This is a genomic window from Pseudomonas sp. TUM25319, assembly GCF_056388475.1.
The window spans coordinates 5,883,367-6,340,365 of record NZ_CM150751.1 but is presented as its reverse complement, the minus strand read 5'-3'; the positions used below and the strand labels follow the sequence as shown (position 1 = coordinate 6,340,365).

The following is a 456,999-nucleotide window of genomic DNA, read 5'->3' as shown; positions in this document are numbered from 1 at the left end:
CAATCGCCGCGAGCTGACGCCTGCGCCGGTCATGGACCTGGCCTTGTACCTGGCGTTCTTCCCCAGTCTGGTGGCCGGTCCGGTCAATCGTGCCGCGCAGATGCTGCCGCAGATCCGTCCGCAGCAGATGCGCCAGGTGCTGGAGCCACAGCGGGCCCTCGGTCTGATTGCCCTGGCGGTGGCCAAGGTGTTTCTGTTCAGTGGCTGGCTGGGCAGCGAATGGGTCGATCCGGTGTTCGAGACGCCGGGCAGCTTTTCGCCCGAGCGCATCCTGCTGGCGGTGTATGGCTACAGCCTGCTGATCTACCTGAACTTCAGCGGCTATACCCAACTGGTGACCGGCATCGCCCTGTTGCTGGGCTTTCGTCTGCCGGTCAACTTCGACGCACCCTACGCCGCGCGCAACCTGCGGGAATTCTGGACGCGCTGGCATATCAGCCTGTCAACCTTCATTCGTGACTACCTCTATATCCCGCTGGGCGGCAACCGGCGGGGGCCGTGGCTGGCCACCCTGAACATGTTCCTGGCGATGCTGGTTTCCGGGCTGTGGCACGGGGCGAGCCTGAACTTCCTGATCTGGGGCGCGCTGCACGGCGTGGGGCTGGCGCTGTACAAGCTGTGGGCCAGCGTGTGCCCGCGCTCGGCGGGTTGGCCGGGAACGGAGCTGCTGGCGCGCCTGTTGACCTTCCATTATGTGGCGCTGGCCTGGATCTTCTTCCGCGCCACCAGCCTGGAGAATGCGCTGGACCTGTTCTCCGGTCTCGGCGGCTTGTCCCTGGGCGGGCTGGCGCAGGACGCTGGCGCGCCCTTGCTCGCCTGCCTGATCGGGGTGGCGATCTATCCACAGGCGCGGGCATTGCTGGATCGCGGTCTCGCGGCCAGCAGCCGGATGCCCTGGCAGTTCTATCCGCTGCCGTTGGCGCTGTTCCTGGCGCTGATCATCTTTGCCGCGCCGTCCGGTGTGCCGGGGTTCATCTATGCAGGTTTCTGAAACCCGTCACCTGTTTCATACCCAGCTTGGTGCGGGGCGAGTGTTGTATGCGCTGTTGCTGGCCACGCTTCTGCTGGTCTGGCTGAACCAGCAGTCCATCGGCCTCTACTGCCAGCAGAAATACCATCAGCGCTGCGAACTGCCGGGCGTGGGGCAAAGCTCGCTGTGGCGCCTGGGTGGCAACCTGAACCAGGCCCTGACCGATGCCCGCGAGCGCTTTGTCGACAGCCTGGAGGAGCAACTGGCCGGAGCGCCCGTCGAGCCTGCGCCGGAGAAACCGGTGGACGTCGCGCCGGTCACGGTATTCGAACTGCCACCGAGCATGCCGGTGGTCACCGTGTCGCTCGACACGCCGGCAACCCGGCCCGCGCCTGCCGCGCCCAGGCCCCGGCCGATAGCCGCACCGGCGCGGCCTGTCGTACCCGCGCCGGTTGCGCCGTCCAGCGGGACGACACGTGTCACGCTGGGTAGCGGCGACGAAGTGTTCCTGGTCGGCGACTCGATGATGCAGGGCGTGGCGCCGCACCTGTCCAACACCCTGCTCAAGCGCTACGGCATCCGCAGCATCAACCTCAGCCGGCAGAGTACCGGGCTGGCCTATCCGGGTTTTTTCAACTGGCCACAGACGGTAGCGCGGACCTTGAAGGAGCGCCCGAACGTGCGGCTGATGGTGGTTTTCCTCGGCCCCAATGATCCCTGGGACATGCCTCAGGGCAAGGGCAAGCCATTCCTGCGCTTCAGGACACCGGCCTGGGAGCAGGCGTACCGGCAGCGGATCGACGGCATGCTCGACCAGGCGCGCCAGCATGGTGTGCAGGTGATCTGGGTCGGACCGCCGAACATGCAGCAGGCACGGCTGTCCACTGCCATGGCCTATCTCAGCGGGTTGTACCGACAGCAGGTGCTGGCCCGCGGGCAGCGCTATGTGTCGGCCAATACCGTGCTGGGGTACCGCGCCGATGAGTTCTCCAACACCGTGCAGAACGCTCAGGGCGGCCAGACCCGGACCCGGGCCGACGACGGAATCCACTTCACCATTCCCGGGCAGAAGCTGATCGCCAATCAGGTGTTGTCGCTGATCGCCTTCCCCGGACCCACCGTGACGGGGCATTGAGATGCGTCCAATCCGCTGTTCCCTCGCGCTGCTGATGCTCGCCGGCTCGCTGCCCGGCGCTGCTGCACTGGCGGCGGACACTGCCCGGCAGCCGGCCGCCAACCTCGGTGTGCTCGCCGGCAAGCTCCGCGCCAGTGCGCGTGGACCGGTGAATGTCGTGCAGTTCGGTGATTCCCACACCGCCGCCGATCTGTTCAGCGGCGAACTGCGCCGACGGCTCCAGAAGGACTACGGTGACGGCGGCATCGGTCTGGTGGCCGCGACGCCGGTGCCGGGCACTCGCTACGAACAGGTAGTGCTCAAGGCGCCGGAGTCGCAATGGCAACTGGTGTCGGCGCGCAATCAGCACAGCGAGCAGTTTCCCCTGGGCGGTTATCTGTCGCTGGCCCAGGTCCCCAAGGCTTCAGTGCGTATCGAGGCGCGCCAGCCCGGCGAGCAGCGCTATCGGGTTTCGGCGCTGTATCAGGCACAACAGCACGGCAGCCTGTCTGCGCGGGATGGCAGCAATCCTGACCGTCGCCTGATGCTCGCGGCTACCGGCGGACAGTGGCGCTTCAGCCCGGTGCTGAACAACGCCCGCTTGCCGCTGGAGCTGGCGGTGGAAGCGCCGGCAGGGGAGGCCTTGGGTGGCTGGTTCATCCAGGGCCAGAAGAACGCCGGCGTGACCTTGTCCACGCTCGGTATCAATGGTGCGCAACTGGCGGTGATGGACAAGTGGCAGGCTGGCTGGCAGGAAAGTCTCAAGGCGTTGCGCCCGGACCTGGTGATCCTGGCCTATGGCACCAACGAAGCGTTCGATCCGCGTTTCGACCTTGAGCAGTACCGCACGCAACTGACCCGCACCCTGGCGGAACTGCGCCGGCAGATGCCGCGGGCAGTGCTGCTACTGGTCGGTCCGCCGGACTCGATCCGCCAGCGTGGTGCCCAGGGGTGTGCGGCGCGAATGCCGGGGCCGTTGCCGGCGATCGTCGGTATTCAGCGTGAGGTGGCCAAGGCGAGCGGCGCGTTGTTCTGGGACTGGCAGGCGTTCATGGGCGGGGACTGCTCGATCCAGCAGTGGCAGGCCAGCGGGCTGGCGCGGGATGACCTGATTCACCTGAGTGCCGAGGGGTATCGGCGTAGTGCGGCGGGGCTGTACGGGTTTCTGCGGGGACAGTTGGGACTGAAATGAACATCGCCGGCGTTGGGTTCGGCCCGAACCTGGTGGGAGCGGCTTGAGCCGCGAATGGGCGCGTAGCGCCCACAAAACCGGTGTCCCGGGTGTATCAGTCTGATCGGGGACTCAGGTTTTACGACGGCTTCGCCGCCGTTCGCGGCTGAAGCCGCTCCCACAGTGGGACTGACTCAGTTCTTCGCAGTCTTCACCCCAGGCTCGAGTTTCACCGTCTCTTCCAGCGTGAACCGTCCCAGCGGGTTCTGCAGGAAGTTCTGGATATTGCTGCGCGAGACGTTGATGTACGGGCTGTAGTACAAGTCGATCCAGTTCACGTCCTGCTTCGCCAGTTTCTGCAGCTCCTGGTACATCTGGCCGCGCTTGACCGGGTCGGTTTCCACCCGCGCTGCCGCGACCAGGTCCTTGACCTTGTCGCTCTTGTAGCGGGTCATGTAGTTCTGGTTGGTGTCGTGACCGAGGACGAAGGTGGTCTTCTGGTCGGGGTCGAGCACGTCGTTGGTCCAGTACATCACCGACAGGTCGTAGTCGCCATCCACCAGCATCTGCCAGCTCTGGGTCGGGTCGACTTTCTGCTGGTTGACGGTGATGCCCACCAGCTTCAACTGATCCTGAACCATCGTGGCGATCTGCTCATCGGCCTGGTTGCCGGCGTTGACCACGTAGTTGACCTTCAGCCCCTCGGCGCCGGCTTTTTTCAGGAGTTCGCGGGCCTTGGCCGGGTCGTATGGCCGTTGCAGGTTCTCGGCATTGTGGTACAGCGCGCCCTTGGGAATGTAGGAGTACGCTACTTCGCCATGGCCGAAGGTCACGGCGTCCACCAGGGCCTTCTTGTCGATCGCCAGGTCGATGGCCTCGCGCACTTCGGCTTTGCCCAGCAGGCCTTTCTCGTGGTTGATCAGCAGGTGGTCTTCACGGGTCGACGGGTCGAGGTGGATGGTCAGGTTCGGGTCTTTCTGCAGTTCGTCGACGCGGGAGAAGGGCACGAAGATCGCCGTATCCAGTTCACCCGTCTGTACCTTCAGCATGCGGGTGTTGTCGTCGGGGATCGAGATCCATTCCACACCGTCCAGGCTGACTTTGTCGGCTTCCCAGAACTCCGGGTTCTTTTCCAGGACCACGCGGTCGCCGCGCAGCCATTCCTTGACCTTGAAGGCGCCAGAGGTGACCGGGTTCTGGGCGTACTCCTCCTCGCCGAGCTTCTCCATGGCGGTCTTCGACAGGATCGAGACGTTGGCGGTACCCAGTTGAGCCAGGAAAGGCACCGATTTGTTCTTCAGCGTGACCACCAGGGTGCGGTCATCGGCGGCTTCGGCCTTGTCGATGATCTTGTACGAGTCGGCCCACAGCGAGCCTGGGTTGTCGCGGATGCGCAGCAGCGAGAAGGCGGCGTCGCTTGCGGTCAGGGGCGTGCCGTCGGAGAACCTGGCATCGCGGATCTTGAAGGTGTAGGTCAGGCCGTCGTCGGACACTTTCCAGCTTTCAGCCAGCCCCGGGACCAGTTTGGTGCCGCTGTTGTCGACCCGGATCAGCACGTCGTAGACGTTGGCGAATACCCAGCTGTCGCGGTTCTGCGCGCTCTTGATCGGGTCGAAGGTGGTGCTGTCTTCACGGCAACCGATGGTCAGCACGCCTGCTGCCTGGGCCAGGCCACTGGTGAGGGCGGTGGCGGCCAGCAGTGCGGCGGTGAGTAACTTCAGTGCTCCGGGTTTCATGCTCAAGCTCCTTTTGATGGTTAGGGGTATTGCTTCAGAACAGTGGCTCCGGGTGGACGCAGGTGTAGTACCGGGCGCCCAGCGAATGGGTGGGGGGTGTGGCTTCGCGACAGGCCGGCACGGCGTACTGGCAGCGCGGATGGAAGGTGCAGCCCGACGGCAGGTTCAGCGGGCTCGGCGGTTCGCCCGGCAGCGGCTGCTCGGGCAGGCGGCGGGCCGGGTCGATGTCGGCGACGGACTGGATCAGCGCGGCGGTGTACGGATGACGTGGTGCCTCGAACACGTCGCGCACCGGGCCTTGCTCGACGATGCGCCCGAGGTACATCACCGCCACCCGGTCGCACAGGCGGCGGACCACGGTGAGATCGTGGGTGATGAACAGCAGCGCCAGGTCCATGCGTTCGCGCAACTCCAGCAGCAGGTTGATGATCTGGCCCTGGATCGAGACATCCAGCGCCGCGACGCATTCATCGGCAACGATCAGGCGCGGCTCGATGGCCAGCGCCCGGGCGATGCCGACCCGCTGGCACTGGCCGCCGCTGAGCGAGCGCGGCTTGCGGTCGGCCAGTTCCGGGCGCAGGCCGACCCGTTCGAGGAGTTCGTTGACCCGGGCAGCGATACGCTCTGGCGGCACCTTGCGCTGCACCCGCAGCACTTCGGCGAGGATCTGGCCGATGCTCTGGCGCGGATTCAGCGCGGTGTACGGGTCCTGGAAGATCATCGCGGTTTCGTGGCGCAGGCGGGCGATGTCGGCCTTGCTGCCGTGGGCCATGTCGATGCCGTCGAAGAGGATCTGCCCGCCTGCTGCCTCGTTCAGGTGCAGGATGGCCCGGGCCAGGGTGCTCTTGCCGCAGCCGGACTCGCCCACCAGGCCTAGGGTTTCGCCGGCCTTCAGTTCCAGCGAGGCACCGTTGACCGCGCTGACCTTGCGCTGGCGCAGACCGAACAGGCCGCTGCCGGCGGCGGGGAATTGCACCTGCAGGTCCTTGACTTGCAACAGCGTGGTCATGACAGGGCTCCGGCGGGCAGGGGCGTGTGGCAGGCGAGGCGATGGCCGGCGGCGGTGTCGCGCAGCTCCGGCAATTGCTCGCGGCAGAGGGGTGTGGCGTGGTTGCAGCGTGGCTCGAAGCGGCAGCCGGGCGGCAGGGCATCGAGCAGCGGCGGCTGGCCGGGAATGGTGTTCATCAGGCGCTGGCCGCTGTCCGCCGCCGGGTGACAGGCGAGCAGGCCGGCGCTGTAGGGGTGCTGCGCACGGGTCAGCAGTTCGGCCTTGCTGCCGTGCTCGCACAGGCGGCCGGCGTACATGACGGCGATGCTGTCGCAGGTCTGCGCCACTACACCGAGGTCGTGGCTGATAAGGATCATCGACAGCCCGCGGCGGTCGCGCAGCTCCAGCAGCAGACGCAGGATCTGCGCCTGCACGGTGACGTCCAGGGCGGTGGTCGGCTCGTCGGCGATCAGCACCTTCGGGTTGCAGCCCAGCGCCACGGCGATCATCGCTCGCTGGCGCATACCGCCGGAAAACTCGTGGGGGTAATTGTCGACGCGGGATTTCGGATCGGGGATGCCGACCTGGCGCAGTACCTCGATGGCCATGGCCTTCGCCTCGCGGCGCGAGGCGCCCTGGTGCAGGCGAATGCCCTCGGCGATCTGCTCGCCGATGCGCATCAGCGGGTCGAGATGGCTGCTGGGGTTCTGGAAGATCATCCCCAGTTCGCGCCCGCGCATGCGGCGCATGCCGGCGTCGTCCAGTTGCAGCAGGTCGGTGCCGGCCAGATGCGCGGCGCGCCCTTCAACCCGCAGGCTGGGCGACGGCAACAGACGCATCAGGCCGCGGCAGGCCATGGTCTTGCCCGAACCGCTCTCGCCCACCAGCCCGAGGATCTCGCCTTCACCGAGGCTGAACGACAGGCGATCGACCACGGCGATGTCGCGCTGGCCGACGCGGGCGATCACGCTGAGGTCTTCGACCTGGAGCAACGGTGCGGTCATGAACGGTCTCCGAGGCGTTCGGCGACGCCATCGGCCAGCAGGCTGAAGCCCATGGCCAGGGTCACCACGGCCAGGCCCGGGAAGGTGCAGATCCACCAGGCCGTGGTGATGAAGCTCTGACCTTCTGCAACCATCGTGCCCCATTCGGCGGTGGGCGGTTGCACGCCGAGGCCGAGGTAGCTCACTGCCGCGCCGTTGAGCAGTACCAGTACGGCGTCGGACATGCAGAACACCACCGAGCTGAACAGCGCGTTGGGCATCAGGTGGCCGAACAGGATGCGCCGGTGGCTGAAACCGAGGCTCTTGGCCGCCAGGGCGAAATCGCTCTCCTTGAGTATCAGTATCTGCGAACGGATCAGCCGGGCGTAGGACACCCAACCCACCAGCGCCATGGCGATATAGAAACTACCGAGCCCGGGGCCGAGGATGGCCATGATTGCCAGCATCAACACCAGGAAGGGGAAGGCCAGGACAATATCGATCAGGCGCATGCAGAGGTTGTCCAGGCGTCCGCCGACATAGCCGGAAATGGCACCGATGCAGGTGCCGAGCAGAAACGGGAAGATCACCCCGATCAGCGCCATCTGCAGGTCGATGCGCGCGCCCCAGATCACCCGCGAGAGGATGTCGCGTCCGAAGTTGTCGGTGCCGAAGGGGTGCGCCAGGCTCGGTGCGGCGAGGCGCAGGTTGCCGTTCTGCAGCAGCGGGTCGTAGGGCGCGACCCAGGGCGCGAACAGCGCCAGCAGAATCCAGCCCAGCACGATCGCCAGGCCGAAACACAGGGTCAGGCGCCCGTCGCCGAGGTTCCAGCGCAGACGCCAGCGAGTGGGGACGGCGACGCTCGGGCTGTGGCTCATTGGATCTTCACCCGCGGGTCGATGGCGGTGGTGACGATATCGGCGAGGAAGTTGACCGCGACCGTGGCGCAGGCCAGCACCATGGCCACGCCCTGCACCACCATGTAGTCGCGGGTGAAGATACCGCGCACCAGCAACTGGCCGATGCCGGGCAGGGAGAACAGGCTTTCGATCACCACCGTGCCGCTGATCAGCCAGCCGATGTTGACCGCCAGCAGGTTGACCGTAGGCACCATGGAGTTGGGCAGGATGTGTCGACGAAACACCGCCGCCTCCGAGAGGCCGCGGGCGCGGGCGGCGGTGACGTGATCGGCCTGCATCTCGAGGAGGATGCTGGCGCGCAGGTTGCGCACCAGCACCGCCGACAGTGCCAGGGCGATGGTCAGGCAGGGCAGCACCAGATGGTGCAGCTTGTCATCCCAGGTGCGCCCGTAGCCGGAGACCGGGAACAGCCCCCAATGCACGCTGAACAGCAGGATCAGCATCAACCCCAGCCAGAAGGCCGGCAAACCGAGGCCGGCGGTGGTGAAGACACGGATCAGGTTGTCGGCCCAGCCACCCTTGTTGCGAGCGGCGAGGGTCGCCAGGGGCACGGCGATGAGCAGCGCCAGCACGACGCTGCCCAGCACCAGCATCAGTGTGGGCTCGACGCGGGTGCTGATCAGCTTGAGGGTGTCGACCCGGTACAGCAGCGACTGGCCAAGCTCGCCGTTGAGCAGGTTCTTGAGGAAGTACAGGTACTGGGTCCAGAGAGGTTCATCCAGTGCGTACTGGGCGCGGATCTTCTGCAGGGCGTCTGGCGTGGTACGCGCGCCGAGCAGCACCCGCGCCGGATCGCCGGGGATCGAGCGCACCAGCACGAAGGTGATGACGCTGATGCCGAACAGTACCGGCAGCAACTGCAGCGGTCGGGTGAGGACGAAACGGTAGCGCGCCAGGTTCATCGGTCAGCCCCGGTTGCGCTGCAGGAAGTCCAGCAGCACCGGGAAATAGCCCTGGGGTTCCTCGTAGAACGGCATGTGGCTGCTGTTGGGGAACACATGCAGCTCGGCGGCGGTGTTGACCAGCGCCAGTTTCATGCGCATGGCGCAGGCGGGGGTGAGTTCGTCGTGCTGGCCGGTGGTGATCAGCACCGGCATGCGGAAGTCGCCCATCTCCTTCAGGCGGTTCCAGTCCTTGAGATTGCCGATGTAGAGGAACTCGTTGGGGCCTTGCATGGCGGTGTACGGGCCCATGTTCCAGTCACCCAGCGAGCGCTGCACCGGCGCCGGCCATTCTTCGAGGCGGCAGACGTGGCGGTAGTTGAGCAGGGTGATGGCGGCCTGGTACTGGGGATGGTCGAGCTGGCCGAGGGCTTCGTAGCGCTGCATCATCGCCACGGTCTCGCTGCCGAGGGCGCCGCGCAGGCGTTCCAGTTCGCTGGACAGGTGCGGGATATCGCCGACGGTGTTTTCCAGGATGAGCGACTTCAGCGCCTGTGGATGATGGAGGGCGTACTCGATCGCCAGCCAGCCGCCCCAGGAGTGGCCGAGCATGTGCACGCGACCCAGGTCGAGGGCCTGGCGCACCGTCTCCACTTCGGCGACGTAGCGGGTGATGTCCCACAGGGACGTGTCGTCGGGGCGGTCGGAGGCGCCGGTACCGAGCTGGTCGAAGGCGACCACCCGGATGCCCTTGTCCTTGAGCCATGAATGGGCATCGCGAAGGTAGTCGCACGGCAGCCCCGGACCGCCGTTGAGGCACAGCAGCACCTCGTCCCCTTCGCCATAGCTGTACACCACGAGATTGTGGCCATCGACCGATACATTGAACTGCTGGTCAGGGTGCATCTCACGCCACATCGCTACTCTCCTGTTGGCAATGGCTTACAGCTATACCCTGCGCAGGAGAACGCGCTGCCTACAAGCTAGTATTTCTTATAGGTTTCGTCTGGCAGTCCCGCGCCGAGCCGTGGCATTCTACGTGCCGGACTTCACAGATGGAAATCCAGCAGGGGTATATCAACAGGGAGCGCAAGGAATGCAGGCCAAACTGGCTGATCTCAATACCCGTTTGTTGTCTGGCAGGAGCCTGGACGAGCAGATGGACAGCGTTGCCGACCTGGCGGCGCAACTGGGCTTCGACGCTCTGGTGTATGACTACAGCCCGGTCCCGCTGGACCACGGCGGCGAGTTGATCACCCCCACCGTGGTCAGGCTTCGCAACACCCCCGGCGACTGGCAAGACCTCTGGTGTTCCGAAGGTTTCTACCAGATCGATCCGGTACAGCTGCTGTCCATTTCCGCCATTTCGCCGTTCGTCTGGTCGTACCTGCCCCAGGAGGAAACCGTCCTGCAGCGCTTTATCGACCGTCGCCACGCACCGGTGGTCGGCTACCTGCAGGATGCCCAGCTGGCGTGTGGTGTCACCGTGCCCATTCACTTGCCCCGCGGCGGCCTCGCCACACTGACCGGCCTGCGTCCCCACGTCAGCCCGCACGACCTCGACGAAGCCCGCCACAGCCTCGCCGACTTCAGCCTGCTGGCCCACGCCCTGCAGGAAGTCGCCCATCCGCTGCTCGCCAAGGAAAATGCCAACAAGGCCATCCGCCTGACCCGACGTGAGCTGGAATGCCTGCGTTGGGCCGCCGAAGGGCTGACCGCGGCGCAGATCGCCGAGCAACTGAACCGCTCCCTGGCGACCGTTTCGCTTCATCTCACCTCGGCCATGCACAAATTGGGTGCAAAGAATCGCGTCCAGGCCGTGGCCCGAGCCGTGCATTACCGGCTGCTCGATAGCTAGCTATCGGAAAAATCGCGAAAACCTAGCGAATTCTCTAGTTATGCACGGTCGCTTACAGGGCTATGGTGTGCCCTGTGATTCGCACGGAGCCGGATGAAATGGAACTCATCAAATCGCGTGAAGGTTTTGCCCCGTTTGGCAGTTACCAGACCTGGTATCGCGTCACGGGTGATCTGGATTGTGGTCGTACCCCGCTGGTCATCCTGCACGGTGGCCCGGGCTGTACCTACGACTATGTCGATGCCTACAAGGATGTCGCTGCTGGCGGTTACCCGGTCATTCACTACGACCAGTTGGGCAACGGGCGTTCGACCCACCTGCCCGACATGCCGCCGTCTTTCTGGACGGTGAGCCTGTTCCTCGAAGAACTCGACAACCTGCTCGACCACCTCGGCATTCGCGATCGCTACGCGCTGCTGGGCCAGTCCTGGGGCGGCATGCTCGCCAGCGAGCACGCGGTTCGCCGGCCGGCCGGCCTGCGTTGCCTGGTGATCGCCAACTCGCCGGCCGACATGCGCACCTGGGTCAAGGAAGCCAATCGCTTGCGCGAGGACTTGCCCAAGGACGTCCAGGACACCTTGCTGCGCCACGAAGCCACCGGTGACTACACCGCCGCTGAATACATCGCCGCCGCCCGGGTGTTCTACGACCGTCATGTGTGCCGCCTGAACCCCTGGCCGGACGAAGTGGCGCGCACCTTCGCCCAGGTCGATGCCGACCCCACCGTGTACCACGCGATGACCGGGCCAAATGAGTTCCACATCATCGGCACCACCAAGGACTGGACCATCGTCGACCGGCTGCACCTGATCAACGTTCCGAGCCTGCTGATTTCCGGTCGCTATGACGAGGCTACGCCGCTGGTGGTCAAACCGTACCTGGACCTGATCCCGGGCATTCGCTGGGCGCTGTTCGAAAACTCCAGTCACATGCCCCATGTGGAGGAACGCGTGGCGTGCATGGGGACGGTGGTGACCTTCCTCGACCAGAATCTGTAACGTTTCGCTGGCCCATCGGCCAGTGCGGGTTTCCCTTCCTCAGGCCTGTCCGGGTATGTACCCGGCGGGCCTGAGTTCTTTCCGGCGTCAGTCGTACAGCCAGCCTTTGAGCGCGGCCAGGTTCCTGACCACGATTTGCTGCGCCTCGGCCTTGGGATTGAGGTTTCGGGTGTCGATCTGGAAACGCTGCAGCACATATTTGACCAGAGCCCGGCGACAGGGGATTTCCAGCGCGCCCTCGAGCATGCCGAAGTCGGCTTCGATAATGGCTTTCTGCGCCGGCTCCAGTCGAGGGTCGGGCTCGATGATCACCGGAACCTCACTGTTCCAGTCGTTATCCTGGGCAATGCCGTGCTCGGTCTTGTCCAGCAGATCCGGTTCGCCGCGGAACCGGCTGAGCACGAAATCACGGAAGCCGCGGTTTTTCTCGCACCAGGCGCGCACATGCCAGCGCATGCCGGTGTTCACCAGGGTGTGCGGGGCGATGAGGCGGATTTCCGGCTCGGGATTGGCCAGCGAGACGTATTCGGTCTCCAGGCGAAGCCCTTCACGGCAGGCTTTGAGCAGCGGGCGCAGCACTTGCGGCCGGATCGAGCGGTCGGGCACCTCGAGCACCTGGGTGTGGGCATAGGCCAGTTTCAAGCCTTCCAGGTGCTCGGCGCGTTCATTGTTCTGAAACAGCAGGTGCAGGTACGCGCTGGCGCTGAAGTCGATGAACCGTGGCTGGAACCCGCTGGCCGGCACATAGCCCTTGGCCTTCTTGTCGTACACGAGGTTCTCGGGAGCGTGCTCGGTGATGTAGCTGTTGATGTCCTTGGACGCCTGCTGGCGGCTGATGCCGTAGCTTTGCATCAGGTGGCCGGTGGTCAGGCGGCCTTCCCACCAGGCCACGGTTTCGATCAGGCGGTAGCGCTGGGCGAGGTCCCAGCGGACGCTGGAGGAGGGGGGAGAGCGTTTCATGGTCTTCCTTGTGGATAAAGCCGGTGACGAGAGGCGCCTTGGATCGAGGCAGGCCGCCAGAGTCTACGGATTGTTCAGATATTGGAAGACCGCCATGGGGCGCTGCATCGTGTCCTGTAAATTTACTGGACACATCTCTTCTCCCGACAGGTCCTGAATGCGGGTTTAGCTGCTGTTTGAGCGCCTCTCACCACTTGACCTATCCGAAAACTTGACCTGTGTATCCAGCCACCAATAGCGCTGGATCGCGGCCTCGCTTAATGTTCGCCCAACGCAAATATCATTCGGCCATTATCTGTGACGAGGAGTTCGCCATGCCCATCAGGCCCCAGCCTTGCACGTACGTCTGCACGCGCTGCCGCTGGAAAAAGACCGTCGCGCCAGCCAGCGACGCGCTGATGCCAGGTGAGTATTTCGGTGCCTGCCCGTCCTGCGCCAGTACAGCGATTGAGCGTCGGGCTCCGACCTTGCTCGAACTCGCACTGGTCAGCCTGATGCCCCGTCGGCGCTAGACGAAAGTCGGCCACGGGGAATCGACGAGTGCTGGAAGCGGTAGCGAAAGGCATAATGACATCACACATGGATGCAGGAACGGTTATGGGATTCGAGACAATTTACGCGGTGCTGCCCGATCAGGCGGAGAGGATCGGCCGCTTGCAGTACCTGCTGGGAGAACAGCGCCCACCCGTGGTTTCGGTAATCGGCAAGTACAACCACGGCAAGAGCTCGCTGCTCAATGCGCTGGTGGAACGTGAGCAGTTCGCGGTCTCCGACGCACGGGAAACCACAGTGCTGAGCGCGTTCGAACACGATGGCATTCGCTGGCTGGATACGCCGGGGCTGGATGCCGATGTCGAAGGCAGGGACGATCAGGAAGCCCGTGACGGTGCCTGGTTACAGTCGGATATCCGCCTGTTCGTACACTGCGTGCGCGAAGGTGAGTTCGATCAGCGCGAAAAGGACATGATCGATGTGTTGCGGCAGGATGCCGCCACGTCCGGCCGCCAGACGCTGATTGTGCTGACGCAGATCGAAGAAGCGGAAGACGAGGTGCTGGCGAGGATCCTCAACCTCATCAAGCAGCAGTCCCCTGGTATGCCGGTCATCCCTGTTTCGGCTCATCGCTATCTCGGCGGGCTGGAAAGCGGGAGCGCTCTCAAAGTGAAAAAGAGTGGCATCCGTGAACTGCGCGAAGCCGTGCAGGCGGCCCGGCACTATGTGGAGCAAGTCCGCAGCGATGAAGTGCTGGCGCTGGGTGAGGCGTTGGGCGGCTTCCTCGACCAGAAGCTCAATAACCTGCAGGCGCGGCTCGACCGCCTGAAAAAGACCAGAAAGTCCCGCCTGGCCGATTTCGAGTCGGACTACAAGGCCATGCACGGCAAACTCCACTCTCAACTGAAGGCTTGAACCATGCTTCCTTTCCTTTTGATCGGTGCCGCTGTGGCGGCAGTCGCGGCGGTCGTGTCGAGCAGTTCGGATTCCTCATCGTCGTCCAGTTCAGGCAGTTCCCGCGACTATGACGGTGAAGCCGCAGAGAAAGCCCGCCAGGCGAAAATCAAGGCCAACAAAGAAGCTGCGCAGATCCAGCTCAAGGGATTCCTCGAGGGCCACGGTATCAAGCTCGGTGCCTCGAAACTGTCGGGGCTGGTGGATGCAATGGCCAGCCAGCCCGCCGCGAAGCCCGGTGACAGCTTGAAGAACAACTTCCTCAAGGCCGATGCCATGAGTGAGCTGGATGCCGAAATCAAGGCGCTGGAGGAAGAAATCGCCGAGCGCACCAAAGCCCGCAAGTTCCTCGACGGTCTGCTGATTGGTTGAAACCCGCTGGTTTGTCGGGCCGTCCCTGGATGGCCGACTCTTTCTGACTCGTTCGTGGTCACGGCATCGTGAACCCGCACAGGATTGTGTATGCAAGAAAAAGCATTTATCGAGGCGCTCAAAGGATTTGAATACCTGACTCGCCGCGTGGAAGAAGACGAAGCGAAACTCAATGCCTGGAAATCCCGGCTGATTGCGGCGCTGGACCAACAGCCGTCGCTGGGCAAGCTCAATCGCAAGGGTGAACTTGCCCGTCAGGCTGAAGGTGTGCGCGAAGTCGTTCGCCGCTGCATCCAGGGTTGGAGTGCGGCCTGGGAACGTAATCAGCCATCGGCGCAATTGGCGCAGACGTTCGGTGACAAGGCAGTGATTCTGGTATTCGGCAAGGTCAATGCGGGCAAGAGCTCGTTCTGCAACTTCATCGCTCAGCGCTTTGCCGCCAATGGTGAAGCTATCCAGTACTTCCATCTGCACGATCAGGCACTGGTCGATCGGGACGAGCCGTTTGCCGAAGGCGAGACTGAAACGACCTCGCAGATCCAGGGGATTCGCCTGGGGGAAAAGTTGATCCTCGTCGATACCCCCGGCCTGGGTTCCGTGACCAAGGAGAACGGTGAGCTGACGGAGCTTTATACCGACAGTGCCGATGCCGTGCTGTGGTTGAGCAGCTCAACCGCTCCGGGGCAGGTCCAGGAACTGCAGAACCTGCAAGGGGAACTGCAGCGTAGCAAGCCGTTGCTGCCGGTCATCACCAAAAGCGACTTCATGGATGAAGACGAGATTCCCGGCCAGGATGAGCTGGTCAAGGTCCGGCGCAACAAGACGCCGGTCAACCGCACCAAACAGGAAGCAGACGTCTGGACGCGTGCGGGCCAGCAATTGCAGGCTTCTGGCCTCAGTCAGGATCTGCTCAAGCCGGTAGTGTCGGTATCGGTGCGCTGCGCTCGCGAAGCCGGGCTGGATGAGCCTGCGCTGCAGGCCGCCGGCTTTGAGCGTCTGTTCCAGCAGTTGCAAGGCATCGCCGAGGAAGCGCGGGTCTACAAGGAGCGCAAGGCCACTCAACTGGTGCTCAGTCACCTGCAGAACCACGTGCTCGATAGCCTGCGTCGCGAGGTGTTGCCGCGGCTCGACGACTTGCGTGGTTCGACGGTCAAGGCAGTCAAGGTGCTCAAAGTACGTGGCGAGCAGATCGCCACACTGGTGCTGAACGACGTGCTGCTCAAGGTCGGCGATTTGCTGGAAACCCACAAGCAGAGCCAGGACGTTCAAGCGCTGACCCGCGACGTCAATGCGCTGTGCGCTACCGCCATCGAACAGCACCTGAGCCGTGAGCTGAAGGATTACGTCGACGAGCTCAAGGGCACGCTGGTGGACATGTCCAGTGATGAGATCGGCAGCTTCGAAGACATTGGCGTCGACGTTGAGCTGGTTACCGGCCGCGGCAAGCAGGCGGCAGCCTCTGCCAGCGGCGGTATGATCGGCACCGCGATCGGCACTGCGGTTGCGGGCCCCATCGGCGCTATCGTCGGTGGTCTGCTCGGCGGCCTGGTGGGTGGCGCGGCGGGCAAGTACATGGTGGAAACCGAGATGGTCCGGCAGGTGGTGGGGGTGAGCTATGCGCGCTTGCATGCCCGCCTCGAAGAAGACCTGCGCAAACGCCTGCCGAATGCGGTGCAGCGTGCGGTTGATACCTGCGTCGAATCGATCGGCCTGGTGGAAAACGAGACCCTGCGTCTTTACGACATCATCGCCAGCAGCGAGCTGGAGCTCAAAACCCTGAAGGAGAGCATCGCCCGATGAATCCGTTCGAACAATACAAGACACTGCTGGCCCAGGCCTGCCCGACTGCATCGCGCTACCTGCCGGATGCGCCGCAACGGATCGATCAGTTGAGCGGACAGATCGACGAGCGCAAAGTGCAAATCATGCTGTTCGGTGCCTACAACGCCGGCAAGAGTTCTCTGATCAACGCCTTGCTGGGTGAAGAGCGGGCGGTGGTAGGGGACATCCCGACGACAGACGCCGTGCATCGCTACGATTGGGATGGGCATGTGCTGCTGGATACGCCGGGTATCAATGCGCCGATCGAGCACGACGAGGTCAGCACCGAACAGCTCAAGCGTGCCAATCTGATCCTGTTCGTACTGCGCCAGGAAGATCAGGATGCGCAGAACATCATCGAGCGGATTTTCGACCTGTTGTCGCAGCGTCGTCCGTTGTTCATCGTGCTGAACTACGAGGACAGCGATCCGGAAGTCATCGAGCGCATCCAGGCCACGTTCTCGCAGACTTTGTTGCGCCATGCGCAGAAATCCGGCCTCGACGAGTCGGTATTGAAGGATCTGCCTGTGTTGCTGATGAACGTCCGTACGGCCAGCCGTGGCCGTTTGGAGAACAAGCTCAAGTTGCTCGAGCACTCTGGCTACGACACCTTCATCCTGCGCTTGCACCAGTGGGTGCAGCAGTTCGATAGTGAGCAGCAACTGTTGCGCCAGACGTGCGAAATCATCGAGCGCACCCTGCTTGAGCCAGTGGCTGCCCGCCTGGAAGCCGAGGCTCGCACCGATCAGCAACTCAGTGCCGTCGATGCGCAGTTGGAGCATATGGCCCGCCAGCAACAGCAACTGAAAAACAGTGCCCGTCACCTGATTCGCCGGGAAGTCCTCTCTGCTCGCCCGACGATCGAGGCGGCGCTGGAGCAGGCCGGGGATGCCAGCGTTCTGACCCGTTCGCTGGAGAATGTGGCGAGGGAAATCGCGCAGACGCTGCACCAATGGCTGGAGACAGAGTTGCAGGATCTGCGCAAAGCGCAGATCGACGAACTGCTGGTCAGTTCCGGCGTGGACCCGCAGTTGTTCGCTGGTGGTAACGAAAGCGAACTGCTGGACAAATTGTCGGGCCCGATCTTCGCCCAGCTCAAGGGCATCAATAAAGATCACCTGACATCGCTGCTGGTACTCGGCCGAAAATTGAAAATCCCACTGCTCAAGGGGCGCTGGCTGACCACTCTGCAGAAGTGGGCCGGGCGCGCCGCGCCGGTGGTGCAGTTGGTATTTGCGGTGGCCGAGATCTTCATGGCGTCGCGCAGTGAAGAAAAAGAAAACCAGCGTGCCAACAGCCGTGCCTTGCAGCGTATGCAGTGGCTGGAAGAAACCTCCGCGGAGCTGGAAGATGCGTTGCTGCACAGCGTGGTCGAGGTGATCGAGCATGTGTTCAGCGAGCAGAGGAAACCCTACGAAGACAGCCGACTGACCTTGCAAGCGGCGGCCGGTCAGCTCGAGAAGGACAGTAGTGAATGGCGTGAGCTCGGTTCTCGACTGCGGGCGCTGGAGTTCTGAGCCCGGTCTGACAGCAGCCGATCGTTTCGATCGGCTGCTTTTTCATGTGCGCCTGAGCAAGAAGACCGAAGCTGACCCTTTCTATTAACCCCTTGTGGGGCTGCCGGAGCCACAAGCGTTGGACACGCATTTCAAATTCCTGACGTTGCCTCACGGTGCCAGCACCGTGGCCAACATCTTCATTCATGGTTATAGCGCCGGGCATGACCTGCGCGACCGGCGTCTGTTGTCGAAACAGATCCCGACGACCCTGCATGATGGCATCAACATCTTCGGGTTCTGGCGTTCCGGCCACATCCTGGAGATGGACTGGCAAACGCTGCAATCGATGATCGGGGCGGTTCAAAGCCCGGTTGCCGGGCTGACCGGGTTCATCAAGGACCGGGCCAGGCATTTCACCCGCAGCCGCGAGCGCGCGAGTGCCATGGGAGAGGTGCTTCTGGGCGAGATCGACGCCTACCTCATGGAGCGTCACCCCTACGTGACCACCGTGAACCTGGTAGGCCACTCGCTGGGCGGCCGGGTGGTGGTCAATGCGCTGCGCAAACTGGCGCGCGAGCCCGGCAGTTTCGACCTGAGCGTCGGCGATGTATTGCTGATGGCAGCGGCGGTCGAGCTCAGCCCTCAGGAAGCCTCGAGCTTCGACGACCTGATCGATGGCACGTTGTTCAATGCCTGGTCGAGCTCCGACGACACACTGCGCCTGTGCCTGGACGAGGCCTGTGCGGGGCGCCGTGAGGTCAGGCACTGCAAGAACGTGCAGATGGAAAAATTCGGCCACAAGGACTACTGGCCCAATCTCCATGCGGTGCTTTCCAAGACCGGCTTTGCCGGCTTCAAGGGCCAGCATTATCCGGCTCCGCTGGAAACCAGCGACGTCAGCGCTGATCCGGTGCGCGACGACGCCTTGCTGCACGATCTGTTCGAGTTGTCCGCGTCGGCGATGCTCGACGAAGCGATCAAGCACCTGGCGACCAGCAGTTGGACGAGCCTTGACCATCCTGACCGGCTCTACGGCTTCACTCGCGAGTTTCAGCGGGTTGCCGGGCACTGCCTGGCCAACTTCGCCCGCGGGCGCGGGCTGCAATACGCCGATGCGCTGGAAATGCTGGTGAGCCACTTCGACCTGGGCAAGGAACTGCATCACTGCGGCACCATCCTTGAACAGGAGGCGGCGCTGGTGCAGGCGTTCTTCCGCAACAGCTTCCCGGAGGGCCATGCCTTGTGTGGCGATGTGCTTGCGGTGGTCGGCAGGCTGTCGCAACAGCAGTACTTCATTGCCGTGGATGCGCTGGCCGAACGCCTGACGCTGGCGTCCTACGTCAAGTCCCCGGTGGCGCAGCAGAGCGAGCAGGAAATGGCTGCCGGTGGCTCGCAAGTCGCGGCGTTGGTGGGGGGCGCGCTGGTGTCTGCCAACTGGGGTGTCCATATTTCCAACCGTCTGGGGCGTGTGTTCACCAACCTGATGACCGCAATGAAGCCGGGTTACTCGGCATTGGTTCCCACAGTGGCGATCATCTTCTACGCCAGGGTGCGGCTGGGTAATCCGGGGCTGTTCAACTGATCCGCATCGTCGCCGTCAGGTTGGGCTGCATGACGTCAATAAGGGAGCGGCTGCACTAGATCTGGGAAAGCATCAGCAGGAAAGTTCGCTTTCGGTTGATGTTTTTTTCACAACCCGGCCACTATAGTGGCCACCCTTGTTGGGGAGTAGCCTGCTCCTGGCTTCGGCCGGAGCGTTCGCGTCAACATTCTCGGCAGCAGCCGTGGCGTGAACACCTTTCGGTTGGCGAGACCAACGATGCATCCATGCCGGAAGTCGGGCGTGTGGTTGCGTCGTTGACTCACAGCCCGACTGGATAATGACCGTGAATCCCATTTCCCTCCTTTTCCTGGCCCTGGCCATGTCTACCGACGCCTTTGCGGCGGCCATCGGCAAAGGCTCCAGCCTGCATCAACCGCGTTTTTCCGAGGCGCTGCGTACCGGCCTGATCTTTGGTGTGATCGAAGCCATCACGCCCATCGTCGGCTGGGGTATCGGCCAGGTCGCCGTGCAATTCGTCGAGAACTGGGACCACTGGATCGCCTTCGGCCTGTTGCTGGTCCTGGGCCTGCACATGATCTGGAACGGCCTGAAGGACGATGACGAGGCCGAGGAAAAAACCAGCCAGCACTCGTTCTTCATTCTTGCCGTGACGGCTTTTGCCACCAGCATCGACGCGATGGCGGTGGGCGTGGGCCTGGCCTTCGTCAACGTCAATATCCTGGTGGCCGCAGGCGCCATTGGTCTTGCCACTTGCGTGATGGTGACCCTTGGCGTGATGCTGGGGCGCGTGCTCGGGGCGGTGGTTGGCAAGCGTGCCGAGATGGTCGGTGGCGTAGTGCTGATGCTGGTGGGTGCGACCATTCTCTACGAACACCTGACGGCGATCTGATTCATGATGCAAACCTATCCTTTAGTGCGCAAAGGTCTCTGGGCCTTTGCAGTGGTCGTGGCAGCGACCCTCGGCTTCTTCGCGTGGCAAAGTTTCTACCCGGTGCAGGCGGCTGGCGACTGGCGTGTCCAGGTGATCTATCGCGATGTTCCGAAGGCCGCCTCGCTGGCGCCACTGGACGACGGTTCGCTGCTGGTCAGCCAGGAGTTGCGCGATGGCAAAGGCAGCCTCGTGCGGATTCATCCCGACGGCGCACGGGAAGTGCTGGTCGGCAACCTGTCCAAGCCGGACGGCATGGCGGCGGTCAACGGCGGCTGGGTGTTCAGCCAGGAGCAGGGCGATGCCGCGGTGGGCTTCCTCAAGGACGGGAAGGTCACCGAGCTGTTCAGGGGGACCAACGTGCAGGGCCTGTGGAGCGACGGCGACGACCTGTATGCCGTAGAGGACCGCAAGGGCGAAGGCCGCCTGCTGCGTTACCGCTGGAGCGATGGCTCGCTGACCGTGCTGCGCGATCGCTTGTCGGAGGTCGAATCGGTCACCCGCTGCGATGACGGGCGCATGCTCTACACCGAGAAGAAAAAAGGCGTGGTCCGCCAGTTGAACGAAGACGGCAGCGATCCGGTGATCCTGGCCGGCCTCAACCAGCCGACCTTCCTGATGTGCGATCCGCGCGGCCTGTGGATCAGCGAGGATTCCACCCACCGTGCGCGGCTGCTGCTGGTCGATGCCGAAGGCCGGCAGAACACGGTGCTGTCGTTCCTCAAGGCGCCGCAGTCGATCGTGGCGAGCGGTCGCGGAACATACCTGGTGGCCGAGGGCGGGCGCGACCGTGTGCTGGAGCTGCTGCCGCCTTCCCTTGAACGAGGATCAGCGTCGCGGCGCCAGGCCGCTGAGCAGCAGGCGCGCCGCGTTGCTGGCGGCGGCATCGTAGTCCATCGCTTCGCTGCGCAGACCTGGCAGTTGCCAGCCACGGCTGACGCAGGACTGCGCGATGGCCCAGATGGTCAGCAGCGCGTGCTCCGGGTCCACCGGCGCCAGCAGGCCACGATCGACCCACTGACGGATGCCGGCCAGGCTGCTCTGGGTTTGCGCCGTCCAGCGGGCGAAGAACTCCCGCGGCAGCCGCCGCGCACCCTCGCGCAACTCGGCCATGATCACCTTGGACGCGAAAGGCTGACGCTCGAACAGGCGGATCATGCGGATCAGCGTGTGGGTCAGCGCTTCGATCGGCGTCTCGTCGTCTTCCAGTACCGGCATGCAGGCGCTCAGATAGGAGGGCGCGATGTCCTCCAGCACCTTGGCGTAAATGTTCTCCTTGGACTTGAAGTAATAGTGGACGTTGGACTTCGGCAGCCCCGCCAGTTCGGCAATGGTGGCGATCCGGGTGGCAGCGTAGCCCTTCTCGGCGAAGGCTTCGCTGGCGGCGGCGAGAATGGTCCGGCGCACCGAGTCGGGGGAGTCGTCCGGCGTGGCCGGGGTCTTGCTGGCAGCCCGCGGTGCATCGAGGCGGGGATCGAAAGGCATGATGTACATCGTGGAATTCCTTGTTTTGCCTGACCGCGCGGATACTTCGCGACGCAGTCGGGATTCGGAATATACAAAACTATATAGCGATGGCGTAAGCTCGCTGTATTGATTTTTATATAGCGATGATCTCGCCCCGACGACCGGCCCCAGGATGTTCTCCATGCAGCAACGAACCTATCCCTACATCGCCTGGCGACTGACCCGCACCTTTCAGGTACTGCAGGTCGAGCTGGTGGCCGGCGGCATCTACGGCAGCGGTTATGACCGCACCCACAGCGGTCACAACTATCCGGTGAGCGAGTTGTACCCCTCGAAAGATGATGCCATCGCCGAGGGCGAGCGGCGGCTGCAGGCGCTGGAGGCGGAAATCGCCCGGCGCCAGGCGAATCTGGATCGTCGCCGGCGCGAGTTGCTGGAGCAGCGGCAGGGCGGCGGCGCGGGTTCGTGAATGGCATGTATCGCTGTGTATCTGCGGCGCTGTCTGACCGGTTCTCATACAAAACCGCCCCTTTCGGGATACGTCGCCGATACATCGCCGCCGCTTAATGGCTCCACACCCAACCACAGTGGAGCACCCCCATGAAACATGCACGCAATACCCTCGGCCTGCTTGGCGCTGCCCTGATCGGCAGCATGGCGATCGGCAACGCCGCCTTCGCGGTGGAGCCGCTGTCCCAGGGCTACCAACTGGCCTCGGCGAAGACCCCGGGCGAGGGCAAATGTGGTGAAGGCAAGTGCGGCGCCAACGCCAAGAGCAGCCAGAGCGAAGGCAAGTGCGGCGAGGGCAAGTGTGGCGGTTCGGCCAAGGCCGGGGCTGAAGGCAAATGCGGTGAGGGCAAGTGCGGTGACGCCTCCTTTTCCCGCACCGATACCAACCACGACGGCAAGGTCTCCCGCGACGAATTCCTCGCCGTAGCCAAGGACCGCGCCAGCTACTTCGACAAGATCGACAGTAACCACGACGGTTTCATTTCCGAGCAGGAAGCCTACGACCACCTCAAGGCGATCTACCAGGCCAACGGCAAGCCGATGCCGGACGGGCTGTTCAGCCACCTGAGCGGCAAGTCCTGATTCAGGGCTGCATACGGGGCCGCTTTGCAGCCCTTCGCGAGCCAGCTGGCTCGCGAAGGGGCGCAAAGCGGCCCTCTTTCGTTGGAACCCCTGGAGAGTCGCCCCATGAAAACTGCCACGCCGCTCACCGGCCTCGGCCTGCGCCGCGGCCTGTTGCCCGAACTGCTGAACAGCGAGTCGGGCGCCGTGGACTTCCTTGAATGCGCCCCGGAAAACTGGATTGGCGTCGGTGGCGCCTACGGTCGCGGCCTGGCACAACTGGCCGAGCGCTTCGCCATCGCCTGCCATGGCCTGTCGCTGTCTTTGGGCGGCAGCGCCCCGCTGGACTTCGACCTGCTTGACCGCACCCGCCAGTTTCTCGATCGCCATCAGGTGAGCCTGTACAGCGAGCACCTGAGTTATTGCAGTGACGACGGTCACCTCTACGACCTGATGCCGATTCCCTTCACCGATGAGGCGGTCCGGCATGTCTCGGCGCGCATTCGTCAGGCACAGGATCGTCTGGGCCGACGTATCGCGGTGGAAAACATCAGCTACTACGCCGCGCCTTACCAGGCCATGAGCGAGCTGGACTTCATCCGTGCCGTGCTTGACGAAGCCGACTGCGACCTGCTGCTGGACGTCAACAATGTCTTCGTCAACGCGTGCAACCACGGTTACCCGGCGAAGGATTTCCTGTTGGCTCTGCCAGGTGAACGGGTGGTTGGTATGCACGTGGCGGGGCACTACGACGAAGCACCTGACCTCAAGGTCGACACCCATGGCGCGCCGGTGAAGGAAGATGTCTGGGCGCTGTTCGCCCAGGCGTGCGAGCGTTTCGGTGCGCAGCCCACGGTGCTGGAACGGGACTTCAACTATCCGCCGCTGGCCGAGTTGCTGGCCGAGACGGCGCGCATCCGTGCGATACAACAGGCCAGCGGGAGCACCAGCCATGAATGAGACCCTGCGCGAGCAGCAGTTCAGCCTGTCCCGCCACCTGCGCGACCCGGCGCGCCACCCCGCGCCGCCCGGCATCGAAGAGCGGCGGCTGAAGGTCTATCGCGAACTGTTCTACGGTGCCATCGAGGGCTTGCTGGCGGGCAGTTTTCCGGTGATGCGTGGCGTTCTTGGCGAGGAACGCTGGCATCGTCGTGTGCGGGATTTCTACGCCAGCTACCGCAGCCAGACGCCGTTGTTCACGGAGGTGGCCGAAGCGTTCGTCGATTACCTCCAGGGCGTCGAGCCCGATACGCCCTGGCAGTTGGAACTGGCCCACTACGAGTGGATCGAGTCGGCGTTGTACCTGAGTGATGCCGATGATCCACCTCACGATCCTGATGGCGACCTGCTCGACGGCGAGCCGCTGTTGTCCTGCGTTGCGCGGCCGCTGGCCTATCGCTGGCCGGTGGAGCGGATCGGCGCGGACTTCCAGCCGTTGCAGCCCGAGGAGGCACCGACCTTGCTGCTGGTCTACCGTGACGCCGGCTTGCAGGTCCGCTTCGCCCGCATCAGTGGCCTGGCCTACCGGTTGCTGAGCGGGCTTTCGGGCAGCGGCAGGTCCAGTCTGGAAGCCTTGGCAGCCGAGCTGGGCGCCGATCGGCAACAGATCCTCGAACAGGGACTGGCTCTGCTCGAAAGCCTGAGGCAACAGGGCGTGATCGTAGGCACCAGACGCTGAAAAAGCCGTTGCCCGCAGAGTGCGGGCAACGGCTTTTTTTCAGGCAGGATTCAGGCAAAACGACGGCGCAACAGATGGTCCAGGCTTAGCCGGCCCGCCCCTTTCAGTAACAGCGGCAACAACGCCACCAGGTAGATCAGCGGCAGCTTGAAGTTGCCGAAACCCTGGTCGGTAATCGCGTAACCCCGCGCCAGCTCTCCCAACCCCGACCAATGTGCAGGCCAGTGCACGGCGGCGATCGCCACGACCGTCACCACCATCAGGACCAGCGATGCCAGACGGGTGCCCAGGCCAAGCAACAGCAGCACCGGGCAGATCAGTTCGGCCCACATCGACAATTGCCAGTTGAATTCGCTGGGCAGCAGATTGAAGGGCACGGGAAAGCTCGATTGCAGGTCGGCGAACCAGTTGCTGCCGTTGAATTTCTCCAGACCGGACTCGAAGAATTCCCAAGCGAGGAACAGGCGCAGCGGCACATCGGCGCTCCAGGTGGCGCAACGATCGAGCAGGGTGAAAGCAGGCAGGGCGAGGGTTTTCATCAGTGGACTCCCGAGGCACGCAACGAAGGCGGAAGGTCTTCGTGCTGGTGTGCCTGGAAGTCTGGCGAGGCGGCGTATCTGCAGTGTGTCGGCGATGCCGGGGTTGTGTATCGCTGTGTAGCCGGCGTCGCTCAGGGCAGTTCGATGCGTGCGCAGAGCCCGCCTTCCGGGCGATTGCCCAGGGTCAGGCGGCCGCCCAGGGCCAGAATCAGTTGCTGGGCGATGGCCAGGCCCAGGCCGGTGCCGCCGGTGCTGCGGTTGCGCGAGCCTTCCACCCGGTAGAAGGGCTGCAGCACTTGCACCAGCTCGTCTTCGGGAATGCCCGGACCGTCATCGAGCACCCGGATCACCGTGCAGCCTTCCCCGGCGCTGACCTCCAGCCGCGCTGCGCCGGAAAACTTCAGGGCGTTGTCCACCAGGTTCACCAGCACCCTGCGCAAGGCATGGGGACGGGTCTGCAGGGTGACGTTGCTGATACCGCAGCGTTCGACGCTGGCGCCGCTGTCCTGGTAGTCGAACACCAGGCTGTCGAGAAAGGCGTCGAGCTGTACCCGGCAAGTGGGCTCGGTGCTGCTGTCCATGCTGCGGGCATACGCGACCCCCTCGCGCACCAGGTGCTCCATGGCGCTGAGGTCGCTCCACAGCTTGTCTTTCTCGAGGCCGTCGTCCATCACTTCGACCCGCAGCTTCATGCGGGTGATCGGGGTTTGCAGATCGTGTGAAATGGCCGCCAGCAGTTGCATGCGTTCCTTGAGGTAGGCAGCGATGCGCGCCTGCAGCGCGTTGAAGGCCACCGCCGCGTACTTCACTTCCCGCGGCCCGCTTTCATCCAGGCGTGGGCCGGGAGCGTTCGGGTCGAGGTGATCCACCGCCTCGGCCAGACGGGTCAGCGGGCGAATCGCCAGGCGCACCGCCAGCCAGGTGCACACCAGCAGCACCAGCAACTGGATCAGCAGCATCAGCGGCAGCCAGGTCGCCACCGGGACGGGCTCGGGGGTCACGTCGAGGGTCAGCGGCGCACCATCGGCCAGACGCAGGTGGACCTGAAAGTGCGCACGCGAGCCGGGAATCTCCTGGAAGGTCAGCGGGTAGTCGCGGCCGATGGCGTTGACGATGGATTCGGCCGCCATCGGCGGATTCTCGGTCGGCATCGCCTCGCCGCTGGCCCCCGGACCGAGTTGGTAGCGGTAGGTCTGTCGCGCCAGGCGCGGCAGCCAGTCGGGCCGCTCGGCGGCGGGCAGGCGGTCGAGGATCGCCACCGAGGTGGCCACGTCCAGCTCCAGGTTGCTGAGCATCATCGAACGACTGCTGACGTAGCGTTCCCACGCCTGCAGGCTGAACGACAGCCCGTAGGCGAGCACCAGCCCGGTGAAGAAGATCAGCGCCAGCCGCGATGCCAGCGTGCGCGGCCACCTCATGCCGGAGACTCCAGCAGGCGCACCGGCAGGGAGAATACGTAGCCTTCGCTGCGCACGGTCTTGATGCAGGTCGGCTCGCGGGCGTCGTCGCCCAGGCGCTGGCGCAGGCGGCTCACCAGCAGGTCGATGGAGCGGTCGAAGATGTCCGCCTCGCGGCCCTGGGTGAGGTTGAGCAACTGCTCGCGGCTGAGTACCCGTTGTGGATGATCGAGAAACACCCGCAACAGGCGGTATTCGGCACCGCTCAGGGCCACCAGCGTGCCCTCGCTGTCCAGCAGGTGGCGGCCGGTCGTATCGAGGCGCCAGGTGCCGAAACCGATCAGCCGGCTGCTTTCGCTGATGGACAGGTTGGGCGGCAGCATCCGCGTGCGCCGTAGTACGGCGTTGATCCGCGCCAGCAGTTCGCGGGCGGAGAAGGGTTTGGTCAGGTAGTCATCGGCGCCCATTTCCAGGCCGATGATGCGGTCCGTCTCGTCATTGCGTGCGGTGAGCATCAGTACCGGCGTATTGCGGTGCTTGCCGGCGCGCAATTCGCGGCACAGCAGCAGGCCGTCGTCGCCGGGCATCATGATATCGAGCACGATCAGGTCGACCGGGTTGGCTTCGAGAAAACTGCGCATCTGCCGGCCATCGGCGGCGATGCTGGTGCGCAGCCCGTTCTTCTTCAGGTAACTGCCGACCAGCTCGCGAATCTCGCGGTCGTCGTCGACGATCAGGATGTGATCGACGTGCTCCATCGTGGGTGGCCCTGTCTCGGTGAGGATGAAACCAGTGTACCGGGCTGTCGGCGGCCTGCCTGCCGGGGTTTGTATTGCACTGTATCCGGGGCGGGTATTGATACAGCAGCAGGCGCTTCAGCGCCGTTTGCGACACACCGGCGATACGCCCGGGCGATGAAATGGCGCCGACCCAACCCGGAGGACACCGTCATGAAACACAGAACCCTTGCCAGCGCCGGCCTGTTCATCCTGCTAGCCCTGGGCAGCCTCACCGCGTGGGTCGCCACCCGTGCCGACGAGCGTCCCGCCATGCCCTCGCTGGCAGGCGCAGAACAGTGGATCAACTCACCTGCACTGGACGCCGCCGCCCTGAAAGGCAAGGTGGTGCTGGTGGATTTCTGGACCTGGGACTGTATCAACTGCCAGCGCAGCCTGCCGCATGTCATCGACTGGGCAAGGAAGTACGCGGACCAGGGATTGGTGGTGATTGGCGTGCACACGCCGGAGTACGACTACGAGCACGATATCGGCACCCTGCGTGATCGGGTGACGAAGCTGGGCATCGGCTTCCCGGTGGCAGCGGACAACGACTACCGGATCTGGAATGCCTGGGGCAATCAGTTCTGGCCGGCGCATTATTTCGTCGACCGCCAGGGGCAGGTGCGTTATGCGCATTTCGGTGAAGGCAGATACGAGGAGCAGGAGCGGGTGATTCAGGCGTTGCTGGAGGAGCCCAAGGGAAGCTGAAGGCGTGCCATTCAACGCTTGTGAACGGTTTCTACCGCTATGGTTGTTATTACATAGCGCTGGCGTTGACCATGCGCGCAGAAAAACTAACCCAAGAGTCAACAAAAAGGAGAGCCTCATGAAAGTCAGCGCACGTAACGTATTCAACGGCCGTGTCAGCCAGGTTCAGGAAGGCGCGGTGAACGCGGAAGTGGTCATGACCTTGCCGGGCGGCGAGCAACTGGTGGCCGTGGTCACGATGGAAAGCGTCAGCAACCTGGCAATCGCTGCGGGCAAGGACGTGGTCGCGCTGGTCAAGGCGCCGTGGGTCATGCTGATGACCGAATGCGACGACATCCGCCTGTCCGCCCGCAACTGCCTGAACGGCACAGTGGTGAGCGTGAATGAAGGTGCGGTCAATGCCGAGGTGACCCTCGAACTGCCAGGCGGCACACGGGTTTATTCGATCGTCACCCGCGAAGCGGTCACGGAACTGGGCCTGGCGCAGGGCGTGAGTGCAACGGCGGTGATCAAGGCATCGCACATCATTCTGGGCGTGCCGAAGTGATTGACGCGGCGATGTGCTGAGGAAGAATTACGGGCATTAAAAAGCCGGCTTGTGGCCGGCTTTTTATCAGTTCGCAGTTTTTCGTGCCTATCCGTAATGTCTAGTAGATACGGGGTTTTGAGGGTAGTATCCGTCCGCAAATGTTCGCCTCACGTTGCCTGTTACCGGGGGAAAATGGGGGAATAGATGGGGGGATAGGATTTTCCCCATACTCAACTGCGGAGCAAGGCATGGGCAAACTGAACCCCAAGCAAGTCGAGAACCTGGCGGAGCCGGGTACTTATGAAGACGGCGACGGCTTGCGTCTGATCGTGCAAGCCACTGGACGTAAATCATGGGTGCTGCGTTACCAAATTGCGGGACGGCGCCGGGAGATGGGGTTAGGCGGCTACCCCAAAGTAGGCTTGAAGGCCGCCCGTCTTGCTGCCGGGGAACAACGCAAGGTGTTGGCTACGGGGGCAGATCCGATGGCAACCCGCGATGCTGAGCGGGAGCGGCAACGGGAAGCGCAACGTGTCACAGAGGCGCGTAAAGTTACTTTCGAGAAGCTGGCGATTGAGCACATGGAGGTGCATGGCTCGGACTGGTCTGATAAGTGGCGAGTCGGCTGGCTGCGAAAGCTGGAGCTGTACGCTTTCCCTGTTATCGGCAGAATGGCGACAAACGAGATTGAAACGGAACACGTCCTGCGCGTATTGCGCCCTATCTGGCTGGAGAAAACTCGTACCGCCGACGAGGTACGCGGCCAGATTGAGCAGGTGTTAGATGCCGCAAAGGCTCGCCGCCTACGTGACGGTGACAACCCGGCTCGCTGGCGCGGCCATCTTGAGAACCTGCTGAGTAATGCGGAGAAAAAAAAGGCCCGTAAGCGTCAGCACTTCTCCGCGATGAAGTGGCAAGACGTGCCGGCGCTTATGGTCAAGCTGATGCAGAGCGAAGTGCGCTCCGCTGTGGCCGCCCGACTGCTGATACTGACTGGCGCCCGTTCGCATATGGTGCGCTTTGCTGAGTGGTCGGAGTTCGATCTGGCAGCGGGTGTTTGGTCGCTGCCCGCTGAGCGAATGAAGATGCGCAAAGCCTTCGATGTGCCATTGGCACCCGAAGTCGTTGAGATGCTACAAGAATTCCCCCGTATCGAAGGCAGCGCGTACCTCTTCCCCGGCCAAGGCAAGAGCGGCGTTATGCACGCCAACGCCATTCGCAATCTCCTGCATGGCCTGGGGCATGACGATGTGACTCGACATGGTTTCCGTTCGAGCTTCCGCGATTGGGCAAACGAGCGTACCCATTATCCGCGTGAAGTTTGCGAACTGGCGCTGGCCCATGATGAGCGTGACCAGACCGAGGCCGCTTATTCCCGGTCGGACTTTATCGACAAGCGTCGCGCCCTTATGGTCGATTGGGCGAGTTTCATTACTAGTGCACCAGCGACGAACGTCATTCAGGGTGAATTTAAACGCGCCTGAATGAGCACCTGCCAGCCTGATCCGACGGCGCGAAAAGCGAGCTACCCATCCGTTCGGCTGGCAGATCTATTCAAGGAAGTGGGAATGGGAGGATATGCAGTGGGCGAGTTGGATTACTGGAGGCTGTCTGATCATTTGAGCGTACAAGACGCTGCGGCACTTACCGTCGGAGAGCAACCATCAAGGCTTTTTAGAAATGGAGAGCATACACATCTTCCCCCTACGGGCCCTGATCTCAATGATCAATCCTCGGACAGGGCGTTTCAGGCAGTTTTCAGTGCCATAAAAAGCGCAGTTCTGGGAGGAACACTTAAAGCGGCTCTTCGACTCTCTACAGAGGAGCAAGGTATTTTTGATATGCCAGCCGACGCTGGATATGCACCCGCAGGGCTTTCCCTTGGGAGCGGGACAACAGCCAATGATGGCGGAAATCTATCTGTCGAGGGCTCTGCTTACCGCCCACTCCCTGATTGGCAGTATACGACTGTCGCCACTGCTGATCTGAAAGCATGGTTAGTAGGTCGAGGAGTGGTAACAGGCTTTTTTTTTCAAGACGTAGCTGAGGAGCAGCCCGGCTATCTGGATGAATCACACCCACATTACGCGCCCAAATTAGCCGCAGCCATCCGAGCATGGGAGGCCGTTACCAGCGACATGGCGCTACTGCGTGGAAAGACGCCGAAGAAAGCTTTGACTAAGTGGCTCAATGAAAACGCAGCCGCCTGTGGCCTGACGAAAGATGACGGAATGCCAAACTCGACGGGTGTAGAGGAGGCTGCCAAGGTGGCGAACTGGAAGCCGGAGGGAGGTGCCAGCAAGACCCTTTGAAGGTAACTCACCCACCCCCGAAAGCCGCGCCAGCAAAGGGTTTTACTCTGACGCGTGCTGAACTCACCCACCCCCTGCTGCTTTCAGGGGGGTGGGTTTTCTGAAACCCATCTGGCTATTTTCGACCCCGCCTGCCGCATACCTTGCACATCGTCCGCCCTACAACGGGGCAAACCTAGAGGTAACGACGATGACCGCAATTGTTCAACCTGCCCGCTGTATCTATCGCCTACCCACCGTGAAGGCCCGCACTGGGCTGGGGCGCACCACCATTTACGATCTGATGAAGGAAGGCCGTTTCCCTAAGTCCCGCCGTATTGCTGGCGCCCACGCGGTGGGTTGGGACTCGCTCGAGATCGAGGCGTGGATTGCCGAGCAGCTTGGCGAGCTGGCCTAAATGGAAAAGAGCCAACTCCTTTGCCAGCGGAAGCTCGAATTGGCTTTTCGTGACGCCATGCAAGCTAGGTTCGGGCCGCTGGGTTGGTTGCCTGAGTGTGACGGTACTATTCACCGTTTCTGGGTGCCAGATGATAATCCCGGAACCCTCAACGGTTGGTACGTCCTATTCCCGGATGGTATCGCCTCTGGGGCGTTCGGCAGTTGGAAGACTGGATGCTCCAGCAATTGGAGCATCCGCAAGCCTGCCAATCCGTTCGAGGCTGCCATCATCATCCGACGCATTGAGCAGGCTCGCCACCAGCGTGAAGCCGAGCAGCGTCAGCGCCAGCAGGTCGCCGCTGTTCGTTCCCGTAGTGTGTGGCGCTATGCCATGCGGGCTGACACGTATCACGAGTATTTGGTCGCCAAGGGCTGCAAGTCACACCATCTACGTCAGGCTGGCGACGTGCTGCTGATCCCGCTGTATGTCGGGCGAGTACTGGTAAACCTGCAACGCATCGGCCCGGACGGCAGCAAGCGCTTCATGTATGGCGGGCAAGTTACTGGCGCCTACAGCCCAATTGGCCGGCTGGAGCTTGGCGCTCCTTTGTACGTCTGCGAAGGGTGGGCAACCGGTGCGACTATCCACGAGCACAGCGGGGCTGCCGTGGCTTGTGCTATGAACGCCGGCAATCTGCTGCACGCTGCTCAGCGTCTGCGCCACGCCCACCCGCAGAGCCCTCTGATTATCGCTGGCGACGATGATCGTCAGACCGAGGGCAACCCTGGGCGCACTGCCGCTAACTGCGCTGCCGCTGTGCTGGGCTGCGGTGTGGTGTTTCCTCCTTGGTGCGGGGCTGAGCCCCTGAGCCTGTCAGATTTCAACGACCTGCATCAATGGCGGGAGGCGAACCAATGACTGTAGGTAGCCTAATTCCCGACCCTGGCTATCCAGAGCCGCTGCCGCTGCTACCTGATATGGAAGCAGCAGCACCTTACCCCTTGGACGCATTGGGTGAGCTGCTGGGAGGCGCTGCCGCTGCAATTGTTGAGGCATGTCAGGTTCCTGGAGCACTTGCCGCGCAATCGGTCCTGGCTGCCGCTGCGATGGCGGCACAGCCACACGGCAACGCGCAGCGAGACGGGCAACCGATCCCGCTGTCACTGTTTGCGCTAACCGTGGCGGAGTCAGGTGACCGAAAGTCCGCCGCCGACCGCCTGGCGTTGTGTGCCCACCATGAACGTCAAAGCGCACTGCTGGACGGTTACGGCGCTGAGCAAAAGCAGTATCGGGACCATCGCGACGCCTACCAATGTGCCCGCAGTGTCATTCTGGAGAAGGCGAAAGGAGATCCTGAAACCGCTGCCGGTGAGCTGGGGAAGCTGAAAGAGCCCACAGCGCCGCCTTCCCCTTTTATTCTGGCCGAAGAGCCCACGTTAGAAGGGCTGCAAAAGTCGCTGCTGCGCGGCTATCCGTCGCAAGGAGTGTTCAGCGATGAGGGTGGGCAATTCTTTGGAGGGTATGCGAGTAGGCCCGAAAACATGCTCAAGAGCGTTGCGGGTCTGTCGAAACTTTGGGATGGGGCACCAATCATCCGCACCCGCGCCGCCGAAGGTGAAAGTGCATCACGTAGTGGCTGCCGGTTGAGTGCCCATCTGATGATTCAGCCCATTGTTGCCAGTGAGGTGCTGAGTAACCCGCTCATGCAAGGGCAAGGTTTTCTGGCGCGCTTCCTGATTGCTTGGCCGCAATCTTTAGCCGGTACTCGTCTCTATAGAGACGCCGACCCGAACCGCGACCTGCGGCTAAGGTGCTACTGGGAGCGCATGGCGCAGCTTCTTGCCTTGGCGCCACCTACTAATGAACAAGGTGACTTGGAGCCAAATGCTTTGGTGATGGACCCCGACGCCAAAGCTGTATGGGTCAAAGCGCACGACGCCATCGAGATGAGCCTAGGGCGCGACGGCAATTTGCAAGAGATCAAGCCGACAGCAGCCAAAGGCGGGGAGAGCATCTTGAGAATCGCTGGTGTACTCGCCATCGTGGAGAAGGTTGAAGACCTGAGTAAACCTATCATCGAGCGCGCCGCCACATTGGTGAATTGGTATCTAGGTGAAGCGCTTCGACTGACCAACCCAGTGAGCGCCGATCCTCAGTTGCTCAAGGCGCAACAGTTGCTGGAATGGCTGATCAAAAATGGTTGGCATGCCTTCGACGCCCGAACATTACAGCAGAAGGGACCACCCGTAGCGCGTAAAAGCGCAAAGCAACGTGACGCACTGTTAGCGCTCTTGGTGAAGCATCACCAACTGCTGATGGAGGACGGCAAGCGTTTCAGAATCAATCCGGCTGCAACAACTGCGACAACTGCTACAGGTCCGCAAAGTTGAGGATGAGCCGTTGCGACCGGTCTGCGACAACATGCGACAAGCCCTCCGTCCTCAGGCATTTGTCGCAACCTGTCGCAAGCCTGTCGCGCAGTTGCAAACCAGCAAATGTCGGGCTGTAGCACTTATCGCAAATGTCGCAGCACCTGACTTCTGGAAGTCTCGGATAGTGAGCGTCCTGGATTACCTACGGCGCTCAGGCCTGACTTTTGAACGCATCGCTGGATGGCTACGCGTCTCGCAAGTCGGGCGTACCACTGGCCCCGTGCGCCTGTTCATAGCCGCGGGAAACATTAGGAATTCTGCCCCTTTCTGTCTCGCTACTCGCTGTCCGGTCCGGTTCTTCAACTGCATTCCATAAGGGTTTGGATTGCCTGCCTTTGGCACTCGGTGATTCGCATGCCGCCTTGTTCGATACGGCTGAGCCAGTCGGATCCAGAGAGACCCTCCCCGCGTTTAACGCAGTGCCCATACCGGTCAACCATTTCTTTGAGCGTAGCGACCATCTCTGGGTAGGACGGGCCGCCGTCGAACCGAACGCTGAGCCAGCCCAGGCGCGAACGGCTGATCCCAAAATCACTTTCTGTGTGCCGTCCAGATCCCGCCTGCTGACCATTTCCCTGCTGGGTGTCCATTCGTTTCCGCCCTTGGAGATCATTTTTGCTAGCGGAGTTGCTCGTGAAGCAATCCATTCCTCATCAAATGTTCTCACATGGAAAAGTTACTTGCGAAATTTTTTCCTCTATAACTTTGCCCTGCTGGAAAGCCATCCACAGAATCGCGTGATGAATATCGGCGCGGCTATACGTAAGGTTCGACTGGAAAAGGGACTCACTCTGGAGGCGGTTGCTCTAGAAGCGGGGACCTACGCGGGTAATCTGTCGAAGATCGAAAGGTCGCAGCAGTTGCCATCTCTGGAGCTGCTACACAAGCTCAGCCACGCGCTAGGCACGAAAATGTCTGAGCTGTACGCTGTCGCGGAATCTGAGTCGGAAGGTGGCGAAGAGGTTGCATCTGATCAGAGCAATGAAGTGATCTTGGTGCGCCGAAATTTCCAGGTGCTCAGTCCAAAAAATCGCAGACTCGCTATCGAGTTCTTGAAGCTGCTGGGGCAGTCACAGGACGAGGCCTGACGAATCCTCAATCTCCTCGTATCTTTCATTTCATGACCACAGAGGGTCAACGGAAAGCCTTGTGGTGGCGATCTAGCTCAACTCGTCGTTGCAAGTAGCCCGGTAGGGCAGTCGAGTGGATCAGGGACATGATCGAGAAGCGCGCACTGGACGAATGTTCGCAGAAATTGGTCGGCCCTGCTGTTCATGCCCTAGACCGCGCTACAGGGCGTGCTGAATAGGCTGCTGATGATTTGCGTAATGCACCCAGTTCGATCATTTGAAGCTGGGCAGGTATTTGGACGGCTACTAGCTGCGTGCTGCTGATGGTGGTCGCAGTGTTGATCCTGTTGGTTCTGACTTAGGGCGAGATTTCTGGCCGTGCGCCAATGCGAAAGCCAGGGGCGGGAAATTTAACCTGATCGTGTGCTGCCCCAGTAAGCGGCCCTGTGCCGATACCGGCATCAGGGCGAAAACAGCCAGTGCCGTACCCTCAAAGGGTACTAACTCTGTTCCCCGCTAACTTTGGCGGCAACTGCTGTGGCTAATACCCCTGCCGCTGCCATAAGACCCCATTTAACGACCTCACCAGCGCCATTGGTGAGACTCTCCGTGCAGCGAGGGCATAACTCATCGTCGTAGTTCTCACCGCCCTTTGCGTAGCTACTGCACCCTGGCGTTCGGCATATAAGAATTTTTTCCTGGCAGTCAGGGCATACGCAGAGGTCACGCCGGATCGAGTTCTTTTCAAGAATGTCCGGTTTCACCGTATTTTGGCAGTAGGGGCATTCACCGCTGTGTTTTGCTGTCATCAATCTGCTACTCATCCATGTGTTGATGTTATGAGCGGCGCTGCTTCTGTAGCTCTTTACGCTTGCGCTCAAGCTCCTTCATTTCAGCCTTTCTCTTAAGCAATTCAGCTTCAATCTTCAGTTCTTGAGGGGTCTTGTTCTTAACGCCAGCGGGTCGGCCCATGTGGTGATGCTCCAGTGAGTGAGCGCTTTTTATACACCATAAATACGATAAATAAACTATATTTTTTTGATTTTTATGCTTTTAACGTGGGCTTCTCTGCTCAAGACCAAGACGCCGCTGCCGTTATGGCTCCGCCAATGCAGAGGCTGCGAGCTGCGGTTCTCATAGGTTCAGAGGTACCTGATGATTCTTGGTAATGGTCAAAGAGTGCGTGATGCACTGCTAGCTGCCCGTGTGAGCATCACCAACTGCTGGGGGGCAGTAAGTGTTTCAGAATTAATCCGGCTGCGACAACTGCTACACGTCAGCAAAACTGGTACTGAGCCGTTGCGACAGGCTGCTACAAATAGACCGCCCGCAGGCATTTGTCGCGACGTCGCACGCTAGCAATGGCTGCCGCAGTTGTCGAAAATGTCGCAGCGCCTGACTTTGAGAGCTTAGGACGATGTCCGCCCTGGATTACCTACGGCAGTCCGGCCTACTGCTGAGAGCAGCGCTGGCCGGTCACGAGTCTTGCTGGAAAATTGCACCTGACTTGACCAAGCGTTTGCATCCCACTTGACCACCTGCTTGCATTCGACTTGTCCAGCGTCTTGCATCGGATGTGACCAGCGCGTGGGTCGCAGGCCTGTTGCACCGTTGCCTACCAGCAAATGTAGGGCTGTAGCAGTTATCGCAAATGTCGCAGTATCTGACTTTGAGTATTTCGGATAATGACCGTCCTAGACCACCTAGGCCGGCTCGGCCTGATGTTGAACGCATCGCTGGCTGCGCATACCGGCTGTCGGGCGTATCACTGGCCCCGTGCGCCTGTTCATAGCCGTAAGGAAACATTAGGAATTCTGCCCCTTTCTGTCTCGCTACTCACTGTCCGGTTCTTCAAATACTCTCCATAAGGGCTTGGATTGCCTGCCTTTGGCATTCGGTGATTCGCATGCCGCCTTGTTCGACCTGGACGACTGGGGCCTGGCGCCGTTTACCGCTGCGCAACGGTGCGACATGCTCGAGCTGCTGGACGACCGCTACGGCAACCGCTCGACACTGGTGACCAGCCAGATGCCGGTGGACAAATGGCATGCACTGATCGGCGACCCGACCCTTCGCTATGCGATCCTCGACCGGCAGGTGCACAACGCCTATCGGATCGAACTGAAGGGTGCATCGATGCGTAGGCGCGCAACGAAATTGACGACGACAGGGGCTTCAGACTAACAATGCAAACCTGCGTCGCTGCGCTCCGACTGCCTGGCCAAGTGGGTGTGGATCAGGTGTCCAAGTAAGTGTGGAATGAGCGTCCAAATGATCGTGGTCAGGGTGTCCAAGTGTCGTGGAATCCGCAGCATCGAATCTGACCAGTGCAATGGATGCGCCTTACAGCTCGAAATGGCGTAAGAATGTATGAACATTCTTTCCAGTGTCTTTGTTAAAAATAACTTCTTCATTGCCAATTAAGCCGTCTGCGATTTTGATAGACGCTTCATTGCCCTCATCTACCACTGCTTCGATGGCAAACCCACCAGAAAGCTTGCCTTGCATCCCATTGCAAAACTCGGTCAGAGCTTTAAGTGCAATAGTCTTGCCCCAATTGTTGTTACGATAATTTTGAGCAACGGCCCAGTCGATCTGCCAGGTAGTGACACCTTCTCGTACAGAGTCAAAAATGATGGTGCAACGAGCCATCACCTCATTCTGAACGGTAGGGCTGAACATAACGTAGGTGAGCCGCGCAACGCCTTCAGGTTTGTCGCCATGGGCGTAGACGTCTGGATAGACTCGCCCCGGCTCAATCTTGATAGCGTTGTTCTTGATCGCTACGGCAATCTGCCGCAAACCTTCCTCTGCAAGCTCGGCTCCGGTCATTTTATTTAAAGCGTGTAGTGGTTTCGAAACCAACGCAGAGACTGGTGCTGGTCTTGTGTCGAATGGTAACGATGCATCCTTGGCCTTCTTTTTTTTAAAAAAACCAAACATGTCAAAATTCCTATGTTAAATGTATTTTAGTTAAATTAAAGAGTTCTAAAGATCGCCACGCCCCTGAATGGAATCATGTGCGTACGTCTGGTTTGGCTGATTTCAGCACTTTGGCTACTGACTGTCGAGACGTACGCCCCATTTTGGTCGATTTCTGCTGGTCAAGGCGCACCCATCGTGCTGGTTAGATCCAATGCTCGGGAATGACTTGACCACTTCATAATCTGTTTCATCAGCGAAGATTTCGTCGGCTGGTATTCGAAAATTTTGCCAAGTCAGGAGGTCTTTCTCAGAATTTCCTTAGATCGTTGATCACCAAGGGCCTCGATATGTAGAGCCACCCCGCTGATCTGAATTATTTCTTGGTTGCTTAGGCTTGTGACGGCACATGGGGTAACTCGAGCACGAGCGAAACTCTCCATATGGCCCTTGTCGGGGGACAATGACGCCAACCTTGCAGACCGGGCACCGATCTTCTTTTATCGGCTCGCCCCGAATGCTCGAAACTTTGATAGCACCCTCCTTGACTATTTCATCGAGAAAAGGTGAGTTTTTACCCATGACGGTAAACATTGCTACGGAACGACGGGCGCGAGTTAGAGCTACGTAAAATAGCCGCCGCTCTTCACTGTGCTGATACGTGTCCCCTGCTGGCATGACTAGCCCAAGTAGGGAGTCATCACTCTTGGTGCTAGGAAAACCTCTGGAGACTATGCCAGGTAGGACAACATATTCAGCCTCATCACCTTTGGAGGTGTGGACAGTCTTAAACTTGACATCCAGAAGATTTCCGAAATCATGTTGCCAGTATTCAGGAATGTACTGCCTGTCATTTCTGTAGCGGCCTAGGATGAATACAGTAACTTTTCCACCTTTACCTAGTGGTACTGTACCCTCAGTCAAGCGTGCATGTAGGTCTGAAAGGTAGTGATTGATGCCCCCTTGAATTTCGTTCCTGTTAGGGACTTGAAACGCCTGAATCGGAACATCCAAAGCGGGCGTCACTGAGGTGACTCGTTTGGACAACTGCGACGGGTTTTTGGAGACGAACCGGCTCGAGACGTCACAGATCTCTTGAGGGCAGCGAAATGTGGTCTCAAGTCGGTAGATCTGACCGTGCCCGAACCACTCCCGGAAGCCGGTCATTACAGATATGTCTGCACCTGCAAAGCGGTTAATAGACTGCCAGTCGTCACCAACTGCAAAAAAATGCCGGCCTGGCTCGGTTACCAATGCCCGACACAGGCGCGCACGAGCTCGAGATGCATCCTGGTACTCGTCCGCCATTACCAAGTTGTAGGGAGAAGGATGACCTCGCTCTAACACGTCAGCAGCCATATTGATCATGTCCTCAAAGTCGATTCCCTTCTCTGAGGACAAGGCCATGTTCCAGCCGTTAAGCACCGGAATTGCTAACTTCAGAAAAGCCTCGTATCTATATCTGAAGGCGTCAGTCGGCAGGTCTTCGAGGCGCTCATAAAGTGTATCTAAGGTAAGGCTATTGCTCTTGAAATGAGTGATGAACGTTCTGATCAGTTTGGCTAGGTCGGCGTGCTCCATTGGCACAAGCCCCCTAGCAGGGATCGGACGGTCTGGATTTGGATCAAGAACCAAGCCTCGAGCGGTCAGCTCATTGGACAGGTGCTTGAATATCTCGCCGCTGTACAACTGATAGGAGGTCGTTTCCATGAGTGATGTGCCCATTCTTTGATGGGTCTCACGCTTCCATTCCACACCCTCAACATAGCCTTTGAAATGCTCTGGTGCTTTGCCGGATGCGTCTAAGGCAAAGTGCTCGTGGTAGAGGTTGACTTCAGGGTAGAAGAAGTCTGGAAAATATTGACGGTGCGTGACGGTGGCGGTGTCATGCTCGTAAGAGCGTTCGTACTGATACTTGACACCGTTGTAGAAGAGCCAGTTAGCGATGATACGCTCCTCTTGGCTCGCCACATGGTCTCCGTTCAGAGAAACAAGACGACCTTGTCCTGCCTTGTCCCAGGCCTCGAATAATTGATCCTCTCCGGCTGCCGGGATGTCTCGCCCCAATACCAGTCTGAACAGATCCCACTCAGCTCTGAATTCTTCTGACTGATCCTTGAGGTCATCGATAATGGTTACGAGCTTCTGAAGGCCTAGGACATTCTCCACGGCCCATTCAGGCACATGGGGCTTGCGCCCTGTCGCTTCGGCAATGATTGATAGCCCCAGAGAGTGGAAGGTCTTGGCCTCGATCTGTACGTCTTCGATATCAACACGCTTCAGCGATAGTGCAACTCGTGCCTGAAGCTCTTCTGCAGCAGATTTGTTGAAAGCCAGCATCACGATAGAACTGGGGAAGACCAATTTTCGGTGCAGGGCATAAACTGCCTTGGCCACCATCGTCGAGGTTTTTCCCGAGCCTGCGGAGGCGATGACTTGAACGCGGTTATCAAAGCAGATCACTGCCCGCGACTGTTCGTCGGTAAGAGGTTTGCTTTCCACCCCTGCCAACAGAGCCTTGCAGGCCTCAAGCTCCTGAAGCATGTGAGTGTCGTTTCGCCGCGCCCAGGCCGCAGGCCAGTCACACATCCAGCTCTCCAGATCGCGCTCAACGGTCGTGTCGGCATCCGGCAACGAAGACTGAATCTCTGAGGTCTGGAATAGCTCGTTTAACGCTTTATCGTCAATATTTAGATCCGGCTTAGCTGCTAGCAACTCTTGCTGCATCTCATGAGTCAACCACAAGCATTTCGAATCAACCTTTTGCACATACTCGGCGACAGTGTTCAGCCAGATTCGAATGGACGAGTAGTACTCTTGAAAGCGCTGCCGGCGAGTGACTGTGAGGAGCCGACCTATTTCGTCACGTAGTAGAGATTCCTTTGAGTTAGGTAAGCCGTCCACGCGGAGTGTGCGACCTTGGCGGATAGTAATATCCGTCCACAGCAGTCCACGGGTTATCTCTACCGTAGGAAGATTTTCAGGCTGAACCTCGACAACATTGTCGCCAACTCTCAAAAAAAGCTGGTCGCCCTCGACGTATAGACGCCACTGCTCAGTTTTTGTTAGCAACCGCCCCCAAGCGGATGCTCGCCATTCCGTCGCCATCCTGATTCCACGAGCGAAAAAAATCCAGTGTACCTCAAGACGTCCTACGTTCCTTGGCGAAACGGCCTACACACGAGGTGGCTTGAGTGAATCGGATTGTGATGCAAAAGCGAAGATACGTCCGGCCAACACCTCTTCCTGACGTAGCCGCCGCCCAGCTATATAGAAATGAGGAGGAACGATCACGTAGCGACAGAATGGGGGAATAAGTGGGGGAATAAATTGATGCTTTTGAGTAAGGCCGCGTATTACGTATCTTTCAGGCATTAAAAAGCCGGCTTGTGGCCGGCTTCTCGGGGACAGTCTTGGCTGACTTTTGGTAAGCCGCAACCGCCTTCAAATCGTTGGTTCGACACGGGGTCGAAAAGGCGAGGGCTGTGTGAGGCCTCGCCAGGCTCTGGCATGCAAGCGGCAGCCGGAGCAGAGGTGGGCCGTAGCATACTGGGAATGGCTCGCAATGCCCAGCAAAAAATGCACCATTCTTGTCTCTCAGTCCGGTCGCTCTGCGCGAAATTGAGCCCACCAGAACACCCAGCCGAGGACTTCCAGTTGCTGACTGCGGCTCTGGCTGACGCTGTAGTTCTCGCAGGGGAAGGCTTCGTTGTCGTGGCTGTGCAGGCGCAGGGCGCCGTTGGAGCGCTTGCTCAGGCAGTTGATGCGCAGGCGGCCATTGTGCAGGACGGCGTAGATCTCGCCATCGACCACCCGGGTCAGGCCGCGGTCGATCACCAGCGGCGCGCCGAACGGGATCAGCGGGGTCATGTTGTAGTCCGGCATGGTCAGGCTCGCGGCCTGCGCCGGATCGACGCCGAGACGGTCGAAGGCATGGCGGGGCAGGCGCAGGTAGCGGCTGCCACTGACGGCCAACTGGCCGTGTTGAAGGTCGTGGAAAGGGATCTGCAGATCACCGTCGCCGTAAGTGGCCAGGGCACTGTGGTCCGGTGGCTCGTTCCTGGGCCGGTTGTCTCCGCGGCTCATGCGCGGCAGCGGGCTGCTGTGCTTGGGACCTTCGCCCGTGCGCAGCCATTTGCTGCGCACGCACAGCAGTTCGGCGATTTCATCGAGGCGGGCCTGGGGCACGCCACGGTGAAACCAGTTGTTCACATGCTGGGGCGTTACCCTGCGTTGCGCCGCGAAGTCCGAGGCGGTCAGGTTGCACTCGTTCAGCAGTGCCTTGAGTCGATCACCGGATGTATTCATGGGCAGTGATTCTAGTGGCCCGAGGCAAGGCTTCCTATAAACATTGGGTTGAGATGTTTCCGGAGCTCGATGGGTTGGAATTACAGCAATTGCCTAGGAAATCGTAGGAAAAGTCGCTGTTTGTGTTTTCGATCGCCCATGAAAAAGCCCCGCGGAGTGCGGGGCTTCTTCGTCAGGCGGGTTGCTTAGCCCTTGTAGGCAGCAACGGCCTTGGTGATCTCGGCGCGGGCAGCGTCAGCATTGCCCCAGCCATCGATCTTGACCCATTTGCCTTTCTCCAGATCCTTGTAGTTCTCGAAGAAGTGCTTGATCTGCTCCAGCAGCAGGGCTGGCAGGTCGGTGTACTCTTTGACGTCGACATACAGCTGCGACAGTTTGTCGTGCGGTACGGCGATGACCTTGGCGTCGCCGCCGCCGTCGTCGGTCATGTTCAGGATGCCGACCGGACGGGCGCGGATCACCGAGCCTGGAGCAACCGGGTAAGGGGTCACGACCAGCACGTCCAGGGGATCACCGTCGTCGGCCAGGGTATTCGGGATGAAGCCGTAGTTGGCCGGGTAGAACATAGGGGTGGCCATGAAACGGTCGACGAACAGGCAGTCGCTGTCCTTGTCGATCTCGTACTTGATCGGCGCGTGGTTGGCCGGGATCTCGATGGCGACGTAGATGTCGTTCGGCAGGTCTTTGCCGGCTGGAATCTTGCTGTAGCTCATTGGGCGTTGCCCCCGTGTTTGACCAAAAATTGGCCGCGATTATAGGCACATTCGGAAACGCTTGCCACGCCCGCCCCGATGCTTGACCGATTCACTCCAGCGCTTCTTTGTAAGCGGGGTGGCTCAGTTGCAGTTGCTGGAGGCGCGCCAGGGGATCCTGTCGGTAAAAGCCGCGAAGCTGCGCGTATACCGCCGGATACGCTTCAACCAGCAGGTCAGGCGCGCTGAAGAAGTATTCACTGGTGACGGCGAAGAACTCGGCGGGGTTCTCGGCAGCGTAGGGGTCGATGGCGGTCTCGGCGTCGGGGTTGCGGTCGAGCTGGCGGTTGAGGTCGTCGTAGGCGTGCTGCATGGCGCCTGCCCAGTCGCTGACGCGCATGTCGCCGTGCAGGGGCGGCAGGCCGTTGGCGTCGCCGTTGAGCATGTCCAGCTTGTGCGCCAGCTCGTGGATCACCAGGTTGTAGCCTTCCCACACACCGCTGCTCTGCACGCCGGGCCAGGCCATGATTACCGGGCCCTGTTGCCAGGCTTCGCCGCTGTGCTCGGCGTCCCATTCATGCTCGATGCCGCTGCTGTCGCGGTGGCGCTGGGGGCTGAGGAAGTCATCGGGGTAGAGGATGATTTCGTGGAAACCCTGGTACCAGTTCAGTGCACCGAGGTGCAGCAGCGGCAACTGTGCCTGGGCGGCGAGGAACAGGCGGTCGCCGTCATTCAGCTCGACGCCCGGCAGGAGGGTCAGGTGCTTGTCGTGGAGGAACAGGATGCAGGCTTCGCGCAGCCACTGGTCCTCGTCGTCGCTCAGCCCGTCGAGGATCGGCAGGCGCGCGCGCACCTGCTGCCAGAGTGACGGGTCGATCGGGTGCCGGGCCAGCGTCCGGCGGCGCCGCCAGGCGCTCAGGCTCCACATGCCGGCGGATCAGTGTGCCTTGGCCGTACCGCGGTTCATGCGGCTGCGGACGACGCCGATGATCACCGGCAGCAGCGACAGCAGGATGATGGCGACGATCATCAGCGACAGGTTGGTCTTGATGAACGGCACGTTGCCGAAGAAGTAACCCAGGGTGACCAGGCCGCCGACCCAGAGGATGGTGCCGGCGACACTGAAGCCGAAGAAACGCAGGTACGGCATGTGGGCGATACCGGCGACGAACGGCGCGAAGGTGCGCAGGATCGGCAGGAAGCGCGCCAGGGTCACGGTCTTGCCGCCGTGGCGCTCGTAGAAGTCGTGGGTCTGCTGCAGGTAGTCGCGGCGGAAGATCTTCGAGTTCGGGTTGCGGAACAGGCGTTCCCCGGCTGTTCGCCCTATCACGTAGTTGGTGCTGTCGCCGAGGATGGCCGCGAGCATCAGCAGACCGCCGAGCAGCACTGGGTCCATGCCGCCGCCTGCGGCCACGGCGCCGGCGATGAACAACAGGGAGTCGCCCGGCAGGAACGGCATCACCACCAGACCGGTTTCGCAGAATATCACCATGAACAGGATGGCGTAGATCCACGGCCCGTAGTTGTTGACCAACAGATCAAGGTAGGTGTCGAGATGCAGAATGAGGTCCAGCGGGTTGAAATCCATGTACAACACCTGTGTTCAATGCGTTGGCTGGCAGTGCGAAGAGCGTAAGGTTACCCACAAGGAAGGGTAAAAATTCACACGATATGAAGGGCGCCATTATACGGCTACAAGATATTTCTGCTTACGCAGTTTGTAGCTGAATGTGCGGAGGCTTGAGCCTTGTGCAGATCGCTGAATATGTTGCAGCCAGGCACATATCAAGGTGGGAGTGGCTTTAGCCGCGATTGGCCGCATAGCGGCCATGAAACCTGTGTTCCCGGTCTTCCAGAGGAATCGCGGATTCAGGTTCTGCGACGGCTACGCCGCCGATCGCGGCTGAAGCCGCTCCCACTGGATAGCAAGTGATCTGCCGCTTTGCGGCGTGTCAGTTGATCGGCAGGACGTAGTTCTTGAACTCGGTGTCTTCGCGGAAACCGATGGATTCGTACGTCCGCATCGCCACTTCGTTGTCGCTGCTGGTAGACACGCGCATGCGCACGGCATTGGTTTCCTTGGCCATTTTCTTGGCTTCGCGCATCAGGTGGTCGGCCACCAGCATGCGCCGGGAGTCTTCGGCGACGTAAATGTCGTTGAGAATCCACACACGCTTGAGCGACAGCGAGGAAAAGCTCGGATAAAGCTGGCAGAAACCCATCAGCTTGCTGTCGTCATCGTCCGGCAGGGCCAGGTAGATGACCGATTCGCCGCGCTCCAGACGCTTCTGCAGGAAGGCGCGGGAAGAGTCCGGGTACGGCAGTTGCCCGTAGAACTCGCGGTACTTCACGAACAGCGGGGCAAGCAGGTCCAGGTGCTCAAGGGTTGCTTGGATGATTCGCATAAGCAGGCCTCGTGTTTCGATAGGAATGGCGGCGAATCTTGGGCAGCCGTCGCCCCAGATGCTGCCTAAAGCGGAAAAAAAGCGCAATCGACGAAAAAGTAGCTGTCATTCACGACTTTCCAAGCAGGAAATTTCCGTTTGATTGCGTGTTTGTTTCCGATTCCAGTGTCTGGACCTGCGCTTCGTCCTTCAGGTTCACCCCGGAGAGTTGCCGCCGACAGGCTTCGCGCATCAGGTACACCAGGCGGTGTGCGGCCATGCCGTAGCTCAGCCCTTCGAGGCGGATGTTGGAGATGCAGTTGCGATAGGCGTCGGTCAGGCCGACTTTCGGGTTCCAGGTGAAGTACAGGCCGAGGCTGTCCGGCGAGCTGAGGCCGGGACGTTCGCCGATGAGAATCACCGTCATGCGGGCACCCAGCAGTTCGCCGATTTCATCGGCCACCGCGACCCGGCCTTGTTCCACCAGCATCACCGGCGAACTGGACCAGCCATCGGCGGCGATCTGGTCTTCCAGGCGGTTGAGCAGCGGCAGGGTATGCCGGTGCACGGCCAGCGCCGACAGGCCGTCGGCGACGACGATGGCCAGGTCCACGCCCCCCGGATTGGCCTGGGCGTGCTCACGCAGCACCTGTGCGGAGTCCTCGTGCAGGCGGCGGCCGAGGTCGGGCCGTTGCAGGTACTGGTGGCGGTCGTGGGCGGCGCTGCGCAGCAGCAGGCTGTCGCGGCCGCGCTCCTGCAACTGTTCGCGCAGGCCGGCGTGGTCGAACGGCAGGTGCACAGCGTCACGGGCCTGGGCGTGGGCGAACTGGAAATCCAGTTGTGCCTGGGTCGGCAGGCTGGTGCCGGCGCGGCCCAGGGCGATGCGCGCCGGGGTCAGGCGGCGCAGTTCGAGCCAGGGGTTGTCGGTGGGCGTCGGTTGCTTGTCCATGAGGTGGCTCGCTTATCCCAGTTGTGCCAGGGCTTGGCGGAAGGCCGGCGGCAGGTTGTCGCCGAAACGCACCCGGCCGTCGGCCTGGGTGAAGATGCCCGTGCGTGCCAGCCAGGCCTCGAATTCCGGCGCCGGCTTCAGGCCCAGGGTCTGGCGGGCATAGAGCGCGTCGTGGAACGAGGTGGTCTGGTAGTTCAGCATGATGTCGTCGGAGCCGGGGATGCCCATGATGAAGTTGATCCCGGCCACGCCCAGCAGGGTCAGCAGGGTGTCCATGTCGTCCTGGTCGGCTTCGGCGTGGTTGGTGTAGCAGATGTCGCAGCCCATGGGCACGCCGAGCAGCTTGCCGCAGAAGTGGTCTTCGAGGCCGGCGCGGATGATCTGCTTGCCGTTGTACAGGTACTCCGGGCCGATGAAGCCGACCACGGTGTTGACCAGGAACGGCTTGAAGTGCCGGGCCACGGCATAGGCGCGGGTCTCGCAGGTCTGTTGGTCGACGCCGAAGTTAGCGTTGGCCGACAGCGCGCTGCCCTGGCCGGTCTCGAAATACATCAGGTTCTGCCCGAGGGTGCCGCGGTTCAGGCTCAGGCCCGCCTCGTAGCCTTCCTTGAGCACGTTGAGGTTGATGCCGAAACTGGCGTTGGCCGCCTCGGTGCCGGCGATGGACTGGAACACCAGGTCCAGTGGCACGCCACGGTTGATCGCCTCGATGGAGGTGGTGACGTGGGTCAGCACACAGGCCTGGGTGGGGATGTCGTAGCGCTGGATGATTGCGTCGAGCATCTCCAGCAGGGCGCAGATCGAGGCGATGCTGTCGGTGGCCGGGTTGATGCCAATCATGGCGTCGCCGTTGCCGTAGAGCAGGCCGTCGAGAATGCTCGCAGCGATGCCCGCCGGCTCATCGGTGGGGTGGTTGGGCTGCAGTCGGGTCGAGAGCCGCCCGCGCAGGCCCATGGTGCCGCGAAAACGGGTTTCGACGCGGATCTTCTGCGCCACCAGCACCAAATCCTGAACGCGCATGATCTTCGAGACCGCTGCGGCCATTTCCGGGGTCAGCCCCGGTGCCAGCGCCCGCAGGCTGGCTTCGTCGGCCTGGTCGCCCAGCAGCCAGTCGCGCAGCCCGCCAACGGTCAGGTGGCTGACCGGAGCGAAGGCCTGTTTGTCGTGGGTGTCGATGATCAGCCGGGTGACTTCATCCTCTTCGTAGGGAATCAGTGCCTCGTTGAGGAAATGGCTGAGGGGAATGTCGGCCAGGGCCATCTGCGCAGCGACCCGTTCGCCATCGTTGCTGGCCGCCACACCGGCGAGAAAGTCGCCGGAACGGGCTGGGCTGGCCTTGGCCATGACCTCTTTGAGGCTGTCGAAACGGTAGGTCTGGTTGCCTGCCGTGTGTACGAAACTTGCCATTCGGAATCTCCAGAGCGCCGCCGGGCCGGCCGGCGGCGCGGTGAGGCGGTCAGTGCAAGGCTTCTTCAGCCTTCTGGATCGCGGCGAACTCTTCTTCCGGGGTGCCGGCTACCAGGTGGTGCCGGCTGTACAGGGCAAAGTACGCAATCAGGATGCCATAAATGATCGCGGCACCGATGACCACCCGTGGATCCACCAGGAAACCGGCGACCACCGCCAGGCACGCCAGCACCAGTGCCACGCCGGAGGTGAGGATGCCGCCCGGCGTACGGTATGGGCGCTCCATTTTGGGGCGGCGGATGCGCAGGGTGATGTGCGCGGCCATCATCAGCACATAGGACAGGGTAGCGCCGAACACCGCCACGAGGATCAGCAGGTCACCCTGGCCGGTCAGCGACAGGGCGAAACCGATGAGGCCGGGAATGATCAGCGCCAGTACCGGCGCCTTGCTTTTGTTGGTCTGCGACAGCACCCGCGGCAGGTAACCGGCGCGGGACAGGGCGAAGATCTGCCGGGAATAGGCGTAGATGATCGAGAAGAAGCTGGCGATCAGGCCGGCCAGGCCCACCAGGTTGACGAAGCTGCCCATCCAGGTCGAGCCGCCGTACGCCTTGGACAGGGCTTCGACCAGCGGGTTGCCCGAGCTTTTCAGCGCCTCGGAGCCGGCGCCGCCTGGGCCGATGACCAGGATCAGCAAGGCGAAGGCCAGCAACACCAGCATGGCGCCGATCAGGCCGCGGGGCAGGTCGCGGCGCGGGTTCTTGGTTTCCTCGGCGGCCAGCGGTACGCCTTCGACCGCGAGGAAGAACCAGATCGCGTAGGGGATCGCCGCCCACACGCCGACGTAACCGAACGGCAGGAACTCGCTGGCGCCCACGGCCTGGGTCGGGACGATGTCGAACAGGTTCTTCGCCTCGAAGTGCGGGACCATCGCGACCAAGAATACCGCCAGGGCGATGGCCGCCACGGCGGTGATGATGAACATCAGTTTCAGCGCTTCACCGACCCCGAAGATGTGGATGCCGATGAAGATGATGTAGAACGCCAGGTAGATCATCCAGCCGCCGATGCCGAACAGCGACTGGCAGTAGGCGCCGATGAACACGGCGATGGCGGCGGGGGCGATGGCGTACTCGATGAGGATCGCCGTGCCGGTGAGAAACCCGCCCCAGGGCCCGAACGCGCTGCGGGCGAAGCCGTAGCCGCCGCCGGCGGTGGGGATCATCGACGAGAGTTCGGCCAGCGAGAAACACATGCACAGGTACATGGTGGCCATCAGCAGCGTGGCGAGGAACATCCCGCCCCAGCCGCCCTGGGCCAGGCCGAAGTTCCAGCCGGCGTAGTCGCCGGAAATCACGTAGGCCACGCCCAGTCCCACCAGCAGGACCCAGCCGGCGGCGCCTTTTTTCAGTTCACGTTGCTGGAAGTAATCGGAGCCGACTTTTTCGAAATCGACGGAAGAGCCTGCCGGGGAACCGGCGGAATGATCGCTAGGCATGGGGAGTCACCAGTTTTCTTTATTGTTGGTGGTGAAAGCGCTTGCGGGGAGCTGCAAGCCTCAAGCTGCAAGCTGCAAGTAAAGCGGGCTCACGCGCCTGCTCTTTCTTGCCGCTTGTAGCTTGCGGCTTGCGGCTGAGGGTTTAGAAGAACCCGAGCGGATTGATGTCGTAGCTCACCAGCAGGTTCTTGGTCTGCTGATAGTGATCGAGCATCATCTTGTGGGTTTCACGGCCCACGCCGGACTTCTTGTACCCGCCGAACGCGGCATGCGCCGGGTACAGGTGGTAGCAGTTGGTCCACACACGGCCCGCCTTGATCCCGCGGCCCATGCGGTAGGCCCGGTTAATGTCGCGGGTCCAGACGCCGGCGCCCAGGCCGAACTCGGTGTCGTTGGCGATGGCCAGGGCTTCGGCTTCGTCCTTGAAGGTGGTCACGCTGACCACCGGGCCGAAGATTTCTTCCTGGAACACGCGCATGCGGTTGTTGCCCTTGAGCAGGGTCGGCTGGATGTAATAGCCGGTCGCCAGGCTGCCATCGAGTTTTTCCACCTTGCCGCCGGTGAGCAACTGGGCGCCTTCCTTCTCGGCGATCTCCAGGTAGGACAGGATCTTGTCGAACTGCTGCTGCGACGCCTGGGCGCCGACCATGGTGTCGGTGTCCAGCGGGTCGCCGCGCTTGATCTTCTTGACCTTGTCCATCACCACGCTCATGAACTCGTCGTAGATCGATTCCTGAACCAGCGCGCGGGACGGGCAGGTGCACACCTCGCCCTGGTTGAAGAAGGCCAGCACCAGGCCCTCGGCAGCCTTCTCGATGAAGGACGGCTCGGCCTTCATGATGTCTTCGAAGTAAATGTTCGGCGACTTGCCGCCCAGCTCGACGGTGGACGGAATGATGTTCTCGGCCGCGCATTTCATGATGTGCGAGCCGACCGGGGTGGAGCCGGTGAAGGCGATCTTGGCGATGCGCTTGCTGGTGGCCAGGGCTTCGCCGGCTTCACGGCCATAGCCTTGCACCACGTTGAGCACGCCAGGCGGCAGCAGGTCGCCGATCAGTTCCACCAGCACGGTGATGCCCAGCGGCGTCTGCTCGGCAGGCTTGAGTACCACGCAGTTGCCGGCGGCCAGGGCCGGGGCGAGTTTCCAGGCGGCCATCAGGATCGGGAAGTTCCACGGGATGATCTGCCCGACCACGCCCAGCGGCTCGTGGATGTGGTAGGCCACCGTGCCTTCGTTGATCTCGGCAGCGCCGCCTTCCTGGGCGCGGATGCAGCCGGCGAAGTAGCGGAAGTGGTCCACCGCCAGCGGGATATCGGCGTTCAGGGTTTCACGCACGGCCTTGCCGTTGTCCCAGGTCTCGGTGATGGCCAGGACTTCCAGGTTCTGTTCGATGCGGTCGGCGATTTTCAGCAGGACGTTGGAGCGGTCCTGCACCGAGGTGCGACCCCAGGCGTCGGCGGCGGCATGGGCGGCGTCCAGGGCTTTGTCGATGTCTTCGGCAGTGGAGCGGGGGAATTCGGCGATGGGCTGGCCATTCACCGGCGAGGTGTTGGTGAAGTACTCGCCTTTGACCGGAGCCACGAACTCGCCATTGATGTAGTTACCGTAGCGGCTCTTGAACGAAACCTTGGCGCCGTCGGTACCCGGATGTGCGTAACGCATGGTGTCTCTCCTGGCTTATGTGTTTTGTTGGGGAGGATTCCAAGCGTAGAGCAAGTGTCGGGCCACTGCCTTGGGGGCCCGCCAAATCAGTGATTTGGCGCAGTTTTCAGGGGCGTTTCGGTGCAGGCTGTCCCGTGATCGACGCAGGCTGGGTGACACTTTGTACCGTCTGCGGTACAGCCCGTGACCCGGCGGTCAAGCCGGCATTGCAAAGCCTGAGGGCGAGGAGGATGCTGGGCTTCTCTCACCCGCGGAGAACAATAAAAAGTGCAGGGTAATCATTTGAGCCGGCACGCCCGGCAAGTGCTGACGGTGACCCAGGGCAAGGGCGGCCTGCAGGGGCCGGCCAGCGATCCGTCGATCGCCCGCTCCTGGCTGCGTTGCCTGGAGGACTACCACCTCGATCCGGCCATGAGCATGGCGCCCACGGTGCTCGAGCACGGACGGGTGCTGGAAAGCCGTGAGCGCCTGCAACAGGTGCTGCGCATCGCCGACGGCGAGATGAACAGCCTGCACCAGCAACTTTCCGGCGCTGGCCATGCGGTGCTGCTGACCGATTCCCGAGGGGTGATCCTCAATTGCGTGACCGCGCCCTCCGAGCGACGCATCTTCGAGCGCGCCGGGCTGTGGCTGGGTGCCGACTGGAGCGAGGCCCGCGAAGGCACTAACGGTATCGGTACCTGCCTGGTGGAGCGCCAGGCCCTGACCATTCATCAGGAGGAACACTTCCGCGGCCGTCACACCGGGCTGACCTGCTCGGCCAGCCCGGTGTTCGATCCCCATGGCGAGCTGCTGGCGGTGCTTGATGTGTCGTCGGCACGAGCGGATGTTTCGCGGCAGAGCCAGTTCCACACCATGGCCCTGGTCAACCTCTCGGCGAAGATGATCGAGAGCTGCTATTTCCTGCGCTGCTTCGAAAACCATTGGCTGCTGCGCTTTCACCTGCAGGCCGAATCCGTCGGGCTATTCAGCGAGGGCCTGCTGGCCTTCGATGGCGAGGGACGGATCTGTGCGGTCAACCAGAGCGCACTGAACCTGCTGGGCAACGGACGCGGCGGGTTGTTGGGGCAGCCGGTTGAAATGTTCTTCGACTGTCGCCTCGATGACCTGCTGGGGCGCGCCACCAGCCTGGCCACCACCAGTTGGCCGCTGCGTACCCGCGACGGGCGCCAACTGTTTGCCAGCCTGCGCGGGCAGGTACGGGCGGCGGTGCCGCCACCCGCTCCGGTGCTCGCACCCGTGCCGGTGCGCAAGGCGGATGCCATTTGCCTGCTCGATCCGGCCCTGCAGAACGATTTTCGCCGTGCGCTGCGGGTATTCGAGCGCGACGTGCCGTTATTGCTCAATGGCGAGACCGGTTCCGGCAAGGAAGCATTCGCCAAGGCAGTGCACCAGGCCAGCCAGCGGGCGGGCAAGCCGTTCGTGGCGCTGAACTGTGCGTCGATTCCGGAAAGCCTGATCGAAAGCGAATTGTTCGGTTACCGCGGTGGCAGTTTTACCGGCGCACGCAAGGAAGGCATGCGCGGCAAGCTGCAGCAGGCCGATGGCGGCACGCTGTTGCTGGATGAGATCGGTGACATGCCACTGGCCCTGCAGACCCGCCTGCTGCGGGTGCTGGAAGAGCGCCAGGTGGTGCCCATCGGCGGCGAGCCGCAGGCGGTGGACGTGCGCATCATCAGCGCCACCCACCGCAACCTGCTGGAGCGGGTTGCGGACGGAAGTTTCCGCGAAGACCTCTATTACCGCCTCAACGGCCTGGAGATCGCCTTGCCGGCCCTGCGCGAGCGCAGCGACAAGGCCCAGCTTCTGGACTTCATCCTCGCCGAGGAAGCCGGGCGACAAGCGGTGCAACTGGACCCGGCGGCGCGCCGGCTGCTGCTGGACTTCATCTGGCCGGGTAACGTGCGCCAGTTGCGCAATGTCCTGCGCACCCTGGTGGCGCTGTGCGAGGACGGTCATATCGGCGTTGTCGATCTGCCACCGCTGGTACGCAATGCAGTGCCGTGCAGGGTTGTGGATAACCCGTCTGTGGATAACCACCGGCCACCGCTGGACGATGCCGAGCGTCAGGCGTTGCTGGCGGTGCTGGAGCAGAAACGCTGGCACATGACCCAGGTGGCGGCACAACTGGGCGTGAGTCGTAACACCTTGTATCGGAAACTGCGCAAGCACGGGCTGTCCCGGGGTGTCTGAGCGAAACTCAGGGTGAGATTTTTCCAACCCTGGGCTACCCTGCGAGCACGTTTCCCGAGGTTGACCATGCACATTCATATTCTTGGTATCTGTGGCACTTTCATGGGCTCGCTGGCGGTTCTGGCCAAGGAGCTCGGCCATCACGTCACCGGCTCCGATGCCAACGTCTATCCCCCCATGAGCACTCAGCTCGAAGCCCAGGGCATCGAGCTGACCCAGGGCTATGACGCTGCACAACTGGACCCGGCGCCGGACCTGGTGGTGATCGGCAACGCGCTGTCGCGGGGCAACCCGGCGGTGGAACATGTGCTGAACAAGGGCCTGCCTTATGTTTCCGGCCCGCAGTGGCTGGCCGACCATGTGCTGCAGGGCCGCTGGGTCCTGGCGGTGGCTGGCACCCACGGCAAGACCACCACCAGCAGCATGCTGGCCTGGGTCCTGGAGCATGCCGGCATGAGCCCGGGCTTCCTGATCGGCGGCGTACCGCAGAACTTCTCGGTGTCGGCGCGCCTGGGCGGCACGCCGTTCTTCGTGGTCGAGGCCGACGAATACGACAGCGCCTTCTTCGACAAGCGTTCGAAGTTCGTCCACTACCGTCCGCGCACCGCCATCCTCAACAACCTGGAGTTCGATCACGCGGATATCTTCCCGGATCTGGCGGCCATCGAGCGGCAGTTCCATCACCTGGTGCGGACCATCCCCAGCGAAGGTCTGATCGTTCATCCGACCACCGAGCCGGCGCTCGAGCGCGTGATCAAGATGGGCTGCTGGACCCCGGTGCAGACCACCGGTGTCGGCGGCCAGTGGCAGGTGCGCCTGCTCAGCGAGGACGGTTCGCGCTTCGAAGTCAGCTTCGACGGCGACGTGCAGGGCGTGGTCGAGTGGGAACTGACCGGCCAGCACAACGTTGCCAACGCCCTGGCGACCCTCGCTGCGGCCCGCCATGTTGGCGTGGTGCCCGCCATGGGTATCGCCGCCCTGAGCGCGTTCAAGAGCGTCAAGCGGCGCATGGAGAAGGTTGCCGAGGTCAATGGCATCACTATTTACGACGACTTTGCCCACCATCCGACCGCGATCGCTACCACCCTCGACGGCCTGCGCAAGCGTGTGGGCGATGCGCCGGTGATCGCCGTGATCGAGCCTCGCTCCAACTCCATGAAACTGGGCGCGCACCGTGATGGCCTGCCGGAAAGCGTCAAGGACGCCGACCAGGTGATCTGGTACGCACCGCCGAACCTGGGCTGGGACCTGGCCGCCACCGCTGCGCAGTGCGCGGTGCCGGCGATCGTCGCCGACAGCCTCGACGCCATCATCGAGCGGGTCAAGGGCCAGGCCCGGGCCGGTACCCAGGTGGTGATCATGAGCAACGGCGGCTTCGGCGGCCTGCACGGCAAGCTGGCCGAGGCGCTGCGGTGAGTGGGCCGGAGCGCGTCACCCTGGCGATGACCGGTGCCTCGGGGGCGCAGTACGGCCTGCGCCTGCTGGATTGCCTGGTGCGGGAAGACCGCGAGGTGCACTTCCTGATCTCCAAGGCGGCGCAACTGGTGATGTCCACCGAAACCGACGTGCTGCTGCCGCCCAAGCCGCAGGCCATGCAGGCGTTCCTGACCGAGTACACCGGTGCCCAGGCGGGGCAGATTCGTGTCTATGGCAAGGAAGACTGGATGTCGCCAGTCGCCTCCGGCTCCGGGGCCCCGGCGGCCATGGTGGTGGTGCCTTGCTCCACCGGCACCTTGTCGGCCATTGCCACCGGCGCCTGCAACAACCTGATCGAGCGGGCAGCGGACGTCACCCTGAAAGAGCGCCGCCAGTTGATCCTGGTGCCGCGGGAAGCGCCGTTCTCCACCATCCACCTGGAAAACATGCTCAAGCTGTCGCAGATGGGCGCGGTGATCCTGCCGGCGGCGCCGGGCTTCTACCACCAGCCGCAGACCATCGATGACCTGGTGGACTTCGTCGTCGCACGAATTCTCAACCTGCTGAACATTCCCCAGGACATGCTGCCGCGCTGGGGCGAGCACCATTTCGGGGGCGAGGAGTGAAGGCGCTTCTGGTTGCGCTGCTGGTGGTGCTGGCCGCTACCGGCTGCGCCACGGTGCGCACCCTCGATGCGGCCAAGCCGGGAGCGCCGGTGGTGTACTCCGGGACGCGGCTGGATTGGTATGCGTTACAAGGTGGTTGCTGCGCCGAGGACCGGTTTGGCGCCGAGGCCCCGGCGTATCCGGGGCTGGACCTGCCGGGGAGCATGGTGCTGGACACGGTGTTGTTGCCGTTGTCGGTGCTGACTGTGCTTGGGGTAGGGTTTCAGGCTTCCGGCGGGCTTTAGGGCCTCATCGCCGGCAAGCACTCAGATCATTTCCCCAGTTTCCTCAACTCATCGGACTCCACGATCCGGATTCCGTCCTGTTCCTCCAGGGCCAGCCGCCACAGTGCGCGGGCCAACTGGCAGGCTTCGATCCCGTGGTACTTGCCGGGAATCAGCTTCGACAGCTTTCCGGCCAGGCTTTCCGCCGGCCGTGGCTGAGTCCGCTCGCCCAGGAGCAGCGAAGGCCGGGCAATGGTCAGTTGCGGCCAGTCCTGCGCTTTCAGCGCTTCTTCCATCTCTCCCTTGACCCGGTTATAGAAGATCGACGATTTAGGGTCGGCGCCAATCGCGCTGACCACCAGCAGATGCCGCGCACCCATTTCCCGGGCACGCCTGCTGAAGGCCACGACCATGTCCAGGTCGACGGCACGGAAGGCATTTTCCGAGCCCGCCTGTTTGATGGTGGTGCCCAGGCAGCAGAAGGCGATATCGACGCGTCCACTCAGTTGTGGCAGGAAAACCGCCGGGTCTCCGACCGGGTTTTCCAGGTGCGGGTGCTCGGCCAGCGGCCGACGGGTGGGGGCGAGCACACGGCTGATGGTCGGCTCGTTGAGCAGGCGATCAAGCAGGTGTTCACCGGTAAGGCCGGTGGCCCCGGCAAGCAGGATGTGCTGCGGCGTCAGGTACATGTTGTTTCTCCCTCGATACAGTCAGCTTAGTGGCTGGCCGTACTTTTTTCCTCGACCGCCGCACCACTTTGCAGCGCCTTCCGCGCTTGTTGCTGACGCAACTTCTGCCAATGTGCCAGTACGCCTTTCGGCGCCCAGATCTGCGGTTCGGAGGCCTCGAAACCGTCCGTCTGTTCCCGTTGGGCCACATGGGCCCGGGCAAGTTCGAATGCTTGTTGCAGGTCGTCGGTCTGGTTCAGCGCCTGGGCGAACAGGGCATCGCCGAAATAGGTGAAGTCCGCTTCCTCGGAGCAGCCGAACGACACCCGGTCGGCCCGCGAGGCGGTCATCACCAGGGTTCGTTCGTCCTTGAGCGGTTCGATGTAGCCACCTGAATAGCAGGCAGAGATGACAATGATCTTGTCACGCTCCTTGAGCGGGGCGAGGGCGGCGGCCAGTTCGTCGGCGGGCAGGTCGGCCAGTTGCAGGCGCGGCAGGTCGAGCACCAGTTCATGTTCGTGACTGCCGTGGGTGGTGAGATAGATGAACACCAGGTCTTCCGGACCGCTGCGCTCGGCCAGGCGCTTCGCGGCACGGGCCAGGTTCTCGCGAGTGGCCATGGGCCGGTCGGTGAGGTGGTCGCGGTGATTGACCAGATTGACCTGGCCTACGGCGCCAAACCGGGTCTTGAGCATCTGGCTGACGTAGTCGGCCTCGCGCAGGAATACGCTCTGGTTGCCATCGCCGGCCAGGGTCAGGCTGTACAGCTCGATATCGCCGGTGGAGGCGGGCACCTTGTCCAGCGCGTCATGCAGCAGGCCACCCTGGTTGAGTAGCGCCTGTTCCAGCGGGTCGGGCAGCAGCCGGCCCTGTTCGTCACGCACTCGCAGGCCATTGATCCAGTGCCCACCCTCGATGTGTCCGTCAGGCAGCACCAGGCGGCCACTGCCCTGATAGGCGTCGTTCTCGAAACCACCGGTGTAGACGCTGCCGTCCGAAAGCTGAAGGCGGCCTTTGCCAGCGAAGCGCCAGTCGCGGAAGTCGCCCTTGTAGTGGCTGCCGTCCGCCGCGAACAGTTCACCCTTGCCGTTGAGGGCGCCGTCCTTGAAGTCGCCGATCCATACATCGCCGTCAGTGTTTTCGTAGCGACCGCGGCCTTCCAGGTGATTGGCGCGGAACTCGCCGATGTACTGGTCGCCTTCCGCGCTGTCGAAGGTGCCGGTGCCCTGCAACTGGCCGTCGACGAAGTGGCCGCTGAAGCGGTTGTCGCTGGCGTCGCTGCGAACGCCCTCGCCGTTGGGCTTGCCCTTGGCGAACTGGCCCTGGTACTGGCTGCCGTCGGCCAGGGTCAACTGGCCGGCGCCGCTGTATTGGTCATCCTTGAACTGGCCGCTGTAGTGCTGGCCGTTTTCCCGCAGGCTGCCTTCGCCGTCGCGCCGGCCCAGCTTGAAGCCGCCTTCATAGTGGCTGGTGGCGGTGGTCAGGCTGCCCTGGCCGTGGAACAGGCCCTGCTGAAACTCGCCGACATACACCTCGCCGTTGCTGCCATGCCACTCACCCTTGCCATGCCACTGGCCATTGCTGAAGTGGCCGGCGTACCAACTGCCATTGGGGTAGTCGATGCGGCCTTCGCCCTGCAGCAGGCCGTCGACCACCTGGCCACGGTAGCGGCCGCCATCGGGCAGGCGCGCGTCGGGGGGCGACAGGGGTTCTCCATCGCCACAGGCGGTGAGCAGCAGGAGGAGGGCGAGTGGAGCGATTAGGCGCATGGCGGGGTCCGGACGATTGATGTCCCGAGTATGCCGCAGAACCGGGGTTCTGGCGAAACGGCGGGTCGGCCGTTTCGCCAGTGGGGGTCAGACGAAGGCGAGCGAAAGGGGCTCGGCGATGTAGGCAGGTTTGTCCTCACCCTCGATTTCCAGGGTGGCGGTCGCCTTGAGCAGCCACTGGCCGGGCTTTTTCTCGGTGACCTCGGTGAGTTCCACTTTCAGCCGCACTTTCGAATCGACTTTCACCGGCTGGATGAAGCGCACGCTGTCCAGGCCGTAGTTGACCACCATCTTCAGCCCTTCCGGCAGCACGAGAATGTCTTCCATCAGCTTGGGGATCAGCGACAGCGTCAGGAAGCCGTGGGCGATGGTGCTGCCAAATGGCGTTTTTGCCGCCTTCGCCGGGTCGACATGGATGAACTGGAAGTCGCCGGTAGCCTCGGCGAACAGGTTGATGCGCTCTTGATCGATCTTCAGCCATTCGGAGCGTCCCAGCTCCTTTCCTACGTACTGCGACAGCTCTGCAACGGGCACATACGGCATCGCGACTCTCCTGAGTGATAACGGATTCTTTGTGACCAGATCAGCTATGAACGCTTAAGATCAGCACGCGCCACTGGCTCGGTCAAGTACCCATGACCCGGCCGAATGTCGGGGTATAGGGCAGTCGATAGCATGCTTATAATGGCCGCCGGCTTTGAGGGAGATAGGCGATGTTGTTACGCGGTTTGACGTGGCTCGTGTTGTTCCAGTTGCTCGGTACGGCGATCAATCACCTGTTCGTACCCATCCTGCCTGGCCCGATCATCGGCCTGGTGTTGTTGCTGGTCTTCCTCATGGTGCGTGGCGAGGTGGGCGCACCGCTGAGCGAAGCGGCCACTAGCCTGCTGCGCTATCTGCCGCTGCTGTTGGTGCCGCCGGCGGTGGGCGTGATGGTGTATGCCGCCGACATCGTGGCCGATTTCTGGGCCATTGCCGGTGCGCTGGTGCTGTCGCTGGTCCTGGCCATGGCCTTCTGTGGTGTGCTGATGCAGAAGATGATCGCCCGTCAGAGCCGTCGCGAGGATCGCCCATGAGTCTCGACTGGCATGGCGCAGTACAGGCCGTCATTCACCATCCGCTGTTCGGCATCGGTATCACCCTGGGCGCCTACCAACTGGTGATCGCCGCCTATGAAAAGACCCGCTGGCTGTTCCTGCAGCCAGTGCTGGTGTCCATGCTGGTAGTGATCGGCGTGTTGCTCAGTTGCGGCCTGACCTACGCCGAGTACCGCAAGAGCACGGAAATCATGAACATCCTGCTGGGGCCGGCGACCGTTGCCCTGGCCGTGCCGCTGTATCTCAACCTGCGGCGCATTCGCCAACTGTTCTGGCCGACCTTTACTACGCTGATAGTCGGAGGCGTGTTCGCCACTGGCATCTGCCTGTTGCTGGGCTGGTGGTTCGGCGCCGAACACATGATCCTGATGACCCTGGCGCCGAAGTCGGTAACGTCGCCCATCGCCATGCTGGTGGCCGAGCAGATCGGCGGTGTCGCAGCGCTGGCGGCGGTGTTCGTGCTGATTACCGGTGTGATCGGCGCGATCTTTGGTCCCGCCCTGCTGTCGCTGCTGGGTGTGCACAGCCCCGAGGCACGCGGCATGGCGCTGGGCCTTACGGCACACGCGGTGGGCACCTCGGTGGCGCTGCAGGAAAGTGAAGAATGCGGGGCGTTCGCGGCCCTGGCCATGAGCCTGATGGGTGTGGCTACCGCGGTGTTCCTGCCGTTGGCGGTCAGCCTGGTTGCCTGAGGACCTGTAATGACGTTGCCCCTGTTTACCCTGAATACCGTGCTGTTTCCTGGCTGCAACCTGGATTTGCAGATCTTCGAAGCGCGCTACCTCGACATGATCGGCCGCTGCATGAAGCAGGGCGGCGGCTTCGGCGTGGTGTGCATCCTCGAGGGCGAGCAGGTGGGGCGGGTGCCCGAGTCTTTCGCCGGCATCGGCTGCCAGGCGTTGATCGAGGATTTCCAGCAGCAGGACAATGGCCTGTTGGGGATCCGCGTGCGGGGCGAGCGGCGGTTCATGGTGGATGACTTCGAGGTGCAGAAAGACAACCTGCTGGTGGCCGACGTGCGCTGGCTGGACGAGCAGGCCGACCAGCCGCTGGACGAGGACGATGACGATCTGCTGGCGCTGCTCAACGCTCTGGCCGAGCACCCCATGGTCTCGGGATTGGACATGGCCAGCGGGATCGGCGGCAAGCAGGCGCTGGCCAACCAGTTGGCCTACCTGCTGCCATTCGATTATCAGGACAAGCTCAAGCTGCTGGCCATCGACTCTCCCACCCAACGGCTGGTAGCGATCCAGTCATTGCTGGATCGCATACAAGGCGAGCTGTTCGCCTGAGGCTCAGTACGAATACCGCGTCAGCGCATGTGGCAGGGCGTGCAGGGTGGAGAACGCCAGTACGCCGATACACGCCGGCAGGATCAGCCACCATACCCGCAGTGGCATCGCGGTCAGCGGCTCGCGGTATTGGGTCAGGGTCAGGCTGACGGCGCAGATGCAACTGGCCAGCAGGGCGCCGGCGAGAATGTCGGTCGGCCAGTGCACCCCCAGATAAACCCGTGACAACGCGATCGACAGCGCCGGCAGGCAGCCCAGCAGCAGCCAGGTCAGGCGCATGCGTGGCGGCTGGCCACGCCCGGCCAGCACCGCCAGGGTCAGGAAGAACGCGAACGAGGCCGAGCTGTGACCGCTGGGCATGCTGTAGGTGGTGAGCGGGTCGGCCAGCACTTCCGGGCGGGCGCGGGCGAAGAACCATTTGGTCGCCGCGTTGGCCAATGCCGTGCCCAGCAGGGTCGAGCAGGCGAACATCGCCGGACGCCACTGGCGTGCCAGCGCCAGCAAGGCCACCAATACACTGGCGGCGATGAACTGGGTACGGAAGTCGCCGAGACGGGTGACCATCACGATGGTGCCATCCAGAGCCGTGCTGCGATGTTCCTGGATCAGGGTCATCAAGCCCTGGTCGAAGTGGCTCAGGTAAGGGAAACCGACGAACAGCGCCACCAGCATCACCAGGGCCACGGCGGCGATCAGCCGGGTACCGCGAGGCTGGGCGCGCAGGGCGCTGTTGATGCTGACCCCCACCAGCAGCGCGATGCCGGCGGCAACGACGCCGGCCTGTGGCCAGAAGCCTTCGGGCAGCGGCAGGCGCATTGCCGCGCCGGTGGCCCAGCCCGGTAGCAGGTAGGCCACCGACCAGCCGGCGCCGGCAATCAGGCTGACGGCGATGAAGCGCGGCAGCGGCATGTCGAACATGCCGGCGACCATCGGCAGCATCGGTCGCAGCGGGCCGATGAAGCGACCGACCAGCAGGCTGGCGATACCGTAGCGCTGGAAATAGGTTTCTGCGCTGCCGATCCATTCCGGGTGATGACGCAGCAGGGGCAGGCGCCGGATGTTCTGGTGGAAGCGTCGGCCCAGGGTGTAGGAGATGGCGTCACCCAGCAGTCCGCCGAGGAAGCCCAGCAACAGCGTCTCGCCCAGCGAGAAGGTGCCGCTGCCGGCCAGTACGGCAATCGCGAACAGCAGCACGGTGCCGGGCACGATGATTCCGGCGATCGCCAGGCATTCGATGCAGGCCACGAGAAAAATCGCCAAGCCCAGCCATTGCGGGTTCGACGTCAGCCAGCCGGTCAGGCTGTCGAGCCATGGGCCCATCGTGTCAGTTTCCTTGTGTCAGTAGAGAGAAGTCGCGCCCTTCGACTTGGCCGCGACGCAGCGGGTTCCGCGTGCAGTGCCGGGCATACTCGGCGTCGACGAAACGAAGCGGCAGATGTTCGTCGCGGCCCTTGGGAATGCCCAGCCGGGACGTCTGGATAATGTGTTGCACGATGAGTCCGCAGTCCTCGACGAACAGCTGTTCCGGGTCGAAGCGCTTGGCGTCCCAGTTCGGCACTTTCAGGCCGAGGGCCTTGCACAGCAGGGTCTGGCCGGCGCACAGACGCTCGATGGGGCGGATGCCGCCGCTGGCGTTGGGGTTGTTGATCTGCATTTGTGCCAGGGCGTTGCTGTCGGACAGTGCATCGATCCACGGGTAGGCGGACTTGATCAGCACCGCGTTTCCCGGGCCCTGGGCGCTGAAATTCAGTGAGTCGCCACCGCGGGCGTAGTACATGTAGATGTGCCCGCCGTCGAGAAACAGCGCCTTGCGCTTCTCGGTGTAGCCCAGCGAGGCGTGGCTGCCTTTCTCGTCGAGGTAATAGGCCTCGGTCTCGATGATCCGCGCCGACAGCCAGTACGGACCGTGGCGGTGGCGGATGACCTTGCCCAGCAGTTCCTTGGCCAGGACCTGGGCATCGCGGTCGAAAAACGCATCGGGCAAGGCCCGGGGCGGGCAGGGGGCAGGTTGTGACATTGCGGCTCTGGCAGAGGGAAATGAGCCCGGATGATAGCAACTTCTTCCTTTATCGAAGCTGAACGCAAGAGACACTCTCCTGGGCACTGGCTTGCCAGCGATAAGGCCGAATCGCTGGGAAGCCAGTTCCCGCGAGGGTAAATCTCTGTAGCTCACTTCCTACCATCCGCCTGTCACCGCTGGGCGTACAACCCTGTCGCAGTTATACTCATCCGATTTTCCCCTCCGCCAAGACACTGAGCCCCATGACTGAGTCCGTTCTTGACTACATGACCCGCCTGGGTCGCGCTGCCCGCGAGGCGTCCCGCGTGATCGGCCGTGCCAGCACCGCGCAGAAGAACCGCGCGCTGCACGCTGCCGCCAACGCACTGGATGCGGCTCGCGCCGAACTGTCCGCCGCCAATGAACTCGATCTGGCCGCTGGCCGGGCCAATGGCCTGGAACCGGCCATGCTCGATCGTCTGGCGCTGACCCCGGCCCGCATCGACGGCATGATCGTCGGTCTGCGGCAGGTGGCGAGCCTGCCGGACCCGGTAGGGGCAATCCGCGACATGAGCTACCGTCCGTCGGGCATCCAGGTCGGCAAGATGCGCGTTCCGCTGGGCGTGATCGGGATCATCTACGAGTCGCGTCCCAATGTGACCATCGACGCCGCGAGCCTGTGCTTGAAGTCGGGCAACGCCACCATCCTGCGTGGCGGCTCCGAGGCCATCCACTCCAACCGCGCCATTGCCGCCTGCATCCAGCGCGGCCTGGCCGAGGCCGGCCTGCCGGCGGCGGTAGTCCAGGTGGTGGAAGTCACCGACCGCGAGGCCGTGGGGGCGCTGATCACCATGCCGGAATTCGTCGACGTCATCGTTCCCCGCGGCGGCAAGGGCCTGATCGAGCGCATCAGCCGTGATGCCCGCGTCCCGGTGATCAAGCACCTCGACGGTATCTGCCATGTCTACGTCGGCGAGCACGCCGAGCTGGACAAGGCCCGGCGCATCGCCTTCAACGCCAAGACTTACCGCTACGGCATCTGCGGCGCCATGGAAACCCTGCTGGTGGATTCCACCGTTGCCGCTGAATTCCTGCCGGAAATGGCCCGCCAGTTCCGGGAAAAAGGCGTCGAACTGCGCGGTTGCGAGCGCACCCGCATGGTCATCGAGGCGGCGGCGGCCACCGAAGAAGACTGGCACACCGAGTACCTGGCGGCGATCCTGTCGATCCGCATCGTCGACGGCGTCGAGGCAGCCATCGAACACATCAACCACTACGGTTCGCACCATACCGATTCCATCGTCACCGAACACCAGGGCCTGGCCCGGCGCTTCGTTGCCGAAGTGGATTCGGCCTCGGTGATGATCAACACGCCGACCTGCTTCGCCGATGGCTTCGAATACGGTCTGGGCGCGGAAATCGGCATTTCCACCGACAAGCTGCATGCCCGCGGCCCGGTCGGCCTGGAAGGCCTGACCTGCGAGAAATACGTGGTCGTCGGCGACGGCCAGTTGCGTGGACAGGAGTCCAACTGAGTTGATCAAGGCTCGGTCGGTCCGGCGTATCGGCATTCTCGGCGGCACCTTCGACCCCGTGCACATCGGCCACCTGCGCAGCGCGCTGGAGGTGGTCGAGTTCATGGGGCTCGATGAGGTTCGTCTGCTGCCCAACGCCCGCCCGCCCCACCGCGATACCCCGCAGGTGGCGGCCCAGGACCGGCTGGCGATGGTCCGTGGCGCGGTGCAGGGCGTGGAGCGCCTGAGCGTCGATGACCGCGAACTGGCCCGGGACAAACCGTCGTACACCATCGACTCGCTGGAGTCGCTGCGCGCCGAACTGGGTGCCGACGACCAGTTGTTCCTGCTGCTGGGCTGGGATGCCTTTTGCGGGCTGCCCGGCTGGCATCGCTGGGAAGAGTTGTTGAAACATTGTCACATCCTGGTGCTGCAACGCCCGGATGCCGACGTAGAACCCCCTGACGAGCTGCGCAACCTGCTGGCTGCGCGCTCCGAGAGCGATCCCACCGCCATGTCCGGCCCGGCGGGGCACATTTCGTTCGTCTGGCAGACACCGCTTTCGGTGTCCGCCACGCAGATCCGACAGCTGCTGGCCAGCGGCAAGTCGGTACGGTTCCTGGTGCCGGACGCAGTACTGGCCTATATCGAAACGCACGGTCTGTACCGTGCGCACACGAACTGAAGGCGCCTGAGGCGCTTCATTCAACGAGTTGAACGAGTTTTTTATGACCAAGCAGACAATCACCGGCGAAGAGCTGGTCAAACTGGCCAAATCGGCCCTGGAAGAAGTGAAGGCCCAGGACATCCAGGTCATCGACGTGCAGGACAAGCACAGCCTGACCGACTACATGATCATCGCCACCGGTACCTCCAACCGGCAGATCAACGCGATGGCCGAGAAGGTCCGCGAAATCGTCAAGCAGAAGGGCGTGATGCCGCTGGGCGAAGAAGGCAAGGGCGACAGCGACTGGGTGCTGCTCGATCTGAACGACGTCATCGTCCACATGATGACCGCCGCTGCCCGCCAGTTCTACGACCTGGAGCGCCTGTGGCTGGGTGCCGAGCAGAGCCGTGCCAACGACGGCAAGCACCACAGCCCGGAAAACGCGCACGAGTATTCCGACAAGCTCAAGGATCGGGAATAAACAAGCGCCATGCGTCTGCGTCTGATCGCGGTCGGCTCGCGCATGCCCAAGTGGGTCGAGGAAGGCTGGCATGAATATGCCAAGCGCCTGCCGTCGGAGCTGTCCCTTGAACTGGTGGAAATCCCGCTCAACACGCGGGGCAAGAACGCCGACGTCGCCCGCCTGATCCGTCAGGAGGGCGAGGCCATGCTGGCGAAGGTCCAGCCGGGGGAACGGATCGTCACCCTGGAGGTCCATGGCAAGCCCTGGAGCACAGAGCAACTGGCGGTCGAACTGGACCGCTGGCGGCTGGACTCGCGTACGGTCAATCTCATGGTCGGCGGCCCTGAAGGGCTGGCGCCGGAGGTCTGTGCGCGCAGCGAGCAGCGCTGGTCGCTGTCGCCGCTGACCCTGCCGCACCCCTTGGTACGGATACTGATCGGCGAACAGATTTATCGCGCCTGGACCGTGTTGTCCGGGCACCCTTATCACAAATAAGCCTGTAAGCCTTTTCAATGTCGCAGCCGATTCGCCTCAAGGACCACGAGAAAGACGCCCGTCTGGTGCGTAGCCGCGTCGTGGTCGGTGCGGTGGCGATCCTCCTGCTCATCTGCGTACTGATCGCCCGCCTGTATTACCTGCAGGTGATCCAGTACGAGTACCACTCCACGCTGTCGGAAAACAACCGGGTGCATGTGCAGCCGATTCCGCCGACCCGGGGCCTGATCTTTGACCGTAACGGCGTGATCATCGCCGACAACCGTCCCAGCTTCAGCCTGAGCATGACCCGCGAGCGTTCAGGAGACTGGCAGCAGGTCCTCGACACCATCATTGAGGTCCTGGAGCTGACGCCGGACGACCGCGCGCTGTTCGAAAAGCGCATGAAGCAGGGGCGCCGGCCGTTCGAGCCGGTGCCGATCCTGTTCGAGCTGACCGAGGAGCAGATCGCCCGGATCGCAGTGAACCAGTTCCGCCTGCCCGGCGTGGAAGTGGTGGCGCAGTTGGTCCGGCATTATCCACAGGGCCCGCACTTCGCCCACTCGGTGGGTTACGTGGGACGGATCAACGAGAAAGAGCTGAAGACCCTCGATCCGGTGAACTACAGCGGCACCCACCACATCGGCAAGACCGGTATCGAACGCTTCTACGAGCCCGAACTGCACGGCCAGGTGGGGTACGAGGAAGTCGAGACCAACGCCCGCGGCCGCGTGTTGCGGGTGCTCAAGCGTACCGATCCGATTCCCGGCAAGGACATCGTCCTGAGCCTCGACATCAAGCTGCAGGAAGCCGCGGAAGCCGCGCTGGGCGGGCGCCGTGGCGCCATCGTTGCCCTCGACCCGCGCACGGGCGAGGTGCTGGCGATGGTCAGTCAGCCGAGCTTCGACCCCAACCTGTTCGTCACCGGGATCAGCTTCAAGGCCTACGCCGAACTGCGTGATTCCATCGACCGGCCGCTGTTCAACCGCGTATTGCGCGGGCTCTATCCGCCAGGCTCGACCATCAAGCCGGCGGTGGCCATCGCCGGCCTGGATTCCGGCGTGGTCAGCGCCTCGACGCGGGTGTTCGACCCGGGCTACTACCAACTGCCCAACTACGACCACAAGTACCGTAACTGGAACCGCACCGGCGATGGCTGGGTCGATCTGGACACGGCGATCATGCGGTCCAACGACACCTACTTCTACGACCTGGCGCACAAGATGGGCATCGACAAGCTGTCCAGCTACATGAACCGCTTCGGCATTGGCCAGAAAGTGGCGCTGGACATGTTCGAGGAATCCGCGGGGCTGATGCCGTCCCGCGAGTGGAAGCGCGCCACCCGCCGCCAGGCCTGGTTCCCGGGCGAGACACTGATCCTCGGGATCGGCCAGGGCTACATGCAGGCCACGCCGCTGCAACTGGCCCAGGCCACCTCGCTGATTGCCAGCAAGGGCAAGTGGATCCGCCCGCACCTGGCTAAGACCATCGAAGGCCAGCAGCCGGTGGACCCGAACCCGATGGAGGACATCGTCCTCAGCGACAAGTCCAACTGGGCCAAAGTCACCCACGGCATGGAGCAGGTGATGCAGGGCGCCCGCGGTACGGCGCGCAAGGCGGCCATCGGTGCCCAGTATCGCATCGCCGGCAAGAGTGGTACGGCTCAGGTCGTGGCCATCAAGCAGGGCGAGAAGTACGACCGCAACAAGGTCCAGGAGCGCCACCGCGACCACGCGCTGTTCGTCGGTTTCGCACCGGCCGAGGATCCGCGCATCGTCATCTCGGTGATGGTGGAGAACGGTGAGTCCGGCTCCGGCGTGGCCGCGCCCGTGCTGCGCCAGGTGATGGACGCCTGGCTGCTGGACGAAAACGGCCGCCTCAAATCCGAGCTCGCCTCTGCCGAGACCACCGTTGCCCAGGAACCGACCCGTGAAGAGTAATTTCGATCGCATGCTCTCCAGCGAGGACGTGATGCGTCGTCGCGCCAGCTTCCTGCAGCGCATCCATGTCGACGGTCCCCTGCTGGTCCTGCTGCTCACCCTCGCGGCGGGCAGCCTGTTTGTCCTTTATTCCGCCAGCGGCAAGAACTGGGACCTGCTGCTCAAGCAAGCCTCTTCGTTCGGTATCGGCCTGGTATCGATGTTCATCATTGCCCAGCTGGAACCGCGCTTCATGGCTCGCTGGGTGCCGCTGGCCTACGTGGTCGGCGTGATCCTGCTGGTGGTGGTGGACGTCATGGGCCACAACGCCATGGGCGCGACCCGCTGGATCAACATTCCCGGGGTGATCCGCTTCCAGCCCTCGGAATTCCTCAAGATCATCATGCCGGCAACCATCGCCTGGTACCTGTCCAAGCGCACCTTGCCGCCCCATCTGAAGCATGTATTGATCAGCCTGATCCTGATCGGCATTCCGTTCATCCTCATCGTGCGCCAGCCCGACCTGGGGACCGCGCTGCTGATCCTGGCTTCTGGCGCTTTCGTGCTGTTCATGGGCGGGCTGCGCTGGCGCTGGATCCTCAGTGTGCTGGCGGCAGCGGTACCGGTCGCGGTCGCGATGTGGTTCTTCGTCATGCACGATTACCAGAAGCAGCGCGTACTGACCTTCCTCGACCCTGAAAGCGACCCGCTGGGCACCGGCTGGAACATCATCCAGTCCAAGGCGGCCATCGGTTCCGGCGGGGTATTCGGCAAGGGCTGGCTGCTGGGCACCCAGTCGCACCTGGACTTCCTCCCGGAAAGCCACACCGACTTCATCATCGCGGTACTTGGCGAGGAGTTCGGTCTGGTGGGGATCTGCGCACTGCTGCTGATCTACCTGTTGCTGATCGGTCGCGGCCTGGTCATTACCGCCCAGGCCCAGACCCTGTTCGGCAAGCTGCTGGCCGGCAGCCTGACCATGACCTTCTTCGTTTATGTCTTCGTCAACATCGGCATGGTCAGCGGCCTGCTGCCCGTCGTGGGCGTACCGCTGCCCTTCATTAGCTATGGTGGAACTTCGCTGGTGACGCTGCTGTCAGCGTTTGGCGTTCTCATGTCGATCCATACCCACCGCAAGTGGATCGCGCAGGTTTGAGTAAGGTGAATTTCTTGATGCAAGCAATGCGTGGCTGGATGGCCCGTTGTGTCCCTCTTGCCGGTCTGGTCGGTCTGCTCGGCGGGGTGCACCAGGCCCAGGCCGGCGACTACGACGGATCGCCCCAGGTGGCTGAGTTCGTGGGTGAAATGACCCGCGACTACGGTTTTGCCGGTGAGCAACTGATGGGCGTGTTCCGTGACGTACAGCGCAAACAGGCGATTCTCGACGCGATTTCCCGGCCTGCCGAGCGGGTCAAGCCGTGGAAGGAATACCGCCCGATGTTCCTCACCGATGCGCGCATCGCCCGCGGTGTCGATTTCTGGCGCCAGCACGAGGCCGTGCTGGCCCGCGCCGAGCAGGAATATGGCGTGCCGGCCCAGGTGATCGTGGCGATCATCGGCGTCGAAACCTTCTTCGGTCGCAACACCGGCAATTACCGGGTGGTGGATGCGCTATCGACCCTTGCATTCGATTACCCGCCACGGGCGCCGTTCTTCCGCAAGGAGCTGCGCGAGTTCCTGTTGCTGGCCCGGGAAGAGCAGGTCGATCCGCTGACCCTCAAGGGCTCCTATGCCGGTGCCATGGGCTTGCCGCAGTTCATGCCAAGCAGCTTCCGCGCCTACGCCGTGGACTTCGACGGCGACGGCCACATCAACATCTGGAACAACCCCGACGACGCCATCGGCAGTGTCGCCAGCTACTTCAAGCGTCATGGCTGGGTCAGTGGCGAGCCGGTGGTCAGCCGCGCCATGGTCCGCGGTGAGCGGGTCGACGAAGGGCTGAGCCCTGCGCTGGAGCCGGTCAAGACGGTGGGGGAGTTGCGGGCACTGGGCTGGTCGAGTCATGATGCGCTGCGCGATGATCTGCCGGTCACCGCTTTCCGGCTCGAAGGAGACAACGGCCCCGAATACTGGATGGGCCTGAAGAACTTCTACGCGATCACTCGCTACAACCGCAGCGTGATGTACGCCATGGCGGTACATCAACTTTCAGACCTGCTGGTTCAGGCAAGGGGCGCCCGGTAATGCGCGTACTGTTCTCCGCTACATCCCTCAAGCTGCTGAGTTGCGTGGCCGTCGGCGTATTGCTGGTCAGTTGCTCCTCCAGCCGTCCGACCTCGCAGCAGAGCGGCAATATCGTCCGTTCCAAGCCCGGCCTCGACATCAACCGGGCTCACAAGGACGGTGCACCGTGGTGGGACGTCGATGTCTCGAAGATCCCGGATGCCACGCCGACCGTGCACAACGGCAACTACAAGGCCAACCCGTACACCGTACTGGGCAAGACGTACTACCCGATTCCCGATTCGCGCAACTACGTCGCCCAGGGCACTGCCTCCTGGTACGGCACCAAATTCCATGGGCAGAACACCGCCAACGGCGAGGTCTACGACCTCTACGCCATGACTGCGGCGCACAAGACCCTGCCGCTGCCGGCCTACGTCAAGGTGACCAACCTGGACAACAACCGCAGCGTCATCCTGCGGGTCAACGACCGTGGGCCGTTCTATTCCGACCGCATCATCGACCTGTCGTACGCGGCGGCGAAGAAGCTGGGGTATGCCGAGACCGGTACGGCGCGGGTACGCGTCGAGGGCATCGATCCGCAACAGTGGTGGGCCCAGCGCGGTCGCCAGGCTCCGGTCGGGCTCGAACCCCAGGTCGCGCAGCAGACCGTGTCGATTCCGGCGACCACCGGCACCGTCGAGCAGTGGACCCCACCGCCGCAGCAGCACGCCGCTGCCGTCGTGCCGGTACAGGTGGCCAGCAACAGCCTGCCGGCCAATGGCGGCACCTTCCTGCAAGTGGGGGCATTCGCCAACCCGGATGCCGCCGAGTTGCTACGCTCCAAGTTGAGCGGCATGGTCAGTGCCCCGGTGTTCATCAGTTCCATCGTGCGCAACCAGCAGACGCTGCACCGCGTGCGCCTGGGGCCGATCCGCAGCCAGGGTGAAGTCCAGCAGACCCAGGACAGCGTGCGCCTGGCCAATCTGGGACAGGCCAAAGTAGTCACGGCTGACTGACCGGGGGGACTGGTCGGTTTGTCATGTAGCCGGGCCGAACAGCCATGTACAATGGCGGTTTTGCTCGGGGCGCGACGGATTGCCGCAGCGCCTTTGTAACATTTTGCCCCGCTGGGGCATGAGCCCATTAGCCATTTCGAGAGACGGATGAACATCACCACCTTTGCCAAACGCCTTTGCCTGCTTGTACCGCTGATGATCACCCCTGCCGCCTTCGCGGCAGAGCAGATGATGCCGTCGCCGCCGCAACTGGCAGCCAAGTCCTACGTGCTCATGGAAGCCTCCAGCGGCAACATTCTGGTCGAGAACAATGGCGACCAGCGTCTGCCTCCGGCGAGCCTGACCAAGCTGATGACCGCCTACATCGCGACCCTGGATATCCGTCGCGGCCAGATTGGCGAGAACGACCCGGTCACCGTCAGTGAAAACGCCTGGCGTACCGGCGGCTCGCGGATGTTCATCAAGGTGGGTTCGCAGGTAACCGTCAGCGACTTGCTGCACGGCATCATCATCCAGTCCGGCAACGATGCCAGCGTGGCCCTGGCAGAACACATCGCCGGCAGCGAAGACGCCTTCGCCGACATGATGAACAAGACCGCTGGCGACCTGGGCATGAGCAACAGCCACTTCATGAACCCGACCGGCCTGCCGCACCCGGAGCACTACTCCTCGGCGCACGACATGGCACTGCTGGCTCGCGCCATCATTCATGAAGACCCGGCTCACTATGCGATCTACTCGCAGAAAGAGTTCTTCTGGAACAACATCAAGCAGCCCAACCGCAACCTGTTGCTGTGGCGCGACAAGACCGTCGACGGTCTGAAGACCGGCCACACCGAAGAGGCCGGCTACTGCATGGTGTCGTCCGCCGTGCGTGACGGCATGCGTCTGATCGCCGTGGTGTTCGGTACCAACAGCGAGCAGTCCCGTGCTGCCGAGACCCAGAAGCTGCTGACCTACGGTTTCCGCTTCTTCGAAACCCAGACCTTCTACCAGAAGGGCACCGAGCTGGCCCAGGCCCAGGTCTGGAAGGGCACCAGCAGCCAGGTGAAGGCCGGTCTGGCCGAAGACCTGACCATGACTTTGCCTAAAGGCCAATTGAAGAAACTGGCCGCCAGCATGACCATGAACCCGCAACTGATGGCCCCGATCGCCAAAGGTGACGTGATCGGTAAAGTCGAAGTCAAACTGGATGACAACGTTGTTCACAGCGCCGACCTGATTGCGCTGGACGGCGTCGAGGAAGGTGGTTTCTTCCGTCGGGTGTGGGATAGCATTCGGCTATTCTTCTACGGGTTGTTCAACTGATATCGTGACCTGCCATGCCCCTGCCATCATGCGGGGGCATCGTTGTTGCCACGGCTTACGAGGCCGTTACTGCCATGACTCAAACTGATGTCAAAGCGCCAAAAATCGAATTTCCCTGCTCGGATTACCCTATCAAGGTAATTGGCGATACTGTCGTTGGCTTCAAGGACACCGTCATCGAGATCCTGAGCAAATATGCCAAGGTCGATCTGAGTACGCTGGCCGAGCGCCAGAGCAAAGAAGGCAAGTACACCACCGTACAGCTGCATATCATCGCCACGGGCGAGGACCAACTGCACAATATCAACAGCGCCCTTCGCGCGACGGGTATCGTGAAACTGGTGATCTGATGTCCTCGACCCTCGGCTTTCGCGAACTCGGGCTGCTGCCTTACGAACCGGTGCTTGAAGCCATGCGCCGGTTCACCGACCAGCGCAAGCCGGGCAGTGGCGACGAGATCTGGCTGGTGGAGCATCCACCGGTCTTCACCCAGGGCCAGGCCGGCAAGGCCGAGCATTTGCTGGTGCCGGGCGATATCCCGGTGGTGCAGACCGACCGTGGCGGCCAGGTGACCTATCACGGCCCTGGCCAGTTGGTGGCTTACCTGATGCTGGATGTGCGTCGCCTCGGTTTTGGCGTACGCGATCTGGTATCGCGCATCGAGCGCTGCCTGATCGAGTTGCTCGCCAGCTATGGCGTCGAGGCGGCGGCCAAGCCCGATGCGCCGGGCGTCTACGTCGACGGGGCGAAAATCGCCTCCCTCGGCCTGCGCATCCGCAATGGCTGCTCCTTCCATGGCCTTGCCTTGAATGTGGACATGGACCTTGCGCCATTCCGCCGAATCAACCCCTGCGGGTATGCGGGGCTGGCCATGACCCAGCTGCGTGAACACACAGGCACTATCGAACTCTCCGAGGTAAGGGCAAGGCTGCGCGGACAGCTGGTCAAGCACCTCGATTATGCTGAGCAGACGACCCTTGCGGGCGGAATCGACTGAATATGACTATTGTGCAAGAGCCGGTGCAAAGCACCGTGACCCCGGCCCCCCGGCCGAAGGTCGAAGCCGGTGTGAAACTGCGTGGCGCGGAAAAGGTTGCGCGTATCCCGGTCAAGATCATCCCTACTGAAGAACTGCCGAAGAAACCTGACTGGATTCGCGTGCGCATCCCGGTTTCCCCGGAAGTCGACCGGATCAAGCAACTGCTGCGCAAGCACAAGCTGCACAGCGTCTGCGAAGAAGCCTCCTGCCCGAACCTGGGCGAGTGCTTCTCCGGCGGTACCGCGACCTTCATGATCATGGGCGACATCTGCACCCGTCGTTGCCCGTTCTGTGACGTCGGCCACGGCCGGCCGAAGCCCCTGGATGTCGACGAGCCGAAGAACCTGGCCGTAGCCATTGCCGACCTGCGCCTGAAGTACGTGGTGATCACCTCGGTGGACCGCGACGACCTGCGTGATGGCGGTGCCCAGCACTTCGCCGACTGCATTCGCGAGATCCGCGCGCTGTCCCCGGGCGTCCAGCTGGAAACCCTGGTGCCGGACTACCGTGGTCGCATGGACGTCGCCCTGGCCATCACGGCCCAGGAGCCGCCGGATGTGTTCAACCACAACCTTGAAACCGTGCCGCGTCTGTACAAGGCCGCGCGTCCTGGCTCGGACTACCAGTGGTCGCTGACCTTGCTGGAGAAGTTCAAGGAGCTGGTGCCGCATGTTCCGACCAAGTCGGGCCTGATGCTCGGCCTGGGCGAGACTGACGAGGAAGTGATCGAAGTGATGCATCGCATGCGCGAGCACAACATCGACATGCTGACCCTCGGCCAGTACCTGCAGCCGTCCCGCAGCCACCTGCCGGTGCAGCGTTTCGTCCATCCGGACACGTTCGCCTGGTTCGCCGAGGAAGGTTACAAGATGGGCTTCAAGAACGTCGCTTCCGGGCCGCTGGTGCGTTCTTCGTACCACGCTGACCAGCAAGCGCACGAGGCCAAGATCAAGCTCTGATCCCGAGCCATGAAAAAGCCCCCGTACCTGAGAAGGTGCGGGGGCTTTTTCTTTACCAGCGGCAAGTTACAAGCTGCAAGCTACAAGAAAATGCGTGTGACGATGCGGACTGCTTTTTCTTGCCGCTTGCCGCTTGAAACTTGCCGCTTGCCGTACATCACCGAGCGCGCAGGCTATCCAGCAACTTGTGGGTCGGATACCCGTCTGCCGGCCAGCCCAGTGCTTGTTGGGCATTGCGAATGGCCTTGCGGGTGTTGGCGCCAATGATGCCGTCTGCCGTGCCGGCGTCGTGGCCGCCGGCGTTGAGCAGGTCCTGCAATTCGATCCGCTCGCTGCGGCTCAGTGGCAGGTCGTCTTTCGGCCAGGCACCGCGAATGTAGCCTGCGCCATCGAACCGCTCGTTCAGCAAACTGACCGCCAGGGCATAGGATGACGAGTTGTTGTACTTGAGGATGGCGCGGAAGTTGTCCAGTACCAGGAACGCCGGGCCCCGATAGCCTGCTGGCAGCAGCAGGGCGGCAGACAATTGCTCGCTACCGGCCGGAACACGGCTGCCCGCCGGCAGGGTCAAGCCCATGCGCAGCCACTCGGCGACCGTCTTGCGTTGGCTGCCATCAGCCTGCCAGTAATCGAAGCCCGCTGGCAGCGCCACCTCGAAGCCCCACGGCTCGCCGCGTTTCCAGCCTGAGCTCTGAAGATAGTGGGCGGTGGAGGCCAGGGCGTCGGCGGAGCTGTTCCAGATGTCGCGGCGACCGTCACCGTCGAAATCCACGGCGTGGGTGTCGTAGGTGGTGGGGATGAACTGGGTCTGGCCCATGGCGCCGGCCCAGGAACCGCGCATGGCTTCAGGCGCGATATCACCGTTCTGCAGGATCTTCAGTGCCGCCAGCAACTGCGCCTGGGCGAACGCCGGCCGACGGCCCTCGTAGGCCAGGGTGGCCAAGGAGCGGATCACCGATTTGTTGCCCTGGAACTGGCCAAAATTGCTTTCCATGCCCCAGACCGACACCAGCACATTGCGGTCAACGCCATAGCGCTGCTCGATGCGGCTGAGCAGGTCATAGTTCTGCGACAGCAGGGTCTTGCCATTGCGTACGCGCAGCGCCGACAGGGCGCCGTCGAGGTATTCCCACACCGGACGGGTGAACTCGGGTTGGCTGCGGTCGGCCTTGATCACGTCCATGTCCGGCGTGAGGCCGGCAAACGCCCTGTCGAACAGGCTCGGTGCTATACCCGCCTGCAGTGCCTGCTGGCGAAAGCTGGCCTGCCACTCGGCGAAGCTCTGCTGCGGCTGGATTTCGATGTCGGAGGGCGGCGTCGGCTGGACCAGCGCTGGAGCAGGGGCCGTCTGGGCCGGAGCGATGGGCAGTGCATCGGCGGCGGTCGGATGTTCTGCGCAGGCGACGAGCAGGATGAGGCTGGAGGCAGCGGTCAGGTGGCGGAACTGCCAGCGACGGGAAAGGCAAAGGGGCATGCACGAATCCAGGTAATACGGGTCAAGGTGACGACCATATCATGCCTGCGGTTTTCCTGCTTTCATGCGGCCCTAAAGGAAGAAGCCTCCCAATCTCTCGATTGGAAGGCTTCGCGGCGGTAGCTGCCTTTGCCCTTGCCGGCCCGTTCCTGGCGGCAGCGGAACAGCGGTTGGGCGACGAGGGATTTGGCCTTGTTAGGCCGGGATTTTGCCGGTTTCTTGCTCATGTGCAGGTCCTGCCTGGGTGGATTCGGCGCGAACTATAGGACCGCTGGTCCGTCACCGCAAGACCGCTCGTCACACCGCAGGCATCACTCCGCAGGCAGGCTGATGCGCTGCCCGGCCATCAGCAGCGACAGCCGCGTCAGGCTGGTCCAGGGTGAACCCTGGGCCTGGCCCTTGATCTGCGCGTCGATGCGCTGGGCATCGCTGAGCAGTTGGCCCCAGCGCTGCGCCGAGTAGCGTTGCAGCGCCTTGCTCATCAGTGGCCTGCGCTTGTCCCAGACAGGCGGGCGGGCCTGGCTGAAGGCTTTTTCCAGCGGCACGCCCTGGCTGAATTGCTGGGCCAGGCCGGCCAGTACCCGCAGTTCACGAGCCAGGGCCCAGAGGATCACCGGCGGCTCGACGCCCTCGCCCCGCAGACCTTCGAGCATGCGCAGGGCATGGGCCGCCTCGCCGTTGAGCACGGCATCCACCAGGCCGAAGACATCGAAACGCGCGCTGTCGGCGACAGCGGCCTGCACCGTTTCCACGGTGATGGTGTTGCCGTCGGCGAGCAGCTTGAGCTTTTCGACTTCCTGGGCGGCGGCCAGCAGGTTGCCTTCGACCCGCGCCGCGATCAGTTCGACGGCGTCACGCTGCGCCGCCAAACCCGCCTGGGACAGCCGCTGGTTGATCCATTGCGGCAGTTGCTGGGTATCGACGGGCCAGATCTGGATGAATTGCACCTGTTGGCCATCGACCAGCGCCTTGCCCCACTTGGTTTTCTGCGCACTGCCATCGAGTTTGGGCAGGCTGATCAACAGCAGGGTGTCGTCGGCGGGCCGCGCGCAATATTCGATCAGGGCCGCGGCACCCTTGTCGCCCGGCTTGCCCGAGGGCAGGCGCAGTTCCAGCACGCGCTTCTGGGCGAACAGGGAAAGGCTGGCGCCCGCCTGGAGCAGGGTGCCCCAGTCGAAGTTGGCGTCGGCACTGAACACCTGGCGCTCGTCGAAACCCTGTTCGCGAGCGGTCTTGCGGATCGCGTCGGCGGCTTCCTGGCACAGCAGCGGGTCATCGCCGCTAACCACGTAAACCGGGGCGAGCGGACCTTGCAGGTGTTTGTTGAGCTGGGCGGGGGCGAGTTTCATAAAAGAAGTCGGGGCGCCGAAGCGCCCCGTTCAGGCTCACTTGGCCGGGATTTCCAGGGGCGACTGCTGAGGTGTGGCGTCCTGCGCACGGCGGGCCGCTTCCAGTGCCTCGGCTTCGGCGCGGGCACGCTCATCAGCCTTGACCTGCAGCTCGTCGAGCTGGCCCGGGGTCAGCAATTGCAGGCGCAGCATCATGTTCTGCACCAGATCGCGGCGCATTTCCTTGCGGATCTGAGTCGCTTCCTGGCCGGAGCCGGTGATGTTGTTGCCGTCATGGACGTAGATCTTGCGCACTTCCAGCTTGTCGGCAAGCAGGGACGTGTCGTTGTGACCCTGGATCTCATAGGACAGCGTGGTGTTCAGTTCGTACTCGACCGAGCGTGCGGAGCCGGCATAGCTGGCTGCGCGCTGGGTTTCCTGCTCGTTGGTCAGGACCAGCTTGTAGGGCGAGCCGGCGTGGACGTTGACGCCGCTGCTGCGCAGGGCATCACGCAGCAAGGTCACAGTCTCGCCGTAGGCGTTGCGGGCGGTCAGGTCCAGTTCCTTGACGGTAAGTTCGTTGGTGCCGGTACCGCGCAGGTGAAAACCGCAGGCACTGAGCATCACGGCCAGGCCCATCACCAGCAGATTGCGTTTGATCATCTTGTTGCTCCCTGGAAACCTTATGGGACTCTTCTCTGTGGGCGCTCCGCAGAGCGCCCATTTCCTGTCAGTTGGCGACGATGTTGACCAGCTTGCCGGGAACCACGATGACCTTGCGGATGCTCAGGCCTTCGGTGAAGCGCAGCACGTTTTCGTTGCTGCGGGCCGCAGCTTCGATTTCTTCGCGGCTGGCACCGGCCGGCATTTCGATCTGGCCGCGCAGCTTGCCGTTGACCTGAATGACCAGTTGCAGGCTGTCCTGTACCAGCGCGCTTTCGTCCACGCTCGGCCAGCCGGCGTCGATGGCCGCGCCACTGTGGCCGAGGCTCTGCCACAGGCCGTGGCTGATGTGCGGCGTGATCGGCGCCAGGATCAGGGTCACGGCTTCCAGGCCTTCCTGGATCAGGGCGCGGTCCAGATCGGTTTCCTGCGAAGCTTTTTCAAGCACGTTCATCAGGGTCATGACCTGGGCGATGGCCGTGTTGAACTTGTGGTGCTGGCCGACATCGATGCTGGCCTGGCGGATCGCCGAGTGGGTGGCGCGACGCACGGCCTTCTGCGCGTCGTTCAGCGCGCTGAAGTCAGCCTTGGCCGGCAGCCCTTGGGCAACGTGAGCCTGGGCCAGACGCCAGACACGGCGCAGGAAGCGGCTGGCGCCTTCGACGCCGGAGTCGGACCATTCCAGGCTCATGTCGGGCGGCGAGGCGAACATCATGAACAGGCGGCAGGTGTCGGCGCCGTAGGCATCGATCATCGCCTGCGGGTCGACGCCGTTGTTCTTCGACTTGGACATCTTCTCGGTGCCGCCGATTTCCACCGGCAGGCCGTCGGTCTTCAGGCGTGCGCCGATGATCTTGGCCTTGGCATCGCGCTCGATTTCGACATCGGCCGGGTTGAACCAGTCCTTGCCGCCGTTGCTGGCGACGCGGTAGTAGGTTTCGGCGACGACCATGCCCTGGGTCAGCAGGTTCTTGAACGGCTCGTTGGAGGACACCAGGCCCTCGTCGCGCATCAGCTTGTGGAAGAAGCGTGCGTAGAGCAGGTGCAGGATGGCGTGTTCGATACCGCCGATGTACTGGTCGACCGGCAGCCAGTGGTTGGCCGCTTTCGGATCGACCAGACCGCCCTCGTAGTTCGGCGAGGCGTAGCGGGCGAAGTACCACGACGACTCGACGAAGGTGTCCATGGTGTCGGTTTCGCGCTTGGCTGCCGTGCCGCATTTCGGGCAGGTGCACTCGTAGAACTCGGGCATGCGCGCCAGTGGCGAACCGGCGCCGTCCGGCACCACGTTCTCCGGCAGGGTGACCGGCAACTGGTCTTCCGGCACCGGCACGTCGCCGCAGGACGGGCAATGGATGATCGGGATCGGGCAGCCCCAGTAGCGCTGGCGGCTGATGCCCCAGTCGCGCAGGCGGAACTGGGTGCGGGACTTGCCGAGTTCCCTGGTGATCAGCGCCGCCTCGATGGCGTCGAAGGCGCCGGCGAAGTCCAGACCGTCGAATTCGCCGGAGTTGATCAGCTGGCCGTGCTCGCCATAGGCGGCCTGCCACTCGCTGCCGACATCATCACCGGCGCTGGTGCGGACCACGGCCTTGATCGGCAGCTTGTACTTGCTGGCGAACTCGAAGTCGCGTTCGTCGTGGGCCGGAACAGCCATGACCGCGCCGTCGCCGTAGTGCATCAGCACGTAGTTGGCGATCCACACCGGCAGTTTCTCGCCGGTCAGCGGGTGGCGGACCTGCAGGGAAGTGGCGACGCCTTTCTTCTCCTGGGTGGCGATGTCGGCTTCGGCGACGCTGCCGCTCTTGCATTCGTCGATGAAGGCTTGCAGCGCCGGGTTGCCCTGGGCGGCCAGGGTGGCGAGCGGGTGTTCGGCCGCGACGGCGACGTAGGTCGCGCCCATCAGGGTGTCCGGACGGGTGGTGAAGACTTTCAGTGCACCCGACTCGCCGATGCTGGCTTCGTCGTAGGGGAACTGCACTTCCATGCCGCGGGACTTGCCGATCCAGTTGCGCTGCATGGTCTTGACCTGCTCGGGCCAGCCCGGCAGTTCGTCGAGGCTTTCCAGCAACTCGTCGGCGTAGTCGGTGATCTTGAAGTAGTACATCGGGATTTCGCGCTTCTCGATCAGCGCGCCCGAACGCCAGCCACGGCCGTCGATGACCTGCTCGTTGGCCAGTACGGTCTGGTCGGCCGGGTCCCAGTTCACGGTACCGTTCTTGCGGTAGATCACGCCTTTTTCGAACAGGCGGGTGAACAGCCACTGTTCCCAGCGGTAGTAGTCCGGCTTGCAGGTGGTGACTTCACGGGACCAGTCGATGGCCAGGCCCAGGCTCTTGAGCTGGGTCTTCATGTAGTCGATGTTTTCGTAGGTCCACTTGGCCGGCGCGACGTTGTTCTTCATCGCGGCGTTTTCCGCCGGCATGCCGAAGGCGTCCCAGCCCATCGGCTGCAGGACGTTCTTGCCCAGCATGCGCTGGTAGCGGGCAATCACGTCGCCGATGGTGTAGTTGCGCACGTGGCCCATGTGTAGCTTGCCGCTCGGGTACGGGAACATCGACAGGCAGTAGTAGGTGTCCTTGCCTGGCTGTTCACTGACTTCAAAAGACTTGTGCTCGTCCCAGTAGGACTGGGCGGCGGCTTCGATTTCGCGGGGCTGATAGTGTTCGTGCATGGCTACTTTGCGCTGAGAAATGGGAGACCTTATCCAGGCTGGTCGCAGACCGTTTTCGCCCGGGAACAGACCCTAGAGTGAACGCCGTAGCATACATGACCCCCATCGGTCGTGGGAAACCCTGATTGCATCGCCGGCAGGCTGCCGGGGCCGTTGGTCGCGGCGCCCGGCCGCTTTTGCGAGTGACGCTAAGCTCAGGTGTGGGGGAGATGAATTTTATCTTCTATGAGGTGAACGGATGGGAGAGTCGCAGCTACCAGCACTGAAACCGGAACTCTACGAGCGGCTGATCGATCGTCTGGGGCTGGCCCTGGACGTGGCCAGAACCTCGGTTCGATTGCGCGATGAAATGCCTGCCGAACTGGAACTGCGTGGCCTGAGCCGCGCCGAGTTCGAAGTGATCAAAGCTTATCTCGAAGCCATCCCCGGGCGCGGGCAGGTGGGTTCCAACCTTGCAACCCAGGCGGAAACGCCACCCTCGGGCCGGGTCATCTGGCTCAAGGACAAGAAACGCTCCACAGCGCCCAAGTCCAGAACGCTGCACTTCAAATAACCGTTCGGGATAATCATGGCGCAACCCGGAACGCGCCACCGCGGGATACTTTTCACACTGAACGGCGCCTGGCAGTGTTGCCAGGCGCCGCTTTCTTTTAGGCTTCGTGCATTTCAGGGAGATGCCGGATGCCGTTCCGTCTATTCATCAAGCAATGGTTGATGCCACCGGGCATCTTGTTCCTGCTGCTGGTCGCCGCCTGGTGGCTGCGCACGTCGTGGCCGCGAACCGCGCGCCTGTGCTTCTGCGCCGGCCTGGGCGGGCTGTGGCTCATGAGCCTGCCACTGGTCATGCAGCACGTCGCCAGGCAGCTCGAAACGGTTGAACCGTTGTCGGTCAGCGAGTGGGCGGCGTTGTCCACTCGCGCCGATGCCATCGTCATTCTGGGGGCGGGGCGTGAGCGCGGAGACCCGGCCTGGGGCTCGGAGGACCAGCCCACCGGAATTGCCCTGGAACGCATGCGCTACGCCGCGCAGTTGGCCAAGGCGTCCGGGTTGCCGGTGGCGACGACGGGTGGATTGCATTACGGCTCGCCGCCCAGCGAGGCGAGGCTCATGGCGGACGCGATGCAGCGCGACTTCGGGGTGACGGTGCGCTGGCGGGAAGAGCAAAGCCGCACCACCTGGGAAAACGCCGAGTTGAGTGCTGCGATGCTGCAGCCCCAAGGCGTCAGGCGTGTGGTTGTGGTCACTCAGGCCTGGCACATGCCGCGTTCTGTCTGGAGTTTCGAGCGCGCCGGCTTCGAGGTGGTGCCGGCCCCTGTCGGCTTCCTGGGCGTTGACCATGACGTGCCGTTCGGCGGTGTCCTGCCATCGTTCAAGGCGTTCTGGCAGAACGGCCAGCTCTTCAATGAAGCCGCTGGCCTTGTCGGTTACCGACTGTTCTATTGAGCCTCAGACAGTCTTGGCCATGCGGCTGGTCAGCAATGCCCAGCCGAGCAGCAGGACGCAGATGATCGTCAGTGGCCACGAGCGCCATTGCAGGTAGGGCGTGAGCTGCTGCATGGGCACCACGTCGCCGTACAGGATGCCGCGCTCGAACTGCGGGATCTGCGCGGTGATGCGGCCAAACGGGTCGATCAGCCCGGTGACACCGTTGTTGGTGGCGCGGATCATCCAGCGGCCGGCTTCCAGTGCGCGCATCTGCGCCATCTGCAGGTGCTGCAGCGGGCCGATGGATTTGCCGAACCAGGTGTCGTTGCTGATGGTCAGGAGAATGTCGCTGCGGGCCGCGAGGCTGGCGGCCAGCTCCGGATAGACCACTTCGTAGCAGATGAACGGCGCCAGTTGATAACCCTTGGCCTGCAGCAGCGGCTGGTCCGCCGGGCCGCGGGCGAAGTCGGACATCGGCAGGTCGAAGAACTGGATCAGACCGCGCAGCAGGTCTTGCAGCGGTACGTACTCGCCGAAGGGCACCAGTTTCTGCTTCAGGTAGGTGCCGTCGCCCTCGCCGATGGCGGTGATGCCGTTGTAGTAGCGACGCTGTTCATGCTCGACCTGACGCACTGGCACACCGGTAATCAGGGCCGAGTGCCGGTCGCCGGCGAAGCCGCTCATCATGTCCAGGTAGCCCTGTACCGAGTCCTTGAACACCGGCACTGCCGTTTCCGGCCAGACGATCAGGTCCGCGGGCTTGCTGGTGAAGCTCATGTCGCGATACAGCTCCAGCTGATGGCGCAGCTGGCTGGGTTCCCATTTGACGCTTTGCTCGATGTTGCCCTGGATTGCCGCGACCCGCAGCGGCTCGCCCGAGGGCACGGTCCAGGCATGACCCTTGAGCCCCAGGCCGACGGCCCACGGGCCGATCAGCAGGAGCACACCGGCGACCAGGAAGGCCTTGCGCTGGCGCAGGCGGTGCAGGTTGCACAGCAGCGCGGCCGTCAGTGCCAGGGTGAAGGAGACCAGCCACATGCCGCCCAGCGGCGCCAGTCCCGCCAGGGGGCCGTCGAGCTGGCTGTAGCCTGCGTAGAGCCAGGGGAAACCGGTCAGGAACCAGCCGCGGAAGGCTTCCTGGGCGAGCCACAGCGCCGCGAAGCCAAGGGCATCGGCCAGTGGCGCTTCGTTGCGGCGCAGGAAACGGGCCCAGACCCAGGCGGGCAGGGCGAAGAACCAGGCGATGGCGGCGAAGAACGCCAGCATCAGCCCGCCGGCCAGCAGGGCCGAGGCGCCGCCGTAGGTATGGATGCTGACGTAGATCCACCAGGTGCCGGCGGCGAACAGGCCGAAGCCGTAGCACCAGCCGCGACCCAGGGCCTGGCGCGGGCTCAGCTCGCGCAGCCCGAGGTAGAACAGCCCCAGCGCCACCAGGGCCAGCGGCCAGATGTCGAAGGGGGCGAGCGTCAGGGTGGTCAGGGCGCCGGCCGCCACGGCCAGCAGGTTACCGGGCCAGCCGGGGCGGGTGATCCAGCGCATGGTTATCCTTAACGGGTGACGGGGGTCAGGCGCAGCAAATGTATCCGCCGGCTGTCGGCGTTGAGGATACGGAAGCGATACGGCCCGATTTCGGTGGTTTCGTTGCGCTTGGGCAGGTGACCGAAGGCGCTCATGACCAGGCCGCCGACCGTGTCGAACTCATCGTCGGAGAACTCGCTGTCGAAGAACTCGTTGAAGTTCTCGATCGGCGTCAGGGCCTTGATCAGGAAGTCACCGCTGGGCAGCGGCTTGATGTAGCTGTCTTCCTCGACATCGTGTTCGTCCTCGATGTCGCCGACGATCTGCTCCAGCACGTCCTCGATGGTCACCAGGCCAGCCACGCCGCCGTACTCGTCGATGACGATGGCCATGTGGTTGTGGTTGGCGCGGAACTCGCGCAGCAGCACGTTCAGGCGCTTGGACTCGGGTACGAAGGTTGCCGGGCGCAGCAGGTCCTTGATGTTGAAGCTGTCGCCGTTCTCCTTGAGGATCAGCGGCAACAGGTCCTTGGCGAGCAGGACGCCGAGGACATCGTCGTGGCTTTCGCCAACCACCGGATAGCGCGAGTGCGCGGCCTCGATCACCGCCGGGAGGAACTCGCGGGGCGACTGCGATGCCTTGATGCTGATCATCTGCGACCGCGGGACCATGATGTCGCGCACCTGCAGGTCGGCGACCTGGATGGCGCCTTCGACGATGGTCAGGGCCTCGCTGTCGAGCAGCTTGTTCTGGTGGGCTTCGCGCAGCAGCTCGAGGAGCTCCTGGCGGTTTTTCGGCTCATGGGCAAAAGCCTGGGTCAGTTTGCCCAGCCAGGACTTCTGCCCGTTGCTCGATCGATCTTCGCTCATGGCGGTTACTCGTGATCCTTGCAGATTTCAGTGTGTGGGGTGTCGTCTTCGTCGTCGGCGTACGGGTCCGGATGACCCAGTTCGGCAAGCAACGTTCGTTCCAGTGCTTCCATTTCCTCGGCCTCATCGTCTTCGATGTGGTCGTAGCCCAGCAGGTGCAGGCAGCCATGGATGACCAGGTGCGCCCAGTGGGCCTCGAGGGATTTGCCTTGCTCGGCGGCTTCGCGCTCGACCACCGCGACGCAGATCACCAGATCGCCCAGCAGCGGGATATCGAGCATGTCGTCGGGTACGTCGGCGGGGAAGGACAGTACGTTGGTGGCGTAGTCCTTGTGCCGGTAGGTGTGATTCAGTTCGCGACCCTCGGCCTCATCCACCAGGCGGATGGTCATTTCCGAGTCGGCACTGCGCTGGCGCAGGGCCAGCTCGCACCAGCGCCGGAACAGGGCTTCATCGGGCGCGGCCGCATCGGTCGCGATCTGCAGGTCCAGTTCAAGCATCGCGCGGGGTGCCTTCAACCTTGGCCTGCTGGCTGTCGAAGCGCTCGTAGGCTTCGACGATGCGTTGCACCAGCGGATGGCGCACAACGTCCTTGGGCTGGAAATGGGTGAAGCTGATGCCCGGTACATCCTTGAGCACCTGAATGACATGCGCCAGGCCCGACTTGGTGCCACGCGGCAGGTCGACCTGGGTGATGTCGCCGGTGATCACGGCGGTGGAGCCGAAACCGATACGGGTCAGGAACATCTTCATCTGCTCGACGGTGGTGTTCTGGCTTTCGTCGAGGATGATGAAACTGTTGTTCAGGGTGCGGCCGCGCATGTAGGCCAGCGGTGCGATCTCGATGACCTGGCGCTCGATCAGCTTGGCCACGTGCTCGAAGCCGAGCATTTCATACAGGGCGTCGTACAGCGGACGCAGGTACGGGTCGATCTTCTGGGCCAGGTCGCCGGGCAGGAAGCCGAGCTTTTCGCCCGCCTCGACCGCCGGACGTACCAGCAGGATGCGCCGCACCTGTTCGCGCTCCAGCGCGTCCACCGCGCAGGCCACGGCCAGGTAGGTCTTGCCGGTACCGGCCGGACCGATGCCGAAGTTGATGTCGTTGCCGAGGATTTCCTTGACGTAGCGTTGCTGGTTCAGCCCGCGCGGGCGAATGGCGCCCTTGCGCGTGCGCAGCGACACGCTGACTTCGTTGACGGCCTGGTTTTCCAGGGCTTCGACGGACGATTCCTGAAGGAACAGGTGGACCATTTCCGGGGACAGCTCGGTGGCCTTGGTCTCGCGGTAGAGACGGCGCAGCAACTGTTCGGCGGTGGAGGTGACCTGGGGTTCGCCGATCAGCTCGAACTGATTGCCGCGGTTGCGGATCTCGATGGCCAGGCGCTGTTCGATCAGGCGCAGGTGCTCGTCGAACTGGCCGCACAGGTTGGCGAAGCGATGAGCCTCGAAGGGCTCGAGAATGAAACGATGGGGTTCGATAGGTGCGTTCAAGGTTGTTTTAAGCCGCCCTTGGGCAAGAAATATGAGCTCAAGAATAACTCCAGCCGCGTGACCGCGAAAGCGCTGAAACGATCAAGGGTTATCGGCACCGCTGCCGGTTCCGGATTGTCGCAGCACAAGTTGACGATACGGTGATGGGCGGGAACGCCCGGGAACCGTTCGCGGCAGTCCCGCGCGAGGCCCTGTGGTATGATCCGCGCCCTCTTTGATTGCGACCTTTTCTGCCAAACATGACCAAGCGCGAAGCCCCCATCTACAAAGTGATTTTCCTCAACCAGGGTCAGGTATTCGAAATGTACGCCAAGCAGATCTACCAGAGCGATCTGTGGGGCTTCCTGGAAATCGAGGAGTTCGTTTTCGGTGAGCGCACCCAGGTCGTGGTCGATCCGAGCGAAGAAAAGTTGAAACAGCAGTTCGAAGGCGTGACTCGCAGCTTCGTGCCGATGCATTCGATCGTGCGGATCGATGAGGTTGAGCGCCTGGGTACTCCGAAGATCAGCGACGCCAAGGGCGTCAGCAATGTCATGCCGTTCCCGATGCCGATGCCGGAAAAGTAAGACTCAGGGAAGCGGCGAGAACGGCGTGCGCCCGTCGGCGTTCTGCAGTTCGAGCAGGTACTTGCGGAAGATCTGGCCCAGTACCTGGGTGGCGTGTTCCAGGTCGTCGCGCTGCATCTTCTCGGAAACCTCGTCGGCTTCGTCCAGCGCATCTTCGGCGCCATTCACCGCAGCCATCTTCAGCAGAATGTAGGCCTGGACGTTGTTGGCCGGAACGCCTTCGCCGCGGGCGAACATCATTCCCAGCTTGAGTTGCGAGTCGGCGTGCCCCTGCAGCGACGCCTGCTCGAAGTAGTTCAGGGCCTGGTTGAGCTCGCGCGGGGTGTTCTTGCCGTCGTAGTAGAACTCGCCCAGTTCGTATTGGGCCTGGGCATCGCCGGACTGGGCGACCTGCTTGCAGCGGGCCACGGCGTCGGCGAGTTCTTCGGGGGACGTATTGAGCGTGCAGCGGCCCGTGGTGGGGATCAGCAACGAGTTACCGCCCGCCATGGCCAGCAGGGGCTGAAGTAGCAACAGGCAGCCCAGGACGAGGGCGCGGCCGGCGCGGTTCATGGTGATCGACTTACCTCTGCAAAGCTGCGGCCAATATGTGTCTGGTGGCACATTATGGGTTAAGCAGCGCCAACCTTACAAAGTCTTTACCAGAATTTCTGCCAATGAGACGGAATTCGGTGGCACGACTGTAGCGAAATCCAATGAAACGGGGGCGAAAGTCTTACAAGCCGGCAGCTTGAAGACGTTCGCCCCCGTGGTCGTCCGGTTCGCTTACTTCAGTTTGGCGAACGCACGCTCTGCGGCGTCGAGGGTGATCTTCAGTTCGGTTTCGCCGTGGGCGATCGAGGTGAAGCCGGCCTCGAAGGCGCTCGGCGCCAGGTACACGCCGCCTTCCAGCATCAGGTGGAAGAAGCGCTTGAAGCGCTCGACATCGCTGCCCATCACGTCGTCGAAGGTGACGATATCGTCGGCACCGGTGAAGTACAGGCCGAACATGCCCCCTGCCTGGGTGGTGACGAACGGTACGCCCGCGGCATCGGCGCGTTGCTGCAGGCCGTCCAGCAGGCGGCTGGTGAACGCGCTCAGCTCATCGTGGAAGCCCGGGCGGCTGATCAGCTTCAGGGTGGTCAGGCCGGCCGCCATGGCGAGCGGGTTGCCGGACAGCGTACCGGCCTGGTAGACCGGGCCCAGCGGGGCGATCTGTTCCATGATGTGGCGCTTGCCGCCGAAGCAGCCCACCGGCATGCCGCCGCCGACGATCTTGCCGAAGGTCGACAGGTCCGGGGTGACGTTGTAGTGCGCCTGGGCGCCACCGAGGGCCACACGGAAGCCGGTCATCACTTCGTCGAAGATCAGCACCACGCCGTGCTGGTCGCACAGGCTGCGCAAGCCTTCGAGGAAGCCCGGGGCCGGCGGCACGCAGTTCATGTTGCCGGCCACCGGCTCGACGATGATGCAGGCCACATCCTTGCCGACGTCAGCCAGCATGCTGGCGACCGCATCGATGTCGTTGAACGGCAGGGTCAGGGTGTGTTTGGCGAAGTCCGCCGGAACGCCGGCCGAGCTTGGCACGCCCTGGGTCAGCAGGCCCGAGCCGGCTTTCACCAGCAGGCTGTCGGAGTGGCCGTGGTAGCAGCCTTCGAACTTGATGATGCTGTCGCGACCGGTGAAACCACGGGCCAGGCGAATGGCGCTCATGGTCGCCTCGGTGCCGGAGCTGACCATGCGCACCATTTCCATGGAAGGCACCAGCGAGCAGACCAGGTCGGCCATCTCGGTTTCCATGGCGGTCGGTGCACCGTAGGACAGGCCGTGTTCCAGTTGCTTGCGCACCGAGGCCAGTACGTCCGGGTGGCTGTGGCCGAGGATCATCGGGCCCCAGGAGCCGACGTAGTCGACGTAGCGCTTGTCGTCTTCGTCAGTGACGTAGGCGCCTTCGGCGTGCTTGAAGAACAGTGGGGTACCGCCGACGCTGCGGAAGGCGCGAACCGGCGAGTTGACGCCGCCGGGGATATGTTTCTGGGCGTTGGCGAAGAGGGTTTCGGAACGGGACATGGCAGTCTCTCGCAAATCAGATACGGGGGAAGAGGGCGTTGAAGGCACGTGCGCGGCGGGTGACTTCTTGCGGGCTGTCGGCACCGAACAGGCCATGGACGACCGCCAGCAGGTCGGCACCGTGCTCGACCAGCGGCGTGGCGTTGTCCAGGGTGATGCCGCCGATGACCGCCACCGGCAGCTTGATCCGGGCCTTGGCCTGCTGGATCAGCTCGAGGTTGGCGGCGGGCGCGCCGGGCTTGGTCACCGAGTTGAAGAAGCGTCCGAAGGCGACATAGCTGGCGCCTTCGCGGGCGGCCTGTTCGGCCAGCTCTAGTTGTGCATGACAGGTGGAGCCGATGATCGCCTCGCGGCCCAGCAGGGTGCGCGCCGGGGTCAGCGGACCATCGGTTTGCCCCAGGTGTACGCCGACGCCCAGGCGTGCAGCCAATTCGGCGTCGTCGTTGATGATCAGGCGGGTCTTGTAGCGTTCGCACAGCTCACGCAGGGCCTCGGCCTCGCGCAGGCGCTGGGCCTGGTTGTCGCTCTTGTCGCGGTATTGCAGCAAGGTCACCCCGCCTTCCAGCGCGGCTTCGACATAAGACAGAAACCGTCCGGCCAGCAGTTGGCTGTCGGTGATGGCATACAGACCGCGTACCTTCATTACAGGCGCCTCACAGCAATCAGTGTTTCAGGAGCAGAAGTCCAGGGGCAGGCGACGGGGCACGAACTGGCCCTTGCCCAGTTGCTCGGCGTCGCGCAGGGTGCGCCAGGTGTAATCCAGCGCCGATCGCACCGCGCTCTGCAGTTGTTCGCCAAGGGCCAGGCGACCGGCCAGGGCGCTGGCCAGGGTGCAGCCCGAGCCATGATAGCTGCCCGGCAGACGCTGGCAGGTCCAGGTGTGCTGCTGGCCGTCGCGGCTGTAGAGGCGGTTGTGGATTTCGGTTTCTTCGCCGTGACCACCGGTGATCAGCAGGTGTTTGACGAAGGGCAGGAGTTTTTCCGCGCACTCGTCGGCGGTGCCTTCCGGCAGTTCGGCGAGGATGCGTGCTTCAGGCAGGTTCGGCGTGGCGATGGCAGCCAGTGGCAGCAGGCGCTCGCGGATGGCGAAGCCGACCTCATCCTTGCCCAGGCGGCCACCGCCGCCGGCGCGCAGCACCGGGTCGCAGACCACTGGCAGGTGCGGATGGGCACTGAGCAGTTCGACCACGGTGTCGACCATTTCCAGCGAGCCGAGCATGCCCAGCTTGACGGCGGCGACCTCGGAATCGGCCAGGACGATATTGGCCTGGGCCAGCACCCACTCGCGGTCGAGCACGCGGAAATCCTGAACATTGACGGTATCCTGAACGGTCAGGGCGGTCACGGCCGGAGCGGCGTGACAGCCTTGCGCGATCAGGGCTTCGATATCTGCCTGCAAGCCGGCGCCGCCACTTGGGTCGTGGCCGGAGAGACAGAGGACAACGGGGCGGGAGCTGTAGGTATTCATGGTGCGCGAGCTTACCACCAAACGCTTTTGCCGGGTCTGCCGCGAAAAGAGAGTTTTCTGATCGATTGATCAGGTAATGCCGTGTTTTTCTCTGAAAGTGCCGTTCTAGAGCGGCTGATATGAAATTTCCCGCAAGCGCTGGCGGCTTCAAACCGCTATGCTAGTGTGCTTTTAAAATGACATCAGGCGCTGCCGGATCACGTCGTCTCAAACGGACAGGAGGCGTCACGACGGACCGAGCGGGCCATGCCGGGGCTGTATGCGCTATCTGCTGATCCTTCTATTGAGCTGGCTGCCGTTGCTGGCCAGTGCCGTGGAGTTCGACGACTCGACCCGAAACCTGCCCCTTGGCCGCGTCATGCAGGTCTACGAAGACCCCGACGCCAGTGCGTCCATTGCCCAGGTCAGTTCGCCGGCCTTTGCCAGTCGTTTCCGCCCGCACCAGGCCGATGTGCTCAACGCCGGTTATTCGACCTCGGCGTTCTGGCTGAAAATCGACCTGCATTACAACGCCATGCCCTTGGCCGCGCCGCGCACCTGGCTGCTGGAACTGGCTTACCCGCCGCTGGATCATCTGGAGCTTTACCTGCCCGACGCCGATGGCGTGTACCGGCTGGTGCAGCGCACCGGCGATGCCTTGCCGTATTCCAGCCGGCAGATTGAACAGGGCAATTACCTCTTCAAGTTGCCGCTGCAGCCCGACCAGGCACTCACCGCCTACCTGCGTCTGCAGAGCGAGGGTTCGGTGCAGGCACCGCTGAGTCTGTGGTCCACCGACGCTTACCTTGAAGCCCAGCCGGCGAAGATCTACGTGTTCGGGCTGATCTATGGCGTACTGCTGGGGATGCTGGTCTACAACCTGTTCATCTATATCAGCGTGCGCGACACCAGTTACCTCTGGTACATCCTTTACATCGCCTCTTTCGGCCTTTACCAGGTCTCGGTCAACGGTGCGGCGGTGGCCTATTTCTGGCCGGACAGTCCTTGGTGGGCGAATGCTGCGACGCCGCTGTTCATCGGGGCGGCGGGGCTGTTCGGCTGCCAGTTCGCCCGCAGTTTCCTGCAGATGGCCCGCCACAGCCGGGCGTTCGATCGCGTGCTGCAGGGGCTGGTGCTGTGCTCGGCGGTGGTGATGCTGATGTCGCTGGCCTCCAGCTACGGTCTCGCCTTGCGCCTGGCCACCGCCCTGGCGCTGGCCTTCACGCTCTGCATCTTCGCCGCCGGGCTGTTCGCCTGGTGGCGCGGGATGCGCGTGGCGCGTTATTTCATCATTGCCTGGTCGGCGTTTCTCTTGGGCGGACTGGTCAACACGCTGATGGTGCTGGGTTACCTGCCTAATGTATTCCTGACCATGTACGCCAGCCAGATCGGTTCGGCACTGGAAGTCGCGCTGCTGTCGCTGGCCTTGGCCGACCGCATCAACGGCATGCGTGACGAGCAGGCGCGAACCCTGCGCGAAGCCGGTCACAAGCTGGAGCAACTGAACCAGCAACTGGCTCGCAGCAACCGCCTCAAAGACGAATTCCTTGCCACCGTGACCCATGAGCTGCGCACACCGATGAATGGCGTTATCGGCTCGCTGGAACTGATGCAGACCATCCCCCTGGACGACGAACTCGGCCAGTACCAGCACACCGCCAGCGTTGCGGCCCAGCACATGATGCGGATGGTCGACGATATCCTCATCCTCACCGAGCTGCAGGCCGGCCGTATCAGTGCCCGGTCCGAGCCATTCAGCCTGCGGGGCTTGTTGCACGAGTTGCGTGCGCGGTTCCTGTCGGCGGCGATGGAGAAAGGCTTGCTGCTGAACCTGGATATCGCCGACGGTTTGCCGGATCGCCTGCTTGGCGACCGGCAGAAACTGGCGCTGTGCCTGGGCTATCTGCTCGACAATGGCATCAAGTTCACCCAGCGCGGCGGGGTCAACCTGATGGTCCGGGGCCACGCTCAGGGTCCGCGCCTGGCTCTGACCTTCAGCGTTCGAGACAGCGGGATCGGTTTCGCCAGCCTGGGCGATACCCTGCTGTATCAGCGCTTCTTCCAGATCGACGGCTCCATGAGCCGCGAGTACGGCGGGCTCGGCATCGGCCTGGCGATCTGTCGCAATCTTGCCGATCTGATGGGGGCGAAGCTGCAGCACAGTTCGGTGCCGGGGCAGGGCAGTTGCTTTGAGTTGAGCGTGGCGCTGGCGGTACAGGTGCCCGCCGACAGAGGACAAATCACCCCGGGTTAGGCGTTTTTGTCACTTTTTGTCGGGGGCGGGGCGTGATTCACTGAATTTTTCAGACACGTCCTATCGATCAGGAGCCCTCGGATGAACCTGCATCAGTACGCTGAAACCCACGACGTCACCAACCAGCCGCCGTCCCTGGACGGCGCCAACCTGTACCGCCTCGACCTGCCGCTGCAGGAATGGGGGCGGCGCTACGGGGCCGGATGGGCCGAGTCGCGGATCGATGCCTACGGTGCCCTCGCCGGGGGCCCGCTGATGGAAGCGGGCTTTCTCGCCAACCAGAACAAGCCGCAATTCAGCAGCCATGACCGGTATGGCCATCGCATCGATCTGGTGGAGTTCCACCCCGCGTACCACCAGTTGATGCGTACCGCCATCGAGCACGGCCTGCCCTCGCTGCCCTGGACCGACCCTCGTGAAGGCGCTCACGTCGCCCGTGCCTCCATGACCTACCTGCACAGCCAGGCCGAGGCCGGCAGTGGTTGCCCGTTGACCATGACCTTCGCCGCCGTGCCGGCCCTGAAGCTGCAGCCGGAGCTGGCGCAATACTGGCTGCCCAAGGTGCTCGCCACCGACTACGACCCGCGCAACATCGGTGACCGGCACAAGGCTGGGGTCACTATCGGCATGGCCATGACCGAGAAGCAGGGCGGTACCGACGTGCGCGCCAACACCACCCGGGCGTATCCCGTCGGTGCACCGGGGCCGGGCCAGGCCTACGAACTGGTGGGCCACAAATGGTTCTGCTCCGCCCCGATGTGCGATGCCTTCCTCACCCTGGCGCAGACCGAAAAAGGGCTGAGCTGTTTCCTTTTGCCGCGCCATCGTCCGGACGATCAGCGCAATCAGTTCTACGTGCAGCGGCTGAAGAACAAGTTGGGCAACTGGTCCAACGCTTCGAGCGAAGTGGAGTTCCGCGGTGCCCTGGCCTGGATGATCGGCGAGGAAGGCCGTGGCGTGCCGACCATCATCGAGATGGTCGCCATGACCCGCTTCGATTGCATGGTCGGCTCCAGCGCGCTGATGCGCCAGGCGCTGACCCAGGCCGCGCACCACTGCGCCCACCGTCAGGTCAGCGGCCGTCTGCTGGCGGAGCAGCCGCTGATGCAAAACGTTCTCGCCGACCTCGCCCTGGAAAGCGAAGCCGCGCTGGCCCTGAGCCTGCGCATGGGCCACGCCCTCGACCACCTCGATGACCCGCACCAGGCCCGCTTCGCCCGCCTGGTGACGGCGGTAGGCAAGTACTGGATCTGCAAGCGCGCCCCGGCCATGATCAACGAGGCCGCCGAGTGCATGGGCGGCGCCGGCTATGTTGAAGACAGCATCCTGCCGCGGCTCTACCGCGAAGCGCCGGTCAACTCCACCTGGGAAGGCTCGGGCAACGTGCAATGCCTGGATGTGCTGCGGGCGCTGTCCAAGGAGCCCGGCGTGCTCGACAGCCTGTTCGTCGAACTGGGTGACGGCCATGGCGATCCGCGTCTGGCTGCGCACATCGGCAACCTCAAGGCTGCCTTCGCCGACACCGGCGACATCCAGTACCGCGCCCGGCAACTGGTGGAGGACATCGCCGTCGGCCTGCAGGCCAGGCTGCTGCTGGAAGCTGGCAACGCCACGGTGAGTGATGCCTTTATCGCCGGCCGGCTCGGTGGCGGTGGGCGCGTCTACGGCAGCCTGCCACGAGGTGTGGACGTCGCGGCGCTGGTGCAGCGCTCGACGCCGGTCTGGCCGCTCTGAACGGGCGTGCCTTTGCGCGCGGATGTAGGCAAGATGGAAACCTGCATGTCAGACAGGAAGTAACCCGTGAGCCGTTTTGATGAAGCCTTCGTTGTCGTAGAAACCGCCGAGCAAGCCGTCGATCGTCTGGCGGCCCTGCACGAAAGTGCGACCTCTGCCCTGAGCCAGGCGCTCAAGCGCTACCTGAAGGACCGTACCGAGCCGGACGCGGACGAGCGTGCGCTGTTCCGTTATCCCGAATTGCGCCTGACCTACCAGCACAATGGCGAGGTGCCGGCGACCACCCGCGCCTATGCCAAAGTGCAACTGCCGGGCACCTACAGCGTCACCGTGACCCATCCGTCCGCCTTCCGTGGCTATTTGCTGGAGCAACTGCGGCCGTTGATGCAGGACTTCGCCGTGACCGTCGAAGTGGGCGTCAGCGAGCAGAACATTCCTTATCCCTACGTGGTCGAGCAGGGCGACGAGCTGGCCGGCACCGGCATCACTGCCGCCGCGCTGGCACGGGTGTTCCCGAGCACCGACCTGTCCGCCGCCACCGACGGCATCGCCGACGGCCTGTACGACTGGGGCACCGCCGAAACCCTGCCGCTGGCGCTGTTCGACGCTGCCCGCGTGGACTTCTCGCTGCGCCGCCTGGTGCACTACACCGGCAGCGACTGGCGCCATGTGCAGCCGTGGATCCTGCTGACCAACTACCACCGCTACGTCGACCAGTTCATCAGCCACGGCCTTGAACAATTGCGCGACGACCCGCGTTTCGTGCGCATGGTCCTGCCGGGCAACGTCATCATCGAAAAGGCCATGGACAATGGCGAAGCCCAGGCACTGGTGGCCGGGGTGGTCTGGCACCGCTACCAGATGCCGGCCTATCACCTGATCGCCGCCGATGGCGACGGCATCACCCTGGTCAACATCGGCGTCGGCCCGTCCAACGCCAAGAACATCACCGACCATCTGGCCGTGCTGCGTCCGCACTGCTGGCTGATGATCGGTCACTGTGGCGGCCTGCGGCAGTCGCAGACCATCGGCGACTATGTGCTGGCCCACGCTTACATGCGCCGTGACGGCATCCTCGACCGCGTGGTCCCGCCGAACATCCCCATCCCGGCCCTGGCCGAGGTGCAGATGGCGCTGCAGGAAGCGGCGGCGCAGGTCACCGGCGAGCGTGGCGACGAGCTGAAAAAACGCCTGCGCACCGGCACCGTGCTGACCTACGACGACCGCAACTGGGAACTGCGCTGGGCGCAGGAGCGGCCGTTGATCAACCTGTCGCGGGCCGTCGCGGTGGACATGGAAAGCGGCACCATCGCCGCCCAGGGCTATCGCCTGCGGGTGCCGTACGGCACGCTGCTGTGCGTCTCGGACAAGCCGCTGCACAGCGAGATCAAGTTGCCGGGGGCGGCCAACGCCTTCTACAACCGCGCTGTCAGCCAGCACCTGAAGATCGGCATCGCCGCGCTCGACCTGCTGCGCACCGAACTGAACTCGCTGCACTCGCGTAAACTGCGCAGTTTCGACGAGCCGCCGTTCCGCTGAGGCCCCATGCCGTTACCCCCTCGCAACACGCCGCGCCGCCCCGCGGCAAAACCCGCCGGTCCGCGACGCCAACCCAAGGCGCCGCCGGCCGAGCCGCGGTTGATCCTGTTCAACAAGCCCTTCGACGTACTGACCCAGTTCAGCGACGGCGAGGGGCGGGCGACCCTCAAGGACTTCATCGCGGTGCCCGGTGTCTATCCCGCCGGTCGCCTGGACCGAGACAGCGAAGGCCTGCTGCTGTTGACCAATGACGGCCAGTTGCAGGCGCGCATCGCCGACCCGAAGCACAAGCTGCCAAAGACCTACTGGGTGCAGGTGGAAGGTGAGCCGAGCGACGAGCAGCTCCAGCGCCTGCGCGACGGTGTCGAACTGAACGACGGCCCGACCCTGCCGGCCAAGGCCCGGCAACTGGACGAGCCTGAGCTGTGGCCGCGCAACCCGCCGGTACGTTTTCGCAAGAGCGTGCCGACCGCCTGGCTGGAATTGATCATCAAGGAAGGACGCAACCGCCAGGTGCGAAGAATGACCGCGGCGGTGGGCTTGCCGACCCTGCGTCTGGTACGGGTCAGGATCGGCGACTGGACACTGGACGGGCTGGAACCGGGCCAGTGGAAGGACGCTACTGGTGCAGCTCGATCCAGGTGATCACCACGCTCTTGATGATGAAGGCGAGGATGCCCAGGCCGAGCACGAAGAACAGGATGAAGGTGCCGAACTTGCCGGCCTTGGACTTCTTCGCCAGGTCGTAGACGATAAAGCCCATGAAGGCGATCAGGACGGTGACGAGGATGGTCATCATCCACTCTTCGAACAACACAGGATCCATCGATTTTCTCCGGCAGCGTGAGGCGCGGGATTATACGCCGCGTCTCAGCGAAGGTGGGTCAGGGGCAGTTCGGTACTGGCCAATACTTGATTCAGGACAAAACTCGAGCGAACGCTGGTCACGCCCTCGATACGGGTGAGGTGACCGAGCAGCAGTTTCTGGTAATGATCCATGTCGGGCACCACTACCTTGAGCTGGTAGTCGGCGTCCATCCCGGTGACCAGGCTGCATTCCAGCACCTGGGGCAGGTTGCGGATCGCCGCCTCGAAGGTTTCGAAACGCTCGGGGGTGTGGCGGTCCATGCCGATCAGCACGTAGGCGGTCAGGCTCAGGCCGAGCTTCTTGCGGTCGAGCAGGGCGACCTGACGGGAGATGAATCCGTCGTCTTCCAGTTGCTTGACCCGGCGCGAGCACGGCGACGGCGACAGCCCGATACGCTCGGCCAGTTCCTGGTTGGAGATGCGCGCATCGCGCTGCAATTCGGCGAGAATGCTCAGGTCGTAGCGGTCCAGCTTGCTCATGGATCAGGCCTTTTCTGTTTGAATTGCTGACAATTATTAATATTTAGTAAAAAATTGCGCAAGTGGTGTTTCATTCCGCAATCTTCGCAATCCTCTGTCGCACCGGTTTTCTTATGATTGTTTCCAGAATCACTGCCCGGACACACGTCCACGGCGACTGACTCAATCAGGACAGTCGCGGCCAGCCATCCCACAGGGTGGTGCTTGGCCCCCGGGCTACACACGGTCCAGAAGACAGGTGTGAGGTGAGCCGGCGTCACAAGCGTCGAGCCAGGACAAAATTCCCGAAGGGCGGCCTGATGGTCGCCCTTTTTTATTGTTCTTGAGTGGCAAGCTGCAAGCCGCAAGAAAGAGCGGGCGTTGCGCCGGCTGGCTTTTTCTTGCAGCTTGCAGCTCGCCGCTGCCTATCCGAGATTTCATCTGGCCCCCGGAACAGCGCATGCTAGAGTGGCGTTGTGATCATTTCCCACGATTGAAGAGGAACAGCATGACCTTGCGTATGTGGCCATTGGTGGGTGTCGGTCTGCTCTGCCTGAGCCTGGGCGTCCATGCCGACGATGAGCGGGACCATCGTGGTCCGCAGGAGTCCCGTGGCGGCGAACAGCGCCAGCAGGGTTCGCCGCTTGGGCAGCGTCCGGATGAGGTGCGACAGACCCAGCAGCCGCGTCAAGGGCATTACCAGGACATTCCGCGGCGCAACGACGGCAACCCGGGCTGGCAAGGCCATCAGGGTGGGCAGCGTCCGCAGCAGCCGAACTGGGCGGGCCGTCCCAGCGGCGGCAATGGCTGGGGACCGGGGCCGCAGTACCGGCCGGGCCACACCATCGACCGTTTTCCTGATCGGTTCTCGCGGGTGCCCTATCGCGGGCAGGACTACTTCTTTTCCGGCGGCTACTGGTATCGCCCTCATGGTGCGGGCTACGTCGTCGTGACACCGCCCTATGGCGTGCGTGTGAGCTACCTGCCGGACTATGCGCGGGAAATGTGGATCGGTGGCGCGCTGTTCTTCCTGGTGGCGGACACCTACTACCAATACCTCGACAGCACCCGCGACTACGTCGTGGTCAACCCGCCGCAGGTGCAGCAACCCGTGCCGGTGCAGGGCAGCAGCTACGACGTGATCGCCTACCCGATGCAGGGCCAGCCGCCGCAACAGGTCGAGCAGGATCGCTACCAGTGCCATCGCTGGGCGGTGGAGCAGAGTGGCTTCGACCCGGCCTATGCCAATCAGGCGCCGCCGGCTCAGGTGGCCGATACCTATCGCCGGGCGATGGGAGCGTGCATGGCGGGGCGGGGGTATAGCGTCAACTGAAGGTCTACTGTCTGTTCTTTCTGGCCCTATCGCTGGCGGCGCTCCGCTTGCCACCGATAGGGCCAGAAAGAACACTCGCTAGACCGGATCCGCATGCACCAGTACTTCAGCCCGCGGATACGCCCGGCTGATCGCGGCGGACGCCTGCACGCACAGCTCGTGCGCCTGAGTCAGCGGTAGCTGCCCCGGCAACTCCAGATGCACCTGCACGAACCAGCGGTTGCCTGACACCCGCGTCCTCAGGTCATGCGCCCCGACCACGCCCGGCACCGCGCACACCAGCGCCAGCATCCTGTCGCTCACGTCCGCAGGCAACTCCTCATCCATCAACGTGGCGAAGCTCTCCCGGGCGATGGTCACCGCGCTCCAGAAGATATACACGGCAATCCCCAGCCCGAAGAACGCATCCAGCTGCGGCCAGCCAAACGCCGCCAGCAGCAGCGCCACCAGGATGCTGCCGTTGAGCAGCAGGTCGGAACGGTAGTGCAGTGAATCGGCCCGCACCGCGGTCGAGCCGGTGATGCGGATGACCCGAGCCTGGATCATCAGCAGCCCCACGGTCAGCGCCAGCGACAGCACCATCACCGCCACACCCACCGTGGTATCGCCCAGCGGCTGCGGCTCGCGCAGGCGTTCGACGGCCTGGCTGGCGATCAACACCGCACTGACGCCGATGAACAGCGCCTGGGCCATGCCTGCCAGTGCTTCGGCCTTGCCGTGGCCATAACGGTGGTCTTCATCGGCGGGACGCAGGGCGTAATGCACCGCCAGCAGGTTGAGCAGCGAGGCGGCGCCGTCGAGCAGCGAGTCGGTCAGGCCGGCCAGCAGGCTGACCGAGCCGCTGAGCCACCAGGCGATCGCCTTGCTGACGATGAGGATGCACGCCACCGCCAGTGACGCACGGGTGGCCAGGCGCAGCAGGCGGGCGTGTTCAGCCGAGGTGGCAGCCATGTCAGGCGGCAGGCACCAGGCCGTAGGCCGCCAGTTGCTCGGTGCTGCCCTTGTGCTGGATCAGGCGCGGGTCGTTCAGCGGCAGACGCTGGCCCAGCTCGCTTTCCAGGATCACCTGCAGGCGGGTGTTGTCGACCTTGCCGTCGGCGCCGATGGCTTCGTTGAGTTTCTCCGGGGAAACCTGCGCGGTGCTGCCGCCCGGCAGGTAGATGGCACCGGTGGCGAAGTCGATGCCGAAGGCGATCAGGCCGGGGATGACATAGAACAGGATGCCGACGGCATCGAGGGCGACGATCACCGGGTCGACCTTGCCTTCGATCTGGCCACGGCGATCAGGGTAGAAAAGGGTGCCGCAGGCCGTGAGCTGGGTCAGCAGGGTCGCGACCAGCAGGCCACCAGTGACACGGGAAGAAATACGCATTGAGAGTCTCCGCAATGAAAGCCGCAACAATACCGGCAAAAGGCCGGCTTCATGAGTTAAGACCATGCGAGAGCAGGCCGGGTTCGCCGTTATACTCGCCCCACTGTTTGAGGGCTACCATGATTTCCTTACCGATTGATGCCGTTCTGCCATCGCTGCGTGAAGCCTTGGCGCAGCGCCACGAAGCCGTGCTCGAAGCACCGCCCGGCGCCGGCAAGACCACCCGTGTGCCACTGGCGCTGTTGAACGAGCCGTGGCTGGCCGGGCAGACCATCCTCATGCTCGAACCACGCCGCCTTGCCGCCCGCGCCGCCGCCGAGCGGCTGGCCAGCGAGCTGGGTGAAAAGGTCGGCGAAACTGTCGGCTACCGCATCCGCCTGGACAGCAAGGTTGGCCCGCGCACCCGCATCGAAGTGGTCACCGAAGGCATCCTCACCCGCCGCCTGCAGGATGATCCGGCGCTGGAGGGTGTCGGTCTGTTGATCTTCGACGAATACCACGAGCGCAGCCTCGACGCCGACCTCGCCTTGGCCCTCAGTCTCAATGGCCGCGAGCTGCTGCGCGACGAGCCGCCGCTGAAAATCCTGCTGATGTCGGCGACCCTCGAAGGCGAGCGCCTGTCGGCCTTGCTCGACGACGCGCCGGTGATCAGCAGCGAGGGCCGCATGTTCCCGGTGCAGATGCGCTGGGGCCGGCCTTTCCAGCCTGGCGAGTACATCGAGCCGCGGGTGGTGGACACGGTGTTACAGGCGCTGGACGAACAGAGAGGCAGCCTGCTGGTGTTCCTGCCGGGCCAGGCGGAGATTCGCCGGGTGCACCAGTCGTTGCGGGACGCCGTCGGCGACCGCCCCGACATTCTGCTCTGCCCGCTGCATGGCGAACTCGACCTGTCCGCTCAGCGCGCTGCCATCGAGCCGGCGCCGGCGGGCACGCGCAAGGTGGTGCTGGCGACCAACATCGCCGAGACCAGCCTGACCATCGACGGTGTGCGGGTGGTGGTGGACGCCGGGCTGGCGCGGGTGCCGCGCTTCGATCCGGGCAGCGGCATGACCCGCCTCGACACCCAGCGCATTTCCCGCGCCAGCGCCACCCAGCGTGCCGGCCGGGCCGGACGACTGGAGCCCGGGGTGTGTTACCGGCTCTGGTCCGAGGCCCAGCATGAACAACTGGCCGCCTACGGCACCGCCGAAATCATCCAGGCCGACCTGTCCGGGCTGGCCCTGCAACTGAATCGCTGGGGCGTGACACCGGGCCAGTTGCGCTGGCTTGACCTGCCGCCCGCTGCCGCCTACAGCCAGGCGCAGGATCTGCTGCAGCGCCTTGGGGCACTGAGCGGCGACCGCCTCACCGCCCATGGCCAGGCCATGGCCGAGCTGCCGGCGCACCCGCGCATCGCCCACTTGCTGCTGCGCGGTCACGACCTCGGGCTGACGGCGATAGCCTGTGATGTCGCCGCATTGCTGGGCGAGCGCGACATCCTGCGCGGGGCAGGTGCCGACCTGCACAGTCGGCTGAGCCTGCTCAGCGGTGAAACCCGGGCCAATCGCGGCGGCCAGGGTGGCGTGCAGCGGGCGCGGCAACTGTCGCGGCAATACCGGGGTTTTCTGCGGGACAAACCCGGCGCTGCTGTCAGCGACCCGGAGCACCCACGTTGGCTCGGCGCATTGCTGGCGCTGGCCTACCCCGACCGGGTTGCCCAGCAGCGCCGCGCCGGGGGCGCCGAGTATCGGCTGGCCAACGGTCGTGCCGCGCAGTTCGGCGAGGTCGATGCGCTGATGAAAGAGCCGTGGCTGGTGGTCGCCGACCTCGGCAGCCGCCAGGGGCAGCGCGAAGAGCGCATCTACCTGGCTGCCGAACTCGACCCCGCACTGTTCGACGAGGTACTGGCCGAGCAGGTCAGCGTGGTCGAGCAACTGGAGTGGGACGAGAAGGAAAACGTCCTGCGCGCCGAGCGCCAGCGCAAGGTTGGCGAGCTGATCCTCAGCCGTGAACCGCTCACCGGCCTGGACGACGACGCCCGAGCCCGCGCCTTGCTCGAGCTGGTGCGACGCAAGGGCCTGGCCCTGCTGCCGTGGACCCCGGAACTGCGTCAGTGGCAGGCGCGGGTCGCCTTGCTGCGCCAGCTCGACCTGGCCGCCGGCGGCGACAGCGAATGGCCGGACCTTGGCGACGACGCGCTGCTGGCGACCCTCGCGGACTGGTTGCAACCCTACCTGGGCAAGGTCACCCGCCTCAGCCACTTCGCCAACCTCGACCTGTCATCGATCCTGCGCAACCTGCTGCCCTGGCCGCTGCCGCAGCGCCTGGACGAACAGGCGCCGGTGCATATCAGCGTGCCGTCCGGATCGAACATCCGCGTCGACTACAGCGAGCACCCGCCGGTACTGGCGGTGCGCATGCAGGAACTGTTCGGCCTGGCGGATACGCCACGTATTGCGCAAGGGCGGCAGAAAGTCCTGCTGCACCTGCTGTCACCAGCACGACGGCCAGTACAGGTGACCCAGGACCTGGCGAACTTCTGGCGCAGTACCTATGCGGAGGTGAAGAAGGACTTAAAGGGCAGATACCCCAAGCACTATTGGCCCGAAGATCCATTGGTCGCTGAGGCGACTGCCAGAGCTAAGCCAAGGAAGACCTGAATGATGAGGCTGTAGCCCCCAGTAAGCGAACTGTCTGGGGGCTACGGCGCATTACCCAATGCCCATCCTCCGGGGAAGTGCCAACTCTTCCGGCGCCTCACCCTCCTTGAACGCCAGCAGGTAGAGCACTTTTCCAATGGGCTGCGCTTCCTGCGGCGGATCTGAGGTGACCCTCTGCACTACAGGCGTGGTTGCATAACGTAGTGTGACGCCCTGTTCACCCAGTCGGTCGAGCATCTCTTGAAGCTCATCGAAGACCAGCAGGCGGGATGTACTTGAGCAGTCATCAGCGACGTCACGATAATCCCGTAGGTAGGTAAGCGCTCCATGAACCCCACATTCAAAGCGCTTACCTGATCCCCGATGCTGTGCTCCCGATTTCTTTCTGGAGCCTGCCGACGATGATGCGCCCCGACGCCAAAGTCGAAAAAGTCTATCTCTACCCCAAGCCTGTCGACTTCCGAAAATCCATCGATGGCCTCGCCGCTCTGGTCGAACTGGATATCAAGGTGGCCGTGTTCGACCCGGTACTTTTCGTGTTCCTCAACAAGCCGCGCAATCGCGTGAAGATCCTCTATTGGGAGCGCAACGGTTTCTGTCTCTGGCTCAAGCGCCTGGAGTCCGAACGCTTCAAGACCTCGCCTGACGCCACTGACGAAGCCATTGTCCTGACTGTTCAGGAACTGAACTGGCTACTCGACGGCTTCGACCTTTGGCGCAACCGCCCACATCAGGTTTTGACCCCTCGTTTCGTGGCCTGAATCGGTATAATCCTCGGCATGGATTCCATGCCCGATGACCTTCCCGATGACCCTGTCCTGCTCAAGCAAATGCTCCTTGAGGCTTACGCAGCACGCTCGCGTGAGCAGGAAGTCAAAGAAGCCTACGCCACTCACATCGTTGATCTGAAAGAACAGATCAAGTTGCTGCGTGATCGCCTTTTCGGCCGCAAGTCCGAGCAGGCCATCGATCCCAACACGCCGCAACTGGCGATGTTCAACGAGGCAGAAAGCGAACCTCTGTTGACGGTGGAAACGCCGGATGAAGAAGTCGTCACGCCAGCGCCACGCCGGGGAAAACGCAAGCCACTCTCGGCTGATCTGCCGCGTATCGAAGTCATCCACGAACTGCCTGAACACGAACTGACCTGTGCCTGCGGTTGCCGCAAGCATGAGATCGGCGAGGAAATCAGTGAGCAACTGGATATCGTGCCGATGCAGATCCGCGTGCTCAAACATGTCCGTAAGGTCTACGGCTGCCGGGGTTGTGAAGTTGCCCCGGTCACGGCAGACAAACCGGCTCAACTGATCGAGAAGAGCATGGCCAGCCCGAGCGTGTTGGCGATGTTGCTGACCACCAAGTATGTCGATGGCTTGCCGCTGCACCGTTTTGAAAGTGTCCTGGGCCGGCACGGGATCGACATTCCACGGCAGACACTGGCGCGCTGGATTATCCAATGCAGCGAACATGTCCAGCCGCTGCTGAATCTGATGCGTGAGCGATTGCTGGAAAGTCCGGTCATCCATTGCGATGAAACCCGTGTCCAGGTACTGAAAGAGCCAGATCGAGACCCGACCAGCCAATCCTGGATGTGGGTGCAAGTCAGCGGGCCGCCTGACCGAAAAGTCGTGCTGTTCGACTACAGCTCCAGCCGGGCGCAGGAAGTGCCGTTGCGTCTGCTGGAAACTTACCGCGGGTATGTCATGACGGACGATTACGCTGGCTATAACGCGTTGGCGCTGCAGTCTGGCGTAGAACGGTTGGCGTGCATGGCGCATGCCCGGCGCAAGTTTGTCGAAGCGCAGAAAGTGCAGCCTAAAGGCAAAACCGGACGGGCCGATGTCGCACTGACGATGATCAACAAGCTGTATGGCATCGAACGCGAACTGAAAAACGCCAGTGACGAGCAGCGTTTTGCCGCGCGACAAGCGCAAAGCCTGCCAGTCCTGACCCAGTTGAAAAGTTGGTTGGACAAGGCCCAATCCCAAGTGACGCCACAAAGCGTGCTGGGCAAGGCCGTGAATTATCTGGCGAACAACTGGAGCCGGTTGGTGCGTTACGTCGAGGCTGGTTATCTGCCAATCGACAACAATCTGGCTGAACGCTCGATCAAGCCGTTTGTCATCGGTCGCAAGGCCTGGCTGTTCAGCGACACGCCCAAGGGCGCTACGGCCAGTGCCCAGATTTACAGCTTGGTCGAGACTGCAAAGATCAACGGCCAAGAGCCTTATACGTGGCTGCGCCACGTACTGGAGCGACTGCCCCACGCGCAGTCTGTGGCGGACTATGAAGCGTTACTGCCATGGAACTGCTCGCCGGAGATGCCACGGTAACTGAGACTTCCTCTTCTCGGTAGGTGGGGTTCATGGATCGCTTACGTAGGTAGTCGGTGAGCTCGGCAAAGGCAACCGCCTGATCTCGCGATAGCTCAAATGCAGGCTCGATGTAGTCGCCAATCGTCTCAGTTGCAAGTTTGGCCAAGCACCTTCCTGAGTCAGGTTGCAGGGCTTTGCTCATGACGTAATTTTTTTCAAACTGTTCGCGAGCGGCCCGGAGTTGTTCATCTGTAGGGATCGGCATCGGCTTATTGAATATGTCGATGTCCTGATACTCAAACGCCCTTGCGAGAGAGCGCAGGGTGTTGACGCTCGCTCCCGAGCCGGCTTCCACCCGCTGGATCGTGCGCGGTGTGGTGTGGGCAAGCTCCGCCAGGGTTTCTTGAGACCATTGGCGGAGTTCTCGGAGATACTTGATTACCTTGCCCAGTTCGGCTTTGCTAAGGAGGCGCGTGTCGGTTGCGTCGAAAATGCCCATCTCGTGTATCCTGCCCTGTGGCTGCTGTGGTGGCTCGAGCATGTAGGCGCCCAAGGCGGCGGGACACGACACATACCCGACAGACACCTTATGTCCGCTTCTCTTTCGCCCTCCAGTCCTGGGTATAGAGGAGCTTGTCGCGGTGTAGTTGCAACACCATCTTGGCTCTCAGGGTGTTCTGAGTTGTGCTATTGAATTTCTTGGCCTCATCAAAAGCCAGGAAAATTTGCTTATTTTTGAAGGAGGCCAGGATGCGAATAATGTGCTCCGTGGCGGCAATTTCAATATTCTTGTAGATCATCGAATCATGGATTACGAACGGTAGGCGCGTTAGCGAAAGTATTGAAAGGTCAAATCCAACCAGGCCAGCATACGATTTACCTGTTCCAGTATCCATGCGCGAAGTGAAGCTATAAGAGTTAGCCTTTTTAAGGTGAAGCCGTGATGGCTTGCGTTCAGGGCCGTAAACCAGTTTGTTAAATTTCTCAAGCTTTTGATTTATTGCAGTCTCAATCTCAAGGAAGATTTTACCATAGATGGCTTCTAGACGAGTTTTAGTGGCCGTTTCACTGCTCTCAATAGAGGCCTTCTGTTCGAAGAACTTATTTTCCTCTTTAGCTTTGTCGGTGACTTCTTTGAGTTCAAAGACTTTCGCAAATAGGTCTGTGGGAGTACCTTTGGCCTTGAGTGTTAGCTTTATCTGCTGGTCAAGTTCGGTAATCGCTGTTGTGATCTCAGTTTCGTTTGCAATTAGTAACTCAAGCTCAGTTTTGAGTTCCTTGCTTACGAGCTTTCCTATTTTGGCGTGAAATTGCTCTACCATCTCAAGGCGCTCAAGATTGGCGTCTGGGAAAAATTCAGCAACGAGGGCTATATTCGCCGCGAGACGAGGTGTTATTCCGGAGATGTCTCTTTGGAGCTTTTCTCTTCTTCCTGAAACCAGATTTCTCTTGCTCACCATCTCATTTTTTGCCTGCTGTATAGCTCTCAACTTATCGTCGAACAGGGCTTCGTATGCTGTGATGGCTCCTGCGAAGTTATCCTTAATGTCACTGATGGCTTGTGCATTGGTTTCAATCAGTTTTTTGTTGGCTTTGTACTTGGTTGTCGTGATCCGTGGAATAATTTCCGCAGTCATCGACTTATTCATTAAGTTTCTTTTATCTTGTAATGCCTGAAGTACTGCCCGCTCTACAGAAACATCACCAGTGCGTTCGAATAGATCGACTAGCCTGGCTACCCCGGCGCCGAGTTTTTCTTTTGGATTACCCGCCAGTGGGTGATCTGGATCCGCTTCCCCCTTGTTCCATATTCGAGCAAAAGGCCCAACGATGGATCGGAATGAACTCTCTAGTTCCGACAGGTCGTAGAGGCTCTTGAGCTTATTCCTATAGGTCTCGACTGTTATTTCATCTAGCTTGACATGATTGGAGTCACAGATGTCAACAACGTCTGCTTGCTTCGTAGACCTTGTGACGAAAAGGGGCACGCCACCAAATTCAAATGTGATTTCGTATGAGTGGTGGCCAAGGAACTCGATAGCTCCAGCGTCATCATCTAACAGGCTGTCGCCGCCCATTGCAAAGTCGATTACAAGGAGGGCTGATGATTTGCCAATTGAGTTCTTAGCTTCGTCATCTCCGAGGATAACGTTTAGCCCGGCGTGGAAATCAATAGTGCTCTGATTGAATAGGTCGCACTTTATCTGTTTAAGCATATTCAATCACTCCAGATCCATCTTGGACGTCCAAGTATCCGAGAAAATATAGAATGTCCATTGCAGCGAGAAATTCGGATGCATCCAAGAAGTCGTCTTTTGTCCTTGATAAAACTTGGGTCACGGTCTCCCCTGGCGTTTTGTCAGCGAGTATCGCAAGCATTTTAAAAATCGTCGACTCTTCGAGCTTTGTAAATTTGCTAGGGACTAACATCGAATACCTCACAATTTTGCACGAAGAATGACGTCAAAACTCTTGAGGCATCGATTGACTTGCCAGTTCTAGTGCTCATCCACTCGGTGATGTATTTGAATACGAGGTCTTTGTTGTCTGGGTTTAATTTACGCATCTCCCAGTAGTAACTGTTGACCTGATTTTGCAAGATCTTTACGGTAGATTGGTCTCGCATCTCTAGCAGGCGCATTTCTTCGCGGATGGCAACGAAATAGTCAACCACATCGTTGCGAATATTTCGCTTAAGAAAGTTACTGGCGCCTGTTTTCAATTTGTCGCTCAGCTTCTTGGCATCAAGCTCGAGTTCAAGGGCTAACGTGTCTGTGACATTGATTTGCAAGCTGGTGATTATTTCAAGTATTTCTTTTACTTCTTCTTTTAGAGTATGCTCGGAAATTGCCTTTCTTGCAGCTGCGTCTCTAATGAAACCATCCTTGATAGCCCGTATATGCTTGTACTCATCGATTTTGAAGTCTTTATCGAATTTCGTGTGGCAGCTGGGGCAAAGGCATATCAAGTTCTCAAGGCCATTGATGTCTGCTGGCGACACAAAGCCAGTTAAAGCTAGTGTTTGAGCGGCTGTTGGATTGAGAGGGTAAATGTGTGCAAGTTCATATCCTTTAGAGGTCTTGGAACCGACTTTCTTTATGAGGATTGGTTGTGTACAAAGAGGGCAGGCACCTCCTGTCTCTCCATACAAGATACTATGCTCTTCAGGGCTATACTTTACCCGATCATTTGCCATATTTAGCCTTCAAACCTAGATTTTCTGCGCACCAGTGTTGCCTATCGTGGCTAATTGTTGAGTCGATGATACTAAGAGCGAGAAGCCTCACTGAGGCTATGGTGAATTCCTGCTCAGGAAGTTGGGGGCTCATTGAGGCGCATGCAGGTGTAGGCATGGTCTCGTCCGACGAAGGCGGCGGGACGCTAACCTGATCTACCTGTTCTTGATTCCACATTCCCTGTGCCTGATTCCACTTTGTGTTACGAAACATACCATTTTGCCATCATGTCCGGTATAGCCGAGCCGTGAGCCCGGATGGGTGGCTGAGCGGCAGGGAGTGATAACTGATCAGGAGCTGACTTAGGATCGTGGAAAATCGGCAAAGAAAAGCATGGGAATGATACTCAAGCGGCTTTCACGAATCTGGAACAACATCAACCCCGACCGCCGCCCTGAGTGGGGAAAACAGCGTGAGCGTGAGTTCATCGAGGCGGTGAATAGCCTGAAGACGCTCAGGGTGACGCCGGAGGGTGGCATGGCTATCGATCCTGAGGAAATTCGTGAGCAGGTGCTGGAATCGCGGGAGCGGCTGAAGCACTTCGTCCGCAAGTCATGACTCGCAGCTCAGTCAGGGTTACTCAAGGATCTGTCACACCTAGACTACCTCGAAGTCCTAAAAGGCCTCACTTCCCAGGAGAGGTTCTGGATGAGTAAGCTTCGACCGAACAACTGATCCCATCATCCCTCGTGACTGGCAGGCTAAAAAATGGACTTACTCACGCCTCTTTTCGATCAAGACAAGCTTCATCAGCACTTCAAGACGATTTCTGATGGACGAGTTGGTCGGCATTACCAGCGCGATGAGATCCTGCGCTGGATGGATGGTTTTCCTGACAGGGATAAAAAGTTCGTGAAGGAATTTCAGACTACCTTCAACTCGAGCTTCTGGGAGATCTATCTTTACGCGGTTCTCAGAGAGTACGGTTTCTCGTTTGACTGGAAGCATGCCGCGCCTGATTTTTTGGTCACCGCAGCAGACACGACGTTTACGATAGAGGCCACTACGGCAAACCACGCAACCGATGGAACGCCGGAATGGGGGGAGCCCCTGACGGCAGAGTTTTTCGAGAACATAGAGCTCAATGAACTCAACCGTATCGCGATTATCCGCCTTTCCAATGCATTCATGAGCAAGTCTAAGAAGTACCTTGAGAAATACGCGAATCACGACCACGTGAAGGGGCGTCCGTTTGTCCTTGCCATTGCGCCGTTTGAGCAGCCCGGATTCCACCTGCAAGCGTATCGGCCTATCGAGGCTTTGTTGTTCGACCTCTATGTGGACGAAGCCGAATACCGTGCGAACCCGGAACGCTTTCCAAATGGCCCCATAACGAAATCCTTGGGCAGCGTGGAGAAAGACAACGGGTCAGAGATTGAGCTCGGCTTGTTCCAAAATCCCCGATTCCGCCACATCAGCGCGGTGGTATTCAGCCACTTGGCGACCTGGGGGAAGGTAGACGCCATGTGCGGAAACCCAGATGCATTCATCAGTTCGGTCTGGTTGACCCCTGAGGGCATGAAGCGGGCAGTGATTCGAGCCAGCGAAGGCCCAGAGAAAATCACCGATGGGCTGCGGATATACCACAATCCTTACGCAACGAATCCTTTGCCGTTAGGGGTATTTCGAAGGGAGGGAGTGGTGCAGTTCTGGGGAGATCATGAGACTCAATCACTGTGCCAGGAGCAGGCTGAAAACTGCTTACAATCCCGGACAGCAATGACGTTCCTTAAGGGCAATGACAAAGATTTCGACGAGCAGGCACTGCCGTAACTTTCGGACGATCCTGAAACAGGGCGTATCCTGCATGGCGCATCAGCCTTTCCTTGTGTTTGCCCGCAGTAGGCAGGTTTTTCTTCACTGACCGAAGAAAATCTTCAGTTCAGGGAATTCTGCCTACTTGTTCTTCACTTTCCACTAGGGCTAAGGCTTTTCTCGCAGATGCGGAGGTTTTGGAGAGCGCTCAGGTTTGGTGATGCATCAACCCGCTTCCGAGAAATCCGCCACCTTGACGTTGCGCCGGAACCCGCCCGTCAGCACCAGCAGATACACCAGCCCGACCACGAACCACGTCAGGCCGATGCTCAGGGTCAGGGCCGACAGGCTGGTCCACAGCCACAGGGTCAGCGCCAGGCCCACCAGCGGCACCAGGCCGTGGAGCAGCAGGCTTTTGCCTTCGATCCTGCCGAACAGGTGGGTGCGCAGCACCGCCATGTTCACCGCCGAGAAGGCCACCAGCGCGCCGAAGCTGATCAGCGAGGCGAGGGTGCCGAGGTCGATGACCAGCGCTACCAGCGAGATCAGCGACACCAGCAGGGTGGCGTTGACCGGGGTGCCGAAGCGCGGCGACAGGGTGCCGAAGAAGCGCTCGGGCAGCAGCCTGTCACGGCCCATGCTGTAGATGATCCGCGATACCGCGGCCTGGGAAGCCAGCGCCGAACCCAGGCTGCCGGCAACGTAGGCGGCGGTGAAGAAGTTGGCGAGGAACTGCCCGCCAATCTTCAGCATCACTTCGTTGGCGGCGGCGTCGGTGTTTTCGAAATGGCTGCCGGGCACCGCCAGTTGGCTCAGGTAGGCCAGCAGGGTGAACAGCACGCCGGCCGCCAGGGTGGTCAGCATGATCGCGCGCGGTACGGTGCGGCGGGCATCACGGGTTTCTTCGGCCAGCGTAGACACGGCATCGAAACCGAGGAACGACAGGCACAGGATGGCGGCGCCGGCCATCAGGGGATCGAAGCCGGGCTGGGTGCCGTCGCCGCGCAGCGGTGCGAGGTAGTCGACCGGGCCATTGCCCAGGCTGGAGCAGGACAGCGCGACGAACACCACGATGAAAATGATCTGGGCGCCGACGATCAGGTTGCTGGCCTTGGCCACCGAGCGAATGCCCATGACGTTGAGCACGGTCACCAGGGCGATCGACCCGAGGACGAAGACCCAGGCCGGAATGGCAGGGAAGGCGATGTTGAGGAACAGCCCGATCAACAGGTAGTTGATCATCGGGATGAACAGGTAATCCAGCAGCAGCGACCAGCCGGCGAGGAAGCCGACATTGGGACCGAAGGCGATGTTGGTGTAGGAGTAGGCGGAGCCTGCAACCGGGAAGCGTCGAACCATGATGCCGTAGGACGCGGCGGTGAACAGCATCGCCGCGAGGGTCACCAGATAGGCGCCGGCAGTACGACCACCGGTGGTTTCGGTCACGATGCCGTAGGTGGTGAAGATGGTCAGCGGCACCATGTACACCAGCCCGAAGAACACCAGGGCGGGCAGCCCGAGCACACGACGAAGTTCGTCACCCTTGGCGAGGGTGTGGTTGTTATTGGTCATCTGGAGTCCCGTTGTATTTTTTATACGGTTGCACGCACGAGGCTGCGAGGTGGCGATACCTGCCGGTCATGGTCCATGTGCGGGCTAGGGTCTGTTCCCGTTTCATCACGAACCGCGTTGCTGGGCCAAATCTCGCCAGGTCAGGCGGAGGACGCAGGAAAGGGTTGTTCCCTTTTCAAGTCCTCCAACGCAGCCTGGCGAGATTTGGCACGCAACCCGAAGGGCCGGTGCCCGTTTTGCCGCGAGGCTGCGTTACTCGGCGCTTATTTGGAATGACCAAACTGCGCACCTCCTGCCTTGCCTCGCGGCAAAACGGGTACCGGCGCGGTCGTGATGAAACGGGAACAGACCCTAGGCTAGCAGCCGGATGTCGTACCTCGTAAGCAAAACAATATTGCAGCGGTGCAAGCGGTTATTGCCGGGATGCCCTGTGTCGCGCGCCGTGCCGGTCAGTCGCGAAAGCCCAGCGCCGCCGAGATCTCCTTGCTGGTTGCCAGCAGCGCCTGCAGAAATGCCTCCTGCGCCACGGGGGTGTTCATCACCGCGTCCGGTCCGGACAGGTTGATGGCTGCGGTGATGGCGCCGCTGTGGTCGCGGATGCCGGTGGCGATGGCGGTGGAGTAGTCGGAGCGGTGCAGCACCCAGCCGCGTTCGCGGTCTTCGCCGATCAGGTGTTGCAGCTCCGGCAGGGTGCGCGGTGCCGGGGGCGGGTAGTCGTCGAGGCGTACGTGCTGGTAGAGCTGGCTCAACTCCGTTTCGCCCAGCCCGCTCAGCAGCACCCGGCCCAGCGCGGTGCCGTGGCAGGGCAGGCGGGTGCCGATGGGGATGTTCACCGTCAGCCGCTGTGGTGCGAAGGCGCGGTAGATGTAGAGGCTGTCGGTCTGCTCGCGGATGCTCAGGTGGCAGGACAGCGAGGTGCGGTCGCGCAGGGCGTTGAGGCAAGGCATGGCGACTTCGACGATGTCGCGGCTGGCGAGGTAGGCGAAGCCGTCGGAGATCACCCGGCTGCCCAGTTCGAAGTCGTTGCGCCCGGCCTTGTGCAGGTAGCCCATGTCCACCAGCGTCTGCACGATGCGGTAGACGGCGGACGGGCTGACCTCCAGGCGCTCGGCCATGTCCTGCATGCTCAGGGTGCGCTGGCGGGTGTTGAACATGCCGAGGATGGTCAGGCCGCGCTGGAGGGCGGGGACGCGGTAGTCGAGGGATTCGAGGGCGGTCATGCTGGAGGTCCTGTGTCGTTGGTCAGGGCCTCATCGCTGGCAAGCCAGCTCCCACAGGTTCAGGCCCTTGTGGGAGATGGCTTGCCAGCGACAGGGCCGGTTCAGGCGAGCAAGGTTTCCAGGCTCACCGGCAACCCGCCAAACTCACCCATGGCATCCAGCATCGCCGCCTGGAAGTACTCCAGCGACGCCCGGTCCATCAGGAGGTGGAAGCGCGGCAGTTCGGCCGTCCCGGCATTGACGACGATGGCATTGAGCCGCGCCACCGAGGTCTGCGCCACGCTGCCCACGGGGAAGGCGTCGCTGCGCAGGTCGACGCCGCACAGCTTGGCCATCACCTCGGCGATGTGCTTGCCGGACAGTTGCACCCAGGCATGGCTGTCCTGGCGCGGCAGCAGGTAGTTGCGCTGTTCGTTCAACTGCCAGCCGGCTTCTTCAGCGGCGAGGCGCTGGCCACGATCGGCCAGGCTGCCCAGCAGGAAGTACTCGGTCTGCGACAGCCGCGCCACCAGGGTGCCGTCCTCGCACACCACTGCACGGTTGGGCGCATCCGGCAGCGAGTAGCCCCGCGCCTGCAGCCAGCCGGCGGCGTCCACGCCACGGAAACCCACCCGTGGCAGATCGGTGAGGTCAATGAGCGCGCAGCGCTCGATCGGGTTGAGGCTGGTCATGGCTCAGAGCTCCTGGCGCTGGTTGTCGGGATCGAAGAACGGCAGTTTCACCACGGTGGCCTGGACCACTTCGCCGCCCTCGACGCGAATCGGGATGCGCATGCCGGGCTCGGCCTGGTCGGCACCGGCGTAGGCCAGGCCGATGATCTGGCCGAGGGTGGCCGAGTACTCGCAGGACGTCACGTTGCCGCTGATGTCCGGACCGCTGAGCACCAGGTGGCCTTCCAGCGGCTGGGTGCTGCCCTTGGGCAGGCTGAAGCCCACCAGTTTGCGCTTGAGCGGCTGGCGTTCGAGGATCTCGATGGAGCGCTTGCCGACGAAGAACGGTTTCTTGCGGCCGATCGCCCACTGCATGTCGATCTCGCCGGGGTGGGTCATGCCGTCGGTGTCCTGGCTGATGATCACGTGGCCTTTTTCCAGGCGCAGCAGACGCTGGCTTTCCACGCCGAATGGACGGATGCCGAACTCGGCGCCGGATTCCATCAGCAGGTCCCACAGCTTGCCGCCATGGCGCGCCGGGACGTGGATCTCGTAGCCCAGTTCACCGACGAAACCGACCCGCATCAGCCGCGCCGGTATCCCCGCCACGCTGCCGGTACGCACCGCCAGGTACGGGAAACCTTCGGCGGACAGATCGACATCGGCGCAGATCTTTTCCATCACCTTGCGCGACAACGGGCCGGCGACGTTGACCGCCGCCAGGGCGGCGGTGACGTTGGCGATGTCCACGTCCAGGCGCCACTGGGCGTTCCACTTGAGCATCTGCTGGTAGATGCGATCGACGCCGCTGGTGGTGGCGGTGACATAGAAATGATTGTCGGCCAGGCGGGCGATGACGCCGTCGTCGATCACCACGCCATGTTCGTTGGTCATCAGACCGTAGCGGGTGCGGCCCACCGGCTGCTTCTTGAACGGCATGGTGTACATGCGCTCCAGCAGTTCGGCGGCGTCTGGTCCGCGCACGTCGAGGCCGCCGAGGGTGGAGACGTCGATCAGGCCGACCTGCTCGCGCACATGGCGCACTTCTTCCTGCATGCAGCGCTCACGCTCGCCGGGCTTGCCGTAGTAGGCCGGGCGCTGCCAGATACCGGCGGGCATCAGCTTGGCGCCGGCGGCGACATGGCGGCTGTGCATGGCGGTCTGGCGGTAAGGGTCGAAGGCACGGCCGGCGACGTGGGCGAGTTTCTCCGCCTCGAACGGTGGCCGGGCGGTGGTCACCCCGGTTTCGCTGATGCTGCGCCTGGTGGCCTGGGCTACCAGGCGTGCGGTGGGCAGCGCCGAATGACGGCCCTGGGACGGGCCCATGCCGACGGTGGAGAAGCGCTTGACCAGTTGCACGTCGCGGTAGCCGCTGCGGGTGGCGTTGACGATATCGCGCACTTGCAGGTCTTCGTCGAAGTCGACGAAATCCTTGCCCTTGGGGTGGGCGAAGATCGGCCAGTCGAAGTTGACCCGCGCTTCGCCGGCGAAGGGCGACTCGCCCACGCCCGGCTCCAGGCCCAGGGCGCGCACTGCCGTGGCGGCGACGCGGGTGCCGTCGAGCAGCACGTTGTCCAGTTGGTGGCGGCCATTCACCGAGCCTGCAACGGTCAGGCCGTCGGGCAGGCCGCTGATGGCGAATTCGGCGCGTTGCTCGTCGTAGGCCAACTTGCCGCCGGCCTGGCAGAGCAGTTGATAGACCGGCATGTAGCCGGCGGACATGCACAGCAGGTCGCAGTCCAGGCTCAGGCCCTGTTCGGCCACCTGGCCCTGGGCGGTGATGCGGCGGATCTCGGCGCCGCTGACATGGCGCATGCCTTTCTCGTGCAGCGCTTCGTACACGGTGCTGCCGAGGTGAACCGGGGTGCCCTGTTTCTCCAGGGCCGCTTTCAGCGCGACATCGGCGGGCTGCTGGCGCATGTCCACCAGCGCTGCGACTTTCACACCCTGTTCGGCCAGATCGAGGGCGGCGAGATAACCGTCGTCGTTGCCGGTGAGCATCACCGCGCAATTGCCTGGCTTGACCGCGTACAGCTTCATCAGCCGCTGTGCGGCGCTGGCCAGCATCACGCCCGGCAGGTCGTTGTTGCGGAACACCACCGGCTGGTCGAAGGAGCCGGCGGCGACGATGCACTGCTTCGCCCGCACCTTGTACATGCGCTTGCCCTGGATCACCGGCAGGTAGTTGTCGGTGAACCAGGCGTTGCAGGTCGCCTGGGTCAGCACCTGGATATTGGCGTGGCCTTGCACGGCGCCCACCAGTTCGCGGCGCAGGGTTTCGGCGCGCTGGCCTTCGGCATCGAAGCGGGCGTAGGTCAGCGAGCCGCCGAGCAGCGCCTGCTGTTCGATCAGCAGTACCCGCGCGCCGGCATTGGCGGCGGTGAGGGCGGCGCTGAGGCCGGCGGGACCGGCGCCGATGATCGCCACGTCAACGAAGAGGTAGGCCTTGTCGTAGTACTGCGGCTTGAAATTCAGGTCCAGCACGCCGAGGCCGGCTTTCTTGCGGATCAGCGGTTCCCACACTTTCCACATGCCCTTGGGCTTGTAGAACGAGCGGTAGTAGAAGCCCACCGGCATGAAGCGCGAGAACTTGCCGAGGTAGGCGTCCTTGTCGTGCTCCAGCGAGCCGTTGAAGTTCTGCCCGGTGACGGTCATGCCGGCACTGACGGCCTGGGCATCGGCCAGCACGTTGGGCTCGTCCGGCAGTTGCACCAGGGTGTTGGCGTCTTGTCCGGCCATGGTCAGCGGACCACGCGGACGGTGGTACTTGAACGAGCGCGAGAGCAGCCAGCGGCCGTTGGCGAGCAGGGCGCTGGCGATGCTGTCGCCGGCGAAGCCCTGGTAGTCGGTGCCGTCGAAACTGAAGCGCAGGGGCTGCTGGCGGTCGATCAGCAGGCCCATGGGAGCAGGAAGGCGGTTCATCCGGCGATCTCCTCGAGGCGCGGGGCGAACTCGACCCGCTGGGTGAAGACTTCCTTCGCGTCGAAGGTGCGAATGATCTGGTCGGTGACGGTGTGGCGCTCGGCCAGGAACCAGTAGCTGGAGGCGTTGTGCATCCACCATTCGCGAACGACGCCTGCGAGGTTGTCGCTGTTGAACACGTAGTCGGCCCACTCGGCGTCGCTGCAGGTGGCCGGGTCGGGCATGGCCTTGAACTCGCCGCCGTAGGTGAACTCGCTGATGTTTCTCGGCCCGTTGAGCGGGCAATTCATGATTTTCATGGCATTCCCCTTAGTGGCTGGCCGCCGTGGCGCCCATTTCGTTGACCTGCTGGAAGGTGCTGAAGCGCTCCAGGGCGAACGGCTTGATCAGCTCCGGCACGCGGCCGCCGCTGGCCACCAGTTCGGCCATGGTCTTGCCGCAGATCGGCGTGGACTTGAAGCCCCAGGTGCCCCAGCCGGCGTCGAGGTAATAGTTCTTCACCGGCGACAGGCCCATGATCGGGCTGTAGTCCGGGGTCATGTCGGTGATCCCGGCCCACTGGCGCATCAGTTTGGCGTTGGCCATGAACGGGAACATCTCGATGGCGTGGGCCAGCAGGCTTTCCTTGAGGTCCAGGGTCGAGCGGGTGTTGTACAGCGGGTAGGGGTCGGAGCCGCCGCCGAAGACGATCTCGCCGCGGCTGGTCTGTTGCACGTAGCAGTGCAGGGCCGACGAACTCACCAGCGGGTCGAGGAACGGCTTGAACGGCTGGGTGACCATGGCCTGCAGCGGGTAGGTGTGGATCGGTGCACGAATCCCGGCCTTCTGCAGCATCAGTGAGCTGGCGCCGGCGATGGCCTGCACGGCGCAGCCGCATTTCACCGTGCCGCGGTTGGTCTTCACGGCCGTGATGCGGCCCTGTTCGATGACCAGGTCCTGCACCTCGGTGAGCTGGTGGATTTCCACCCCGCGCTTGGCCGCCTGCTTGGCGTAGCCCCAGGCCACGGCGTCGTGGCGTGCGGTGGCGCCGTCGATGTGCCAGAGCCCGGCGAGCACCGGCAGGTGGCCGGGATCGAGGTTGAGGGTCGGGACCAGCTCGCGGATCTGCTGGCGGTCGAGCATCTCGGTGCGGCCGCCGAAGTGCTTGTTCACTTCGGCCCGCTGGCGGAAGGCGCGCACCGTCGAGTCGGTGTGGGCGAGGGTGAGCTGGCCGCGCTCGGAGTACATGATGTTGAAGTCGAACTCGTTCGACAGGTTCTGGAACATCTTCACCGACTCGATGTAGAACTTCACACCTTCGCTGGTGAGGTAGTTGGAGCGGATCACGGCGGTGTTGCGCGCGGTGTTGCCGCCGCCCAGGTAGGATTTTTCCAGGACCGCGACGTTGGTGACGCCGTGGTACTTGGCCAGGTAGTAGGCGATGGCCAGGCCGTGGCCACCGCCGCCGATGATGACCACGTCGTAGGACGGCTTGAGTTCGGTGGGCGGTGGAAGATCGACTTCCACCGGGTAGTCGGCGCTCAGGCCGTACTTCAGGAGATTGAACGGCATGGGGCCTCCTGCTGCAGGCGAGCGGCGGTCAGGGTGTTCTTCATCAGGAAGGCGATGGTCATCGGGCCGACACCACCGGGCACCGGGGTGATGGCCGCGACCTTGGGCAGGGCGCTGTCGAAATCGACGTCGCCCACCAGGCGCGAGCGTTCGCCTTCGCTGATACGGTTGATGCCGACGTCGATCACCACGGCGCCGGGCTTGAGCCAGTCGGCATCCACCAGCCGCGGCCGGCCGACGGCGGCGACGACGATGTCGGCCTGGCGGCACAGCTCCTTCAGGTTGGCACTGCGCGAGTGAACCACGGTCACCGTGCAGTTGGCCTTGAGCAGCAGCGCCGCCATCGGCTTGCCGACGATATTGGAGCGGCCGATCACCACCGCATGCTTGCCGCTGAGGTCGCCCACGCTGTCTTCCAGCAGGCGCATGCAGCCGGCCGGGGTGCAGGGTGTGAGCACCTCGCGGCCCTGGCTCAGGCCGCCGACGTTTTCGGCGTGGAAGCCGTCGACATCCTTCAGCGGGTCGATGGCCTGGAGCACACGGGTTTCATCGATATGCCCCGGCAGCGGCAGTTGCACGAGGATGCCGTGGATGCTGGCGTCGGCATTCAGTTCGCCGATCAGCGTGAGCAGGGTGGCTTCGTCGGTGTCTGCCGGCAGCTTGTGTTCGAGGGAGCGAATGCCGCACTCCTCGGCGCGCAGCACCTTGTTGCGGACATAGACCTGGCTGGCCGGGTCTTCGCCGACGAGGATCACGGTCAGCGCCGGGGCGATGCCGTCGTCCTTCATGGTCGTGACCTGGGCTTTCACCTCGGCGATGACGCGGGCGGCGGCAGCCTTGCCGTCGATCAGCTTGATGGAGGCTTGTGTGTTCATCGGAAGATCACCGTACGGTCGCCATTGAGGAAAACCCGATGCTCCAGGTGGTATTTCACCGCCTTGGACAGGGCCACGGTTTCGGTATCGCGGCCGACGCTTACCAGGTCGTCGGAGAGGTAGCTGTGGTCCACGCGCTGCACTTCCTGCTCGATGATCGGGCCTTCGTCGAGGTCGGACGTGACGTAGTGGGCGGTGGCGCCGATCAGTTTCACGCCACGGGCATAGGCCTGGTGGTAGGGCTTGGCGCCCTTGAAGCCGGGCAGGAACGAGTGGTGGATGTTGATGGCGCGGCCGGCAAGCTGTTTGCACAGGTCATCGGAGAGGATCTGCATGTAGCGGGCGAGCACCACCAGTTCGGTGCCGGTTTCCTCGACGATGTGCAGCAGCGCCGCTTCCTGTTGCGACTTGGTGTCCTTGGTCACTGGCAGGTAGATGAAACGGATGCCCTCGCGCTCGGCCATGGGCCGCAGGTCGAGGTGGTTGGAGACGATGGCGGTGATCTGCATGTCCATCTCGCCCTTGTGGTGGCGGTACAGCAGGTCGGCGAGGCAGTGGTCGTACTTGCTCACCATCAGCAGTACGCGCATTGGCTGGGCGCTGCCGTGCAGGCTCCACTCCATGTCCAGGCGCCGGGCCACTGCGTCGAAGCCTTGCTCCACTTCGTCGATGTCGCCTTCGTAGTGGTCGTTGAAGCGGAACACCGCGCGCATGAAGAAACGACCGCTGGTGTCATCGTCGAACTGCGACATCTCGCTGATGTAGCAGCCTTTTTCCGCGAGGTACGTGGTGACCGCCGCAACGATGCCGGACGTGGCCGGGCAGCTGATCTTGAGGATGTAGTGGCTGGTGGCGTGTTGCATTTCGGGTCCTCGGGTGGAGTGGCGGCAGCTCTCGCAAGGCGGAAATTTCAGCGGTGAAGCGGTGTTTTATCGGTGAAGATTATTTATTCGCAGGAATAAAATATTCCTTTTGCGCTTTTATAGGCGAAAGGAAGGTGCAGGTCTAGCCTGTGGGGAAAATTTTTATCTTGGGAGGAAACTTTAGGGCAGGGGATCTTGGGGGGAGGCTGATGGCCTCATCACTGGCAATGCCACAAGGTTCGGCAAGCGCCGCGAAACCTGTGGGAGCCGGCATTGCCGGCGATGAGGCCCTGAAGAGCACTAGAGAACTTCAGTCATTCCCATAGTTCATGATCGACAACAATTTGATCGGCACCTGCAGCAGCTTCTCCGGCCCATGGGGCACGTCGCCGTCAAAGGTCAGGCTGTCGCCGGCCTGCATGGGGTAGAGCTGGTTGCCATGGCGATACACCAGTTCGCCTTCCAGCAGGTGCAGGAACTCGGTGCCCGGATGGGCGAAGGTGGGAAACTCTTCGCTGGCGTCATCCATGCTCACCATGTACGCCTCGAAATTCTTCTTCGGCCCGCGGGTGTGGTTGAGCAGTTGGTAGGTGTGGCCTTTCTCGGTGCCGCGGCGCACCACTTCCATGCCTTCGCCGGCCTTGACCAGGATGGCGCTGCCGTCGGGCTGGTCGTACTGGCTGAACAGCTTGGACATGGGCATGCCCAGCACGTCGCACAGGCGGCTGAGGATATCCAGGCTGGTGGACACCTGGGCGTTCTCGATCTTGCTCAACATGCCCTGGCTGATGCCGGCGATGCGCGCCACGTCCGCCAGTTTCAGCTCCTGGGCCTGGCGCTCGCGACGAATCTGCATGCCCAGGTACTGCTCCAGGCGAAGGCGTGGTGGGGTCTCGGTGTTCACGGTCGGTCGATCCTGCTTGTTTTCGGTTCAGGAAAATTAATTTCGCACTGAGAAAGTGCAAAAAAGAGTTCGGCGCCGGGTTCGAGCGCCTGGACTTTCCTCGGATGAAAGAGAGTTTCCCATATAAACAGCAGGCCGGTGCAACGCCGGGGCCATTTCTTCCTGTGTCTTCAAAGCTGGCAAGGAGGTTGCATTCCTGTGGAGAAACTAAATTTCCTGATTGGAATTCCTGCCTGCCTTAATTCGACCGCCTTGCCCTTTTCCAGGAGTGAAGACCCATGTTGCCAGTTGAAACGCAGCGCATCATCGAACAGCACGGCATCAAGTACGTGCTGGCCCAGTTCGTCGATATCCATGGCGCCGCGAAGACCAAATCCGTCCCGGTCACCGGGCTCAAGGCGGTGGCCGAAGACGGTGCCGGCTTTGCCGGTTTCGCCATCTGCGGCATGGGCATGGAACCCCACGGTCCGGACTTCATGGCCCGCGGCGATCTCTCCACCCTGATTCCGGTGCCGTGGCAGCCGGGCTATGGCCGCATCGTCTGCATCGGCCATGTGAACAAGGAGCCCTGGCCCTACGACACCCGTTACGTGCTGCAACAGCAGGTGCAGCGCCTGACCGATAAGGGCTGGACCCTCAACACCGGCCTGGAACCGGAGTTCAGCCTGTTCCGCCGCGATGCCAGCGGCAAGCTGCAATTGGTGGACGCCTCCGACAACCTCGACAAGCCTTGCTACGACTACAAGGGCCTGTCCCGTTCGCGGGAATTCCTCGAGCGCCTGACCGAAGCGCTGCAACCGGTGGGCTTCGACATCTATCAGATCGACCACGAAGACGCCAACGGCCAGTTCGAGATCAACTACACCTACAGCGACGCCATGGAGTCGGCGGACCGCTTCACCTTCTTCCGCATGGCCGCCGGCGAGATCGCCAACGACATGGGCATGATCTGCTCGTTCATGCCCAAGCCCGATCCGAAGCGCGCCGGCAACGGTATGCACTTCCACCTGTCGATCGCCAGCGCCACCAACAAGAACCTGTTCCACGACGCGAGCGATCCGAGCGGCATGGGCCTGTCGAAAATGGCCTATCACTTCGCCGCCGGTCTGTTGGCCCACGGCCCGGCGCTGTGCGCCTTCGCAGCGCCGACCGTCAACTCGTACAAGCGCCTGGTGGTCGGCCGCTCGCTGTCCGGCTCGACCTGGGCCCCGGCCTTCGTCGCCTTCGGCTCCAACAACCGCTCGGCGATGGTCCGCGTGCCCTACGGCCGCCTCGAATTCCGCCTGCCGGATGCTGGCTGCAACCCGTACCTGGTGACCGCCGCGATCATCGCCGCCGGCCTCGACGGTATCGAGCGCCAGTTGGAGCCGGACTTCGTCTGCAACGAGAACCTCTACAACCTGAGCCTTGAAGAAATCGCCGCCCGCGGCATCAAGACCCTGCCGCAGTCGCTCAAGGAAGCCACCGACGCCCTGGCCGCCAACCCGCTGTTCCGCGAGGTGCTGGGGGCCGAGATCGTCGATGAGTTCATTCGCCAGAAACGCATGGAATGGGTGGAGTACAGCCGCCACGTCTCCGACTGGGAGATCCAGCGCTACACCGAGTTTTTCTGAAGCGGCAAGTTTCAAGCTGCAAGCTGCAAGAAAGGGCAGTTCGCGGCGCACACCTTAATCCCGTTCTACACGGACAACTTGCAGCTAGCAGCTTGACGCTTGCTGCCGAACACAGTGAGGCGCTTATGTGCGGAATCGTTGGTCTTTACCTGAAGAAGCCCGAGCTCGAAGGCCAGCTCGGCAAACTGTTCGAACCCATGCTCGAAGCCATGACCGATCGCGGCCCGGACAGCGCCGGCTTCGCCATCTACGGTGACGAAGTGGCCGACGGCTGGGTCAAGCTGACCCTCCAGGCCACCGACGTCGGCTACGACTGGAAACAGCTGATGGGTGAACTGGAAGGACGCCTCGGCTGCTCGCTGGATTGGTTCCAGAACGCCAGCGCCGCCGTGCTCAAGGCCCACAGCGCCGAGGAGCCGGTTCGTGCCGCCCTCGCCGAGCTGGCGCCGGACGTGCGCATCATGAGTGCCGGCCAGAGCATCGAAATCCTCAAGGGCATGGGCCTGCCGAAAGAAATCTCCGAACGCTTCGGCCTCAAAGGGATGAAAGGCAGCCACATCATCGGCCACACCCGCATGGCCACCGAAAGCGCGGTGACCATGGAAGGCAGCCACCCGTTCTCCACCGGTGCCGACCTGTGCCTGGTGCACAACGGTTCGCTGTCCAACCACTTCCGCCTGCGCCAGGAACTCAAGCGCGAAGGCATCACCTTCGAGACCGACAACGACACCGAAGTGGCCGCCGGCTACCTGACCTGGCGCCTGCGCCAGGGTGACAGCCTGAAAGAGGCGCTGGATAAGTCCCTGGAAGACCTCGACGGTTTCTTCACCTTCGCCATCGGCACCCGCAACGGTTTTGCCGTGATCCGCGACCCGATCGCCTGCAAGCCGGCGATCCTCGCCGAGACCGACGACTACGTCGCCATGGCCTCCGAATACCAGGCGCTGGCCAGCCTGCCGGGCATCGACAAGGCGAAAGTCTGGGAGCCCGAACCCGCCACTATGTACATCTGGGAACGTGCCTGAGGAGCCCCGCACATGAAAACCATCGACCTTTCCAGCGCCTCGGTGCGTGAACTGAACCAGACCCTGCACGGTGACGTGCAGGACCGCGAGTGGCTGGTGAGCCACCCGGACGGCAAGCACAACCTGGCGGTGGGCCTGAACCAGGCCGTGAGCATCGATATCCAGGGCCACGCCGGCTACTACTGCGCCGGCATGAACCAGAAAGCCTGCATCACCGTGCACGGCAACGTCGGTGTCGGCGTTGCGGAAAACATGATGTCCGGCTCGGTACGGGTCAAGGGCAGCGCTTCCCAGGCTGCCGGCGCCACCGCCCACGGCGGTCTGCTGGTGATCGAGGGTGATGCCGGTGCGCGCTGCGGCATTTCCATGAAGGGCGTCGACATCGTGGTCGGCGGCAGCATCGGCCACATGAGCTGCTTCATGGCCCAGGCCGGTCGTCTTGTCGTCTGCGGCGATGCCGGCGATGCGCTGGGCGACTCGCTTTACGAGACCCGCATCTACGTCAAGGGCACCGTCAAGTCGCTGGGGTCGGACTGCATCGAGAAGGAGATGCGCGCCGAGCACATCGCCGAAGTAGCCGAGCTGCTCAACCGCGCCGGCTTCGACGAAGACCCGGCCACCTTCAAGCGCTACGGTTCGGCGCGCCAGCTGTACAACTTCAAAGTCGACAACGCATCCGCCTACTGACCTGCGGCGAGGAGTATTCCCATGAGCGAAAAACACACCCCCGTGCTGCGTGAGTCGGCCACCTTCGACCGCCTGACCATCCAGGAAATCCAGCGCGCCGCCGAGACCGGCATCTATGACATCCGTGGCGGCGGCACCAAGCGCAAGCTGCCGCACTTCGACGACCTGCTGTTGCTCGGCGCCTCGGTGTCGCGCTATCCGCTGGAAGGCTACCGCGAGAAATGCGGCACCGACGTGGTGCTCGGCACCCGCTTTGCCAAGAAGCCGATCCACCTGAAAATCCCGGTGACCATCGCCGGCATGAGCTTCGGCGCGCTCTCGGCCAACGCCAAGGAAGCCCTGGGCCGCGGCGCAACCATCGCTGGCACCAGCACCACCACCGGCGACGGCGGCATGACCCCGGAAGAACGCGGCCAGTCGCAGCACCTGGTGTACCAGTACCTGCCGTCGCGCTACGGCATGAACCCGGATGACCTGCGCAAGGCCGATGCCATCGAGATCGTCCTCGGCCAGGGCGCCAAGCCGGGCGGCGGCGGTATGCTGCTGGGCATGAAAGTCACCGAGCGCGTCGCCGGCATGCGTACCCTGCCGATCGGCGTCGACCAGCGCAGCGCCTGCCGTCACCCGGACTGGACCGGCCCGGACGACCTGGCGATCAAGATCGCCGAGCTGCGTGAAATCACCGACTGGGAAAAACCGATCTACGTGAAGATCGGCGCCAGCCGCCCGTACTACGACGTCAAGCTGGCGGTGAAGGCCGGTGCCGACGTAATCGTGCTCGACGGCATGCAGGGCGGTACCGCGGCGACCCAGGAAGTGTTCATCGAACACGTCGGCATCCCGATCCTGCCGGCCATTCCCCAGGCGGTGCAGGCGCTGCAGGAAATGGGCATGCACCGTCAGGTGCAACTGATCGTCTCCGGCGGCATCCGCAACGGTGCCGACGTGGCCAAGGCCATGGCCCTGGGTGCCGATGCGGTGGCTATTGGTACTGCGGCGCTGGTGGCGCTGGGCGACAACCATCCGCGTCTGGATGAAGAGCTGAAGAAGATCGGTTCGGCGGCGGGCTACTACGACGACTGGCAGAACGGCCGCGACCCGGCGGGCATCACCACCCAGGATCCGGAGCTGTCCAAGCGTCTGGATCCGGTGGAGGCGGGGCGTCGCCTGGCCAACTACCTGCGGGTGCTGGTGCTGGAAGCCCAGACCATGGCCCGTGCGTGCGGCAAGTCGCACCTGCACAACCTCGATCCGGAAGATCTGGTGGCGCTGACCGTGGAAGCGGCGGCGATGGCGCGGGTGCCGCTGGCAGGGACCAGCTGGGTGCCGGGGCAGCAGCAATATTGATTTGACAGGGTCTGATCGAAAACGTGTGGGAGCGGCTGAAGCCGCTCCCACCGGTAGTTGTGTTTGCCTGCGAGATCGGTGATCCGGCCCTCAGGATTCCGGCGGCACCGGCAACAACAGCCGTGCCGTCACCGGCAAATGATCGGAAATCGCCAGGGTGTCCTGCTGCACCACCTGCGCCCCCACCCGACGCAGCTTCGGACTGTGGAACAGGTAGTCCAGCGTCCGGTCCGGGCCTTCCAGGTCCGGGTCATTGGGGAAGTGGGTGAGCCATGCCGAACGCTCCGCGCCGGTGGCCTCGGCATTGCCGGGGATCATCGGGTACTTGTCCCACAGCGCATGCAGTTCGCTGTCCGGCGAATAGAACTGACGCTGCTCCGGTTTCAACCGTCGGTACTGCCCCAGCGGCAGCAGGTTGAAATCCCCGCCCAGCAGCCACGGTGTGCCCTGGCGTTCGAACTGGTCCATCTGTTCTTCCAGAGCCCGGACCTGCCTCGCTTGCACATCGTTGCCCTGCACATGCCTGGCCAGTTGCGTATTGAGCACCGCCAGCTGACCGCCGTCGCGCAGTGGCAGGTAACTCGCCAGCACTGCCCGTTGCGGCTGCAGCAGGCGGCTGAGGACGTTGTCGCTTTCCTGCGGCAACTGGATCCGCTGCGCCTGTTCGATGGTGTAGCGGCTGAGGGTGGCGAGGGTGCGGCCGACACTGCCGAAGACGTGCCGCTCGGGCACGAACTCGGCTTTCCACTGGTACGCCTGGGCGGCGCAGGGATAGAGATCGGCGAGGCGTTCGCGCAGCAGGGCGAGCTGGTCCTGGTAGTCGCTGGCCTTGGCGCCTTTGTCCAGTTCCTGGAGCAGGACGATATCCGGCTGTTCGGCGCGGATCACCCGCGCCACTTCGTCGAGGTTGAAGGCCAGGTCTTCGTCGGTGGGACGGGTATCGCCGCCGCGGGCTTCGTCGTACCAGAACACGTAGCGCTTGCCCGCCAGGTACTGGACGTTCCAGGTCATGACCTTGAGTTGCTGGCCCGGCGCCAGCGGCTTGCTCGGGCCGCTGCACGACACCGGCACCTCTTCCAGCGGTTGCGGTTGCCAGCCCGCCTGCCAGGCCAGCAGCCACAGCAGGAGGACGATCGACAGCAGAAGCAGCAGGGCGTTGCGCAGTAGTCGGGTCATGGGCTCGTGTGGGTCAGGGTTGACGGTTGAGCATAGCCCCCGGCATCAGGAACGCACCGGGGACGACTCGCTGATCAGCATGAACAGGCGGAACAGCACCACGGTGCTGAACAGCTGCAGGAAGCTGTTGACCACGCTCACCAGCAACTCCAGCGCCGGGCTGCTCTGCTCGGGCAGCAGTTCCAGGGTGAGGCCGTTGAACAGCCAAAGGGGGGCCATCACCCCGAGCATGCACACCAGGATCCGCCAGAAATTGCCGTTGACCATCTGGAAGCTCTCGCGCATGGCCTGGATCGGCGCACGGCCTTGCAGCACCAGCAGGTACTCGGCGAACACCAGGTTGGTCATCACCCAGATGCCGGGCAGGATGAACAGCGAGATGCCGGCCATGATCAGCAGCGAACTGAGCAGCACCAGCAGGGCGAACGACGGCCAGAGCTGCACGGCGCGGGCCAGCAGGTTGCGCTTGAGCGGCTCGTGGCCGTCGGTGCGGGCGTCGAGGTAGAGGATCAGCGCGGCGCTGTACAGCGGGTAGAACAGCAACCCCACCAGCAGGCCGTAGGCCGGGGAGGCGTCGTCGCCCAACTGGTCGTAGAGCAGTTGGCTGCACAGCGCCTCGATGATCACCAGCGGCAGGCACAGGCCGGCGATGCTGATCAGGTGGCGGCGGAAGAAATACAGGGAGTCACGCAGAACACTGAGCGGATTCATGGGTCGCTATCGAAGGTCAGAGCAAGGCGGACACTTTAGCGCAGGGGTCGAACCTGAACAAAGTTTCATGCCGGGGGTGCATTGAATTGGCCATGCTTGTCCCTATCTTCACTGCAACCGGTAATCCAGAGAGGTCGCGTCATGAATCACGAAGAGCAAACCCTGATCGATGGCCTGTTCGGCAGGCTGCGCCAGGCCGAAGCCGAAGGCGCGCCACGCGATGCCCAGGCCCAGGCGCATATCGCGGGCCTTGTTCAGCAGCACGCCGCCGCCCCGTACTACATGGCCCAGGCGATCCTGGTCCAGGAAGCCGCGCTCAAGCGCCTCGATGAACAGAACCGCCAGTTGCAGGCAGAACTGGCCGAGGCCAAGGCCAGGGCGGCGAATACGGCACCAGCGCCGGCCCAGCAGAGCAGTGGTGGTTTCCTGTCGAGCCTCTTCGGTTCCAGTGCGCGGCCGGCGCCGAGCCAGCCGGTGGCAGCACCTGCGCCGTCGAACGGCGGAGGCTGGCGTGATGGTCCGGGCAGCGGTGGCGGTGTTGCGCCGCAATCCAACTGGGGCGCGCCACCTGCACCGGCACCCCAGGCGGCGCCGGCGCGTGGCGGTGCCAGCAGCTTCCTCGGCGGTGCCTTGCAGACTGCAGCCGGCGTGGCTGGTGGCGTGATGCTGGCGCAAGGCATCAGCAGCCTGTTCCATCACAACTCGCAGCCGGAGGAGATCGTCGAGGTCATCAAGGAAGAGCCGGCTCAGGTCAGCGACCAGGGTGGCTGGAATGACGACAACCAGCGCTATGTTGCCGATAACAGTGATTACGGCAATGACTACAGCAACGATGGCGGCAGCTTCTTCTCGGACGACGATTACGTCTGACGTTCACCTGCTGGCCCATCGCTGGCAACGCCAGCTCCCACAAGGTTCGCCGCGGACCTCGTCGGAGTTGGCGTCCCCAGCGATGAGGCCCTCGAGTCCATCACAGGGCTCATCCCTATTCCCAATCGACTGACGGCCCAGCCTCCGGACTGGCATACTGGCGCCTTTATTGGCTCACGTCCGGTATGAAAGGAGGTAGTGATGAAGAAAATAGCTCTGTTCGTCGACGTCCAGAATCTCTACTACACCGTGCGCCAGGCCTATGGCTGCCATTTCAACTACGCCGCCTTCTGGGCCGAGGTCAGCCGCGACGGCGAGATCGTCGAGGCCTTCGCCTATGCCATCGATCGCGGCGACAGCAAGCAGCAGCAATTCCAGCAGATCCTTCGCAACCTCGGTTTCACCGTCAAGCTCAAGCCTTACATCCAGCGCGCCGATGGCTCGGCCAAGGGCGACTGGGACGTGGGCATCACTCTGGATGTGGTAGACGCCGCCGCCCGGGTCGATCAGGTGGTGCTGGCCTCGGGTGACGGCGATTTCGATCTGCTGCTGGAGCGGGTCATCCAGCGCCATGGCGTCGAGGCCGTGGCCTACGGCGTGCCGGGGCTGACCGCCAACTCGCTGATCCGCGCCGCCAGTCGCTACGTGCCCATCGAGGGCGCGCTTTTGCTCAAGCATTGAGGTCTTTTCGTGGAACGCATCGCTGTCATCGACTTTGAAACCACCGGCATCACCCCGGGCGCCGGCTGCCGCGCCACCGAAGTGGCGGTGGTCATGCTGGAACAGGGGCGCATCGTCGAGCGCTATCAGAGCCTGATGAACGCTGGCGTGCCGGTGCCGGCCTTCGTCGCCGGTCTGACCGGCATCACCACGGCGATGGTCCGCAGCGCCCCGCCGGTGGACCGGGTGATGAACGAGGTAGCCGAGTTCGTCGGCGACACGCCGCTGCTGGCGCATAACGCCGCCTTCGACCAGAAGTTCTGGGACTACGAACTGAGCCGCATCGGCCGCAGCCGCAGCCAGTCCTTCGCCTGTTCGCTGCTGCTGTCGCGGCGCCTGCTGCCGGCCGCGCCGAACCACAAGCTGGGCACCCTGACCCGCTGGGCCGGGCTGCCCGACACCGGCACCGCCCACCGGGCCATGGCCGACGCCGAGATGGCCGCCAACCTGCTGCAGCATCTGGTCGGCGAATTGCGCCAGACCCACGGCGTGCAGCAGCTCAACCATGCCTTCCTGTGCAAACTGCAGAAAGTCCCCGCGGCGAAGATCCGCGAAGCCCTGAGCAAGTACCGCTAAGCCTTTTTCCCGTTGCTCTCCAGTTGCCCCAGCGGCACCCGCCGCTCGACTGCGCTGGAGAGGATGATCGAGGTCTTGCTGAAGCCGAACTGCGCCACGCGGTTGATCAGGTCTTCCAGCTCCGGCATCGAACCCACCGCCGCCTGCATGATCACGCAAGGATCGCCCGTGACCCGATGACATTCGGTGAGCTGGGGAATCTGCGTGAGCGCTTCGTAGGCCTGCTGGTTGCCATGGCTGGCCAGGCGCAGCTTGATCACGCACTGGATCGGCAGGCCGATCTTGCTCATGTCGACCTTGGCCTGATAGCCGGTGATGACGCCGCTGGCTTCCAGCTTCGCCACCCGTTCAGCCACCGCCGGTGCCGAAAGATTCACGGTGCGTGCGAGTTGCGCGAAGGTGGCGCGGCCGTTTTCCAGAAGGGCGGCGAGGAGCATGCGATCGTACTTGTCCATGAGGTCTGCAAGGGGCCTTGTGAAAACAAAGGGAAAAGCCTGGAAGATCCGTTTTTTCGAAAGTCCAGGTGCTCGATAAGCGTTTTTTGAAACTTAATTTTGCCGATCAAGGTTTCTAAACTAACGCCACAACTACTCAAATTCGAGCCCCCCATGTCTGCCTCCCGTCGTTTTCCCTGGTTGCTGATCGGTTCCTTCCTTGCCCTTTACCTGGTGTGGGGGTCTACCTACCTGTTCATTCGCATCGGCGTGGAGTCCTGGCCGCCGATGCTGATGGCGGGTATCCGCTTCGTGGTCGCCGGTGGCCTGCTGTACGGCTTCCTGCGCTGGCGCGGAGTGCCGGCGCCGACCTGGCCGCAGTGGAAAGCGGCGGGGATGATCGGCGTGCTGCTGCTCAGTTGTGGCAACGGTGGGGTGACGCTGGCCGAACACGCTGGGGTTGCCTCTGGCGTGGCGGCGCTGGCGGTGGCGACGGTGCCGCTGTTCACCCTGCTGTTCGGGCTGTTCTTCGGTCACCGCAACACCCGCCTGGAATGGGCCGGGATCGTTCTCGGCCTGGTGGGGATCGCGCTGCTCAACCTCGGCTCGAACCTGCAGGCCAGTCCGTTCGGTGCGGCGCTGATCCTGTTCGCTGCGGCGTCCTGGGCCTTCGGTTCGGTGTGGAGCAAGAGCCTGCCGCTGCCCCAGGGGCCGATGGCCAGCGCCGCGGAAATGCTGGTGGGCGGCGTGGCCTTGTTGCTGGCCAGCGGCCTGAGCGGCGAGCGCATGACCCAGATGCCCACCGCCGCCGGCTGGGGCGCGCTGGCGTACCTGGTGGTGTTCGGCTCCATCGTCGCCTTCAGCGCCTACATGTACCTGCTCAAGCATGTGCGTCCGGCGGCGGCCACCAGCTATGCCTACGTAAACCCGGCGGTGGCGGTGCTGCTGGGCATTCTCTTCGCCGGTGAGCAGATCGGTGCCGAGGAGTGTCTGGCGATGGCGGTGATCATCGGGGCGGTGGTGTTGATCGGCATTCCGCAGTGGCGCCGGGCGCCGCAGCCGCCGGTGATGGAGGCGAAGCTGTCGGGGACTCGGTGAAGCGTGGCCGAACAGGGTAAACTTCGCGCCATTGCACGATTCCCCTGACGGTATTTCCATGACATTCGCCAAACTCGGCCTGATCGAACCGCTGCTGCGCGCCCTCGAAGGCCTGAACTACAACACCCCGACGCCGGTTCAGGCCCAGGCCATTCCTGCCGTGCTGGCCGGCCGCGACCTGATGGCCGCGGCCCAGACCGGCACCGGCAAGACCGCAGGTTTTGCCCTGCCGCTGCTGCAGCGCCTGACGCTGGAGGGCGCCCAGGTTGCCAGCAACTCGGTGCGCGCCCTGGTGCTGGTGCCGACCCGCGAGCTGGCCGAGCAGGTCCACGCCAACATCCGCGAGTACGCCGAGCACCTGCCGCTGCGCACCTACGCGGTGTACGGCGGGGTGAGCATCAATCCGCAGATGATGAAGCTGCGCAAGGGCATCGACTTGCTGGTGGCGACGCCGGGCCGGCTGCTCGATCTGTTCCGCCAGAACGCGGTGAAATTCAACCAGCTCCAGGCCCTGGTGCTGGACGAGGCCGACCGCATGCTCGACTTAGGCTTTGCCGAAGAGCTGCGTTCGATCTACGCGGCGCTGCCGGTCAAGCGTCAGACTTTGCTGTTCTCCGCCACCTTCTCCGACGAGATCCGCCTGATGGCCGGGCAGATGCTCAACGATCCGTTGAGCGTCGAAGTCAGCCCGCGCAACGTCACCGCCAGCACGGTCAAGCAGTGGATCGTGCCTGTGGATAAAAAGCGCAAGACCGAACTGTTCTGCCACCTGCTGCGCAAGCAGCGCTGGAAGCAGGTGCTGGTGTTCGCCAAGACCCGCAATGGCGTGGACCAGCTGGTGGAGCGCCTGCTGGGCCTGGGCGTCAACGCCGACGGTATCCACGGCGATCGTCCGCAGGCCACTCGCCAGCGCGCGCTGGACAGCTTCAAGGCGCGGGAAATCCAGATCCTGGTCGCCACCGATGTGGCAGCGCGCGGACTGGATATCGACGACCTGCCGCTGGTGGTCAACTTCGACCTGCCGATCGTTGCCGAGGATTATGTGCACCGCATTGGTCGTACTGGCCGGGCGGGCAATACCGGTGAGGCGATTTCCCTGGTGTGCGCGGATGAAGTGCAATTGCTGTCGGCCATCGAGACCTTGACCCGCAAGACCTTGCCACGTCATGAAGAGCCGGACTTCATCCCCGATCACCGCGTGCCGGTGACCGATGCCAGCGGGCAGATCCTGAAAAAGCCGAAGAAACCGAAAAAGCCCAAGCAGGGCGGGGCGAAAGGCAGCCTCGGGCGCTGGACCGACAGCGGCGATGCACCGGTGGTGGCCAAGCCGGTACGCAAGGTGCCGGCGTTCAATACCGGGCCGAAGAAGCGCAAGCCTTAAAATCGCTGCTGTTCTTTAGGGCCTCATCGCTGGCAAGGCCAGCTCCCACAGTGTTCGCGTCGCCGCAGAGCCCTGTGGGAGCTGGCCTTGCCAGCGATGAGGCCGGTACAAACCACCCTCAACGCCTGGCAAACCACTCCAGCACACCCAGCCCCGCCTTGCGCCCACTGGCAAAGCACGCCGTCAGCAGATACCCGCCAGTCGGCGCCTCCCAGTCCAGCATCTCCCCGGCACAGAACACCCCCGGCACTTGCTTGAGCATCAAGCCCTCATCCAGCGCTTCGAACTTCACCCCGCCCGCCGTGCTGATCGCTTCGTCCAGTGGCCGTGGCCGTACCAGCACGATGGGCAGCGCCTTGATCGCGGCCGCCAGCCGCTCCGGCTCGGCAAACACCTCGGGCCCGGTCAGTTCCCGCAGCAGTGCCGCCTTGACCCCGTCCAGCCCCAACTGGCTGTGCAGGTGCTTGGCCATGGACCGCGAACCCCGTGGCTTGCCCAGTGCGGCGGTAATCTTGTCCACAGGCTTGTTGGGCAGCAGGTCCAGCAGCAGCGTGGCGCTGCCGTCGCGGTTGATCGCCTCGCGGATGCGCGCCGACCAGGCATATACCAGGCTGCCTTCGACACCGCCCTCGGTCAGGACGAATTCACCCAGCCGCGGTGTTTCGCCGGGCAGGCTCAAGGCGATGTTCTTCAGTGGCGCGCCGGCGAACTTCTGCTTGAGCAGGTCGCTCCAGCCCGCCACTTCGAAACCGCTGTTGGCCGCCTGCAGCGGCGAGATATCCACACCCCGTTCGGCCAGCAACGGCAACCAGGTACCGTCCGAACCCAGCCGCGCCCAGCTACCGCCGCCGAGGGCAAGAATCACTGCGTCAGCGTTCACCGCCAGTTCGCCCTGTGGATAACCGATCCGCAGCGCGCCGTCGTCATTCCAGCCCAGCCAACGGTGCCGGGTGTGGATAACTACCCCGGCGTCGCGCAGGCGCTTGAGCCAGGCGCGTAGCAGCGGCGCGGCTTTCATGTCGGTGGGGAAGACCCGGCCCGAGGTGCCGACGAAGGTGTCGATGCCCAATCCGTGAATCCAGGTCCGCAATGTGTCGGCGTCGAAGTCTTCCAGCAGCGTGGCGATCTCGTCGCTGCGCTCGGCATAGCGGCCAATGAACGCGGGCTTGGCCTCGGAGTGAGTGATGTTCATGCCGCCGACGCCGGCCAGCAGGAACTTGCGACCCACCGAGGGCATGGCGTCGTAGAGATCGACCTGCACCCCGGCGAGGCTAAGGACTTCCGCCGCCATCAGGCCGGCGGGGCCGCCGCCGATAACGGCAACGTGGGCGGGGGGAGTGGCGGGGGAATCGGTCATGGCGGCGGCAGGCTGGGGATAAAAGAGCCGGGCATTCTACCGGACTCGGACCCCGGACGGCACTGAACAAAAAATGATCAGCTGCCGCTCGGGCCCGGTTTCAAAGGGCGAAACGGGCTTTCACGCAGGTTATCCACAAGCGGTTCCACAGTCATTGTGGGTAATCCAGCACCCGTTGCGCGCTGTGATGAAGAATGCCGTGGCGGCGGGCGAGGGCTTCGCGGTCCTTGCTGTAGCCGCCGCCGATCACCCCGACCACCGGGATATCGCGGCCCAGGCAATGGCGCAGCACGCAGGTATCGCGGGCGGCCACGCCTTCATCGGTGAGCTGCAGGTAGCCAAGGGCGTCGTCCTTGTGCACATCGACGCCGGCGTCGTACAGCACAAGGTCCGGCTGGTAGAGCGGCAGCAGGTAGTTCAGGGCATCGTCCACCACCTTCAGGTACTCGGCGTCGCCCATGCCGCGGTGCAGCGGAATGTCCCAGTCGCTGCGGGCCTTGCGGGCGGGGAAGTTCTGTTCGCAGTGCAGCGACACGGTGATGGCGTCCGGCGTGTGTTCGAGGATCCGCGCGGTGCCGTCGCCCTGGTGCACGTCGCAATCGAAGATCAGCACCCGGTGCACCCGCCCGGCTTCCAGCAAGTAATGGCTGATCACCGCCAGGTCGTTGAAGATGCAGAAGCCCGCCGGGTGGTCGTAGTGGGCGTGATGGGTGCCGCCGGCCAGATGACAGGCGATGCCGTGTTGCAGCGCCAGTTCCGCCGCCAGCAGCGAGCCGCCCACCGCCCGCACGGTGCGTCGGGCTAGGGCTTCGCTCCAGGGCAGGCCGAGGCGGCGCTGGTCCTCGCGGGACAGCTCGCCGTTCATGTAGCGCTCGATATAGTCGCGGTCGTGAGCCAGGGCGAGGATGTCGTTGGGGCAGATGTCCGGGCGCAGCAGGGCGTCGTCGGTGGTCAGGCCACTGGCGATCAAGTGGTCGTGCAGCAGACGGAACTTGTCCATGGGAAAGCGGTGTTCCGGCGGGAATTCCGGGCTGTAGTCGTCGTGATAGACAAGAGGCAGGCGCATGGTCGATCCGCAGGTGGAGATCGGGCGATCTTGCCAGTTGCCCGGCGAACTGCGCCAGCGTCGACCGATGATGGCCATGCAGGGCCAGCATTGCCTGCCTACGCTGTAGACTGCGAGGCCGTGAATTCTGGAGCCCTGATGAAGCCGATACTCGAACTGGAAAGTGCGCGGCTGGTGCTGCGCCAGTGGCAGGATGACGACCTGAAGGAATTCGCCGCTTTGTGCGCCGACCCACAGGTGATGCGCTACTTCCCCGCGCCGCTGACCCGGCTGGAAAGTGCGGCGCTGATCGGGCGCATCCGCGGGCATTTCGCCGAATACGGGTTCGGCCTGTGGGCGCTGGAGCGCAAGGACACCGGCGCCTTCATCGGCATGACCGGGCTGCTGCATGTGGGATTCGACGCCGATTTCACCCCGGCGGTGGAAATCGGCTGGCGCCTGGCGCGCCGTCACTGGGGCCTTGGCTTCGCCAGCGAGGCGGCCTGGACCTGTCTGCGTTGCGGCTTCGCCCAGCTCGGCTTGCAGGAAGTGGTGTCCTTCACCAGCCGCGACAACCTGGCGTCACAGAAGGTGATGCAGGCCATCGGCATGCAGGCCGACCCCGGCAGCGATTTCGACCATCCGAAACTGCCGGCCGATCATCCGCTGCGCCCGCATGTGCTGTACCGGATCGATCGCAGTCAGTGGCAGGCCACCCTGCGTGGCTGAATCAGCGAACATACGGGCCACCAATGACAGATCCTGTATCATTTGCCCCCTGCGCCCTGCTTTGGAGAATCTCGAATGAGCCACGTGTTGGACGATCTGGTCGATCTGTTGAGTCTGGAAGCGATCGAGGAAAACCTCTTTCGCGGCCGTAGCCAGGACCTGGGTTTCCGCCAGCTCTACGGTGGCCAGGTGCTCGGCCAGTCGCTGTCGGCGGCGAGCCAGACGGTAGAGGAGGCGCGTCATGTGCACTCCCTGCACGGCTATTTCCTGCGGCCGGGCGACGCCACCATGCCGGTGGTCTACTCGGTGGACCGCGTGCGCGATGGCGGCAGCTTCAGCACCCGTCGGGTGACGGCGATCCAGAAGGGCAACCCGATCTTCACCTGCAGCGCCTCGTTCCAGTACGACGAGGAAGGTTTCGAGCACCAGGGCCAGATGCCCGAAGTGGTCGGCCCGGAAAACCTGCCGTCGGAAGTGGAGCTGGCCCAGGCCATGGCCGACCATCTGCCGGAACATATCCGCGACAAGCTGCTGTGCGCCAAGCCGATCGAAGTGCGTCCGGTGACCGAGAAGGACCCCTTCAACCCCAAGCCCGGCGATCCGGTGAAGTACGCCTGGTTCCGCGCCGACGGCAACCTGCCGGACTCTCCGGCGCTGCACAAGTACATGCTTGCCTATGCGTCGGACTTCGGTCTGCTGACCACTTCGCTGATGCCCCATGGCAAGTCGGTCTGGCACAAGGACATGCAGATCGCCAGCCTCGACCACGCGCTGTGGTTCCATGCCAACCTGCGTGCGGACGAGTGGCTGCTGTACGCCATGGACAGTCCATGGGCCGGCAATGGTCGTGGCTTCTCCCGCGGCAGCATCTTCAACCGTGCCGGGCAACTGGTGGCGTCGTCCTGCCAGGAAGGCCTGATCCGTCATCGCAAGGACTGGGCATGAGCCTGACCGACATTCGCCACTGGGTGTTCGACATGGACGGCACCCTGACGGTCGCCGTGCATGACTTCGCGGCGATCCGCGTGGCCCTGAACATTCCTGCCGAGGACGATATCCTCACCCATCTGGCGGCATTGCCGGCGGACGAGGCGGCAGCCAAGCACGCCTGGCTGCTGGAGCACGAGCGCGACCTGGCGATCGCCTCGAAGCCGGCGGACGGCGCGGTGGAACTGGTGCGGGAACTGGCCGGGCGCGGTTATCGGCTCGGCATCCTTACCCGCAATGCGCGGGAGCTGGCTCATGTGACGCTGGAAGCCATCGGCCTGGCGGACTGCTTCCCGGTGGAGCACATCCTTGGCCGGGACGAAGCGCCGCCGAAGCCGCATCCGGGTGGCCTGTTGAAACTGGCCGACGCCTGGGATGTGGCGCCGGCGCGGATGGTGATGGTGGGTGACTACCGCTTCGACCTCGATTGCGGCCGCGCTGCCGGCACCCGCACCGTGCTGGTGAACCTGCCGGACAACCCCTGGCCGGAGCTGACCGACTGGCATGCGGCGGATTGCCGGGCGTTGCAGAAACTGCTGGGTCACTAAGTGCCTCATCTCCCGGAAGGGGGGCAGCGTGGCCAGGTTCATTGCCTGGCTCGAAGCATGTGGGAGCGGCTTCAGCCGCGAACGGCGGCAAAGCCGTCGTAAAACCTGAATCCCCGATCAACCTGACACACCCGGGACACATGCTTTGTGGCCGCTGCGCGCCCAATCGCGGCTGAAGCCGCTCCCACGATGGCTCAGAACTCCCAGCGCGTCGTCACCATCAGGTTGCGCGGCTCGCCGTACCAGGTGGTGTCGAAGTTCCCCAGTCCGCTCAGGTAGCGCTTGTCGAACACGTTGTTGGCATTGAGCGTGACGCTCAGGTGCTCGTCATGCTGGTAGCGGGTCATCAGGTCCACCAGGGTGTAGCCGCCTTGCTTGATGCGGCTGTAGTCGTTGAGCACCGGGTGCCAGATGTTGCCGTAGAACGCACTCTGCCAGTTGACCCCACCGCCCACGGTGACCTTTTCCAGTGCCCCGGGGAGCCGATAGGTGCTGAACAGGCGAACCAGGTGCTCGGGTTTGGTGGTGGTCATCGGGAAGCCGAAGATGCGTTGCTCGTCGGCGTCGCGGGTGCGGGCGTAGGTGTAGCCGGCACTGATGTTCCAGCCCTCCAGCGGTTCGCCCGCCACTTCCAGCTCCAGGCCCTTGGTGGTGGCGCCTTCGATGGCCCTGTAGATGCCTTCGTTGGTCACCGGGTTGGTGCCGATCGACTCCGCGACGTTGTCCTGTTCGATGCGGAACAGCGCCAGGCTGGCGTTCAGCTTGCCGCCGAGGAACGCGGCCTTGAGGCCGGTTTCGTAGCTGTCGCCTTCCACCGGGGCGAGGGTTGCGCCGTTGGCATCCTTGTTGGTCTGCGGCTGGTAGATCGAGGTGTAGCTGGCGTACACCGACCAGGTGTCGTCCAGGTCATAGACCACCCCGGCGTAGGGCGTGACCACGCCGTGTTCCTTGTAGCTGGCCTGACTGTCCGGGAACGACGGGTTGAGGCCGTCGTAGTCGTAGTCATCGTCGTACTTGAAGGTGCTGACCCGGGTGCCGAGGATCAGCGACAGGTCGTCGGCAGGTTTCAGGCGGGTCGCGATGTAGGCGCCGTTCTGGCGTTTGTTCTGTTCGTACTTGCCGTTCTTCGGGAAGACCGGACGCTCGATGTCGCCCCGCCAGTCGTAGATGCTGTCGGGGACCATGGCGAACAGGCTGGTGTCGTAGGTGGCGCCGGTCTGGCGTGAGGCTGAACTGTTGAAACCCACCACCAGATCATGCTCGCGGCCGAACAGGCTGAACGGCCCGGAAAGGCTCAGGTCGGCGCTGTTCTGCACGCGGTGGCCTTCCCAGCGTCCCCAGTAGAAGAACATGCCTTCGCCCGTGGCGCGGTCGGGGTTGCCGCCGCTGGCCGAGGCCAGGCGGGTGTCGTGGTCGGACTGCAACTGGTTGAGGCTGAGCTTGAGCGTCCAGTCGTTGGCCAGGGCCTGCTCCAGGCTGGCGAAGTAGGTACGGCTCTGGAAGTCGCGGCGGCTCCAGTCGGCACCGGGGTTGAAGGAGCGGGAAAAGTCGGTGCGCCCGCCATCGGCGAAGTACACCGGATTGCCGGTCCAGGAGGTGCCGCGGGGTGTGGTGGTCTGCTGGTCGATACCGACGGTGAGCAGGGTGTCCGGGCTGAGGTCGGCTTCGAGGATGCCGTACCAGACGTCCTTGTTCATCTGGTAGTGATCCTGGTTGCCCTGGCGGTCCTGCCTGGCGCCGACGAAGCGGCCGCGCAGGCTGCCCGAATCGTTGAGCGGCCCGGAGATGTCGCCTTCGCCCCGGTAGTTGTCCCAGGAGCCGGCGCTGCCGGTCAGTGAGGCCTGGAACTGCGCGGTGGGCTTCTTGCGGATCAGGTTGACGGTGGCCGAAGGGTCGCCCGAGCCGGTCATCAGGCCGGTGGCGCCCTTGAGCACTTCGACGCGGTCGTAGGTGGCCATGTCGACGTGGGTGATGCCTTCGTTGTAGACCCCGTCGTAGACCGTGTTGACGCCGTCGTACTGGTAGTTGGTGATGACCGCGCCACGGCTGGAGAACTCGGTGCGTTCGCTGTCGTAGGCCTGCGCGGAGATGCCGGGTGTGGTGCGCAGCACATCGGCGATGTTCTTGGCGCCGTGGTCGTCGATCTGCTGGCGGGTGACCACAGTCACCGACTGCGGGGTTTCGCGGATCGACAGCGGCAGTTTGGTCGCGGTGCGGGTCACGCCGGTGGTGTAGCTGCCGGAGTGCTCGGTGGTTTCGCCGAGAAACTGGGCGTCGATACTGGTGGCGCCCAGTTCTACGGCGCCCTCGTTGCCGGCCGGTACCAGCACATAGCCGCCGTTGCCCAGGCGCTGGGCGCGCAGGCCACTACCGGAAAGCAGGCGCGCCAGTCCTTCGTCGACGCTGTAGTTGCCTTGCAGGCCTGCGGACTGGCGGCCCTGGGTCTGGCGGGCGTCGAAGGTCAGGGTGATGCCGGCGCGGGTGGCGAACAGGCTCAGGGTCGTGCCCAGCGGTCCTGCGGCAATCTGGAACTGCTGGGTGGCTGCTTGCGCCATGGCCTGGCCGGGCAGGGTGGTCAGCAGCGGCAGCGAGACCATCGGCAGGCCGAACAGGGCCAGGCGGACGGCACGAACCAGAGGGATGGATGCTCGCGGGAAGAACGGGGGCATGCGGTGTTCCTTTTCGGTGACGGGCAGAAGGCAGCTCTGAAGGCCGCGTTATGTCCGTAGCCGTTTTGCCGATGAAAAATGGCCACCCCCGTGACGCATTTATTTTCAGGCGGCTTCGATGCTTACCCAGTAGCGGGTCAGGTAGCGCACCTTGACCGGCAGTGCAGCGCCGAGGTTTTCCAGCAGGGTGTCGGTGTCGTCGAGGGGGAAGGCGCCGGACAGGCGCAGGTCGGCGACGCGCTCGTCACAGCGCACGACGCCGTGGCGGTAACGACGCAGCTCGCTGACGAAGTCGGCGAGGCGCCACTCGATCACGGTCAGCATGCCCTGGGTCCAGGCATCGGCGCCCGGTGCTACGGCGCTGACCGGGGCGATGTGCTGGCTGTTGAAACGCACGCTTTGTCCGGTTTCCAGGCGCAGGGCGAGTTGCGGCTGGTCTTGCGGACGGATCTCCACCGCGTGCTGCTGCACGCTGACCTGGCAACTGCCCTCGTCGCTGCGCACGCAGAAGCGCGTGCCGAGGGCGCGGATGCGGCCTTCGCGGGTGAGCACGGTAAAGGGCCGGGCGCGGGGATCGCTGGCGGTCTGCACGCTGATCTCGCCGTGGTGCAGGCGCAGCAGGCGCTGCTGACCGTCGTAGTGGATGTCCAGCGCGCTGTCGGTGTTGACCTGCAACTGGCTGCCATCGGCGAGGGTGATGCGGCGCCGCTCGCCTTTGCCGGTGCGCATGTCGGCCAGCAGCGCCTGGCCGGTGGCGCTGTCGCGGGCGACCCAGCCGCTGGCGCCGACCGTCAGCAACAGGGCAAGGGTCTTGAGGACAGCGCGGCGGCGGGCGCGGGCGCCGGCCAGGGTAGGCAGTGCCACTTCCGCCGGCAGTCGGCCCATCTGTGCCTGGACCTTCTCCACCCGCGCCCAGGCCCGGGCATTGACCGGATGCTGGCCCAGCCAGTCCTGCCAGGATTTGAGCAGGGCCTCGCTGGGCGTTCCGGCGTTGAGCTGGACGTACCAGTGGGCGGCGGCTTCGAGGGTGTGCAGTTCCAGCGGCTGGGCCATATCAATCTTCCGTGAGCAGCAGGCAATGGGTCATGGCGCGGGCCAGGTGCTTCTTCACCGTGTTCAGCGACACCCCCCACGCGTTCGGCGGCGGCGCTGTAACTCAACCCTTCCAGTTGCACCGCGAGGAAGATCCGCCGGGTGCGTTCGCCCAGCCCATCCAGCAAGGTGTCCACTGCTACCAGGGTTTCCAGGATCATCACCCGGGTTTCCGGCGAATCGACAGTCTGTTCGGGGCGAGCGGCCAGCTCGGCCAGATAGGCCTGCTCCACGGCGCGGCGGCGAAACCTGTCGACCATCAACGCGTGGGCGATGGAGCCCAGGTAGCTTCGCGGCTCGCGAATGCTCTCGGCGTTGCGGGCGTTGAGCACGCGGATGAAAGTGTCCTGGGCCAGGTCCGCAGCATCGCTGGCGTTGCCCAGGCGGGTGCGCAGCCAGTTCTTCAACCAGCCGTTGTGTTCGCTGTAGAGGGCATGCAGGGCAGCGTGTTCGGAAGTGGGCATGGCGGGCTGGAGAGGTAATTGATAATTAGTCGCAATATTGTGGTCTGTTGGTCGAATCTGCAAGCGGGTCTGCTTGACCACCCCGCGACTCGGGCCAAGACTTGCCGATTGTTCCTTCGCAGCGGCTCGATTCAGGAGAAGTCATGAGCAAGGCCATTTACGTTCAACCCGGTGGCGGCTACGACAAGGTCGGCCTGGGTATTGCCGAAGCGCCAGCCCCGCAGGCCGGCCAGATCACCGTGCGCCTGCACGCCAATTCCCTCAACTATCACGACTTCGCGGTGGTCAGCGGTGCCTGGGGGCCCACCGAGCCGCGCATTCCCATGGCCGATGGCGCCGGCGAGGTGATCGCGGTCGGCGGGGGCGTCAGCGAATTCGCCGTGGGCGATTCGGTGGTCAGCACCTTCTTCCCCGACTGGCTGGATGGCGAGCCGCAGGTGGAAGGTTTCGCCACGGTGCCCGGTGATGGCATCGACGGCTATGCGCGGGAAGTGGTGACGGCACGGGCGACCTCCTTCACTCGTGCACCGAAGGGCTACAGCCACGCCGAGGCGTCGACCCTGACCACCGCCGGCCTGACTGCCTGGCGCTCGCTGATGGACGACGGCGGGCTCAAACCCGGAGATTCGGTACTGGTGCAGGGCACTGGCGGTGTGTCGATCTTTGCTTTGCAGTTTGCCAAGCTGGCGGGCGCGACCGTGATCGCCACCTCGTCCAGCGACGAGAAACTGGAGCGGCTCAAGGCGTTGGGGGCCGATGAAGTGATCAACTACCGCAGCACGCCGAACTGGGGCGAGAAGGTGCGGGCGTTGACGGATAACCGTGGGGTCGATCATGTGATCGAAGTGGGTGGGCCGGCGACTCTTGAGCAGTCGATGATCGCGGCGAAGATTGGCGGGCATATCGCGCTGATCGGCATCCTCACCGGCGTTGCCGGGCAGTTGCCGCTGGTACAGGCGCTGGTGCGGCAGATTCGCCTGCAGGGCGTGCTGGTGGGCAGTCGTGCGCAGCAGCAGGCGATGATCCGGGCGATCGATGCCAATGGCCTGCGACCGGTGATCGACAAGGCGTTCGAACTGGAGCAGATCGTCGAGGCGTTCCGGTATCAGGAAAGCAACCGGCACTTTGGCAAGATCTGCCTGAGTTTCTGAGGCCGTCATCGCGGGCACGCCAGCTCCACAGTGGCGCCGGCGTGCCCGCGATGCGGTGCTCAATCAGAACGCATAGGTCGCCGACAGGATCGCCGACCGCGCATCGCCATACTCGATGGCCGACGAACGCGCCGTGGTGCCGTTCTGCTGGCGTACACGCTCGACGTAGTCCTTGTCGAACAGGTTGTTGACGTTCAACTGCAGGTCCAGGTTGTCGTTGACCTTGTAGGCGACCATGGCGTTGTGCACCCAGTAGTCGTCCAGTTTGGCAGTGGTGCTGGAGGTGACATTGCGTTCGCTGACATAGCGGGCGCCGTAGCCCAGGGTCCAGCCGGCCGGCAACTGGTAGGTGGTCCACAGGTTGAGCGAGCGCGGCGGGGTGTTGCCCAGTGCCTGGCCTTCACGGGCGATACCGGCGGCAGTGTTGGCAGCCTTGAGGGTTTCGCTGTCGAGGAAGGTGTAGTTGGCGAACACGTCCCACTGACGGGTGATGTGACCGGTCACGCCCACTTCCACGCCCTGTACGCGCTGCTTGCCGGCCAGTTGGGTCGAGCCGTCGGCCATGGTTTCGCGGGCGTTGTCCTTGGTCACGCGGAACACGGCGGCGTCCAGTTCCAGGCGCTTGTCCAGCAGTTCCCACTTGGTGCCCAGTTCCCAGGTCTCGTTTTTCTCGGGCGACAGGTTCTCGGTAGCCGCACTCAGGCCGCCACCGCTGGAGGCCAGGCTTTCGGCGGACGGGTTGAACGAGTTACCCCAGGCCAGGTAGATCCGGCCGTTCTCGGCCGGCTTGTACACCAGGCCGGCGCGACCGCTGAGTTTTTCGTCACGGGATTCGAAGCTGGAGGTTTTGACGTGGGCGGCGGAATAGCCGTCGGCCTCGCCCTCGAAGTTGTCGTAGCGCAGGCCCAGGTTCAGGTCCCACTGCTCGTGCAGGGCGATGGTATCGAAGACGTACAGCGCCTTGTTGGTCAGCTCGGTCTCGGTGTAGCCGCTGACGATCTTCGGTGCCGGGCCGTTCCAGTGGCCGGGCGGGTTGCTCAGGTCGTAGCCGGTACTTGGGTAGAGCGCGGTGCCCAGGCCGTGGTTGTAAGTGGTCAGGTCCATGGTCTCGCGGGAGATTTCCGCACCCACCACCAGGTCGTGGCGCATGCCCAGCACGTCGAAGTTGCCGATCAGGTTGGTCTGGTTGATCCACATTTCGGTGGTGGCGTCGCGGCCGTAGCCTTGTGGGCCGGCTGGCAGGTAGCGCCCGGCTGGCAGGCCGGTGGTGTTGACGTGGGACGCCGATACGGTGGTGTCGCGATCGATGCGGCTGTAGCGGGTCAGGTTCTGCAGGCGCAGGTTGTCGTTGAAATCGTGCTCGAGGTTGGCGGTGAGGGAGCTCTGCTCGATCTCTTCCTTGTCGAGGTTCTTCCAGCCGAAGTAGCTTTCGCGATCGACGCCGGCCAGCTTCTTGCCGTCCAGGGCCGGGACACCGTAGTCCGGCAGGTTGTCGTCCTTCTGGTGGAAGGCGCTGAGGGTCAGGCGCGTCGATTCGCTCAGGCCCAGGCGCAGGGACGGGGCGATACCGTAGCGTTCGCGGTCGATTTCATCGCGCCCGGCGACGTCGTTCTGATGGCCCATGAGGTTGATACGGAACGCACTGTCATGACCCACGCCTTCCAGCGGCTGGTTGCTGTCGAGGGTCATGCGGTAGTAGCTGTCGGTACCGATGCTGCCGCCCAGACGGGTGAAGGCCTGGTCTTTCGGCGTCTTGCTGATCACGTTGATACTGCCGCCGGTGGTGCCGGCGCCGCCGAACACCGAGTTCGGGCCTTTGATGACCTCGACCTGCTCGATGTTGAACGTGTCGGTACGGCTGGTCTGGGCGCTGTCGCGCAGGCCGTCGATCTGGATGTTGCTGTTGGCCGAGAAGCCGCGGATGTTGATGCTGTCACCGGAGCCGCCGCCGCCTTCGCCGGCGTTGAAGGTGATACCGGAAACGTTCGACAGCACCTGGCGCAGGCTCAGGGCCTGTTGCTCCTGAATCACCTTCGGCGGGACCACGGTGATGGTCTGCGGCGTGTCGAGCAGCGGCGCGGTGTACTTGGCCGAGGCCGATTGCTCGGTGCGCGAACCGGAGTCCTGTTCGGCCTGGACCTTCAGGCTGTCCAGTTCGACGGCTTTTTTCTGCTCGGCCAGCGCGAGGCTGGTGGAGGAGGCGACAGCAATCCCGATGGCGGTGGCCAGCAGACGACGAGGAGGCAAGGCAGAGGTGCTGTTTTTGTTCATGAGAATCGTTCCCTGTTGAGAGTGGGGCGGATTCTAATTACGAAATTTTCACAATTACAAATAATTTACAATTCTACTTGTAAGCAGAGTTTGGATCCAACATCGGTCAATTTCCGTGAATGGGTCGTTATCGTGAGATCGTGCTGAGATTGGCTGGGAAGTGGGAGTTGACGAGGTGAGAAAAGTGGAGACCGTGCTGCAGGCATTTTCCGGCGTTAAATTGGAATGAACCCTCTGGCGCTGGCCTCACCTAACGTGAACAGCCAAACGGGAGACAGCCTATGGAACACGGACCTCTGTGGATAACGCTGGCGGTGCTGCTCGCGCTGCTGGAAGTCTGGGCGATCAAGCGCATCATCGGCAGCCCGGCGCGGGCGGAGAACAAGATGATGTGGATTCTGTTCGTGGTCTTCGTGCCGGTCATCGGCCTGGTGGTGTGGGGAATGACCGGGCCCAAGTCGCGTCCTGGTGTGCCGTTGTCCAAGGAGGGTTGAGCACGGCGCCATTCGGGCACCGCACAGGTGCCCACGCCTCCATCGTTCAGGCCAGCAAGCGGTCCGCCAACAGTGCCAGGGCGATAGCGATCATCGCCGCGCCGGACAGGCGGCTGACCGTACGCGCCGCCGCTGGGCGGGTCTGCAGGACACTGCGGGCGCTGAATCCGACCATCAGGTAGATGATCGCGCAGCTCACCGCATGGAGCAGACCAAGGGCGATGATCTGGGTTGCCAGTGGCCAGGTGGACAGCGGATCGGTGAACTGGGGCAGCAGGGCCAGGAACAGCAGGAACACCTTCGGATTCAGCCCGCTGACGAAAAAGCCCTTGAGTGCCCAGCGCGACCATGAGTCCGCGCTCTGTGTTCCGGCCTCGGGGGTTGAGGGGCGCAACAGCAGGTTGATCCCCATCCACAGCAGATAGATCGCGCCGGCGATGGTCATCACCGACAGCGCTACCGGATTGCTCGCCAGCAACGCCCCGGCCCCGGCGGCGACCACCAGGGTCGCCAGCAGATGCCCCGACAACAGCCCCGCCACGGCCGGCACCACCCAGCGCCCGCGGATCCCCGCAGAGATCACGTAGGCCCAGTCCAGCCCCGGCGTGATCACGAACAACAACGACACCGCCCAGAACGCGGCGAGCACACTGACAGTCACTTTAAAGGCTCCGGTTTTTCTGAAGAATTCATCAGAAGAATACGGATGCGCTGTCGGGATTATCTTTCGTATATGCTGGCTGCTCGCCAATGATGTGGAAGATTTTTCCGAATGGATCGTATTGACAGAAAGATTCTTGCCGAGCTGCAGCGCGATGGCCGGCAGTCCCTGACCGAACTGGCCGATCGCGTGGGTCTCAGCCTGTCGCCGTGCCATCGACGGGTGCGGGCCATGGAAGAGTCCGGGGTAATCCAGGGCTATCGCGCCTACCTGTCGCCCACCGAGTTGGGGCTGAACTTCTCTGCCATTGTCTTCGTCACCTTGCGCGAGGGGCATCAACAGGCGGTGCAGGCGTTCGAGGCGGCGCTGCCGGAAATTCCGCAGATCCTCGAAGCCCAGCGTCTGTTCGGTGATCCGGATTACCTGTTGCGGGTCGTCACCCGCGACCTGCCGGCGTTCCAGCAACTCTACGACGAGCACCTGGCGCGCCTGCCCAATGTGCAGCGGCTGAGTTCGACGCTGGTGATGAAGCAGGTGATTCAGGATCGGCCGTTGCCGGTGTGAGAGGCGCAGTTGCGAGCCGCAAGCTGCAAGCTTCAAGAAAGAGCGGTCCGGGCTGTTCTTGAAGGCTTGTTTCAAGCTGTAAGTCACGCGGCAGTTGCTCTTGCTTTCAGCTTGCAGCTTAAAACTTGCCACTCTTCACCAGTCGTAACCTGTTTCGTATGCGGCAGTTCTACGAGACCTACCGCAGTGATGAAAAAATGTCAGCACTGCTGACACAAATTCCCTAGGCGCAGAATCTCATCATTCTTAGCCAGAGCAAGCTGCCGGAGGAGCGTGAGTTCTACCTACGCATGGTCATACAGGAAAAATGGTCCAAGCGAGCCCTCGAGCGGCAGTTCAAGGCGGGCCTTTTCGAGCGTAGCGTATTGTCTTCCGCAAAAGTGACACCAGTGGTGTCACAAACTCATCCCGGAGTGATGGACGTCTTTCGTGACGCCTACATGGTCGAGTTTCTCGACCTTCCGGGGGCTCACGCAGAGAGCGATCTGCATCAAGGATTGCTGGCGAGACTCAAGGACTTTCTGATCGAGCTTGGACGTGACTTCTGCTTCGCGGGTTCCGAGTTTCCTATCCAGGTAGGCGGCCGGGATTTTGCCCTCGATCTGCTGTTTTTCCATCGCGGGCTCAATTGTCTGGTCGCAATCGAGTTGAAGGTGGGACGTTTCGAGCCCGAGTATCTGGGCAAGCTTGGTTTCTATCTGGAGGCCTTGGACCGGGATGAGCGCAAAGGCCATGAGAATCCTGCGATCGGGGTGTTACTGTGCGCCAACAAGGACGATGAAGTGGTGGAGTACGCACTCAATCGTTCGTTGTCTCCTGCCTTGATTGCGGAATATCAAACCCGGCTCCCGGACAAGGCCTTGCTGCAGGCCAAGCTGCACGAGTTCTACGCAATGAACGCCATTGGCCTGAATGGGAAGGACTTGGAAGAGTGACATGCCCATTGGCAGGCCACGCCATGCAACGACCACCCCGATTCGCTGTTACTTGCAGCTTGCAGCTTGCCCCTCAAGACCAAAGGCTTTTCAACCCCCACAAAACCCCCATCCCCACCGCCAGGGTCAGCAGCGTATTGTGCGTCTTCCACGCCACCCAGGCGGCCAGCACGGCGGCCGGGATCTGCGGGTTGGCGAGGTCGAGTTGTTCATGCCCGCCGGGGTAGACCACCGCCGGCAACACCAGCGCCGCCAGTACGCTGGCCGGCACGTACATCAGGGCCCGGCTCACCAGCGGCGGTACGCGCAGTTGTCCGTACAGTTCGATAAACGACAGGCGCATGGCGAAGGTGCCGACGCCCACGGCCACGAACAGTCCCCACAAGGCCAGGTCGCTCATGAGGCTTCTCCTTCCACGTCAGGTTCCGGACGCATCGATTTGCGTCGCAGGCTTTCGATCACCAGCCCGGCGCTGATGCCGCCGATGGACGCGGTCACCAGGCCAAGGTTGTAGGGCAGGTCCACCGCCAGCACCGCGAGCACCCCGCCGGTGATGGCCGCGCCAAGGCTCGGCAGGCTGCGGATGCCGGGCACCAGCAGGGCCAGGAACGACAGCGGGATGGCGAAGCCCAGTGACCAGCTTTCCGGGATGCTCGCGCCCAGGTAGATGCCGGCGATCACCGAGATATTCCACGCCAGCCACATGGCCACCGCCGTGCCGGCGTAGTAGTGGTGAGCGAACCTGCCCAGTTCGCCGCTGCCCAGCTTGAGGGTGCAGAGTGCGTACGATTGGTCGGAGAGCATGTAGGACAGTGGCCATTTCAAGCGCCGCGGCAGGGTGTGCTGGTGGGGCGCAAGAGAGGCGCTGTACATGATGAAGCGCAGGTTGATGATCAGCGCCGTGACCACGATCGCCAGCGGCAGCACGCCGTTGTGGATCAGTTGCAGGGCGACCATCTGTGCCGAGCCGGAATAGAACAGCAGGGTCATGCCGATCGCCATACCCGGGGACATGCCCATCTTGATCGCCATCACTCCGGTGACCAGGCCGAAGGGGATGACGCCGGGGATCAGCGGCAGCAATGCCCGGGTACCTTGCAGGAAGGCTTCCCGTCCTGAGCTGAACGGCATGGTGCGTCCTCGTTGTTGTTGTCATATGGCGATACAGTGTAGGGCCCCGGCCTTGCCGCGCAGAACCGACTTATTTTTCGAGAAACCAGGCAGTTTTTGTTATGACCAAGAGCTCCCAGCCGGACCAGGCGCTGATCGCCATGCCGTCGTTCAAGGCCATGCGCTCGTTCGTGGCGGCGGCCAAGTACCGCAACTTCACCCGCGCCGCCGAGGCACTGTGCGTGACACAGGCGGCCATCAGCCGGCAGATCCGCGAGCTGGAAACCCACCTGGGCACAGAGCTGTTCGTGCGCAATGGGCGGGAAATGATCCTCACGCCTTCGGGGGCGGCGCTGTTCGACGCGGCGCAGTTGTCGCTGCTGAATATCTTCCAGGCCACCGAGCGCATCCGCCGGCGGCAGGGCGACAAGCGCACCCTGACGCTGTGCTGCTCACCGGCAGTGTCCACCTTGTGGCTGTCGCGGCGCTTGAAGGACTTCTTCAGCGCCAACCCGGATCTCGACCTGAACATCATCACCACACAGCATTTCCTTGCGATGGAACCGGGCATCGACCCCGACATCTTCATCACCAAGATCTTCGATCTGCGTCCGGGCTACCTGCGTACGCCGCTGTTTCACGAAGTGGTCTATCCGGTGTGCTCGCCGGGCTATCTGAACGCACATCCGCAGGCGAGCACCCTGGAGGGGATTCGTTCGAGCGTCTTGCTCGACCTCAACCCCTATGGCCGCGCGCAGATGACCGAAAACGTCGACTGGGACGCCTGGTTCGCCCTGAATGCCCACGACTGGCCGATGGCGGCCATGGAGCCTCAGCAGGTGTTCAGCAGCAACGATTACAGCCTGGTGGTGCAGATGGCGCTGGACGGCCAGGGCATGGCCCTGGGCTGGGATCATCTGGTGCGGGATCTGGTACGGGACGGCCGGCTGGTACGGCCGCTGGCGGGGGAGTTGACGCTCAGCGAGGCGCTGCAGTATCTGATCGTCAAGGAGGAACAGGCCGACGATCCGGCCTGTCTGCGTCTGAAAGCCTGGCTGATCGAGCAGTTCAGCGGATAGACCGCCCGACCAGGCTCGGGCGGCAGGGCTCGTGGCTCAGAAGTGCGCCTTGACCAGCAGGCTGATGGCGCTCTGGTTGGTGCCGCCCAGCACTTCGTCGCCGAGGTAGCTGTGGTGGTCGATGCCGTACTTGTCGCTCCAGTAGTCGTACTCCACGCCTACGTAGAACTTCTCGCCCCAGCCCATGCCCTTGGCCAGGTCGTACTTGATCTGCGGGTTGAAGTGGAAGTTGGCGTGGTAGTCCTTGTCGTTGTCCACCACCCAGTCGATGAAGCCATCGATGACCACGTTGGAGTTGCCCACCGGCACGGTGTAGCTCCACACCGGGGTGATCTGCCAGACGTTCTTGCCGTCGCGCTTGCCATCGGGCGTGCGCAGGTAGGTGTTGAGCTGGAAGTAGTCGAAGCCGGGAATGTTCAGGTCCACTGCCGGGCCGATCAGGTAGGCCTCGACATCATCTTCGCCGAACTCGTAGGTGGCGGCCAGGAGTACATCCTTGATCGGGCCGAACGACAGGTCGGTGCCGCTGATCTTGCCGAACGACAGGCGCGGGCTGATCTCGCCGTAGAAGCTGTGGCCGTCGCCGGCGCCGTTGGTGGCCTCGGTGTTGTACTTGATGCCGTCGACGAAGATGAACAGGTCGCCGAAGCTCCAGCCGCTGGCGTGCTCGAAGGTGACGGTCTGCTGCTTGGGCGGATCGACCTTGAAGTCGACGCCGTTGAGGTAGGTGAGGCTGTTGTCCTGCCACTGCAGAAGGTCGCCGGCCAGGGCCTGACCGGTTGCCAGCAGACCGCTCGCCAGCAACAGGGAAGTGGTGATGCGATTCATCGAAAGCTCCTGATTTTTGTGTTGTTCAAGCGTTGAACCTGTCGTGTTGGTCAGGCTTTCACGGAGAGAGCAAGAACAACGCCAATTCCTGTCTGTGTGGACAGAAAAAGTGATTTGAGCGGACGTTTTGCCATTTTTCGCGGCGGGCGGGCCATTGAGGCGGGGCTGGCGCCGCGCAACGCCTGGGTTGCGCGGTGCCGAGTGTGACGGGATTGCTTCAGGATGGCGCGTGGCTGCGCCATCGCGGGGCTCAGGCCTGGATTTCCTCGCGGCGATACGCGTAGGTGTCGGCAAAGCGCGACAGCATGTAGTCGCTGCAGGACACCGGCGGGTACTTGGGCGGGTTGTCGCTGCCGGAGCAGTTGGGCAGGCAACTGATCTCGGTGTCCGGGTGCGGTTCGGCGAAGAACGGCATCGAGTAGCGATCGACACCCAGCGGGCTGATCACCCGGTGCGGCGTGGATTTGTAACGGTCATTGCTCCACCGCGCCATCATGTCGCCGATGTTGACCACATAGGTGCCGTCGATGGGCGGCGCGTCGATCCATTCGCCGTCCAGGCTCTGCACTTGCAGGCCACCGGCGTTGTCCTGGTACAGCAGGGTCACGCAGCCGTAGTCGGTATGCGCGCCGGCGCCTTGCTGGTCGGCGCTGCTGGCGGTCTGGCGCGGCGGATAGTGGATCATGCGGAACACGCTGATGGGGTCGGCGAAGCGCTGGTCGAAGAAGTCTTCCTCGATACCCAGTGCTTCGGCCATGGCCCGCAGCAGGGTCAGCGACAGTTGGTGCATGTCGTCGTAGTGCTGCTGCAGCAGGGTTTCCCAGCCGGGAATGGCGGGGTGGCGGTTAGGGCCGCGCAGCGGTTTCTCGGCGAGTACATCGGGATGCCCGGCGCTCATGTGGAAACCCATGTCGAAGGTTTCCTTGAGGTCGCTTGGCCGGCTCGGGTCGAGCTGCTCGGTGGCGATGGCGCCGTAGCCGCGATGGTGCGCGCTGCGGGTGATATCGATGCGCAGCTTCTCCTCGGCTGGCCGCGCGAAGAAGTCTTCGGCGGCGGCCTTGAGCTCGGCAATGCGCTCGGCAGGGATCGGATGCCCCTTGATGTAGTAGAAGCCCCACTGGCGGCAGGCGGCGTCGATCTGCCGGGCCACGGCGTGGCGGGCGTCGGGGTCGTTTTGGTAGAGCGGTGAGATGTCGATGATTGGCAGGGTGTTCATGGTTGGCTCCAAGAAGGGCGGACCCGGTCGCCGGCGGCGGGGTGTTTGAGTCCGTGATGCTGCGAGTCTTCTCGTACCCATCAGCGAAGAGACCGGCCGGGGCCGGTCCTGTGCGCGGTTCTCCGGAAGGAGGGACGGCGACACGGTGTTGCGGCGCGGGCGGGAGCGGCTGAGGCTCCCGCCTGGCGCTTACTTCGGCATCTGCGCGGTAATGCCTTTGACGTAGTAGTTCATGCCCGCCAGTTCGGCGTTGCTGGCGGTAGCGCCCTCGGCGATCTTGACCGCGCCGCTCTGGTCCATGATCGGGCCGGTGAACGGATGGAACGAGCCGTCCTTGATGCTGGCGATGATCTGCTCGGCGCCGCTTTTCACGTCGGCCGGCACCAGGTCGCTGATCGGCAGTTCGATGGTGCCTTCGGCCAGACCGCCCCAGTAGTCCTGGGACTTCCAGGTACCGTCCATGACCGCCTGGGTGCTCTTGATGTAGTGCGGGCCCCAGTTGTTGACGATGGAGGTCAGTACCGCTTTCGGCCCGAAGTGCGCCATGTCGGAGGCGTAGCCCACCGCATAGACACCGCGGCGTTCGGCGGTCTGGATCGGCGCCGGGCTGTCGGTGTGCTGGAACAGCACGTCCACGCCCTGGTCGATCAGGGCGTTGGCGGCGTCGGCTTCCTTGCCCGGATCGAACCAGGAGTTGACCCACACCACCTTGATTTCGGTGCCGGGGTTGTACTTGTCGAGGGCCAGCTGGATGGCATTGATGTCGCGGATCACTTCCGGGATCGGGAAGGAGGCGACGTAGCCGATCTTCTTGGTCTTGGTCATCTTCGCGGCCAGGTAGCCGCCGACGTAGCGGCCTTCATAGGAGGTCGCCAGGTAAGTGCCGAGGTTCTTGTCCTGCTTGTAGCCGGTGGCGTGCTCGAAGGTGACTTTCGGGAACTGCTTGGCGACCTTGGCCGCAGGGTTCATGTAGCCGAAGGAGGTGGCGAACACCAGGTCGTAGCCGCCTTTGGCCATGTTGCGGATCACCCGTTCGGCGTCGGCGCCTTCCGGCACGTTCTCGACGAAGCTGGTATCGACCTTGTCGCCGAACTGCTTGATCAGCGCCTGGCGGCCTTGCTCGTGCTGGTAGGTCCAGCCGTGGTCACCGATGGGACCGATGTAGACGAAGCCGACCTTCAGCGGATCGGCGGCGGAGGCGGACAGCACACTGCTGAGGCCGATGGCGGCGGCGAGGGCGCGCAGCAGGTTCTTGCTTTTCTTCTGATGCATCTGTGGCTCCTGTTGGTCTTTTCTAATGGCCGTGTCGGGCTTTTCCGTTACTGCAAAAAGCTGACCAAGCGGGCAAAAAATGTGTTTGTGCGGGGCTGAGCGGGTGACGAGGCTGGAACGGGTTCTGTTGTGGTGCGTGATGCCGTGTGTGGCGCCTTCTGGTGGTGCGGTGTTGCGGGTGGCCTCATCGCTGGCAAGCCAGCTCCCACAGGTTCCACCCGCAACAACCCTTTCAATGCCCCGCCTTCCATGGCTGCCCCAGCGACACTGGCGCGTACAGCCGGGTCTTGATCGCATCCCGCGACAGCACCACCAGCACCAGGATGGTCGCCACATAAGGCAGCATCGCCAGCAGGTTGGCCGGGAAGCTGACGCCGATGCCCTGGGCCACCAGATGCAGGATGCTGGCAAGGCCGAACAGGTAGGCGCCGAGCAGTACGCGGAACACCCGCCAACTGGCGAACACCACCAGCGCCAGGGCGATCCAGCCGCGGCCGGCAGTCATGTTTTCCGCCCACATCGGCGTGTAGGCCAGCGACAGGTAGCCACCGGCGAGACCTGCCATGGCGCCGCCGAACAGCACCGCCAGGGTGCGCACCCGCAGCACCGGCAGGCCCATGGCGCTGGCGGCATCGGGGTTTTCGCCGACGGCCTGGAGGATCAGGCCGATGCGGCTTTTCAGCAGCACCCAGGCGATCAGGCCGAACAGCACGAAGGACAGGTAGACCAGCACATCCTGGTTGAACAGCATGTGGCCAATGATCGGCAGGTCGGACAGCAGCGGGATCGCCACCGGCTCGAAACCGGTCAGCGGCTTGCCGACCCAGGCCGCACCGACGAAGGACGACAGGCCGACACCGAAGATGGTCAGCGCCAGGCCCGTGGCGACCTGGTTGGCCTGGCAACCGAGGGCGACCAGGGCGAACAGCGACGACAGCAGCATGCCGGCCAGACAGGCCATCAGCACGCCGAGCCACAGGTTGCCGGTGGCGAAGGCGGCGATGAAGCCCACCACTGCGCCGAACAGCATCATGCCTTCCTGGCCGAGGTTGAGTACGCCGCTCTTTTCGCAGATCAGTTCGCCGAGGGCGACCAACAACAGCGGGGTGCCGCAGCGCACCATGGCGTAGAGGATGTTGCCTAGCAGATCGAGATCCATGGTCGAAGCCTCAGGCCGCCCGACGAGGGCGGCAGCAGAATGAAGGGGGCATTGGAAGCATCAGGCGCTGGCCGTTTCCGGCAGCGCGGCGCGGCGGCGCCATTGCAGCTTCAGGCGTGGGCGGTAGAGGATCAGCACGTCGCAGGCGAGCAGGTAGAACAGCATCATTCCCTGGAACAGCCCGGTCAGGGACTGCGGCAGGTTGAGGTTCATCTGCGCGTTCTCGCCACCCAGGTAGAGCAGGGCCATCAGCAAGCCCGCGATCAGGATGCCGAACGGGTTGAGGCGGCCAAGGAAGGCCACGGTGATCGCCGCGTAGCCGTAGCCAGGCGAAACCTGCGGCACCAGTTGGCCGATCGGCCCGCTGACTTCGCTGACACCGGCCAGCCCTGCGAGGCCACCGCTGATCAGCAGCGCCAGCCACACCAGGCGCTTCTCGCGAAAACCGACGAAGCCGGCGGCGCGCTGGTCGAGGCCGAGCACCTTGATCTGAAAGCCGAGGAAGCTCTTGTGCAGCAGCACCCACACTGCGACCAGGGCGAGCAGCACGAAGTACAGGCCGACGTGCACCCGGCCGTCTTCGAACAAGGCGGGCAGGCGGCTGGCGTCGCCGAACATCGCCGACTGCGGGAAGCTGAAGCCGTCCGGGTCCTTGAGCGGGCCGTGGACGAAGAACAGCAGCAGGTTCAGGGCGATGTAGTTGAGCATGATGGTGGTGAGGATTTCGTTGGCGTTGAACTGCGTGCGCAGCCACGCCGCCAGGGCGCCCCACAGTGCGCCGGCGAGGGTGCCGGCGGCGAGCACCCAGAGCAGCGCCCAGCGGCTGTCCCAGTCGATAAGCTCGATCGCCACGGCGCTGCCGACCAGCGCGCCCATCAGCAATTGGCCTTCGGCGCCGATGTTCCAGATCCGTGCCTGGTAAGCCACGGCCAGGCCCAGGGCGCAGAGCAGGATCGGCAGCGCCTTGAGCAGCAATTCGGAAATGCCGTAGAGGTCGCTGACCGGTTCGATCAGCAGGGTGTGGAAGGTCAGCAGCGGGTCATGCCCCAGTGCGGCGAACAGGATCGCCCCGCTGACCAGGGTCAGCAGGCCGGCGAGCAGCGGGGAAAGCAGCAGCATGGCGCGGGACTGCTGGGTACGGGGTTCGAGGGATAACAACATGGCGGGTTCTCGTCAGGCGGCGTCTTGCGGGGCATCGAACTGGCCGGCCATCCAGCCGCCGACCTCCACGGTATGGGTGTCGGCGGTGGCCTTGAGCGGCGACAGGCGACCGCTGCACAGGGCGCCGATGCGGTCGCTGATCTGGAACAGTTCATCGAGGTCTTCGGAGATCACCAGGATCGCCGCACCGGCATCGCGCAGGGCGATCAGCGCCCGGTGAATTGCGGCGGCGGCGCCGACGTCGACGCCCCAGGTCGGGTGGGCGGCGACCAGCAGTTTCGGGTTTTGCAGGATCTCGCGGCCGAGGATGAATTTTTGCAGGTTGCCACCGGACAGGCTGCGGGCACTGGTCTGGGCGTCGGGCGTTTTCACCGCAAAACGGCGGATGATCTCTTCGGCCAGTTCCAGCACCTTGGCCGAGCGGATCAGCCCGCGGCTGAGCAGGCCCTGCTGGAAGGCGGTGAGCAGGGCGTTATCGGCGAGGCTCATCTCCGGCACGGCGCCGTGGCCGAGACGTTCGGCGGGAACGAAGGCCAGGCCCAGGGCACGGCGGGCGTCCGGGTAGAGGTTGGCCATCGGCTGGTTGTCGAGGGTGATGCGTTCGCGCTCGCCGGCTGGCAGGCGGGTTTCACCACTGAGCAGGGCAAGCAGTTCGTCCTGGCCATTGCCGGCCACCCCGGCGATGCCGACGATTTCGCCGCTGCGCACTTCCAGGCGCAGGTTGGCGAACGAGGTCCCGAAGGGGTCCTTGTTGCGCCAGGTCAGGTCGTCCACCCGCAGACGCGGCAGGCCGCCTGCGCTTTTCGGGTACGTCGCTTCAAGTCCTTCGGCGTCACCGACCATCAACCGCGCCAGTTCCAGGTCGCTGCAGTTGGCCGGCACGCAGTCGCCGGAGACCCTACCGCCGCGCAACACCGTGGCGTTATGGCAGAGCGCCCGGACTTCGCCGAGTTTGTGGCTGATGAACAGAATGCTGCAGCCCTCGGCCGCGAGGGCGCGCAGGGTGACGAACAGCTCGTCGACTTCCTGCGGGGTGAGCACCGAAGTGGGTTCGTCGAGGATCAGCAGTTTGATGTCCTGCATCAGGCAGCGAACGATCTCCACCCGCTGGCGCTCGCCGATCGACAGGCTGTGCACCAGCCGCTCCGGTTCCAGGCCCATGCCGTAGCGTTGCGACACCTCGCGAATGCGCGGCGCCAGTTGTCCGGGCGTGCCGGCTTCGCGGCCGAGGGCCAGGGCGATGTTCTCGGCCACGGTCAGTGTCTCGAACAGGGAAAAGTGCTGGAACACCATGCCGATCCCCAGGTTGCGGGCTTGCGCCGGGTCGCGTACCTGAACCGGTTTCCCGTCCCACAGCACCTCGCCGGCATCGGGTGCGGTGACACCGTAGATGATCTTCATCAGCGTGCTCTTGCCGGCGCCGTTCTCGCCGAGCAAGGCGTGGATTTCACCGGCATCGATGCGCAGATCGACGCGGTCGTTGGCCAGCGTGCCGGGATAGCGCTTGGTGATACCACGCAGTTCCAGGCGCAGGGGCGAGGGAGATTCGGACATGGGACGGCTCGGTCATGGTTGCTTTGAGCAGGTTGCAAAGCAAAAACATGGCCAAGTGGTCAGATTATTTGGAAAGGCCCGTGTCAGACGGGTTCTGGAATGTATGTCGGAAGAGTCTTAGGTGAACTGAAGGGATGGGTGTCTGGTTTTGGGGCGTGGGTGGGCGCCAATGTGGTGCGGGTACAGGGACGTGTGGCGTGGTCCGATTTCGGCGTTGCAGGTGAACGGTCCTGTCCTGTGCGAGGGAGTATCCCGCAGATCTGCGGCTGCCAAAGAATAGTGGCATATTGCCTTGTCCTGGTTTAGAAATGTGCTGGACAAGGAAAGCGAAGGGCGCTTTTGGCGCGGTTTTGCTCGCAGTGTGTCGCTGAACTGATAGGGCGTTTTCCGTGAAGAGATGGGGCGAAAGCTGCGCGTGCACCCGTACGTTGGGGGAGACGGTCGTCTGATCCTGGGCGAAACCAGTCGAAGCGTTTCAATTTTATTTTGGTTTTATATCGACGAGTAATGGATGGTATTTCTATGGAAAGAAGAACAATGTTGCCCGCCCTTTTTTTGCTGTTGGTTTGCTTCAAGGATGCTTCCGCCGCTGCGGAAATCTCTCCCGATACGCTACTGAGCAGGGAATTGGCAGAAGATCCGACCTTGGAGTTGACAGATAATCCGTTGAAGAGAATCCAGGGCTCCCCGAAAGAGATAGTGACCTACCGTTGTGAAAAAGCCTGCGATAAAAAACCCTATAAGCGTGTGTTATTGGATAAGCGCGGTCGCGTAACCTATGCGAAAAGACCTAATATTGTTATCAAATACGAATATGGCAACCAGCATAACATGCCAATCTTGAGCAAGGATGATATGTGGGGAGATGGCAGGTTCTCTACGACTACATACAAGCGCGACAAATATGGGAATAAAACCCATAGTGTTTATTCGAATGCAGTCAGGAAAGTAGACTACTTTGAAGATGGCGGAAGAATTCAAGCAAAGGAGTCTTCGGAGGAGGGAGAGACGTTTACCAGTACTTACAAAAATGGATTGTTGGAAGGAAGTGTTGCAGTGGTAATGATGGAGAATTTTCGACCTGATGGCAGCTACTACACTGAACGGACTAAAATAATTAACGACTATCGCTATGATTATTATGAAGGTGGGGGGTTGAAAAGAATTGAGAGAGTGGTGTCTTCAGGGAGTGGTAGTGGGCTGAAAGTGCGGGAGACACTCATAAAGTACTTCAATGAGCGTGGTTTTCTTGAGGCTGAGATTAGGGAGTTTGATCGCAGCGTGAAGGCGGTTGAGTATATCAACCAGAAACTCGATTCCTTTGGTAATTTGATTGCCTATGATCGGTGTAATGTGGCTGGCACCTGGGGTAAATACTCAGGGTGCGAAACCTATAAGACCACGTTCACCTATTACAAGTGATGAATCATCCATGGCGTTCTGATCCACGTTGACTGTTGGTGCCGGTAGTTGCCGGCGCGTTTTGGATTTTTGGTTGAGCTGGACGTGAGGTTGCTCCGTAGCTGCCCGAAGAGCAAGGCACATTGGGCAAAGTCACCTGTGCGCAATGGCATGTTGGCAATTGGGCGGTTGGCCAAACCCGAGCACCAGCGAAATCAGGGGATCAAGGGCGAGTGGTACGACGGTGCTTGAATGGCTCCGTCAATCTGCTCCGTGCCTGCCAAGAGCATGCCACCGCGCCTATCGCCAACCGCGCCGACTGCCAGACTGCTCGGTGGAGGGTGAAGGAGAGATTGATTAAATCACCTTGCAATGATATCACTTGGGCACCATCGGAGAGGGTAAGGCGCCCTGTCGGGAATCTGCCTGCCCCGGTCAGACAAGGATGGTTGAGTTTACATGGTCAGGTTTTTAACTGCGGCTTCGTTGTGTGTTGTCGGCGGGTGGTCAAGTGTTGCATCGAGCGCCGTCCCGCTCGATGCGACGATGCAGCAGGCCCTGAGAAAACTCCCGGAATATGTGGACATGGCGGTTTATTCGCTAACCACCCATGGCGGCCTCAGTTCCTCGTCGGTATCGGGGGCCTGCAGGAATCAGGTGGATAATCTGAATATTGGAAATCACCTGAGACTGAACAGGGACCAGATAGCGTCCCTCGAGAGCGAGTGCATTTCTTCAGTCGAGGAGAAAATGAACGCGTTGTCGGGCACGGACGAGAGCAAAAGTTGCAAGCTGTGGGCTTATGCTCAAGGAGACGCGTGGTTTAAAGCCAAGCTTGGTATGAAACATGCGCCCTTCGCGAAGAAAACCAATGAGCCAGTCACGTTCTATGGTGAAGTGACCAACGTGAGTGACAACTCCATCTTCGTTTACGCTTCCATTGGCGGCGCGCCAACCAACGCGATAATTGATGTATCGGAAGAGACGGTGTTCATTGATCCTGCAAAAGTCGCGATTGGAAATAACGTCATCGGGTACGGCGTTGTGGTGGCTGGGGAGCGCGTGAATCTTGTCAACGGGCGGGAGACAGTAATATCGAGAATTTCCGCCAGTTGCATCGAATGACAGACATGTCAGGCGGCTGCGGTCTGTAAAGGCGCCTGCAATGGTTCTGTAATCGGTGATGCGGCAGTTGGCAAGCAATGGAATCAAGTATCAAGGAATAAGGGCGTTCTGAATGTTGCGAAAGAAAGTTTCCCTGTTATCGCTGTGTCTGGCCGCTCTGGGGTTTGCAGGTAACGCGTTGGCAGATACGGCGCAAGAGCAGGAGCAAACCCTCATAACGCTTGTCGCTATGGAGCAAGTCTGTGACAAGGTAACTCCTGGAAAGAAAAGTGATGTCGAGAATGTGATGGCGACGGATTCCACCATCGACGAAGCGACAAAGGCAGAGGTACGTAAAATAAAAGCCGACCCCGCCTACAAGTTCAAGGTGAGCGCCATGGCAACCGATCTGATGTATTCACCTATAAGGGACCTTGTCACCAAGGACCTGTGTAACAAGTATTGAGCGAACTGATCCCGTTCACAGGGCCTTATGAAGTAGGCGTTCCGTGACGATGAAGCGGCGGTTGCGAGGGATCTGGTTTTGCGCCAGGCGCGGGACGGCGACCTGTGGGGGATGTGACACGTTGGTGACACACCGGCCAAAAAGCGTCAGGTCCAGATAGCACAAAGCCCCATGAGCTGGGGCTTTGTGTTGTGTTTGGTGGAACCGGGGGGATTTGAACCCCCGTCCGCCAGTGTTCCGCTGTCGGTACTACATGCTTAGCCGTGTCTATTGAGTTAATCCGCAGCCGCCCGACGGGCAGGGTGCTTTGGACGAGTTGTGTAAGTTTTAGCCGATTCGTCCACAACGTACTGCACGGCGATCCTGTTCTGTATGACAATCACTTCGGGTTTACAGGCATCCCCTGGTGATTGCTGGAGCCGAAGCTACCAGAAGAGCGGGCTCAGCTGCTTACGCAGCGAGAGCGTAGCCCTCGTAGTTTTCGTCATTGGCAACTATAGAAAGTTGCAACAGTGGATTTACGAGTTCTGTTACCAACTCGGCATGCACCTAGAGTTTCACTACCGGCGTCGAATCCTAATCGGCCCCATTTGCTGCGCTCTAGCTGAGCGTCGTTTCCGACGCGTGAGGCAGAGTATACGCCAACATCCGGGCAACGTATACCGTCGCCCGGATGCTCTGGCTCACTGGGTGCCGCCCTCGCCACCCTTGGTGGTCTTGTCCAGTTGGTCCAGAACCTTGGTGGTCAGGGCGATGCAATCCTTCTCGTTGCCGGCGGCCTTGGCGGCACGGGCATCGTCGGTCTGTTCCTTGACCGATTTCACGAGGTCTTCCGACGTTGCGGTCATCGTTGCCATGTGGTCGTCGATCTTCTGCAGATTGGCGTCACACAGGTCGTCCGCGGCAAACACAGGGGAGGCAAGCAGTGCGGCGGTCATGAACAGTCCGGTAATCGCAGTACGCTTCATGTGAATCTCCTTGGCTGGGAAGGCCTCGGGAAGATGGGCCTGATGGATGGACTGCGCCGCTTGCGAAGGAGTTCAGAGAAATGTCGCGGCCGGTTGGCTTGCTTGCCCAACCGGCCGCGAAGGCCGTCAGATGGCGCGAGGTCGGGTGACGCGGTCCACCAGGTAGACGAGTCCGTGGTAGTCGATTCCGGAATGGCTCGATAGACCGATCTCGCAGGTGCGGCTGGTGGAAATCCCTTCGTCGCAGTACTGCACCGCGTCCTTCAGGCTGCGCAGCGAGTGGGCGTTCAGCTCTGGAGTGGTGAAGCCCTTGTCGCCGGCAAAGCCGCAGCAATGGATACCTTCTGGAATCACCACGTCCTTGCTGCACATCCGCGCGAGGTCGATCAGCGCCTGGCTTTCGCCCAGGTGCTGGGTACTGCAGGTTACGTGCACGGCGATCGGTGCGTCTTGCGGAGTGAACTCCAGTTTGTCCAGCAGGTGGGTACGGATGAAACGCACCGGGTCGTACATGTCCAGGCGGGTGTCGGCCAGGTCCTGCACCAGGCGCAGAGTGCACGGGCTGGTGTCGCAGTAGATCGGGTCGAGGCCGCCGCGACTGGCGTGGAGCAGCGCGCTGATCAGTTCCTGGCGCTTGTGCTCGGCCTGCTCGGCGTAGCCCTTGGAGGCGAACGGCTGGCCGCAGCACAGGCTGTCCTGGTTGTCCGGGAAGATCACCTGGTAGCCGGCTTTTTCCAGCAGGCCTCGGGTCTTGTCCAGCAGCGAGGTCTGCTCGCGATCCGCCGCCGCCGGGCCCATCACTCGCGATACGCAGGCGGCCAGGTAGACCACCCGTGGGCGCGCATCGTTGGCGGCGACACTGACCAGCGGGTTCTTCAGCGGCTGTGGCATGGCAGGTGTCCACTGCGGCAAACGACCGTTGCTGGCCTTGCTCAGCGTGCGACTGATGCGGCTCAGGCGCGGTGCGCCGAGCAGGCGGCGGGCGCCATTGGCCGCGCGCAGGGTCAGGCGGGCGCCGCTGAGGGCGGTGTGGAAGTTGTCGGCCAGCCAGTCCGCCGTCTTGCCGTGATGGGCTGCCTGACCACGGAGCTTCTTCACCAGTTCACCGGTGTTGATCCCGACCGGGCAACGCTGGGCGCAAAGGCCGGTGGCAGCGCAGGTGTCGATGCCCTGGTACTGGTAGTCCCGCTCCAGTGTCGAGGTATCTTCGCCGGCGCGCTTCTTCGCCTGGATATCCCGCCACATGACGATGCGCTGGCGCGGGCTCAGGGTCAGTCCCTTGGACGGGCAGACCGGTTCGCAGAAACCGCACTCGATGCACTTGTCGACGATTTCGTCCGCCGCTGGCAGCGGTTTCAGATGTTTCAGATGGATATCCGGGTCTTCGCTGAGGACCACATCCGGGTTGAGGATGCCGTTGGGGTCCAGCAGGCGCTTGAGCGTCCACATCAACTGGTAGGCGTCCTGGCCCCATTCCAGTTCGACGAAGGGCGCCATGTTGCGCCCGGTGCCGTGCTCGGCCTTGAGCGAGCCGCCGAACTCCACCGCCACCAGTTGCGCGACGTCATCCATGAAGGCCTGGTAGCGCGCCACTTCCTCGGCACTGTTGAAGCCCTGGGTGAAGACGAAGTGCAGGTTGCCTTCGAGCGCATGGCCGAAAATGATCGCTTCGTCGTAACGGTGCTTGTCGAACAACTGGATCAGGCGATTGACGCCCTCGGCCAGTTGCTCGACCGGGAAGGTCACGTCTTCGATGATGACCGTGGTCCCGGTCTGACGCACCGCGCCGACCGCAGGGAAGGTGTCCTTGCGAATTTTCCACAGCAGGTTGTACACCGCCGGGTCTTCGCTGAAATCGACTTTCTGCTCCAGCGGAAAGTCGGCGATGGACGCCATGATCAGGTCCAGTTGTTCATGCAGCAGGCTCTGGCTGGCGGCACGGGACTCGATCAGCAGGGCGCAGGCGCTATCCGACAGCCCCTTCACCCACTCCGGCATGCCCGGTTTGTTCTGCACCGAGCGCAGGCTGCGACGGTCGAGCAATTCCACGGCAGACACCGGTTGCTGTTTGAGCACGGTCACGGCCTTGCAGCAGCTTTCCACGGTTGGGAAGACGATCAGCGCCGAGGCCTTGTGTGGGTGATCGACCACGGTGTCGTAGGTCACGGCGCTGATGAAGCCGAGCGTGCCTTCGGAACCCACCAGCAGGTGCTGAAGGATGTCGAGTGGCTGGTCGTAGTCCACCAGCGCGTTCAGCGACAAGCCGGTGGTGTTCTTCAGCCGGTACTTGTGTCGGATGCGGTCGGCCAGTGCGGTGTTGGCGCGGGTCTCGCGGCCGAGGCGGGCAAGTTCGTCCAGCAGCCCGGCGTGGCTGATCTGGAAGGCGGCGACGCTGGCCGGGTCTTCGCTGTCCAGGCGGGTGCCGTCGGCGAGCACCAGGCGCAGGCCTGCGAGGGTGTGGTAGGTGTTCTGCGCGGTGCCGCAGCACATGCCGCTGGCGTTGTTGGCGACGATGCCGCCGATCTTGCAGGCGTTGATCGAGGCAGGATCGGGGCCGATCTTGCGCCCGAACGGCGCCAGCCAGGCGTTGGCCTGGGCACCGATGACGCCGGGCTGCAAGCGGATCTGTTCGCCCTGGCCGCGGATCTCGCGCCCGTTCCAGTTGTCGCCAAGGACGATCAGCACCGAATCACTGATGGCCTGGCCCGACAGGCTGGTGCCGGCGGCGCGGAAGGTCACCGGCACGCGGTCGCGCTGGGCCAGCTGGATCAGCCCCACCACTTCGTCCTCGGACTCGACGCGCACCACCAGCTTGGGGATCAGTCGGTAGAAGCTGGCGTCGGTGCCGAAGGCGAGGGTCGAAGTCGGGTCGTCGAAGCGGCGTTCAGCGGGAATCAGGCGCTCGGCATCACGGAGGAACGCGGCGGGCAGGCTCATGCAAACTCCTCGCGGGGTCGCGGCGTCTGGCGCGCCGCGTGTCCCCGGTCAATCAGGCGGTATGAAGTGCGGGCGCGCTCAGGCACCCAGTTCGCGGACCAGCGAGTCGCGGGTGATCTCGCTGATGGACTTGGCGCCGGTGAGCACCATGGCCACGCGCATTTCTTTTTCGAACAGTTCCAGCAGGTTGCGTACGCCGGCTTCGCCGTGGGTGGCCAGGGCGTAGAGGAAGGCGCGGCCGATCATCACGCTGTCGGCGCCGAGGGCGATCATGCGCACCACGTCGAGGCCGCTGCGGATGCCGGAGTCGGCGAGGATCGTGATGTCGCCTTTCACCGCGTCGGCGATCGCCGGCAGGGCGCGAGCGCTGGACAGCACGCCGTCGAGCTGGCGGCCGCCGTGGTTGGAGACGACGATGCCGTCGGCGCCGAATTTCACCGCGTCGCGGGCGTCATCGGCATCGAGGATGCCCTTGATGATCATCGGGCCGTCCCAGAATTCGCGGATCCACTCCAGGTCTTTCCAGGAGATCGACGGGTCGAAGTTGGCACCCAGCCAGCCGATGTAGTCGGCCAGGCCGGTGGGGTTGCCACGGTATTTGGAGATGTTGCCGAGGTCGTGCGGGCGCCCCAGCAGGCCGACATCCAGGGCCCATTGCGGATGGGTCATGGCTTGCCAGACACGGCGCAGCGGTGCGTTCGGGCCGCTCATGCCGGAGTGGGCATCGCGGTAACGGGCGCCGGGAACCGGCATGTCGACGGTGAAGACCAGGGTCTTCACGCCGGCTGCCTTGGCCCGTTCCAGCGCGTTGCGCATGAAACCGCGGTCCTTGAGGACATAGAGCTGGAACCACATCGGCCGGTCGATGGCCGGCGCCACTTCTTCAATCGGGCAGACCGAGACAGTCGACATCGTGAAGGGAATGCCTTTGGCGGCCGCGGCACGGGCTGCCTGGACTTCACCGCGGCGGGCGTACATGCCGGTCAGGCCGACCGGGGCCAGGATCACTGGCATGTTCAGGGTTTCGTCGAAGAGCCGGGTCTGCAGGCTCAGTTCGGACATGTTTTTCAGCACGCGCTGACGCAGGGCGATGCTGGCCAGGTCTTCGACGTTATGGCGCAGTGTGTACTCGGCGTAGGCGCCACCGTCGGCGTAGTGGAACAGGAACGGCGGCAACTTGCTCTGGGCCGCGGCGCGATAATCGGTGGAGGCAGAAATGATCATGGGATCTCGCAGCGTGTGTGTGAGAAGGCAACTGCCGGGCACGCCGCAGCGCGCCCGGCCCCTGTCACTTTAGTGGTGAACCAGCATGCCGGTCAGCCAGTAAGCCTGGATCAGGGTGATCAGGCCGACGATGGTGGCGAAGAACAGGCTGTGCTTGAGGGTGAAGCGGAACAGGTCCGACTCCTTGCCGACCAGGCCGGTGGCGGCGCAGGCCACGGCGATGGATTGCGGCGAAATCATCTTGCCGGTCACGCCACCGCTGGTGTTGGCAGCCACCAGCAGGGTGTCGTTGACCCCGATCTGGTGCGCAGTGGTGGCTTGCAGCGAGCTGAACAGGGCGTTGGACGAAGTGTCGGAGCCGGTCAGGAACACGCCCAGCCAGCCGAGGAACGGCGAGAAGAACGGGAACGCGGCGCCGGTACCGGCAAGGACCAGGGCCATGGTCGACGACATGCCCGAGTAGTTGGTGACAAAGGCGAAGGCCAGGACCATGCCGATGGACAGGATCGGCCAGCGCAGTTCGTAGAAGGTCTCTTTCAAAGTGGTCAGACCAGTTTTGAAGTTGATCTTCAGGACGATCATCGACAGCAGTGCGGAAATGAAGATCGCGGTGCCGGTGGCAGAGATCGGGTCGAGCTTGAACACCGCTGGCATGGCGGTTGGCGCGGTCACGATCGGCGCGGTCTTGATGACCAGTTGGTCCAGGTGCGGGATGGCGAAGTTGAACACCCAGCTGTACATCGAGCCGCCGGCGGCGAATGCGGCCTTGAACGGTTTCAGGGTCCAGATGGTGACCAGCACGGTGAGGATCAGGAACGGCGACCAGGCCTTGAAAATCTCGCCCAGGCTGTAAGGGGTTGGCTGGCTGCCGCCGGCCTTGACCACGGCTGCGCCGACGCTGGCGGTTGCGGTGGTGAACGAGCGTTTTGGCTGCCAGACCTTCAGGAACAGGGTCAGGGCGATCAAGCTGGCCAGGGCCGAGGTGATGTCCGGCAGTTCCGGGCCGATGAAGTTCGAGGTGAAGTACTGGGTAACGGCGAAGCTCAGGCCGGCAACCAGGGCGGCAGGCCAGGTTTCCTTGACGCCGCGCAGGCCGTCCATCATGAACACCAGCCAGAACGGTACGAACAGCGACAGCAGCGGCAGTTGGCGGCCGGTCATGGCGCCGATGTGGAAGGCGTCGATGCCGGTGACCTGGCCTGCGACGATGATCGGGATACCCAGGGCGCCGAAGGCAACCGGCGCGGTGTTGGCGATCAGGCACAGGCCTGCGGCGTACAGCGGGTTGAAGCCCAGGCCCACCAGCAGGGCGGCAGTGATCGCAACCGGCGCGCCGAAACCGGCGGCACCTTCCAGGAAGGCACCGAAGCAGAAGCCGATCAGCAGGACTTGCAGGCGCTGGTCATCGGTGATCGACAGCACCGAGCTGCGGATCACTTCGAACTGGCCGCTCTTGACCGTCAGTTTGTAGAGGAAGACGGCGGCGACGATGATCCAGGCGATGGGCCACAGGCCATAGGCGAAGCCGTAGCCGGCAGCGGCGAAGGCCATGTCGGCAGGCATCTGGAACGCAAAGATGGCGACCAGGATCGACAGGGCGAGCGTGATGCTGCCTGCGATGTGTCCCTTGAGACGGAACACGGCCAGCGCCAGGAAGAAGAACACGATGGGAATGACCGCTGCCAGCGCGGACAGACCGAGACTACCGAGCGGACTATAGATTTGTTGCCAGGTTTGCATGTGGGTGGCCCCTAATTGTTGTTGGTCAGGCACTGGCATTGGTTAATTGGTAAGACCAATTTACAATGTCGAGGCGCTAGGTTAAAAGCCTCGTTGTGGGTGTGTCAATTTGTCCCCACAAAACTTTCGTCGGATACGTGTGGGTGGGGTCTGACTGAGTGGTAAGGAAACTTGCCAACTGAGTGGTGTGGCGCACGGCCGGATGCGCCAGAATAGGCGGCCCCGAACTGACTCGGGATTGTGGAGAGCATGTGATGGTTTTCGATCAGGTCCGCCAGCGCCGTTTGTCCGACGATATCGTCGAGCGACTGGAAGGGATGATTCTTGAAGGCACCCTGACCGCTGGCGAGCGTCTGCCGGCCGAGCGGGTGCTGGCTGAACAGTTCGGCGTTTCGCGCCCGTCGTTGCGCGAAGCCATCCAGAAACTGGTGGCCAAGGGCATGCTGGTCAGCCGCCAGGGTGGCGGCAATTATGTCGCGGAGTCTTTGGGCACAACCTTCAGCGATCCTCTGCTGCAGCTGCTCGAAAGCAACCCCGAGGCCCAGCGCGACCTGCTGGAGTTTCGGCACACCCTGGAAGCGTCATGCGCCTACTACGCAGCGATGCGCGCCACCGATGTGGACCGCGAGCGCCTGAAGGCGGCCTTCGACACGCTGCAGGACTGCTACACCCGCTGTGATGAAGTCAGTCGTGCCGAGGAGGGCGCCGCTGATGCGCGCTTCCATCTGGCGATTGCCGAGGCCAGTCACAACGCGGTGTTGCTCCACACTATTCGCGGTCTGTTCGATCTGCTCAAGCGCAACGTGGTAACCAACATCGGCGGCATGTACAAGCAGCGTGCGGAAACCCGCGACATGCTGATCAGTCAGCATCGCGATCTGTATCTGGCGATTGTCGAAGGGCGTGCGCAGGATGCGCGGGAAGTGTCGAGCCGACACATCCTGTACGTGCAGGAGGTGCTGGAAGAGGTGCGGCAGGAGGTTCAGCGGGTGGCGCGGGCAGAGCGTCGCAAAGGTCGTTGAATTCGCTGGAAAGCCTGCTCCGTCTCTTGTGGGAGCTGGCTTGCCAGCGATACAGGCGGCCTAGTCTTCCCGGCCTTTGTTGCGCACGGCCCGTTGCAATTCGCGATCGGAATCACGTTCGCGCTGGGTATCGCGCTTGTCGTATTCCTTCTTGCCCTTGCCCAGCGCAATTTCGCACTTGATCAAGTGCTTGCTCCAGTACATGGACAGCGCGACGCAGGTGTAGCCCTTCTGCTGCACGCCCACGAACAGACGCTCCAGCTCGCGACGATTGAGCAGCAGCTTGCGGGTGCGGGTCGGGTCGGCGATGACGTGGGTGCTGGCTGTCGTCAGCGGTGTGATGTGGCTGCCCATCAGCCAGGCTTCACCGTCCTTGAGCAGCACGTAGCTGTCTACCAGGTGAGCCTTGCCGGCACGCAGGCTTTTTACTTCCCAACCGGACAGGACCAGTCCGGCCTCGAATTTGTGTTCGATGAAGTAATCGTGTCGCGCTTTCTTGTTCTGCGCGATGGTCCCTGTCGGATGTTTCTTTTGTTTGGCCATAGGGGCGGCATTATAGGCAGTCGCTGCGCCGTCGGCTACGGGGGAGTGTCGAGCTTGAGCCGATGCCGTGAATCCCGGACAATGCGCGGATTTTTCGTGGCCGACCTGTTGTCATCAGTGATGTGGCAATCGGCCAGTTGCTGAGCGTCCTATTCTTTGTTCTAGTGGCGCCGGTTTGTTTTTTTCGCTCAGTTTTGGACATGACGCCTGGATGACTACCCATATTCAAAGGTCGGCCCTGCTGCCCTATCCCGCTCAGGCGCTCTACGACCTGGTCAATGATGTTGCGCGCTACCCGGAGTTTCTGCCCTGGTGTTCGGGGGCTACGGTGCTGGAGTCCAGCGATGTGGCGATGCGGGCGAAGGTCGAAGTGGCGAAGGGCGGTCTCAGTCAGCACTTTGTTACCAAGAATGTGCTGGTGCCGGGGCAGTCCATCGAGATGAATCTGGAAGAGGGGCCGTTCAGCCAGCTTCATGGTCTGTGGGTGTTCAAGCCGCTGGGGGAGAAGGCCTGCAAGATCAGCCTGGATCTCTCGTTCGAGTATTCCGGGGCGCTGGTCAAGGCGACACTGGGGCCGCTGTTCAACCAGGCAGCCAATACGCTGGTCGATGCGTTCTGCGCTCGCGCGAAACAGCTCAATAGCTAAAGCGTCTGACAGCAGACATAAAAAAGCCCGAACAGTGTTCGGGCTTTTTTGTAGCTGCGGATTACTGCGTTTGCAGGGGTTCCTGAACAGGGACCGGCATGACTTCGATCGTGTCGACGTCGCGCTGGATTTTTTCTTCCAGCGAGCCTGGGCGAGCGAGTTTGTCTTCTTTCACTGGCTGTGCGGGTTCGCTGACCGTGGTGGAGCTCTCGCTGCCCAGGATTTCCTGGTCGCGGCTCACGCCCGGCATGAAGTCGCCCGAAAGGCTGGCCAGTTGGTCGTTTTCGTTGAAGAACACGCTGATGCGTTCTTGCTGGCGTTCGCCGCCACCGGGCTGGATGCTGTACAGGTAATCCCAGCGATTGGTGTGGAACGTGTCCTGAATGAGCGGGTTGCCCATGATAAACCTTACTTGCCGACGGGTCATTCCGGGGCGCAATTGGTCTATCATGTCCTGCGTTACGACATTGCCCTGCTGGATGTCGATTTTGTAAACCCCGGGAAACGAGCAACCGGCGAGTGCGAGCAGTCCCACGAAGGTGAGGCTGGTTAGCAAGAGCTTGGTGTTTTGCATCGGTGGGCGACTTCCACTATCTTGGCTGGACAACGTAAACCCCGATCATACCCGTATTCAGAGAAGCTGCGAAGCAGCATCGGCGAGAAAGCTGACCATGGTTGAAAATAGCGAACTGCGCAAAGCCGGCCTCAAGGTGACACTGCCTCGAGTAAAGATCCTACAGATGCTCGATTCCACCGAGCAGCGCCACATGAGCGCTGAAGATGTCTACAAGGCATTGATGGAAGCTGGTGAAGACGTCGGCCTGGCCACGGTCTACCGTGTTCTGACCCAGTTCGAAGCGGCCGGTCTGGTCGTGCGTCACAACTTCGACGGCGGTCATGCGGTATTCGAACTGGCCGATGGTGGTCATCACGACCACATGGTCAACGTGGACTCGGGCGAGGTGATCGAGTTCTTCGATCCCGAGATCGAGAAGCGTCAGAAGGAAATCGTCGCTCAGCACGGTTACGAGCTGGTCGATCACAATCTGGTGCTGTACGTCCGCAAGAAGAAGTAAGCGTTCGCGCTTATCTAAAGAAAAGGCGACCGAGGGTCGCCTTTTTTGTGTCAGCCTGTCAGCCCTTGCTGGTGACCACCATTTTTTTCGCGTGGGCCAGGGACTCCTTGGTGAGGTCGATACCGCCTAGCATGCGCGCCACTTCTTCAACGCGTTCGCGCTTGCCCAGGCTGGCGACTGCCGTATGGGTGGTGTCGCTGTTTCTCACCTTGTGTACGAACAGATGGTGGTGTCCCTGAGCCGCGACCTGCGGCAGGTGCGTAACGGTCAGGACCTGGCCGCGCTCGCCCAGGCGCCGCAACAGTTGGCCGACAATTTCTGCGGTCGGGCCGCCGATCCCCACGTCCACTTCGTCGAACACCAGTGTCGGGATGCGCGAGGTTTGAGCGGTGATCACCTGGATCGCCAGGCTGATGCGTGAGAGTTCACCGCCCGAGGCGACTTTTGCCAGTCCCTTGAGTGGTTGGCCGGGGTTGGCACTGACCAGCAGCTCAACCTGTTCCAGTCCGTGTGGGTGCAACTCGTCGCTGTTGCTGGGGCGCAACTCGATGCAGAAGCGTCCGCCGGGCATGCCGAGCCGCTGGATTTCCACCTCCACTGCGGCGGCCAGCTGGGTCGCTGCGCTCTCGCGCAGGCCGCTCAGTTCGCGGGCCTTCTCCTGGTAATGGCGGGCATAGGCTTTGAGTTCTTCTTCCAGGCGCTCGATGGACTCATCGTTGGCATTGAGGCCTTCCAGCTCCTCTCCCAGGCGTTGCTGCAGACCGGTCAGCTCGCTGGGGTGAACGCGATGCTTGCGTGCCAGGGTGTAGAGCGTGTCGAGCCGTTCTTCCAGTTGTTGCAGACGTGCCGGATCGGCATCGAAGTTGTCGAGGAACCGGTTCAGTTCGCCCACGGCTTCTTCTACCTGGATCTGCGCGCTGGCAATCAGGTTCACCGCCTCGCCCAGGGCGCGTGGTGCGTTGTTGATGGCGGTCAGGCGGTTGAGGCTGACGGTCAATGCACTGAGCACGTTGCCCGAGTCGCTTTCGCTGCAATGGTCGATGACCTGGCGGCAGATTCCGAACAGGGCCTCGGCATTGGTCAGGTTCTTGTGTTCGTGTTCCAGTTGCTCCAGCTCGTTTTCGCCCAGCCCCAGGTTGTCCAGCTCTTCCAGTTGATAGCTGAGCAACTGGTGGCGAGCGCGCTGCTCGTCGCCCGAGTTGCACAGGCGGTCCAGCTCTGCGCGGGTCTGGCGCCAGCGCTGGGCAGCCAGTTGAACCTGGCGGGCGAGGTCGGTGGCGCCGGCGTATTCGTCAAGCAGGCGGCGGTGGGTGTCAGTCTTCAGGAGTGACTGGTGTTCGTGCTGGCTGTGGATGTCGATCAGCAGTTCGCCTACGGCCTTGAGGTCGCCGAGCGGGCAGGGCGTGCCATTGATATAGCCGCGGCTGCGGCCTTCGGCGGTGATCACCCGGCGCAGGATGCAGGGGCCTTCGCCGTCCAGGTCGCGTTCGGCCAGCCAGGCCCTGGCCTCGGGGATATCGACCAGATCGAACGTGGCGAGGATGTCTGCCTTGTCTGCGCCGGGGCGCACCACACCGCTGTCGGCCCGGTCGCCCAGAGTCAGGCCGAGCGCGTCGAGCATGATCGATTTGCCGGCACCGGTTTCGCCCGTGATCACGCTCATGCCGCGGGCGAGTTCCAGATCGAGGTGTTCGACGATGGCGTAGTTGTGGATGGACAGGTGCACCAGCATGCGGGCGGCTCCCAAGGCTAAGGTCTGGTTATTTATACAGTGTTTTCAAATTCTCTGACAATGCTTGCCTTTAGTTCGATTCGCTTGCTGTGGCCGGCTTTTGATCGCGGACAGTTCTGTTCGCGACAGATTGATGTCCAATCACCCTTGAAGCTGCTTTTTGCGACCCCATATAGGCCGGCAGATGCGCGAGTCGAGCTCGCTGACGAAACAAGAGGAGAGATTTCATGGCTGATGAACAGAAGCTGGACGAACAGAATCTGAACGCGGACAAGTCCGCCGAGGCGGGCGCTGAGGATCTTGCTTCCCGTGTACAGGTGCTCGAGGAGCAGGTAGCAGCTGCCCAGGATCAGGCGCTGCGTACCGCGGCCGATCTGCAGAACGTCCGCCGCCGCGCCGAGCAGGATGTGGAGAAGGCGCACAAGTTCGCGCTGGAGAAATTTGCCGGCGACCTGCTGCCGGTCATCGACAGCCTGGAGCGCGGCCTGGAACTGTCCAGCCCGGATGACGAGAACATCCGCCCGATGCGTGAAGGCATCGAGCTGACCCTGAAGATGTTCCAGGACACCCTCAAGCGCTTCAACCTCGAAGCCATCGACCCGCACGGCGAACCGTTCAACGCCGAGCATCACCAGGCCATGGCCATGCAGGAAAGCGCCGAGGTCGAGCCGAACAGCGTGCTCAAGGTGTTCCAGAAGGGTTACCAGCTCAACGGTCGCCTGTTGCGTCCGGCGATGGTCGTGGTCAGCAAGGCTCCGGCCCCGGTTTCGCCTTCTATCGACGAGAAGGCTTGAAATTAGCCGGGCGACCCCCATCTAGGTGTCAAGCGTTTAAGTGCTACCGCAGTTGGCCAACACCGCTGCGGCAACCAAATCCAAAGTTTCGGGAGAGTTAACATGGGCAAAATCATCGGTATCGACCTGGGGACCACCAACTCCTGCGTCTCCATTCTGGAAAACGGCAACGTCAAGGTGATCGAGAACGCCGAAGGCGCTCGCACCACGCCGTCGATCATCGCTTACGCCAACGATGGCGAGATCCTGGTCGGTCAGTCGGCCAAGCGCCAGGCTGTAACCAACCCGCACAACACCCTGTATGCGGTAAAACGTCTGATCGGCCGTCGCTTCGAAGAAGACGTCGTGCAGAAAGACATCCAGATGGTTCCGTACAAGATCGTCAAGGCTGACAACAACGACGCCTGGGTCGAAGTCAACGGTCAGAAGATGGCTCCGCCGCAAATCAGCGCCGAAGTCCTGAAGAAGATGAAGAAAACCGCCGAAGACTACCTCGGCGAAGCAGTGACCGAAGCGGTCATCACCGTTCCTGCGTACTTCAACGACAGCCAGCGTCAGGCTACCAAGGACGCCGGTCGTATCGCCGGTCTGGACGTCAAGCGGATCATCAACGAACCAACCGCGGCCGCTCTGGCCTACGGTATGGACAAGGCCAAGGGTGACCACACCGTCATCGTTTATGACCTGGGTGGCGGTACCTTCGACGTGTCGGTGATCGAGATCGCCGAAGTCGACGGCGAGCACCAGTTCGAAGTACTGGCAACCAACGGTGACACTTTCCTCGGTGGTGAGGACTTCGACATCCGCCTGATCGACTACCTCGTCGACGAATTCAAGAAAGAAAGCGGCATGAACCTCAAAGGTGATCCGCTGGCGATGCAGCGCCTGAAAGAAGCTGCCGAAAAAGCCAAGATCGAGCTGTCCTCGAGCCAGCAGACCGACGTCAACCTGCCGTACATCACTGCAGATGCAACCGGTCCGAAGCACCTGAACGTCAAGATCTCCCGCGCCAAGCTGGAATCGCTGGTGGAAGACCTGGTTCAGCGCACCATCGAGCCTTGCCGCATCGCAATGAAAGACGCCGGTATCGACGTCAGCAAGATCGACGACGTGATCCTGGTCGGTGGTCAGACCCGTATGCCGCTGGTTCAGAAAACCGTTGCCGACTTCTTCGGCAAGGAAGCGCGCAAGGACGTCAACCCTGACGAAGCCGTTGCCATGGGTGCTGCCATCCAGGGCGCCGTTCTGGCCGGTGACGTGAAGGACGTTCTGCTGCTGGACGTCAGCCCGCTGACCCTGGGTATCGAAACCATGGGTGGCGTGATGACCGCGCTGATCGAGAAGAACACCACCATCCCGACCAAGAAGTCGCAGGTGTTCTCGACTGCCGACGACAACCAGAGCGCCGTGACCATTCACGTGCTGCAAGGTGAGCGTAAGCAGGCCGCGCAGAACAAGTCCCTGGGCAAGTTCGACCTGGCCGAGATTCCGCCGGCTCCGCGTGGTGTTCCACAAATCGAAGTGACCTTCGATATCGACGCCAACGGCATCCTGCACGTCGGTGCGAAAGACAAGGCGACCGGCAAGCAGCAGTCCATCGTGATCAAGGCCAACTCCGGTCTGTCCGAGGAAGAAATCCAGCAGATGGTCCGCGACGCTGAAGTCAACGCCGAGGAAGACCGCAAGTTCGAAGAGCTGGCCGCCGCCCGTAACCAGGGTGATGCGCTGGTCCACTCGACTCGCAAGATGGTTGCCGACGCGGGTGACAAAGTGACCGCTGACGAGAAAGCGGCCATCGAGACCGCGGTTGCTGCCCTGGAAGCTGCTGTGAAAGGCGACGACAAGGCTGCTATCGAAGCGAAGATCGAAGAGCTGTCGAAAGTCTCCGCTCCGGTTGCCCAGAAGATGTACGCCGAGCAGGCCGAGAAGCCGGAAGCAGGTACCCAGGCCCAGCAGGCTGACGATGCCAAGCACGACGACGTCGTCGACGCCGAGTTCGAAGAAGTCAAAGACAACAAGTAATTGCTGCTCGTTGTCGGCCGGTTGACTGATGTTTGATGTTGACTGGTAGGATGTCGCCGCGCGGGGGCTTGCTCCCGCGTTGGCGTGTCTGGAATACCCGAATTTTTACGGCATCGGTCCAGCTACCGGTGCTGACGGCACAGCGCTGAAGCGCAGAGGTTTGCCGAACGTCCTCAAGAGTGCAAAGAACCATGGCAAAGCGTGACTATTACGAGGTTCTGGGAGTCGAGCGAGGCGCGAGCGAGGCCGATCTGAAGAAGGCCTATCGCCGCCTGGCGATGAAGCATCACCCGGACCGTAATCCCGACGACAAAGAGTCGGAAGAGAAATTCAAGGAAGCCAACGAGGCTTACGAAGTCCTTTCCGATGCCAGCAAGCGCGCGGCGTACGACCAGTACGGTCATGCCGGTGTCGACCCGAGCATGGGTGGCGGCGGTGCCGGCTTCGGCGGCGCCAACTTCTCCGATATCTTCGGTGATGTATTCAGCGATTTCTTCGGCGGTGGTCGTGGTGGTTCCCGCGGCGGCGCCCAGCGCGGCAGCGACCTGCGTTACACCCTGGAGCTGAACCTGGAAGAGGCAGTGCGCGGTACGACGGTCAATATCCGCGTGCCGACACTGGTCAACTGCAAGCCTTGCGACGGCTCCGGCGCGAAGAAAGGTTCTTCGCCTGCGACTTGCCCAACCTGTGGCGGTATCGGCCAGGTCCGCATGCAGCAAGGTTTCTTCTCGGTGCAGCAGACCTGCCCGCGTTGCCAGGGGCAGGGCAAGATCATTACCGATCCGTGCGACTCCTGTCATGGCGAAGGTCGGATCGAAGAGTACAAGACCCTGTCGGTCAAGGTGCCGGCTGGCGTCGATACGGGCGACCGTATTCGTCTCTCCGGCGAAGGCGAGGCGGGTACGCAGGGTGGTCCGACCGGCGACCTCTATGTCGTGATCAATGTGCACGAGCACGCGATCTTCCAGCGTGATGGCAAGCATCTGTACTGCGAAGTGCCGATCAGCTACACCGATGCGGCGCTGGGTGGCGAGCTGGAAGTGCCGACCCTGGATGGTCGCGTCAAGCTGAAGATTCCGGAAGGAACCCAGACCGGCAAGCAGTTCCGTCTGCGTGGCAAGGGCGTGGCTCCAGTGCGTGGCGGTGGTGCGGGCGACCTGATGTGTCGCGTGGCTGTGGAGACGCCGGTCAACCTGAGTCGTCGCCAGCGCGAGCTTCTCGAGGAGCTGCGGGCTTCACTGGAAGGCGACAGTTCCCATTCTCCCAAGGCCAGCGGCTGGTTCGAGGGTGTAAAGCGCTTCTTCGGTGATTTGTAAAAAGGAATAACGCATGCGACGTATAGCGGTAATGGGCGCGGCAGGGCGCATGGGCAAGACACTGGTGGAAGCGATCCAGCAAGCCCAGGACGCAGGTCTGACGGCGGCAGTGGATCGTCCCGACAGCACGCTGGTGGGTGCCGATGCGGGTGAGCTGGCTGCGCTGGGTCGGATCGGCGTACCGATCTCGGGTGATCTGGAGCGGGTAGCGGATGAATTCGACGTGCTGATCGACTTCACGCACCCGTCGGTGACTCTCAAGAACCTGGCGTTCTGTCGCAAGGCGGGCAAGGCCATGGTCATCGGCACCACGGGATTCTCCGCTGAGGAGAAACAGTTGCTGGTCGAGGCGGGCAAGGAAATTCCGATTGTCTTCGCGGCCAACTTCAGTGTTGGCGTGAACCTGTGTCTGAAGTTGCTCGATACCGCTGCTCGTGTGCTGGGTGATGACGTCGATATCGAGATTCTCGAAGCGCACCATCGTCACAAGGTCGATGCCCCGTCCGGTACCGCGCTGCGCATGGGTGAGGTGGTGGCTCAGGCGTTGGGTCGCGATCTCAAGGAGGTGGCGGTCTATGGTCGCGAGGGCCAGACCGGTGCTCGTGATCGTCAGACCATCGGCTTTGCGACTGTGCGTGCTGGTGATGTGGTGGGTGATCACACCGTGCTGTTCGCTGCGGAAGGCGAGCGGGTCGAGATCACCCACAAGGCGTCGAGCCGCATGACCTTCGCCAAGGGCGCCGTACGTGCGGCCCTGTGGCTCGATGGTCGCGAGCCTGGCTTGTACGACATGCAGGACGTACTCGACCTGCACTGATTCGCCCTCTGCTTCACTCGAGGGCGGGTTGGCCGTCAAGGTCAGCCCGCCCTTGCAGTCTTCTCCCATGCGCTCTGTCGCATTCCTGCGTCTTTCAGACACATCAGTGGTAGACCAAAAAAGCAGTTTTCTGTAAGCTACAGCTTTAGTGTGTCCACTAAAAGCGCGCAGATAATTCGACGAAGAAAGCGGGGTGACGTGTCTATACGTCATTCCGCTTTTTTGCAACCTGCGATCGCCCCTTCAGGCTTGATTTACGGGAGGTCTTCTTGACTAAGCCAGCCATACTCGCCCTTGCCGATGGCAGCATTTTTCGCGGTGAAGCCATTGGAGCCGACGGTCAAACCGTTGGTGAGGTGGTGTTCAACACCGCAATGACCGGCTATCAGGAAATCCTGACTGACCCTTCGTACTCGCAACAGATCGTTACCCTGACTTATCCACACATCGGCAACACCGGCACTACGCCGGAAGACGCCGAGTCCGACCGTGTATGGTCGGCTGGCCTGGTCATTCGCGACTTGCCGCTGATCGCCAGCAACTGGCGCAATACCCTGTCCCTGAGCGACTACCTCAAGGCCAACAATGTCGTGGCGATCGCAGGTATCGATACCCGCCGCCTGACCCGCATCCTGCGTGAGAAAGGTGCGCAGAACGGTTGCATCCTCGCCGGCGACAACATCAGTGAAGAAGCCGCCATCGCCGCAGCCCGCGGCTTCCCGGGCCTGAAAGGCATGGATCTGGCGAAGGTAGTCAGCACCAAGACTGCCTACGAATGGCGCTCCAGTGTCTGGGAGCTGAAGACTGACAGCCACCCGACCATTGAAGCCGCGGATCTGCCGTACCACGTCGTTGCCTACGACTACGGCGTCAAGCTGAACATCCTGCGTATGCTGGTTGCCCGCGGCTGCCGTCTGACCGTCGTGCCTGCACAGACTCCGGCCAGCGAAGTCCTTGCGCTGAATCCTGATGGTGTGTTCCTGTCCAACGGCCCTGGCGATCCGGAGCCTTGCGACTACGCTATCCAGGCCATCAAGGACATCCTCGAAACCGAGATCCCGGTCTTCGGTATCTGCCTGGGTCACCAACTGCTGGCCCTGGCTTCCGGTGCCAAGACCGTCAAGATGGGTCATGGTCACCATGGCGCAAACCACCCGGTCCAGGACCTGGACACCGGCGTCGTGATGATCACCAGCCAGAACCACGGTTTCGCGGTCGACGAGGCCACGCTGCCGGGCAACGTTCGCGCCATCCACAAGTCGCTGTTCGACGGTACCCTGCAGGGCATCGAGCGTACCGACAAGAGCGCGTTCAGCTTCCAGGGCCACCCTGAAGCGAGCCCTGGCCCGACTGACGTCGCGCCACTGTTCGATCGCTTCATCGATGCCATGGCCAAGCGCCGCTAAGCATCCCTGCGAGAAGGCCCTGAGCCGGCGCTAGCCGGACTCAGGCGCGCCTGACCAAGATTGTTCAAGACGGCTTGCCGACTGACCTGCGGATTTGAGTGACAACCATGCCAAAACGTACAGACATTAAAAGCATCCTGATTCTCGGCGCTGGCCCGATCGTGATCGGCCAGGCCTGCGAATTCGACTACTCCGGCGCCCAGGCCTGCAAAGCCCTGCGCGAGGAAGGTTTCCGCGTCATCCTGGTGAACTCCAACCCGGCCACCATCATGACCGACCCGGCCATGGCCGACGCTACCTACATCGAGCCGATCAAGTGGCAGTCGGTGGCAAAGATCATCGAGAAAGAGCGTCCGGACGCACTGCTGCCGACCATGGGTGGCCAGACTGCGCTGAACTGCGCCCTGGACCTGGAGCGCGAAGGCGTCCTGGAAAAATTCGGCGTGGAAATGATCGGTGCCAACGCCGACACCATCGACAAGGCCGAAGACCGCTCGCGTTTCGACAAGGCGATGAAAGCCATTGGCCTGGAGTGCCCGCGCTCCGGTATCGCCCACAGCATGGAAGAGGCCAATGCGGTCCTCGAGAAGCTGGGCTTCCCGTGCATCATCCGTCCGTCCTTCACCATGGGCGGCACCGGTGGCGGTATCGCCTACAACCGTGAAGAGTTCGAAGAAATCTGCGCCCGTGGTCTGGACCTGTCGCCAACCAAGGAACTGCTGATCGACGAATCCCTGATCGGCTGGAAAGAGTACGAGATGGAGGTGGTCCGCGACAAAAAGGACAACTGCATCATCGTCTGCTCCATCGAGAACTTCGACCCGATGGGTGTCCACACCGGCGACTCCATCACCGTCGCTCCGGCCCAGACCCTGACCGACAAGGAATACCAGATCATGCGCAACGCCTCGCTGGCGGTGCTGCGTGAAATCGGTGTCGAGACCGGCGGTTCCAACGTTCAGTTCGGTATCTGCCCGAACACCGGCCGCATGGTCGTGATCGAAATGAACCCGCGGGTTTCCCGTTCCTCGGCACTGGCGTCGAAAGCCACCGGCTTCCCGATCGCCAAGATCGCGGCCAAGCTGGCGGTCGGCTACACCCTCGACGAACTGCAGAACGACATCACCGGTGGCCGCACTCCGGCGTCCTTCGAGCCGTCGATCGACTACGTCGTCACCAAGCTGCCACGCTTCGCCTTCGAGAAATTCCCGAAAGCCGACGCCCGCCTGACCACCCAGATGAAGTCCGTGGGTGAAGTCATGGCCATCGGCCGTACCTTCCAGGAGTCCATGCAGAAAGCCCTGCGCGGCCTGGAAGTCGGTGTTTGCGGTCTCGACCCGAAAGTCGACCTGACCAACCCGGAAACCCCGAGCATCCTCAAGCGCGAACTGACTGTGCCGGGCGCCGAGCGTATCTGGTACGTGGCTGACGCCTTCCGTGCCGGCATGACCCGCGACGAAATCTTCGCCCTGACCAGCATCGACCACTGGTTCCTGATCCAGATCGAAGACCTGATCAAGGAAGAAGAGAAGGTCAAGACCCTGGGCCTGGCTGCCATCGACAAGCAACTGATGCTGAACCTGAAGCGCAAGGGCTTCTCCGACCAGCGTCTGGCCAAGCTGCTGGGTATCACCGACAAGAACCTGCGTCGCCACCGCCACAAGCTGGAAGTGTTCCCGGTCTACAAGCGCGTCGACACCTGCGCCGCCGAGTTCGCCACCGATACCGCCTACCTGTACTCGACCTACGAGGAAGAGTGCGAGGCCAACCCGTCGACCCGCGACAAGATCATGATCCTGGGCGGCGGTCCGAACCGTATCGGCCAGGGTATCGAGTTCGACTACTGCTGCGTTCATGCCGCTCTTGCCCTGCGCGAAGACGGTTATGAGACCATCATGGTCAACTGCAACCCGGAAACCGTCTCCACCGACTACGACACCTCCGACCGTCTGTACTTCGAGCCGCTGACGCTGGAAGACGTGCTGGAAGTGGTTCGCGTCGAGAAGCCGAAGGGCGTGATCGTCCACTATGGTGGCCAGACCCCGCTGAAGCTGGCTCGTGCCCTGGAAGAGGCCGGCGTACCGATCATCGGTACCAGCCCTGACGCCATCGACCGTGCCGAAGACCGCGAGCGCTTCCAGCAGATGGTCCAGCGCCTGAATCTGCTGCAGCCGCCAAACGCTACCGTGCGCAGCGAAGACGAGGCCATCCGTGCCGCAGGCGACATCGGCTATCCGCTGGTTGTCCGTCCGTCCTACGTACTGGGCGGTCGCGCCATGGAAATCGTCTACGAACTGGACGAGCTGAAGCGTTATCTGCGCGAAGCCGTACAGGTCTCCAACGACAGCCCGGTCCTGCTCGACCACTTCCTCAACTGCGCCATCGAGATGGACGTGGATGCGGTCTGCGACGGCACCGACGTGGTGATCGGCGCGATCATGCAGCACATCGAGCAGGCAGGCGTTCACTCCGGTGACTCCGCGTGCTCGCTGCCGCCTTACTCGCTGCCGGCGCATGTGCAGGATGAAGTGCGCGAGCAAGTGAAGAAGATGGCCCTGGAACTGGGTGTCGTCGGCCTGATGAACGTGCAGCTGGCCCTGCAGGGCGACAAGATCTACGTGATCGAGGTCAACCCGCGTGCTTCTCGTACCGTGCCGTTCGTGTCCAAGTGCATCGGCACTTCGCTGGCGATGATCGCCGCGCGCGTCATGGCGGGCAAAACGCTGAAAGAGCTGGGCTTCACCAAGGAAATCATTCCGAACTTCTACAGCGTCAAGGAAGCGGTATTCCCGTTCGCCAAGTTCCCGGGTGTCGACCCGATCCTCGGCCCTGAGATGAAGTCCACGGGCGAAGTCATGGGCGTCGGCGACAGCTTCGGCGAAGCCTTCGCCAAGGCTCAGATGGGCGCAAGCGAAGTGCTGCCGACCGGCGGTACCGCGTTTATCAGCGTGCGTGACGACGACAAGCCGCAAGTGGCCGGTGTTGCTCGCGACCTGATCGCCCTGGGCTTTGAAGTCGTAGCGACTGCCGGTACTGCGAAGATCATCGAAGCAGCCGGTCTGAAAGTGCGTCGCGTGAACAAGGTGACCGAGGGCCGTCCGCATGTGGTCGACATGATCAAGAACGACGAAGTGTCGTTGATCATCAACACCACCGAAGGTCGTCAGTCGATCGCCGACTCCTACTCGATTCGCCGCAATGCGTTGCAGCACAAGATCTACTGCACCACCACCATTGCGGCCGGTGAAGCTATCTGCGAAGCGCTGAAGTTCGGTCCTGAAAAGACCGTTCGCCGCTTGCAGGATCTGCATGCAGGACTCAAAGCATGAGCATGACCAAGTACCCCATGACCGTCCAGGGCGCTCGCGCCCTGGAAGACGAGCTGCTGTTTCTGAGCAAGACCGAGCGTCCGCGCCTGAGTCAGGCTATTGGTGAGGCCCGTGAACTGGGCGACCTCAAGGAGAACGCCGAATACCATGCTGCCCGTGAAGAGCAGGGCATGGTCGAGGCGCGGATCCGCGATATCGAAGGTCGCCTGCAGAACTCGGTGGTGATCGATGTCACGACCATTCCTCACACCGGCAAGGTGATCTTCGGGACTACCGTTGACCTCGAGAACACCGAAACCGGCGATCAGGTGAGCTACCAGATCGTTGGTGAAGACGAGGCTGACATCAAGAAGGGCAAGCTGTCGGCGGGTGCGCCGATTGCCCGGGCCATCATCGGCAAGGAAGAAGGTGATGTGGTGGTGGTCAAGACGCCGAGCGGAACGGTCGAGTACGAGATTGTCGAAGTCAAGCACATCTGACGCCGGCTTTCGCTCGCCGTCCATCGAGCGTGTCCTATGGCAACTGGCCCAGGTTTTCTGGGTCGGTGGCCTTTGGGTGTTTCATGTAGGGCTGGTCCCGGCCTTGAAGGTCAGTGGGCTTGCACCTTTGCTCGTGCAGGACATTTCCACGCAAATCGACCGATGGCTCATCGGCGTGGCTGCGTTGGGGCTGTTGACCCAATTGACGGTGCTGGCGAGGGTTCGTGGAGTGTCCGCCTGGTGGCGGGTGTTCAGCGGGCAGTTGCTGTTGATCGGCCTGGCCGCCTGTGTCGGTTATTACACCTTGCGGTATGGTGTATCCGTGGGCGAGCGCTGGCAGGTCTTCTGCTTCGTGGTGCTTGGCATCAGTGGCATCGTGCTGGTGGCCCAGCCGGTCCCGGTCAGGGCGCGCAGGTCGCGCCGCTGACCGGACTTGCCGTTACTTGTAACGGTGGATATTGGACAATTGCTTGTTCGGCTGCGGATTGCGGCGGTACAGCAGGACCATCTTGCCAATGATCTGCACCTGTTCGGCGCGACCGACCTTGGCCAGTTCGTCCATGACAGCGCGGCGTTCTTCCCGGTCTTCGAGCTTGACCTGCACCTTGATCAGTTCATGATCAGCCAAGGCACGTTCCAGCTCCGCGAGCACACCTTCGGTCAAACCATTGCCTGCCACGATCAGGACCGGCTTCAGGTCGTGACCAATGGATTTGTACTGTTTCTTCTGCTCGTTATTGAGCGGCATAATCTGACCCTTCGTCTGGATTCTGTAAAAATGGCGGCCATTTTACCCGAGGGCCCGTGGCTCCGCCCAGTTAATCACGACGCTTAATCATCGAGGTGCCCAGTGGCGCAGCGTTCCAAGAGCAGCCATAACTGGCTGAGAGAGCATTTCAACGATCCTTTCGTCAAACAGGCGCAGAAGGATGGCTATCGCTCGCGTGCGAGTTACAAACTGCTGGAAATCCAGGAAAAGGACCGCTTGATCCGTCCTGGCATGAGCGTGATCGACCTCGGGGCCGCGCCGGGTGGCTGGTCGCAGGTGACCAGTCGCCTGATTGGTGGCCAGGGGCGCCTGATCGCGTCGGACATCCTGGAGATGGACAGCATCCCCGACGTCACCTTCATCCAGGGGGACTTCACCCAGGACGCAGTCCTGGCGCAGATTCTCGAAGCGGTAGGGAATTCGCAGGTAGACCTTGTGATTTCGGATATGGCCCCCAACATGAGTGGTACGCCTGCCGTGGATATGCCAAGGGCGATGTTTCTCTGCGAGTTGGCGTTGGACCTGGCAAGCCGGGTACTTCGTCCGGGCGGGGATTTTCTGATCAAGATCTTCCAGGGTGAGGGCTTCGATACCTACCTGAAAGACGTTCGTCAGAAATTCGACAAGGTTCAGATGCGCAAGCCTTCGTCGTCGCGGGATCGCTCCCGCGAGCAATACCTTCTGGCAAGGGGATACCGCGGCGAATAAGGCCTCAGGCCGGCTGCTTTCGGGGTGCCGATAGTTTTTTCCAATCGGGGCCCCTGCCTGATTTTGCTGAACATCGTGTAGTCTAAGTTCACAAAGGGTTACAGACGGTGCCAGCAGCCGTTGTAGGTAATGTAGTAAGTTAAGCCGGTGATTATCATGCGAGGCACGGTTGCGCCCAAGCCTGCTTCAGAGGGTAGCTAATTGAACGATATGGCAAAGAATTTGATCCTGTGGTTGATCATCGCGGCTGTCCTGGTGACGGTGATGAACAACTTCTCCAGCCCGAATGAGCCGCAGACCCTCAACTATTCGGACTTCATCCAGCAAGTCAAGGATGGCAAGGTCGAGCGCGTCGCGGTCGACGGCTATGTCATCACCGGTAAACGCACCGATGGCGACACCTTCAAGACTATCCGTCCTGCAATCCAGGATAACGGCCTGATCGGCGACCTGGTGGACAACCATGTCGTGGTCGAAGGCAAGCAGCCCGAGCAGCAAAGCATCTGGACCCAGTTGCTGGTCGCCAGCTTCCCGATCCTGGTCATCATCGCCGTGTTCATGTTCTTCATGCGCCAGATGCAGGGCGGCGCCGGCGGCAAGGGCGGCCCGATGAGCTTTGGCAAGAGCAAGGCGCGGCTGTTGTCCGAAGATCAGGTCAAGACCACGCTGGCCGATGTGGCCGGGTGCGATGAAGCGAAGGAGGAGGTCGGCGAGCTGGTCGAATTCCTTCGCGATCCGGGCAAGTTCCAGCGTCTGGGTGGCCGCATTCCTCGCGGTGTGCTGATGGTCGGCCCTCCAGGTACCGGTAAGACCCTGCTGGCCAAGGCCATCGCCGGGGAAGCCAAGGTTCCGTTCTTCACCATTTCCGGCTCCGACTTTGTCGAGATGTTCGTGGGTGTCGGCGCAAGCCGTGTGCGTGACATGTTCGAGCAAGCCAAGAAGCATGCTCCGTGCATCATCTTCATCGACGAGATCGATGCCGTGGGTCGCCATCGTGGCGCTGGCATGGGCGGTGGCCACGACGAACGTGAGCAGACCCTCAACCAGTTGCTGGTAGAGATGGACGGTTTCGAAATGAACGATGGCATCATCGTCATCGCCGCTACCAACCGTCCTGACGTGCTCGACCCTGCGTTGCTCCGCCCTGGCCGCTTCGACCGTCAGGTTGTCGTTGGTCTGCCGGACATCCGTGGTCGCGAGCAGATCCTCAAGGTCCATATGCGCAAGGTGCCGATTGGCGAGAACGTCAACCCGGCGGTCATTGCCCGCGGTACTCCCGGCTTCTCCGGTGCAGACCTGGCCAACCTGGTCAACGAGGCCTCTCTCTTCGCGGCGCGCGGCGGCAAGCGTGTCGTGGAGATGAAGGAATTCGAACTGGCCAAAGACAAGATCATGATGGGCGCCGAGCGCAAGACCATGGTCATGTCCGAGAAAGAAAAGCAGAACACGGCCTATCACGAAGCTGGCCATGCGATCGTGGGGCGTATCGTTCCCGAGCATGATCCGGTCTACAAAGTGTCGATCATTCCTCGCGGTCGGGCACTGGGCGTTACCATGTTCCTGCCGGAAGAGGACCGCTACAGTCTGTCCAAGCGTGCGCTGATCAGTCAGATCTGCTCTCTGTACGGCGGTCGTATCGCCGAGGAAATGACCTTGGGCTTCGATGGCGTGACCACGGGTGCCTCCAACGACATCATGCGAGCAAGCCAGATCGCCCGCAACATGGTGACCAAGTGGGGGTTGTCGGAAAAGCTCGGTCCGTTGATGTATGCCGAGGAAGAAGGCGAAGTGTTCCTGGGGCGTGGCTCCAGCTCGCAGCATGCCAGTGTTTCCGGCGAAACCGCCAAGCTGATCGACTCTGAAGTGCGCAGCATCATTGACCAGTGCTACGCCACGGCGAAGCAGATCCTGACGGACAACCGCGACAAGCTCGATGCGATGGCCGATGCGCTGATGAAGTATGAGACCATTGATGCCGAGCAGATCGACGACATCATGGCTGGTCGCCCGCCCCGTGAGCCGCGGGATTGGGATGGTGACTCGGGGACGTCGGGAACGACTGCTTCTCAGGGTGACCGCCCGGAATCGCCCATTGGCGGGCCAGCTGCGCAACACTAAGGGCTGACATGACCTCACAGCAGTACCTGACCCGGTTGCCTTGCGGCAACCGGGTTCTTGACCTTTCGCGTACCCATGTCATGGGTATTCTCAATATCACCCCGGACTCGTTCTCCGATGGCGGTCGCTTCACTCAGCGCGATGCGGCCCTGCGCCATGCCGCGGAGATGGTTGCGGCGGGCGCTACCCTGATCGATGTGGGCGGCGAGTCCACGCGGCCGGGTGCCCGTGCCATCACGCCTCTCGAAGAGCTGGAGCGGGTTGCTCCTGTGGTCGAAGCGCTGAACCGTGAGCTGGACGTCGTCATTTCCGTGGATACGTCTACGCCTGCGGTCATTCGCGAGTCCGCCCGCCTCGGGGCCGGGCTGATCAACGATGTTCGCTCGCTGAGCCGTGACGGTGCACTGGAAGCGGCTGCAGCAACCGGTTTGCCGGTGTGCCTGATGCACATGCGTGGCGAGCCGGGCAACATGCAGGACGACCCTCATTACGATGATGTGACGGCGGAGGTTGCGAGCTATCTTGAAGAGCGCATGGCGGCCTGTGCGGTGGCTGGCATCGAGAGTGACCGGATCATTCTCGATCCGGGTTTCGGCTTCGCCAAGACGCTCGAGCACAACCTCACCCTGTTCAAGCACATGGAGCGCTTGTATCGCCTGGGGCGCCCGCTGTTGGTCGGCGTCTCGCGCAAAAGCATGATTGGCCTGACGCTCAATCGAGCCGTGGGTGAGCGCCTGTCGGGCAGCCTTGCACTGGCTGCACTGGCGATGACAAAAGGCGCGAGCATCCTTCGTGTCCACGATGTTGCCGAAACAGTGGATGTCGTTCGGATGATCGCTGCGGTACAAGCCGCCGAATAAGAGTGATGGAGCATTTATGAGTAGAAAATATTTTGGCACCGACGGCATCCGTGGCCGTGTCGGTGAATACCCGATCACGCCGGATTTCATGCTCAAGCTTGGCTGGGCGGCGGGTATGGCTTTCCGCAAGCAGGGCGCGTGCCGGGTATTGGTTGGCAAGGACACCCGTATTTCCGGCTACATGTTCGAGTCCGCCCTGGAGGCTGGCCTGTCGGCGGCGGGAGCCGACGTGATGCTGCTGGGGCCGATGCCGACCCCTGCCATCGCCTATCTGACCCGTACCTTCCACGCGGAGGCGGGAATCGTCATCAGTGCTTCGCACAACCCGCACGATGACAACGGCATCAAGTTTTTCTCCGGCCAGGGCACCAAGCTGCCAGACGAAGTCGAACTGATGATCGAGGAGTTGCTCGATCAGCCAATGACGGTGGTCGAGTCGAGCAAGTTGGGCAAGGTCTCCCGGATCAACGATGCGGCGGGGCGCTACATCGAGTTCTGCAAGAGCAGCGTGCCAAGCAGCACCGATTTTTCCGGTCTCAAGCTGGCGATCGATTGCGCTCATGGCGCGACCTACAAGGTGGCGCCAAGCGTGTTCCGCGAGCTGGGTGCCGAGGTGACGGTTCTGGCGAACCAGCCGGATGGCCTGAACATCAACGAAAACTGCGGTTCCACGCATATCGAGTCTTTGCAGGCCGCCGTTCTGGTGGGGCATGCGGATCTCGGGATTGCATTCGACGGCGACGGCGACCGGGTCCTGATGGTGGACCATACCGGCGCCATAGTCGATGGAGACGAGCTGCTGTTCATCATTGCGCGTGACCTTCACGAGCGTGGCAAGCTGCAGGGCGGGGTGGTCGGTACGCTCATGAGCAACCTCGGACTGGAGCTGGCGCTGCAGGACCTTTCGATTCCGTTCGTGAGGGCGAAGGTCGGGGACCGCTACGTCATGGCCGAGCTTTTGGAGCGCGACTGGATCATCGGTGGCGAGAACTCGGGTCATGTGGTCTGCTGCAGTCATACCACCACCGGCGACGCGATCATCGCAGCGTTGCAGGTGCTGATGGCGCTCAAGCGTCGCGGAGAGACTCTCGCCCAGGCTCGTCAGGCTGTTCGCAAATGCCCGCAGGTGCTGATCAATGTTCGTTTCGGCGCCAGTCAGGTCGACCCGCTGGAGCATCCTGCGGTCAAGGAGGCCTGCGAGCGCGTCACCGAGGAGATGGCGGGTCGAGGTCGTGTGCTGTTGCGCAAGTCCGGAACAGAGCCTCTGGTGCGTGTAATGGTCGAAGGCGACGACGAAAACCTGGTGCGCAGCCATGCCGAAGCACTGGCAAAACTGGTAAGTGAAGTTTGCGTCTGATTTACGCTTGCCAGAGCTGATTGGGTTGGGTAACATCTGCGCCCACTTTGACCGACGAGGTACAGCATGCGTCGCCCTATGGTAGCTGGTAACTGGAAAATGCACGGTACCCGCGCCAGCGTCGCTGAGCTGATCAAGGGCCTGAGCGATCAGGTGCTGCCGAGCGGTGTTGATGTCGCGGTGTTTCCACCCAGTCTGTTCATCAATCAGGTGATTGATGGCCTTGAAGGCAAGTCGATTGCGGTAGGTGCTCAGAACTCCGCTGTGGAGCCTCAGCAAGGGGCTTTGACGGGAGAGGTGGCAGCGAGTCAGTTGGTTGATGCCGGTTGCAAGCTGGTGTTGATCGGGCACTCGGAGCGGCGTCAGATTCTGGGGGAGCAAGACGCTACCCTGATTCAAAAGTTTGCTGCGGCTCAGTCCTGTGGTCTGACGCCAGTGTTCTGCGTCGGCGAGACCCTCGAAGAGCGTGAAGCAAACCAGACGCTTGAAGTGGTTGGGCGTCAGTTGGATAGCATCATCGGGCAGCTGGGTATTTCTGCCTTCTCGAATGCGATCATTGCCTATGAGCCTGTATGGGCCATCGGCACCGGCCTTACGGCCACGCCACAACAGGCGCAGGATGTCCACAAGGCCATTCGCGAGCAGTTGGCGGCAAAGGATTCGGAAGTCGCGCGTAATACGCGGCTTCTATACGGCGGCAGCGTGAAGGCGGCCAATGCGGCTGAGCTGTTCGGCATGCCGGATATTGATGGGGGGCTCATTGGTGGAGCTTCCCTGAACGCAGACGAATTCGGTGCAATTTGTCGCGCCGCGGGAAACTGAAAAATGCTGGAAACAGTTATCGTCGTTCTTCATCTGTTGGGCGCACTGGGTTTGGTAGTGCTGGTTCTGCTGCAACAGGGTAAAGGTGCGGAAGCGGGTGCATCTTTCGGCGCAGGTGCTTCAAATACTGTGTTCGGAAGCCAAGGTTCTGCTACCTTTCTGAGTAAGTTTACTGCTATACTAGCTGCCTCTTTCTTCTTAACTGCTCTTGGGTTAGGATACTTTGCTAAAGAGAAAGCTCATGAGCTGACTCAAGTAGGGTTGCCAGATCCAGCAGTGATGGAAGTGCAACAAAGCAAACCGGCAACAGATGATGTACCGGTGCTCCAGGAACAAAAAGGACCAGCGGCTAACACCAGCGATGTTCCTCAAGCTCCAGAGCAGAAGTAACGGGTTTCAAAGTAGTATTGCCGAGGTGGTGGAATTGGTAGACACGCAACCTTGAGGTGGTTGTGCCCATAGGGTGTAGGGGTTCGAGTCCCCTTCTCGGTACCAATTGAAGCATGAGAGCCCGCTTTAGCGGGCTTTCTTGCAGGTGGAGGTTAGATTGACCCTTCATGGGTTCGGTCGTATACTTTCGCCCCAGCTTTGTCGCGGGGTGGAGCAGTCTGGTAGCTCGTCGGGCTCATAACCCGAAGGTCGTTGGTTCAAATCCAGCCCCCGCAACCAGTTTCAGCGGAGCCCCTTTTCAAGGGGCTTTTTGTTAGCTGAACAGTTCTCAGCGCCGATATTCAATGGCGCATTTCATGGATGGGCGCTTGCCCATTTTTTATTTGCACAGCATGCACGAGGGGGTTCAGGTGTCGAGCAAGCTAGAACAGTTGCAGGCCTTGTTGGCCCCGGTGGTCGAGGCGCTCGGCTATCAATGCTGGGGAATCGAGTTCATTTCTCAAGGCAAACATTCGGTCCTGCGTATCTATATCGATAAAGCGGACGGGATTCTGGTCGACGATTGCGAAGTCGTCAGTCGCCAGGTCAGCGGTATCCTGGACGTTGAAGACCCAATCAGCTCCGAATACACGCTTGAAGTGTCCTCTCCTGGCATGGATCGCCCGCTGTTCACCCTGGAACAGTTTGCCTCGCATGCCGGCGAACAAGTGAAGATCAAGCTGCGTACGCCCTTCGAAGGTCGTCGTAACTTTCAAGGCCTTCTCCGCGGCGTGGAGGAGCAGGAAGTCGTGGTCCAGGTGGACAATCACGAATTCCTGTTGCCGATCGACTCGATCGACAAGGCCAACATTATTCCCAGTTTTGACTGAGACATGCCGGATCCGCTGAACAAGGCGGACCTAATGGCTTGCGAAAGGCGAGGCGTACGATGAGCAAAGAAGTACTGCTGGTTGTTGAGTCGGTATCCAATGAAAAGGGCGTACCGGCCGGCGTAATTTTTGAAGCGCTGGAAGTGGCTCTGGCCACTGCAACCAAAAAACGTTTTGAGGACGAAGTTGACCTGCGTGTGGAAATCAACCGCCACACCGGTAACTACGAGACCTTCCGCCGCTGGACCGTGGTCGAAGACGAAGACCTGGACGATCCGGCCATCGAGCTGGCTGTCGATCAGGCTCAAGCCAAGAAGCCCGGAGCGGTCGCTGGCGAGATCATCGAAGAGAAGATCGAGTCCATCGAGTTCGGTCGTATCGCTGCCCAGACCGCCAAGCAGGTCATCGTGCAGAAAGTGCGCGAAGCCGAGCGTGCTCAGGTTGTCGACGCCTACCGCGAGCGTGTTGGTGAGATCATCTCCGGCACGGTCAAGAAAGTTACCCGCGATAACGTCATCGTTGATCTGGGCAACAACGCCGAAGCGCTGCTGGCCCGTGAAGACATCATCGCCCGCGAGACTTTCCGCGTGGGTGTGCGTGTTCGCGCACTGCTCAAGGAAATCCGCACCGAGAACCGTGGTCCGCAACTGATTCTGTCGCGCACCGCACCACAGATGCTGATCGAGCTGTTCCGCATCGAAGTGCCGGAGATCGCCGAAGGTCTGATCGAAGTGATGGCCGCGTCTCGCGATCCAGGTTCCCGCGCGAAAATCGCCGTTCGTTCCAAGGACAAGCGTATCGACCCGCAAGGCGCGTGCATCGGCATGCGTGGTTCGCGAGTCCAGGCCGTGTCCGGAGAGCTGGGTGGCGAGCGTGTGGATATCGTGCTCTGGGACGATAACCCTGCCCAGTTCGTCATCAATGCCATGTCGCCGGCTGAAGTCGCGGCGATCATCGTTGACGAAGATGCCCACGCGATGGATATCGCCGTTGCCGCCGACAATCTGGCACAAGCCATCGGTCGCGGCGGCCAGAACGTTCGCCTGGCCAGTCAACTGACTGGCTGGACCCTGAACGTCATGACCGAGTCGGACATCCAGGCCAAGCAGCAAGCGGAAACCGGTGACATCCTGCGCAACTTCATCGAAGAGCTGGAAGTCGACGAAGAACTGGCCCAGGTGCTGGTCGACGAAGGCTTTACCAGCCTCGAAGAAATTGCCTACGTACCGCTGGAAGAAATGCTCAACATCGATGGCTTCGACGAGGAGATCGTCAACGAACTCCGCGCGCGCGCCAAGGACCGTCTGTTGACCAAAGCCATCGCTACCGAGGAAAAACTGGCAGACGCCCATCCGGCCGAAGACCTGCTCTCGCTTGAGGGTATGGACAAGGATCTGGCGGCGGAACTGGCGGTGCGCGGCGTGGTTACCCGCGAAGACCTGGCCGAGCAGTCGATTGACGACCTGCTCGACATCGACGGCATCGACGAAGAGCGTGCCGGCAAGTTGATCATGGCCGCCCGAGCCCATTGGTTCGAGTAAGCAGGCTGGCCTGAGGAGAGAAGTGCATGACGCAAGTCACGGTGAAAGAATTGGCCCAAGAGGTCGCTGCACCGGTAGAGCGCCTGCTGCAGCAGATGCGTGAGGCAGGTCTGCCGCACACCGATGCCGGTCAGATGGTGAGCGACAGTGAGAAGCAGGCTCTGCTGACCCATTTGAAAAGCAGCCACAAGGCGAAGGCGGAAGAGCCGCGCAAGATTACCTTGCAGCGCAAGACCACCAGCACCCTGCGTGTTGCCGGCAGCAAAAGCATCAGCGTAGAAGTACGCAAGAAAAAAGTGTTCGTTCAGCGCAGCCCTGAAGAAATCCAGGCTGAGCAGAAGCGCGAGCTGGAAGAGCGCCGCGCCGCCGAAAATGCAGCACGCGAAAAATCCGAAGCCGAAGCACGCCAGCGTGCCGACGAGGAAGCGCGTCGTCAGGCCGCTACCGAGCAGGCCGCCGTGGCTGCCCCGGCACCTGTCGCTCAGCCGGTCGCCGCTCCGGCGGCTGTCGAGCCTGCTGCTGCTCCAGCCCCGGCTCCAGTAGCCGACCGCAAGAAAGACGAAAACCGTCGCAATGATCGTGTCCGTGACGAAGACCGTCGCGGTGGCGAGCGTCGTAACGAAGCGCCACGCGTCTCGGTCAAGGTGAAAGAGAAAGAGAAAGCGCCGACGCCTCGCGCCGCTCCACGTACCACCGACGAAGAAAGCGATGGCTTCCGTCGTGGCGGTCGTGGCAAGGCCAAGCCGAAGAAGCGTAACGCCCATGGTTTCCAGAACCCGACCGGTCCAGTCATTCGCGACGTGACCATCGGCGAAACCATCACCGTTTCCGAACTGGCGCAACAGATGTCGGTGAAGGCCGCTGAAGTCGTCAAGTTCATGTTCAAGCTGGGCACTCCGGTCACCATCAACCAGGTACTGGATCAGGAGACCGCTCAACTGGTCGCCGAAGAGCTGGGCCACAAGGTGACCCTGATCAGCGACACCGCCCTGGAAGACTCCCTGGCCGAATCGCTGAAGTTCGAAGGTGAGAGCGTTGCCCGTGCACCGGTGGTTACCGTCATGGGTCACGTTGACCACGGTAAGACCTCGCTGCTCGACTACATCCGTCGTGCCAAGGTCGCCGCTGGCGAGGCCGGTGGCATCACCCAGCATATCGGTGCCTACCACGTGGAAACCGAGCGTGGCATGGTGACCTTCCTCGATACCCCGGGTCACGCCGCGTTTACCGCAATGCGTGCCCGTGGTGCCAAGGCTACCGACATCGTGATCCTGGTGGTTGCAGCGGACGACGGCGTGATGCCGCAGACCGTTGAAGCCGTTCAGCACGCTCAGGCCGCTGGCGTGCCTCTGGTCGTGGCGGTGAACAAGATCGACAAGCCGGGTGCAGACCTGGACCGCATTCGCAACGAACTGGCCGTCCACGGCGTGACCTCCGAGGATTGGGGTGGCGACACTCCATTCGTCAAGGTTTCGGCGAAGATGGGTACCGGCGTAGACGAACTGCTCGAAGCTGTCCTGCTGCAGGCCGAGATCCTCGAACTCACCGCCGTGCCGACTGCTCCTGGTCGCGGTGTCGTGGTCGAGTCGCGTCTGGACAAGGGCCGTGGTCCGGTGGCAACCGTGCTGGTTCAGGACGGTACCCTGCGTCAGGGCGACATGGTCCTCTGCGGTTCGAACTACGGTCGCGTTCGCGCCATGCTCGACGAGAACGGCAAGCCTGTGAAGGAAGCCGGCCCGGCTATCCCGGTCGAGATCCTCGGCCTGGACGGCACTCCGGATGCTGGCGATGAGCTGAGCGTTGTGGCTGACGAGAAGAAGGCCCGTGAAGTTGCCCTGTTCCGTCAAGGCAAGTTCCGCGAGGTCAAACTGGCCCGCGCCCACGCTGGCAAGCTGGAAAACATCTTCGAAAGCATGGGCCAGGAAGAGAAGAAGACCCTCAACATCGTCCTCAAGGCCGACGTTCGTGGTTCTCTCGAGGCTCTGCAAGGCTCCCTCGGTGGCCTGGGCAACGACGAAGTACAGGTTCGTGTGGTCGCCGGCGGTGTCGGTGGTATCACCGAGAGCGACGCCAACCTGGCGCTGGCTTCGAACGCGGTTCTGTTCGGCTTCAACGTGCGTGCCGATGCCGGCGCGCGCAAGATCGTCGAGCAGGAAGGTCTGGATATGCGTTACTACAACGTGATCTACGACATCATCGAAGACGTCAAGAAAGCCCTGACCGGTATGCTCGGCAGCGATGTTCGCGAGAACATCCTGGGTATCGCCGAAGTGCGTGACGTATTCCGCTCGCCGAAGTTCGGCGCCATCGCCGGCTGCATGGTCGTGGAAGGTACGGTCTACCGTAACCGCCCGATCCGCGTACTGCGCGAAGACGTGGTGATCTTCGAAGGCGAACTGGAGTCGCTGCGTCGCTTCAAGGACGACGCCTCCGAAGTCCGTGCCGGCATGGAGTGCGGTATTGGCGTGAAGAGCTACAACGACGTCAAGATCGGCGACAAGATCGAAGTCTTCGAGAAAGTCCAGGTGGCTCGTACGCTCTGATGCGCGAGCTTGGAAGCGCCAGGCCGGTAGCTGCAACGCTCCGCTGGATGCTCTGAACGCAACGCCCGGTCAGGCTCAAAGCCTGGCCGGGCGTTTGCCGCTTTAGTTACAGGTAACAAGACATGGCAAAAGAATATAGCCGTACCCAACGCATCGGCGACCAGATGCAGCGCGAGCTCGCGCAACTGATCCGCCGTGAAGTCAAAGACCCGCGCGTCGGCCTGGTCACCATCACCGCCGTGGATGTCAGTCGTGACGTCGGCCATGCCAAGGTGTTCATCACCGTCATGGGCCAGGAAGGTGACGATGCAATCCAGCAAAGCCTGAAAGTGCTCAATGCTGCCGCCGGTTTCCTGCGCATGCAGCTCGGTCGCGAGATGAAGCTGCGCAGCGTGCCGCAGTTGCACTTCCATTACGACGAAAGCGTCAGCCGCGGTGCCCACCTCTCGGCGCTGATCGAGCGTGCCGTCGCAGAAGACAGCCTGCACCAGAGCGCTGACGCTCCGGACAGCAAGGAGTAATGGGTGGCTCAGGTCAAACGTATCCGTCGTAACGTCAGCGGGATCATCCTGCTCGACAAGCCGCTTGGCTTCACCTCCAACGCCGCGCTGCAGAAAGTACGCTGGTTGCTCAATGCCGAGAAAGCCGGACACACCGGTAGCCTCGACCCGCTGGCCAGTGGCGTGCTGCCGCTGTGCTTCGGCGAGGCGACCAAGTTCTCGCAGTACCTGCTCGATTCCGACAAAGGTTACGAGACGGTCATGCAATTGGGGCAGACCAGCAGTACCGGTGACGCCGAAGGCGAGATTCTTCGCACTCGCGACGTGACCGTCGGTCGCGCCGACATCGAAGCGGTTCTGCCACAATTTCGTGGTGAAATCAGTCAGATACCGCCGATGTACTCGGCGCTCAAGCGTGATGGCCAGCCTCTGTACAAGCTGGCTCGTGCAGGGGAAGTAGTGGAGCGTGAACCGCGTTCTGTTACTATTACCCGCTTGGAGCTGCTGGAGTGCGAAGGCACCCGGGTTCGCCTGTCGGTGGGTTGCAGCAAGGGCACCTACATCCGTACCCTCGTCGAGGATCTGGGTGAGGTCCTGGGATGTGGCGCTTACGTCGCCGAGTTGCGTCGGACCCACGCCGGCCCGTTCGAGCTGGCCCAGACGGTGACTCTCGAAGAACTCGAGCAGGCTCATGCCGAAGGCGGCAACGAAGCACTCGATCGCTTCCTGATGCCATCGGACAGCGGTCTGCAGGATTGGCCGCTGTTGCAGTTTTCCGAGCACAGTTCGTTCTACTGGCTGCATGGTCAGCCGGTACGTTCGCCGGACGCGCCGAAATTCGGCATGGTCCGCGTACAGGATCACAATGGCCGCTTCATCGGGATCGGTGAAGTGAGCGAAGACGGGCGCATTGCGCCGCGTCGACTGATTCGGTCGGAATGACCGAAACCTTCAGTGCCAGGCCTGTGCCTGGCATCGTTGGTCAAGAGGGTGGCTGTCAATAGGCGCGGTCACGCCTCATTTTATGAATACAGGGAGCAGTCCCTGGCCTATTGGAAACCTTTGGTTTCCCTTGATTTGGAGATAGCCAGATGGCACTCAGCGTTGAAGAAAAAGCTCAGATCGTTGCCGATTACCAGCAAGCCGCCGGCGATACCGGTAGCCCGGAAGTGCAGGTTGCTCTGCTGACCGCCAACATCAACAAGCTGCAAGGCCACTTCAAGGCCAACGGCAAGGACCACCACTCCCGTCGTGGTCTGATCCGCATGGTAAACCAGCGCCGCAAGCTGCTGGACTACCTGAAAGGTAAAGACACCACCCGTTACAGCGCCCTGATCGGTCGTCTGGGTCTGCGTCGCTAATAGCGGCCCGACCGTGGTGTGCGCGTCGTGCTGTGGTCTTCAGCCGGGGGCTATCGCTCCGCGGCTGATGAGCACGCCGCGCGTATCTATGAGGTTGGTTGGCTGTCGCGTCCCTGCGGTTTTCCGCAGGGGCAGGGCAGGCTCCCAACCTCTAGTTTTATCTGGACGGTCAATGGGGCCGATTCCCCGTTCTGCCCAAGAATTCGCAAGAAACCAGTTCCCCCCAAGAGCAACTGAAGAAGGTAGGAAACCGTGAACCCGGTAATCAAGAAATTCCAGTTCGGTCAATCGACCGTAACCCTCGAGACGGGCCGTATCGCCCGTCAGGCGTCCGGTGCCGTTCTGGTCACCGTCGACAATGACGTCACCGTACTGGTGACCGTGGTAGGTGCCAAGCAGGCAGACCCGAGCAAGGGCTTCTTCCCTCTGTCCGTGCACTACCAGGAAAAAACTTACGCTGCCGGCAAGATCCCGGGTGGCTTCTTCAAGCGTGAAGGCCGTCCTTCCGAGAAGGAAACCCTGACCTCGCGCCTGATCGACCGTCCGATCCGTCCGCTGTTCCCTGAAGGCTTCATGAACGAAGTGCAGGTTGTCTGCACCGTCGTCTCCACCAGCAAGAAGACCGATCCGGACATCGCCGCCATGATCGGTACCTCGGCAGCCTTGGCTGTTTCCGGCATTCCGTTCGAAGGCCCGATCGGTGCTGCGCGCGTTGCTTTCCACGAAAGCACCGGCTACCTGTTGAACCCGACTTACGAGCAACTGGCTGCTTCCAGCCTGGACATGGTGGTTGCCGGTACTTCCGACGCCGTTCTGATGGTTGAATCCGAAGCCAAGGAACTGACCGAAGACCAGATGCTGGGCGCCGTTCTGTTCGCCCACGACGAATTCCAGGCTGTCATCCAGGCCGTCAAGGAATTCGCCGCCGAAGCTGCCAAGCCGACCTGGGACTGGAAAGCCGAAGCCGCCAACAGCGACCTGCTCAACGCTATCCGCGCCGAACTGGGCGAAGCCGTTTCCCAGGCCTACACCATCACTGTCAAGGCTGACCGCTACGCGCGCCTTGGTGAACTGCGTGACCAGGCCATCGCCAAGTTCTCCGGCGAAGAAGGCCAGCCATCGGCTGGTGAAGTCAAAGAAATCTTCGGCGAAATCGAATACCGCACCGTTCGCGAAAACATCGTGAACGGCAAGCCGCGTATCGACGGTCGCGACAACAAGACCGTTCGCCCGCTGAACATCGAAGTGGGCGTGCTGCCGAAAACCCACGGTTCGTCCCTGTTCACCCGTGGCGAGACCCAGGCCCTGGTCGTCGCGACCCTGGGTACCGCTCGCGATGCGCAGCTGCTGGACACCCTGGAAGGCGAGAAGAAAGACGCCTTCATGCTGCACTACAACTTCCCTCCGTTCTCGGTAGGTGAGTGTGGTCGCATGGGCGGCGCTGGCCGTCGCGAAATCGGTCACGGCCGTCTGGCCCGTCGCGCTGTCCAGGCCATGCTGCCGACGTCGGACGAGTTCCCGTACACCGTTCGCGTCGTATCGGAAATCACCGAGTCCAACGGCTCCAGCTCCATGGCTTCGGTCTGCGGTGCTTCCCTGGCCCTGATGGATGCCGGTGTGCCAATGAAGGCTCCGGTTGCCGGTATCGCCATGGGTCTGGTCAAGGAAGGCGAGAAGTTCGCGGTCCTGACTGACATCCTCGGTGACGAAGACCACCTGGGCGACATGGACTTCAAGGTTGCCGGTACCGCCAAAGGTGTTACCGCGCTGCAGATGGACATCAAGATCAACGGCATCACCGAAGAGATCATGGAAATCGCCCTGGGCCAGGCCCTGGAAGCGCGCCTGAACATCCTCGGCCAGATGAACCAGGTCATTGCCCAGTCCCGCAGCGAACTGTCGGCCAACGCACCGACCATGATCGCGATGAAGATCGACACCGACAAGATCCGCGACGTCATCGGCAAGGGCGGCGCGACCATTCGTGCCATCTGCGAAGAAACCAAGGCTTCGATCGATATCGAAGACGACGGCTCGATCAAGATCTTCGGCGAAACCAAGGAAGCTGCCGAGGCTGCTCGCCAGCGCGTCCTGGGCATCACCGCCGAGGCCGAGATCGGCAAGATCTACGTCGGCAAGGTTGAGCGCATCGTCGACTTCGGCGCCTTCGTCAACATCCTGCCTGGCAAGGATGGCCTGGTGCACATCTCGATGCTGAGCGATTCCCGCGTCGAGAAAGTGACCGACATCCTGAAAGAAGGTCAGGAAGTCGAAGTGCTGGTACTGGACGTGGATAACCGCGGCCGTATCAAGCTGTCCATCAAGGACGTTGCTGCAGCGAAGGCTTCGGGCGTTTAAGTCCGGCTTTCAGAAAAGGACCTTTCGAGGTCCTTTTTTTATGCGCGCGAATTGATGGGACAACTTGCATCTTGCAAGCGCGAATTGGCGACAGCTTGCAAATTGCACGACCTCATGAAAATTTCACTTATGTAAGTCATTGTTTTTAAATGATTTATTTTGTTCTGGAAGTTGGCACACCGCCTGCAATAACAGAGTTACACCTGCCGCCAGGATCCTCGGTGGCAGATTTCTCGAAAAACAGGAGTGTCTCGTATGAAGAAGTTCGCCATTGCTGCTGCCACTGCTACCGCCCTGACCCTGACCCTGGGCAACGTAGCCTTTGCTCAACAGTCCACCCAGGCGCCAATGATGCTTGCGGCCGGTGAAGTGACCAAAGCGAAGGAAGCCACTTCCGATACCTGGATCACCACCAAGGTCAAAGCTGATCTGGTAACCGAGAAAGGCATTCCTGGTACCGACATCAAAGTCGAAACCAATAAAGGCGTAGTGTCGCTGTCTTCCGACGTAGCAGTCACTTCGTCGCAGAAAGACATGGCGGTAGCGATTGCCAAGAAAATCAAAGGCGTTCAGGCCGTTTCGGCTGATGGCCTGAAAACCAACTGAGGATTTGTCCCGCTCGCTGATCCTGACGGTTCATGCGACAGCCCAAAAGGACTTGGGCGCCCCGAGCCCCGGCTGATGCCGGGGCTCATCTTTTCAGGGGAGAGTGATTATTCCGCGTCCAGATGCAGCGGGGAAATGACCCGACCATCGGGCTCGGCCTGGCCAAGGCTGGCATCGACGAAGTACACCCGTTCGTCCTCCAGTTTGCCCTTGTCCACCAGATAATCCTTGATGTTGCCCGCCCGCGCCTGGCCCAGCTGGCGCAGCAGCACTGCACTTTCCGCCCAGGTCTTGAGCACGGCATCGCGCATGTTGCCGATGCGCTGTTCGGTGTCCAGTTGCTCCCACTCGGTCGGTGGCTGCTGCTTCAGGCGGGCGCGGTAGATGCCTTCCAGCATCGCCGGCTTGTCGCCTTCCGGTACTTGCAGCATCGACGCCTGCGCGGGGACTTTGTCGCCGCGACGTTGCAGCATCTTGTAGTAGGTGCTCTGGTATTCGCGTTCCAGTCGCTGTTGCGCGATCAAGGGACCATCGCTGCTCTGTGCGCTGGTGCCTTCGATTTCCAGGCGCAGGGCTGGGCGTTCCTTCAAGGCGGCCGCCAGTTTGTCCAGCGCGCCCTGGGCATCGGCGCTGAGATCGCTGGAGCCGGGAGCGAAAGCGACGTTACCGAGATCTTCCGCGCCGCCGCCGGCGATCAGGCCGCCGATGAACTTGAACGGCGCCTGGGCCGCGCGCAGTACCAGATTGCGCAAGGTCTGCCAGACAATCGGCATGACACTGAACTGCGGGTTGTTGAGGTCGCCGGAAACGGGCAGCTCGATGGAAATCTTGCCGTCGGTGTCCTTCAGCAGCGCCACCGCCAGGCGGATCGGCAAATCCACGGCGTCCGGGCTGTCGACCTTCTCGCCCAGTTGCAGTTGCTCTACCACCACCTTGTTCTCGGCCTTGAGCTGGCCGTTGGTGATGACATAGTGCAAGTCGAGATTCAACCGGCCCTTGCGGATGCGGAAACCCGCGAACTTGCCGGAATAGGGCGTGAGCGTGGTCAGCTCGACCCGGCGGAAACTGGTGGCGATATCCAGGCTGGCCATCGGGTTGAACGGGTTCAGGGCTCCCTTGATGATCACCGGGGCATAGCGGTCGACCTTGCCTTTCACGTCCACTTTGGCCGGCTTCGGCTGACGGTTGTCGATGGTGCCGATCTGGCCGTTGAGCTGCTGGATGGCGGTGGCGAAGTTGGGCGTCAGGCTGAAGTCGGCGAAGTTGGCCGAGCCATCGTTGATATCGATCTGGCCGATGCGGATGCCCAGGGGTTTCTCGTTACTGGCGGCAGCTTTGCCCTGTGGCTTGGTGCCGCCTCCGGCCGGCTGCGGTATCAGCAGGTCATCGACGTTGGTGGTGCGATCCTCGTTGATCATGAAGCGCGCGTACGGCTGCATGAGGTTCACCCGGGCGATGCTCAGGGCATCGCCGTGGCGGTATTCGATGCCGTCGAGATCCAGTTGCTGCCATTTGACGAAGTCCCGGTCCTTGATGGTGTCCAGGGTGTGCAACTGGTTCACCCGCGCCTTGCCGGCGACGGTGAAGGCCAAGGGTTCTGTGCTCTTGAGGTCCACATTCAGATCACTGCCCAGCATGCCGCTGCGCAATTCCAGGCGGATGAACGGGCTGATGTAGGCCTGGGCGATACGCAGGTCGATGTCCTGGGTGCTGACTTTCAGCTTCGCGGTGACCGGCGTCAGGTTCACTTCACCCGCGGCCTGCAGTTTGCCCTGCTTGCCGACACCGCTGTCGAGTTTCAGGGTGAAGGGCGATTTGTTCAGGCTGTCGAAGTTCTGCAGGTCGGCGTTCAGGGGCCCGACATCGAGGGTGACCGCTTCCTTCTGGCTGCGATCGGCCAGGTGGACCAGGTAGTTGCGTACCTGAGTATCCTTGAGCAGTACCTGCCAGGGCTTGTCCTCCACGGCTTTTTCTTTGGCGGTCGGCTCGGCAGCGGCAGGCTCGGCTTTTTCCTTTTCAGTGGCTTTGGGCGGCTGGCTGGCAAAAAGCTTCTGCCAGTCCAGTTGTCCGTCGGATTCCAGGGCGGCCCAGGTTTCCAGCTTTTCGCTGCGGATCTTGCCAACGGTCACCAACTGCTTGGCCAGATCGACGGAGGTTTCGCTCACGTCCAGCTTGGCCAGACGTACCAGCGGGCGTCCGTCCGGTGCCTTGATGGCGAAAGAGGAGGCACTGAGCGCGGCGTTTTCCAGCAGCAGTTCGGTTTGCTCGCCGAGGCTGAAGCTGTAGTCGGCCTTGAGGTTGTAGGTCCCGTCTTCCAGCACCAGCGGTACGGCGTCGCGAACATAGGGCCAGAACGCTTTCATTTTCGCGTCACTGACCACCAGCGAGCCCTTGGAGGCGATCGGCGACAGGCTGAAGGTGCCTTTCCAGTCGATATGGCCGCCGTTCGGGCCGGCCGCGACCAGGGTCATGTCGGTGTTGTCGTCGGGCAAGGTGCTGAGGTTCTTCAGTTCCAGGTTCATCGAGTCGTAAAGAAACTCGATCGGTTCGCTGGGGCGGTCATCGAGAAAGTGCAGGTAACCTTCGCTCAGGCGGATGCTGCCGATGCGCAGCGGAAAAGTCTCGCCGGCAGGCTCTTCGGGCTTGGGCTCGCTGGGCGGCAGCTTGAACAGCTGGGCCAGGTTGAACCCGCCGTCCTTGGCGAACAGCAGTTCGGTGCGGGGTTTGTCCAGTTCGACGCTGGCAAGGTGCAGTGCGCCCGTCCACAGGCTGTCCAGTTGCAGGTTGGCGTAGAGCCGTTCGAAGCCGACCTGCTCCTTGCCGGGTTCGCCGATCTGCAGACCCCACACGGTGAGTTCAAGGCTGAACGGGTTGAGTTCGATGCGCTGCAGGTGTGCAGGGACCGTCGCATATTGGGCCAATTGCTGGTTGGCGACGCGAAGGCCGATGCCGGGAAGGATGAAGAAGCCGAGCAGGCTGTACAGGGCGAGGGCGGCCAGCAAGGCGCCGAAAGCGCGGGTCAATCCTTTGGACATGTGCGGCATCTGCATTGGAAGCGGGACGCTTAGAGTATGGCACGTTAATCGAGTTCCGGCGGTCGCCGGGAAAACCCGACAACCGTCGTCACAAGCGGCCTAGAGGTGCAGTACCAGGGTTTTGAGCGGTGGGCGGCCGTCTTGCGAGGGGAAGTCCGTGGCTGGCGTGATGACCTGCCATTCCCGTACCGGGCGACCGGCCTTCTCGGCGCAGCGCAGCACCTGCTCGCGCCAGTCGTTCATGTCGACCTTGGCCAGGTTGTTATTGCAGATCAGTACCCCGTCTTCAGCGGTGGCCAGCAGGGCCGGCTTGAGCAGGCTCTGGTAGTCGCGCAACAGGTCGACGGTGCCGAAGGCGCTCTTGGCCCAGGCGGGAGGGTCGAGGAAGACCAGATCGAACTGCCTTTGCTCCAAGCGTGGGTAGGACGGCAGTTTCTGGCCGCGGCGCTGGCTGATTGGCAGGCCGGCCAGTTGGCGGATCGCCGGGAAGTAATCGGACTGGATGAAGTCCATGGTCGCGAGCTGCGGGTTGAGCGCGCCGTTCTCGCGGCCCACGGCCAGGTTGCCCTCGGCGAAGTCCAGGTTGCAGACCTCGCTGGCGCCGCCCGCTGCGGCACTCAGACCGACGCCACAGGTGTAGGCGAACAGGTTCAGCACGCGCTTGCCGGCGCTGTGCTGCTTGACCCAGCCGCGAGCGTTGCGCAGGTCGAGGAAGAGCAGCGGGTCCTGGCCGGCGTGGCGCCCGCGTACGCGGTAGTTCAGGCCCCATTCATGGCCAACGGTGTCGGCCAGGGCTTCATCGGTGGCTTGGTACACCGCGTCATGCCGATCGACACGGCTGTTGCCCCGGGAGCGGTCGTTGTACACCAGGTGCAGGGATTGTCCGAGGTGCTGCTCGACGGTCGCGTGCAGTTCCAGCAGAGCGTGGCGTTCCAGCGTCTGGTGGAAGCTCTGCACCATCAGTTGCGGGCCGTAACGGTCGGCGGTGAGGCCGGGCGCGCCTTCCTGGCTGCCGTGGAACAGCCGGTAGCAGTCGGTGCCGTGGGCATGCAGCTCGGCGAGCAGGGCTTGGCGGGAGTCGAGGGCGGCGCGCAGCGCCTGATTCAAGGAGGACATGCACGTTGCCTTGGTTGCGGGCGTGCAGTTTACCGTCGGGGCCGGGGAGGGGCCAGTGCGGCCCCTCCCGTGTCGATCAGCGCTCGATTGCCAGGGCCACGCCCTGACCGCCGCCGATGCACAGGGTCGCCAGGCCCTTTTTCGCGTCGCGCTTGATCATTTCGTGCAGCAACGTGACCAGCACACGGCAGCCCGAGGCACCGATCGGGTGGCCAAGGGCGATGGCGCCGCCGTTGACGTTCACTTTGCTGGCGTCCCAGCCCAGTTCCTTGCCCACCGACAGCGCCTGGGCCGCGAAGGCCTCGTTGGCCTCGATCAGGTCGAGCTGGTCGAGTGTCCAGCCGGCCTTGTCCAGGCAGCGGCGAGTGGCGCTGACCGGGCCGATGCCCATGATTGCCGGATCGACGCCCGCGTTGGCATAGGCCTTGATCCGCGCCAGTACCGGCAACTCCAGTTCCTGGGCCTTGGCGGCGCTCATCAGCATGACGGCGGCGGCGCCGTCGTTGAGCGACGAGGCGTTACCGGCAGTGACGCTGCCGTCTTTCTTGAACGCCGGCTTGAGCTTGGCGAGGGCGTCGGCGGTGGTACCGGCCCGTGGTTGCTCGTCGGTCGCGAAGGCGATCGGGTCGCCCTTGCGCTGCGGGATCAGGATCGGGGTGATTTCATCGACGAAGCGCCGGGCCTCGATGGCGGCCGCCGCTTTCTGCTGGGAGGCCGCAGCGAAGGCGTCCTGTTCTTCACGGCTGATGCCGTACTTGTCCACCAGGTTTTCCGCGGTGATGCCCATGTGATAGTCGTTGAAGGCATCCCACAGACCGTCGCTGATCATGGTGTCCACCAGGCTGGCGTGGCCCATCCGCAGGCCGGTACGGGCACCCGGCATGACATAGTTGGACAGGCTCATGTTTTCCTGGCCGCCGGCAATGATGATCTCGGCGTCACCACAGCGAATGGCCTGAGCGGCCAGGTGCAGCGCCTTCAGGCCGGAGCCGCAGACCTTGTTCAGGGTCAGGGCCGGGACGGCGTGGGGCAGGCCGGCCTTGATCGCGGCCTGGCGAGCGGGGTTTTGTCCGGCCCCCGCGGTCAATACCTGGCCAAGGATGACCTCATCGACCAGCTCGCCGTCCAGGCCGGTCTGGGTGAGCAACTGGCGGATCACGGCGGCGCCCAGGTCGACGGCAGGAATGTTGGCCAGCGAGCCCTGGAAGCTGCCCACGGCAGTCCGGGTGGCGGCGACGATTACGACATCTTGCATGCGCAGGTCCTCTTTGTTGTTGGATTTGGCGTGGGAACGCTGAAGCTTCTGTGGCTTCGATCGGCCGTCATAGTGGCATAGATGCCCGCGTTCAGGTGATCCCCATCCGCCGCCGCGCCCGATGCGCGGAGCCATTGCGCATCGCCCAGCGCAGCACTGGCGCCACGCTGCCGATCCCCAGCCCGACCAGGCGCTGTTTCAGCGGGGCTTGCCTGAGTTCGAGCAGGTCCGCAGCCCAGTCCGGCAGCAGCCCGATGCCTGCCTGCATCATCAGGCTGCCCACCGGCTTGGCCAGGCGGCTCGGTGCCGGTGCGTCGAGCAGTACCCGCACCACCTCGCGGCTGCGCTCGTCGCAGACCAGTTGCGGGCGCATGCGCCGCAGGTAGTCGGCGACCTCCTGGCGAGAACGCGGCACGTCGCGGGCGCCGAGGCGCTCGGCGATCAGGGCGATTTCGTTGTAGTAGGTGTCCTGCGCGGCGTCGCTCAAATGTGGGTTGCGGTAGCGCAGGTGGGCAGTGAGAAAGCTGCGGACTTCGGCGACGTGGACCCAGGTGAGCAGGTCCGGATCGCTGGCTGCGTAAGGACGCCCGTCGGGTGCGGTGCCAACCACTTGCAGGTGGATGGTCTTCACCCGCTCGATCAGCCATTCGGCGTCGCGGCTCGAGCCGAAGGTGGTGCCGGAGATAAACTGACTGGTGCGGCGCAGGCGGCCAAGCATGTCCTCGCGGAAATTGGAGTGGTCCCACACGCCCGACAACGCCAGCGGGTGCAGGGCTTGCAGCATCAGTGCACTGATACCACCCACCAGCATGCTGGGAAAGTCGCCATGCACCCGCCAACAGATGCTTTGCGGTCCGAACAGGCCGGGGTCACCCTTGGGGTTTTCCAGGTCGAGTTGGCCGAGGGCAAGGCCGGTGAGACTCATGAGCTGGGTTTCGATACGACGGCGAAGGGCTTCCATGAATACCTTGAGTCGGATGAGGGGCCGCGAGGCGACCCCGAAACAGCCGGTATATCAGGTATTCAGCCGCTTATCGATCAAACCCTGCACCACGCTGGGGTCGGCCAGGGTCGAGGTATCGCCCAGATTGTCCAGTTCATTGCAGGCGATCTTGCGCAGGATCCGTCGCATGATCTTGCCCGAACGGGTCTTGGGCAGCGCTGGCGCCCACTGGATCAGTTCGGGTTTGGCGAAGCTGCCGATCTCTTTGCTGACCAGGGCCAGCAGCTCCTTTTTCAGCGTGTCATCCGGTTCCACGCCGTTCATGGGGGTGACAAAGGCGTAGATGCCCTGGCCTTTGAGGTCGTGGGGATAACCGACCACCGCCGCTTCGGCGATGCTGTCATGCAGCACCAGCGCGCTTTCCACCTCGGCGGTGCCGATGCGGTGTCCGGAGACGTTGATCACGTCGTCGATACGTCCGGTGATCCACAGGTCACCCTGTTCGTCGCGGCGAGCACCGTCACCGGTGAAGTAGTAACCGGGGAACGGCTTGAAGTAGGTATCGATCATGCGCTGGTGATCGCCATACACGCTGCGGATCTGTGCCGGCCAACTGGCCTTGATCGCCAGCAGGCCGGCGCCGGGACCGTCGATGACCTTGCCCTTTTCGTCCAGCAGCACCGGCTGAACGCCGAACATTGGCCGGGTGGCGCAGCCCGGCTTGATGTGGCGGGCGCTGACCAGCGGTGTCAGCATCATGCCGCCGGTCTCGGTCTGCCACCAGGTATCGACGATGGGGCAGCGCTCTTCGCCGACCTTGTGGAAATACCATTCCCAGGCTTCCGGGTTGATCGGTTCGCCGACGCTGCCGAGCAGCCGCAGACTTTTGCGCGAAGTGCTCTTCAGCGGCCCGTCGCCCTCGCGCATCAGTGCACGCAAGGCGGTGGGGGCGGTGTAGAAGATGTTGACCTGGTGTTTGTCCACCACCTGCCAGAAGCGCGACGGATCCGGATAGTTGGGGACCCCTTCGAACATCAGGCTGATGGCACCATTGGCCAGAGGACCGTAGACGATATAGCTGTGGCCGGTGACCCAGCCGACGTCGGCGCTGCACCAGAAGACTTCGCCATCACGGTAGTCGAATACCACCTTGAAGGTCATGGCCGCCTGCAACAGGTAGCCAGCGGTGCTGTGCAGCACGCCTTTGGGTTTGCCGGTACTGCCGGAGGTGTAGAGGATGAACAGCGGGTCTTCGGCGTCCATCGGCTCGGGCGGACAGTCTTCGCTGGCGTGGGCGATGGCATCCTCGTACCAGAGGTCGCGCCCCTCGTTCCACTCGACCTTGCCGCCGGTGCGGCGGACCACCACCACGCTGCTCACGTTCGGGCAACTGGCCAGGGCCTTGTCGACGTTCTGCTTGAGGGCGATGGTCTTGCCACCGCGCACGCCTTCGTCTGCCGTGATGACGGTACGGCAGTCGGCGTCGAGAATGCGGTCGCGCAGGGCATCCGGGGAAAAGCCGCCGAACACCACCGAGTGAATGGCCCCAATGCGCGTACAGGCGAGCATCGCGAAGGCCGCCTCCGGGATCATCGGCATATAGATGCACACCCGGTCACCTTTTTTCACGCCGCGCTGCTTGAGTACATTGGCCAGGCGGCAGACCTGCTGCTGGGCCTGGCGGTAGGTGAGCGTCGTGGAGCGGGCAGGGTCGTCGCCTTCCCAGATGAAGGCTGGCTGGTCGCCCCGGGTTGCCAAATGACGATCGAGGCAGTTGTAACTGACGTTGAGTTTCGCGTCCTTGAACCAGATGGCCTTGCCGGTGCGGATGTCACAGTCCTGGATCGCGCTCCAGGGGCTGATCCAGTCCAGACGTCTGGCCTGTTCGGTCCAGAAGGCGTCGGGTTGTTCGATCGACTGGCGATAGAGGCGCTCGTAGTCGGCCTGGCTGACTTCGGCGGCACGGCTGACGGCATCGGCTTTGGGGAAGGTGCTGATCTCGAACATGGGCACGACCTGTCCTGTTGTTATGGGACGGCGTAGCCTTCATCTGCGGCGGGGCACCTGCGCCGCGCGGGGGAGCGGTGATTCACCGTGATGCGCGAAGGCGGCCGGGTCAGGACAGTGTAGTCGCTGCCCCCGGCCATGTTCGGGGGCAGCGACCGGGGGTCAGCCGCGATGACGGCCGCGGAAGTAGTTGATCAGCCCCTGGGTCGAGGCATCTTCAGCCGGTTCTTCGATACCGCCGGTAAGGCGCTGGTAGACGCCCTTGCCGAGCTCCTTGCCCAGCTCCACGCCCCATTGGTCGAACGCGTTGATGCCCCAGATGACGCTTTGCACGAACACCTTGTGCTCGTACATCGCCACCAGCGCGCCGAGACGCCGCGGGCTGATGCGCTCCACTACCAGCGTGTTGCTCGGGCGGTTGCCCGGAATCACCTTGTGCGGTGCCAGCTTCTGCACATCGGCTTCGGCCATGCCTTTCTCGCGCAGCTCGGACTCGGCTTCGGCGCGGGTCTTGCCGAGCATCAGCGCCTGGCTCTGGGACAGGCAGTTGGCATACAGCCACTGATGATGGTCGGCAACCGGGTTGAAGCTCACCACCGGAACGATGAAGTCCGCCGGAATCAACTGGGTGCCCTGGTGCAGCAACTGGTGATAGGCGTGCTGGCCGTTGCAGCCGACGCCGCCCCAGATCACCGGGCCGGTGTCGTGGTTGACCGGGGTGCCGTCCTGGCGCACATGCTTGCCGTTGGACTCCATATCCAGTTGCTGCAAGTGTTTGGTGATGTTGCGCAGGTAATGGTCGTACGGCAGGATCGCGTGGCTTTGCGAGCCCCAGAAGTTGCCGTACCAGACGCCGAGCAAGGCCAGCAGGACCGGCATGTTCTGTTCGAAGGAGGCGTTCTGGAAATGCTGGTCCATGGTGTAGGCACCGGAGAGCAGTTCCTTGAAGTTGGCGGTGCCGATGGCCAGTGCAATCGGCAGGCCGATGGCCGACCACAGCGAGTAGCGCCCGCCGACCCAGTCCCACATCGGGAAGATGTTCTCTTCACGGATACCGAAGGCCACCGCCGCGGCCTTGTTGCTGGAAACCGCGATGAAATGGCGATACAGCTCGGCTTCCGAGCCGCCTTGGGCCAGGTACCAGGCACGGGCGGCCTGGGCGTTCTTCAGGGTTTCCAGGGTATTGAAGGACTTCGACGATACGATGAACAGCGTGGTTTCGGCGCGCAGCTTGGCCGACAGTTCATGGAATTCGCTGCCGTCGATGTTCGCCAGATAATGGCAGCGCACGCCACGCTGGGCGTAGGGCAGAAGCGCCTCGGAAACCAGTTCGGGGCCGAGGAAGGAGCCGCCGATGCCGATGTTCACCACGTCGGTGATCGGTTTCTCGCTGTAGCCGCGCCACAGGCCGTCGTGGATCTTGCCGACCAGTTCAGTGACCTGGTTGAGCACCTTGTGCACCTCAGGCATCACGTTGACGCCATTGACGCTCAGCTTGTCGCCGACCGGGCGGCGCAGGGCAGTGTGCAGCGCCGGACGACCTTCGGAGGCGTTCAGGATCTCGCCGGCGAACAGTGCCTGGATGGCCTCTTTCAGGCCGACTTCATTGGCCAGGCCGACGAGCTTGTCGCGGGTCTCGGCGGTGATCAGGTTTTTCGAGTAGTCGAGAAACAGGCCGCAACTGCTCAGAGAGAATTGGTGGAAGCGTTGCGGGTCGGCATTGAATGCCTCGCGCATGCTGAAATCCTGCATGGCTTCGCGGTGTTGCTGGAGTGCCTGCCAGGCTGGCAGGGCGGTGACATCATGAGGAGTACGGTAATACGCCATCGCTGCAGGGTTCCTTGATTGCGTGAACTGCCTTTGGACACGGGTAGCGGCAAAGCGTTACCGGCCCGACGCGGATTATTTCGCGGCGGGCCGGTAAAAGCCATGAGATATGTCAGCCAGAGAGTGCCGGATGGCGTGGCCAGACAAATGCAGCTTAGCTGGCGTCCAGATTCAGGTGCAGGTTGTCGATCAGGCGGGTCTTGCCAAGAAATGCCGCCACCAGGATGACCAGGTCACGGTCTTCTCTGGTCGCCGGGAGCAGGCTCAGGGCCTGGCGTACTTCCAGATAGTCGGGTTTGAGCCCGGCCGCGGCCAGCGCCTCTCGACCCTGGGTGATGAGTGTGCAGAAGTCGCGATCGCCCTGGCGGATTGCCTCGGCCATCTGGCCCAGTGTGCGATACACCACTGGCGCGGTGGCCCGTTGCTCGTCGGTCAGATAACCGTTGCGCGACGACAACGCCAGGCCGTCTTCGGCGCGTACGGTGGGTTCGCCGATGATCTGGATCGGCATGTTCAGGTCACGAACCAGCGCGCGGATCACCGCCAGTTGCTGGAAGTCCTTCTGGCCGAACACGGCCAGGTCCGGCTGGACCATGTTGAACAGCTTGCTGACCACCGTCGCTACGCCTTCGAAGTGGCCGGGGCGGCTGGCACCACACAGGCCTTCGGACAGGTGCGGGACGCTGACCCGGGTCTGCACGCCCATGCCGTCGGGGTAGATCTCTTCGACGGTGGGCGCGAACAGCAAGTGGCAGCCGGCTTCGAGAAGCTTTTCCTGGTCGGCGGCGAGGGTGCGCGGATAGCTGTCGAGGTCTTCGCTGGGGCCGAACTGCAACGGGTTGACGAAGATGCTGGCGACCACGAAATCGGCGCGCTGGGCGGCCTTGGTCACCAGGGCGGCATGGCCGCTGTGCAGGTTGCCCATGGTTGGCACGAAGCCGATGCGCTTGCCTTCATTGCGGGCACGGGCGACGGCAGCGCGCAGTTCACGGACGGTCTTGACGGTATTCATGCGCTGAACCCATGTTCGATGCCTGGGAAGCTGACGTCCTTGACGGCTTGTACGTAGGCCTGGAAGGCGCTCTGGATGTCCGGCTGGCCGGCCATGAAGTTCTTCACGAACTTCGGCGAGCGGCCGCTGAGTGACAAGCCGAGCATGTCGTGCATCACCAGTACCTGGCCATCGGTGGCGCTGCCTGCGCCAATGCCGATCACCGGAATGCTCACCGCCTGGGTGATCTCGGCGGCCAGTTCGCTCGGCACGCATTCGAGCAGGAGCATGGCAGCGCCAGCCTGTTCCAGAGCGATGGCGTCGGCGCGCATCTGCCGGGCCTGGTTTTCCTGGCGACCCTGAACCTTGTAGCCGCCGAGAATGTTGACGGCTTGCGGGGTCAGGCCAAGGTGGGCACATACCGGTACGCCACGTTCGGCCAGGAGGCGGATGGTTTCGCCCAGCCAGGCGGCACCTTCGAGCTTGACCATGTGCGCGCCTGCCTGCATCAGCTCGGCGCAATTGGCGAATGCCTGCTTGGGCGTGGCATAGGCCATGAAGGGCAGGTCGGCCAGGATCAGCGCGCCTTCGTTTCCGCGCTTGACGCTGGCGACGTGGTAGGCCATTTCGGCATTGGTCACCGGCAAGGTGCTGTCATGGCCCTGCAGGACCATGCCCAGGGAGTCGCCTACCAGCAGGATCTCCACTCCGGCCCGGTTCGCGGCCTGGGCGAAGGTCGCGTCGTAGCAGGTCAGCATGGCGATTTTCTCACCCTTGGCCTTGAGGGCCTGGAGAGTGGTCAGGGTTACGTCTGGCATGAAAAGCAATCCTCGTTCAGGCGCTGTGAAAAACCACTGCGTACAACGCATGTATTCATCTTGCGGAACAGCACATCATCGATCGTGGTGTTTGGGTTTATCTGTTCCAGGCCTATTTACGCCTTGTTCATGGCACGGGGGTGCCACGGGACGCCTATAGTCGTGAGCGAGCGGGGGGAAGTCAATTACCGTGTTACCGCATTGTTACGTCGACGCTGTTACGGGCGTTACCCCTTGGGGGAACGCCCGATTACAGGCGTTCCAGGCCGACGAACGGGCAATCTGCCAGTAATTGCGAGAGCGGGCGCTGGTCTGCGAGGCGGAAGTCTTCGGGGACCAGCTCTGCCAACGGATAGAGCACGAACGGACGCGCGTGCATATGGTAGTGAGGGACTTTCAGGCGCGGTTGGTCGATGACCTGGTCGGCATAGAGCAGGATGTCCAGGTCCAGCGTGCGTGGGCCCCAGCGTTCCTTGCGTTCGCGGCCCTGTCCGGCTTCGATGGCCTGCAGGGCATCGAGCAGCGGGATAGGCTCGAGCCGGGTATCCAGCGCGGCCACGGCATTGGTATAGCGAGGCTGGCCGGGAGACAGGGAGTCGCTGGCGTAGAACGACGAAACGCTGGCGACAGCGGTTTCCGGCAACTGTGCCAGCGCCTCGAGCGCACTGCACAGCTGCTGTTGCGGGTTGGCCAGATTGCTGCCCAGACCGATGTAGACGCGCCGCCTGCCCATCATTCGTCTGCGCCGCCATCGGCCCTTCTGCGTTTGCCCGGGCTGCGCTTGCGCTTGCGCGGGCCGGCACCGCTGCTCTCGTCACGGCCGCTGAGTTCGCGAATCATCTCGCGCCGCTCGCTTTCGTTGCATTCCTGGTAGTCCGTCCACCATTGGCCGAGATCGTCGGTTTCCTCGCCCGCGCTTTCGCGCAGCAGCAGGAAATCGTAGCCGGCGCGGAAGCGCGGGTTGTCCAGCAGCAGGCCGGCACGTTTGCCGCTGCGGCGAGGCAGGCGCTCCTGCATGTCCCAGATTTCTCGGATCGGCAGGGTGAAGCGCTTCGGAATGGCGATGCGTTGGCATTGCTCGGAAATCAGTTCGTGGGCAGCCTCGTTCATCGCCGGGATAGGCGGCATGCCACGGCTCTGCAGGTACAGGGCACGGCCCGGCAAGGCCGGCCAGAGCATTGCAGCGAACAGGAAGGCCGGGGTTACCGGTTTGCCCTGTTTCACCCGCAGGTCGGTGTTGATCAACGCCTGGCTGATCAGCGTATGGGTGTAGGTCGGGTTCTCTTCCAGGGCATGGGCGCTGGCCGGGAACAGCGGGTCGAACAGCTGCAGGTCGACCAGCATCTCGAAGGTATCCGCTGCATTGCCGGACAGGAACAGCTTCAGCGATTCCTCGAACAGGCGCGCCGCCGGAATTTCCCGCAGCATCGGCGCCAGCTCGCGAATCGGCGCAACGGTGTGTTTCTCGATACCGAAGTTGAGCTTGGCGGCGAAACGCACCGCCCGCAGCATGCGCACCGGGTCTTCCTGGTAGCGCTGGGTCGGATCGCCGATCAGGCGGATCAGGCGGTTGCGGATGTCGTGAACGCCATTGGCGTAGTCGAGGATCCGCTCGCTGACCGGGTCGTAGTACAGGGCGTTGATGGTGAAATCGCGGCGCTGGGCATCTTCTTCGAGGGTGCCGTAGACGTTGTCACGCAGGATTCGTCCGCTTTCGTTGCGGGAAGACTGGTGAGTGTTCTCTTCCTCGTCCACCGGGTGGTTGGCGCGGAAGGTGGCGACCTCGATGATCTCGCGGCCGAAATGGACATGGACCAGCTTGAAGCGGCGGCCGATGACTCGCGCGTTGCGGAACTCCGCACGCACTTGTTCGGGGGTGGCGCTGGTGGCGACGTCGAAGTCCTTGGGCGTGATGCCCAGCAGCATGTCGCGGACGCAGCCACCCACCAGGTAGGCCTGGTAGCCCGCCTGCTGCAGGCGCTCGACGATGTTCACCGCGTGGCGGCTGAACTGGTGGCGCTGCAGCGAGTGCTGGGAATGGTTGATCACCTCGGGCGTGGTACGGATGTGGTGCTGGACACGCGCCGGGGGACGGAAAGACTGGAACAGCTTCTTCAGCATGGGATGCACTGTTTGAAGGAATTTTCGGCCAGAAACGAAGAATGGCCGCATGATGGGCGGGGATTCTAGCATTTAGTCGGAAAAGGGTGTAGGCACCCGAAAAATCGGGATGAGGGACGCGTGCCGGGGCGGGAGAAACTACAAGGGGAGCCGAAGCTCCCCAAGAAGTAGTTGCGTGCTCTTATTGTTTTATTGTCGGGCTTCTTGTTTTTGTTGAGTGCCCTATCCACAAAAACCGCAAGGCTTGTGGACTGTCTCCCTAACCGGGAGTACAAGAGCAAACGGATTGCTTTGGTCGCTGACGTTGCGATGATCTTCCGATCCAACCAGTTCAGGCTCTGCTTGAGTGCAGTTTTTGTTGTTCTCTGCCTGGTTGTGGGGCAAGCCCCAAACACAACTCCTCTCCAAAAGAATCAGTTAGCTGCGCCTCCGCCGTCTTGTTCTTATTGTGCGTGAGCCGATTCGTCTTATTTTTATTGTGTTTTGCAGTGCTTGTTATTGTTCTTGTACCGAACATATAGCAGGTGCCGTGCCAACTTTTGCGAAGCCCCGTAAAACAAGGGGTTAGGCGGTTTTTCGGGTGAACCCAGGGCGAAAAAAAGCCGGGGTTTCGTTACCGTAAGCCCCGGCTTTTGTTACGTCCTCAAGGTGAGGTAACAGTTTTTGGCCGAAACGCGGTGTTACCCCATGGGGGAACGCCCGCGTGTCGGACGCACCTCAGCTTTCGCTGGTGGCGCCGCTCTTGCGTCGCGGAATGCCCAGGCGCTGACGGCGCTCCCACAGGCACTTGCGGCTGACCCCGAGCTTGCGTGCCAGCTCGGTCTCGGTCATGTGGTCCTGGTGCTCGAGCACGAAGTGCTGGAAGTAATCCTCCAGCGACAGGTCTTCGGTCGGCTCGTGGCTGGTGGCGTTGGCCGGGGCGGTGACGGCCGGCAGGTTGTCGAAGCGCTCATCGTCTTCCAGGTCAGCCAACTCGATATCGATCCCCAGCAGGTCGGCCGATATTTCCGGACTCTCGCACAGGATCACTGCCCGCTCCACGGCGTTCTCCAGTTCCCGCACGTTGCCCGGCCAGGAGTAGTGGCGGATCGCCTGTTCGGCATCGTGGGCAAACTTCAGGTCGTTGCGCCCGATACGGGCAGCCTGACGGGCCAGGAACGCGTTGGCGATCTCGTTGACGTCAGCGCCGCGCTCGCGCAGCGCCGGCAACTTCAGCGCAATGACGTGCAGGCGGTAGTAAAGGTCTTCACGGAACTGGCCGACCTTGGCCAGGTTCTTCAGGTCGCGGTGGGTCGCGGCGATCAGGCGTACGTCAACCTTCTGCGACTGCACCGAGCCAACCCGGCGAATCTCGCCTTCCTGCAGCACCCGCAGCAGGCGAGCCTGGGCTTCCAGGGGCAGTTCGCCAATCTCGTCGAGGAACAGCGTGCCTCCGTCAGCCGCTTCAACCAGGCCTGCCCGCCCGGCGCTGGCACCGGTAAAGGCGCCTTTCTCGTGGCCGAACAGCTCGGATTCGATCAAGGTTTCCGGAATGGCCGCACAGTTCACCGAGATCATTGGCGCTTTGGCGCGGCGAGAGAGGTTGTGCAGGGCGCGGGCGACCAGCTCCTTGCCGGTGCCCGACTCGCCCTGGATCAGCACGTTGGAGTCGGTGGGGGCGACCTTGCGGATCTTGCTGTAGAGATCCTGCATGGGCGGACAGGAGCCGATGATGCCGATTTCGCCATTGGCGTTGCCGGCGGCAGCCTTCTCGGTCGCTGGCGCCTTGCCGTTGGGGCGCTCGACAGGGGCCGCAGGCGCATTCTGCCGATCGCGCAGGATGCGCGCGACCGCCTGGAGCATTTCATCGTGGTCGAACGGTTTGGCGATGTAGTCGACCGCACCCATCTTCATCGAATCCACCGCCGAGCGCAGGCTGGCGTAGCTGGTCATGATCAGCACAGGTGTGCCCTGGCCCAGCTTGATCAGCTCGGTACCCGGGGCGCCGGGCAGGCGCAGGTCACTGACGATGAGGTCGAAGGTGGCGATACTGAAGCGTTCCTGGGCTTCCTGGACCGAGCCCGCTTCGCTGACCTGGTACTGATTACGCTCCAGCAGGCGGCGCAGGGCGGAACGGATGATGGTTTCGTCTTCGACGATCAGAATGTGAGGCATTGATTCAATTCTCTCGACGGTCTCAGTTCACAGCGGACGTCGCTTCGACATGACGTGGCAGGGTGACGCGGATACGGGTGCCGCGCTGGCGTTGAACATCGGCCGGGCTGTCGATGGTGATCTGTCCATAATGCTCTTCCACGATGGAATAGACCAGAGCGAGCCCCAGGCCGGTTCCCTCGCCCGGATCCTTGGTGGTGAAGAAGGGTTCGAACAGACGGTCCATGATGTTCTTGGGAATGCCGCTACCTTCGTCTTCGACGATCAGGTCGACGGTGTGTTCACTCGCCTCGCTCTTGACCCGCACCGCAGCACCGGCAGGCGACGCATCGCGGGCATTGGAGAGCAGGTTGATGAGCACCTGGGCGAGGCGCTGGGGATCACCCTCGACCCAATGCTCGGGATCGCACAGGTTGAAGAACTGTACTTCGAAATTGCGCCGGTTCAACGCCAGCAGACCGATGGCGTCCTGTGCGACCTCGGCCAGGCACACCGGCTCGTCACTGTGCTGGTGACTCCCGGCGTGGGCGAAGCTCATCAGCGACTGGACGATGCGCGAGATGCGCTTGGTCTGCTCAAGGATCTGGCTGCTCAGCTCGGTGATTTCACCGTCTTCCTCGCGTTCTTCGCGCAGGTTCTGCGCCAGGCAGGCGATGCCGGTGACCGGGTTGCCGATCTCGTGAGCGACACCGGCAGCCAGCCGGCCGATGCTGGCCAGGCGCTCGGAGTGCACCAGCTTGTCTTCCAGCATTTGCGTTTCTGTGAGGTCTTCCACCAGCAGCACCAGGCCGCTGTTACCGGGCGCCAGGGGCTCATCGATGGCGGCCTTGTGCAGGTTCAGCCAGCGGGTCTGGCCGTCCAGCGCCAGGCGCTGCTTGTGCAGGTGTTCGTCGGGCACGTTGATGAAGCCCAGCAGGAGGCCGCGCCACGGTTCGACGATGGTTGTCAGGCGCGAGCCGACCACGCGTTTGGCGGGGATGCCGGTGAGCTCTTCCATCGCCTTGTTCCACATGAGGATTTCCTGGTCCTTGGCCAGGGAGCAGACACCCATGGGCAATTCTTGCAGGGTCTGTCGGTGGTAACGGCGCAGGGCATCCAGTTCGGCGGCAAGCCCGGTGAGGCGGGAGTGATAGTCCTCGAGCCGGCTCTCGATGAAATGGATGTCTTCGGTCACGTAGTTTTCGCTGCCCGACTTGTAGGGCAGGAAGGTCTCGACCATGTCCTGGGCCACGCTGGGGCCCATCAGCCCGGAAAGGTTGGCCTCGATCCGGTCGCGCAGGCGGCGCAGGGCGTAGGGGCGGCGTTCGTCGAAGGGCAGGTAGAGGTCGCGCAGCGCCTGCTCGACTTCCTTCTGGGCCGCCTTGGCGCCGAGCGGCTTGGCCAGCTGGGTGGCGAATTCCTGTGGCGAGGCGGCATGCAACTCGCGGCGCTGTGGGCGACGCACGTTGTCCACGGCGCAGGCTTCGGCAGCGGAAACTTCTTCGGCACTGGCGTTGGTGAACAGTGAAATGAGTGTGAACAACAAGACGTTGGCGGCCAGCGAGGCGATCGCTGCCATGTGCCAACTGGTGTCGTCGAGCACGTAGATCATGTTCAGCAGCGGAATGTAGAAACCCTGCAGGTTGCCTACCAGTGGCAACAGCATGGTCACCATCCAGACGGTGATGCCCGCGAGCAGTCCGGCAATGAAGCCGCGACGATTGGCGGTCGGCCAGTACAGTACCGACAGCACGCCAGGCAGGAACTGCAAGGTTGCGACGAAGGCGACGATACCAAGGTTGGCCAGTTCCTGCTGCGCGCCGAGCAGCAGGTAGAAGCCGAAGCCGGCGGCGATGATGGCGACGATCAGGGCGCGACGGGTCCATTTCAGCCAGCGATAGATATTGCCCTCGGCCGGCGGCTGATACAGCGGCAGCACCAGGTGGTTGAGGGCCATGCCCGATAGCGCCAGGGTGGTGACGATGATCAACCCGCTGGCCGCTGAAAGTCCGCCGACATAGGCAAGCAGGGCCAGCGTCTCGTTATTGGCGGCGATGCCCAGGCCGAGGGTGAAGAATTCCGGATGAGTGCTGGCGCCCAGCTTCAGGCCGGCCCAGAGAATCAGCGGCACCGCCAGGCTCATCAACAGCAGGAATAGCGGCAGGCCCCAGCTGGCGCTGACCAGCGAGCGTGGATTGAGGTTTTCGGTAAAGGCCATGTGGTACATGTGCGGCATCACGATGGCCGAGGCGAAGAACACCAGCAGCAGGGTGCGCCACGGGCCTTCCTGAAGCGGGGTGTGCAGGGCGGCGAGGGCGGTCTGGTTCTGCAGCAGCCAGACTTCCAATTGGTGTGGGCCACCGAACACGCCATACAGGGCGTACAGGCCGATGCCGCCCAGGGCCAGCAGCTTGACCACGGACTCGAAGGCGATGGCGAACACCAGGCCTTCGTGTTTCTCGCGGGTTGCGATGTGCCGGGAGCCGAAGAAGATGGTGAACAGCGTGATCATGGCGCAGAAGGCCAGGGCCACGCGGCTTTTCACCGGCTCGCCGGTGAGGATGCTGATGGAGTCGGCGACGGCCTGGATCTGTAGCGCCAGCAGGGGCAGCACGCCGATCAGCATGAACACCGTGGTCAGTGCCCCGGCCCAGGTGCTGCGGAAGCGGAACGCAATGAGGTCGGCCAGGGAGGAAAGCTGGTAGGTGCGGGTGATCTTCAGGATCGGGTACAGCAACACCGGCGCCAGCAGGAAGGCGCCCGACACGCCGAGGTAGCAGGCGAGGAAGCCGTAGCCGTACTGGTAAGCCAGGCCAACCGTGCCGTAGAAAGCCCAGGCGCTGGCATAGACGCCCAGCGAGAGTGTGTAGGTCAGGGGGTGACGGATGATCGCCCGGGGGATCATGCCGCGTTCGCTGATCCAGGCTACGCCGAACAGCACCAGCAGGTAGGCGGCGCTGATCAGGATCATCTGGGTCAGGCTAAAGCTCATCGGCATCACGTTGGCTCTGCAGGATAAAGGTCACGACGATCAGGATCAGCCAGAGCAGGTAAGGGCGATACCAGGCACCGGTCGGGTCGATCCACCAGTCCATGATGGCCGGGGAGAACAGGTAGATCCCCACCACCAGAAGCAGGACCAAACGATAGATGTACATGCTGGCCTCATTGGTTTTTGGCGCTGCGAGCTGGACTTATTATTGGCGCAAAACTGTGGCGATGGTAACGGAAGCACCGGCGCCTGCAAACGGGCGTGACATCACGCTCCAAGGAATTGAATTCATTGGTCTTTCCGTTTTCCGGCCGCGCCTCATCGCAGTTGCGCTTCGGGCAGGCTCGGTGTGCGTGGAATGGCATCGGCATCCCAGTGCGCGGCGGCATGGCGCAGCACGTCGTGCGGGCTGGCGCTGGCCATCGCCTCGTCGGTGGTTTGCCCCAGTGCACGCAGGGCCCGCAGCAGCAAGGGCGCAGCCTGCTCCGAGGGCAGCGGTTCGGAGCGATAGGATTTGCCCAGCTTGTGGCCGTCCGGCTGGGTGATCAGCGGCACATGGAGGTAGCGCGGCTGCGGCAGCCCGAGCAGCTCCTGCAGGTACAGCTGACGCGGGGTGTTGTCCAGCAGGTCGGCGCCGCGAACGATATCGGTCACACCCTGCCAGGCATCGTCCAGCACCACCGCCAGTTGGTAGGCGTACAGGCCATCGCGGCGCTGGATGACGAAATCGCCCACTTCCCGGCCCAGGTGCTGTTCGACGAGGCCCTGGACGCGATCGGTGAAGCGGTAGGTCAGTTCCGGCACCCGCAGACGGATTGCGGCCCCTTCGCGGGAGTGGCAGAGATTGCGGCACAGGCCGGGGTAGATGCCGTTGTAGCCTTCCAGTTGCTTGCGCGAGCAGGTGCAGGCATAGGCCAGGCCCTGGCGGAGCAGGCGGTCCACCACCTCGGCGTAGGCATCATGGCGATCATGTTGGTAGACCACCTCGCCGTCCCATTCCAGGCCGTAGTTTTCGAGGGTTCTGAGAATCGCCGACTGGGCGCCGGGGGCTTCGCGAGGGGGGTCGATATCTTCCATGCGCAACAGCCAACGGCCACCGGCGGCGCGGGCGTCGAGCCAGGAAGCGAGGGCCGCGACCAGCGAGCCGAAGTGCAGCAAGCCACTGGGCGTTGGGGCGAAACGCCCGATATAGCGTGACGGGGTCATGGTGAATGCCGGAGTCTATAAATGAAACGGGGCGCAAGATGCGCCCCGTTCTGTAGCGGTCGTGATCAGCCTTTGCCGACTGTCTTTTCCTTTTTCTCCGCCAGTTCCTTGCAGTCGAAGCAGAGGTCTGCGGTGGGGCGTGCTTCCAGGCGACGCAGGCCGATTTCCACGCCACAGGCGTCGCACCAGCCGTATTCGTCTTCCTTGATCTTGTCGAGGGTCTTGTCGATTTTCTTGATCAGCTTGCGCTCGCGATCGCGGTTGCGCAGCTCAAGGGCGAATTCTTCTTCCTGGCTGGCGCGGTCTGCCGGGTCGGGGAAGTTGGCGGCTTCGTCCTTCATGTGGTCCACGGTGCGATCCACGCTGGTCATCAGTTCCAGTTTCCAGGCACCGAGCAGCTTGATGAAGTGATTCTTCATGGGCTCGCCCATGTACTCCTCACCTTTGGTCTCGACATAGGGCTCGACACCGTACATGGATTGACTGACTTTTTGCTTTTCTACGGTGGACATGAATAGACCGCCTCTCACTCATCTGATCCAATGCGCAGGCTTACTTCCATCTCCGGCGCCCGCCGGCCCTGCGACTGCGAGCCGCCGAACTTACCAGATAGGACCGGGGTGCGCTACTCCCGGTTATCTCCGGTAGGACAGCGAGCTTTACCCGTACGTTCGCTGCAACGCGCGGGTAGAATCCGAAGTTTAGACCCTATTGAGAGAAGGCCAAATGGCTCAGCCCTACAGTGCGCGCAGTCGCGCCATCGAACCCTTCCACGTCATGGCACTGCTGGCGCGCGCCAACGAGCTGCAGGCTGCGGGCCATGATGTGATCCACCTGGAAATAGGCGAGCCGGATTTCTCCACCGCCGCGCCCATCGTCGAAGCCGGGCAGGCTGCCCTGGCCGCCGGCCATACCCGCTACACGGCGGCTCGCGGCCTGCCTGCGCTGCGTGAAGCGATCGCCGGCTTCTATGCCCGGCGCTACGGCCTGAGCATCGATCCGCAGCGTATTCTGATCACACCCGGCGGCTCCGGCGCACTGCTGCTGGCCAGCAGCCTGCTGGTCGACCCCGGCAAGCACTGGTTGCTGGCCGATCCCGGTTACCCGTGCAACCGGCACTTCCTGCGTCTGGTAGAAGGCGGCGCGCAATTGGTGCCGGTCGGGCCGGACGTCAACTATCAACTGACCCCGGATCTGGTCGAGCGCTATTGGGATCACGACACCGTCGGTGCCCTGGTGGCGTCCCCTGCCAACCCGACCGGTACCGTGCTCGATCGCGACCAATTGGCGGGCCTTTCCCAGGCGACCCGGGCGCATAACGGTCACCTGGTGGTGGACGAGATCTACCACGGCTTGACCTATGGGATGGACGCCCCCAGCGTTCTGGAAGTGGACGATCAGGCGTTCGTCCTGAATAGTTTCTCTAAATATTTCGGAATGACCGGATGGCGCCTCGGTTGGCTGGTTGCCCCACCTGCGGCAGTGCCTGAACTGGAGAAGCTCGCGCAGAACCTCTACATCAGCGCGCCGAGCATGGCCCAGCATGCGGCGCTGGCCTGTTTCGAGCCGGCGACCCTGGCCATTCTCGAGGAGCGTCGGGCCGAGTTCGCCCGTCGCCGTGACTTCCTCCTGCCAGCATTGCGCGAGCTGGGCTTCGGGATCTCCGTGGAGCCGCAGGGCGCCTTCTACCTGTACGCCGATATCAGCGCGTTCGGCGGCGATGCCTTCGCGTTTTGCCGGCACTTCCTCGAAACCGAGCATGTCGCCTTTACCCCAGGCGTCGACTTCGGTCGCCACCAGGCCAGTCATCATGTGCGTTTCGCCTACACCCAGGGCTTGCCGCGCCTGCACGAGGCGGTGGAGCGTATTGCCCGTGGTTTGCGGAGCTGGCAGGGCTGATGCACTTCTATCCAGCACTTGAAGAGGCCCGCCTGCTGCGCCGTTACAAACGTTTCCTGGCGGATATCGAACTGGCCAGTGGCGAGCAGATGACGATCCACTGCCCCAACACCGGCTCCATGCTCAATTGCATGAAAGAGGGCGGCAGGGCCTGGTTCAGCCGCTCGAACGATCCGAAGCGCAAGCTGCCGGGCACCTGGGAAATCAGTGAAACCCCGCAAGGGCGGCTGGCGTGTGTGAACACCGGGCGAGCCAACGCCATCGTTGAAGAAGCCCTGCGCGCGGGCGTCATCTCGGAACTGGCGGGCTTCACTGCGTTGCGGCGCGAGGTGGCCTATGGCGAAGAGAAGAGTCGCATCGACTTTCACCTGACCTTCGACACCGGCCCGGCGTATGTCGAGGTCAAGAGCGTGACGCTGGGCTTCGACGGCTCGGACATCGCGGCTTTTCCGGACGCTGTGACGCAGCGTGGTGCCAAGCACCTGCGCGAGCTGGCGACTCTGGCTCGCCAGGGTGTACGCGCGGTGCAGCTCTATTGCGTGAACCTTACGGGGATCGAGGCGGTTCGTCCGGCCGAGGAGATCGATCCTGGCTATGCCATTGCGCTGCGGGCGGCGGTGCTCGATGGGGTCGAAGTGCTGGCCTATGGGGTAACGCTGGACGGCCAGCAGGTGCGCATCGACCGTGCGCTTGCGGTTCTGCTCAATCCTTGAGCCAGATACCTCGGCTGTCTTCATGGACGTCCAGCGCCTGCAGGCTTTCGCCTTCGCAGGGGCCGGCCACGCACTCGCCGTTCTCGATGAGAAACAGTGCTCCGTGACGGGCGCAGGCAATCAGGCTGGCGCTGCTGTCGAGGAACTGGTCGGGTTGCCAGTTGAGCGGAATACCCCGATGTGGGCAGCGGTTGCGGTACAGGTAGACCTTGCCCTGCCGGCGGATACCCAGCAGTTCAAGGTGGTCGCGGGTGAAACCGCGGCTCTGGCCTTCGCCCAGTTCGGCGGAGGTACACAGAAAATGCATGAGCGATGGGCTCCATGGGAGAGGCGGGCGGCTTGACGCTCAAATGCAAATAATTATCAAATTACTGGCCTTGGCGGCGTCGGGCGTCTTTATACCCTGACTCATGCCTCTCTCACACCGCCAAGCGTACGCTGGCGGTTCGCCCGATTGAAAAGGAAGCCCCTTATGCGCCGCTCTGCCAGCCTGATCGCCCTTTGTATCGGGCTCGTGTTCAACTTGGCGCAAGCCGCCGACCCGGTGCCGCAACGCTGGGTCAGCGCCGGTGGAGCGCTCAGTGAATGGATTGCCGAGCTGGGGGCGCAATCGCATCTGGTTGGCGTCGATACCACCAGTCAACATCCGGAGGCGCTCAAGGCCCTGCCGAGCATCGGTTATCAGCGTCAGCTCTCTGCCGAGGGCGTATTGAGCCTGCGGCCGGATGTGCTGGTCGGCACCGAGGAAATGGGGCCGCCGCCCGTGCTGGCGCAGATTCGTGGGGCGGGTGTGAGGGTCGAGCTGTTCTCCAGCCGGGCCGATCTGGACGCTGTCCAGGGCAATCTCGAACACCTCGGGCAGCTCCTTGGCAAATCGGAGCAGGCTGACCGGCGCTTTGCCGAATACCGTCAGCAACTGGATTCGCTGGGGGCCAGGATCAAGGCGGCACGAGGTTCTGAGGCGGCGCCCGGGGTCATCCTGCTGGTGGGCCACGCGGGCGCCAAGCCGATGATTGCCGGCAAGGGAACCGCTGGCGACTGGCTGCTGGAGCAGGCCGGTGGACGCAACCTGGCGACCCACGAGGGCTACAAGAACTTTTCCGTGGAGGCGCTGGCCGCGCTGAACCCGCAGGTCGTGGTCTTCGCTGACCGCGCATTGACCGGCGATGCGGCCCTGCAGGCGCTGCTCAAGGAAAATCCGGCGCTGGCCGCCTCGCGTGCGGTGAAGGAAAAACGTCTGATCGATCTGGACCCGACCCTGTTGGTCGGCGGCCTGGGCCCACGTTTGCCGGAAAGCCTGCAACGCCTGGCTCAGGCCTTCTATCCGTCGGCCAGGGCGCAACTGGCGCCATGACTCGACTGGTCAAGCCGCGCACGCTGTTCATTGCCCTGAGCCTCCTGTGCCTGTTGGCGGTCTGGTTATCGCTGGCCTTGGGGCCGGTCAGCCTGCCGTTGATGGATACGTTGCGCGCCGGTTTGCGTCTGGTGGGTGTTCCGATGAATGGCGAAGGCCTGGAACAGGCCGAACTGATCCTCGGCCAGATCCGCATGCCGCGTATCTTGCTTGGCCTGGCGGTAGGGGCGGTGCTGGCGCTGTCGGGCGTGGCGATGCAGGGCCTGTTTCGCAACCCGCTGGCAGACCCGGGCCTGGTCGGGGTTTCCAGCGGGGCGGCACTTGGCGCTGCGGTGGCGATCGTGGGGAGCGCGTGGCTGGGCAGCGTACCGGAAGCGTTCGCGCCTTATCTCTTGTCGCTGTGCGCTTTTCTTGGGGGCCTGGGCGTGACCGCACTGGTCTATCGACTCGGACGGCGTGACGGACAGACCAGCGTCGCCACCATGCTGCTCGCCGGCATCGCCCTGACTGCCCTGGCCAGTTCGGCGGTGGGGTTGTTCACCTACCTGGCCGATGATGCCACCTTGCGCACCCTGACCTTCTGGAACCTGGGCAGTCTCAATGGTGCCAGCTATCAGCGCCTCTGGCCGCTGGTGCTGGTGGCGGCGGCGGTTGCGTTCTGGCTGCCGCGCCGTGCCGAAGCGCTGAATGCGCTTTTGCTGGGAGAGTCCGAGGCACGCCACCTAGGCTTCGAGGTGGAGTCACTCAAGCGGGAACTGGTGTTCTGTACCGCGTTGGGTGTCGGCGCGGCGGTGGCTGCCGCGGGGTTGATCGGTTTCATTGGTCTGGTGGTCCCGCACCTGGTCCGTTTGCTGGCCGGGCCGGATCATCGGGTGCTGTTGCCGGCGTCATTGCTGGCCGGCGCTTCGCTCTTGCTGTTCGCCGATCTTATCGCCCGGCTGGCGCTGGCGCCGGCGGAGCTGCCTATTGGTATCGTCACGGCATTCATTGGCGCACCGTTCTTCCTTTATCTGCTGCTGCGGGGACGAGCCTGATGCTTCTGGTCGAAGATCTCCAGGTTGTGCGTGGACGCAAGACCGTGCTCGACGCCGTTTCGCTCAAGGTCGAGCCGGGACAGGTACTGGGTGTGCTGGGCCCCAATGGTGCAGGCAAGAGCACGTTGCTCGGTGCGCTCTGTGGTGAGCTGGCGCCACACCGTGGGCGGGTTCTGCTTCATGATCGCGCCGTTCACGAGTGGTCCGGCCATGAACGAGCACAGCGTCTGGCCGTACTGCCACAGGCTTCGACGCTGGGCTTTGCCTTTCGCGTCGAGGAAGTGGTCGGCATGGGGCGTCTGCCGCATCGCACCGGGCGGGATCGTGATCGGGAAATCGTCCAGGCGGCGCTGGAAGCAGCGGATGCCGTGCATCTGGCTGATCGCAGCTACCTGGCGTTGTCTGGCGGCGAACGCCAGCGTGTGCACCTGGCGCGGGTGCTGGCGCAATTGTGGCCCGGCGAGAAGGGGCGGACGCTGCTGCTCGACGAACCTACCTCTGCGCTCGATCCGCTGCACCAGCACACAACGCTGCAGGCGGTGCGCGGCTTTGCCGATCGCGGTGCGGCGGTGCTGGTGATTCTCCACGACCTGAATCTGGCAGCACGCTATTGTGATCGTATCCTGTTGCTCGAACAGGGCCGCCCCCATGCCCTGGACACACCGCTACAGGTACTGCAGCCCGAGGCCCTCAAAGCCGTGTTCGGTCTCGACGTATTGGTCCACACCCATCCCGAGCGGGGGCATCCGCTCATCATTGCCCGATAGGAGTTGCGCATGGTCTGGTCCCGGTCGTTCGGCATTCTCATCCTGCTGGCCTGGGGCCTGACGGGGTGTCACTCGGCGGGAACGTCGCCAGTGGCCCCCACGCTGCAACCGTTGCCTGAATGGCAAAGCCCGGAAGGTCGTGACCGTCCGGAGCTGGGGCAGATTCGCGAGACGGCCAGTGGCAAGCTGCTGACACCGGAGGCGCTTGTACAGCGCCTGGCCGAAGCGCCGAGGGTGCTGGTGGGGGAGCAGCACGGCAATCCCGATCATCATGCGCTGCAGCGCTGGCTGTTGCAGTCGCTGGCCTCGTATCGGCCGCAGGGCAGCTTGCTGCTGGAAATGCTCGAGCCGGTGCAGCAGGCCAGGGTCGACGCTGTTCGTACCCAGAATCCGCTACCCGTCGAACTGGCCCAGGCACTGGACTGGCGGCAGGGCTGGGACTGGGCGTTCTATGGTCCGATTCTGCGTGACGCCTTCACCCAAGGCTATCCGGTGCTCGCCGCCAATCTCGATCGTGACGAGATGAAGGCGATCTATCGCACCCGCCCCGAATTGAGCGGAGCACGCTCCAACGCGCCACAGGTGCGTGAGTCGCTCATGAGCGAGGTCCGTGAGGGGCACTGCGGCATGCTGCCTGAGGCGCAGTTGCCGTCGATGCTGGCAGTGCAGCAGCAGCGTGATCGGCGAATGGCCCAGCGTCTGTTGGAAGCCCCGGCGCCTTCGCTCTTGCTGGCTGGTGGGCAGCATGTGCGCAAGGATGTCGGCGTGCCGCTACACCTGGCGGATCTGGGGGCCGAACAGGGTACGCAGGTGGTGATGCTGGCTCAGGCAGGCGAAGAGGTGGGGCCGCAGGTAGCTGATTTTGTCTGGTTCACCGCGGCCTTGCCGAAAAAGGATTATTGCGCCGACCTGCGGCAATGAAATCGCAGGCAAAAAAAGACCCGGCAAAGTGCCGGGTCAATAACCGTGATTAGCCTGATGAGGAGATAATCTGAAAGTCCGAACCAAGGTCTGTCAGCTTATCCAACCAGTCTCGCGACCAGTTGTGATAATCATAACGATTCTCATTTCGAAGTCAACCGGCATTTCTCATTAATATCAATTTTTTTTGGCGGGCGATGCACCGGCGTTGAGTTGAAGATTCAAGGCTTCCTTTCGTTCCGTGGGAATGTCGTTCCAGTGCATGTCCAGCAAAGCGCCTTCAATCGCATACAGCAGCACCTTCGATGCGCGAAAGCCTCGTTTGCGTACTGCCCGATAGGCATCTACCGCACCCAGGCGGCGGAGGTCGGACGCGCTGTGGATGCCTACCGCGTGCAGCCACTGTGCCGAGGTCTTGCCAAGATTCTTCAGGTGCTGGAGTTCATCGTTCATCAAGCCTCCTTGCGCCGGCTGAACGGGTCTTGTGGAGGAAGTCGCGGATAATCAATGAGGAGTGTAGCGGCACTTGGAAAATACGCGGCGATTTGCCATGTACCGCTGGGAGGGTGTGCCCGGCGCACCTGTTTCAGGTGCGCCGGGATATTTCAGCGGGTGCGGTAGCGCAGGCGGGTGCCGAAATTCACCGACATGAGAATCTCGTCGGCACTGAGTTCCGGCGGGAACCAGACGCCGGAGATCTGTGCATGGGCCAGGCTTGCGCCTTCCAGCGGGATATCCCGCAGGTCGAGGCCTCGCAGGTCGGCAGCACGGAAGTAGGCGCCACTGAAGTCGATGCCGGAGGTATTCAGGTTGCGCAGATCCAGGCCGCGGAAATCGCCATCGCGAAAATCGATGCTGGCGCCTTCCTGCTTCTCGCGGTTGAACTCCGCGATTTTCTCGTCGCGAATCAATGCATACAGCGCGCTGTCGAGTTGCCGTGGTTGATTCATGAGAGAGCCTCCTTGGTGGCCTGATAGTGGCATTATAGTGTCACTGGCCTGGAGGCAATGTGGCAGAGGCGGGAAGTGTGGACTGCTTCACGCCTCTGGCAGGTTTTACAGACCGGGCAGGCGCTGGCGGATCTGTTTGACCAGGTCGTCCAGACTGTCGCTTTCGTTGGTTTCCACCCGCTTGCTCTGCAGGCGTTCTTCGTTGCTCAGGGCTTCGCGACTGGCCTGCTGGGCGGCGACCACTTCAAGGGTCGCGTCCGACGGATCGTTCTGGTCGGCCTGACGTTGTGCCAGCCAGCTGGCGATCACGGCATCCGGCGCGTTGCAATCGAGGATCAGGAAGGGCACGCCGGTTTCGCTGGCGACCTCAGCGGCAGCCTGACGCTGCGGTTGCTTGAGGTAGGTGGCGTCGATCACCACCGGGAAACCTGCCCGCAGGATCACCGCGGCCAGTTGGTGCAAGCGCTCGTAAGTCGCCTGACTGGCATCGGCATGGTAGATGCCGGTTTGCAACTGGCCGGCGGCTTCGCTGCTCTGCTCGCCGAACAGGCGCTTGCGCTCGACATCCGAACGCAGACGCACCGCACCCAGCGCTTCGACCAGGCGCATGGCCACATGGCTCTTGCCGACTGCGGAAACGCCATGGGTGATAGCCAGCAGGCGGGAAGGAATGGCGCTGTAGCTTTCCGCCAGGTTGGCGTAGTTGCGGTATTGGCGCAGGGTAGTGGCGCGCTGCACACCGTCGGCGTCGGCGGGCATGCTGAACAGCGCAACCTTGGCTCGCACCAGCGCGCGATAGGCCTTGTAGAAATTCAGCAATTCCAGGCCTTCGTAGTCGCCGGTCAGTTCCAGGTACTGGCTGATGAAGCGGCGAGACAGCGACTTCAGTCCGCGGTCTTCCAGGTCCATGGCCAGGAAGCCGGCGTCGGCGTAGACGTCGGTCAGGCGGAACGGCTCGTTGAACTCGATGCAGTCGAAAATCACCACCTTGCCGTCGATCACTGTCGCGTTGCCCAGGTGAATGTCACCGTGGCATTCGCGAATGAACCCTTCTGCCTTGCGCTTTTCCAGCAGCGCATGCAAGCGGTCGAAGCTGCTGCGTGCCCATGCCTGAAGTGCATCGAGTTGTTGCAGATCGGCCTTGTCGGTGAGGAATGGGCGGATCTGCTCGAAATTCTGCTCCACCGGTGCCATCACGCTTTCCGGGGTGCCCAGCGGATGCTCCACGGAAACCCGCGGTGCCTGCAGGTGGAATTCGGCGATCTGCCTGGCCATCTGGTCGATGTGCGCGGCAGTCAGTTCACCATTGGCCTGCAGGGTGCTGAGCATCTGGTCTTGCGGGAACTGGCGCATTTTCAGGGCGTACTCGATCGGCGTGCCTTCACCACCGAGCTGCGGCGCTTCGGCACTGCCAGTGATGGCCAGCACTTCCAGGTACAGACCGTCGGTCAGGCGCTGGTTCAGGCGCAACTCTTCGGCACAGAAGTGGGCACGGCTGGACAGCTCGGTGAAGTCGAGGAAGCCGAAGTTCATCGGCTTCTTGATCTTGTAGGCGTAGTCACCGGTGAGCAGGACCCAGGAAATATGCGTCTCGATAACCCGAAAATCCGACACGGGATGTGGGAAAAGAGCGGGGTTCTGCAGGGCTGCGATCAAGGCTTGGCTCACGGGCGATCCTTCTGGGCGAACGGGATTCTAATCGGCCATTATGGCGGCAAGCATGCCGTCTGGAAACCGCCGGAGGGCGTCTGTCGATGAACGATAAAGTGCGTATAATCCGCGCCCATGACTCGTACCCGATCCTCCCGTACCCCTAAAAAACAACCGTCTGGCCGCGCTCGCGCCTGGCTCGGCTGGGCGATCAAGCTCAGCCTCGTCGGCCTGGTCGTGCTGGCCGGTTTCGCCGTTTATCTTGACGCGGTCGTCCAGGAGAAATTCTCCGGCAAGCGCTGGACCATTCCGGCCAAGGTCTATGCGCGGCCGCTGGAACTGTTCGTCGGCCAGAAGCTGAGCAAGGACGACTTCCTCGTCGAACTCGATGCGCTGGGCTATCGCCGCGAAAGTGTCGCCAACGGTCCCGGCGCGGCGTCGGTAAACGGCAACACGGTCGACCTCAACACCCGCGGTTTCCAGTTCTATGAAAACATGGAGCCGGCGCAGCGGGTTCGCGTGCGATTCTCCGGCGACTACGTGGCAGGCCTCAGTGCGGCCAACGATGCCAAGCTGGCGGTGGTTCGCCTCGAGCCTCTGCTGATTGGTGGCCTGTATCCGAAAAACCTCGAAGACCGCATCCTGATCAAGCTGGATCAGGTGCCACCGTATCTGCTCGATACCCTGGTGGCGGTGGAGGACCGCGATTTCTACCACCACTTCGGGGTATCGCCCAAATCCATCGCCCGGGCCGTCTGGGTCAACACCTCCTCCGGTGCCATGCGTCAGGGGGGCAGTACCCTCACCCAGCAGTTGGTGAAGAACTTCTTCCTGACCAACGAACGCAGCCTCAGTCGCAAGCTCAACGAAGCGATGATGGCGATGCTGCTGGAGCTGCACTACGACAAGAAGGAAATCCTCGAGGCCTACCTGAACGAAGTGTTCGTCGGTCAGGACGGACAGCGGGCAGTTCACGGCTTTGGTCTGGCCAGCCAGTTCTTCTTCAGCCAGCCGCTGTCGGAGCTGAAGTTGCACCAGGTGGCCTTGCTGGTGGGCATGGTCAAGGGGCCGTCGGCCTACAACCCGCGGCGCTACCCGGAGCGCGCCCTGCAGCGGCGTAACCTGGTGCTCGACCTGCTCGCCGAGCAGGGCGTCGCCACACCGGAAGCGGTCGAGGCCGCGAAGAAAATGCCGTTGGGCGTGACCAAGCGAGGCAGCCTCGCCGACAGTTCGTTCCCCGGTTTCCTCGACCTGGTCAAGCGCCAGCTTCGCCAGGACTACCGTGATGAAGACTTGACGGAAGAAGGCTTGCGCATCTTCACCAGCTTCGACCCGATTCTGCAGATGAAGGCGGAGGCGTCGATGGCTGACACCTTCAAGCGCCTGGGCGGTCGCAAGGGCGCGGATGAGGTCGAGGCTGCCATGGTCGTGACCAACCCGGAAACCGGTGAGGTCCAGGCGTTGATCGGTAGCCGCCAGGCCGGGTTCGCCGGATTCAACCGTGCGATAGATGCCGTGCGCCCGATTGGCTCGCTGGTCAAGCCGGCGGTCTACCTGACGGCGCTTGAGAAGCCGAGCCAATACACCCTCACCAGTTGGGTGCAGGACGAGCCGTTCTCGGTCAAGGGCGCGGACGGACAGGTCTGGAAACCGCAGAATTACGATCGCCGCGCCCATGGCACGATTTATCTGTACCAGGGCCTTGCCAACTCCTACAACCTGTCGACCGCCAAGCTTGGTCTGGAACTGGGTGTGCCGAACGTGCTCAAAACCATTGGAAGGTTGGGCGTCGAGGTCGATTGGCCAGCGTTCCCGTCGATGCTTCTGGGCGCTGGCGGCATGTCGCCGATGCAGGTGGCAACCATGTACCAGACGCTGGCCAATGGTGGTTTCAACACCCCGATGCGGGGTATCCGCAGCGTACTGACCGCCGAAGGCGAACCGCTCAAGCGTTACCCGTTCCAGATCCAGCAGCGTTTCGATCCAGGCTCGGTCTACCTGGTACAGAACGCCATGCAGCGAGTGATGCGCGAAGGTACGGGGCGCTCGGTCTACAACGTGCTGCCGAGCTCGTTGAACCTTGCGGGCAAGACGGGTACCAGTAACGATTCCCGTGACAGTTGGTTCGCGGGTTTCAGCCAGGATCTACTGGCGGTGGTCTGGCTCGGCCGTGACGACAACGGCAAGACGCCATTCACCGGCGCCACCGGCGCGCTGCAGGTGTGGACCAGCTTCATGCGCAAGGCCGACCCGCTGCCCCTGGACATGCCGATGCCCGATAACGTGGTCCAGGCCTGGCTTGACCCGCATACCGGGCAGGGTTCCGATTCGAGCTGCCCGGGTGCAGTGCAGATGCCGTATATTCGCGGAAGCGAGCCGGCGCCAGGCGCGGCCTGCGGCGGCGAACAGACACCAGCCGACTCGGTCATGGACTGGGTGAAGGGCTGGATGAACTAAGCAGCATCAGCCAAGAGGACGTGATGTGAACAAGTGGTTGTTTCCTGCCTTGACGGCGCTGGCTTTGCTCAATGGCTGTGCTTCGGTGCAGCGCGGCTCCATCCCGGTGGTGGATTCGAGTACCCGGGTTTCCAACAGCGAGCGTATTTCAGCCAATCGCGCAGCGACTTCTCCCGTCAACGTCGGCTCCCGCCAGGCCCAGGCGATCGAGCAGGACAGCGGAGTGACCGTCATGGTCCCGCAAGGGAGCGGCGCAGCGCCGATCCAGACGTTCCCCGCATCCACCGCCCCTGCGGCCATCAGCACCGGGCCGATCACTCCGGGGCCCGTGAGTTCGCAGCCTTACGCGCCACAGCCCACCAATGTCGGCACCTACAACATGCCGTCCGCCCCTAGCGGCATTCCCCGTGCTGCCACGAGCGGCGGCTTGTCTGCCGACGAGCAGCTGGATGGCCCCGTGCTGGCATTGTTGACCACGGCCCAGCAGCAGCAGAATGGTGGCGACTACAATGGTGCCTCGTCCAGTCTCGAGCGTGCGCAGCGCATCGCGCCGCGCGAGCCTCAGGTGCTCTACCGTCTGGCTCAGGTGCGCCTGGCCCAGGGGGATGCTGCACAATCCGAGCAGTTGGCTCGTCGCGCGCTGACCTATGCCAATGGCCGTCCCGACCTGCAGTCCGGCTTGTGGAATATCATCGCCCAGGCCCGCGAAAAGCAGGGTGACGCTGCCGGCGCGGCGCTCGCGCGGCAGAAAGCCCAGGTCAACCTGTGATGGATCCGCGAATCCTCGATATTGCCGATCACCTCCTGTTGATCGAGCACGAACTGCATGAGCAGGGTTGGTGGGATAACGAGCCCCCCACTATCGAAGCGCTTGCCAGTACCGTGCCGTTTGCCGTTGACACCCTGAGCTTCGAGCAGTGGTTGCAATGGATTTTCCTGCCGCGCATGAAAGAGATTCTCGAAAAAGGCCTGGCACTGCCCAATGCCTCCGGGATTCTGGTGATGGCCGAGACGGTCTACAGCGATCGGCCGGAGGAGAGTCGCCAGTTGCGCAAGCTGTTGGCCGAGTTCGACCAATTGATTAGCACACCTCGCTGATTTTCCTGTTGTTTATCCGTCGGGGCCGCTTTTGCGGCCCCGCGTCGTTCCGGGGGCGGGGTGGCGTCTGTCGGGCAAACGTTTCCGTCCGGCTGGCAGAAGGCCTGGAGCCGAATTAAACCGTCAAGATCACTTGACTTGCGCAGTTCGAATCACAACAATCCGAAGTCCGCTGTAGGGGGACTGCCAGAAGCAGACCCGCTAAGCAGATCATGAGGCGCACACCCGCGCCGACCTGTTACACCCCGCAACGCGTTACCTCGCGCTGGGTGGGAAAACCCCGCAACACTTTGGGGCGCTCCCAATACTTGCTCAGTCAGTGCTGACGTAGTCGGCGACTCTGTCGCTCATGCTCTGCTTGGCAGTAAACCTATTAAGACCCGTTCCGGAGTGGACGGTATTCTGGCGTTTTAGAGGTGAACAACGTGGAGCTTTTATCTGGCGCTGAAATGGTCGTCCGCTTCTTGCGTGACGAAGGCGTTAAGCACATCTATGGGTACCCGGGCGGTGCTCTTCTTCATGTTTACGATGCTCTGTTCAAAGAACCCGAGGTGAATCACATCCTGGTTCGTCACGAGCAGGCAGCGACCCATATGGCGGACGGCTATGCCCGTGCCACCGGCAAGGCCGGCGTGGTACTGGTGACCTCCGGTCCGGGGGCGACCAATGCCATTACCGGTATTGCCACCGCCTACATGGACTCCATCCCGATGGTCATCCTGTCCGGTCAGGTGCCAAGCACCATGGTCGGCACCGATGCCTTCCAGGAAACCGACATGATCGGTATTTCCCGGCCGATCGTGAAGCACAGCTTCATGATCAAGCATGCCTCGGAAATTCCTGAAGTCCTGAAAAAAGCCTTCTATCTGGCGCAGTCCGGTCGTCCTGGTCCGGTCGTCGTCGACATTCCGAAAGACATGACCAACCCGGCCGAGAAGTTCGAGTACGTCTATCCGAAGAAGGTCAAGCTGCGCTCCTACAGCCCGGCTGTACGTGGTCACTCCGGTCAGATCCGCAAAGCGGCGGAGATGATTCTCGCGGCCAAGCGTCCAATCATCTATGCCGGTGGTGGCGTTATTCTCGGCGGTGGTTCCGAGCCGCTGACCGAACTGGCGCAACTGCTGAACGTGCCGGTGACCAACACCCTGATGGGCTTGGGCGGCTATCCGGGCACCGATCGTCAGTTCATCGGCATGCTGGGCATGCACGGCAGCTACACCGCCAACCTGGCGATGCACCATGCCGACGTGATCCTGGCTGTCGGCGCCCGCTTCGATGACCGCGTAGTGAATGGCCCGGCCAAGTTCTGCCCGAACGCCAAGGTCATCCACATCGACATCGATCCGGCGTCCATTTCCAAGACCATCAAGGCTGACGTCCCGATCGTCGGTCCGGTCGAGAGCGTGCTGACCGAAATGCTGGCAGCCGTCCGCGAAATCGGCGAGAAGCCGGAGAAAGCGGCTATCGACGCGTGGTGGAAGCAGATCGAAGAGTGGCGTGGCGACCGTGGCCTGTTCCCTTATGACAAGGGTGACGGCAGCGTCATCAAGCCGCAGACCGTTATCGAGACGCTGTGCGAAGTGACAGGCGGCGACGCCTTCGTCACCTCGGACGTTGGCCAGCACCAGATGTTCGCGGCGCAGTACTACCGCTTCAACAAGCCGAACCGCTGGATCAACTCCGGTGGCCTGGGCACCATGGGCTTCGGTTTCCCCGCGGCCATGGGCGTCAAGCTCAACTTCCCGGACAGCGACGTTGCGTGCGTGACCGGCGAAGGCAGCATCCAGATGAACATCCAGGAACTGTCGACCTGCCTGCAGTACGACCTGCCGGTCAAGATCGTCAACCTGAACAACGGCGTACTGGGCATGGTTCGCCAGTGGCAGGACATGGCCTACAACAGCCGTCACTCGCACTCCTACATGGAATCGCTGCCTGACTTCGTCAAGCTGGCCGAGGCCTATGGTCATGTGGGTATCCGCATCACCAGTCTGAAGGACCTCAAGCCCAAGCTCGAAGAAGCCTTCGCACTGAAGGATCGCCTGGTGTTCATCGATATCCAGGTCGACAACAGCGAACACGTCTACCCGATGCAGATCAAGGACGGTTCGATGCGCGACATGTGGCTGAGCAAGACGGAGCGGACCTAATATGCGGCACATTATTTCCCTGCTGTTGGAAAACGAACCCGGTGCCTTGTCTCGCGTCGTCGGCTTGTTCTCGCAACGCAACTACAACATCGAAAGCCTGACCGTAGCGCCGACGGAAGATCCGACCCTGTCGCGTCTGACGCTGACCACGGTTGGCCACGATGAGGTGATCGAGCAGATCACCAAGAACCTGAACAAACTGGTTGAGGTGGTCAAACTGGTCGACCTGTCGGAAAGTGCTCATATCGAGCGCGAACTGATGCTGGTCAAGGTGAAAGCCACTGGCGCCCAGCGGGCCGAGATCAAGCGCACCACCGATATCTATCGTGGGCAGATCGTCGACGTCAGCGCCAGCGTGTACACCGTTCAACTGACCGGTACCAGCGACAAGCTCGACAGCTTCATTCAGGCAATCGGCACAGCGTCCATTCTGGAAACCGTGCGTAGCGGTGTCACCGGCATTGCCCGTGGCGACAAAGTGCTGAGCATCTAAGACAAAATTAGCGAATGGCCTGAACAAGGCCGAGATAACCAGGGGTATTTCATGAAAGTTTTCTACGACAAAGACTGCGATCTCTCGATCATCCAGGGCAAGAAAGTTGCCATCATCGGTTACGGCTCCCAGGGCCACGCTCAGGCGTGCAACCTGAAGGACTCCGGTGTGGATGTCACCGTCGGTCTGCGTAAAGGTTCGGCTACCGTTGCCAAGGCTGAAGCCCATGGCCTGAAAGTCGCTGACGTCGCTACCGCCGTCGCTGCTGCCGACCTGGTCATGATCCTGACTCCAGACGAATTCCAGGGCACCCTGTACAAGAACGAAATCGAGCCGAACATCAAGCAAGGCGCTACCCTGGCCTTCTCCCACGGCTTCTCGATTCACTACAACCAGGTCGTTCCGCGTGCTGACCTCGACGTGATCATGATCGCGCCGAAGGCCCCGGGCCACACCGTTCGCTCCGAGTTCGTCAAGGGCGGCGGCATCCCTGACCTGATCGCCGTCTACCAGGACGCTTCGGGCAACGCCAAGAACGTCGCACTGTCCTACGCTGCCGGCGTTGGCGGTGGTCGTACCGGCATCATCGAAACCACCTTCAAGGACGAGACCGAAACCGACCTGTTCGGCGAGCAAGCCGTTCTGTGTGGCGGTACTGTCGAGCTGGTCAAGGCCGGTTTCGAAACCCTGGTCGAAGCTGGCTACGCGCCAGAAATGGCCTACTTCGAGTGCCTGCACGAACTGAAGCTGATCGTTGACCTCATGTACGAAGGCGGTATCGCCAACATGAACTACTCGATCTCCAACAACGCCGAGTACGGCGAGTACGTGACCGGTCCTGAAGTCATCAACGAAGAATCCCGCAAGGCCATGCGCAACGCTCTGAAGCGCATCCAGGACGGCGAGTACGCGAAGATGTTCATCAGCGAAGGTGCTACCAACTACCCATCGATGACCGCCAAGCGTCGTAACAACGCTGCCCACGGCATCGAAGTCATCGGTGAGCAACTGCGTTCGATGATGCCTTGGATCTCGGCAAACAAAATCGTCGACAAGACCAAGAACTGATTGGTCCTGATGCGATGAAAACGCGGCTTCGGCCGCGTTTTTTCATTTCGGGGGTCAGGTTCTGGTATAAGCTTCCCCATCCGTTTGTCGGCGAACCCTCGTCGCGAACCTTTGTCGAAACTTTCCACACCGTTGCAAGGTAATGTCCATGAGCGAACGTCCCGAAGAGCCGAACAAGGCCTCTGACGCCGAAAGCCTGCTACCTATCGATGAGCATGTTGAAGAAGGGCATGACGCCGAAGGACGCAAAGTCCGTCACCGCGGCATCTATCTGCTGCCTAACCTTTTCACCACCGCCAACCTGTTTGCCGGTTTCTATTCCATCATCAACTCGATGAGCGCTCAGGCCGCCCTCAGTGCCGGTGACTCGGCCGAGGCGAGCAAGTACTTTGCGTTCGCCGCCATCGCCATTTTCGTTGCCATGGTGCTCGATGGCCTGGATGGTCGCGTAGCGCGGATGACCAATACCCAGAGCGCCTTTGGCGCCGAATACGACTCGCTGTCGGATATGGTTGCCTTTGGTGTAGCCCCGGCGCTTCTGGCTTTCGGCTGGGCATTGGGCGATATGGGCAAGGTCGGCTGGATGGTCGCCTTCATCTATGTGGCAGGCGCGGCCCTGCGTCTGGCGCGCTTCAATACCCAGGTCGGCAAAGCTGACAAACGCTATTTCATCGGCCTGGCCAGCCCGGCTGCCGCTGGCGTGGTGGCGGGTACGGTATGGGCGTTCAGTGACTTCGGGATCCAGGGGTCGAAGCTGTCGTTCCTGGTGGCGCTGCTGGTTGCTGGTGCTGGCATGCTGATGGTCAGCAATATCAAGTACAACAGCTTCAAGGAACTGGATCTCAAGGGGCGCGTACCGTTCGTTGCGATCCTCGCCGTGGTGCTGGTTTTCGCCGTGGTGTTCAGCGATCCGCCGCGTACACTGCTGCTGGTGTTCCTTGCTTACGCCGCTTCGGGACCTGCCCAGTACCTGCTGCGTATCCGTCGTCGTAAAAACGCGGAGTAGGGATGTAATTTCCGCCCGACTCCGTAGTCTACTGCTGCATCTGTCCTGCAGTTCTGCGGAGTCATCATGCTGATCAAGTTCCCCCGGGCCTCCGACTGCTCAGAGTCGGAGGTCACGCCTGAGTCGATCTACGTTTCTCGTCGAAGCCTGTTGGGTGGCGCCGCAGCCGGTTTGGCTGCTGCGAGCTTGCCCCGATGGGCGTTGGCGGCGGATGACGTGTCGCGCTATGCCGATGTAGAGAAGGGTGCTGCGCCTGCCTGGTTCACGGAGAAGCTGGCGGCGACTCGCTGGCAGGCCGTCACCGTCGAAGGCGAAGCGATAACACCGTTCAAGGACGCCACCCACTACAACAACTTCTATGAGTTTGGAGCCGACAAGGGGGATCCCGCTGAAAACGCGGGTGCACTGCCTACCGCTCCCTGGACCGTGGTGATCGATGGTGAGGTGGGCAAGCCCGGGCGGTATGCGCTTGAAGACTTCATGAAGCCCTATCAACTGGAGGAAAGGATCTACCGGTTACGCTGCGTAGAAGCGTGGTCGATGGTCATTCCCTGGTTAGGCTTTCCGCTTTCCGCTTTGCTCAAGCAGGTAGAGCCGACGTCGAACGCGAAGTACATACATTTCGAAACGCTTCAGGATCCGAAGCACATGCCTGGGCAGCGCTCTGGCTTCGCCCTGATTGACTGGCCTTATGTAGAAGGGCTGCGCCTGGATGAGGCGATGAACCCGTTGGCGATAATGGCGGTGGGAATGTATGGCCGGGAGCTGCCTAATCAGAATGGTGCGCCTTTGCGTCTGGTCGTGCCCTGGAAGTACGGCTTCAAGAGCATCAAGTCCATCGTTCGTATCAGTCTGGTCAGTGAGCAGCCAAAAACCACCTGGCAGCAGATTGCTCCCGAGGAATACGGTTTCTACGCCAACGTGAACCCGACAGTAGACCACCCGCGCTGGACGCAAGCGCGGGAGCGACGTCTTCCAAGTGGCCTGTTCAGTCCGAATGTTCGTGACACCCAGATGTTCAATGGTTACGGCGAGGAAGTGGCGGCGCTCTATACCGGTCTGGATCTTCGGAAAAACTACTGATGCGTTATCCACTGCTGCGCTTTTGCATCTTCGTGTTGGCGTGTGTATGGCCGTTGCTGTGGCTGTACCAGGCCTGGATCTTTGCGCTGGGGCCTGACCCAGGCAAGGTGCTGGTGGATCGCCTCGGTCTGGGAGGGCTGATCTTTCTATTGATCACCCTTGGCATGACCCCGCTGCAGCGGCTGACCGGCTGGTCTGGCTGGATCGTGGTTCGGAGACAACTCGGGTTGTGGTCCTTCGCCTACATCGCACTGCATTTGAGTGCGTACCTCTTCTTTATCCTGGGGCTCGACTGGGGGCAGCTTTCGGTTGAGCTGCGCAAGCGTCCCTACATTATTGTGGGCGTGCTGGGTTTTCTGGGGTTGATCAGTCTGGCTGCGACCTCGAACCGTTTCAGTCAGCGCCGGCTGGGTGCTCGCTGGAAGCGCCTGCATAAGCTGGTGTACGTGATTCTGGGGCTCGGACTCCTGCATTTTCTGTGGATCGTGCGGGCTGATCTCAAGGAATGGGCCATTTATGCGTCGGCAGGCGTGGGGCTGTTGTTGTTGCGGGTGCCCGCTATTGCCCGGCGAATACCCCGTTTTTCGGGGCGAAAGGCTGGCTCGGTAACAAAAGTTTAAATAAGTGTTGACGCCCCATTTAATCTCTCTATAATTCGCCCCACTTCCGGCGCAGTCGGAACGAAAAACTCCTTGAGATTCAACGAGTTAAGCGTTCCAGGTAGTATCGGAAGTGCTCCGGTCTTCATCGGAAGCGGTCAAAAAAGGCAGTTGACAGCAGGTTGTAACGCTGTAGAATTCGCCTCCCGCTGAGAGAGATCGCAGCGAGTCAAGTGTTTGAAGTTGAACGAGAAATTCTGAAAGACTTCAAAATAAACGCTTGACAGACTTAGAGGAAAGCGTAGAATGCGCGCCTCGGTTGAGACGAAACGCTCTTAACCAAACGCTCTTTAACAATCGAATCAAGCAATTCGTGTGGGTGCTTGTGATAATGGACTGATAGTCAAAAAGATTATCAGCATCACAAGTGACTATACGAGAAATCGAAATAGTTCATTTTGAGATTGCTGAGCCAAGTTTAGGGTTTTCTCAAAACCCAAGCAGTATTGAACTGAAGAGTTTGATCATGGCTCAGATTGAACGCTGGCGGCAGGCCTAACACATGCAAGTCGAGCGGATGAGAAGAGCTTGCTCTTCGATTCAGCGGCGGACGGGTGAGTAATACCTAGGAATCTGCCTGGTAGTGGGGGACAACGTTTCGAAAGGAACGCTAATACCGCATACGTCCTACGGGAGAAAGCAGGGGACCTTCGGGCCTTGCGCTATCAGATGAGCCTAGGTCGGATTAGCTAGTTGGTGAGGTAATGGCTCACCAAGGCGACGATCCGTAACTGGTCTGAGAGGATGATCAGTCACACTGGAACTGAGACACGGTCCAGACTCCTACGGGAGGCAGCAGTGGGGAATATTGGACAATGGGCGAAAGCCTGATCCAGCCATGCCGCGTGTGTGAAGAAGGTCTTCGGATTGTAAAGCACTTTAAGTTGGGAGGAAGGGCAGTAAGCTAATACCTTGCTGTTTTGACGTTACCGACAGAATAAGCACCGGCTAACTCTGTGCCAGCAGCCGCGGTAATACAGAGGGTGCAAGCGTTAATCGGAATTACTGGGCGTAAAGCGCGCGTAGGTGGTTCGTTAAGTTGGATGTGAAATCCCCGGGCTCAACCTGGGAACTGCATCCAAAACTGGCGAGCTAGAGTATGGTAGAGGGTGGTGGAATTTCCTGTGTAGCGGTGAAATGCGTAGATATAGGAAGGAACACCAGTGGCGAAGGCGACCACCTGGACTGATACTGACACTGAGGTGCGAAAGCGTGGGGAGCAAACAGGATTAGATACCCTGGTAGTCCACGCCGTAAACGATGTCAACTAGCCGTTGGGGTCCTTGAGACTTTAGTGGCGCAGCTAACGCATTAAGTTGACCGCCTGGGGAGTACGGCCGCAAGGTTAAAACTCAAATGAATTGACGGGGGCCCGCACAAGCGGTGGAGCATGTGGTTTAATTCGAAGCAACGCGAAGAACCTTACCAGGCCTTGACATGCAGAGAACTTTCCAGAGATGGATTGGTGCCTTCGGGAACTCTGACACAGGTGCTGCATGGCTGTCGTCAGCTCGTGTCGTGAGATGTTGGGTTAAGTCCCGTAACGAGCGCAACCCTTGTCCTTAGTTACCAGCACGTAATGGTGGGCACTCTAAGGAGACTGCCGGTGACAAACCGGAGGAAGGTGGGGATGACGTCAAGTCATCATGGCCCTTACGGCCTGGGCTACACACGTGCTACAATGGTCGGTACAGAGGGTTGCCAAGCCGCGAGGTGGAGCTAATCTCACAAAACCGATCGTAGTCCGGATCGCAGTCTGCAACTCGACTGCGTGAAGTCGGAATCGCTAGTAATCGCGAATCAGAATGTCGCGGTGAATACGTTCCCGGGCCTTGTACACACCGCCCGTCACACCATGGGAGTGGGTTGCACCAGAAGTAGCTAGTCTAACCTTCGGGAGGACGGTTACCACGGTGTGATTCATGACTGGGGTGAAGTCGTAACAAGGTAGCCGTAGGGGAACCTGCGGCTGGATCACCTCCTTAATCGACGACATCAGCCGTATCATGAGCTCCCACACGAATTGCTTGATTCCTTGAAGAAGACGATTACGGTAACAGCTCTTAACTGGGTCTGTAGCTCAGTTGGTTAGAGCGCACCCCTGATAAGGGTGAGGTCGGCAGTTCGAATCTGCCCAGACCCACCAGTTTCTTGTTGGGGCCATAGCTCAGCTGGGAGAGCGCCTGCCTTGCACGCAGGAGGTCAGCGGTTCGATCCCGCTTGGCTCCACCATCCACTGTTTCCTGTCAAAGCTTAGAAATGAATATTCGGCTCGAATATTGATTTCTGATCTTTATCAGAATCGTTCTTTAAAAATTTGGGTATGTGATAGAAAGACTGATGAAGCACTTTCACTGGTGTTTTGTCAGGCTAAGGTAAAATTTGTGAGTTTTCATGAATTTTCGGCGAATGTCGTCTTCACAGTATAACCAGATTGCTTGGGGTTATATGGTCAAGTGAAGAAGCGCATACGGTGGATGCCTTGGCAGTCAGAGGCGATGAAAGACGTGGTAGCCTGCGATAAGCTTCGGGGAGTCGGCAAACAGACTTTGATCCGGAGATCTCTGAATGGGGGAACCCAGCCATCACAAGATGGTTATCTTGCACTGAATACATAGGTGCAAGAGGCGAACCAGGGGAACTGAAACATCTAAGTACCCTGAGGAAAAGAAATCAACCGAGATTCCCTTAGTAGTGGCGAGCGAACGGGGACTAGCCCTTAAGTTGATTTGAGATTAGTGGAAGGCTCTGGAAAGTGCCGCCATAGTGGGTGATAGCCCCGTACACGAAAATCTCTTGTCAATGAAATCGAGTAGGACGGAGCACGAGAAACTTTGTCTGAATATGGGGGGACCATCCTCCAAGGCTAAATACTACTGACTGACCGATAGTGAACCAGTACCGTGAGGGAAAGGCGAAAAGAACCCCGGAGAGGGGAGTGAAATAGAACCTGAAACCGTATGCGTACAAGCAGTGGGAGCCTACTTTGTTAGGTGACTGCGTACCTTTTGTATAATGGGTCAGCGACTTATATTCAGTGGCGAGCTTAACCGAATAGGGGAGGCGTAGCGAAAGCGAGTCTTAATAGGGCGTTTAGTCGCTGGGTATAGACCCGAAACCGGGCGATCTATCCATGGGCAGGTTGAAGGTTAGGTAACACTGACTGGAGGACCGAACCGACTACCGTTGAAAAGTTAGCGGATGACCTGTGGATCGGAGTGAAAGGCTAATCAAGCTCGGAGATAGCTGGTTCTCCTCGAAAGCTATTTAGGTAGCGCCTCATGTATCACTCCAGGGGGTAGAGCACTGTTTCGGCTAGGGGGTCATCCCGACTTACCAAACCGATGCAAACTCCGAATACCTGGAAGTGCCGAGCATGGGAGACACACGGCGGGTGCTAACGTCCGTCGTGAAAAGGGAAACAACCCAGACCGTCAGCTAAGGTCCCAAAGTTATGGTTAAGTGGGAAACGATGTGGGAAGGCTTAGACAGCTAGGAGGTTGGCTTAGAAGCAGCCACCCTTTAAAGAAAGCGTAATAGCTCACTAGTCGAGTCGGCCTGCGCGGAAGATGTAACGGGGCTCAAACCATACACCGAAGCTACGGGTATCACTTAGGTGATGCGGTAGAGGAGCGTTCTGTAAGCCTGTGAAGGTGAGTTGAGAAGCTTGCTGGAGGTATCAGAAGTGCGAATGCTGACATGAGTAACGACAATGGGTGTGAAAAACACCCACGCCGAAAGACCAAGGTTTCCTGCGCAACGTTAATCGACGCAGGGTTAGTCGGTCCCTAAGGCGAGGCTGAAAAGCGTAGTCGATGGAAAACAGGTTAATATTCCTGTACTTCCGGTTATTGCGATGGAGGGACGGAGAAGGCTAGGCCAGCTTGGCGTTGGTTGTCCAAGTTTAAGGTGGTAGGCTGAGATCTTAGGTAAATCCGGGATCTCAAGGCCGAGAGCTGATGACGAGCGCTCCTAGAGCGCGAAGTGGTTGATGCCATGCTTCCAAGAAAAGCTTCTAAGCTTCAGATAACCGGGAACCGTACCCCAAACCGACACAGGTGGTTGGGTAGAGAATACCAAGGCGCTTGAGAGAACTCGGGTGAAGGAACTAGGCAAAATGGCACCGTAACTTCGGGAGAAGGTGCGCCGGCGAGGGTGAAGGACTTGCTCCGTAAGCCCATGTCGGTCGAAGATACCAGGCCGCTGCGACTGTTTATTAAAAACACAGCACTCTGCAAACACGAAAGTGGACGTATAGGGTGTGACGCCTGCCCGGTGCCGGAAGGTTAATTGATGGGGTTAGCTAACGCGAAGCTCTTGATCGAAGCCCCGGTAAACGGCGGCCGTAACTATAACGGTCCTAAGGTAGCGAAATTCCTTGTCGGGTAAGTTCCGACCTGCACGAATGGCGTAACGATGGCGGCGCTGTCTCCACCCGAGACTCAGTGAAATTGAAATCGCTGTGAAGATGCAGTGTATCCGCGGCTAGACGGAAAGACCCCGTGAACCTTTACTATAGCTTTGCACTGGACTTTGAATTTGCTTGTGTAGGATAGGTGGGAGGCTTTGAAGCGTGGACGCCAGTTCGCGTGGAGCCATCCTTGAAATACCACCCTGGCAACTTTGAGGTTCTAACTCAGGTCCGTTATCCGGATCGAGGACAGTGTATGGTGGGTAGTTTGACTGGGGCGGTCTCCTCCTAAAGAGTAACGGAGGAGTACGAAGGTGCGCTCAGACCGGTCGGAAATCGGTCGTAGAGTATAAAGGCAAAAGCGCGCTTGACTGCGAGACAGACACGTCGAGCAGGTACGAAAGTAGGTCTTAGTGATCCGGTGGTTCTGTATGGAAGGGCCATCGCTCAACGGATAAAAGGTACTCCGGGGATAACAGGCTGATACCGCCCAAGAGTTCATATCGACGGCGGTGTTTGGCACCTCGATGTCGGCTCATCACATCCTGGGGCTGAAGCCGGTCCCAAGGGTATGGCTGTTCGCCATTTAAAGTGGTACGCGAGCTGGGTTTAGAACGTCGTGAGACAGTTCGGTCCCTATCTGCCGTGGACGTTTGAGATTTGAGAGGGGCTGCTCCTAGTACGAGAGGACCGGAGTGGACGAACCTCTGGTGTTCCGGTTGTCACGCCAGTGGCATTGCCGGGTAGCTATGTTCGGAAGAGATAACCGCTGAAAGCATCTAAGCGGGAAACTTGCCTCAAGATGAGATCTCACTGGAGCCTTGAGCTCCCTGAAGGGCCGTCGAAGACTACGACGTTGATAGGTTGGGTGTGTAAGCGCTGTGAGGCGTTGAGCTAACCAATACTAATTGCCCGTGAGGCTTGACCATATAACACCCAAGCAATCTGCGCGGAAGCCGGATTGTGGTGGTGAAGACGAATGAACCGAAGATTCGTGAACCCACAAACATCACATACCCGATTTGCCGAAGCGTCGAAAGACGAGTTGGCACACAGAATTTCTTGACGACCATAGAGCATTGGAACCACCTGATCCCATCCCGAACTCAGCAGTGAAACGATGCATCGCCGATGGTAGTGTGGGGCTTCTCCATGTGAGAGTAGGTCATCGTCAAGATTAAATTCCGAAACCCCTATCTGCATACGCAGGTAGGGGTTTTGTCTTTGGCTCGGAAATCGTGGTTACCGCGACTTGAGCGATTCAGTGAAACAGCACCTGTAGCTGCGCTTGCTCCCACAATCGGAAGTAAGGGCACTAGAATAGACTCCGACGCCTGCTACTCAGAAAACTTCTATGTCTGATTCCGCCGAATCTCCCCCCCTCGAGACCCTGCCTCTGGATCAGTTGGTTGCTTGCCACGAATGCGACCTGCTGATGCGTCGGCCAGTATTGAAGAGGGATGAGAAGGCCCTATGCCCGCGCTGCGGATACGAGCTCTATGCTCATCGGCACAAAGTGGTCGAGCGGAGCCTGGCGTTGGTCCTCGCTGCTTTACTGCTGTACGTGCCGGCGAACTTCTTGCCGATCATGCAGCTCCACTTGTTAGGGCAGAGCTCCGACGACACGGTCTGGAGCGGAGTGCTTGGACTGTATGAGAGCGGCATGAAGGGGATCGCCGTGGTGGTGTTTCTCTGCAGCATGGCCATCCCGCTGCTCAAGTTGCTGTGCCAGCTCGCTGTCCTGCTGAGCATCCGCTGGAATATCGGCAGGAGTTACGGGTTGCTGCTTTATCGCATTTATCACCACTTGCGTGACTGGGGCATGCTCGAGGTCTATCTCATGGGCGTTCTGGTGGCGATCGTCAAATTGGTCGACCTCGCCGAATTGAGTCTCGGCTTGGGTCTGGCCTGCTTTATCAGTTTATTGCTGGTTCAGGTCTGGCTGGAGGTGGTGATGTCACCGCATCAGGTCTGGGTGGCGTTATCCGGGGAGGACGTGCATGCGGGCGATTGATGCTGGAATCCTGATCTGCTGCGAGTGCCATGAACTCAATCGTCAGGAGCCTGATACCACGGTACAGACTTGCACTCGCTGCGGTGCGCTGGTACATGCTCGCCGCCCGAACAGTCTCGCCAGGACCTGGGCGTTGCTCATCACCGCGGCAATTCTGTATATCCCGGCCAACATGCTGCCGATCATGACGGTCAGTACGCTGGGGCAGGGAAGTCCCGATACCATCATGTCGGGGGTTATCACTCTGATGAAGCATGGCATGTTGCCTATCGCGGCCGTGGTATTCATTGCCAGTATCCTGGTGCCCACGTTCAAATTGGTCGGCATCGCCTTGCTGCTTTATTCGGTGCAGCGGCACCAACCGCTATCGGCTCGGCAGCGGATCCTGATGTACCGTTTCATCGAGTTCATCGGGCGTTGGTCGATGCTCGATATTTTCGTCATCGCCATTCTGGTGGCGGTGGTCAACTTTGGACGCATTGCCAGTGTCGAAGCCAATCTGGGGGCGGTGGCCTTTGCCAGTGTGGTGATACTGACGATGTTTGCAGCAGTAACTTTCGATCCCCGACTGATTTGGGATAACACGGAGTCGGACGACGACCATGAGTGATTTGCCTACGGCTAAAACCCGCCCAGCCTCGAATTGGTCGGCCATCTGGATACTGCCACTGATCGCGCTCGTGATTGGTGGCTGGCTGGGCTGGCAGGCTTATCGAGAGTCGGGTGTGAACATCGAAGTTCGCTTCGAGAGCGGCGAAGGCATCGTCGCCAATAAGACCGAAGTCGTCTACAAAGGGATGCCTGTCGGTAAGGTCAAGAGCCTGGTGCTGGACGCCGAGGGCAGCAGGACCGGTGTCATCGCAACCATTGAAATGAATCAGGCGGCCGAGTCGCATCTACTGACCAACACGCGTTTCTGGTTGGTCAAGCCGAGCGTAACGCTGGCGGGTATCACGGGCCTCGAAACACTGGTTTCCGGGAACTATATCGCTGTCAGTCCAGGCGATGGTGAGCCTACCAAGCGCTTTGTCGCATTGCCGGAAGCGCCGCCGCTGTCCGACAGCGAGCCAGGCTTGCATCTCACGCTCAAGGCAGATCGGCTCGGCTCACTCAATCGCGACAGCCCTGTGTTCTACAAGCAGATCCAGGTCGGACGGGTGAAGAGCTATCGGCTTGCCGAAGACCAGGGCACTGTGGAAATCAAGGTTTTCATCGAGCCGGCCTATGCGGCGCTCGTCCGTAAGCACACCCGCTTTTGGAACGCCAGTGGTGTCAGCGTTGACGCGAGCCTGTCGGGGGTCAAGATCCGCAGCGAGTCTATTGCCAGCATCGTCGCGGGCGGCATTGCTTTCGCCACGCCAGAACATCGCAAGGACAGCCCGCCCACTGATCCCAGCCTGCCTTTCCGGTTGTATGAGGATTTCGACGCTGCGCAGGCCGGGATCCGCGTGAAGGTCAAGCTGACGGATTTCGAGGGGCTGCAGGCGGGTCGTACGCCGGTGATGTACAAGGGCATCCAGGTTGGCTCATTGAAGGCGCTCAAGGTCGAGAGTGACCTGAACAGTGCGATGGCCGAGCTGACTCTGGACCCGTTGGCAGAGGATTATCTGGTCGAAGGAACGCAGTTCTGGGTGGTCAAGCCGTCGATTTCGCTGGCGGGCATTACCGGCCTGGAAGCCTTGGTGAAGGGTAACTACATTGCCATCCGTCCCGGCGACAAAGGAGCTTCGCCACAGCGCGAGTTCGAAGCCAGGGCCAAGGCGCCGCCGCTCGATCTGAAAGCGCCGGGCCTGCATCTGGTGCTGTTCAGTGACAATCTCGGTTCGTTGGAGGTGGGAAGTCCGATTCTCTACCGGCAGGTGAAGGTGGGGACGGTGCAGAGTTATCAATTCTCCCGCAAACAGCAGAAGCGCCTGTTGATCGGTGTGCACATCGAGCCGGAATACGCGGGGCTGGTCAACGGCTCGACCCGCTTCTGGAATGCCAGTGGTATCACGCTCACAGGTGGCTTGTCGGGTATCCAGATCAAGAGCGAGTCGCTGCAGAGTCTCATGGCAGGGGGGATTTCGTTTGATACGCCGGTGCCTAACGTTCCGCTCAAGCGGCGTATTCCGACCTTCCGTCTGCATGAGAACCAGGAAGCGGCAAATCGCTCCGGTACGCCCATCACCATCAGGGTCGCTGATGCCGATGGCTTGAAAGTCGGCACCTCCATTCGCTTCAAGGGATTGGACGTCGGCAAGATCGAAGCCGTTGATCTGAGTGACGACCTCCAATCGGTGTTGCTCAAGGCGCGTATTACCGAGGTTCCGGACCGGATCGCGAGAGTGGGAACGCAGTTCTGGGTCGTCAAGCCGGCACTTGGCATCGTCAAGACGGAAAACCTGGGAACACTGGTCACCGGCCAGTACCTGGAAGTGCAGCCGGCCGCGACCAATCGAGGGCCGCAGCGCGACTTTGTGGCGTTACCGGAAAAGCCTGAAGTGGTCGGTCCCCAGGAGGGTCTGGCGTTGGTGTTGAGTGCGCCCCGGCGTGGGTCCATCAAGCCGGGTGTGCCGGTGACCTATCGCGAGATTCCGGTGGGCAAGGTGACGGGGTTCGAGCTGGGGCAGACGGCTGATCGCGTACTGATCCACATCCTGATCGAGCCGCGCTACGCGACGTTGGTGCGCGGCGGTAGCCGATTCTGGGAGAGCAGTGGCTTCGGTTTCGAACTGGGGCTGTTCAAGGGGGCAACCATCCGCACCGAGTCGCTGGAAACCCTGATCCAGGGCGGGATCGCATTTGCCACGCCTGATGGCGAGCAGATGGGCAAGCAGGCCCTCCCGCAACAGACATTTGCGCTGTTCGACAAGGCAGAAGATGACTGGCTGCAATGGGCGCCAAAGATCCCGCTCGGTAAATAACGCGATCCGGCCCGGGCGGTTTTCCGCCTGGGCTGCTCGGTTGAAAGGCTTGCCGTCATTAAACGACAGGCAATAAAAAACCGACCCTAGGGTCGGTTTTTTAACAAGCTTGTCGCTTAGGCAGCAGCTTTCAGCGCCTTGATGTGGCCATTCAGACGGCCTTTATGGCGAGCAGCCTTGTTCTTGTGGATGATACCTTTGTCGGCCATACGGTCGATTACAGGTACAGCCAGGATGTAAGCAGCTTGCGCTTTTTCGGCGTCTTTTGCGTCGATGGCCTTGACTACGTTCTTGATGTAGGTACGGACCATGGAACGCAGGCTGGCGTTGTGGCTGCGACGCTTCTCAGCCTGTTTTGCACGTTTTTTGGCGGAAGGTGAGTTGGCCACCGTCGAGCTCCTCGAAAGACTTGGTAAATAGCAAACAAAATAGGCCGCGAATCATGCCGATGAGTTGACCGGTTGTCAAGGCCACGGGCGGGGTTCCGCTCAATGGTCATTCTCTCCATCGGGATGATTCCCTTCTGGTGCACGACCTGTAAACTCGGGAGCTTTTGCGCTGCCTGTTTTGCGCGGCGCGCAGTATCGCATATCCGGATGGCTTTCGGCCTGCTCTTCATCTATCTGCCGTGAAAAACTTTCGATGAATCTCCTCAAGTCCCTGGCTGCGGTCAGCTCCATCACCATGGTGTCGCGTGTGCTGGGTTTTGTGCGCGATACGATTCTGGCCCGCATTTTCGGTGCCGGGGTTGCGACCGACGCCTTTTTCATTGCCTTCAAATTGCCCAATCTGCTGCGCAGGATCTTTGCCGAGGGTGCCTTTTCCCAGGCGTTCGTGCCGATCCTTGCCGAATACAAGACCCAGCAGGGCGAGGAAGCGACCCGCACATTCATTGCCTACGTCGCCGGCCTGTTGACGCTGGTACTGGCGCTGGTAACCGCGCTGGGCGTCCTGGCCGCGCCATGGATCGTGTGGGCGACCGCTCCCGGGTTCGTCGACAGCGAAGAGAAATTCCAGCTGACCACCGACCTGCTGCGCGTGACCTTTCCTTATATATTGCTGATCTCGCTGTCGTCCCTGGCCGGCGCTATTCTCAATACCTGGAACCGCTTCTCGGTACCGGCGTTCGTGCCGACGCTCCTCAATGTCGCGATGATCTTCTTCGCCTTGGTTCTCACCCCTTACTTTGACCCGCCGATCATGGCCCTGGGCTGGGCAGTGCTGGCAGGCGGTCTGCTCCAGCTGCTTTACCAGCTGCCGCATCTGAAGAAGATCGGCATGCTGGTGCTGCCGCGGGTCAATCTGCGTGATACCGGCGTCTGGAGGGTGCTCAAGCAGATGCTGCCGGCCATCCTCGGGGTTTCGGTGAGCCAGATCTCGCTGATCATCAACACGATCTTCGCCTCGTTCCTGGTAGCCGGCTCGGTGTCGTGGATGTATTACGCGGACCGCCTGATGGAGTTGCCTTCGGGCGTTCTGGGCGTGGCCTTGGGCACCATTCTCTTGCCGACTCTGGCCAAGACCTACGCCAACAAGGATCGCCAGCAGTATTCGCAGATTCTCGACTGGGGGCTGCGCCTGTGCTTCCTCCTTGTGTTGCCCTGTTCCCTGGCCTTGGCAATCCTGTCCGAGCCGCTGACAGTGGCGCTGTTCCAGTACGGCAAATTCAGCGCTTTCGATGCGCAGATGACCCAGCGCGCGTTGATCGCTTACTCGGTCGGGTTGCTGGGCATCATCATGGTCAAGGTGCTGGCGCCCGGGTTCTACGCCCAGCAGAACATTCGCACGCCGGTGAAGATCGCGATCTTCACGCTGGTTTCGACCCAGTTGCTCAACCTGGTGTTCATCGGGCCGTTGCAGCACGCGGGCCTGGCCTTGGCGATCAGCGTCGGTGCCTGCCTCAATGCGGGGCTCCTGTACTGGAAGTTGCGTCAGCAACGGCTGTTCGAACCCCAGCCAGGCTGGGCTCGATTCCTGTTGAAGCTGGTGATCGCGGTGATATTGATGTCTGCGGCCCTGATTGTCGGCCTGTTGTTCATGCCGCCATGGGCCGATGGCGACATGCTGATGCGTTTCCTGCGCCTGGGCGTTCTGATCGTCGCTGGCGTTCTGACCTATTTCGGCAGCCTGTTCCTGTTCGGCTTCCGTCCTCGGGACTTCGCCCGCAAGGCGCTGCACTGACCGGCAGCGCAGGCCAGGCGTCGGTTTTGCGAAAACGACGCCCTGGCATTGCGCTGCTGCCTGTCGTCAGCGCCCGGGTGTGGTTATAATCGACCACTTTATGAGCAAGAAGCGCGTTATGCAGCTGGTTCGAGGCCTTCACAACCTTCGCCCCCAGCACCGGGGCTGTGTTGCTACCATCGGCAACTTCGACGGTGTTCACCGAGGTCACCAGGCAATCCTGGCGCGACTGCGTGAGCGAGCGGTAGAGCTGGGTGTGCCCAGTTGCGTGGTGATTTTCGAACCACAGCCGCGCGAGTATTTCGCCCCGGAAAGCGCTCCGGCCCGCCTGGCGCGGCTGCGCGACAAGGTCGCCCTGCTGGCTGCCGAGGGTGTCGATCGAGTCCTGTGCCTGGCCTTCAACCAGCGCCTGAGCAAACTCAGCGCCGAAGCATTCGTCGACACCATCCTGGTCGACGGGCTGGGTGTGAAGCACCTCGAAGTGGGCGATGATTTCCGCTTTGGCTGCGACCGTCTCGGTGATTTCGGCTTCCTGCAGGCGGCCGGCCAGCGCCATGGTTTCAGCGTCGAGGCTGCCCAGACTGTCGAGCTCGATGGGTTGCGGGTCAGCAGCACCCAGGTTCGCGATGCGCTGGCCGCGGCAGACTTTCCGCTGGCCGAGCGCTTGCTCGGGCGGCCATTCCGCATTGGTGGGCGAGTGCTGCATGGGCAGAAGCTGGCCCGGCAGCTGGGTACACCGACTGCCAACGTACAACTCAAGCGTCGTCGCGTGCCGCTCAGCGGGGTTTACCTGGTCAGCGCACAGATAGATGGCAAGGTGTGGCCCGGTGTCGCCAATATCGGCGTGCGGCCAACCGTTGCCGGCGACGGCAGCGCTCACCTGGAAGTGCATTTGCTGGATTTTGCCGGTGATCTGTATGGCCGGCGCCTTACGGTGGAGTTCCACCACAAGCTGCGCGAAGAGCAGCGCTTCGCCTCTCTGGAGGCGCTCAAGTCGGCGATCGATGCGGATATCGCCGCCGCACGTGCCCATTGGCACGCTCAACCGCTAACGAAGAGCCTGAAATGACCGACTATAAAGCCACGCTAAACCTTCCGGACACCGCCTTCCCGATGAAGGCCGGCCTGCCACAGCGCGAACCGCAGATCCTGCAGCGCTGGGACAGTATTGGCCTGTACCAGAAGCTGCGCGAAATTGGCAAGGATCGTCCGAAGTTCGTCCTGCACGACGGCCCGCCCTATGCCAACGGCAAGATCCATATCGGTCACGCGCTCAACAAGATTCTCAAGGACATGATCGTCCGTTCCAAGACGCTGTCCGGTTTCGACGCGCCCTACGTCCCGGGTTGGGACTGCCATGGCCTGCCGATCGAGCACAAGGTCGAGGTCACCCATGGCAAGCACCTGACGGCGGACAAGACCCGTGAGCTGTGCCGCGCCTATGCCGCCGAGCAGATCGAAGGCCAGAAAGCCGAATTCATCCGCCTGGGTGTGCTGGGCGACTGGGACAACCCCTACAAGACCATGAACTTCGCCAACGAGGCCGGTGAGATCCGCGCGCTGGCCGAGATGGTCAAGCACGGTTTCGTCTTCAAGGGCCTCAAGCCGGTCAACTGGTGCTTCGACTGCGGTTCCGCCCTGGCCGAGGCCGAGGTCGAGTACGCCGACAAGAAATCCCAGACCATCGATGTCGCTTTCAAGGCGGTCGATGAAGACAAGCTGGCTTCTGCATTCGGCCTGGCGTCGCTGCCCAAACCGGCCTCCATCGTCATCTGGACCACCACCCCGTGGACCATCCCGGCCAACCAGGCGCTGAACATCCACCCGGAGTTCACCTACGCCCTGGTCGACGTCGGCGACAAGCTGCTGGTGCTGGCCGAAGAGCTGGTCGAATCCTGCCTGAAGCGTTTCTCGCTGGAAGGTTCGGTGATCGCCACCGCGCCGGGCGCTGCGCTGGAGCTGATCAATTTCCGTCACCCGCTGTATGACCGCCTGTCGCCGGTCTACCTGGCCGAGTACGTCGAGCTGGGCGCCGGTACCGGCGTGGTCCACTCTGCACCGGCCTACGGTGAAGACGACTTCGTGACCTGCAAGCGCTACGGCATGGTCAACGACGACATCCTGACCCCGGTGCAGAGCAACGGTGTCTACGTCGATTCGCTGGAGTTCTTCGGCGGCCAGTTCATCTGGAAGGCCAACCCGCATATCGTCGACAAACTGGCCGAAGTCGGCGCCCTGATGTTCACCGAGACCATCAGCCACAGCTACATGCACTGCTGGCGTCACAAGACCCCGCTGATCTACCGCGCCACTGCGCAGTGGTTCGTCGGCATGGACAAGCAGCCAGACAGCGGCGACACCCTGCGTGTGCGTGCACTCAAGGCCATCGAAGACACCAAGTTCGTCCCGGCCTGGGGCCAGGCGCGACTGCACTCGATGATCGCCAACCGTCCCGACTGGTGCATCTCGCGCCAGCGCAACTGGGGCGTACCGATTCCGTTCTTCCTCGACAAGCAGACTGGCGAGCTGCACCCTCGTACCGTCGAACTGATGGAAGAAGTGGCCAAGCGCGTCGAGCTGGAAGGTATCGAAGCCTGGTTCAAGATGGACGCCGCCGAACTGCTCGGTGACGAGGCTGCCCAGTACGACAAGATCACCGACACCCTCGACGTCTGGTTCGACTCCGGCACCACGCATTGGCACGTCCTGCGTGGCTCCCACGACATCGGCCATGAAAGCGGCCCGCGTGCCGACCTTTACCTGGAAGGCTCCGACCAGCACCGCGGCTGGTTCCACTCGTCGTTGCTGACCGGTTGCGCCATCGACAATCACGCGCCCTATCGCGAACTGCTGACCCACGGGTTCACCGTCGACGAAAACGGTCGCAAGATGTCCAAGTCGCTGGGTAACACCATCGAGCCGCAGAAGGTCAACGACACCCTGGGTGCGGACATCATGCGCCTGTGGGTATCGGCCACCGACTACTCCGGCGAAATGGCGGTTTCCGACCAGATCCTGCAGCGTAGCGCCGACGCCTACCGGCGTATCCGCAACACTGCGCGTTTCCTGCTCTCCAACCTGTCCGGCTTCGACCCGGCGCGCGACCTGCTGCCGGCCGAAGACATGCTGGCACTGGACCGTTGGGCGGTCGACCGCACGTTGCTGCTGCAGCGCGAACTGGAAGAGCATTACGGCGAATACCGCTTCTGGAACGTCTATTCGAAGATCCACAACTTCTGCGTGCAGGAGCTGGGTGGTTTCTACCTCGACATCATCAAGGACCGCCAGTACACCACCGGCGCCAACAGTGTTGCCCGTCGTTCCTGCCAGACCGCGCTCTACCACATCGCCGAAGCGCTGGTGCGCTGGATCGCGCCGATCCTGGCGTTCACCGCCGACGAACTGTGGCAGTACCTGCCGGGCGAGCGCAACGAGTCGGTCATGCTCAACACCTGGTACCAGGGCCTGAGCGAGCTGCCGGAAGGCTTCGAGCTGGACCGTGCCTACTGGGACCGTGTGATGGCGGTCAAGGCTGCGGTCAACAAGGAACTGGAAAACCAGCGTTCGGCCAAGGCCATCGGTGGCAACCTGCAAGCCGAAGTGACCCTGTTCGCCGATGAGTCCCTGGGCAACGACCTGACCAAGCTGGGCAACGAACTGCGCTTCGTGCTCATCACCTCCGCGGCCAGCGTCGCGCCGTTCGTCGAAGCACCGGCCGATGCCGTGGTCACCGACGTGGCAGGCCTGAAGCTGAAAGTGGTCAAGTCCGGCTACGTGAAGTGCGGTCGTTGCTGGCACTTCCGCCCAGACGTCGGCGTGAACCCGGAGCATCCGGAAATCTGCGGCCGTTGCGTCGACAACATCAGCGGCAGCGGCGAGGTGCGTCACTATGCCTAATGTGGCTGCGGGGCGCTTCGGGCGCCTTGCCTGGCTCTGGCTGAGCCTGCTGGTCCTGGTGCTCGACCAGGCCAGCAAGTTCTACTTCGAAGGCGCGTTGAGCCTGTACCAGCAGATCGTGGTCATCCCCGACTACTTCAGCTGGACCCTGGCCTACAACACCGGTGCTGCATTCAGCTTCCTGGCCGACAGCTCCGGCTGGCAGCGCTGGCTGTTCGCCCTGATCGCAGTGGTGGTCAGCGCCGTGCTGGTCGTGTGGCTCAAGCGCCTGGGGCGCAACGAAACCTGGCTGGCGGTTGCGCTGGCCCTGGTGCTCGGTGGTGCCCTGGGCAACCTGTACGACCGTATTGTGCTCGGCCATGTGGTCGATTTCATTCTCGTGCACTGGCAGAACCGCTGGTATTTCCCGGCCTTCAACCTGGCCGACAGTGCCATCACCGTCGGTGCGGTGATGCTGGCGCTGGATATGTTCAAGAGCAAAAAGTCCGGAGAGCCTGTCCATGACTGAAACCCGTATCGGTCAGAACACCGAAGTCACCCTGCACTTCGCGTTGCATCTGGAAAATGGCGATACCGTCGACAGCACCTTCGACAAATCCCCGGCCGTATTCAAGGTCGGCGATGGCAACCTGCTGCCTGGCTTCGAGGCTGCGATCTTCGGCTTCAAGGCTGGAGACAAGCGCAACGTCACGGTCGCTCCGGAGAACGCCTTCGGCCAGCCAAATCCGCAGAACGTGCAGATCATGCCGCGTTCGCAGTTCCAGGACATGGAGTTGTCCGAAGGCTTGCTGGTCATCTTCAACGATGCTGCCAACGCCGAGTTGCCGGGTGTGGTAAAGGCGTTCGACGACGCCCAGGTGACTGTTGACTTCAACCATCCACTGGCTGGCAAGACCCTGACCTTCGAGGTGGAGATCCTCGAAGTGAAGGCAATCTGAGCCTGGAGTCCGTCATGCAGATCAAACTCGCCAACCCTCGCGGCTTCTGCGCCGGCGTGGACCGGGCGATCGAAATCGTCAACCGGGCGCTGGAAGTCTTCGGGCCGCCTATCTATGTTCGCCACGAAGTCGTGCACAACAAATTCGTCGTCGAAGACCTGCGCTCCCGCGGTGCCATCTTCGTCGAGGAACTGGATCAGGTGCCGGATGACGTCATCGTCATCTTCAGTGCTCACGGTGTTTCCCAGGCGGTGCGCCAGGAAGCGGCAGGACGTGGCCTGAAGGTGTTCGACGCGACCTGTCCACTGGTGACCAAGGTGCACATCGAAGTGGCGCGCTATAGCCGCGATGGCAAGGAGTGCATCCTCATCGGCCACGAAGGGCACCCGGAGGTCGAAGGCACCATGGGCCAGTACGACGCCAGCAACGGTGGTTCCATCTACCTGGTCGAGGACGAGGACGATGTTGCCCGGCTGCAGGTGCGCAATCCGGAACAATTGGCCTTCGTGACCCAGACCACCTTGTCGATGGATGACACCAGCCGGGTCATCGACGCTCTGCGCTCGCGCTTCCCCAGTATTGGTGGTCCGCGCAAGGACGACATCTGCTACGCCACCCAGAACCGACAGGACGCGGTCAAGCAACTGGCCAGCGAGTGCGATGTGGTGCTGGTGGTGGGCAGCCCCAACAGCTCCAACTCCAACCGTTTGCGCGAGCTGGCCGAGCGGATGTCCACTCCGGCCTATCTGATCGACGGTGCCGAAGACCTTCAGCGCAGTTGGTTCGACGGGGTCGAGCGCATCGGGATCACCGCTGGCGCCTCTGCGCCCGAGGTCCTTGTCCGCGGTGTGATCCAGCAGTTGCGCGACTGGGGCGCTACCGGTGCGCAGGAGCTTGATGGGCGCGAAGAGAATGTCACCTTCTCCATGCCGAAAGAACTGAGGGTTCGCCCGGTCAGTTGACGTTGCCCGGGCACAGGGGTTTGATCGGTATTCCACGGTTCAGACTGACTCGCCCGGTACGTGAGACCGCGATCATATGGATGTCTTCCTGGCCGGGTGCTCCGCAAATGTGCAGGGACCCGGACAGGAATGCATTTCCACTCCTCAGGGGCACGCCAAGCCCACTGAAACGCACTCGCTGTGCCACGGGCTGGTTACCGACAATCTTCACCTTCCCCTTGGCGGAATACTCTCGCAACAATGGTGTGTCGCTGTATTCCGACAGCAATTGCCATCCGTAACTCCAGTCGCCTTCCTTCGCCTGCAGCGTTATCTCCTGATTGCGCAGCAAGGCCTCGTTGCGTGCGGCTCGCAGCGCCTGGGCAAGGTTTTTCGCGGCGGCTTGCTGGTGTAGCTCGTTGCTCATCTCGCTGTAAGACGTCGCACCGAACTGCGTCAGTAGTGCCAACAATCCCAGCGCAAACAGCATCTGAATCAGTGTTACGCCCTGTTGCTTCACCCTGCGTTCCTCCCTGGAAGTGCTTCTCTGTAGCTTCGACTCCTGGAAAAAGGACGTCGAGTCAGCGAGATCGTCAGTCAAGCGAGGAATGTTCGCGGGAGGTGTAAATGGCAAGGACGTCGCAGCAGGGGCTGACCCTGATCGAAGTGCTGGTGGCATTGGTGGTGGTGTCGTTGGGTGTGTTGAGCGCGGCAAAACTGCAATGGCGGGCATTGCAGGGCACGGACAGTGCGCTGAAGGGCAGTCAGATCGCCTGGCTCTCCCAGAGCATGCTGGAGCAGTCACGCTCGGCGGCCGGCATTGGCACGGCTGAGCGGCTGGCGTTTCAGCGCAGGATCGAGGCGTTCGTCGGGCCTGAAGGGCGGGGTGATGTTCGACAGGGCATCAACCGGACCGGGATCAGCGTCAGTTGGAATGACGAGCGGGCGGGTGGTGGCAGGCGCGTTCTTGACCTCGAGGGCTCGCGATGAAGGCTGCGGCGGGTTTCAGTCTGGTCGAGGTCATGCTGGCCATGGCGATTGGTTTGCTGGTGGTATTGGCCGGGAGCCGGGTGTTCGTCGCTGCCCTGCATGGCTGGCAGGCTCAGGACGTTGCCGCACGCCTGCAGGAAGATGCCCGTTTCGCCTTGCAGCGCCTGGCTCGGGATATTCGCATGGCCGGTAGTTTCGGGTGTCTGCGACATCAGCAAATCAAGTTCGCCAGTCCGTCCGCAGCCCGCGCGTTCAGCAACCCGGTGGTGCTGGAAACGGGTGTGGATGGCAGCTCGCATCATCTGACCCTGGTCAGTGCTCAGGCCGGAGAATTGGGTGGGGCGCCGGACTGGACGCTGGTGACCGACTGCCTGACCTCCGCTCGTGTTTCTGTCGGTGTGGCGGCTCCCGGCAAGGATGCATTCGCCATCCCCGTGCGGCGGCAGGTGTACCGAGTGAGCGATGGCGACCTGATACTCACCAGCGGTGGGAGCAATGCTTCGCTGGCGGCGAACGTGTCTCGCTTTGAAGTCGAGCGGACAGGCGACCTGCTGAAGGTGAACCTGACACTCAGAGATCCGCAACAGCGTGTGCGAGAACAACGGTTTTTCCTCGCAGTCGCGCTTCGCAACGGCCTGTCGTCATGAAGCGGGGAGGTCAGCGTGGGACCGTTCTGTTGATATGCATGACACTGCTGATGCTGCTGGGCCTGTTTGGTCTGTCGGCGATGCAGGTCGCGACCCAGCAACAGCGCATGTCTACCAATCTGCAGGCGTCGCTGCGGGCATTCGAGGCGGCAGAAAGCCTGCTGCGCCAGGCAGAAGGGCGATTGCCGGCTATCGGCAATGCGCCCTGCAGCTTCTGCCTGCCGCCGCCGGAAGCCGAATGGGTCCGCCCTGGCCGGCCTCCCGGTGGTTCCGGATTGAGCTGGCAGACTGCGGAGTCGGGCCTGTACCTCGTCCAGAACCTCGGGCAGAACAAGTCCGCCACCCAGATGCCGGAAGGCCTGGCGGTGACCCTCTATCGAGTGACCGCCGTCGGCCTGGAGCGTGAGGCGCGGGTGGTGCTCGAAAGCATTTTTGCCTGGCCGGAGCTGCCGGGCGATGTTCCTGCCAGGCGTATTGCCTGGCGACAAGTCTTCTAGGAGCTCTCATGCAGGAAGCCGAGAAGGGCCTGAGCCTCATCGAATTGTTGATTGTCGTTGCACTGGTCGGCATGCTGGCGGGCATTGCCTACCCCAGCTACAGCGAAATGGTCAGAAAGGCCGCGCGCACGGAAATAGCCGGGATGTTGTTCGAAAGCGCGCAGTCCCTGGAGCAACACCATGCTCGTAATGGCCGCTATACCGACGCCGAAGCTGCGCCGGTCCGGCTTCCGGAAGGAACCGCTCATTACAGCCTGCATGCCCGGCGTGAAGCCGAGAGCTACGTCCTGACTGCCAGGCGCCGCCCTGGCGGTGTGATGGTCCTTGATGCCTGCGGTGATTTCGAACTCGACCACCGAGCCGTGCGCTCCAATCCCGGGCGTGCGGGAGACGCCGGTCAGGACTGTTGGGGTGGCTAAGCCATTCTTCGGGTACTGGATCTACAGATGACCAAGCAAGTTGTGATTGTGGGTGGTGGCGTGATTGGCCTGCTGACGGCGTTCAACCTCGCCGCTGAAGTGGACCAGGTCGTGGTGTGTGACAAGGGTGAGCTTGGTGGCGAGTCGTCCTGGGCCGGTGGCGGCATCGTCTCGCCGCTCTACCCGTGGCGCTACAGCCCTGCCGTAACGGCGCTGGCGCACTGGTCCCAGGACTTCTATCCCCAGCTTGGCGAGCGTCTGTTCGCCAGCACGGGGGTAGACCCGCAGGTACACGTGACCGGGCTCTACTGGCTGGACCTGGATGACGAAGCCGAGGCGCTGGCCTGGGCCAGGCGCGAAGGGCGGCCGCTGAGCAAGGTGGCGGTGTCCGAGGCGTACGAGGCAGTGCCCGTGCTGGGGCCCAGCTTCAGCAGTGCGGTGTACATGGCGGGCGTCGCCAACGTGCGCAACCCGCGCTTGCTGAAGTCGCTCAAGGCGGCCTTGCAGGCGCTGCCCAACGTCATCCTGAAGGAACATTGCGAGATCTCCGGCTTCATCCGCGAGGGTACCTGCGTGACGGGCGTACACACTGCGCAGGGCGCCATCCGTGCGGATGAGGTGGTGTTGACGGCGGGGGCCTGGAGCGGCGATCTGCTGCGGCCGGTCGGATTCGAACTGCCCGTGGAGCCGGTCAAGGGGCAGATGATTCTGTTCAAGTGCGCTGAGGACTTCCTGCCGAGCATGGTCCTGGCCAAGGGGCGTTATGCCATACCGCGCCGTGACGGGCATATCCTGGTCGGCAGCACCCTGGAATACGCCGGCTACGACAAAACCCCGACTGACGAAGCGCTGCAAAGCCTGCGGGCTTCTGCCATTGAGTTGCTGCCGTCGCTGGCGGATGCGACGCCGGTGGGACACTGGGCGGGCCTGCGTCCTGGCTCACCTGAGGGCATTCCCTACATTGGGCGAGTACCGGGCTACGACGGGCTCTGGCTGAACTGCGGACATTTCCGCAACGGCCTGGTGCTGGCGCCGGCGTCCTGCCAACTGTTCGGTGACCTCCTGCTTGGGCGCGAGCCGATCGTCGACCCGGCACCCTATGCGCCGCAGGGGCGTCTGCAGGCGCTGTGAGTCAGTGGCGGTTCGAGGCTTCAGCGCTTGTCGCCGGGGCCTTGCTCCAGATGCGTCGGGCTGCAGTACCACTCGTTACCGCGATGCAGGGCACGATCATTCGGCAGGTGCACGCCGCAATGGGCGCAGCGCACCATTTTCAGCGGATCGTTAAGGGGAGGGGCGGAGGAGGCAGCGTTGCTGGCCTTGAATTTGCGCCACAGCCAGAACGCGGCGGCAATCAGGGCAATCCAGAAAAGTAGGCGAACCATGGTGTCCAGCTTATTTCAATGAAGATGCGCCAGTGTAGAAGAGCCGCCGACGGCGGCCAATAAAAAAGGGAAGCCCAAGCTTCCCTTTTTTCGTTTCGGTGCAATCAGTCGAAGATGCCGAAGGTCATGTAGCTGAACCACGAGCGGTCTTCGTTGTTGCCAGCCGCTTCGTGAGTCTCTTCCTGAACGGCGTCGCTGTCCTGTTTCGGCAGCAGTTCTTCAGGAATGGCTTCCTTGGCGTCTTCGTATTGCTTGATCACGTCCTGGTTGGCGCGGGTTTCACCCGGCGGCAGCGGCGCGGCGGTTTCGATCAGGCCCAGGGTCGCCTTGGACAGCCAGCCGCGGTTGTCGGCTTCTTCCTGACGCGGTACGAACTGGCCGTCGACCAGGCTTGGGTGGTCAGGGTAGTTCAGCTTCAGGGTTTCCAGGCTGGTGGCTGCCAGGTCGTCCAGATGCAGGCGCTGGTAGGCCTCGGTCATCACGGCCAGGCCATCACCGACCGACGGGGTCTCCTGGAAGTTCTCGACCACGTAGCGACCGCGGTTGGCAGCAGCGACATAGGCCTGACGGGTCAGGTAGTAGTCGGCCACATGGATTTCGTACGAGGCCAGCAGGTTGCGCAGGTAGATCATCCGCTGCTTGGCATCAGGCGCGTAGCGGCTGTTGGGGAAGCGGCTGGTCAGCTGGGCGAACTCGTTGTAGGAGTCGCGGGCGGCACCCGGGTCACGCTTGGTCATGTCCAGCGGCAGGAAGCGCGCCAGCAGGCCGCGGTCCTGGTCGAACGAGGTCAGGCCCTTGAGGTAGTAGGCGTAATCGACGTTCGGGTGCTGTGGGTGCAGGCGGATGAAACGCTCGGCGGCCGACTTGGCGGCTTCCGGCTCGGCGTTCTTGTAGTTGGCGTAGATCAGTTCCAACTGCGCCTGGTCGGCATAGCGACCGAACGGGTAGCGCGATTCCAGAGCCTTCAGCTTGGCGGTGGCGCTGGTGTAGCTGTTGTTGTCCAGGTCAGCTTGCGCCTGCTGGTACAGCTCGGCTTCGCTCAGGTTTTCGTCGACGACTTCCTTCGAAGAACAAGCAGCGGTCAGTCCGAGGATGGCGATCAGCAGCAGGTGTTTCACTTGCATGGCGGCTTGCGTCCCTATGACGGCCGCTGTCTTGGGCACGGCCGTCCTGTTATGATGAGCGCCCCGTGGAACTCTCGGGGCAAAAGACGCCGTATTTAACCACAAGCGCGCAGCCGAAACCAAAGGCTGTGCCGTCGCCTGATTCGAGCATGTCCGAGATCATTCAACTTCGCGCAGAGGTGCCGTCCGAATTGGGCGGTCAACGCCTCGACCAAGTCGCCGCCCAATTATTCGCCGAGCACTCGCGCTCGCGCCTGTCCGCCTGGATCAAAGAGGGCCTGCTGACCGTCGACGGCCAGGTCCAGCGCCCGCGCGACATTGTCCATGGAGGCTCCGTGCTGGCGCTTGAAGCCGAGCAGGAAGCCCAGGGCGAGTGGGTCGCCCAGGACATCGAACTGGACATCGTCTACGAAGACGACCAGATCCTGGTGATCAACAAGCCGACGGGCCTGGTGGTCCACCCGGCGGCCGGTCATGCCGATGGCACCCTGCTCAATGCGCTGCTGCACCATGTCCCGGATATCGTCAACGTGCCGCGTGCCGGTATCGTCCACCGCCTGGACAAGGACACCACCGGTCTGATGGTCGTGGCCAAGACCCTGGAAGCCCAGACCAGCCTGGTGGCGCAACTGCAGAAGCGCACCGTCAGCCGCATCTATGAATGCATCGTTGTCGGCGTGGTGACTGCCGGTGGCAAGATCAATGCCCCGATCGGCCGCCACGGCACCCAGCGCCAGCGCATGGCAGTCATGGACAGCGGCAAGCCGGCTATCAGCCATTACCGGGTACTGGAGCGCTTCCGCTCCCATACCCATGTCCGGGTCAAGCTGGAAACCGGACGCACGCACCAGATCCGTGTGCACATGGCCCACGTCAACTTCCCGCTGGTCGGCGACCCGGTCTACGGTGGACGCTTCCGCATTCCGCCTGCCGCCAGTCCGAGCATGGTCGAGGCCCTCAAGACCTTCCCGCGTCAGGCCCTGCATGCACGTTTCCTGGAACTGGAACACCCGGTGACCGGCCAGCGCATGAAGTGGGAGTCGCCGCTGCCGGACGATTTCGTCTGGATGCTGTCGCTGCTCAAGCAGGACCGCGAGGCGTTCATCGGATGAGCCAACTGGCCCCCAGCCTGCTGATTCCGGACTGGCCTGCGCCGGCCGGGGTCCGGGCCTGCGTGACGACACGCGAGGGCGGGGTCAGCCACGCACCTTATGACACGCTGAATCTTGGCGACCATGTTGGCGACGAGCCGGGCGCGGTGGCCGAAAACCGTCGGCGCCTGACCGATGAGTTTTCCATACAGCCGGCCTGGCTCAAGCAAGTGCATGGCATTGCCGTAGCCCATGCCGATCCCGCAGTGATTGCCGAAGCCGATGCCAGCTGGACCAGTACCCCCGGCATCGCCTGCACGGTCATGACCGCCGATTGTCTGCCGGCGTTGTTCTGCGATCGTGCCAGCACCCAGGTGGCGGCGGCCCACGCCGGTTGGCGCGGGCTGGCCAGTGGCGTCCTGGAGGCCACCCTGGACAGTTTCGCGGCCGATCCGCAGGACATGCTGGTCTGGCTCGGCCCGGCCATCGGCCCACAGGCGTTCGAAGTCGGCGCCGAAGTCCGTGACGCCTTCATGGCCGTTCATCCGCAAGCCGACGCTGCTTTTGTGCCGGGCGCCCAGCCAGGCAAGTTCATGGCCGACATCTACGCCCTGGCTCGCATCCGCCTCGCAGCCCGTGGTGTCCAGGCTGTCTACGGCGGCGGTTACTGCACCGTCACCGATCCCCGCTTCTTCTCCTACCGCCGCAATCCCGGCACGGGCCGCTTCGCGTCATTGGTCTGGCTCGAACCCAACTGATTTGGGTCAAACGCGTCAGCCTTGAATCTTCCAGAATGATCCACATCTACAGTGGTATCTCAGGCAGGCTTTTCTTCATCAGGTGTGTCCATCGCTCCGGCCTGCCCTTTTAAGGAAGGTAATTTATGCGAATAGACCGTTTGACCAGCAAGTTACAGCTGGCGTTATCCGACTCCCAATCCCTGGCCGTAGGCATGGACCATCCGGCCATCGAGCCTGCGCACTTGATGCAGGCCCTCATCGATCAGCAGGGCGGCTCGATCAAGCCGCTGTTGATGCAGGTGGGCTTCGATGTGCCGAGCCTGCGCACTGCATTGAGCAAAGAGCTCGACCAACTGCCGAAAATCCAGAACCCCACTGGCGATGTGAACATGTCCCAGGACCTGGCGCGCCTGCTCAACCAGGCCGACCGCCTGGCCCAGCAGAAGGGCGACCAGTTCATTTCCAGCGAGCTGGTGTTGCTGGCGGCCATGGACGAGAACAGCAAGCTGGGCAAGTTGCTGCTCAGCCAGGGCGTGAGCAAGAAAGCCCTGGAGAATGCCATCAGCAACCTGCGTGGCGGCGAGGCCGTCAATGACCCGAACGCCGAGGAATCGCGCCAGGCATTGGACAAATACACCATCGACCTGACCAAGCGGGCCGAAGAAGGCAAGCTCGATCCGGTCATCGGCCGTGACGACGAGATCCGCCGCACCGTGCAGGTCCTGCAGCGTCGTACCAAGAACAACCCTGTGCTGATCGGCGAGCCCGGCGTCGGCAAGACCGCCATCGCCGAAGGCCTGGCCCAGCGCATCATCAATGGCGAAGTGCCGGACGGCCTGAAAGGCAAGCGCCTGCTGTCGCTGGACATGGGTGCATTGATCGCCGGTGCCAAGTTCCGGGGCGAGTTCGAAGAGCGGCTCAAATCGCTGCTCAACGAGCTGTCCAAGCAGGAAGGGCAGATCATCCTGTTCATCGATGAGTTGCACACCATGGTCGGCGCCGGCAAGGGCGAAGGTTCCATGGATGCGGGCAACATGCTCAAGCCGGCCCTGGCCCGCGGCGAGCTGCACTGCGTTGGCGCCACCACGCTGAACGAGTACCGCCAGTACATCGAGAAAGATGCGGCGCTGGAGCGGCGTTTCCAGAAAGTGCTGGTGGAAGAGCCGAGCGAGGAAGACACCATCGCCATCCTGCGTGGCCTGAAAGAGCGTTATGAGGTGCACCACAAGGTGGCCATCACCGACGGTGCCATCATTGCGGCGGCCAAGCTCAGTCATCGCTATATCACTGACCGTCAGTTGCCGGACAAGGCCATCGACCTGATCGACGAGGCCGCCAGCCGCATTCGCATGGAGATCGACTCCAAGCCGGAAGTGCTGGACCGTCTCGAGCGCCGTCTGATCCAACTGAAGGTGGAGTCCCAGGCGCTCAAGAAAGAAGACGACGAGGCGGCGATCAAGCGCCTGGAAAAACTGACCGAGGAAATCACCCGGCTCGAGCGCGAATACGCTGATCTGGAAGAAGTGTGGACGTCGGAAAAAGCCGAAGTGCAGGGCTCGGCGCAGATCCAGCAGAAGATCGAGCAGTCGCGTCAGGAACTGGAAGCCGCCCGCCGCAAGGGCGACCTGAGCCGCATGGCCGAACTGCAGTACGGGGTGATCCCCGACCTGGAGCGCAGCCTGCAGATGGTCGATCAGCACGGCAAGTCCGACAATCAGCTGTTGCGCAACAAGGTCACCGAGGAAGAAATCGCCGAAGTGGTTTCCAAGTGGACCGGTATCCCGGTGGCGAAGATGCTCGAGGGCGAGCGGGAAAAACTCCTGAAGATGGAGAGCCTGCTGCACGAGCGGGTGATCGGTCAGGAAGAAGCGGTGGTGGCGGTTGCCAACGCCGTGCGCCGTTCCCGCGCCGGGTTGTCCGATCCGAACCGGCCCAGTGGCTCGTTCCTGTTCCTCGGCCCGACCGGTGTCGGCAAGACCGAACTGTGCAAGGCGTTGGCGGAGTTCCTGTTCGACACCGAAGAGGCCATGGTCCGCATCGATATGTCGGAGTTCATGGAGAAGCATTCCGTGGCTCGTCTGATTGGTGCGCCACCGGGCTACGTCGGCTATGAAGAGGGCGGTTACCTGACTGAGGCGGTGCGGCGCAAACCTTATTCGGTGGTGCTGCTCGATGAAGTCGAGAAGGCGCATCCGGATGTGTTCAACGTGCTGCTGCAGGTGCTGGAAGACGGTCGTCTGACCGACAGCCACGGTCGCACCGTGGACTTCCGCAACACCGTGATCGTCATGACCTCCAACCTGGGCTCGGCGCAGATCCAGGACCTGGTGGGCGATCGTGAGGCGCAGCGTGCGGCAGTAATGGATGCCGTGGGCTCGCACTTCCGGCCGGAGTTCATCAACCGGATCGACGAAGTGGTGGTGTTCGAGCCGCTGGGCCGCGAGCAGATCGCCGGTATCACGCAGATCCAGTTGGGCCGCCTGCGCAGCCGTCTGGCCGAGCGCGAGCTGAACCTGGAACTGAGCCCGGAAGCCCTGGACAAGCTGATCGCGGTTGGTTACGACCCGGTGTACGGTGCACGTCCGCTGAAGCGGGCGATCCAGCGCTGGATCGAGAACCCGCTGGCGCAGTCGATCCTGGCGGGCCGCTTCCTGCCGGGCACCTCGATCACGGCAAACGTGGAAGGCGACGAGATCGTTTTCGCCTGAGTCGGGTGGTTGAAAACAAGGCCTCGATCTTCGAGGCCTTTTTTTCTTTGCATTTTCTGTCGAGTGCTTGTAAAGTGCGCCCCGCTGTAAGTCATCCCGGTTTTCCAGACGTTTTGGGGAATCTGAAAACAAGTTGCAAATCAGTAAGTTGAATGCAAATTGGGGGTTGACAAAGGTTTTGAAGGTTGTAGAATAGCGCGCCTCAGAGACATGAACGCAGCGATGCACAAGGTCGAAGAGTTCGAAGCGGTAGTGATACAGCGTTCGAAATTGCAGTACTGAAATTGATAGTTCCGCGATAGCTCAGTCGGTAGAGCAAATGACTGTTAATCATTGGGTCCCTGGTTCGAGTCCAGGTCGCGGAGCCAAATTTCAAGCCGGGGTATAGCGCAGTCCGGTAGCGCGCCTGCTTTGGGAGCAGGATGTCAGGAGTTCGAATCCCCTTACCCCGACCATTTTTGGGTCGTTAGCTCAGTTGGTAGAGCAGTTGGCTTTTAACCAATTGGTCGTAGGTTCGAATCCTACACGACCCACCATTTTCGAATCCGGTTCGCTGGGTTCGAATCTTAGAAGGTTGGAACGCCATTAGCGTCCAGCCGCAAAAAAGGCGCCTTCATCGGTGCCTTTTTTTTACCGGGGTATAGCGCAGTCCGGTAGCGCGCCTGCTTTGGGAGCAGGATGTCAGGAGTTCGAATCCCCTTACCCCGACCATCTTCAGAAGAAGGGCACCTCACAAGGGTGCCCTTTTTCGTTTGCGCGCAATTCTTTCGTGTTGCGTTCCACAGCCTGTTTTCACTAGGGTGTGCGGCGCAGGGATAGCGATCAGCCATATTTTCGTCCGCACGAGCGCTTGCTCGCGCCTGTCCCTGCGCCCACGGCGGTCGTGACGGGCGGGGAGCCTGTTCATGTCCGCCTCACTCTTCGTTTCGACGAAATGATGCAGGAGCATTGGCATGACAGGACTTCATCGACGCAAACACGCCCGCCCCTTCGGCCTGACCGCATTGGCATTGATGTGCGCCGCGGCAACGGCGCAGGCCAACGAGCCATCGCGCACCTTCAGCAACCCGCCCGCCATCGATCAGGCCGCGCCAACCCTCAAGGCGGCTCGCGGAACGCTGCTGATGAAAGAAGCCGCTCCTGCCAACGCGGTGCTCAATCCCCATGCTGGCCACGAGCGCCTGCTGGACCTGGTGATCGACTACACCCGCAGCACAATCTATGACCCGGCCACCGGGCAGAACGTGCCTGTTCTTCTGCGCAGCTATCACGGCACCGATGTCGACCCGCAACGTCCCTTCGTCGCTCCGACCATCGATGTCACGCCAGGCGATACCGTGCGCATCAATCTCGACAACCGCCTGCCCCCGGAAGAGAGTTGCACCAACAGCACGCAGCCGATGAACACGCCACACTGCTTCAACGGCACCAACCTGCATTCCCACGGCCTCTGGGTCAGCCCGACGGGCAACAGCGATAACGTGCTGCTGAAAATCAGACCGCAGCAGAAATTCCAGTACGAGTACAACATTCCGTCCGACCATCCGGCGGGCACGTTCTGGTATCACCCGCACCTGCATGGCTCGACCGCCTTGCAGGTGGGTAGCGGAATGGCTGGCGCCCTGGTGATCCGTGGCGATCGCCTGCCCACCAAAGACACCAATGGCGATATCGACACCTTGCTCAAACCGATCGCGAACCAGCCGTTCACCGAGCAACTGCTGGTGATGCAGCAGATTCCCTATGCCTGCGTTGGTGACAACGGCAAAGGCAAGATCAAGAAGAAAAAGGTCAAGCAGGGCGACGATATCGTGGAGGTCGTCGACTGGAGCTGTGGCAAGGACGAAGTGGGCGTGGTCGAGTCCTACGACCAGTTCGGACCCAGCTCCTGGACCGATTCGAAACGCTACACCAGCGTCAACGGCATGGTGCAGCCGACCTTCGAAGCCAGAACGGGTGAGGTCCAGCGCTGGCGCCTGGTGCATGCCGGCATCCGCGATACCGTGTCCCTGCAGTTCGTCAAGCTCAAGGACAGCGCTGCATTGCAGAGCATCAACGGCGTGGCGGCGGCGGACTCGCAAGCGTTCATCGAGCAGAATTGCACGGGCGAGGCGGTGCCCTACGAGGTGATTGCCGCCGATGGCCTGACCTACGCCAAGGCCCAGGAAAAGGACCGGCTGACCTTCCAGCCAGGCTATCGCCATGACCTTCTGGTTGCGTTCCCGGAGAAGGGGCGCTATTGCGTTGTCGATCGTGCCGAACCTGCGGCAGGCAGTGTCAGCCAGCTCGACAGCGATCACCAGTTGCTTGGTTTCGTCGATGCCGAAGGTGGCCAACCCGTCAGCAACGCCAAGACTCACATCCGCGATGTGCTGGTCGCGGCTGCCAGGCAGAACATGCCGGCGGGTGCGGTCCGCGACAAGGTCGTTGCCGACCTGAACAACGGATTGTTGCTGAGCAGTTTCGTGCCGCATCGCACCATCGAGGAAGGCGAGCTGGTGAAAGAGGTGCAGCAGTTGGTGTTCAAGATCGCCAAGAACGATCAGGGTGTGTTCGAGTTCGCCATCGGTACCGACGCCGACAATGCTGTGCCGTACGACCCGGCGGTGGTCAATCGGGAACTGAAGCTGGGGGACGCGCAGAAGTGGCAACTGCAATCAGCCGTGGCAGGGCATCCGTTCCATATCCACGTCAACCCGTTCCAGATCGAGAAGATCATCGCGCCTGATGGCGTGACCGACCTCAGCGAGCCGGGGGCGGTGGACCTGACGGACAAGAACAAGCCCGACTCGCAGTACGCCGGTCTCAAGGGGGTCTGGAAAGACACCCTGTTCGTCAAACCGGGTGTGAAGGATGCGAAAGATCCCAAGAAGCTCGATTACTACACCGTCTACGTCAACACCCGCTACCAGCGCTATATCGGCGAATTCGTGCTGCACTGTCACATCCTCGACCACGAGGACCAGGGCATGATGCAGAACGTGAGGATTTCGCTGGATGGCAAGCCGGGCGATGCCCACGGTGCCCACCACTGAGGCATTGATAAATGGGGCTGCAAGGCAGCCCCGTTTATCGACCGCGTATCAGTGCAGTTTCAGGCGCGGTTCCGTACCGCGTCCGATGCGGCTGCCCAGCATCAGCATCAGCGTGCGGAAGGTGCCGTACAGCGCCATCTGGTGCATGCGGTACAGCGACACGTAGAACATCCGCGCCAACCAGCCTTCCAGCATCACGCTGCCGGTCAGGTTGCCCATCAGGTTACCCACTGCCGAGAAGCGCGACAGCGAGACCAGCGAGCCGTAGTCGCGGTACTCGTAGGTCGCCAGCGGCTTGCCTTCCAGACGTGCCTTCAGGCTCTTGGCCAGCAGCGACGCCTGCTGGTGAGCGGCCTGTGCCCGCGGTGGCACGTTGCGGTCGCTGCCTGGTTGCGGGCAGGCTGCACAGTCACCAAAGGCGAAAATATCGTCGTCCAGGGTGGTTTGCAGCGTAGGACGAACCAGCAACTGGTTGATCCGGTTGGTCTCCAGGCCGTCGATGTCCTTGAGGAACGCCGGGGCGCGGATACCGGCGGCCCAGACTTTCAGGCCGGCCTCGATCACCTCGCCATTGGCGGTTTTCAGGGTCTCGGCAGTGACTTCGCTGACAGCGGCGTTGGTCATCACCGTCACGCCGAGTTTTTCCAGGGTCTTGTGCACCGGCACGCTGATGCGTTCCGGCAGCGCCGGCAGCACCCGCGGGCCCGCTTCGATGATGGTGATGTGCATATCTTCCGGCTTGATCCGGTCCAGACCGTAGGCCGCCAGTTCGTGGGCGGCATGGTGCAGTTCGGCGGCCAGTTCGACACCGGTGGCGCCAGCGCCGACGATGGCAACGCTGATCTTTTCCTTGGCCTGGTCGCCAGCATGGGCGCGCAGGTAGTGATTGAGCAGTTGCTGGTGGAAGCGCTCGGCCTGTTTGCGGGTGTCGAGGAACAGGCAGTGCTGGGCGGCGCCGAGGGTGCCGAAGTCATTGGTGTTGCTGCCGACGGCAATGACCAGGGTGTCATAGGCCAGGGTGCGCGCAGGCAGCAGCTCGCGACCGTCCTCATCGAGGGTGGCGGCCAGCTGGATCTGCTTGGTGGCGCGTTCGAGCCCGCTCATGCGTCCGAGCTGGAACTGGAAGTGGTTCCACTTGGCCTGGGCCACGTAGTTCAGCTCGTCCTCGGAAGAGTTCAACGAACCGGCGGCCACTTCATGCAGCAGCGGTTTCCAGATGTGGGTGAGGTTGGCGTCGACCAGGGTGATCTCGGCACTGCCTTTCTTGCCCAGGGTCTTGCCCAGGCGGGTCGCCAGTTCCAGGCCGCCGGCGCCGCCGCCGACAATCACGATGCGGTGAGTCATGGAGATATCTCATAAGGTTTACGGAATTCGGGTCCTGGATGGCCGGGCGGGCGGCGTGGGCGAGCGCAAGGCAGCTCATAGCACCAACATACTCAGGAGGCGGCTCAACAGGCCCAGTACCACTGTCACGCCAACCACCAGGACAAGGAGCAGCCACGGCCGGAACGGTCTGCGCTCGACTTGGTGCTGGGGGGCTTGAAGGTACTGATCGACACGTCGCTGGTCTTCGGGGGTCAGGCGGCTGGTCATGATGGCCTCGGCAGGTAGACGCTTGGAGTTGTGGGAAAGCTACAGGGTTCACTGTAGTCGCTTGCCACTGGCGTACCTGCCGGCAAAAGTTCGGATCAATAGCGAATGATTGCGCTTTTTATCACCGGCGAGGGATTTATGCCATCCCGCTTTGGGAGGAGGGCGCTCAAAGGCTGATGCCCACATCGAAGACGATGCTGCGGCCAAGGTTGCTGCGCAGGAAGTCCGGCGCATCGGGATGGGCGAAAATCACCCGGGCGAAGGTCGGGCCGACCAGCGACAGCGAGCGCCAGCCCTGGCGCAGGTACTCGGTTGGCGGCGGAAAATGGCTGTTGAGGTCGAGGGTTTCGCGCTTGAGACTGGCGAAGGCGATGATGTCCAGCTCGCCGAGGTCCAGCCCGCGCTCGCGGTAGTTGTGGGCCTTCTTGCGCAGGGTCGGCGCCAGCCGTTGCAACAGTTCCGGAGCGCCGATGCGCCGGGGACGGGCCTCGCGGCGCACCAGTTGCGACAGGGAAAATGCGCTGCGCCGGCGCTGCAGCTCTTCGCGCCATTCATCGTTGAGGCGGCGCCCCTCGTCGAGGACGAAAAACACCTCGAACGCCGCATCGCGGAACAAAACGTCCGGCGGCTCTTGGCCGGCGGCGGTGAAATCCTCGCTACGGTAGGGAATGTTCAAGCCCTGCAGCAGGCGTTGGCAGACCCAACGCTCGCGTTCCCACTTGCGGGCGTTGGACAGGAACGCATTGGCTTGTTCGGCCTGAATCGTGAGCAGGCGCAGGTAGTCTGAGTCGTCCATGGGAACAAGCTTAGCGTTCAATTCGCCAAGTGACGAAGCAAGTCGCTGATTCTGGTCGGTTTTACCTGCGCCAGCTCAGGGCGGCCCGGCGCTGCGGGGTGTAGACTGCTGAAACTCCCCGTTGAACAAGGGTTGCCGGCCGTGATTGGTGCACAACTGCTGTCGGATCTGAGCCTGACCCTGGGCTGGATCATCTTCGTGCCGCTGCTGGCGTGGGCAGCGGCGCGCACCCGCTGGGTCGAGCTGTTCGCCGACAGCCGGCGCCAGCACCTCTTGTTCGGCACAGTGTTTGCGCTGTTCGCCCTTTGGTTGGTGCGTCGGGACTTCGACACCGGCGTGTCCTATCACTTCATTGGCATGACGGCCGTGACTTTGCTGCTGGACTGGCCGCTGGCGATCGTCGGGGCATTCCTGGCACAGATCGGGCTGGTGGTGCTGGGGCGCCAGGACCTGGCGGCCATGGGCGTGAACGGCGTGCTGCTGATCGGCCTGCCGGTCCTGGTCACCGAGCTGTGCGCGATCCTGGTCGAGCGGGCACAACCGCGCAACCTGTTCGTCTACATCTTCTGTTCGGGATTCTTCGCCGCGGCGTTGTCGGCGCTGCTGTGCCTGTTGGCCAGCCTGGGTGTGCTGTGGCTGGACGGGCGATTTGCGATGCCGGTGTGGCTCGAAGACTTCATCGGCTATCTGTGGCTGATCATCTTTCCCGAGGCGTTCATCAACGGCATGGTGGTCAGCGCGCTGGTGGTGTTCTGCCCCGAGTGGCTGGAGACCTTCAACAGGACCCGCTACCTGCAGGCCCCGTGGAAAGATGACGACCCTCAGTGATGCTCGCGGGGATCGAACTCGCCGGAAAACAGCTCGTCTTCGGCATCCGGCGCCACTGGAATCTTGTGTTCCTCGGCGGCCCAGGCGCCCAGGTCGATCAGCTTGCAGCGGTCGGAGCAGAACGGCCGGTTCGGGCTGGCGGCACTCCACTCCACAGGGGCGCCGCAGGTCGGGCAATCAACGGTGATGGGCTGGCTCATTCTCGGCCTCCTCGCAAAGTCAGGTAAAAGTGGTGCAGGCGGTCGACCTCCGAATGGAGCCAAGCCAGGTCGCGGTCGTTGACCAGCACGTCGTGGGCGTGACGCAGGCGCTCTTCGCGGCTGGCCTGGGCCTTGAGGATGGCTTCGACCTGTTCCGGGCTGGTCTGGTCGCGCAACAGTGTGCGCTCCACCTGCAGGGCTTGCGGCGCATCGATCACCAGCAGGCGGTCGGTGCGCTGGTACTGGCCCGACTCCACCATCAGCGGCGAGACGAACACGGCATACGGGGACTCGGCCTTGGCCAGATAGCTGAAGATCTCCTGGCCGATCAATGGATGCAGCAGGGCTTCGACCCAGCGGCGTTGCTCCGGGTCGGCGAAGATCAGTTGGCGCAGCGCGGCGCGGTTGAGCTGGCCGTCTTCCAGCAACACGCCGGGGCCGAAGCGCTCGACGATGCTGGCCAATGCCGGGCGACCGGGCTCGACCACCCAGCGGGCGGCCTGGTCGGCATCCACCAGGTGTACACCCAGCTCGACGAAGCGTTGCGCGGCTGCGCTCTTGCCGCTGCCGATGCCTCCGGTGAGGCCGAGAATCCAGGGGGTGAAAGCGGGCGTTGTCATCAAAATCCAGCGAAATGCAGATAGGAAGTGGTCATTTGACCACCCCAGAGCAATGCGATCCAGCCTGTGAGTGCCATATAGGGACCGAAGGGAATCGGCGTGCTGGCCTGTTTGCCGCCAAGGCGCAGCAGAATCAGGCCGAGCACTGCTCCCAGCAGCGAGGAAAACAGCAGGGTGAACGGCAGGATCTGCCAGCCACCCCAGGCACCGATCATCGCCAGCAACTTGAAGTCTCCGTAGCCCATGCCTTCCTTGCCGGTGATCAGCTTGAACAGCCAGTACACCGTCCACAGCACCAGATAGCCGCCCACCGCGCCCCACAGCGCCTGCTCCAGTGGCACGAACAGCCCGAAGGCATTGACGATCAGGCCCAGCCACAACAACGGCAGCACCAGCACATCGGGTAGCAGTTGATGCTCGATATCGATCAGGCTCAGCGCCAGCAACCCCCAGGTCAGCACCATGAAGGCCGCCGCGCTGGCGCCGAAACCGAAATGCCAGGCGGCGAACAGCGTCAGCCCCGCGCTGGCCAGTTCCACCAGGGGATAACGGGGACTGATCCGGGTCTTGCACCCGGCACAACGGCCGCGCAGGCACAGATAGCTGAGCACAGGAATGTTCTCCCACGCCCGGATGCGCCGCTGACAGTGCGGGCAACGGGAGGCGGGCAGGAACAGATCGAAGCGCTCGCCCGGTTGCGCCGGCAGCGCGAGTGCTTCACGGGCGTCGTCGCGCCACTGGCGTTCGAGCATCAGCGGCAGGCGATGGACCAGCACGTTGAGAAAGCTGCCGACGATCAGCCCCAGCAGCAGGGCGCTGAGCAGGAAGACTGGCGGTTGGCTGGCGAGAAGGTTCCACAGGCTCATGTTCAGATCACGTCACCCAACTGGAAGATCGGCAAGTACATCGCAATCACCAGGCTTCCGATCAGCAGGCCCAGGATCAGCACGATCACCGGCTCCAGCAGGCTGGTCAGGTTTTCCATCAACTGATCGATGGCCTGTTCGTGGTGGCTGGCGATGCGGTCGAGCATATCGTCGAGTGTTCCGGATGTCTCGCCGATGCCGCACATCTGCACGCAGAGGTTGGGAAACAACGGATTCGCACGCATGGCCACGCTCAGGGCCAGGCCGTTGTTCAGGTCTTGCCGGACACGCAGAATGGCTTGCTCGTACAGCGCATTGCCGCAGGCGCGGGCTACCGGCCCCAGGGCTTCGGCCAGCGGAATGCCGGCGGCGAAACAGGTACAGAGGGTTCGGGAAAAGCGCGCCATGGCGGCATGCTGGAGCAGCGGCCCAGCCACCGGCAGGCGATGACCGATGCCGAGCAGCCACAGGTGGAATCCACGATGATGGCGAAAGGCCTGGCGCAAGCCGGCAGCGAGCCCCAGCAGGCTGACCGTCAGCCAGACCAGGTGCTCGGACAGCCAGTCGGCCAGGTCGATGACCATCCTCGTGAACGCCGGCAATTCCGAGCCCATACCCGCAAACAGCACCTCGAACTGCGGCACCACCTGCAACAGCAGCAGGCTCGACACGCCAAGGCCCACCATGAGCACCAGCAAGGGATAGATCATCGCCTTCTTCATGCGCGCCCGCAGCGTGGCGCGTTTTTCCTGGAAGGTCGCCAGTTGCTCCAGCAGCGTATCGAGGCGCCCGGACATCTCGCCCACCGCCACCAGATTGCAGAACAGCGTGTCGAAATGGCGCGGGTGCTTGCGCAAGGCCTCGGCCAGGCCGTGGCCGGCGCTGATATCGCGCTTGAGGCTGTGCAGCAGGCGGACGAGCGGAGGGTTCTTGCTGCCCTCGGCGATGATGTCGAGGCCATGCAGCAGCGGGATCCCGGCTTGATACAGCGTCGCCAGATGGCGGGTGAGCTGGGTGAGCTGGGCCGCGTCGATCCCGCGGGAGAGTTTGAGCGACGTAAGCCGCCGGGCGTGGTGGATGCGGGTTGTGCGGATACCGCGCGTGCGCAGCATCGCCTTGACCAGCGCGGGGCTTTGACCGTCGCTGCGGCCACTGACCCGGGCGCCGGTATGATCGACTCCCTGCCAGCTGTAGGTTCTGGTTTTCATGGTTCTGGCGACGTCCTTGTAGCAATTGGCCAAACACAATTTCCGTAACAGCTCCAGCCGGCAGTGCTTCCCGGCCCGCACTAGAGTAGACGAGCCGCTTGGGTGGTCCTGCCTCGCAGGGTGACAAAAGGTGTCGGCTCGGGCCTACTGGCGCGCTTGTCGGCACAACCGACCGAAATGACGTGAAGATTGAAGAACGGGGAATGCATCCATGAGGGAGCAACGCGGTATTACATTGATCGAACTGATGATTGTCGTGGCCATCATCGGCCTGCTGGTGACCATCGCCATGCCGCTCTACACCAACCATCAGGCCCAGGCCAAAGCCACTGCCGGCCTGGCTGAAATCAGCGCCCTCAAGAGCGCGTTTGAAGTGCGCCTGGCCCAGGGCAAGGACATCGCCAGCGCCACCGAACTGGGCGGCCAGGCCACTACTGCCAACTGCACCATCACCGCCCGCGCGGTGGCAGCCAACGGCACCGGCAGCCTCGCCTGCGCCCTGGTCGACGGCCCGGCGCCGGTACAGGGCAAGACCCTCACCCTGACCCGCTCCACCAGCGGCTGGGCTTGCACCACCGACGTCGAGGCCGACCTCGCACCGAACGGCTGTGAAGCGAGGGCTCAATAGTCGTTATGAAACAGTGAATTGCGTAACCCGCGCGGCAGTGGTAGCGTTGCTGCCACGCCGGTGTAGCTCAGTCGGTAGAGCAGCGCACTCGTAACGCGAAGGTCGCAGGTTCGATTCCTGTCTCCGGCACCAGAGACCAGTTTCCAGAAGTCTATGACTGTCTACGAAACGCCCCACAAAGCCCGCCTAGTGCGGGCTTTGTTGTTTCTGTCTGTCTCGTTTTGTCTCTGGGCATCTACGCGATTTAGGGATATGGTTAGGGATATCTCGGTTCGACAAGGAAACGTATCCCTATGGCGCGCACAGTGGTCCCTCTCACCGATCCCAAATGTGATGCGGCCAAGCCTCGGGAGAAGGATTACAAGCTGTTCGATGGCAAAGGCCTCTACCTGCTAGTGAAGCCGTCAGGGGTCAAGACTTGGCGTATGAAGTACACCAAACCTGATGGCCGTGATGGTTTAGCAACGTTTGGCAACTATCCAGCGCTCGGCTTGAAAGCGGCCAGGGAGCGACGCGCTCAGGCGCTTGAGCTTTTAGCTGCAGGGAAAGACCCTATCGAGCAGGCACGCTTGGACAAACAGGAAGCGGTCAATGCCCGGGCGAATACCTTCCGTTTGCTTGCACAGGAATGGCACGCGGCCTGCGCTCGTAAATGGACACCTGGTCATGCCTCCACCGTTTGGCGACGTATTGAATCCCATCTGTTGCCCACTCTCGGTGATCGTCCGGTCGCGGAACTGAAAACACGGGATCTACTTGTCCCTCTGAAAGCGGCAGAAAAGCGGGATACCCTGGATACGGCGGCACGCCTGCGCCAGTACATGACAGGCATCCTCCGCATGGCGGTTCAGCATGGCCATCTAGATTTCAACCCAGCGATCGATCTGCAAGGCGCCACGGCTACCCGCAAAACAGCGCACCGGCCTGCTTTGCCATTTGACCGCTTACCTGAGTTTCTCCAGCGGATAGATGCCGACAGCGGGCGGGGCCTGACCAAGCTTGCTGTACAACTGACCTTGCTGGTGTTTATCCGCTCCAGCGAGCTCCGGTTCGCTCGTTGGGGAGAGATCGACATGGAAAGGTTGATGTGGGAAATCCCTGGTGAGCGAGCGCCTATCGAGGGAGTAAAGAACTCCCATCGCGGTTCGAAGATGAGCACGCCACACTTGGTACCGCTCAGTCGCCAATCAGTGGATGTCCTGGAACGAATCCGCGATCTCACCGGCCGATTCGACTTGGTATTTGCAGGTGATCACCATCACTGGAAACCCATGAGCGAAAACACCGTCAATAAGGCCCTGCGACGCATGGGGTATGACACGAAGTCAGAGGTGTGCGGCCACGGTTTCAGAACAATGGCTTGTTCAGCACTGGTTGAGTCTGGGCTGTGGAGTAAAGACGCCGTCGAACGACAGATGAGCCATCAGGAGCGAAACACGGTGCGCGCAGCGTATATCCACAAAGCAGAACATATTCAGGAGCGAAGGCTCATGGTGCAGTGGTGGGCAGATTATTTGGACGCCAATCGGGTGGAAGCGATCACCCCGTACGACTTTGCCCACCGAGATGCTGTAGCGAGCGACATTTGATACTTCAAGAAACGCATGAGGCATCGAAAGCCAGCGATGCGTCACGCTCATCAGTGCTCGCGGATCGTAGCTACCAGTTGGGGTGTTTCATGTGTAACTGGTGTTTCGGTGCTGATGGAATAGTTGAAAATCCTAGCCTCCGTACTGGTAACACGTCGCTGGCCCACGTGGACAAGCAGGTGTATCAACGCGGTATGGTGTTTCGCTCCACCGTTGCCTGTCGGCAGCTTAGCGATCATCTACCGCGCAGGCTCATTTTTCGATCAAGGGGGCGTGGGGTGTGATCTGGTCCGAAAATGAGGTGGAGCAATTCACGTTCGAGCTTGCGAATACTGATATCAGTAGCCTGCTCGATGAGATCCAGATCATGGAGGATGCTGTAGCGGAAGCTGCGCTTTTCCCTGAGTTTCGTGAGCACTTTCGCCAGGCATTCGATGTGATAAACGAGGCAGCTTCATATTGGCTCGAAGACGGCTTGGGGTATTCCAGTCAGGCAAGGCGGGTAATCCATGAGACGTTCAGCCAGCGAGATCTCATTTACGAGCGATTGTGTTATGCCCAGTCGTTTTCGCTGCCAAATGTAGTGCGTGAGGTGCTAGGTCAAGTTGAAGCTATTCCTAGCTCTCGAATGGCGGCGAGCTATGCCTTCGCGCAAGCACTGGACGCTGTTCAGTTGATGGCTGATTGGCTGGGGAATGTTGAGCTCAATGTGTACGACATCAACCCTGACTTAGCCGAATACCTAAGGTTAAATGATCCCGCGTTTTTCCAAACCATGGTTGAGCGCCAACGTCGTACCCAACCGGGCAGGGAAGCGGAGGTGAGAGAGGCCTTTGCTCAATGGGTGGCTGAATCGGAAAAGGTTTTGATGCTTGCTGACCTTCATCGCCAGTCTGAAGTCGCGCTGCGCTCTGGGACGCTTCAGCCAGGTAGTTTTTTTCCGACGATAATCGACAAAATCTACACCGTGAAAAGCTCCGAGAGAGCTCGCTTGGCTGGGAAGGGTAACAGTCGTCCAGGTACCGCTACTCAAGATGGAAAGGCGAAGAAGCGGGAGCTCACCCGGGCCGCCGTTGAGCGTATCAAGAAGTCCTATCCTGAAATTGAACCTAAGGCACTGCTGTCCAGGCTGGTCGGTATAGTGGGGATCGGAACGCGGGACACGGTTAGGGAAAATCTCAGAGAGCTGGGAGAGTACGGCCCTAGGAAAAAAAGAAAAAAGAGCGGACCGTGTTGATTCGTTTTTGAGTTTTTAGTCTGTACCTGTCTCTGTAGATATAGGTACGACTATGACCGCTTTCTCCGCAGCAACCTCCCTCCATTCTGGGCGCGACCCACAGACCACTCTGATACGCATCACTGAAGTGATGGCCATCGTAGGGTTGGCCCGCCCCACGATCTACAAGTTGATGCAGCAGGCTGAGAGTGGCTTTCCGCTGCCCGTAAAGCTGAGCAACAGCAACGCCCGGGGCGCCCCGGTAGCCTGGGTTCTTTCCGAGGTTCAAGCATGGACGCGCAGCCGCATTCAGGCGCGTGATCGGGTGGCTGTATGAGCGTGCGCCGCCACCATTTCGCCGGCCCATTCCACGATCCGTATGGCGCAGCGTTCTGTTTGTACAAGAAGGACGAAATCAACTGGCGTCACCGGATCATTGCCGGTGTGAGCTGGAACGGCCAAACCCAAGAGGCGTTCTTTTTCAATCCAGACGGACTGAGCATTCCGCTCCGTGCGAACCCATGGGAAATGCCCGACTTCGTGCGCAAGCACGGCATTCGCCGCGAGTTCTCCACCATTCACGGCGACGGCCCGTTTGCCATGGAGAAGCAGCGGTGCTTGGCGTTGACGCCGAACCAGATAGCCGAGTGGGTCACCTACTGGTTCGTCGATGAAAGTTGCACCTACTCCAACGACCCAGAAGTCTGGGACACCTGGGTAGCGAAAGACCTGGAAGCGGAGCGAGCCACCAGTGAACAGAGCCACGCATTTGGACGGGAAAAGGTCGAGCTGGAAATCTTCGTCGCAGAGTGCGTGGCGGATCGAGAGACATGGCTCGCAGAAGAGTACCGGCGCCGTTGTCGTGAAGACGCACGGATCTATGCCTGGCTGAAAGGCGAGCCTCACCCGCCGGAGTCCGGCAACTGACCCTCCCAGCTTTCCCTACAAATGAAAACGCCCCCGGCGGCTACCAGGGGCGTTTGGGTGAATCTGTATGCACGCTCAATCTATTTCGCTTCGGATCAATCCGCAAGCCTTCGTTACAGTTGCGCTTTCAGAAGAGCACAGTTACTCTCATCCGGTCGCTGCAAATTCAGCGACCGGGTTTGGCGACCCGATGAATTCAAGGCGCACAAGCGCCCCCATTACGATTGCTGGCGCTTTTTTTGTGCCCGCACGTCCTGTTTATGGTGGCTGTGCGTGGGAGACCTTCGGGTCTGCCGGTTTCCTTGATTCCCGGTTCGCCAACCCGCGCACAGCTACCGCCCTTAATCGTTTGGCGACGGTTGGTGGTAGCTCCTCAAATCAAGGAGTTCCACCCTATGCACGCCCTCAGTCCGTCCAAAATTCGCGCCGCTGCACACCGTGCAATGGCTCTCGCCGCGCTACACGCCAATTCCAGCCTCACTACACGTCTATCCCGCTACAACGCCCACATGGCCAAAGCTCGCGCCCTGGAAGCCACCGGGGGTGTCCAATGAGCACCCTGCACGGATCCGATCTACCTGAGCAGTTGCTGACTGTCGGTAATCAAGCCGAAGCCGGCATACCCATTGATGCGATCACCTGTGCGATCAACCGCGCTGACTCCGTTCTGACCTTGCTTGAGTATCACTTCGAGAATGATCAACCCTGCCTCTCCGGCGATGTCATCGCATCGATCATTTGGGATGTTCGCGGCACCCTGGGTCTGATCAAAACACTTGCGCTCCATGGTGATGCGACCTCTGTTCCTGTTGAGCAGAAAGGCGGTGCCCAATGACGGCTCCCACTACGCTGGGTCGGGCATCTTTCCTTGAGAGCCCAAATGGGGAGCGCCTCTTTCGAGTGAACGCCGGAGCGTCAATCTCTGATGCTCTCGAAACGGTTTCCCTCCTCCAGTACTACGCCAATCAACTCACCCTCGAAGCCGCACTGAACGATGGCAGCGAGCGCTTCAGTTGGCCTGCCTTCTACCTCGGCGAGATGGCCAAGGCCCTCCTTGATGACGTGAGCGACTCAATGTTTGCGGCGAGGGCAGAGCCATGACTCAACGCACTGGCAGCACCCAGAAAAGGCCAAGCTTCGCTGACGTGAAAACGGCCGCCCTGCAGAACATCGATCGTGTGCTGGAGCACTGGCTGCCACACGGCAAGCGTGTCGATGGCGGCAAGGAATACACCGCTCCCAACCCAACCCGTACCGACAAGCACGCGGGCTCGCTCAAGGTGAGTTTGAGCAAGGGCACCTGGGCGGACTTCGCCACCGGTGACAAAGGCGGAGACCTGATTGACCTGGTGCGCTACCTCGATGGAGGCACTGACATTGAAGCCTGCAACAAGCTGGCGGACCTGCTTGGAGTTTCTGCCGGCACAACCCAAGGCAAGAGCTCGCCTGCCAAAAGTAAGGCACCTGAATGGATCGCTGTTCAGCCGATCCCTGCTGAGGCCATGAGTAAGTGTCCGGCCAAACATCGGCAGCACGGTGCGCCATCCAAGGTATGGATCTACCGGGATGCCCAAGGTGAGCCTCTCATGGTCCTGTATCGCTTCGATCTCGGACCGGATGAGGACGGCAAGCCGAGGAAAGTGTTTGCACCGTTGACCTGGTGTAACCGGTCTGACGGTCAAGCCACTCAGTGGCGTTGGCAAGGGCTATCCGAGCCACGCCCACTGTTGCGATTGAATGAGCTGGCCCAGCGAGCCGATGCACCGGTAGTCCTGTGCGAAGGTGAAAAGGCTGCTGACGCTGCGGCTGAGTTGATGCCAGAGCACGTAGGGACCTGCTGGCCGAATGGCTCGAACTCCTGGCATAAGGCGGACCTGTCTCCACTCAAGGGGCGCGACGTGTTGCTCTGGCCAGACAACGACGCCAGCGGAAAAGCTTGCATGGATGCCGTCGAGTCGAAGTTGCTTGAGCTCGGCGCGAAATCAGTCCAGCGACTGACGCTTGAGATGTTCAAGCGTAGGCCCACCAACAAAGGCGGAAAGCCCGCATTTGCCAAAGGCGGTAAGTGGGAAGACGGCGATGACGCTGCCGACGCTCTGGCGAAAGGCTGGACCGCTGACCACGTCGCGGAGCTGATGCGAACTGGCGAACTTCTTACCCTTGCAACCAGCAAGAAACCTGAAGAGCCTGCACCGGCAAAGCCAGTGGCCAAACGGCCTGCAAAATCAAAAAACGACCTGATGCCCGGGGGCTTTCGGCTGACCCCCGACGGGGTCTTCTACGCCGGCGATGATGGCGAGGCGCGTCCTGTGTGTTCGCCCTTGGAAATCATTGCCCGAACTCGCGATGAGAAGGGCCACAACTGGGGCTTGCTGGTCGAGTTCGACGACCCGGACGGCGTGAAAAAACGCTGGAACATTCCGGCGCGGACCATGACCGGGGACTTCGGCAAGGACGTGTTAGGCCCCCTGGTGGATATGGGGTTACGACTCGCCGGGAGCCGCTCCGGACGCAATGCCCGAAACGATCTGCAGAGCTATCTGGGTGGGTTCGATAGTGCGCGGCGAGCCCGACTGGTTACGCGCCTGGGCTGGCACGGTAATGCCTTTCTCCTACCCGAACAGCAGATCGGATCAAACGACGAGCATCTGTACTTCTACGAGGCTGGGGCACAACTGCCCCCCATCAGCGAGGCCGGTTCCCTGGAACAGTGGCAACAGCAGATCGGAGCGCTGTGCATAGGCAACCACCGTTTGGCATTTGTCGTCAGCGTGGCCTTTGCGGGGCCCTTGTTGAATCTGTTGGGCCATGAATCCGGTGGTTTCCACTTCTATGGCGATAGTTCGGGCGGCAAGACCACACACCTGCAGGTGGCCGCATCCGTCTACGGCGGTCCCCGCCTGGTGCGTTCGTGGCGGTCGACGGATAACGCCTTGGAGTCCATCGCCGCCGCGCATTCGGATGGACTCCTGGTGCTGGATGAAATCGGCATGTGCGATGCCCGCATCATCGGTGAGACGGTGTACATGCTCGGCAACGGGACCGGTAAGGCCAGGGCCAATGATCGAGGTCAAGCAGGCCGGCAGGTGCAGGAGTGGCGTCTGCTGTTCCTCTCGACCGGCGAGAAGACATTGGCGCAGCACATGGCCGAGGCCAACAAGGATCTCAAGGCCGGTATGGAAGTGCGGATGCTTGCCGTGCCGGCAGACGCGAGCAAGGGCCTCGGCATGTTCGATGCGCTGAACGGATTTGAGGATGCCGCTGCGCTCTCTGACGCCCTCAAGGCGCGGGTAGCCAAGTATTACGGCACGCCGCTCACTTCCTTTCTGAGGGCTCTGAGTGAGCCTGGCGACATGCTGCGATGGTCGGTGATCGTCCGGCATACCGTGGAGCAGTTCATTGCCCAAAACCTTCCCACCACGGCCAGTGGCCAGGCCCAGCGGGCGGCGTTGCGTTTCGCCTTGGCAGCAGCAGCGGGAGAGCTGGCAACCGCTTTTGGTGTGACCGGCTGGCCAGATGGAACGGCCACGACCGCAGCCCGGGTTTGTCTGCATGGATGGCTGGCAGAGCGTGGCGGCGCGGGCAACCTGGAGGGCGAAGCGATCATGACTCGATTGCGCCAGGTGATCGAGCGCTTCGGCGAGAGCCGGTTCACACGCTGGGAATCCACCGCCGCCAAGATCGATGAGCACGGACCACGAACCATTGATCGACTGGGTTTCCGAAAAACCATGGAGCACGGTGTGGGCGACAACCTGCATACGACCATTACCTATTACGTGTTGCCAGAAGCCTGGCGCTCGGAGGTGTTTCGTGGTTTGAACCTCACCGCCGTCAATCGGGAGCTTGTCCAGCGCGGGGTACTGCAGCCAGGTAAAGACGGAAAAGCGTCTAGCTCGGTACGCCTCCCAGGCATGGGTGTGCAGCGCTGCTATGTGGTCTTGAGCGAGCCAGGGGCAGAGGTGGCATTGGCGGAAACGGAAGCGGCCTAACGGCAGCTCATAACGACGAGATCTAGCCGGGCGCTTCCGGCCTCGCCAGCCATCCAACCCCAACGACCTTAAGGAAAACCTATGAGAACTTTCGACGCATTATCTGTAGAACGCGCAAGCCTTGAATCTGAAATTCAGCAGCACCAAGAGGACGTAGCGAGGCATGAGGCTCTGCTGCGTGAACCTGCAACAAAGCATTCGGGAGAAAGAGGGAGCATCGAAACGGAGCTGAATATCAGCCTGGGCCGTATCAGTAGCCTTCAGCACAGAATTGAAATGATCGATCACGACCTCGACTGGCATCAGCGCAAACAAAATACCCCGAACCTGATGGCCGACTATCACGAGCATCTGCGCTCCTGGGCTGCGGATAAGCACGAACTGTTGGAGAAGCGCAAAGCGCTGACTACTCGACTCGAAGAGGTGACGACCCAGACGGCCAAGCAAACCTCAGAGGCCCGCGCTGCTGAGGAGGAAGCAGCTCGAAGCTATGCTCAAGCGGTAGCCTGGGGGGATGTCGACGGAGAAAAAGCTGCCTCGACGGCCGCTCAGAAAGCGGCCAAAGCTCTGGACACTGCCCAAGAGGATGAACGCCGTCATGGCCTGATCGTCACCGCACTAGAGCGAGAGATTCAGGTCGTGGATGAGCATATCGAGGAGGCTGACCGGGAGTATTCGAAGCTTGAGCGGAATGCGGTTGTGCTTGCCACTGAACGCCTGGAAGAAGAATGGGATGTTGCAGCCCAGGCGCTGATCGATCTCGGCGGTAAGCTTTACGCCGGCATGCAATACCTGGGACGAGAACAAATGGCCTTCCATGATCTCAGGATCCCGAGTCGCATGGATCTGTATCGCCAATGGAATCAGAGCAGCTTGATGGTCGGGGCCAGGCAATTCGGACCTCAACAGATCATCGGGTTTGAAAACGATGCAGAAAGTCAGGCTGACGCCACGGCGGGGGGCCTTGATTGAGCCCTAGCCTCAATAGGAAGCGAGCAGTCTGCATCAGCAGACTGCAATGCCTTTTGGCCGCAAAAGAGAAAGGACCATGTTTGGATTAACGGAAAACTCGCCCTCTATTCGCGACGCGCTAACAGAGCGAAGGCTTTACCTGCTGGGCCTGGTGAAGCTCATCAAGGGTAATCATCAAGGACTCACGCTCGTTGAAAGGAAGTCGATAGATGTCATAAACGCGGCAGTGAAGCACATCGATAATCGTCTGAGTTCTTTGCAGAAGGACTGAACTTGAGAATGGCTTAACCACCGAAACGAGAGGGCGCAGCGCCCTCTTTTTCCATACCGTGTCCCGACCTGGTGTCGGAGCGGTCTGTCGCGACCGTCCGGTTTCGACCCAAAGCGGTCTTTCGCGAAAGACAGCAATCGGCCAGAAGCGGTTATTCTACATATCTACTAAACTAGAGCCGATTCATTGATGTGGATAAGTAAATGGTGCTTTAGCGACTTAGACGACGTTACTGGAGTCGTGCGATCAAGGATTGCAGAGCTGCATGTTGCAAGCATCAAGCAGTGAGTCCCATCCTGTTGGTTTGACAACGATCTGTAGAGGTTAGGGGGTAAGATGATATCTGGTGAAGTGCAGATGCGAGCGATTCCTGATCGGCTGCCAAACAAGCAGTGTTGGATGTTATTCAAGGTGGCTAATCTAGATCGGCTACATGCGCTGCAGCGTGGTCTGATTTATATGAACAGCGTCGACTATTTCGCGAAGCTTGAGGGTGAAGCCGGGGCTGCACTTCGAAGGGACGAACTTGAGAATGTGTATCTTAAGCTCAGCTCTGGCATAAAGGATGGAGTCGTTAGCGAGCTCGCACTTCAAGTGGAAGGTCACGATGAAATTGTATTGAGTCCAGAGGCAATCATGACCCTGCATCTACCTCGTCCTGAAACCGTCATGGTGTATTGCCTCGGTTCTGTATCAGCCGGAAATGATGGTCAGATTTGGGGGCTCGATAATGGGATATTGCAATTCAGTGAGCGTTTCCGAGAATTCGGCACCCACGTCCTTCGTATCACGAACCAAGCAGAGTTTGCTAGAAGGCTTTCACAAGCTATTGAGGCTCATCCTCACCTCTACAGTTCTCCCTTCTTTGAAGGGGGGTATGGCCAAGTCGATTACGTAGATTTTAGTAACTACAGCGGCCCGATAGGATTGTTTCGCAAACCCATTGAGTATGCTTGGCAAAGAGAGTATAGATTCTGCTTTGGCGCTGAACCTGAGGCTCTAAATGATCGGGGAGCCTTAGAGCTGAATATCGGAGACATATCGGATATTACTGAAATTACAACCGTAGAGAGTTTTACTTCGAACCCAATGACGATAGTTAAGAGGAGTTATAAGATAATTGACGGAAAACCTGTCCAGATTTTTCGTTAAACCTAAGTTTTAGGTCGGCTGCGTGTAAAAAACGGCGTAAATAGACTGGGTGAAAAAATATTGGCGAAGCCAGATAGTTGGCTACGCTCTTGGTTTTTAAATCCTGAGAAAGCAGCCTCTAGAACGGTTGTACTCACCAAAAATCGTAAACAAGTCAGATTTCCGTTGTGAGTCAACGTATTGGAAATGAGGCACGCGCCAAACGCTCAAAAAATGTAAACACACCTAGGACTAGAAGCACAGATGTTTACAGTTTTTTTTCCCAGGCGGTCGCACACCTGAGTCTGGAACAGAACGGGCGGATCCCCAGCCTGCCACTATGCCCAGTTCGTCGGCCGTGGTCCGGCCAGCTTTTTTAGGCTGGCCGTAAGCAGGGCCCGCATGAATAGCTTGGGCGCCCCGCATCCTCTGGTAATGTGACATCGGTTGGTAGGTACCTAAGACATGTAAACGAGGGTGTAAATGAACATTTGCAAATGCTTCCAATGCAATACGTGCGGAACGCAAATTGATTGCCGGATCGGCATGTCAAATAGGGATGTACAGCCTTTTCAATTTGCATGCCCCCAATGTGAAGAACGTATTTCCTTTGTATTCGGCACGCAGAATGGTGAGTTGACCGGAGCCTCCGAGGTAGAAGATTTTAAAGGACCGTTCACCGGTGCCAATCCCTTTGTTGATCTGCACTTGGACTTCCCGGCTTACTATGGCGAATATCAAATGGGCATGACAACGTTTCTACGGGTCACCCGTGAGCTTGGCCAAGCAGGCTACCAGCATTTAAATCAACGTCTCACGATGCTAAATGCCTTGTATCCGTTAGAGAAGGAGCTGAGAAGCACGATCACTCAGTACAAGAGGGGTGATATCAATAATTTTTCGAAGACATGTGTGAAAATACCCGGCGTCGCTTTAAAATCTCGAAAGAAACAGGATGTACTTGCAGCACTGTACACATCGACCTCAGTGATGTCCTCTCCATTTACAATCCATGAGCATAATTCCGAAATAAGCTCAAAATCGTCTGAGTTGTTCATGTGGCTTCACCAGCAACACCGCGACAAGACAATACATTTCGTAGAAGAAATACTAGGGAATAATTTCCTAAAAAACCTGCACAACGACTGCTTATCACTTTACCCCAAGATCGTGGCAATGGATTTGCCATTCCGTCCCGCATTTTTTTATGACTATGCGGTTACGGAGGATCTCGGCCAGATTCCTGCCCGGCTTTCCACTGCTGATTTTGAAGCTTGTAGCAATTTTTATAAAGACTTGGCTGAAGTCTTTGCGCGTCAGCTTACCTTCTTAGCCGGCGTTAACAATCTCATAAAGCGCGGGGATAGCGACCTCTTCGAACCAACGATGAAAGTCACCAAGGCTCAGAAAGCAAGGCCAGAGCTTGAGAGTCTAAACGCGTTTGCGAATGTCGACTTAGGAAGGAAACTTGCATTCATAGATGACTGCTTCTATCGTGTAGACATGGATGCAGTAGACAACAAATTGCGAAATGGCATAGCCCACTACAAGTATGAATATAAAGAATCAACACAGATAGTTACGTACTACCCAAGTAAAGAAGGCATGAACAGAGAGAAATACCATGAGATTTCTTTTATGGAATTTATCAGGAAGTCACTTCTGCTATTCCGAGAAGTCCATAGTGTTAACCATATTATGAAAGCAGCGCTTTTTTACTGCGTACTTATCTTGGGTAAGGAAGTCTAACGCCGATAACTATACTCCGTCAAAATCTGCAAACAATAAAAAAAGCGAAGCCAAATCAATGGCTTCGCTTTTAATGTTTACAGCTCTGAAAAAGCTGCGGGTCAGAACGGTATGTCATCGTCGAAGGGGGGCGTAACTTTCGGGAGAGGCAAAGCGTTTTTTGGTAATGGCAGATTTGTAACAATAAAGAGATTGAGGATGTCGTGTCTGTCCATAAACATGATTTGAGAGCGCTTAGTGGCATCCAGCTTGTTGCCTAGCCAGTTTCTTGCCTGCTTTGTTATTTCACCGCCCGCAACGATAAATGCGTGGTCGACTAGGACTCGTCGATTCAATTCCGAGTCGAAAATCTCGTGCCCAAGCATCATATTGACTTGATTGTGAATCTCGGCGACATTCGCTGAACCAGGCTTTCCAACGCCTGCTGAATCTAGTTTGCCCTTTTTAGCTTGGATACCGAAGTAGAGGACGTGAAGCGTCGGCAGGGTATATTTCATCCACACGTCCTTGCCGTATTCCAACGCCTTATCCTTGTGACCTGCTGCCGTTATGCGATGAAACCCAAGCTGGCGGAAAAGCGGCAGCAGAACCTCCTCGATCAGCTCATCTTCTGAGCACTTGTCGAGGTATGTGGTGAGTAGGTCTCGGCGCTCTATCTCCGCCGGAGTCAGTGGACGGTGCGGATTCGCCATCTGCGCAATGGTGTTAGTGGCATTGTGGCGCAACTGGCCAAGACTGTGCTCGTCGTAGAACGCTTCCCAACCTTCACGTACCAGCACAGCATTAAGCGCGGCAAGTGCTTTGTTCCTGTCCGGATCGCCCTCCTGCGCGTCGCCCTTGTCGAGAACCGCACGGATGATTCGGATGAAAGCATCAGGCGGAACTGAAGGACTGGTATGCGGGAGAGCCAGCACTTCCTCTAGCCTGCTCGCTACCCACGCCCAGCGCGTCGAACCGTCGTGGGCGTAATCTAAGTCACAATCTTGGAAGAACTCAGTGATGTAGCTGCTTGAACGATACCGAAAGTGGTCAGCGTCGCCACAAACAATGTGGGCGAGCTCTCTTAGACTCCTGCTCTTCCATTTCATTTGCGTTCCTAGATTATGCGAAATGAGGCTGAAGCATAGCTGCTTTATTAGTGAAAGATTGAGCATAGCTTCCCATTGGCCCCTTGCCTTGCTCGCCCGAAACCGCTCCCAAGCGTGCCTCTCCATTGCAAATTTTAAACAGCCGCCTCGCTATGTAGGGCGCTTGCCAACCTTGCCGCGTATGAAGGGCTAGATGCAGAGGCGTGAGGCTGGGCTGCCCGCACTCTTATGGATGGCTCGACGGTGTCGAGTACGCATAGGGGAGATTTCTTCCCCGGCAAATGTCGACGCTCTCTATTGCTGGGATAGCCGCGTGGATGCAACGGTTCAACAAATAATTTTCGTGTGATCAACGAGAGCAGACGTGTGTTGAATGGCTCCGCCGCCCCATTGCTACATTCATACAGTACACTATTGCGTGGGTGCTGACTGCTTGGTGCAGTGAGGCAGGTTAAAAAGACTACGCTGGTCGGGCCGCCATGCGGGAGTTCTTGCGCCTATGCAAAAAACAACCTTGCCCCGTGCCCAACAGCTTGCGGAGCGTGCCTTCGCCAATCTCGAGCGCTTTCTGCACATTGAAGCCATCAGTGGTGTGGTTCTTTTGATCGCCGCTATCGCAGCTCTTATCTGGGCCAATTCCTCGGCCGCCGCGACCTATGAAGCTTTGTGGCACACGCCCATTACGATTGGCGTCGGTTCGCTGGTATTCACTCAGTCGCTGCACTTCTGGATAAACGATGGGCTGATGACGATCTTCTTCCTCGTGGTCGGTATGGAAATCCGCCGTGAAATCCATGAAGGCGCCCTTGCCAGCTTTCGCCAGGCCACCCTCCCGATGGCAGCGGCAATCGGTGGAGTGGCGGTACCTGCAATGGTTTACCTCGGTTTCGGCCATGCACCGGCTGAGCAACAAGGCTGGGCGGTGCCGACGGCCACCGATATCGCATTCGCCGTAGGGGTACTGGCGCTGCTCGGTAAATCCATTCCGTCGAACGTACGTGTGTTCCTGCTCGCCTTGGCAATCATTGACGATATTATCGCCGTCCTCATCATCGCCATTTTCTATTCAGGAGGCCTGGACTACAGCGGTTTCGGCATCGCTGCGATTGGTTTGATGATGGTATTGGGTCTAAAGCGGATAGGGGTGGGTTCGGCCTATGTTTATGTAGTCCCTGGTGCGATTACATGGGTCGGCATATTGATGACTGGTGCACATCCGACTCTGGCCGGGGTGGTATTGGGACTGATGACGCCGGTCACTGCCATGCCTATGCGAGAACGACCACTTGATGCGGTCACACGCTTCACCCAGGAGTTGCTCGGGCGCGCGCGGTCTCCCGAGCAGGATGCCAGTGAGCTGATCAGCCCTCTAAAGAACTTGCGAGTGGCCCAGCGAGAGCTGGTACCGCCAGTAGTTCGTGTGCAGAGTGGCCTGCATCCTTGGGTGGCCTATGGAATCATGCCAGTGTTTGCTCTGGCCAATGCCGGCGTCAGCCTGGCGGGTGTAGACCTAAGTACACAGGCGCCACAGTGGGTAATGACCGCTGTCGTAATCGCATTGGTGCTTGGTAAGCCGCTGGGAATCGTCAGTGTCAGCTGGCTGATGGTGCGCATCGGTCTTTGCACACTGCCGACTGGAGTCAACTGGAACAGCATTACATTGATAGGTCTGCTCGCGGGCATCGGCTTCACCATGTCCATCTTCATTGCCAACTTGGCATTCTCCGATCCGGCCTCCTTAGGCGCAGCCAAGCTCGGCGTGTTGTCTGCCTCGATAATCGCTGCTGCGTTGGGCCTAGCTTGGGGCGCTTGGCGGGTTCGCAGGGGCTGACAACAAATCGAGGCGAGCACGCCAAGGCTTACGTGCCCCTCATCTAGTCTCGCAATGATTTGGTGCGCGTATAGCGCGGGTGAGTGCTCTCAATCGGGGTCAGTGTCGAGTCGAGGCGCTCGCGCTAAGCGCACATGCCTGATACTCAAAATGCGCTTGGTAATAGCTTGCCAACAACAAGGAAAAAGATGGTCATGAGACCGTCATTGAGCCAGAAGTAAAGCGATAGCGACTCAACGCCGATAGATGTCGGGGCTTGTCACAGGGCTGATGGAACATCTTGAGCCCGATTTGGGCGTGGCCATACGCAGTGGCTGCCCTAACAAAACCGATGACACGCCTTACCTATGACATTCAGTACAGCTGAACGCTGCTTTCAATTGCTGCCCCGAGCGAAGGGCAGCTACGGGGCGAAAGCAGCCGTTGGCGTCAGCACTTACTGAAGGGGTCTAAATGGCCCTCCAAGCGCCCGAAGTTGATACTCCGAGACGGCTTGGAACAACGAGTCTGCTAGCATTTTAAGGCGCTCGATTTCATCGGACGCACGCTCTGCGGCTTTGGCTTCGTGGTACCGTCGCAGTGCCTCAATGGCCTGCTGCATCAGCGGCTCACTTGCCTGTATCTTGTCTCGTAAGTCGTCCATGCTGCCCTCCCTTTGTGACCTACGCAGTATAGGACGCCCAGCAGGTCAGGCCGTTAGCTGCCTTCCGCCAAGGGCAGCCTGGCGTCGCAAGCGGGGGGACGAGGTTACACCGCTTCCGTTGTCACACTGCTAGATAGATGTGCATTGCCCATGGTGAAACTGAATAATTACCTATATAAATCAATGGGTTGCTTAGTTTCGTTACACCCTTTACACCTGTTACACAACTTCAAGGTCTTACTCTGCTAGACATCCCACGCCCTCCATCTAATAGCGCCTTCAGCGGTTGAGGCATGCTTTGTTCCTCCTCCAGAAATCGCGTGGGGACCCTGGGAGATCTGGCAAGATACGGGGCGGGGAACCCGCGCTTTCTTGTTAGCGGCAGCGTTCACAGCTTAGTGAACTGCTTCAGTGGGTGAACCCACTCGAATGGTTAGTGAACCCCCGAATTATCTTGCTAACTGCAAGAATGAGGCTTAGTTTGCAGTCAGCACGTTGGTCCCAGCAGGGGGGGTGGGGTGCACTAGCCGCCAAGGGCTCGAGCCGCCTCGATGCCCTGGGGGGTGAGCAGCCCGGCATACACCCGACGAGGCCTGATGTTGCCGGCCTGCATCCTCGTGACTCGGTAGCATCCGTAACCTTTCGCCCACAGTTGCTCAAAAATTTCCGCGTTGGACTCGATGAACGTCCTCTCGAGCTCCTGGCCTTCCTCATGCATCTTCAGCAGTGTGCGCAGCATCGTGTTGAGATTTTGGGGCGTGGTAGTCATATGACAATGCTCTGGGTTGGGTTCATCTAATCCTAGACGGTCTCCCGGCTTCGACTCCGGAGAGGTGACCTTTGCTTTAGGGATATGTTTAGGGATACGTGCGGACGCGATTGGTTGGTTTTCACAGTAAAATATAGGTATAAAAGTCTATGTTTGGTTCCTGTCTCCGCACCACATCCAGCTCCACTGCATTCCGCTGAATGCTTTGGAAGCCCTCTAAACCGGCCTTCTGGCCGGTTTTTGGTTTCCACGACCCTCCGTCGGGAACTAACTAAATCCCCAATAACCGGGGGTATTTTTGGGGTACAGCGTCTTTCCTGCATGGAGAACGTACCCCTATGCCACGCCTAGCCATTCCGCTCAGCGACCTCAAATGCCGCACGGCAAAACCGCGTGATCGTGCGTACAAACTGTTCGACGGCGGGGGTATGTACCTGTACGTCGCGCCCAGCAGCTCGAAGACTTGGCGGCTGCGGTATTTCAAACCCAACGGCAAGGAAGGCACGCTGATTATCGGCAAGTACCCAATCGTTTCGTTGGCCGTCGCGAGGACCAAGCGCGATGAGGCCAAGGCCCTGTTGCTCGACAACCTCGATCCAATGGAAGAAAAGCAGAAGGCCAAGATCGCTGCCCAGCGTGCGAGCCTTCTCTTTGAAACCGTTGCCCTGGAGTGGCACGTCGAAATGTCCCGGCGCTGGACTGAGAGCCATGCCAAGACGGTGCTTAGCAGGTTGCGCACGCATGTATTTCCACTGATCGGCCAGCGGCCTATCGCTGAACTCGACACCCATGATCTGCTTGAGGTCACCCAGCGAATCAAGGATCGCGGCACCATGGATGTCGCGCTGCGTGTGCAGAACTATCTATCCACGATCATGCGGGGCGCGAAGCGGGCGCGGCAGATCACTCAAAATCCAGCGCTCGATCTGGCCGGCTCGATCCAAGCGCCGCGCACCGTGCACCGTCCTGCTCTCTCGCTGAATCGCCTTCCTGAATTGTTGAGCCGAATCGACAACTACACCGGTCGCGAGCTGACCCGGCTCGCAGTGCTACTGACGCTGCATGTGTTCGTGCGCTCCAGCGAACTGCGCTTTGCACGGTGGGATGAATTCGATCTGCAACGGGCAATGTGGGAGATCCCCGATACCCGCAAGCCGATTGAAGGCGTCCGCTATTCCACACGCGGGACCAAGATGAGTGGGGACATTCAGATAGTGCCGCTGTCGCCTCAAGTCATCGAAATCCTTGAACAGCTACGCAGCTTGAATCGATTCTCTGAACTGGTGTTGCCCGGTGACCACAGGTACTGGAAACCCTTGTCGGAGAATACGGTTAACCAGGTGCTGCGCAATATGGGGTACGACACCACGAGGGACGTGTGCGGGCATGGCTTCAGGACCATGGCTTGTAGTGCCTTGCTTGAATCGGGGCTGTGGACGGACGCGGCGATTGAGCGGCAGATGAGCCATCAGGAGCGTAACCGCGTGCGTGCTGCATACATCCACAAGGCCCAATTTCTGGAGCAACGTCGGTTGATCATGGCGTGGTGGAGTAACTACATCGATGCCAACAGATCGGGCCATGTCACCCCGCATGAGTTTGCCCACCCGGTAGGCGATAACGTCACCGCCTTGCCAAATGGCCATGGCGCATTCAATCGCGGGTGAGCCTGCAAGATTGGCGCTGGCTGCTCTTTCAGGCGGGTCCATCCAAACAGGGCTGCAAAGCCGCCCTGTTCGGATGGACCTTATTTTGAAGAGCTAAAAGCCACGAGTTTGTCCGGGGTTTACCACGGAATTCCACCGGTGGATAACCGCTTTTCACGTCCCAAGCAGCGGTGAGTTTCGACCCTTGACCGGGTTTATCCACAGGCGTAGAACTGGCCGTGCAAGCGCTGTTGATGACAGCACCCCAGGTGGCCCGAACCTTCAAGTCCACGCCGCTCTCGCGGTGGTTCTACCCAAGGGCGATTAGCATTCGGCAGCTCGCCCGGTCACTACCCATGTGATGAATGCTCTTACACATATAGCGCTCGCGCGCCAGATACTCCGTACCTCGCTGCCCTGCAGCAACCTATCCGCTTGGCCGAATCTTGCGCCAACCTGTGCCCGTCTCTTTCTTCTGGAAAGAGACGGGCACTTCTACCACTGCTGCAGCCCTGATCGCACAAGGCTTTGCGGCATTCCCCCTCGTGACAATCGGCGTGACAAACGCCGATGTCACTAGCAACAGCGCTGTAGATGATGGTGCCGCAGACCAAGGAATGGACTGCACCTGAGTGACAGTCAGGCATGCCCCGGTCATCGCGGTGCTGCGTTCACCCGGCTCAGGATCTTCAGGCGCTGGTCTAGTCAGCCAGTGCTGCCTCCACCCGCCCACCGGTAACGGTGCTCAGGAGGCCAGATCATGAGATGCCCTTGCTCCCGGACGTAAGGAGCCGCCAGTCCCGCGTAGTGGACATTCCCCACAGGTCGCAGGGGCCTTGATCCCTGATAACACTCAACATTCTTGGCGGGATGACGTGGGGCGAGGATCGGAGAACGGCAGATGAGGTGACCGATATGGCATTGGAGGGTAGACGCGATGGCCGTAATTTCGGCTATGGCAGGCAATTGAGCTACGCAGGGCCGCAGGCGTTGAAAGACATATTCGGTGGCGGTCATTTCGGTACGGTCAAAGCGCACTGTGATCGGTGGCAAGCATTCGTCAAATGGTGCCGCTCCGAACAGGGGCCCTGAATTGCCCCTGGTTTCGTAGAGACCCCCAAGCCAGGTTTAGACATGGGACTTTTTGTATACGAGTACTCGTCCGGCCATGCGTGCGAACACCAACCCGTATTGTTCAAGATTCCGCCGTACGTGTCGGCCAAAGTCATGACGCGTCTTACGTTGCAACGGTGCCCAGGCTAGTTCCCCGATAATCTGCCGAATCGTGAACTCCTGTCCCGGTGGAACTACCGCGATGTTTTGCTTGAGTACTCGCGAAACCTCATCCCACTCGGCGATCTGGATATTCATGGGTTGCCCTTAAGTTGTAATTGTATGTTGATGAGTGCAGTAATTTAGCCGCGAATGATGATCTCGATACGTTCGATTTCCACTCCAAAGGTGATTGCCAAGCCAGCTTTGGCCTCTGCGATGCTCAAACCGCTGACACCATAGGGGAAACTTGACGTTTTGGCGTTGGTCGTTGACTCGGACGGTTCCTGCTGTACCCCGGCACTCATGGTGAATTCGGGATAAAGAATCTCGTTCAGCTTTTTCCATGTGTCGGCACGGGGGCTCGCAAATTCCCCGCAGTCAGATTCTTCATAGCGACGGGGCATCACGCCATGAATATTGGCCTTTCGGGCCAGCTCGGCGCGGCTCAATCCAAGAAGTTCGCGCCTAGCTTTCAGAGCAGCAGGAAAGTCGGGAGAAGTGGGCGAAGGAAGCATGGGGAGCACCTGGGGGTGAGGGGTAATAGCTAAAGTGTATTTTAGGTTGCCCTTAATTTCAAGGGTAATATAGTTTGGGTTTCGTTTTCGCCGCTCTCGGTCCTCAGCAACGCTTTGGACGAGCTTGGTCAATGGCCATCATGTTTTAGTACCGTGATTACAATTCTTCCTCTCCCGAGTCGATCGATTCGGTTACCTGTAGTCAGGCTGACCGTAGTGCCATCCATCAGTGCCTCCTCAACGCGACTGAGCTGTTTGTCAGCGAGAGTCGGCTATGACCTTGGACACCTCTATGCGACGACACGATTTGTCGCCCCCCCATAACAAGATGCAAAAACCACTAGGAGCTCACTGTCATGAAGAACCTATTTGCCGCCATCGGTTGTGTTGTAGTGCTGAAGAAGGCCTGTGAGCTATATCGCGAATACCAAGATTTGAAGCGTTACAAGGAAGCCCACGCGCCCGAAGGCCCCTGAACGGGTTGCGTAACCATTTGACTTTAGTCATGTGCGATGCTGGTGAAGTGGCATTAAGCCAGCATTTTTATTAGCATCGTGACCAATCTGGCATCAGCGACTGATGCACAACAAGGAAGCCTCCATGTCTCAAGCGAAGGATACGCTGCTCAGGCTGTTCGCCCTGCTGCGCCTGATTCCTACCGAGCCACAGCGTATCGCCAGCACCACACTGCTGGAAAAGCTGCATGACAAGGGTTTTTCCGTCACGCTGCGCTCCATTCAGCGCGACCTTAATCGGCTGTCCCTGCCGTTCTCATTGCTATGCGACGAGAGCGAATCACCCTTCCGCTGGAGCTTCACGCGCGATGCACCGCTGAAGCTGCAGGACATGGACGCGCCCACCGCGCTCGCCCTCTGCCTGTCCGAAAGCCATCTGACAACCCTGCTGCCACAGACCGTGCTCGACCAGCTCAGTCCGCAATTCCGCCGAGCGCGGAATTTCCTCGGTGATGTGGGCCACAACGGTTTGGCGGACTGGGCGCGTCGCGTCCGTGCGATCCCCAACGGCAAAACCTTGATGCCAGCGTCAATCGCTCCCGAGGTTTGGCGAACGGTCTCCGGCAGCCTGTTGGAACGTCGCCAGATCGAGGTCGCTTACCGCAGCCGCAGCAAAGGTGAGGTGAAGCAACTGGCTCTGCACCCGGTTGGGCTGGTTTCCCGACATGCCATTAGCTACCTGCTCGCATCGGTGGACGGCTACGATGACTTGCGCCAGTTCGCCCTGCACCGGATCCAGTCAATCCGCATGCTGGAAACCGAGAGCAAGGAGCAACCTGACTTCAACATCGACGATTACATCGCCAGGGGCCGCTTCAGCCAACGCCAGGGCGACGAGTGCGTTGAACTGGTTGCGGACATACATCCGCAAATCGCCGAGTTGCTGAGCGAGACACCGCTCAGTGACAAGCAGTCCCTGCACGACCTCCCCGGCCAAGCCTGGAAACGCCTATGCGCCTATGTTCCTCTGGAGAGCGAGACCCTCTGGTGGATCTTCGGCCTCAACGAGAACATCCGCGTCCATGCCCCCCAAGTCTGGGTCGACGAGATCCGTCAGCGCCTGAAATCAATGCAGCAGTTCTATCTGGCCGAGGACGCGCTTGTCGGTGCCGCCTCTCCCCACTCCAGCGTCGGCACTGCCGTCGTTCAGCACAACGCCTGAGGCCTTCTCATGGACAAGCAGGACAGCAAACTTATCAGCCATTCGGTCAGCCTGTGCCCGATCTGGCCCACTCAGGCCTCGGAAAAGATCGGCCGTATGGTCGGCGAAATCAGCCAGGCCAACGACATCATGGCCAAGATCGCTTCCACCGCTCAGAACAAAGCGATCAAGGGCGGGTTCGCGGCGGAAACCTGGCATGCCGAGTCGTTCAACCTGGACGCGATCCTCAAGGACAAGGATGTCCGGGCCTTCACCGATAACTTCGCCAAGACACCGCTGGCGAAGAACGACATGACCCACGACATCGTCATCATGAAGGGCGATACCCAACTGCAGGGCGCACAGCTGAAATATTTCAAGAATGCCGACTCCACGCAGAAGGCGTTTCGCTCCAGCAAGGATGGGGTTCACGGTTACGAGAATGCCGACGTGTTCCTCGGGCCGTCCGACCAGATTGAAGGCATCAAGCTGTCCGCGCACAAGGACATGCTGAAGAATCGCGACACTCGCCCCGAGGTCGCCCGGGCCGCCGAGAAAGTGCATGACAAGGCCGCTGGACGCCTCGACGTCGAGGGCGTTCAGTCCACCGGGTTGAGCAAGCGCGATGCCGAGCACGTCGGCGCGGGATCGCCTTCCGGTAAGGCGCTGCACGAGAACATGCAGACGGGCTACCTGAACAAAGCGACGCTCCAGCAAAGTATGCGTGCGGCTGGGTCGGCGGCCATCGTCACCACGGTCATCGCCGGCAGCATCAACACCTTCCAGTACATCCGCCAGGTCAGGGATGGCGAAATCAGCGCCGAACGCGCCACCGTGCTGATCCTTCAGAATACGGCCATCGCCGCTGGCGACAGCGCTTTGAAGGCCGGGGTGGCCTCGGCAAGCGTCAGCATCGCTGCCCGCTCGATGCCCGGCTTGTTCGCCGGCTCAGTGTTCAAGCGCACCTTCGCCAATGGCGGTATTGCCGGGGCGGCCGTCTGCGCGGTGGACGTGGTGCAGAACCTGGTGTTGTTCGCCGCCGGCAAGATCACCGGCGAAGAACTTGAAACCCGCACCGGCAAGGGGTTGCTGCTGACCGGCGCCGGCGTGAGCGGTGCTTCGGTGGGCGCAGCGATTGGCGCCTTGGGCGGCCCTGCGGGTGCGTTGGTGGGCAGCCTCGTCGGTGGCCTGATCACGACGCTGGCGATGAACATTGCCGTGGACAACCACATCGAGAAGAGCTTCCAGCTGACCTTGGTCGCCACGGAACTCGTGCTCAGCAACGGCGTCGCCGTTCATGAAGCCCTGGAATACCTGCAGGTTTCGCAACAGTTCTACGGTGACTTCCACAAGGGCCTGTATCTGTCGGAGAAGCACTTCGCCGCTCAGGTCAAGACTCTGGAAGCGCAAAGCGAACGACTCAGCAACAAGATCAACAATCTTTAAGGCCGGAACCATGAGCGAGACAACGACAGCGCTGCAAGAGCAAATTTTCCATGAGCCGCTGGAGGGGCCCGAACTTGAGGCTGTGACCACAATGGTCAACCGCCACAAAGCCAATGCTGCCCTGACCCAGCAACTGGCTCTGGATGCCTCGCGCCTGATTACCAGCAGCCAGGAGCGACTGAACAAACAGTCGGGCGCCGGCTTCTTCAAGCGTTTCGCCAATAGCCTGACCGGCAAGACCAGCGAAAACCAGTTGCTTAACCAAGCCGACACCCTGCAAATGCAGAAGTACGCCTGGCACTACCTCAAGCAGCTGCAACAGCAGAACCTGATCAACGCGCAGAGCATCGCGGTTATCCGCAACAACCTGGGTACGATGAACGATTACATCATCGAGACCCGTGACTTCCTGGAAACCGCCATCGACCGCATCAACAGCCGGTTGAAGACCGTCGAGAATAGCGCCAGTTTCCACAGCTGGTCACTGAACATCGAGGCCAACAAGCGCCGCTTCAAATCCATTCCAGGCAACCTGCTGATCCTGCACCTGACCTATGACTTCCTGCGCGCCCATCGCGACATCGAACTGACCGAGCGCGATGTCAACCATCTCGTGGTTACTCTGGAAAAACTCGGAGTCAACTGTGATGACGAAGTCGAGATGCTGGGGTTCATCATCGAACTGATCGACCAGATCGAGGTCTTTGGCATTGATCGCTACCGCAGCATGATCGAGTTGGCGGTCGATGAAGACCACGTGCTGGACTCGCACTTCATCCAGAAAAACATCTCGGGGCTTGGCTTCAACGCGCTGTACTTCCTCTCGGAGCAGTACGAAAAGCTCATCGACCTCACCGACGATGAGCTGTGCAACAGCGACCTGGCCCGAGAAAAAATCATTTCGCGCTTCTTCGGCAATGAATTTGGCGGGCTCTATACCAATTATGGTGTGCGTGATCTGATCGGCGAAGTCATTGGCGGCAGCCTGGTAGCGCTGGATATCTATAAGGAACAAAATGGTTTTAACGTCAGCGCTGATGCGTCTTTGGATGAGGAACAGCCCGAAACCCTGTCGCTGACCTCCGACCTGCCGGACATCAAGGCCCATAGTTTCCTCGACAAGGCCGATGACGAAGCGCGCCGCACCTACCTGCGCCTATTCGCGCTGTGCTTCGACAATGCGGCCTCGCTGGACGGCACGGGCCAGGAATTCCTGAGCCAGTTGGCCGAACACAGTGGCTGCCCGGAGGTGGTGTCGCATGTTCTCGGCATCGCCGACAATCCGTTGAAGGAGCGTGAGCACCTGTCAGCGTTGCAAGCGCTGCTCAATGACGATGACAAGGCCTATACATGGCTCATCGACGCCTTCTTCCTCCTGACTCTATGCCGCAAGAAGGTTGAGACCCCGCGTATGCTGCGGATTTTGCTCGCCCTCAAACCTGGCAACTTCAAGGAAAACCTGCCGCATGTACAGGCGCTGCTCAATGAGGGCGACGAAGCGCAACTGGTGAAGGCGGCGGCAAGCCTGGCCAAGCTGACCCAGGGTTGGAAGAACGTCGTGCGCTATCGCACGTTGCGCTTCGAGCAGTCCTGGATCGCCACGGAGAAGCAGCTCTATGCCGCCTGCATGGATGCCTCCAACATGACCATGGACCTTATGACCGCCACCAGCAAAGCCACAGACTGGTCATCGTTCATGGGTTCGTTCGATGATGGCTTCCTTGGCAAAATGGCAACGGCTGCCGGTAGTGCAGCCTATACCATCGGCCGCAAGTCGGTACTGTCCAGTCTCAACGATATGCGCCGCAAGGCGCAGGACTTCATCGCCGCGAACAGCCCGGCACTGAGTACCGCCAACCGCGTGATCGCCCAGTGGGGCCTGCCACGTATCGAGTTCGAGAACGAGATCTCCTGGTCCGACTACGACCTGGACAACGCGGCGGAGAACGATGACTGGTACCACCAGTTGAACGACTGCGAGCGCCAGATCGACCGGACGCTGACGGCATTTTCCGATGCCTGCTCCGATGCGGATGATCAGCTCGGCTACTTCCGCAAGGGCGATTTCGACAGTTCGGTGGTACTGGCCCGCGTGCGCAAGCGTGAAGAGCAGGAACAGCAGAAGTTGCGCGAGGCGTTGGAAAAACAATCCGTCACCTTTGAACACGACGGTAAGCGACACTTGTTTGCCATCGACTGGCACGACATGGAAAATCCGCCCTGCGACCCAGAAGAGATTCGCCATATCAAGACCGATGGCAAGGTGTGGCTGATTGTGGACAACGACGAACAGTTCTACCGCAGCGAGGACGGCGAGAACTGGCAGGCGGTCAAGCCCAATGTCGACGATGAACGCATCTGGATTCGCCGCCTCGACGTGATTGACGGCACCTGGGTACTGATGGTGGGCTCCGAGGGGTTCTACTACTCCCGTGACGCCCTGAACTGGGAGCGTTCACAGTACCCGGACGTGCGCGACAACTACGTGTTTTCCGCCACTGAAGACCTGGTCTTTTTCAATGGCCAGTGGCTGTGGCGCTTTACCGAGCGCACCGAGTTCGAATATACCGACAAAGGTTTCCTGTTCGACTCGACCAAGACCTCCACCTACTACAAACCGGTGTTCTTCTGCGCCAAGGAACCGAGCGCGGCCTGGGAGCGCTGGGAGAGCCGCCTGAACCTCTCCGAGGGCGAGGAAGTGGAGTACTTGCGTGCCATTCCAGGCACCGCTTGCCTGTTGGCCTTCTGCAAGTACTGCAGCTTCTACACCATGGTGAAGAAGAAGACCAACAGCAGTTCGTCGGTGATGTACAACGTGCAGGGCAAGGGCTGGCGCAACTGCACCTGGCCTGATGACGACCTCACCTTCCACGATCCGGTCGTCACCGCGATGGGCGGCACACTCATGTGCTTCTCTTGGGGCAACCTGCTGACTTCGCAGAAGGGCTACGACTGGAAGCGCCATTCGGACGGGCTCGGTGTCGATACCGGCTACCACCTCGACGACTTGAGTTTATTCCCGTCGCGCAACAATCACCAACGCATCCACGTCAGCCACGACGGGCAGACGTTCAAGGAAATCATGCTGGAGGAGGGTACTTGGAAGTACTTCGCAGCCAACGACCAGGGCGCCCTGTGCCTCTACGCGCCGGACTCCCACGAGACCTACCTGCGCGTCGGTACCTTCGTCCGACAGGTCGTGTGATGAACCCGGCCCGCCCCTAGGGTGTGGCCAGGCGCAAGGCTGCAAAAGCCGGTTCGCCAGCGGTAGGCTCGCTCAGTCCCATCGCTGACGGGCCAGCACCATAGGTCCGTGTGGGCCTGTAACCGACATCATTAGACACGGACCCTCAGTACTGCAAACTATTGCCCTCAGAAGCCGCCATCGAATACCGCAAACCCTTCTTCAATTCGGATTGGGAAGATAATCACCTTGGGTGTAGACGTTTTCTGCTAAGGATAAGGAATGACAGGTATGGCAACGCAGATTGGTGAAGCATTCTTGCGCAAGGTTGCCCATGAAGAGCTGGAGGTTCTTGAGGGCATTATTGATTACGCCGAGCGGATGATCCGTGAGGGGGATTTGGCTTACCGGAATCTTAAGCGCAACGCCTACGGCAAGGCGCTGGTAATCGAACGAGAGAACGAGGGGGTTGCTACATTCCGGCTGGGTATGGACTCGCTGGTATACCCCAAAGCCAGCTCGGGCTATACCACTCCCCACTCACCGGTGGGCCGCCTTTGCGCTGTGGCAGGGATGGGCTTTGAGAGCATCTCTAAGGCCTGGGGTGAATACCGGGTCACTGAGGCTCGCCAGTTTCGTCGCCATGATTTTGAAGAGCTGGAGCGTCATGCGCGCAACTTTCTGGCGGTGGGGGTAGAGAATGCGAACGGCCAAGGAACGGTCATGGATCTGCGAGCCTTTTTGACAAAGGCTAACTCGACAGACCAACAAATTGCCGGCAAGCAAACCACTGAACCGAGTAAAAAGTCTGCAAGGTCCAATAGCGTAGAGCAGCCTGTCGCCATTGTGCCGCCCATTGGCAAGGAGCTGCTCGTGCCTGCCGAGCGAGCATTTAACGATGCCGGGCCTCCAAACACACCGGTGACAGAGGTTTTTACGCACCTGCTAGACGACGGACAGCCAGCGGACGAGCCACTAGAGCTGACGCCGTCCGTCCCTGCCACGCCTCAGCTGCAGATTCTCGATGATGACGAGGAAGAAGATTCGACACTGTCGATTGCTGATCTCGATGATGTGGAAGATGACGTTGGCGGTGAGCTAATTGAGCGCATGAGCCTGGATGAGCACTTTTTTCTTAATCGAACCCCGAATCAGGACAAGATCATTTCCCGTGCACCGGTTGGGCCAATGTGGGTCGAGGGCGTTGCGGGCTCAGGCAAGACCTCGGCTGCCCTTGGGAGGACCAAGATGCTCTGTGACTTCAACTCGAATGAAGTGACGGATCGTGAGACGTTCCGGTCCATTCTCGGCGACGACTTCGACTACTGGGAGGGCGAGTTTGCTGGCAAGTTTTCTCAGGACGGCAGCGTCGGCTTTGTGCGCACTGGCGAGCTGATCCAGTACCTCAAGGAAACCTGCAGCCGTCTAGGTATGCCCGGTTTGCCGGTGCTTGAGTATCACGAATTGCGCTTCAAGCTGCGCAACTATCGCAATCTGGAGTCTTCAGGGGCTTCTGGTAAGCGCTTCAAACGCAGTAGCGACGAGGGGCATTCTCTGACCACGACGCTGGCCTGGCTCAATGCCGCCCGGCTTGCGCTAGCGCGGGTGATTGCCGCCGACTTGCAGAGCGCGCTAGTTGAGGTCGACAGCGAGCATCTGCGACGGTTTACTGGCCAGCAGCGTAGTCAGTTTGCCGCTGCCCGCCAAGCGCTTGTAGCAAGTGTTGATGAACTGGTGCAAGAGCTGCTCTCGCCTTTGACTGCGGAACGAGCCTTGTATCGGTTGGCGGCCAGATTGTTGGAGAGGATTCAGGCGCTGGCTCAGCGCATTCTTGGTCCGGCAACCCAGAGTATTCATCTGGGGGAGCAAATGGCCTATGGCGAGGGCATTCCGGAACTGGCGCAAAGGCTGGCAGAGTTGCCCGTCGATTTGTTCCAGCAACCCAATCAGGTTTTGGTGCTGTACAGGGCCGGGGCCGAGGGGGCTGAGGCATTGCCCTGTGTATCGAGCAGTCGATACCAATACCTCTCAGCAGATAACCACCCCCTATCCTTCAATGATGCTGTGCAGGCCTCACTGGCGGGCTCGAGCGTCCGCGCTCTGCTGCCATCGATAGTAACTGCTGAAGGGTATGAGGCAAAATTCATGCCGGTCAATGAGCTGTTCATTGCGCTTGGTACGCCCAGGTCCTTGCTCTATCTGGATGGTGAGGGACTGAAGTGGTTGAAGGTCAGCAGTGGGATTGGTAGTCAGGTGCTACCTGGCGAGGACGAGCAGGCGCGAACTTCGGTACGCAAGATATTCCTGCAGACAGCGTTGGATTATCTGGCCAAGCCGCTGAAGAACTTCGCCGGGCTGTATGCGAAAGCGCTGTATGAACATGCCGACATCTTCCCTGATGCGGCCACTGCATGGCAGGTACTGGAGCGTCTTGAAGAGCAACGCTTGTGCGAGACCGATATCGACTTGCTGCTATGCCTGGCTCACGACCTGAGTGCCGGAGTAACAGCCACGCTCCCCACCAGCCTGCGCGAGGCCCCTTTCTATCAGAGCGTATTTGTCGATGAAGTGCAGGACTTTAGCGAGCAGCAGATCTATTTGATGACCTCCCAGGCTGATCCGCGTTGTAGCGCGATCACGGTGGTGGGAGACCGTTCGCAGCAGTTGCTGCACAATGAAGAAATACACATTGCGGATTGCTTCCCGATTGGCAAACGCCCAGAGTTTGTGGCGTTGGATGAGAATTTGCGGCAGAAAGGGCAGCCGGATCTAGCCGCGCTGAGTACGGTACTGCGGCAGTTGTTCGAGCGCGGAGCCGATACGGATGTACAGCATCTAGACGCTGACGTTCTGCATGATCAGGTTAGCGAGCAAGGTGCTTACATGATGCGTTGCTTTGCCGAACGTGAAGAAGAGTTCAGGTATCTGTGCGAGGTAATCGCCGCTATCCCTGAGAATCAGTCGGTTGCTGTAGTGTTGCCTGATCAGGTAACCGCTCGGTCCCTGCATGCTTTATGTGAGCAGGAGCTGGAGGGCAGTTTCCGCAAGATGAGCGTATCAGAACAGATCGATCTGTCGAAAAAGTACTTGGTGCACTTCACGTCGGTGCTGCATGTAAAGGGGCTGGAGTTCGATGTTGTGCTGTTGCCAATGATCGACCAGTACGATCTTGGTCAGCCGGTATTCCGCAACCGGTTGTATGTAGGTTGTACGCGAGCGAGACAGCAGTTGCTGATGAGTCGGCTGCGCTAGGCTCTGTACGAAATGCATCCGAACTCGCCCATGCTGCGTTGAAAACAGGCTCGGAATGCTCATTTACAGCCAGTAAACTCCGCTTCCTCGCCTGTTTTCGCCTTGCCTGGCCTTCGCTCGAATACATTTCGTACAGAGCCTAGTAGATAACTAAGGATTGAGTGAACGATGGAAGCCAACAGCCGTCCTCTGCTAAGAATATTCGAACCCACGGTCTGCTACCAGATTCCGCTGTTCCAGCGGCCCTATGTCTGGAAGCGTGAGGATAACTGGCAACCGCTATGGGAGGACTTCGAGCGCCTGCTCGGTGTGGTGCTGGCTGGTGAGAGGTTGCGCCCGCACTTCCTCGGTGCCGTTGTGCTTGAGCAACTGCGCAATGACACCGGTTCTGTGCAGGGCCGCCAGGTCATTGATGGACAGCAGCGTTTCACCACCTTGCAGCTGCTGCTGATCGCCGCTCGCGACTTGTGCCGCAGCCGGGGTAGCGAGCGCTTTGCCGGGCGCTTTGAGTCAATGGTCTCTAACAGCGACACGATGGTCGATGACCCGTCAGAGGTGCCGAAACTGTTGCCAACCAATGCCGATCGTCACGCCTTTGCCTTGGTACATGGCGCGGGCAGTCCGGATGCGTTATTGCAGCTGGCGAGTAAGAAGGGAGTGGACTTCAGCCACGATCAGGGCATCGGAGGAGCCTACCTGTACTTCTATGGGCAGTTCGAGGAGTGGTTGCGGCCGGAGGCTGCAGAAGCCGAAGAGTCGCCGGAGAAACAGCTGGATGCCCTTTGGGCTGTAGTTCGCAATGGCTTGCAGTTGGTGGTGATCGATCTCGGCGAAGACGACGAATCGCAAGTGATCTTTGAGACGCTCAATGCACGTGGCACGCAGTTGCTGCCGGCGGACTTGATCAAGAACTTTCTATTCCGGCGTGCTCAAAGCGAAGGCTGTGATATCGATACGCTGTACGAAGAGCATTGGGCAGAGTTCGATGGAGAGTTTTGGCGCCAAGAGGTCAAGCAGGGACGGGAAAACCGTCCGCGCATTGACATCTTCATCCGCCATTTTCTAACCCTGGCGATGCGCCGCGATATTCGTGTTGGTCACATCTTCAACGAATATAAGAATTACGTGCAGTACACGGCCGACTGGAGCTCTTGCTTCATAGACCAGGCCTACACAGCCAGTGAGCATATGGCGCTGCTCAAGACCTATGCCGAGCATTTTCGGCAGTTCTCTTCGCCTGCGACAGGATCTCGTCTAGCTCGTTTTCTGGCGCGCCTCGTGGTGATCGATACTTCGACGGTTTATCCGCTGCTACTGCTATGTAGTCAGCGACTGCGGCCGCAGCAGCAAACCGAGTTCGAGGCGATCCTGACGGTAATTGAGTCTTATCTGTTCCGTCGGATGATCTGTAGCCTGACCACCAAAAATTACAACCGACTATTCCTTGATCTGATTCGTCATCTCGAGCGTGAAAAGCACATCACCGCCCAGGTGGTTGGCGCGTTCCTTCTCTCCAGCGAAGGGGAAAGTGTGCGCTTCCCGAAAGATGGCGAGCTGGGCAAGGCGTTACTCGATTACCCACTGTACCAGTGGTGGCCGCAATACCGTGTGCGGGCGGTGCTCAAAGCCTTAGAGGGGGCACTGGCGCATGCTAAAAGCGAGGCTGTCAGCTTGCCGAAGGGGTTGACCATCGAGCACATTCTGCCTGTGAAGTGGCAGGAGCACTGGCCACTGCCCGCAGAGGTGCAGAATGATCCCCAAGCTAAGGTGGAATTCAGCCAGCGTCGTGATCGAATCAAGCATACGCTGGGCAATCTGACACTGGTGACCAGCAGCCTGAACCCTGCACTGTCCAACTGCGCTTGGCTAGCCAAGAAGCCGGAGCTCTTGAAGTGGAGCAAGCTGAACCTCAGCCGTGCCTTGCATGACCATGAAGAATGGTCGGAGCCGGAAATTCTCGCTAGGGGAGCGTCGCTGGCCAAGTCTGCGATTCAGATCTGGCCATATCCGGATGTTGACCAGTAGCAACTGGAGTGGAAGCATCTTAAGCAACGTGCGTTCGGAGTTACGTTAGTGAGGGCAGCTGCTAGCCGAATGCTGCCTCTCGCGAACGACAGCAACCGGCGCAAAAGCAGGCGCTCAAAGCATCTAAGAAAGCAGGGACGACTCACTTCCCTCTCATTGCCTAGATATCCGGCCCAGTGATTTCGATACTTTCCGACGAGGAAGCTGACTCGTTGTCTAACCCTAGACTGCAAGCTAGTCTGAGATCAGGCCAGCATGCTGGCAACTATAGTTAAGCCTCACAGGGGAATATTCATGCAAGGGGAAGAATTGAGAGCCCTGCTGGATGCAGATCCGCATGCCGTCCGCTTAAAACAGGACAATAACGAATACTTGGTGAGCTACCGCTTTGACACAGGCGCCGAGGTGGCGTTTGACCCTCGTACCACCAAGAAGTGCTCTGTTTTCGTCAGCAAACTCCCCGAGCGTATGAAGGCCCGCCTCGGCAAAATCACGCGCTATCCACCTGAAAGCCCCTCGACTGCACTTGCCCGGGTCTCTCCTCAACTCGCAGGCGAACGACAACTGTTTAAGATAGACCTACCCTCGTCTGATTCCGCTCGTGACCTACTGACGTGGATCAGGTGGGCCTGAGACCTAACAATTCATTCAAGTCGACGCCGCTTACCGCGGCTGGTATATGTCTTTGGAGTGAATGAAATGAAGTCTTTCTTAGCTTGTTGTTATGCAGCCTTCTTTACTACTGTATCGCTCCCAGCATTTGCTGGAGATACAGCAAGTAAATTTCAGGGAATGGTTGGCTGGACGATAGCTGCGGTTACTCAGGTGGAAGATGAATTTGAAGGCTGCGATTTCGACAAGGTAATTAAATTCATGAGCGGAATAGCGCTTACTTGCTCAGCCTATGGATGTTCATATGCGTTCATGCCCTTTTCCGTCATTTTTACGAAATAGGGAAAATATGAAGGTCGAGTACTCGAGTAAACTGGGATTTAACTGATGGCTCTAATATACATTGGCCGCAAAAAGTGGCCTCCACCGGATAGCCTTCGCTGCGTTTCGGCAGCCGTTTAGCAAATCGTTAGATTTCTTGGCAGGCCGACTTGAAGGGCAGCTATGGGTCGTTTCTGCCGTTCCTTACGTACCATTTGAAGTGGGTGGGAGGAGCCTCCGTAATTCCCGATTCGATTCCACTGAAATCCATAACTAGCTGATTTTTTATAGATACCCTATGAGGTACACCAAAAAATCCACCAAATTCCAGTACCGCGAAAACTGTGCCCTCACGACCAATAACCGTCCGTCTGTCTCCGCACCAGTAAATTCAAGGCTTGCAGCGATGCAGGCCTTTTTTGTTTCCCCGGCGGGTTGGGGGCGTTGCGAAACCGCCTCAGCGACTCTCACGGCACAGGCAAAGCTGGAGTGAAGCCAGCTCCAAGGCATGCTGAATTAGCTGTGAACCTGGCCGGCTCCCTTGCTTTGTAATTGCTCAGCACCTGGGAGGCCAGATCGTCCGCTATGAGTTGAGAGCTTGCAGCTCACCTGAGGTGCCGCCTTAGTTATTTGCTCGACCTCGGCTCGCTGGCGCCTGCCCGAACGGCGGGAGCCGATGCACCAGGCGGCGAGCACGGTCGTTGAGGGCCCCGGCTCCCTCATCCTCAGAGAATCGGCTTGCCGCCCGTAACGGCGTACCGTGACCCCGAGATGTAGCTGCTTTCATCGGACCCCAGCAGCACGTAAATCGGCGCCACCTCGACCGGCTGCCCCGGACGACCGAGAGGCGTTTTCGATCCAAAGTTCTTCACCGCCTCGTCCGGCATGGTGGATGGGATCAGCGGCGTCCAGATCGGGCCGGGTGCCACGCTGTTGACCCTAATACCCTTCTTCCCAAGCAATTGGGCCAAGCCCGCTGTGAAGTTGGCGATGGCACCCTTGGTCGTGGCGTAGGCCAGCAGTGTGGGCGATGGATCATCGGAGTTCACCGAACTGGTGTTGATGATCGAACTGCCCTTGGGCATCGACGGCAGCGCCGCCTGGCAGATACGGAAGATGGCGGTGATGTTGACGTCGAATGTCTTCACCCACTCGTCGTCATCGATCTCTTCCAGTGTCTCGTGAGTCGCCTGGAACGCCGCATTATTGACGAGGATGTCGATCCGGCCGAACTGCTCGACCGTCTTGCTGACGATGTCTCGGCAGTGCTGCTTTTGTGCAAGGTCACCTGGCAGCAGCAGGCACTGGCGACCCGCAGCTGTGACCCAACGCTGTGTTTCCTGGGCATCTTCATGCTCATTCAGGTAGGCGATGGCGACGTCTGCGCCTTCTCGCGCGTAAGCGATCGCAACGGCTCGGCCGATGCCGCTGTCGGCGCCGGTGATCAGCGCGATTTTGCCGGCCAGTCGGCCATTGCCGGTGTAGGACTCCTCGCCACAGTCAGGGTAAGGATCCATCTTGCGCTGCGAACCGGGCACGGTTTGGGGTTGCGAGGCGAAGGGTGGCGTCGGGTATTCGCGCATGGCGGCTGCTCCTCAGGTCTCAGAAGGGTGATACCTGTTCGAGACGGTCCAGGACCCAGTGTTGGGGCGAATGCCCGCTCGTGGCGACGGGCGGTCCAGAGCGCCTCCCGCAGTGACGCTATTCGCCATCCGTCCGGGTTTCTCGTTGGCCGCCTGAACACACGCTGCAGCGCCTGGCCCTTAGGTTACGGGCAGCAAAAATCGTTTGGCTCACGCCTCGGTACTGCAAGCCCGGAATCCGTGCCAAAAATGGAGAGTCCTGATGAACAACCGACCAGAAAACTCACCTTCAGTGGTACCGCTACGCTTCGAGCCATCCTTCGAGCAGATCCCGGACGATGAGGCCGAGACGAGTAAGGAATTGGCCCAAGCCCTCCACGACATCATGGAGACGACGTTCAATAACAATGGCCATGCCAATCGCAGTGTTCACGCCAAGGCCCACGGTCTGTTGCGCGGCAGGGTGACGGTTCCAGATTTGCCGCCCAACCTGGCGCAAGGGGCGTTCGCGCAGCCAGGTGTGTTTACCGCTTATCTGCGTTTTTCCACCAACCCTGGCGACATTCTGGATGACAAGGTCTCCACGCCACGAGGGCTTGCCTTGAAGATCGTCGGTGTCGAGGGACCACGTCTGCCTGGCAGTGAGGGCGAGGTCACCCAGGACTTCGTGATGCAAAACGCCAAGGCGTTCACCGCCGCCACCCCCAAGGCCTTCCTGAAAACCCTGAAGCTGTTGGCCAAGACCACTGATAAAGCACCTGGAATGAAGAAGGCATTGTCGGCCGTGCTGCGTGGTGTCGAGTCCACGGTGGAGGCCTTGGGAGGCGAGAGCGGCACGCTGAAGAGCCTGGGCGGCCATCCGCAGACCCACATTCTGGGTGAGTCCTTCACCACCGTGGTTCCCGTTCTCTACGGCCCCTTTTACGCCAAGGTGGCCGTGGTACCGGTGTCGCCGTCGCTGTGTGTCCTGACCGACCGTCCAATCGACCTGAGTGACGATCCTGACGGGCTGCGCACGGCGGTGGCGGAGTACTTTCGTGAGGAAGGTGGGAGCTGGGAGATTCGCATTCAGCTGGCGACCGACATCGAGAGGATGCCGATCGAGGATGCTTCGGTACAGTGGCCAGAAGAGCTTAGCCCCTATGTCACGGTCGCTCGCCTTGACGTCGCGCCACAAGCGTCTTGGGATGAGGCGAAGGTGGATGAGATCGATGACGGCATGGCCTTCAGCCCGTGGCATGGTCTCGCTGCACACAGGCCTCTGGGAGGCGTGATGCGGGTACGCAAACCCTCCTACGAGATGTCAGCGGACTTTCGTGCCAGCCACAACGGTTGTCCTATCCACGAGCCTCGGTAAGGCCGCGGCGGCGAGGCGCGGAGCCCCCGTGCTTCGCCGCCGCTGCCAGCGGTCCACCTCAACAGACTGCGCGTTCACCGCTGGTGATTGCGAATCTCCTCCTCCAGCCTGTCTGTAAGTTCCATATTTCCTCCGTCTTCCAAATAAAACGCGGACGTTCCTACGCGATGTCAGTAGACCTCGGGCTGATCAAATATGGCTGTCCTATCCACAGAGCAATGAAAAGGAACTGATACCTAATGCTGGCTCACTTCTGCTTCCCTGCTGCCGACTGTTCATTTTGATAGAATTTTGCACAACGCTAACCGAACCCGTTCCGCCGAGTAGGGCTTGTGGACGAACTCAAACTGAATGCTCGCCGCTCCACTAAACTCCCGGCTATAGCCAGACGTCAGTAAAATTGGCAGATCCGCGCGGCGCCGACGCAACTCGTGGGCCAAGGCGATTCCGCTGTCGCCTGGCATCAAGACGTCCGAAAACACCACGTCGAAATTCCCAGCATCCTCTCCCATCTGACTCAACGCCTCGGTGGTATTCCGGGCGCGGCGAACGGTTAAAAAGCCCATGGCCTCAAGCATCTTCACTGCGATTACACCAATCTCATCGTTGTCCTCTACAACCAGGATGCGATAGGAGGACAGTGACATAGGGAGCGTTGCGGCGGATGTCTCGCGCAGTGATTCATCCTCACGTTTATCCACCTTCGGCAAATACAAAGTGAACGTCGAGCCACGCCCTTCTTCGGTCTGGACATCAATGTCGCCACCTGATTGCTTGGCGAAGCCAAATACTTGCGACAGGCCCAGCCCAGTGCCCTTTCCGACGTTCTTGGTGGTGAAGAACGGTTCGAAGATCTTCTCCAGGATCCCCGTCGGAATGCCTTTCCCGGTATCGGTCAGCGAGACCGCCACAAACGTATGGTCGGTGCCGGCATGACCACGGATGGGCGGTAATCTGTCGCAACGCCCAATGGTCAGACGCAGAGTACCTTCCCCATCCATAGCGTCCCGGGCATTCAACGCCATGTTGACAATGGCGGTCTCGAACTGGCTCATGTCAGCCAGCACAAAACATTCTTCATCGAGCAGGGAGATCTCTATGTTGACCAAGGCACCGGTAGCGGTGCGCAGCATGTCACCCATAAGCTCTACGCAGGCGCCGGCGTCGAAAACTGCCGGGTTAAGCGCCTGCTGTCTAGAAAAGGCAAGTAGTTGGCTGGTCAGCTTCGAGGCCCGGTCCACCGTATCGGATATCGCCTTTACATAGCGGTTTCTGCGCTCTTCCGGCATGTGGGGCTGTTGTAGAAAGTCCACCGACGAGCGAATGACAGTGAGCAAGTTGTTGAAGTCATGGGCCACGCCTCCAGTCAGTTGACCGATGGCTTCTAACTTTTGCGACTGCCGCAATGCCGCTTCCGCCTGCGCCAGTTGAATTGACCGGTCCTCAACTCTTTTTTCCAGAGTGGCGTTCAGGGTCGCCAGCGCCGCGATACCCTGACGTACCGAGGCATCGGAGCGTGCCCGCTCGATATGGGCCCAGCAGCGGTCGGCGATCTCCAGCAGTAGATTCACCTCATGGGAGGACCACTTGCGCGGCACGCAGTCATGAATGGCCATGAGCGCTGTGAGTTGACCATTCTTGATGAGGGGCACACATACCGTTGCGGCGATACCGATAGCCTGGAACGTCGCGGATGCCTCTGCCGGCAAATCTCGCCGATTGTCTTCGAGTACGAGGGGGCGCCCAGCATTTAAGTCTTGCACAGCCTGGACACCAAAGTCCGCGAGCCGATAGTGGCCGCGGATTCGCGGCGCTGCCTTGGCGGCCCAGTCACCCCTGATAGTGAAACCGTCTCCGTCCGGGTCCATGTCAGCATAAGCACAGTTGGATAGGCTCATGTGCTCGACCATGCGCCGGCAGGTCAAGTCCATGATGGCAATGGGATCATCCACCCCAGCCACTGCCGTGCTGATGGCGTCTAGTAAATTGAGCTTCTGATTGGCAATGACCGTTGCGGTGGTTTCAACCACGGTATCCAGTAGACCAACCACTACACCAGCGCTGTCGCGAATGGGGCTATAGCAGAAGGTGAAATAGGCCTGCTCCATCTGATCGGAACGCTGGACCATCAGCGGGAAATCTTCGATGAAGGTTGGCTCTCCACGGAAAGCGGCTTCGGCATAAGGCTTGATGTGCTCCCAAGCCTCCTCCCAGACTTCGTCGAAAGGGCGTCCCAGTGCAGTGGGCTTGTTACCGAGGATAGGTGTGAAAGCGTCGTTGTGTAGGGTGATCAACTCAGGCCCCCAGACAATTGCCTGAGGGAATTCGGAGGAGAATGCCAAGGTAGTTGTAGTACGCAGTACATCCGGCCAGCCGCCCAACGGCCCGAGCGGCGTATTATCCCAGTTGAAACGGCGCAGACGGTCGAAGGCGACATTTTCGTCGGGTAGCCAATCAGACATTGGAATCACTTCCTGTTCGAGTCGGGGCAAAGGATACGCAATGCGTTGGTGAGGACTCAGACCCGAACAGAATACTCGTGTTCCTTGATGCCGGTCAGGGGCTACAAGCACGTAAGCCAAGCCCCTCTTGATCATCCGGCTCGCTTTATCACCGCTGGTGGTTGCGGATCTCGTTCTCAAGTTTCTCCGCAAGCTCAGCCGCTACTACAGGGTTCACTTGGGGGCAGTTTTCAGCCAGCGCCCGGTACTCCTTGCGCAGCTCACGCAACTTGGCGCTGTCCATGTCCTCCAGATCGAGGACCGATCGCTCGGCATGCTTGGTCGCCCGGATCAACTCGTCGAGCTTCACATGAATGATGTCGTTGTCGCGGTTCTGCGTGTTCTGAATCAGGAAGACCATCAGGAAAGTGATGATCGTGGTCGAGGTGTTGATGATGAGCTGCCAGGTGTCGTTGTAGTGGAACCAGGGGCCGGTCACTGCCCAGAGCACTATCAGCACGAGGGCAACCTGAAATGTCCGGGGACTGCCCGCGCGGTCCGACAGCCATTGGCAAAACATTGCGAATTTCATGACTTCTTCCTTTTCAGCCTGCTTGTCCGTCTGACCGCAGCAATCGTCTGAAATCTTTTTTTACATCTTTCCAGCAGCTCCGACTAGATGAATCAAGGGCTACGAACAGTGTGAGACCGCTCATACTGTTTCCTTGAACCTCATTTCATCGCCGACACTCCACCGCCTAAATCGAGGAGTGCAGCGATGAATGCGATCGAGAAGGCCTGGTGGATGCAGGTAGCAGGAATCGAAGCGATGGATAGTTGGTTCTCCATCTATGACGATCATCGGTTGCGTCGGGACTCCCCGAATCATTATCACGACGAATTGCTGAGACGCGCAGACGAAATGGACCGCCGGAAGCTGATTGATTGGCGGCAGTGGAGAGACCTGCGAAGCCTGGCGGACCGGAGCTATCTGGAAGCTGTGGCAGGCGCCGAATTCGCGGGGCCTGCCACTGAGACTTATGGCTGCTGGTAATGACCGGGTGTGGTACCCGGTTTATGGTCATGTTCGAGGCGTTGCACCTGTACGTCGCTAAAGGAAGATGCGGTATCGGGCATGAGCGTTCGCAGGTGGGCGGCGGCTTGCTCCGGGGTCAGCGTTTCCTCATCGCTGTAGAGCTCGCAGGAGCCGGGCTGATTTTGATGGATGAAGCTGATCAGGAAAAGATGCCTGGCCATCTCTGGGTCCTCCTCATTCAGGGCATGTAGACGTTCGAGGCGATTGCTCCACGGGGGTTCCGGGCGTCGATGATCGGACGATCCGCAGGCCACCCATCGCAGCTGCGGGCCTCCGTCCATCTGCGGCACCTCCCGGTTATTCCAATCACGTGTAACAGCAGGCGCAGAGCATGCTAAAGGCACAGGCCGGCCGGCTAGCGACGGAGGTAGCAGGGGATCTCGTGACTATGGAAGTCTGCCGTTCCATTACCAAGGAGGAGTGAGCCATGGCTGAATGGCTGAAAGAGCATCTGCCGGAAGTAACCCGAGCCTTCCTCGAACGCTCGGCTGACCCTGATGCGGTGGCAAAGTGCTGAGCGAGGGCTGAGCGAAGCCGCACCGGACAAGCTGCCCCGTGCGGCTTTTTTCTACATGTCAGCCATGGATATTCAGCTTTATTTAAAACACAGGTTGTGATGTGTCTAATAAACGGCTTGGGTTGGTGAGGTTGATAATTTATTTTAAATTCGGCGATGAGGCGCACTAATAGTAATGATTCGAGCTACTTGTGCTCCAGGTATCTGGCGAGCTTTTATATGGCGTACTTAAAATGGTCCAGTAGTTATACAGAATTCTAAAAAACTGTACACGCAGAATTTTTTGTACAGATTATATGACCAGTGGTCTGAATCAAGGAAGGTGTTCTGTTTTCATCGCGCGGGGGTGCCAATCACCGCGTAGATTACTTCATGGATTTTTGAATGGCAGGCTTGGGAGAGCGCAATGAGAATTCGTGGAGAGGTATTTTGGGCATGGGCCGATGACGGCTTGCACCACCGTACCTATGATGAAATCCAGGATAATGGCACCAGCATTAACGTTCAGGTCAGGTTGTCTCGCACAGGGAATACGCAACTATTTATTGGTATCTATGCGGCAGATGGGCATATCTTGCATGAAGAAATGTTCAATTCGCGTCCCGGAGAGTCCATGACGAAAGCGCTGGCTAACGGGGTGTTGGAGGCAAGGCAGTGGCAAGTAGATGGGCCGGCAAGCAATGGCGTCAAGCAAGGGTTGAAATAACTTTTTCCAGTGTCATCGGACATGTTCCTGTCTGATCGGAGATTCGTCCCAGCAGTCGATTCGTAGAATTATCTCTTCGTCGAGGATACCAGGGCGGAATCGCCCTGGTACGCTGTGGTGGGTTAACGATTATCGTCACTTTGGCGACCGCCGCCATGGCTGTGTTGCCCACCTGCACGCCCTGCTTCCGAAGCGCGCTCTGGGTCGTTGGCGAAGTTGCCGCCTGAAGCTTGCCCACCCTTCTTACCGGCTTCTGCGGCTCGTTGCGGATCGTTCTTGAAGTTACCGCTCGATGCTTGCCCCCCTTTTTGACCTGCTTCCGAGGCGCGCTCTGGGTCGTTGGCGAAGCTGCCTCCCGAAGCCTGCCCGCCCTTGCGACCAGCCTCCGACGCTTTCTCCCGATCGTTCGCGAAATTGCCGGAGTTGGATTGTGCGGTACCACCTTGATGGCCACGGTCGTCTTGATTGTTTGTCATGATCTTTCACCTCACGTTTTGGCTCGACACAGGAAGGTCTGTGTTCATGTAGGACGCTGGAAAAGGGCTCGATCATTCATTCGATTTACCAAGCTTCGGATGAGGTGCGTTAAAGACTGTACCTTCAGGTTTACCGCGCACGAATGCCTGGTCCGCCTGAAGGGTGACTACCTGATCTGTACGGCGCGGCAATTTTGGACGTCATCTTTTATTCGGCTGAACGGCGCAGGAGGTAGTCAAAAGAAAGAGTGTGACGACCGAGAATGCTGGTATCGCACTGACCCGGATACGCTGTCATTCCTCGGGAATGATCGATATCTTCCCGTTTCGCTCGACGATCGCGAACTTGATTTGCTCCACTTTCTCTACACCTTGGCTGTTGCGTGCCGACTCCAGAATGTCGTCCTCGGTGAGGCGTGCCCGCCGCATCCGCTCACGGAGAAAGTGGCCCCGCTCTACGACCAGGGTGGCATGCCCATCGAGAAGTCGGGCGAGTGGTCGGGAATTCAGCTTCGTCAGGGACAGACCGACGTCCAGCACGATCAGCGTTGCGATCACCAGCATGGCGTTGGTGAAAGAGAAGTCTTCCCCTAGCAGTGCCTGCTGCGTAGCCTCGCCGATGATCAGCAACAGTACGAAGTCGAACGTCGTCAGGTCTGCCAGCGAGCGTCTGCCGGCAATTCGAAACAGTACCATCAGGGCGATATACATCCCTGCGGCGCGGAGTATCGAGTCCATGAAACGCTCCTAGGCTCTGTATGAAAACCCTTGAAATCCCGCCAGCGCCCCAGCCAGCCTGAGTTTACGTAGAGTTTTGCCCTTTTCAGCGCAGGACTCTGTGATGCCCAAGCAGCGATATGAAATTTCCGATGCGGACTGGGAGTTGGTTTCGGACCTCTTCAATTCGCCCCGCCGCACGGGACGTCCGCGAGTCGATGATCGACTGATGCTCAATGGCGTGTTCTGGGTGCTTTGCTCGGGCGCGGCCTGGCGGGACATGCCTGAGCGGTACGGACCTTGGTCTACGGTTTATCAGCGGTTTCGAGATTGGCGAAATCAGGGCACCTTCACCAAGATGCTCAAGCGGATGCACGTCAAACTCAACGAGCATGGGCTGATAGATCTAGACACCTGGTGCATTGACTCAACAGCAGTCAAAGCAACCCGAGCGGCCTCTGGAGCAGGTCAAAAAGGGGGACGGAAGAACCAGCGGACCACGCGCTCGGGAGAAGTCGGGCGGGATTAACGACGAAAATTCATATGGTCAGCGACGCCCGAGGTGTGCCTCTGCACTTCACTCTGTCTGGTGGGCAGGCCAGTGACATCTCACATGCACAACCACTACTCGATGGTGTCCAGGTGCCTACCGGCTGGGGCAGACCTCGCAAGCGGTGCCGCAAGCTCGTCGCTGACAAAGGCTACGACGCTGAATCCCTCAGGCGGTATTGCGATCGCTATCGCATGCAGCCTGTCATTCCTTATCGCACGATGAAGCGCAAGCCGAAGCCCGGTTTGCCGCGGCTGTTTGACAAACTCAAGTACCGAGAACGCAATGTCATCGAGCGTCTGTTTGGCTGGCTGAAGGAGCATCGCCGCCTGGCAACCCGCTACTGCAAGCTCGCAACAAGTTATGGGGCGATGGTCACATTAGCCTGCTGGCGGCGGTGTTTACGACACTACTTTTCGTACAGAGCCTAGGGAAACAGGAAGGTTGAGAAACTGACAGAGGTGCCGGGATCTGTCTCTACCAGCCCCTGGAGCGTGCCGACGTACTCCGAACGAACGGTCAGGTACAGGGTGGCGACGCCGTCGTCACTCGTGCCCAACCGGAGTAGCAGAGCCTGGCCTCGCGACATCGAGTGTTGCGGTTCAGGCTGCATCGTCTCGATGCTGGCCTCACGCAGCAGCGTGCCGTCCAGCACCAACGTCACAGGTTTCCCCGCCGTGCCTCGCACCGTGATCCGCAGATCATCCAACGTGCCGCTGCGGCTCAAGCGCTGATACTGCACGCGAAGGTTGCCGTCAGCACTGACCGCTTCGGCATTGCTCAGCGGCCCGTTGCCGAATACGCCGCCGAGCGCCAGGAGCACGATAAGGACCAAGGCGTACCAACCGATGCGCTCGAAGGTCCAGACACGCTGCTGCATCCGCATGTCTTCGTGGACCGGAAACCGCCGCGAATGTAGCTCTTCTTCCTTCATCATCAATGCCCTCAGGCCCGTTCACCCCGCAGCCAGCGCCAGTGGTAATGAGGAAGCTGAGTCAAGCCATAGAGCGCCGCTTCCCGCATTACCTCGCTGCGCTCCCCAAAGAAGCGCTGACAGCGGGTAAAGACCGCTGGAGATTCCCCGCCGAAGGCCCAGGCAAAGCACAGTGTGCCCGGAGCAATACCATCTTCAGGCTCAGGGCCAGCGACGCCAGTAGTAGCGATGGCAATATCTGCCTTGCTGTCCTTTAGCGCGCCAATTGCCATTTCCCAGGCCACGGCCTCACTGGTCAGGCCGTATCGTTCGATCGTCTCGGGAGTGACACCGAGCAATCGTTGCTTGGCTTGTGGGGAATAAACCACGTACCCGCTTTCCACCACCTCACCTGTGCCAGGCACCGTGGCCAGGAGCGCGATCATGTAGCCCGCCGTGCAGGACTCGGCGGTGGTCAGCAACAGGTCATGTTGTTTGCAGTACGCCAGTACGTCCGCAACCGGATCCTCACGCATCGCTCTGACCCGCTTCGTTGTTTCTGGGTTGACGGGTTTCCGAAACGATTGGTTCAGCTGATCGGCTGGTTCGGCATTCGCGGCATCGGCAGCCTGTACTACCTGTTCTATTGTCTCGGTCATGACCTGTCGCCAAGTGCTGGCGAGCTGATCTTCAACCTCACCGTCTCGGTGGTGGCGCTGAGCATCCTGCTGCACGGCATGAAGACACAGCCCATTCTGGCTCGCTACCGTCGGTAGACCGTTGGCGGACGAGATTTCGCGCCGTCATTGATTAGCACCTTTGGTCCTTCCTCTTCGTAACGCGGGGGAACGCCGCTGCTTTTCCCGGCACCTGATCTGAACAGGGTGTGAATCGTTCACCCTTTCAATCGGGAGTCCAAGATGAAAGCTATCGTGTACAACGGTCCGCGCGACGTCGCGGTAAAAGACGTACCAGACGCCAGAATCGAGAAGCCCACCGACGTCCTGGTCCGCATCACTACCACCAACATCTGCGGTTCGGACCTCCACATGTATGAAGGTCGCACCTCATTCGAGGCCGGTCGGGTCTTCGGGCACGAGAACCTGGGCGAGGTCATCGAGGTGGGGCTTGGAGTCGATCGGGTGAAGGTAGGCGATCGGGTCTGTTTGCCGTTCAACATCGGCTGCGGCTTCTGCGAGAACTGCGAAAAAGGCCTGACCGGCTTTTGTCTGACCGCCAATCCCGGCGCAGCCGGCGCTGCTTATGGGTTCGCCGACATGGGGCCGTACCAGGGCGGCCAGGCGGAGCTGCTTCGGGTGCCCTATGCAGACTTCAACTGCCTGGTCTTGCCGGAAGATGCTCAGGAGCGTGAGGATGACTACGTCATGCTTTCGGACATCTTCCCCACGGGGTGGCATGCCACCGAACTGGCCGGCCTGCTACCGGGAGAGAGCATCGCCATCTATGGGGCCGGGCCGGTGGGCCTGATGGCAGCCCATTCGGCCATGATCAAAGGCGCCTCCCAGGTGTTCGTCATCGACAACCAGCCGGACCGCCTGAAGCTGGCGGCGCAAATGGGCGCAACACCCATCAATTCCGTCGAGCAGCAGGCAGTGGAGCAGATCCTGAACCTGACCCATGGCAAGGGCACGGATCGGGGCTGCGAGTGCGTGGGCTATCAGTGCTGCGATCGCCATGGCCACGAGGCCAACTACCTCACCATGAACAACCTGGTGGCCTCGACGAAGGCGACCGGCGGCATCGGCGTTGTCGGCGTGTTCGTTCCCCAGGATCCAGGTGCGAAGAACGAGCTGGCCAAGGAGGGCAAGATGGCCTTCGACTTCGGGGCGTTCTGGTTCAAGGGGCAGCAGATCCGCACGGGCCAGGCGAACGTCAAAGCCTACAACCGCCGGCTCGCCGAACTGATCCACCATGGCCGTGCAACGCCGTCGCAGATCATTTCCCACCGCCTGAAGCTCGACGAAGGGCCTGAGGCCTACAAGCATTTCGATGCGCGCGATGATGGGTGGACGAAGGTCGTTCTCAAACCAGCCGCTTAGACCGCTGGACCTTGGCGCAGAGGCCTGGCGAGGCCTCTGCGCCAGGCAGATGACTCACGTCCCGGCGTGTTTGCACACCGCCTCGATAGTGTCCACCAACTCTTCGTATTGAACCGGTTTGGTAAGGCGACGGGTGAAGCGGGCCTGCTGGCTATTTCCTTTGGGCTGGCGCTTCCGTAGCCGCTCAGCGCAATGGCCGGGGTGTGCGGGTGGAAGCTGGTTTACCGTTGTCCGCCATGTCCAGCTGAGCCATGCCACATCCGCTGAACGTGATCCAGTTCCATCCGTTCAAGCCGAAGCAAACCGCTCGATCAAAGGCAATCCATTCACCTGGGGTCGCGCGAACAAATACCCTTGCATCAAATCAATCCCCAGCGCCGCCAACGCCTGGCACTCTGCGTCAGTCTCGATCCCCTCGGCGACAAGCGTGATGCCCAGCCGTTCGGCGACCAGGACGATACCGGCGACGATGGCCTGGCGAACCGGGTCTTGGCTGATTCCCCGCGTGAGTGCCATGTCCAGCTTGAGTACATCCGGCTGAAACTCTGCAAGGAGATTCAGCCCAGAGTAACCGGAGCCGAAGTCATCTATCGCCGTGGTGAAGCCCTGTCGGTCGTACTCCTTGAAGATGGCTTTCAAGTGCTCGGTGTCGTCGATGCGCTCGCCCTCGGTCACTTCGAACATGAGCCGATTGGCAGGAAAACCGAATGTCCGCGTGGCTTCCAAGGTCGCGCGGATACAGGTGCTGGGACGGTAGACGGCGTTGGGCAGGAAGTTGATGCTCAACTTGCAGTCTGCCAGGCGCCCCAGGCCCAGCGCGGCCGCTTGCTCGATGGCCTTTACCCGACAGGCCTGATCGAAGCGGTACAGATTATCGGGTGATACCTTGGCCAGAATGTCCGCCGCGCTCTCACCGTTCAGGCCGCGAACCAGTGCTTCATAGGCGAACGGCCTGGCTGAGGGAACATGAATGATAGGCTGGAAGGCCATCGTAATATCGAAACCCAGGCTCGTGAGGTCGCGACATTGGGAGCAGCCAATCGCTTCAAAGGGCTGGGGAAAAACAGGCTTGCTCATGGGTTATATCGCCGAGGTGCATGAGTACGGCCGTTCAGAATGCTTGAACAGGCACCATAAGCCAATCTTTCAGGCTCCACACTGGCTCATGGTTTTCGTTCACGGTGCAGGTCAGCCGCTGCTTCGTTCCTGGCAATCCATGAGCAGCCTCTTGCACCAGCAGGACTCTACTGAGCATCCGCACCACCTGCAGGTGTCTCATGCAAGCCATCGGCTCTGACCGCGCCACCCGCATTCACAGCACGCCCTCGCACCACCTTTCCGAATTTACAACCACTCAAAAACATCTGTTCGGTCAGGTTTGTAACATTTAGACATAATTTAATTCCTCAGAGCTTTCTGCAAAAAATTTCATTCAACTTCTACCGCTCGTCGGCTCAACCCCGCACGCCGCCTCGGTTCCGTCCCGCATTTACGTGGATTATCACTAAAGAATTAATACTAAGCGCGTGTACGAATTGTCCGACGTGGATCCAATTTTTTGTCTACAAATCACCCCCATCAAGGAACCTGTATTTGCCAGGGTCAGGCAGTTCGACATGCAGTGTGTGTAGTTCCTGAGGGGGATGGCGCCAGCGCCAGCACGCATTCAAAGACGGATTTGCTTGATCCACGAAGGAGACGCTCGTGGACAGAAGAACCGCCAAGAAAGCCTTTACCGCCCGTTTTGCCCCTTTGCCTCTCGCCATCAGCATGGCGGCAGCCGGCATGGTTTCCGGCTTCTTCAGTCCCCAGGTGCAAGCGCTGTGCACAACGGTCGGTTCGACCGTGTCCTGCACCGGTGTGACCATCGGCCTGGTCAGTTCCACCAGCAACCTCACGGTCAACGTGCAGAACGGCGCGCAGATCTATCCGGGGGTGGTCGATGCGGTCAACTCGGTATCCCTTACCGGTACCGGCATCACGGTGAACAACGCCGGGCGTATCGACCCGTCGCTGCTGCCGGGCCTGGTGTCCCTGGCGTCCGGTCTCAATATCAGCAACAACGCTGGCAGTACGGTAACCGTGAACAACCTTGCCAGCGGCCAGATCATGGGCACCTCGACCCTGCTCGGGGCCAACCTGCTCAACCTGGGTGGTGTCGGCCTGGTGGTGCAGAACGGCGCGGGCGGTACCACGACCGTCAACAACACCGGCGTCATCAGTGGCACGCCGCTGCTGAGTGCGGCGATCCTCCCCGAGGACATCGCGGTGATCGCGTTGCGCGGTGGTGCGAGGAACGTGCTGACCAACAACGCGGGCGGGATCATCACAGGGCGTGTGGCGATGCAGGCCTCCACCCTGGGCAACGTCTTCACCAACGTCGGTACGGTAACCGGCAGTATCAACCTGGGCGCGGGCTCCGGCGCCAACACCTTCAATGCCATCACCGGGTCCCTGGTCAGCGGCGGGGCAGGGGGGGGCATTGACCTCGGCGTACTCGGCGGCCTGGGCATCGCCTACGTGCCGGCCGGTATCGTCAATGGCGGTACCCTCAACAACGGCAACACCCTGAACCTGATGAATGCCATCGGTGGCGGCTCCGGCACCAATGGTTCCGGCACCCTCAACGGTACCCAATACGTCAACTTCAACAACCTGGTGGTCAGCAGCGGTACCTGGACGCTGACCAACCAGTTGTTCAAGACCGGCACCACCAGCCCGAGCGTCAACCTGAACGGCGGCCTGTTGCGGGTTGACTCCAACGCATTGCAGGGGGCTTCCTCGGTCAACGTCAACGGCGGTGGCCTGGGCAACGCCAGCGGTACCAACTCGACCGTCAACAGCGACCTGAACCTGGTGGGCAACCTGACGGCCACCAGTGACCTGGGCCTGACGCTCAACGGCGTCCTGAGTGGCAGCGGCACTCTGATCAAGACGGGTACCGGCACCCTGACCCTCAACGGGGTCAACACCCTGACCAGCGGCACCACCCTGAGCGCCGGTACCCTGGCGTTGGGCAACGCTTCCGCCCTTGGTGCCAGCACCAACCTGCTGAGTGTGACTGGCGCCAGTACCCTGACCACCACCTCGGCGATGACCTTGGCCAATGCCATCAACGTCAACGGCGCCAACCTGACCGTCAACAGTGCCTCGGCCCTGAACCTGAGCGGTGCGATCAATGGCACCGGCTCGCTGACCAAGACGGGTAGTGCTGACCTGACGCTCAGCGGCGCCAACAACTTCGGCGGCGGCTTGAACATCAACGCCGGCAAGCTGATCCTCGCGAATGCCGGTGCTGCCGGCGCGGGCACCATCACCGCGGGTGTCAGCGGTACCGGCGCGCTGGACACCTCCACTGCCCAGACCCTGACCAATCTGGTCCAGCTCAACGGCAACCTGACCCTGAGCGGCAGCAGCAACCTGACCCTGGCGGGCAAGATCTCCGGCACCGGCGGTCTGACCAAGAGTGGCGCCAACACCCTGACCCTCAGCGGCGCCAACGACTTCACCGGCAACTCGACCCTCGGCGGCGGCACCCTGGTGCTGACCAACAACACCGCGCTGGGCGCCGGCCAGCTGACTGTGACCTCCAACTCCAGCCTGCTGGCCGATGGCCTCACCGTCGGCAACGCCATCAACGTGGGCACCCGTGTCCTGACGCTCACCAACACCGCGGCCAGCACCCTCACCGGTGTGCTCAGCGGCAGCGGCGCGATCATCAAGAATGGCGCCGGCGACCTGACCCTGACGGGTGCCAACACCTTTTCCGGGGTCCTTTCACTGGCGACCGGCAAGCTGATCGTTGGCAACAATGGTGCGCTAGGGTTCGGCAGCCTGCAGGCTGGCGCCAACACCACGCTGGACGCCGACGCTGCGCGCAGCGTCAGCACCAATGTGGTCCTGCTCGGCAACCTGAACATCGCCGGCAGCAATGACCTGGCCCTCAACGGCCAGATTACCGGCATCAACGGCAGCCTGACCAAGAATGGCTCGGCCACCCTGACCCTCGGCGGCGACAACCTGTTCCAGAATGGTGTATTGCTCAACGCCGGTACCCTGGTCCTGGGCAGCGAACGTGCACTGGGCAACGGGACCCTTGCCACGGCTGCCAACACCACCCTGGATGCCAACACCGCTGTAAGCGTGAACAACGCGGTCAACCTTGGCGACAACCTGATCATCGGTGGCACTTCGGCCCTGGGCCTGAACGGTGTCATCAGCGGCGTTGCCGGCGCCGGCCTGATCAAGAACGGCACCGCCGACCTGATCCTCAACGGCAACAACACCTACACCGGCGATACCCAGCTCAATGCCGGTCGCCTGGTCCTCGGCAACGCCAACGCGCTGGGGCAGGGCAACCTGATTGCCTCCGCTGGCGCCACCCTGGACTCGAACACCTCGCTGAACCTTGGCAATGGCATCACCCTCAATGGCGCAGTCAACGTCGGCGGCACCGGCAACCTGACCCTGAGCGGCCTGATCAGCGGTACCGGCTCCCTGGTGAAGGTCGGCGCGAGCAACCTGACCCTGTCCGGCGTCAACACCTATGCCAGCACCACGCTGCTCGGCGGCGTCCTGGCCCTGACCAATGCCGGCGCCATCGGTGACGGCGATATCACCGTTGGTGGCGCATCGACCTTGGCGGGTACCGTGCCGCTGGCACTGGCCAACAAGATCCATCTGAATTCGGTCCTGACCCTGCCGGTCGGCGGCAATGCCTTGACCCTCGGTGGCGTGATCGATGGCGCCGGCAGCCTGGAAAAGACCGGCAGCGGCACCCTGACCCTCAACGGAATCAATTCCTACGGTGGCGGTACCACGCTTGGCGCGGGCACCCTGCTGCTGGGCAACGCCAGCGCGCTCGGCACCGGTACCTTGAGCACTGCCGCAGGCGCAACCCTCGACACCGCCAGTGCCATGACGGTCGGCAATGCCGTGAGCGTGATCGGCCAGCTGAACGTGGCCGGCAACAACGCCCTGACCCTGACCGGCAACATCAGCGGCGCCGGTGGCCTGAACAAGAACGGCACCAGTGCCCTGACCCTGAGCGGCAACGCCAGCAGCTACTCCGGGCTGACCAACCTCAACGCCGGCACCCTGGTTCTGGGCAGCAACGTCGCCCTCGGCACCAGTGTGCTGAATGCTGCCGGCGGCACCGTGCTGGACGCCAGCACCGCCGTCTCCGTGGCCAACCAGGTCAACCTGGCCGGTAACCTCGGCATCGGCGGCAGTGCCGACCTCGGCCTCAGCGGCCTGGTCACTGGCACCGGCCGCCTGACCAAGAATGGCAACGGCGCCCTGAGCCTGAGTGGCGCCAACACCTTCCAGGGTGGTGTCGTGCTCAATGCCGGCGGCCTGGTGGTGGGCAGCAACACCGCCCTGGGCATCGGCACCCTGACCGTTGCTGGCGTTTCGGTGCTCGACAGCAGCGCATCGGCCATCCTCGCCAACCAGATTGCCCTCAACAGCGACCTGACCATCGGCGGCAGCAACAACCTGGGCCTGAGCGGCGCCATCACCGGCAGCGGCAAACTGACCAAGGAAGGCGCGGGCAACCTGCTGCTCGGCGGCACCAACAGCGGATTCTCCGGCGCTATCGCGCTGAACGCCGGCCGCATCGTGGTCGGCAACTCCAGTGCACTGGGTTCGGGCATTGTGACTGCCGCAGACGGCACCGCGCTCGATGCCGCCAGTGCAGTCACCCTGGCCAACGCGATTGTCGCCAATGGCGCGCTGTCCCTCGGTGGTACCGGGAATCTCAGCCTGACCGGGGCGATCACCAACGGTCAGAGCACCGGCAGCCTGGTCAAGACCGGCAACGCCACCCTGAGCCTGTCCGGCGTCAATACCTACACCGGCGGCACCACACTCAACGCTGGCACCCTGAATATCGGCAGCGCCACCGCCATCAGCACCGGCGACCTGACCGTCGGCGGTGCCGCCAGCCTGACCACCACGGGCGCGCAGATCCTCGCCAACGCCGTGCACCTGAATGCCGGCCTGATCCTGCCGGGCAGTGCCAACCTGACCATCAACGGTGTAATCGACGGTGTCGGCGGCCTGACCAAGGCCGGTACCGGTACCGTTACCCTGAACGGCGCCAACACCTACAGCGGTGGCACCCTCCTGTCCGCTGGCACCCTGGTGGCCGGTTCCGACACTGCGTTCGGCAGCGGCACCCTGACTGCGGGCGCCGGCGCTGCACTGGATGCCAACAAGGCGGTGAGCCTGGCCAACGCCGTGACACTCACTGGCAATGTCAACGTGCTCGGCAGCAGCGACCTGGCCCTGACCGGCGATATCGCTGGCGCCGGTGGCCTGACCAAGACCGGCAGCGCCAAGCTGACCCTGTCCGGCAACAACACCTTCGCCGGCCCGGTCAACCTCAGCGGCGGCACCCTGAGCGTGGGCAGCAACAGCGCCCTCGGCCTGGGCGCGCTGAATGCCAGTGGCAACGCGATTCTCCAGGCGGCCACCGCCGCAAGCCTCAACAACCTGATCAACCTGAACGGTGGCCTGGTCCTGGGCGGCAGCGCCGACCTGTCCCTCAACGGCCTGGTCACCGGTGCTGGCGGCCTGACCAAGCAAGGCACTTCGACCGTCACCCTGAACAGCGCCAACACCTACACCGGCGGCACCACCCTGGCCGGCGGCACCCTGGTGCTCGGCAACAGCCTGGCCCTGGGCAGCGGCGTCGTGACCGTGACCGGCCCAGGCACCCTCGACAGCAACACCACGATCAACCTGGGCAACAACATCATCCTCAACGGTGCCCTGAGCACGGGCGGCACGGCCGACCAGACCCTCAGCGGCGTGATCAGCGGTGCCGGCAGCCTGACCTCCAACGGCCTGGGCAACCTGACCCTCAGCGGGGTCAACACCTACACCGGCGGTACCACCCTCAGCGCGGGTACCCTGACCCTCGGCAATGCCGGCGCCATCAGCAGCGGTCGCCTGACCGTCACCGGCGCCTCGAACCTGAACACCAACTCGCCGTTCGCCCTGGTCAACGCCATTACCCTTGGCGCCAACCTGAACCTCACCGGCCATAGCGACCTGACCCTCAACGGCGTCATCGATGGCGCTGCCGGCCTGGTCAAGAGCGGTGCGGGCAACCTGACCCTGAACGGCGTCAACACCTATGCCGGTGGTACCACGCTGGCGGGTGGCACCCTGACCGTCGGCAATGGCAGTGCCCTGGGCAACGGTGCCCTGAGCGTCACCGGCGCGGCGACCCTGGACAACAGCGCGGCCTTTGCCTTGGGCAATGCCATCGCCCTCGGCGCCGACCTGACGGTGGCCGGCAACAACGCGCTCAACCTCGGTGGCGTGCTCAGCGGTGCCGGTGGCCTGGTCAAGACCGGCGCAGCCGACCTGATTCTCTCCGGCGCCAACACCTTCACCGGTGCGGTGGACATTCTTTCCGGCAGCCTGACCACCCTGAACACCGGCTCCCTGGGCAGCACCTCGGGCGTCAACGTCGCCACCGGCGCGCTGCTCAACCTCGGCGCCAGTTCCGCCATCGGCGGCCTGAGCGGCGGCGGTTCGGTCGCCCTGGGCAACAACACCAGCCTGAGCATCGGTGGCAGCAACCTCGGCAGCCTGTTCAGCGGCGTGATCTCCGGCAACGGCAGCCTGGTCAAGACCGGCAGCGGCAGCCTGGAACTGGCGGGCATCAACACCTACACCGGCAACACCCAGGTCAACGGCGGCACGCTGAGTATCAGTGGCGCCCTGGCCGGCGGCCAGGTGCAGGTCAATACCGGCGCGACCCTGACCGGCAGCGGCTCCATCGCCGGCCCGGTGAACATTGCCGACGGCGCCCACCTGGCACTGAACAGCGGCGCGAAACTCAGCACCGGCGCGCTGACCCTCAACGGCAACTCGAACCTCGACGTCGGCCTCGGCTCGCCGTCCACCGGCGGCAACGCACTGCTCGCCGTGGGCGGCAACCTGACCCTCGACGGCAATCTGAACGTCAGCGATATCGGCGGCTTCGGCGCCGGTATCTACCGGCTGATCGACTACACCGGCACGCTCACCGATAACGGACTGGTCTTCGGTACGCTGCCAGGCGGTGTCCAGGCGAGCGACCTGCAACTGCAAACCGCTATTGGCGCGCAGGTCAACCTGCTGGTCGGTGGCGCCAATGGCAGCGTGCTGTTCTGGGACGGCTCCAGCACCGTCAGCGATGGCGTGATCCAGGGCGGCAGCGGCACCTGGGATGCGGCCACCACCAACTGGACCACGGTCAACGGCACCGGCAACCGTGACTGGAGCAGCAACTTCGCCGTGTTCCAGACCCCGGCTGGCACTGTCAGCGTCAATGGCACCCAGGTCATCACCGGCCTGCAGTTCACCGTCGACGGCTATGTGCTCGATGGCCCCGGCGCCCTGCAACTGGTCAACAACGGCAACGGCACCGCGACCCTGCGCGTCGATCCGAATGCCACCGCGACCCTTAATGTCGGCCTGACCGGCAGTGGTGTGCTGAACAAGGTGGACGCCGGCACCCTGGTGCTCAACGGCGCCAACAGCTACACCGGTGGCACCGTGCTCAATGGCGGCACCTTGGTGCTCGGCAACAGCTCGGCGCTGGGCAACGGCACCCTGGTGACTGCGGCCAACACCACCCTGGACAACAACACGGCCGTCACCCTGGCCAACAACATCGGCACCTTCGGCGCCCTCAACCTGACCGGCAGCAATGCCCTGACCCTGAACGGCCTGATCACCGGCGGCGGCAGCCTGGTCAAGAACGGCGCCAGCAGCCTGACCCTGAACGGCGCCAATGCCTACACCGGCGGCACCACCGTCAAGGCGGGCGCGCTGGTCCTGGGCAACAACACCGCCCTGGGTAGCGGCACCCTGCATGTGGCGGGCGCGGGCATCACCCTCGACAACACGCCAGCATTGTCGCTGGCCAACGCCGTCGACCTGGCCAACAGCCTGACCCTGCTGGGTACCAGCGACCTGGCCCTGGGCGGCGTGATCAGCGGTGCCGGCGGCCTGGTCAAGAACGGCGCGGGCAACCTGACCCTGGGCGGCCTCAACACCTACGCCGGCGGCACCACCCTGGCAGCCGGCAGCCTGACCGTCGCCAGCGGCGCGGCACTGGGTAGCGGCGCGCTGAACGTTACCGGCGCTTCCAGCCTGAACAACAGCGGCGCCGTCGCTCTTGGCAATACCGTCAACCTCGGTGCCGACCTGACCCTGCCAGGCACTACCAGCCTGACCCTGAACGGCCTGGTCGCCGGTACCGGCGGCCTGAACAAGGTCGGCACCGGCACGCTCACCCTCAACGCTGCCAATACCTACCAGGGCGCGACCACCCTGGCCGGCGGCACCCTGGTGGTCGGCAACAACGCGGCACTGGGCACCAGCCACCTGACCGCTGCCGACGCCACCGCGCTCGACAGCAGCACAGCACTCAACCTGGCCAACGGCATTACCCTGCTCGGCGGCCTGAACATCGTCGGCAGCAACAACCTGACCCTCAGCGGTATCCTCGATGGCGCTGGCGGTCTGACCAAGAACGGCGCCGGTGTCCTGACCCTGACCGGCAACAACGGCAACACCGGCAATACCACCCTGAACGGCGGTACCCTGGTAGTCGGCAGCAACACGGCACTGGGTGCAGGCGCCCTGAATACCGCCGACGGCGTGACCCTTGGCACGCTGGGCACCACCTCGCTGGGCAATGCGTTCAACCTCGGCGGCAACCTGAACCTCATCGGCAACGCCGACCTGACCCTGTCCGGCCTGGTCGGTGGTGCGGGCGGCCTGACCAAGAACGGGACGGGCAACCTGACCCTGCTCGGCGTCAACACCTACACTGGGCCGACCAACCTGAACGGCGGCACCCTGACCGTCGGCAACGATGCCGCCATCGGCACCGGCGCCCTGAATGTCGGCGCTGCCTCGACCCTGGCTGGCACCAGCACCTTCAGCCTGGCCAACGCCATCAACCTCGGTGCGCTGCTGACCCTCGACGGCAGCAACGACATCACCCTCAATGGCAGCCTGGCCGGTACCGGCGCCCTGCGGAAAACCGGCGCGGGTACCCTGATCGTCAATGGCTCCAACAGCCACGGCGGCGGCACCACCCTGGCCGACGGCACCTTGCTGCTCGGCAACAACAACGCGCTGGGCAGCGGCGCCCTGAACATCACCGGGGCGAGCACCTTCCTCGACGCGGCCAACAACAGCGGCATCGCCATTGCCAACGCCATCGCCCTGGGTGCGAACACCCTGACCTTCAGCGGCGGCAACCAACTGGCCGTGAATGGCAACATCACCGGTACCGGCAGCCTGCTCAAGAGCGGCCTGGCCGAGCTGACCCTGGGTGGCAACAACACCTTCAGCGGCGGCGTACGCCTGAATGCCGGCACCCTGGTCCTGGCCTCTGCCACCGGCCTGGGCAGCGGCGCCCTGACTGCAGCGGGCGGTATCTTCAACAACACCGTCGCTGCCAACCTGAACAACGCCGTGCACCTGCTCGGCAGCCTGACCCTGAACGGCGCCCAGAGCCTGGCGCTCAACGGTGTGATCGACGGCACCGGCAACCTGGCCAAGACCGGCACCGGCAACCTGTTGCTGACCGGCAACAACACCTACACCGGCAACACCTTCCTGCTCGGCGGCACCACCACCGTGGGCAGCAACACCGCCTTCGGTACCGGCAACATCACCACCGGTGTCGCTGGTCTGGACAGCTCCACCGCTGTGACCCTGGCCAACAACTTCAGCGTGCTGGCTGCGCTGACCATCGGCGGCACTAACGACCTGACCCTGAACGGCACCCTGAACGGCGCGGGCGGCAGCCTGGTCAAGAACGGCGCGGGCACCCTGACCCTGAACGGCAGCAACAACTACAGCGGTGGCACCGTGCTCAATGCCGGCACCCTGGCCGTCGGCCAGAACGGCTCGCTGGGCAGCGGCAACCTGACCGTCTCCGGCTCGTCCAGCCTGGTGGCGGCAAACAACGGCGTGGCTCTGAGCAACGGCATCCAGACCGACAGCAGCCTGACGATCGGTGGGGCCAACAACCTGACCCTGAACAGTGTCGTCAGCGGCAACGGCAGCCTGGTCAAGACCGGCACCGGCACCCTGACCCTGACTGGCGCCAACACCTACAACGGCGGCACCACCCTCAACGGCGGTGTCGTGGTGGCCGGCAACGACAGCGCCTTCGGGACCGGTACGGTGGTTGCCAACGCCGGCAACACCGCGACCACGGTGCGCAACACCCAGTCTCGCACCCTCTACAACACCTTCGTGGTCGACGGCAACATGACCCTGGATACTCCTGCCGAGCTCATGTTCATGGGTGCGCTCAATGGCAGCGGGACCCTGACCAAGACCGGCAGCGACGAAGTGCTGCTGCTGTCTACCGGCAACTTCAGTGGCGACATCGATGTACTGGCCGGTTACGTCACCGGGGCCTTCCCCAATGCCCTGGGTGACCTGAGGTCCGCCAGCCTGGCCGCAGGCGCCGGGCTGACCATCGACGGCAACATCAATATCGGCAGCCTGACCGGCCAGGGCGTCATGCGCATCACCAACGGTGATGTGAGCGTCGGCGGCAACAACCTCGACAGCGTGTTCGCAGGTACGGTGACCCAGAGCGGCGGCTTGAACAAAGTCGGCACCGGCGTGCTGGAACTTCTCGGCACCAGCGACAACACCGGGCTCAACACCGTCAGCGCGGGTACCCTGAAAGTCACCGGTGCTCTCAATGGCAGCGGTGGCCTGAATGTCGATGGCGGTGCGACCCTGACCGGTAGCGGCAGCATCAACGGCACCACCACCATCGCCGATGGCGCCACCCTGGCGGGGTACAGCGGCCAGACCCTGAGTTTCAACACCCTGGTGCTCTCGCAGAACAGCTCCGTCGACTTCAACCTGGGCTCGCCGCTCACCGGCGGGACTGAACTGTTCCACGTGGCCAGCGCCCTGACCATGGCCGGTACCTTCAACATTGCCGACTTCGGTGGCCTGGGCAACGGTGTCTACAAGCTGTTCAGCTACGGCGGCAGCCTGACCGACAACGGTGTCACCTTCGGCGACCTGCCGACCGGTGTCGATCTCAGCGAAGTGACCCTGCTCACCGGCACCGCCAACGAGGTCGGCCTGCTGTTGGGCTCCCAGAACCTGGTCATCCAGTTCTGGGACGGTGTCGACACCACCAGCAACGGTCTGATCGAAGGCGGCAGTGGCGTGTGGGACGCCACCACCGCCAACTGGGCCTACTACGACGGCTTCACCAACCTCGACTGGCAGGGCCAGTTCGCGGTATTCCAGGGCGCCACCGGCACCGTCACCGTGGATGGCCAGCAGAACGTCAACGGCATGCAGTTCATGACCGACGGCTACCAGCTGGTCGCCGGTACCAACGGCTCGCTGAACATCAGCAACCGTAACGGCACCTACTTCGCCGTGCGGGTCGACAATGGCGTCACCGCCACCCTGGACCTGCCGCTCGAAGGCACTGGCACCCTGACCAAACTGGATGTCGGCACCCTGGTGCTCAACGGCGCCAACACCTACACCGGCGGCACCGCGCTGAACGGCGGTACCCTGGTGCTCGGCAATGACAGCGCCCTGGGCTCAGGTGCCCTGACCACTGCGGCCGGCACCACCCTGGACAGCAACCAGGCGGTGATGATCGGCAACGACGTCGCCGTGACCGGCGCGCTGACCCTGGCCGGCAACAACGACCTGACCCTCAACGGCGAGGTCAGCGGCACTGGCAGCCTGGTCAAGAACGGCAACGGCTTCCTGACCCTGGGTAACAACAACACCTTCCAGGGCGGCCTCGGGCTCAATGCCGGCCGCCTGATCCTGGGTACCGATGCCTCCCTGGGCGCTGGCGCCCTGACCGCCGCCAATGGCACCTCGCTCGATACGCAAGGCGCAGTGACCCTGGGCAACACCCTGAACCTGGCGGGCAACCTGCTGCTGGTCGGTACCAACGACCTGACCCTGAACGGCCCGGTCAATGGTGTCGGCAGCCTGACCAAGGACGGCATCAGCACCCTGAACCTGAACGCCGTCAATGCCTTCACCGGCGGCGTGAACCTGAAGGCGGGCCAGCTGCGCCTGGGCAACAGCGCAGCGCTGGGCAGCGGCACCCTGTCGGTGACCGGTGCATCCCAGCTGGATACCAGCAGCGCGATGGCCTTGGCCAACAATGTGCAACTGGGGTCCGACCTGACCCTCGACGGCACCTACGACCTGACCCTCAATGGCGTCGTGGGTGGCACCGCTCGCCTGCTGAAGAACGGCCTCGGCAACCTGACCCTGAACGGGATCAACAACTTCGGCGGCCTGACCCTGAACAGCGGCAACCTGACCCTGGGCAATGGCTCGGCACTCGGTACTGGCCAGTTGCGCGTCACCAGCAACTCGCAGCTGAACAACACCAGCGCCATGGTCCTGGGCAACGATGTCGATATCAGCGGCACCCTGTCGGTCGCCGGCACCAACGACCTGACCCTGAATGGCGTACTCAGCGGCGTCGGCACCCTGGACAAGAACGGTCTGGCGACCCTGACCCTGGGGGGCAACAACACCTTCACCGGTATCTTCAACGTTCTGGCCGGTACCCTGCGCACCACCAGCAGCGGTGCCTTGGGCAACCCTGCCCAGCTCAACGTCAGCAGCGGCGCCAACCTCGACCTGGGCGGCAACCTGAGCCTGACCAGCCTGCAAGGCAGTGGCGGCGTGGAAGTCGATAGCGGCGTCACCCTGGCGGTGGGCGGTGGCACCTTCGCCGGTGCCCTGAGCGGAACCGGTAGCCTGAACAAGGTCGGCACCGACACCCTGACCCTGACCGGCACCAACAGCATCACCGGCACGACCACCGTCAGCGGCGGCAACCTGGTGGTCGATGGCAGCCTGGCCAGCAATACCGTCAGCGTCGGTGCCAACACCGGCCTGGGCGGTACCGGCGACCTCGCCGGCGCGGTCACCGTGGCTACCGACGGCAACCTGAACCTGCAGAGCGGCAACACGCTCAACGTCGGTTCGCTGGTGCTCGACAGCGGTTCCAACGTCAACGCGGCCCTGGGCGCACCCCTGGTCGGCAGTTCGTCGCTGCTGAGCGTGGCCGGCGACCTGACCCTGGACGGCAACCTCAATATCACCGACGGTGGCGGTTTCAGCCGCGGTGTCTATCGCCTGGCCTACTACGCCGGCAACCTGGTCAACAATGGCCTGGCCATCAACACCCTGCCAGGTACTGTCGATCCCGCCAACGTAGTGCTGCAGACTTCGGTCAGCAACCAGATCAACCTGGTGGTCGGCGGTTCGGACACCACCTTGTTCTGGGACGGTAACCAGACCTCGGGCAACGGTTCCGTGGACGGTGGCTTCGGTGTCTGGGACAGCACCAACACCAACTGGACCAACACCGACGGAAGCATCAACCAGGCCTGGAATAGCACCTTCGCCGTGTTCCAGGGCACTGGCGGCACCATCACCGTCAACGGCTCGCACGCCATCACCGGCCTGCAGTTCATGGATAACGGCTACACCCTCAACAGTGGCATCGGCGGTGAGTTGGTACTGAGCGCCGGCAGCAACACCCTGCGGGTCGATCCCGGTGTCACCGGGACCCTGGGCGTAGCGATCAACGGTGCCGGAACCCTGACCAAGGAGGACGGTGGCACCCTGGTACTCAACGGCGCCAACGGCTACACCGGCGGCACCGCCCTCAACCGCGGCACCCTTGTGGTAGGCAACAACGCTGCCCTGGGCACGGGCGACCTGACCGCAGCAGCCGGCACCACCCTGGACAGCAACACCGCCGTCACCCTGGCCAACAACACCGTGCTCAACGGTGGCCTGAGCATCGGCGGCAGCAATGCCCTGACCCTCAATGGCGTGGTCAGCGGCGCTGGCAGCCTGACCAAGAACGGCAGCGCCAACCTGACCCTGAGCGGCGTCAACACTTACACCGGCGGTACCGTGCTCAACGGCGGCAGCGTAACCCTGGGCAACAACGCCGCCCTGAGCAGCGGCACCGTCAGCGTGACTGGCGCTTCGCTGCTGGACAGCACCGGTGCCCTGCAACTGGCCAACGCGCTCAACCTGACCTCGCAACTGACCCTGGCCGGCAACCAGGACACCACCCTGAGTGGTGTCATCAGCGGCACCGGCAGCCTGGTCAAGAACGGCAATGGTTCGCTGCTGCTGAGCGGTGCCAACAACTACAGCGGCGGTACCACCATCAACGCGGGCAGCGTGACCGGTGATACCACCAGCCTGCAGGGGGCGATCCTCAACAACGGCGCGCTGACCTTCGCGCAGAACGCCGACGGCACCTACAGCGGCAACCTGACCGGCGCGGGCACGCTGACCAAGTCCGGTACCGGCCAACTGCTGCTCACCGGCAACAGCGGCTTCACCGGCAACACCCTGGTCAGCGCCGGCAGCCTGGTCAACAACGGCACCCTGGCCAGCGCCAACGTGCAGGTCGCCAGCGGCGCCAGCCTCGGTGGCAGCGGTACCTACAGCGGCACCGTGACCATCGCCGATGGCGCCAGCCTGAACGCCGGCACCGCAACCGCACCGCTGAGCGTGGGCAACCTGAACCTGTCCTCGGGCAGCAACCTGAACTTCGCCCTCGGCGCGCCGGGCGGCTCCACCACCGTGGTTTCGGTCGCGGGCAACCTGGTGCTGGACGGCACGCTGAACATCAGCAATGCCGGCGGCTTCGGCCAAGGCGTGTACCAGCTGTTCACCTACGGCGGCAGCGTCACCGACAACGGCCTGGCCTACGGCACCCTGCCAGCCGGTACCACGCTGGCGGACCTGACCCTGCAGACTGCCATCGCCAACCAGATCAACCTGGTAGTGGGCAGCGACCTGCTGTTCTGGAACGGCAGCAAAACCACCGGCGACGGCACCGTCAGCGGCGGTACCGGCACCTGGGCCAGCGGCACCACCAACTGGACCAACACCGCCGGCACCAGCAGCAATGCCTGGAACGACACCTTCGCGGTGTTCGGCGGTGACTCCGGCACTGTCACCGTGGCCGGCCAGCAGTCCTTCACCGGTCTGCAGTTCCTCACCGATGGCTACACCGTGCAGGCCGGCACCGGCGGTGCCCTGCAGGCGGTCAACTCGGCCGGCGGCGACCTCGCAGCGGTCCGCGTCGGCACCGGTACGGCGGTCATCTCGGCGCCACTGGTGGGCACTGGCGGCATCGAGAAACTGGATGCCGGCACCCTGTACCTCACCGGCGCCAACACCTACACCGGCGGCACCACCGTCAGTGGTGGTACGCTGATGGGCAATACCACCAGCTTGCAAGGCAACATCACCAACAACGCCAGCCTGGTGTTCGACCAGAGCACCAGCGGGCAATTCGCTGGCATTCTGGCCGGCGCTGGCAGCATCACCAAGCAGGGTGCAGGCGATCTGCTGATCGTTGGCAGCCAGCCGTTCAACGGTGCCTTCGCGGTCAACCAGGGCACGCTCACCGTCGGCAACGCGGCCAACCCAGGCACCGTCCTCGGTGCCCAGGTCACCGTCGCCAATGGTGCCGGCCTGACCGGTACCGGCAGCGTCGGTTCGCTGGACAACCACGGCATCGTGGCGACCGGCAATGGCGGCAGCAACCTGAGCGTGGCGGGCAACTTCAGCAACGCCAGCGACGGCACCCTGGTGGTCACCGTCACCCCGACCCTGACCAACTACCTCAGTGTCGGCGGCACCGCCAACCTGGGCGGCAGCCTGCAGGTGCTGGGCCTGGGCGACTACACCGGCGACACCACCTACACCCTGGTCTCGGCCACCGGTGGCGTGACCGGCACCTTCGCCAGCAACAACCTGTCGAGCCTGCTGTTCCTCGACACCGACCTGGCCTACGGCGCCAACAACGTCACCCTGGCGGTGGCCCGCAACGACGTGAGCTTCGCTAGCGTCGCGCAGACCTCCAACCAGCGTGCCGTCGCCACCGCCCTGGACAGCGCCGCTGCGCCGGCCAGCCTGCGCAGCGCCATCATCAGCGCCGACCGTGCGACAGCCGTGAAAGCCTTCGACAGCCTGTCCGGCGAGATCCACGCCAGCACCGCCAGCGTGCTGATCGAGGACTCGCGCTACATCCGCGACGCGGTCAACGACCGTATGCGCCAGGCCGGTTGCAGCGGCGAGCAGGACCCGCGTCGTACCCTGGCGCCGAGCAGCAACCAGCAGACCACCGGTCAAGGTTGCAGCGGCGAGGGTGTGGGCTGGATCCGTGCCGTGGGCGGCTGGGGTGATTTCGACGGTGGCCATAACGCCGCCAACATCGACCGCGACCTGTCCGGTTTCCTGATGGGCTTCGACAACAACCTCAACGACGCCTGGCGCCTGGGTATCGCCGCCGGCTACACCAACAGCAGCATCAACGCCAAAGGCAAAGGCCAGGACGCCTCGGTAGACAGCTACCACCTGGCCACCTACCTGAACTACCAGATGGACGCCTTCGCCGCACGTCTCGGCGCCGGCTACACCTGGCACGACATCGACAGCAAGCGCTACGTCGAAGCGGGCAGCTACAACGACCGCCTCAAAGCCAGCTACAAGGCACGCAGCGCCCAGGTGTTCGGTGAAGTGGCGTACACCGTCGAGGCCGGTGGCGTGGCGCTGGAACCGTTCGCGGGCCTGGCCTACGTCAACTACGACAGCGACAAGGCCCGCGAGAAAGGCGGGGCAGGGCGGCTGGAGGCCGAGTCCAAGCAGGACGTGACCTTCTCCACCGTCGGCCTGCGCGTCGGCAAGGCCTTCGAGCTGAGCAACGGCAGCACCCTGACGCCACGCGGCAGCATCGGCTGGCGGCATGCCTTCGGTGATACCAAGCCGGATGCGGACCTGCGCTTCATCGACGGCGGCGCCAGCTTCAGCAATACCGGCGTACCGATTGCCCGTGATGCGGCCGTGGTCGAAGCGGGTCTGGACCTGAGCGTCGGCAAGGCCGGCAAACTGGGTCTGGGCTACTCGGGCCAACTGGCCAGCGAGAACCGCGACCACGCGGTGACCGTGAGCTTCAGCCTGGGCTTCTGATGTCGATTTGGGGCTGCGTCGCAGCCCCAAAGCGCGCTATGTTGCGGGCTCATTTCCCTTGGGGTCGCTGCATGGCGCGTTTCTACCTTTCTGTCAGCCTCCTGTTCTACCTCCTGGCCCTCTGTTTCGATGCCGTGCAGCTTTCCGGCGGCACCGCCGTGCCGGCCTTGCTGATGTTGCTGCAAGGCCCGTGGGGCATCGTCTTCGGATTGTTCGGCTGGTTCGCCAATCCGTTGTTCGGCCTGGCCTTGCTGGTGCGCCGGCGGTTGCGCTGGTTTTCGCTGCTGCTGGGGCTCTGGTCGCTGTACCTGGCGCTGGCCAGCCATGGCATCGAGCGCCTTCCCGACAACCAGAGCTACAACTTCCACGATGTCACCGGCTTTGGTGTTGGCTACTACCTCTGGGTGTTCGCCATCGGTACGTTCTGTGCCGGTCAGGCCTGGTGGTGCAGCCGTGGGCGCAGCATCGAGGTACCGCGCTGGAGTCTGGTCGATGGGGGGATGGCGTTGCTGCTGTTGGTAGTGGTGATCCTCGGCTTGCGCGATGCCAGCTTGCGTTTCGATATCGAGCGGGCGTTCGAATGGCCCGCGCCGACCTGGGATCAGCAGACGCCGCGCAGGGAGGATACGATTTGATTCCTGCGCTTGTCGGGGAAGTGGGTTGTGGCTGGCAGGTGCAGGTCGGTAGATCTTCAGCGCCCTCGAGATCGAGCGCCGTCCGCACGGCGCATCGCCGGCAACGCCGGCTCCCACATTTGTTGCAACGTACCTATGTCTGTGAGGCCATGGTTGATCGCCTTGTTGGTACGACACGATACCGAGTCGAGCCAAACAGCTTCCCCGCAATGGATCGCCAAGCGCCAAAGGCGGGCAACTCAAATCCCACAGGCCATGGCGCGTTGCAACAAATGTGGGAGCCGGCGTTGCCGGCGATGCGCCGCGCGGGCGGCGCTCGATCTCAAGAGCGCTGGAAAACTACCGGCTGGCGCCTGTTTACACCGGTGTAGGCACCACTGAAGGCGCCAGGGCGACCTTCAGCATGGCGCGGCTGATCTGCAGGTTGATGAGCGTGTCGCTGAGCAAGGCCTTGTGCCTGGCCGTTGTCTGCTCGGGCAGGGCCTGGACAGTCTTGAGCGCAAGGTTGAGGTGTTCGGCAGCATTGCGGATCGCCTCGTCATGGGTGAGGCCGGCACGAACACTGAGGACAGGCGGTGGATCGGGGACGAGCTTTTTCATGGTGTAACTCCTATGAGAACTGGAGTCACCACCTGCGGCTGTCAAACCGAAGGGTGGCAACTGTGCGCGGGTTGACAGACCGGGTCATAGGAAAACCGGCGCGCCCGCGGGCGCCCACACGCACAGCTGCCATAGCAACCGGCGAACCATGACGCGGCCTGTCAAAGCCGATCGTTGATGTGCAACGACCGGCGAAGCCTAGGCAGCGATTGCCCATAGCGCAACGGTTGGTAAGGCGCAGAAGTATGCTTGGGAAATTGCCTACAAGAAAGCCGGAAATCGGTGAAGTTTCCGACCTATATGCAACATCTTGTAGCTCGACTCTCTCTCCGTAGGAGCGGCTTTAGCCGCGATCGGCGGCGTAGCCGTCGTAAACCCTGAATCCGCGATTTCTCTGGAGTACCGGGGATTCAGGCTTTATGGCCGCTGCGCGGCCAATCGCGGCTGAAGCCGCTCCCACCTGGACTTTCTCAAGCCTTGCGCTTGAGCGGCTCACCGTCGAACTTCACACCGGCCAGGCCATGGACCATCAACGCGCGGATATTGCCGTGGTCGCTGCCTTCAGGGGTCGCCAGCACCGAGCGGTAGTGCTCGCCGAACGCCAGCAGGGCTTCCTGGTCGCTCAGGCCTTCCAGCAGGGCCAGGCCGAGGGTCTTGCAGGAGCCTTCGTTCTGCCCGGCCGCACTGGCCACGCCGCCGTTGTCGAAGGCGGTCTGGGTGTAGTCGTAATGCGCTGCGACGAACGCCAGGGTGTCGGCGAAGGGGTGTTCGCCGCTGTTCAGGCTGGCGCGCAGGGTGTTCAGGTCAGTCATGGCTCTTTCCTTTGGCGAACGCCGCTTGCTGCTCGGCGCTGGCTTCTTTCTGGTATTGGCTTTTCCACTGGTCGTAAGGCATGCCGTAGACCACCTCGCGGGCGTCATCCAGACTGACGTCGATCTGGCGTTCGTCGGCAGCGGCCTTGTACCACTTGGACAGGCAGTTGCGGCAGAAGCCGGACAGGTTCATCAGGTCGATGTTCTGCACGTCGGTGCGGTTGCGCAGGTGCTCGACTAGGCGACGGAACGCCGCGGCTTCGAGTTCGAGTTGTTCTTGCGGGCTCATGGGCTTTCTCGTTGTCAGGCGATACGGTTCTTCAGGTGGCGGCCACCGTTGATGACCACGTTGCTGCCGGTGCTGTACTGGCTTTCGAGCAGGAACAGCACCGCGTCGATCAGCGGCTGGGCGCCGGGTTCGAATTCCAGCAGGGCTTTCTTCAGGGTTTGCTGGCGATAGTGCTCGTCGCCGCCTTCCTTGAGGATCAACAGCCCCGGCAGGATGGCGTTGACCCGCACGCTCGGCGCGTACTTCTCGGCGAACGACAGCACCATGTTCTGCAGCGCGGCCTTGGTCGCGGCATAGCCGATATGGCTCTTGCTGCCGCGGGACGAGGTTTCGTCGCAGATGTGGATGATGTCGGACTTGTCCAGCTTGAGCAGTTGCTCGCCCAGGGCCAGGTTCAGGTGGTACGGCGCCTCGACGTGCAGCTTGAACATGGTGTTGAGGTTGTCGAGGTCGTCATCGAGCCACAACGAGGCGTTGTGGATGATCGCCCGCAGGCCGTCGTATTCACTGCGCAGGTGCTCGATCAGGGCGTTGCGGTCCCGTTCGCTGCACAGGTCGGCCTGGAACTGGACGATGTTCGGATGCGCCGGGGTCGGATTCTTGCTGCGGCTGGCGCTGACGACCGTATGGCCGGCTTGTGCCAGTCGCGTGGCCAGCGCCAGCCCGACTCGCTGGCTGCCACCGGTAACTAGGATTGGGCTGTTCATAAGCGGGGACGATCAACTTTATTCAGGTTCGCAGGGTCGGGTGCCAGCATACCCGAACTCGCGAGCCTTGACCGCCCCCGGCCGGTCAGCGGCTTTCCAGCGATCCCGCCTCGGGCGCGGCGACGCGCGCGGGTTTTGCCGGGGCATTGAGCCAGCCGGCCAGGCAGCGGGTGGACAGCGGAATGAAGAAGTAGACCATCAGCGGCGTCAGCCCCAGAGTGCTGAGCAGAATGCGCGGCAGCAGGCTCAGTTCCGCCAGCCAGTGGCCGAACAGCAGGTTGAAGGCCAGCGACACCGGAAAGAACGCCAGCCAGATCGCGACGGCCTGTTTCCAGCGCGGCGGGCGCTGCGCGGCGTTGTTGCCGAACCAGCCTTCGATACCGCTGACGCGTTGTTCGGTAGGTTGCTGGAACAGGCCGTTGCCGCGGGCCAGCCAGGCGCTGCGCGAGGCCGAGAATTCCCAGGCGTGCAGGGTCTTTTCATCGGCGAAGCGGAAGATGATCTGGAATTCGTCGCCATCGGGTGGCGGTGCGAGCACCCCGGAACCAAGGTAACCGGGAAAGTCGGTGGCGAGCTGCTCGCCTTCGTGGAGCCAGGCGATCATGTCCTGGTAGTGGCCTTCGGCAACGCGCCGGGCGACCATCAATGTGACGGGATGGGTAGACATCGTGTATCTCCTGTCGGATGGCCGCCGCGGGTAGCCGCAACCATGGAAGGCAGCCCGGGGTGTTGGGCTGCTTCCGAAATCAAGCAAGGATTATTCCGAAATTTGCGTGACTCGTCAGTGCCGGCGTGACGAAACGCACAATGGGCCTTTGGCCGAGACCAGTTGCAACGGGTTAGAATGGCCGGCATTTACCCACAGCAGGCGGCACTGGCGGCGATGATCGATCCCACTCCGGCATTACACGGCGAAGGCGGGCTGGACCACGAACAGCTGTTTCCCATCCGTGAAGTCTCGCGTCTGACGGGCATCAACCCCGTCACGCTGCGGGCCTGGGAGCGCCGTTATGGGCTGATCCAGCCCACACGCACCGAAAGCGGGCATCGCCTGTATTCCCACGCTGACGTCGAAGAGGTCCGGCAGATTCTCGGCTGGATCGAACGCGGCGTGGCCGTGAGCAAGGTCGGCAAGATCCTCGCCCGCACCCGTGCTGCCGACGCCGAGCCTGCAGACGTGGCCGACCCGCCCGGCACCAGCGAGCACCAGACCTGGCGCAATCGCGTGCGCCAGGCGGCGCAGGCCTTCGACGAGGCGCAACTGGAGCGGGTCTACGGGCAGGTCTTCGCCAGTTATCCCCTGACCACGGTCTACCAGGACATCCTGATGCCGGTGTGGGAGGAACTGCGCATCGCCCAGGATAGTTTCGGCCGCAGCAGCGAGTGGCTGTTCCTCGATATGTTCCTGCGCGGGCGTGCCTGGCAGCGCCTGCTGCTGGCGCGGGAGCAGCAGGAGATCCGCGTGGTGGTGGCGGCACTGCCGGAGCAGGCGCGGGTGCTGGAGCTGCTGGTCTGTGCGCTGTTGCTCGGCAGCAGCGAGGTGCAGGTATCGGTCCTGGCGCCTGGCCAACCGCTGGAAGAACTCAGTCTGGTGTGCGAGCGCATGGCGCCGGATGCGCTGGTGTTGTTTTCCAATCACGCGCCGGGCGCCGACCTGCCCAAACGCCTGGCGCGGCTGGCGCTGGCCCTGGACTGCCCGCTGCTGTTCGCCGGCGACGCCTCGGAGCTGGCCCAGGACAGCCTGGTGGGCTCGCAGATTGTCTGTCTCGGTGGAGAAGGGCGCTTGATGCGCCGGCGTCTGCAGCAGTGCCTGGACGGGCACCTGGACAGTTGAGGCGGCTCAGCCCGAATGCAGCTCGGGGTGGGCGCGGCGGTGCTGCAGCAGGATGTACTGGCGCAGCCGTTCGATCTCCTCGGGCTGCTTCTGGCTCAGGCGATAGGCCGCCATGCCCTCGGCGGTGATGCGCTGCAGGGTGCCACGCAGGGCGATCGGTGCGATGCCGTCGGGGCTGAACCAGAGGTTGAAGGTTTTCGGCGCTTTCTTGCCTTGTGGCAGCTCCAGCAAGACGCCCTTGAAGGAAATCTCCCGCACTTTCAGGCCGCTGCTCAGGCCCAGTTCGTCTTCGAGCATTACCGGCGTGTCCAGGCTCAAGCGCCAGGGCCGTACGACCTCGCCTTCTTCATAGATGCTCGGTGCCCCCAGTTGCAGGTGCAGGGCATGGAATTCGTCCTCCACCAGTTGCAGCGGAAAACTCATCTGCTGGTTTTCGAGCTGCGCCTGCACGGTGACCAGCTCGTTGGCCACCAGTCGGGTGAGCAACGCCTGGACTTCGCTGCGGCCATTGAGGCGCAGGCTGGAGTTGGGGTCCACGCGGTTGAGCTGGGGCGAGCGGTGAACGCTCTGGATAAAGTCCAGCTCAGCCTGGGTCAGAAGGGCATCGGCTTGCATGATGGATTAATGCTGCGATTTTCCGGGGTGATGAATGGACAACGAAGAAGTGCCTTTGTTAAGACCGCTGGTCGTTTTCCAGGCAACGGATGCGTTCCCGGGCTTCTGCCAGTTGCTGTTCCAGCTCAGCCACGCGCCGCTCGGCATCTACCTGGCGGCTGACGTCCTTCTGGATACCGATGAAATACGTCAGTTGGTCGGCCTCGTTGAACACCGGGGTGATCGACAGCTCGTTCCAGAACGCGCTGCCATCCTTGCGGTAGTTGCGCAGCACTTCGCGGCAGGGCTGACGGCTTTCCAGTGCCTTGCGGATCAGTGCGCGGGCCGCCTGGTCGCGGTCCTCGCCCTGAAGGAAACGGCAGTCGCGATAGAGGATGTCGTTGGCGTCGTAGCCGGTGAGCCGCTCGAACGCGGGGTTCACGTAGATCAGGATGGTGTCGTCGTCGCCTTCCTGTTCGGCGACCACGATGCCGTCACTGGAGGCGTCGATCATGCGTTGCAGCAACGTAGCGTTGATCATGGCAAGTCTGGTGTGGGGCAATGGCGATGGGCCATTCTAGTGCATCGATGGCGGAGGGATAAGGGCCATTCGCCAGCTCGCGGTGGTAATATCCTACGCTTTTGCTCAGCCACGGAATCTGCCAATGAAAGTCGTCATCCTGTCCGGTTCGGTCTACGGCACCGCCGAAGAAGTCGCCCGTCATGCCCAGTCGCTGCTCAAGGCCGAGGGTTTCGAGGCGTTTCACGCTGCCCGCGCCACCCTTGCCGATATCCTGGCCTTCGAGCCCGAGGCCTTCCTGGCCGTGACCTCCACCACCGGCATGGGTGAGCTGCCCGACAGCCTGATGCCGCTGTTCAGCGAGATCCGCGACAGCCTGCCGGGCGCGTGGCGCGGCAAACCCGGCGCGGTGCTGGCGCTGGGTGATTCCAGCTACGGCGATACCTTCTGCGGCGGCGGCGAGCAACTGCGTGAACTGTTTGCCGAACTGGGCGTCGAGGAGGTCCAGCCGATGCTGCGCCTGGACGCCAGCGAAACCGTGACCCCGGAAACCGACGCCGAGCCGTGGCTGGCCGAGTTCGCCGCCAGGCTGCGCGGCTGATCAGCCCGGCGGGTTTTCCCGCAACAGTTGCAGCCAGGCCCGCGCCGCCGCCGACAGGTAGGCGCCGCGGCGCCAGATGAAGGCGATGTCCCAGCGCAGCGCCTGCGGTTCGCTCAGGCTCAGCCGCACCACGCCGGGCCGCTCCAGCGCCCGCGCCACCACCCGCGGCAGCAGCACCACACCCTGGCCTGCGGCCACCAGGGCGGCGAGAAAGTCCGCCTGGCCGCTGCGCCCGCCTTCCTTCGGCGTGAAGCCCAGTGCCTGGCAGGCGCTGAGCAGCCGGTCATTCAAGACGAAGCTGCGTTGATAGAGCAGAAACGGCGTGTCTGCCAATTCCCCCAGGTGCACGCTGGCGTTTCCGGCCAGCGGATGGTCCAGCGGCAGCAGCGCGTCCAGTGGCTCGTTGCAGAAGGGCTGATGGTCGAAGGCTTCGTCCTGCGGCGTCAGGCTGCCGCCCAGCTCCAGTTCGCCGCTCAAGACCGATTGCTCGATGGAGCGGCTGCCGCCTTCGAGCAGGTGCACGGTGATGTTCGGATAGCGTCGCCGGTATTCGGCGAACAGGCCGGCGAACAGCGCGTCGCTGCCCAGTAGCGGCAGGCCCAGGCGCAGTTCGCCGCGGGCCAGTTGGCTGAGGTCGTCCAGTTCGTTCTGCAGGGCCTGGCCCATGTGCAGGATGGCTTCGCCGCGTTCCAGCACGACCTTGCCGGCGGCGGTCAGGTGCAGGCGCGAAGCGTGGCGTTCCAGCAGGATCACGCCCAGGTCCTGCTCCAGTTGCGCGACCTGTTTGCTCACCGCTGACTGGCTGATGTGCAGCACCTGTGCAGCCGGGGTGAAACCGCCGCGGCGCACCACTTCGACGAAGCTGCGCAGTTGTTTGAAGTCCATGGCATGAATTCCGGATTGGAATGCAGGCCAGTCTAACAATTCGCTTTTTGCATGTGTGACCGGAATTTTACAATGGGTTCCCCTGAGGACCCCTTCCATGAACTTCGTGAACCTGAAATACCTTGCGCGCCTGCTTGCCGAGCTGGGCGTGCTGCTGGCGCTGTTCCTGCTCGGCGGGCAACTGGCGGCCTGGCTCGGCTGGCCGATCCCCGGCGGGGTGATGGGGCTGGCGCTGCTGTTGTTGCTGTTCGCCTTTGGCTGGCTCAAGCCGACGGCATTGCAACGGGGCGCGGGCGTGCTGATGGCAGAGATGCTGCTGTTCTTCATTCCGGCGCTGATGAGCCTGCTGGACTACGGCGCGCTGCTGCGCAATGACGGCTGGCGCATCTTGCTGGTGATTGCCGTCAGCACGCTGCTGGTGATGGTGGTCACCGCCTTTACCGTGGAATGGGTATGCCGCCGGAGCCTGCGCCATGAGTCTTGAACCCATGCCGATGTTCTGGCTCGCCCTGACGCTGCTGGCGTACCTGGGCAGCCGCTGGCTGTACCGGCGCACCGGGCGCTACCTTCTGTCACCGTTGATTCTGGTGCCGGTGGTGTTGCTGGCCATCGCCGTACCGCTGCACACCGCCTACGCCGAGTACGCCCGCGATACCCACTGGCTGATGGCGGTACTCGGCCCGGTGACCGTGGCCTTCGCCGTGCCGATCTGGCAGCAGCGCCGCCTGCTGGCCCGTCACTGGCAGGCGCTGGGGCTGGGCATGCTGATGGGCAGCGCGGCCTCGATCGCCAGTTCGTGGGCGCTGGCACGGCTGCTGGCGCTGGACAGCTCGGTCAGCCTGTCGCTGTTGCCACGCTCTATCACCACACCGTTCGCCATGCCGCTGGCCCAGGAGCTGGGTGGCGTACCGGAGCTGACCGCCGTGTTCGTGATGTTCACCGGCGTGCTCGGCGCGGCCTTTGGCGGGGTGCTGCTGCGCTGGCTGCCGCTGCGCACGCCGCTGGCCCGTGGCGCGCTGTTCGGCGTCGGTGCTCATGGTGCGGGCGTCAGCCGGGCCCATGAAGTGGGCGGCGAGGAAGGCTCCGTGGCAGGGCTGGTGATGGTGCTCACGGGGCTGCTCAATCTGTTCGCCGCGCCCCTTCTGTCGGCTTTGCTTTAAAAGCCAGGGGGCTGACTCGCACGGTCATCAAGCTGGCTGCCAAGGCGACTTTCGCATTGCCCCGGCGTGACTATGCTGACCAACAGAGCACACACAATGTGCCGATGCCCCGACACTTAAGACAAACCATCCGAGATCCCGCTAATGCCACTGGCAGAGATACCTCTGTGCGTCTGGCGTACACGGAGCCTGGGTTTCACGTTCCGCGGCCAGAGCATTCGCTACTGGACAGCAGGGCAGGGAGAGCCACTGCTACTCATTCACGGATTCCCCACCGCCAGTTGGGACTGGCATTACCTCTGGCAGCCGCTGGCCCAGCGTTTTCGTCTGATCGCCTGCGACATGCTCGGCTTCGGCGATTCCGCCAAGCCGCCAGCACACCGCTACAGCCTGCTGGAGCAGGCTGACTTGCAGCAGGCGTTGCTGGAACACCTGAACGTGCATGAGCCGGTGCACCTCATGGCCCACGATTACGGCGCAAGCGTCGCCCAGGAACTGCTGGCCCGGCATCACGAACACCGCATCGAGATCGCCAGTTGTGCGTTCCTCAATGCCGGCCTCTTTCCGGAGTGCCACCGGCCCTTGCTGGTGCAGCGGCTGTTGCTCAGCCATCTGGGCTGGCTGGTGTCGCGGATTTTCGACCGGGACAACCTGGTCAACCACGTCAGCCAGATCTACGGGCCGCGCACCCAGCCCAGTGAAAGCGCGCTGGACGACTGCTGGAGCCTGATCACCTCCAACCGCGGCAACCGCATCCTGCACCGGCTGTCGAGCTACATCCCGGAGCGCCTGGCCTATCGGGAACGCTGGGTCGGTGCGCTGCAACAGGCGCGCATGCCGATGCGCTTCATCAACGGCGCGGCGGACCCGGTGTCCGGTGCGCACATGGTCCAGCGCTACCGCGAAATGGTGCCGCTGCCCGACACCGTGGCACTGCCCGGCATCGGCCACTACCCGCACACCGAAGCACCGGCACAGGTGCTGAGCCATTACCTGGACTTCCGCCACCAGCCACTGAACTGGGCACCCCAGAAAGTCGCCTGGTCCTGACCTCGCCTTCGCTTATTGCCTGCCATTCAGCGCCCTCCCGGTTGATTGTTCCGGGGCGGGCGCTGGCCGACACTCGTCTTCCCGTCCCTTGTTCTGCTGGAGTTGAGCCATGACCGATTCGGTACGCCTGGAAGATAAAGTAGTGATCGTCACCGGCGCCGGTGGCGGCCTCGGCCGGGCCCATGCCCTGCTGTTCGCCCGTCACGGCGCCAGGGTGCTGGTCAACGACCTGGGCGGCTCGACCCACGGCGAAGGCGCCAACGCCTCGGCGGCCGATCGGGTGGTGGCGCAGATCCGTGAGGCCGGCGGCATTGCCGAGGCCAACCATGACTCGGTCACCGATGGCCAGCGTATCGTCGAACAGGCCATGGACAGGTTCGGCCGCGTCGACGTGGTGGTGAACAACGCCGGCATCCTGCGCGACAAGACCTTCCACAAGATGGAAGACGCCGACTGGGACCTGGTCTACAAGGTCCACGTCGAAGGTGCCTTCAAGATCACCCGCGCCGCCTGGCCGCACATGCGCGAACAGAACTGGGGGCGGGTGATCTTTACCTCGTCCACCTCGGGCATCTACGGCAATTTCGGCCAGGCCAACTACGGCATGGCCAAGCTTGGCCTCTACGGCCTGACCCGCACCCTGGCCTTGGAAGGACGCAAGCATGGCGTGCTGGTCAACGCCATCGCACCCACCGGTGGCACGCGCATGACCGAAGGGCTGATCCCGCCGCAGGTGTTCGAGCAGCTCAAGCCCGAGCTGATCAGCCCGCTGGTGGTGTACCTGGGCAGCGACCAGTGCCAGGACAGCGGCAACCTCTACGAAGTGGGCGGCGGCTGGATCGGCCAGGTGCGCTGGGAGCGTAGCCTGGGCGCCGGTTTCGATCCGCAGCAGGGCTTCAGCGTCGAAGACGTGGCGGCCAACTGGGGGCGTATCGGCGACTTCGAAGGGGCGGTGCATCCCAAGGACAGTCTCGAAGCGTTGCAGCAGATGATGGCCAACCTGCAGAAGTTCGCCGCTCGCTGAGACGGTCGGTTTCCTGTCGTGATCTATGCTGGGAGGCCGTGATCGCGACAGGAGTGCGAAGGATGTATGAATCGAAAACCGAGGCCGTCATCTCGGCCGAACAATTCCGCAGCCGTTTGCTGCTGCATGCGCTGGGCGCCGGCGCGTTGCTGATGGCCTCTATCGTCATCGGGGTGGCCGGGCATCTGTATTTCGAGGACGGCGTGAAGTGGTACGACGCCGCGTTCAACGCCACCTTGCTGCTGGGCGGCATGGGCCCGGTAGACCTGCCGGAGACACCGGGCGGCAAGTTGTTCTTTGCCGTCTACGGCCTGTACGTGGGGCTGGTGTTCGTCGCCAGTATCGGCTTGATCCTGGCGCCGGTGGCGCACCGGCTGTTGCACCGCTTCCACTGCGATTGAGGCAGCTACAAGTTGCAAGCTACAAGCGGCAAGAGGAGAACGCGGCGCGCCTTGCTCTATCTTGCAGCTTGTAGCTTGAAACTTGCCGCTGCTTCCAAAAAAAAGGCCGCTGCAAAGGCAGCGGCCAAGTAAGACGCAGATCAAGGAGCTTCAAAATCAACGTCGGTGAATCTGAAGGGTGACACTTCGGAGCAACAATCGAGGAGCACTCTAGGGGGAGAGCATTAACCGACCGTTAAGGGGGCCGAAGCGTCAACTTCGCGCCTTGGCGAACACCGGATCGCCAAGACAGGAACAAGGATAGTCAGACGTTACCCACGGAAAAATAGTGCTTTCTGACATTCACTGTTGCATCTCTCGCAACAGTGCACCAAAGCGGGTCACTGCGCCCCTTCAAAGCCCATCCGCCAACTGATCGCCTTGGCAGCCGCCAGCAATTGCCGTGCGGCGGGGCCTTCTTCGTCGGCATGGAAAATCGAGGTCGGGCCCACCACCGTGATCACCGCCGCAATCTTGCCCACGGCATTGAACACCGGTGCCGACAGCGCATCGACCCCCGGCATCAACAGGCCGTGCACATGGTGCAGGCCGCGCTCGCGAATGCGGGCGAAGAGGGCGTCGTATTCCGCAGCGGCATGGCCGCTTTGCGCCAGTTCCTGGTCGCGCAGCTCGACGGTTTCCCGTTCCGGCAGATAGGCGCCGAACACCAGGCCGGTGGACGAACTGAGCAACGGCAGTACCGAACCAATCTGGGTCACCACCGTCACTGCGCGCACCGCCGGCTCGATATTCACCACCGTCGCGCCCTGGTTGCCCCACACGGCGATGAAACAGCTTTCGTTCAGTTCGTCGCGCAGCTGCGACAGCGGCATGGCCGCGACTTTCAGCACATCCATGCCGTTCAGCGCCGCCAGGCCGACCCGCAGTGCCTCGCGGCCCAGGCCGTAGTGGTTGGTGGCCGGGTCCTGCTCGGCGAAGCCGCTGGCGATCAGTGCCTGGAGATAGCGGTGCACCTTGCTTGCCGGCATCTGCACGTGCTCGGCCAGGCGCGACAGCGAGGTGGCCGGCGACAGCTGCGCCAGGGCCTTGAGGATATCGGTGCCGACCTCCGCCGAGCGGACCTTCTGTTTGCCGTTGTCGGCGGGGGGCGTGGCTTTGGTCATGGCGGTGGTCACTGTGCAGGGTGGAAAGGTGGACCGCAGGCAACCGATCGCTGGCAAGCCAGCTCCCACAGGCCCGGTGGGAACTGGCTTGCCAGCGATCGCTCACGACGCGGCGCCGAAGGGCGGTCGCCTTTATAACTTGACGCCTTCGGTCAATCAAATTACGTTAAGCGTAATCGAATTACGTATAACAATAACTGGCCGGACACGGCCCGGAGGCTCGATGACCCGCGATTCCACTTCCGCCCTCGCTTACCAGAGCGGTTTCGGCAACGAATTCGCCAGCGAGGCACTGCCCGGCGCCCTGCCGGTCGGCCAGAACTCCCCGCAGAAAGCGCCTTATGGCCTGTACGCCGAGCTGCTGTCGGGCACCGCCTTCACCATGTCCCGTCACGAACAGCGCCGTACCTGGCTTTACCGCATCCGCCCCTCGGCCTTGCACCCGGCGTTCGAGCGTCTGGAGCGGCAACTGGCTGGTGGCCCGCTGGGGGCGGTCACGCCTAACCGCCTGCGCTGGAGTCCGCTGGAGATGCCGGCCGAACCCACCGATTTCATCGACGGCTGGGTCACCATGGCCGCCAACTCGGCGAGTGAGAAGCCGGCCGGCATCACGGTTCATTGCTATCGCGCCAACCGGTCCATGGAGCGGGTGTTCTTCAACGCCGACGGCGAGCTGCTGCTGGTGCCGCAACTGGGCGGCCTGCGCCTGGTGACCGAGCTGGGCCGGCTGGACGTGCAGCCACTGGAAATCGCCGTGGTACCACGGGGCATGAAATTCCGCGTCGAATTGCTCGACAGCGAGGCCCGCGGCTACATCGCCGAGAACCACGGCGCGCCACTGCGCATCCCGGATCTGGGGCCCATCGGCAGCAACGGCCTGGCCAACCCCCGCGACTTCCTCGCCCCGGTGGCGCACTACGAAGAGCACGACGGCCCGGTGCAACTGGTACAGAAATTCCTCGGCGAGCTGTGGGGCTGCGAGTTGCAGCACTCGCCACTGGACGTGGTCGCCTGGCACGGCAACAACGTGCCGTACAAATACGACCTGCGTCGCTTCAACACCATCGGTACGGTCAGCTTCGACCACCCCGATCCGTCGATCTTCACCGTACTCACCTCGCCGACCAGCGTGCCGGGTATGGCCAATATCGACTTCGTGATCTTCCCGCCGCGCTGGATGGTGGCCGAGAAGACCTTCCGTCCGCCGTGGTTCCACCGCAACCTGATGAACGAGTTCATGGGCCTGATCCAGGGCGAGTACGACGCCAAGGCCGAAGGCTTCCTGCCCGGCGGCGCCTCGCTGCACAGTTGCATGAGCGCCCACGGCCCGGATGCCGAGACCTGCGCCAAGGCCATTGCCGCCGACCTTGCGCCGAACAAGATCGACAACACCATGGCGTTCATGTTCGAGACCGGCCAGGTGTTGCGTCCGACCCGCCATGCGCTGGACTGCCCGCAGTTGCAGAACGACTACGATAGTTGCTGGGCCACGCTGCCGAGCACCTTCACCCCGAACCGGAGATAAGCATGAATCAGACCGCCATTGCCCGCAGTTGGGTCGAGCACGCCAACGGGCATAGCGACTTCCCGCTGCAGAACCTGCCGCTGGGGATCTTCAGCCGCGCCGGCGGCGAGCGCCGCAGCGGCGTTGCCATCGGCGATGCCATTCTCGATCTGGACGCGGTGCTGGCGGCCGGGCTGTTCGACGGCGAAGCCCGCTCGGCGGTGGAAGCCACCCGTGGCGGTGCGCTGAACGCCTTCTTCGCCCTCGGCCGCGGTGCCCGCGTTGCCCTGCGCCAGCGCCTGCTGGAACTGCTGGGCGAAGACAGCCCGCACCAGGCGGCGCTGCAAGCGGCGCTGTACCCGGCCAGCGAATGCGAGCTGCACCTGCCGGCCAGGATCGGCGACTACACCGACTTCTACGTCGGCATCGAACACGCCAAGAATGTCGGCAAGCTGTTCCGACCCGACAATCCGCTGCTGCCCAACTACAAGTACGTGCCGATCGGCTACCACGGCCGCGCTTCGACCATCCGTCCATCGGGCACCGAGGTGCGTCGCCCGCAGGGCCAGACCCTGCCGGCCGGGCAGACCGAACCGACATTCGGCCCGTGCGCACGGCTGGATTACGAGCTGGAAATCGGCATCTGGATCGGCCAGGGCAACGAGCTGGGCCAGGCCATCCCGATTGGTGATGCTGCCGAGCACATCGCCGGTTTCTGCCTGCTCAACGACTGGTCGGCGCGGGACATCCAGGCCTGGGAATACCAGCCTCTGGGCCCGTTCCTGTCCAAGAGCTTCATCTCCACCGTCTCCCCGTGGGTGGTTACTGCCGAGGCGCTGGAGCCGTTCCGCACCGCCCAGCCGGCGCGCCCGCAAGGCGATCCGCAGCCGCTGTCGTACCTGCTGGACAAGCGTGACCAGGCCACAGGCGCGTTCGACATCGAACTGGAAGTGCTGCTGCTCACCGAGGGCATGCGCGAGCAGAACCTGCCGGCGCACCGCCTGACCCTGAGCAACACCCTGAGCATGTACTGGACCGTGGCGCAGATGGTCGCGCACCACAGCGTCAACGGCTGCCAGTTGCAGCCGGGCGACCTGTTCGGTTCCGGCACCCTGTCCGGGGCCAATCCGGGCCAGTTCGGCAGCCTGCTGGAGATCACCGAGGGCGGCAAGCACCCGGTGGAGTTGCCGAGCGGCGAGGTGCGCAAGTTCCTCGAAGACGGTGACGAAATCATCCTGCGTGCCCGTGCCAGCCGCGATGGCGTAGCCAGCATCGGCTTCGGCGAGTGCCGTGGCAAAGTCGTGGCGGCTCACTAAAGGGGGCAGGGGGCATGGAACTCTTCACCTATTACCGTTCCACCTCGTCGTACCGGGTGCGAATCGCGCTGGCACTCAAGCAACTGGACTTCCAGTCGCTGCCGGTGAACCTGCTCAAGGGCGAACAGCGCGAGGCGCATTATCTCGAGCTCAACCCGCAGGGTCGGGTGCCGGCGCTCAAGGCCGATTCCGGTGAGCTGCTGGTGCAGTCGCCGGCGATCATCGAGTACCTGGAAGAGGTGTATCCGCAACCGGCGCTGCTGCCCCACGACCCGGTGCAACGCGCCCGGGCCCGGGGTGTGGCGGCGTTGATCGGCTGCGATATCCATCCGTTGCACAATGTCAGCGTACTGAACCAGCTGCGGGCGTTGGGGCAGGACGATGCGGGCGTGAACCAGTGGATTGGTCACTGGATCAGCCAAGGGCTGGCGGCGGTGGAACAGTTGATCGGCGACAGCGGCTTCTGTTTCGGCGACGAGCCGGGGCTGGCGGATGTGTACCTGATTCCACAGGTGTATGCGGCCAGGCGTTTCAACATCGACCTGGGTGGTTATCCGCGGATTCTGCGGGTGGAGGCGTTGGCCGAGGAGCATCCGGCGTTCGTGCTGGCGCATCCTTCGCGGCAGCCGGATACACCGGCGGCGGGGTGACTCCGAGGTCCTCATCGCCGGCAACGCCGGCTCCCACAATGCCAGCGCCATGCACCCGTTCATGGTCTGACCCAAAACCCTGTGGGAGCCGGCGTTGCCGGCGATGAGGACCTTAATGCACCGACCTTTTCCCCGAAGGCAACTGCCCCAGCCGCTCGGTCAGCCGCAAGCGCTGGATCGGGTCATCGGTCAGCAACAGCGCATGCTCCAGGTCGAAGCGCTCGGCCTGCGGGCAATCCAGATGCTGGTACAAGGTCGCCCGCGCCAGATAATCACTGGCCAGTGGCGCCCCCAGTTCCATCACCCGCTCGGCATCGCGCAACGCCGCCAGGTCGTTGTCATGGGTGGAATGCAACTGCCGCAGGTTGCGCGACAGACGCTGGATCATCTGTCGCGGGCTTGCCGTTTGCAGATGCTCGGCGCTCAATGGCACCTGCGGCCCGAACTGCCGGCCCAGCAGTTCCCGGCAATCCGCCGGATACAGGCGCCGCCCACCACAGGGATCGAGCAGGTGATCCGCCCCCGGCACCCGCACCAGGAAATGCCCCGGAAAATTCACCCCTTCCAGCGGAATCGACAGCCTGCGCGCCAGTTCCAGGGCCAGCAGCGCCAGGGTCAGCGGCTGGCCACGGCGACGCAGCAGCACCTGGTCGAGCAGGGCGGCCTGGGGTTTGACGGGGTGGTATTCGTCTTCCTGAAAACCCAGTGCGCAGAGCTTGCGCAACAGCGGCTGGGCCAGTTCATGCAGAGGCAGCATCGGCAGGCTGTTGCTCACTTCGTGCTGCAAGACCTGCACCGCCGTCATCACCTGGGCCGGGTCGACCTGCGGATCATGCTCCACGGCAATCCACAAGGCAGCCTCGAACAGCGCCGGGGGATCGCGCTCCAGACAGTTCAGGCAGGCTTGGCGTGGGGTCATGGCGGTCTCCGCTGAGAGCTTCTGTTTTAGCCCTCGCATGACGTTTCGTCCAGTGCTCCGGCGGCCCGGAAAGCGCCACCTATACTTGTTTCAGCACGTTACCGAGGGCCTGCCGATGTTCGCTCTCATGCAAAGCACTCGCACGCAGTCGTTGCACCTGTGTATCGACCCGGCTACCGGCCTCAAGGCGGTGATCGCCATTCACAACGAGGCGTTGGGCCCGGCGCTGGGCGGCTGCCGCTACCTGGCCTATCCGGACGACGACAGCGCCATGACCGACGCCATCCGTCTGGCCCAGGGCATGACCTACAAGGCCGCCCTGGCCGGTTTGCGGCTGGGCGGTGGCAAGGCGGTGATCATCCGCAATCCCCATGTGGAAAACCGTGCGGCGCTGTTCGAGGCATTCGGGCGTTTCGTCGAGTCGCTGGAAGGTCGCTACATCACCGCCATCGACAGCGGCACCTCGACCCTGGACATGGACTGCATTGCCCAGAGCACCCGCCACGTCACCAGCACCACCCGAGCCGGCGACCCGTCGCCGCACTCGGCCATGGGCGTGTTCGCCGGCATTCGTGCCACGTCCATGGCCCGCCTTGGCAGCGACAACCTGGAAGGCTTGCGGGTGGCGGTGCAGGGGCTGGGCAATGTCGGCTACGCGCTGGCCGAGCAACTGCATGCGGCGGGGGCGGAATTGCTGGTGAGCGACCATGACCCCGGCCGGGTACAACTGGCGATGGAGCAGTTCGGCGCCCATCCGGTCGCTGCCGAGGCACTGGTAGGCACGCCCTGCGACATCTTCGCGCCCTGTGGCGTGGGGCCGGTGCTGACCGGGCAGAGCGTGATGCAGTTGCGTTGCGCGGCGGTGGCAGGCTCGGCCAACAACCAGCTGACCACCCTGCAGGTGGCCGACCAACTGGAAAGCCGCGGCATTCTCTACGCACCGGACTACATCATCAATTCCGGCGGGCTGATCTACGTCGCCCTGACTCACCAGGGTCTCGACTCGGTCGCCATCACCGCGCACCTGTCGCGGATCCCCACCCGGCTGACCGAAGTCTTCGCCCATGCCCAGGCGGAAAAACGCTCGCCGGCACGGGTCGCCGAGCAACTGGCCGAGCGCCTGGTGTACGGCGCCTGAGGCTTACTCCGCCGGCGTGTCGCCCAGCAGCTCGGACAGGGCGTCCGGCTGGCTCTTGAACGCCTTGGCGAACACATCGCGGTTCTTCGCCATGTAGATCCCGGCTTCTTCCAGTTGCTGCTCGGTCAGCGACGGTACGGCTTTCTTCAGCACCTCCGAGAGCATCTCGGCCAGCTCCAGCATCTTGTCGTGACGATCTGCTTCGGCTTTATCCATGAACAAACGCTCCAAGTCGCGGCTGCTGCGGTACACCACTTCGACGGCCATTCATCACCTCACGCCTTTTTCGAAAATTGAAGGAATACGAATACTGTTGATTTATACAGTATTCATCCGGCATTGGATAGTGGCCTTTTTATAGCCCAGATTTCGAAAGCGCGTGCCTTGCGGCAATCCGTCGCCTTCTCAAGCACGGCCCTTGGCCTTTTTACTGCATGCAGGCAAAGCGTCATGTGCCTGCCGCATGCTTTTTTCCAAGCCGTATCGGGGAATCCTTCATCGTGAACATCAAATGGGCTGACAAACTGCGCAAGGGCCTGCACGGCACTGCCGATTCGCTGGGCAATCTGTGCGTGGAGGGCTTCCATTACCTGGCCCTGTTCGGCATTGGCGGCATCACCGCCTGGGCCGCGGTGGTGACTTTCCTCGACATGCTCGGCAAGGGCGGCGTGAGCGTCGACGACATCCTGCTGCTGTTCATCTACCTCGAACTGGGGGCGATGGTGGGGATCTATTTCAAGACCAACCACATGCCGATCCGCTTCCTGCTCTACGTGGCCATCACCGCGCTGACCCGCCTGCTGATCGGCGACGTCTCGCACCACAAGGCACCGGACGTCGGCCTGCTGTACCTGTGCGGCGGCATCCTGCTGCTGTCGTTCTCGATCCTGGTGGTGCGCTATGCCTCGTCGCGCTATCCGTCGAGCCGGGTGATCGATGCCAATGGCAAGGACATCGAGGACGGGCGCTGAGCGATTTGCGAAGCGCTTATAACCAAACGATCTGCAAGATTTTTCCGCCTCGTCCCACAAGCGGAGGTCAGCCCATGTTCCAGGACCTCCGCCCATGCCCCATTACCTCGACGACGCCCAGCGCGATGACGTGCTGCGCCTGCAAGCCAGCTTTCTCGGGCGCAGCGAGTGGCCGACCTGGCTGCTGCTGATCGGGGTCTATGGCGGCTGGTTCGCGCTGCTGCTGGGCAGCCCGGTGATCGGCGCGTGGCCCGCCACACTGTTGATGGTGCCGCTGCTGGTGCTCTGGCTGTCGCTGCAGCATGAACTGCTTCACGGCCACCCCACCCGCCTGCCGTGGCTGAACAAGCTGCTCGGCTACGCGCCGTTCGCGGTCTGGTATCCGTACACCCTGTACCGCGACAGCCACCTGCGGCATCACCGCGATCAAGACCTCACCCTGCCGGGCCTCGATCCGGAAAGCCGTTATCTGAGCCGCCATCATTGGCAGCGTGCACCCCGCCTGGCGCGGGCCTTGCGCTGGCTGGACAAGACCGTGCCCGGACGCCTGCTCGGTGGCGCGCCACAGGCGCTGTTCGGCCTGGCCCGGGAAGAACTGGGCCGGCTCGCCAGAGGCGACCGACAAGCCTGGCTGATGTGGACGACTCATGGCGCCGTCACCTTGCTGATGTTCGCCTTCATCGCCCGATACAGCGCGCTGTCGGTGACGCAGTACGTGTTCTTCGCCAGCGTGCCGGCGCTGTCTGTGGCGATGCTGCGCTCGTTCTACGAGCACCGCCCCGCCGAGCGGCCGGAACAGCGCACCGTGCTCAACGAGGCCGGCTGGCCCTGGACCTGGCTGTTCCTGCACCTGAACCTGCACTTGGTCCATCACGATCTGCCTGGCTTGCCGTGGTATTTCCTGCCACGGGTCTATCGCCAGCGCCGCGAACAGTGGCTGGCCCGCAGCGGCGGCTTCCTGGTGCAGGGCTACGGCGAATTGCTGCGCCGCCATGCCTTGCGCCCGGTCGACAGCCCCGAACATCCCCACGTCTGAGCCGGAGTGCCGTTCATGTCCCAGGGTTTTGCCGAGTTGTTGATGTACGTGGCGCCGCCGCGCGTGCGCGAGGCCAGCGAGTTGTGGCTGCGCTACACCCTGGCGTTGCTGGGTGACCGGCGGCTGGAGGCGGGCGGGCTGGATCTGCCGGGCCTGTGGCTGTCGCCGCGTTTGCTGTTCACCCAGACCTGCGGCTACCCGCTGATGACCCTGCTGCGCGGCAAGGTGCGGCTGATTGGCCGGCCCGTCTACGAATTGCCCCACAGCCGCGACGGCAATCATTGCAGCCTGCTGGTGGTGCGCGAGGATGATCCACGCCACGCGCTGAGCGGTTTTTTCGACAGCCACGGTCTGGTCAACAACGCCGATTCCAATTCCGGCATGAACCTGCTGCGTCATGCTCTTGCGCCGCTGCAGCGCGGTGGCCGGTTCTTTTCCGCCATCCGCTTCACCGGTGGCCACCGTGACAGCCTGCTGGCGCTGCGCGAAGGCCGGGGCGACCTGGCGGCGATCGACAGCGTGACCTGGGATTACCTCGCCCGCGACCACAGTGAAGAAGTGGCCGGCCTGCGCATTCTGGACCGCAGCGCGCCGGGGCCGAGCCTGCCGTTCATTGGCCCCGCGTCTCTCGACGAGGCCGGTGCCCGGCGTATCCGCGACGCCCTCAACCAGGCGCTGCGGGAACTGCCCGAGGTCGCGGCCACCCTGGCCATCCGCGAATTGCTACCTGCCACCGAAGCGGATTACCAGGTGTTGCTGGACTACCGCGACGAAGCGGCTCGCCTGGGGCTACCCGAGATTCACCCCGGCACCGGTTAATTCCCGCTTCGAATATAAGAATGCTTTTTAAATATTTTTAAAGAATAAGACCTCCCACTAGCATGGCGTCACCGGACCACCGGACATCTCAAGCAATCCTCCTTCTGGAGCCATTCATGTCCGGTATCGAAAACTCCCACAGCGAGTACGTGGGTGGCCTGTTCCGCAGTCATTACCAGTGGCTGTGCCTGCGTCTGCGCCGGCGTCTGGGCGACAGCGGCGCCGAGGACATCGCCGCCGACACCTTTGTGCAACTGCTCAGCGCCCCGGTGGCCGAACCGATCCGCCAGCCGCGGGCGCTGCTCACCACCATTGCCCAGCGCCTGATGTACCAGCTCTGGCGCCGCCGCGACCTGGAGCGCGCCTACCTTGAAGCGCTGCACCTCGACGACGAGGCCCAGGCACCGTCGCCGGAAGACCTGGCACAGATGATCGAGGCGCTGCAGATCATCGACGGCCTGCTCGACGGGCTGCCGGCCAAGGTCAAGGCGACTTTCCTGCTGTCCCAGGTCAACGGCCTGACCTACCCGGAGATCGCCGCGCAACTGGGCATCTCGCAACGCTCGGTGAGCGACTACATGACCAAGGCCATCCACCGTTGCCTCAAGGCCAGCCTGGAGTGATATGAGCGCAGAACAGGACCACCTGATCGAACAGGCCACCCGCTGGATCGTGTTGCTGCGCTCGGGCCACGCCAGCGAGGCGGAGCGCCAGGCATTCCACGCCTGGCGTGCCCGCGACCCGCGCCATGACGACCTCTGCCAGCGTCTGGAGCGCACCCTCGGGGTGTTCCAGGTGCCGCTGGCCCAAGGCATCGACGGCAACGTATTGCAGCGCACGCTCAACGCGCCGTCGAGCCGGCGCAAGCTGTTGCAGCGGGCGCTGGTCGGGGCCGGACTGATGGTGGGCGGCGGGCTGGTGTTCACCTCGGGCCTGTCGTCGCTGGAAGGGTTGAGCGCGGACCTGTCCACCGGCATTGGCCAGCGCCAGACCGTGCGGCTGGACGACGGCAGCGAACTGGTGCTCAACGCCCAGAGCGCCACCGACGTGCGTTTCGACGAACAGCGCCGCTTGCTGCGCTGGCGCGGCGGGGAAGGGTTGTTGCGGGTGGTCAGCGATCGTCGGCCGTTCATCGTGCAGACCGAGGCCGGCGACCTGTTCACCCCGGCGGCTCGGGTGCTGTTGCGCGAGCGCGGCGGGCAGTGTCGGGTTGGCGCGCTGGACGCGCCGTTGCAGGTCGTCACCCGTGGCGGCGACCGCCTGCAACTCCAGGCCGGGCAGGAAGTCAGCTTCGACCGCTTCCGCTTCGGCGTGGTCCAGGCCGTGCGCAGCGGCGACAGCGCCTGGGTCAACGGCCTGCTGGAAGTGCGCGACAGCCCGCTGAGCGAAGTGATCGAGGCGCTGCGGCCCTATCGTCACGGTGTCCTGCGCCTGGACCCGGCGGTGGCTGGGTTGCGGGTCAGCGGGCTGTTCCGGCTGGACCAGAGCGATGTGGTGCTGGAAGCACTGAGCCGGACCTTGCCGATCCGGGTGGGGCGGCGCAGTGAGTATTGGGTGACGGTTGGGCCGGTGTGAATGCGGGCGGGGTTGCTGACGATCAGGGCTCGAATCACTTTTCCAGCTTGTCGGCACCCATTGCCGCGATCGCCAGATTCAGCTCTGCCTCTTGCAGATGCTCCTGATAGTGTCGTTTCAGATCGTCGGCCCAGCCTGTGATTTCGTCTATCACTGCTGATCCCTCTGCCTCTGTGAAACCGAAGTGTTCAATCTGGCTCAACAGGTTACGCCGTGACAGCTCATGTCCATATCGACCTATGCCCATCGCCAGCCTGGCAGGAGCCTGCCCCTCAGTTGTCGGCACCACATCGTAGAGCGGAGAAAGGTGCCAGCCACCTCTCTGGAACACTATTGCTGTGTTCTTTGGGTGATCGTCGTCATTGCCCACCAGTATGTTGAAGCAGATGCGCTTGAACAGTTCCTGGCGGTCCGTTTCGGGCACATTACGCCTTGCCATCTCGTCTACCAGATAGCCGTAATGCCACTCCCGACCCCAAGCAGATGGAGTGTTCCAGTCACTGTCCAGCAGTGTCAGCCCGCTGAGCATGGGAAGACGAATGGACCGCCCGTCCGCAGCCATCTCGCGGTCGAAGCGCTCCACCAGAAGCGTGTTGACGCGACCGCGGTGCATTCGTACACCAGCAGTGTTCAGTCCTTTGCTGGCAGCGAATGACATGCAGGCGTATTCAAGCGCAGGGATGTCGTAGAGATCATGGCGGTCTCTTGGTTTCGCCAGAATCAGTTGGCCCTGATCAATGAGCGTGCATTTGGGGCGCGCACCGCCAAGCGATGAACGCTGTTGCAAGGTCGCTTTGGTGGCTTTGTCCGCACCGGGTGGAAACCCTCCCTGGATGCCATCGGCGAACTGTATGAAGTCGTCCAGTTGAGTGAGATTTCCCAGTCCTGCCTGTCCGACACCTGCCGGAGGAGTCCGTCCTGTCCCCATCATGAGGCTGCCGGTTCGATCGTGGTTTGGAGACTTGAGCAGAAAACCCACTGCGTCGAGCTCACTACCGTGCTCCCGAGTGGCCAGCCGTTCACCCCATCCATCTGGAGCCGCGTCCCTGATAAAACCGGGAACTCCACGATTCTTGGTGATGTTGCCGTAGGGCTGGGGGCGCAGTGGGAAACGTACCGGGTCTGGAACCCAGCCGCCGGCTTTGACCCAGGAGGGGCTGTAGACGAACTCGCCGATCCCGCCGCTGACCTCGAGGCGGCCCAGCGTCTCGACTTCCTCCGATCCCGGAAGCTGCATGTAGACATACACGGCAGCCATCAAAAGTCCTCCTCGGACACTTTCCTGAGGCGCACGCGGTGTTCCGTGGCTCGCGGAGCAACAGTGGGAACGCCGGGGTTCTGGAAAGCATCGTCCAGCAGCCCCAGATGCCACAGCGCAGTCATGTAGCTGCGGATTTCGACACTTGGCGTTCCAGACTCGATCTTGCCCAGCGTCGTAGTGGAAAGACCGGTCTGGGCAGCCAGGTCCTTCTGGCGAATTTTCTGTTCCAGGCGCCTGGTTTTGACCAGCAGCCCTATTTTTTCGAGCCTGTCGGCGCAGGCGAGGGGAAAAATGCTTGTCATAAGAAGTCTTTTGAGAATGCTTAATTAAATTAAGGATGACTATAGCAGCTCTTATGGTGGCGTGGTTCTAGCGGGTACTGCTCTTTTGACGTCCGGTTCTAACGCCATAACCAATCGATCTGCAAGATTTCCCCCGCCCGCGCCACACCCCTCCCGTAAGCGCTGCCGAGGGAGCAGCGTCGTTTGATTCCGTGGGGGGAATCGTTGTGCGCAAGAGCAACCACAAGATCCAACGCAACACGAGATCCGCAACCGGCGCCATCGCCTTCAGCCTGCTGCTGAGCGGCATGGCGTTCGCCGAGCAGGCGCAGCAGGACTGGCATATCAATCCCGGTCCGCTGGACGAGGTGCTGCTGAGCATCAGCCGGCAGAGCGGCCAGGTGATTTCCTTCACCCCGGAACTGGGCCGTTATTCGTCATCGCGGGTGGACGGCAAGCTGTCTGCCGAGCAGGCGATCAACGCCGCCTTGCGCGGCACGGGTCTTGAGCTTGAGGTCAGCCCGACCGGTGCGTTCATCATCAAGGACAGCGGCACCGAACCCTCCGCTGCCAGTGCCGTCAGCGCCAGCCGCGTGGTGCGTCAGGATGCGCCCGCCGCCAGTGTGCCGACCCTGGACCGCGTGGTCGCGCTCGGCACCCGCCGCAGTGACGCTACGGCGCTGACCAGCGCAGCACCGGTGGATGTGATCAACAGCGAAGAACTGGTGCAGACCGGCGCCACCACGCTGAACCAGGCGCTGTTCCAGCTGCTGCCATCGTTCAACTTCCCGCAGAACCAGAGCGCCACCCGCGGCCAGAACCCCAAGGGCGCCTCCCTGCGCGGGCTGGCGCCGGACCAGACCCTGGTGCTGGTCAACGGCAAGCGCCGGCATGCCTCGGCGGTGGTGAACATTTCCAGCGGCGTGCCGTTCATTGGCGCCCAGCCGGTGGACCTGGACATGATCCCGATCAGCGCCATCGACCACGTCGAAGTGCTGCGCGACGGCGCGTCGGCGCAGTACGGTTCCGATGCCGTAGCCGGGGTGGTGAACATCGTGCTCAAGGAACGCGACAGCGGTGGGCAAATCAACACCCAGCTCGGCCAGTACGCCCAGGGTGACGGCTTCAACAAGAGTGCCGACGGCTGGTACGGCATCGGCTTGCCGGGAGACGGTTTCCTGACCCTGAGCTTCAACGGCGTCAATGCCAAACCCACCGATATCGGCGACAAGTACGTTGCCGACGGGAAGGTCCAGGACCCGCGCTGGGGCGGTGCAGGCCGCGACAAATACAACCTGGCGGCCAACGCCGAGGTGGGCCTGAACGATCAGTGGCGGCTGTACAGTTTCGCCACCTTCGGCCAGGACAAGTCGGTCAACAACACGCCGCCGCTGCTGGCCTCCAATCCGAACAACGTCGCGGCGATCTACCCCAACGGGACCATTCCGAAGTACCGCTTTCGCTACGAAGATGCTTCGCTGACGATGGGTTCGCGCTTCGAGGACGAAGCCATCGGCCGCCTCGATATCAGTGCCACCTATGGCCGCGACAAGCACGATGAAGTGGCCTTCGACACAGTCAACCCGAGCTATGGCGCCAACAGCCCGACCAAGTTCGACGTCGCCACCCTGATCAACGAACAGACCAACGTCGGCATCGACTACACCAAGGACCTGGCGGTGGCCTGGTCGGACAACCCGCTGGTGCTGTCCACCGGCGTCGCCTACCGCCACGAGCAGTACACCCTGGAAGCGGGCGACTACGACTCCTATTCCTACGGCGGCATCGACGGCGTGCAGGTCGGCGCGGTGCAGGCCTCGGGGCTGACGCCGGATGATGCCGGGACCTACAAGCGCGATGTCGGCGGCGTGTATTTCGGCCTGGAAAACCAGCTCACCGACAAATTCCAGGTGGGCATCGCCGGGCGCACCGAGCATTACTCGGACTTCGGCTCGGCCACCACCGGCAAGCTCTCGGCGCGGTATGAACTGACCCCGCAAGTAGGCTTGCGGGCTACGGTCAACAGCGCCTACCGCGCGCCGACCCTGGGCCAGATCGGCACGTCCTGGACCACCACCACCAACGTCGATGTCAACGGCAACCCGGTGCTGACCCGCATGCTGCCGGTGGACCATCCGGCCGCCCAGGCCCTGGGCGCCGAGGCGCTGAAACCGGAGAAATCCACCAACTACTCACTGGGCCTGGTGCTGCGGCCCAGCGAGCAGGCATCGCTGACCATCGACGCCTACCAGATCACCATCCGCGACCGCCTGCTCTACAGCGGCGGCATCTCCGGGCCGGATGCCGAGCGCATCCTCGCCGCTGCCGGCTACGGGCAATACAGCTGGGCGCAGTTCATGACCAACGCGGCCAACACCCGCACCCGTGGCGTGGACATCGTCGGCAAGTACAACCTGGACCTGCAGCGTTTCGGCAGCCTGGCGCTGTCGGCGGGCTACACCCGGGCGCGCACCACCATCGAATCGGTCAACGCCAACCCCTACGGTTTTGATGTGCTGACCCGCGAGGCCCGCGGTTTCCTCGAACATGGTTATCCGGAAGACAAGCTGGTGCTTGGCGCGACCCATCGCTATGGGCCGTGGACCGTCAGCCTGTCCCAGACCCGTTATGGCGAGTACCGCAAGTACGCCGCCTCGGCGACCAACGCCCAGTACGACCAGACCTTTTCGGCGCAGTGGAACACTGACCTGGATGTGAACTACGCCTTCAGCAAGCAACTGAAGCTGTCGGTGGGCGCCAACAACCTGTTCGACAGCACGCCGGACGACTTCAACCCGCGCCTGCGCCAGACGCCGGGGCAGCAGTACAGCTACCTCGCGCCTTCGGCGCCGGAAGGGGCGTTCTATTACACCCGGCTTACCTACGACTTTTGACCCTTCAAGGGGCCGCACAGCGGTCCCCTCGACCCCCGAGGTACTTCATGAAACCCCTGAAAACCCTCCTGGCCGGCTCGTTGCTGGCCTTTTCCATGTTCACCCACGCCGCCGACAAACCACAGCCCATCCACTTCGGCGACATCACCTGGGAAAGCGGCAGCCTGATCACCGAGCTGCTGCGAATCATCGTTGAAAAGGGCTACGGCTATCCCACCGACACCCTGCCGGGCAGCACGGTGAGCCTGGAAGCGGCCCTGGCGAAAAACGATATCCAGGTGATCGGCGAAGAATGGGCCGGCCGCAGCCCGGCCTGGGTCAAGGCTGAAAGCGAAGGCAAGGTATTCGGCCTCGGCGACACCGTGAAGGGCGCTAGCGAAGGCTGGTGGGTGCCGGAATTCGTCATCAAGGGCGATCCCGAGCGCGGCATCGCGGCGCTCGCGCCGGAGCTGAAATCGGTAAGCGACCTGCCGCGCTATGCCCATGTCTTCAAAGACCCGGAATCGCCGGACAAGGGCCGCTTCCTCAACAGCCCCACCGGCTGGACCTCGGAGATCGTCAACAGCCAGAAGCTCAAGGCCTATGGCCTTACCGACAGCTACGTCAACTTCCGCACCGGCTCCGGCGCGGCGCTGGATGCCGAGGTCGCCACCTCGATCCGCCGTGGCAAGCCGGTGTTGTTCTACTACTGGTCGCCGACTCCGCTGCTGGGCCGCTACAAGCTGGTGAAGCTGGAAGAGCCGCCGTTCGATGCAGAGGCCTGGAAAACCCTGTCCAACGCCAGTCACCCCAACCCGAAAGGCTCGCGCTCGATGCCCGCGCGGCTGGCGATCGGCGTGTCGGCGCCGTTCCGCGCGCAGTATCCGGAGCTGGTGGCGTTCTTCGAGAAGGTCGATCTGCCCATCGACCTGTTGAACAGCACTCTCGCGCGCATGGCGGAAAAACGCTCACAACCTCGCGCGGTTGCATTGGCGTTCCTGCGCGAGCAGCCGCAGGTGTGGAAGGCCTGGGTGCCGGCAGACATTGCCGCGACAGTGCAGGGGAGCCTGTAGGTTCACAGGGCTTCACCGATCTCTGGGCAACGGCCGTTGCGGAAGGCTGACTAGTGGCGCGTAGCGGCGTTGCCCCAGCGATTGTCACGCCTGCTTTGGCGTGCACTGTCTTCGGTCATGGCTGCAAGAATGTCCATGGCGCTGTGACCCTGCTCGATGGCGATGCCGAAACGCACGCTGTCGATCAGGCGATCAAGGCGCTGCGGGTCGTTGCGCTGGGCCGGGCTGATCAGGCGCTTGGCGACGACACCGCCGGTTTCGTTGGAGAGGGTCAGCATGATGCTGCCGTCCAGCCGCTCGATACTCAGGTTGACCCGGTACTGCGCCGAGAAGGCGGCGCTGATCTGCTGAAAAGGATTGTGCATGGTGCTCACCTGGCAAATGACCTGCATCGATTGACTGGCCTCGGGACGGGTAGTTCAGATCAGGTTGCAAAGGTCGGGCCGGGTGGCAGGTTGCGTGGGGTGACGGCGATCGCAAAAAACGAAGCCCCTGACCCGAGGGCCAGGGGCTTCGCTTACCGTCTGCGTTGCAGCGTTGTCTTCAGCCCAGTCGGGCCTGTTCGTTTTCCAGGAATTCTTCCTGCAGCAGCCCGTCGGCATCGTTGGCGCTGGTGTACGGCTGGGTGACGGCGCGTTTGCTGCGCAGCTTGCCGTAGTGGTGTTCCAGCGCGTGGCTCAGTTTTTCTGCGGCGCCTTCAACGGCCTGCTCCAGGGAGGCGGCCTTGTGGCTGACGGAAATCGGTTGATGGCCTTTTGGGCGTGCCTCCATCTGGCAGCGTTTGTCATGCGGGCCTGGCTTGTCGCCGTTCTCGTCGCGCATGTGGACTTCGACGCGGGTGAGGTCCTCTTCGTAGCGTTCCAGCGTGCTTTCTACCGTGCTGCGTACCCACTCGTTCAGCCGGATGTTGCCTTGAATATGGTTGTCGCTGTTGACCTGGATTTGCATGGTTCCAATCCTTATTCAGCTAGCTCGCAAGAGGCCGACCATGAGCGTTTCGCTCTGTGGGAATCGCTGCCTCTTGACTACAAGGTCAGGCACTTCGCCGAACAATTCAACCCCCTAAAAAATAAAAATATTTTGTTTCAAGTGGGGTGAAGAATAGGGTTAGGATCCGGTAGATAACTTGCATAGCCGCTAGTCATCGCTGGCAAGCGGTGCTCCGCTTGCCAGCGATCAGTCCTCAGAACGCCACGGACGTCTGCAGGTAGACCGTCCTTGGCTCACCCACATACTTGCCCTTGTTGTTGTCATCGAACGACCGGGTGAAGTACTCGCGATTGAAGATGTTCTTCACCCCGACTGCCACGTTCAGGTTCGACAACTGCGGACCGAAGTCGTATGCCGCACGGCTGCTGAACAGCATGTAGCCGGGGATCCGTCCGGTGCTGCCGTCGGCGCTTTCTGCCGAGGTATTGGCGTTGTCGGCGAACTGGTCGCTCTGGTACGTGCTGTCCAGGTTCAGCTTCCACGGACCCTCGGTGTATCCCACGCCAAGCGTGCCCTTGTGCCGCGACGAGAACGGCACGCGGTTGCCCTCGTTGGCGCCGTCTTCGCGGATGGTCGCATCAACGAAGGCGTAGCTGGCGTACACGTCGAATCCGGCCAGTGCCGGGCTGAGGTCGTCGAGGGCGTATTTCACGCTGGTCTCGATGCCCTGATGGCGGGTTTCGCCACGGGCGATGACGCTGTCGTTGGTCTGGTTGCTTTCGTACTGGTTGTCGAAGTTGATGAGGAACAGGCCGGCTTCTGCCTGCAAGTAGCCGTTATCGTAACGGGTACCGACTTCCCAGGTCCGCGCCTTATCCGGCTTCACTTCGCCCTGGTCGACCCGGTTGGGCATCTGGCTGTATTGCACGCTGCCGAACGAACCTTCGGTGTTGGCGTAGAGGTTCCAGCTGTCGCTCAGGTGATACATCACGTTCAGCGCCGGCAGGGCGGTGTTGTAGCTGCCCTGGTAGTCCTTGCCGGTGAGGTTGTTGTTCTGCCGCGAGTCGATCATCTCGTAGCGGATGCCGGGAGTGAGGGTCCACTGGCCGATGTCGATGCGGTCATCGAGGAACAGCGCATGGGCTTCGGTGGCACCACGGGTGTCGCGGTCATTGCGGCTGGCGGTGGTCGGCAGGCGGTTGGCGCTCACCGCCTCCATGAAGCGCAGTTCGTGGCCGGCTTCGTTGACGTAGCGGTAGCCCAGGCCCACTTCGTGGTGGCTCTCGCCCAGCGCGAAGCCCTGGGTGAAGCGGGTCTCGATGCCGCGTACCCAATACTCGCGAGGCGACAGCGAAATCGACGAGCCCTGGCGCAGGTAGCCGCTGCGCAGGGTCTTGGTGAAGAAGCTGTTGACGCTGAACTGGCGCTCGCCGTCCTTGTAGTCGTAGCCGGCGTTGAACATCGTGCGGCGGCCCCAGAACTCGTCCTGCAGGCGGGTCGACTGGTACGGGTCGGCGTCGTAGTCAGCCACGCTCAGGCCGCCGGGCATCTGCGCCTCGCCCTCGTAGTACTGGGCCATGGCGTGCAGGCTGTTGGCCTCGTCGATCTGGAATTTGCCCTTGAGGATCAGGTCGTCGATCTGCGTGTCGCTGTGCTCGCGCCAGTCGCTGCCACGGGTGCCGGAGTAGAGCAGGGCGCCGCCCAGGCCATTGTCGGCGGTGCCGCCGACCATCAGGTTGCCGCTGTTCTTGAAGCCGTCCTGGCTGGACGACGGGCTGACCTGGGTCTGCAGGCCGGCCTTGACCGTCGGCTCGTCGGGGATGGCCCGGGTCACGAAGTTGACGATGCCGCCGACGTTCTGCGGCCCGTAGCGCACCGCGCCGCCGCCGCGTACCACATCCACCGCGTCCATGTTGCCCAGGCTGATCGGGGCGAAGGAGAGCTGCGGCTGGCCGTAGGGGGCGAAAGGCACCGGGATACCGTCCATCAGCACTGTCGAGCGCGAGGCCAGGCGCGGGTTGAGGCCGCGGATGCCGAAGTTCAGCGCCAGGTCATGGCTGCCGGTGCCGTTGTTTTCCGGCGCGTTGACGCCGGGGATGCGATTGAGCACCTCCCGCGCGCTGCTGGCGCCGGTGCGTTCGAATTCTTCGCGGCGGATCACGTCGCGGGCGCCGGGGTGTTCGAAGACGTTGTCCTGGTCGGCATCGCCCAGCCAGTCACCCACCACACTGGAGGCGCTCAGCTCGATCGGCGCGTTGGCCGCCGTGCTCACCGGTTGCAGGCTGAATGCGTTGTCGCCTTCGGCGCGGGCCTGCAGGCCGGTGCCCTGGAGCAGGGCGGCGAGGGCTTGCGCCGGGGTGAAGTCGCCGCTCAGGCCCTGGCTTTGCAGGCCCTGGGTCACCTGCGAGCCGAAGCTGATCAGCACACCGCTTTCCCGGCCAAACTGGTTCAGCGCGCTTTCCAGCGGCATGGGCGCTATGTGGTAGCTGCGTGCCGGCAGGTCGGCAGCCTGGACCGCAGCGAGGGTGCCGAAGGTCAGCAGCAGGGCGAGGGCAATGGGGCTCGGGCGAAAGGGCATTGCAGGATCCTTGAGAAGTCAGGGCGGAAGGGTTCTGTCTTCTCTGTCACGCGAGGTGGGGAAAACGGCTCACTGAAGTTGAAAATAGTTTTGAGGTGTTATTCCGGGCCTCATCGTTGGCAAGGCCACACAGGTATTGAGTCTGGCCCGGACATTGTGTGGCTTGTCGGGGCGCCGAACCGCAGCGATGAGGCCCGAAAGATCACCCATCAGGCCCGGCCTTCCACGCTTACCCAGTACCGCGTAAACCGCTTCACCCGCACCGGCAACGCCACTTCCAGCAGATCGAGAATCCGCTCGCTGTCGGCCAGTGGGTAACTGCCCGACACCAGCAAGCCCGCGATCTTCGGATCACAGTTGAGCTGGCCGCGGCGATAGCGCCCCAGTTCGTCGAGGAAGTCGGCCAACGGCATGTGCGCTGCCACCAGCATGCCGTCGACCCAGGCGCCGCTGTTGGCGTCCAGCGGCCTGCTCACGCTCCAGCCCGCCGCGTCGAAAGCGGCCTGACGACCGCTGTCCAGCACCGCACCGGCCAGGCGGGCACTGCCCTGGAACACGGCAACGCCACTGTGCCCAGTCCACTGGCGGACATTGAAGCGACCGGCAGACAGGTCGAGCAAACCGTCGTGGGTCAGCACCCGCAGCGGTCGGCGGTCGCTGGCGACATTCAGCAGCAGCTCGCCTTCCAGCAGATGCACCAGACGCTGATCCGCATCGAAACGCACATCGGCGGCGCTGGCCGTGTTCAGGTGCAACCGGCTGCCATCCTCCAGCTGCATCTGCCGCCGCTGCCCCAGCGGGCTGCGGTAATCGGCCAGCAGCGGCGGCAACGCACCGGTGCCCTGCAAGCCGAGCCCGGCAACACTGCCGGCGCCCAGCAGCAGGAGCATCTTCAGCGCCCGGCGACGACCCGCAGACGCCGGCGCCTGCAAGGTGGCGTGGGCCAGCGGCGACGACAGCCCGCTCAGGCGCTGGTTGACCCGCTGGATATGCGCCCAGGCCTGGCGATGCTCTTCGCTGGCCTGCAACCAGCGCTCCATGGCCCGTTGCTGACGGTGGTCCAGCGTGCCGCCCTGGAGCTCGATCAGCCAGTGCACGGCCTGTTCGGCCACCTGATGGGAAAACGCGGGATTGGAGGTGTTCACAGGGCGAAGTAGCAGCGCATGGCGGCCTTGTTCAGATGGCGTTTGACCGTGGCCAGGGAAATGCCCAGTTGCGCGGCGATTTCGTTGTAGGTCAGGCCATCGACCTGGGCCAGCAAGAAGGCGCGCTTGACCTGCAGCGGCAGGCCGTCGAGCAGGCGGTCCAGTTCCAGCAGGGTGTCGAAGATGATCGCCCGGTGCTCTTCCGAGGGCGCCACCTCTTCCGGCAACTGCGCCAACGCCTGCAAATAGGCGCGCTCCAGTTCCTGGCGGCGGTAGTGGTTGAACAGCACGCGTTTGGCCACGGTGGTGAGGAAGGCCCGTGGCTCGTCGGGTGCCGGCGCTTCGCGGGCCTGTAGCAGGCGCATGAAGGTGTCCTGGGCCAGGTCTGCAGCACCGTCGGGGCAGCCAAGACGCCGCCGTAACCAGCCGGTCAGCCAATGGTGGTGATCGTGGTAGAGACCTTCGACCGAAGAAGACAGGGCGGTAGGAGCACTGGGCACCGTGGACACTCCGGCGCCGGGATGCGCAACAGAATAAGAATTGTTCGCATTGTATGGGCGAAAACCGACCTTCGGCAATCGGACATTGACTGGCGGTCTGTTAGACGGGCTTTGATTGTGAGAATCCTTATCATTTATATTAGCCGCCTTTCCTGCCCGGACCCGCCCCCGATGAAAAGCAAAGCCGCCGGCCTGCCCCTGAGCTATCGCCTTGCCGTGACCTCCCGCTGCCTGGCGGCGCTGCTGGGCGGCTACCTGCTGGCGGCGATGACCAGCATGTGCCTGAGCCTGCTGCTGCCCATGAGTCGGGTCGATGCGGTGCTCAGCGGCACCATGCTGTCGTTCCTGCTCTACCTCGGGGCATTCATCTGGGTGTTCGCGGCGCGCAACGCCTGGCTGGCCTGGTTCGGGGTCATGGCGCCTAGCGCCGTGCTGGCGATCATCAACGGACTGACCTGGTGGGTGAACCACTCATGAAAGAAGGCTTCCGCCAGGCGATGGCCTGGCTGCACACCTGGGCCGGGCTGATCTTCGGCTGGCTGCTGTTCGCGATCTTCCTCACCGGCACCCTGTCGTATTTCCGCTACGAGATCAGCCACTGGAGCCAGCCGGAAGTGCCGGTGCGCGCCCAGGACAGCACGGCCAGCCTGGCCATGGCCCAGGACTACCTGCAGCGCCATGCCCCGGCCGATGCCGCCGGCTGGTTCATCCAGTTGCCCGGTGCCCGCGAGCCGGCGCTGAACGTGGGCTGGCGCGCCGCCGGGGCAGGGCGCCGCGATACCGTCGAGAAGACCCTCGACCCCGCCACCGGCACCGGCACCGAGATCACCCCGCGTGAAAGCCGCGGCGGCTCGTTCTTCTACCGCTTCCACTTCGAACTGGAGATGCCGTATCCGTGGGGCCGCTGGCTGGCCACCTTCGCTGCGCTGATGATGCTGGTGGGGCTGGTGAGCGGGATCATCACCCACAAGAAGATCTTCAAGGAGTTCTTCACTTTCCGCCCCGGCAAGGGCCAGCGCTCCTGGCTCGACGGCCACAACGCCATCGGCGTGCTGGTGCTGCCGTTCCACCTGATGATCAGCTACAGCAGCCTGGTGATCTTCATGTACATGGTCATGCCGGCGGGCATCCTCGCCAGTTACGGCAACGACACCCAGGGCTTCTTCAACGATGTCTTCGGCCCGCGGCAGAACGTCGAGCGCTCCGGCCAGGCCCTGCCCCTGCCGCCGCTCACCAGCCTGTACGCCAGGGTGCAGGAGCAGGCGCCCGGCACCCAGGTCACCTGGATCGACATCCAGCAACCGGGCGACCGCAATGCCGAAGTGCGCCTGATCCCGCGCAGTACCGACCGGATCGCCGTGCAGCGCGGCAGCGGCTGGCGCTTCAAGGCTGCCGACGGCGACCTGGCCTGGAACGCCCAGCCCGAGTCCGTCGCCAGCACCATCGCCGGCGGTTTCTATGGCTTGCACATGGGCGAGTTCGCCGGGCCGCTGCTGCGCTGGCTGTACTTCTTCTTCGGGCTGGCCGGCACCGCGGTGATCGGCACCGGCCTGGTCATGTGGCTGGGCAAGCGCCAGCTCAAGCACGCCAAGAGCGGTGTGCAACCGTTCGAATTGCGCCTGGTGGAAGTGCTGAACATCGCCAGCATGAGCGGGCTGATCCTCGGCATCGCCGCGTTCTTCTGGGCCAACCGTTTGTTGCCGGTGGCGCTGACGGGGCGTGCCGACTGGGAGATCAACGCCTTCTTCGGGGTCTGGCTGCTGGCGCTGGTTCACGCCCTGTTGCGTCCCGGTCGCAAGGCCTGGGGCGAGCAACTGGCGCTGGCTGCCGTGGCCTGCGCCGGCCTGCCGCTGCTCAACGCCCTGACCACCGGGGCCGGTCTCGACCATTCCGTGGCGGCCGGTGACTGGGCCATGGCCGGCTTCGACCTCACCGCCCTGGGCTGCGGCCTGTTCCTGGCCTGGGCTGCCGGCAAGATGCTGCGCCCGCCGGTGCAGGCGCCAAAGCGTGCGCCCAAGGCGGCGAAGGCCGCGCCTGCGGCCAGGCTCGAAGCGGAGGTCAACTGATGCTGGCGATTGCCCTGTTCGCCTTCGCCGGATCGGCGGCGCTGTGCCTGGCGATGGAAAAACACTTCAGTGACCTGCTCGGGCGCAAACCCGCCGCCGAGCATCTGCTCGGCCTGCGCATCGTCGGCTGGCTGCTGCTGGCCCTGGCTCTGGTGGCGGCGGTGAAGCACAGCGGTTGGGCCATGGGCCTGGTGGAGCTGTTCGGTGTGCTGATGGGCGGGCTGTGCCTGTGGGTGTTCGCCTTGCCGTACCGGCCGCGCTGGCTGCTCGGCCTGGCGCTGGTCAGCCTGGTGATGGCGCCGTTCAGCGCGCTGGGACTGATCTGACGCGATGAATGAACCCCTCGACCTGCCGCCCGCCGATGCCCCGGCCCGCGCCCGCTTCCTGCAGGTGTTCCTGGCCCAGCGCGCGCGCATGGAAAGCCTGGTCAGCCGGCGGGTTGGCTGCCGCGCTACGGCGGCCGACCTGGTGCAGGAGCTGTTCCTGCGCTTCTGGCGCCGGCCGCAGGGCGACGTGGAGTCCCTCGACACCTACCTGATGCGCTGCGCCGGCAATATCGCCATCGACCATTTGCGCAGCGAAGGCGCCCGCGAGCGGGTCAACGACAACCTGCCCGAGCCGCTGCAGCAATCGCTGGAAAGCGAGCCCCAGGCCGCACTCGAAGCCGACAGCGACCTGCGCCGCATCGAGGCGGCGCTGCGCGAGTTGCCCGAGCGTACCCGGCACATCTTCTTGCTCAACCGCATCCATGGGCGCACCTACGGCGAGATCGCCAAGGTCATGCAGCTTTCCCAAAGTGCGGTGGAAAAACATATGATGCGCGCCCTCGAGGCCTGCAAGGCGAGTATCGCCGCAGAGCCCGACATGCCCCGCAAGCCAGGAAGCGCGCCGCGATGAACGCCTCACCTTCGACCGAACAGCAGCAGACGGCCCTCGACTGGCTGACCCGCATCAGCGGGCAGCCGGCGCTGGCCGAAGGTGCAGCGTTCAAGTGCTGGCTGCTGGCCGATCCGGCCCATGGCCAGGCCTATCGCGAGGCGCAAGCGCTGTGGCAACGCAGCGAAGCGCCGGCGGCCCGGCTGGCGCAGGAAGAAGACGACGCCCTGCAGGCGTATCTGCGGGCCATGGATCGCCCGGCGGTGTCTTCCTGGCAGCGCGCCGGCAAGCGGGCCGGCGGCCTGGCCGTGGCCGCCTCGGTGCTGTTGCTGCTCGGCGTCGGCGCCGGCTGGCATCCGGGCGACTGGCTGCGCGATCTGGGCGCGGACTACGTGGCGCCGGTCGGGCAGATCCGCACGGTGACCCTGGCCGACCACTCGCAACTGGTGCTGGATGCCGACACCGCCCTCGATGTCGATTTCAGCGACGGCCAGCGGCGTATCGCGTTGCATCGCGGCGCGGTGTTCTTCCAGGTCAGCCACACGGGCGAGCCCTTCATCGTCGAGGCCGACGGCGGGCGCACCGAGGTACTGGGCACCCAGTTCGAAGTGCGTCGCCAGCCCCAGGGCGCCGAGGTCACGGTGCTGTCCGGGCGGGTCGGGGTGACGGCCGCCGACGGCCAGCCGCAGCAAGTCCTCGGCGCCAGCCAGCAGGTGGATTATCACGACGGCAGCGCAGGGACGGTCCACGCCGTCGACAGCGAAAGCCGCCTGGCCTGGCGCCAGGGCTGGCTGAATTACTACCAGGCGCCGCTGAGCCAGGTGGTGGACGATCTGGCCCGCTATTACCCGGGGCGGATCATGCTGCTCGACGACGACCTAGGTGCGCGCAAGGTCAGCGGCAGCTTTCCCAGCAACGACCCGCTGGCGGCCCTTGACGCCCTTGGCGCGGTGGCCGGATTCAAGCGCCACACCCTGCTCGGACGGATGACCTTGCTGCGTTGAAAAATATTTTCGGTTTCGGGTGAGGTATCCCGCGATGGCGTCCGTGTAGAGAGTGGAAGTGCGATTGATTCGCATACATGACAGTTCTCTCACAGGTTCATCGGCATGAAGTTCAGCGCAAGGGCGGCGGTGGTTCACAGCATTTCTATCGGGATGGCGGCGGGGGCGATGGTTGCCAGCGCGCTGCCGGCGTTCGCCGCCGAGCAGGTCGAGCAGGTCTTCGAGTTCACCCAGCCCGGCAAACCGCTGCCCCAGGCCCTGAGCGATTTCAGCCGGGTCACCGGCCTGAGCGTGGTCTACACCGTCGAGCTGCCCGACCAGCAGGCGCCGGCCCTGAATGGTCGCCTCAGCGCCGAGCAGGCCTTGCAGCGCCTGCTGGGCAACTCCGGCTACAGCTTCCGGCGCATCGACGCCCGCACCCTGACCCTCGAACCCCTGCCGCGCGATGACGGCGCCCTCAACCTGGACACCACCAACGTGTCCTCGCAGCGCGATGGCGTGGGCAGCTACCGTCAGCCGGAAACCAGTTCGATCATGCGCGGCTCTGCGTCGAGCATGGAGATCCCCCACGCCATCGCCGTGGTGCCGGAGCAGGTGCTCAAGGACCAGACCCCGCGCAACCTCGACGATGCCCTGTACAACGTCAGCGGCATCACCCAGGGCAACAACTTTGGCGGCACGTCCGACACCGTGATGAAGCGCGGTTTTGGTGACAACCGCGACGGCTCGATCATGCGCGACGGCATGCCCATCGTGCAGGGCCGCAGCCTCAACGCCACCACCGAGCGGGTCGAAGTGCTCAAGGGCCCGGCCTCGCTGCTGTACGGCATCCAGGATCCGGGCGGGGTGATCAACGTGGTCAGCAAACGTCCGCAACTGCAGAGCTATAACGCCATCAACCTGCGCGGCTCGACCTACGGCGAAGGCAAGAACGGCAGCGGAGGCGGCCTCGACAGTACCGGCGCGATCGGTGACAGCGGCCTGGCCTACCGGCTGGTGCTGGACCATGAAGACGAAGACTACTGGCGCAACTTCGGCACCCACCGCGAATCGCTGGTGGCGCCGTCGCTGGCCTGGTACGGCGAGAACACCCAGGTACAACTGGCCTACGAGCACCGCGAGTTTCTCTACCCGTTCGACCGTGGCACGGCCATCGACCCCAACACCAACCACCCGCTGAGCATCCCCCGCGACCGGCGCCTGGACGAGCCGTTCAACGACATGGAAGGGCGTTCGGACCTGTACCGCCTGGAGATCGACCACCAGTTCTCCGATGACTGGAAAGCCCACCTGGGCTACAGCTTCAACCGCGAAACCTACGACGCCAGCCAGGTCCGCGTCACCGGCGTCAACGCGGCCCGCGGCACCCTGACCCGCAGCATCGACGGCACCCACGGCGCCATCAGCACCGACCGCTTCGCCACCCTCAGCTTCGACGGCAAGGTGGATATCGCCGGCTTTCGCAACGACCTGCTGTTCGGCATCGACAGCGAGTACCGCAAGGTCTACCGCTCCGACCTGATCCGCCAGACCAGCCGCAGCACCTTCAGCTACGTCAACCCGGTGTATGGCCGTGAAGTCGAAGGCACCACCGTGCGCGCCAGCGACAGCGCCCAGACCGACAAGCTGCGCAACGACTCGCTGTTCTTCCAGGACTCGCTGCACCTGGAAGACCACTGGATCCTGGTGGCCGGCGCGCGCTGGCAGACCTACGACCAGTACGCCGGCCGCGGCCGTCCGTTCAAGGCCAACACCGACAACAACGACCAGGCCTGGACGCCTCATGCCGGCGTGGTCTACCAGGTCGATGACACGCTGTCGTTCTACGGCAGCTACAGCGAATCGTTCAAACCCAACTCCAGCATCGCCCCGTTGACCGGCGGCCTGGTGCTGGACTCGGCCATCGCGCCGGAGGAGGGCAAGTCCTGGGAGATCGGGGCCAAGCTCGACCTGCCGGACAGCCTCAGTGCCACCGTGGCGCTGTTCGATATCACCAAGCGCAACGTGCTGGTGTCGACTCTGGCCAGCAATGGCGACACCGTCTACAGCGCCGCCGGCGAAGTGAAGTCCCGCGGGGTGGAAGTGGACGTCAGCGGCCAGTTGAGCGAGCGCTGGAACCTGATTGGCAGCTACGCCTTTACCGATGCCGAGGTGACCAAGGACCCGGACTACAAAGGCAACCGCCTGCAGAATGTGGCGAAGCACAGTGGCTCGCTGTCGGCGGTGTACGACTTCGGCACGGTGTTCGGCGGCGACCGCCTGCGCGTCGGCGCCGGAGCGCGCTATGTGGGCGAGCGGGCGGGCGATGCGCCCAACAGCTTCGACCTGCCGGCGTATACCGTCGCCGATGCCTTCGCTAGCTACGAGACCCGGCTGGACGAGCACAAGGTGCGTTTTCAGCTCAACGTGAAGAACCTGTTCGACAGCACCTACTACACCTCGGCGGTGAACCGTTACTTCGTGGCGATGGGGGATTCGCGGCAGGTGAGCCTGTCGAGCACGCTGGAGTTCTGATTCGCCAGGCAGGAACGGATTCATCCGCGATCGGCGGCGCAGCCGTCGTAAGTCCTGAGTTCCGGTTCTGCCAGATGCAGCGCGGACTCAGGTTTCATGGCCGCTTCGCGCCCAATCGTGGCTGAAGCCACTCCTACACGGATTTCTGCCTGCCTGTGAGCCTGTCGAGCACGTTGGAGTCTGATTCGCCAGGTAGGAGCGGATTCATCCGCGATCGGCGGCGCAGCCGTCGTAAGTCCTGAGTTCCGGTTCTGCCAGATGCAGCGCGGACTCAGGTTTCATGGCCGCTTCGCGCCCAATCGTGGCTGAAGCCACTCCTACACGGATTTCTGCCTGCCTGTGATGGAGTTCTGATTCGCCAGGTAGGAACGGATTCATCCGCGATCGGCGGCGCAGCCGTCGTAAGTCCTGAGTCCCGGTTCTGTCAGATGCAGCGCGGACTCAGGTTTCCTACATGGATTTCTGCCCGCCTGTGAGGAGCGATGCCGGCTCAGCCGCGCAGCGCCTGCCGATACGCCCCCGGCGTCGCCCCCAGCGCCTGGCGGAAGCGGTTGCTGAAATGGCTGGCACTGGCAAAGCCGCACGCAAGCGCCACCTCGCCCAGCGGCAGGTCGCCGCCGACCAGCAACTGCCGCGCCTTGGCCAACCGCCGCGCCAGCACGTACTGGTGCGGCGGCAGGCCGAAGCTTTCGCGGAACATCCGCGCAAAGTGGTATTCGGACAGGCTGCACAACCCCGCCAGCTCGCCCAGGCCAATGGACTGGTCCAGATGGTTGTCGATGTACTCCGCCAGTTGCCGCCGCTGGTGCGCCGCCAGCCCGCCCTTGAGGCGCAACCCCTCACGCAGCCCGACCTCGCTGAGGATCGCGTGGCTGAGAATCTCGTGGGCCAGGCTGCTGGTCAGCAGGCGTTCGCCGGGCTCGTCCCAGTTCATGCCGATAAGCTGGCGAAAGCGCAACGCCTGGCGCGGGTCGTCGAGGAAGGTCGCTTCGCGCAGTTGCAATTCCCGCGGCTCCCGGTCGAGCAGGGTGACGCAACCCAGGGCGAACTGCTCTTCGCTGATGTACAGGTGCGCGAGGCGGATGCAGCCGTTGATCACCCAGTTCGACGGGCTGCCCGCGGGGATGACGCACAGCTTGTCGGGCGCACCCTTGTGGTCCGGGCGTTCGCGGCGGTGGGTGCCGGTGCCGTCGGCGATGTAGCACGACAGCGTGTGGTGGCTCGGCGCGTCGTAGTCCCGGGCATCGTCGCGGTTGCTCCAGAGCGCCGCAGCCATGCCCTCGCCGAGCTGCACGCTGTGTTCCAGGCGGGCGTGGGGCGAGTCGTGCAGGGCTTTGAACACTTGTAGCTGATCGAGCGCGGTCATGGTGGCTACCTCCGAGGCCATCCTACGCCTGTGGGATTGGTCTGACAGCGGGCGCGGCGACAAAAGCGCAAGTTTATGCAAGCGCACCGACCAAGCTGCGCCGGACACTGGCGGCCACCTTGGGAGGCTTGCCATGAACCTGTCGCTGTACCTGCTCACCGTCCTGATCTGGGGCACCACCTGGATCGCCCTGAAACTGCAACTGGGCGTGGTCGCCATTCCGGTTTCCATCGTCTGGCGCTTTGCCCTGGCGGGGCTGGTGCTGTTCGCCATCCTGCTGCTCACCCGCAAGCTGCAACCGATGAACCGGCGCGGGCATCTGGTGTGCCTGGCCCAGGGCCTGTGCCTGTTCTGCGTCAACTTCATGTGCTTCCTGACTGCCAGCCAGTGGGTGACCACCGGGCTGATTGCCGTGGTGTTCTCCACTGCCACCCTGTGGAACGCCCTGAATGCGCGGATGTTCTTCGGCCAGAAGATCGCCGCCAATGTGTTGCTCGGCGGTGCGCTGGGGTTGTGCGGCCTGGGGCTGCTGTTCTGGCCCGAGCTGGCCGGGCAGGCTGCCAGCCATGAAACCCTGATGGGTCTTGGCCTGGCGCTGGCCGGCACCCTGTGTTTCTCCGCCGGCAACATGCTCTCCAGCGTGCAGCAGAAAGCCGGCCTGCGGCCGATGACCACCAATGCCTGGGGCATGCTCTATGGTGCGGGGATGCTGGCGGGCTACTGCCTGGTCAGCGGGATTCCGTTCGCCATGGACTGGAGCGTGCAGTACATCGGTTCGCTGTTGTACCTGGTGATTCCGGGGTCGGTGATCGGCTTCACCGCCTACCTGACGCTGGTCGGGCGGATGGGGCCGGAGCGGGCGGCGTATTGCACCGTGCTGTTCCCGCTGGTGGCGCTGAATGTGTCGGCGGTGGTGGAGGGGTATCAGTGGACAGCGCCGGCGCTGATGGGGCTGGTGCTGGTGATGGCGGGGAATGTGCTGGTGTTCAGGAAGGCGCGAGCCAAACGGGTGAACGCTGAGGTGGTGTTGAGGTAGTTGAGTCTGGGGCCGCAAAGCGGCCCCCGTGAAAACTACTTCCAGACCTGCGGATTCACCAAATCCCGCGGCCGCTCACCCAGCAGCGCCGCCCGCAGGTTGTCGATCGCCCGGTTGGCCATGGCCTCGCGGGTCTCGGCAGTCGCCGAACCGACGTGGGGCAGGGTCACCGCATTGCTCAACGCGAACAGCGGCGACTCGCTCAGCGGCTCTTTCTCGTACACATCCAGCCCGGCACCGCGAATCGTGCCGTCTTTCAGCGCGTCCACCAGCGCCGCTTCATCCACCACCGGACCGCGGGAGATGTTGATCAGGAACGCACTGCGCTTCATCTGCTTCAACTGCTCGGCACCGATCAGGTGGTGGGTCTTTTCGCTGAGCGGCACCACCAGGCAGACGAAGTCGGCTTCTCCCAGCAGTTGCTCCAGGCTCACATAACGCGCGCCCAGTTCCTGTTCCAGCGCTGGCTTGCGGCTGTTGCCGCTGTAGATCACCGGCATGTTGAAGCCCAGGTGTCCGCGCCGGGCGATGGCCGCGCCGATATTGCCCAGGCCAACGATGCCCAGGGTCTTGCCGAACACGTCGCTGCCGAAGTGCGCCGGGCCGACGGTGGCCTGCCACTGGCCGGCCTTGGTCCAGGCGTCCAGCTCGGCGGTGCGGCGGGCAGCGCTCATGATCAGGGCAAAGCCCAGGTCGGCGGTGCTTTCGGTGAGCACGTCAGGGGTGTTGGTCAGGGCGATGCCGCGCTCGGTGAGGTAGGCCACGTCATAGTTGTCGTAGCCCACCGACACGCTGGACACCACTTCCAGCTTCGCCGCGTGCTCCAGTTGCGCCTGGCCCAGCTTGCGGCCGGCGCCGATCAGGCCGTGGACCTCGGGCAGGGCTTCGTTGAACTGGGCGGCGATGTCGCCCAGTTTCGGGTTGGGGACGATCACATTGAAGTCTTGCGACAGGCGTTCGACCATCGGCGCGGTAATGCGACTGAAGGCAAGGACGGTCTTTTTCATCGGCGAAATCTCTGCGGGCGGGGGAGAATGGGTAGCACGCTATCATTCCCCGCCGCCCCTGTGCAGCAAGATTTCAGGTGGCCACGCGCAACTCGTGGGTCTTCAGGTCGGCCTCGTGGGCGGCGAGGATCTCCGGCAGGGAGTTGCGCAGGTACTCGACCCAGGTCTTGATCTTGGCGTCGAGGTACTGCCGCGACGGGTAGATCGCGTACAGGTTCAGCTCCTGCAGGCGGTACTCCGGCATCACCCGCACCAGGGTGCCGTCGCGCAGGCCGTCGATGGCCGAATAGATCGGCAGCACGCCGACGCCCATGCCACTGCGGATCGCCGCCTTCATCGCATCGGCGGAGTTCACCTGGAACGGCGCCTGGGTGATGTTCACCACTTCCTGGCCTTCCGGGCCGTCGAACAGCCATTTCTCCAGCGGAATCACCGGGCTGACCATGCGCAGGCAGGCGTGCTTGAGCAGGTCCGACGGCTTCTGCGCGATGCCGTGCAGCGCCACGTATTCGGGCGAGGCGCAGACGATGCTGTAGGTGATGCCCAGACGCTGGGAGACGAAACCGGAGTCCGGCAGCTCGCTGGCGAGCACGATGGACACGTCGTAACCCTCGTCCAGCAGGTCTGGCACGCGGTTGGCCATGGTCAGGTCAAAGGTGACGTCCGGGTGGGTCTGGCGGTAGCGGGCGATGGCGTCGATGACGAAATGCTGGCCGACGCCGGTCATCGAATGCACTTTCAGTTGCCCGGCCGGGCGGGCATGGGCGTCGCTGGCCTCGGCCTCGGCTTCCTCGACATAGGTGAGGATCTGCTCGCAACGCATCAGGTAGCGCTTGCCGGCCTCGGTCAGGGCGATACGTCGGGTGGTGCGGTTGAGCAGGCGGGTTTGCAGGTGTGCTTCCAGGTTGGAAACCGCCCGCGAGACGTTCGCGGTGGTCGTATCCAGCTGCACGGCAGCGGCGGTGAAACTGCCGACTTGCGCGACACAGCTGAAAGCACGCATGTTTTGCAGGGTGTCCATGGGGCGCTCTCAAAGAAGACGACAGAATTGTGACATGAAGTAACCGGGCCGGTCTTCCGACTAAAGCCGGATTATCGCCAATTCGGTAACAAAGATTCGCAGGAAAGCACGCTTATCGCCACCGCGGCGGCCCCCTAGAATTGCCCGGCCTCCTCCACCTCTACGTCGGGAACTCGCCGCTGTGCCGCGTCGCATCATCAGAGCGCTGAATGCGCTCAGTGTCTGTGCCTTTAGCTTGACCTTGAGCGGCTGTATCGGAACCTGGGGCATTGCCCCGCAAAGCAAGACGCTGCAAGCCAATTCCCTGACCCCCGACGCGGCGATCGCCGAGGCCGCCCGCGATGCCCACTGGCCCGACCAGCAATGGTGGCGCGCCTATGGCGACCCGCAACTGGACCGCTGGGTCGCCCTGGCCGTCGCCGGCAGCCCGACCCTGGCCATGGCCGCCGCACGCGTGCGCGAAGCCAAGGCCATGGCCGGCGTGGTCGAGTCGGCGGAAAAGCTCCAGGTCAATGGCGACGCCACCCTCAAGCGCCACAACTGGCCGGAAGACCAGTTCTACGGCCCCGGCGCGCTGTCCGGCGCCAACACCTGGGACAACAACGCCGCCCTCGGCTTCAGCTACGCCCTCGACCTCTGGGGCCGCGAGCGCAACGCCAGCGAGCAGGCCGTGGACATGGCTCATCTGAGCGTGGCCCAGGCCCGCCAGGCGCAGCTCGAACTGCAGAACAACGTGGTGCGCGTCTACATCGAGCTGTCGCTGCAGTTTGCCCAGCGCGATGTGGTCAAGGCCGAACTGGCCCAACAGGAGCAGATCCTGGCCCTGGCCGAACGGCGTCTGGCCGGCGGCATCGGCACCCATTTCGAAGTCAGCCAGGCGCAGACCCCGCTGCCGGAAACCCACCGCCAGCTCGACGCCCTCAACGAAGAGATCGCCCTGGCCCGCAACCAGTTGGCGGCCCTGGCCGGCAAAGGCCCGGGGGAGGGCGCGCAGCTCCAGCGTCCGCAACTGTCCCTCGCCGCGCCGTTGAAGCTACCGTCGGCGCTGCCCGCCGAACTGGTGGGGCAGCGGCCCGACGTGGTCGCCAGCCGCTGGCAGGTAGCGGCCCAGGCCCGCGGCATCGACGTCGCCCATGCCGGTTTCTTCCCCAACGTCGATCTGGTGGGCGGCCTCGGCTTCATGGCCACGGGCGGCGGCCCGCTGGAATTCCTCACCGGGCGCAAGTTCAACTACAACGTCGGCCCGGCCATCAGCCTGCCGATCTTCGATGGCGGTCGCCTGCGCTCGCAGCTGGGCGTGGCCTCGGCCGGCTACGACATCGCCGTGGCACGCTACAACCAGACCGTGGTGGACGCACTCAAGGGCATCTCCGACCAGTTGATCCGCCGCGAGTCGATGAAGGAACAGGCGCATTTCGCCGCCGAATCCGTGGCCTCGGCACAGAAGACCTACGACATCGCCATGATCGCCTTCCAGCGCGGCCTGACCGATTACCTCAACGTGCTCAACGCCCAGACCCTGCTGTTCAAGCAGCAGATGATCCAGCAGCAGGTCCAGGCCGCACGCCTGAGCGCCCATGCCGGGCTGGTCACGGCCCTGGGCGGCGGCCTTGGCGCCGGTGCCGACGTGCCCGACGCTGGCACGCAGGACGCCCCACCGACACCCCGCACCCTGGCGATTTTCGATAAAGCCGATCACGCAGAATGAGCGCCCTGACCTTGCCGCTGCGTTGGCTCGCCTCCCTGGAGTGGCGCCGCGGGTTCTTCCACTGGGCGCGCACCGATGGCGTGACCTGGGTGTACATCTTCAAGGTGCTGGTCGCCGCCTTCGCCACCCTGTGGCTGGCGATGCGCCTGGAGCTGCCGCAGCCGCGCACGGCGATGATCACCGTGTTCATCGTCATGCAGCCGCAGAGCGGGCATGTGTTCGCCAAGAGCTTCTACCGGGTGCTCGGCACCCTGGCCGGCTCGGCGATGATGGTGGCGCTGATCGCCATCTTCCCGCAGAACACCGAGCTGTTCCTGCCGAGCCTGGCGCTGTGGGTCGGCCTCTGCTCGGCCGGTGCCATGCGCTACCGCACCTTCCGCGCCTACGGCTTCGTCCTGGCCGGCTACACCGCGGCGATGATCGGCCTGCCGATTCTCGACCAGCCGCAGCAAGCCTTCATGGCGGCGGTGTGGCGGGTGCTGGAGATCGGCTTGGGCATCTTCATCTCGACCCTGGTCAGCGCCGCGATCCTGCCGCAGTCGGCCAGCGCCGCCATGCGCAACGCCCTGTACCAGCGCTTTGGCGTGTTTGCCGGCGTGGTGGTGGAAGGGCTGCGCGGCGACAGCCAGCGCGACCGCCTGGAAAGCAGCAACGTGCGCTTCATCGCCGAGGCGGTCGGCCTGGAAAGCCTGCGCAGCGTCACCACCTTCGAAGACCCGCACATGCGTCGGCGCAGCGGCCGGCTGGTGCGTATGAACAGCGAGTTCATGGCCATCACCACCCGTTTCAATGCCCTGCACCAGTTGCTGGAGCGCCTGCGCCTGCGTGGGCCGCTGCAGATCGTCAGCGCCATCGAACCGGGGCTCAAGACCCTGGCCGAACTGCTCGACCCCTACGTCGGTCGCGCCCTGACCGACGCCGATGCCCTGCGCCTGACCCTTGAGCTTGCGGCCTACAAAGAGGGCCTGCCGGCCCAGGTGCGCAGCCTGCGGGCGGCCTACGAGGAAACCGGGCCGAGCGAGTCCGACCTGCTGGACTTCCACACCGCCTACGAACTGCTGTACCGCTTCGTCGACGACATGCACAACTACGCCGAGACCCACGCCTCGCTGGCCGCCCACAACCACGAGCGCGAGCAGTGGGACGAGCCCTACGTGGCCCAGACCAACTGGCTGGTGTCGGCGGCGGCGGGCGTGCGGGCGGCGGCGGTGCTGTTGCTGCTGGGCAGCTACTGGCTGATGAGCAACTGGCCCAGCGGCGGCATGATGACCCTGATCGCCACCGTCACCGTGGGCCTGTCGGCGGCCTCGCCCAACCCCAAGCGCATGTCGTTCCAGATGGCCTGCGGCACTTTGTTCGGCGCCTTCGTCGGCTTCTTCGAAACCTTCTTCGTGTTCCCCTGGATCGACGGCTTCCCGCTGCTGTGCGTGGTGCTGGCACCGGTGTTCGTGCTCGGCGCCTTCCTCGCCTCGCGCCCGGCCTACGCGGGCTACGGCATCGGCCTGCTGGTGTTCTTCGCCATCGGCTCGGTGCCCAACAACCTGACGGTGTACAACCCCTACACCTACATCAACGACTACATCGGCATGATCATCGGCATGCTGGTGTGTGCCGCCGCCGGCGCGATCATCCTGCCGCCCAACAGCCGTTGGCTGTGGAGTCGCCTGGAGCAGGACCTGCGCGAACAGGTGCTGTTCGCCATCAGCGGCCGCCTGCGCGGTCTCGGCTCGGGCTTCGAAAGCCGCACCCGCGACCTGCTGCACCAGGCCTATGGCCTGGCGGTGGGCCAGCCGCTGGTACAGAGCCGCCTGCTGCGCTGGATGTTCGTGGTGCTGGAAGTCGGCCACGCCATCATCGAACTGCGCAAGGAGCAGGCAATCCTGCCGGTGCACCCGAGCTACGCCGAGTCGCAGCCGTGGCGCCAGGCGATCCGCGTCATGGGCCGGGCGCTGGCGCGGCTGTTCCTGCAGCCCACGGCGAGCAACCACGAGCGTGCGCTGATTGCCGTGGACCACGCCATCAGCCGCGTCCAGGCCACCGACGAACCGTTCGCCCGGCACTTCGACACCTCGGCACTGCGCCGGGTGCAGAGCTACCTGCACTTCATCCGCACCTCCCTGCTCGACCCCCAATCGCCGCTGGCCGAACTCGGCCCGTCGCCAGGACCGACCCATGCTTCGTGAAATCGCCTTCCATGGCCTGTACATGCCGACCGTGACCCTGATGTTCCTGTTCGCCGCCGGCCTTGCCTGGGGGCTGGACCGCTTTATCGCGAGCATCGATGGCTACCGATTCTTCTGGCACCCGGCGTTGTTGCGCCTGTGCCTGTTCATTTGCCTGTTCGGCGCCATGGCGCTGACCGTTTACCGTTGAGAGCCCGTCGATGAAGAAGTTTTTCAGCCTGATCGCCACCTTGCTCGTGCTGCTGGCTGCCGTGGCCATCGGCCGGCAGCTCTGGGTGAGCTACATGACCACGCCCTGGACCCGTGACGGCCGGGTGCGCGCCGACATCATCAATGTCGCCGCCGACGTGCCCGGCTACGTGGTGGACGTGCCGGTCAAGGACAACCAGTTGGTGAAGAAGGGCGACGTGCTGCTGCGTATCGACCCCGAACACTACGAAGTGGCGGTGCGCCAGGCCGAGGCGCTGGTGGCCTCGCGCAAGGCCACCTGGGAAATGCGCAAGGTCAACGCCAGCCGCCGCGCCGACATGGACAACCTGGTGATCTCCAGAGAAAACCGCGACGACGCCAGCAACATCGCCAACTCCGCCCTGGCGGATTACCAGCAGGCCCAGGCGGCACTGGCAGCGGCGCAACTGGACCTCAAGCGCACCACCATCCTGGCCACGGTCGATGGCTACGTCACCAACCTCAACGTCCATCGTGGCGACTACGCCCGCACCGGCGAGGCGAAGATGGCCGTGGTCGACCGTGATTCGTTCTGGGTCTACGGCTTCTTCGAAGAGACCAAGCTGCCCCATGTAAAGGTCGGCGCCGAGGCCGAGCTGCAGATGATGAGCGGCGAAGTGCTCAAGGGCCATGTGGAGAGCATTTCCCGTGGTATCTACGACCGTGACAACCCGGAAAGCCGCGAACTGATCGCCGACGTCAACCCGACCTTCAACTGGGTGCGGCTGGCCCAGCGGGTGCCGGTGCGGATTCACATTGATGAAGTGCCGGAAGGGTATTTGCTGGCGGCGGGTACGACTTGCACGGTGGTGGTCAAGCCCTGACGGGAGAGCGGGCAGGGGCTGGCCGAGAGGTTTGCGGGGCATTTGAGATCGAGCGCCGCCCGCGCGGCGCATCGCCGGCAACGCCGGCTCCCACATTGGTTGCAACGTACCTATGTCTGTGAGGCCATAGTTGAGCGCCTTGTTTGTACGACTCGAACTCGAGTTGCCAAAACAGCTCCACAAACTGTGGGAGCCGGCGTTGCCGGCGATGCGCCGCGCGGGCGGCGCTCGATCTCAAGGGCGCTGAAGCCCCATCGACATGCACCCGCTTAACCGGCAGCACCCACCAGAACAGGACACCCGACCCGATCAATCACCTTGGCGCTCACCGACGGATCCAGCAGCCTGCCCAACCGCGACAGATGCCGGTGCCCCATGACGATCAACTCGCAGTCCAGCGCCTGCGCCTTGCCGACGATGGCCTCCACCGGCTCGGCCGCCACCACGCTGCCCTCGCAGGCAAACCCGCTGTCCCGCAGCGCCACCAGTGCCTCGTTTACCGCCCGCTCGGCCAGGTGCTGTTCTTCACAGGCCGCCGGGTATTCCTCTTCCTCACCCTGGGTATACGCCGCCGGACGCGGGTGCACGGCGAAGGTGGCGTCGATGGCCAGCAGCACATGCAGCCGATGCTGCTCCGGCCGGCAGTAGCGCCGGGCAAGGTCAAGCAGGCCGGTTCAGGCAGGGGAAGCGTCGATGGCGATCAGGACCGGGCGGGGCATGGGGAATCCTTGCAAAGGCGGAAGACAGGGCATTGTCGGCCCATCGCAAGCTGCGGATAAATGGCCTGGCACGCACGGGACCATTGCGCGAGACGCAATCCATCAAGCTGCTAAGATCGCGTTTTCATCACGTCTCACAGAGGCCCGGCCATGCAACTCCCGGACATGAACCTGCTCGTCGCCCTCGACGCCCTGCTCGACGAAGGCAGCGTGGTCGGTGCTGCCCAGCGCATGAACCTCAGCCCGGCGGCCATGAGCCGCACCCTCAGCCGCATCCGCGAAGCCCTCGGCGATCCGATCCTGGTGCGTGCCGGTCGCGGCCTGGTGCCGACGCCACGGGCACTGGCCCTGCAGGAGCAGGTGCGCACCCTGGTGGAACAGGCCGGGCAGGTGTTCCGCGGTGGCGACGAGGTGGACCTGCCGAGCCTGGACCGGGCCTTCAACATTCGCACCAATGACCTGTTCATCGCCCTCTACGGCGCGCAGTTGCTGCGCATGATGCACGAGCAGGCACCGCGCACGGTGCTGCGCTTCGTGCCGGAAAGCGGGGGCGACGACGATATCGTGCTGCGTGACGGCCGCACCGACCTGATCATCAGCTCCAGCATCGATCTGGGCCCGGAGATCAAGGTGCAGAGCCTGTTCCACACCATCTACGTCGGGCTGGCGCGGCGCGATCATCCGATCTTCGACGACGAGATCACCCCCGAGCGTTTCGCTGCCTATCCACAGATCAGCGTGTCGCGGCGCGGGCGGGCCAACGGGCCGATCGATGTCGAACTGGCCAACTTCAAGGTGCAGCGGCGGGTGGCGCTGATTACCCCGAGTTTCCACTCGGCGATGTTCTCGCTGCCGGCGTCGGACCTGATCCTGCCGATGCCCGCCAATATCCTCAACAGCGTGGCCCGGCTCGGTTTGCCGCTGCGTTCGTTCGAGATTCCGCTGCCCATGGAACGGGTCACGGTGATGCAGGCCTGGCACCCGCGCTTTCACAACGATCCGGCCCACCGCTGGCTGCGCCAGACCCTGAAAACCTGGTGCAGCGTCGATCCATGACCTGCGGATTGCGTCTGGCGCAATCGTAAACTGCCGAGAAGTCAGTTTTCGTCAGCATTCAGGGTTTTTAGACTCTCTCCAGTCAAATTGTTGCTGGAGATTTCTACTGATGACGTCCCTCATCGCGCCCCTTGCTGCGCCTGCCGCCGCCGCACCGCCGGCCGCCGCGCCCGCGCAACAGGCCTTCGGCCTGCGGGTGGTGATCGGGCTGTTCGGCGTGCTGCTGGCGGTGCTCTGCGCCGGGCTCAACGAGATGGTCACCAAGATCTCGCTGGCCGATATCCGCGGCGCCATGGCCATCGGCGCCGATGAAGGTGCCTGGCTGGTGGCGGTCTACGCCGCCGCCTCCGTGTCGGCCATGGCCTTCTCGCCGTGGCTGGCGACCACCTTTTCCCTGCGCCGCTTCACCCTCTGCGCCATCGGCCTGTTCGCGGTGCTCGGCCTGGTCCAGCCCTACGCCCCCGACCTGCACAGCCTGATGGTGCTGCGGGTGCTGCAAGGCCTGGCCTCCGGCGCGTTGCCACCGATGCTGATGAGCGTGGCCCTGCGCTTCCTGCCGCCCGGCATCAAGGTCTATGGCCTGGCCTGCTACGCCCTGACCGCCACCTTCGGCCCCAACCTGGGTACGCCGCTGGCCGGGCTGTGGACCGAGTACGTCGGCTGGCAGTGGTCGTTCTGGCAGATCATCCTGCCGTCGGCGCTGGCGATGTTCTGCGTCGGCTGGGGCCTGCCGCAGGACCCGCTGCGCCTGGAGCGCTTCCGCCAGCTCGACTGGCGCGGCGTCCTGCTCGGCCTGCCGGCCATAAGCTCGCTGGTGCTGGGCCTGAGCCTGGGCGACCGCTGGGGCTGGTTCGATTCGCTGCTGATCTGCTGGCTGCTGGGCGGCGGCCTGCTGTTGCTGGTGCTGTTCATGTTCAACGAATGGTCCGAGCCGCTGCCGTTCTTCCAGTTGCGCATGCTCGGCCGGCGCAACCTGAGTTTCGCCCTGGTGACCCTGGCCGGCGTGCTCATCGTGCTGTCGGCGGCCATCAGCATTCCGTCGGCGTACCTGGCCCAGGTCCAGGGCTATCGCCCGGCGCAGACCAGCCCGCTGATGCTGCTGGTGGCGATGCCGCAACTGATCTCGCTGCCGCTGGTGGCGGCGCTGTGCAACATCCGCGCAGTGGACTGCCGCTGGGTGTTGGCGACCGGTCTGGGGATGCTGGCGCTGGCCTGTATCGGTGGCACGCAACTGACCTCCGAGTGGATCCGCGACAACTTCTACGTGCTGCAACTGCTCCACGTGTTCGGCCAGCCAATGGCGGTGCTGCCGCTGCTGATGCTGTCCACCAACGGCATGAGCCCGCAGGAAGGCCCGTTCGCCTCGGCCTGGTTCAACACGGTCAAGGGCCTTGCGGCGGTGGTCGCCAGTGGCCTGCTGGATGCCCTGGGCACCGTGCGCCGGCATTTCCATTCCACCCACCTCACCGACAGCCTGGGCAATGCGCCCCTGCTTGACGACAGCGCCGCGAGCCTGGCCAGACGAATCCATGAACAGGCGCTGGTGCTGACCTCCGCCGACCTCTACCTGGTCATGGCCTGCATCGCCGTGGCCCTGATCTGCCTGATTCCTTTCGTGCCTACCCGGGTCTATCCACCGCGTGCGGTGGCCTGAGCCCGGATGAACCAGAGAATTTCGAACATGACCAACACCCGCAAGAACATCCTGATCGGCTCGGTGCTCGCCATCGCCGTCCTCGCTGCCATCGGCGGTCCGCACCTCTTGGGCAGCGACCACCGGCAGAGCACCAATGACGCCTACGTCAGCGCCGACTACACCGTGGTCGCGCCGAAGGTGGCCGGCTTCATCAAGGAGGTGCTGGTGGATGACAACCAGCAGGTCAAGGCCGGGCAGTTGCTGGCGACCCTCGATGACCGCGACTACCAGGCCGCGCTGGACGCCGCCCAGGCGCAACGGCTGGTAGCGCGTGCCCAGAGCGCCGATGCCCGCGCCACGCTGGAACGCCAGGCGGCGTTGATCGCCCAGGCCGAGGCCGCGCTCAAGGCTGCCCAGGCCGAAACCGCTTTCGCCAACCACGAAGTGACCCGCTACAGCCGTCTCGCCGAACAGGGCGCCGGCACCGTGCAGAACGCCCAGCAAGCACGCAGCCGGGTTGACCAGGCCAGTGCCCGGCAGAACAACGCCCAGGCCGCGCTGCTGGCGACGCGCAAGCAGGTGGACATTCTCGAGGCCCAGGTCGCCAGCGCCGACGGCCAGCTCAAGCGCGCCGAAGCCGGTGTGGAAAAAGCCAACCTGGACCTGTCCTACACCCGCATCGTCGCGCCGGTGGACGGCATGGTCGGCGAGCGTGCGCTGCGGGTCGGCGCCTACGTCAATCCGGGGGCGCGGCTGCTGTCGGTGGTGCCGCTGACCGAGGCCTACGTGGTCGGCAACTTCCAGGAAACCCAGCTGACCCATGTGCAGCCCGGCCAGCCGGTGAGCATCAGCGTCGATACCTTCTCCGGCGAAACCTTGCGCGGCCATGTGCAGAGCATCGCCCCGGCCACCGGCGTGACCTTTGCCGCCGTCAAACCGGACAACGCCACCGGCAACTTCACCAAGGTGGTGCAGCGGATCCCGGTGAAGATCGTCTTCGAGGCCGACCAGCCGTTGCTGGCGCGTCTGCGGGTGGGCATGTCGGTGGAAGCCAGCATCGACACCCAGGGCGACACCCTCAGCGGCAAGGAGGTCAGTGCACGATGAACAGCCTGTTCCGCTTGAGCCCGCTGCTGCTCGGCCTGGTGCTCGCCGGCTGTACTCTCGGCCCGGACTTCCGCCGGCCCGACGCCCAGGCACCGCAGGACTGGGCGCCGTTGCAGGGCGAAGCCGCTGCCAGCCAGCCGCAGGCCGAGCCACTGGACCCGCGCTGGTGGGAGAGCTTTCACGATGCTCGCCTCAGCGCGCTGATCCAGCGGGTCGCCGATAACAATCTCGACCTGCGCATGGCCAGCGCCCGCCTGCTGCAAAGCCGCGCCCAGCGCAGCAGCATCGCCGCCGACGAAACCCCGTCGCTCGGCCTGAACGCCGGCTACAGCCGTGCCCGCAACAGCGCCGAAGGCCTGAGCGACCCGTCGGGCAATGCCGGCAAGGCCGCCTACAACCTGTGGCAGGGCGATCTGGTAGCGGGCTGGGAACTCGACCTCTGGGGCCGTGTGCGACGCCAGGTGGAAGCGGCCGATGCCACCGTGGAGGTGGCCGAGAACGACCGCCGTGGCGTGCTGCTGGCGCTGCTGGCCGAGACGGCGGGCGACTACATCCAGTTGCGTGCGGTGCAGCACACCCTGGCCGTCACCCGCGACAACCTCGAGGTGGCCCGGCACAGCCTGAAGCTGTCCCGCGATCGTCAGGACCAGGGGGTTGCCACTCGTCTCGACGTGGCCCAGGCCAGCGCCCAGGTGGCGTCCATCGAAGCGCGGCTGCCGACCCTCGAAGCCCGGCAGGCCGACCTGATCAACGCCCTCGGCCTGCTCGCCGGCGAGCCGCCGCGCACGCTGCAGGCCGAGCTGCTGGACGCCGGTGAGTTGCCGGCGCCGCAACAACGCTTCGCCATCGGCGTGCCGTCGGAACTGGCCGAGCGCCGTCCGGACATCCGCCAGGCCGAGGCCCGTCTGCACGCGGCTACCGCGAGCATCGGCGTGGCCAAGGCGGACTTCTACCCGAGCATTCGCCTGTCCGGCAACGTCGGCTTCCAGGCTCTGCAACTGAGTGATTTCGGTGCCTGGGATTCGCGCCGCTTCGCCATCGGGCCGCAGGTGTCGCTGCCGATCTTCGAAGGCGGTCGCCTGCAAGGTGTGCTGGAGCTGCGCGAGGCGCAGCAGCAGGAAGCGGCGCTGCATTACCGCCAGGTGGTGCTGCGTGCCTGGCACGAAATCGACGATGTGCTACGCCTGTACAACGCCAGTCAGTTGCGTCGCGACCATCTGGCCGAGGCGGTGCGGCAGAACCGCGTCGCCCTGGAAACCGCCCAGCGCCAGTACGTGGAAGGCGCGGTGGACTTCCTCAACGTCCTCAGCGTGCAGGGCGCGCTGCTGGCCAGTGAAGAACAGTGGATCGACAGCTCGGCGGCGGTGTCACAGGCCCTGGTGGGGCTGTACAAGGCGCTGGGCGGAGGGTGGCAGGCGTTCGATCAGCCGACTTGAGCGCGCGCCCACAACAACGGTATTTCCAATCAGCCCGGAGGCCCCAATGCATATTTCCCTGAACGGTAAACGCGCCATCGTCAGCGGTTCCACCGCCGGCATCGGCCTGGCCATCGCCATCGGCCTGGCTGAAGCGGGCGCCGAGGTGGTACTCAACGGCCGCACCCAGGCGCGGGTAGACCAGGCCCTCAAGCAGGTGCGCGAGCGGGTGCCGGCGGCGCGGATCATCGGTGTGGCCGCCGACCTCGGTACGGTCGAGGGCGCCAGTGTTCTGTTCGAGCAGGTGCCGCAGACCGACATCCTGGTCAACAACCTGGGCATCTTCGAGCCCAAGGGCTTCTTCGAGATCAGCGATGACGACTGGCAGCGCTTCTTCGACGTCAACGTGATGAGCGCGGTGCGCCTGTCGCGGCATTACGCACCGGCCATGGCCGAGCGCAACTGGGGCCGGGTGCTGTTTCTGTCCAGCGAGTCGGCGCTGGAGATTCCTACCGAAATGGTCCACTACGGCACCACCAAGACTGCGCTGCTGGCGATCTCCCGCGGACTGGCAGAAACCCTTGCCGGCACCGGGGTGACGGTCAACGCCGTACTGCCGGGGCCTACCCGCTCGGAAGGCGTGGGTGATTTCTTTGCCGAAATGGCGAAAGAGCAAGGCGTGTCGGTGCAGGAAATGGAAGCCAGCTTCATTGCCGAACACCGGCCGAGTTCGATCATCCAGCGTCTGGCCACGGTGGAAGAAGTGGCGAACCTGGTGGTGTACCTGTCGTCGCGTCAGGCCAGTGCGACCACGGGCGCGGCGATGCGGGTGGATGGTGGTGTGGTGCGGGCGATTGCCTGAGCGGCAAAGTGCCCGGATCCTGTGCCTGGCACGAGCCTCGTAGGAGCGGCTTCAGCCGCGAATGGGCGCGAAGCGGCCATAGAACCTGTATTCCCGGTATTCCAGGAAAATCGCGGACTCAGGCTCTACGACGGCTGCGCCGCCGATCGCGGCTGAAGCCGCTCCCACGAGATGAGTGCCAGGCAACGAACTCGGGCATGTGTGTCGGCCTACAACACCCGATCCAGCCCGAATTTCTTCTTCAGCACCTTGTCCAGCAACCGCGTCGGCAAGAGGCCCGCCAACAGCGGCAGGGCCCGGCTGCCATTGCCCAGGCGCACCAGCGTCGGCGTCGGGCTCTGCTTCGCCGCCTTGAGCAATCCCTTGGCAAATTCGCTGGCCGGCGTCGGTTTGTCCTGCGAGGCCCGCGCCCGTGCGCGAATGCTCTCGCGCATCGGCCACCAGGCCGATTCCGGGGTCAGCAACTGCTCGGCTTCGTGCCCGGCGTTGCTGGCGAAGCTGGACTGGATCGCCCCCGGCTGCACTTCCATCACGCGGATACCGAACGGCGACAGTTCCAGGCGCAAGGCATCGCTCAAGGCATGCACCGCCGCCTTCGACGCACAATAGGCACCGGCGAACGGCGTCACCAGCACCCCGGACACACTGCCGATATTCACCACCAACCCACGGTTGCGCCGCAGCAATCCGAACAGCGCCCGGGTCACGCCTACCACGGCGAACACATTGGTCTCGAATTGCCGGCGCATGGCCTCGACCCCGCCATCGAGCAGCGGGCCCATGGCACCGTAGCCGGCGTTGTTGATTAGCACATCGAGGCCGCCGTGTGCGTAGTCGATCTCTTCGCCCAGGCGCTGCAGTGACTGAGGGTCGTTTACGTCCAGTTGGCGAGCCCGGAAGCCGGCGGCACCCAGCGCCGCGACATCCTCGGCCTTGCGCGCCGTGGCCCAGACTTCGTAGCCCGCGTTTCGAAAGGCGTCGGCCAGGGCGCGACCGATACCACTGGAGCAACCGGTGATGAGAGCGATGGGCATGAGGCGGTCCTTCGACAGAGGGAAGAAGGAGCGATCATACGGGATGTGTCCCTCTGCCGGGGCAGGGACGGTGCTTCGGCTAGTAGAGCCGGTGCAACGCTTTCCTGATCCTCTCCACCTTGTCGGTGCTGATGGTCTGGGGCTTGCCGGTGCTGGGCAGCAGTACTTGCGAGAGCAGAGGATTGATCTGCCACTGCGCGATGACTTCTGCCAGCTCGGGGTTGCGGATCTGCCGTTCACCGTGATCCACCGTGAAGTCGTAGAAGGCGAACTGCGGCATGGCCTGGGCCAGGGCCTCGATCCTCGGTTGCAGGTCAACGTACGGCGGGCAACTGGACGAACCGATCAGGATGATCCCTGGCCGTGCACGTTCGTCGCTTTCCAGAACCTCGGTGAGTGAGGTGAGCGCTTCCAGGTGGCAGACACTCATGGGCACCTCCTGCCGGTGTGGCGTATGGAGGCTCCATTAAATCCGCTACTGGCATTTTGCGATACTGACAAAAATGCTAGTTGGCGAAGCTGCCTTGCAGGTGTTCGGCGCGGAATTCCAGGGTTTGCGGGCGGTAGCCGGGACGCAGCGGCGGCAAGGGCAGACAGTCGCTCCAGCTGGCGCCGGCCTGGAGTTCGCCGGGGCCGCGATAGCGGGGCGCGGTGTAGGTGTTCTCGGCCAGATTGACCGCGTCGCCCGGGGCATAGGCGGCGACGCGCCAGCGCAGTTCCAGCAGTGGCACGTCGTTGCCGTTGTTCATCCGCACCCGCAGCGGCCGGCCGCCGGGGCATTCCTGCGGCGCGTAGTCCAGGCGCAGTTCCAGGCGCGCCAGTTGGCGAGCCTCACGATTGTCCAGCCAGACCACCCAGAGACCGACCATGGACAGGCCGAGCAACGCCGCGAGGGAAATGGGCAATGCCTTGGCCGGATAACGCAGCAGCAGGACCAGCCAGGTCAGGATGAGCAGAATGCCGATGAACATGACGGATACCGGTGTGAAAGGGTTCCTTGATCCTAGCGGCAAGGTGGGTGGCCTGTCATTTCTGTCAGGTGCTGGTCGCCGCCGCCGGCCTTAGAGTGAGGGGCCGTTTACGAGGCCCGAGCCATGCATGCCCATACCCCACATCTGACTGTCAGCGACCCCCGCGGCCTGGCCGTACGTTCGGTGAATTACTGCCGTGTTGTTCCTGGTACACCTGCGGAACTGCGGATTCACCACACCCGCTTCGACGCCCTTGGCCGCCAGGTCGAGCAGCGTGATCCGCGGCTGTGGGTGTTGCCACAGGCGCCGGCGAACCTGGCCACGGTCCATACGCTGTCGGGCCAGGTGCTGGGCACCGACGGGGTGGATAACGGCTGGCAGCGCCGCCTGCCCGGCGAAGCGCGGCAAATGATTCGGCAGTGGGATGGCCGGGGCAGCCAGCGCAGGGTCGAGTACGACGAACTGCTGCGCCCGCTGGCGATATTCGAGCAGCTGGAACAGCAGACGGAGCAGTGCAGCGAACGTCTGGCCTACGCCGATGGCAGCGTCGGACACAGCCAGCATAATCGCTGCGGGCGGCTGATCCGTCATGACGATCCGGCCGGTTCGCTGGAGCACTCGGCGTTCTCCCTGAAGGGCGAGGCTAGCATCCAGCGGCGGCGTTTTCTGGAGGCAACCGACTGGCCGGACTGGCCCGTTGACAGCGACGCCCGTGATGCCCTGCTGGAGCCCGGCGAGGGCGCGACCACACTCTGGCAGCACGGCCCTCTGGGCCAGGCGCTGGAGCAGACCGACGCTGGCGGCCATCGCCAGTCGTTTCACTCCAACCTGAGCGGCGAGCTGCATCAGGTGCGCTTGCAGCTGGCCGGTCAGCCGGTGAAAACCTTGCTGGAAGACGCCCGCTACAACGCCATGGCGCAGGTGCTGGAAGAAACCCTCGGCAACGGTGTTACCACCCGGCGCACCTATCGCGGTGAAGATGGTCGCATGCTCAGCCTCAGTGCCCGGCGCAAGAGTGGCGACATACTCCAGGACATCCATTACGACTACGATCCCGCCGGCAATGTCATCTCGCTGGAGGACCGCGCCCAACCGCTGCGCCACTTCGCCAACCAGCGTATCGAGCCACGCTGCGAGTACCGTTACGACAGCCTGTACCAACTGATCGAGGCGACCGGCTGGGAGGCCGGCGCAGCGAGCAAAGGACCGGGCACATTGAACGACCCGCAAGCGCGCTCCAACTACCGTCAGACGTACCGCTACGACGCGGGTGGCAACCTGCTGGACCTGACCCACGTCGGCGCGCAGTCCCACAGCCGGCGCCTGGGCGCTGCCCGCCACAGCAACCGCTGCCTGGCGTATATCAACGGTCGTCCGCCCAGCGACGAGGATTTCCTCGAGCGCTTCGACGCCAACGGCAACCTGCTGGCCCTGCAACCTGGAAGTCGCTTGCATTGGGATGTGCGCAACCAGCTGAGCGACGTGCAGCCCGTGAGCCGTAAGGACACTAGTAGCGACACCGAGCGCTACCACTACGATGCCGCCGGGCAGCGGGTGCGCAAGCGCCGTTCGACACAAGCCGCAGGCCGCAGCCTGCTCAGCGAAGTGCGTTACCTGTCTGGCCTGGAAGTGCATGAGAACCAGGCGAGTGGCGAACACCTGCAGGCCGTTACCGTTCAAGCCGGCACCTGCTCGGTGCGGGTGCTCCACTGGCTGGCCGGCCGCCCTGATGAAGTCGCACAGGACCAGCAGCGTTACAGCCTGACCGATCACCTGAGTTCCCATGCGCTGGAGCTGGACCAGAGTGCGTCGCTGATCAGCCACGAAGTGTTTCATCCGTTCGGCAGTACGGCCTGGTGGGCAGCGCGCAGCGACATCGAGGCGAGCTACAAGACCGTCCGCTACTCGGGCAAGGAGCGCGATATGACCGGCCTGTACTACTACGGCGCTCGCTATTACATGCCGTGGTTGCAGCGCTGGCTGAACCCGGATCCGGCGGGGGCGGCGGATGGGCTGAATCTCTTTCGGATGGTGAAAAATAGCCCCATATCGAACTTCGACCCCAATGGGCTGGAAACAAGGAAAACCCAGGAGCGTTGGCAAACCTTACTGCGCTCCTACAACAAGAGCATTGCCAGTGTGGCTCCAGGCATCGTCCGCGTTCGGCTCAGAGGCGGCCCTGAGTTGTTCGAGGCGGCGGGTTTCCAGTTAGGGGCACGTTTCTCAGGCGAGCGGATGCTGACTTATCTTTCGCTGGATCAAGGTTACCGAGGCAAAATCGCGGCGAATGACAGAGGCCGAACCGAGGTCTCGATAGCTACATTATCGGGTGGTGCGCTCACAACTCTGGCGAAAACCTCCAATACGGACTTCACCGCGTTCGTCAATGGCAGCTTCTTCAACTTCCGGAATATGGTTTCCTCCAGCGTGCCATCAGCCAGTGCAATTGGAGCCAGCCAGATTGATGGTGGCCCTGGACATGCGTTGCCAATACCAAGTGCCTATGACGACTGGTACACCAGCGTGACGATGTCAGATCAGTCTTACATTCATTCTGCTCCCCTATTGGCCTCGTCCGGTCGTGCGGTCTTTACCTCCGACAGGCTTGAGGAATCACGCTTTCGTTTTTCCAGGGAGACCAACCATCCCGGCTGGCTGAGCCATGCAGATCAACCCAATGTCCGCTCCGCGATCAGTCTGGCGGGGGCCCAGGGCGGTGCCAACAGAACCCGGCTGGTGGTGGGGCCGGCGATCGGGCGTGGTGAGGGGACAGGAGGCTACACCTTGCCAGAGTGGGCGCAGGTCTTGGCGCGTCTGGACCGCTTGAACCCGACACCAGGTCAGTCGGTGAACCTCGACGGTGGTTCTTCAAGCTTGCTGGGTGTGGTTAGCCGGTCTGGCTCTATTTTGACGCGAGGCGGGTATCTGGAGCCGGATGCCAAACCGGTAGCTAACTTCATCGCGTTTGCAAGGCGAGCCAGATGAGTGCAGCGGCGGTCGAATCGCGTAACGCGATTTGCTGACGGTGATTGCACTGGTGTCCGCCATCACCGGCGTTGAGCCATCGTCGGCCACGCCACAAAACGCCGCAGGGGCTATGACCCTGCGGCGCTGGCTCAGATCGGCATCGCCGTGGTGGACGCCGCCAGGGCGATCTTCAGGTAGGCCCGGACGATTTCCATCTCGACCATGGACGCGGTGAGCAACTCCTGGTGTTCGGGGATGGGTTGCCGGGGCAGGAGCCAGGCTTTGTTGTGGGCGCTGTTGATGAACTCCATCGCTTTGTGGATGGCCTCGTCATGGGTGACGCCGGGGCGGATGGAGGCGATGAGGGGGGATCGGGGACCAGCTTTTTCATGGTGTAGCTCCCAATGAGTGCATGGAGCCACTACCTCTCGCTGCTAAACGATAGGGTGGCGGCTGTACGCGGGTTAGCAGACCGAGACATTGGGAAAACCCGGCGCACCCGAAGGTGCCCACACGCACAGCCGCCATGACAGGTTGCTGATGGGTTCTCGTATTGGAGTCGGACTGCTAATCCGGTCGCTGATTTGGCAACGACGCGGTGAGCCTAGGCAGCGATTCCACAGAGCGCAACAAGCTGGCAGGGCTGGGGAGTATGCTTGGGAAATTGCCTACAAGAAAGTCGGAGATCAGGGGAGGTTTGCTGGTTTCAAGCGACGCCACTCGCCTGAAAAATCCCGGTTGCCTGATATTTTTGTCAGGTGCCGGCCGCCGCCGTCGGCAGTAGAGTGAGGGTTCGTTGCCGAGGCCTGAACCATGCACGCGCAGACCCCTCATCTCACCGTCGTCGATCCTCGCGGCCTGGCCGTGCGGGCGCTGGACTACCACCGCGACACGCCCGGCACCGTGGCTGCGTTGCGGGTTCACCACACCCGCTTCGACGCCCGTGGCCGGCAGGTCGAGCAGCGCGATCCGCGGCTGTGGGCGCTGCCCCAGGCGCCGGCGAACCTGACCGCCGTTCACTCGCTGTCGGGGCAGGTGCTGGCCAGCGACGGGGTGGACGATGGCATGGGCCGTAGTCTCTCGAACGAGGCGGGGCAGGTCGTGCGGCAGTGGGACGGACGGGGCAGCCAGCGGGTACTGGCCTACGACGAACTGCAGCGTCCGGTGGCGGTGTTCGAGCAACTGGCGGGCCAGCCCTTGTTGTGCAGCGAACGCCTTACCTATGCCGACGGCAGCGCCGAACACGCCGCCTACAACCGCTGTGGACGCCTGCTGCGGCATGACGATCCCGCAGGCACACACCTGGGGGCGGCGTTCTCGCTGACGGGCGAGGCGAGCCGCGAGCGCCGGCGCTTTCTGGCCTCGAGCGAGTGGCCGGACTGGCCCGAGGATGTGGACGCCCGCGATGCCTTGCTGGAGCCGGGCGAAGGCGCTTCGACCGATTGGCGCCATGGCCCGCTGGGTGAAGCGCTGGAACTGGTCGATGCCGGTGGCCACTGCCAGCGCTTCACGTTCAACCTCAGCGGCGAGTTGCGGCAGGTTGGCTTGCAGGTGGCAGGGCAGGCGCTGCGAACGGTGCTCAACGATGCCCGCTACAGCGCCTCGGGGAAGGTGCTCGAAGAACGCCTTGGCAACGGCGTGACCACCCGACTGACCTACCGCGCGCAAGACGGTCAGTTGCTCAGCCTGGTGGCCTGTCGCGACACCGGGGAAACGCTTCAGGACCTCCGCTACAGCTACGATCCGGCAGGCAATCTCACCTCGCAGGAAGACCGTGTCCAGCCCGTGCGCCATTTCGCCAACCAGCGTATCGAACCGCGTTGCGACTACCGCTACGACAGCCTGTATCAGCTGATCGAAGCGACCGGCTGGGAAGCGGGTGCGGCGAGCCGAGGGCCTGGCTCACTCAACGATCCACAGGCCCGTTCCAACTACCGGCAGACCTATCGCTACGATGCTGGCGGCAATCTGCTGGAACTGATCCATGTCGGCGCGCAGGCCCACGGGCGGATCCTGACGGCGGCCCGCCACAGCAATCGCTGCCTGGAGATGATCGATGGACAGCCTCCCGGCGACGACGACTTTCTCCAGCGCTTCGATGCCAACGGCAACCTGCTGGAGCTGCAGCCGGGTCGCCGGCTTCACTGGGATGTGCGCAGCCAGTTGAGCGAGGTCCATCCGGTGACCCGCGACGGTGCCGCCAACGACACCGAGCACTACCACTACGATGCCGCCGGCCAGCGCGTGCGCAAAGGGTCCAGGGTGCAAATGGCGGGCCGCAGCCTGCACCGCGAGGTGCGTTACCTGCCGAGCCTGGAAGTTCACGACAGGGCGGCGACTGGCGAGCGCTTTCAGGTCATCGCCGTGCAGGCTGGCACCTGCGGTGTGCGGGTGCTGCACTGGCTGGCCGGGCAGCCGGACGACATGCCTCAGGACCAGCACCGCTACGGCCTGACCGATCACCTGGGGTCGAGCGCGCTGGAGCTGGACGCGAGCGCGGCGTTGATCAGCCACGAGCGGTATTACCCGTTTGGCGAGACGGCCTGGTTGGCCGGGCAGGGTGACGTCGAGGCGGGCTACAAGACCATTCGCTATTGCGGCAAGGAGCGTGATGCGACCGGCCTGTATTACTACGGTGCGCGGTACTACGTGCCCTGGTTGCAGCGCTGGTTGAATGCGGACCCGGCGGGTGCGGTGGAGGGGCTGAACCTGTTCCGCATGGTCAGGAACAACCCGCTGACCCGCATCGATCCCGATGGCCGGGACTCACGCCGGGCACGGGAGCGCTGGGCGTTCGCCATTCAGAATGCTCGCGAGCTGGGGACGCCGGTATCGGTCAGGCAGGTCGTACCGGGCATCATTCTGGTAAGGATCAGGGCCTCGACCGAGCTGTTCCAGCGGATGGGCTTCGACCTGAAGAATCTCCACACACCGACGCGGCGGCTTTCGTACCTGTCGATCGGCTCCGGGTACAAGGGCAAGATCGCGGCGCAGAAAAGCGACACCACGGCGCTGTACAACAACACCCCGTCAAACATCACGCTAATCGCACGAACCCACGAGCGGGCGCATACCGCCTACATCAATGGCGGCTATTTCGATGTGTTCAAAAAGGCGCCCATTGGCGACACCAAAATCGATGGCAAGCTGCGCGCTTCGTTGCCAGTGCCTGGCGACTACAAACCGGCCTACCAGAAGCTGAAGATGGACGATGGCTCTTTCATTCACACGGCACCCGGCCTGGTCTTGGACGGGAGCAATATGTTCCCGAAAGGGCGTTTGAAGAACCCGCTGTTTCAGTTCGACCTGCGAAAGAATCATGCGGGCTGGCTCGCGCATGCTGGAGATCCCAATCCTCGCTCTGCCATCGCTTTGCCGAAAGCTGGCGACAGCGCCGGGCGTGTCCGGCTTGCCGTGGGGCTGAACGTCGGCGGGAAAGATGACCGGGGTCCGACCAGCAGTGGCTACACGATGCCGGAGTGGGCGAACGTGATGATGCGACTGGACCGCATCAATGGCCAGCGCGGGCTGGCCTACAACCTGGATGGCGGCGGTTCGAGCATGCTCGGGGTGGTGAGCAGCGCAGGCGAGTCTCTGGTGAAGGTGCAGGGCTGGGAGGTCAGGTCGGTGAGCAATTTCATCGCCTACTACACCCGCAAGTCATGACGACAGCCCGGCCTGCGCCGGGCTGTCGCATCGGGTGTTACTGCGCGATCGTCTTGATCGACACCCCGCGTTCGATCGGCGTCGAGCGGCCGTAGATGTCTTCGAAACGCTCGATGTCGTCCTCGCCTAGGTAGCTGCCCGACTGCACCTCGATGATTTCCAGCGGGATCTTGCCGGGGTTGCGCAGGCGGTGGATCGAGGCGATCGGGATGTAGGTGGACTGGTTCTCGGTGAGCAGGAACACGTTCTCGTCACAGGTCACTTCGGCGGTGCCGGACACCACGATCCAGTGCTCGGCGCGGTGGTGGTGCATCTGCAGCGACAGGCTGGCGCCCGGCTTGACGGTGATGTGCTTGACCTGGAAACGCCCGCCCATGTCCACCGAGTCGTAGGAACCCCACGGTCGGTAGACCTCGCAGTGGGTCTGGGTTTCGCTGCGGCCCTGGGCGTCGAGGGTGTTGACCAGTTGCTTGACGCCCTGAACCTTGTCCTTGTGGGCGATCATCATGGCGTCCTTGGTTTCCACCACGACGATGTTCTCCAGGCCGATCACCGACACCAGCTTGCCGTTGCCGTGGATCATGCAGTTGTGGCTGTCCTGCACCACCACGTCGCCCTTGGTGACGTTGCCGTTGTCGTCCTTGGGGTGCACGTCCCACAACGACGACCAGCAGCCTACGTCGCTCCAGCCCGCCGACAGTGGCACCACGCAGGCGCGCTGGGTCTTTTCCATCACCGCGTAGTCGATGGAGTTGTCCGGGCAGCAGGCGAAGGTGGCTTCGTCGATGGTGAGGGCATCGCCGTCTTCCTGGCTGCGTTCCAGGGTGAGCAGGCAGGTGTCGTAGATGTCCGGGTCGTGCTTTTTCAGTTCTTCGAGGAAGCGGCTGGCGCGGAACAGGAACATGCCGCTGTTCCAGAAGTAACCACCGGCCTGGACGAATTCGCGGGCGCGTTTTTCATCGGGTTTTTCCACGAACTGCGCGACCCGGCTGACGCCTTCGGGCAGCAGTGCATCCTGGCTGGAGCGGATGTAGCCGTAGCCGGTTTCCGGTTTGGTGGCGGGGATGCCGAACAGCACCATCTCGCCGCGCTCGGCGGCCACGGTGGCCAGGGCCAGGGCGCGTTGCAGGGCCTTCTGGTCGTCGATCACATGGTCGGCCGGCAGCACCAGCATCAGCTCGTCGCGGCCTTCGTTGACCAGTTTCATGGCGCTCAGGGCCACCGCCGGTGCGGTGTTGCGGCCAAAGGGCTCCATCAGTATGGCCTGGGTCTCCAGGTTGAGGTTGCCGAGCTGCTCGTTGACGATGAAACGGTGGTCCTTGTTGCAGACCACGATGGGGGTGTCCATGCCGTCGAACACCAGGCGCGACAGGGTCTGCTGGAACAGTGTGTGTTCACCGGTCAGGGCCAGGAATTGCTTGGGGAATTGCTTGCGCGACAGTGGCCACAGACGCGAACCGTTACCGCCGGACAGGATGACTGGAATCATGGTTGTTCTCCGAATCGTTCAATAGGGGGCAGTGGGATCAACGGGTGGAAACCGGGCGCTTGACCCAGACCGGCGACAGGTTGCTGCCGGAGCCGGTGACGTAGAGCACCGCCGCTTCGCCGCGTTCGAGGGCGACCGGTTTGAGGTCGCCGACTTTCTTGTCGCCTTCGTACAGCGCCAGGCTGACCTTGACCGGGTTGATCTCGCGTTCGCCACGGCCGTTGGCGGCCACGGGCTTGACCACTTCGGTCTTGCCGTCGGCGGTTTTCAGGGTCAGGGACTGGTCGCTCAGGTTCTGTACGCGCACCAGGGATTTCTGCTTGTTGCGAAACGGCGGTTCTTCCACCAGTTGCGGCTTGCCGCCGGCGTGGTTGACCAGGGTGTAGTAATGGTCGGCGGCCAGTTTCACCGGCAGCGTGGCGCTGCCCACCTTGGCGCTGTAGTCACCCTGGGGCATGAAGCTGAAGTCGCTGCTGGCCAGGGCGCCGACCTGGTTGATCGGGGTGTTGCCGACGGTGGCTTCCACCGGCTGGTTGGTGGCGTTGTACAGGCGCACGAAGGTCGAGCCTTTGGGCGCGGTCGGGCCGTAGAGCGCGGCGTCGGCGCCGGCCCAGGCCTGCAGCGAGGCCAGGGTCAGGCCGGCGGCCAGGGCGAAGGTCTTGGCGATACGGTGCTTGGAAGTGTGCAAGGTCATGTGCGTTTCCTCTTCAGTGTTCCGTCCGATGGGACGACAGGGCCAGCTCTTGATTGGCATTGCGGGTTTGCTTCAGTTGCGCGATCCAGTCCGGATCGAACGCGCTGAGGTCGTTTTTGATGGGCAGATAGCGCTCAGGGAATTCCCACACCAGCAGTTGTGGCGGGGCGTTCTTGAATTCATCGCTTTGCAGGTACTTGAGCATCGGCAGGATCGGGCCGTGGCCGTCTTCGGCGTAGTTGGCGACGTCGCTGCGCAGGGCCTGCTGCAAGGCACCGAGGAAGTTCCAGTTGGGGTTGGCGCTGTAGCTGGTGCCCACCAGCGCCACGGGGATCTGCTTGTCGGCGAACAGCGCGTCGTCGCCTTCGCTGCCGGTGTCGGCTGCGCGGGTGCTGCGTTTCTGCAGCAGGTCCGGCTTGGGCAGCAGGTCGCTGAACAGCGGGTCGAGCGGCAGGAAGTTGGTCAGGTCGCCCTTGTACGGCGCTTGCTGTTCATTCTCGGTGACGAAGGTCTGGGGTTCGCCGTTGAGCAGGGTCTGCCGGGCCACGGCCTCGGCCAGTTGCTGGGCGGCGACTTCGGCGCCCATCGGCGTCCAGTGGCTGTCGGTGCGCAGGAACACCTGGCCGCGGGCCTTGGCCGCCTGCAGCGGGCCGAACAGGTCGGGGGCGAAGATGTTGGCCTGGCGGGCCTGGGCGTGGAAGGCGTTGTAGAGGTCATCGTGCAGGCTGGCCGGAGCCTGCTCGCCGATGTACTCGGGGTAGACCCGCGCCTTGGCCGGGATGATCGCCAGTACCAGCTCGACACCGTGCTGGCGCAGGGTGTCGCGCACGCCCCGGAGCAGGGCGAGGTTCTCGGCCTGGGTCTGTTCGGCCCTGGCCGAAGGCTTGAATTCCTCGTCGCTGAACAGCCACTGCTCGCGGCCCAGGACCACGCCGGGACGGCCTTCGTTGAACAGCTTGAAGTCCAGCGCCGCCCACAGGTTGGTGCCGATGCGCTTGAGCGGGAACTGCTCGTCGTAGTGGGTTTCGGCGGCCTTGGCCAGCTTGCCGTCGAGCAGGCTCATCTGCGCCGTGCGCTGGAAGCCGCCGAGCCCGCCGAGGGACCACAGGCCCAGCGCCAGCAATAGCGCGAGGAACAGCAGGGAGTAGAGGATGCGTAATGATCGGGTCATGGTCGGCTCGCTCAGAACTGGAAGTAGAGGAAGGGCGAGTAGCTCTGTGCCGAGAGCTTGAGGATCGAGGCCACGAACAGCAGCAGCACCAGCACGCGGGTGGCCTGCAGGCGCAGGTCCAGGCCGACGCTGCCGTCGTGGTGGACCACCACGGGGCTGGCCTTGGCGGTGGGCTTGGCGTTGCGGTAGAAGTCGCGCAGGCCGAACCAGGCCAGGGTGAGGTAGGCCAGTACCAGGGTCGCCACTTGCAGGCCGGTGAGGCTGGCGCGGTTGAGCTCGGAGAGGTTCCAGTCACCGAGGCTGAACATGGCGGCGTACATGCGGCCGGCCACGTGCAGGTTTTCGGCGCGGAAGATCACCCAGCCGATCACCACCAGCAGGAAGGTGAAGGCCCATTTGACCGGGTTGAAGCGTTGCGGGTTGGTGTCGATGCCCAGCGCCCGTTCGATCGCCAGCCACATGCCGTGCCAGGCGCCCCAGAGGATGTAGGTGAAGTTGGCGCCGTGCCACAGGCCGCCCAGCAGCATGGTCAGGAACAGGTTGCGGTAGGTGGCGAAGGTGCCGCCGCGGTTGCCGCCGAGGGTGATGTACAGGTAGTCGCGCAGCCAGGTGGACAGGCTGATGTGCCAGCGCCGCCAGAACTCGGTGATCGACTGGCTGATGTACGGCTGCTTGAAGTTCTCCATGAAGCGGAAGCCCATCATCAGGCCCAGGCCGATGGCCATGTCGCTGTAGCCGGAGAAGTCGAAGTACAGCTGCGCGGTGTAGGCCAGGGCGCCGAGCCAGGCGTCGCCCGTGGTGGGGTTTTCCAGGGCGAAGCAGTGGTCGGCCACCACCGCCAGGGTGTCGGCGATGAACACCTTCTTGATGAAGCCCTGCATGAAGCGGGTGCAGCCTTCGGCGAACTTGTCGACGGTGTGGGTGCGGTGGTTGAACTGGTCGGCCAGGTCCTTGAAGCGCAGCACGGGGCCGGCGATCAGGTGCGGGAAGATCGCGACGAAGGCGGCGAAATCGATCAGGTTGCGGGTGGCCGGGGTGTCGCCGCGGTACACGTCGATGATGTAGCTGATGGACTCGAAGATGTAGAACGAGATCCCGATCGGCAGCAGCACATGGGTGAGGATGAACGGCTCCAGGCCGAACGAGGTCATGATCGCGTTGATGCTGTCGACGCCGAAGTTGGCGTACTTGAAGTAACCGAGGATGCACAGGTCCACCGCCACGCCGAGCAGCAGCCAGCGCTGGGCGGGCTTGGTGCGCACGCCGGCGGCGCCGACTTTCAGGCCGATCCAGTAGTTCCACAGGGTGACGCCGGCGAACAGGGCGAGGAAGTCCACCCGCCACCAGGCGTAGAACAGGTAGCTGGCCAGCAGTAGCAGCAGGTTGCGATAGCGTTGCCCGCTCAGGTAGTACAGGCCGAGGAAGGTCGGCAAAAACAGGAACAGGAACACGTTGGACGAAAAGACCATCCCGGTTCTCCTTGTTGTTCAAGCATCCGGGGCAACAGCGCCCCCCAAACCCCCCGGCCGTTTGGCTGGGGGAAACCGATATCTCAAGATCAGTGCTGTCCCTGTGGGAGCTGGCCTTGCCAGCGATAGGGCCAGCAGGTTCAGCAGTGCGGGCCGCTCGGGCCTCATCGCTGGCAAGGCCAGCTCCCACAGGTATTGTGTCCGGGCCGTTATTTGCGCTCGGCCCCCGGGTCATACACCCGCGTCACATCCCCACCGAGGCGGAAGCTGTTGAACGGTTGCATGTCGTGGCGGCGCTTCTGCACCTCGGCGCTGCAGGCGTAGAGGCTGCACCACGGCTCCAGCCACACGTACTTGGTCTTGACCCGCAGGTCGTCCATGTCCTGGTCTTCGCCGGTCTTGCGCTCGAACGCCCGCGGGTCCTTCGAGCCTGTCAGCACCCGCTCGCCCAGACGCTTGAGTGCCTGGTCGTTCTCGCCACGCAGGTCCACGCCGTTGGCCTGGGCGAAGCTGGCGATCATCGCCAGCGGCGGCAGGGCATAGTTGTGGTAGGCGAGGGCGCGTTGCTTGCGCTTGAGTTCGTTGGGCAGATAGCCCTGCTCGTCGACCTGGTTGGCGCCGATGCGGTATTCCTTCACGGCCCAGTCGAACAGGTCGCGGCGGTCGGTGACCACGGCAGTGGACATCACCGACCAGGCCGCCCAGTAGCTGTGGTTGTTGATCTTGGCCAGCGGCAGGTTGCTCCAGTCTCTGACCACCTGGTCGGCCAGGCGACCGAACCATTTCTCGATTTCCTCGGCTTCGGCCTGGTGCGCCGCCAGCGGCCGCGCGTTGGAGAACTTCAGTTGCAGCCAGGCCGAACTGAGGCTGCCCAGCGCCCATTTGCGCATGGACTTGCCGGTGTGGTTGAAGTCCTTCGACAGCAGCGCATCGGCCCGCGCCCAGGTGGTCAGCCAGGACAGCGCGCAGTCCAGCTGGCGCGGGCGACCGTCGCGCAGGTAGCGGGTCACCTGCTGGCTGACGCCGCGCTCAAGGGTGGTGATGCTCGCGGTGGAGTCCCGGAAGGCTTTGTCGGCGCTGGCGTTGAAGGTCGAGCGCGCCGAGTCCGAGCCTTCGTACTTGCTGCGAAATTGCAGCTTGCCGGTATAGGGCACGGGCACGGCGTCGCACGTGAAGTCGCCGTCGCCGCTCTTGAGCTTTTCGATACCCGCGCCATAGCCGGCCGGCGGCACCAGACCGGCGGCCATGGCCTGGCCGCAGAGCCCGAGCAGGAGCGCGCTGGTGATCATGCTGAGTCTGTTCATGCTGTCCTCACAGTCCCGCCTGGGCGGTTTGCTGGCCGGTCGCGGCGAAGTTGCCGCGTTTGCACAGGCTGGCCTGGACTTTCTGGCTGCCTTGTTCCGGGCCCTGGAGTTCCACCGCCAGCACGGTCTGCCCGGCCCAGTCCTCGTCTTCGCGCAACTGAAAGACGAAGCGGCCATCGGTGTCGGAGGTGGTCGGCTTGTCGATCTTCAGGTCTTCGTGGCGTCCGTTGAGGTACCAGAGGGTGGCCTGGAGGGTCTTGACCGAGGTGTCCTCGAAGCGGATGTCGAGCTGGTGGTTGCGGTTGGTCAGGTCCTTGATCACGCCATTGCGACCGTTGACCATCAGCTCGTTCTTGCCGGGCTTGAGGGTGGCGCTGGCGCTCATCTGTGCCGGCTTGCCCTCGCAGCCGTTGTCGAGCAGGGCGAGCATCTGCCGCCAGATGCTTTCCTGGTTCAGCGGGTACAGCGGCGAGAATTCCCAGATCAGGATCTTCGGCGGGTTCTTCTGGAACTCCTCACTGCCCAGGTACTGGATCATCGAGCCCTCGAGGCCGCCGCCGGGGAAGGCGACGTTGAGTACGTCGGCGCCGATGTACTGCTCCAGGAAGCCGGAGAAGTTGTAGTTCTTGCCGCTGTGGCTGGTGCCGACCAGGGTGATCTGCGCGTTGCCGGAATCGCCGAACAGGTCGTCTCCGCCGCTCTCGCCCTTGGGCTGGGTGGCGAACTGGTCCATGTACTGCACCGCATAGCTGGTGCCGCACAGCTGGCCGGCGACGTTGTGCAGGGTGCCGGTCTTGCCCATGCGCCCGGATTTCTGCGTCTCGAATTCCTTGCGTGGCACGCCTTCGAAGGCCGGCATGTTGTGCACCGTCTCGGCAACGATCTTGGCTGCGCGCTCGGCGCCGTAGGGCGTCCAGTGCTGGTCGCCGCGGAAGTAGAAATCCTTGCCCTGGTCGGCGGCGGCCAGTTGCTCGTTGGTCAGCGGCGACAGGTCGGGAACGTTGTAGCCCATGTCACTGAAGCGCTGGAGCATGGCCTGGTAGTTGCGCAGAGCTTTCTGGTAGTCGAAGGCGGCTTTCTCGGCGGGTTCGAGCATGTTGCGGTTCACCAGGCCGCGGGTCGGCTGGTAGACCACCACCAGCTCGACGCCACGGGCCTTGAAGGCGTCGTGCAACTGGCGCAGGCGCTTGTAGCCGGCCGGTGTGGTGTCGAACTCGGTGCGCAGGTCTTCGCGGGTACGGAACAGCCAGTCGCCCTTGGCCTGCACCAGGGTGGTGAAGTTCTGCTGGTAGCGCGTGGTGTAGCGGCTGGCGTCGTGGGCTTCGGGGCACAGCTGGCAGCAGGGCTCGGCGCTGAAGCTCGGCGCCTTGACCTCGTCGGCGCGCACGCCGTTGCTGATGGCCAGCAGGGCGGCGCTCAGGCCGAGCAGTTTCAGTACGTGTGGGGTCATGTCGGGCTTCCTCAATCCAGCAGTTCGGTCTGGCGTTCGACCGGGTCGATCAGTACGGCTTTCTGCTGACGCACCATCAGGTCGAGAATCTCGTCCTGACGCTCGCCCAGCACACCGGAAAAACTGATGCCGCTGGCCTTGCTCGGGGCCAGCATGGACACGCGGTAGAGCTCGACGCTCAGCGGCGAGTCGATGGACAGCGGGCCGCTGCCGTTGGCCGCCAGCTCGCCACCCACCAGGATCAGCGAGACCTTGGTGTCGAAGGGGTCGAGGGCGATGTCGCGGTCGGTGTCGGACAGGTCCTTGATGTGCCCGTACACGCCCACCAGGCCGTTGGCCATGGCGAGGTTTTCGTACAGGCGGATGTTCACGCTGTTGCGCACGCGGATGCCGTGGCGGCGGTTGCTGATCAGCTTGTTGCCCCAGATCAGGTTGTCGCCGCTCTCGTACAGCGTGATGCCGTCGGTGTGGTTGCGGTAGATCTCGTTGTAGGCGATCAGGTTGTTGACGCTGTTGCGATCGATCACCACGCCGGAGAGTTTGTTGTCGAAACTCTTGTTGTTGATGATCCAGCTGTCGTTGACCTCGCGGGAGATGATGATCCCGTGCTTCTTCTTCGTGCCGTGCACGGTGTTGCCGGCAATGATCAGGCGGTGCGAGCGGTCGTGGGGGTCGATGCCGTAGACGATGTTGTCGCGGTAGGTGCTGTCCTTGACCACGAAGTCGCTGGTCTCGTAGCAGTAGAAGCCGTACCACATGTCGCTGAAGGTCGAGCCGACGATCCAGCCGGTAGGTTCGGCGCGGCCCATCTGCCTGGCCATGTTCGGCGTGTACTGCGAGATGCTCACACCGTAGGACTTGCTCTTGGCGTAGCCGAAGCTGGCCATGGTGCTGTTGACGATGTAGGTCTCGGTGCCGCCCCACGACAGCAGGAACGGCCGGAACTCATCGGGCTTGCGGAAGGTGGCCGGGCCGTTGTCCGCCTCGCGCCAGCCGATGACCCGGGTGTCGCTGACCAGCAGCTTGCCGTCGTTGACCAGGAACGAGCCGCCTTCCTGGGACAGGCGCAGTTCCTTGACCTTGCCGTCGATTTCCAGGGTGGCGCCGTGGCCGACCACGATGGGCAGCCGCGCCAGGAACACGCCGGGGGCGACTTCGCGCACGGTGTCGTCCGGTACTTTCTTCGCCAGCTCCGTGAAGTCCACGTGGCCGCCGTCGATGAAGATCGCCCGGGGAATCCCGCGCTGGCGGGCGACCCATTCGGCGCCCTTGTTGTCGCCGCCGATGAACTCCTTGAGGGTGTTCTCCTGCAGCATGCGGCGCACCGAGACCTTGCCCTTGTGGCGGCGGTCGATCTTGTTGCGTGCGGCCTCGGCGGTGTAGCCGCTGAGGTCGGGAAGCTTGGGCGGGTCCAGGTGCAGCGGCTCCACTGGCGCGCTGCTGACGGTGTAGGTCTTGGCCTGTTGCAGTTCCTTGGCCACCGGGGCCGCCTGGCCATTGGCCTGGGCGATGCCGGCGGCCAGCAGCAGGGTGCCGGCCAGCAGGACGTGGAGCCTGTTCGGGTGAAGGTTCATGTCAGTGCTCTCCGTGCATCAGAAGCGCCAGACCACGTCGACGAAGGCGCGATGCATGTACGAGTCGGCCTCTTTGCCGTAGGCGTCGCCGGGCTTGAACACGCCACCGCGAAAACGCACCAGCGCCGAGGGTTCGTCGATCGACTTGCTCAGCGCCGCCGGCAGCAGGCCCTGCTTGAAGTACTTGGTGACCACCAGGTCCATTTCCTGCCCGACATCCTTCTCGCCCTGGATCAGCGGACGGTTGATGCCGCCGTCGTCGACCACCGCGTTGATGCCGCTGCCGCCCAGGTTCTGGTCGCCATCGACGCGCCAGAACTTGTGGTAGATCAGGCTGGCGTCGTAGTCGTCGCGCAGTTGCCAGGAGGTGAACAGGGTCGCCGCCTGCAGGTTGCCCAGCTCGCCGCGGAAGGCTTCGCCGAAGCGATGCACGCGCGAGCGGGTGCCGGTCCAGTTGGAGCGGTTGGACTCAAGGCCGGTCTGCTCGTAGTTGTTCGAGCCGTCGCTGCCGCCACCGCCGCTGCCACGGGCGTAGGCGGCGCCCACTTGCCAGTTGGGGTCCAGGCGCAGGCGGATGCCGAGGTCGGTGGCCCAGGCGTTGACGTCGCCGCTCTGCTTGCCGGTGGCGACCTGGTCGTTGCCCACCGTGCTGCTGCTGAGGGTGTCACGGTCGCCCGTCAGCCAGGTGACGCTGCCCCAGTAGTTGAGGGTGTTCTGGTTGCGCCAGTTGTAGGCGTCGCTGTTGGCTTCAAGGCCCAGCCAGGTGAGGTCGCCGGTGCGGGTCTTGTCGAGGGCGTCGAGGGTTTCGCCGGGGTTCTTCAGCTTGCCGTCGTCGTGGGTGTGGTGGGCGCGCAGGCCGACCCAGTGGCCGGGTGTCCATTGCGCCGCGACGTCGCCGTAGACGTGCAGGCGGTCCTTGTCTTCGGCGGCCAGCTCGGTGAGGTCGGTGCGGTATTCGCTGAAGCGCTCGGCAACGCCGAGGTTGGCCCGCAGCAGGGTGGTGTCGAAGGTCCAGTTCAGCGCTTCGATGTTGGTGTCGCGCCACATGCCGTCGTCGTTGCGCAGGCGCTGGCGGCCGAAGCGCAGTTGCTCGCCGGGGTAGGCGGTGAAGCCGCTGTAGCCGACCCAGAATTCGCGCATCGCCAGGTAGTTTTTCTTGGCTTCGCGGTCATCGTTGCTGCTGTTGGTGTCGCTGACTTCGCTGCCGTCGGCGGACTGGCGGGTGGTGTCGGTCTCGATGATGTCGGTGGCGGCGACCGCCTGGCCCATGGCGTAGGCGCTCCAGTCACCGCGCTCGAAGAACACCCAGGGGCGCAGGTCGAGACCGAGGCCGTTGACGTCGCCGCCGGCGCGGGTGCCGAGGTCGCGGTCGTCTTCGGACTGGCCGGTGATCTTCACTTCCAGGCCGAAGTTCTTTTCGGCGGTTTCGGCGGCCAGGGTCGGGCAGGTCCAGAACAGCGCGAAGCTGAGGCCCAGGCCGGCTTTCATCCACGGATTGAGCGTCATAGGGAATCCTCACCTTGTTCTTCTTCGGGGGCTTGCACGGCCTGCAGGGCCAGGGCGCCGGGGCCCGGCCCCATGGCGCCACGGGCAGCGCGTTCCTGCTCCAGCAGGCGCTGGGCAGCGGCTTTCTGTTGCGGGTTGAGCTGGCCGTCGAGGTCGCCGGCCAGGGCCGCCGACTGTTCGCTCGGGTTGGCTTGCGCCAGTTGCGCGAAGACCCAGGCGTTGACCGGATCCTGGCGGATGCCGTGGCCTTCGCTGAACAGTTGGGCCAGGGCGTAGTCGGCGCTGAGCTGGCCGCCGCGTGCGGCCTTGAGCAGGTGATCGACTGCCCTCTGCGGTTCGACGTCGCCCAGGTAGCCACGGCGATAGAGCTGGCCGAGGTAGTAATGGGCGCTGATCTCGCCGGCTTCGCCAGCGGCCAGTAGGTGGGTCTCGGCTTTCTTCGCGTCGGCCGGGATCGACTTGCCCTCGTAGTACAGCCGGCCCAGCAGCAGCTCGGCACGGGGCTGTTCGGCGGCGCGGCCTTTGTCGATGTAGCCCATCAACTGGTCGCTGTCGCCGAGCTCCGGGAAGTCGTAGAGCAGTTGCGCCAGGCTGACCCAGGACGCGGGGTTCTGCGGGGCGATGTCTTCGAGCAGGGCCTGGGCGGTCTTTTCGTCGGTCTGGCCGAGGTTGCGGTCGGCCAGCACGCGGGCCACGCTGTCGACCCGGCTGGCCGGGACCGCGCCACGCTGGTAGGCGCTCTTGAGCTGTTCCAGCAGCGCCGCCTGTTGCTCGGGCTGGGCGCGTTTCTGGTAGACGGTGGCCAGTTCGACGTAGCAAATGTCGGTGCTGGCGAGGGCGGCCTTGCAGATGCTTTCCACCTCGTCCAGGTGCTGGTCGTAGGTGTTCTGGGTGCGGTACAGCAGCACCTGGGCCAGGCCTGCTTCCGGGTAGCCGGCGGCGCGCCACTGGTCGATCTGGTTCTGCGCGTTGACCTTGGGGAAGCTCTGCGGGTACTGCAGGTAGAGCATCGCCAGCGGGATCAGGGTGTTGCCCTCGCCGTTGGCAAAGGCTTTCTTCAGCAGGGTCTCGGCTTCCTGGCGCTCGGCATCGCTGGCCTCGGGCTTGGCTGCCAGCAGGCGACCGAGACGCGCCTGGGCGCGGGACGAGGTTTCGGCGGCGGCGCGGTAGGTGGCTTCGGCGGCCTTGAGTTTGGCCGGGTCACCGGTTTCCACCTGGATATCGGCGAGTCCCACTTGCGCTTCGCTGTAGCCGAGGTCGGCCAGTTGCCGGTAGTTGCGCTCGGCGGTGGCGGTATCGCCGTTCTTCAGGGCTTCGTTGGCCAGGCGCTGGTCGGGCAGGCCGGCGCAGCCGGTGAGGCTGATGGCCAGGGCCAGGGCACACGTCAGTGGTGCTGCAGAGGGCCTCATCGCTGGCGAGCCAGCTCCCACAGGGACTGCATGCACCGGACTTGTGGGAGCTGGCTTGCCAGCGATGAGGGACCCCATGGAGTAATGGTTCATTGGAGACCCTCTTCAGAGACCATGTGCCATGGCGCTGTCGATCAGCCAGTCCAGCGACGGACCGCGCTTGGCGTTGACGCTGGCGGGCAGGCCGACCAGGTTGGCCGGGATCGGCGCATCAGGCTTGATCTGCACGCGGATGTCGGAGGACAGGTCGTCCTGGCTCAGGTTGCTGCTGGTGACGATCTGGCCGGTGCGGGTCTGCTCTTCGCCGGCGACCTGGAAGCTGACCCGGGTGCCCGGCTTGACGTCGTCGAACTGGCGGTAGCTGAAGCGTGCATCGACGGTCGGAGTGGTGGTGCGCGGGATCAACTGGAAGATCACCGTACCCTTGGCGGCGTACTGGCCGTCGTCCACCAGTTGGCGGGATACCACGCAGTCGCACGGGCTGGTGAGGGTGCCGCTCATCTGCTTGCCGAACAGTTCCTCGACCTTGGCCGGCTCCAGTTGTTGCTCGTCGAGATGGCCCTTGAGCAGATCGAGCATGCTGGTGCTGAACGAGGCCAGTGGTGCGCCCTTGACCACTTCGCTGCCGTTCTCCACCAGCGCTTGCACGGTGCCGTCGCGGGGCATGGTGACCTGGGTGGCGGGTACGCTGACCACACCGGCTTCGGCATGGCTGACGAAGTACAGGCCGTAGATCGACTTGGCAACGAAGCCGAACGCCGCCACGCCCACCACGAACACGCCGAGGCTGAAGGTCACTGCCCGCAGCCGGCCCAGCGGGCTGAGGCCACCGCCGCCGTCTTTCTGCTTGCGCGCCTTGGTGAAGTTGTCGCGCTGCAGGGTGCTGAGCACGTCGCCGATGCTGATGAGCTCGCCGGACAGGTGCGAGGTGATCAGGTGGCGCAGGGTGGCGATATCGCGCTGCTCGAGGTTCTGGAACTGCACGCCGGCGCGGCCGCTGGCCGGGTTGAACGAGCGCACCTGGAATTCCACGTCCATCGACAGGCCCAGGTTGTCCACCGTGAATTGCAGGCGGCCACGCATCACTTCGCCGACACTCAGCGGCTGTTTGGCGTGGAAGCTCAGGCCTCCGGCGGAGAGGTCGTCGACCTTGACGTCCAGGGCTTCGCGGTTGCTTCCCAGATAACGCAGTTTCGCGGGAATGCGCACACGGGCGTGCTGGCGCTGGGTTTCGGACTCATGCACGACATTGACGTTCACGGCGGTATTCATGGTGATGTTTTCCTGTTGGATCCGATGGGTAACCGCGGCTCACACGACCACGAACAGCACAGCAACGAAGATGCTGGCCGCCGAGAAGGTCATGGTCCGGGAAGACCAGGTGTTGAACCATTGTTGAAAGCTGGCGAGGTCGCGTTTGAGCGCGGTGGGCTGGCGGGTCCAGGACTGCCGGTCGAGACGGAAGAACACGTAGATCTTCATCAGTGCCCCGACGATCTGGTTGTAGTAGAGGATCAGCGGATAGGCCGGGCCGATCTTGTGCCCCGAGCACAGCAGCATGATGGTCAGGATCAGGCGGGTGAGGCCGATCCACAGCAGGTAGGCGAGGAGGAACTTGGCGCCGAACTTGAGGCTGGCGATCACCGCCACGGTCAGGCCGAGCAGGCTGGTCCACATCGATACGCGCTGGTCGAACAGCACCACGCTGGTGAACAGGCCGAGGCGCCGGATCCCCAGGCCCAGGGCGCGGGAGTTCTGCCGCAGGTTGTTGCCGTACCAGCGGTACATCAGCTTGCGGCTGGCCTTGATGAAGCTCTTTTCCGGCGGGTGCTCGACCGTGTTGATCGCCGCGTCCGGCACGTAGAAGGTGTCGTAGCCCAGGCGCATCAGGCTGAACCAGCTGGACTTGTCGTCGCCGGTGAGGAACTTGAAGCGGCCCAGGCGCCAGTGCATCAGCGAGTCGCTTTCGACGTCGGCGATGAACTCGGGGTTGGTCACCACGCTTGCGCGGAACACCGACATGCGCCCGGTCATGGTCAGCACGCGCTTGGACAGGGCCATGGAGCACATGTTGATGTGGCGCTGGGCGAAGCGCAGCTTGTGCCACTCGCTCATCACGTAGCCGCCGCGCACTTCGCAGAATTCGTTGGTGGTCAGGCCGCCGACATTGCCGAACAGCTTGAACCAGGGGACCGTCTTGCGCACCACGCCTTCGCCGAGCACGGTGTCGCCGTCGATCACCGCGACCACGGCGTTGTCGTCCGGCAGGTGGCGGGAGATGGCACGGAAACCGAAGGCCAGGCCGTCGCGCTTGCCGGTACCGGCAATACGCACGAAGTCGAGGCTGACCCGCTCCGGCGGGTTGTATTTGGCCCACAGGCTTTTCACCAGCAGCTCATCGGACATTTCCACCAGCGAGCAGACCACTGTGGTGGGGTAGCCGCAGTCGATGGCTTCTCGGATTACCGAGCTGTAGACCTGCGCGGTGGTCAGGGCGTCGATGCGAAAGCTGGTGACCATCAGGTAGACGTGGGACGGGTCGGCCGCGCTGCCGAGCTTGCGCACCTTGCGCCGCAGCCGAGGGTAGACCACGTAGAGAAACAGCATGCCGCGCACGAAATGCGTCGCGCCCATGGAGTAGCGCCAGATACCGACGGCACCGATCAGGAACAGGAAGTCCTTGGAGTCGGGGTCGAACAGGGTGTTGGGCAGGGCCAGGGCGATCAACATGAGCAAGGTCACGTAGAACAGCCAACCGGCGGCCTGCAACAGGCCGTGCTTGAGGCTTTGCATGTGCTGCATCCGTATCAGGGGCGGGACGTTCGAAAAGTCGCGCGGGGCCGGGCGGCCCCGCGCGGCCTGCTTACCAGCAGATACCTTCGGTACGGCTGGTGGTGCAGGTGGTCTTGCTCATGAAGCCCACCAGGTCGATCACCTGCTTGCCGGCCGGCGCCTGTTGGGCCAGGGCGCGGAACTGCTCGTCACGGTTGCCCAGGACGATGATGTCGGCGTTGTCGATGACCTGTTGCAGGTCAGCGTTGAGCAGGGACGAGACGTGGGGAATCTTCGATTCGATGTAGTCCTTGTTGGCACCATGGACCCGGGCGTACTGCACGTTCTGGTCGTAGATATCGAGCTGGTAGCCCTTGCCGATCAGGCGTTCGGCCAGTTCCACCAGCGGGCTCTCGCGCAGGTCGTCGGTGCCGGCCTTGAAGCTCAGGCCGAGCAGGGCGACCTTGCGCTTGTCGTGGCTTTCGATGATGTCGAAGGCGTTCTGCACCTGGGATTCGTTGCTGCGCATCAGCGAGTCGAGCAGCGGCGCCTTCACATCGAGGCTGCCGGCACGGTAGGTGAGGGCGCGGACGTCCTTGGGCAGGCACGAGCCGCCGAAGGCGAAGCCCGGACGCATGTAGTACTGCGACAGGTTCAGGGCCTTGTCCTGGCAGACCACGTCCATCACTTCGCGGCCATCGACGCCCACCGCCTTGGCGATATTGCCGATCTCGTTGGCGAAGGTGACCTTGGTCGCGTGCCAGACGTTGCAGGTGTACTTGATCATCTCGGCGACTTCGATGTCCTTGCGGATGATCGGCGCGTCGAGTTCTTCGTACAGGGCCTGGAGCACGTCGCCGCTGGCGCGGTCCAGCTCGCCGATGACGGTCATCGGCGGGTGATCGTAGTCAGCGATGGCGGTGCTTTCACGCAGGAATTCCGGGTTGACCGCGACGCCGAAATCGACGCCGGCCTTCTTGCCGGAGCAGTCTTCTAGAATCGGGATGACCACGTTCTTCACGGTGCCCGGCAGCACGGTGCTGCGCACCACGATGGTGTGGCGGCTGGATTTTTCACGCAGGACGAAGCCGATCTCGCGGCATACCGACTCGATGTATTCGAGGCCCAGGTCGCCGTTTTTCTTGCTCGGTGTTCCGACGCAGATCATCGACAGTTCGCTGTCGCGGATGGCCTGGGAAAAGTCCGTGGTGCCGCGCAGCCGGCCGTTGGCGATGCCCTGCTGTAACAGGCCTTCGAGGCCCGGCTCGACAATCGGGGATTTGCCCTGGTTGATCAGGTCGATCTTGGTTGCGGAAACGTCCACGCCAATCACTTCATGGCCTCGTGCGGACAGGCAACCGGCACAGACTGCACCCACATAACCCAAACCAAAGATGCTGATACGCATCGCATTCACCTCATGTAGTTAGCTACGCCGATTCCCTTCAAAGAACCGGACCGGATTGATTTACCAGCCGTATTTCGCGCAGGCGGAACGGTGGCGTTAACGCGCTGTTCCACAAGCGGGCATAAGTAAGTTTTCAGCGCACAATTAAGGGGCGCTTAAAGTAGGCAGCCAATGGCCATTAATAGGGACGTGCCCCAAACGCTAGCCGTCTTTATTGCAGTACTGTTTTTCCATACTGCAGTGCTTGTTTTTTCAAGTGGATAAAATCCTTTGAAATCAACCACAAGGACGAATTTATAGGGCGTCTTCTCCTGGGCGTGAGCCTTGCCGTGAACGGGTTTCAGGCGATGGCTCAACTAACGATGTATAACTTCCGGGTTTCGAGTTTGTTATGTAAGTCATTTCTCACACAGGGCTCGAAAATCGTTACGGGTGGTATGAGCGGGTGTCGAGGGGATAAGTTCCTGAGGCGGGAGAGTGCCGGTGAAAGATTTTTTAATATTTTTCAGGATCTCGATACTTTCACTTTGATAGCACGCGGGAGTGTCGTCCCCATATATAAAGGGCGAACTTGAGGTGGGATGGTTTTGTGCCAGTACGGAAAAATATTTCCGGATTTTTCGTCAAAAAACTACGAACGGTCTTATGGCGTTTTGCGATAAAGAGGGTTTGTTGATTTTTTGGCGCCATATTAATGGCGGTTCAAGGTGTTCCTGATGGCCTCACCGCTTGCCAGCGGTGAGGTCATCAGCGATACCGAGGATCAATCGTCCGGATGATCCCGCAGAAACACCAGGTTGTCCGGCTTCGACTGCTCGGCACTGTAGTAGTAGCCCTGCACATCGAACTGCTTGAGTTGCTCCGGGTCGTTGATCCGTTCCTGGATGACGAAGCGGCTCATCAGGCCCCGGGCTTTTTTCGCGTAGAAGCTGATGATCTTGTACTGGCCGTTCTTCTGGTCACGGAATTCGGTGTTGATCACCCGTGCCTTGAGCGCGCTGCGTTTCACCGCGCTGAAGTACTCGTTGCTGGCCAGATTGAGCAGCAGGTCGTCACCCTGGTCGGCCAGCGCCTGGTTCAGCCATTCGCTGATCCGCGTACCCCAGAAGGCGTACAGGTCCTTGCCCCGGGCGTTGGCCAGCTTGGTGCCCATTTCCAGGCGGTAGGGCTGCATCAGGTCCAGCGGGCGCAGCAGGCCGTAGAGGCCCGAGAGCATGCGCAGGTGGTCCTGGGCGTAGCTGAAGTCGTCTTCGCCGAGGCTTTCGGCGTCGAGGCCGGTATAGACGTCGCCCTTGAACGCCAGCAGCGCCTGCTTGGCGTTGGCCGGGGTGAAATCCGGGGTCCAGCTGCCAAAGCGCGCGGCATTGAGGCCGGCAAGCTTGTCGGACAGGTGCATCAGTTCGCTGATCTGCGCCGGCGACAGTTCGCGCAGTTGCACGATCAGTTCCTGGGAGTCGTCCAGGTACTGGGGCAGGGTGTGCCGCGCAGTGACCGGCGGGGTGTCGTAATCGAGGGTCTTGGCGGGGGAAATCACCGTCAGCATGAGGTCGGCTCCTTGAATCGTGGCCGCGATTCTACGGGGCGGGGCCGATGTTCTCCAGCTATCGCGGCGATAGGCGGACGCACTGCTATAGTGCCCGGCGGATAAACCGGAGAGTGTTCACCGTGCGCATAGCCCTCGTTGTCCTGACTGCCCTGCTGGCCTTCGGCGCTCAGGCTGCCCCGCCGCAGATCGCCATTTTCGACCGCAGCTACTGGCCGGAGAGCCTGGATACGCCGGTGCTGTTCGATGTCGCCTCGCGGGCCGAGATTCTCTCGTTCGCGAGGGTGCTGGCCGAAAGCGAATCCCTCGACGAAGCAGCGCTGAGCGCGCGCCTGCAACTGCGTCAGGTCAACCTGCAGGTGGTCAGCGAGGTGCGTGAGCGCCTGTGGCGAGCGCTGTGGCGCAACTATGACTTTGCCCAGCAGAGTTGCGCGCAGGACGCCTCGTTCTGCTACGTCATCGAAAACCTCGGCGACCTGCGCCGCACCGCCGCGACCTTTGCCGTCGCGGCCGACTCCTTCTATGCCGGCTGGGCCGAACCGAGCCGGCAGTTCCATATCGCCTACCTCAACGAGCTGCTGCGCAAGGCCGCGCTGTTTCCGCAGACCGCCAGCGAAGTGGCGTTCTTCTCGCCCCAGGAGCTCACCGGCGACCGGCTCAACGACCGCCTGTTTCTGTTGAGCTTCGACGGTGGCCCGAGCCTGGCCGGCGGCAGCACCGAGGCGCTGACCACCTTCCTGCGCAAGCAGAAGCTCGACGGATTGTTCTTCGTGTTGGGCCAGAACCTGCAGACCCGCCGCGACAAGCAGCCGCTGCAGGCGCTTCGGGATCTGTATCGCGGCCAGTGCGTCGGCACCCAGGGCTGGCAGTACCGCTCCCATGCCCAGTGGAACGACTGGCAGGACTCGGTGCTGCGCGGCGCAGCGCGGGCCCAGGCGGATCTGCCCGATCAATACGTGCCGTTGTTCCGGCCGCCCTACGGGCAGCGTCGTGCCGACAGCCCGGCCTTCTTCGCCAGCCAGAACCTGCGAGTGACCCTGTGGGACATCGATGCCCAGGACCTCAGCCCGCTGACCGCCGAGCAATCCGCGCAGCGCACCCTGACCCTGATGCTGCTGTGGCGCCGCGGCCTGATCCAGTTGCACGACAGCCAGCCCAAGGCACAGGTAGTGGTGACCTGGTTGCTGAGCAATACGGCGCAGAGCGGAATTGGCTGGGAGAGTTGCCGGGACTTCGACGGAAGGTAGAGAAACGAGGGGGAAAGCGACAGAAGGTGAAAGGTTTCAACGGACTCCACTCCTGACTGTAGTCGTGCTTTCCCGCGTCGCCAAGGCCTATTCGTCAAACCGAAAAATAAACTTCACCTGCGCGTAAAAACGCTTTTTCCGGTAATGCTTTTTGCGGTATGTAGGAATCAGACAGCCGATCCCTGCAGCCAGGTGGCGTCCTCGAACTCCCCTCATGCAGGTGCGCTTCCCGCCCGTAACGACGCGGATACGGGAAGTACGGCGGTCACTCTGCGATGCGGCAGTAGCGCATCGTGTAGCTCCCACATAAGGTGACCGAGTATGGATGACCAAGGACGCACTTCTTCCTCCAACCAGCCAATCCTGTATGTGTTGGACACCAACGTCCTGATTCACGACCCCAACGCCCTGCTCAACTTCGAAGAACACCATGTCGCCATACCGATGACGGTGCTGGAGGAACTCGACAAGCTCAAGACCGGGAAACACACCGTCGCCGCCGAATGTCGCCAGGCCATCCGCCTGATCGACCAGACCCTCGGCGATGCCACACCCTCGGACGTCGAACAGGGTGTGCCGATCCAGCGCGGCAAGAGTGGGCCGAAGGGCTACCTTTCGATCCTGATGACCCAGCGCACCGAACCCAATCGACTGCTGCCGGAACACCTGAACGACAACATCATCATCAACCAGGTCCTGGACCTGCATAACAAGCACCAGGGCCGTGACGTGGTGCTGGTCACCAAAGACATCAACATGCGCCTCAAGGCGCGCGCCTGCGGGCTCGCCGCCGAGGACTACAGCACCGACCAACTGGTGGACGACGTCAGTCTGCTGTCCAAGGGCTATCACTCGGTCACCGGCTCGTTCTGGGACCGGGTCAGCAAGGTCGAGACCCGCCAGGAGCGCGGCCGCACCTGGCACCGTGTGCAACTGATCGACAACCTGCCGGCGGTGCACGTCAACGAGTTCATCATTGACGAGCAGGGGTTCGTCGGCTGGATCAAGGGCATCAAGGACAGCGAACTGCTATTGCTCGACCTGCATCAGGAGCCGCTGCTGCATCAGGAAGCCTGGGGCCTCAAGCCGCGGGACATCCATCAGGGCCTGGCGCTGTTCGCGTTGCTGGACCCGGATATCCACCTGGTCAACCTCACCGGCGCCGCCGGTTCCGGCAAGACCATCCTGGCCCTGGCCGCAGCGATCGAGCAGACCATGGTCAGCAAGCGCTACCGGCGCATCATCGCCACCCGCAGCGTGCAGGGGCTGGACCAGGAGATCGGCTTCCTGCCGGGCACCGAAGCGGAAAAAATGGAGCCTTGGCTCGGCGCCATCACCGACAACCTCGAAGCCCTGCACATGGACGATGAGAGCACCCATGGCAGTGTCGAATACATCCTCGAACGGGTTCCGCTGCAGTTCAAATCCCTGAACTACATCCGCGGGCGCAGCTTCCAGCAGAGCCTGATCCTGATCGATGAATGCCAGAACCTCACCCCGCACCAGATGAAAACCATCATCACCCGTGCCGGTGCAGGCTCCAAGGTGATCTGCCTGGGCAACCTGGCGCAGATCGACACACCGTACCTGTCGGCCACCAGCTCCGGCCTGACCTACCTGACCGAACGCTTCAAGGACTTCCCCAACGGCGTTCATATCACCCTGCAAGGGGTGCCACGTTCGATTCTGGCCGAATACGCCGAATCCCATCTGTAATCCCGACCCGGGCGGCCTTGCGCCGCCCGTTTTTTTCGCTGCTAAAAGCTGACTCGCAGGTTTACAATCGGGGCTCCTGATCTGGAGTAACCCCGTGCTGACTCATCTCGATTCCCAAGGTCGCGCCGCGATGGTCGACGTCACCGACAAGGCCGTGACCCACCGCGAAGCCGTGGCCGAAGCGCGGGTGCGCATGCTCCCGCAGACCCTCGCCATGATTGTCGACGGAGCCCATCCCAAGGGCGACGTGTTCGCCGTGGCGCGCATCGCCGGCATCCAGGCGGCGAAGAAAACCAGCGACCTGATTCCCCTGTGCCATCCGCTGATGCTCACCAGCGTCAAGGTCGAACTGAGCGCCGAAGGCAGCGACTGCGTGCACATTGTCGCCCGCTGCAAGCTGGCCGGGCAGACTGGCGTGGAGATGGAAGCCTTGACCGCCGCCAGCGTCGCCGCGCTGACTATCTATGACATGTGCAAGGCCGTCGATCGCGGCATGACCATCGAAGCCGTGCGCCTGCTGGAAAAACTCGGCGGCAAGAGCGGCCACTACCAGGCGGATGCGAAATGAAGATCAACGTGGTCTATTTCGCCCGTTACCGCGAGCTGCTGGGCAGGGACGGCGAGACGCTGGACGGCACCTTCGCCCGTATCGAAGACGTCCGTCAGGCCTTGCTCGGCAAGGGCGAACCCTACGGCGTACTGGCCGAGCAGAACCTGATGTGCGCCCGCAACCAGGACCTGTGCAAGCCCGATGAAGCCCTGGAAGACGGCGACGAAGTGGCCTTCTTCCCACCGGTTACCGGAGGCTGAAATGAGCGTTCGGGTCCAGACTGCGCCCTTCGATCCGGGCGCTGAAACCAATGACATGCACGCCGCCAACGTCGGCGTCGGCGCCGTGGTGGCGTTCGTCGGTTATGTGCGGGATTTCAACGAAGGTCGCGAAGTCGCGGGGATGTTTCTCGAACACTATCCCGGCATGACCGAAAAGGCCCTGGACAAGATTGTCGTCGAGGCCGAACAGCGCTGGCCGCTGCTCAAGGTCGAGGTGCTGCACCGTATCGGCGCCCTGGAACCGGGCGAGCCGATCGTCTTCGTCGGCGTCGCCAGCGCCCACCGCCAGGCGGCATTCGACGCCTGCAACTTCATCATGGACTACCTCAAGACCCGTGCGCCGTTCTGGAAAAAGGAACAGACCAGCGAAGGCCCACGCTGGGTCGAGGGCAAGCAGAGCGATACCGACGCCGCCGGGCGTTGGTAGAACAGGTCAGCTGCAAGCTTCAAGCTTCAAGCTTCAAGCCACAAGCCACAAGCCACAAGCCACAAGCCACAAGCCACAAGCCACAAGCCACAAGTTGCTAGAAAAAGCTGGAGCGCCGTCAACTGCTCCCTCTTGCAGCTTGAAGCTTGCAGCTTGCAGCTCGCCCCTGGCAGATGTACGATAAATTCCATAATAGAATTATAAGTACAAAATCGTTCGGCCCCTGGCCGGCCCCTTTCCTCTGTCTTGTCACCCCCAACACAACAACGAGCGAGAGAGCCCATCATGAAGACCTCCCACCTGATCGCCGGTCTGGCCTTTGGCCTGCTGGCCAGCAGCCCTGTGTTCGCGGCCGGCGACGACCTGCGCATCGGCATCGAGGCGGCCTACCCGCCCTTTGCCTACAAGACCCCGAACGGTATCGAAGGCTTCGACTACGACATCGGCAACGCCCTGTGCGCCGAGATGAAGGTCAAGTGCCAGTGGGTCGAGCAGGAGTACGACGGTCTGATCCCGTCGCTGAAGGTCAAGAAGATCGACGCGGCCCTGTCGTCGATCACCATCACCGAAGAGCGCAAGAAGTCCGTGGACTTCACCAATAAGTACTACTTCACCTCGGCGCGCCTGGCGATGAAGGAAGGCACCCAGGTCGACGACCAGTACGAGTCCCTCAAAGGCAAGCGCATCGGTGTGCAGCGCGCCACCACCACTGACCGCTACGTGCGTGCGGTGCTGGAGCCCAAGGGCGTGATCGTGGTGCCGTACACCACCAACGAAGAGATCTTCATGGACATGGAAAGCGGGCGCCTGGACGGTGTGTTCGCCGATACCATCCCGCTGCAGCTGGGCTTCCTCGATACGCCGCGTGGCAAGGGCTTCGCCTTTGTCGGCCCGGAACTGAAAGATCCGAAGTTCGTCGGTGAGGGCGCCGGTATCGCCGTGCGCAAGGGCAATACCGAACTGGTGAAGAAACTGAACGATGCCATCGTCGCCATCCGTGCCAATGGCGAATACCAGAAGATCCAGTCCAAGTACTTCAAGACCGACATCTACGGCGACTGACCGCCGCCTCGCTCAAGGCCTGATGCTTCAGGCCTTGAGTTCCTTCAGGTGCTTGTACACCGTCGCCCGCCCCATGTTCAGCACATTGGCCACATAATTGGCCGCGCTCTTGCCGCGGAACGCACCTTCGGCGTGCAGGGCGAGGACCAGCTCGCGCTTGTGGTCGCGGTTGAGCAGGTTGAAGCTGAGCTGGCGTTCGCGCAGCCAACTGTTGAGGAAGGTGTTGATCCGCTCCTGCCAGTCGTCGCGGAACAGCGCATCCGGCTGCGGGATCACTTTGCTCGAGGACAGGAACAGGTCCAGCGCCGCCTTCATGCTCTCGAACATCGAGATGTTCAGGTTGATGCACAGCACCGCCACCGGCTGGCCAGTCTCATCGCGCAGCACCGTGCTCAGCGAGCGGATCTTCTGCCCGTCCCAGTTGAGCTTTTCGTAGGGGCCGATATTGGTCTCGTCAGTGCCTTCCTCGACCATGTCTTCCAGCGCGGCATCATCGCCGACTTCGCGCTTGGACAGGTTGTTGGCGATGTAGTCGATCTTCTGGGTACGCAGGTCGTGCAGCACCACTTCGGCATGAGGAAAGAACAGCGTGGCGATGGCATCGGCGATCGCCCGGTAGTTCTGCAGGACGGGATCGGGGGTCGACATTCAGGCGGGCTCCGGACGGGATCAGCGCCCCGGGAAACAGGGCGCTGGGAGTGTGCCGCAAACGCGCGGGCGCGTCATCCTTGCAGGCGTGCGGGGGAGAGTTGCGCGGCGCTCAGGCCGAATTCGTCGAGGTGTGCGGGCAGCGGCTCTCCACGCACCAGCGCGGCGCTGGCCTGGCCCATGGCCGGCGAGGTCTGGATGCCGTAGCCACCTTGCGCGGCGACCCAGAACAGGCCCGCAACTTCGGGATCGAAACCTGCCACCAGGTCGCCATCGGCGACGAAGCTGCGCAACCCGGCCCAGGTGCGGAACGGACGGCGGATGGTCAGGGTGGTGGCTTCTTCGATCTGGTAGATCCCCAGGGCGATATCCAGTTCTTCCGGCTGCACATCGTGGGGTTCGACGGGATCGGCGTTGCACGGCGAGCCCAGGAGCATGCCGGCATCGGGCTTCATGTAGAACGACTCGTCGAGGCTCACCAGCATCGGCCAGCCATGGGTGTCCAGGTCGGCGGGGGCTTCAAAGATGAAGGCGGCACGGCGCTTGGGTTGCAGGCCCAGCGGGCGGGCGCCGGCCAGTTGTCCGATCTGGTCGGCCCAGGCGCCGGCGGCGTTGATGACCAGCGGGGCGCGGAAGTCGCCGCGGCGGGTTGCCACGCGCCATTGGCCGTCGGCGTCGCGGTGCAGGCCGAGCACTTCGCAATCACCGTGGATTTCTCCTTGCTGGCGGCGGATGCCGCGCAAGTAGCCCTGGTGCAGACCGTCGGTGTCGATATCGCTGGCGCTCGGGTCGTACAGCGCGCCGTGGACTTTCTCCCGGCGCAGCACCGGCAACCGTTCGCACGCCTCGTCGGCGCTGAGCAATTGCATTTCCGGCACGCAGGCGCGGGCGCTGTCGAACTGGCGCTGCAATTCTTCGGCGTCGCCGTCGAAGTCCACGGTCATCTCGCCTCGCGGGGTGAGCAGCGGGTGCTCGGCGAAGCCGGCTGGCGGCTGGTCGAAGAACGCCCGGCTGGCGAGGGTCAGGGCCCGAACCTGCGGCGTGCCGTAGGCGGCGGTGTACAGCGCCGCCGAGCGGCCGGTGGAGTGATAGCCCGGCAACGTCTCGCGCTCCAGCACCACGACCTTGCCGTGGGCAGCCAGCCAGTAACCGGTGGAGGCGCCGGCGATACCGCCGCCGATGATGATGAAGTCAGCCTGTTGCATGGGTTCTCCGACGCCTCAGCGTGCGCGTTGCAGGTGGTACAGGGCGTTGGCCAGGGCGATGTCTTCCAGGCCCAGGCCGATGGAGCGGAAGAAGGCGTGGCGCTGGTAATCCGGGCCTGGCGCCTGGCCACTGACCAGCTCTGGCAGGTCGCCGATGATCGCTTCGGTCTTCCAGCCGTGCTCCTCGGCGGCCAGGCGCATCTCCCCGGCGCTGCCTGGGGTGGTCACGCGGTAGTCGCAGTACACGTCCATGTCCGCCAGGCTCGCCGGCGGTACTTCATGGGCGCGCACCGCATTGGTGCTGATGGAGGTGATCAGTGCCGGCTTGCTCAGGCGAGCCGGGTCGATGACCGGCTTGGCCGACGAGGTGCAGAGCATGATCACGTCGGCGTCGATCAGGGCCGCTTCTGCGTCGTCGTGCAGGCTCAGGCGCGGGTCGAGGGCGGTGAGGGCGTCGCGCTCGCTGGCGCTCTTGCCGTTCAGGCCCGGGGAATACAGGCGGATGTCCTGCCATGGGCGCAGCTCGCGGACGTAGTGCAGGTGGGCGCGGGCGATCGCGCCGCTGCCGATGATCGTCAGGCGGCGGGCTTCGGTCGGGGCCAGGGCGTCCACGGCGACTGCGGTGGTGGCGGCGGTGCGGGCGGTGGTCAACTCGCCGGCGTCGCACAGCAGCAGTGGCTGGCCGGTCTGTGTGGACATCAGCAGTGTCCAGGCGGTGACCAGCGGGCCTTGGTCGCGGACGATGTAGGGTGACGTCTTGACCCCGTAGACGCCTTCGCGCGCCAGCACACCGCCGTAGTTGATGAAGTCGCCTTTGCCGGCGGGGAATTCCACCAGTTGCTGCGGTGGCTGCACCGCCTGGCCGGCTGCCAGGTCGCGGAACAGGTCGCGCAGCACCTGCGGGACATCCACCTGGGCGAGCAGTTGGCGGGCGTGCTGCTGATCGAGAACGAGAGGCGCGGTCATTCGGGACTCCGGGATGTCTGGAATAAACTAATTTTTCCATTATGGACTTTTAGTTTAGATATTTTCCATCCCCAGGCCTTGGAATTTTGTGGTGTTGCCGATGGCCCTATCGCTGGCAAGCCAGTTCCCACAGGGAGGTGGTGCCTGTGGGAGCTGGCTTGCCAGCGATAAGGCCATCAGCAACACCGAAGAAATCCAGGCATAAAAAAACGCAGTCCGAAGACTGCGTTTCCTGAATCAGCCGTGGTGCTTCTTCGGCACCGGCTTGAGCAACTCCGTCGGAGGCATCTCGCAACTGATCTTGCGCCCCAGCAGCGCCTCGATGGCCGGCAACTGGTAGGAGTCGTCCTCACCGGCAAAACTGATCGATACGCCGCTGGTGCCCGCACGGCCCGTACGACCGATGCGGTGGACGTAGTCGTCCGGGTCTTCCGGCAGGGTGAAGTTGATTACGTGGCTGATGCCGTCGATATGGATGCCGCGCCCGGCGACGTCGGTCGCCACCAGCACGGTGATGCGGCCTTCGCGGAAGTTTTCCAGGGTGCGGATGCGCTTGTGCTGCGGCACGTCGCCCGACAGTTGCGCGGCATTCACGCCGTCGCGCACCAGCTTTTCTTCGATGCGGCGCACTTCATCCTTGCGGTTGGCGAAGACGATGACCCGCTCCCACTTGTTCTCGGTGACCAGGTTGTACAGCAGCTTGTACTTGTCGCTGCCCGCCACGGCGTAGACATGCTGCTCGACGGTTTCGCTGGCGACGTTCTCCGGTTCGATCTCGACGATCGCCGGGTTGGTGGTCCACTGCTTGGCCAGGTTCATCACGTCTTCGGTGAAGGTGGCGGAGAACAGCAGGGTCTGGCGCTCGGCCTTCGGTGGCGTCTGGCGGATGATCTGACGAACCTGTGGGATGAAGCCCATGTCCAGCATGCGGTCGGCTTCGTCCAGCACCAGCACCTCGACCATGTCCAGGTGCACTTCGCCGCGCTGGTTGAAGTCCAGCAGGCGGCCCGGCGTGGCGACCAGGATGTCGCAGTGGCGGGCTTCCAGGGCCTTGAGCTGCTTGTCGTAGTCCATGCCGCCGACGAAGGTCATCACGTTCAGGCCGGTGTACTTGGTCAGGGCCGCGGCGTCCTTGGCGATCTGCACCACCAGCTCGCGGGTCGGGGCGATGATCAGCGCCCGTGGCTCGCCCATGTAGCGCTCTTTCGGCGGCGGCGTCTGTTGCAGCTGGGTGATGATCGAGATCAGGAAGGCCGCGGTCTTGCCGGTACCGGTCTGGGCCCGGCCAATGGCGTCCTGGCCGCGCAGGGTGAAACCCAGCACCTGGGCCTGGATCGGCGTGCAGTACGGGAAGCCCAGGTCGTGGATGGCGTGCATCAGTTGCGGGGACAGCTTGAAATCGTGGAACCGGGTCTTGCCTTCCTGCGGCTCGACCACGAAATCTTCCAGCTTCCAGGTCGAGGCCTGTGGCTTGGATTTGCGCTCGCGGCGTGGCTTGGCGGCGGCAGGTTCGGGGCGCACCGGCTGGGCGGCTTCGGCCTTGATCGGGGCTGCGGGAGCGGGCGTCGGGGCCGGGGCCGGAGCGGGCGGGGGCTGCATCACGGTAGCAGCGGTTCCGGCGGCGAGCGGCTCAGCCTCGCTCTTGCCGAACATCTTCTTGAGTGCTTTGAGCACGGTCTTCTCGTCGATTGGTTAAGGAATGTACGCCGGGCAGTGTAATGCAAGATCCGGGCTCGGCGTAGTGGATTGAGCTGACAACTACAGGGATTGCGACGTTCAGCGCAGACGCGCCATCAGCCAGGCGCCGATGTCACTGATCTCTTCCGGCAGCACCGCGTGCTCCATCGGGTACTCCTGCCAGTTCACGTCGACGCCCCAGTTCTTCAGGTGTTCGAAGGCGGTGCGGCCCATGGCCGGCAAGACGACCGGGTCGTATACGCCGTGCAGGCACAGTGCCGGGATGCGCTGCTGGCTGGCGGTGAGCTGGGTGTCGTCCCTGAAGGTCGGTGCATAGGTGGACAAGGCCAGCACGCCACCCAGGGCGCCTTGCCACTTTATATAGGCGGTGTGCAGGACCACGGCGCCACCCTGGGAGAAGCCGGCGAGGAAAATGCGGGTGGGGTCGATGCCGGCAGCGCGTTGCTGCTCGATCAGCTCGATGACCTGGGCAGCGGATTCCTCCAGTTGGGTTTCGTCGATTGCCCTGGCCGGGCTCATGGCCTTGATGTCATACCAGCTGGGCATCTCGTAGCCGCCGTTGATCGTCACCGCACGGGTCGGTGCCTGAGGCATAACGAAACGGGTCGTGAGCATGTGTTCCTGCAGTGCTTCGGCCACCGGCATGAAGTCGTAGCGGTCGGCACCCAGGCCGTGCAACCAGATCACACAGGCGTCGGCGGTCTTCTGGGGTTCAAGAATCAGGGGATTGGTCATGACTGCTCCGAAAAAGTGCACACGCTCTCAACGAGGTGCATGAAAAAAAGGCACGTGAGGTCAATTCGAAAAAAAGTGTCGCATTGCTGCAACTTTGTTCGTTGCAAGGAACTGAAACGCTTTAGCCGGCCGAACTGGTACGCGCTTTGCTACTGGCATACCGACATGAGGCGACGTGTTCCCACGGTAACACCCCTCATGGGAAAACCAAGGCTGTCACAGAACAGCGTATTGCGCCAATTGACCCAATAAAAAGCGAAAACGGGTCGGATGCGCCTCATAAGGGTGCGGTGCAAACCGGCTCAACACAATAAGAGCGATCTGGAGGTTTTAATGAAGATGTTGAAATCCACCCTGGCAGTCGTGACGGCTGCCGCTGCGCTGGGCCTGAGTTCTTTCGCGCAGGCGGGTGCGACCCTGGATGCGGTACAGAAGAAGGGATTCGTACAGTGCGGCGTGAGTGACGGCTTGCCGGGCTTCTCGGTGCCGGACGCCAAGGGCACCATCGTCGGTATCGACGCCGACGTCTGCCGCGCCGTCGCGGCTGCGGTCTTCGGTGACGCCACCAAGGTCAAGTTCAGCCAGCTCAACGCCAAGGAGCGCTTCACCGCGCTGCAGTCCGGCGAAGTCGACGTGCTGTCGCGCAACACCACCTGGACCAGCTCGCGTGATTCCGGCATGGGCCTGGTGTTCGCCGGCGTTACCTACTACGACGGCATCGGCTTCCTGGTGAACAAGAAGCTGGGTGTTTCCAGCGCCAAGGAACTGGATGGCGCGACCATCTGCATCCAGGCCGGTACCACCACCGAGCTGAACGTTTCCGACTATTTCCGCGCCAACGGCCTGAAATACACCCCGATCACCTTCGACACCTCCGACGAGAGCGCCAAGTCGCTGGAGTCCGGTCGTTGCGACGTGCTGACCTCCGACAAATCGCAACTCTATGCACAACGCTCCAAGCTGGCGGCGCCGACCGACTACGTCGTACTGCCGGAAACCATTTCCAAGGAGCCGCTCGGCCCGGTCGTGCGTAAAGGCGACGAAGAATGGTTCGCCATCGTCAAGTGGACCCTCTTCGCCATGCTCAATGCCGAAGAAATGGGCATCACCTCGAAGAACGTCGAGGCCGAGGCCAAGTCCACCAAGAACCCTGACGTGGCGCGCATGCTCGGTGCCGACGGCGAATATGGCAAGGACCTGAAACTGCCGAAAGACTGGGTAGTGAAGATCGTCAAGGAAGTGGGCAACTACGGCGAAGTGTTCGAGAAGAACCTTGGCAAGAGCACCCCGCTGCAGATCGACCGCGGTCTGAACGCCCTGTGGAACAACGGCGGCATCCAGTACGCGCCACCAGTGCGCTGATTGGTGTGGCCCGCGGTGACGATCCCGTCACCGCGGGCCTTTCCGTTCCTTCTCTTCGGGGCTTTTCATGCAAAATCCACCCAAGGGCCTGTCCCTGAGCGATCCACGTGTCCGCGCGTGGCTGTTCCAGATCCTCACCATCGTCGTGGTGGTCGGTCTGGGCTGGTATCTGTTCCACAACACCCAGACCAACCTGCAACACCGGGGCATCACCTCGGGCTTCGACTTCCTCGACCGCAGCGCCGGCTTCGGCATTGCCCAGCACCTGATCCCGTACACCGAGTCCGATTCCTATGCTCGGGTCTTCGTCATCGGTCTGCTCAACACGCTGCTGGTCACCTTCATCGGCATCATCCTGGCGACCCTGCTGGGGTTCATCATCGGCGTGGCACGGCTGTCACCGAACTGGATGATCAACAAGCTGGCGACCGTCTATGTCGAGACCTTCCGTAACATCCCGCCGCTGCTGCAGATCCTGTTCTGGTACTTCGCGGTGTTCCTGACCCTGCCGGGACCGCGGGGCAGCCTCAACATCAATGACACCTTCTTCATCAGCAACCGTGGGCTGAACATGCCCGGCGCTTCGCTGGCCGAAGGATTCTGGCCGTTCGCAATTGCCGTGCTGCTGGCGATCGTCGCCGTGGTGGCGATGGTGCGCTGGGCCAACCGCCGCTTCGAGGCGACCGGCGAGCCGTTCCACAAGTTCTGGGCCGGCCTGGCCCTGCTGCTGGTGATCCCTGGCCTGAGCGTGCTGCTGTTCGGCAATCCGCTGAGCTGGGAACTGTCGCAATTGAAAGGATTCAACTTCGCCGGCGGCTGGGTGCTGATCCCCGAGTTGCTGGCGCTGACGCTGGCGCTGACCATCTACACCGCCGCGTTCATTGCCGAGATCGTCCGCTCCGGCATCCGCTCGGTGAGCCATGGCCAGACCGAGGCAGCCCGCTCTCTGGGCCTGCGCGAAGGGCCGACGCTGCGCAAGGTGATCATTCCCCAGGCGCTGCGAGTGATCATTCCGCCGCTGACCAGCCAGTACCTCAACCTGGCGAAGAACTCCTCGCTGGCGGCCGGTATCGGCTACCCGGAGATGGTCTCGCTGTTCGCCGGCACCGTGCTCAACCAGACCGGACAGGCCATCGAGGTAATCGCCATCACCATGAGCGTGTACCTGGCCATCAGTATCAGCATTTCCCTGCTGATGAACTGGTACAACAAGCGCATCGCGCTGATCGAGCGGTAAGGAGACGCGCATGACTTCCCATGTTTTCAAACCCGATATGCCGCCGCCGGTGAAAACCGTCGGCGTAGTCGCCTGGCTGCGCGCCAACCTGTTCTCCAGCTGGCTGAACACCCTGTTGACGCTGTTCGCCATCTACCTGGTCTGGCTGATCGTGCCGCCACTGCTGCAGTGGTCGATCTTCGATGCCAACTGGGTCGGTACCACCCGCGCCGACTGCACCAAGGAAGGCGCTTGCTGGGTGTTCATCCAGCAGCGTTTCGGCCAGTTCATGTACGGCTATTACCCCACCGAACTGCGCTGGCGCGTTGACCTGACGGTCTGGCTGGCGGTGATCGGCGCCGCGCCGCTGTTCATCTCGCGCTTCCCGCGCAAGGCGATGTACGGCCTGAGCTTCCTGGTGGTCTACCCGGTCATCGCCTACACCCTGCTGCACGGCGGTTATCTGGGGCTGGCCACTGTTCCGACCAACCAATGGGGCGGCCTGATGCTGACCCTGGTGATCGCCACCGTCGGGATTGTCGGCGCCTTGCCGCTCGGCATCCTGCTGGCGCTGGGCCGGCGCTCGAAAATGCCGGCGGTGAAGGTGGTCTGCGTGACCTTCATCGAGTTCTGGCGTGGCGTGCCGCTGATTACCGTGCTGTTCATGTCGTCGGTGATGCTGCCGCTGTTCCTGCCTGAAGGCATGAGCTTCGACAAGCTGTTGCGGGCCATGATCGGCGTGATCCTGTTCCAGTCGGCGTACATCGCCGAGGTGGTGCGCGGCGGCCTGCAGGCCATTCCCAAGGGGCAGTACGAAGCCGCTGCGGCCATGGGCCTGGGCTACTGGCGCGCCATGGGCCTGGTGATTCTGCCGCAAGCCCTGAAGCTGGTGATCCCCGGCATCGTCAACACCTTCATTGCCCTGTTCAAGGACACCAGCCTGGTGATCATCATCGGCCTGTTCGACCTGCTCAACAGCGTCAAGCAGGCCGCTGCCGACCCGGCCTGGCTGGGCATGGCGACCGAGGGCTACGTGTTCGCGGCCCTGGTGTTCTGGATTTTCTGTTTCGGTATGTCCCGCTACTCCATGCATCTGGAGCGCAAGCTGGACACAGGCCACAAGCGTTAGGAGAGATTTTGATGAGCGAAGCGATCAAACAGCCTGTTGGCCCTGAAGGCATTATCCAGATGCAGGGCGTGAACAAGTGGTACGGCCAGTTCCACGTACTCAAGGACATCAACCTGAATGTGCGCCAGGGCGAGCGCATCGTGCTGTGCGGGCCGTCCGGCTCGGGCAAGTCCACCACCATCCGCTGCCTCAACCGCCTGGAAGAGCACCAGCAGGGCCGTATCGTGGTCGATGGCGTCGAACTGACCAACGACCTCAAGCAGATCGAAGCGATCCGCCGCGAAGTCGGCATGGTGTTCCAGCATTTCAACCTGTTCCCGCACCTGACCATCCTGCAGAACTGCACCCTGGCACCGATGTGGGTCCGCAAGATGCCCAAGCGCAAGGCCGAGGAAATCGCCATGCACTACCTGGAGCGGGTGCGGATTCCGGAGCAGGCGCACAAGTTCCCCGGGCAGCTGTCCGGTGGCCAGCAGCAGCGCGTGGCGATCGCCCGGGCACTGTGCATGAAGCCGAAGATCATGCTGTTCGACGAGCCGACCTCGGCCCTGGACCCGGAAATGGTCAAGGAAGTGCTGGACACCATGGTCAGCCTGGCCGAAGACGGCATGACCATGCTCTGTGTGACCCACGAAATGGGCTTCGCCCGCACTGTGGCGAACCGGGTGATCTTCATGGACAAGGGCGAGATCGTCGAACAGGCCGCACCGGACGACTTCTTCGACCGGCCGCAGAACGAGCGGACCAAGCTGTTCCTCAGCCAGATCCTGCACTAGGAAAGAAGAAGGGCCGCGAAAGCGGCCCTTTTTTCAGTTCTCTTCCTGCGCCGCTGGCGCCGGTGGTGGCCGCAACCCCACCTCCGCCATCAGTTTCAGTGGCTTGCCGTTGCGCACCACTTCGATCGCCACCTTCTCGTTGGGCTTGATCCGCGCTACCTGGTTCATCGAACGGCGTCCATCACCGGCCGGCTCGCCATTGATGCTGAGAATCACGTCGCCCAGTTGCAGGCCCGCTTTCTGTGCGGGGCCGTCGCGGAAGATGCCGGCGACCACGATGCCGGGCCGCCCTTGCATGCCGAACGACTCGGCCAGCTCGGCACTCAACGGCTGCACCTCGATGCCCAGCCAGCCACGGATCACCTGGCCGTGTTCGATGATCGACTTCATTACCTCCAGCGCCAGCTTGGTCGGGATGGCGAAGCCGATACCCTGGGAGCCACCGGACTTGGAGAAGATCGCCGTGTTGATGCCGGTCAGGTTGCCGTTGGCGTCCACCAGGGCGCCGCCGGAGTTGCCCGGGTTGATCGCCGCGTCAGTCTGGATGAAGTCTTCGTAGTTGTTCAGGCCCAGCTGGTTGCGCCCGGTGGCGCTGATGATACCCATGGTGACAGTCTGGCCGACGCCGAACGGGTTGCCGATGGCCAGGGCGACGTCGCCGATGTGAATGTTGTCGGAGCGGCCAATGGTAATGGCGGGCAGGTTCTTCAGGTCGATCTTCAGCACCGCCAGGTCGGTTTCCGGATCGCTGCCGATGACCCGTGCCAGGGTTTCACGGCCGTCCTTGAGGGCCACCACGATCTGGTCGGCACCGGCGGTCACGTGGTTGTTGGTCAGCAGGTAGCCTTCCGGGCTCATGATCACTGCCGAGCCGAGGCTTGATTCCCAGCGCCGCTGCTTGGGCAGGTTGTCACCGAAGAACCGGCGGAATTGCGGGTCTTCGAACAGCGGATGGGCCGATTTGTTGACCACTTTGGTGGTGTAGAGGTTGGCCACGGCCGGCGCTGCGTGGGTCACCGCATCGGCGTAGGACACCGGGCCCTGGACGATGCTGTTGGTCTGCGGTGCCTGCTGCAGGTTGACGTCCTGGCTGGGCAGGCCGACCCATTGGGGGAAACGCTGGATGACCAGCAGTGCGATCAGCACGCCGGTGAACAGTGGCCAGCCGAAATAACGCAACGCCTTGAACATTGGATGGATCCTGGGGGATGGAGGCCCGAGCCGATGACGCAGTTGGGGAGGTGGTGATGAACGCGCGCGATCATACTTCGGCAAGACCTGTGCAGGAACTGCAAATTCATTCGGCGTGTGAAGGAGTTGGCCGAATGCCCCCAGGTAGTTGCCGCCGGTTTCCCCAAAACAGTCGACGGCTCATAATGGCCAGCATTATACGGGGCCTTGCGCCGCGCTGAAGTGCTGAATTGAGGAGTCTTTTCATGGCTGTTGCCCTGACAACCCTGGTCGAAGAGGCCGACCGCTATCTTTCCAGCGGGAAAATCCAGGATTACTGCCCCAATGGCCTGCAGGTCGAAGGCCGGCCGCAGGTGACCCGCATCGTCAGCGGTGTGACGGCCAGCCAGGCGCTGCTGGATGCCGCCGTCGACGCCGGCGCCGATCTGGTGCTGGTACACCACGGTTATTTCTGGAAGGGCGAAAACCCCTGCATCACCGGCATGAAGCAGCGCCGGCTCAAGACCCTGTTGAAAAACGACCTGAGCCTGCTGGCCTACCACCTGCCGCTGGACGTGCACCCGGAAGTCGGCAACAACGTGCAACTGGCCAGGCAACTGGACATCACCGTCGAAGGGCCGCTGGACCCTGACAACCCTCGGGTCGTGGGGCTGGTCGGCTCGCTCGCCGAGCCGGTCTCGGCCCGTGACTTCGCCCGTCGGGTCAGTGACGTGATGGGCCGCGAGCCGCTGTTGATCGAAGGCGAGCAGGTCATTCGTCGGGTCGGCTGGTGCACGGGTGGCGGTCAGGGCTACATCGACCAGGCGATCGCTGCCGGGGTCGATCTGTTCATCAGTGGCGAGGCCTCCGAGCAGACCTTCCACAGTGCCCGCGAAAACGGCATCAGCTTCATTGCGGCCGGCCACCATGCCACCGAGCGCTACGGCGTGCAGGCGCTGGGCGATTACCTGGCAAGGCGCTTTGCCCTGGAACATCTGTTCATTGACTGTCCGAATCCGGTGTAGCAACTAAACAGCCGGGCATATCCATAGATTGTTTCGTTCTAGTCCGCTGCCTAAATAGAATCGGGCGCTGTGATAGAGTTGCCCGCTCGAACACGGCCCGCTTGGCCGTCCATAAAGATCGTTTTTCCCGTGAGTAGCCATGGTCGACAAACTGACGCATTTGAAACAGTTGGAGGCGGAAAGCATCCACATCATTCGTGAGGTGGCCGCCGAGTTCGATAACCCGGTGATGCTGTACTCCATTGGCAAGGATTCGGCCGTGATGCTGCATCTGGCGCGCAAGGCCTTCTTCCCTGGCAAGCTGCCGTTTCCAGTGATGCATGTCGACACCCAATGGAAATTCCAGGAGATGTACAGCTTCCGCGACAAGATGGTCGAGGAAATGGGTCTTGAGTTGATCACCCACGTCAACCCGGAAGGTGTGGCGCAGGGCATCAACCCGTTCACCCACGGCAGCTCCAAGCACACCGACATCATGAAGACCCAGGGCCTGAAGCAGGCGCTGGACAAGCACGGCTTCGACGCTGCCTTCGGTGGCGCGCGCCGTGACGAAGAGAAGTCCCGCGCCAAGGAGCGCGTGTATTCCTTCCGCGACAGCAAACACCGCTGGGACCCGAAGAACCAGCGTCCCGAGCTGTGGAACGTCTACAACGGCAAGGTCAACAAGGGCGAGTCGATCCGCGTCTTCCCGCTGTCGAACTGGACCGAGCTGGACATCTGGCAGTACATCTACCTCGAAGGCATCCCGATCGTGCCGCTGTACTTCGCCGCCGAGCGCGAAGTCATCGAGAAGAACGGCACCCTGATCATGATCGACGACGATCGCATCCTCGAGCACCTGAGCGACGAGGAAAAGGCGCGCATCGTCAAGAAGAAGGTGCGTTTCCGTACCCTCGGCTGCTACCCGTTGACGGGCGCCGTCGAATCGGAAGCCGAAACCCTGACGGACATCATTCAGGAAATGCTCCTGACCCGCACGTCCGAGCGTCAGGGCCGTGTCATCGACCACGATGGCGCCGGCTCGATGGAAGACAAAAAACGTCAAGGTTATTTCTAAGCTTCAAGTTACAAGCGGCAAGCTGCAAGACAGAAGCGCACTGCGTAGTGTCTTGGCTTTTACAGCTTGCCGCCTGCGTTGCGGGCGCACAGGAGTGCTCGCAGTGGATTTTGAGAAGTTGTTGGTGTGGCAGAGAAGCAAGCAACTGGCTGTCGAGTTGTACCAGGCCCTGGTTGACTGTCGCGACTTTGGTTTCAAGGGCCAGATCACCCGTGCAGGCGTCTCCATCCCATCGAATATTGCCGAGGGTATGGAGCGGCGGGGACAGCGAGAGAAAGTCTGGTTTCTCAGTGTCGCGAAGGCATCCTGTGCGGAGTTGCGGACTCAACTGATGATTGCCAGTGAAATTGGCTATCTGCCTCCACGACTGGCCCATGGCTGGATTAATGAAGTCCGCGAGCTCTCCAAAATGCTCGCTGGGCTGATCAACAAAATTTCTGACTAGTTGTACGCCGACACGCTTGCAGCTTGAGGCTTACAACTTGGAGCTTGAATGAAATGAGTCACCAATCTGATCTGATCAGCGAGGACATCCTCGCCTACCTGGCTCAACACGAGCGTAAAGAACTGCTGCGTTTCCTCACCTGCGGCAACGTGGATGACGGCAAGAGCACCCTGATCGGGCGCCTGCTGCACGACTCCAAGATGATCTACGAGGACCACCTCGAGGCCATCACCCGCGACTCGAAGAAAGTCGGCACCACCGGCGAAGAAGTCGACCTGGCGCTGCTGGTCGATGGTCTGCAGGCCGAGCGCGAGCAGGGCATCACCATCGATGTCGCCTACCGCTACTTCTCCACCGCCAAGCGCAAGTTCATCATCGCCGACACCCCGGGCCACGAGCAGTACACCCGCAACATGGCCACCGGCGCGTCCACCTGCGACCTGGCCATCATCCTCGTCGATGCCCGCTACGGCGTGCAGACCCAGACCCGCCGGCACAGCTACATCGCCTCGCTGCTGGGCATCAAGCACATCGTCGTCGCGGTCAACAAGATGGACCTCAAGGGCTTCGATGAGCAGGTCTTCGAGTCGATCAAGGCCGACTACCTGAAGTTCGCCGAGGGCATCAACCTCAAGCCGAGCAGCCTGCACTTCGTGCCGATGTCGGCGCTCAAGGGCGATAACGTGGTCAACCACAGCGAGCGTTCGCCGTGGTACGCCGGCCCGACGCTGATGGAAATCCTCGAGACCGTCGAGGTGTCCGCCGACCGCAACTTCACCGACCTGCGTTTCCCGGTGCAGTACGTCAACCGTCCGAACCTGAACTTCCGCGGCTTCGCCGGCACCATCGCCAGCGGCGTGGTGCACAAGGGCGACGAAGTGGTCGTCCTGCCGTCGGGCAAGAGCAGCCGGGTCAAGTCCATCGTCACCTACGAAGGCGAGCTGGAAAACGCAGGTCCGGGCCAGGCCGTGACCCTGACCATGGAAGACGAGATCGACATCTCCCGTGGCGACCTGCTGGTTCACGCCGACAACGTTCCACCGGTCACCGACCAATTCGACGCCATGCTGGTTTGGATGTCGGAAGAGCCGATGCTGCCGGGCAAGAAATACGACATCAAGCGCGCCACCAGCTATGTGCCGGGCTCGATTGCCAGCATCACCCACAAGGTCGATGTGAACACCCTGGAGCAGGGCGCTGCCAGCGCGCTGCAACTGAACGAGATCGGTCGCGTCAAGGTCGCCCTGGACACCTCCATTGCCCTGGACGGTTACGAGAGCAACCGCACCACCGGCGCGTTCATCGTCATCGACCGCCTGACCAACGGCACCGTCGGCGCCGGCATGATCATCGCCCCGCCAGTCCTGCCGCATGGCAGCACCGGCCAGCATGGCAAGCAGGCCCATGTGTCCACCGAAGAGCGCGCCCTGCGCTTCGGCCAGCAGCCGGCCACCGTGCTGTTCAGCGGCCTGTCCGGCGCCGGCAAAAGCACCCTGGCCTATGCCGTGGAGCGCAAGCTGTTCGACATGGGCCGTGCGGTCTATGTGCTTGACGGCCAGAACCTGCGCCACGACCTGAACAAGGGCCTGCCACAGGACCGCGCTGGCCGTACCGAAAATTGGCGCCGCGCCGCCCACGTGGCGCGCCAGTTCAACGAAGCCGGCATGCTGACCCTGGCCGCCTTCGTCGCCCCGGATGCCGAAGGCCGCGAGCAGGCCAAGGCGCTGATCGGCAAGGAGCGTCTGGTGACGGTCTACGTCCAGGCGTCCCCGCTGGCCTGCCGCGAGCGGGATCCGCAAGGCCTGTACGCGGCTGGCGGCGAGAACATCCCGGGCGAAAGCTTCCCGTACGATGTGCCGCTGGATGCTGACCTGGTGATCGATACCCAGACCACCGGTGTGGAAGAGGGCGTCAAGCAGGTGCTGGATGTGCTGCGTCAGCGTGGCGCGATCTAAGCGCTACCGCTGAAAACAGAAACCCCGCTTCGGCGGGGTTTTTGTTTATGGGGATTCAGATGTGTTTTTCCGACACCGGAATCACCCGCTTCTCTTTCACCGCCTTGTAGGAAAAGCTCGAATAGATTTCCTTCACGCCGGGCAGCGACTGCAGCACCTCGCGAGCGAATTCACCGAAGGACTCCAGGTCCCGGGCCAGCACTTCCAGCAGGAAGTCATAACGTCCCGAGACGTTGTGACAGGCGACGATTTCCGGAATTTCCATCAGCCGTTTCTCGAAGGCCCGGGCCATCTCTTTGGTGTGGGAGTCCATCATGATGCTGACGAAGGCCGTCACGCCGAAGCCCAGTGCCTTGGGCGAAAGGATTGCCTGGTAGCCAGTGATATAGCCGCTTTCCTCCAGCAGCTTGACCCGCCGCCAGCAGGGCGAGGTGGTCAGTGCGACGCTGTCGGCCAGTTCGGAAATGGTCAGGCGGGCGTTGTCCTGAAGGGCGGCGAGCAGGGCGCGATCGGTACGGTCGACCGCGCTGGGCAAAATTTGCCCTGACTTGAGGGGATCATGGGATTTCATGCCTGGAATACCCCGAAGCAGTGGTCATATTTGGAAAAATATTAGTCCTTGCGTGGCATAAGCTTATAACAAACCACAAGAGGCTGTTGTCATGAGCGGCTCTACCAGACACCCAGGATTCGCAACCCGTGCCATCCACCATGGCTACGACCCGCAGGCCCACGGAGGGGCGCTGGTGCCGCCCGTTTACCAGACGGCCACGTTCGCTTTTCCTACAGTCGAATACGGCGCAGCCTGCTTCGCTGGTGAAGAAGCCGGCCACTTCTACAGCCGTATTTCCAACCCCACCCTGGCCTTGCTGGAGGCGCGCATGGCGTCTCTGGAAGGCGGCGAGGCGGCGCTAGCCCTGGCCTCGGGAATGGGCGCCATCACCGCCACCCTGTGGACCTTGCTCCGGCCCGGCGATGAGGTCCTGCTGGGCAGCACGCTGTATGGCTGTACGTTCGCCTTTCTGCACCACGGCATCGGCGAGTTCGGCGTGAAGATCAAGCATGTCGACATGGCCGACCTGAACGCCGTGCAAGCCGCCATGTCGCCGGCGACACGGGTGATCTACTTCGAATCCCCGGCCAACCCCAACATGCACCTGGTGGATATCGCCGCCGTGGCGAAAATCGCCCGGCGCCACGGCGCCACCCTGGTGGTGGACAACACCTACTGCACACCCTACCTGCAGCGTCCGCTGGAGTTGGGCGCGGACCTGGTGGTGCACTCAGCCACCAAGTACCTCAGTGGCCACGGCGACATCACGGCGGGCCTGGTGATCGGTGCGAAGGCGCTGGTTGACCGGATCCGCCTTGAGGGCCTGAAGGACATGACCGGCGCCGTGCTGTCGCCCCACGATGCGTCATTGCTGATGCGCGGCCTGAAGACACTGAACCTGCGCATGGACCGGCACTGCTTCAACGCCCAGGCGCTGGCGGAGTTTCTGCGCAAGCAACCGGAAGTGGAGGTGCTGCATTACCCGGGGCTGCCATCCTTCCCGCAGCATGCCCTGGCGAAGAAGCAGATGGCGCAACCGGGCGGCATGCTGGCGTTCGAGTTGAAGGGCGGGATCACGGCAGGGCGCCGCTTCATGAACGCGCTGCAGCTATTCAGTCGCGCGGTCAGCCTGGGGGACGCCGAGTCCCTGGCACAGCATCCGGCAAGCATGACCCATTCCAGCTACACACCGCAGGAGCGGGCGCGCTATGGCATCTCCGAGGGGCTGGTGCGGCTGTCCGTGGGTTTGGAGGATATCGAGGACCTTCTGGCTGATATCAGGCAGGCGCTGAAAGCCGCCGTTTGATCGAGCGCTGGAGTTACCTGAGGTTGATGCGTTCAAAGGTTCACTACACCCAATAAAAAGCCCCGCAGAGGCGGGGCTTCAGGGTCAGTTGCGCTTCAGGCCGTAGGTCTCGTCGAGCATGCCCGGCGTGTTCGGCGCCTTTGGCGCGTAGTCGCGAGGCACTTCGGTGTCCTTCGGTGGCGTCAGGCGATCCCGTGGGCCTTGTGCCGCGTCGGAATGCAGGGCGGCCAGCAGGCGTTGACGGGTCAGGTCGTCCAGGGCCAGGCGGTTGGCGCCATCGGCCAGGTGATCCTGTACTTCCTGATAGCTTTGGGTGAGTTTCTTGACCAGAGCCGCAGTGCTGTTGAAGTGAGTCACCACTTCATTCTGGTAGCTGTCGAAACGTTCCTGGATATCGTCCAGTTGCCGCTGGGTGCTGCTCGGTGCCGCATTGGGCAGAAGGCGGGCAACCAGGAAACCAACGACGACACCGACTACCAGGGCCAGGGTCGGCAACAACCAAACTAAGAGCGAGAGTTCCACGAGTCCTTCCTCTATAAACGGCTTTGCTTTACGTTAACGGCTCGGACCTGCGCTGTATACCGCGAAGCATCGCAAATATCTCAGAACAGAATCATTCAGCTAGACGAGTCGACCCTTGCCGGGGTCACGGAGTTTAATGCCTTGCTTACCCGCGAAATCCCCTTGCTCATCGACGGCCCGGTTGGCCAACTGGAATCACTGTATCAGGACGTGACTGACGCCCGTGGTGCGGTGTTGATCTGCCATCCGAATCCGGTGCAGGGCGGGACCATGCTCAACAAGGTGGTTTCGACCCTGCAGCGCACCGCCCGGGATGCGGGCCTGGTGACCTTGCGCGTCAACTACCGTGGCGTCGGTGCCAGCCAGGGCAGCCACGACATGGGCAGTGGCGAGGTCGACGATGCCGAGGCCGCCGCCGCCTGGCTGCGGGAAAAACACCCGCAATTGCCGCTGGTGCTGCTTGGCTTCTCCTTCGGCGGCTTTGTCGCAGCCGCCCTGGGTGGGCGTCTGGAGGCCAAGGGCGTGAAGCTCGGGCAACTGTTCATGATCGCGCCGGCCGTGATGCGGCTGGGTGATGCCCATGCGTTGCCGCAGGCGTGTGCGCTGACGGTCATCCAGCCGGATGCCGACGAGGTCATTGAGCCTCAGGTCGTCTACGACTGGTCCGCCGCACTGTCGCGTCCCCATGAGCTGCTGAAAGTGGCAGAATGCGGACACTTTTTTCATGGCAAGCTGACCGACCTCAAGGATCTGGTGCTGCCGCGTCTTTCGAACTGAGCCAAGCCTGAATAAGCGATAACCCATGACTACGCGCATCCTCACCGGTATCACCACCACCGGCACCCCGCACCTGGGCAACTATGCCGGGGCCATCCGCCCGGCGATCCTCGCCAGCCAGCAACCCGGTGCCGACTCGTTCTACTTCCTGGCCGATTACCACGCCCTGATCAAATGCGATGACCCGCTGCGCATTCAGCGCTCGCGCCTGGAAATCGCCGCGACCTGGCTGGCCGGTGGCCTGGATCCGGAGAAGGTGACCTTCTACCGCCAATCCGACATCCCCGAGATCCCCGAGCTTACCTGGCTGCTGACCTGCGTCAGCGCCAAGGGCCTGCTCAACCGTGCGCATGCCTACAAGGCGTCGGTGGACAAGAACGTCGAGAACGGCGAAGACCCGGATGCCGGCGTGACCATGGGCCTGTACAGCTACCCGGTGCTGATGGCGGCGGACATCCTGATGTTCAATGCGCACAAGGTGCCGGTGGGGCGTGACCAGATCCAGCACGTTGAAATGGCCCGTGACATCGGTCAGCGTTTCAACCACCTGTTCGGCCAGGGCAAGGAATTCTTCGTCCTGCCGGAAGCGGTGATCGAGGAAAGCGTGGCGACCTTGCCGGGCCTGGACGGTCGCAAGATGTCCAAGAGCTATGACAACACCATCCCGCTGTTCAGCAGCGCGAAGGACATGAAAGACGCCATCTCGCGCATCGTCACCGACTCCCGTGCACCGGGCGAGGCGAAGGATCCGGACAACTCGCACCTGTTCACGCTGTATCAGGCGTTCTCCACCCCGGCGCAGTCCGAGGCGTTCCGTGCCGAACTGCTGCAAGGCCTGGGCTGGGGCGAAGCCAAGCAGCAACTGTTCCAGTTGCTCGACGGCCAGTTGAGCGAAGCCCGCGAGCGCTACCACCAGCTGATTTCCCGCCCGGCGGACCTGGAAGACATCCTCCTGGCCGGCGCGCAGAAGGCCCGCAAGGTGGCCACGCCGTTCCTCGAGCAATTGCGCGAAGCCGTCGGCTTGCGTTCGTTCCGCGCCATTGCCCAAGGGCCGGCCGAAGTGAAGAAGAAGGCGGCAAAAACCGCACGCTTCGTCAGTTTCCGTGATGAAGACGGCAGCTTCCGCTTCCGCCTGCTGGGTGCCGACGGCGAGCAACTGCTGCTGTCGCGCAGCTTCGCCGACGGCAAGACCGCGGGTGCCGTGAGCAAACAGTTGCAGCAAGGCCAGGAACTGGACGTTCGCCCTGAAGGGCTGGGCTTCAGCCTGTGGCTCGAAGGCGAGAGCGTTGCCCAAGGCCCGCAGTTCGATGACGCCGCCGCTCGCGACGCGGCCGTCGAAGCCCTGCGTGCCGCGCTGGCGCCTCAACAGGACTGACGGCTTATCGGAAGTCTGATTGCCATTACCCGGGGCCGTCGCTACAGTGACGGCCCGCTTTTGTTGCCTTGCTAACGAATTATGACGCCCTTAGAACGATATCAAGCAGATCTGAAACGCCCCGATTTCTTCCATGACGCGGCGCAGGAAACTGCGGTGCGCCATCTGCAGCGTCTTTATGACGATCTGCTGGCGGCGCAAAACAGCAAGCCAGGCGTGTTCGGCAAGCTGTTCGGCAAGAAGGAACAGGCGCCGGTCAAGGGCCTGTATTTCTGGGGCGGGGTAGGCCGGGGCAAGACCTATCTGGTCGATACCTTCTTCGAAGCGCTGCCGTTCAAGGAAAAGTCCCGTACGCACTTCCACCGTTTCATGAAGCGCGTCCACGAGGAAATGAAAGGGCTCAAGGGTGAGAAGAACCCGCTGACCATCATCGCCAAGCGTTTCTCCGAAGAAGCCCGGGTGATCTGCTTCGATGAATTCTTCGTCTCCGACATCACCGACGCCATGATCCTCGGCACGCTGATGGAGGAACTGTTCAAGAACGGTGTGACCCTGGTGGCCACCTCCAACATCGTTCCCGACGGTCTGTACAAGGATGGCCTGCAGCGGGCGCGCTTCCTGCCGGCCATCGCGCTGATCAAGCAGAACACCGAGATCGTCAACGTCGACAGCGGCGTCGACTATCGCCTGCGTCACCTGGAGCAGGCCGAACTGTTCCACTTCCCGCTGGACGAGGCGGCCCACGAAAGCCTGCGCAAGAGCTTCCGTGCCCTGACACCGGAATGCACCCAGGCGGTGGAAAACGATGTGCTGATCATCGAGAACCGCGAGATCCGTGCCTTGCGCACCTGCGACGATGTGGCCTGGTTCGACTTCCGCGAACTCTGCGACGGCCCGCGCAGCCAGAACGATTACATCGAACTGGGCAAGATCTTCCATGCCGTGCTGTTGAGCGGTGTGGAGCAGATGGGCGTCGCCACCGATGACATCGCCCGGCGCTTCATCAATATGGTCGACGAGTTCTACGACCGTAACGTCAAGCTGATCATTTCTGCGGAGGTCGAGCTCAAGGACCTCTACACCGGTGGTCGTCTGAGCTTCGAATTCCAGCGTACCCTCAGCCGCTTGCTGGAAATGCAGTCCCACGAATTCCTGGCGCGGGCGCACAAGCCCTAGAAGCAGCCGCAAGCTAGCTGCAAGCTGCAAGCTGAAGCGCGATGGCTTTGGCTTGTAGCTTGCCGCTGCCTCAAGCCTCCTGCATGAACTGCTGCCGGTACTGGTTGGGCGACAGTGTGGTGTGCTGCCTGAACAGCCGTGCGAAGAAGCTGGCGTCGTCGTAGCCCACTTCGTAGCTGATGGTCTTGATGCTCTTGCGCGTACCCGAGAGCAGCCCCTTTGCCGTTTCGATCCGTAGTCGCTGCAGGTAGTGCAGGGGCTTGTCGCCTGTGGCCGTCTGGAAGCGGCGCATGAAGTTGCGGATGCTCATGCCGTGGTTGCGGGCGACATCCTCGAAGCGGAACTTGTCGGCGAAATGCTCTTCGAGCCAGTGCTGGATCTGCAGGATGATCACGTCCTGGTGCAGCTTCTGCCCGCCGAAGCCCATGCGGCCCGGGGTGTAGTTGCGCTGGACCTCGTAGAGGATGTCGCGGGCCACGGCCTGGGCCACGTTGGCGCCGCAGAAGCGTTCGATCAGATAGATGTACAGGTCGCAGGCCGAGGTCGTGCCGGCGGCGCAGTACAGGTTGTCGGCGTCGGTGAGGTGTTTGTCCTGGTTCAGCTGGACCTTGGGGAAACGCTCGGCGAACTGGGTGAAGAAGCGCCAGTAGGTGGTCGCTTCCTTGCCGTCCAGCAGGCCGGCCTCGGCCAGCCAGAATACCCCGCTGGCTTCGCCGCAGAGCACTGCACCACGGGCATGCTGCTCCCGCAGCCAGGGCAGGACCTGGGGATAGCGTTCGCACAGCGAAGAGAAGTCGTCCCAGAAGGCGGGAAGGATGATCACGTCGGCTTCTTCCAGGCCTCCGTCCACGGGGACGCGGACATCGCTGAAACTCTGCACCGGCTCGCCGTCAGGGCTGACCAGGCGGGTCTCGAACATCGGCTGCAGGCTCAGGCCCAGCTGTTTGGCATAGCGCAGGCTGGCCAGGTGGAAAAAGTCCTTGGCCTGCATGAGGGTCGAAGCGAATACCTTGTCGATGGCCAGGATGCTGACACGCCGCAGGGGCGCGTTGGGTTGGGTAAACATCATGTTCATTATTCTTATAGGGGAGAGTGGTCAATCACCGGCTGGATCGTCTTATTTTTTGGCGAGTGTGTCCAGTCTCCCGCACCCTGCGCCGTCCGGGGTGCCTGACGGGGCGCAGAAAGCGCTGCGCCGGGGGGCGTATGAGGAAAATCAGCTTGATATTTTCGTGGCAATCCGGATAATCCGCCGTCTCTTTCTACGGTGGGAGTGATGCCCCGCCGCTGAAATAGAACCCCTGCCGAGTATTGAACGCGCTGACCCGAGCCCCCGAAAGCGTTCGTATGCGGCTGCCTTTGACCTTGTCAAAGTAAGCACTATTCAGTAAGATTCGCCGTCTTATTTTCGCTGGGCGGCCTCTGAGGCTTAATAAAGAATGAAAACTTTTACTGCTAAACCGGAAACAGTAAAACGCGAATGGTTCGTCGTTGACGCTGCTGGTCAGACCCTGGGTCGTCTGGCCACTGAAATCGCGAGCCGTCTGCGTGGCAAGCACAAGCCAGAATACACCCCTCACGTTGACACCGGCGACTACATCGTCGTCATCAACGCCGAGCAGGTACGTGTCACTGGTGCCAAGACTTCGGACAAAATGTACTACTCCCACTCCGGCTTCCCGGGCGGTATCAAGGAAATCAACTTCGAGAAGCTGATTGCCAAGGCCCCTGAGCGTGTGATCGAAACCGCGGTCAAAGGCATGCTGCCTAAGAACCCGCTGGGTCGTGACATGTACCGTAAGCTGAAAGTCTATGCGGGCGCTACTCACCCTCATACTGCTCAGCAGCCCCAAGAACTGAAGATTTAACGGAATAGTTCATTATGTCGGCGACTCAAAATTACGGCACTGGCCGTCGCAAGACTGCAACCGCTCGCGTTTTCCTGCGTCCGGGTACTGGCAACATCTCCATCAACAACCGTTCTCTGGACGTGTTCTTCGGTCGTGAAACCGCGCGCATGGTCGTTCGCCAGCCGCTGGAGCTGACCGAAACCGTCGAGAAGTTCGACATCTACGTCACCGTTTCCGGTGGTGGTGTCAGCGGTCAGGCCGGTGCGATCCGTCACGGTATCACCCGCGCTCTGATGGACTACGACGAGTCTCTGCGTGGCGCTCTGCGTCGTGCTGGCTACGTCACCCGCGACGCTCGTGAAGTCGAGCGTAAGAAAGTGGGTCTGCGTAAAGCACGTAAGCGTCCACAATACTCCAAGCGTTAATTCGCTCAGAGTTTCAAAAAAAGCCCGGTTCCAAGTGGAACCGGGCTTTTTTTATGTCTTGAATAAGTGGGGTCGGACCTCTGTGTGACAACTTGCCACATAGATGCAGGTCAAGAGTGGCGCGGAATGCAGGCTTTTGGCCATGGTAATAACCTTGTCAGTCATGGGTCTTTTCTTTACCATGCGGCAAATTTTTTGCGGTTCGGAAGTTACTTAGTAGATGCCTGTTTCAACAGGCCACAAAGCTGATGGGAGAGGACTGAATGAGCAATGACGGCGTCAACGCAGGCCGGCGTCGCTTCCTGGTCGCAGCCACATCTGTGGTGGGCGCAGCAGGGGCGGTGGGGGCTGCGGTCCCGTTCGTAGGGTCATGGTTCCCCAGTGCCAAGGCGAAAGCTGCCGGTGCACCGGTGAAGGTCAATATTGCCAAGGTGGAGCCTGGGCAGCAGTTGGTGGCCGAATGGCGCGGTCAGCCGGTTTTCATCGTCCGTCGTACCGAAGAGATTCTCGGCAACCTGAAGAAAATCACCGGCGATCTCTCCGACCCAGAGTCCAAGGCATCGGTCCAGCCAACCTATGTCGACCCGTCCAACCGCTCGATCAAGCCGGAGATTCTCGTGCTTGTCGGCCTGTGCACCCACCTGGGCTGCTCGCCGACATTCCGTCCTGAAGTCGCGCCTGTCGACCTCGGGCCGAAATGGGTCGGTGGCTATTTCTGTCCTTGCCACGGCTCCCATTACGACCTGGCCGGCCGCGTGTACAAGTCCCAACCCGCGCCGCTCAATCTGCCGGTGCCGCCGCATTCGTACGAGTCGGATGACATCATCGTCGTCGGCGTCGATCAGGAGAAAGCGTGATGAGTAAGTTCATGGAATGGGTGGACGCCCGCTTCCCCGCCACCAAGATGTGGGAAGACCATCTGAGCAAGTATTACGCTCCGAAGAACTTCAACTTCCTGTATTTCTTCGGCTCCCTGGCGCTGCTGGTGCTGGTCAACCAGATCGTCACCGGTGTCTGGCTGACGATGAGCTTCACCCCTTCGGCCGAAGAGGCGTTCGCTTCGGTCGAATACATCATGCGTGACGTCGAGTACGGCTGGATCCTGCGTTACCTGCACTCCACCGGTGCTTCGGCGTTCTTCATCGTCGTGTACCTGCACATGTTCCGCGGTCTGCTCTACGGTTCCTACCAGAAACCCCGTGAGCTGGTGTGGATCTTCGGCATGCTGATCTACCTGGCACTGATGGCCGAAGCCTTCATGGGTTACCTGCTGCCATGGGGCCAGATGTCGTACTGGGGTGCCCAGGTGATCATCTCGCTGTTCGGTGCCATTCCGGTGATCGGCGATGACCTGACCCAGTGGATCCGTGGTGACTACCTGATTTCCGGCATCACCCTGAACCGCTTCTTCGCGCTGCATGTGATTGCACTGCCGATCGTCATCCTCGGCCTGGTAGTTCTGCATATCCTGGCCTTGCACGAAGTGGGTTCGAACAACCCTGATGGTGTCGACATCAAGAAGAAAAAGGACGAAAACGGCATCCCGCTCGACGGCATTCCGTTCCATCCTTACTACACCGTGAAAGACATCGTCGGTGTGGTGGTCTTCCTGTTCGTGTTCTGCGCGGTCGTGTTCTTCTTCCCGGAAATGGGTGGTTACTTCCTGGAGAAACCGAACTTCGAACAGGCCAACGCCTTCAAGACCCCTGAGCATATCGCTCCGGTCTGGTACTTCACGCCGTTCTACGCAATCCTGCGAGCGGTCCCTGACAAGCTGCTCGGCGTCATCGCCATGGGCGCGGCCATTGCGGTGCTGTTCGTGCTGCCGTGGCTCGATCGCAGTCCGGTACGCTCCATGCGCTACAAGGGCTGGCTGAGCAAGGCCTGGCTGCTGGTGTTCTGCATCGCCTTCGTGATTCTCGGCGTGCTGGGTGTACTGGCGCCGACGCCGGGCCGTACGTTGCTGTCGCAGGTATGTACCTTCCTGTATTTCGCCTACTTCATTCTGATGCCGTTCTACACCAGGCTTGAGAAGACCAAACCGGTTCCGGAAAGGGTGACTGGCTGATGAAAAAGCTATTTGCAGTATTGATCCTGGCAGTGATGCCAACCCTGACCTTCGCTGCCGGTGGGCATGAAGTCGAGCTGGAAAAGGTCGATATCGACCTGACGGACAAGGTCGCCATGCAGGATGGCGCCCGCACCTTTGCCAACTATTGCATGGGTTGCCACAGTGCCAAGTTCCAGCGTTACGAGCGGGTTGCCGATGATCTGGGCATTCCCCACGAGCTGATGCTCGAGAAGCTGGTGTTCACCGGCGCCAAGATCGGCGACCACATGAACATCGGCATGCAGCCCAACGATGCCAAGACCTGGTTCGGTGCGGCGCCGCCCGACCTGACCCTGGTCGCTCGCGTACGCGGCACCGACTGGCTGTACAGCTACCTGCATGGCTTCTATGAAGATCCATCGCGTCCGTGGGGTGTGAACAACAAGATCTTCCCGAACGTCGGCATGCCGAACGTGCTGGTTGGCCTGCAGGGTCGTCAAGTGGTCGGTTGCAAGCAGATCCAGACCGTTGTCGAAGGCAAGAAGCAGTTCGACCCGCTCACCGGTGCTCCACTGACGCATGAAGCGTGCGACCAGCTGACCATCGTGCCGAAATCCGGTACCCTGACCGACGAGCAGTTCGACGAGAAGGTCAAGAATCTGGTGACCTTCCTGGCCTACTCGGCCAACCCGGTCAAGCTGGAAAGCCAACGCATCGGTACCTATGTGCTGCTGTACCTGGCCTTCTTCTTCGTATTCGCCTATCTGCTCAAGCGCGAATACTGGAAGGACGTGCACTGATCACGCAGTAATTTCTGGTAGTTGAACGCGCGCCCTGGGGCGCCTCCGGTATCCGGAGGTGGCCCCAGGGCGCGTTTGCATTTGTACATTCACCCCACCCACACGCGAGGAGGAACCCTATGGGCGTGACCAACCGGTTGGCCTGCTACTCCGACCCCGCTGATCATTATTCTCATCGGGTGCGCATCGTTCTCGCCGAGAAAGGCGTCAGCTACGAGCTCATCAGCGTTACTGCCGGCAGTCAGCCGGCCAAGTTGCTCGAGGCCAATCCCTACGGGACATTGCCGACGCTGGTCGATCGCGATCTGGCGCTGTACGAGTCGACGGTGGTGATGGAATACCTTGATGAGCGTTACCCGCATCCGCCGCTGATGCCGGTCTATCCGGTGGCGCGGGCGAACAGCCGGCTGCTGGTGCACCGGATCCAGCGTGACTGGTGTTCGCTGGCGGATCAGATTCTCGACCCGCGCAGCAAGGATGCTGTTCGTGCGCAGGCCCGCAAGGAGTTGCGCGAAAGCCTGACCGGCGTATCTGCGCTGTTCGCCGACAAGCCCTGCTTCTTGAGCGAGGAGCAAAGTCTGGTGGATTGTTGTCTACTGCCCATCTTGTGGCGTTTGCCGATTCTGGGCATCGAATTACCGCGGCAAGCCAAGCCGCTGCTGGACTATATGGAGCGACAGTTTGCCCGTGAAGCTTTCCAGGCAAGCCTGTCCCCCGTTGAACGAGAAATGCGCAAGCTTTAAGGAGCTGTTGATGAACTCCAGTCGCCCCTACCTGGTGCGTGCACTGTACGAGTGGATCGTGGATAACGATTGCACGCCTCATATCCTGGTCAATGCCGAATATCCGGCTGTTCAGGTGCCTCAGGGTTTCGCCAGTGATGGTCAGATCGTTTTGAACGTGTCGCCCAATGCTGTGCGTGGCCTGCACATGGACAACGATGCGGTGAGTTTCGACGGGCGCTTTGGTGGGGTCTCCCACAGCCTGTTCGTGCCCATCGGTGCGATCCTCGGCATCTACGCTCGAGAGAACGGGCAGGGCATGGTCTTCGAGCTGGAGCCGCCGGTACTGGACGATGAAGATGATGTCGAGCCGGATGATGATGGTCCGCCGGATGGCGGGCAGCCGCCGCGTCCGAGCGGTCGGCCGAGCCTGAAAGTCGTGAAGTAAAAGCGTTCCGGGTTGCAAGCCCTAAGGTGCAAGCGGCAAGCGGAAGTGGTGAGTGTCACCGTTGCTTCTGCTTGCCGCTTGCGGCTTGGGGCTTCTCAGTCGATGTATTCGAACAGTTTCACGATCTTCTGTACGCCCGACACGCCTTGCACCAGGTTGGTGGCACGCGCCGCTTCCGCCTGGGTCATCAGGCCGAGCATGTAGACGATGCCGTTCTCGGTGATGACCTTGATGCGCGAGCCGGGGATGTTGGCATCGGCCAGCATCTGGGTCTTGATCTTGGTGGTCAGCCAGGCGTCATTGTTGCGGGCCAGCAGGGAGGAGGGCTGCAGCACCTGCAGTTCGTTGTGTACCTTCTTGACCTTCTGAACCTGCCCGGCGGTCTGTTCGGCCAGGCTCTTGAGGTCGGCGCGCGGGGTTTGCCCGGCGATCAGGACTACGCCGTTGAAGCTGCTGACGACAATGTGCGAGTTCTTGTCCAGGTCAGGGCTGGCCTTGGCGATGTTGACCGCGACTTTGGTTTCGATCAGCGAGTCGTCGATCTTGCTGCCCAGGGTGCGGGTACCGCGGTCGTCCTCGATCGGCGATTCGCGGCTGGCATTGATTGCCGAACTGCAACCGGTCAGGGTCAGGCAAAGGGTCAGGGCCATCAGGCCGAGGCGATTTGGGGTCATTCTTCACTCCCGAACAGTTGGCTGTCGATCAGGTCGCAGAGGCAGTGGATCGCCAGCAGGTGGACTTCCTGGATACGTGCGGTGACATTGGCCGGTACGCGGATCTCGACGTCTTCGGGCAGCAGCAGCGAAGCCATGCCGCCACCGTCGCGCCCGGTCAGAGCTACGACAATCATTTCGCGATCATGTGCGGCCTGTATCGCCTGAATTATGTTCGCCGAGTTGCCGCTGGTGGAAATCGCGAGCAGAACGTCGCCTGGCTGGCCCAGGGCGCGGATCTGCTTGGAGAACACTTCGTTGTAGCTGTAGTCGTTGGCGATCGAAGTAAGGGTCGAGCTGTCGGTGGTCAGTGCGATGGCCGGCAGGCTCGGGCGCTCGCGTTCGAAGCGGTTGAGCAGTTCCGAAGAAAAGTGCTGGGCATCGCCAGCTGAGCCGCCGTTGCCGCAGGCGAGCATCTTGCCCTCGTTCAGCAGGGCGTTGACCATGATCTGGCTGGCTTGCTCGATGTGGGGTGCAAGAACTTCCATCGCCTGTTGCTTGGTGTTGATGCTGGCCTGGAAAAGCTGGCGAATTCGGGATTGCATGTCCATCAGTGTGACCTTAAATGGGGCTGGCCGGGCGGGGACTGAAAGGCTCCCGGCACATGACTGTGCAGCCCGCGAAGCAAAGAGCAAAAAGTTGAATGGGTAAAGGCGCGTCCGTCGGAGCGCGGTCAACAGTCGAAGGCATTCTTCAGCCAGTCGAGCGGTTGGCCGCAATGGCCGCTGCCTTGCAGGGCGATGACATCGAAGCGGCAGGGGTGGCTGGCCCAGCGTGACTCCTTCTGCAGGAAGTGCTGCGCAGCGAGTATCAGCTTCTCCTGTTTGCGGGTGTCGACGCTGCCGAGGGCGCCGCCAAAGCCTGCGTGCAGGCGATAACGAACTTCGACGAATACTACTGTATCGCGGTCAAGCATGACCAGATCAAGCTCGCCGCGTTTGCATCGCCAGTTTCGCGCCAGAAGCGACAAACCCTGGGCCAGAAGGTGGTCCAGGGCTTGCTGTTCGGCCGCCGAACCGGCGGCCTGGCGCGAAGGTGGGAGCATCAGCGAGGCGTATCAGGCAGGCGCTTGACCTGGCCTCCAGAGAACTCGGCCCATGGCAACTGGCGTTCGATGCGCTGGCCGGGGTTCATGCTCAGGCTGCCCGAAAGGCCTTCGATGCGGTTGTCCGGCAACGTCTTCAGCTGGCCAAGGCGCGGGGCCAGGCTATAGGCGTCGACGCCCATGGCGTAAAGCCGGCCAAGGCTGCCGGCAGCTTGCGGCCACTGGCGAACGACTTGCTGGCGCAGGCTGTTGCCGCTGTCGAGCAGCCACGGTGTCTCGCAGAAGCGGATGCCGGTCATGTCGTTGTACTGGTTGACGTCACCGCTGGCGCTATAGACGTTGGAGGTCGCGTACACCGGAACATCGCCTGCGTACTGGAAGTTGAGGGTCGGCTTGATCTGCTGGGCTTGCTGCGGGGTGGCTGCAAGGAAGATGAAGTCGATGTCCTGGCGACGCGAGGGCTGCGCGGAAACGTTGCCGCCGACAGTGCTCTGCAGGCTCTTGGCGCGACCTTCGCTCTGGCGAAGCTGGAACAGATCGGCGATCTGCTGGGCGAGGGCCACGGGTTGGGCGATGCGTTCGGCGGCCAGCAGTGTGCCGCCCTGGGCTTCCCAGTCCTGGCGGAAGGCGTTGAGGACGCGATCACCCCATTCGCCGCTCGGCACCAGGGCAACGGCGCGGCGCATGCCATCGGCGTGTGCGCGGCGCGAGACTTCGCGCGCTTCGTCTTCGGCGGCCAGGCCGAACTGGAAGAGTTGCGGCGGAGCACTCTGGCCGGCGTCGCTGTAGTTCAGGGCCAGGGTGGTGATGGGCAGTTGCGGGTAGTTGGCGAGTTGCTTGACCAGGGGCTTCTCCAGCGGGCCGACCACCAGTTGCACGCCTGCGGCCTGGGCCTGACGATAGAAATCGTCGAGAGACGTCAGGCGCGAGCTGTCGAATACCTGGATCGCTGGCGGGTTCTGGCCGGCCTGTTGCGCCTGGAAGTGTGCAGCCATGAAGCCGTCGCGCAGGGCTCGGGCCACCGTGGAGAGCTGGCCTTCCTGAGGCAGCAGCAAGGCGATCTTGCTCAGTGGCTGGCTGGTCAGGCTTTTGAGTTTGACCAGTGGCGATGGCAGTTGCAGAGCGGCGGGGTGATCGGGATGCTGGGCTTTCCAGGTGTCGATGGCGGCTTGCTGCTGCTCCAGGGTGCCGGCGCTCTTCACTGCCAGGGCGAGGCTGGTCCATCCCGCGAGAGTGTCGCTGCCGGTGCTCTGCAACTGGTCGGCCGGCAATGCGGCGATCAGGCTCCAGATGGCGTCGTTGTTGGCACTGGCGGCGTCGGCGCTGAGCAGTGGCGCCAGTGCGATGCGTTCCTGGGCTGCGGCGAGTGTCTGGCCATCGGCTTCGAGGGCGGCGGCATGGACGGCGCGGGTGCGGGCCTGTTGCTCCTGCGGCAGTTCGTTCAGGCGCGCCAGGCTGGGATGGCTGAGGGCCGTCAGGGCTGCCTTGGGCTGGTTGCGGCTCAGGGCCAGTTCCGCGGCCAGGGTGCTGGCGAAGACCTGTTGAGCGGGCTTGAGCGAGTCCAGTTGCACCTGTTCGAGAATACGAGCGGCGCGGGCGGTGTCTTTTTGCCGGTAGGCCTGATCGGCGGCACTCAAGCGAAGCAGGGCAGCCTTCTCGGGTGTCTTGCTGTTGGCGGCCTGTTCGAGCAGTTGCTCGATGCTGGCGTCCGGAGTGCGCGGCAGGTCGCCCAGGCTGGACGAAGGCGAGCTGGCACAGGCTGCCAGCAGGGTAGCGAGGCAGAGGGCTGAGAGCAGCCGCAGGCATGCGATCATGTAGATGTCCTGTTACTCGATCAAGTTAACCTGCGATTGTACCCAAGCACTGGCCGGGGCGCGATCTTGCTGGCGTGAATCCTTCGACAAAGGGCGTAGGAAGATTCGCGTTGACCGGGAAAAGGCACTGTCATGAAGGATCACGCTACAATGTCGCCTTTTCCAAGATGACAGGTGTTCGTTGTGACCCATGCTCCAGGCGCTCCCGTTCCCGCTGCCGGAATCCTTTATGTGGTGGCTACGCCAATCGGCAATCTGGACGACATCAGTGCCCGGGCGCTGAAGGTACTGGCAGAGGTTGCCCTGATTGCGGCGGAGGATACGCGGCATTCGATTCGCCTGTTGCAGCATTTCGGCATCAACACGCCACTGGCGGCCTGTCATGAGCATAACGAGCGTGACGAAGGCGGTCGCTTTCTGTCCCGCTTGCTGGCCGGCGAGAACGTCGCGCTGATCTCCGACGCCGGGACACCGCTGATTTCCGATCCGGGTTACCACCTGGTGCGCCAAGCGCGTGCTGCCGGGATCAGGGTCGCGCCCGTACCCGGTGCCTGCGCGCTGGTGGCGGCGCTGTCTGCGGCGGGGTTGCCGTCGGACCGCTTCATTTTCGAGGGGTTTCTGCCGGCCAAGGCGGCGGGACGCCAGGCGCGCTTGAACCTGCTCAGGGAAGAACCGCGGACTTTGATTTTCTATGAGGCTCCCCACCGGATTCTGGAGTGCCTTCAGGACATGGAGGTTATCTTCGGGGCCGAGCGTCTGGCGGTGCTGGGGCGGGAGTTGACCAAGACCTTCGAGACGCTCAAGGGCTCGCCGCTGAAACAACTGCGCGAGTTCGTGGAGGGTGACAGCAATCAGCAGCGTGGCGAATGCGTGGTTCTGGTGGCGGGATGGACTGCGCCGGAAGACGAGCAGGCCGTCAGTAGCGAAGTGTTGCGCATACTTGATTTGTTGTTGGCCGAGATGCCGCTCAAGCGCGCGGCGGCACTGGCGGCGGAAATTACCGGCGTCCGCAAGAATGTGTTGTATCAAGTGGCATTGGAGAGGCAGAAAAATAAATGATGTCAACATGACATTATTTGCATTGTCACTTGTTCTCCAGGCGCGCTCCCGTTAATCTTTGTCGCGGAGAGTCGATTGGACAGTCGCTGCCTTCTTTTGTTCCGCAAAAGAAGGGGGAGGAAAGTCCGGGCTCCATAGGGCGGAGTGCCAGGTAATGCCTGGGAGGCGCGAGCCTACGGAAAGTGCCACAGAAAACAACCGCCTAAGCACTTCGGTGCCGGTAAGGGTGAAAAGGTGCGGTAAGAGCGCACCGCACGTCTGGTAACAGTTCGTGGCTAGGTAAACCCCACTCGGAGCAAGACCAAATAGGGTTCCATTGGCGCGGCCCGCGTTGGAACCGGGTAGGTTGCTAAAGGCGTCCAGTGATGGCCGCCGTAGAGGAATGACTGTCCTCGACAGAACCCGGCTTACAGATCGACTCTCCACCTCTTTCCCTTCTCTGCTTCATTCGACAGCAGACATCCTTCGGTAATACCAAAAAAGTCTTACTCTTAATAAATCACTTTAACTTTGAACGCTATTCGTTTGAATGAGCTGGCTTTTGTCCGCTGGAAATCCCTCTGAATTACCCCGTTGTCTGCCCTTGTTACGCTAAATCGCCGATCTGTAAGGGTTTTCCTTATAGGCGCGCCTTGACGGTGCGGTGGGCGGATTCCTATAGTGTGCGCAAGTGGCAGAAAGTGGCATGAAGTGGGTTTTCAAGCACAAGAAAGCTAACATTTAGGGAATCGCAGCCGTGTTTCGCGGAGCAAACGCTATCAACCTCGACGCCAAGGGCCGTCTCGCAATGCCGAGCCGGTACCGTGACGAGCTTGATTCGCGCAGCTCGGGACAATTGATCGTGACGATCGATGCAGTCGATCCCTGTTTATGTGTGTATCCGCTCGATGAGTGGGAGTTGATCGAGGCCAAGCTGCGCGCCTTGCCGTCATTACGCGAAGAAAACCGTCGCCTGCAGCGTTTGCTGATCGGCAATGCGGTGGACCTGGAGCTCGATGGCAGCGGGCGTTTTCTGGTTCCGCCGCGTTTGCGTGAGTACGCGAAGCTGGACAAGCGGGCGATGCTGGTAGGCCAGCTCAATAAATTCCAACTGTGGGACGAGGATGCCTGGAACGCTGTTTCCGCAGCTGACCTTGCAGCCATTCAACAACCGGGCGCCATGCCCGACGAACTGCGTGATTTGATCCTGTGACTATAGATAGCGTTTTTAACCACATCACCGTGCTACTGGACGAAGCCGTGGAGGCTCTTTCGGTGCGCGCCGATGGCTGCTATCTGGATGGCACCTTTGGTCGTGGCGGGCACAGTCGGTTGATTCTGAAAAGCCTCGGGCCCGATGGCCGGCTTCTAGGCTTCGACAAGGATCCTCAAGCGATTGCCACGGGGCAAGCGCTGGCGGCCGAAGACGGCCGCTTTGTCATTGTGCAGCGCAGTTTTGCCGAGCTTGGATCCGAAGTGGCCGAGCGCGGCCTGGCGGGCAAGGTCAGCGGCGTGCTGTTCGACCTGGGCGTGTCTTCGCCGCAACTCGACGATCCCCAACGCGGTTTCAGCTTCCTCAATGACGGTCCGCTGGACATGCGAATGGATCCGGATCGCGGTATCAGCGCTGCCGAATTCATCGCTACCGCGCCGGAAGAGGAAATCGCACGCGTCTTCAAAGAGTACGGTGAGGAGCGCTTCGCCAAGCGCATGGCGCGTGCGGTAGTGCTGCGCCGCGAAGAACAGCCGTTCACCCGTACGGCCGATCTGGCCGAAGTGCTCAAGGTCGCCAACCCGGCCTGGGAAAAAGGCAAGAACCCTGCAACCCGCGCCTTCCAGGGGCTGCGCATCCACGTCAACAACGAGCTGGGCGATCTCGAGGTCGGCCTGCAGGCGGCGCTCGATGCGCTGGAAGTCGGTGGTCGTCTGGCTGTGATCAGCTTCCACTCCCTCGAAGACCGTATCGTCAAACTGTTCATGCGCAAGCTGGCCAAGGGCGAAGCGGACAACCTGCCGCGTAACCTGCCGGTTCAACACACCCCGTTCGAACCGAAAATCAGGCTGATCGGCAAGGCCCAGTTTGCTTCCGACGCCGAGCTCAAGGCCAATCCACGGTCGCGCAGTGCGGTCATGCGCGTGGCGGAGAAGCTGCGGTGAGCAGGCTCTATGCCAAACCCCTGCCGGGCGGGAGCTTCCTGATGCTCCTGCTATTCATTGGCG

At 62.3% G+C, this 456,999-nt stretch carries 404 protein-coding genes, 9 tRNA genes, 3 rRNA genes, 2 other RNA genes, 10 pseudogenes and 1 riboswitch (2 of these 429 cut by a window edge); of the genes and pseudogenes, 246 read left to right on the top strand and 182 right to left on the bottom strand.

What is annotated here, in order from left to right:
- The 3 genes in view from AC05QJ_RS28665 to AC05QJ_RS28655 are tightly spaced (at most 1 nt apart) and all read left to right on the top strand, a layout consistent with a single transcriptional unit that may run on beyond the window.
- A protein-coding gene (locus AC05QJ_RS28665; protein WP_476744570.1) for an MBOAT family O-acyltransferase crosses the window boundary here: on the top strand, positions 1-991 show its 3' portion. 413 nt of this gene lie to the left of the window's left edge; the window shows 991 of its 1,404 coding nt (coding positions 414-1,404); its start codon lies beyond the left edge, outside the window; it ends in the stop codon at positions 989-991.
- Positions 978-2,105 carry an SGNH/GDSL hydrolase family protein gene (locus AC05QJ_RS28660; RefSeq protein WP_476744569.1) on the top strand — a complete coding sequence of 376 codons (1,128 nt, stop codon included), beginning with the start codon at positions 978-980 and terminating at the stop codon, positions 2,103-2,105. Before AC05QJ_RS28665 ends, AC05QJ_RS28660 begins: the two co-directional genes overlap by 14 nt.
- A gap of 1 nt (position 2,106) precedes the next feature.
- On the top strand, positions 2,107-3,276 hold the full coding sequence (locus AC05QJ_RS28655; RefSeq protein WP_476744568.1) for an SGNH/GDSL hydrolase family protein: 1,170 nt from the start codon (positions 2,107-2,109) through the stop codon (positions 3,274-3,276).
- Positions 3,277-3,449: 173 nt separating this feature from the next.
- Here AC05QJ_RS28655 and AC05QJ_RS28650 read toward each other — a convergent pair whose 3' ends face one another.
- Genes AC05QJ_RS28650 through AC05QJ_RS28625 form a run of 6 tightly spaced genes read right to left on the bottom strand, consistent with a single transcriptional unit; the run spans position 3,450 to position 9,681 of the window.
- Positions 3,450-4,991, bottom strand: a complete 1,542-nt coding sequence (locus AC05QJ_RS28650; RefSeq protein ID WP_476744567.1) for an ABC transporter substrate-binding protein — start codon at positions 4,989-4,991, stop codon at positions 3,450-3,452.
- Positions 4,992-5,025: 34 nt separating this feature from the next.
- The gene (locus tag AC05QJ_RS28645; protein WP_476744566.1) at positions 5,026-6,000 is read right to left on the bottom strand and encodes an ABC transporter ATP-binding protein; all 975 of its coding nucleotides are present in this window, start codon (positions 5,998-6,000) and stop codon (positions 5,026-5,028) included.
- On the bottom strand, positions 5,997-6,983 hold the full coding sequence (locus AC05QJ_RS28640; RefSeq protein WP_476744565.1) for an ABC transporter ATP-binding protein: 987 nt from the start codon (positions 6,981-6,983) through the stop codon (positions 5,997-5,999). Before AC05QJ_RS28640 ends, AC05QJ_RS28645 begins: the two co-directional genes overlap by 4 nt.
- Positions 6,980-7,840, bottom strand: coding sequence for an ABC transporter permease (locus AC05QJ_RS28635; RefSeq protein ID WP_476744564.1), 861 nt, complete (start codon positions 7,838-7,840; stop codon positions 6,980-6,982). Before AC05QJ_RS28635 ends, AC05QJ_RS28640 begins: the two co-directional genes overlap by 4 nt.
- Positions 7,837-8,784: an ABC transporter permease gene (locus AC05QJ_RS28630; protein WP_476744563.1), complete on the bottom strand. Its 948-nt coding sequence runs from the start codon at positions 8,782-8,784 to the stop codon at positions 7,837-7,839. The genes AC05QJ_RS28635 and AC05QJ_RS28630 overlap by 4 nt, the downstream gene beginning before the upstream one ends.
- 3 nt (positions 8,785-8,787) lie before the next feature.
- Positions 8,788-9,681 carry a proline iminopeptidase-family hydrolase gene (locus AC05QJ_RS28625; RefSeq protein ID WP_476744562.1) on the bottom strand — a complete coding sequence of 298 codons (894 nt, stop codon included), beginning with the start codon at positions 9,679-9,681 and terminating at the stop codon, positions 8,788-8,790.
- A 178-nt stretch (positions 9,682-9,859) separates the two neighbouring features.
- On the opposite strand from AC05QJ_RS28625, the gene AC05QJ_RS28620 reads away from it, so the two are divergent.
- Together AC05QJ_RS28620 and AC05QJ_RS28615 are read left to right on the top strand one after the other, a co-directional pair.
- Positions 9,860-10,621 (top strand): LuxR family transcriptional regulator, encoded by a 762-nt coding sequence (locus AC05QJ_RS28620; RefSeq protein WP_476744561.1) that lies wholly within the window; start codon positions 9,860-9,862, stop codon positions 10,619-10,621.
- A 98-nt stretch (positions 10,622-10,719) separates the two neighbouring features.
- The gene (locus tag AC05QJ_RS28615) at positions 10,720-11,619 is read left to right on the top strand and encodes a proline iminopeptidase-family hydrolase (RefSeq protein WP_476744560.1); all 900 of its coding nucleotides are present in this window, start codon (positions 10,720-10,722) and stop codon (positions 11,617-11,619) included.
- Between the two features lie 87 nt (positions 11,620-11,706).
- Here AC05QJ_RS28615 and AC05QJ_RS28610 read toward each other — a convergent pair whose 3' ends face one another.
- Positions 11,707-12,579: a helix-turn-helix transcriptional regulator gene (locus tag AC05QJ_RS28610; protein ID WP_476744559.1), complete on the bottom strand. Its 873-nt coding sequence runs from the start codon at positions 12,577-12,579 to the stop codon at positions 11,707-11,709.
- Between the two features lie 314 nt (positions 12,580-12,893).
- Between AC05QJ_RS28610 and AC05QJ_RS28605 the strand changes: the two genes are divergently transcribed.
- The 8 genes and pseudogenes from AC05QJ_RS28605 to AC05QJ_RS28570 form a co-directional block, all read left to right on the top strand.
- Complete coding sequence (locus tag AC05QJ_RS28605) at positions 12,894-13,091, top strand: hypothetical protein (RefSeq protein WP_476744558.1); 198 nt, start codon at positions 12,894-12,896, stop codon at positions 13,089-13,091.
- A gap of 67 nt (positions 13,092-13,158) precedes the next feature.
- Positions 13,159-13,986 (top strand): GTPase, encoded by an 828-nt coding sequence (locus AC05QJ_RS28600; protein WP_476744557.1) that lies wholly within the window; start codon positions 13,159-13,161, stop codon positions 13,984-13,986.
- Positions 13,987-13,989: 3 nt separating this feature from the next.
- Entirely contained in the window at positions 13,990-14,397 is a 408-nt protein-coding gene (locus AC05QJ_RS28595; protein ID WP_476744556.1) for a hypothetical protein, read from the top strand.
- A 90-nt stretch (positions 14,398-14,487) separates the two neighbouring features.
- Positions 14,488-16,197 carry a dynamin family protein gene (locus AC05QJ_RS28590; protein WP_476744555.1) on the top strand — a complete coding sequence of 570 codons (1,710 nt, stop codon included), beginning with the start codon at positions 14,488-14,490 and terminating at the stop codon, positions 16,195-16,197.
- Positions 16,194-17,735 (top strand): GTPase, encoded by a 1,542-nt coding sequence (locus tag AC05QJ_RS28585; protein ID WP_476744554.1) that lies wholly within the window; start codon positions 16,194-16,196, stop codon positions 17,733-17,735. Before AC05QJ_RS28590 ends, AC05QJ_RS28585 begins: the two co-directional genes overlap by 4 nt.
- A 118-nt stretch (positions 17,736-17,853) precedes the next feature.
- Complete coding sequence (locus AC05QJ_RS28580) at positions 17,854-19,299, top strand: DUF726 domain-containing protein (protein WP_476744553.1); 1,446 nt, start codon at positions 17,854-17,856, stop codon at positions 19,297-19,299.
- Positions 19,300-19,433: 134 nt separating this feature from the next.
- A riboswitch (yybP-ykoY riboswitch) is annotated at positions 19,434-19,594 on the top strand.
- Between the two features lie 9 nt (positions 19,595-19,603).
- Entirely contained in the window at positions 19,604-20,170 is a 567-nt protein-coding gene (gene mntP / locus AC05QJ_RS28575; RefSeq protein ID WP_476744552.1) for a manganese efflux pump MntP, read from the top strand.
- Between the two features lie 3 nt (positions 20,171-20,173).
- Positions 20,174-21,019, top strand: a pseudogene (locus tag AC05QJ_RS28570) (SMP-30/gluconolactonase/LRE family protein); the annotation flags it as partial.
- Positions 21,020-21,037: 18 nt separating this feature from the next.
- On the opposite strand, the gene AC05QJ_RS28565 reads toward AC05QJ_RS28570, so the two are convergent.
- Entirely contained in the window at positions 21,038-21,703 is a 666-nt protein-coding gene (locus tag AC05QJ_RS28565) for a TetR family transcriptional regulator C-terminal domain-containing protein (RefSeq protein ID WP_476744551.1), read from the bottom strand.
- Positions 21,704-21,857: 154 nt separating this feature from the next.
- On the opposite strand from AC05QJ_RS28565, the gene AC05QJ_RS28560 reads away from it, so the two are divergent.
- From AC05QJ_RS28560 to AC05QJ_RS28545, 4 genes are all read left to right on the top strand, one after another.
- Positions 21,858-22,145 (top strand): hypothetical protein, encoded by a 288-nt coding sequence (locus AC05QJ_RS28560; protein ID WP_476744550.1) that lies wholly within the window; start codon positions 21,858-21,860, stop codon positions 22,143-22,145.
- A 131-nt stretch (positions 22,146-22,276) separates the two neighbouring features.
- Entirely contained in the window at positions 22,277-22,768 is a 492-nt protein-coding gene (locus AC05QJ_RS28555) for an HvfA family oxazolone/thioamide-modified RiPP metallophore (RefSeq protein ID WP_476744549.1), read from the top strand.
- A 105-nt stretch (positions 22,769-22,873) separates the two neighbouring features.
- Positions 22,874-23,707 carry an HvfB family MNIO-type RiPP peptide maturase gene (locus AC05QJ_RS28550; protein ID WP_476744548.1) on the top strand — a complete coding sequence of 278 codons (834 nt, stop codon included), beginning with the start codon at positions 22,874-22,876 and terminating at the stop codon, positions 23,705-23,707.
- On the top strand, positions 23,700-24,425 hold the full coding sequence (locus AC05QJ_RS28545; RefSeq protein WP_476744547.1) for an HvfC family RiPP maturation protein: 726 nt from the start codon (positions 23,700-23,702) through the stop codon (positions 24,423-24,425). The genes AC05QJ_RS28550 and AC05QJ_RS28545 overlap by 8 nt, the downstream gene beginning before the upstream one ends.
- 50 nt (positions 24,426-24,475) lie before the next feature.
- Here the strand turns inward: AC05QJ_RS28545 and AC05QJ_RS28540 are convergent, their stop codons facing one another.
- The 3 genes from AC05QJ_RS28540 to AC05QJ_RS28530 form a co-directional block, all read right to left on the bottom strand.
- Positions 24,476-24,964 carry an HvfX family Cu-binding RiPP maturation protein gene (locus AC05QJ_RS28540; RefSeq protein ID WP_476744546.1) on the bottom strand — a complete coding sequence of 163 codons (489 nt, stop codon included), beginning with the start codon at positions 24,962-24,964 and terminating at the stop codon, positions 24,476-24,478.
- A 131-nt stretch (positions 24,965-25,095) separates the two neighbouring features.
- A complete protein-coding gene (locus AC05QJ_RS28535) occupies positions 25,096-26,382 on the bottom strand; it encodes an ATP-binding protein (protein ID WP_476744545.1) in 1,287 nt (428 codons plus the stop codon).
- The gene (locus tag AC05QJ_RS28530; RefSeq protein ID WP_476744544.1) at positions 26,379-27,119 is read right to left on the bottom strand and encodes a response regulator; all 741 of its coding nucleotides are present in this window, start codon (positions 27,117-27,119) and stop codon (positions 26,379-26,381) included. Before AC05QJ_RS28530 ends, AC05QJ_RS28535 begins: the two co-directional genes overlap by 4 nt.
- 192 nt (positions 27,120-27,311) lie before the next feature.
- Here AC05QJ_RS28530 and AC05QJ_RS28525 point away from each other — a divergent pair, with 192 nt between their 5' ends.
- The 8 genes from AC05QJ_RS28525 (at position 27,312) to AC05QJ_RS28490 (ending at position 34,588) form a co-directional block, all read left to right on the top strand.
- On the top strand, positions 27,312-27,848 hold the full coding sequence (locus tag AC05QJ_RS28525) for a thioredoxin family protein (RefSeq protein WP_476744543.1): 537 nt from the start codon (positions 27,312-27,314) through the stop codon (positions 27,846-27,848).
- Between the two features lie 118 nt (positions 27,849-27,966).
- On the top strand, positions 27,967-28,395 hold the full coding sequence (locus tag AC05QJ_RS28520) for a TOBE domain-containing protein (RefSeq protein ID WP_476744542.1): 429 nt from the start codon (positions 27,967-27,969) through the stop codon (positions 28,393-28,395).
- A gap of 230 nt (positions 28,396-28,625) precedes the next feature.
- A complete protein-coding gene (locus AC05QJ_RS28515; RefSeq protein WP_476744541.1) occupies positions 28,626-29,861 on the top strand; it encodes a tyrosine-type recombinase/integrase in 1,236 nt (411 codons plus the stop codon).
- Positions 29,862-30,689: a hypothetical protein gene (locus tag AC05QJ_RS28510; RefSeq protein WP_476744540.1), complete on the top strand. Its 828-nt coding sequence runs from the start codon at positions 29,862-29,864 to the stop codon at positions 30,687-30,689. It begins immediately after the preceding gene.
- A 190-nt stretch (positions 30,690-30,879) separates the two neighbouring features.
- Positions 30,880-31,086 (top strand): helix-turn-helix transcriptional regulator, encoded by a 207-nt coding sequence (locus tag AC05QJ_RS28505; protein WP_476744539.1) that lies wholly within the window; start codon positions 30,880-30,882, stop codon positions 31,084-31,086.
- Complete coding sequence (locus AC05QJ_RS28500; protein WP_476744538.1) at positions 31,087-31,986, top strand: toprim domain-containing protein; 900 nt, start codon at positions 31,087-31,089, stop codon at positions 31,984-31,986. It abuts the gene before it with no gap.
- Positions 31,983-33,458, top strand: coding sequence for a YfjI family protein (locus tag AC05QJ_RS28495; protein WP_476744537.1), 1,476 nt, complete (start codon positions 31,983-31,985; stop codon positions 33,456-33,458). Before AC05QJ_RS28500 ends, AC05QJ_RS28495 begins: the two co-directional genes overlap by 4 nt.
- Positions 33,459-33,835: 377 nt before the next feature.
- Positions 33,836-34,588 (top strand): helix-turn-helix domain-containing protein, encoded by a 753-nt coding sequence (locus tag AC05QJ_RS28490; protein WP_476744536.1) that lies wholly within the window; start codon positions 33,836-33,838, stop codon positions 34,586-34,588.
- Positions 34,589-35,407: 819 nt separating this feature from the next.
- Here AC05QJ_RS28490 and AC05QJ_RS28485 read toward each other — a convergent pair.
- Complete coding sequence (locus AC05QJ_RS28485; protein ID WP_256589614.1) at positions 35,408-35,542, bottom strand: hypothetical protein; 135 nt, start codon at positions 35,540-35,542, stop codon at positions 35,408-35,410.
- A 909-nt stretch (positions 35,543-36,451) separates the two neighbouring features.
- On the opposite strand from AC05QJ_RS28485, the pseudogene AC05QJ_RS28480 reads away from it, so the two are divergent.
- Positions 36,452-36,754: pseudogene (locus AC05QJ_RS28480) on the top strand (ATP-binding protein); the annotation flags it as partial.
- Positions 36,755-36,913: 159 nt separating this feature from the next.
- Here the strand turns inward: AC05QJ_RS28480 and AC05QJ_RS28475 are convergent.
- The 11 genes from AC05QJ_RS28475 to exaC all read right to left on the bottom strand — a co-directional run bounded on the left by AC05QJ_RS28475 (position 36,914) and on the right by exaC (position 50,393).
- Positions 36,914-37,513, bottom strand: a complete 600-nt coding sequence (locus AC05QJ_RS28475; RefSeq protein ID WP_476744535.1) for a hypothetical protein — start codon at positions 37,511-37,513, stop codon at positions 36,914-36,916.
- Between the two features lie 312 nt (positions 37,514-37,825).
- Entirely contained in the window at positions 37,826-40,600 is a 2,775-nt protein-coding gene (locus AC05QJ_RS28470) for a UvrD-helicase domain-containing protein (protein ID WP_476744534.1), read from the bottom strand.
- 489 nt (positions 40,601-41,089) lie between these two features.
- Positions 41,090-41,800, bottom strand: coding sequence for a LexA family transcriptional regulator (locus AC05QJ_RS28465; RefSeq protein ID WP_476744533.1), 711 nt, complete (start codon positions 41,798-41,800; stop codon positions 41,090-41,092).
- Positions 41,801-41,985: 185 nt separating this feature from the next.
- Positions 41,986-42,513 carry an inorganic diphosphatase gene (gene ppa / locus AC05QJ_RS28460; protein WP_065761987.1) on the bottom strand — a complete coding sequence of 176 codons (528 nt, stop codon included), beginning with the start codon at positions 42,511-42,513 and terminating at the stop codon, positions 41,986-41,988.
- Between the two features lie 91 nt (positions 42,514-42,604).
- Positions 42,605-43,420 carry a M90 family metallopeptidase gene (locus AC05QJ_RS28455; RefSeq protein ID WP_476744532.1) on the bottom strand — a complete coding sequence of 272 codons (816 nt, stop codon included), beginning with the start codon at positions 43,418-43,420 and terminating at the stop codon, positions 42,605-42,607.
- Positions 43,421-43,429: 9 nt separating this feature from the next.
- Positions 43,430-44,080, bottom strand: coding sequence for a DedA family protein (locus AC05QJ_RS28450; protein ID WP_476744531.1), 651 nt, complete (start codon positions 44,078-44,080; stop codon positions 43,430-43,432).
- Positions 44,081-44,444: 364 nt separating this feature from the next.
- Positions 44,445-44,897: an N-acetyltransferase family protein gene (locus AC05QJ_RS28445; protein WP_476744530.1), complete on the bottom strand. Its 453-nt coding sequence runs from the start codon at positions 44,895-44,897 to the stop codon at positions 44,445-44,447.
- A 109-nt stretch (positions 44,898-45,006) separates the two neighbouring features.
- Positions 45,007-45,825 (bottom strand): ethanolamine ammonia-lyase subunit EutC, encoded by an 819-nt coding sequence (gene eutC, locus AC05QJ_RS28440; protein WP_476744529.1) that lies wholly within the window; start codon positions 45,823-45,825, stop codon positions 45,007-45,009.
- Positions 45,826-45,837: 12 nt separating this feature from the next.
- Positions 45,838-47,232, bottom strand: coding sequence for an ethanolamine ammonia-lyase subunit EutB (locus tag AC05QJ_RS28435; protein ID WP_476744528.1), 1,395 nt, complete (start codon positions 47,230-47,232; stop codon positions 45,838-45,840).
- A 49-nt stretch (positions 47,233-47,281) separates the two neighbouring features.
- Positions 47,282-48,730 carry an ethanolamine permease gene (eat, locus tag AC05QJ_RS28430; protein WP_476744527.1) on the bottom strand — a complete coding sequence of 483 codons (1,449 nt, stop codon included), beginning with the start codon at positions 48,728-48,730 and terminating at the stop codon, positions 47,282-47,284.
- Between the two features lie 142 nt (positions 48,731-48,872).
- Positions 48,873-50,393, bottom strand: a complete 1,521-nt coding sequence (gene exaC / locus AC05QJ_RS28425; protein WP_476744526.1) for an acetaldehyde dehydrogenase ExaC — start codon at positions 50,391-50,393, stop codon at positions 48,873-48,875.
- Between the two features lie 267 nt (positions 50,394-50,660).
- On the opposite strand from exaC, the gene AC05QJ_RS28420 reads away from it, so the two are divergent.
- The 4 genes from AC05QJ_RS28420 to AC05QJ_RS28405 all read left to right on the top strand — a co-directional run bounded on the left by AC05QJ_RS28420 (position 50,661) and on the right by AC05QJ_RS28405 (position 54,912).
- Positions 50,661-52,586 (top strand): sigma-54-dependent Fis family transcriptional regulator, encoded by a 1,926-nt coding sequence (locus tag AC05QJ_RS28420; RefSeq protein ID WP_476744525.1) that lies wholly within the window; start codon positions 50,661-50,663, stop codon positions 52,584-52,586.
- 66 nt (positions 52,587-52,652) lie between these two features.
- Complete coding sequence (gene mpl / locus AC05QJ_RS28415) at positions 52,653-54,002, top strand: UDP-N-acetylmuramate:L-alanyl-gamma-D-glutamyl-meso-diaminopimelate ligase (protein ID WP_476744524.1); 1,350 nt, start codon at positions 52,653-52,655, stop codon at positions 54,000-54,002.
- The gene (ubiX, locus tag AC05QJ_RS28410; RefSeq protein WP_476744523.1) at positions 53,999-54,628 is read left to right on the top strand and encodes a flavin prenyltransferase UbiX; all 630 of its coding nucleotides are present in this window, start codon (positions 53,999-54,001) and stop codon (positions 54,626-54,628) included. Before mpl ends, ubiX begins: the two co-directional genes overlap by 4 nt.
- The gene (locus AC05QJ_RS28405) at positions 54,625-54,912 is read left to right on the top strand and encodes a YceK/YidQ family lipoprotein (protein WP_476744522.1); all 288 of its coding nucleotides are present in this window, start codon (positions 54,625-54,627) and stop codon (positions 54,910-54,912) included. The genes ubiX and AC05QJ_RS28405 overlap by 4 nt, the downstream gene beginning before the upstream one ends.
- Positions 54,913-54,938: 26 nt before the next feature.
- Here the strand turns inward: AC05QJ_RS28405 and AC05QJ_RS28400 are convergent, their stop codons facing one another.
- The 3 genes from AC05QJ_RS28400 to AC05QJ_RS28390 all read right to left on the bottom strand — a co-directional run bounded on the left by AC05QJ_RS28400 (position 54,939) and on the right by AC05QJ_RS28390 (position 57,871).
- Positions 54,939-55,580 (bottom strand): oxidoreductase, encoded by a 642-nt coding sequence (locus AC05QJ_RS28400; RefSeq protein ID WP_476744521.1) that lies wholly within the window; start codon positions 55,578-55,580, stop codon positions 54,939-54,941.
- Between the two features lie 26 nt (positions 55,581-55,606).
- Positions 55,607-57,328 (bottom strand): C13 family peptidase, encoded by a 1,722-nt coding sequence (locus tag AC05QJ_RS28395; protein WP_476744520.1) that lies wholly within the window; start codon positions 57,326-57,328, stop codon positions 55,607-55,609.
- An 87-nt stretch (positions 57,329-57,415) separates the two neighbouring features.
- A complete protein-coding gene (locus tag AC05QJ_RS28390; protein ID WP_476744519.1) occupies positions 57,416-57,871 on the bottom strand; it encodes a MaoC family dehydratase in 456 nt (151 codons plus the stop codon).
- Between the two features lie 170 nt (positions 57,872-58,041).
- Here AC05QJ_RS28390 and AC05QJ_RS28385 point away from each other — a divergent pair, with 170 nt between their 5' ends.
- Genes AC05QJ_RS28385 through AC05QJ_RS28375 form a run of 3 tightly spaced genes read left to right on the top strand, consistent with a single transcriptional unit; the run spans position 58,042 to position 59,717 of the window.
- Positions 58,042-58,404, top strand: a complete 363-nt coding sequence (locus AC05QJ_RS28385; protein ID WP_476744518.1) for a CidA/LrgA family protein — start codon at positions 58,042-58,044, stop codon at positions 58,402-58,404.
- Entirely contained in the window at positions 58,401-59,117 is a 717-nt protein-coding gene (locus tag AC05QJ_RS28380; RefSeq protein ID WP_476744517.1) for an LrgB family protein, read from the top strand. The genes AC05QJ_RS28385 and AC05QJ_RS28380 overlap by 4 nt, the downstream gene beginning before the upstream one ends.
- A 9-nt stretch (positions 59,118-59,126) precedes the next feature.
- Positions 59,127-59,717, top strand: coding sequence for an LON peptidase substrate-binding domain-containing protein (locus AC05QJ_RS28375; RefSeq protein WP_476744516.1), 591 nt, complete (start codon positions 59,127-59,129; stop codon positions 59,715-59,717).
- Between the two features lie 3 nt (positions 59,718-59,720).
- Here AC05QJ_RS28375 and AC05QJ_RS28370 read toward each other — a convergent pair whose 3' ends face one another.
- The gene (locus AC05QJ_RS28370; protein WP_476744515.1) at positions 59,721-61,037 is read right to left on the bottom strand and encodes a bifunctional DedA family/phosphatase PAP2 family protein; all 1,317 of its coding nucleotides are present in this window, start codon (positions 61,035-61,037) and stop codon (positions 59,721-59,723) included.
- Between the two features lie 4 nt (positions 61,038-61,041).
- Complete coding sequence (locus tag AC05QJ_RS28365; protein WP_476744514.1) at positions 61,042-61,734, bottom strand: DNA-3-methyladenine glycosylase; 693 nt, start codon at positions 61,732-61,734, stop codon at positions 61,042-61,044.
- Between the two features lie 245 nt (positions 61,735-61,979).
- On the opposite strand from AC05QJ_RS28365, the gene AC05QJ_RS28360 reads away from it, so the two are divergent.
- From AC05QJ_RS28360 to lipA, 12 genes are all read left to right on the top strand, one after another.
- Complete coding sequence (locus tag AC05QJ_RS28360; RefSeq protein ID WP_476744513.1) at positions 61,980-63,251, top strand: glutamate-5-semialdehyde dehydrogenase; 1,272 nt, start codon at positions 61,980-61,982, stop codon at positions 63,249-63,251.
- Between the two features lies 1 nt (position 63,252).
- Complete coding sequence (nadD, locus tag AC05QJ_RS28355; RefSeq protein ID WP_476744512.1) at positions 63,253-63,915, top strand: nicotinate-nucleotide adenylyltransferase; 663 nt, start codon at positions 63,253-63,255, stop codon at positions 63,913-63,915.
- Positions 63,916-63,958: 43 nt separating this feature from the next.
- Positions 63,959-64,378, top strand: coding sequence for a ribosome silencing factor (gene rsfS / locus AC05QJ_RS28350; protein ID WP_476744511.1), 420 nt, complete (start codon positions 63,959-63,961; stop codon positions 64,376-64,378).
- A gap of 9 nt (positions 64,379-64,387) precedes the next feature.
- Positions 64,388-64,855: a 23S rRNA (pseudouridine(1915)-N(3))-methyltransferase RlmH gene (rlmH, locus tag AC05QJ_RS28345; RefSeq protein ID WP_009397919.1), complete on the top strand. Its 468-nt coding sequence runs from the start codon at positions 64,388-64,390 to the stop codon at positions 64,853-64,855.
- A gap of 17 nt (positions 64,856-64,872) precedes the next feature.
- Complete coding sequence (gene mrdA, locus AC05QJ_RS28340) at positions 64,873-66,774, top strand: penicillin-binding protein 2 (protein WP_476744510.1); 1,902 nt, start codon at positions 64,873-64,875, stop codon at positions 66,772-66,774.
- Positions 66,775-66,805: 31 nt separating this feature from the next.
- The gene (rodA, locus tag AC05QJ_RS28335) at positions 66,806-67,909 is read left to right on the top strand and encodes a rod shape-determining protein RodA (RefSeq protein WP_476748027.1); all 1,104 of its coding nucleotides are present in this window, start codon (positions 66,806-66,808) and stop codon (positions 67,907-67,909) included.
- Positions 67,910-67,926: 17 nt separating this feature from the next.
- On the top strand, positions 67,927-68,937 hold the full coding sequence (gene mltB / locus AC05QJ_RS28330) for a lytic murein transglycosylase B (protein WP_476744509.1): 1,011 nt from the start codon (positions 67,927-67,929) through the stop codon (positions 68,935-68,937).
- Positions 68,937-69,935 carry a septal ring lytic transglycosylase RlpA family protein gene (locus tag AC05QJ_RS28325; protein WP_476744508.1) on the top strand — a complete coding sequence of 333 codons (999 nt, stop codon included), beginning with the start codon at positions 68,937-68,939 and terminating at the stop codon, positions 69,933-69,935. The genes mltB and AC05QJ_RS28325 overlap by 1 nt, the downstream gene beginning before the upstream one ends.
- 147 nt (positions 69,936-70,082) lie before the next feature.
- Positions 70,083-71,243: a D-alanyl-D-alanine carboxypeptidase family protein gene (locus tag AC05QJ_RS28320; RefSeq protein ID WP_476744507.1), complete on the top strand. Its 1,161-nt coding sequence runs from the start codon at positions 70,083-70,085 to the stop codon at positions 71,241-71,243.
- Positions 71,244-71,317: 74 nt separating this feature from the next.
- Positions 71,318-71,593, top strand: coding sequence for a DUF493 domain-containing protein (locus AC05QJ_RS28315; protein WP_476748026.1), 276 nt, complete (start codon positions 71,318-71,320; stop codon positions 71,591-71,593).
- Positions 71,593-72,240, top strand: coding sequence for a lipoyl(octanoyl) transferase LipB (lipB, locus tag AC05QJ_RS28310; protein ID WP_476744506.1), 648 nt, complete (start codon positions 71,593-71,595; stop codon positions 72,238-72,240). Before AC05QJ_RS28315 ends, lipB begins: the two co-directional genes overlap by 1 nt.
- Positions 72,241-72,242: 2 nt before the next feature.
- Complete coding sequence (gene lipA / locus AC05QJ_RS28305; RefSeq protein WP_476744505.1) at positions 72,243-73,241, top strand: lipoyl synthase; 999 nt, start codon at positions 72,243-72,245, stop codon at positions 73,239-73,241.
- 157 nt (positions 73,242-73,398) lie between these two features.
- Here the strand turns inward: lipA and AC05QJ_RS28300 are convergent, their stop codons facing one another.
- The 5 genes from AC05QJ_RS28300 to leuS form a co-directional block, all read right to left on the bottom strand.
- Positions 73,399-74,715, bottom strand: a complete 1,317-nt coding sequence (locus AC05QJ_RS28300) for a lytic murein transglycosylase (RefSeq protein WP_476744504.1) — start codon at positions 74,713-74,715, stop codon at positions 73,399-73,401.
- Between the two features lie 62 nt (positions 74,716-74,777).
- Positions 74,778-74,942: an alternative ribosome rescue factor ArfA gene (arfA, locus tag AC05QJ_RS28295; protein ID WP_476744503.1), complete on the bottom strand. Its 165-nt coding sequence runs from the start codon at positions 74,940-74,942 to the stop codon at positions 74,778-74,780.
- 84 nt (positions 74,943-75,026) lie between these two features.
- Complete coding sequence (holA, locus tag AC05QJ_RS28290; protein WP_476744502.1) at positions 75,027-76,064, bottom strand: DNA polymerase III subunit delta; 1,038 nt, start codon at positions 76,062-76,064, stop codon at positions 75,027-75,029.
- Between the two features lie 36 nt (positions 76,065-76,100).
- Positions 76,101-76,706, bottom strand: a complete 606-nt coding sequence (locus AC05QJ_RS28285) for an LPS-assembly lipoprotein LptE (protein ID WP_476744501.1) — start codon at positions 76,704-76,706, stop codon at positions 76,101-76,103.
- A gap of 67 nt (positions 76,707-76,773) precedes the next feature.
- A complete protein-coding gene (leuS, locus tag AC05QJ_RS28280) occupies positions 76,774-79,380 on the bottom strand; it encodes a leucine--tRNA ligase (RefSeq protein ID WP_476744500.1) in 2,607 nt (868 codons plus the stop codon).
- A 238-nt stretch (positions 79,381-79,618) separates the two neighbouring features.
- Between leuS and AC05QJ_RS28275 the strand changes: the two genes are divergently transcribed.
- Positions 79,619-79,933 (top strand): hypothetical protein, encoded by a 315-nt coding sequence (locus AC05QJ_RS28275; RefSeq protein ID WP_476744499.1) that lies wholly within the window; start codon positions 79,619-79,621, stop codon positions 79,931-79,933.
- Between the two features lie 128 nt (positions 79,934-80,061).
- A complete protein-coding gene (locus tag AC05QJ_RS28270; RefSeq protein ID WP_476744498.1) occupies positions 80,062-80,823 on the top strand; it encodes a YdcF family protein in 762 nt (253 codons plus the stop codon).
- A 3-nt stretch (positions 80,824-80,826) separates the two neighbouring features.
- Here AC05QJ_RS28270 and lnt read toward each other — a convergent pair whose 3' ends face one another.
- The 4 genes from lnt to AC05QJ_RS28250 are packed head-to-tail and all read right to left on the bottom strand — an operon-like array spanning position 80,827 to position 84,683.
- Positions 80,827-82,344 carry an apolipoprotein N-acyltransferase gene (gene lnt / locus AC05QJ_RS28265; RefSeq protein ID WP_476744497.1) on the bottom strand — a complete coding sequence of 506 codons (1,518 nt, stop codon included), beginning with the start codon at positions 82,342-82,344 and terminating at the stop codon, positions 80,827-80,829.
- 8 nt (positions 82,345-82,352) lie between these two features.
- Entirely contained in the window at positions 82,353-83,192 is an 840-nt protein-coding gene (locus AC05QJ_RS28260; RefSeq protein WP_476744496.1) for an HlyC/CorC family transporter, read from the bottom strand.
- Between the two features lie 5 nt (positions 83,193-83,197).
- A complete protein-coding gene (gene ybeY / locus AC05QJ_RS28255) occupies positions 83,198-83,692 on the bottom strand; it encodes an rRNA maturation RNase YbeY (RefSeq protein ID WP_476744495.1) in 495 nt (164 codons plus the stop codon).
- Entirely contained in the window at positions 83,685-84,683 is a 999-nt protein-coding gene (locus tag AC05QJ_RS28250) for a PhoH family protein (RefSeq protein ID WP_476744494.1), read from the bottom strand. The genes ybeY and AC05QJ_RS28250 overlap by 8 nt, the downstream gene beginning before the upstream one ends.
- Before the next feature lie 239 nt (positions 84,684-84,922).
- Between AC05QJ_RS28250 and AC05QJ_RS28245 the strand changes: the two genes are divergently transcribed.
- Positions 84,923-85,249 (top strand): DUF1820 family protein, encoded by a 327-nt coding sequence (locus AC05QJ_RS28245; protein WP_476744493.1) that lies wholly within the window; start codon positions 84,923-84,925, stop codon positions 85,247-85,249.
- 3 nt (positions 85,250-85,252) lie between these two features.
- Here AC05QJ_RS28245 and AC05QJ_RS28240 read toward each other — a convergent pair whose 3' ends face one another.
- The 4 genes from AC05QJ_RS28240 to AC05QJ_RS28225 form a co-directional block, all read right to left on the bottom strand.
- Positions 85,253-85,801 carry a tetratricopeptide repeat protein gene (locus AC05QJ_RS28240; RefSeq protein WP_476744492.1) on the bottom strand — a complete coding sequence of 183 codons (549 nt, stop codon included), beginning with the start codon at positions 85,799-85,801 and terminating at the stop codon, positions 85,253-85,255.
- Between the two features lie 213 nt (positions 85,802-86,014).
- The gene (gene hemL, locus AC05QJ_RS28235; protein WP_476744491.1) at positions 86,015-87,298 is read right to left on the bottom strand and encodes a glutamate-1-semialdehyde 2,1-aminomutase; all 1,284 of its coding nucleotides are present in this window, start codon (positions 87,296-87,298) and stop codon (positions 86,015-86,017) included.
- 16 nt (positions 87,299-87,314) lie between these two features.
- The gene (gene thiE / locus AC05QJ_RS28230) at positions 87,315-87,941 is read right to left on the bottom strand and encodes a thiamine phosphate synthase (protein WP_476744490.1); all 627 of its coding nucleotides are present in this window, start codon (positions 87,939-87,941) and stop codon (positions 87,315-87,317) included.
- Positions 87,942-87,968: 27 nt separating this feature from the next.
- A complete protein-coding gene (locus AC05QJ_RS28225; protein WP_476744489.1) occupies positions 87,969-88,766 on the bottom strand; it encodes a hydroxymethylpyrimidine/phosphomethylpyrimidine kinase in 798 nt (265 codons plus the stop codon).
- 259 nt (positions 88,767-89,025) lie between these two features.
- Between AC05QJ_RS28225 and AC05QJ_RS28220 the strand changes: the two genes are divergently transcribed.
- From AC05QJ_RS28220 to AC05QJ_RS28205, 4 genes are all read left to right on the top strand, one after another.
- Positions 89,026-90,999: a sensor histidine kinase gene (locus AC05QJ_RS28220; RefSeq protein WP_476744488.1), complete on the top strand. Its 1,974-nt coding sequence runs from the start codon at positions 89,026-89,028 to the stop codon at positions 90,997-90,999.
- An 81-nt stretch (positions 91,000-91,080) separates the two neighbouring features.
- On the top strand, positions 91,081-92,733 hold the full coding sequence (locus AC05QJ_RS28215; RefSeq protein ID WP_476744487.1) for an acyl-CoA dehydrogenase family protein: 1,653 nt from the start codon (positions 91,081-91,083) through the stop codon (positions 92,731-92,733).
- Between the two features lie 66 nt (positions 92,734-92,799).
- Entirely contained in the window at positions 92,800-94,272 is a 1,473-nt protein-coding gene (gene amn / locus AC05QJ_RS28210) for an AMP nucleosidase (protein WP_476744486.1), read from the top strand.
- A gap of 6 nt (positions 94,273-94,278) precedes the next feature.
- Positions 94,279-94,917 carry a pseudouridine synthase gene (locus tag AC05QJ_RS28205; protein WP_476744485.1) on the top strand — a complete coding sequence of 213 codons (639 nt, stop codon included), beginning with the start codon at positions 94,279-94,281 and terminating at the stop codon, positions 94,915-94,917.
- On the opposite strand, the gene AC05QJ_RS28200 is transcribed toward AC05QJ_RS28205, so the two are convergent.
- Together AC05QJ_RS28200 and AC05QJ_RS28195 are read right to left on the bottom strand one after the other, a co-directional pair.
- The gene (locus tag AC05QJ_RS28200; protein WP_476744484.1) at positions 94,892-95,098 is read right to left on the bottom strand and encodes a DUF2788 domain-containing protein; all 207 of its coding nucleotides are present in this window, start codon (positions 95,096-95,098) and stop codon (positions 94,892-94,894) included. The genes AC05QJ_RS28205 and AC05QJ_RS28200 overlap by 26 nt on opposite strands.
- 44 nt (positions 95,099-95,142) lie before the next feature.
- Positions 95,143-95,619 carry an Lrp/AsnC family transcriptional regulator gene (locus AC05QJ_RS28195; protein WP_009394930.1) on the bottom strand — a complete coding sequence of 159 codons (477 nt, stop codon included), beginning with the start codon at positions 95,617-95,619 and terminating at the stop codon, positions 95,143-95,145.
- 487 nt (positions 95,620-96,106) lie between these two features.
- Here AC05QJ_RS28195 and AC05QJ_RS28190 point away from each other — a divergent pair, with 487 nt between their 5' ends.
- Positions 96,107-96,931, top strand: a complete 825-nt coding sequence (locus tag AC05QJ_RS28190) for a DUF6515 family protein (protein ID WP_476744483.1) — start codon at positions 96,107-96,109, stop codon at positions 96,929-96,931.
- A 78-nt stretch (positions 96,932-97,009) separates the two neighbouring features.
- On the opposite strand, the gene AC05QJ_RS28185 is transcribed toward AC05QJ_RS28190, so the two are convergent.
- Positions 97,010-97,882, bottom strand: a complete 873-nt coding sequence (locus AC05QJ_RS28185; protein WP_476744482.1) for a cation diffusion facilitator family transporter — start codon at positions 97,880-97,882, stop codon at positions 97,010-97,012.
- 1 nt (position 97,883) lies between these two features.
- Positions 97,884-98,303 carry a polyribonucleotide nucleotidyltransferase gene (locus AC05QJ_RS28180; protein WP_476744481.1) on the bottom strand — a complete coding sequence of 140 codons (420 nt, stop codon included), beginning with the start codon at positions 98,301-98,303 and terminating at the stop codon, positions 97,884-97,886.
- Positions 98,304-98,422: 119 nt separating this feature from the next.
- Here AC05QJ_RS28180 and hrpB point away from each other — a divergent pair, with 119 nt between their 5' ends.
- Positions 98,423-100,942, top strand: a complete 2,520-nt coding sequence (hrpB, locus tag AC05QJ_RS28175; protein ID WP_476744480.1) for an ATP-dependent helicase HrpB — start codon at positions 98,423-98,425, stop codon at positions 100,940-100,942.
- A 51-nt stretch (positions 100,943-100,993) separates the two neighbouring features.
- Here hrpB and AC05QJ_RS28170 read toward each other — a convergent pair whose 3' ends face one another.
- Positions 100,994-101,179, bottom strand: a complete 186-nt coding sequence (locus AC05QJ_RS28170; RefSeq protein ID WP_476744479.1) for a hypothetical protein — start codon at positions 101,177-101,179, stop codon at positions 100,994-100,996.
- A gap of 164 nt (positions 101,180-101,343) precedes the next feature.
- Here AC05QJ_RS28170 and tnpB point away from each other — a divergent pair, with 164 nt between their 5' ends.
- The gene (gene tnpB / locus AC05QJ_RS28165) at positions 101,344-101,703 is read left to right on the top strand and encodes an IS66 family insertion sequence element accessory protein TnpB (RefSeq protein ID WP_004883347.1); all 360 of its coding nucleotides are present in this window, start codon (positions 101,344-101,346) and stop codon (positions 101,701-101,703) included.
- An 18-nt stretch (positions 101,704-101,721) separates the two neighbouring features.
- On the top strand, positions 101,722-103,275 hold the full coding sequence (tnpC, locus tag AC05QJ_RS28160) for an IS66 family transposase (protein WP_476743066.1): 1,554 nt from the start codon (positions 101,722-101,724) through the stop codon (positions 103,273-103,275).
- A gap of 337 nt (positions 103,276-103,612) precedes the next feature.
- On the opposite strand, the pseudogene AC05QJ_RS28155 reads toward tnpC, so the two are convergent.
- The 4 genes and pseudogenes from AC05QJ_RS28155 to AC05QJ_RS28140 form a co-directional block, all read right to left on the bottom strand.
- A pseudogene (locus AC05QJ_RS28155) lies at positions 103,613-103,756 on the bottom strand (helix-turn-helix domain-containing protein); the annotation flags it as partial.
- Between the two features lie 88 nt (positions 103,757-103,844).
- Positions 103,845-105,473, bottom strand: coding sequence for a DUF2326 domain-containing protein (locus AC05QJ_RS28150; RefSeq protein ID WP_476744478.1), 1,629 nt, complete (start codon positions 105,471-105,473; stop codon positions 103,845-103,847).
- Positions 105,466-105,636, bottom strand: coding sequence for an ABC-three component system middle component 7 (locus AC05QJ_RS28145; protein ID WP_476744477.1), 171 nt, complete (start codon positions 105,634-105,636; stop codon positions 105,466-105,468). The genes AC05QJ_RS28150 and AC05QJ_RS28145 overlap by 8 nt, the downstream gene beginning before the upstream one ends.
- Before the next feature lie 37 nt (positions 105,637-105,673).
- Positions 105,674-106,453, bottom strand: a complete 780-nt coding sequence (locus tag AC05QJ_RS28140; protein ID WP_476744476.1) for an ABC-three component system protein — start codon at positions 106,451-106,453, stop codon at positions 105,674-105,676.
- A gap of 373 nt (positions 106,454-106,826) precedes the next feature.
- Between AC05QJ_RS28140 and AC05QJ_RS28135 the strand changes: the two genes are divergently transcribed.
- Both AC05QJ_RS28135 and AC05QJ_RS28130 read left to right on the top strand, forming a co-directional pair.
- On the top strand, positions 106,827-107,051 hold the full coding sequence (locus tag AC05QJ_RS28135; RefSeq protein WP_476744475.1) for a hypothetical protein: 225 nt from the start codon (positions 106,827-106,829) through the stop codon (positions 107,049-107,051).
- A gap of 150 nt (positions 107,052-107,201) precedes the next feature.
- The gene (locus AC05QJ_RS28130; RefSeq protein WP_476744474.1) at positions 107,202-108,266 is read left to right on the top strand and encodes a hypothetical protein; all 1,065 of its coding nucleotides are present in this window, start codon (positions 107,202-107,204) and stop codon (positions 108,264-108,266) included.
- Between the two features lie 207 nt (positions 108,267-108,473).
- Here the strand turns inward: AC05QJ_RS28130 and AC05QJ_RS28125 are convergent, their stop codons facing one another.
- From AC05QJ_RS28125 to AC05QJ_RS28085, 9 genes are all read right to left on the bottom strand, one after another.
- Positions 108,474-109,820, bottom strand: a complete 1,347-nt coding sequence (locus AC05QJ_RS28125) for an APC family permease (RefSeq protein WP_476744473.1) — start codon at positions 109,818-109,820, stop codon at positions 108,474-108,476.
- Positions 109,821-110,269: 449 nt separating this feature from the next.
- Positions 110,270-111,040 carry an IclR family transcriptional regulator gene (locus AC05QJ_RS28120; protein ID WP_476744472.1) on the bottom strand — a complete coding sequence of 257 codons (771 nt, stop codon included), beginning with the start codon at positions 111,038-111,040 and terminating at the stop codon, positions 110,270-110,272.
- A 101-nt stretch (positions 111,041-111,141) separates the two neighbouring features.
- Complete coding sequence (locus tag AC05QJ_RS28115; RefSeq protein ID WP_476744471.1) at positions 111,142-111,711, bottom strand: sarcosine oxidase subunit gamma; 570 nt, start codon at positions 111,709-111,711, stop codon at positions 111,142-111,144.
- A gap of 3 nt (positions 111,712-111,714) precedes the next feature.
- Complete coding sequence (locus AC05QJ_RS28110) at positions 111,715-114,612, bottom strand: 2Fe-2S iron-sulfur cluster-binding protein (RefSeq protein WP_476744470.1); 2,898 nt, start codon at positions 114,610-114,612, stop codon at positions 111,715-111,717.
- The gene (locus AC05QJ_RS28105; RefSeq protein ID WP_476744469.1) at positions 114,609-114,911 is read right to left on the bottom strand and encodes a sarcosine oxidase subunit delta; all 303 of its coding nucleotides are present in this window, start codon (positions 114,909-114,911) and stop codon (positions 114,609-114,611) included. Before AC05QJ_RS28105 ends, AC05QJ_RS28110 begins: the two co-directional genes overlap by 4 nt.
- A gap of 10 nt (positions 114,912-114,921) precedes the next feature.
- Positions 114,922-116,163 carry an FAD-dependent oxidoreductase gene (locus AC05QJ_RS28100; RefSeq protein WP_476744468.1) on the bottom strand — a complete coding sequence of 414 codons (1,242 nt, stop codon included), beginning with the start codon at positions 116,161-116,163 and terminating at the stop codon, positions 114,922-114,924.
- Complete coding sequence (gene folD, locus AC05QJ_RS28095) at positions 116,145-117,038, bottom strand: bifunctional methylenetetrahydrofolate dehydrogenase/methenyltetrahydrofolate cyclohydrolase FolD (protein WP_476744467.1); 894 nt, start codon at positions 117,036-117,038, stop codon at positions 116,145-116,147. Before folD ends, AC05QJ_RS28100 begins: the two co-directional genes overlap by 19 nt.
- Positions 117,035-117,901: a formyltetrahydrofolate deformylase gene (purU, locus tag AC05QJ_RS28090; RefSeq protein WP_476744466.1), complete on the bottom strand. Its 867-nt coding sequence runs from the start codon at positions 117,899-117,901 to the stop codon at positions 117,035-117,037. The genes folD and purU overlap by 4 nt, the downstream gene beginning before the upstream one ends.
- Positions 117,902-118,211: 310 nt before the next feature.
- Positions 118,212-118,805, bottom strand: coding sequence for a cupin domain-containing protein (locus AC05QJ_RS28085; protein ID WP_476744465.1), 594 nt, complete (start codon positions 118,803-118,805; stop codon positions 118,212-118,214).
- A gap of 278 nt (positions 118,806-119,083) precedes the next feature.
- Here AC05QJ_RS28085 and glnT point away from each other — a divergent pair, with 278 nt between their 5' ends.
- From glnT to AC05QJ_RS28065, 4 genes are all read left to right on the top strand, one after another.
- Positions 119,084-120,418 carry a type III glutamate--ammonia ligase gene (gene glnT, locus AC05QJ_RS28080; protein ID WP_476744464.1) on the top strand — a complete coding sequence of 445 codons (1,335 nt, stop codon included), beginning with the start codon at positions 119,084-119,086 and terminating at the stop codon, positions 120,416-120,418.
- Between the two features lie 125 nt (positions 120,419-120,543).
- Entirely contained in the window at positions 120,544-121,443 is a 900-nt protein-coding gene (locus AC05QJ_RS28075; RefSeq protein WP_476744463.1) for a class II glutamine amidotransferase, read from the top strand.
- A gap of 12 nt (positions 121,444-121,455) precedes the next feature.
- A complete protein-coding gene (locus AC05QJ_RS28070) occupies positions 121,456-122,130 on the top strand; it encodes a protein glxC (RefSeq protein WP_476744462.1) in 675 nt (224 codons plus the stop codon).
- A gap of 21 nt (positions 122,131-122,151) precedes the next feature.
- A complete protein-coding gene (locus AC05QJ_RS28065) occupies positions 122,152-123,477 on the top strand; it encodes an FMN-binding glutamate synthase family protein (protein ID WP_476744461.1) in 1,326 nt (441 codons plus the stop codon).
- Positions 123,478-123,567: 90 nt separating this feature from the next.
- Here AC05QJ_RS28065 and AC05QJ_RS28060 read toward each other — a convergent pair whose 3' ends face one another.
- Both AC05QJ_RS28060 and AC05QJ_RS28055 read right to left on the bottom strand, forming a co-directional pair.
- Entirely contained in the window at positions 123,568-124,653 is a 1,086-nt protein-coding gene (locus AC05QJ_RS28060) for an endonuclease/exonuclease/phosphatase family protein (RefSeq protein ID WP_476744460.1), read from the bottom strand.
- 45 nt (positions 124,654-124,698) lie between these two features.
- Positions 124,699-125,364: a DUF7847 domain-containing protein gene (locus tag AC05QJ_RS28055; RefSeq protein ID WP_476744459.1), complete on the bottom strand. Its 666-nt coding sequence runs from the start codon at positions 125,362-125,364 to the stop codon at positions 124,699-124,701.
- A gap of 141 nt (positions 125,365-125,505) precedes the next feature.
- On the opposite strand from AC05QJ_RS28055, the gene AC05QJ_RS28050 reads away from it, so the two are divergent.
- From AC05QJ_RS28050 to AC05QJ_RS28040, 3 genes are all read left to right on the top strand, one after another.
- A complete protein-coding gene (locus tag AC05QJ_RS28050; protein ID WP_476744458.1) occupies positions 125,506-126,234 on the top strand; it encodes a DUF2076 domain-containing protein in 729 nt (242 codons plus the stop codon).
- A 201-nt stretch (positions 126,235-126,435) separates the two neighbouring features.
- Positions 126,436-126,915 (top strand): LabA-like NYN domain-containing protein, encoded by a 480-nt coding sequence (locus tag AC05QJ_RS28045; RefSeq protein WP_476744457.1) that lies wholly within the window; start codon positions 126,436-126,438, stop codon positions 126,913-126,915.
- Between the two features lie 9 nt (positions 126,916-126,924).
- Complete coding sequence (locus AC05QJ_RS28040) at positions 126,925-127,530, top strand: 3'-5' exonuclease (RefSeq protein WP_476744456.1); 606 nt, start codon at positions 126,925-126,927, stop codon at positions 127,528-127,530.
- On the opposite strand, the gene AC05QJ_RS28035 is transcribed toward AC05QJ_RS28040, so the two are convergent.
- On the bottom strand, positions 127,527-127,985 hold the full coding sequence (locus AC05QJ_RS28035) for an Lrp/AsnC family transcriptional regulator (protein ID WP_476744455.1): 459 nt from the start codon (positions 127,983-127,985) through the stop codon (positions 127,527-127,529). The genes AC05QJ_RS28040 and AC05QJ_RS28035 overlap by 4 nt on opposite strands.
- Before the next feature lie 153 nt (positions 127,986-128,138).
- Between AC05QJ_RS28035 and yedA the strand changes: the two genes are divergently transcribed.
- Positions 128,139-129,062, top strand: a complete 924-nt coding sequence (gene yedA, locus AC05QJ_RS28030) for a drug/metabolite exporter YedA (RefSeq protein ID WP_476744454.1) — start codon at positions 128,139-128,141, stop codon at positions 129,060-129,062.
- A gap of 58 nt (positions 129,063-129,120) precedes the next feature.
- On the top strand, positions 129,121-130,443 hold the full coding sequence (locus AC05QJ_RS28025) for a DEAD/DEAH box helicase (protein ID WP_476744453.1): 1,323 nt from the start codon (positions 129,121-129,123) through the stop codon (positions 130,441-130,443).
- A 118-nt stretch (positions 130,444-130,561) separates the two neighbouring features.
- Here AC05QJ_RS28025 and AC05QJ_RS28020 read toward each other — a convergent pair whose 3' ends face one another.
- Both AC05QJ_RS28020 and AC05QJ_RS28015 read right to left on the bottom strand, forming a co-directional pair.
- Complete coding sequence (locus tag AC05QJ_RS28020) at positions 130,562-131,800, bottom strand: TIGR03862 family flavoprotein (protein ID WP_476744452.1); 1,239 nt, start codon at positions 131,798-131,800, stop codon at positions 130,562-130,564.
- 151 nt (positions 131,801-131,951) lie between these two features.
- Positions 131,952-132,866 carry a histone deacetylase family protein gene (locus AC05QJ_RS28015; protein WP_476744451.1) on the bottom strand — a complete coding sequence of 305 codons (915 nt, stop codon included), beginning with the start codon at positions 132,864-132,866 and terminating at the stop codon, positions 131,952-131,954.
- Between the two features lie 138 nt (positions 132,867-133,004).
- Here AC05QJ_RS28015 and AC05QJ_RS28010 point away from each other — a divergent pair, with 138 nt between their 5' ends.
- The 3 genes from AC05QJ_RS28010 (at position 133,005) to AC05QJ_RS28000 (ending at position 135,109) form a co-directional block, all read left to right on the top strand.
- Positions 133,005-133,574: a GNAT family N-acetyltransferase gene (locus tag AC05QJ_RS28010; protein ID WP_476744450.1), complete on the top strand. Its 570-nt coding sequence runs from the start codon at positions 133,005-133,007 to the stop codon at positions 133,572-133,574.
- 75 nt (positions 133,575-133,649) lie between these two features.
- Complete coding sequence (gene tesB / locus AC05QJ_RS28005) at positions 133,650-134,519, top strand: acyl-CoA thioesterase II (RefSeq protein WP_476744449.1); 870 nt, start codon at positions 133,650-133,652, stop codon at positions 134,517-134,519.
- A complete protein-coding gene (locus tag AC05QJ_RS28000; RefSeq protein ID WP_476744448.1) occupies positions 134,516-135,109 on the top strand; it encodes an HAD family hydrolase in 594 nt (197 codons plus the stop codon). The genes tesB and AC05QJ_RS28000 overlap by 4 nt, the downstream gene beginning before the upstream one ends.
- Positions 135,110-135,303: 194 nt before the next feature.
- On the opposite strand, the gene AC05QJ_RS27995 is transcribed toward AC05QJ_RS28000, so the two are convergent.
- The 3 genes and pseudogenes from AC05QJ_RS27995 to AC05QJ_RS27985 form a co-directional block, all read right to left on the bottom strand.
- Positions 135,304-137,778: a TonB-dependent siderophore receptor gene (locus tag AC05QJ_RS27995; protein ID WP_476744447.1), complete on the bottom strand. Its 2,475-nt coding sequence runs from the start codon at positions 137,776-137,778 to the stop codon at positions 135,304-135,306.
- Positions 137,779-137,883: 105 nt separating this feature from the next.
- Entirely contained in the window at positions 137,884-138,831 is a 948-nt protein-coding gene (locus AC05QJ_RS27990; RefSeq protein WP_476744446.1) for a FecR domain-containing protein, read from the bottom strand.
- A 1-nt stretch (position 138,832) separates the two neighbouring features.
- Positions 138,833-139,334 (bottom strand): annotated as a pseudogene (locus tag AC05QJ_RS27985) (sigma-70 family RNA polymerase sigma factor).
- Between the two features lie 143 nt (positions 139,335-139,477).
- Between AC05QJ_RS27985 and AC05QJ_RS27980 the strand changes: the two are divergent.
- Entirely contained in the window at positions 139,478-140,485 is a 1,008-nt protein-coding gene (locus AC05QJ_RS27980) for a zinc-dependent alcohol dehydrogenase family protein (protein ID WP_476744445.1), read from the top strand.
- Positions 140,486-140,548: 63 nt separating this feature from the next.
- Here the strand turns inward: AC05QJ_RS27980 and AC05QJ_RS27975 are convergent, their stop codons facing one another.
- A complete protein-coding gene (locus tag AC05QJ_RS27975) occupies positions 140,549-142,756 on the bottom strand; it encodes a TonB-dependent receptor (RefSeq protein ID WP_476744444.1) in 2,208 nt (735 codons plus the stop codon).
- Between the two features lie 281 nt (positions 142,757-143,037).
- On the opposite strand from AC05QJ_RS27975, the gene AC05QJ_RS27970 reads away from it, so the two are divergent.
- Entirely contained in the window at positions 143,038-143,250 is a 213-nt protein-coding gene (locus tag AC05QJ_RS27970) for a PLD nuclease N-terminal domain-containing protein (RefSeq protein WP_476744443.1), read from the top strand.
- Positions 143,251-143,296: 46 nt separating this feature from the next.
- Here AC05QJ_RS27970 and AC05QJ_RS27965 read toward each other — a convergent pair whose 3' ends face one another.
- Positions 143,297-143,911 (bottom strand): LysE family translocator, encoded by a 615-nt coding sequence (locus tag AC05QJ_RS27965; protein WP_476744442.1) that lies wholly within the window; start codon positions 143,909-143,911, stop codon positions 143,297-143,299.
- 111 nt (positions 143,912-144,022) lie between these two features.
- On the opposite strand from AC05QJ_RS27965, the gene AC05QJ_RS27960 reads away from it, so the two are divergent.
- Together AC05QJ_RS27960 and AC05QJ_RS27955 are read left to right on the top strand one after the other, a co-directional pair.
- On the top strand, positions 144,023-144,475 hold the full coding sequence (locus tag AC05QJ_RS27960; protein WP_476744441.1) for an Lrp/AsnC family transcriptional regulator: 453 nt from the start codon (positions 144,023-144,025) through the stop codon (positions 144,473-144,475).
- Positions 144,476-144,609: 134 nt separating this feature from the next.
- A pseudogene (locus AC05QJ_RS27955) lies at positions 144,610-145,410 on the top strand (PDDEXK nuclease domain-containing protein); the annotation flags it as partial.
- 73 nt (positions 145,411-145,483) lie between these two features.
- Here AC05QJ_RS27955 and AC05QJ_RS27950 read toward each other — a convergent pair.
- Both AC05QJ_RS27950 and AC05QJ_RS27945 read right to left on the bottom strand, forming a co-directional pair.
- Entirely contained in the window at positions 145,484-145,810 is a 327-nt protein-coding gene (locus AC05QJ_RS27950; protein WP_476744440.1) for an AzlD domain-containing protein, read from the bottom strand.
- Complete coding sequence (locus AC05QJ_RS27945) at positions 145,807-146,541, bottom strand: AzlC family ABC transporter permease (protein ID WP_476744439.1); 735 nt, start codon at positions 146,539-146,541, stop codon at positions 145,807-145,809. The genes AC05QJ_RS27950 and AC05QJ_RS27945 overlap by 4 nt, the downstream gene beginning before the upstream one ends.
- 101 nt (positions 146,542-146,642) lie before the next feature.
- Here AC05QJ_RS27945 and AC05QJ_RS27940 point away from each other — a divergent pair, with 101 nt between their 5' ends.
- A complete protein-coding gene (locus AC05QJ_RS27940; RefSeq protein WP_476744438.1) occupies positions 146,643-147,599 on the top strand; it encodes a LysR substrate-binding domain-containing protein in 957 nt (318 codons plus the stop codon).
- Between the two features lie 36 nt (positions 147,600-147,635).
- Here the strand turns inward: AC05QJ_RS27940 and AC05QJ_RS27935 are convergent, their stop codons facing one another.
- The 6 genes from AC05QJ_RS27935 to AC05QJ_RS27910 all read right to left on the bottom strand — a co-directional run bounded on the left by AC05QJ_RS27935 (position 147,636) and on the right by AC05QJ_RS27910 (position 154,789).
- Positions 147,636-148,427: an outer membrane protein OmpK gene (locus AC05QJ_RS27935; RefSeq protein ID WP_476744437.1), complete on the bottom strand. Its 792-nt coding sequence runs from the start codon at positions 148,425-148,427 to the stop codon at positions 147,636-147,638.
- A gap of 250 nt (positions 148,428-148,677) precedes the next feature.
- A complete protein-coding gene (locus AC05QJ_RS27930) occupies positions 148,678-149,643 on the bottom strand; it encodes an isopenicillin N synthase family dioxygenase (RefSeq protein ID WP_476744436.1) in 966 nt (321 codons plus the stop codon).
- A gap of 189 nt (positions 149,644-149,832) precedes the next feature.
- A complete protein-coding gene (locus AC05QJ_RS27925; RefSeq protein ID WP_476744435.1) occupies positions 149,833-150,915 on the bottom strand; it encodes a BMP family ABC transporter substrate-binding protein in 1,083 nt (360 codons plus the stop codon).
- A gap of 232 nt (positions 150,916-151,147) precedes the next feature.
- Positions 151,148-152,074 carry an ABC transporter permease gene (locus AC05QJ_RS27920; RefSeq protein ID WP_476744434.1) on the bottom strand — a complete coding sequence of 309 codons (927 nt, stop codon included), beginning with the start codon at positions 152,072-152,074 and terminating at the stop codon, positions 151,148-151,150.
- Between the two features lie 60 nt (positions 152,075-152,134).
- On the bottom strand, positions 152,135-153,235 hold the full coding sequence (locus AC05QJ_RS27915) for an ABC transporter permease (RefSeq protein ID WP_476744433.1): 1,101 nt from the start codon (positions 153,233-153,235) through the stop codon (positions 152,135-152,137).
- Positions 153,236-153,247: 12 nt separating this feature from the next.
- A complete protein-coding gene (locus tag AC05QJ_RS27910) occupies positions 153,248-154,789 on the bottom strand; it encodes an ABC transporter ATP-binding protein (protein WP_476744432.1) in 1,542 nt (513 codons plus the stop codon).
- 537 nt (positions 154,790-155,326) lie between these two features.
- Here AC05QJ_RS27910 and AC05QJ_RS27905 point away from each other — a divergent pair.
- The 3 genes from AC05QJ_RS27905 (at position 155,327) to AC05QJ_RS27895 (ending at position 157,760) form a co-directional block, all read left to right on the top strand.
- Positions 155,327-156,211 (top strand): hypothetical protein, encoded by an 885-nt coding sequence (locus AC05QJ_RS27905; RefSeq protein WP_476744431.1) that lies wholly within the window; start codon positions 155,327-155,329, stop codon positions 156,209-156,211.
- 525 nt (positions 156,212-156,736) lie between these two features.
- On the top strand, positions 156,737-157,315 hold the full coding sequence (locus tag AC05QJ_RS27900; RefSeq protein ID WP_476744430.1) for a hypothetical protein: 579 nt from the start codon (positions 156,737-156,739) through the stop codon (positions 157,313-157,315).
- Positions 157,316-157,427: 112 nt separating this feature from the next.
- Positions 157,428-157,760, top strand: coding sequence for a hypothetical protein (locus tag AC05QJ_RS27895; RefSeq protein ID WP_476744429.1), 333 nt, complete (start codon positions 157,428-157,430; stop codon positions 157,758-157,760).
- A gap of 196 nt (positions 157,761-157,956) precedes the next feature.
- On the opposite strand, the gene ssrA is transcribed toward AC05QJ_RS27895, so the two are convergent.
- The 5 genes from ssrA to AC05QJ_RS27870 form a co-directional block, all read right to left on the bottom strand.
- Positions 157,957-158,348, bottom strand: a transfer-messenger RNA (tmRNA) gene (gene ssrA, locus AC05QJ_RS27890).
- Positions 158,349-158,443: 95 nt separating this feature from the next.
- A complete protein-coding gene (locus tag AC05QJ_RS27885) occupies positions 158,444-158,728 on the bottom strand; it encodes a hypothetical protein (protein ID WP_476744428.1) in 285 nt (94 codons plus the stop codon).
- A gap of 126 nt (positions 158,729-158,854) precedes the next feature.
- A complete protein-coding gene (locus AC05QJ_RS27880) occupies positions 158,855-161,665 on the bottom strand; it encodes an FAD-binding and (Fe-S)-binding domain-containing protein (protein ID WP_476744427.1) in 2,811 nt (936 codons plus the stop codon).
- A gap of 78 nt (positions 161,666-161,743) precedes the next feature.
- Complete coding sequence (gene lldD, locus AC05QJ_RS27875) at positions 161,744-162,889, bottom strand: FMN-dependent L-lactate dehydrogenase LldD (RefSeq protein ID WP_476744426.1); 1,146 nt, start codon at positions 162,887-162,889, stop codon at positions 161,744-161,746.
- 69 nt (positions 162,890-162,958) lie between these two features.
- Positions 162,959-164,629, bottom strand: coding sequence for a lactate permease LctP family transporter (locus tag AC05QJ_RS27870; protein WP_476744425.1), 1,671 nt, complete (start codon positions 164,627-164,629; stop codon positions 162,959-162,961).
- A gap of 254 nt (positions 164,630-164,883) precedes the next feature.
- Here AC05QJ_RS27870 and AC05QJ_RS27865 point away from each other — a divergent pair, with 254 nt between their 5' ends.
- Complete coding sequence (locus tag AC05QJ_RS27865) at positions 164,884-165,651, top strand: GntR family transcriptional regulator (RefSeq protein WP_476744424.1); 768 nt, start codon at positions 164,884-164,886, stop codon at positions 165,649-165,651.
- A gap of 60 nt (positions 165,652-165,711) precedes the next feature.
- Here AC05QJ_RS27865 and smpB read toward each other — a convergent pair whose 3' ends face one another.
- Complete coding sequence (gene smpB / locus AC05QJ_RS27860) at positions 165,712-166,194, bottom strand: SsrA-binding protein SmpB (protein WP_476744423.1); 483 nt, start codon at positions 166,192-166,194, stop codon at positions 165,712-165,714.
- 211 nt (positions 166,195-166,405) lie between these two features.
- On the opposite strand from smpB, the gene AC05QJ_RS27855 reads away from it, so the two are divergent.
- The gene (locus tag AC05QJ_RS27855) at positions 166,406-166,840 is read left to right on the top strand and encodes a type II toxin-antitoxin system RatA family toxin (RefSeq protein WP_476744422.1); all 435 of its coding nucleotides are present in this window, start codon (positions 166,406-166,408) and stop codon (positions 166,838-166,840) included.
- A gap of 61 nt (positions 166,841-166,901) precedes the next feature.
- Here AC05QJ_RS27855 and AC05QJ_RS27850 read toward each other — a convergent pair whose 3' ends face one another.
- Positions 166,902-167,414: an outer membrane protein assembly factor BamE gene (locus AC05QJ_RS27850; RefSeq protein ID WP_476744421.1), complete on the bottom strand. Its 513-nt coding sequence runs from the start codon at positions 167,412-167,414 to the stop codon at positions 166,902-166,904.
- A 97-nt stretch (positions 167,415-167,511) separates the two neighbouring features.
- Between AC05QJ_RS27850 and fur the strand changes: the two genes are divergently transcribed.
- On the top strand, positions 167,512-167,916 hold the full coding sequence (gene fur, locus AC05QJ_RS27845; protein ID WP_042125706.1) for a ferric iron uptake transcriptional regulator: 405 nt from the start codon (positions 167,512-167,514) through the stop codon (positions 167,914-167,916).
- A gap of 58 nt (positions 167,917-167,974) precedes the next feature.
- Here the strand turns inward: fur and recN are convergent, their stop codons facing one another.
- Positions 167,975-169,648: a DNA repair protein RecN gene (gene recN / locus AC05QJ_RS27840; RefSeq protein ID WP_476744420.1), complete on the bottom strand. Its 1,674-nt coding sequence runs from the start codon at positions 169,646-169,648 to the stop codon at positions 167,975-167,977.
- A gap of 227 nt (positions 169,649-169,875) precedes the next feature.
- Here recN and grpE point away from each other — a divergent pair, with 227 nt between their 5' ends.
- From grpE to AC05QJ_RS27800, 8 genes are all read left to right on the top strand, one after another.
- A complete protein-coding gene (grpE, locus tag AC05QJ_RS27835; RefSeq protein ID WP_476744419.1) occupies positions 169,876-170,442 on the top strand; it encodes a nucleotide exchange factor GrpE in 567 nt (188 codons plus the stop codon).
- Between the two features lie 102 nt (positions 170,443-170,544).
- Positions 170,545-172,464, top strand: coding sequence for a molecular chaperone DnaK (dnaK, locus tag AC05QJ_RS27830; RefSeq protein WP_476744418.1), 1,920 nt, complete (start codon positions 170,545-170,547; stop codon positions 172,462-172,464).
- Between the two features lie 191 nt (positions 172,465-172,655).
- Positions 172,656-173,780 carry a molecular chaperone DnaJ gene (gene dnaJ / locus AC05QJ_RS27825; RefSeq protein WP_476744417.1) on the top strand — a complete coding sequence of 375 codons (1,125 nt, stop codon included), beginning with the start codon at positions 172,656-172,658 and terminating at the stop codon, positions 173,778-173,780.
- A gap of 13 nt (positions 173,781-173,793) precedes the next feature.
- On the top strand, positions 173,794-174,597 hold the full coding sequence (dapB, locus tag AC05QJ_RS27820) for a 4-hydroxy-tetrahydrodipicolinate reductase (protein WP_476744416.1): 804 nt from the start codon (positions 173,794-173,796) through the stop codon (positions 174,595-174,597).
- A gap of 269 nt (positions 174,598-174,866) precedes the next feature.
- Complete coding sequence (carA, locus tag AC05QJ_RS27815; RefSeq protein ID WP_476744415.1) at positions 174,867-176,003, top strand: glutamine-hydrolyzing carbamoyl-phosphate synthase small subunit; 1,137 nt, start codon at positions 174,867-174,869, stop codon at positions 176,001-176,003.
- A 107-nt stretch (positions 176,004-176,110) separates the two neighbouring features.
- Positions 176,111-179,332 carry a carbamoyl-phosphate synthase large subunit gene (gene carB, locus AC05QJ_RS27810; protein ID WP_476744414.1) on the top strand — a complete coding sequence of 1,074 codons (3,222 nt, stop codon included), beginning with the start codon at positions 176,111-176,113 and terminating at the stop codon, positions 179,330-179,332.
- Positions 179,329-179,811 carry a transcription elongation factor GreA gene (gene greA / locus AC05QJ_RS27805; protein ID WP_476744413.1) on the top strand — a complete coding sequence of 161 codons (483 nt, stop codon included), beginning with the start codon at positions 179,329-179,331 and terminating at the stop codon, positions 179,809-179,811. Before carB ends, greA begins: the two co-directional genes overlap by 4 nt.
- A complete protein-coding gene (locus tag AC05QJ_RS27800) occupies positions 179,789-180,238 on the top strand; it encodes an MFS transporter (RefSeq protein ID WP_476744412.1) in 450 nt (149 codons plus the stop codon). The genes greA and AC05QJ_RS27800 overlap by 23 nt, the downstream gene beginning before the upstream one ends.
- A gap of 12 nt (positions 180,239-180,250) precedes the next feature.
- Here AC05QJ_RS27800 and yhbY read toward each other — a convergent pair whose 3' ends face one another.
- On the bottom strand, positions 180,251-180,559 hold the full coding sequence (yhbY, locus tag AC05QJ_RS27795) for a ribosome assembly RNA-binding protein YhbY (protein ID WP_476744411.1): 309 nt from the start codon (positions 180,557-180,559) through the stop codon (positions 180,251-180,253).
- A 102-nt stretch (positions 180,560-180,661) separates the two neighbouring features.
- Between yhbY and rlmE the strand changes: the two genes are divergently transcribed.
- The 16 genes from rlmE to AC05QJ_RS27715 all read left to right on the top strand — a co-directional run bounded on the left by rlmE (position 180,662) and on the right by AC05QJ_RS27715 (position 196,613).
- Positions 180,662-181,288 carry a 23S rRNA (uridine(2552)-2'-O)-methyltransferase RlmE gene (rlmE, locus tag AC05QJ_RS27790; protein ID WP_476744410.1) on the top strand — a complete coding sequence of 209 codons (627 nt, stop codon included), beginning with the start codon at positions 180,662-180,664 and terminating at the stop codon, positions 181,286-181,288.
- A 210-nt stretch (positions 181,289-181,498) separates the two neighbouring features.
- Entirely contained in the window at positions 181,499-183,406 is a 1,908-nt protein-coding gene (gene ftsH, locus AC05QJ_RS27785) for an ATP-dependent zinc metalloprotease FtsH (RefSeq protein ID WP_476744409.1), read from the top strand.
- 8 nt (positions 183,407-183,414) lie between these two features.
- Positions 183,415-184,266 carry a dihydropteroate synthase gene (gene folP / locus AC05QJ_RS27780; protein WP_476744408.1) on the top strand — a complete coding sequence of 284 codons (852 nt, stop codon included), beginning with the start codon at positions 183,415-183,417 and terminating at the stop codon, positions 184,264-184,266.
- 16 nt (positions 184,267-184,282) lie between these two features.
- Positions 184,283-185,623: a phosphoglucosamine mutase gene (gene glmM, locus AC05QJ_RS27775; protein ID WP_476744407.1), complete on the top strand. Its 1,341-nt coding sequence runs from the start codon at positions 184,283-184,285 to the stop codon at positions 185,621-185,623.
- Between the two features lie 66 nt (positions 185,624-185,689).
- Positions 185,690-186,445 carry a triose-phosphate isomerase gene (tpiA, locus tag AC05QJ_RS27770; protein ID WP_476744406.1) on the top strand — a complete coding sequence of 252 codons (756 nt, stop codon included), beginning with the start codon at positions 185,690-185,692 and terminating at the stop codon, positions 186,443-186,445.
- 3 nt (positions 186,446-186,448) lie between these two features.
- Positions 186,449-186,835 (top strand): preprotein translocase subunit SecG, encoded by a 387-nt coding sequence (gene secG, locus AC05QJ_RS27765; RefSeq protein ID WP_476744405.1) that lies wholly within the window; start codon positions 186,449-186,451, stop codon positions 186,833-186,835.
- A gap of 19 nt (positions 186,836-186,854) precedes the next feature.
- Positions 186,855-186,940, top strand: a tRNA-Leu gene (locus AC05QJ_RS27760).
- A gap of 97 nt (positions 186,941-187,037) precedes the next feature.
- Positions 187,038-187,114: transfer RNA gene (locus AC05QJ_RS27755), tRNA-Met, on the top strand.
- A 131-nt stretch (positions 187,115-187,245) separates the two neighbouring features.
- Positions 187,246-187,704 carry a ribosome maturation factor RimP gene (gene rimP, locus AC05QJ_RS27750; protein WP_476748025.1) on the top strand — a complete coding sequence of 153 codons (459 nt, stop codon included), beginning with the start codon at positions 187,246-187,248 and terminating at the stop codon, positions 187,702-187,704.
- A 59-nt stretch (positions 187,705-187,763) separates the two neighbouring features.
- The gene (gene nusA / locus AC05QJ_RS27745) at positions 187,764-189,245 is read left to right on the top strand and encodes a transcription termination factor NusA (protein ID WP_476744404.1); all 1,482 of its coding nucleotides are present in this window, start codon (positions 187,764-187,766) and stop codon (positions 189,243-189,245) included.
- A gap of 26 nt (positions 189,246-189,271) precedes the next feature.
- Positions 189,272-191,788, top strand: coding sequence for a translation initiation factor IF-2 (infB, locus tag AC05QJ_RS27740; RefSeq protein ID WP_476744403.1), 2,517 nt, complete (start codon positions 189,272-189,274; stop codon positions 191,786-191,788).
- Between the two features lie 122 nt (positions 191,789-191,910).
- Complete coding sequence (gene rbfA, locus AC05QJ_RS27735) at positions 191,911-192,309, top strand: 30S ribosome-binding factor RbfA (RefSeq protein ID WP_476744402.1); 399 nt, start codon at positions 191,911-191,913, stop codon at positions 192,307-192,309.
- A gap of 3 nt (positions 192,310-192,312) precedes the next feature.
- Positions 192,313-193,230, top strand: coding sequence for a tRNA pseudouridine(55) synthase TruB (gene truB, locus AC05QJ_RS27730; protein WP_476744401.1), 918 nt, complete (start codon positions 192,313-192,315; stop codon positions 193,228-193,230).
- 149 nt (positions 193,231-193,379) lie between these two features.
- Positions 193,380-193,649: a 30S ribosomal protein S15 gene (rpsO, locus tag AC05QJ_RS27725; protein ID WP_009404303.1), complete on the top strand. Its 270-nt coding sequence runs from the start codon at positions 193,380-193,382 to the stop codon at positions 193,647-193,649.
- Between the two features lie 252 nt (positions 193,650-193,901).
- Positions 193,902-196,007 carry a polyribonucleotide nucleotidyltransferase gene (gene pnp, locus AC05QJ_RS27720; RefSeq protein WP_476744400.1) on the top strand — a complete coding sequence of 702 codons (2,106 nt, stop codon included), beginning with the start codon at positions 193,902-193,904 and terminating at the stop codon, positions 196,005-196,007.
- A gap of 255 nt (positions 196,008-196,262) precedes the next feature.
- Entirely contained in the window at positions 196,263-196,613 is a 351-nt protein-coding gene (locus AC05QJ_RS27715; protein WP_476744399.1) for a BON domain-containing protein, read from the top strand.
- A 107-nt stretch (positions 196,614-196,720) separates the two neighbouring features.
- On the opposite strand, the gene AC05QJ_RS27710 is transcribed toward AC05QJ_RS27715, so the two are convergent.
- The 15 genes from AC05QJ_RS27710 to dksA form a co-directional block, all read right to left on the bottom strand.
- Positions 196,721-199,648 carry a DUF748 domain-containing protein gene (locus AC05QJ_RS27710; protein WP_476744398.1) on the bottom strand — a complete coding sequence of 976 codons (2,928 nt, stop codon included), beginning with the start codon at positions 199,646-199,648 and terminating at the stop codon, positions 196,721-196,723.
- A gap of 99 nt (positions 199,649-199,747) precedes the next feature.
- Complete coding sequence (locus AC05QJ_RS27705; RefSeq protein WP_476744397.1) at positions 199,748-200,764, bottom strand: class I SAM-dependent rRNA methyltransferase; 1,017 nt, start codon at positions 200,762-200,764, stop codon at positions 199,748-199,750.
- Positions 200,765-200,840: 76 nt separating this feature from the next.
- Positions 200,841-202,019, bottom strand: a complete 1,179-nt coding sequence (locus AC05QJ_RS27700) for an acetyl-CoA C-acetyltransferase (protein ID WP_476744396.1) — start codon at positions 202,017-202,019, stop codon at positions 200,841-200,843.
- A 91-nt stretch (positions 202,020-202,110) separates the two neighbouring features.
- Positions 202,111-202,980 (bottom strand): oxygenase MpaB family protein, encoded by an 870-nt coding sequence (locus AC05QJ_RS27695; RefSeq protein WP_476744395.1) that lies wholly within the window; start codon positions 202,978-202,980, stop codon positions 202,111-202,113.
- Positions 202,981-203,034: 54 nt separating this feature from the next.
- On the bottom strand, positions 203,035-204,969 hold the full coding sequence (gene acs / locus AC05QJ_RS27690) for an acetate--CoA ligase (RefSeq protein WP_476744394.1): 1,935 nt from the start codon (positions 204,967-204,969) through the stop codon (positions 203,035-203,037).
- Positions 204,970-205,131: 162 nt separating this feature from the next.
- Positions 205,132-206,796 carry a glucose-6-phosphate isomerase gene (gene pgi / locus AC05QJ_RS27685; RefSeq protein WP_476744393.1) on the bottom strand — a complete coding sequence of 555 codons (1,665 nt, stop codon included), beginning with the start codon at positions 206,794-206,796 and terminating at the stop codon, positions 205,132-205,134.
- 154 nt (positions 206,797-206,950) lie between these two features.
- The gene (gene panC, locus AC05QJ_RS27680; protein WP_476744392.1) at positions 206,951-207,808 is read right to left on the bottom strand and encodes a pantoate--beta-alanine ligase; all 858 of its coding nucleotides are present in this window, start codon (positions 207,806-207,808) and stop codon (positions 206,951-206,953) included.
- Positions 207,805-208,605 (bottom strand): 3-methyl-2-oxobutanoate hydroxymethyltransferase, encoded by an 801-nt coding sequence (gene panB / locus AC05QJ_RS27675; RefSeq protein WP_476744391.1) that lies wholly within the window; start codon positions 208,603-208,605, stop codon positions 207,805-207,807. Before panB ends, panC begins: the two co-directional genes overlap by 4 nt.
- Positions 208,606-208,855: 250 nt before the next feature.
- A complete protein-coding gene (gene folK / locus AC05QJ_RS27670) occupies positions 208,856-209,338 on the bottom strand; it encodes a 2-amino-4-hydroxy-6-hydroxymethyldihydropteridine diphosphokinase (RefSeq protein WP_476748024.1) in 483 nt (160 codons plus the stop codon).
- A complete protein-coding gene (locus tag AC05QJ_RS27665; protein ID WP_476744390.1) occupies positions 209,338-210,726 on the bottom strand; it encodes a polynucleotide adenylyltransferase PcnB in 1,389 nt (462 codons plus the stop codon). Before AC05QJ_RS27665 ends, folK begins: the two co-directional genes overlap by 1 nt.
- Positions 210,727-211,443: 717 nt before the next feature.
- Positions 211,444-212,880 (bottom strand): sigma-54-dependent transcriptional regulator, encoded by a 1,437-nt coding sequence (locus AC05QJ_RS27660; protein WP_476744389.1) that lies wholly within the window; start codon positions 212,878-212,880, stop codon positions 211,444-211,446.
- A 22-nt stretch (positions 212,881-212,902) separates the two neighbouring features.
- The gene (locus tag AC05QJ_RS27655) at positions 212,903-215,857 is read right to left on the bottom strand and encodes a sensor histidine kinase (protein WP_476744388.1); all 2,955 of its coding nucleotides are present in this window, start codon (positions 215,855-215,857) and stop codon (positions 212,903-212,905) included.
- A complete protein-coding gene (locus tag AC05QJ_RS27650) occupies positions 215,841-216,017 on the bottom strand; it encodes a hypothetical protein (RefSeq protein WP_010796831.1) in 177 nt (58 codons plus the stop codon). Before AC05QJ_RS27650 ends, AC05QJ_RS27655 begins: the two co-directional genes overlap by 17 nt.
- Positions 216,018-216,169: 152 nt before the next feature.
- Positions 216,170-217,057, bottom strand: coding sequence for a tRNA glutamyl-Q(34) synthetase GluQRS (gene gluQRS / locus AC05QJ_RS27645; protein ID WP_476744387.1), 888 nt, complete (start codon positions 217,055-217,057; stop codon positions 216,170-216,172).
- Positions 217,058-217,122: 65 nt separating this feature from the next.
- Positions 217,123-217,569 (bottom strand): RNA polymerase-binding protein DksA, encoded by a 447-nt coding sequence (gene dksA, locus AC05QJ_RS27640; protein ID WP_476744386.1) that lies wholly within the window; start codon positions 217,567-217,569, stop codon positions 217,123-217,125.
- A 214-nt stretch (positions 217,570-217,783) separates the two neighbouring features.
- Here dksA and AC05QJ_RS27635 point away from each other — a divergent pair, with 214 nt between their 5' ends.
- The gene (locus AC05QJ_RS27635; protein WP_476744385.1) at positions 217,784-218,956 is read left to right on the top strand and encodes a pyridoxal phosphate-dependent aminotransferase; all 1,173 of its coding nucleotides are present in this window, start codon (positions 217,784-217,786) and stop codon (positions 218,954-218,956) included.
- Positions 218,956-219,669: a DNA/RNA nuclease SfsA gene (gene sfsA, locus AC05QJ_RS27630; RefSeq protein ID WP_476744384.1), complete on the top strand. Its 714-nt coding sequence runs from the start codon at positions 218,956-218,958 to the stop codon at positions 219,667-219,669. Before AC05QJ_RS27635 ends, sfsA begins: the two co-directional genes overlap by 1 nt.
- Here the strand turns inward: sfsA and AC05QJ_RS27625 are convergent.
- Entirely contained in the window at positions 219,659-219,976 is a 318-nt protein-coding gene (locus AC05QJ_RS27625) for a Rieske (2Fe-2S) protein (RefSeq protein ID WP_476744383.1), read from the bottom strand. The genes sfsA and AC05QJ_RS27625 overlap by 11 nt on opposite strands.
- A gap of 165 nt (positions 219,977-220,141) precedes the next feature.
- On the opposite strand from AC05QJ_RS27625, the gene AC05QJ_RS27620 reads away from it, so the two are divergent.
- Genes AC05QJ_RS27620 through AC05QJ_RS27605 form a run of 4 tightly spaced genes read left to right on the top strand, consistent with a single transcriptional unit; the run spans position 220,142 to position 223,745 of the window.
- Complete coding sequence (locus tag AC05QJ_RS27620; protein ID WP_476744382.1) at positions 220,142-221,023, top strand: heme/hemin ABC transporter substrate-binding protein; 882 nt, start codon at positions 220,142-220,144, stop codon at positions 221,021-221,023.
- Positions 221,024-221,073: 50 nt separating this feature from the next.
- Positions 221,074-222,057 carry a FecCD family ABC transporter permease gene (locus AC05QJ_RS27615; protein WP_476748023.1) on the top strand — a complete coding sequence of 328 codons (984 nt, stop codon included), beginning with the start codon at positions 221,074-221,076 and terminating at the stop codon, positions 222,055-222,057.
- Positions 222,057-222,824, top strand: a complete 768-nt coding sequence (locus AC05QJ_RS27610; RefSeq protein WP_476744381.1) for a heme ABC transporter ATP-binding protein — start codon at positions 222,057-222,059, stop codon at positions 222,822-222,824. The genes AC05QJ_RS27615 and AC05QJ_RS27610 overlap by 1 nt, the downstream gene beginning before the upstream one ends.
- A 3-nt stretch (positions 222,825-222,827) precedes the next feature.
- Complete coding sequence (locus AC05QJ_RS27605; protein ID WP_476744380.1) at positions 222,828-223,745, top strand: ChaN family lipoprotein; 918 nt, start codon at positions 222,828-222,830, stop codon at positions 223,743-223,745.
- 177 nt (positions 223,746-223,922) lie between these two features.
- Here the strand turns inward: AC05QJ_RS27605 and AC05QJ_RS27600 are convergent, their stop codons facing one another.
- The 3 genes from AC05QJ_RS27600 to AC05QJ_RS27590 form a co-directional block, all read right to left on the bottom strand.
- Positions 223,923-224,198, bottom strand: coding sequence for a TfoX/Sxy family protein (locus AC05QJ_RS27600; RefSeq protein WP_476744379.1), 276 nt, complete (start codon positions 224,196-224,198; stop codon positions 223,923-223,925).
- Positions 224,199-224,350: 152 nt separating this feature from the next.
- On the bottom strand, positions 224,351-224,695 hold the full coding sequence (locus tag AC05QJ_RS27595) for a pentapeptide repeat-containing protein (protein WP_476744378.1): 345 nt from the start codon (positions 224,693-224,695) through the stop codon (positions 224,351-224,353).
- Between the two features lie 105 nt (positions 224,696-224,800).
- Positions 224,801-226,363 (bottom strand): bifunctional aminoglycoside phosphotransferase/ATP-binding protein, encoded by a 1,563-nt coding sequence (locus AC05QJ_RS27590; RefSeq protein ID WP_476744377.1) that lies wholly within the window; start codon positions 226,361-226,363, stop codon positions 224,801-224,803.
- A 117-nt stretch (positions 226,364-226,480) separates the two neighbouring features.
- Between AC05QJ_RS27590 and mrcB the strand changes: the two genes are divergently transcribed.
- The 17 genes from mrcB to AC05QJ_RS27505 all read left to right on the top strand — a co-directional run bounded on the left by mrcB (position 226,481) and on the right by AC05QJ_RS27505 (position 245,690).
- Positions 226,481-228,802, top strand: coding sequence for a penicillin-binding protein 1B (gene mrcB, locus AC05QJ_RS27585; RefSeq protein ID WP_476744376.1), 2,322 nt, complete (start codon positions 226,481-226,483; stop codon positions 228,800-228,802).
- 25 nt (positions 228,803-228,827) lie between these two features.
- Positions 228,828-229,571 carry a tetratricopeptide repeat protein gene (locus tag AC05QJ_RS27580; RefSeq protein ID WP_476744375.1) on the top strand — a complete coding sequence of 248 codons (744 nt, stop codon included), beginning with the start codon at positions 228,828-228,830 and terminating at the stop codon, positions 229,569-229,571.
- Complete coding sequence (locus AC05QJ_RS27575) at positions 229,568-229,900, top strand: YqcC family protein (protein ID WP_476744374.1); 333 nt, start codon at positions 229,568-229,570, stop codon at positions 229,898-229,900. The genes AC05QJ_RS27580 and AC05QJ_RS27575 overlap by 4 nt, the downstream gene beginning before the upstream one ends.
- A 425-nt stretch (positions 229,901-230,325) precedes the next feature.
- Complete coding sequence (locus AC05QJ_RS27570) at positions 230,326-232,050, top strand: acetolactate synthase 3 large subunit (RefSeq protein WP_476744373.1); 1,725 nt, start codon at positions 230,326-230,328, stop codon at positions 232,048-232,050.
- A 1-nt stretch (position 232,051) separates the two neighbouring features.
- Positions 232,052-232,543: an acetolactate synthase small subunit gene (ilvN, locus tag AC05QJ_RS27565; protein ID WP_042125802.1), complete on the top strand. Its 492-nt coding sequence runs from the start codon at positions 232,052-232,054 to the stop codon at positions 232,541-232,543.
- A gap of 51 nt (positions 232,544-232,594) precedes the next feature.
- A complete protein-coding gene (gene ilvC / locus AC05QJ_RS27560; protein WP_476744372.1) occupies positions 232,595-233,611 on the top strand; it encodes a ketol-acid reductoisomerase in 1,017 nt (338 codons plus the stop codon).
- 148 nt (positions 233,612-233,759) lie between these two features.
- A complete protein-coding gene (gene pssA / locus AC05QJ_RS27555) occupies positions 233,760-234,617 on the top strand; it encodes a CDP-diacylglycerol--serine O-phosphatidyltransferase (RefSeq protein WP_476744371.1) in 858 nt (285 codons plus the stop codon).
- 66 nt (positions 234,618-234,683) lie between these two features.
- Positions 234,684-235,700 carry a protein-methionine-sulfoxide reductase catalytic subunit MsrP gene (gene msrP, locus AC05QJ_RS27550; protein WP_476744370.1) on the top strand — a complete coding sequence of 339 codons (1,017 nt, stop codon included), beginning with the start codon at positions 234,684-234,686 and terminating at the stop codon, positions 235,698-235,700.
- Complete coding sequence (gene msrQ / locus AC05QJ_RS27545; RefSeq protein WP_476744369.1) at positions 235,700-236,320, top strand: protein-methionine-sulfoxide reductase heme-binding subunit MsrQ; 621 nt, start codon at positions 235,700-235,702, stop codon at positions 236,318-236,320. The genes msrP and msrQ overlap by 1 nt, the downstream gene beginning before the upstream one ends.
- 487 nt (positions 236,321-236,807) lie before the next feature.
- Positions 236,808-238,344 (top strand): 16S ribosomal RNA (locus tag AC05QJ_RS27540).
- Positions 238,345-238,428: 84 nt separating this feature from the next.
- Positions 238,429-238,505, top strand: a tRNA-Ile gene (locus AC05QJ_RS27535).
- Positions 238,506-238,515: 10 nt separating this feature from the next.
- Positions 238,516-238,591 (top strand) — tRNA-Ala (locus tag AC05QJ_RS27530).
- Between the two features lie 218 nt (positions 238,592-238,809).
- Positions 238,810-241,699, top strand: a 23S ribosomal RNA gene (locus AC05QJ_RS27525).
- A gap of 132 nt (positions 241,700-241,831) precedes the next feature.
- Positions 241,832-241,947, top strand: a 5S ribosomal RNA gene (gene rrf, locus AC05QJ_RS27520).
- The 16S, 23S and 5S rRNA genes sit together here with 2 tRNA genes alongside, the layout of an rRNA operon.
- A gap of 177 nt (positions 241,948-242,124) precedes the next feature.
- A complete protein-coding gene (locus AC05QJ_RS27515; protein WP_476744368.1) occupies positions 242,125-242,784 on the top strand; it encodes a paraquat-inducible protein A in 660 nt (219 codons plus the stop codon).
- On the top strand, positions 242,771-243,394 hold the full coding sequence (locus tag AC05QJ_RS27510) for a paraquat-inducible protein A (RefSeq protein ID WP_476744367.1): 624 nt from the start codon (positions 242,771-242,773) through the stop codon (positions 243,392-243,394). Before AC05QJ_RS27515 ends, AC05QJ_RS27510 begins: the two co-directional genes overlap by 14 nt.
- The gene (locus tag AC05QJ_RS27505) at positions 243,387-245,690 is read left to right on the top strand and encodes a PqiB family protein (protein ID WP_476744366.1); all 2,304 of its coding nucleotides are present in this window, start codon (positions 243,387-243,389) and stop codon (positions 245,688-245,690) included. The genes AC05QJ_RS27510 and AC05QJ_RS27505 overlap by 8 nt, the downstream gene beginning before the upstream one ends.
- 116 nt (positions 245,691-245,806) lie before the next feature.
- Here the strand turns inward: AC05QJ_RS27505 and rpsT are convergent, their stop codons facing one another.
- Positions 245,807-246,079, bottom strand: coding sequence for a 30S ribosomal protein S20 (gene rpsT, locus AC05QJ_RS27500; RefSeq protein WP_009403531.1), 273 nt, complete (start codon positions 246,077-246,079; stop codon positions 245,807-245,809).
- 253 nt (positions 246,080-246,332) lie between these two features.
- Between rpsT and murJ the strand changes: the two genes are divergently transcribed.
- The 6 genes from murJ to ispH all read left to right on the top strand — a co-directional run bounded on the left by murJ (position 246,333) and on the right by ispH (position 253,668).
- Positions 246,333-247,871 (top strand): murein biosynthesis integral membrane protein MurJ, encoded by a 1,539-nt coding sequence (gene murJ / locus AC05QJ_RS27495; protein ID WP_476744365.1) that lies wholly within the window; start codon positions 246,333-246,335, stop codon positions 247,869-247,871.
- Between the two features lie 118 nt (positions 247,872-247,989).
- Positions 247,990-248,940 (top strand): bifunctional riboflavin kinase/FAD synthetase, encoded by a 951-nt coding sequence (gene ribF / locus AC05QJ_RS27490; RefSeq protein WP_476744364.1) that lies wholly within the window; start codon positions 247,990-247,992, stop codon positions 248,938-248,940.
- On the top strand, positions 248,937-251,768 hold the full coding sequence (gene ileS, locus AC05QJ_RS27485; protein ID WP_476744363.1) for an isoleucine--tRNA ligase: 2,832 nt from the start codon (positions 248,937-248,939) through the stop codon (positions 251,766-251,768). The genes ribF and ileS overlap by 4 nt, the downstream gene beginning before the upstream one ends.
- A complete protein-coding gene (lspA, locus tag AC05QJ_RS27480; protein ID WP_476744362.1) occupies positions 251,761-252,276 on the top strand; it encodes a signal peptidase II in 516 nt (171 codons plus the stop codon). Before ileS ends, lspA begins: the two co-directional genes overlap by 8 nt.
- Positions 252,269-252,706, top strand: coding sequence for an FKBP-type peptidyl-prolyl cis-trans isomerase (fkpB, locus tag AC05QJ_RS27475; protein WP_476744361.1), 438 nt, complete (start codon positions 252,269-252,271; stop codon positions 252,704-252,706). The genes lspA and fkpB overlap by 8 nt, the downstream gene beginning before the upstream one ends.
- Before the next feature lie 14 nt (positions 252,707-252,720).
- Positions 252,721-253,668, top strand: coding sequence for a 4-hydroxy-3-methylbut-2-enyl diphosphate reductase (ispH, locus tag AC05QJ_RS27470; protein ID WP_476744360.1), 948 nt, complete (start codon positions 252,721-252,723; stop codon positions 253,666-253,668).
- On the opposite strand, the gene AC05QJ_RS27465 is transcribed toward ispH, so the two are convergent.
- Entirely contained in the window at positions 253,661-254,167 is a 507-nt protein-coding gene (locus tag AC05QJ_RS27465; protein ID WP_476744359.1) for a GspH/FimT family pseudopilin, read from the bottom strand. The two genes, ispH and AC05QJ_RS27465, sit on opposite strands and share 8 nt — an antisense overlap.
- 107 nt (positions 254,168-254,274) lie before the next feature.
- Here AC05QJ_RS27465 and AC05QJ_RS27460 point away from each other — a divergent pair, with 107 nt between their 5' ends.
- The 5 genes from AC05QJ_RS27460 to thiO are packed head-to-tail and all read left to right on the top strand — an operon-like array spanning position 254,275 to position 257,331.
- Complete coding sequence (locus AC05QJ_RS27460; protein ID WP_476744358.1) at positions 254,275-254,637, top strand: prepilin-type N-terminal cleavage/methylation domain-containing protein; 363 nt, start codon at positions 254,275-254,277, stop codon at positions 254,635-254,637.
- Positions 254,634-255,284, top strand: coding sequence for a PilW family protein (locus AC05QJ_RS27455; protein ID WP_476744357.1), 651 nt, complete (start codon positions 254,634-254,636; stop codon positions 255,282-255,284). Before AC05QJ_RS27460 ends, AC05QJ_RS27455 begins: the two co-directional genes overlap by 4 nt.
- Before the next feature lie 38 nt (positions 255,285-255,322).
- Complete coding sequence (locus AC05QJ_RS27450; protein ID WP_476744356.1) at positions 255,323-255,781, top strand: pilus assembly PilX family protein; 459 nt, start codon at positions 255,323-255,325, stop codon at positions 255,779-255,781.
- Between the two features lie 8 nt (positions 255,782-255,789).
- A complete protein-coding gene (locus AC05QJ_RS27445) occupies positions 255,790-256,200 on the top strand; it encodes a type IV pilin protein (RefSeq protein WP_476744355.1) in 411 nt (136 codons plus the stop codon).
- Positions 256,201-256,227: 27 nt separating this feature from the next.
- Positions 256,228-257,331, top strand: a complete 1,104-nt coding sequence (gene thiO / locus AC05QJ_RS27440) for a glycine oxidase ThiO (RefSeq protein WP_476744354.1) — start codon at positions 256,228-256,230, stop codon at positions 257,329-257,331.
- Between the two features lie 20 nt (positions 257,332-257,351).
- On the opposite strand, the gene AC05QJ_RS27435 is transcribed toward thiO, so the two are convergent.
- A complete protein-coding gene (locus AC05QJ_RS27435; protein ID WP_476744353.1) occupies positions 257,352-257,582 on the bottom strand; it encodes a PP0621 family protein in 231 nt (76 codons plus the stop codon).
- Positions 257,583-257,686: 104 nt separating this feature from the next.
- Positions 257,687-258,706: an outer membrane protein assembly factor BamD gene (locus AC05QJ_RS27430; protein ID WP_476744352.1), complete on the bottom strand. Its 1,020-nt coding sequence runs from the start codon at positions 258,704-258,706 to the stop codon at positions 257,687-257,689.
- A gap of 149 nt (positions 258,707-258,855) precedes the next feature.
- Here AC05QJ_RS27430 and rluD point away from each other — a divergent pair, with 149 nt between their 5' ends.
- The 8 genes from rluD (at position 258,856) to AC05QJ_RS27390 (ending at position 266,280) form a co-directional block, all read left to right on the top strand.
- Positions 258,856-259,818 (top strand): 23S rRNA pseudouridine(1911/1915/1917) synthase RluD, encoded by a 963-nt coding sequence (gene rluD / locus AC05QJ_RS27425; protein ID WP_476744351.1) that lies wholly within the window; start codon positions 258,856-258,858, stop codon positions 259,816-259,818.
- On the top strand, positions 259,815-260,555 hold the full coding sequence (gene pgeF, locus AC05QJ_RS27420; protein WP_476744350.1) for a peptidoglycan editing factor PgeF: 741 nt from the start codon (positions 259,815-259,817) through the stop codon (positions 260,553-260,555). The genes rluD and pgeF overlap by 4 nt, the downstream gene beginning before the upstream one ends.
- A 125-nt stretch (positions 260,556-260,680) precedes the next feature.
- Positions 260,681-263,245 carry an ATP-dependent chaperone ClpB gene (clpB, locus tag AC05QJ_RS27415; protein WP_476744349.1) on the top strand — a complete coding sequence of 855 codons (2,565 nt, stop codon included), beginning with the start codon at positions 260,681-260,683 and terminating at the stop codon, positions 263,243-263,245.
- A gap of 292 nt (positions 263,246-263,537) precedes the next feature.
- Positions 263,538-263,613: transfer RNA gene (locus tag AC05QJ_RS27410), tRNA-Asn, on the top strand.
- A gap of 10 nt (positions 263,614-263,623) precedes the next feature.
- Positions 263,624-263,700, top strand: a tRNA-Pro gene (locus tag AC05QJ_RS27405).
- A 5-nt stretch (positions 263,701-263,705) separates the two neighbouring features.
- Positions 263,706-263,781: transfer RNA gene (locus AC05QJ_RS27400), tRNA-Lys, on the top strand.
- Positions 263,782-263,879: 98 nt separating this feature from the next.
- A tRNA-Pro gene (locus tag AC05QJ_RS27395) sits at positions 263,880-263,956 on the top strand.
- 242 nt (positions 263,957-264,198) lie between these two features.
- Complete coding sequence (locus AC05QJ_RS27390) at positions 264,199-266,280, top strand: multicopper oxidase family protein (protein WP_476744348.1); 2,082 nt, start codon at positions 264,199-264,201, stop codon at positions 266,278-266,280.
- 48 nt (positions 266,281-266,328) lie between these two features.
- Here AC05QJ_RS27390 and AC05QJ_RS27385 read toward each other — a convergent pair whose 3' ends face one another.
- The 3 genes from AC05QJ_RS27385 to AC05QJ_RS27375 all read right to left on the bottom strand — a co-directional run bounded on the left by AC05QJ_RS27385 (position 266,329) and on the right by AC05QJ_RS27375 (position 268,669).
- Entirely contained in the window at positions 266,329-267,624 is a 1,296-nt protein-coding gene (locus AC05QJ_RS27385; RefSeq protein ID WP_476744347.1) for an NAD(P)/FAD-dependent oxidoreductase, read from the bottom strand.
- A 75-nt stretch (positions 267,625-267,699) separates the two neighbouring features.
- Positions 267,700-267,873: a DUF3094 family protein gene (locus AC05QJ_RS27380; protein ID WP_476744346.1), complete on the bottom strand. Its 174-nt coding sequence runs from the start codon at positions 267,871-267,873 to the stop codon at positions 267,700-267,702.
- Positions 267,874-268,039: 166 nt separating this feature from the next.
- Positions 268,040-268,669 (bottom strand): DUF1780 domain-containing protein, encoded by a 630-nt coding sequence (locus tag AC05QJ_RS27375; protein WP_476744345.1) that lies wholly within the window; start codon positions 268,667-268,669, stop codon positions 268,040-268,042.
- A 141-nt stretch (positions 268,670-268,810) separates the two neighbouring features.
- Here AC05QJ_RS27375 and AC05QJ_RS27370 point away from each other — a divergent pair, with 141 nt between their 5' ends.
- A complete protein-coding gene (locus AC05QJ_RS27370) occupies positions 268,811-269,497 on the top strand; it encodes an energy-coupling factor ABC transporter permease (protein ID WP_476744344.1) in 687 nt (228 codons plus the stop codon).
- Here AC05QJ_RS27370 and yacG read toward each other — a convergent pair.
- Genes yacG through AC05QJ_RS27350 form a run of 4 tightly spaced genes read right to left on the bottom strand, consistent with a single transcriptional unit; the run spans position 269,491 to position 272,391 of the window.
- Positions 269,491-269,697 carry a DNA gyrase inhibitor YacG gene (gene yacG, locus AC05QJ_RS27365; RefSeq protein ID WP_476744343.1) on the bottom strand — a complete coding sequence of 69 codons (207 nt, stop codon included), beginning with the start codon at positions 269,695-269,697 and terminating at the stop codon, positions 269,491-269,493. The two genes, AC05QJ_RS27370 and yacG, sit on opposite strands and share 7 nt — an antisense overlap.
- Entirely contained in the window at positions 269,694-270,317 is a 624-nt protein-coding gene (coaE, locus tag AC05QJ_RS27360; protein ID WP_476744342.1) for a dephospho-CoA kinase, read from the bottom strand. Before coaE ends, yacG begins: the two co-directional genes overlap by 4 nt.
- A complete protein-coding gene (locus AC05QJ_RS27355; RefSeq protein WP_476744341.1) occupies positions 270,317-271,183 on the bottom strand; it encodes a prepilin peptidase in 867 nt (288 codons plus the stop codon). Before AC05QJ_RS27355 ends, coaE begins: the two co-directional genes overlap by 1 nt.
- A 2-nt stretch (positions 271,184-271,185) precedes the next feature.
- A complete protein-coding gene (locus tag AC05QJ_RS27350; protein WP_476744340.1) occupies positions 271,186-272,391 on the bottom strand; it encodes a type II secretion system F family protein in 1,206 nt (401 codons plus the stop codon).
- Positions 272,392-272,602: 211 nt separating this feature from the next.
- On the opposite strand from AC05QJ_RS27350, the gene AC05QJ_RS27345 reads away from it, so the two are divergent.
- The 13 genes from AC05QJ_RS27345 (at position 272,603) to AC05QJ_RS27285 (ending at position 284,866) form a co-directional block, all read left to right on the top strand.
- Complete coding sequence (locus AC05QJ_RS27345; RefSeq protein ID WP_476744339.1) at positions 272,603-273,019, top strand: pilin; 417 nt, start codon at positions 272,603-272,605, stop codon at positions 273,017-273,019.
- A gap of 56 nt (positions 273,020-273,075) precedes the next feature.
- A tRNA-Thr gene (locus AC05QJ_RS27340) sits at positions 273,076-273,151 on the top strand.
- A 161-nt stretch (positions 273,152-273,312) separates the two neighbouring features.
- Positions 273,313-274,608, top strand: coding sequence for a tyrosine-type recombinase/integrase (locus AC05QJ_RS27335; protein ID WP_476744338.1), 1,296 nt, complete (start codon positions 273,313-273,315; stop codon positions 274,606-274,608).
- A 280-nt stretch (positions 274,609-274,888) separates the two neighbouring features.
- A complete protein-coding gene (locus AC05QJ_RS27330) occupies positions 274,889-275,845 on the top strand; it encodes a hypothetical protein (RefSeq protein ID WP_476744337.1) in 957 nt (318 codons plus the stop codon).
- Between the two features lie 52 nt (positions 275,846-275,897).
- The gene (locus AC05QJ_RS27325) at positions 275,898-276,161 is read left to right on the top strand and encodes a helix-turn-helix transcriptional regulator (RefSeq protein ID WP_476744336.1); all 264 of its coding nucleotides are present in this window, start codon (positions 275,898-275,900) and stop codon (positions 276,159-276,161) included.
- On the top strand, positions 276,158-276,751 hold the full coding sequence (locus AC05QJ_RS27320) for a hypothetical protein (RefSeq protein ID WP_476744335.1): 594 nt from the start codon (positions 276,158-276,160) through the stop codon (positions 276,749-276,751). Before AC05QJ_RS27325 ends, AC05QJ_RS27320 begins: the two co-directional genes overlap by 4 nt.
- A 550-nt stretch (positions 276,752-277,301) precedes the next feature.
- Positions 277,302-277,586: a hypothetical protein gene (locus AC05QJ_RS27315; protein WP_476744334.1), complete on the top strand. Its 285-nt coding sequence runs from the start codon at positions 277,302-277,304 to the stop codon at positions 277,584-277,586.
- Positions 277,583-277,852 carry a DUF3077 domain-containing protein gene (locus tag AC05QJ_RS27310; protein WP_476744333.1) on the top strand — a complete coding sequence of 90 codons (270 nt, stop codon included), beginning with the start codon at positions 277,583-277,585 and terminating at the stop codon, positions 277,850-277,852. Before AC05QJ_RS27315 ends, AC05QJ_RS27310 begins: the two co-directional genes overlap by 4 nt.
- Complete coding sequence (locus AC05QJ_RS27305; RefSeq protein ID WP_476744332.1) at positions 277,849-280,743, top strand: DUF927 domain-containing protein; 2,895 nt, start codon at positions 277,849-277,851, stop codon at positions 280,741-280,743. The genes AC05QJ_RS27310 and AC05QJ_RS27305 overlap by 4 nt, the downstream gene beginning before the upstream one ends.
- Positions 280,744-280,824: 81 nt before the next feature.
- A complete protein-coding gene (locus tag AC05QJ_RS27300) occupies positions 280,825-281,715 on the top strand; it encodes a chromosome segregation protein SMC (RefSeq protein ID WP_476744331.1) in 891 nt (296 codons plus the stop codon).
- Between the two features lie 76 nt (positions 281,716-281,791).
- Entirely contained in the window at positions 281,792-281,986 is a 195-nt protein-coding gene (locus AC05QJ_RS27295; RefSeq protein WP_476744330.1) for a hypothetical protein, read from the top strand.
- A gap of 336 nt (positions 281,987-282,322) precedes the next feature.
- The gene (locus AC05QJ_RS27290; protein ID WP_476744329.1) at positions 282,323-283,138 is read left to right on the top strand and encodes a hypothetical protein; all 816 of its coding nucleotides are present in this window, start codon (positions 282,323-282,325) and stop codon (positions 283,136-283,138) included.
- Positions 283,139-283,600: 462 nt separating this feature from the next.
- Positions 283,601-284,866, top strand: a complete 1,266-nt coding sequence (locus AC05QJ_RS27285) for a hypothetical protein (RefSeq protein ID WP_476744328.1) — start codon at positions 283,601-283,603, stop codon at positions 284,864-284,866.
- 101 nt (positions 284,867-284,967) lie between these two features.
- Here AC05QJ_RS27285 and AC05QJ_RS27280 read toward each other — a convergent pair whose 3' ends face one another.
- Positions 284,968-285,954 (bottom strand): hypothetical protein, encoded by a 987-nt coding sequence (locus tag AC05QJ_RS27280; protein ID WP_476744327.1) that lies wholly within the window; start codon positions 285,952-285,954, stop codon positions 284,968-284,970.
- Positions 285,955-286,453: 499 nt separating this feature from the next.
- On the opposite strand from AC05QJ_RS27280, the gene nhaA reads away from it, so the two are divergent.
- Positions 286,454-287,785: a Na+/H+ antiporter NhaA gene (nhaA, locus tag AC05QJ_RS27275; protein WP_476744326.1), complete on the top strand. Its 1,332-nt coding sequence runs from the start codon at positions 286,454-286,456 to the stop codon at positions 287,783-287,785.
- Between the two features lie 169 nt (positions 287,786-287,954).
- On the opposite strand, the pseudogene AC05QJ_RS27270 reads toward nhaA, so the two are convergent.
- Both AC05QJ_RS27270 and AC05QJ_RS27265 read right to left on the bottom strand, forming a co-directional pair.
- Positions 287,955-288,041, bottom strand: a pseudogene (locus AC05QJ_RS27270) (Na+/H+ antiporter NhaA); the annotation flags it as partial.
- 910 nt (positions 288,042-288,951) lie between these two features.
- Positions 288,952-289,197, bottom strand: a complete 246-nt coding sequence (locus AC05QJ_RS27265; RefSeq protein ID WP_476744324.1) for a hypothetical protein — start codon at positions 289,195-289,197, stop codon at positions 288,952-288,954.
- Positions 289,198-289,535: 338 nt separating this feature from the next.
- Here AC05QJ_RS27265 and AC05QJ_RS27260 point away from each other — a divergent pair, with 338 nt between their 5' ends.
- Both AC05QJ_RS27260 and AC05QJ_RS27255 read left to right on the top strand, forming a co-directional pair.
- Complete coding sequence (locus AC05QJ_RS27260) at positions 289,536-290,864, top strand: tyrosine-type recombinase/integrase (protein ID WP_476744323.1); 1,329 nt, start codon at positions 289,536-289,538, stop codon at positions 290,862-290,864.
- 894 nt (positions 290,865-291,758) lie between these two features.
- Positions 291,759-291,932, top strand: a pseudogene (locus AC05QJ_RS27255) (integrase domain-containing protein); the annotation flags it as partial.
- 326 nt (positions 291,933-292,258) lie between these two features.
- Here the strand turns inward: AC05QJ_RS27255 and AC05QJ_RS27250 are convergent.
- A complete protein-coding gene (locus AC05QJ_RS27250) occupies positions 292,259-292,765 on the bottom strand; it encodes a helix-turn-helix domain-containing protein (RefSeq protein ID WP_476744322.1) in 507 nt (168 codons plus the stop codon).
- Between the two features lie 468 nt (positions 292,766-293,233).
- On the opposite strand from AC05QJ_RS27250, the gene AC05QJ_RS27245 reads away from it, so the two are divergent.
- From AC05QJ_RS27245 to AC05QJ_RS27210, 8 genes are all read left to right on the top strand, one after another.
- Positions 293,234-294,310: a helix-turn-helix transcriptional regulator gene (locus AC05QJ_RS27245; RefSeq protein ID WP_085592534.1), complete on the top strand. Its 1,077-nt coding sequence runs from the start codon at positions 293,234-293,236 to the stop codon at positions 294,308-294,310.
- Between the two features lie 9 nt (positions 294,311-294,319).
- Positions 294,320-295,735 carry a hypothetical protein gene (locus tag AC05QJ_RS27240; RefSeq protein WP_476744321.1) on the top strand — a complete coding sequence of 472 codons (1,416 nt, stop codon included), beginning with the start codon at positions 294,320-294,322 and terminating at the stop codon, positions 295,733-295,735.
- Between the two features lie 10 nt (positions 295,736-295,745).
- Positions 295,746-298,940 carry a beta propeller repeat protein gene (locus tag AC05QJ_RS27235; RefSeq protein ID WP_476744320.1) on the top strand — a complete coding sequence of 1,065 codons (3,195 nt, stop codon included), beginning with the start codon at positions 295,746-295,748 and terminating at the stop codon, positions 298,938-298,940.
- A gap of 270 nt (positions 298,941-299,210) precedes the next feature.
- Positions 299,211-302,171, top strand: a complete 2,961-nt coding sequence (locus AC05QJ_RS27230; RefSeq protein ID WP_476744319.1) for an ATP-binding domain-containing protein — start codon at positions 299,211-299,213, stop codon at positions 302,169-302,171.
- A gap of 168 nt (positions 302,172-302,339) precedes the next feature.
- Complete coding sequence (locus AC05QJ_RS27225; RefSeq protein ID WP_476744318.1) at positions 302,340-304,196, top strand: DUF262 domain-containing protein; 1,857 nt, start codon at positions 302,340-302,342, stop codon at positions 304,194-304,196.
- Between the two features lie 294 nt (positions 304,197-304,490).
- Positions 304,491-304,829, top strand: coding sequence for a hypothetical protein (locus tag AC05QJ_RS27220; protein WP_476744317.1), 339 nt, complete (start codon positions 304,491-304,493; stop codon positions 304,827-304,829).
- 66 nt (positions 304,830-304,895) lie between these two features.
- Entirely contained in the window at positions 304,896-305,150 is a 255-nt protein-coding gene (locus tag AC05QJ_RS27215; RefSeq protein ID WP_476744316.1) for a hypothetical protein, read from the top strand.
- 414 nt (positions 305,151-305,564) lie between these two features.
- Positions 305,565-305,681 (top strand): abortive infection family protein, encoded by a 117-nt coding sequence (locus AC05QJ_RS27210; RefSeq protein WP_476744315.1) that lies wholly within the window; start codon positions 305,565-305,567, stop codon positions 305,679-305,681.
- Between the two features lie 173 nt (positions 305,682-305,854).
- On the opposite strand, the gene AC05QJ_RS27205 is transcribed toward AC05QJ_RS27210, so the two are convergent.
- Positions 305,855-306,712, bottom strand: coding sequence for an SDR family oxidoreductase (locus tag AC05QJ_RS27205; RefSeq protein WP_476744314.1), 858 nt, complete (start codon positions 306,710-306,712; stop codon positions 305,855-305,857).
- Positions 306,713-306,974: 262 nt separating this feature from the next.
- Between AC05QJ_RS27205 and AC05QJ_RS27200 the strand changes: the two genes are divergently transcribed.
- Positions 306,975-308,069: a catalase family protein gene (locus AC05QJ_RS27200; RefSeq protein ID WP_476744313.1), complete on the top strand. Its 1,095-nt coding sequence runs from the start codon at positions 306,975-306,977 to the stop codon at positions 308,067-308,069.
- Positions 308,070-308,344: 275 nt separating this feature from the next.
- Here the strand turns inward: AC05QJ_RS27200 and AC05QJ_RS27195 are convergent, their stop codons facing one another.
- Entirely contained in the window at positions 308,345-310,531 is a 2,187-nt protein-coding gene (locus AC05QJ_RS27195) for an ATP-binding protein (RefSeq protein WP_476744311.1), read from the bottom strand.
- 148 nt (positions 310,532-310,679) lie between these two features.
- A complete protein-coding gene (locus tag AC05QJ_RS27190; RefSeq protein ID WP_476744310.1) occupies positions 310,680-311,102 on the bottom strand; it encodes a low affinity iron permease family protein in 423 nt (140 codons plus the stop codon).
- 186 nt (positions 311,103-311,288) lie between these two features.
- Between AC05QJ_RS27190 and AC05QJ_RS27185 the strand changes: the two genes are divergently transcribed.
- Complete coding sequence (locus AC05QJ_RS27185) at positions 311,289-311,564, top strand: hypothetical protein (protein ID WP_476744309.1); 276 nt, start codon at positions 311,289-311,291, stop codon at positions 311,562-311,564.
- Here AC05QJ_RS27185 and AC05QJ_RS27180 read toward each other — a convergent pair.
- Complete coding sequence (locus AC05QJ_RS27180) at positions 311,549-311,767, bottom strand: hypothetical protein (RefSeq protein ID WP_476744307.1); 219 nt, start codon at positions 311,765-311,767, stop codon at positions 311,549-311,551. The two genes, AC05QJ_RS27185 and AC05QJ_RS27180, sit on opposite strands and share 16 nt — an antisense overlap.
- 762 nt (positions 311,768-312,529) lie before the next feature.
- On the opposite strand from AC05QJ_RS27180, the gene AC05QJ_RS27175 reads away from it, so the two are divergent.
- A complete protein-coding gene (locus tag AC05QJ_RS27175; RefSeq protein WP_476744306.1) occupies positions 312,530-312,829 on the top strand; it encodes a hypothetical protein in 300 nt (99 codons plus the stop codon).
- A gap of 122 nt (positions 312,830-312,951) precedes the next feature.
- Here AC05QJ_RS27175 and AC05QJ_RS27170 read toward each other — a convergent pair.
- The 3 genes and pseudogenes from AC05QJ_RS27170 to AC05QJ_RS27160 form a co-directional block, all read right to left on the bottom strand.
- Positions 312,952-313,044 (bottom strand): annotated as a pseudogene (locus tag AC05QJ_RS27170) (con-10 family general stress protein); the annotation flags it as partial.
- Positions 313,045-313,305, bottom strand: a pseudogene (locus AC05QJ_RS27165) (con-10 family general stress protein); the annotation flags it as partial. It abuts the pseudogene before it with no gap.
- A gap of 294 nt (positions 313,306-313,599) precedes the next feature.
- Entirely contained in the window at positions 313,600-314,043 is a 444-nt protein-coding gene (locus AC05QJ_RS27160) for a DUF421 domain-containing protein (RefSeq protein ID WP_476744305.1), read from the bottom strand.
- Between the two features lie 103 nt (positions 314,044-314,146).
- On the opposite strand from AC05QJ_RS27160, the gene AC05QJ_RS27155 reads away from it, so the two are divergent.
- Positions 314,147-315,003, top strand: a protein-coding gene (locus AC05QJ_RS27155) for an IS5 family transposase (RefSeq protein WP_476744304.1) whose coding sequence is annotated in 2 segments (ribosomal slippage) — positions 314,147-314,491 and positions 314,494-315,003 — 855 coding nt in all. Because the reading frame shifts where the segments join, the coding sequence is not laid out codon by codon here.
- On the opposite strand, the gene AC05QJ_RS27150 is transcribed toward AC05QJ_RS27155, so the two are convergent.
- The gene (locus tag AC05QJ_RS27150; RefSeq protein ID WP_476748021.1) at positions 315,000-315,506 is read right to left on the bottom strand and encodes a hypothetical protein; all 507 of its coding nucleotides are present in this window, start codon (positions 315,504-315,506) and stop codon (positions 315,000-315,002) included. The two genes, AC05QJ_RS27155 and AC05QJ_RS27150, sit on opposite strands and share 4 nt — an antisense overlap.
- 11 nt (positions 315,507-315,517) lie before the next feature.
- Positions 315,518-316,021, bottom strand: coding sequence for a CinA family protein (locus AC05QJ_RS27145; RefSeq protein WP_476744303.1), 504 nt, complete (start codon positions 316,019-316,021; stop codon positions 315,518-315,520).
- A gap of 57 nt (positions 316,022-316,078) precedes the next feature.
- Here AC05QJ_RS27145 and AC05QJ_RS27140 point away from each other — a divergent pair.
- Positions 316,079-316,261, top strand: a pseudogene (locus tag AC05QJ_RS27140) (cation:proton antiporter); the annotation flags it as partial.
- A 144-nt stretch (positions 316,262-316,405) separates the two neighbouring features.
- Entirely contained in the window at positions 316,406-317,545 is a 1,140-nt protein-coding gene (locus tag AC05QJ_RS27135) for a glutathione-independent formaldehyde dehydrogenase (RefSeq protein ID WP_476744302.1), read from the top strand.
- A 288-nt stretch (positions 317,546-317,833) separates the two neighbouring features.
- Here the strand turns inward: AC05QJ_RS27135 and AC05QJ_RS27130 are convergent, their stop codons facing one another.
- On the bottom strand, positions 317,834-318,622 hold the full coding sequence (locus AC05QJ_RS27130; RefSeq protein WP_476744301.1) for an EAL domain-containing protein: 789 nt from the start codon (positions 318,620-318,622) through the stop codon (positions 317,834-317,836).
- Between the two features lie 708 nt (positions 318,623-319,330).
- On the opposite strand from AC05QJ_RS27130, the gene AC05QJ_RS27125 reads away from it, so the two are divergent.
- Both AC05QJ_RS27125 and AC05QJ_RS27120 read left to right on the top strand, forming a co-directional pair.
- A complete protein-coding gene (locus tag AC05QJ_RS27125) occupies positions 319,331-335,596 on the top strand; it encodes an autotransporter-associated beta strand repeat-containing protein (protein ID WP_476748020.1) in 16,266 nt (5,421 codons plus the stop codon).
- 71 nt (positions 335,597-335,667) lie between these two features.
- Positions 335,668-336,231: a hypothetical protein gene (locus AC05QJ_RS27120; protein WP_476744300.1), complete on the top strand. Its 564-nt coding sequence runs from the start codon at positions 335,668-335,670 to the stop codon at positions 336,229-336,231.
- A 357-nt stretch (positions 336,232-336,588) separates the two neighbouring features.
- Here AC05QJ_RS27120 and AC05QJ_RS27115 read toward each other — a convergent pair whose 3' ends face one another.
- The 5 genes from AC05QJ_RS27115 to AC05QJ_RS27095 form a co-directional block, all read right to left on the bottom strand.
- Positions 336,589-336,831, bottom strand: coding sequence for a hypothetical protein (locus AC05QJ_RS27115; protein ID WP_476744299.1), 243 nt, complete (start codon positions 336,829-336,831; stop codon positions 336,589-336,591).
- 470 nt (positions 336,832-337,301) lie between these two features.
- Positions 337,302-337,643 (bottom strand): HopJ type III effector protein, encoded by a 342-nt coding sequence (locus AC05QJ_RS27110; protein WP_476744298.1) that lies wholly within the window; start codon positions 337,641-337,643, stop codon positions 337,302-337,304.
- The gene (locus AC05QJ_RS27105; RefSeq protein ID WP_476744297.1) at positions 337,636-337,932 is read right to left on the bottom strand and encodes a DUF1244 domain-containing protein; all 297 of its coding nucleotides are present in this window, start codon (positions 337,930-337,932) and stop codon (positions 337,636-337,638) included. The genes AC05QJ_RS27110 and AC05QJ_RS27105 overlap by 8 nt, the downstream gene beginning before the upstream one ends.
- Before the next feature lie 14 nt (positions 337,933-337,946).
- Positions 337,947-338,639: a dihydromonapterin reductase gene (gene folM, locus AC05QJ_RS27100; RefSeq protein ID WP_476744296.1), complete on the bottom strand. Its 693-nt coding sequence runs from the start codon at positions 338,637-338,639 to the stop codon at positions 337,947-337,949.
- 85 nt (positions 338,640-338,724) lie between these two features.
- Positions 338,725-339,306: an antibiotic biosynthesis monooxygenase gene (locus AC05QJ_RS27095; protein WP_476744295.1), complete on the bottom strand. Its 582-nt coding sequence runs from the start codon at positions 339,304-339,306 to the stop codon at positions 338,725-338,727.
- Positions 339,307-339,522: 216 nt separating this feature from the next.
- Between AC05QJ_RS27095 and AC05QJ_RS27090 the strand changes: the two genes are divergently transcribed.
- Positions 339,523-340,473 (top strand): MerR family transcriptional regulator, encoded by a 951-nt coding sequence (locus AC05QJ_RS27090; RefSeq protein WP_476748019.1) that lies wholly within the window; start codon positions 339,523-339,525, stop codon positions 340,471-340,473.
- Positions 340,474-340,479: 6 nt separating this feature from the next.
- Here AC05QJ_RS27090 and AC05QJ_RS27085 read toward each other — a convergent pair whose 3' ends face one another.
- Together AC05QJ_RS27085 and AC05QJ_RS27080 are read right to left on the bottom strand one after the other, a co-directional pair.
- Positions 340,480-341,088 (bottom strand): hypothetical protein, encoded by a 609-nt coding sequence (locus tag AC05QJ_RS27085; RefSeq protein ID WP_476744294.1) that lies wholly within the window; start codon positions 341,086-341,088, stop codon positions 340,480-340,482.
- 58 nt (positions 341,089-341,146) lie between these two features.
- The gene (locus tag AC05QJ_RS27080; protein WP_476744293.1) at positions 341,147-341,608 is read right to left on the bottom strand and encodes a PAS domain-containing protein; all 462 of its coding nucleotides are present in this window, start codon (positions 341,606-341,608) and stop codon (positions 341,147-341,149) included.
- 124 nt (positions 341,609-341,732) lie between these two features.
- Here AC05QJ_RS27080 and AC05QJ_RS27075 point away from each other — a divergent pair, with 124 nt between their 5' ends.
- Positions 341,733-342,188: a flavodoxin gene (locus AC05QJ_RS27075; RefSeq protein ID WP_476744292.1), complete on the top strand. Its 456-nt coding sequence runs from the start codon at positions 341,733-341,735 to the stop codon at positions 342,186-342,188.
- Here the strand turns inward: AC05QJ_RS27075 and AC05QJ_RS27070 are convergent, their stop codons facing one another.
- On the bottom strand, positions 342,189-343,073 hold the full coding sequence (locus AC05QJ_RS27070; protein WP_476744291.1) for a LysR substrate-binding domain-containing protein: 885 nt from the start codon (positions 343,071-343,073) through the stop codon (positions 342,189-342,191).
- A gap of 97 nt (positions 343,074-343,170) precedes the next feature.
- On the opposite strand from AC05QJ_RS27070, the gene AC05QJ_RS27065 reads away from it, so the two are divergent.
- From AC05QJ_RS27065 to AC05QJ_RS27045, 5 genes are all read left to right on the top strand, one after another.
- Positions 343,171-343,557 carry a CidA/LrgA family protein gene (locus tag AC05QJ_RS27065; protein WP_476744290.1) on the top strand — a complete coding sequence of 129 codons (387 nt, stop codon included), beginning with the start codon at positions 343,171-343,173 and terminating at the stop codon, positions 343,555-343,557.
- Positions 343,547-344,233, top strand: a complete 687-nt coding sequence (locus tag AC05QJ_RS27060; protein ID WP_476744289.1) for an LrgB family protein — start codon at positions 343,547-343,549, stop codon at positions 344,231-344,233. Before AC05QJ_RS27065 ends, AC05QJ_RS27060 begins: the two co-directional genes overlap by 11 nt.
- A gap of 144 nt (positions 344,234-344,377) precedes the next feature.
- Positions 344,378-345,283, top strand: a complete 906-nt coding sequence (locus AC05QJ_RS27055; RefSeq protein WP_476744288.1) for an alpha/beta fold hydrolase — start codon at positions 344,378-344,380, stop codon at positions 345,281-345,283.
- 109 nt (positions 345,284-345,392) lie between these two features.
- Positions 345,393-346,307, top strand: coding sequence for an SDR family oxidoreductase (locus AC05QJ_RS27050; RefSeq protein ID WP_476744287.1), 915 nt, complete (start codon positions 345,393-345,395; stop codon positions 346,305-346,307).
- Positions 346,308-346,369: 62 nt separating this feature from the next.
- Positions 346,370-346,708: a hypothetical protein gene (locus AC05QJ_RS27045; protein ID WP_476744286.1), complete on the top strand. Its 339-nt coding sequence runs from the start codon at positions 346,370-346,372 to the stop codon at positions 346,706-346,708.
- Positions 346,709-347,088: 380 nt separating this feature from the next.
- On the opposite strand, the gene AC05QJ_RS27040 is transcribed toward AC05QJ_RS27045, so the two are convergent.
- Positions 347,089-347,871, bottom strand: coding sequence for an IclR family transcriptional regulator (locus AC05QJ_RS27040; RefSeq protein ID WP_476744285.1), 783 nt, complete (start codon positions 347,869-347,871; stop codon positions 347,089-347,091).
- 223 nt (positions 347,872-348,094) lie between these two features.
- Between AC05QJ_RS27040 and hmgA the strand changes: the two genes are divergently transcribed.
- From hmgA to maiA, 3 genes are read left to right on the top strand one after another with little or no spacing between them, the layout of a single operon-like run.
- On the top strand, positions 348,095-349,396 hold the full coding sequence (gene hmgA / locus AC05QJ_RS27035) for a homogentisate 1,2-dioxygenase (RefSeq protein WP_476744284.1): 1,302 nt from the start codon (positions 348,095-348,097) through the stop codon (positions 349,394-349,396).
- 2 nt (positions 349,397-349,398) lie between these two features.
- Positions 349,399-350,691, top strand: a complete 1,293-nt coding sequence (gene fahA, locus AC05QJ_RS27030; protein WP_476744283.1) for a fumarylacetoacetase — start codon at positions 349,399-349,401, stop codon at positions 350,689-350,691.
- 14 nt (positions 350,692-350,705) lie between these two features.
- Positions 350,706-351,341, top strand: a complete 636-nt coding sequence (gene maiA / locus AC05QJ_RS27025; RefSeq protein WP_476744282.1) for a maleylacetoacetate isomerase — start codon at positions 350,706-350,708, stop codon at positions 351,339-351,341.
- A gap of 112 nt (positions 351,342-351,453) precedes the next feature.
- On the opposite strand, the gene AC05QJ_RS27020 is transcribed toward maiA, so the two are convergent.
- The gene (locus AC05QJ_RS27020; protein ID WP_476744281.1) at positions 351,454-352,260 is read right to left on the bottom strand and encodes a SirB1 family protein; all 807 of its coding nucleotides are present in this window, start codon (positions 352,258-352,260) and stop codon (positions 351,454-351,456) included.
- Between the two features lie 115 nt (positions 352,261-352,375).
- Between AC05QJ_RS27020 and AC05QJ_RS27015 the strand changes: the two genes are divergently transcribed.
- Positions 352,376-353,398, top strand: coding sequence for a Leu/Phe/Val dehydrogenase (locus AC05QJ_RS27015; protein ID WP_476744280.1), 1,023 nt, complete (start codon positions 352,376-352,378; stop codon positions 353,396-353,398).
- A gap of 3 nt (positions 353,399-353,401) precedes the next feature.
- Here AC05QJ_RS27015 and AC05QJ_RS27010 read toward each other — a convergent pair whose 3' ends face one another.
- The gene (locus AC05QJ_RS27010; protein WP_476744279.1) at positions 353,402-353,665 is read right to left on the bottom strand and encodes a YebG family protein; all 264 of its coding nucleotides are present in this window, start codon (positions 353,663-353,665) and stop codon (positions 353,402-353,404) included.
- Between the two features lie 233 nt (positions 353,666-353,898).
- Here AC05QJ_RS27010 and AC05QJ_RS27005 point away from each other — a divergent pair, with 233 nt between their 5' ends.
- The 5 genes from AC05QJ_RS27005 to AC05QJ_RS26985 all read left to right on the top strand — a co-directional run bounded on the left by AC05QJ_RS27005 (position 353,899) and on the right by AC05QJ_RS26985 (position 357,799).
- A complete protein-coding gene (locus AC05QJ_RS27005) occupies positions 353,899-354,369 on the top strand; it encodes a phosphate-starvation-inducible protein PsiE (RefSeq protein ID WP_476744278.1) in 471 nt (156 codons plus the stop codon).
- A 94-nt stretch (positions 354,370-354,463) separates the two neighbouring features.
- Complete coding sequence (locus AC05QJ_RS27000) at positions 354,464-355,405, top strand: fatty acid desaturase (protein ID WP_476744277.1); 942 nt, start codon at positions 354,464-354,466, stop codon at positions 355,403-355,405.
- A 15-nt stretch (positions 355,406-355,420) separates the two neighbouring features.
- Positions 355,421-356,224 (top strand): phosphate/phosphite/phosphonate ABC transporter substrate-binding protein, encoded by an 804-nt coding sequence (locus AC05QJ_RS26995; protein ID WP_476744276.1) that lies wholly within the window; start codon positions 355,421-355,423, stop codon positions 356,222-356,224.
- Positions 356,225-356,340: 116 nt separating this feature from the next.
- Entirely contained in the window at positions 356,341-356,847 is a 507-nt protein-coding gene (locus AC05QJ_RS26990) for a sigma-70 family RNA polymerase sigma factor (RefSeq protein WP_476744275.1), read from the top strand.
- Position 356,848: 1 nt separating this feature from the next.
- Positions 356,849-357,799 (top strand): DUF4880 domain-containing protein, encoded by a 951-nt coding sequence (locus AC05QJ_RS26985; RefSeq protein WP_476744274.1) that lies wholly within the window; start codon positions 356,849-356,851, stop codon positions 357,797-357,799.
- A 34-nt stretch (positions 357,800-357,833) separates the two neighbouring features.
- Here AC05QJ_RS26985 and AC05QJ_RS26980 read toward each other — a convergent pair whose 3' ends face one another.
- Together AC05QJ_RS26980 and AC05QJ_RS26975 are read right to left on the bottom strand one after the other, a co-directional pair.
- Positions 357,834-359,057 (bottom strand): type II toxin-antitoxin system HipA family toxin, encoded by a 1,224-nt coding sequence (locus AC05QJ_RS26980; RefSeq protein ID WP_476744273.1) that lies wholly within the window; start codon positions 359,055-359,057, stop codon positions 357,834-357,836.
- The gene (locus AC05QJ_RS26975; protein ID WP_476744272.1) at positions 359,057-359,362 is read right to left on the bottom strand and encodes a helix-turn-helix domain-containing protein; all 306 of its coding nucleotides are present in this window, start codon (positions 359,360-359,362) and stop codon (positions 359,057-359,059) included. Before AC05QJ_RS26975 ends, AC05QJ_RS26980 begins: the two co-directional genes overlap by 1 nt.
- A gap of 287 nt (positions 359,363-359,649) precedes the next feature.
- Between AC05QJ_RS26975 and AC05QJ_RS26970 the strand changes: the two genes are divergently transcribed.
- Both AC05QJ_RS26970 and AC05QJ_RS26965 read left to right on the top strand, forming a co-directional pair.
- Positions 359,650-362,235 (top strand): TonB-dependent receptor plug domain-containing protein, encoded by a 2,586-nt coding sequence (locus AC05QJ_RS26970; RefSeq protein WP_476748018.1) that lies wholly within the window; start codon positions 359,650-359,652, stop codon positions 362,233-362,235.
- A gap of 47 nt (positions 362,236-362,282) precedes the next feature.
- Positions 362,283-363,287 carry an ABC transporter substrate-binding protein gene (locus AC05QJ_RS26965; RefSeq protein ID WP_476744271.1) on the top strand — a complete coding sequence of 335 codons (1,005 nt, stop codon included), beginning with the start codon at positions 362,283-362,285 and terminating at the stop codon, positions 363,285-363,287.
- 50 nt (positions 363,288-363,337) lie between these two features.
- On the opposite strand, the gene AC05QJ_RS26960 is transcribed toward AC05QJ_RS26965, so the two are convergent.
- The 5 genes from AC05QJ_RS26960 to AC05QJ_RS26940 form a co-directional block, all read right to left on the bottom strand.
- Positions 363,338-363,652: a DUF3509 domain-containing protein gene (locus AC05QJ_RS26960; RefSeq protein ID WP_476744270.1), complete on the bottom strand. Its 315-nt coding sequence runs from the start codon at positions 363,650-363,652 to the stop codon at positions 363,338-363,340.
- 178 nt (positions 363,653-363,830) lie between these two features.
- The gene (locus AC05QJ_RS26955; RefSeq protein ID WP_476744269.1) at positions 363,831-364,235 is read right to left on the bottom strand and encodes an HPF/RaiA family ribosome-associated protein; all 405 of its coding nucleotides are present in this window, start codon (positions 364,233-364,235) and stop codon (positions 363,831-363,833) included.
- Positions 364,236-364,470: 235 nt separating this feature from the next.
- Positions 364,471-366,795 carry a TonB-dependent Fe(3+) dicitrate receptor FecA gene (gene fecA / locus AC05QJ_RS26950; protein ID WP_476744268.1) on the bottom strand — a complete coding sequence of 775 codons (2,325 nt, stop codon included), beginning with the start codon at positions 366,793-366,795 and terminating at the stop codon, positions 364,471-364,473.
- A gap of 209 nt (positions 366,796-367,004) precedes the next feature.
- On the bottom strand, positions 367,005-367,940 hold the full coding sequence (locus tag AC05QJ_RS26945; RefSeq protein WP_476744267.1) for a FecR domain-containing protein: 936 nt from the start codon (positions 367,938-367,940) through the stop codon (positions 367,005-367,007).
- Positions 367,937-368,440 (bottom strand): sigma-70 family RNA polymerase sigma factor, encoded by a 504-nt coding sequence (locus AC05QJ_RS26940; protein ID WP_476744266.1) that lies wholly within the window; start codon positions 368,438-368,440, stop codon positions 367,937-367,939. The genes AC05QJ_RS26945 and AC05QJ_RS26940 overlap by 4 nt, the downstream gene beginning before the upstream one ends.
- Positions 368,441-368,611: 171 nt before the next feature.
- Here AC05QJ_RS26940 and AC05QJ_RS26935 point away from each other — a divergent pair, with 171 nt between their 5' ends.
- The 6 genes from AC05QJ_RS26935 (at position 368,612) to AC05QJ_RS26910 (ending at position 374,900) form a co-directional block, all read left to right on the top strand.
- A complete protein-coding gene (locus tag AC05QJ_RS26935; protein WP_476744265.1) occupies positions 368,612-368,917 on the top strand; it encodes a DUF3649 domain-containing protein in 306 nt (101 codons plus the stop codon).
- On the top strand, positions 368,914-370,506 hold the full coding sequence (locus tag AC05QJ_RS26930; protein WP_476748017.1) for a PepSY-associated TM helix domain-containing protein: 1,593 nt from the start codon (positions 368,914-368,916) through the stop codon (positions 370,504-370,506). Before AC05QJ_RS26935 ends, AC05QJ_RS26930 begins: the two co-directional genes overlap by 4 nt.
- On the top strand, positions 370,506-370,832 hold the full coding sequence (locus AC05QJ_RS26925; protein ID WP_476744264.1) for a DUF3325 domain-containing protein: 327 nt from the start codon (positions 370,506-370,508) through the stop codon (positions 370,830-370,832). The genes AC05QJ_RS26930 and AC05QJ_RS26925 overlap by 1 nt, the downstream gene beginning before the upstream one ends.
- Positions 370,833-370,836: 4 nt before the next feature.
- Complete coding sequence (locus AC05QJ_RS26920; protein WP_476744263.1) at positions 370,837-371,403, top strand: RNA polymerase sigma factor; 567 nt, start codon at positions 370,837-370,839, stop codon at positions 371,401-371,403.
- Complete coding sequence (locus AC05QJ_RS26915; protein ID WP_476744261.1) at positions 371,400-372,386, top strand: FecR family protein; 987 nt, start codon at positions 371,400-371,402, stop codon at positions 372,384-372,386. The genes AC05QJ_RS26920 and AC05QJ_RS26915 overlap by 4 nt, the downstream gene beginning before the upstream one ends.
- Positions 372,387-372,491: 105 nt before the next feature.
- Positions 372,492-374,900: a TonB-dependent siderophore receptor gene (locus tag AC05QJ_RS26910; protein ID WP_476744260.1), complete on the top strand. Its 2,409-nt coding sequence runs from the start codon at positions 372,492-372,494 to the stop codon at positions 374,898-374,900.
- A gap of 490 nt (positions 374,901-375,390) precedes the next feature.
- Here the strand turns inward: AC05QJ_RS26910 and AC05QJ_RS26905 are convergent, their stop codons facing one another.
- Positions 375,391-376,266 carry a helix-turn-helix domain-containing protein gene (locus AC05QJ_RS26905; RefSeq protein WP_476744259.1) on the bottom strand — a complete coding sequence of 292 codons (876 nt, stop codon included), beginning with the start codon at positions 376,264-376,266 and terminating at the stop codon, positions 375,391-375,393.
- A 133-nt stretch (positions 376,267-376,399) separates the two neighbouring features.
- Here AC05QJ_RS26905 and AC05QJ_RS26900 point away from each other — a divergent pair, with 133 nt between their 5' ends.
- Positions 376,400-377,302, top strand: coding sequence for a DMT family transporter (locus AC05QJ_RS26900; protein ID WP_476744258.1), 903 nt, complete (start codon positions 376,400-376,402; stop codon positions 377,300-377,302).
- 35 nt (positions 377,303-377,337) lie between these two features.
- Here the strand turns inward: AC05QJ_RS26900 and AC05QJ_RS26895 are convergent, their stop codons facing one another.
- Both AC05QJ_RS26895 and AC05QJ_RS26890 read right to left on the bottom strand, forming a co-directional pair.
- Complete coding sequence (locus AC05QJ_RS26895) at positions 377,338-378,309, bottom strand: 2-hydroxyacid dehydrogenase (protein WP_476744257.1); 972 nt, start codon at positions 378,307-378,309, stop codon at positions 377,338-377,340.
- A gap of 73 nt (positions 378,310-378,382) precedes the next feature.
- A complete protein-coding gene (locus AC05QJ_RS26890; protein WP_476744256.1) occupies positions 378,383-379,330 on the bottom strand; it encodes a LysR family transcriptional regulator in 948 nt (315 codons plus the stop codon).
- A 181-nt stretch (positions 379,331-379,511) separates the two neighbouring features.
- On the opposite strand from AC05QJ_RS26890, the gene AC05QJ_RS26885 reads away from it, so the two are divergent.
- The 4 genes from AC05QJ_RS26885 to AC05QJ_RS26870 are packed head-to-tail and all read left to right on the top strand — an operon-like array spanning position 379,512 to position 384,273.
- Positions 379,512-381,038, top strand: a complete 1,527-nt coding sequence (locus AC05QJ_RS26885) for an efflux transporter outer membrane subunit (RefSeq protein WP_476744255.1) — start codon at positions 379,512-379,514, stop codon at positions 381,036-381,038.
- Positions 381,035-383,221: an FUSC family protein gene (locus AC05QJ_RS26880; RefSeq protein WP_476744254.1), complete on the top strand. Its 2,187-nt coding sequence runs from the start codon at positions 381,035-381,037 to the stop codon at positions 383,219-383,221. Before AC05QJ_RS26885 ends, AC05QJ_RS26880 begins: the two co-directional genes overlap by 4 nt.
- A complete protein-coding gene (locus AC05QJ_RS26875) occupies positions 383,211-383,411 on the top strand; it encodes a DUF1656 domain-containing protein (protein WP_476744253.1) in 201 nt (66 codons plus the stop codon). The genes AC05QJ_RS26880 and AC05QJ_RS26875 overlap by 11 nt, the downstream gene beginning before the upstream one ends.
- Before the next feature lie 10 nt (positions 383,412-383,421).
- Positions 383,422-384,273, top strand: a complete 852-nt coding sequence (locus AC05QJ_RS26870; protein ID WP_476744252.1) for an efflux RND transporter periplasmic adaptor subunit — start codon at positions 383,422-383,424, stop codon at positions 384,271-384,273.
- 269 nt (positions 384,274-384,542) lie between these two features.
- Here the strand turns inward: AC05QJ_RS26870 and AC05QJ_RS26865 are convergent, their stop codons facing one another.
- Positions 384,543-384,941: a universal stress protein gene (locus AC05QJ_RS26865; RefSeq protein ID WP_476748016.1), complete on the bottom strand. Its 399-nt coding sequence runs from the start codon at positions 384,939-384,941 to the stop codon at positions 384,543-384,545.
- Between the two features lie 201 nt (positions 384,942-385,142).
- Here AC05QJ_RS26865 and AC05QJ_RS26860 point away from each other — a divergent pair, with 201 nt between their 5' ends.
- The 5 genes from AC05QJ_RS26860 (at position 385,143) to AC05QJ_RS26840 (ending at position 391,068) form a co-directional block, all read left to right on the top strand.
- Positions 385,143-386,048, top strand: coding sequence for a LysR family transcriptional regulator (locus AC05QJ_RS26860; RefSeq protein WP_476744251.1), 906 nt, complete (start codon positions 385,143-385,145; stop codon positions 386,046-386,048).
- Between the two features lie 109 nt (positions 386,049-386,157).
- On the top strand, positions 386,158-387,702 hold the full coding sequence (locus AC05QJ_RS26855; protein ID WP_476744250.1) for an MFS transporter: 1,545 nt from the start codon (positions 386,158-386,160) through the stop codon (positions 387,700-387,702).
- 27 nt (positions 387,703-387,729) lie between these two features.
- Positions 387,730-388,791 (top strand): HlyD family secretion protein, encoded by a 1,062-nt coding sequence (locus tag AC05QJ_RS26850; RefSeq protein ID WP_476744249.1) that lies wholly within the window; start codon positions 387,730-387,732, stop codon positions 388,789-388,791.
- Positions 388,788-390,227, top strand: coding sequence for an efflux transporter outer membrane subunit (locus tag AC05QJ_RS26845; protein WP_476744248.1), 1,440 nt, complete (start codon positions 388,788-388,790; stop codon positions 390,225-390,227). Before AC05QJ_RS26850 ends, AC05QJ_RS26845 begins: the two co-directional genes overlap by 4 nt.
- Positions 390,228-390,273: 46 nt before the next feature.
- Complete coding sequence (locus tag AC05QJ_RS26840; protein WP_476744247.1) at positions 390,274-391,068, top strand: SDR family NAD(P)-dependent oxidoreductase; 795 nt, start codon at positions 390,274-390,276, stop codon at positions 391,066-391,068.
- 209 nt (positions 391,069-391,277) lie between these two features.
- Here the strand turns inward: AC05QJ_RS26840 and AC05QJ_RS26835 are convergent, their stop codons facing one another.
- From AC05QJ_RS26835 to AC05QJ_RS26825, 3 genes are all read right to left on the bottom strand, one after another.
- The gene (locus tag AC05QJ_RS26835) at positions 391,278-392,102 is read right to left on the bottom strand and encodes an SDR family oxidoreductase (RefSeq protein WP_476744246.1); all 825 of its coding nucleotides are present in this window, start codon (positions 392,100-392,102) and stop codon (positions 391,278-391,280) included.
- Between the two features lie 79 nt (positions 392,103-392,181).
- Positions 392,182-392,532: a thioredoxin domain-containing protein gene (locus AC05QJ_RS26830; protein ID WP_476744245.1), complete on the bottom strand. Its 351-nt coding sequence runs from the start codon at positions 392,530-392,532 to the stop codon at positions 392,182-392,184.
- Positions 392,533-392,608: 76 nt separating this feature from the next.
- Positions 392,609-393,073, bottom strand: a complete 465-nt coding sequence (locus tag AC05QJ_RS26825; protein ID WP_476744244.1) for a multidrug transporter — start codon at positions 393,071-393,073, stop codon at positions 392,609-392,611.
- A gap of 123 nt (positions 393,074-393,196) precedes the next feature.
- On the opposite strand from AC05QJ_RS26825, the gene AC05QJ_RS26820 reads away from it, so the two are divergent.
- On the top strand, positions 393,197-396,058 hold the full coding sequence (locus AC05QJ_RS26820; protein ID WP_476744243.1) for an RHS repeat-associated core domain-containing protein: 2,862 nt from the start codon (positions 393,197-393,199) through the stop codon (positions 396,056-396,058).
- A gap of 131 nt (positions 396,059-396,189) precedes the next feature.
- On the opposite strand, the gene AC05QJ_RS26815 is transcribed toward AC05QJ_RS26820, so the two are convergent.
- Positions 396,190-396,351 carry a hypothetical protein gene (locus tag AC05QJ_RS26815; RefSeq protein WP_476744242.1) on the bottom strand — a complete coding sequence of 54 codons (162 nt, stop codon included), beginning with the start codon at positions 396,349-396,351 and terminating at the stop codon, positions 396,190-396,192.
- Between the two features lie 502 nt (positions 396,352-396,853).
- Here AC05QJ_RS26815 and AC05QJ_RS26810 point away from each other — a divergent pair.
- On the top strand, positions 396,854-399,706 hold the full coding sequence (locus AC05QJ_RS26810; protein ID WP_476744241.1) for an RHS repeat-associated core domain-containing protein: 2,853 nt from the start codon (positions 396,854-396,856) through the stop codon (positions 399,704-399,706).
- A 37-nt stretch (positions 399,707-399,743) separates the two neighbouring features.
- Here the strand turns inward: AC05QJ_RS26810 and AC05QJ_RS26805 are convergent, their stop codons facing one another.
- From AC05QJ_RS26805 to yaaA, 13 genes are all read right to left on the bottom strand, one after another.
- Positions 399,744-401,195, bottom strand: a complete 1,452-nt coding sequence (locus AC05QJ_RS26805) for a mannose-1-phosphate guanylyltransferase/mannose-6-phosphate isomerase (RefSeq protein WP_476744240.1) — start codon at positions 401,193-401,195, stop codon at positions 399,744-399,746.
- Between the two features lie 37 nt (positions 401,196-401,232).
- The gene (locus AC05QJ_RS26800; protein ID WP_476744239.1) at positions 401,233-401,889 is read right to left on the bottom strand and encodes an alginate O-acetyltransferase AlgF; all 657 of its coding nucleotides are present in this window, start codon (positions 401,887-401,889) and stop codon (positions 401,233-401,235) included.
- 13 nt (positions 401,890-401,902) lie between these two features.
- Entirely contained in the window at positions 401,903-403,060 is a 1,158-nt protein-coding gene (locus AC05QJ_RS26795) for an alginate O-acetyltransferase (protein ID WP_476744238.1), read from the bottom strand.
- An 11-nt stretch (positions 403,061-403,071) separates the two neighbouring features.
- Positions 403,072-404,529 carry an MBOAT family O-acyltransferase gene (locus tag AC05QJ_RS26790; protein WP_476744237.1) on the bottom strand — a complete coding sequence of 486 codons (1,458 nt, stop codon included), beginning with the start codon at positions 404,527-404,529 and terminating at the stop codon, positions 403,072-403,074.
- Between the two features lie 209 nt (positions 404,530-404,738).
- A complete protein-coding gene (locus tag AC05QJ_RS26785) occupies positions 404,739-405,833 on the bottom strand; it encodes a mannuronate-specific alginate lyase (RefSeq protein WP_476744236.1) in 1,095 nt (364 codons plus the stop codon).
- A 7-nt stretch (positions 405,834-405,840) separates the two neighbouring features.
- Complete coding sequence (locus AC05QJ_RS26780) at positions 405,841-407,283, bottom strand: alginate O-acetyltransferase (protein WP_476744235.1); 1,443 nt, start codon at positions 407,281-407,283, stop codon at positions 405,841-405,843.
- Between the two features lie 11 nt (positions 407,284-407,294).
- Positions 407,295-408,857 (bottom strand): mannuronan 5-epimerase AlgG, encoded by a 1,563-nt coding sequence (algG, locus tag AC05QJ_RS26775; RefSeq protein WP_476744234.1) that lies wholly within the window; start codon positions 408,855-408,857, stop codon positions 407,295-407,297.
- Between the two features lie 18 nt (positions 408,858-408,875).
- Positions 408,876-410,363: an alginate export family protein gene (locus AC05QJ_RS26770; RefSeq protein ID WP_476744233.1), complete on the bottom strand. Its 1,488-nt coding sequence runs from the start codon at positions 410,361-410,363 to the stop codon at positions 408,876-408,878.
- Positions 410,360-411,772, bottom strand: coding sequence for an alginate biosynthesis TPR repeat lipoprotein AlgK (gene algK, locus AC05QJ_RS26765; RefSeq protein WP_476744232.1), 1,413 nt, complete (start codon positions 411,770-411,772; stop codon positions 410,360-410,362). The genes AC05QJ_RS26770 and algK overlap by 4 nt, the downstream gene beginning before the upstream one ends.
- A 105-nt stretch (positions 411,773-411,877) precedes the next feature.
- A complete protein-coding gene (locus tag AC05QJ_RS26760; protein ID WP_476744231.1) occupies positions 411,878-413,044 on the bottom strand; it encodes a PilZ domain-containing protein in 1,167 nt (388 codons plus the stop codon).
- Positions 413,045-413,083: 39 nt separating this feature from the next.
- Positions 413,084-414,574, bottom strand: coding sequence for a mannuronan synthase (gene alg8, locus AC05QJ_RS26755; RefSeq protein ID WP_476744230.1), 1,491 nt, complete (start codon positions 414,572-414,574; stop codon positions 413,084-413,086).
- A gap of 61 nt (positions 414,575-414,635) precedes the next feature.
- Positions 414,636-415,952: a nucleotide sugar dehydrogenase gene (locus AC05QJ_RS26750; protein WP_476744229.1), complete on the bottom strand. Its 1,317-nt coding sequence runs from the start codon at positions 415,950-415,952 to the stop codon at positions 414,636-414,638.
- A 763-nt stretch (positions 415,953-416,715) separates the two neighbouring features.
- Positions 416,716-417,495 carry a peroxide stress protein YaaA gene (gene yaaA, locus AC05QJ_RS26745; RefSeq protein ID WP_476744228.1) on the bottom strand — a complete coding sequence of 260 codons (780 nt, stop codon included), beginning with the start codon at positions 417,493-417,495 and terminating at the stop codon, positions 416,716-416,718.
- A 122-nt stretch (positions 417,496-417,617) separates the two neighbouring features.
- Here yaaA and AC05QJ_RS26740 point away from each other — a divergent pair, with 122 nt between their 5' ends.
- The 6 genes from AC05QJ_RS26740 (at position 417,618) to AC05QJ_RS26715 (ending at position 422,778) form a co-directional block, all read left to right on the top strand.
- Positions 417,618-418,742: a polysaccharide deacetylase family protein gene (locus tag AC05QJ_RS26740; RefSeq protein WP_476744227.1), complete on the top strand. Its 1,125-nt coding sequence runs from the start codon at positions 417,618-417,620 to the stop codon at positions 418,740-418,742.
- A gap of 321 nt (positions 418,743-419,063) precedes the next feature.
- Positions 419,064-420,458 (top strand): PhoH family protein, encoded by a 1,395-nt coding sequence (locus AC05QJ_RS26735; protein ID WP_476744226.1) that lies wholly within the window; start codon positions 419,064-419,066, stop codon positions 420,456-420,458.
- A 94-nt stretch (positions 420,459-420,552) separates the two neighbouring features.
- Positions 420,553-421,026 carry a cyclic pyranopterin monophosphate synthase MoaC gene (moaC, locus tag AC05QJ_RS26730; protein ID WP_476744225.1) on the top strand — a complete coding sequence of 158 codons (474 nt, stop codon included), beginning with the start codon at positions 420,553-420,555 and terminating at the stop codon, positions 421,024-421,026.
- Positions 421,023-421,268: a MoaD/ThiS family protein gene (locus AC05QJ_RS26725; protein ID WP_476744224.1), complete on the top strand. Its 246-nt coding sequence runs from the start codon at positions 421,023-421,025 to the stop codon at positions 421,266-421,268. The genes moaC and AC05QJ_RS26725 overlap by 4 nt, the downstream gene beginning before the upstream one ends.
- A gap of 1 nt (position 421,269) precedes the next feature.
- Positions 421,270-421,716 (top strand): molybdopterin synthase catalytic subunit MoaE, encoded by a 447-nt coding sequence (gene moaE / locus AC05QJ_RS26720; protein ID WP_476744223.1) that lies wholly within the window; start codon positions 421,270-421,272, stop codon positions 421,714-421,716.
- A gap of 285 nt (positions 421,717-422,001) precedes the next feature.
- Positions 422,002-422,778, top strand: a complete 777-nt coding sequence (locus AC05QJ_RS26715; protein ID WP_476744222.1) for an ABC transporter substrate-binding protein — start codon at positions 422,002-422,004, stop codon at positions 422,776-422,778.
- 27 nt (positions 422,779-422,805) lie between these two features.
- Here the strand turns inward: AC05QJ_RS26715 and AC05QJ_RS26710 are convergent, their stop codons facing one another.
- The 5 genes from AC05QJ_RS26710 to AC05QJ_RS26690 form a co-directional block, all read right to left on the bottom strand.
- Positions 422,806-423,426, bottom strand: coding sequence for a helix-turn-helix transcriptional regulator (locus tag AC05QJ_RS26710; protein WP_476744221.1), 621 nt, complete (start codon positions 423,424-423,426; stop codon positions 422,806-422,808).
- A gap of 74 nt (positions 423,427-423,500) precedes the next feature.
- Positions 423,501-424,631, bottom strand: a complete 1,131-nt coding sequence (locus AC05QJ_RS26705; RefSeq protein WP_476744220.1) for an NAD(P)/FAD-dependent oxidoreductase — start codon at positions 424,629-424,631, stop codon at positions 423,501-423,503.
- Between the two features lie 15 nt (positions 424,632-424,646).
- Complete coding sequence (locus AC05QJ_RS26700; RefSeq protein WP_476744219.1) at positions 424,647-425,597, bottom strand: ornithine cyclodeaminase family protein; 951 nt, start codon at positions 425,595-425,597, stop codon at positions 424,647-424,649.
- 237 nt (positions 425,598-425,834) lie between these two features.
- Complete coding sequence (gene rhlB / locus AC05QJ_RS26695; protein ID WP_476744218.1) at positions 425,835-427,271, bottom strand: ATP-dependent RNA helicase RhlB; 1,437 nt, start codon at positions 427,269-427,271, stop codon at positions 425,835-425,837.
- Between the two features lie 102 nt (positions 427,272-427,373).
- A complete protein-coding gene (locus AC05QJ_RS26690) occupies positions 427,374-428,030 on the bottom strand; it encodes an alpha/beta hydrolase (RefSeq protein ID WP_476744217.1) in 657 nt (218 codons plus the stop codon).
- Between the two features lie 333 nt (positions 428,031-428,363).
- On the opposite strand from AC05QJ_RS26690, the gene AC05QJ_RS26685 reads away from it, so the two are divergent.
- The 4 genes from AC05QJ_RS26685 to AC05QJ_RS26670 all read left to right on the top strand — a co-directional run bounded on the left by AC05QJ_RS26685 (position 428,364) and on the right by AC05QJ_RS26670 (position 432,513).
- Positions 428,364-429,392, top strand: a complete 1,029-nt coding sequence (locus AC05QJ_RS26685; protein WP_476744216.1) for an amino acid ABC transporter substrate-binding protein — start codon at positions 428,364-428,366, stop codon at positions 429,390-429,392.
- 67 nt (positions 429,393-429,459) lie between these two features.
- Positions 429,460-430,629 (top strand): amino acid ABC transporter permease, encoded by a 1,170-nt coding sequence (locus AC05QJ_RS26680; RefSeq protein WP_476744215.1) that lies wholly within the window; start codon positions 429,460-429,462, stop codon positions 430,627-430,629.
- Between the two features lie 10 nt (positions 430,630-430,639).
- Complete coding sequence (locus AC05QJ_RS26675) at positions 430,640-431,737, top strand: amino acid ABC transporter permease (RefSeq protein WP_476744214.1); 1,098 nt, start codon at positions 430,640-430,642, stop codon at positions 431,735-431,737.
- 11 nt (positions 431,738-431,748) lie between these two features.
- Positions 431,749-432,513, top strand: a complete 765-nt coding sequence (locus tag AC05QJ_RS26670) for an amino acid ABC transporter ATP-binding protein (RefSeq protein ID WP_316920010.1) — start codon at positions 431,749-431,751, stop codon at positions 432,511-432,513.
- Positions 432,514-432,546: 33 nt separating this feature from the next.
- Here AC05QJ_RS26670 and algW read toward each other — a convergent pair whose 3' ends face one another.
- Entirely contained in the window at positions 432,547-433,704 is a 1,158-nt protein-coding gene (gene algW / locus AC05QJ_RS26665) for a Do family serine endopeptidase AlgW (protein ID WP_476744213.1), read from the bottom strand.
- Positions 433,705-433,949: 245 nt separating this feature from the next.
- On the opposite strand from algW, the gene AC05QJ_RS26660 reads away from it, so the two are divergent.
- The 4 genes from AC05QJ_RS26660 (at position 433,950) to cysN (ending at position 438,165) form a co-directional block, all read left to right on the top strand.
- Positions 433,950-434,708 carry a Nif3-like dinuclear metal center hexameric protein gene (locus AC05QJ_RS26660; RefSeq protein ID WP_476744212.1) on the top strand — a complete coding sequence of 253 codons (759 nt, stop codon included), beginning with the start codon at positions 433,950-433,952 and terminating at the stop codon, positions 434,706-434,708.
- A gap of 139 nt (positions 434,709-434,847) precedes the next feature.
- A complete protein-coding gene (gene cysD / locus AC05QJ_RS26655; protein ID WP_095154611.1) occupies positions 434,848-435,765 on the top strand; it encodes a sulfate adenylyltransferase subunit CysD in 918 nt (305 codons plus the stop codon).
- Between the two features lie 103 nt (positions 435,766-435,868).
- Positions 435,869-436,210, top strand: coding sequence for a four helix bundle protein (locus AC05QJ_RS26650; protein ID WP_476744211.1), 342 nt, complete (start codon positions 435,869-435,871; stop codon positions 436,208-436,210).
- 53 nt (positions 436,211-436,263) lie between these two features.
- A complete protein-coding gene (gene cysN, locus AC05QJ_RS26645) occupies positions 436,264-438,165 on the top strand; it encodes a sulfate adenylyltransferase subunit CysN (RefSeq protein ID WP_476744210.1) in 1,902 nt (633 codons plus the stop codon).
- A 55-nt stretch (positions 438,166-438,220) separates the two neighbouring features.
- Here the strand turns inward: cysN and AC05QJ_RS26640 are convergent, their stop codons facing one another.
- A complete protein-coding gene (locus AC05QJ_RS26640) occupies positions 438,221-438,700 on the bottom strand; it encodes an Lrp/AsnC family transcriptional regulator (protein WP_476748015.1) in 480 nt (159 codons plus the stop codon).
- Between the two features lie 127 nt (positions 438,701-438,827).
- Here AC05QJ_RS26640 and AC05QJ_RS26635 point away from each other — a divergent pair, with 127 nt between their 5' ends.
- Positions 438,828-440,024 (top strand): methionine gamma-lyase, encoded by a 1,197-nt coding sequence (locus AC05QJ_RS26635; RefSeq protein WP_476744209.1) that lies wholly within the window; start codon positions 438,828-438,830, stop codon positions 440,022-440,024.
- Between the two features lie 84 nt (positions 440,025-440,108).
- Here AC05QJ_RS26635 and AC05QJ_RS26630 read toward each other — a convergent pair whose 3' ends face one another.
- Positions 440,109-440,546 carry a Z-ring associated ZapG family protein gene (locus AC05QJ_RS26630; RefSeq protein ID WP_476744208.1) on the bottom strand — a complete coding sequence of 146 codons (438 nt, stop codon included), beginning with the start codon at positions 440,544-440,546 and terminating at the stop codon, positions 440,109-440,111.
- A gap of 141 nt (positions 440,547-440,687) precedes the next feature.
- Between AC05QJ_RS26630 and AC05QJ_RS26625 the strand changes: the two genes are divergently transcribed.
- The 3 genes from AC05QJ_RS26625 (at position 440,688) to zapE (ending at position 443,874) form a co-directional block, all read left to right on the top strand.
- Positions 440,688-441,323, top strand: a complete 636-nt coding sequence (locus AC05QJ_RS26625; RefSeq protein ID WP_476744207.1) for an alpha/beta hydrolase — start codon at positions 440,688-440,690, stop codon at positions 441,321-441,323.
- A gap of 25 nt (positions 441,324-441,348) precedes the next feature.
- Positions 441,349-442,698 (top strand): tryptophan--tRNA ligase, encoded by a 1,350-nt coding sequence (locus AC05QJ_RS26620; RefSeq protein WP_476744206.1) that lies wholly within the window; start codon positions 441,349-441,351, stop codon positions 442,696-442,698.
- A gap of 81 nt (positions 442,699-442,779) precedes the next feature.
- Positions 442,780-443,874 (top strand): cell division protein ZapE, encoded by a 1,095-nt coding sequence (gene zapE / locus AC05QJ_RS26615; RefSeq protein ID WP_476744205.1) that lies wholly within the window; start codon positions 442,780-442,782, stop codon positions 443,872-443,874.
- A 70-nt stretch (positions 443,875-443,944) separates the two neighbouring features.
- Here zapE and AC05QJ_RS26610 read toward each other — a convergent pair whose 3' ends face one another.
- Entirely contained in the window at positions 443,945-444,841 is an 897-nt protein-coding gene (locus tag AC05QJ_RS26610) for a GlxA family transcriptional regulator (RefSeq protein WP_476748014.1), read from the bottom strand.
- 472 nt (positions 444,842-445,313) lie between these two features.
- On the opposite strand from AC05QJ_RS26610, the gene rplM reads away from it, so the two are divergent.
- The 7 genes from rplM to AC05QJ_RS26575 all read left to right on the top strand — a co-directional run bounded on the left by rplM (position 445,314) and on the right by AC05QJ_RS26575 (position 450,169).
- Positions 445,314-445,742: a 50S ribosomal protein L13 gene (gene rplM, locus AC05QJ_RS26605; RefSeq protein ID WP_476744204.1), complete on the top strand. Its 429-nt coding sequence runs from the start codon at positions 445,314-445,316 to the stop codon at positions 445,740-445,742.
- Positions 445,743-445,756: 14 nt separating this feature from the next.
- The gene (gene rpsI, locus AC05QJ_RS26600; RefSeq protein WP_043207470.1) at positions 445,757-446,149 is read left to right on the top strand and encodes a 30S ribosomal protein S9; all 393 of its coding nucleotides are present in this window, start codon (positions 445,757-445,759) and stop codon (positions 446,147-446,149) included.
- Between the two features lie 263 nt (positions 446,150-446,412).
- On the top strand, positions 446,413-447,006 hold the full coding sequence (gene petA / locus AC05QJ_RS26595; protein WP_428577951.1) for a ubiquinol-cytochrome c reductase iron-sulfur subunit: 594 nt from the start codon (positions 446,413-446,415) through the stop codon (positions 447,004-447,006).
- Positions 447,006-448,217 carry a cytochrome b gene (locus AC05QJ_RS26590; protein WP_476744203.1) on the top strand — a complete coding sequence of 404 codons (1,212 nt, stop codon included), beginning with the start codon at positions 447,006-447,008 and terminating at the stop codon, positions 448,215-448,217. Before petA ends, AC05QJ_RS26590 begins: the two co-directional genes overlap by 1 nt.
- Positions 448,217-448,999: a cytochrome c1 gene (locus AC05QJ_RS26585; RefSeq protein WP_476744202.1), complete on the top strand. Its 783-nt coding sequence runs from the start codon at positions 448,217-448,219 to the stop codon at positions 448,997-448,999. Before AC05QJ_RS26590 ends, AC05QJ_RS26585 begins: the two co-directional genes overlap by 1 nt.
- A 119-nt stretch (positions 449,000-449,118) precedes the next feature.
- Positions 449,119-449,742: a glutathione S-transferase N-terminal domain-containing protein gene (locus AC05QJ_RS26580; RefSeq protein WP_476744201.1), complete on the top strand. Its 624-nt coding sequence runs from the start codon at positions 449,119-449,121 to the stop codon at positions 449,740-449,742.
- Positions 449,743-449,752: 10 nt separating this feature from the next.
- Positions 449,753-450,169 carry a ClpXP protease specificity-enhancing factor gene (locus AC05QJ_RS26575; RefSeq protein WP_476744200.1) on the top strand — a complete coding sequence of 139 codons (417 nt, stop codon included), beginning with the start codon at positions 449,753-449,755 and terminating at the stop codon, positions 450,167-450,169.
- A 95-nt stretch (positions 450,170-450,264) separates the two neighbouring features.
- On the opposite strand, the gene AC05QJ_RS26570 is transcribed toward AC05QJ_RS26575, so the two are convergent.
- From AC05QJ_RS26570 to AC05QJ_RS26555, 4 genes are all read right to left on the bottom strand, one after another.
- Positions 450,265-450,843: a BON domain-containing protein gene (locus tag AC05QJ_RS26570; protein ID WP_476744199.1), complete on the bottom strand. Its 579-nt coding sequence runs from the start codon at positions 450,841-450,843 to the stop codon at positions 450,265-450,267.
- Complete coding sequence (locus AC05QJ_RS26565; protein ID WP_476744198.1) at positions 450,840-451,433, bottom strand: phosphoheptose isomerase; 594 nt, start codon at positions 451,431-451,433, stop codon at positions 450,840-450,842. Before AC05QJ_RS26565 ends, AC05QJ_RS26570 begins: the two co-directional genes overlap by 4 nt.
- 122 nt (positions 451,434-451,555) lie before the next feature.
- The gene (locus AC05QJ_RS26560; RefSeq protein ID WP_476744197.1) at positions 451,556-451,927 is read right to left on the bottom strand and encodes a YraN family protein; all 372 of its coding nucleotides are present in this window, start codon (positions 451,925-451,927) and stop codon (positions 451,556-451,558) included.
- Positions 451,927-453,741 carry a penicillin-binding protein activator gene (locus tag AC05QJ_RS26555; protein WP_476744196.1) on the bottom strand — a complete coding sequence of 605 codons (1,815 nt, stop codon included), beginning with the start codon at positions 453,739-453,741 and terminating at the stop codon, positions 451,927-451,929. The genes AC05QJ_RS26560 and AC05QJ_RS26555 overlap by 1 nt, the downstream gene beginning before the upstream one ends.
- 183 nt (positions 453,742-453,924) lie before the next feature.
- Here AC05QJ_RS26555 and rsmI point away from each other — a divergent pair, with 183 nt between their 5' ends.
- From rsmI to ftsL, 5 genes are all read left to right on the top strand, one after another.
- Entirely contained in the window at positions 453,925-454,800 is an 876-nt protein-coding gene (gene rsmI / locus AC05QJ_RS26550; RefSeq protein ID WP_476748013.1) for a 16S rRNA (cytidine(1402)-2'-O)-methyltransferase, read from the top strand.
- A 67-nt stretch (positions 454,801-454,867) separates the two neighbouring features.
- Positions 454,868-455,226: RNase P RNA component class A (rnpB, locus tag AC05QJ_RS26545), an RNA gene on the top strand.
- A gap of 310 nt (positions 455,227-455,536) precedes the next feature.
- Positions 455,537-455,992 carry a division/cell wall cluster transcriptional repressor MraZ gene (gene mraZ, locus AC05QJ_RS26540; protein WP_009396653.1) on the top strand — a complete coding sequence of 152 codons (456 nt, stop codon included), beginning with the start codon at positions 455,537-455,539 and terminating at the stop codon, positions 455,990-455,992.
- Positions 455,989-456,936, top strand: a complete 948-nt coding sequence (gene rsmH, locus AC05QJ_RS26535; protein ID WP_476744195.1) for a 16S rRNA (cytosine(1402)-N(4))-methyltransferase RsmH — start codon at positions 455,989-455,991, stop codon at positions 456,934-456,936. Before mraZ ends, rsmH begins: the two co-directional genes overlap by 4 nt.
- On the top strand, positions 456,933-456,999 hold the beginning of the coding sequence (gene ftsL / locus AC05QJ_RS26530; RefSeq protein WP_009396658.1) for a cell division protein FtsL. It continues 227 nt past the right edge of the window; 67 of the gene's 294 nt are visible here — the first part of the coding sequence; its start codon is at positions 456,933-456,935; its stop codon lies beyond the right edge, outside the window. The genes rsmH and ftsL overlap by 4 nt, the downstream gene beginning before the upstream one ends.

Coding starts and splice junctions, on each gene's coding strand:
- AC05QJ_RS28550 (WP_476744548.1), top strand. CDS start 22,874: ATGAAAACTGCCACGCCGCTCACCGGCCTCGGCCTGCGCCGCGGCCTG.
- AC05QJ_RS28045 (WP_476744457.1), top strand. CDS start 126,436: ATGAAGAAAATAGCTCTGTTCGTCGACGTCCAGAATCTCTACTACACC.
- AC05QJ_RS28185 (WP_476744482.1), bottom strand. CDS start 97,882: ATGGCTGCCACCTCGGCTGAACACGCCCGCCTGCTGCGCCTGGCCACC.
- AC05QJ_RS26985 (WP_476744274.1), top strand. CDS start 356,849: ATGAGCGCAGAACAGGACCACCTGATCGAACAGGCCACCCGCTGGATC.
- AC05QJ_RS26895 (WP_476744257.1), bottom strand. CDS start 378,309: ATGAAAAAGACCGTCCTTGCCTTCAGTCGCATTACCGCGCCGATGGTC.
- nusA (WP_476744404.1), top strand. CDS start 187,764: ATGAGCAAAGAAGTACTGCTGGTTGTTGAGTCGGTATCCAATGAAAAG.
- AC05QJ_RS26955 (WP_476744269.1), bottom strand. CDS start 364,235: ATGCAAATCCAGGTCAACAGCGACAACCATATTCAAGGCAACATCCGG.
- AC05QJ_RS28060 (WP_476744460.1), bottom strand. CDS start 124,653: ATGACCCGACTACTGCGCAACGCCCTGCTGCTTCTGCTGTCGATCGTC.
- lipB (WP_476744506.1), top strand. CDS start 71,593: ATGTCCTCGACCCTCGGCTTTCGCGAACTCGGGCTGCTGCCTTACGAA.
- panC (WP_476744392.1), bottom strand. CDS start 207,808: ATGAATACCGTCAAGACCGTCCGTGAACTGCGCGCTGCCGTCGCCCGT.
- rluD (WP_476744351.1), top strand. CDS start 258,856: ATGTCCGAGATCATTCAACTTCGCGCAGAGGTGCCGTCCGAATTGGGC.
- AC05QJ_RS28075 (WP_476744463.1), top strand. CDS start 120,544: ATGTGCGGAATCGTTGGTCTTTACCTGAAGAAGCCCGAGCTCGAAGGC.
- maiA (WP_476744282.1), top strand. CDS start 350,706: ATGGAACTCTTCACCTATTACCGTTCCACCTCGTCGTACCGGGTGCGA.
- ribF (WP_476744364.1), top strand. CDS start 247,990: ATGCAGCTGGTTCGAGGCCTTCACAACCTTCGCCCCCAGCACCGGGGC.
- AC05QJ_RS28050 (WP_476744458.1), top strand. CDS start 125,506: ATGAATCACGAAGAGCAAACCCTGATCGATGGCCTGTTCGGCAGGCTG.
- AC05QJ_RS27150 (WP_476748021.1), bottom strand. CDS start 315,506: ATGAAGGAAGAAGAGCTACATTCGCGGCGGTTTCCGGTCCACGAAGAC.
- AC05QJ_RS27245 (WP_085592534.1), top strand. CDS start 293,234: ATGTCTCAAGCGAAGGATACGCTGCTCAGGCTGTTCGCCCTGCTGCGC.
- AC05QJ_RS27145 (WP_476744303.1), bottom strand. CDS start 316,021: ATGCGTGAGGATCCGGTTGCGGACGTACTGGCGTACTGCAAACAACAT.
- AC05QJ_RS27450 (WP_476744356.1), top strand. CDS start 255,323: ATGACACTGCTGATGCTGCTGGGCCTGTTTGGTCTGTCGGCGATGCAG.
- arfA (WP_476744503.1), bottom strand. CDS start 74,942: ATGAGCAAGAAACCGGCAAAATCCCGGCCTAACAAGGCCAAATCCCTC.
- AC05QJ_RS28390 (WP_476744519.1), bottom strand. CDS start 57,871: ATGCCGTATGTGCCCGTTGCAGAGCTGTCGCAGTACGTAGGAAAGGAG.
- AC05QJ_RS27990 (WP_476744446.1), bottom strand. CDS start 138,831: ATGGCCCAGCCGCTGGAACTGCACACCCTCGAAGCCGCCGCCCACTGG.
- AC05QJ_RS28560 (WP_476744550.1), top strand. CDS start 21,858: ATGCAGCAACGAACCTATCCCTACATCGCCTGGCGACTGACCCGCACC.
- AC05QJ_RS27230 (WP_476744319.1), top strand. CDS start 299,211: ATGGCAACGCAGATTGGTGAAGCATTCTTGCGCAAGGTTGCCCATGAA.
- AC05QJ_RS26975 (WP_476744272.1), bottom strand. CDS start 359,362: ATGACAAGCATTTTTCCCCTCGCCTGCGCCGACAGGCTCGAAAAAATA.
- algW (WP_476744213.1), bottom strand. CDS start 433,704: ATGTTCAAGGCGTTGCGTTATTTCGGCTGGCCACTGTTCACCGGCGTG.
- AC05QJ_RS26960 (WP_476744270.1), bottom strand. CDS start 363,652: ATGCACAATCCTTTTCAGCAGATCAGCGCCGCCTTCTCGGCGCAGTAC.
- zapE (WP_476744205.1), top strand. CDS start 442,780: ATGACGCCCTTAGAACGATATCAAGCAGATCTGAAACGCCCCGATTTC.
- AC05QJ_RS27190 (WP_476744310.1), bottom strand. CDS start 311,102: ATGAAATTCGCAATGTTTTGCCAATGGCTGTCGGACCGCGCGGGCAGT.
- AC05QJ_RS27945 (WP_476744439.1), bottom strand. CDS start 146,541: ATGCCGTTCAGCTCAGGACGGGAAGCCTTCCTGCAAGGTACCCGGGCA.
- pgeF (WP_476744350.1), top strand. CDS start 259,815: ATGAGCCAACTGGCCCCCAGCCTGCTGATTCCGGACTGGCCTGCGCCG.
- AC05QJ_RS28470 (WP_476744534.1), bottom strand. CDS start 40,600: ATGGCGACGGAATGGCGAGCATCCGCTTGGGGGCGGTTGCTAACAAAA.
- AC05QJ_RS26780 (WP_476744235.1), bottom strand. CDS start 407,283: ATGACCCCACACGTACTGAAACTGCTCGGCCTGAGCGCCGCCCTGCTG.
- AC05QJ_RS28465 (WP_476744533.1), bottom strand. CDS start 41,800: ATGAATACATCCGGTGATCGACTCAAGGCACTGCTGAACGAGTGCAAC.
- AC05QJ_RS26965 (WP_476744271.1), top strand. CDS start 362,283: ATGAAACCCCTGAAAACCCTCCTGGCCGGCTCGTTGCTGGCCTTTTCC.
- sfsA (WP_476744384.1), top strand. CDS start 218,956: ATGCACTTCTATCCAGCACTTGAAGAGGCCCGCCTGCTGCGCCGTTAC.
- AC05QJ_RS27135 (WP_476744302.1), top strand. CDS start 316,406: ATGAAAGCTATCGTGTACAACGGTCCGCGCGACGTCGCGGTAAAAGAC.
- AC05QJ_RS28610 (WP_476744559.1), bottom strand. CDS start 12,579: ATGAAACGCTCTCCCCCCTCCTCCAGCGTCCGCTGGGACCTCGCCCAG.
- hemL (WP_476744491.1), bottom strand. CDS start 87,298: ATGTCCCGTTCCGAAACCCTCTTCGCCAACGCCCAGAAACATATCCCC.
- AC05QJ_RS27865 (WP_476744424.1), top strand. CDS start 164,884: ATGGTTTTCGATCAGGTCCGCCAGCGCCGTTTGTCCGACGATATCGTC.
- AC05QJ_RS27610 (WP_476744381.1), top strand. CDS start 222,057: ATGCTTCTGGTCGAAGATCTCCAGGTTGTGCGTGGACGCAAGACCGTG.
- AC05QJ_RS27160 (WP_476744305.1), bottom strand. CDS start 314,043: ATGGACTCGATACTCCGCGCCGCAGGGATGTATATCGCCCTGATGGTA.
- AC05QJ_RS27020 (WP_476744281.1), bottom strand. CDS start 352,260: ATGACCCCACGCCAAGCCTGCCTGAACTGTCTGGAGCGCGATCCCCCG.
- AC05QJ_RS27695 (WP_476744395.1), bottom strand. CDS start 202,980: ATGGAAGCCCTTCGCCGTCGTATCGAAACCCAGCTCATGAGTCTCACC.
- AC05QJ_RS28190 (WP_476744483.1), top strand. CDS start 96,107: ATGACCTTGCGTATGTGGCCATTGGTGGGTGTCGGTCTGCTCTGCCTG.
- AC05QJ_RS27115 (WP_476744299.1), bottom strand. CDS start 336,831: ATGAAAAAGCTCGTCCCCGATCCACCGCCTGTCCTCAGTGTTCGTGCC.
- AC05QJ_RS27240 (WP_476744321.1), top strand. CDS start 294,320: ATGGACAAGCAGGACAGCAAACTTATCAGCCATTCGGTCAGCCTGTGC.
- ftsH (WP_476744409.1), top strand. CDS start 181,499: ATGGCAAAGAATTTGATCCTGTGGTTGATCATCGCGGCTGTCCTGGTG.
- AC05QJ_RS28015 (WP_476744451.1), bottom strand. CDS start 132,866: ATGCGCCTGCCTCTTGTCTATCACGACGACTACAGCCCGGAATTCCCG.
- AC05QJ_RS26635 (WP_476744209.1), top strand. CDS start 438,828: ATGAGCGGCTCTACCAGACACCCAGGATTCGCAACCCGTGCCATCCAC.
- AC05QJ_RS27345 (WP_476744339.1), top strand. CDS start 272,603: ATGAGGGAGCAACGCGGTATTACATTGATCGAACTGATGATTGTCGTG.
- mltB (WP_476744509.1), top strand. CDS start 67,927: ATGCAAGCAATGCGTGGCTGGATGGCCCGTTGTGTCCCTCTTGCCGGT.
- AC05QJ_RS26980 (WP_476744273.1), bottom strand. CDS start 359,057: ATGGCTGCCGTGTATGTCTACATGCAGCTTCCGGGATCGGAGGAAGTC.
- AC05QJ_RS28130 (WP_476744474.1), top strand. CDS start 107,202: ATGGACTTACTCACGCCTCTTTTCGATCAAGACAAGCTTCATCAGCAC.
- AC05QJ_RS28055 (WP_476744459.1), bottom strand. CDS start 125,364: ATGAATCCGCTCAGTGTTCTGCGTGACTCCCTGTATTTCTTCCGCCGC.
- AC05QJ_RS26660 (WP_476744212.1), top strand. CDS start 433,950: ATGGCTGTTGCCCTGACAACCCTGGTCGAAGAGGCCGACCGCTATCTT.
- AC05QJ_RS28510 (WP_476744540.1), top strand. CDS start 29,862: ATGAGCACCTGCCAGCCTGATCCGACGGCGCGAAAAGCGAGCTACCCA.
- AC05QJ_RS26900 (WP_476744258.1), top strand. CDS start 376,400: ATGAACCTGTCGCTGTACCTGCTCACCGTCCTGATCTGGGGCACCACC.
- AC05QJ_RS26845 (WP_476744248.1), top strand. CDS start 388,788: ATGAACAGCCTGTTCCGCTTGAGCCCGCTGCTGCTCGGCCTGGTGCTC.
- AC05QJ_RS27040 (WP_476744285.1), bottom strand. CDS start 347,871: ATGACCAAAGCCACGCCCCCCGCCGACAACGGCAAACAGAAGGTCCGC.
- AC05QJ_RS28585 (WP_476744554.1), top strand. CDS start 16,194: ATGAATCCGTTCGAACAATACAAGACACTGCTGGCCCAGGCCTGCCCG.
- AC05QJ_RS26835 (WP_476744246.1), bottom strand. CDS start 392,102: ATGCCCATCGCTCTCATCACCGGTTGCTCCAGTGGTATCGGTCGCGCC.
- AC05QJ_RS28150 (WP_476744478.1), bottom strand. CDS start 105,473: ATGCTTAAACAGATAAAGTGCGACCTATTCAATCAGAGCACTATTGAT.
- AC05QJ_RS28270 (WP_476744498.1), top strand. CDS start 80,062: ATGCCGTTCCGTCTATTCATCAAGCAATGGTTGATGCCACCGGGCATC.
- AC05QJ_RS28125 (WP_476744473.1), bottom strand. CDS start 109,820: ATGACCAATAACAACCACACCCTCGCCAAGGGTGACGAACTTCGTCGT.
- AC05QJ_RS28145 (WP_476744477.1), bottom strand. CDS start 105,636: ATGCTTGCGATACTCGCTGACAAAACGCCAGGGGAGACCGTGACCCAA.
- AC05QJ_RS27105 (WP_476744297.1), bottom strand. CDS start 337,932: ATGAGCCCGCAAGAACAACTCGAACTCGAAGCCGCGGCGTTCCGTCGC.
- hmgA (WP_476744284.1), top strand. CDS start 348,095: ATGACCCGCGATTCCACTTCCGCCCTCGCTTACCAGAGCGGTTTCGGC.
- AC05QJ_RS27125 (WP_476748020.1), top strand. CDS start 319,331: ATGGTTTCCGGCTTCTTCAGTCCCCAGGTGCAAGCGCTGTGCACAACG.
- gluQRS (WP_476744387.1), bottom strand. CDS start 217,057: ATGACCCCGTCACGCTATATCGGGCGTTTCGCCCCAACGCCCAGTGGC.
- AC05QJ_RS28300 (WP_476744504.1), bottom strand. CDS start 74,715: ATGCCCCTTTGCCTTTCCCGTCGCTGGCAGTTCCGCCACCTGACCGCT.
- AC05QJ_RS26680 (WP_476744215.1), top strand. CDS start 429,460: ATGCAAAATCCACCCAAGGGCCTGTCCCTGAGCGATCCACGTGTCCGC.
- AC05QJ_RS26560 (WP_476744197.1), bottom strand. CDS start 451,927: ATGCTCCCACCTTCGCGCCAGGCCGCCGGTTCGGCGGCCGAACAGCAA.
- AC05QJ_RS27510 (WP_476744367.1), top strand. CDS start 242,771: ATGCGGGCGATTGATGCTGGAATCCTGATCTGCTGCGAGTGCCATGAA.
- AC05QJ_RS27995 (WP_476744447.1), bottom strand. CDS start 137,778: ATGCCCCCGTTCTTCCCGCGAGCATCCATCCCTCTGGTTCGTGCCGTC.
- AC05QJ_RS27855 (WP_476744422.1), top strand. CDS start 166,406: ATGACTACCCATATTCAAAGGTCGGCCCTGCTGCCCTATCCCGCTCAG.
- rplM (WP_476744204.1), top strand. CDS start 445,314: ATGAAAACTTTTACTGCTAAACCGGAAACAGTAAAACGCGAATGGTTC.
- AC05QJ_RS28065 (WP_476744461.1), top strand. CDS start 122,152: ATGAGCGAAAAACACACCCCCGTGCTGCGTGAGTCGGCCACCTTCGAC.
- AC05QJ_RS28605 (WP_476744558.1), top strand. CDS start 12,894: ATGCCCATCAGGCCCCAGCCTTGCACGTACGTCTGCACGCGCTGCCGC.
- AC05QJ_RS27455 (WP_476744357.1), top strand. CDS start 254,634: ATGAAGGCTGCGGCGGGTTTCAGTCTGGTCGAGGTCATGCTGGCCATG.
- AC05QJ_RS27175 (WP_476744306.1), top strand. CDS start 312,530: ATGAGAATTCGTGGAGAGGTATTTTGGGCATGGGCCGATGACGGCTTG.
- AC05QJ_RS28625 (WP_476744562.1), bottom strand. CDS start 9,681: ATGTGGCGTGAGATGCACCCTGACCAGCAGTTCAATGTATCGGTCGAT.
- AC05QJ_RS27910 (WP_476744432.1), bottom strand. CDS start 154,789: ATGTCCGAATCTCCCTCGCCCCTGCGCCTGGAACTGCGTGGTATCACC.
- mrdA (WP_476744510.1), top strand. CDS start 64,873: ATGTCGCAGCCGATTCGCCTCAAGGACCACGAGAAAGACGCCCGTCTG.
- AC05QJ_RS27660 (WP_476744389.1), bottom strand. CDS start 212,880: ATGCCTCACATTCTGATCGTCGAAGACGAAACCATCATCCGTTCCGCC.
- AC05QJ_RS27320 (WP_476744335.1), top strand. CDS start 276,158: ATGAGCGTGCGCCGCCACCATTTCGCCGGCCCATTCCACGATCCGTAT.
- AC05QJ_RS27895 (WP_476744429.1), top strand. CDS start 157,428: ATGTTGCGAAAGAAAGTTTCCCTGTTATCGCTGTGTCTGGCCGCTCTG.
- AC05QJ_RS27385 (WP_476744347.1), bottom strand. CDS start 267,624: ATGACTCACCGCATCGTGATTGTCGGCGGCGGCGCCGGCGGCCTGGAA.
- greA (WP_476744413.1), top strand. CDS start 179,329: ATGAGCATGACCAAGTACCCCATGACCGTCCAGGGCGCTCGCGCCCTG.
- AC05QJ_RS28640 (WP_476744565.1), bottom strand. CDS start 6,983: ATGACCGCACCGTTGCTCCAGGTCGAAGACCTCAGCGTGATCGCCCGC.
- lipA (WP_476744505.1), top strand. CDS start 72,243: ATGACTATTGTGCAAGAGCCGGTGCAAAGCACCGTGACCCCGGCCCCC.
- AC05QJ_RS28215 (WP_476744487.1), top strand. CDS start 91,081: ATGAACCTGCATCAGTACGCTGAAACCCACGACGTCACCAACCAGCCG.
- AC05QJ_RS26725 (WP_476744224.1), top strand. CDS start 421,023: ATGAAGATCAACGTGGTCTATTTCGCCCGTTACCGCGAGCTGCTGGGC.
- fur (WP_042125706.1), top strand. CDS start 167,512: ATGGTTGAAAATAGCGAACTGCGCAAAGCCGGCCTCAAGGTGACACTG.
- thiO (WP_476744354.1), top strand. CDS start 256,228: ATGACCAAGCAAGTTGTGATTGTGGGTGGTGGCGTGATTGGCCTGCTG.
- AC05QJ_RS27325 (WP_476744336.1), top strand. CDS start 275,898: ATGACCGCTTTCTCCGCAGCAACCTCCCTCCATTCTGGGCGCGACCCA.
- AC05QJ_RS26590 (WP_476744203.1), top strand. CDS start 447,006: ATGAGTAAGTTCATGGAATGGGTGGACGCCCGCTTCCCCGCCACCAAG.
- ispH (WP_476744360.1), top strand. CDS start 252,721: ATGCAGATCAAACTCGCCAACCCTCGCGGCTTCTGCGCCGGCGTGGAC.
- AC05QJ_RS27200 (WP_476744313.1), top strand. CDS start 306,975: ATGAACAACCGACCAGAAAACTCACCTTCAGTGGTACCGCTACGCTTC.
- AC05QJ_RS26825 (WP_476744244.1), bottom strand. CDS start 393,073: ATGTTCATCGGCATTCTGCTCATCCTGACCTGGCTGGTCCTGCTGCTG.
- AC05QJ_RS28205 (WP_476744485.1), top strand. CDS start 94,279: ATGCCGTTACCCCCTCGCAACACGCCGCGCCGCCCCGCGGCAAAACCC.
- AC05QJ_RS28360 (WP_476744513.1), top strand. CDS start 61,980: ATGACTGAGTCCGTTCTTGACTACATGACCCGCCTGGGTCGCGCTGCC.
- AC05QJ_RS26750 (WP_476744229.1), bottom strand. CDS start 415,952: ATGCGTATCAGCATCTTTGGTTTGGGTTATGTGGGTGCAGTCTGTGCC.
- thiE (WP_476744490.1), bottom strand. CDS start 87,941: ATGAAGGTACGCGGTCTGTATGCCATCACCGACAGCCAACTGCTGGCC.
- AC05QJ_RS28105 (WP_476744469.1), bottom strand. CDS start 114,911: ATGAAAATCATGAATTGCCCGCTCAACGGGCCGAGAAACATCAGCGAG.
- purU (WP_476744466.1), bottom strand. CDS start 117,901: ATGCAACACGCCACCAGCCACTACATCCTCAAGATCAGCTGCCCGGCC.
- dksA (WP_476744386.1), bottom strand. CDS start 217,569: ATGTCCACCGTAGAAAAGCAAAAAGTCAGTCAATCCATGTACGGTGTC.
- AC05QJ_RS28395 (WP_476744520.1), bottom strand. CDS start 57,328: ATGCGCCTAATCGCTCCACTCGCCCTCCTCCTGCTGCTCACCGCCTGT.
- tnpB (WP_004883347.1), top strand. CDS start 101,344: ATGATGCGCCCCGACGCCAAAGTCGAAAAAGTCTATCTCTACCCCAAG.
- AC05QJ_RS27665 (WP_476744390.1), bottom strand. CDS start 210,726: ATGCTGAAGAAGCTGTTCCAGTCTTTCCGTCCCCCGGCGCGTGTCCAG.
- recN (WP_476744420.1), bottom strand. CDS start 169,648: ATGCTGGTGCACCTGTCCATCCACAACTACGCCATCGTCGAACACCTC.
- exaC (WP_476744526.1), bottom strand. CDS start 50,393: ATGCGTTACGCACATCCGGGTACCGACGGCGCCAAGGTTTCGTTCAAG.
- AC05QJ_RS27505 (WP_476744366.1), top strand. CDS start 243,387: ATGAGTGATTTGCCTACGGCTAAAACCCGCCCAGCCTCGAATTGGTCG.
- AC05QJ_RS28375 (WP_476744516.1), top strand. CDS start 59,127: ATGACGTTGCCCCTGTTTACCCTGAATACCGTGCTGTTTCCTGGCTGC.
- AC05QJ_RS28515 (WP_476744541.1), top strand. CDS start 28,626: ATGGGCAAACTGAACCCCAAGCAAGTCGAGAACCTGGCGGAGCCGGGT.
- AC05QJ_RS28285 (WP_476744501.1), bottom strand. CDS start 76,706: ATGATCAAACGCAATCTGCTGGTGATGGGCCTGGCCGTGATGCTCAGT.
- AC05QJ_RS28180 (WP_476744481.1), bottom strand. CDS start 98,303: ATGCGTATTTCTTCCCGTGTCACTGGTGGCCTGCTGGTCGCGACCCTG.
- AC05QJ_RS28365 (WP_476744514.1), bottom strand. CDS start 61,734: ATGTCACAACCTGCCCCCTGCCCGCCCCGGGCCTTGCCCGATGCGTTT.
- ppa (WP_065761987.1), bottom strand. CDS start 42,513: ATGAGCTACAGCAAGATTCCAGCCGGCAAAGACCTGCCGAACGACATC.
- AC05QJ_RS26675 (WP_476744214.1), top strand. CDS start 430,640: ATGACTTCCCATGTTTTCAAACCCGATATGCCGCCGCCGGTGAAAACC.
- AC05QJ_RS27225 (WP_476744318.1), top strand. CDS start 302,340: ATGGAAGCCAACAGCCGTCCTCTGCTAAGAATATTCGAACCCACGGTC.
- AC05QJ_RS27010 (WP_476744279.1), bottom strand. CDS start 353,665: ATGGCCGTCGAAGTGGTGTACCGCAGCAGCCGCGACTTGGAGCGTTTG.
- rodA (WP_476748027.1), top strand. CDS start 66,806: ATGCGTCGTCGCGCCAGCTTCCTGCAGCGCATCCATGTCGACGGTCCC.
- AC05QJ_RS26555 (WP_476744196.1), bottom strand. CDS start 453,741: ATGATCGCATGCCTGCGGCTGCTCTCAGCCCTCTGCCTCGCTACCCTG.
- AC05QJ_RS27315 (WP_476744334.1), top strand. CDS start 277,302: ATGAGCACCCTGCACGGATCCGATCTACCTGAGCAGTTGCTGACTGTC.
- AC05QJ_RS28115 (WP_476744471.1), bottom strand. CDS start 111,711: ATGACCAGCCTCAACCCGATCGAGCGCTGCGCGCTCATTGACCTCACC.
- AC05QJ_RS28455 (WP_476744532.1), bottom strand. CDS start 43,420: ATGTGGAGCCTGAGCGCCTGGCGGCGCCGCCGGACGCTGGCCCGGCAC.
- folD (WP_476744467.1), bottom strand. CDS start 117,038: ATGAACACACAAGCCTCCATCAAGCTGATCGACGGCAAGGCTGCCGCC.
- AC05QJ_RS27265 (WP_476744324.1), bottom strand. CDS start 289,197: ATGACTACCACGCCCCAAAATCTCAACACGATGCTGCGCACACTGCTG.
- nhaA (WP_476744326.1), top strand. CDS start 286,454: ATGCAAAAAACAACCTTGCCCCGTGCCCAACAGCTTGCGGAGCGTGCC.
- yedA (WP_476744454.1), top strand. CDS start 128,139: ATGTCTGCCTCCCGTCGTTTTCCCTGGTTGCTGATCGGTTCCTTCCTT.
- cysN (WP_476744210.1), top strand. CDS start 436,264: ATGAGTCACCAATCTGATCTGATCAGCGAGGACATCCTCGCCTACCTG.
- lnt (WP_476744497.1), bottom strand. CDS start 82,344: ATGCGCTGGATCACCCGCCCCGGCTGGCCCGGTAACCTGCTGGCCGTG.
- algK (WP_476744232.1), bottom strand. CDS start 411,772: ATGAGGCCCTCTGCAGCACCACTGACGTGTGCCCTGGCCCTGGCCATC.
- cysD (WP_095154611.1), top strand. CDS start 434,848: ATGGTCGACAAACTGACGCATTTGAAACAGTTGGAGGCGGAAAGCATC.
- AC05QJ_RS27195 (WP_476744311.1), bottom strand. CDS start 310,531: ATGTCTGATTGGCTACCCGACGAAAATGTCGCCTTCGACCGTCTGCGC.
- AC05QJ_RS28170 (WP_476744479.1), bottom strand. CDS start 101,179: ATGCTCGACCGACTGGGTGAACAGGGCGTCACACTACGTTATGCAACC.
- AC05QJ_RS27595 (WP_476744378.1), bottom strand. CDS start 224,695: ATGAATCAACCACGGCAACTCGACAGCGCGCTGTATGCATTGATTCGC.
- AC05QJ_RS27375 (WP_476744345.1), bottom strand. CDS start 268,669: ATGGACGACTCAGACTACCTGCGCCTGCTCACGATTCAGGCCGAACAA.
- algG (WP_476744234.1), bottom strand. CDS start 408,857: ATGAACCTTCACCCGAACAGGCTCCACGTCCTGCTGGCCGGCACCCTG.
- AC05QJ_RS27185 (WP_476744309.1), top strand. CDS start 311,289: ATGAATGCGATCGAGAAGGCCTGGTGGATGCAGGTAGCAGGAATCGAA.
- moaE (WP_476744223.1), top strand. CDS start 421,270: ATGAGCGTTCGGGTCCAGACTGCGCCCTTCGATCCGGGCGCTGAAACC.
- carB (WP_476744414.1), top strand. CDS start 176,111: ATGCCAAAACGTACAGACATTAAAAGCATCCTGATTCTCGGCGCTGGC.
- grpE (WP_476744419.1), top strand. CDS start 169,876: ATGGCTGATGAACAGAAGCTGGACGAACAGAATCTGAACGCGGACAAG.
- AC05QJ_RS26670 (WP_316920010.1), top strand. CDS start 431,749: ATGAGCGAAGCGATCAAACAGCCTGTTGGCCCTGAAGGCATTATCCAG.
- AC05QJ_RS28385 (WP_476744518.1), top strand. CDS start 58,042: ATGTTGTTACGCGGTTTGACGTGGCTCGTGTTGTTCCAGTTGCTCGGT.
- pgi (WP_476744393.1), bottom strand. CDS start 206,796: ATGGCGTATTACCGTACTCCTCATGATGTCACCGCCCTGCCAGCCTGG.
- AC05QJ_RS27215 (WP_476744316.1), top strand. CDS start 304,896: ATGAAGTCTTTCTTAGCTTGTTGTTATGCAGCCTTCTTTACTACTGTA.
- AC05QJ_RS27870 (WP_476744425.1), bottom strand. CDS start 164,629: ATGCAAACCTGGCAACAAATCTATAGTCCGCTCGGTAGTCTCGGTCTG.
- AC05QJ_RS26915 (WP_476744261.1), top strand. CDS start 371,400: ATGAACGCCTCACCTTCGACCGAACAGCAGCAGACGGCCCTCGACTGG.
- ilvC (WP_476744372.1), top strand. CDS start 232,595: ATGAAAGTTTTCTACGACAAAGACTGCGATCTCTCGATCATCCAGGGC.
- AC05QJ_RS28520 (WP_476744542.1), top strand. CDS start 27,967: ATGAAAGTCAGCGCACGTAACGTATTCAACGGCCGTGTCAGCCAGGTT.
- AC05QJ_RS27205 (WP_476744314.1), bottom strand. CDS start 306,712: ATGCGCGAATACCCGACGCCACCCTTCGCCTCGCAACCCCAAACCGTG.
- yacG (WP_476744343.1), bottom strand. CDS start 269,697: ATGAGCCAGCCCATCACCGTTGATTGCCCGACCTGCGGCGCCCCTGTG.
- AC05QJ_RS26760 (WP_476744231.1), bottom strand. CDS start 413,044: ATGAATACCGCCGTGAACGTCAATGTCGTGCATGAGTCCGAAACCCAG.
- glnT (WP_476744464.1), top strand. CDS start 119,084: ATGTTGCCAGTTGAAACGCAGCGCATCATCGAACAGCACGGCATCAAG.
- AC05QJ_RS28620 (WP_476744561.1), top strand. CDS start 9,860: ATGCAGGCCAAACTGGCTGATCTCAATACCCGTTTGTTGTCTGGCAGG.
- AC05QJ_RS28135 (WP_476744475.1), top strand. CDS start 106,827: ATGGGAATGATACTCAAGCGGCTTTCACGAATCTGGAACAACATCAAC.
- fahA (WP_476744283.1), top strand. CDS start 349,399: ATGAATCAGACCGCCATTGCCCGCAGTTGGGTCGAGCACGCCAACGGG.
- AC05QJ_RS27935 (WP_476744437.1), bottom strand. CDS start 148,427: ATGAATCGCATCACCACTTCCCTGTTGCTGGCGAGCGGTCTGCTGGCA.
- tnpC (WP_476743066.1), top strand. CDS start 101,722: ATGGATTCCATGCCCGATGACCTTCCCGATGACCCTGTCCTGCTCAAG.
- dnaJ (WP_476744417.1), top strand. CDS start 172,656: ATGGCAAAGCGTGACTATTACGAGGTTCTGGGAGTCGAGCGAGGCGCG.
- AC05QJ_RS27920 (WP_476744434.1), bottom strand. CDS start 152,074: ATGGATCTCGATCTGCTAGGCAACATCCTCTACGCCATGGTGCGCTGC.
- AC05QJ_RS26830 (WP_476744245.1), bottom strand. CDS start 392,532: ATGAGTGTCTGCCACCTGGAAGCGCTCACCTCACTCACCGAGGTTCTG.
- AC05QJ_RS28240 (WP_476744492.1), bottom strand. CDS start 85,801: ATGAACCGCGCCGGCCGCGCCCTCGTCCTGGGCTGCCTGTTGCTACTT.
- AC05QJ_RS27120 (WP_476744300.1), top strand. CDS start 335,668: ATGGCGCGTTTCTACCTTTCTGTCAGCCTCCTGTTCTACCTCCTGGCC.
- AC05QJ_RS27970 (WP_476744443.1), top strand. CDS start 143,038: ATGGAACACGGACCTCTGTGGATAACGCTGGCGGTGCTGCTCGCGCTG.
- AC05QJ_RS27045 (WP_476744286.1), top strand. CDS start 346,370: ATGTATGAATCGAAAACCGAGGCCGTCATCTCGGCCGAACAATTCCGC.
- AC05QJ_RS28200 (WP_476744484.1), bottom strand. CDS start 95,098: ATGGATCCTGTGTTGTTCGAAGAGTGGATGATGACCATCCTCGTCACC.
- AC05QJ_RS27000 (WP_476744277.1), top strand. CDS start 354,464: ATGCCCCATTACCTCGACGACGCCCAGCGCGATGACGTGCTGCGCCTG.
- AC05QJ_RS27960 (WP_476744441.1), top strand. CDS start 144,023: ATGGATCGTATTGACAGAAAGATTCTTGCCGAGCTGCAGCGCGATGGC.
- fkpB (WP_476744361.1), top strand. CDS start 252,269: ATGACTGAAACCCGTATCGGTCAGAACACCGAAGTCACCCTGCACTTC.
- AC05QJ_RS28245 (WP_476744493.1), top strand. CDS start 84,923: ATGACCAAGCGCGAAGCCCCCATCTACAAAGTGATTTTCCTCAACCAG.
- tesB (WP_476744449.1), top strand. CDS start 133,650: ATGAGCCACGTGTTGGACGATCTGGTCGATCTGTTGAGTCTGGAAGCG.
- AC05QJ_RS28380 (WP_476744517.1), top strand. CDS start 58,401: ATGAGTCTCGACTGGCATGGCGCAGTACAGGCCGTCATTCACCATCCG.
- AC05QJ_RS26795 (WP_476744238.1), bottom strand. CDS start 403,060: ATGACCCGATCATTACGCATCCTCTACTCCCTGCTGTTCCTCGCGCTA.
- AC05QJ_RS28540 (WP_476744546.1), bottom strand. CDS start 24,964: ATGAAAACCCTCGCCCTGCCTGCTTTCACCCTGCTCGATCGTTGCGCC.
- AC05QJ_RS27650 (WP_010796831.1), bottom strand. CDS start 216,017: ATGTACATCTATCGTTTGGTCCTGCTTCTGGTGGTGGGGATCTACCTG.
- AC05QJ_RS27305 (WP_476744332.1), top strand. CDS start 277,849: ATGACTCAACGCACTGGCAGCACCCAGAAAAGGCCAAGCTTCGCTGAC.
- AC05QJ_RS27350 (WP_476744340.1), bottom strand. CDS start 272,391: ATGAAAACCAGAACCTACAGCTGGCAGGGAGTCGATCATACCGGCGCC.
- AC05QJ_RS28630 (WP_476744563.1), bottom strand. CDS start 8,784: ATGAACCTGGCGCGCTACCGTTTCGTCCTCACCCGACCGCTGCAGTTG.
- AC05QJ_RS26995 (WP_476744276.1), top strand. CDS start 355,421: ATGTCCCAGGGTTTTGCCGAGTTGTTGATGTACGTGGCGCCGCCGCGC.
- AC05QJ_RS27055 (WP_476744288.1), top strand. CDS start 344,378: ATGCCACTGGCAGAGATACCTCTGTGCGTCTGGCGTACACGGAGCCTG.
- AC05QJ_RS27180 (WP_476744307.1), bottom strand. CDS start 311,767: ATGGCCAGGCATCTTTTCCTGATCAGCTTCATCCATCAAAATCAGCCC.
- ybeY (WP_476744495.1), bottom strand. CDS start 83,692: ATGCTTGAACTGGACCTGCAGATCGCGACCGATGCGGCCGCGCCCGAT.
- AC05QJ_RS27700 (WP_476744396.1), bottom strand. CDS start 202,019: ATGCAAGATGTCGTAATCGTCGCCGCCACCCGGACTGCCGTGGGCAGC.
- folM (WP_476744296.1), bottom strand. CDS start 338,639: ATGAACAGCCCAATCCTAGTTACCGGTGGCAGCCAGCGAGTCGGGCTG.
- AC05QJ_RS28025 (WP_476744453.1), top strand. CDS start 129,121: ATGACATTCGCCAAACTCGGCCTGATCGAACCGCTGCTGCGCGCCCTC.
- AC05QJ_RS27300 (WP_476744331.1), top strand. CDS start 280,825: ATGAGAACTTTCGACGCATTATCTGTAGAACGCGCAAGCCTTGAATCT.
- alg8 (WP_476744230.1), bottom strand. CDS start 414,574: ATGCAGCACATGCAAAGCCTCAAGCACGGCCTGTTGCAGGCCGCCGGT.
- AC05QJ_RS27880 (WP_476744427.1), bottom strand. CDS start 161,665: ATGAGCCTGCCCGCCGCGTTCCTCCGTGATGCCGAGCGCCTGATTCCC.
- AC05QJ_RS27065 (WP_476744290.1), top strand. CDS start 343,171: ATGAACTTCGTGAACCTGAAATACCTTGCGCGCCTGCTTGCCGAGCTG.
- AC05QJ_RS28275 (WP_476744499.1), top strand. CDS start 79,619: ATGGGAGAGTCGCAGCTACCAGCACTGAAACCGGAACTCTACGAGCGG.
- murJ (WP_476744365.1), top strand. CDS start 246,333: ATGAATCTCCTCAAGTCCCTGGCTGCGGTCAGCTCCATCACCATGGTG.
- AC05QJ_RS28100 (WP_476744468.1), bottom strand. CDS start 116,163: ATGCCGTTCAATCTCCTGAAGTACGGCCTGAGCGCCGACTACCCGGTG.
- AC05QJ_RS28645 (WP_476744566.1), bottom strand. CDS start 6,000: ATGACCACGCTGTTGCAAGTCAAGGACCTGCAGGTGCAATTCCCCGCC.
- secG (WP_476744405.1), top strand. CDS start 186,449: ATGCTGGAAACAGTTATCGTCGTTCTTCATCTGTTGGGCGCACTGGGT.
- AC05QJ_RS26840 (WP_476744247.1), top strand. CDS start 390,274: ATGCATATTTCCCTGAACGGTAAACGCGCCATCGTCAGCGGTTCCACC.
- AC05QJ_RS27975 (WP_476744444.1), bottom strand. CDS start 142,756: ATGAACAAAAACAGCACCTCTGCCTTGCCTCCTCGTCGTCTGCTGGCC.
- AC05QJ_RS26815 (WP_476744242.1), bottom strand. CDS start 396,351: ATGGAGTTCATCAACAGCGCCCACAACAAAGCCTGGCTCCTGCCCCGG.
- AC05QJ_RS28495 (WP_476744537.1), top strand. CDS start 31,983: ATGACTGTAGGTAGCCTAATTCCCGACCCTGGCTATCCAGAGCCGCTG.
- leuS (WP_476744500.1), bottom strand. CDS start 79,380: ATGCACGAACACTATCAGCCCCGCGAAATCGAAGCCGCCGCCCAGTCC.
- mrcB (WP_476744376.1), top strand. CDS start 226,481: ATGACTCGTACCCGATCCTCCCGTACCCCTAAAAAACAACCGTCTGGC.
- glmM (WP_476744407.1), top strand. CDS start 184,283: ATGAGTAGAAAATATTTTGGCACCGACGGCATCCGTGGCCGTGTCGGT.
- AC05QJ_RS26785 (WP_476744236.1), bottom strand. CDS start 405,833: ATGAACAGACTCAGCATGATCACCAGCGCGCTCCTGCTCGGGCTCTGC.
- panB (WP_476744391.1), bottom strand. CDS start 208,605: ATGCCAGACGTAACCCTGACCACTCTCCAGGCCCTCAAGGCCAAGGGT.
- AC05QJ_RS28565 (WP_476744551.1), bottom strand. CDS start 21,703: ATGTACATCATGCCTTTCGATCCCCGCCTCGATGCACCGCGGGCTGCC.
- AC05QJ_RS27950 (WP_476744440.1), bottom strand. CDS start 145,810: ATGAGCGACCTGGCCTTGTGGGGACTGTTCGTGGCCGTGGGCGTCGGC.
- AC05QJ_RS28370 (WP_476744515.1), bottom strand. CDS start 61,037: ATGGGCCCATGGCTCGACAGCCTGACCGGCTGGCTGACGTCGAACCCG.
- AC05QJ_RS27445 (WP_476744355.1), top strand. CDS start 255,790: ATGCAGGAAGCCGAGAAGGGCCTGAGCCTCATCGAATTGTTGATTGTC.
- AC05QJ_RS27050 (WP_476744287.1), top strand. CDS start 345,393: ATGACCGATTCGGTACGCCTGGAAGATAAAGTAGTGATCGTCACCGGC.
- AC05QJ_RS28600 (WP_476744557.1), top strand. CDS start 13,159: ATGGATGCAGGAACGGTTATGGGATTCGAGACAATTTACGCGGTGCTG.
- AC05QJ_RS28500 (WP_476744538.1), top strand. CDS start 31,087: ATGGAAAAGAGCCAACTCCTTTGCCAGCGGAAGCTCGAATTGGCTTTT.
- AC05QJ_RS27625 (WP_476744383.1), bottom strand. CDS start 219,976: ATGCATTTTCTGTGTACCTCCGCCGAACTGGGCGAAGGCCAGAGCCGC.
- pssA (WP_476744371.1), top strand. CDS start 233,760: ATGAGCGAACGTCCCGAAGAGCCGAACAAGGCCTCTGACGCCGAAAGC.
- AC05QJ_RS27850 (WP_476744421.1), bottom strand. CDS start 167,414: ATGCAAAACACCAAGCTCTTGCTAACCAGCCTCACCTTCGTGGGACTG.
- AC05QJ_RS26735 (WP_476744226.1), top strand. CDS start 419,064: ATGGATGACCAAGGACGCACTTCTTCCTCCAACCAGCCAATCCTGTAT.
- AC05QJ_RS27705 (WP_476744397.1), bottom strand. CDS start 200,764: ATGTCCTCCTTGAATCAGGCGCTGCGCGCCGCCCTCGACTCCCGCCAA.
- AC05QJ_RS27060 (WP_476744289.1), top strand. CDS start 343,547: ATGAGTCTTGAACCCATGCCGATGTTCTGGCTCGCCCTGACGCTGCTG.
- rpsI (WP_043207470.1), top strand. CDS start 445,757: ATGTCGGCGACTCAAAATTACGGCACTGGCCGTCGCAAGACTGCAACC.
- AC05QJ_RS26910 (WP_476744260.1), top strand. CDS start 372,492: ATGAAGTTCAGCGCAAGGGCGGCGGTGGTTCACAGCATTTCTATCGGG.
- AC05QJ_RS27335 (WP_476744338.1), top strand. CDS start 273,313: ATGGCGCGCACAGTGGTCCCTCTCACCGATCCCAAATGTGATGCGGCC.
- AC05QJ_RS28120 (WP_476744472.1), bottom strand. CDS start 111,040: ATGACCGCCCTCGAATCCCTCGACTACCGCGTCCCCGCCCTCCAGCGC.
- AC05QJ_RS28650 (WP_476744567.1), bottom strand. CDS start 4,991: ATGAAACCCGGAGCACTGAAGTTACTCACCGCCGCACTGCTGGCCGCC.
- AC05QJ_RS27075 (WP_476744292.1), top strand. CDS start 341,733: ATGAAAGTCGTCATCCTGTCCGGTTCGGTCTACGGCACCGCCGAAGAA.
- AC05QJ_RS26715 (WP_476744222.1), top strand. CDS start 422,002: ATGAAGACCTCCCACCTGATCGCCGGTCTGGCCTTTGGCCTGCTGGCC.
- AC05QJ_RS28195 (WP_009394930.1), bottom strand. CDS start 95,619: ATGAGCAAGCTGGACCGCTACGACCTGAGCATTCTCGCCGAATTGCAG.
- AC05QJ_RS26920 (WP_476744263.1), top strand. CDS start 370,837: ATGAATGAACCCCTCGACCTGCCGCCCGCCGATGCCCCGGCCCGCGCC.
- AC05QJ_RS27635 (WP_476744385.1), top strand. CDS start 217,784: ATGGCTCAGCCCTACAGTGCGCGCAGTCGCGCCATCGAACCCTTCCAC.
- AC05QJ_RS27090 (WP_476748019.1), top strand. CDS start 339,523: ATGATCGATCCCACTCCGGCATTACACGGCGAAGGCGGGCTGGACCAC.
- AC05QJ_RS26930 (WP_476748017.1), top strand. CDS start 368,914: ATGAAAGAAGGCTTCCGCCAGGCGATGGCCTGGCTGCACACCTGGGCC.
- AC05QJ_RS28545 (WP_476744547.1), top strand. CDS start 23,700: ATGAATGAGACCCTGCGCGAGCAGCAGTTCAGCCTGTCCCGCCACCTG.
- AC05QJ_RS26875 (WP_476744253.1), top strand. CDS start 383,211: ATGCTTCGTGAAATCGCCTTCCATGGCCTGTACATGCCGACCGTGACC.
- eutC (WP_476744529.1), bottom strand. CDS start 45,825: ATGGACAAGCAACCGACGCCCACCGACAACCCCTGGCTCGAACTGCGC.
- AC05QJ_RS28525 (WP_476744543.1), top strand. CDS start 27,312: ATGAAACACAGAACCCTTGCCAGCGCCGGCCTGTTCATCCTGCTAGCC.
- AC05QJ_RS27600 (WP_476744379.1), bottom strand. CDS start 224,198: ATGAACGATGAACTCCAGCACCTGAAGAATCTTGGCAAGACCTCGGCA.
- AC05QJ_RS28445 (WP_476744530.1), bottom strand. CDS start 44,897: ATGCGAATCATCCAAGCAACCCTTGAGCACCTGGACCTGCTTGCCCCG.
- AC05QJ_RS27015 (WP_476744280.1), top strand. CDS start 352,376: ATGTTCGCTCTCATGCAAAGCACTCGCACGCAGTCGTTGCACCTGTGT.
- AC05QJ_RS26855 (WP_476744250.1), top strand. CDS start 386,158: ATGACGTCCCTCATCGCGCCCCTTGCTGCGCCTGCCGCCGCCGCACCG.
- AC05QJ_RS27355 (WP_476744341.1), bottom strand. CDS start 271,183: ATGAGCCTGTGGAACCTTCTCGCCAGCCAACCGCCAGTCTTCCTGCTC.
- AC05QJ_RS26810 (WP_476744241.1), top strand. CDS start 396,854: ATGCACGCGCAGACCCCTCATCTCACCGTCGTCGATCCTCGCGGCCTG.
- AC05QJ_RS26870 (WP_476744252.1), top strand. CDS start 383,422: ATGAAGAAGTTTTTCAGCCTGATCGCCACCTTGCTCGTGCTGCTGGCT.
- AC05QJ_RS27295 (WP_476744330.1), top strand. CDS start 281,792: ATGTTTGGATTAACGGAAAACTCGCCCTCTATTCGCGACGCGCTAACA.
- acs (WP_476744394.1), bottom strand. CDS start 204,969: ATGTTCGAGATCAGCACCTTCCCCAAAGCCGATGCCGTCAGCCGTGCC.
- AC05QJ_RS27430 (WP_476744352.1), bottom strand. CDS start 258,706: ATGCAAGTGAAACACCTGCTGCTGATCGCCATCCTCGGACTGACCGCT.
- AC05QJ_RS26890 (WP_476744256.1), bottom strand. CDS start 379,330: ATGGACACCCTGCAAAACATGCGTGCTTTCAGCTGTGTCGCGCAAGTC.
- AC05QJ_RS26820 (WP_476744243.1), top strand. CDS start 393,197: ATGCATGCCCATACCCCACATCTGACTGTCAGCGACCCCCGCGGCCTG.
- AC05QJ_RS28435 (WP_476744528.1), bottom strand. CDS start 47,232: ATGGCAAGTTTCGTACACACGGCAGGCAACCAGACCTACCGTTTCGAC.
- AC05QJ_RS26935 (WP_476744265.1), top strand. CDS start 368,612: ATGAAAAGCAAAGCCGCCGGCCTGCCCCTGAGCTATCGCCTTGCCGTG.
- AC05QJ_RS28325 (WP_476744508.1), top strand. CDS start 68,937: ATGCGCGTACTGTTCTCCGCTACATCCCTCAAGCTGCTGAGTTGCGTG.
- AC05QJ_RS26990 (WP_476744275.1), top strand. CDS start 356,341: ATGTCCGGTATCGAAAACTCCCACAGCGAGTACGTGGGTGGCCTGTTC.
- AC05QJ_RS26860 (WP_476744251.1), top strand. CDS start 385,143: ATGCAACTCCCGGACATGAACCTGCTCGTCGCCCTCGACGCCCTGCTC.
- mpl (WP_476744524.1), top strand. CDS start 52,653: ATGCACATTCATATTCTTGGTATCTGTGGCACTTTCATGGGCTCGCTG.
- folK (WP_476748024.1), bottom strand. CDS start 209,338: ATGGGCAGGCGGCGCGTCTACATCGGTCTGGGCAGCAATCTGGCCAAC.
- tpiA (WP_476744406.1), top strand. CDS start 185,690: ATGCGTCGCCCTATGGTAGCTGGTAACTGGAAAATGCACGGTACCCGC.
- AC05QJ_RS27220 (WP_476744317.1), top strand. CDS start 304,491: ATGCAAGGGGAAGAATTGAGAGCCCTGCTGGATGCAGATCCGCATGCC.
- clpB (WP_476744349.1), top strand. CDS start 260,681: ATGCGAATAGACCGTTTGACCAGCAAGTTACAGCTGGCGTTATCCGAC.
- AC05QJ_RS28315 (WP_476748026.1), top strand. CDS start 71,318: ATGACTCAAACTGATGTCAAAGCGCCAAAAATCGAATTTCCCTGCTCG.
- AC05QJ_RS28635 (WP_476744564.1), bottom strand. CDS start 7,840: ATGAGCCACAGCCCGAGCGTCGCCGTCCCCACTCGCTGGCGTCTGCGC.
- AC05QJ_RS27095 (WP_476744295.1), bottom strand. CDS start 339,306: ATGTCTACCCATCCCGTCACATTGATGGTCGCCCGGCGCGTTGCCGAA.
- AC05QJ_RS27130 (WP_476744301.1), bottom strand. CDS start 318,622: ATGAGCAAGCCTGTTTTTCCCCAGCCCTTTGAAGCGATTGGCTGCTCC.
- AC05QJ_RS27515 (WP_476744368.1), top strand. CDS start 242,125: ATGTCTGATTCCGCCGAATCTCCCCCCCTCGAGACCCTGCCTCTGGAT.
- AC05QJ_RS28000 (WP_476744448.1), top strand. CDS start 134,516: ATGAGCCTGACCGACATTCGCCACTGGGTGTTCGACATGGACGGCACC.
- AC05QJ_RS28320 (WP_476744507.1), top strand. CDS start 70,083: ATGAACATCACCACCTTTGCCAAACGCCTTTGCCTGCTTGTACCGCTG.
- AC05QJ_RS26565 (WP_476744198.1), bottom strand. CDS start 451,433: ATGGACATGCAATCCCGAATTCGCCAGCTTTTCCAGGCCAGCATCAAC.
- AC05QJ_RS26800 (WP_476744239.1), bottom strand. CDS start 401,889: ATGACCTTGCACACTTCCAAGCACCGTATCGCCAAGACCTTCGCCCTG.
- rpsO (WP_009404303.1), top strand. CDS start 193,380: ATGGCACTCAGCGTTGAAGAAAAAGCTCAGATCGTTGCCGATTACCAG.
- AC05QJ_RS28110 (WP_476744470.1), bottom strand. CDS start 114,612: ATGAACCGCCTTCCTGCTCCCATGGGCCTGCTGATCGACCGCCAGCAG.
- rbfA (WP_476744402.1), top strand. CDS start 191,911: ATGGCAAAAGAATATAGCCGTACCCAACGCATCGGCGACCAGATGCAG.
- AC05QJ_RS27085 (WP_476744294.1), bottom strand. CDS start 341,088: ATGCAAGCCGATGCCCTTCTGACCCAGGCTGAGCTGGACTTTATCCAG.
- AC05QJ_RS28450 (WP_476744531.1), bottom strand. CDS start 44,080: ATGGATTTCAACCCGCTGGACCTCATTCTGCATCTCGACACCTACCTT.
- infB (WP_476744403.1), top strand. CDS start 189,272: ATGACGCAAGTCACGGTGAAAGAATTGGCCCAAGAGGTCGCTGCACCG.
- AC05QJ_RS28220 (WP_476744488.1), top strand. CDS start 89,026: ATGCGCTATCTGCTGATCCTTCTATTGAGCTGGCTGCCGTTGCTGGCC.
- fecA (WP_476744268.1), bottom strand. CDS start 366,795: ATGCCCTTTCGCCCGAGCCCCATTGCCCTCGCCCTGCTGCTGACCTTC.
- AC05QJ_RS28020 (WP_476744452.1), bottom strand. CDS start 131,800: ATGACCGATTCCCCCGCCACTCCCCCCGCCCACGTTGCCGTTATCGGC.
- folP (WP_476744408.1), top strand. CDS start 183,415: ATGACCTCACAGCAGTACCTGACCCGGTTGCCTTGCGGCAACCGGGTT.
- AC05QJ_RS28035 (WP_476744455.1), bottom strand. CDS start 127,985: ATGGACAAGTACGATCGCATGCTCCTCGCCGCCCTTCTGGAAAACGGC.
- yhbY (WP_476744411.1), bottom strand. CDS start 180,559: ATGCCGCTCAATAACGAGCAGAAGAAACAGTACAAATCCATTGGTCAC.
- AC05QJ_RS26620 (WP_476744206.1), top strand. CDS start 441,349: ATGACTACGCGCATCCTCACCGGTATCACCACCACCGGCACCCCGCAC.
- AC05QJ_RS27925 (WP_476744435.1), bottom strand. CDS start 150,915: ATGCATCAGAAGAAAAGCAAGAACCTGCTGCGCGCCCTCGCCGCCGCC.
- AC05QJ_RS27285 (WP_476744328.1), top strand. CDS start 283,601: ATGAACATTTGCAAATGCTTCCAATGCAATACGTGCGGAACGCAAATT.
- AC05QJ_RS26585 (WP_476744202.1), top strand. CDS start 448,217: ATGAAAAAGCTATTTGCAGTATTGATCCTGGCAGTGATGCCAACCCTG.
- lspA (WP_476744362.1), top strand. CDS start 251,761: ATGCCTAATGTGGCTGCGGGGCGCTTCGGGCGCCTTGCCTGGCTCTGG.
- AC05QJ_RS27290 (WP_476744329.1), top strand. CDS start 282,323: ATGATATCTGGTGAAGTGCAGATGCGAGCGATTCCTGATCGGCTGCCA.
- AC05QJ_RS28655 (WP_476744568.1), top strand. CDS start 2,107: ATGCGTCCAATCCGCTGTTCCCTCGCGCTGCTGATGCTCGCCGGCTCG.
- AC05QJ_RS26700 (WP_476744219.1), bottom strand. CDS start 425,597: ATGACCGCGCCTCTCGTTCTCGATCAGCAGCACGCCCGCCAACTGCTC.
- AC05QJ_RS27460 (WP_476744358.1), top strand. CDS start 254,275: ATGGCAAGGACGTCGCAGCAGGGGCTGACCCTGATCGAAGTGCTGGTG.
- AC05QJ_RS28535 (WP_476744545.1), bottom strand. CDS start 26,382: ATGAGGTGGCCGCGCACGCTGGCATCGCGGCTGGCGCTGATCTTCTTC.
- AC05QJ_RS26970 (WP_476748018.1), top strand. CDS start 359,650: ATGGCGTTCGCCGAGCAGGCGCAGCAGGACTGGCATATCAATCCCGGT.
- AC05QJ_RS28595 (WP_476744556.1), top strand. CDS start 13,990: ATGCTTCCTTTCCTTTTGATCGGTGCCGCTGTGGCGGCAGTCGCGGCG.
- rlmH (WP_009397919.1), top strand. CDS start 64,388: ATGCGTCTGCGTCTGATCGCGGTCGGCTCGCGCATGCCCAAGTGGGTC.
- AC05QJ_RS28505 (WP_476744539.1), top strand. CDS start 30,880: ATGACCGCAATTGTTCAACCTGCCCGCTGTATCTATCGCCTACCCACC.
- holA (WP_476744502.1), bottom strand. CDS start 76,064: ATGAAACTCGCCCCCGCCCAGCTCAACAAACACCTGCAAGGTCCGCTC.
- AC05QJ_RS27260 (WP_476744323.1), top strand. CDS start 289,536: ATGCCACGCCTAGCCATTCCGCTCAGCGACCTCAAATGCCGCACGGCA.
- AC05QJ_RS28140 (WP_476744476.1), bottom strand. CDS start 106,453: ATGGCAAATGATCGGGTAAAGTATAGCCCTGAAGAGCATAGTATCTTG.
- ilvN (WP_042125802.1), top strand. CDS start 232,052: ATGCGGCACATTATTTCCCTGCTGTTGGAAAACGAACCCGGTGCCTTG.
- AC05QJ_RS26705 (WP_476744220.1), bottom strand. CDS start 424,631: ATGCAACAGGCTGACTTCATCATCATCGGCGGCGGTATCGCCGGCGCC.
- AC05QJ_RS26790 (WP_476744237.1), bottom strand. CDS start 404,529: ATGGTCTTTTCGTCCAACGTGTTCCTGTTCCTGTTTTTGCCGACCTTC.
- AC05QJ_RS27435 (WP_476744353.1), bottom strand. CDS start 257,582: ATGGTTCGCCTACTTTTCTGGATTGCCCTGATTGCCGCCGCGTTCTGG.
- hrpB (WP_476744480.1), top strand. CDS start 98,423: ATGATTTCCTTACCGATTGATGCCGTTCTGCCATCGCTGCGTGAAGCC.
- AC05QJ_RS27710 (WP_476744398.1), bottom strand. CDS start 199,648: ATGTCCAAAGGATTGACCCGCGCTTTCGGCGCCTTGCTGGCCGCCCTC.
- AC05QJ_RS26710 (WP_476744221.1), bottom strand. CDS start 423,426: ATGTCGACCCCCGATCCCGTCCTGCAGAACTACCGGGCGATCGCCGAT.
- AC05QJ_RS26770 (WP_476744233.1), bottom strand. CDS start 410,363: ATGACGCTCAATCCGTGGATGAAAGCCGGCCTGGGCCTCAGCTTCGCG.
- AC05QJ_RS28530 (WP_476744544.1), bottom strand. CDS start 27,119: ATGGAGCACGTCGATCACATCCTGATCGTCGACGACGACCGCGAGATT.
- AC05QJ_RS27620 (WP_476744382.1), top strand. CDS start 220,142: ATGCGCCGCTCTGCCAGCCTGATCGCCCTTTGTATCGGGCTCGTGTTC.
- AC05QJ_RS27310 (WP_476744333.1), top strand. CDS start 277,583: ATGACGGCTCCCACTACGCTGGGTCGGGCATCTTTCCTTGAGAGCCCA.
- AC05QJ_RS28225 (WP_476744489.1), bottom strand. CDS start 88,766: ATGAATACCTACAGCTCCCGCCCCGTTGTCCTCTGTCTCTCCGGCCAC.
- AC05QJ_RS27905 (WP_476744431.1), top strand. CDS start 155,327: ATGTTGCCCGCCCTTTTTTTGCTGTTGGTTTGCTTCAAGGATGCTTCC.
- rsfS (WP_476744511.1), top strand. CDS start 63,959: ATGACCAAGCAGACAATCACCGGCGAAGAGCTGGTCAAACTGGCCAAA.
- dnaK (WP_476744418.1), top strand. CDS start 170,545: ATGGGCAAAATCATCGGTATCGACCTGGGGACCACCAACTCCTGCGTC.
- AC05QJ_RS27080 (WP_476744293.1), bottom strand. CDS start 341,608: ATGATCAACGCTACGTTGCTGCAACGCATGATCGACGCCTCCAGTGAC.
- AC05QJ_RS27110 (WP_476744298.1), bottom strand. CDS start 337,643: ATGACTGACCTGAACACCCTGCGCGCCAGCCTGAACAGCGGCGAACAC.
- AC05QJ_RS28260 (WP_476744496.1), bottom strand. CDS start 83,192: ATGAGCGAAGATCGATCGAGCAACGGGCAGAAGTCCTGGCTGGGCAAA.
- AC05QJ_RS27915 (WP_476744433.1), bottom strand. CDS start 153,235: ATGTTGTTATCCCTCGAACCCCGTACCCAGCAGTCCCGCGCCATGCTG.
- yaaA (WP_476744228.1), bottom strand. CDS start 417,495: ATGCTGACGGTGATTTCCCCCGCCAAGACCCTCGATTACGACACCCCG.
- msrP (WP_476744370.1), top strand. CDS start 234,684: ATGCTGATCAAGTTCCCCCGGGCCTCCGACTGCTCAGAGTCGGAGGTC.
- msrQ (WP_476744369.1), top strand. CDS start 235,700: ATGCGTTATCCACTGCTGCGCTTTTGCATCTTCGTGTTGGCGTGTGTA.
- smpB (WP_476744423.1), bottom strand. CDS start 166,194: ATGGCCAAACAAAAGAAACATCCGACAGGGACCATCGCGCAGAACAAG.
- AC05QJ_RS27885 (WP_476744428.1), bottom strand. CDS start 158,728: ATGAAGCGTACTGCGATTACCGGACTGTTCATGACCGCCGCACTGCTT.
- AC05QJ_RS26690 (WP_476744217.1), bottom strand. CDS start 428,030: ATGACCAATCCCCTGATTCTTGAACCCCAGAAGACCGCCGACGCCTGT.
- AC05QJ_RS28590 (WP_476744555.1), top strand. CDS start 14,488: ATGCAAGAAAAAGCATTTATCGAGGCGCTCAAAGGATTTGAATACCTG.
- AC05QJ_RS26925 (WP_476744264.1), top strand. CDS start 370,506: ATGCTGGCGATTGCCCTGTTCGCCTTCGCCGGATCGGCGGCGCTGTGC.
- AC05QJ_RS27235 (WP_476744320.1), top strand. CDS start 295,746: ATGAGCGAGACAACGACAGCGCTGCAAGAGCAAATTTTCCATGAGCCG.
- AC05QJ_RS27280 (WP_476744327.1), bottom strand. CDS start 285,954: ATGAAATGGAAGAGCAGGAGTCTAAGAGAGCTCGCCCACATTGTTTGT.
- AC05QJ_RS26580 (WP_476744201.1), top strand. CDS start 449,119: ATGGGCGTGACCAACCGGTTGGCCTGCTACTCCGACCCCGCTGATCAT.
- AC05QJ_RS28660 (WP_476744569.1), top strand. CDS start 978: ATGCAGGTTTCTGAAACCCGTCACCTGTTTCATACCCAGCTTGGTGCG.
- eat (WP_476744527.1), bottom strand. CDS start 48,730: ATGCCTAGCGATCATTCCGCCGGTTCCCCGGCAGGCTCTTCCGTCGAT.
- coaE (WP_476744342.1), bottom strand. CDS start 270,317: ATGACAACGCCCGCTTTCACCCCCTGGATTCTCGGCCTCACCGGAGGC.
- AC05QJ_RS26880 (WP_476744254.1), top strand. CDS start 381,035: ATGAGCGCCCTGACCTTGCCGCTGCGTTGGCTCGCCTCCCTGGAGTGG.
- AC05QJ_RS28010 (WP_476744450.1), top strand. CDS start 133,005: ATGAAGCCGATACTCGAACTGGAAAGTGCGCGGCTGGTGCTGCGCCAG.
- ileS (WP_476744363.1), top strand. CDS start 248,937: ATGACCGACTATAAAGCCACGCTAAACCTTCCGGACACCGCCTTCCCG.
- dapB (WP_476744416.1), top strand. CDS start 173,794: ATGCGACGTATAGCGGTAATGGGCGCGGCAGGGCGCATGGGCAAGACA.
- AC05QJ_RS26805 (WP_476744240.1), bottom strand. CDS start 401,195: ATGATTCCAGTCATCCTGTCCGGCGGTAACGGTTCGCGTCTGTGGCCA.
- AC05QJ_RS28400 (WP_476744521.1), bottom strand. CDS start 55,580: ATGTACCTGACGCCGCAGCACATCCTGCTTGCCGGGGCCACCGGCCTT.
- AC05QJ_RS27390 (WP_476744348.1), top strand. CDS start 264,199: ATGACAGGACTTCATCGACGCAAACACGCCCGCCCCTTCGGCCTGACC.
- AC05QJ_RS27930 (WP_476744436.1), bottom strand. CDS start 149,643: ATGAACACCCTGCCAATCATCGACATCTCACCGCTCTACCAAAACGAC.
- AC05QJ_RS28555 (WP_476744549.1), top strand. CDS start 22,277: ATGAAACATGCACGCAATACCCTCGGCCTGCTTGGCGCTGCCCTGATC.
- AC05QJ_RS27380 (WP_476744346.1), bottom strand. CDS start 267,873: ATGACCAGCCGCCTGACCCCCGAAGACCAGCGACGTGTCGATCAGTAC.
- AC05QJ_RS28475 (WP_476744535.1), bottom strand. CDS start 37,513: ATGTTTGGTTTTTTTAAAAAAAAGAAGGCCAAGGATGCATCGTTACCA.
- AC05QJ_RS27715 (WP_476744399.1), top strand. CDS start 196,263: ATGAAGAAGTTCGCCATTGCTGCTGCCACTGCTACCGCCCTGACCCTG.
- AC05QJ_RS28615 (WP_476744560.1), top strand. CDS start 10,720: ATGGAACTCATCAAATCGCGTGAAGGTTTTGCCCCGTTTGGCAGTTAC.
- AC05QJ_RS27940 (WP_476744438.1), top strand. CDS start 146,643: ATGACCAAGAGCTCCCAGCCGGACCAGGCGCTGATCGCCATGCCGTCG.
- petA (WP_428577951.1), top strand. CDS start 446,413: ATGAGCAATGACGGCGTCAACGCAGGCCGGCGTCGCTTCCTGGTCGCA.
- AC05QJ_RS26575 (WP_476744200.1), top strand. CDS start 449,753: ATGAACTCCAGTCGCCCCTACCTGGTGCGTGCACTGTACGAGTGGATC.
- lldD (WP_476744426.1), bottom strand. CDS start 162,889: ATGATCATTTCTGCCTCCACCGATTATCGCGCCGCGGCCCAGAGCAAG.
- AC05QJ_RS28070 (WP_476744462.1), top strand. CDS start 121,456: ATGAAAACCATCGACCTTTCCAGCGCCTCGGTGCGTGAACTGAACCAG.
- AC05QJ_RS27980 (WP_476744445.1), top strand. CDS start 139,478: ATGAGCAAGGCCATTTACGTTCAACCCGGTGGCGGCTACGACAAGGTC.
- AC05QJ_RS26850 (WP_476744249.1), top strand. CDS start 387,730: ATGACCAACACCCGCAAGAACATCCTGATCGGCTCGGTGCTCGCCATC.
- AC05QJ_RS28485 (WP_256589614.1), bottom strand. CDS start 35,542: ATGGGCCGACCCGCTGGCGTTAAGAACAAGACCCCTCAAGAACTGAAG.
- AC05QJ_RS27655 (WP_476744388.1), bottom strand. CDS start 215,857: ATGCCGATGAGCTTTAGCCTGACCCAGATGATCCTGATCAGCGCCGCC.
- AC05QJ_RS27070 (WP_476744291.1), bottom strand. CDS start 343,073: ATGGACTTCAAACAACTGCGCAGCTTCGTCGAAGTGGTGCGCCGCGGC.
- AC05QJ_RS27900 (WP_476744430.1), top strand. CDS start 156,737: ATGCAGCAGGCCCTGAGAAAACTCCCGGAATATGTGGACATGGCGGTT.
- AC05QJ_RS26905 (WP_476744259.1), bottom strand. CDS start 376,266: ATGACCGCGCTCGATCAGCTACAAGTGTTCAAAGCCCTGCACGACTCG.
- AC05QJ_RS26685 (WP_476744216.1), top strand. CDS start 428,364: ATGAAGATGTTGAAATCCACCCTGGCAGTCGTGACGGCTGCCGCTGCG.
- AC05QJ_RS26570 (WP_476744199.1), bottom strand. CDS start 450,843: ATGACCCCAAATCGCCTCGGCCTGATGGCCCTGACCCTTTGCCTGACC.